This window comes from Thermus thermophilus (assembly GCF_019974155.1).
GTDB lineage: Bacteria > Deinococcota > Deinococci > Deinococcales > Thermaceae > Thermus > Thermus thermophilus_C.
The window spans coordinates 1,245,317-1,677,517 of sequence record NZ_AP025158.1 but is presented as its reverse complement, the minus strand read 5'-3'; the positions used below and the strand labels follow the sequence as shown (position 1 = coordinate 1,677,517).

The 432,201-nt window shown below is 69.1% G+C and carries 433 protein-coding genes, 11 tRNA genes, 1 other RNA gene, 16 pseudogenes and 4 riboswitches (2 of these 465 only partly in view); of the genes and pseudogenes, 206 read left to right on the top strand and 255 right to left on the bottom strand.

Annotated features, from left to right (window positions below; translation table 11 throughout):
- The 3 genes in view from TthTMY_RS09020 to TthTMY_RS09010 are tightly spaced (at most 9 nt apart) and all read right to left on the bottom strand, a layout consistent with a single transcriptional unit that may run on beyond the window.
- Positions 1-1,551, bottom strand: partial view of a tetratricopeptide repeat protein gene (locus TthTMY_RS09020; protein WP_096411024.1) — the 5' portion only. Its footprint begins 333 nt before the window's first position; only the first 1,551 of its 1,884 coding nucleotides appear in the window; its start codon is at positions 1,549-1,551; the stop codon falls past the left edge of the window.
- Positions 1,552-1,560: 9 nt separating this feature from the next.
- Entirely contained in the window at positions 1,561-2,265 is a 705-nt protein-coding gene (locus TthTMY_RS09015; RefSeq protein WP_096411023.1) for a WecB/TagA/CpsF family glycosyltransferase, read from the bottom strand.
- Positions 2,253-2,969, bottom strand: coding sequence for a 2-phosphosulfolactate phosphatase (locus TthTMY_RS09010; protein ID WP_223903200.1), 717 nt, complete (start codon positions 2,967-2,969; stop codon positions 2,253-2,255). Before TthTMY_RS09010 ends, TthTMY_RS09015 begins: the two co-directional genes overlap by 13 nt.
- 27 nt (positions 2,970-2,996) lie before the next feature.
- On the opposite strand from TthTMY_RS09010, the gene TthTMY_RS09005 reads away from it, so the two are divergent.
- The 5 genes from TthTMY_RS09005 to hisH all read left to right on the top strand — a co-directional run bounded on the left by TthTMY_RS09005 (position 2,997) and on the right by hisH (position 6,980).
- The gene (locus TthTMY_RS09005) at positions 2,997-3,932 is read left to right on the top strand and encodes a thiamine-phosphate kinase (protein ID WP_223903199.1); all 936 of its coding nucleotides are present in this window, start codon (positions 2,997-2,999) and stop codon (positions 3,930-3,932) included.
- Between the two features lie 113 nt (positions 3,933-4,045).
- On the top strand, positions 4,046-4,663 hold the full coding sequence (gene nox, locus TthTMY_RS09000) for an NADH dehydrogenase (RefSeq protein ID WP_096411022.1): 618 nt from the start codon (positions 4,046-4,048) through the stop codon (positions 4,661-4,663).
- Positions 4,664-4,762: 99 nt separating this feature from the next.
- Positions 4,763-5,806 (top strand): pyridoxal phosphate-dependent aminotransferase, encoded by a 1,044-nt coding sequence (locus tag TthTMY_RS08995; RefSeq protein WP_096411021.1) that lies wholly within the window; start codon positions 4,763-4,765, stop codon positions 5,804-5,806.
- Positions 5,799-6,383, top strand: coding sequence for an imidazoleglycerol-phosphate dehydratase HisB (gene hisB, locus TthTMY_RS08990; protein ID WP_093005702.1), 585 nt, complete (start codon positions 5,799-5,801; stop codon positions 6,381-6,383). Before TthTMY_RS08995 ends, hisB begins: the two co-directional genes overlap by 8 nt.
- Positions 6,384-6,980: an imidazole glycerol phosphate synthase subunit HisH gene (gene hisH / locus TthTMY_RS08985; RefSeq protein ID WP_096411020.1), complete on the top strand. Its 597-nt coding sequence runs from the start codon at positions 6,384-6,386 to the stop codon at positions 6,978-6,980.
- Here the strand turns inward: hisH and TthTMY_RS08980 are convergent.
- Positions 6,951-7,871 carry a carbohydrate kinase family protein gene (locus tag TthTMY_RS08980; RefSeq protein WP_096411019.1) on the bottom strand — a complete coding sequence of 307 codons (921 nt, stop codon included), beginning with the start codon at positions 7,869-7,871 and terminating at the stop codon, positions 6,951-6,953. The two genes, hisH and TthTMY_RS08980, sit on opposite strands and share 30 nt — an antisense overlap.
- 145 nt (positions 7,872-8,016) lie before the next feature.
- Between TthTMY_RS08980 and guaB the strand changes: the two genes are divergently transcribed.
- Positions 8,017-9,498, top strand: a complete 1,482-nt coding sequence (guaB, locus tag TthTMY_RS08975; RefSeq protein WP_096411018.1) for an IMP dehydrogenase — start codon at positions 8,017-8,019, stop codon at positions 9,496-9,498.
- Positions 9,499-9,503: 5 nt separating this feature from the next.
- Here the strand turns inward: guaB and TthTMY_RS08970 are convergent, their stop codons facing one another.
- A complete protein-coding gene (locus tag TthTMY_RS08970) occupies positions 9,504-9,734 on the bottom strand; it encodes a hypothetical protein (protein ID WP_096411017.1) in 231 nt (76 codons plus the stop codon).
- Between the two features lie 40 nt (positions 9,735-9,774).
- Here TthTMY_RS08970 and TthTMY_RS08965 point away from each other — a divergent pair, with 40 nt between their 5' ends.
- Entirely contained in the window at positions 9,775-10,260 is a 486-nt protein-coding gene (locus TthTMY_RS08965) for a hypothetical protein (RefSeq protein ID WP_096411016.1), read from the top strand.
- Here TthTMY_RS08965 and TthTMY_RS08960 read toward each other — a convergent pair.
- From TthTMY_RS08960 to gltX, 4 genes are all read right to left on the bottom strand, one after another.
- Positions 10,205-10,630 (bottom strand): disulfide bond formation protein B, encoded by a 426-nt coding sequence (locus TthTMY_RS08960; protein ID WP_096411015.1) that lies wholly within the window; start codon positions 10,628-10,630, stop codon positions 10,205-10,207. The genes TthTMY_RS08965 and TthTMY_RS08960 overlap by 56 nt on opposite strands.
- A gap of 163 nt (positions 10,631-10,793) precedes the next feature.
- Positions 10,794-11,711 carry a signal recognition particle-docking protein FtsY gene (ftsY, locus tag TthTMY_RS08955; RefSeq protein WP_096411014.1) on the bottom strand — a complete coding sequence of 306 codons (918 nt, stop codon included), beginning with the start codon at positions 11,709-11,711 and terminating at the stop codon, positions 10,794-10,796.
- Positions 11,712-12,152: a hypothetical protein gene (locus TthTMY_RS08950; RefSeq protein ID WP_096411013.1), complete on the bottom strand. Its 441-nt coding sequence runs from the start codon at positions 12,150-12,152 to the stop codon at positions 11,712-11,714. It abuts the gene before it with no gap.
- Between the two features lie 32 nt (positions 12,153-12,184).
- Positions 12,185-13,591, bottom strand: a complete 1,407-nt coding sequence (gene gltX, locus TthTMY_RS08945; protein ID WP_096411012.1) for a glutamate--tRNA ligase — start codon at positions 13,589-13,591, stop codon at positions 12,185-12,187.
- Positions 13,592-13,644: 53 nt separating this feature from the next.
- Here gltX and lptB point away from each other — a divergent pair, with 53 nt between their 5' ends.
- Entirely contained in the window at positions 13,645-14,373 is a 729-nt protein-coding gene (gene lptB / locus TthTMY_RS08940; RefSeq protein WP_096411011.1) for an LPS export ABC transporter ATP-binding protein, read from the top strand.
- A 2-nt stretch (positions 14,374-14,375) separates the two neighbouring features.
- Complete coding sequence (locus TthTMY_RS08935; RefSeq protein WP_096411010.1) at positions 14,376-15,719, top strand: DUF3084 domain-containing protein; 1,344 nt, start codon at positions 14,376-14,378, stop codon at positions 15,717-15,719.
- Here TthTMY_RS08935 and prmC read toward each other — a convergent pair.
- From prmC to rpmH, 6 genes and pseudogenes are all read right to left on the bottom strand, one after another.
- Positions 15,621-16,514: pseudogene (gene prmC, locus TthTMY_RS08930) on the bottom strand (peptide chain release factor N(5)-glutamine methyltransferase); the annotation flags it as partial. The gene TthTMY_RS08935 and the pseudogene prmC sit on opposite strands and share 99 nt — an antisense overlap.
- Before the next feature lie 12 nt (positions 16,515-16,526).
- Complete coding sequence (locus TthTMY_RS08925; RefSeq protein WP_096411009.1) at positions 16,527-17,096, bottom strand: protein jag; 570 nt, start codon at positions 17,094-17,096, stop codon at positions 16,527-16,529.
- Positions 17,097-17,105: 9 nt separating this feature from the next.
- The gene (locus TthTMY_RS08920) at positions 17,106-18,398 is read right to left on the bottom strand and encodes a YidC/Oxa1 family membrane protein insertase (protein WP_096411008.1); all 1,293 of its coding nucleotides are present in this window, start codon (positions 18,396-18,398) and stop codon (positions 17,106-17,108) included.
- Entirely contained in the window at positions 18,395-18,643 is a 249-nt protein-coding gene (gene yidD, locus TthTMY_RS08915) for a membrane protein insertion efficiency factor YidD (protein WP_096411007.1), read from the bottom strand. Before yidD ends, TthTMY_RS08920 begins: the two co-directional genes overlap by 4 nt.
- A gap of 4 nt (positions 18,644-18,647) precedes the next feature.
- On the bottom strand, positions 18,648-19,019 hold the full coding sequence (rnpA, locus tag TthTMY_RS08910) for a ribonuclease P protein component (protein ID WP_096412990.1): 372 nt from the start codon (positions 19,017-19,019) through the stop codon (positions 18,648-18,650).
- A complete protein-coding gene (gene rpmH / locus TthTMY_RS08905) occupies positions 18,986-19,135 on the bottom strand; it encodes a 50S ribosomal protein L34 (RefSeq protein ID WP_096411006.1) in 150 nt (49 codons plus the stop codon). The genes rnpA and rpmH overlap by 34 nt, the downstream gene beginning before the upstream one ends.
- 164 nt (positions 19,136-19,299) lie before the next feature.
- On the opposite strand from rpmH, the gene TthTMY_RS08900 reads away from it, so the two are divergent.
- The 17 genes and pseudogenes from TthTMY_RS08900 to tmpR all read left to right on the top strand — a co-directional run bounded on the left by TthTMY_RS08900 (position 19,300) and on the right by tmpR (position 35,437).
- Positions 19,300-20,400, top strand: coding sequence for a transposase (locus tag TthTMY_RS08900; protein ID WP_041444900.1), 1,101 nt, complete (start codon positions 19,300-19,302; stop codon positions 20,398-20,400).
- A gap of 95 nt (positions 20,401-20,495) precedes the next feature.
- Positions 20,496-21,592: pseudogene (locus tag TthTMY_RS08895) on the top strand (IS4 family transposase).
- Between the two features lie 86 nt (positions 21,593-21,678).
- Positions 21,679-22,440, top strand: a complete 762-nt coding sequence (locus TthTMY_RS08890) for an ABC transporter ATP-binding protein (RefSeq protein ID WP_096411005.1) — start codon at positions 21,679-21,681, stop codon at positions 22,438-22,440.
- Positions 22,437-24,371 carry a long-chain fatty acid--CoA ligase gene (locus tag TthTMY_RS08885; RefSeq protein WP_096411004.1) on the top strand — a complete coding sequence of 645 codons (1,935 nt, stop codon included), beginning with the start codon at positions 22,437-22,439 and terminating at the stop codon, positions 24,369-24,371. Before TthTMY_RS08890 ends, TthTMY_RS08885 begins: the two co-directional genes overlap by 4 nt.
- Entirely contained in the window at positions 24,368-25,261 is an 894-nt protein-coding gene (locus tag TthTMY_RS08880) for a branched-chain amino acid ABC transporter permease (protein WP_096411003.1), read from the top strand. Before TthTMY_RS08885 ends, TthTMY_RS08880 begins: the two co-directional genes overlap by 4 nt.
- Positions 25,258-26,325, top strand: coding sequence for a branched-chain amino acid ABC transporter permease (locus TthTMY_RS08875; protein ID WP_096411002.1), 1,068 nt, complete (start codon positions 25,258-25,260; stop codon positions 26,323-26,325). Before TthTMY_RS08880 ends, TthTMY_RS08875 begins: the two co-directional genes overlap by 4 nt.
- Positions 26,326-26,363: 38 nt before the next feature.
- Positions 26,364-27,560 (top strand): ABC transporter substrate-binding protein, encoded by a 1,197-nt coding sequence (locus tag TthTMY_RS08870; RefSeq protein ID WP_096411001.1) that lies wholly within the window; start codon positions 26,364-26,366, stop codon positions 27,558-27,560.
- A gap of 44 nt (positions 27,561-27,604) precedes the next feature.
- The gene (locus TthTMY_RS08865) at positions 27,605-28,438 is read left to right on the top strand and encodes an ABC transporter ATP-binding protein (RefSeq protein WP_223903198.1); all 834 of its coding nucleotides are present in this window, start codon (positions 27,605-27,607) and stop codon (positions 28,436-28,438) included.
- Positions 28,439-28,504: 66 nt separating this feature from the next.
- Positions 28,505-29,245, top strand: a complete 741-nt coding sequence (locus tag TthTMY_RS08860; RefSeq protein WP_096410999.1) for a metal ABC transporter ATP-binding protein — start codon at positions 28,505-28,507, stop codon at positions 29,243-29,245.
- Positions 29,238-30,044, top strand: a complete 807-nt coding sequence (locus TthTMY_RS08855) for a metal ABC transporter permease (RefSeq protein ID WP_011172542.1) — start codon at positions 29,238-29,240, stop codon at positions 30,042-30,044. The genes TthTMY_RS08860 and TthTMY_RS08855 overlap by 8 nt, the downstream gene beginning before the upstream one ends.
- Positions 30,045-30,068: 24 nt before the next feature.
- Positions 30,069-30,518 carry an RrF2 family transcriptional regulator gene (locus tag TthTMY_RS08850; protein ID WP_096410998.1) on the top strand — a complete coding sequence of 150 codons (450 nt, stop codon included), beginning with the start codon at positions 30,069-30,071 and terminating at the stop codon, positions 30,516-30,518.
- 15 nt (positions 30,519-30,533) lie between these two features.
- On the top strand, positions 30,534-31,658 hold the full coding sequence (locus TthTMY_RS08845) for a cysteine desulfurase family protein (RefSeq protein WP_096410997.1): 1,125 nt from the start codon (positions 30,534-30,536) through the stop codon (positions 31,656-31,658).
- Positions 31,659-31,690: 32 nt separating this feature from the next.
- Entirely contained in the window at positions 31,691-32,974 is a 1,284-nt protein-coding gene (gene aroA / locus TthTMY_RS08840) for a 3-phosphoshikimate 1-carboxyvinyltransferase (protein WP_096410996.1), read from the top strand.
- Positions 32,959-33,585, top strand: coding sequence for a (d)CMP kinase (gene cmk / locus TthTMY_RS08835; RefSeq protein WP_096410995.1), 627 nt, complete (start codon positions 32,959-32,961; stop codon positions 33,583-33,585). Before aroA ends, cmk begins: the two co-directional genes overlap by 16 nt.
- A gap of 3 nt (positions 33,586-33,588) precedes the next feature.
- The gene (locus TthTMY_RS08830; protein ID WP_096410994.1) at positions 33,589-34,362 is read left to right on the top strand and encodes a CDP-alcohol phosphatidyltransferase family protein; all 774 of its coding nucleotides are present in this window, start codon (positions 33,589-33,591) and stop codon (positions 34,360-34,362) included.
- Complete coding sequence (locus tag TthTMY_RS08825) at positions 34,326-34,736, top strand: NUDIX domain-containing protein (protein WP_096410993.1); 411 nt, start codon at positions 34,326-34,328, stop codon at positions 34,734-34,736. Before TthTMY_RS08830 ends, TthTMY_RS08825 begins: the two co-directional genes overlap by 37 nt.
- Positions 34,733-35,437, top strand: a complete 705-nt coding sequence (gene tmpR, locus TthTMY_RS08820) for a bifunctional dihydropteridine reductase/dihydrofolate reductase TmpR (protein ID WP_096410992.1) — start codon at positions 34,733-34,735, stop codon at positions 35,435-35,437. The genes TthTMY_RS08825 and tmpR overlap by 4 nt, the downstream gene beginning before the upstream one ends.
- A gap of 58 nt (positions 35,438-35,495) precedes the next feature.
- On the opposite strand, the gene TthTMY_RS08815 is transcribed toward tmpR, so the two are convergent.
- Positions 35,496-35,571, bottom strand: a tRNA-Ile gene (locus TthTMY_RS08815).
- A gap of 70 nt (positions 35,572-35,641) precedes the next feature.
- Between TthTMY_RS08815 and TthTMY_RS08810 the strand changes: the two genes are divergently transcribed.
- Both TthTMY_RS08810 and TthTMY_RS08805 read left to right on the top strand, forming a co-directional pair.
- Complete coding sequence (locus tag TthTMY_RS08810; protein WP_096410991.1) at positions 35,642-35,833, top strand: YgaP family membrane protein; 192 nt, start codon at positions 35,642-35,644, stop codon at positions 35,831-35,833.
- The gene (locus TthTMY_RS08805) at positions 35,830-36,360 is read left to right on the top strand and encodes a DUF402 domain-containing protein (RefSeq protein WP_096410990.1); all 531 of its coding nucleotides are present in this window, start codon (positions 35,830-35,832) and stop codon (positions 36,358-36,360) included. Before TthTMY_RS08810 ends, TthTMY_RS08805 begins: the two co-directional genes overlap by 4 nt.
- Here the strand turns inward: TthTMY_RS08805 and TthTMY_RS08800 are convergent.
- The 4 genes and pseudogenes from TthTMY_RS08800 to TthTMY_RS08785 form a co-directional block, all read right to left on the bottom strand.
- Entirely contained in the window at positions 36,357-37,391 is a 1,035-nt protein-coding gene (locus tag TthTMY_RS08800) for a hypothetical protein (protein WP_418952557.1), read from the bottom strand. The two genes, TthTMY_RS08805 and TthTMY_RS08800, sit on opposite strands and share 4 nt — an antisense overlap.
- A 34-nt stretch (positions 37,392-37,425) precedes the next feature.
- Positions 37,426-37,548: pseudogene (locus TthTMY_RS08795) on the bottom strand (NYN domain-containing protein); the annotation flags it as partial.
- A gap of 46 nt (positions 37,549-37,594) precedes the next feature.
- Positions 37,595-38,608 (bottom strand): NAD(P)/FAD-dependent oxidoreductase, encoded by a 1,014-nt coding sequence (locus TthTMY_RS08790; RefSeq protein WP_096410989.1) that lies wholly within the window; start codon positions 38,606-38,608, stop codon positions 37,595-37,597.
- A gap of 32 nt (positions 38,609-38,640) precedes the next feature.
- Positions 38,641-39,672, bottom strand: coding sequence for a zinc-binding dehydrogenase (locus TthTMY_RS08785; protein ID WP_096410988.1), 1,032 nt, complete (start codon positions 39,670-39,672; stop codon positions 38,641-38,643).
- A 113-nt stretch (positions 39,673-39,785) separates the two neighbouring features.
- On the opposite strand from TthTMY_RS08785, the gene TthTMY_RS08780 reads away from it, so the two are divergent.
- The 13 genes from TthTMY_RS08780 to TthTMY_RS08720 all read left to right on the top strand — a co-directional run bounded on the left by TthTMY_RS08780 (position 39,786) and on the right by TthTMY_RS08720 (position 52,179).
- Positions 39,786-41,534, top strand: coding sequence for an ABC transporter substrate-binding protein (locus tag TthTMY_RS08780; RefSeq protein ID WP_096410987.1), 1,749 nt, complete (start codon positions 39,786-39,788; stop codon positions 41,532-41,534).
- A 56-nt stretch (positions 41,535-41,590) separates the two neighbouring features.
- The gene (locus TthTMY_RS08775; RefSeq protein ID WP_172844636.1) at positions 41,591-42,574 is read left to right on the top strand and encodes an ABC transporter permease; all 984 of its coding nucleotides are present in this window, start codon (positions 41,591-41,593) and stop codon (positions 42,572-42,574) included.
- 7 nt (positions 42,575-42,581) lie between these two features.
- Positions 42,582-43,928: an ABC transporter permease gene (locus tag TthTMY_RS08770; RefSeq protein WP_096410985.1), complete on the top strand. Its 1,347-nt coding sequence runs from the start codon at positions 42,582-42,584 to the stop codon at positions 43,926-43,928.
- Positions 43,929-44,001: 73 nt separating this feature from the next.
- Positions 44,002-45,024: an ABC transporter ATP-binding protein gene (locus TthTMY_RS08765; protein ID WP_096410984.1), complete on the top strand. Its 1,023-nt coding sequence runs from the start codon at positions 44,002-44,004 to the stop codon at positions 45,022-45,024.
- Positions 45,021-46,004: an ABC transporter ATP-binding protein gene (locus TthTMY_RS08760; protein WP_096410983.1), complete on the top strand. Its 984-nt coding sequence runs from the start codon at positions 45,021-45,023 to the stop codon at positions 46,002-46,004. The genes TthTMY_RS08765 and TthTMY_RS08760 overlap by 4 nt, the downstream gene beginning before the upstream one ends.
- 72 nt (positions 46,005-46,076) lie before the next feature.
- Entirely contained in the window at positions 46,077-46,703 is a 627-nt protein-coding gene (locus TthTMY_RS08755) for an acetoin utilization AcuB family protein (protein ID WP_096410982.1), read from the top strand.
- On the top strand, positions 46,697-47,824 hold the full coding sequence (locus TthTMY_RS08750; protein WP_223903197.1) for an acetoin utilization protein AcuC: 1,128 nt from the start codon (positions 46,697-46,699) through the stop codon (positions 47,822-47,824). The genes TthTMY_RS08755 and TthTMY_RS08750 overlap by 7 nt, the downstream gene beginning before the upstream one ends.
- A gap of 4 nt (positions 47,825-47,828) precedes the next feature.
- Positions 47,829-48,026, top strand: coding sequence for a sulfur carrier protein TtuB (ttuB, locus tag TthTMY_RS08745; RefSeq protein WP_096410981.1), 198 nt, complete (start codon positions 47,829-47,831; stop codon positions 48,024-48,026).
- A gap of 1 nt (position 48,027) precedes the next feature.
- A complete protein-coding gene (gene ttuA, locus TthTMY_RS08740) occupies positions 48,028-48,993 on the top strand; it encodes a tRNA-5-methyluridine(54) 2-sulfurtransferase (RefSeq protein WP_096410980.1) in 966 nt (321 codons plus the stop codon).
- Positions 48,882-49,205, top strand: coding sequence for a DUF1653 domain-containing protein (locus TthTMY_RS08735; protein ID WP_324615469.1), 324 nt, complete (start codon positions 48,882-48,884; stop codon positions 49,203-49,205). Before ttuA ends, TthTMY_RS08735 begins: the two co-directional genes overlap by 112 nt.
- Before the next feature lie 4 nt (positions 49,206-49,209).
- The gene (locus TthTMY_RS08730; RefSeq protein WP_096410978.1) at positions 49,210-50,796 is read left to right on the top strand and encodes an alpha-amylase family glycosyl hydrolase; all 1,587 of its coding nucleotides are present in this window, start codon (positions 49,210-49,212) and stop codon (positions 50,794-50,796) included.
- 4 nt (positions 50,797-50,800) lie between these two features.
- Complete coding sequence (locus TthTMY_RS08725; RefSeq protein ID WP_096410977.1) at positions 50,801-51,439, top strand: class I SAM-dependent methyltransferase; 639 nt, start codon at positions 50,801-50,803, stop codon at positions 51,437-51,439.
- Positions 51,430-52,179, top strand: coding sequence for a class I SAM-dependent methyltransferase (locus TthTMY_RS08720; protein WP_096410976.1), 750 nt, complete (start codon positions 51,430-51,432; stop codon positions 52,177-52,179). Before TthTMY_RS08725 ends, TthTMY_RS08720 begins: the two co-directional genes overlap by 10 nt.
- 20 nt (positions 52,180-52,199) lie before the next feature.
- Here TthTMY_RS08720 and TthTMY_RS08715 read toward each other — a convergent pair.
- Together TthTMY_RS08715 and lnt are read right to left on the bottom strand one after the other, a co-directional pair.
- Positions 52,200-52,286 (bottom strand) — tRNA-Leu (locus TthTMY_RS08715).
- Positions 52,265-53,596 (bottom strand): apolipoprotein N-acyltransferase, encoded by a 1,332-nt coding sequence (gene lnt / locus TthTMY_RS08710; protein WP_223903196.1) that lies wholly within the window; start codon positions 53,594-53,596, stop codon positions 52,265-52,267. The genes TthTMY_RS08715 and lnt overlap by 22 nt, the downstream gene beginning before the upstream one ends.
- A gap of 69 nt (positions 53,597-53,665) precedes the next feature.
- On the opposite strand from lnt, the gene TthTMY_RS08705 reads away from it, so the two are divergent.
- Positions 53,666-54,370, top strand: coding sequence for a metallophosphoesterase family protein (locus tag TthTMY_RS08705; protein WP_096412986.1), 705 nt, complete (start codon positions 53,666-53,668; stop codon positions 54,368-54,370).
- Here the strand turns inward: TthTMY_RS08705 and queG are convergent.
- From queG to TthTMY_RS08690, 3 genes are read right to left on the bottom strand one after another with little or no spacing between them, the layout of a single operon-like run.
- Positions 54,278-55,417 (bottom strand): tRNA epoxyqueuosine(34) reductase QueG, encoded by a 1,140-nt coding sequence (gene queG, locus TthTMY_RS08700; protein WP_096410975.1) that lies wholly within the window; start codon positions 55,415-55,417, stop codon positions 54,278-54,280. The genes TthTMY_RS08705 and queG overlap by 93 nt on opposite strands.
- Positions 55,411-55,803: a type II toxin-antitoxin system VapC family toxin gene (locus TthTMY_RS08695; protein WP_096410974.1), complete on the bottom strand. Its 393-nt coding sequence runs from the start codon at positions 55,801-55,803 to the stop codon at positions 55,411-55,413. The genes queG and TthTMY_RS08695 overlap by 7 nt, the downstream gene beginning before the upstream one ends.
- Entirely contained in the window at positions 55,782-56,012 is a 231-nt protein-coding gene (locus TthTMY_RS08690) for a type II toxin-antitoxin system Phd/YefM family antitoxin (RefSeq protein ID WP_008631765.1), read from the bottom strand. The genes TthTMY_RS08695 and TthTMY_RS08690 overlap by 22 nt, the downstream gene beginning before the upstream one ends.
- Before the next feature lie 53 nt (positions 56,013-56,065).
- Here TthTMY_RS08690 and TthTMY_RS08685 point away from each other — a divergent pair, with 53 nt between their 5' ends.
- The 5 genes from TthTMY_RS08685 to TthTMY_RS08665 are packed head-to-tail and all read left to right on the top strand — an operon-like array spanning position 56,066 to position 59,339.
- Complete coding sequence (locus TthTMY_RS08685; RefSeq protein ID WP_096410973.1) at positions 56,066-57,064, top strand: homoserine dehydrogenase; 999 nt, start codon at positions 56,066-56,068, stop codon at positions 57,062-57,064.
- Positions 57,065-57,068: 4 nt separating this feature from the next.
- Positions 57,069-57,632 (top strand): Uma2 family endonuclease, encoded by a 564-nt coding sequence (locus tag TthTMY_RS08680; RefSeq protein WP_096410972.1) that lies wholly within the window; start codon positions 57,069-57,071, stop codon positions 57,630-57,632.
- A 31-nt stretch (positions 57,633-57,663) separates the two neighbouring features.
- Positions 57,664-58,719 (top strand): threonine synthase, encoded by a 1,056-nt coding sequence (gene thrC, locus TthTMY_RS08675; protein ID WP_096410971.1) that lies wholly within the window; start codon positions 57,664-57,666, stop codon positions 58,717-58,719.
- 12 nt (positions 58,720-58,731) lie between these two features.
- Complete coding sequence (locus TthTMY_RS08670) at positions 58,732-59,040, top strand: hypothetical protein (RefSeq protein WP_096410970.1); 309 nt, start codon at positions 58,732-58,734, stop codon at positions 59,038-59,040.
- 2 nt (positions 59,041-59,042) lie between these two features.
- Positions 59,043-59,339 (top strand): hypothetical protein, encoded by a 297-nt coding sequence (locus TthTMY_RS08665; protein WP_096410969.1) that lies wholly within the window; start codon positions 59,043-59,045, stop codon positions 59,337-59,339.
- On the opposite strand, the gene TthTMY_RS08660 is transcribed toward TthTMY_RS08665, so the two are convergent.
- On the bottom strand, positions 59,312-59,650 hold the full coding sequence (locus TthTMY_RS08660) for a hypothetical protein (RefSeq protein WP_096410968.1): 339 nt from the start codon (positions 59,648-59,650) through the stop codon (positions 59,312-59,314). The two genes, TthTMY_RS08665 and TthTMY_RS08660, sit on opposite strands and share 28 nt — an antisense overlap.
- Complete coding sequence (locus TthTMY_RS08655) at positions 59,643-61,085, bottom strand: ATP cone domain-containing protein (RefSeq protein ID WP_172844635.1); 1,443 nt, start codon at positions 61,083-61,085, stop codon at positions 59,643-59,645. The genes TthTMY_RS08660 and TthTMY_RS08655 overlap by 8 nt, the downstream gene beginning before the upstream one ends.
- An 85-nt stretch (positions 61,086-61,170) precedes the next feature.
- Here TthTMY_RS08655 and TthTMY_RS08650 point away from each other — a divergent pair.
- From TthTMY_RS08650 to TthTMY_RS08640, 3 genes are all read left to right on the top strand, one after another.
- A tRNA-Cys gene (locus TthTMY_RS08650) sits at positions 61,171-61,245 on the top strand.
- Between the two features lie 8 nt (positions 61,246-61,253).
- Positions 61,254-61,330 (top strand) — tRNA-Val (locus tag TthTMY_RS08645).
- 40 nt (positions 61,331-61,370) lie between these two features.
- Positions 61,371-61,760 carry an NADH-quinone oxidoreductase subunit 15 gene (locus tag TthTMY_RS08640; RefSeq protein ID WP_096410967.1) on the top strand — a complete coding sequence of 130 codons (390 nt, stop codon included), beginning with the start codon at positions 61,371-61,373 and terminating at the stop codon, positions 61,758-61,760.
- On the opposite strand, the gene hemW is transcribed toward TthTMY_RS08640, so the two are convergent.
- The 10 genes from hemW to aceB all read right to left on the bottom strand — a co-directional run bounded on the left by hemW (position 61,757) and on the right by aceB (position 70,788).
- Positions 61,757-62,881 (bottom strand): radical SAM family heme chaperone HemW, encoded by a 1,125-nt coding sequence (gene hemW, locus TthTMY_RS08635; protein ID WP_096410966.1) that lies wholly within the window; start codon positions 62,879-62,881, stop codon positions 61,757-61,759. The genes TthTMY_RS08640 and hemW overlap by 4 nt on opposite strands.
- Positions 62,874-63,272, bottom strand: coding sequence for a HEPN domain-containing protein (locus TthTMY_RS08630; protein ID WP_096410965.1), 399 nt, complete (start codon positions 63,270-63,272; stop codon positions 62,874-62,876). Before TthTMY_RS08630 ends, hemW begins: the two co-directional genes overlap by 8 nt.
- Positions 63,262-63,579: a nucleotidyltransferase domain-containing protein gene (locus TthTMY_RS08625; protein WP_014509970.1), complete on the bottom strand. Its 318-nt coding sequence runs from the start codon at positions 63,577-63,579 to the stop codon at positions 63,262-63,264. Before TthTMY_RS08625 ends, TthTMY_RS08630 begins: the two co-directional genes overlap by 11 nt.
- Before the next feature lie 4 nt (positions 63,580-63,583).
- Positions 63,584-64,804, bottom strand: a complete 1,221-nt coding sequence (locus tag TthTMY_RS08620) for a glycerate kinase type-2 family protein (RefSeq protein WP_096410964.1) — start codon at positions 64,802-64,804, stop codon at positions 63,584-63,586.
- Positions 64,789-65,181, bottom strand: a complete 393-nt coding sequence (locus TthTMY_RS08615; protein ID WP_096410963.1) for a type II toxin-antitoxin system VapC family toxin — start codon at positions 65,179-65,181, stop codon at positions 64,789-64,791. The genes TthTMY_RS08620 and TthTMY_RS08615 overlap by 16 nt, the downstream gene beginning before the upstream one ends.
- Positions 65,182-65,427, bottom strand: coding sequence for a type II toxin-antitoxin system VapB family antitoxin (locus tag TthTMY_RS08610; RefSeq protein ID WP_096410962.1), 246 nt, complete (start codon positions 65,425-65,427; stop codon positions 65,182-65,184). It lies immediately after the preceding gene.
- A 32-nt stretch (positions 65,428-65,459) separates the two neighbouring features.
- Entirely contained in the window at positions 65,460-66,716 is a 1,257-nt protein-coding gene (gene glcF / locus TthTMY_RS08605; protein WP_096410961.1) for a glycolate oxidase subunit GlcF, read from the bottom strand.
- A 4-nt stretch (positions 66,717-66,720) separates the two neighbouring features.
- The gene (locus tag TthTMY_RS08600; RefSeq protein WP_223903195.1) at positions 66,721-67,764 is read right to left on the bottom strand and encodes an FAD-binding protein; all 1,044 of its coding nucleotides are present in this window, start codon (positions 67,762-67,764) and stop codon (positions 66,721-66,723) included.
- Complete coding sequence (locus TthTMY_RS08595; RefSeq protein ID WP_096410960.1) at positions 67,751-69,133, bottom strand: FAD-linked oxidase C-terminal domain-containing protein; 1,383 nt, start codon at positions 69,131-69,133, stop codon at positions 67,751-67,753. The genes TthTMY_RS08600 and TthTMY_RS08595 overlap by 14 nt, the downstream gene beginning before the upstream one ends.
- 92 nt (positions 69,134-69,225) lie before the next feature.
- On the bottom strand, positions 69,226-70,788 hold the full coding sequence (aceB, locus tag TthTMY_RS08590) for a malate synthase A (RefSeq protein ID WP_096410959.1): 1,563 nt from the start codon (positions 70,786-70,788) through the stop codon (positions 69,226-69,228).
- A 98-nt stretch (positions 70,789-70,886) separates the two neighbouring features.
- Here aceB and TthTMY_RS08585 point away from each other — a divergent pair, with 98 nt between their 5' ends.
- Genes TthTMY_RS08585 through TthTMY_RS08575 form a run of 3 tightly spaced genes read left to right on the top strand, consistent with a single transcriptional unit; the run spans position 70,887 to position 73,731 of the window.
- Complete coding sequence (locus TthTMY_RS08585; protein ID WP_172844634.1) at positions 70,887-71,645, top strand: IclR family transcriptional regulator; 759 nt, start codon at positions 70,887-70,889, stop codon at positions 71,643-71,645.
- A 42-nt stretch (positions 71,646-71,687) separates the two neighbouring features.
- On the top strand, positions 71,688-72,389 hold the full coding sequence (gene hspR, locus TthTMY_RS08580) for a heat shock protein transcriptional repressor HspR, fused homodimer type (protein ID WP_014630029.1): 702 nt from the start codon (positions 71,688-71,690) through the stop codon (positions 72,387-72,389).
- A 43-nt stretch (positions 72,390-72,432) separates the two neighbouring features.
- A complete protein-coding gene (locus tag TthTMY_RS08575) occupies positions 72,433-73,731 on the top strand; it encodes a dipeptidase (RefSeq protein ID WP_096410957.1) in 1,299 nt (432 codons plus the stop codon).
- A gap of 15 nt (positions 73,732-73,746) precedes the next feature.
- On the opposite strand, the gene TthTMY_RS08570 is transcribed toward TthTMY_RS08575, so the two are convergent.
- The 6 genes and pseudogenes from TthTMY_RS08570 to purE form a co-directional block, all read right to left on the bottom strand.
- Complete coding sequence (locus tag TthTMY_RS08570; protein WP_011172589.1) at positions 73,747-74,076, bottom strand: tRNA-binding protein; 330 nt, start codon at positions 74,074-74,076, stop codon at positions 73,747-73,749.
- A 40-nt stretch (positions 74,077-74,116) separates the two neighbouring features.
- Positions 74,117-75,253 (bottom strand): phenylacetate--CoA ligase family protein, encoded by a 1,137-nt coding sequence (locus tag TthTMY_RS08565; RefSeq protein ID WP_172844633.1) that lies wholly within the window; start codon positions 75,251-75,253, stop codon positions 74,117-74,119.
- A gap of 54 nt (positions 75,254-75,307) precedes the next feature.
- Positions 75,308-76,362: pseudogene (locus TthTMY_RS08560) on the bottom strand (hypothetical protein).
- Positions 76,359-77,465: a 5-(carboxyamino)imidazole ribonucleotide synthase gene (locus tag TthTMY_RS08550; protein ID WP_096410954.1), complete on the bottom strand. Its 1,107-nt coding sequence runs from the start codon at positions 77,463-77,465 to the stop codon at positions 76,359-76,361. The pseudogene TthTMY_RS08560 and the gene TthTMY_RS08550 overlap by 4 nt, the downstream one beginning before the upstream one ends.
- Positions 77,466-77,471: 6 nt before the next feature.
- On the bottom strand, positions 77,472-79,058 hold the full coding sequence (locus tag TthTMY_RS08545; protein WP_223903193.1) for an IS200/IS605 family accessory protein TnpB-related protein: 1,587 nt from the start codon (positions 79,056-79,058) through the stop codon (positions 77,472-77,474).
- Positions 79,059-79,162: 104 nt separating this feature from the next.
- The gene (gene purE / locus TthTMY_RS08540) at positions 79,163-79,672 is read right to left on the bottom strand and encodes a 5-(carboxyamino)imidazole ribonucleotide mutase (RefSeq protein ID WP_096410952.1); all 510 of its coding nucleotides are present in this window, start codon (positions 79,670-79,672) and stop codon (positions 79,163-79,165) included.
- Positions 79,673-79,720: 48 nt separating this feature from the next.
- Between purE and TthTMY_RS08535 the strand changes: the two genes are divergently transcribed.
- Entirely contained in the window at positions 79,721-80,677 is a 957-nt protein-coding gene (locus tag TthTMY_RS08535; protein ID WP_096410951.1) for a sodium-dependent bicarbonate transport family permease, read from the top strand.
- Positions 80,678-80,680: 3 nt separating this feature from the next.
- On the top strand, positions 80,681-80,983 hold the full coding sequence (locus tag TthTMY_RS08530; RefSeq protein ID WP_223903192.1) for a P-II family nitrogen regulator: 303 nt from the start codon (positions 80,681-80,683) through the stop codon (positions 80,981-80,983).
- A gap of 20 nt (positions 80,984-81,003) precedes the next feature.
- Here the strand turns inward: TthTMY_RS08530 and TthTMY_RS08525 are convergent, their stop codons facing one another.
- Both TthTMY_RS08525 and TthTMY_RS08520 read right to left on the bottom strand, forming a co-directional pair.
- A complete protein-coding gene (locus tag TthTMY_RS08525) occupies positions 81,004-81,540 on the bottom strand; it encodes a DedA family protein (RefSeq protein ID WP_223903191.1) in 537 nt (178 codons plus the stop codon).
- Positions 81,537-82,229, bottom strand: coding sequence for a TerC family protein (locus TthTMY_RS08520; RefSeq protein WP_096410950.1), 693 nt, complete (start codon positions 82,227-82,229; stop codon positions 81,537-81,539). Before TthTMY_RS08520 ends, TthTMY_RS08525 begins: the two co-directional genes overlap by 4 nt.
- 198 nt (positions 82,230-82,427) lie before the next feature.
- On the opposite strand from TthTMY_RS08520, the gene TthTMY_RS08515 reads away from it, so the two are divergent.
- The 8 genes from TthTMY_RS08515 (at position 82,428) to gcvPB (ending at position 91,479) form a co-directional block, all read left to right on the top strand.
- Positions 82,428-82,763 (top strand): metal-sulfur cluster assembly factor, encoded by a 336-nt coding sequence (locus TthTMY_RS08515; protein WP_008631806.1) that lies wholly within the window; start codon positions 82,428-82,430, stop codon positions 82,761-82,763.
- 58 nt (positions 82,764-82,821) lie between these two features.
- Positions 82,822-84,552, top strand: coding sequence for an NAD-dependent malic enzyme (locus TthTMY_RS08510; protein WP_223903190.1), 1,731 nt, complete (start codon positions 82,822-82,824; stop codon positions 84,550-84,552).
- A 4-nt stretch (positions 84,553-84,556) separates the two neighbouring features.
- Positions 84,557-85,438 (top strand): DNA double-strand break repair nuclease NurA, encoded by an 882-nt coding sequence (locus TthTMY_RS08505; RefSeq protein ID WP_096410949.1) that lies wholly within the window; start codon positions 84,557-84,559, stop codon positions 85,436-85,438.
- Positions 85,435-87,165: an ATP-binding protein gene (locus TthTMY_RS08500; protein ID WP_223903189.1), complete on the top strand. Its 1,731-nt coding sequence runs from the start codon at positions 85,435-85,437 to the stop codon at positions 87,163-87,165. Before TthTMY_RS08505 ends, TthTMY_RS08500 begins: the two co-directional genes overlap by 4 nt.
- Positions 87,166-87,177: 12 nt before the next feature.
- Complete coding sequence (gcvT, locus tag TthTMY_RS08495) at positions 87,178-88,227, top strand: glycine cleavage system aminomethyltransferase GcvT (RefSeq protein WP_096410948.1); 1,050 nt, start codon at positions 87,178-87,180, stop codon at positions 88,225-88,227.
- Between the two features lie 18 nt (positions 88,228-88,245).
- Positions 88,246-88,632 carry a glycine cleavage system protein GcvH gene (gcvH, locus tag TthTMY_RS08490; RefSeq protein ID WP_008631819.1) on the top strand — a complete coding sequence of 129 codons (387 nt, stop codon included), beginning with the start codon at positions 88,246-88,248 and terminating at the stop codon, positions 88,630-88,632.
- A 109-nt stretch (positions 88,633-88,741) separates the two neighbouring features.
- Positions 88,742-90,058, top strand: coding sequence for an aminomethyl-transferring glycine dehydrogenase subunit GcvPA (gcvPA, locus tag TthTMY_RS08485; protein ID WP_096410947.1), 1,317 nt, complete (start codon positions 88,742-88,744; stop codon positions 90,056-90,058).
- Positions 90,055-91,479 carry an aminomethyl-transferring glycine dehydrogenase subunit GcvPB gene (gene gcvPB / locus TthTMY_RS08480; RefSeq protein ID WP_223903188.1) on the top strand — a complete coding sequence of 475 codons (1,425 nt, stop codon included), beginning with the start codon at positions 90,055-90,057 and terminating at the stop codon, positions 91,477-91,479. The genes gcvPA and gcvPB overlap by 4 nt, the downstream gene beginning before the upstream one ends.
- A 34-nt stretch (positions 91,480-91,513) precedes the next feature.
- Here the strand turns inward: gcvPB and ribF are convergent, their stop codons facing one another.
- Genes ribF through TthTMY_RS08465 form a run of 3 tightly spaced genes read right to left on the bottom strand, consistent with a single transcriptional unit; the run spans position 91,514 to position 93,144 of the window.
- Positions 91,514-92,398 (bottom strand): riboflavin biosynthesis protein RibF, encoded by an 885-nt coding sequence (gene ribF / locus TthTMY_RS08475; RefSeq protein WP_096410946.1) that lies wholly within the window; start codon positions 92,396-92,398, stop codon positions 91,514-91,516.
- On the bottom strand, positions 92,376-92,864 hold the full coding sequence (locus tag TthTMY_RS08470; RefSeq protein ID WP_096410945.1) for an NUDIX hydrolase: 489 nt from the start codon (positions 92,862-92,864) through the stop codon (positions 92,376-92,378). Before TthTMY_RS08470 ends, ribF begins: the two co-directional genes overlap by 23 nt.
- Positions 92,865-92,916: 52 nt before the next feature.
- Positions 92,917-93,144 carry a hypothetical protein gene (locus TthTMY_RS08465; RefSeq protein WP_096410944.1) on the bottom strand — a complete coding sequence of 76 codons (228 nt, stop codon included), beginning with the start codon at positions 93,142-93,144 and terminating at the stop codon, positions 92,917-92,919.
- A 58-nt stretch (positions 93,145-93,202) separates the two neighbouring features.
- Between TthTMY_RS08465 and TthTMY_RS08460 the strand changes: the two are divergent.
- A pseudogene (locus TthTMY_RS08460) lies at positions 93,203-93,708 on the top strand (2'-5' RNA ligase family protein).
- Here the strand turns inward: TthTMY_RS08460 and TthTMY_RS08455 are convergent.
- From TthTMY_RS08455 to TthTMY_RS08445, 3 genes are read right to left on the bottom strand one after another with little or no spacing between them, the layout of a single operon-like run.
- Positions 93,692-94,519, bottom strand: a complete 828-nt coding sequence (locus TthTMY_RS08455) for a DMT family transporter (protein ID WP_096410943.1) — start codon at positions 94,517-94,519, stop codon at positions 93,692-93,694. The pseudogene TthTMY_RS08460 and the gene TthTMY_RS08455 sit on opposite strands and share 17 nt — an antisense overlap.
- A 38-nt stretch (positions 94,520-94,557) precedes the next feature.
- Positions 94,558-95,826, bottom strand: coding sequence for an RNA polymerase sigma factor RpoD (gene rpoD, locus TthTMY_RS08450; protein WP_096410942.1), 1,269 nt, complete (start codon positions 95,824-95,826; stop codon positions 94,558-94,560).
- A gap of 3 nt (positions 95,827-95,829) precedes the next feature.
- Positions 95,830-96,957, bottom strand: a complete 1,128-nt coding sequence (locus TthTMY_RS08445) for a class I SAM-dependent methyltransferase (RefSeq protein WP_223903187.1) — start codon at positions 96,955-96,957, stop codon at positions 95,830-95,832.
- 94 nt (positions 96,958-97,051) lie between these two features.
- On the opposite strand from TthTMY_RS08445, the gene TthTMY_RS08440 reads away from it, so the two are divergent.
- Together TthTMY_RS08440 and TthTMY_RS08435 are read left to right on the top strand one after the other, a co-directional pair.
- The gene (locus tag TthTMY_RS08440) at positions 97,052-97,897 is read left to right on the top strand and encodes a transposase (protein WP_096410485.1); all 846 of its coding nucleotides are present in this window, start codon (positions 97,052-97,054) and stop codon (positions 97,895-97,897) included.
- Positions 97,898-97,965: 68 nt separating this feature from the next.
- Complete coding sequence (locus tag TthTMY_RS08435; RefSeq protein ID WP_223903186.1) at positions 97,966-99,183, top strand: aspartate kinase; 1,218 nt, start codon at positions 97,966-97,968, stop codon at positions 99,181-99,183.
- Between the two features lie 239 nt (positions 99,184-99,422).
- Here TthTMY_RS08435 and TthTMY_RS08430 read toward each other — a convergent pair whose 3' ends face one another.
- The 3 genes from TthTMY_RS08430 to sucC are packed head-to-tail and all read right to left on the bottom strand — an operon-like array spanning position 99,423 to position 102,459.
- Positions 99,423-100,406, bottom strand: coding sequence for a malate dehydrogenase (locus tag TthTMY_RS08430; RefSeq protein WP_096410941.1), 984 nt, complete (start codon positions 100,404-100,406; stop codon positions 99,423-99,425).
- Positions 100,407-100,420: 14 nt separating this feature from the next.
- The gene (sucD, locus tag TthTMY_RS08425) at positions 100,421-101,287 is read right to left on the bottom strand and encodes a succinate--CoA ligase subunit alpha (RefSeq protein WP_096410940.1); all 867 of its coding nucleotides are present in this window, start codon (positions 101,285-101,287) and stop codon (positions 100,421-100,423) included.
- Positions 101,284-102,459 (bottom strand): ADP-forming succinate--CoA ligase subunit beta, encoded by a 1,176-nt coding sequence (gene sucC, locus TthTMY_RS08420; protein WP_096410939.1) that lies wholly within the window; start codon positions 102,457-102,459, stop codon positions 101,284-101,286. Before sucC ends, sucD begins: the two co-directional genes overlap by 4 nt.
- A gap of 44 nt (positions 102,460-102,503) precedes the next feature.
- On the opposite strand from sucC, the gene TthTMY_RS11890 reads away from it, so the two are divergent.
- Positions 102,504-103,538: a bis-aminopropyl spermidine synthase family protein gene (locus tag TthTMY_RS11890; RefSeq protein ID WP_096410938.1), complete on the top strand. Its 1,035-nt coding sequence runs from the start codon at positions 102,504-102,506 to the stop codon at positions 103,536-103,538.
- Here the strand turns inward: TthTMY_RS11890 and TthTMY_RS08405 are convergent.
- The 3 genes from TthTMY_RS08405 to TthTMY_RS08395 are packed head-to-tail and all read right to left on the bottom strand — an operon-like array spanning position 103,532 to position 108,031.
- Positions 103,532-104,542, bottom strand: a complete 1,011-nt coding sequence (locus tag TthTMY_RS08405) for a PIN/TRAM domain-containing protein (protein WP_223903185.1) — start codon at positions 104,540-104,542, stop codon at positions 103,532-103,534. The genes TthTMY_RS11890 and TthTMY_RS08405 overlap by 7 nt on opposite strands.
- Complete coding sequence (gene radA / locus TthTMY_RS08400; protein WP_096410937.1) at positions 104,539-105,810, bottom strand: DNA repair protein RadA; 1,272 nt, start codon at positions 105,808-105,810, stop codon at positions 104,539-104,541. Before radA ends, TthTMY_RS08405 begins: the two co-directional genes overlap by 4 nt.
- A 10-nt stretch (positions 105,811-105,820) precedes the next feature.
- Entirely contained in the window at positions 105,821-108,031 is a 2,211-nt protein-coding gene (locus TthTMY_RS08395; protein WP_096410936.1) for an ATP-dependent Clp protease ATP-binding subunit, read from the bottom strand.
- Between the two features lie 128 nt (positions 108,032-108,159).
- Here TthTMY_RS08395 and TthTMY_RS08390 point away from each other — a divergent pair, with 128 nt between their 5' ends.
- The 3 genes from TthTMY_RS08390 (at position 108,160) to TthTMY_RS08380 (ending at position 111,089) form a co-directional block, all read left to right on the top strand.
- Positions 108,160-109,680, top strand: coding sequence for a glycine--tRNA ligase (locus TthTMY_RS08390; protein WP_096410935.1), 1,521 nt, complete (start codon positions 108,160-108,162; stop codon positions 109,678-109,680).
- A 180-nt stretch (positions 109,681-109,860) separates the two neighbouring features.
- Positions 109,861-110,097: a hypothetical protein gene (locus tag TthTMY_RS08385; RefSeq protein ID WP_011172631.1), complete on the top strand. Its 237-nt coding sequence runs from the start codon at positions 109,861-109,863 to the stop codon at positions 110,095-110,097.
- Positions 110,094-111,089 (top strand): aspartate-semialdehyde dehydrogenase, encoded by a 996-nt coding sequence (locus TthTMY_RS08380; protein WP_096410934.1) that lies wholly within the window; start codon positions 110,094-110,096, stop codon positions 111,087-111,089. Before TthTMY_RS08385 ends, TthTMY_RS08380 begins: the two co-directional genes overlap by 4 nt.
- Here TthTMY_RS08380 and TthTMY_RS08375 read toward each other — a convergent pair.
- Positions 111,076-111,783, bottom strand: coding sequence for a TlyA family RNA methyltransferase (locus tag TthTMY_RS08375; protein WP_096410933.1), 708 nt, complete (start codon positions 111,781-111,783; stop codon positions 111,076-111,078). The genes TthTMY_RS08380 and TthTMY_RS08375 overlap by 14 nt on opposite strands.
- A gap of 17 nt (positions 111,784-111,800) precedes the next feature.
- On the opposite strand from TthTMY_RS08375, the gene TthTMY_RS08370 reads away from it, so the two are divergent.
- Both TthTMY_RS08370 and TthTMY_RS08365 read left to right on the top strand, forming a co-directional pair.
- Positions 111,801-112,112 (top strand): DUF3234 domain-containing protein, encoded by a 312-nt coding sequence (locus tag TthTMY_RS08370; RefSeq protein ID WP_096410932.1) that lies wholly within the window; start codon positions 111,801-111,803, stop codon positions 112,110-112,112.
- Entirely contained in the window at positions 112,105-112,533 is a 429-nt protein-coding gene (locus tag TthTMY_RS08365; protein ID WP_096410931.1) for a hypothetical protein, read from the top strand. The genes TthTMY_RS08370 and TthTMY_RS08365 overlap by 8 nt, the downstream gene beginning before the upstream one ends.
- A 66-nt stretch (positions 112,534-112,599) precedes the next feature.
- Here TthTMY_RS08365 and TthTMY_RS08360 read toward each other — a convergent pair whose 3' ends face one another.
- Together TthTMY_RS08360 and TthTMY_RS08355 are read right to left on the bottom strand one after the other, a co-directional pair.
- On the bottom strand, positions 112,600-114,246 hold the full coding sequence (locus TthTMY_RS08360) for a glutamine--tRNA ligase/YqeY domain fusion protein (RefSeq protein ID WP_223903184.1): 1,647 nt from the start codon (positions 114,244-114,246) through the stop codon (positions 112,600-112,602).
- 13 nt (positions 114,247-114,259) lie between these two features.
- Complete coding sequence (locus tag TthTMY_RS08355) at positions 114,260-115,021, bottom strand: enoyl-CoA hydratase/isomerase family protein (RefSeq protein WP_223903183.1); 762 nt, start codon at positions 115,019-115,021, stop codon at positions 114,260-114,262.
- A gap of 94 nt (positions 115,022-115,115) precedes the next feature.
- Between TthTMY_RS08355 and infC the strand changes: the two genes are divergently transcribed.
- From infC to mqnB, 6 genes are all read left to right on the top strand, one after another.
- Positions 115,116-115,631, top strand: a complete 516-nt coding sequence (infC, locus tag TthTMY_RS08350) for a translation initiation factor IF-3 (protein ID WP_096410930.1) — start codon at positions 115,116-115,118, stop codon at positions 115,629-115,631.
- An 88-nt stretch (positions 115,632-115,719) separates the two neighbouring features.
- On the top strand, positions 115,720-115,917 hold the full coding sequence (rpmI, locus tag TthTMY_RS08345; protein WP_096410929.1) for a 50S ribosomal protein L35: 198 nt from the start codon (positions 115,720-115,722) through the stop codon (positions 115,915-115,917).
- A gap of 11 nt (positions 115,918-115,928) precedes the next feature.
- The gene (gene rplT / locus TthTMY_RS08340; protein WP_011172639.1) at positions 115,929-116,285 is read left to right on the top strand and encodes a 50S ribosomal protein L20; all 357 of its coding nucleotides are present in this window, start codon (positions 115,929-115,931) and stop codon (positions 116,283-116,285) included.
- A 42-nt stretch (positions 116,286-116,327) separates the two neighbouring features.
- Complete coding sequence (locus TthTMY_RS08335; RefSeq protein WP_096410928.1) at positions 116,328-116,798, top strand: COG2426 family protein; 471 nt, start codon at positions 116,328-116,330, stop codon at positions 116,796-116,798.
- Positions 116,795-118,456: a glycerol-3-phosphate acyltransferase gene (locus TthTMY_RS08330; protein WP_223903182.1), complete on the top strand. Its 1,662-nt coding sequence runs from the start codon at positions 116,795-116,797 to the stop codon at positions 118,454-118,456. Before TthTMY_RS08335 ends, TthTMY_RS08330 begins: the two co-directional genes overlap by 4 nt.
- The gene (gene mqnB, locus TthTMY_RS08325; protein WP_223903181.1) at positions 118,456-119,121 is read left to right on the top strand and encodes a futalosine hydrolase; all 666 of its coding nucleotides are present in this window, start codon (positions 118,456-118,458) and stop codon (positions 119,119-119,121) included. The genes TthTMY_RS08330 and mqnB overlap by 1 nt, the downstream gene beginning before the upstream one ends.
- A 26-nt stretch (positions 119,122-119,147) precedes the next feature.
- Here the strand turns inward: mqnB and TthTMY_RS08320 are convergent, their stop codons facing one another.
- Both TthTMY_RS08320 and fumC read right to left on the bottom strand, forming a co-directional pair.
- On the bottom strand, positions 119,148-119,762 hold the full coding sequence (locus tag TthTMY_RS08320; protein WP_096410926.1) for a superoxide dismutase: 615 nt from the start codon (positions 119,760-119,762) through the stop codon (positions 119,148-119,150).
- Between the two features lie 74 nt (positions 119,763-119,836).
- Positions 119,837-121,237, bottom strand: coding sequence for a class II fumarate hydratase (gene fumC, locus TthTMY_RS08315; RefSeq protein WP_096410925.1), 1,401 nt, complete (start codon positions 121,235-121,237; stop codon positions 119,837-119,839).
- A gap of 52 nt (positions 121,238-121,289) precedes the next feature.
- Here fumC and TthTMY_RS08310 point away from each other — a divergent pair, with 52 nt between their 5' ends.
- Positions 121,290-122,480 (top strand): thiolase family protein, encoded by a 1,191-nt coding sequence (locus tag TthTMY_RS08310; protein WP_096410924.1) that lies wholly within the window; start codon positions 121,290-121,292, stop codon positions 122,478-122,480.
- Positions 122,481-122,490: 10 nt separating this feature from the next.
- Here TthTMY_RS08310 and TthTMY_RS08305 read toward each other — a convergent pair whose 3' ends face one another.
- Both TthTMY_RS08305 and TthTMY_RS08300 read right to left on the bottom strand, forming a co-directional pair.
- Complete coding sequence (locus tag TthTMY_RS08305) at positions 122,491-122,799, bottom strand: DUF503 domain-containing protein (RefSeq protein ID WP_011172646.1); 309 nt, start codon at positions 122,797-122,799, stop codon at positions 122,491-122,493.
- Between the two features lie 33 nt (positions 122,800-122,832).
- Positions 122,833-125,298: a BamA/OMP85 family outer membrane protein gene (locus TthTMY_RS08300; RefSeq protein ID WP_223903180.1), complete on the bottom strand. Its 2,466-nt coding sequence runs from the start codon at positions 125,296-125,298 to the stop codon at positions 122,833-122,835.
- 54 nt (positions 125,299-125,352) lie between these two features.
- Between TthTMY_RS08300 and TthTMY_RS08295 the strand changes: the two genes are divergently transcribed.
- Genes TthTMY_RS08295 through TthTMY_RS08285 form a run of 3 tightly spaced genes read left to right on the top strand, consistent with a single transcriptional unit; the run spans position 125,353 to position 127,317 of the window.
- Complete coding sequence (locus TthTMY_RS08295) at positions 125,353-126,171, top strand: purine-nucleoside phosphorylase (RefSeq protein ID WP_418952556.1); 819 nt, start codon at positions 125,353-125,355, stop codon at positions 126,169-126,171.
- A gap of 49 nt (positions 126,172-126,220) precedes the next feature.
- Positions 126,221-126,856, top strand: a complete 636-nt coding sequence (locus TthTMY_RS08290) for a YggS family pyridoxal phosphate-dependent enzyme (RefSeq protein ID WP_096410923.1) — start codon at positions 126,221-126,223, stop codon at positions 126,854-126,856.
- A gap of 8 nt (positions 126,857-126,864) precedes the next feature.
- Positions 126,865-127,317 carry a DivIVA domain-containing protein gene (locus TthTMY_RS08285; protein ID WP_096410922.1) on the top strand — a complete coding sequence of 151 codons (453 nt, stop codon included), beginning with the start codon at positions 126,865-126,867 and terminating at the stop codon, positions 127,315-127,317.
- Here the strand turns inward: TthTMY_RS08285 and TthTMY_RS08280 are convergent.
- Positions 127,278-127,823 carry a YdcF family protein gene (locus tag TthTMY_RS08280; protein ID WP_096410921.1) on the bottom strand — a complete coding sequence of 182 codons (546 nt, stop codon included), beginning with the start codon at positions 127,821-127,823 and terminating at the stop codon, positions 127,278-127,280. The genes TthTMY_RS08285 and TthTMY_RS08280 overlap by 40 nt on opposite strands.
- Before the next feature lie 32 nt (positions 127,824-127,855).
- On the opposite strand from TthTMY_RS08280, the gene hflX reads away from it, so the two are divergent.
- Positions 127,856-129,508: a GTPase HflX gene (hflX, locus tag TthTMY_RS08275; protein WP_172844632.1), complete on the top strand. Its 1,653-nt coding sequence runs from the start codon at positions 127,856-127,858 to the stop codon at positions 129,506-129,508.
- Here the strand turns inward: hflX and TthTMY_RS08270 are convergent.
- Positions 129,496-129,762: an acylphosphatase gene (locus tag TthTMY_RS08270; RefSeq protein ID WP_096410920.1), complete on the bottom strand. Its 267-nt coding sequence runs from the start codon at positions 129,760-129,762 to the stop codon at positions 129,496-129,498. The genes hflX and TthTMY_RS08270 overlap by 13 nt on opposite strands.
- A 59-nt stretch (positions 129,763-129,821) precedes the next feature.
- On the opposite strand from TthTMY_RS08270, the pseudogene TthTMY_RS11885 reads away from it, so the two are divergent.
- The 4 genes and pseudogenes from TthTMY_RS11885 (at position 129,822) to TthTMY_RS08245 (ending at position 140,715) form a co-directional block, all read left to right on the top strand.
- Positions 129,822-137,839 (top strand): annotated as a pseudogene (locus TthTMY_RS11885) (translocation/assembly module TamB domain-containing protein).
- A 12-nt stretch (positions 137,840-137,851) separates the two neighbouring features.
- A complete protein-coding gene (tdh, locus tag TthTMY_RS08255) occupies positions 137,852-138,883 on the top strand; it encodes an L-threonine 3-dehydrogenase (RefSeq protein WP_096410919.1) in 1,032 nt (343 codons plus the stop codon).
- 119 nt (positions 138,884-139,002) lie between these two features.
- Positions 139,003-139,575 carry a hypothetical protein gene (locus TthTMY_RS08250; protein WP_223903177.1) on the top strand — a complete coding sequence of 191 codons (573 nt, stop codon included), beginning with the start codon at positions 139,003-139,005 and terminating at the stop codon, positions 139,573-139,575.
- Positions 139,576-139,653: 78 nt separating this feature from the next.
- Positions 139,654-140,715 carry a PQQ-dependent sugar dehydrogenase gene (locus TthTMY_RS08245; protein WP_223903176.1) on the top strand — a complete coding sequence of 354 codons (1,062 nt, stop codon included), beginning with the start codon at positions 139,654-139,656 and terminating at the stop codon, positions 140,713-140,715.
- Here the strand turns inward: TthTMY_RS08245 and TthTMY_RS08240 are convergent.
- Positions 140,701-141,111, bottom strand: coding sequence for an Hsp20/alpha crystallin family protein (locus TthTMY_RS08240; RefSeq protein WP_008631910.1), 411 nt, complete (start codon positions 141,109-141,111; stop codon positions 140,701-140,703). The genes TthTMY_RS08245 and TthTMY_RS08240 overlap by 15 nt on opposite strands.
- A gap of 18 nt (positions 141,112-141,129) precedes the next feature.
- On the opposite strand from TthTMY_RS08240, the gene miaA reads away from it, so the two are divergent.
- The 4 genes from miaA to TthTMY_RS08220 are packed head-to-tail and all read left to right on the top strand — an operon-like array spanning position 141,130 to position 145,260.
- Positions 141,130-142,038, top strand: a complete 909-nt coding sequence (gene miaA / locus TthTMY_RS08235) for a tRNA (adenosine(37)-N6)-dimethylallyltransferase MiaA (RefSeq protein ID WP_223903175.1) — start codon at positions 141,130-141,132, stop codon at positions 142,036-142,038.
- A 7-nt stretch (positions 142,039-142,045) separates the two neighbouring features.
- Positions 142,046-143,461 carry an Asp-tRNA(Asn)/Glu-tRNA(Gln) amidotransferase subunit GatA gene (gatA, locus tag TthTMY_RS08230; RefSeq protein WP_223903174.1) on the top strand — a complete coding sequence of 472 codons (1,416 nt, stop codon included), beginning with the start codon at positions 142,046-142,048 and terminating at the stop codon, positions 143,459-143,461.
- A gap of 1 nt (position 143,462) precedes the next feature.
- Complete coding sequence (locus TthTMY_RS08225; RefSeq protein WP_096410917.1) at positions 143,463-144,206, top strand: PolC-type DNA polymerase III; 744 nt, start codon at positions 143,463-143,465, stop codon at positions 144,204-144,206.
- 1 nt (position 144,207) lies between these two features.
- Entirely contained in the window at positions 144,208-145,260 is a 1,053-nt protein-coding gene (locus TthTMY_RS08220) for a hypothetical protein (RefSeq protein ID WP_223903173.1), read from the top strand.
- Here the strand turns inward: TthTMY_RS08220 and csaB are convergent.
- The 5 genes from csaB to TthTMY_RS08195 form a co-directional block, all read right to left on the bottom strand.
- Positions 145,238-146,227, bottom strand: a complete 990-nt coding sequence (gene csaB, locus TthTMY_RS08215; protein ID WP_223903172.1) for a polysaccharide pyruvyl transferase CsaB — start codon at positions 146,225-146,227, stop codon at positions 145,238-145,240. The two genes, TthTMY_RS08220 and csaB, sit on opposite strands and share 23 nt — an antisense overlap.
- Positions 146,212-147,912 (bottom strand): DUF5693 family protein, encoded by a 1,701-nt coding sequence (locus TthTMY_RS08210; protein ID WP_096410916.1) that lies wholly within the window; start codon positions 147,910-147,912, stop codon positions 146,212-146,214. The genes csaB and TthTMY_RS08210 overlap by 16 nt, the downstream gene beginning before the upstream one ends.
- On the bottom strand, positions 147,909-148,544 hold the full coding sequence (gene udk / locus TthTMY_RS08205; RefSeq protein WP_096410915.1) for a uridine kinase: 636 nt from the start codon (positions 148,542-148,544) through the stop codon (positions 147,909-147,911). Before udk ends, TthTMY_RS08210 begins: the two co-directional genes overlap by 4 nt.
- Before the next feature lie 49 nt (positions 148,545-148,593).
- The gene (locus TthTMY_RS08200) at positions 148,594-149,724 is read right to left on the bottom strand and encodes an ABC transporter ATP-binding protein (protein WP_223903171.1); all 1,131 of its coding nucleotides are present in this window, start codon (positions 149,722-149,724) and stop codon (positions 148,594-148,596) included.
- Between the two features lie 64 nt (positions 149,725-149,788).
- Positions 149,789-150,631 carry a hypothetical protein gene (locus TthTMY_RS08195; RefSeq protein ID WP_096410914.1) on the bottom strand — a complete coding sequence of 281 codons (843 nt, stop codon included), beginning with the start codon at positions 150,629-150,631 and terminating at the stop codon, positions 149,789-149,791.
- 47 nt (positions 150,632-150,678) lie between these two features.
- Between TthTMY_RS08195 and TthTMY_RS08190 the strand changes: the two genes are divergently transcribed.
- Positions 150,679-151,737 (top strand): pyridoxal-phosphate-dependent aminotransferase family protein, encoded by a 1,059-nt coding sequence (locus TthTMY_RS08190; RefSeq protein ID WP_096410913.1) that lies wholly within the window; start codon positions 150,679-150,681, stop codon positions 151,735-151,737.
- On the opposite strand, the gene TthTMY_RS08185 is transcribed toward TthTMY_RS08190, so the two are convergent.
- Positions 151,700-152,290: a TIGR01440 family protein gene (locus tag TthTMY_RS08185; RefSeq protein WP_096410912.1), complete on the bottom strand. Its 591-nt coding sequence runs from the start codon at positions 152,288-152,290 to the stop codon at positions 151,700-151,702. The genes TthTMY_RS08190 and TthTMY_RS08185 overlap by 38 nt on opposite strands.
- Before the next feature lie 49 nt (positions 152,291-152,339).
- On the opposite strand from TthTMY_RS08185, the gene TthTMY_RS08180 reads away from it, so the two are divergent.
- Positions 152,340-152,780: a hypothetical protein gene (locus tag TthTMY_RS08180; RefSeq protein WP_223903170.1), complete on the top strand. Its 441-nt coding sequence runs from the start codon at positions 152,340-152,342 to the stop codon at positions 152,778-152,780.
- A gap of 114 nt (positions 152,781-152,894) precedes the next feature.
- Complete coding sequence (locus tag TthTMY_RS08175) at positions 152,895-154,481, top strand: IS200/IS605 family accessory protein TnpB-related protein (RefSeq protein ID WP_223903169.1); 1,587 nt, start codon at positions 152,895-152,897, stop codon at positions 154,479-154,481.
- 97 nt (positions 154,482-154,578) lie between these two features.
- On the opposite strand, the gene TthTMY_RS08170 is transcribed toward TthTMY_RS08175, so the two are convergent.
- From TthTMY_RS08170 to TthTMY_RS08135, 8 genes are all read right to left on the bottom strand, one after another.
- Positions 154,579-155,646 (bottom strand): branched-chain amino acid ABC transporter permease, encoded by a 1,068-nt coding sequence (locus TthTMY_RS08170; RefSeq protein ID WP_096410911.1) that lies wholly within the window; start codon positions 155,644-155,646, stop codon positions 154,579-154,581.
- Position 155,647: 1 nt separating this feature from the next.
- Entirely contained in the window at positions 155,648-157,501 is a 1,854-nt protein-coding gene (locus TthTMY_RS08165; protein WP_223903168.1) for an AMP-binding protein, read from the bottom strand.
- Positions 157,502-157,507: 6 nt separating this feature from the next.
- Complete coding sequence (locus TthTMY_RS08160) at positions 157,508-158,257, bottom strand: ABC transporter ATP-binding protein (RefSeq protein WP_223903167.1); 750 nt, start codon at positions 158,255-158,257, stop codon at positions 157,508-157,510.
- The gene (locus TthTMY_RS08155) at positions 158,248-159,024 is read right to left on the bottom strand and encodes an ABC transporter ATP-binding protein (RefSeq protein ID WP_096410910.1); all 777 of its coding nucleotides are present in this window, start codon (positions 159,022-159,024) and stop codon (positions 158,248-158,250) included. The genes TthTMY_RS08160 and TthTMY_RS08155 overlap by 10 nt, the downstream gene beginning before the upstream one ends.
- Positions 159,024-159,899, bottom strand: a complete 876-nt coding sequence (locus TthTMY_RS08150) for a branched-chain amino acid ABC transporter permease (RefSeq protein WP_096410909.1) — start codon at positions 159,897-159,899, stop codon at positions 159,024-159,026. Before TthTMY_RS08150 ends, TthTMY_RS08155 begins: the two co-directional genes overlap by 1 nt.
- 28 nt (positions 159,900-159,927) lie before the next feature.
- Positions 159,928-161,112, bottom strand: a complete 1,185-nt coding sequence (locus tag TthTMY_RS08145) for an ABC transporter substrate-binding protein (RefSeq protein WP_096410908.1) — start codon at positions 161,110-161,112, stop codon at positions 159,928-159,930.
- A gap of 366 nt (positions 161,113-161,478) precedes the next feature.
- Complete coding sequence (locus TthTMY_RS08140) at positions 161,479-162,411, bottom strand: NAD-dependent epimerase/dehydratase family protein (RefSeq protein ID WP_096410907.1); 933 nt, start codon at positions 162,409-162,411, stop codon at positions 161,479-161,481.
- Positions 162,412-162,454: 43 nt separating this feature from the next.
- A complete protein-coding gene (locus TthTMY_RS08135) occupies positions 162,455-163,021 on the bottom strand; it encodes a thioredoxin family protein (RefSeq protein WP_096410906.1) in 567 nt (188 codons plus the stop codon).
- A gap of 50 nt (positions 163,022-163,071) precedes the next feature.
- Between TthTMY_RS08135 and TthTMY_RS08130 the strand changes: the two genes are divergently transcribed.
- Positions 163,072-164,148: a TRAP transporter substrate-binding protein gene (locus tag TthTMY_RS08130; protein WP_096410905.1), complete on the top strand. Its 1,077-nt coding sequence runs from the start codon at positions 163,072-163,074 to the stop codon at positions 164,146-164,148.
- Here TthTMY_RS08130 and galK read toward each other — a convergent pair.
- Positions 164,145-165,188, bottom strand: a complete 1,044-nt coding sequence (gene galK, locus TthTMY_RS08125) for a galactokinase (RefSeq protein WP_096410904.1) — start codon at positions 165,186-165,188, stop codon at positions 164,145-164,147. The two genes, TthTMY_RS08130 and galK, sit on opposite strands and share 4 nt — an antisense overlap.
- Before the next feature lie 7 nt (positions 165,189-165,195).
- On the bottom strand, positions 165,196-166,041 hold the full coding sequence (locus TthTMY_RS08120) for a metal ABC transporter substrate-binding protein (protein ID WP_223903166.1): 846 nt from the start codon (positions 166,039-166,041) through the stop codon (positions 165,196-165,198).
- Positions 166,042-166,129: 88 nt separating this feature from the next.
- Between TthTMY_RS08120 and TthTMY_RS08115 the strand changes: the two genes are divergently transcribed.
- Entirely contained in the window at positions 166,130-167,791 is a 1,662-nt protein-coding gene (locus TthTMY_RS08115; protein WP_223903165.1) for an ABC-ATPase domain-containing protein, read from the top strand.
- A 406-nt stretch (positions 167,792-168,197) separates the two neighbouring features.
- Here the strand turns inward: TthTMY_RS08115 and hemG are convergent, their stop codons facing one another.
- The 3 genes from hemG to hemE are packed head-to-tail and all read right to left on the bottom strand — an operon-like array spanning position 168,198 to position 171,534.
- Positions 168,198-169,571 carry a protoporphyrinogen oxidase gene (gene hemG, locus TthTMY_RS08110; protein WP_096410902.1) on the bottom strand — a complete coding sequence of 458 codons (1,374 nt, stop codon included), beginning with the start codon at positions 169,569-169,571 and terminating at the stop codon, positions 168,198-168,200.
- A complete protein-coding gene (gene hemH, locus TthTMY_RS08105) occupies positions 169,559-170,512 on the bottom strand; it encodes a ferrochelatase (protein WP_096410901.1) in 954 nt (317 codons plus the stop codon). The genes hemG and hemH overlap by 13 nt, the downstream gene beginning before the upstream one ends.
- Positions 170,509-171,534: a uroporphyrinogen decarboxylase gene (gene hemE, locus TthTMY_RS08100; RefSeq protein WP_096410900.1), complete on the bottom strand. Its 1,026-nt coding sequence runs from the start codon at positions 171,532-171,534 to the stop codon at positions 170,509-170,511. Before hemE ends, hemH begins: the two co-directional genes overlap by 4 nt.
- A 13-nt stretch (positions 171,535-171,547) precedes the next feature.
- On the opposite strand from hemE, the gene TthTMY_RS08095 reads away from it, so the two are divergent.
- The gene (locus TthTMY_RS08095) at positions 171,548-172,474 is read left to right on the top strand and encodes a peptidylprolyl isomerase (RefSeq protein ID WP_229365138.1); all 927 of its coding nucleotides are present in this window, start codon (positions 171,548-171,550) and stop codon (positions 172,472-172,474) included.
- On the opposite strand, the pseudogene TthTMY_RS08090 reads toward TthTMY_RS08095, so the two are convergent.
- The 14 genes and pseudogenes from TthTMY_RS08090 to panD all read right to left on the bottom strand — a co-directional run bounded on the left by TthTMY_RS08090 (position 172,457) and on the right by panD (position 184,225).
- Positions 172,457-173,304, bottom strand: a pseudogene (locus TthTMY_RS08090) (nitrilase-related carbon-nitrogen hydrolase). The gene TthTMY_RS08095 and the pseudogene TthTMY_RS08090 overlap by 18 nt on opposite strands.
- Before the next feature lie 2 nt (positions 173,305-173,306).
- A complete protein-coding gene (locus tag TthTMY_RS08085) occupies positions 173,307-174,068 on the bottom strand; it encodes an SDR family oxidoreductase (protein ID WP_096410898.1) in 762 nt (253 codons plus the stop codon).
- Positions 174,068-175,672, bottom strand: coding sequence for a long-chain fatty acid--CoA ligase (locus TthTMY_RS08080; protein ID WP_096410897.1), 1,605 nt, complete (start codon positions 175,670-175,672; stop codon positions 174,068-174,070). Before TthTMY_RS08080 ends, TthTMY_RS08085 begins: the two co-directional genes overlap by 1 nt.
- A gap of 37 nt (positions 175,673-175,709) precedes the next feature.
- Positions 175,710-176,063 (bottom strand): PaaI family thioesterase, encoded by a 354-nt coding sequence (locus tag TthTMY_RS08075; protein WP_096410896.1) that lies wholly within the window; start codon positions 176,061-176,063, stop codon positions 175,710-175,712.
- Positions 176,064-176,114: 51 nt separating this feature from the next.
- The gene (locus TthTMY_RS08070) at positions 176,115-176,561 is read right to left on the bottom strand and encodes a MaoC/PaaZ C-terminal domain-containing protein (RefSeq protein WP_096412977.1); all 447 of its coding nucleotides are present in this window, start codon (positions 176,559-176,561) and stop codon (positions 176,115-176,117) included.
- 174 nt (positions 176,562-176,735) lie between these two features.
- Entirely contained in the window at positions 176,736-177,446 is a 711-nt protein-coding gene (locus TthTMY_RS08065) for an ABC transporter ATP-binding protein (protein WP_223903164.1), read from the bottom strand.
- Positions 177,443-178,156, bottom strand: a complete 714-nt coding sequence (locus TthTMY_RS08060; RefSeq protein ID WP_096410894.1) for an ABC transporter ATP-binding protein — start codon at positions 178,154-178,156, stop codon at positions 177,443-177,445. Before TthTMY_RS08060 ends, TthTMY_RS08065 begins: the two co-directional genes overlap by 4 nt.
- On the bottom strand, positions 178,131-179,066 hold the full coding sequence (locus tag TthTMY_RS08055) for a branched-chain amino acid ABC transporter permease (RefSeq protein WP_096410893.1): 936 nt from the start codon (positions 179,064-179,066) through the stop codon (positions 178,131-178,133). Before TthTMY_RS08055 ends, TthTMY_RS08060 begins: the two co-directional genes overlap by 26 nt.
- On the bottom strand, positions 179,063-179,926 hold the full coding sequence (locus tag TthTMY_RS08050; protein ID WP_096410892.1) for a branched-chain amino acid ABC transporter permease: 864 nt from the start codon (positions 179,924-179,926) through the stop codon (positions 179,063-179,065). Before TthTMY_RS08050 ends, TthTMY_RS08055 begins: the two co-directional genes overlap by 4 nt.
- Entirely contained in the window at positions 179,917-181,230 is a 1,314-nt protein-coding gene (locus tag TthTMY_RS08045) for an ABC transporter substrate-binding protein (RefSeq protein WP_223903163.1), read from the bottom strand. The genes TthTMY_RS08050 and TthTMY_RS08045 overlap by 10 nt, the downstream gene beginning before the upstream one ends.
- Positions 181,187-182,377: an acyl-CoA dehydrogenase family protein gene (locus TthTMY_RS08040; RefSeq protein ID WP_096410890.1), complete on the bottom strand. Its 1,191-nt coding sequence runs from the start codon at positions 182,375-182,377 to the stop codon at positions 181,187-181,189. Before TthTMY_RS08040 ends, TthTMY_RS08045 begins: the two co-directional genes overlap by 44 nt.
- A complete protein-coding gene (locus tag TthTMY_RS08035; protein ID WP_096410889.1) occupies positions 182,364-182,939 on the bottom strand; it encodes a TetR/AcrR family transcriptional regulator in 576 nt (191 codons plus the stop codon). Before TthTMY_RS08035 ends, TthTMY_RS08040 begins: the two co-directional genes overlap by 14 nt.
- A 51-nt stretch (positions 182,940-182,990) precedes the next feature.
- Positions 182,991-183,848 carry a menaquinone biosynthesis prenyltransferase MqnP gene (gene mqnP, locus TthTMY_RS08030; protein ID WP_096410888.1) on the bottom strand — a complete coding sequence of 286 codons (858 nt, stop codon included), beginning with the start codon at positions 183,846-183,848 and terminating at the stop codon, positions 182,991-182,993.
- A 26-nt stretch (positions 183,849-183,874) separates the two neighbouring features.
- Entirely contained in the window at positions 183,875-184,225 is a 351-nt protein-coding gene (gene panD / locus TthTMY_RS08025; protein ID WP_096410887.1) for an aspartate 1-decarboxylase, read from the bottom strand.
- 98 nt (positions 184,226-184,323) lie between these two features.
- Between panD and bioB the strand changes: the two genes are divergently transcribed.
- Entirely contained in the window at positions 184,324-185,313 is a 990-nt protein-coding gene (gene bioB, locus TthTMY_RS08020; RefSeq protein ID WP_011172695.1) for a biotin synthase BioB, read from the top strand.
- A 130-nt stretch (positions 185,314-185,443) separates the two neighbouring features.
- Here bioB and TthTMY_RS08015 read toward each other — a convergent pair whose 3' ends face one another.
- From TthTMY_RS08015 to carB, 5 genes are read right to left on the bottom strand one after another with little or no spacing between them, the layout of a single operon-like run.
- A complete protein-coding gene (locus TthTMY_RS08015; RefSeq protein WP_096410886.1) occupies positions 185,444-186,994 on the bottom strand; it encodes an Rqc2 family fibronectin-binding protein in 1,551 nt (516 codons plus the stop codon).
- Complete coding sequence (gene trmI, locus TthTMY_RS08010; protein WP_096410885.1) at positions 186,979-187,746, bottom strand: tRNA (adenine(58)-N(1))-methyltransferase TrmI; 768 nt, start codon at positions 187,744-187,746, stop codon at positions 186,979-186,981. The genes TthTMY_RS08015 and trmI overlap by 16 nt, the downstream gene beginning before the upstream one ends.
- 20 nt (positions 187,747-187,766) lie before the next feature.
- On the bottom strand, positions 187,767-188,630 hold the full coding sequence (locus tag TthTMY_RS08005; RefSeq protein WP_223903162.1) for a DsbA family protein: 864 nt from the start codon (positions 188,628-188,630) through the stop codon (positions 187,767-187,769).
- A complete protein-coding gene (locus TthTMY_RS08000; RefSeq protein ID WP_096410884.1) occupies positions 188,627-188,956 on the bottom strand; it encodes a cyclic-di-AMP receptor in 330 nt (109 codons plus the stop codon). The genes TthTMY_RS08005 and TthTMY_RS08000 overlap by 4 nt, the downstream gene beginning before the upstream one ends.
- A 56-nt stretch (positions 188,957-189,012) precedes the next feature.
- Positions 189,013-192,099 carry a carbamoyl-phosphate synthase large subunit gene (carB, locus tag TthTMY_RS07995; protein WP_223903161.1) on the bottom strand — a complete coding sequence of 1,029 codons (3,087 nt, stop codon included), beginning with the start codon at positions 192,097-192,099 and terminating at the stop codon, positions 189,013-189,015.
- A gap of 120 nt (positions 192,100-192,219) precedes the next feature.
- Between carB and TthTMY_RS07990 the strand changes: the two genes are divergently transcribed.
- The 6 genes from TthTMY_RS07990 (at position 192,220) to clpX (ending at position 195,831) form a co-directional block, all read left to right on the top strand.
- Complete coding sequence (locus TthTMY_RS07990) at positions 192,220-192,504, top strand: rhodanese-like domain-containing protein (protein ID WP_008631991.1); 285 nt, start codon at positions 192,220-192,222, stop codon at positions 192,502-192,504.
- A 28-nt stretch (positions 192,505-192,532) separates the two neighbouring features.
- Positions 192,533-192,609 (top strand) — tRNA-His (locus TthTMY_RS07985).
- 49 nt (positions 192,610-192,658) lie between these two features.
- Positions 192,659-192,743: transfer RNA gene (locus tag TthTMY_RS07980), tRNA-Leu, on the top strand.
- Between the two features lie 37 nt (positions 192,744-192,780).
- Complete coding sequence (gene tig, locus TthTMY_RS07975; RefSeq protein WP_223903160.1) at positions 192,781-193,995, top strand: trigger factor; 1,215 nt, start codon at positions 192,781-192,783, stop codon at positions 193,993-193,995.
- 65 nt (positions 193,996-194,060) lie between these two features.
- A complete protein-coding gene (clpP, locus tag TthTMY_RS07970) occupies positions 194,061-194,645 on the top strand; it encodes an ATP-dependent Clp endopeptidase proteolytic subunit ClpP (protein ID WP_096410883.1) in 585 nt (194 codons plus the stop codon).
- Complete coding sequence (clpX, locus tag TthTMY_RS07965; protein WP_223903159.1) at positions 194,632-195,831, top strand: ATP-dependent Clp protease ATP-binding subunit ClpX; 1,200 nt, start codon at positions 194,632-194,634, stop codon at positions 195,829-195,831. The genes clpP and clpX overlap by 14 nt, the downstream gene beginning before the upstream one ends.
- Before the next feature lie 98 nt (positions 195,832-195,929).
- On the opposite strand, the gene TthTMY_RS07960 is transcribed toward clpX, so the two are convergent.
- Positions 195,930-197,450, bottom strand: a complete 1,521-nt coding sequence (locus TthTMY_RS07960; protein ID WP_096410882.1) for a nicotinate phosphoribosyltransferase — start codon at positions 197,448-197,450, stop codon at positions 195,930-195,932.
- A gap of 42 nt (positions 197,451-197,492) precedes the next feature.
- Between TthTMY_RS07960 and metH the strand changes: the two genes are divergently transcribed.
- Positions 197,493-201,050 (top strand): methionine synthase, encoded by a 3,558-nt coding sequence (gene metH, locus TthTMY_RS07955; protein WP_223903158.1) that lies wholly within the window; start codon positions 197,493-197,495, stop codon positions 201,048-201,050.
- Positions 201,051-201,199: 149 nt separating this feature from the next.
- Here metH and TthTMY_RS07950 read toward each other — a convergent pair whose 3' ends face one another.
- Positions 201,200-201,565, bottom strand: coding sequence for a Uma2 family endonuclease (locus tag TthTMY_RS07950; protein ID WP_223903157.1), 366 nt, complete (start codon positions 201,563-201,565; stop codon positions 201,200-201,202).
- 24 nt (positions 201,566-201,589) lie between these two features.
- On the opposite strand from TthTMY_RS07950, the gene TthTMY_RS07945 reads away from it, so the two are divergent.
- From TthTMY_RS07945 to greA, 3 genes are read left to right on the top strand one after another with little or no spacing between them, the layout of a single operon-like run.
- On the top strand, positions 201,590-203,452 hold the full coding sequence (locus TthTMY_RS07945; RefSeq protein WP_223903156.1) for a chorismate-binding protein: 1,863 nt from the start codon (positions 201,590-201,592) through the stop codon (positions 203,450-203,452).
- A complete protein-coding gene (locus TthTMY_RS07940; RefSeq protein WP_096410881.1) occupies positions 203,449-204,189 on the top strand; it encodes an aminotransferase class IV in 741 nt (246 codons plus the stop codon). Before TthTMY_RS07945 ends, TthTMY_RS07940 begins: the two co-directional genes overlap by 4 nt.
- 57 nt (positions 204,190-204,246) lie before the next feature.
- Positions 204,247-204,717 carry a transcription elongation factor GreA gene (gene greA / locus TthTMY_RS07935; RefSeq protein ID WP_096412969.1) on the top strand — a complete coding sequence of 157 codons (471 nt, stop codon included), beginning with the start codon at positions 204,247-204,249 and terminating at the stop codon, positions 204,715-204,717.
- Here greA and recO read toward each other — a convergent pair.
- Entirely contained in the window at positions 204,704-205,369 is a 666-nt protein-coding gene (gene recO, locus TthTMY_RS07930) for a DNA repair protein RecO (RefSeq protein ID WP_172844629.1), read from the bottom strand. The genes greA and recO overlap by 14 nt on opposite strands.
- A 22-nt stretch (positions 205,370-205,391) precedes the next feature.
- Here recO and TthTMY_RS07925 point away from each other — a divergent pair, with 22 nt between their 5' ends.
- From TthTMY_RS07925 to TthTMY_RS07915, 3 genes are all read left to right on the top strand, one after another.
- Entirely contained in the window at positions 205,392-205,622 is a 231-nt protein-coding gene (locus tag TthTMY_RS07925) for a hypothetical protein (RefSeq protein ID WP_096410880.1), read from the top strand.
- A gap of 207 nt (positions 205,623-205,829) precedes the next feature.
- Positions 205,830-206,588, top strand: coding sequence for a TIGR00282 family metallophosphoesterase (locus TthTMY_RS07920; protein WP_223903155.1), 759 nt, complete (start codon positions 205,830-205,832; stop codon positions 206,586-206,588).
- A complete protein-coding gene (locus tag TthTMY_RS07915) occupies positions 206,585-209,161 on the top strand; it encodes a phosphoenolpyruvate carboxylase (RefSeq protein ID WP_096410879.1) in 2,577 nt (858 codons plus the stop codon). The genes TthTMY_RS07920 and TthTMY_RS07915 overlap by 4 nt, the downstream gene beginning before the upstream one ends.
- 479 nt (positions 209,162-209,640) lie before the next feature.
- Here TthTMY_RS07915 and TthTMY_RS11880 read toward each other — a convergent pair whose 3' ends face one another.
- From TthTMY_RS11880 to TthTMY_RS07890, 5 genes are read right to left on the bottom strand one after another with little or no spacing between them, the layout of a single operon-like run.
- Positions 209,641-210,843, bottom strand: coding sequence for a sensor histidine kinase (locus tag TthTMY_RS11880; RefSeq protein WP_267873959.1), 1,203 nt, complete (start codon positions 210,841-210,843; stop codon positions 209,641-209,643).
- Positions 210,840-211,496 (bottom strand): response regulator transcription factor, encoded by a 657-nt coding sequence (locus tag TthTMY_RS07905; protein WP_096410876.1) that lies wholly within the window; start codon positions 211,494-211,496, stop codon positions 210,840-210,842. The genes TthTMY_RS11880 and TthTMY_RS07905 overlap by 4 nt, the downstream gene beginning before the upstream one ends.
- Positions 211,493-211,972: a hypothetical protein gene (locus TthTMY_RS07900; RefSeq protein ID WP_157745783.1), complete on the bottom strand. Its 480-nt coding sequence runs from the start codon at positions 211,970-211,972 to the stop codon at positions 211,493-211,495. The genes TthTMY_RS07905 and TthTMY_RS07900 overlap by 4 nt, the downstream gene beginning before the upstream one ends.
- A gap of 13 nt (positions 211,973-211,985) precedes the next feature.
- On the bottom strand, positions 211,986-212,420 hold the full coding sequence (locus tag TthTMY_RS07895; RefSeq protein ID WP_157745781.1) for a hypothetical protein: 435 nt from the start codon (positions 212,418-212,420) through the stop codon (positions 211,986-211,988).
- Positions 212,421-212,478: 58 nt separating this feature from the next.
- Positions 212,479-213,066 (bottom strand): hypothetical protein, encoded by a 588-nt coding sequence (locus TthTMY_RS07890; protein ID WP_223903154.1) that lies wholly within the window; start codon positions 213,064-213,066, stop codon positions 212,479-212,481.
- Positions 213,067-213,475: 409 nt separating this feature from the next.
- On the opposite strand from TthTMY_RS07890, the pseudogene TthTMY_RS07885 reads away from it, so the two are divergent.
- The 9 genes and pseudogenes from TthTMY_RS07885 (at position 213,476) to TthTMY_RS07845 (ending at position 218,884) form a co-directional block, all read left to right on the top strand.
- Positions 213,476-214,444 (top strand): annotated as a pseudogene (locus TthTMY_RS07885) (IS630 family transposase).
- Between the two features lie 34 nt (positions 214,445-214,478).
- A complete protein-coding gene (locus TthTMY_RS07880; protein ID WP_096410872.1) occupies positions 214,479-215,396 on the top strand; it encodes a bifunctional DNA primase/polymerase in 918 nt (305 codons plus the stop codon).
- Positions 215,397-216,575 (top strand): AAA family ATPase, encoded by a 1,179-nt coding sequence (locus TthTMY_RS07875; protein WP_096410871.1) that lies wholly within the window; start codon positions 215,397-215,399, stop codon positions 216,573-216,575. It begins immediately after the preceding gene.
- On the top strand, positions 216,572-216,907 hold the full coding sequence (locus TthTMY_RS07870; RefSeq protein WP_096410870.1) for a hypothetical protein: 336 nt from the start codon (positions 216,572-216,574) through the stop codon (positions 216,905-216,907). The genes TthTMY_RS07875 and TthTMY_RS07870 overlap by 4 nt, the downstream gene beginning before the upstream one ends.
- Positions 216,900-217,196, top strand: a complete 297-nt coding sequence (locus tag TthTMY_RS07865; protein WP_096410869.1) for a hypothetical protein — start codon at positions 216,900-216,902, stop codon at positions 217,194-217,196. The genes TthTMY_RS07870 and TthTMY_RS07865 overlap by 8 nt, the downstream gene beginning before the upstream one ends.
- 27 nt (positions 217,197-217,223) lie before the next feature.
- Positions 217,224-217,535, top strand: a complete 312-nt coding sequence (locus TthTMY_RS07860) for a hypothetical protein (RefSeq protein WP_157745779.1) — start codon at positions 217,224-217,226, stop codon at positions 217,533-217,535.
- Entirely contained in the window at positions 217,532-217,783 is a 252-nt protein-coding gene (locus TthTMY_RS07855; protein WP_096410867.1) for a hypothetical protein, read from the top strand. The genes TthTMY_RS07860 and TthTMY_RS07855 overlap by 4 nt, the downstream gene beginning before the upstream one ends.
- The gene (locus tag TthTMY_RS07850; protein WP_096410866.1) at positions 217,783-218,193 is read left to right on the top strand and encodes a DNA repair protein RecN; all 411 of its coding nucleotides are present in this window, start codon (positions 217,783-217,785) and stop codon (positions 218,191-218,193) included. The genes TthTMY_RS07855 and TthTMY_RS07850 overlap by 1 nt, the downstream gene beginning before the upstream one ends.
- The gene (locus tag TthTMY_RS07845; protein WP_096410865.1) at positions 218,180-218,884 is read left to right on the top strand and encodes a DNA-methyltransferase; all 705 of its coding nucleotides are present in this window, start codon (positions 218,180-218,182) and stop codon (positions 218,882-218,884) included. Before TthTMY_RS07850 ends, TthTMY_RS07845 begins: the two co-directional genes overlap by 14 nt.
- Here TthTMY_RS07845 and TthTMY_RS07840 read toward each other — a convergent pair.
- Together TthTMY_RS07840 and TthTMY_RS07835 are read right to left on the bottom strand one after the other, a co-directional pair.
- On the bottom strand, positions 218,849-219,841 hold the full coding sequence (locus tag TthTMY_RS07840) for a hypothetical protein (RefSeq protein ID WP_157745777.1): 993 nt from the start codon (positions 219,839-219,841) through the stop codon (positions 218,849-218,851). The two genes, TthTMY_RS07845 and TthTMY_RS07840, sit on opposite strands and share 36 nt — an antisense overlap.
- A 154-nt stretch (positions 219,842-219,995) precedes the next feature.
- Complete coding sequence (locus TthTMY_RS07835; RefSeq protein ID WP_096410490.1) at positions 219,996-221,093, bottom strand: IS4 family transposase; 1,098 nt, start codon at positions 221,091-221,093, stop codon at positions 219,996-219,998.
- 101 nt (positions 221,094-221,194) lie between these two features.
- On the opposite strand from TthTMY_RS07835, the gene TthTMY_RS07830 reads away from it, so the two are divergent.
- A complete protein-coding gene (locus TthTMY_RS07830; RefSeq protein WP_223903153.1) occupies positions 221,195-222,385 on the top strand; it encodes a site-specific integrase in 1,191 nt (396 codons plus the stop codon).
- 76 nt (positions 222,386-222,461) lie between these two features.
- Here the strand turns inward: TthTMY_RS07830 and TthTMY_RS07825 are convergent.
- The 3 genes from TthTMY_RS07825 to TthTMY_RS07815 form a co-directional block, all read right to left on the bottom strand.
- Positions 222,462-222,537, bottom strand: a tRNA-Arg gene (locus TthTMY_RS07825).
- A gap of 35 nt (positions 222,538-222,572) precedes the next feature.
- A tRNA-Gly gene (locus TthTMY_RS07820) sits at positions 222,573-222,649 on the bottom strand.
- Between the two features lies 1 nt (position 222,650).
- Positions 222,651-222,727 (bottom strand) — tRNA-Pro (locus tag TthTMY_RS07815).
- A 70-nt stretch (positions 222,728-222,797) separates the two neighbouring features.
- Here TthTMY_RS07815 and tatA point away from each other — a divergent pair.
- Entirely contained in the window at positions 222,798-222,959 is a 162-nt protein-coding gene (tatA, locus tag TthTMY_RS07810; protein WP_096410863.1) for a twin-arginine translocase TatA/TatE family subunit, read from the top strand.
- Here tatA and TthTMY_RS07805 read toward each other — a convergent pair.
- Genes TthTMY_RS07805 through TthTMY_RS07790 form a run of 4 tightly spaced genes read right to left on the bottom strand, consistent with a single transcriptional unit; the run spans position 222,956 to position 226,093 of the window.
- Positions 222,956-224,023, bottom strand: coding sequence for a tetratricopeptide repeat protein (locus TthTMY_RS07805; RefSeq protein ID WP_096410862.1), 1,068 nt, complete (start codon positions 224,021-224,023; stop codon positions 222,956-222,958). The genes tatA and TthTMY_RS07805 overlap by 4 nt on opposite strands.
- A 21-nt stretch (positions 224,024-224,044) precedes the next feature.
- Positions 224,045-225,295 carry an ATP-dependent protease ATPase subunit HslU gene (gene hslU, locus TthTMY_RS07800; protein WP_096410861.1) on the bottom strand — a complete coding sequence of 417 codons (1,251 nt, stop codon included), beginning with the start codon at positions 225,293-225,295 and terminating at the stop codon, positions 224,045-224,047.
- The gene (gene hslV / locus TthTMY_RS07795) at positions 225,292-225,858 is read right to left on the bottom strand and encodes an ATP-dependent protease subunit HslV (RefSeq protein ID WP_096410860.1); all 567 of its coding nucleotides are present in this window, start codon (positions 225,856-225,858) and stop codon (positions 225,292-225,294) included. Before hslV ends, hslU begins: the two co-directional genes overlap by 4 nt.
- 10 nt (positions 225,859-225,868) lie before the next feature.
- A complete protein-coding gene (locus TthTMY_RS07790) occupies positions 225,869-226,093 on the bottom strand; it encodes a hypothetical protein (protein ID WP_223903152.1) in 225 nt (74 codons plus the stop codon).
- A gap of 132 nt (positions 226,094-226,225) precedes the next feature.
- Here TthTMY_RS07790 and TthTMY_RS11875 point away from each other — a divergent pair, with 132 nt between their 5' ends.
- Positions 226,226-227,812, top strand: coding sequence for an IS200/IS605 family accessory protein TnpB-related protein (locus tag TthTMY_RS11875; protein ID WP_096410859.1), 1,587 nt, complete (start codon positions 226,226-226,228; stop codon positions 227,810-227,812).
- Here the strand turns inward: TthTMY_RS11875 and TthTMY_RS07780 are convergent.
- Positions 227,805-227,966 (bottom strand): nucleotidyltransferase domain-containing protein, encoded by a 162-nt coding sequence (locus TthTMY_RS07780; RefSeq protein ID WP_223903151.1) that lies wholly within the window; start codon positions 227,964-227,966, stop codon positions 227,805-227,807. The two genes, TthTMY_RS11875 and TthTMY_RS07780, sit on opposite strands and share 8 nt — an antisense overlap.
- A gap of 117 nt (positions 227,967-228,083) precedes the next feature.
- Between TthTMY_RS07780 and TthTMY_RS07775 the strand changes: the two genes are divergently transcribed.
- Genes TthTMY_RS07775 through TthTMY_RS07760 form a run of 4 tightly spaced genes read left to right on the top strand, consistent with a single transcriptional unit; the run spans position 228,084 to position 231,234 of the window.
- Positions 228,084-229,478 carry a sigma 54-interacting transcriptional regulator gene (locus tag TthTMY_RS07775; RefSeq protein WP_096410858.1) on the top strand — a complete coding sequence of 465 codons (1,395 nt, stop codon included), beginning with the start codon at positions 228,084-228,086 and terminating at the stop codon, positions 229,476-229,478.
- On the top strand, positions 229,468-229,770 hold the full coding sequence (locus TthTMY_RS07770) for a nucleotidyltransferase family protein (RefSeq protein WP_096410857.1): 303 nt from the start codon (positions 229,468-229,470) through the stop codon (positions 229,768-229,770). Before TthTMY_RS07775 ends, TthTMY_RS07770 begins: the two co-directional genes overlap by 11 nt.
- 16 nt (positions 229,771-229,786) lie before the next feature.
- Positions 229,787-231,010, top strand: a complete 1,224-nt coding sequence (locus TthTMY_RS07765) for a vWA domain-containing protein (protein ID WP_096410856.1) — start codon at positions 229,787-229,789, stop codon at positions 231,008-231,010.
- Entirely contained in the window at positions 231,010-231,234 is a 225-nt protein-coding gene (locus tag TthTMY_RS07760) for a hypothetical protein (protein WP_096410855.1), read from the top strand. Before TthTMY_RS07765 ends, TthTMY_RS07760 begins: the two co-directional genes overlap by 1 nt.
- Here TthTMY_RS07760 and TthTMY_RS07755 read toward each other — a convergent pair.
- The 17 genes from TthTMY_RS07755 to TthTMY_RS07675 all read right to left on the bottom strand — a co-directional run bounded on the left by TthTMY_RS07755 (position 231,231) and on the right by TthTMY_RS07675 (position 250,382).
- A complete protein-coding gene (locus tag TthTMY_RS07755; protein WP_223903150.1) occupies positions 231,231-231,557 on the bottom strand; it encodes a nucleotidyltransferase domain-containing protein in 327 nt (108 codons plus the stop codon). The two genes, TthTMY_RS07760 and TthTMY_RS07755, sit on opposite strands and share 4 nt — an antisense overlap.
- A gap of 69 nt (positions 231,558-231,626) precedes the next feature.
- A complete protein-coding gene (locus TthTMY_RS07750; protein WP_223903149.1) occupies positions 231,627-231,917 on the bottom strand; it encodes a HEPN domain-containing protein in 291 nt (96 codons plus the stop codon).
- Entirely contained in the window at positions 231,914-233,806 is a 1,893-nt protein-coding gene (locus tag TthTMY_RS07745) for a Wzz/FepE/Etk N-terminal domain-containing protein (protein WP_172844628.1), read from the bottom strand. Before TthTMY_RS07745 ends, TthTMY_RS07750 begins: the two co-directional genes overlap by 4 nt.
- Positions 233,807-233,816: 10 nt before the next feature.
- Positions 233,817-235,325, bottom strand: a complete 1,509-nt coding sequence (locus tag TthTMY_RS07740) for a polysaccharide biosynthesis protein (RefSeq protein WP_223903148.1) — start codon at positions 235,323-235,325, stop codon at positions 233,817-233,819.
- 402 nt (positions 235,326-235,727) lie between these two features.
- Positions 235,728-236,855: a DegT/DnrJ/EryC1/StrS family aminotransferase gene (locus TthTMY_RS07735; protein WP_096410852.1), complete on the bottom strand. Its 1,128-nt coding sequence runs from the start codon at positions 236,853-236,855 to the stop codon at positions 235,728-235,730.
- 12 nt (positions 236,856-236,867) lie between these two features.
- Positions 236,868-237,572 carry an HAD family hydrolase gene (locus TthTMY_RS07730; RefSeq protein WP_096410851.1) on the bottom strand — a complete coding sequence of 235 codons (705 nt, stop codon included), beginning with the start codon at positions 237,570-237,572 and terminating at the stop codon, positions 236,868-236,870.
- Complete coding sequence (locus tag TthTMY_RS07725; RefSeq protein WP_096410850.1) at positions 237,544-238,551, bottom strand: ATP-grasp domain-containing protein; 1,008 nt, start codon at positions 238,549-238,551, stop codon at positions 237,544-237,546. The genes TthTMY_RS07730 and TthTMY_RS07725 overlap by 29 nt, the downstream gene beginning before the upstream one ends.
- The gene (locus TthTMY_RS07720; RefSeq protein WP_096410849.1) at positions 238,532-239,209 is read right to left on the bottom strand and encodes a sugar transferase; all 678 of its coding nucleotides are present in this window, start codon (positions 239,207-239,209) and stop codon (positions 238,532-238,534) included. Before TthTMY_RS07720 ends, TthTMY_RS07725 begins: the two co-directional genes overlap by 20 nt.
- Positions 239,206-240,330: a glycosyltransferase family 4 protein gene (locus TthTMY_RS07715; protein ID WP_096410848.1), complete on the bottom strand. Its 1,125-nt coding sequence runs from the start codon at positions 240,328-240,330 to the stop codon at positions 239,206-239,208. The genes TthTMY_RS07720 and TthTMY_RS07715 overlap by 4 nt, the downstream gene beginning before the upstream one ends.
- Positions 240,327-241,475 carry a glycosyltransferase gene (locus TthTMY_RS07710; protein ID WP_096410847.1) on the bottom strand — a complete coding sequence of 383 codons (1,149 nt, stop codon included), beginning with the start codon at positions 241,473-241,475 and terminating at the stop codon, positions 240,327-240,329. The genes TthTMY_RS07715 and TthTMY_RS07710 overlap by 4 nt, the downstream gene beginning before the upstream one ends.
- A gap of 4 nt (positions 241,476-241,479) precedes the next feature.
- Complete coding sequence (locus TthTMY_RS07705; RefSeq protein WP_157745775.1) at positions 241,480-242,895, bottom strand: hypothetical protein; 1,416 nt, start codon at positions 242,893-242,895, stop codon at positions 241,480-241,482.
- A gap of 88 nt (positions 242,896-242,983) precedes the next feature.
- Entirely contained in the window at positions 242,984-244,108 is a 1,125-nt protein-coding gene (locus TthTMY_RS07700) for a glycosyltransferase (RefSeq protein WP_096410846.1), read from the bottom strand.
- The gene (locus tag TthTMY_RS07695; protein ID WP_096410845.1) at positions 244,105-245,178 is read right to left on the bottom strand and encodes a glycosyltransferase family 2 protein; all 1,074 of its coding nucleotides are present in this window, start codon (positions 245,176-245,178) and stop codon (positions 244,105-244,107) included. Before TthTMY_RS07695 ends, TthTMY_RS07700 begins: the two co-directional genes overlap by 4 nt.
- Entirely contained in the window at positions 245,168-246,613 is a 1,446-nt protein-coding gene (locus tag TthTMY_RS07690; protein WP_096410844.1) for an oligosaccharide flippase family protein, read from the bottom strand. Before TthTMY_RS07690 ends, TthTMY_RS07695 begins: the two co-directional genes overlap by 11 nt.
- A complete protein-coding gene (locus tag TthTMY_RS07685) occupies positions 246,603-247,553 on the bottom strand; it encodes a UDP-glucuronic acid decarboxylase family protein (RefSeq protein ID WP_096410843.1) in 951 nt (316 codons plus the stop codon). The genes TthTMY_RS07690 and TthTMY_RS07685 overlap by 11 nt, the downstream gene beginning before the upstream one ends.
- A complete protein-coding gene (locus TthTMY_RS07680) occupies positions 247,553-248,947 on the bottom strand; it encodes a UDP-glucose dehydrogenase family protein (protein WP_096410842.1) in 1,395 nt (464 codons plus the stop codon). Before TthTMY_RS07680 ends, TthTMY_RS07685 begins: the two co-directional genes overlap by 1 nt.
- Before the next feature lie 61 nt (positions 248,948-249,008).
- The gene (locus TthTMY_RS07675; protein WP_223903147.1) at positions 249,009-250,382 is read right to left on the bottom strand and encodes a phosphoglucomutase/phosphomannomutase family protein; all 1,374 of its coding nucleotides are present in this window, start codon (positions 250,380-250,382) and stop codon (positions 249,009-249,011) included.
- A gap of 61 nt (positions 250,383-250,443) precedes the next feature.
- Between TthTMY_RS07675 and TthTMY_RS07670 the strand changes: the two genes are divergently transcribed.
- Positions 250,444-251,208 (top strand): ATP-binding protein, encoded by a 765-nt coding sequence (locus TthTMY_RS07670; protein ID WP_096410841.1) that lies wholly within the window; start codon positions 250,444-250,446, stop codon positions 251,206-251,208.
- Positions 251,209-251,231: 23 nt separating this feature from the next.
- Positions 251,232-251,717: a hypothetical protein gene (locus TthTMY_RS07665; protein ID WP_096410840.1), complete on the top strand. Its 486-nt coding sequence runs from the start codon at positions 251,232-251,234 to the stop codon at positions 251,715-251,717.
- On the opposite strand, the gene TthTMY_RS07660 is transcribed toward TthTMY_RS07665, so the two are convergent.
- On the bottom strand, positions 251,714-252,310 hold the full coding sequence (locus TthTMY_RS07660; RefSeq protein ID WP_096410839.1) for a hypothetical protein: 597 nt from the start codon (positions 252,308-252,310) through the stop codon (positions 251,714-251,716). The two genes, TthTMY_RS07665 and TthTMY_RS07660, sit on opposite strands and share 4 nt — an antisense overlap.
- A 73-nt stretch (positions 252,311-252,383) precedes the next feature.
- On the opposite strand from TthTMY_RS07660, the gene TthTMY_RS07655 reads away from it, so the two are divergent.
- Genes TthTMY_RS07655 through TthTMY_RS07635 form a run of 5 tightly spaced genes read left to right on the top strand, consistent with a single transcriptional unit; the run spans position 252,384 to position 255,929 of the window.
- Positions 252,384-253,436 (top strand): Mrp/NBP35 family ATP-binding protein, encoded by a 1,053-nt coding sequence (locus tag TthTMY_RS07655; protein ID WP_223903146.1) that lies wholly within the window; start codon positions 252,384-252,386, stop codon positions 253,434-253,436.
- Between the two features lie 3 nt (positions 253,437-253,439).
- Entirely contained in the window at positions 253,440-254,042 is a 603-nt protein-coding gene (locus tag TthTMY_RS07650; protein ID WP_011172747.1) for a helix-turn-helix transcriptional regulator, read from the top strand.
- Between the two features lie 3 nt (positions 254,043-254,045).
- Positions 254,046-254,810: a 50S ribosomal protein L11 methyltransferase gene (locus TthTMY_RS07645; RefSeq protein WP_096410838.1), complete on the top strand. Its 765-nt coding sequence runs from the start codon at positions 254,046-254,048 to the stop codon at positions 254,808-254,810.
- A gap of 1 nt (position 254,811) precedes the next feature.
- The gene (locus TthTMY_RS07640) at positions 254,812-255,498 is read left to right on the top strand and encodes a 16S rRNA (uracil(1498)-N(3))-methyltransferase (RefSeq protein WP_096410837.1); all 687 of its coding nucleotides are present in this window, start codon (positions 254,812-254,814) and stop codon (positions 255,496-255,498) included.
- Entirely contained in the window at positions 255,495-255,929 is a 435-nt protein-coding gene (locus TthTMY_RS07635; RefSeq protein ID WP_096410836.1) for a hypothetical protein, read from the top strand. The genes TthTMY_RS07640 and TthTMY_RS07635 overlap by 4 nt, the downstream gene beginning before the upstream one ends.
- On the opposite strand, the gene TthTMY_RS07630 is transcribed toward TthTMY_RS07635, so the two are convergent.
- Positions 255,843-256,745, bottom strand: coding sequence for an AEC family transporter (locus TthTMY_RS07630; RefSeq protein WP_223903145.1), 903 nt, complete (start codon positions 256,743-256,745; stop codon positions 255,843-255,845). The genes TthTMY_RS07635 and TthTMY_RS07630 overlap by 87 nt on opposite strands.
- Positions 256,746-256,754: 9 nt before the next feature.
- Here TthTMY_RS07630 and TthTMY_RS07625 point away from each other — a divergent pair, with 9 nt between their 5' ends.
- From TthTMY_RS07625 to ppdK, 4 genes are all read left to right on the top strand, one after another.
- Positions 256,755-257,576: an ornithine cyclodeaminase gene (locus tag TthTMY_RS07625; protein ID WP_096410835.1), complete on the top strand. Its 822-nt coding sequence runs from the start codon at positions 256,755-256,757 to the stop codon at positions 257,574-257,576.
- A 23-nt stretch (positions 257,577-257,599) separates the two neighbouring features.
- Positions 257,600-257,746, top strand: a complete 147-nt coding sequence (locus TthTMY_RS07620) for a hypothetical protein (RefSeq protein WP_157745773.1) — start codon at positions 257,600-257,602, stop codon at positions 257,744-257,746.
- A gap of 112 nt (positions 257,747-257,858) precedes the next feature.
- The gene (locus TthTMY_RS07615) at positions 257,859-258,335 is read left to right on the top strand and encodes a thioredoxin family protein (RefSeq protein ID WP_096412965.1); all 477 of its coding nucleotides are present in this window, start codon (positions 257,859-257,861) and stop codon (positions 258,333-258,335) included.
- A gap of 67 nt (positions 258,336-258,402) precedes the next feature.
- Positions 258,403-261,000 (top strand): pyruvate, phosphate dikinase, encoded by a 2,598-nt coding sequence (gene ppdK, locus TthTMY_RS07610; protein ID WP_223903143.1) that lies wholly within the window; start codon positions 258,403-258,405, stop codon positions 260,998-261,000.
- Here ppdK and TthTMY_RS07605 read toward each other — a convergent pair.
- Positions 260,997-261,905 carry an NADPH:quinone oxidoreductase family protein gene (locus TthTMY_RS07605; protein ID WP_096410834.1) on the bottom strand — a complete coding sequence of 303 codons (909 nt, stop codon included), beginning with the start codon at positions 261,903-261,905 and terminating at the stop codon, positions 260,997-260,999. The genes ppdK and TthTMY_RS07605 overlap by 4 nt on opposite strands.
- 86 nt (positions 261,906-261,991) lie before the next feature.
- Here TthTMY_RS07605 and TthTMY_RS07600 point away from each other — a divergent pair, with 86 nt between their 5' ends.
- Entirely contained in the window at positions 261,992-263,032 is a 1,041-nt protein-coding gene (locus TthTMY_RS07600) for an Atu2307/SP_0267 family LLM class monooxygenase (RefSeq protein WP_096410833.1), read from the top strand.
- On the opposite strand, the gene TthTMY_RS07595 is transcribed toward TthTMY_RS07600, so the two are convergent.
- The 7 genes and pseudogenes from TthTMY_RS07595 to TthTMY_RS07565 form a co-directional block, all read right to left on the bottom strand.
- Positions 263,010-264,059, bottom strand: a complete 1,050-nt coding sequence (locus TthTMY_RS07595; protein ID WP_096410832.1) for a sulfate adenylyltransferase — start codon at positions 264,057-264,059, stop codon at positions 263,010-263,012. The two genes, TthTMY_RS07600 and TthTMY_RS07595, sit on opposite strands and share 23 nt — an antisense overlap.
- A gap of 2 nt (positions 264,060-264,061) precedes the next feature.
- Positions 264,062-264,784, bottom strand: coding sequence for a uroporphyrinogen-III C-methyltransferase (gene cobA / locus TthTMY_RS07590; RefSeq protein WP_096410831.1), 723 nt, complete (start codon positions 264,782-264,784; stop codon positions 264,062-264,064).
- Positions 264,777-265,518: pseudogene (locus TthTMY_RS07585) on the bottom strand (TSUP family transporter). The gene cobA and the pseudogene TthTMY_RS07585 overlap by 8 nt, the downstream one beginning before the upstream one ends.
- Complete coding sequence (locus tag TthTMY_RS07580) at positions 265,519-266,187, bottom strand: phosphoadenylyl-sulfate reductase (protein ID WP_096410830.1); 669 nt, start codon at positions 266,185-266,187, stop codon at positions 265,519-265,521. It abuts the pseudogene before it with no gap.
- Positions 266,175-266,825, bottom strand: coding sequence for a precorrin-2 dehydrogenase/sirohydrochlorin ferrochelatase family protein (locus TthTMY_RS07575; RefSeq protein ID WP_096410829.1), 651 nt, complete (start codon positions 266,823-266,825; stop codon positions 266,175-266,177). Before TthTMY_RS07575 ends, TthTMY_RS07580 begins: the two co-directional genes overlap by 13 nt.
- Positions 266,822-267,583 carry a uroporphyrinogen-III synthase gene (locus tag TthTMY_RS07570; protein WP_096410828.1) on the bottom strand — a complete coding sequence of 254 codons (762 nt, stop codon included), beginning with the start codon at positions 267,581-267,583 and terminating at the stop codon, positions 266,822-266,824. The genes TthTMY_RS07575 and TthTMY_RS07570 overlap by 4 nt, the downstream gene beginning before the upstream one ends.
- Positions 267,584-267,594: 11 nt before the next feature.
- Positions 267,595-269,352 carry a nitrite/sulfite reductase gene (locus tag TthTMY_RS07565; protein ID WP_093006797.1) on the bottom strand — a complete coding sequence of 586 codons (1,758 nt, stop codon included), beginning with the start codon at positions 269,350-269,352 and terminating at the stop codon, positions 267,595-267,597.
- 272 nt (positions 269,353-269,624) lie between these two features.
- On the opposite strand from TthTMY_RS07565, the gene TthTMY_RS07560 reads away from it, so the two are divergent.
- The 8 genes from TthTMY_RS07560 (at position 269,625) to thiD (ending at position 276,871) form a co-directional block, all read left to right on the top strand.
- Entirely contained in the window at positions 269,625-270,722 is a 1,098-nt protein-coding gene (locus TthTMY_RS07560) for an IS4 family transposase (RefSeq protein WP_096410490.1), read from the top strand.
- A gap of 57 nt (positions 270,723-270,779) precedes the next feature.
- Positions 270,780-270,889, top strand: a riboswitch (TPP riboswitch).
- A 70-nt stretch (positions 270,890-270,959) separates the two neighbouring features.
- Positions 270,960-271,580 (top strand): thiamine phosphate synthase, encoded by a 621-nt coding sequence (gene thiE / locus TthTMY_RS07555; RefSeq protein ID WP_096410827.1) that lies wholly within the window; start codon positions 270,960-270,962, stop codon positions 271,578-271,580.
- A complete protein-coding gene (gene thiS, locus TthTMY_RS07550; protein WP_096410826.1) occupies positions 271,567-271,761 on the top strand; it encodes a sulfur carrier protein ThiS in 195 nt (64 codons plus the stop codon). Before thiE ends, thiS begins: the two co-directional genes overlap by 14 nt.
- 1 nt (position 271,762) lies before the next feature.
- Positions 271,763-272,551: a thiazole synthase gene (locus tag TthTMY_RS07545; RefSeq protein WP_096410825.1), complete on the top strand. Its 789-nt coding sequence runs from the start codon at positions 271,763-271,765 to the stop codon at positions 272,549-272,551.
- Positions 272,552-272,559: 8 nt separating this feature from the next.
- Positions 272,560-273,498 carry an NAD(P)/FAD-dependent oxidoreductase gene (locus TthTMY_RS07540; RefSeq protein WP_096410824.1) on the top strand — a complete coding sequence of 313 codons (939 nt, stop codon included), beginning with the start codon at positions 272,560-272,562 and terminating at the stop codon, positions 273,496-273,498.
- Positions 273,485-274,792 carry a phosphomethylpyrimidine synthase ThiC gene (thiC, locus tag TthTMY_RS07535; RefSeq protein ID WP_096410823.1) on the top strand — a complete coding sequence of 436 codons (1,308 nt, stop codon included), beginning with the start codon at positions 273,485-273,487 and terminating at the stop codon, positions 274,790-274,792. Before TthTMY_RS07540 ends, thiC begins: the two co-directional genes overlap by 14 nt.
- A gap of 4 nt (positions 274,793-274,796) precedes the next feature.
- Positions 274,797-276,098, top strand: a complete 1,302-nt coding sequence (locus tag TthTMY_RS07530) for an MFS transporter (RefSeq protein WP_096410822.1) — start codon at positions 274,797-274,799, stop codon at positions 276,096-276,098.
- Positions 276,095-276,871, top strand: a complete 777-nt coding sequence (gene thiD, locus TthTMY_RS07525) for a bifunctional hydroxymethylpyrimidine kinase/phosphomethylpyrimidine kinase (RefSeq protein WP_096410821.1) — start codon at positions 276,095-276,097, stop codon at positions 276,869-276,871. The genes TthTMY_RS07530 and thiD overlap by 4 nt, the downstream gene beginning before the upstream one ends.
- Positions 276,872-276,952: 81 nt before the next feature.
- Here the strand turns inward: thiD and TthTMY_RS07520 are convergent, their stop codons facing one another.
- From TthTMY_RS07520 to TthTMY_RS07500, 5 genes are read right to left on the bottom strand one after another with little or no spacing between them, the layout of a single operon-like run.
- Entirely contained in the window at positions 276,953-277,327 is a 375-nt protein-coding gene (locus tag TthTMY_RS07520) for a MotA/TolQ/ExbB proton channel family protein (RefSeq protein ID WP_096410820.1), read from the bottom strand.
- A gap of 45 nt (positions 277,328-277,372) precedes the next feature.
- Positions 277,373-278,179, bottom strand: a complete 807-nt coding sequence (locus TthTMY_RS07515) for a carbohydrate ABC transporter permease (RefSeq protein ID WP_096412961.1) — start codon at positions 278,177-278,179, stop codon at positions 277,373-277,375.
- Entirely contained in the window at positions 278,179-279,288 is a 1,110-nt protein-coding gene (locus TthTMY_RS07510; RefSeq protein WP_096410819.1) for a carbohydrate ABC transporter permease, read from the bottom strand. The genes TthTMY_RS07515 and TthTMY_RS07510 overlap by 1 nt, the downstream gene beginning before the upstream one ends.
- A 43-nt stretch (positions 279,289-279,331) precedes the next feature.
- On the bottom strand, positions 279,332-280,576 hold the full coding sequence (locus TthTMY_RS07505) for an ABC transporter substrate-binding protein (protein ID WP_172844627.1): 1,245 nt from the start codon (positions 280,574-280,576) through the stop codon (positions 279,332-279,334).
- Positions 280,533-281,729 (bottom strand): ROK family transcriptional regulator, encoded by a 1,197-nt coding sequence (locus TthTMY_RS07500; RefSeq protein ID WP_096410817.1) that lies wholly within the window; start codon positions 281,727-281,729, stop codon positions 280,533-280,535. Before TthTMY_RS07500 ends, TthTMY_RS07505 begins: the two co-directional genes overlap by 44 nt.
- A 99-nt stretch (positions 281,730-281,828) precedes the next feature.
- Between TthTMY_RS07500 and TthTMY_RS07495 the strand changes: the two are divergent.
- The 3 genes and pseudogenes from TthTMY_RS07495 to TthTMY_RS07485 all read left to right on the top strand — a co-directional run bounded on the left by TthTMY_RS07495 (position 281,829) and on the right by TthTMY_RS07485 (position 284,423).
- Positions 281,829-282,984: pseudogene (locus TthTMY_RS07495) on the top strand (thiolase family protein).
- 10 nt (positions 282,985-282,994) lie between these two features.
- Complete coding sequence (locus tag TthTMY_RS07490; protein ID WP_096410816.1) at positions 282,995-283,723, top strand: SDR family NAD(P)-dependent oxidoreductase; 729 nt, start codon at positions 282,995-282,997, stop codon at positions 283,721-283,723.
- The gene (locus TthTMY_RS07485) at positions 283,695-284,423 is read left to right on the top strand and encodes a CoA transferase (RefSeq protein WP_096410815.1); all 729 of its coding nucleotides are present in this window, start codon (positions 283,695-283,697) and stop codon (positions 284,421-284,423) included. The genes TthTMY_RS07490 and TthTMY_RS07485 overlap by 29 nt, the downstream gene beginning before the upstream one ends.
- On the opposite strand, the pseudogene TthTMY_RS07480 reads toward TthTMY_RS07485, so the two are convergent.
- The 7 genes and pseudogenes from TthTMY_RS07480 to rimP form a co-directional block, all read right to left on the bottom strand.
- Positions 284,420-284,935 (bottom strand): annotated as a pseudogene (locus TthTMY_RS07480) (SDR family oxidoreductase); the annotation flags it as partial. The gene TthTMY_RS07485 and the pseudogene TthTMY_RS07480 sit on opposite strands and share 4 nt — an antisense overlap.
- Before the next feature lie 140 nt (positions 284,936-285,075).
- The gene (gene secD, locus TthTMY_RS07475; protein WP_096410814.1) at positions 285,076-287,283 is read right to left on the bottom strand and encodes a protein translocase subunit SecD; all 2,208 of its coding nucleotides are present in this window, start codon (positions 287,281-287,283) and stop codon (positions 285,076-285,078) included.
- 87 nt (positions 287,284-287,370) lie between these two features.
- Positions 287,371-287,649 (bottom strand): hypothetical protein, encoded by a 279-nt coding sequence (locus tag TthTMY_RS07470; RefSeq protein ID WP_096410813.1) that lies wholly within the window; start codon positions 287,647-287,649, stop codon positions 287,371-287,373.
- A gap of 4 nt (positions 287,650-287,653) precedes the next feature.
- Positions 287,654-289,369, bottom strand: coding sequence for a translation initiation factor IF-2 (gene infB / locus TthTMY_RS07465; RefSeq protein ID WP_096410812.1), 1,716 nt, complete (start codon positions 289,367-289,369; stop codon positions 287,654-287,656).
- The gene (locus TthTMY_RS07460; protein ID WP_096410811.1) at positions 289,338-289,613 is read right to left on the bottom strand and encodes a YlxR family protein; all 276 of its coding nucleotides are present in this window, start codon (positions 289,611-289,613) and stop codon (positions 289,338-289,340) included. Before TthTMY_RS07460 ends, infB begins: the two co-directional genes overlap by 32 nt.
- Positions 289,610-290,773, bottom strand: a complete 1,164-nt coding sequence (nusA, locus tag TthTMY_RS07455; RefSeq protein WP_223903142.1) for a transcription termination factor NusA — start codon at positions 290,771-290,773, stop codon at positions 289,610-289,612. Before nusA ends, TthTMY_RS07460 begins: the two co-directional genes overlap by 4 nt.
- 16 nt (positions 290,774-290,789) lie before the next feature.
- A complete protein-coding gene (gene rimP, locus TthTMY_RS07450; protein ID WP_096412958.1) occupies positions 290,790-291,263 on the bottom strand; it encodes a ribosome maturation factor RimP in 474 nt (157 codons plus the stop codon).
- A gap of 113 nt (positions 291,264-291,376) precedes the next feature.
- Here rimP and ssrA point away from each other — a divergent pair.
- The 7 genes from ssrA to pdxT all read left to right on the top strand — a co-directional run bounded on the left by ssrA (position 291,377) and on the right by pdxT (position 297,229).
- Positions 291,377-291,725, top strand: a transfer-messenger RNA (tmRNA) gene (gene ssrA, locus TthTMY_RS07445).
- A 146-nt stretch (positions 291,726-291,871) separates the two neighbouring features.
- A complete protein-coding gene (locus TthTMY_RS07440) occupies positions 291,872-293,017 on the top strand; it encodes a M23 family metallopeptidase (protein WP_223903141.1) in 1,146 nt (381 codons plus the stop codon).
- Between the two features lie 134 nt (positions 293,018-293,151).
- On the top strand, positions 293,152-294,033 hold the full coding sequence (pdxS, locus tag TthTMY_RS07435; protein ID WP_024119184.1) for a pyridoxal 5'-phosphate synthase lyase subunit PdxS: 882 nt from the start codon (positions 293,152-293,154) through the stop codon (positions 294,031-294,033).
- Positions 294,014-294,385, top strand: a complete 372-nt coding sequence (locus TthTMY_RS07430; protein WP_096410810.1) for an ArsR/SmtB family transcription factor — start codon at positions 294,014-294,016, stop codon at positions 294,383-294,385. Before pdxS ends, TthTMY_RS07430 begins: the two co-directional genes overlap by 20 nt.
- A 31-nt stretch (positions 294,386-294,416) precedes the next feature.
- A complete protein-coding gene (locus tag TthTMY_RS07425; protein WP_223903140.1) occupies positions 294,417-296,474 on the top strand; it encodes a heavy metal translocating P-type ATPase in 2,058 nt (685 codons plus the stop codon).
- 70 nt (positions 296,475-296,544) lie between these two features.
- Positions 296,545-296,646 carry a hypothetical protein gene (locus tag TthTMY_RS07420; protein WP_229365137.1) on the top strand — a complete coding sequence of 34 codons (102 nt, stop codon included), beginning with the start codon at positions 296,545-296,547 and terminating at the stop codon, positions 296,644-296,646.
- A gap of 7 nt (positions 296,647-296,653) precedes the next feature.
- Positions 296,654-297,229: a pyridoxal 5'-phosphate synthase glutaminase subunit PdxT gene (gene pdxT, locus TthTMY_RS07415; RefSeq protein ID WP_096410809.1), complete on the top strand. Its 576-nt coding sequence runs from the start codon at positions 296,654-296,656 to the stop codon at positions 297,227-297,229.
- Positions 297,230-297,401: 172 nt separating this feature from the next.
- Here pdxT and asnS read toward each other — a convergent pair whose 3' ends face one another.
- The 5 genes from asnS to hisS all read right to left on the bottom strand — a co-directional run bounded on the left by asnS (position 297,402) and on the right by hisS (position 303,595).
- Positions 297,402-298,718: an asparagine--tRNA ligase gene (gene asnS / locus TthTMY_RS07410; protein ID WP_096410808.1), complete on the bottom strand. Its 1,317-nt coding sequence runs from the start codon at positions 298,716-298,718 to the stop codon at positions 297,402-297,404.
- 106 nt (positions 298,719-298,824) lie between these two features.
- Positions 298,825-299,658, bottom strand: coding sequence for an HAD family hydrolase (locus TthTMY_RS07405; RefSeq protein ID WP_096410807.1), 834 nt, complete (start codon positions 299,656-299,658; stop codon positions 298,825-298,827).
- A gap of 14 nt (positions 299,659-299,672) precedes the next feature.
- Positions 299,673-300,566 carry a PhzF family phenazine biosynthesis protein gene (locus TthTMY_RS07400; RefSeq protein ID WP_223903138.1) on the bottom strand — a complete coding sequence of 298 codons (894 nt, stop codon included), beginning with the start codon at positions 300,564-300,566 and terminating at the stop codon, positions 299,673-299,675.
- Positions 300,563-302,305 (bottom strand): aspartate--tRNA ligase, encoded by a 1,743-nt coding sequence (aspS, locus tag TthTMY_RS07395; RefSeq protein WP_096410806.1) that lies wholly within the window; start codon positions 302,303-302,305, stop codon positions 300,563-300,565. The genes TthTMY_RS07400 and aspS overlap by 4 nt, the downstream gene beginning before the upstream one ends.
- A gap of 24 nt (positions 302,306-302,329) precedes the next feature.
- Positions 302,330-303,595, bottom strand: a complete 1,266-nt coding sequence (gene hisS / locus TthTMY_RS07390; protein ID WP_096410805.1) for a histidine--tRNA ligase — start codon at positions 303,593-303,595, stop codon at positions 302,330-302,332.
- Positions 303,596-303,639: 44 nt separating this feature from the next.
- On the opposite strand from hisS, the gene TthTMY_RS07385 reads away from it, so the two are divergent.
- Positions 303,640-303,957, top strand: coding sequence for a hypothetical protein (locus TthTMY_RS07385; RefSeq protein WP_096410804.1), 318 nt, complete (start codon positions 303,640-303,642; stop codon positions 303,955-303,957).
- 453 nt (positions 303,958-304,410) lie between these two features.
- Here the strand turns inward: TthTMY_RS07385 and TthTMY_RS07380 are convergent, their stop codons facing one another.
- The 5 genes from TthTMY_RS07380 to TthTMY_RS07360 form a co-directional block, all read right to left on the bottom strand.
- Entirely contained in the window at positions 304,411-305,430 is a 1,020-nt protein-coding gene (locus TthTMY_RS07380) for an ABC transporter ATP-binding protein (RefSeq protein ID WP_096410803.1), read from the bottom strand.
- The gene (modB, locus tag TthTMY_RS07375) at positions 305,400-306,074 is read right to left on the bottom strand and encodes a molybdate ABC transporter permease subunit (RefSeq protein ID WP_096412954.1); all 675 of its coding nucleotides are present in this window, start codon (positions 306,072-306,074) and stop codon (positions 305,400-305,402) included. Before modB ends, TthTMY_RS07380 begins: the two co-directional genes overlap by 31 nt.
- Entirely contained in the window at positions 306,074-306,946 is an 873-nt protein-coding gene (gene modA, locus TthTMY_RS07370) for a molybdate ABC transporter substrate-binding protein (protein WP_096410802.1), read from the bottom strand. The genes modB and modA overlap by 1 nt, the downstream gene beginning before the upstream one ends.
- A riboswitch (molybdenum cofactor riboswitch) is annotated at positions 306,937-307,061 on the bottom strand. It overlaps the preceding gene by 10 nt.
- A gap of 158 nt (positions 307,062-307,219) precedes the next feature.
- Positions 307,220-307,837 (bottom strand): uracil-DNA glycosylase, encoded by a 618-nt coding sequence (locus TthTMY_RS07365; protein WP_223903137.1) that lies wholly within the window; start codon positions 307,835-307,837, stop codon positions 307,220-307,222.
- A complete protein-coding gene (locus tag TthTMY_RS07360) occupies positions 307,834-308,202 on the bottom strand; it encodes a hypothetical protein (RefSeq protein WP_008632112.1) in 369 nt (122 codons plus the stop codon). Before TthTMY_RS07360 ends, TthTMY_RS07365 begins: the two co-directional genes overlap by 4 nt.
- A gap of 79 nt (positions 308,203-308,281) precedes the next feature.
- On the opposite strand from TthTMY_RS07360, the gene TthTMY_RS07355 reads away from it, so the two are divergent.
- The 7 genes from TthTMY_RS07355 to TthTMY_RS07325 all read left to right on the top strand — a co-directional run bounded on the left by TthTMY_RS07355 (position 308,282) and on the right by TthTMY_RS07325 (position 314,785).
- The gene (locus tag TthTMY_RS07355; protein WP_096410801.1) at positions 308,282-309,346 is read left to right on the top strand and encodes a hypothetical protein; all 1,065 of its coding nucleotides are present in this window, start codon (positions 308,282-308,284) and stop codon (positions 309,344-309,346) included.
- The gene (locus TthTMY_RS07350; protein ID WP_096410800.1) at positions 309,347-309,913 is read left to right on the top strand and encodes a hypothetical protein; all 567 of its coding nucleotides are present in this window, start codon (positions 309,347-309,349) and stop codon (positions 309,911-309,913) included.
- 51 nt (positions 309,914-309,964) lie between these two features.
- Positions 309,965-311,203, top strand: coding sequence for a histidinol dehydrogenase (hisD, locus tag TthTMY_RS07345; protein ID WP_223903136.1), 1,239 nt, complete (start codon positions 309,965-309,967; stop codon positions 311,201-311,203).
- The gene (locus tag TthTMY_RS07340; protein ID WP_096410799.1) at positions 311,200-311,997 is read left to right on the top strand and encodes an ABC transporter substrate-binding protein; all 798 of its coding nucleotides are present in this window, start codon (positions 311,200-311,202) and stop codon (positions 311,995-311,997) included. Before hisD ends, TthTMY_RS07340 begins: the two co-directional genes overlap by 4 nt.
- A gap of 35 nt (positions 311,998-312,032) precedes the next feature.
- The gene (locus TthTMY_RS07335) at positions 312,033-313,337 is read left to right on the top strand and encodes a S8 family peptidase (protein WP_096410798.1); all 1,305 of its coding nucleotides are present in this window, start codon (positions 312,033-312,035) and stop codon (positions 313,335-313,337) included.
- Positions 313,338-313,372: 35 nt separating this feature from the next.
- The gene (locus TthTMY_RS07330) at positions 313,373-314,518 is read left to right on the top strand and encodes an LCP family protein (protein ID WP_223903135.1); all 1,146 of its coding nucleotides are present in this window, start codon (positions 313,373-313,375) and stop codon (positions 314,516-314,518) included.
- A 179-nt stretch (positions 314,519-314,697) separates the two neighbouring features.
- Positions 314,698-314,785: transfer RNA gene (locus TthTMY_RS07325), tRNA-Leu, on the top strand.
- A gap of 45 nt (positions 314,786-314,830) precedes the next feature.
- Here TthTMY_RS07325 and acnA read toward each other — a convergent pair.
- From acnA to TthTMY_RS07290, 7 genes are all read right to left on the bottom strand, one after another.
- A complete protein-coding gene (gene acnA, locus TthTMY_RS07320; protein WP_096410797.1) occupies positions 314,831-317,539 on the bottom strand; it encodes an aconitate hydratase AcnA in 2,709 nt (902 codons plus the stop codon).
- Between the two features lie 159 nt (positions 317,540-317,698).
- Entirely contained in the window at positions 317,699-318,445 is a 747-nt protein-coding gene (locus TthTMY_RS07315; protein WP_096410796.1) for an alpha/beta hydrolase, read from the bottom strand.
- Positions 318,442-321,741, bottom strand: a complete 3,300-nt coding sequence (locus tag TthTMY_RS07310) for an efflux RND transporter permease subunit (protein ID WP_096410795.1) — start codon at positions 321,739-321,741, stop codon at positions 318,442-318,444. Before TthTMY_RS07310 ends, TthTMY_RS07315 begins: the two co-directional genes overlap by 4 nt.
- Positions 321,738-322,913 carry an efflux RND transporter periplasmic adaptor subunit gene (locus TthTMY_RS07305; RefSeq protein ID WP_223903134.1) on the bottom strand — a complete coding sequence of 392 codons (1,176 nt, stop codon included), beginning with the start codon at positions 322,911-322,913 and terminating at the stop codon, positions 321,738-321,740. The genes TthTMY_RS07310 and TthTMY_RS07305 overlap by 4 nt, the downstream gene beginning before the upstream one ends.
- Before the next feature lie 3 nt (positions 322,914-322,916).
- On the bottom strand, positions 322,917-323,888 hold the full coding sequence (locus TthTMY_RS07300; RefSeq protein ID WP_096410794.1) for a TolC family protein: 972 nt from the start codon (positions 323,886-323,888) through the stop codon (positions 322,917-322,919).
- A complete protein-coding gene (locus TthTMY_RS07295) occupies positions 323,885-325,150 on the bottom strand; it encodes a TolC family protein (protein ID WP_096410793.1) in 1,266 nt (421 codons plus the stop codon). The genes TthTMY_RS07300 and TthTMY_RS07295 overlap by 4 nt, the downstream gene beginning before the upstream one ends.
- Positions 325,143-325,577: a MarR family winged helix-turn-helix transcriptional regulator gene (locus TthTMY_RS07290; RefSeq protein WP_096410792.1), complete on the bottom strand. Its 435-nt coding sequence runs from the start codon at positions 325,575-325,577 to the stop codon at positions 325,143-325,145. The genes TthTMY_RS07295 and TthTMY_RS07290 overlap by 8 nt, the downstream gene beginning before the upstream one ends.
- A gap of 161 nt (positions 325,578-325,738) precedes the next feature.
- Here TthTMY_RS07290 and TthTMY_RS07285 point away from each other — a divergent pair, with 161 nt between their 5' ends.
- Together TthTMY_RS07285 and TthTMY_RS07280 are read left to right on the top strand one after the other, a co-directional pair.
- A complete protein-coding gene (locus TthTMY_RS07285) occupies positions 325,739-327,079 on the top strand; it encodes a hemolysin family protein (protein WP_096410791.1) in 1,341 nt (446 codons plus the stop codon).
- Positions 327,060-327,434, top strand: a complete 375-nt coding sequence (locus TthTMY_RS07280; RefSeq protein ID WP_096410790.1) for a cytidine deaminase — start codon at positions 327,060-327,062, stop codon at positions 327,432-327,434. The genes TthTMY_RS07285 and TthTMY_RS07280 overlap by 20 nt, the downstream gene beginning before the upstream one ends.
- Here the strand turns inward: TthTMY_RS07280 and TthTMY_RS07275 are convergent.
- The 3 genes from TthTMY_RS07275 to TthTMY_RS07265 are packed head-to-tail and all read right to left on the bottom strand — an operon-like array spanning position 327,431 to position 330,869.
- Entirely contained in the window at positions 327,431-328,108 is a 678-nt protein-coding gene (locus tag TthTMY_RS07275) for a hypothetical protein (RefSeq protein WP_223903133.1), read from the bottom strand. The genes TthTMY_RS07280 and TthTMY_RS07275 overlap by 4 nt on opposite strands.
- A complete protein-coding gene (locus tag TthTMY_RS07270) occupies positions 328,096-328,947 on the bottom strand; it encodes a dihydrodipicolinate synthase family protein (protein WP_096410789.1) in 852 nt (283 codons plus the stop codon). Before TthTMY_RS07270 ends, TthTMY_RS07275 begins: the two co-directional genes overlap by 13 nt.
- Positions 328,944-330,869, bottom strand: coding sequence for a hypothetical protein (locus tag TthTMY_RS07265; protein WP_096410788.1), 1,926 nt, complete (start codon positions 330,867-330,869; stop codon positions 328,944-328,946). Before TthTMY_RS07265 ends, TthTMY_RS07270 begins: the two co-directional genes overlap by 4 nt.
- A 17-nt stretch (positions 330,870-330,886) precedes the next feature.
- Between TthTMY_RS07265 and sdaAB the strand changes: the two genes are divergently transcribed.
- Entirely contained in the window at positions 330,887-331,549 is a 663-nt protein-coding gene (gene sdaAB, locus TthTMY_RS07260) for an L-serine ammonia-lyase, iron-sulfur-dependent subunit beta (RefSeq protein WP_223903132.1), read from the top strand.
- 47 nt (positions 331,550-331,596) lie between these two features.
- Here the strand turns inward: sdaAB and TthTMY_RS07255 are convergent, their stop codons facing one another.
- Genes TthTMY_RS07255 through TthTMY_RS07240 form a run of 4 tightly spaced genes read right to left on the bottom strand, consistent with a single transcriptional unit; the run spans position 331,597 to position 335,239 of the window.
- On the bottom strand, positions 331,597-332,574 hold the full coding sequence (locus TthTMY_RS07255) for a sensor histidine kinase (protein ID WP_096410787.1): 978 nt from the start codon (positions 332,572-332,574) through the stop codon (positions 331,597-331,599).
- On the bottom strand, positions 332,558-334,390 hold the full coding sequence (gene lepA / locus TthTMY_RS07250) for a translation elongation factor 4 (protein WP_096410786.1): 1,833 nt from the start codon (positions 334,388-334,390) through the stop codon (positions 332,558-332,560). The genes TthTMY_RS07255 and lepA overlap by 17 nt, the downstream gene beginning before the upstream one ends.
- Positions 334,391-334,433: 43 nt before the next feature.
- A complete protein-coding gene (locus TthTMY_RS07245) occupies positions 334,434-334,727 on the bottom strand; it encodes a hypothetical protein (RefSeq protein ID WP_223903131.1) in 294 nt (97 codons plus the stop codon).
- On the bottom strand, positions 334,673-335,239 hold the full coding sequence (locus TthTMY_RS07240; RefSeq protein WP_223903130.1) for a hypothetical protein: 567 nt from the start codon (positions 335,237-335,239) through the stop codon (positions 334,673-334,675). The genes TthTMY_RS07245 and TthTMY_RS07240 overlap by 55 nt, the downstream gene beginning before the upstream one ends.
- Before the next feature lie 88 nt (positions 335,240-335,327).
- On the opposite strand from TthTMY_RS07240, the gene TthTMY_RS11905 reads away from it, so the two are divergent.
- The 8 genes from TthTMY_RS11905 to TthTMY_RS07200 all read left to right on the top strand — a co-directional run bounded on the left by TthTMY_RS11905 (position 335,328) and on the right by TthTMY_RS07200 (position 341,554).
- Entirely contained in the window at positions 335,328-335,687 is a 360-nt protein-coding gene (locus TthTMY_RS11905; RefSeq protein WP_096410785.1) for a transposase, read from the top strand.
- Positions 335,688-336,009: 322 nt separating this feature from the next.
- Positions 336,010-336,169: riboswitch (cobalamin riboswitch) on the top strand.
- Positions 336,170-336,301: 132 nt separating this feature from the next.
- Positions 336,302-337,159 carry an ABC transporter substrate-binding protein gene (locus TthTMY_RS07230; RefSeq protein ID WP_096410784.1) on the top strand — a complete coding sequence of 286 codons (858 nt, stop codon included), beginning with the start codon at positions 336,302-336,304 and terminating at the stop codon, positions 337,157-337,159.
- Entirely contained in the window at positions 337,156-338,184 is a 1,029-nt protein-coding gene (locus TthTMY_RS07225) for a FecCD family ABC transporter permease (RefSeq protein ID WP_096410783.1), read from the top strand. Before TthTMY_RS07230 ends, TthTMY_RS07225 begins: the two co-directional genes overlap by 4 nt.
- Entirely contained in the window at positions 338,171-338,923 is a 753-nt protein-coding gene (locus tag TthTMY_RS07220) for an ABC transporter ATP-binding protein (RefSeq protein WP_096410782.1), read from the top strand. Before TthTMY_RS07225 ends, TthTMY_RS07220 begins: the two co-directional genes overlap by 14 nt.
- Positions 338,904-339,236 (top strand): hypothetical protein, encoded by a 333-nt coding sequence (locus TthTMY_RS07215; RefSeq protein ID WP_093007532.1) that lies wholly within the window; start codon positions 338,904-338,906, stop codon positions 339,234-339,236. The genes TthTMY_RS07220 and TthTMY_RS07215 overlap by 20 nt, the downstream gene beginning before the upstream one ends.
- Before the next feature lie 40 nt (positions 339,237-339,276).
- Positions 339,277-340,014 carry an SDR family oxidoreductase gene (locus tag TthTMY_RS07210; RefSeq protein WP_223903129.1) on the top strand — a complete coding sequence of 246 codons (738 nt, stop codon included), beginning with the start codon at positions 339,277-339,279 and terminating at the stop codon, positions 340,012-340,014.
- 95 nt (positions 340,015-340,109) lie between these two features.
- Positions 340,110-340,385 (top strand): hypothetical protein, encoded by a 276-nt coding sequence (locus TthTMY_RS07205; protein WP_096410781.1) that lies wholly within the window; start codon positions 340,110-340,112, stop codon positions 340,383-340,385.
- Between the two features lie 2 nt (positions 340,386-340,387).
- The gene (locus TthTMY_RS07200) at positions 340,388-341,554 is read left to right on the top strand and encodes a serine hydrolase domain-containing protein (RefSeq protein ID WP_096412951.1); all 1,167 of its coding nucleotides are present in this window, start codon (positions 340,388-340,390) and stop codon (positions 341,552-341,554) included.
- Here TthTMY_RS07200 and TthTMY_RS07195 read toward each other — a convergent pair.
- Positions 341,539-341,760: pseudogene (locus TthTMY_RS07195) on the bottom strand (beta-eliminating lyase-related protein); the annotation flags it as partial. The gene TthTMY_RS07200 and the pseudogene TthTMY_RS07195 overlap by 16 nt on opposite strands.
- Before the next feature lie 4 nt (positions 341,761-341,764).
- Entirely contained in the window at positions 341,765-342,424 is a 660-nt protein-coding gene (mntR, locus tag TthTMY_RS07190) for a manganese-dependent transcriptional regulator MntR (protein WP_096410779.1), read from the bottom strand.
- Between the two features lie 23 nt (positions 342,425-342,447).
- Here mntR and TthTMY_RS07185 point away from each other — a divergent pair, with 23 nt between their 5' ends.
- Both TthTMY_RS07185 and TthTMY_RS07180 read left to right on the top strand, forming a co-directional pair.
- A complete protein-coding gene (locus TthTMY_RS07185; protein WP_223903128.1) occupies positions 342,448-344,022 on the top strand; it encodes a gamma-glutamyltransferase family protein in 1,575 nt (524 codons plus the stop codon).
- Between the two features lie 9 nt (positions 344,023-344,031).
- Positions 344,032-345,225 (top strand): serine hydrolase, encoded by a 1,194-nt coding sequence (locus TthTMY_RS07180; protein WP_096410778.1) that lies wholly within the window; start codon positions 344,032-344,034, stop codon positions 345,223-345,225.
- Here the strand turns inward: TthTMY_RS07180 and TthTMY_RS07175 are convergent.
- The 4 genes from TthTMY_RS07175 to TthTMY_RS07160 form a co-directional block, all read right to left on the bottom strand.
- Entirely contained in the window at positions 345,222-345,866 is a 645-nt protein-coding gene (locus TthTMY_RS07175) for a hypothetical protein (RefSeq protein ID WP_223903127.1), read from the bottom strand. The genes TthTMY_RS07180 and TthTMY_RS07175 overlap by 4 nt on opposite strands.
- Positions 345,867-345,987: 121 nt before the next feature.
- Positions 345,988-346,899, bottom strand: a complete 912-nt coding sequence (locus TthTMY_RS07170) for a DUF72 domain-containing protein (RefSeq protein WP_096410777.1) — start codon at positions 346,897-346,899, stop codon at positions 345,988-345,990.
- Between the two features lie 9 nt (positions 346,900-346,908).
- Positions 346,909-348,051 carry a homoserine O-acetyltransferase MetX gene (metX, locus tag TthTMY_RS07165; RefSeq protein ID WP_096410776.1) on the bottom strand — a complete coding sequence of 381 codons (1,143 nt, stop codon included), beginning with the start codon at positions 348,049-348,051 and terminating at the stop codon, positions 346,909-346,911.
- Positions 348,048-349,337: an O-acetylhomoserine aminocarboxypropyltransferase/cysteine synthase family protein gene (locus TthTMY_RS07160; protein ID WP_096412948.1), complete on the bottom strand. Its 1,290-nt coding sequence runs from the start codon at positions 349,335-349,337 to the stop codon at positions 348,048-348,050. The genes metX and TthTMY_RS07160 overlap by 4 nt, the downstream gene beginning before the upstream one ends.
- A gap of 6 nt (positions 349,338-349,343) precedes the next feature.
- On the opposite strand from TthTMY_RS07160, the gene TthTMY_RS07155 reads away from it, so the two are divergent.
- Entirely contained in the window at positions 349,344-349,871 is a 528-nt protein-coding gene (locus TthTMY_RS07155; RefSeq protein ID WP_223903126.1) for a winged helix-turn-helix domain-containing protein, read from the top strand.
- 68 nt (positions 349,872-349,939) lie between these two features.
- Positions 349,940-350,416, top strand: a complete 477-nt coding sequence (locus TthTMY_RS07150; protein WP_229365135.1) for an IS630 family transposase — start codon at positions 349,940-349,942, stop codon at positions 350,414-350,416.
- Between the two features lie 173 nt (positions 350,417-350,589).
- A riboswitch (SAM riboswitch) is annotated at positions 350,590-350,726 on the bottom strand.
- Between the two features lie 58 nt (positions 350,727-350,784).
- On the opposite strand, the gene TthTMY_RS07145 is transcribed toward TthTMY_RS07150, so the two are convergent.
- Genes TthTMY_RS07145 through TthTMY_RS07130 form a run of 4 tightly spaced genes read right to left on the bottom strand, consistent with a single transcriptional unit; the run spans position 350,785 to position 354,060 of the window.
- Positions 350,785-351,195 (bottom strand): SufE family protein, encoded by a 411-nt coding sequence (locus TthTMY_RS07145; RefSeq protein WP_008632164.1) that lies wholly within the window; start codon positions 351,193-351,195, stop codon positions 350,785-350,787.
- 9 nt (positions 351,196-351,204) lie between these two features.
- Positions 351,205-351,909 carry an SDR family oxidoreductase gene (locus tag TthTMY_RS07140; RefSeq protein WP_096410775.1) on the bottom strand — a complete coding sequence of 235 codons (705 nt, stop codon included), beginning with the start codon at positions 351,907-351,909 and terminating at the stop codon, positions 351,205-351,207.
- Position 351,910: 1 nt separating this feature from the next.
- The gene (locus TthTMY_RS07135) at positions 351,911-353,002 is read right to left on the bottom strand and encodes a zinc-dependent alcohol dehydrogenase (protein ID WP_223903125.1); all 1,092 of its coding nucleotides are present in this window, start codon (positions 353,000-353,002) and stop codon (positions 351,911-351,913) included.
- On the bottom strand, positions 352,999-354,060 hold the full coding sequence (locus TthTMY_RS07130) for a class II aldolase/adducin family protein (RefSeq protein WP_223903124.1): 1,062 nt from the start codon (positions 354,058-354,060) through the stop codon (positions 352,999-353,001). The genes TthTMY_RS07135 and TthTMY_RS07130 overlap by 4 nt, the downstream gene beginning before the upstream one ends.
- 44 nt (positions 354,061-354,104) lie before the next feature.
- Between TthTMY_RS07130 and TthTMY_RS07125 the strand changes: the two genes are divergently transcribed.
- Positions 354,105-355,091 (top strand): P1 family peptidase, encoded by a 987-nt coding sequence (locus tag TthTMY_RS07125; protein WP_096410774.1) that lies wholly within the window; start codon positions 354,105-354,107, stop codon positions 355,089-355,091.
- A gap of 348 nt (positions 355,092-355,439) precedes the next feature.
- Entirely contained in the window at positions 355,440-356,156 is a 717-nt protein-coding gene (locus tag TthTMY_RS07120; RefSeq protein WP_096410773.1) for a transposase, read from the top strand.
- 224 nt (positions 356,157-356,380) lie between these two features.
- On the opposite strand, the gene TthTMY_RS07115 is transcribed toward TthTMY_RS07120, so the two are convergent.
- On the bottom strand, positions 356,381-357,226 hold the full coding sequence (locus tag TthTMY_RS07115; protein WP_096410485.1) for a transposase: 846 nt from the start codon (positions 357,224-357,226) through the stop codon (positions 356,381-356,383).
- 226 nt (positions 357,227-357,452) lie between these two features.
- Here TthTMY_RS07115 and TthTMY_RS07110 point away from each other — a divergent pair, with 226 nt between their 5' ends.
- From TthTMY_RS07110 to TthTMY_RS07100, 3 genes and pseudogenes are all read left to right on the top strand, one after another.
- Entirely contained in the window at positions 357,453-358,118 is a 666-nt protein-coding gene (locus TthTMY_RS07110; protein ID WP_015065468.1) for a type II CAAX prenyl endopeptidase Rce1 family protein, read from the top strand.
- Between the two features lie 293 nt (positions 358,119-358,411).
- Entirely contained in the window at positions 358,412-359,632 is a 1,221-nt protein-coding gene (locus tag TthTMY_RS07105) for an IS256-like element ISTth4 family transposase (RefSeq protein ID WP_096410503.1), read from the top strand.
- A gap of 35 nt (positions 359,633-359,667) precedes the next feature.
- A pseudogene (locus tag TthTMY_RS07100) lies at positions 359,668-359,922 on the top strand (S8 family peptidase); the annotation flags it as partial.
- A 71-nt stretch (positions 359,923-359,993) separates the two neighbouring features.
- On the opposite strand, the gene TthTMY_RS07095 reads toward TthTMY_RS07100, so the two are convergent.
- On the bottom strand, positions 359,994-361,094 hold the full coding sequence (locus tag TthTMY_RS07095) for a transposase (protein ID WP_041444900.1): 1,101 nt from the start codon (positions 361,092-361,094) through the stop codon (positions 359,994-359,996).
- Between the two features lie 90 nt (positions 361,095-361,184).
- Here TthTMY_RS07095 and TthTMY_RS07090 point away from each other — a divergent pair.
- Positions 361,185-362,345: pseudogene (locus TthTMY_RS07090) on the top strand (S8 family peptidase); the annotation flags it as partial.
- A 49-nt stretch (positions 362,346-362,394) separates the two neighbouring features.
- Here TthTMY_RS07090 and TthTMY_RS07085 read toward each other — a convergent pair.
- The 3 genes from TthTMY_RS07085 to TthTMY_RS07075 all read right to left on the bottom strand — a co-directional run bounded on the left by TthTMY_RS07085 (position 362,395) and on the right by TthTMY_RS07075 (position 366,545).
- Positions 362,395-363,399, bottom strand: a complete 1,005-nt coding sequence (locus TthTMY_RS07085) for a S1C family serine protease (protein ID WP_223903123.1) — start codon at positions 363,397-363,399, stop codon at positions 362,395-362,397.
- Positions 363,400-363,594: 195 nt separating this feature from the next.
- Positions 363,595-365,979 (bottom strand): endopeptidase La, encoded by a 2,385-nt coding sequence (gene lon, locus TthTMY_RS07080; RefSeq protein WP_223903122.1) that lies wholly within the window; start codon positions 365,977-365,979, stop codon positions 363,595-363,597.
- A 56-nt stretch (positions 365,980-366,035) separates the two neighbouring features.
- Positions 366,036-366,545, bottom strand: a complete 510-nt coding sequence (locus TthTMY_RS07075) for a hypothetical protein (RefSeq protein WP_096410772.1) — start codon at positions 366,543-366,545, stop codon at positions 366,036-366,038.
- Between the two features lie 47 nt (positions 366,546-366,592).
- On the opposite strand from TthTMY_RS07075, the gene TthTMY_RS07070 reads away from it, so the two are divergent.
- Entirely contained in the window at positions 366,593-367,630 is a 1,038-nt protein-coding gene (locus TthTMY_RS07070) for a quinone-dependent dihydroorotate dehydrogenase (protein WP_096410771.1), read from the top strand.
- 43 nt (positions 367,631-367,673) lie between these two features.
- Here TthTMY_RS07070 and TthTMY_RS07065 read toward each other — a convergent pair whose 3' ends face one another.
- From TthTMY_RS07065 to TthTMY_RS07005, 13 genes and pseudogenes are all read right to left on the bottom strand, one after another.
- Complete coding sequence (locus TthTMY_RS07065; protein ID WP_096410770.1) at positions 367,674-368,153, bottom strand: Uma2 family endonuclease; 480 nt, start codon at positions 368,151-368,153, stop codon at positions 367,674-367,676.
- 4 nt (positions 368,154-368,157) lie between these two features.
- Positions 368,158-369,438: a dihydroorotase gene (locus TthTMY_RS07060; protein ID WP_096410769.1), complete on the bottom strand. Its 1,281-nt coding sequence runs from the start codon at positions 369,436-369,438 to the stop codon at positions 368,158-368,160.
- The gene (locus TthTMY_RS07055; protein WP_096410768.1) at positions 369,435-369,899 is read right to left on the bottom strand and encodes a type II toxin-antitoxin system VapC family toxin; all 465 of its coding nucleotides are present in this window, start codon (positions 369,897-369,899) and stop codon (positions 369,435-369,437) included. The genes TthTMY_RS07060 and TthTMY_RS07055 overlap by 4 nt, the downstream gene beginning before the upstream one ends.
- A complete protein-coding gene (locus TthTMY_RS07050; protein ID WP_172844606.1) occupies positions 369,871-370,020 on the bottom strand; it encodes a hypothetical protein in 150 nt (49 codons plus the stop codon). Before TthTMY_RS07050 ends, TthTMY_RS07055 begins: the two co-directional genes overlap by 29 nt.
- A gap of 19 nt (positions 370,021-370,039) precedes the next feature.
- Positions 370,040-370,945 carry an aspartate carbamoyltransferase catalytic subunit gene (locus TthTMY_RS07045; protein WP_096410767.1) on the bottom strand — a complete coding sequence of 302 codons (906 nt, stop codon included), beginning with the start codon at positions 370,943-370,945 and terminating at the stop codon, positions 370,040-370,042.
- Positions 370,942-371,487 carry a bifunctional pyr operon transcriptional regulator/uracil phosphoribosyltransferase PyrR gene (pyrR, locus tag TthTMY_RS07040; RefSeq protein WP_096410766.1) on the bottom strand — a complete coding sequence of 182 codons (546 nt, stop codon included), beginning with the start codon at positions 371,485-371,487 and terminating at the stop codon, positions 370,942-370,944. The genes TthTMY_RS07045 and pyrR overlap by 4 nt, the downstream gene beginning before the upstream one ends.
- Before the next feature lie 302 nt (positions 371,488-371,789).
- Complete coding sequence (locus tag TthTMY_RS07035) at positions 371,790-372,527, bottom strand: sulfite exporter TauE/SafE family protein (protein WP_096410765.1); 738 nt, start codon at positions 372,525-372,527, stop codon at positions 371,790-371,792.
- 5 nt (positions 372,528-372,532) lie between these two features.
- Positions 372,533-373,468: a 2-hydroxyacid dehydrogenase gene (locus TthTMY_RS07030; protein ID WP_096410764.1), complete on the bottom strand. Its 936-nt coding sequence runs from the start codon at positions 373,466-373,468 to the stop codon at positions 372,533-372,535.
- Positions 373,469-373,519: 51 nt separating this feature from the next.
- Entirely contained in the window at positions 373,520-374,431 is a 912-nt protein-coding gene (locus TthTMY_RS07025) for a metallopeptidase TldD-related protein (protein ID WP_223903121.1), read from the bottom strand.
- 40 nt (positions 374,432-374,471) lie between these two features.
- Positions 374,472-374,753 (bottom strand): annotated as a pseudogene (locus TthTMY_RS11965) (PmbA/TldA family metallopeptidase); the annotation flags it as partial.
- Positions 374,754-374,784: 31 nt separating this feature from the next.
- Positions 374,785-375,663 (bottom strand): DNA polymerase III subunit delta, encoded by an 879-nt coding sequence (gene holA / locus TthTMY_RS07015; protein ID WP_096410763.1) that lies wholly within the window; start codon positions 375,661-375,663, stop codon positions 374,785-374,787.
- A gap of 34 nt (positions 375,664-375,697) precedes the next feature.
- Positions 375,698-376,855: an acyl-CoA dehydrogenase family protein gene (locus tag TthTMY_RS07010; protein ID WP_223903120.1), complete on the bottom strand. Its 1,158-nt coding sequence runs from the start codon at positions 376,853-376,855 to the stop codon at positions 375,698-375,700.
- A 9-nt stretch (positions 376,856-376,864) separates the two neighbouring features.
- Entirely contained in the window at positions 376,865-377,491 is a 627-nt protein-coding gene (locus TthTMY_RS07005; RefSeq protein ID WP_096410762.1) for a GNAT family N-acetyltransferase, read from the bottom strand.
- A gap of 33 nt (positions 377,492-377,524) precedes the next feature.
- Between TthTMY_RS07005 and TthTMY_RS07000 the strand changes: the two genes are divergently transcribed.
- Complete coding sequence (locus tag TthTMY_RS07000; RefSeq protein ID WP_096410761.1) at positions 377,525-378,607, top strand: PIG-L deacetylase family protein; 1,083 nt, start codon at positions 377,525-377,527, stop codon at positions 378,605-378,607.
- Here TthTMY_RS07000 and scpB read toward each other — a convergent pair.
- Positions 378,551-379,081 (bottom strand): SMC-Scp complex subunit ScpB, encoded by a 531-nt coding sequence (gene scpB, locus TthTMY_RS06995; RefSeq protein ID WP_096410760.1) that lies wholly within the window; start codon positions 379,079-379,081, stop codon positions 378,551-378,553. The two genes, TthTMY_RS07000 and scpB, sit on opposite strands and share 57 nt — an antisense overlap.
- Positions 379,082-379,084: 3 nt before the next feature.
- Positions 379,085-379,672: an L-threonylcarbamoyladenylate synthase gene (locus tag TthTMY_RS06990; RefSeq protein ID WP_096410759.1), complete on the bottom strand. Its 588-nt coding sequence runs from the start codon at positions 379,670-379,672 to the stop codon at positions 379,085-379,087.
- Between TthTMY_RS06990 and TthTMY_RS06985 the strand changes: the two genes are divergently transcribed.
- Positions 379,671-380,891 (top strand): type II secretion system F family protein, encoded by a 1,221-nt coding sequence (locus TthTMY_RS06985; protein WP_096410758.1) that lies wholly within the window; start codon positions 379,671-379,673, stop codon positions 380,889-380,891. The genes TthTMY_RS06990 and TthTMY_RS06985 overlap by 2 nt on opposite strands.
- Here the strand turns inward: TthTMY_RS06985 and TthTMY_RS06980 are convergent.
- Positions 380,866-381,318: an EVE domain-containing protein gene (locus TthTMY_RS06980; protein WP_096410757.1), complete on the bottom strand. Its 453-nt coding sequence runs from the start codon at positions 381,316-381,318 to the stop codon at positions 380,866-380,868. The genes TthTMY_RS06985 and TthTMY_RS06980 overlap by 26 nt on opposite strands.
- Before the next feature lie 69 nt (positions 381,319-381,387).
- Between TthTMY_RS06980 and TthTMY_RS06975 the strand changes: the two genes are divergently transcribed.
- From TthTMY_RS06975 to TthTMY_RS06965, 3 genes are read left to right on the top strand one after another with little or no spacing between them, the layout of a single operon-like run.
- A complete protein-coding gene (locus TthTMY_RS06975) occupies positions 381,388-381,870 on the top strand; it encodes a hypothetical protein (protein WP_096410756.1) in 483 nt (160 codons plus the stop codon).
- A 9-nt stretch (positions 381,871-381,879) separates the two neighbouring features.
- Positions 381,880-383,235, top strand: a complete 1,356-nt coding sequence (locus TthTMY_RS06970; protein ID WP_096410755.1) for an FAD-binding oxidoreductase — start codon at positions 381,880-381,882, stop codon at positions 383,233-383,235.
- Between the two features lie 54 nt (positions 383,236-383,289).
- Positions 383,290-384,240: a GGDEF domain-containing protein gene (locus TthTMY_RS06965; RefSeq protein WP_096410754.1), complete on the top strand. Its 951-nt coding sequence runs from the start codon at positions 383,290-383,292 to the stop codon at positions 384,238-384,240.
- On the opposite strand, the gene TthTMY_RS06960 is transcribed toward TthTMY_RS06965, so the two are convergent.
- From TthTMY_RS06960 to TthTMY_RS06915, 10 genes are all read right to left on the bottom strand, one after another.
- Positions 384,225-385,304 (bottom strand): prephenate dehydrogenase/arogenate dehydrogenase family protein, encoded by a 1,080-nt coding sequence (locus TthTMY_RS06960; protein ID WP_096410753.1) that lies wholly within the window; start codon positions 385,302-385,304, stop codon positions 384,225-384,227. The two genes, TthTMY_RS06965 and TthTMY_RS06960, sit on opposite strands and share 16 nt — an antisense overlap.
- Positions 385,301-386,335: a 3-deoxy-7-phosphoheptulonate synthase gene (gene aroF, locus TthTMY_RS06955; protein ID WP_096410752.1), complete on the bottom strand. Its 1,035-nt coding sequence runs from the start codon at positions 386,333-386,335 to the stop codon at positions 385,301-385,303. The genes TthTMY_RS06960 and aroF overlap by 4 nt, the downstream gene beginning before the upstream one ends.
- A 140-nt stretch (positions 386,336-386,475) precedes the next feature.
- A complete protein-coding gene (locus tag TthTMY_RS06950; RefSeq protein WP_096410751.1) occupies positions 386,476-387,240 on the bottom strand; it encodes a VOC family protein in 765 nt (254 codons plus the stop codon).
- On the bottom strand, positions 387,237-387,635 hold the full coding sequence (locus tag TthTMY_RS06945) for a DUF6069 family protein (protein WP_096410750.1): 399 nt from the start codon (positions 387,633-387,635) through the stop codon (positions 387,237-387,239). Before TthTMY_RS06945 ends, TthTMY_RS06950 begins: the two co-directional genes overlap by 4 nt.
- Entirely contained in the window at positions 387,636-388,172 is a 537-nt protein-coding gene (locus TthTMY_RS06940; protein ID WP_096410749.1) for a YceI family protein, read from the bottom strand.
- Positions 388,173-388,237: 65 nt separating this feature from the next.
- On the bottom strand, positions 388,238-389,053 hold the full coding sequence (locus TthTMY_RS06935; protein ID WP_223903119.1) for a menaquinone biosynthetic enzyme MqnA/MqnD family protein: 816 nt from the start codon (positions 389,051-389,053) through the stop codon (positions 388,238-388,240).
- A complete protein-coding gene (mqnE, locus tag TthTMY_RS06930) occupies positions 389,050-390,168 on the bottom strand; it encodes an aminofutalosine synthase MqnE (RefSeq protein WP_096410748.1) in 1,119 nt (372 codons plus the stop codon). The genes TthTMY_RS06935 and mqnE overlap by 4 nt, the downstream gene beginning before the upstream one ends.
- Positions 390,169-390,178: 10 nt before the next feature.
- A complete protein-coding gene (locus tag TthTMY_RS06925) occupies positions 390,179-390,844 on the bottom strand; it encodes a hypothetical protein (protein ID WP_096410747.1) in 666 nt (221 codons plus the stop codon).
- The gene (locus TthTMY_RS06920) at positions 390,844-391,284 is read right to left on the bottom strand and encodes a YqhA family protein (RefSeq protein WP_096410746.1); all 441 of its coding nucleotides are present in this window, start codon (positions 391,282-391,284) and stop codon (positions 390,844-390,846) included. Before TthTMY_RS06920 ends, TthTMY_RS06925 begins: the two co-directional genes overlap by 1 nt.
- 9 nt (positions 391,285-391,293) lie before the next feature.
- Positions 391,294-392,328: a substrate-binding domain-containing protein gene (locus TthTMY_RS06915; protein ID WP_223903118.1), complete on the bottom strand. Its 1,035-nt coding sequence runs from the start codon at positions 392,326-392,328 to the stop codon at positions 391,294-391,296.
- A gap of 92 nt (positions 392,329-392,420) precedes the next feature.
- Between TthTMY_RS06915 and TthTMY_RS06910 the strand changes: the two genes are divergently transcribed.
- Genes TthTMY_RS06910 through purD form a run of 5 tightly spaced genes read left to right on the top strand, consistent with a single transcriptional unit; the run spans position 392,421 to position 396,789 of the window.
- Entirely contained in the window at positions 392,421-392,954 is a 534-nt protein-coding gene (locus TthTMY_RS06910) for a glycerol-3-phosphate acyltransferase (protein ID WP_096410745.1), read from the top strand.
- 9 nt (positions 392,955-392,963) lie between these two features.
- Positions 392,964-393,758, top strand: a complete 795-nt coding sequence (locus tag TthTMY_RS06905) for a fumarylacetoacetate hydrolase family protein (RefSeq protein ID WP_223903117.1) — start codon at positions 392,964-392,966, stop codon at positions 393,756-393,758.
- Positions 393,752-394,651, top strand: coding sequence for an MBL fold metallo-hydrolase (locus TthTMY_RS06900; RefSeq protein ID WP_223903116.1), 900 nt, complete (start codon positions 393,752-393,754; stop codon positions 394,649-394,651). Before TthTMY_RS06905 ends, TthTMY_RS06900 begins: the two co-directional genes overlap by 7 nt.
- Complete coding sequence (purN, locus tag TthTMY_RS06895; protein ID WP_172844625.1) at positions 394,652-395,539, top strand: phosphoribosylglycinamide formyltransferase; 888 nt, start codon at positions 394,652-394,654, stop codon at positions 395,537-395,539.
- Complete coding sequence (gene purD / locus TthTMY_RS06890) at positions 395,536-396,789, top strand: phosphoribosylamine--glycine ligase (protein ID WP_096410744.1); 1,254 nt, start codon at positions 395,536-395,538, stop codon at positions 396,787-396,789. Before purN ends, purD begins: the two co-directional genes overlap by 4 nt.
- Here the strand turns inward: purD and TthTMY_RS06885 are convergent.
- From TthTMY_RS06885 to TthTMY_RS06815, 15 genes are all read right to left on the bottom strand, one after another.
- Positions 396,779-398,653, bottom strand: coding sequence for a 3'-5' exonuclease (locus TthTMY_RS06885; protein WP_096410743.1), 1,875 nt, complete (start codon positions 398,651-398,653; stop codon positions 396,779-396,781). The two genes, purD and TthTMY_RS06885, sit on opposite strands and share 11 nt — an antisense overlap.
- Positions 398,650-399,012: a response regulator transcription factor gene (locus tag TthTMY_RS06880; RefSeq protein ID WP_096410742.1), complete on the bottom strand. Its 363-nt coding sequence runs from the start codon at positions 399,010-399,012 to the stop codon at positions 398,650-398,652. The genes TthTMY_RS06885 and TthTMY_RS06880 overlap by 4 nt, the downstream gene beginning before the upstream one ends.
- Positions 398,984-401,485 (bottom strand): ATP-binding protein, encoded by a 2,502-nt coding sequence (locus TthTMY_RS06875; RefSeq protein WP_223903115.1) that lies wholly within the window; start codon positions 401,483-401,485, stop codon positions 398,984-398,986. The genes TthTMY_RS06880 and TthTMY_RS06875 overlap by 29 nt, the downstream gene beginning before the upstream one ends.
- Entirely contained in the window at positions 401,482-401,658 is a 177-nt protein-coding gene (locus TthTMY_RS06870) for a hypothetical protein (protein WP_223903114.1), read from the bottom strand. The genes TthTMY_RS06875 and TthTMY_RS06870 overlap by 4 nt, the downstream gene beginning before the upstream one ends.
- Entirely contained in the window at positions 401,655-403,412 is a 1,758-nt protein-coding gene (locus TthTMY_RS06865; RefSeq protein ID WP_223903113.1) for a DUF294 nucleotidyltransferase-like domain-containing protein, read from the bottom strand. Before TthTMY_RS06865 ends, TthTMY_RS06870 begins: the two co-directional genes overlap by 4 nt.
- Positions 403,384-403,737, bottom strand: coding sequence for a hypothetical protein (locus tag TthTMY_RS06860; protein WP_011172912.1), 354 nt, complete (start codon positions 403,735-403,737; stop codon positions 403,384-403,386). Before TthTMY_RS06860 ends, TthTMY_RS06865 begins: the two co-directional genes overlap by 29 nt.
- 54 nt (positions 403,738-403,791) lie before the next feature.
- On the bottom strand, positions 403,792-405,465 hold the full coding sequence (locus TthTMY_RS06855) for a sodium:solute symporter family protein (protein ID WP_096410741.1): 1,674 nt from the start codon (positions 405,463-405,465) through the stop codon (positions 403,792-403,794).
- A gap of 9 nt (positions 405,466-405,474) precedes the next feature.
- On the bottom strand, positions 405,475-405,732 hold the full coding sequence (locus TthTMY_RS06850) for a DUF4212 domain-containing protein (RefSeq protein ID WP_096410740.1): 258 nt from the start codon (positions 405,730-405,732) through the stop codon (positions 405,475-405,477).
- 242 nt (positions 405,733-405,974) lie between these two features.
- The gene (locus tag TthTMY_RS06845) at positions 405,975-406,709 is read right to left on the bottom strand and encodes a YebC/PmpR family DNA-binding transcriptional regulator (RefSeq protein ID WP_096410739.1); all 735 of its coding nucleotides are present in this window, start codon (positions 406,707-406,709) and stop codon (positions 405,975-405,977) included.
- Complete coding sequence (locus tag TthTMY_RS06840) at positions 406,678-408,225, bottom strand: cation:proton antiporter family protein (RefSeq protein ID WP_096410738.1); 1,548 nt, start codon at positions 408,223-408,225, stop codon at positions 406,678-406,680. The genes TthTMY_RS06845 and TthTMY_RS06840 overlap by 32 nt, the downstream gene beginning before the upstream one ends.
- A gap of 42 nt (positions 408,226-408,267) precedes the next feature.
- Entirely contained in the window at positions 408,268-408,903 is a 636-nt protein-coding gene (locus tag TthTMY_RS06835) for a DsbA family protein (RefSeq protein WP_096410737.1), read from the bottom strand.
- A gap of 35 nt (positions 408,904-408,938) precedes the next feature.
- Complete coding sequence (gene speE / locus TthTMY_RS06830) at positions 408,939-409,883, bottom strand: polyamine aminopropyltransferase (RefSeq protein WP_096410736.1); 945 nt, start codon at positions 409,881-409,883, stop codon at positions 408,939-408,941.
- A gap of 11 nt (positions 409,884-409,894) precedes the next feature.
- A complete protein-coding gene (gene speD / locus TthTMY_RS06825) occupies positions 409,895-410,296 on the bottom strand; it encodes an S-adenosylmethionine decarboxylase (RefSeq protein WP_096410735.1) in 402 nt (133 codons plus the stop codon).
- Positions 410,297-410,338: 42 nt separating this feature from the next.
- The gene (locus TthTMY_RS06820; RefSeq protein WP_096410734.1) at positions 410,339-412,942 is read right to left on the bottom strand and encodes an FtsK/SpoIIIE family DNA translocase; all 2,604 of its coding nucleotides are present in this window, start codon (positions 412,940-412,942) and stop codon (positions 410,339-410,341) included.
- A 40-nt stretch (positions 412,943-412,982) separates the two neighbouring features.
- Complete coding sequence (locus tag TthTMY_RS06815; protein WP_096410733.1) at positions 412,983-413,474, bottom strand: OmpH family outer membrane protein; 492 nt, start codon at positions 413,472-413,474, stop codon at positions 412,983-412,985.
- Positions 413,475-413,571: 97 nt separating this feature from the next.
- Here TthTMY_RS06815 and TthTMY_RS06810 point away from each other — a divergent pair, with 97 nt between their 5' ends.
- Positions 413,572-414,021: a hypothetical protein gene (locus TthTMY_RS06810; RefSeq protein ID WP_223903112.1), complete on the top strand. Its 450-nt coding sequence runs from the start codon at positions 413,572-413,574 to the stop codon at positions 414,019-414,021.
- 88 nt (positions 414,022-414,109) lie between these two features.
- Positions 414,110-414,742 (top strand): CBS and ACT domain-containing protein, encoded by a 633-nt coding sequence (locus TthTMY_RS06805; protein WP_096410732.1) that lies wholly within the window; start codon positions 414,110-414,112, stop codon positions 414,740-414,742.
- Positions 414,743-414,748: 6 nt separating this feature from the next.
- Here TthTMY_RS06805 and TthTMY_RS06800 read toward each other — a convergent pair whose 3' ends face one another.
- Positions 414,749-416,368 carry a hypothetical protein gene (locus TthTMY_RS06800; protein WP_096410731.1) on the bottom strand — a complete coding sequence of 540 codons (1,620 nt, stop codon included), beginning with the start codon at positions 416,366-416,368 and terminating at the stop codon, positions 414,749-414,751.
- Positions 416,369-416,460: 92 nt separating this feature from the next.
- Positions 416,461-416,554, bottom strand: a tRNA-Ser gene (locus TthTMY_RS06795).
- A gap of 57 nt (positions 416,555-416,611) precedes the next feature.
- On the opposite strand from TthTMY_RS06795, the gene TthTMY_RS06790 reads away from it, so the two are divergent.
- Genes TthTMY_RS06790 through TthTMY_RS06780 form a run of 3 tightly spaced genes read left to right on the top strand, consistent with a single transcriptional unit; the run spans position 416,612 to position 420,307 of the window.
- Positions 416,612-419,068 (top strand): CBS domain-containing protein, encoded by a 2,457-nt coding sequence (locus tag TthTMY_RS06790; protein WP_096410730.1) that lies wholly within the window; start codon positions 416,612-416,614, stop codon positions 419,066-419,068.
- Positions 419,043-419,648: a hypothetical protein gene (locus tag TthTMY_RS06785; protein WP_096410729.1), complete on the top strand. Its 606-nt coding sequence runs from the start codon at positions 419,043-419,045 to the stop codon at positions 419,646-419,648. Before TthTMY_RS06790 ends, TthTMY_RS06785 begins: the two co-directional genes overlap by 26 nt.
- A complete protein-coding gene (locus TthTMY_RS06780; RefSeq protein ID WP_096410728.1) occupies positions 419,645-420,307 on the top strand; it encodes a site-2 protease family protein in 663 nt (220 codons plus the stop codon). Before TthTMY_RS06785 ends, TthTMY_RS06780 begins: the two co-directional genes overlap by 4 nt.
- 125 nt (positions 420,308-420,432) lie before the next feature.
- On the opposite strand, the gene nfo is transcribed toward TthTMY_RS06780, so the two are convergent.
- The 4 genes from nfo to TthTMY_RS06760 are packed head-to-tail and all read right to left on the bottom strand — an operon-like array spanning position 420,433 to position 424,175.
- Positions 420,433-421,245: an endonuclease IV gene (gene nfo / locus TthTMY_RS06775; protein WP_096410727.1), complete on the bottom strand. Its 813-nt coding sequence runs from the start codon at positions 421,243-421,245 to the stop codon at positions 420,433-420,435.
- Between the two features lie 25 nt (positions 421,246-421,270).
- Positions 421,271-422,023, bottom strand: a complete 753-nt coding sequence (locus tag TthTMY_RS06770; protein ID WP_223903111.1) for a sulfite exporter TauE/SafE family protein — start codon at positions 422,021-422,023, stop codon at positions 421,271-421,273.
- A gap of 1 nt (position 422,024) precedes the next feature.
- On the bottom strand, positions 422,025-422,681 hold the full coding sequence (locus tag TthTMY_RS06765) for a rhodanese-like domain-containing protein (protein WP_096410726.1): 657 nt from the start codon (positions 422,679-422,681) through the stop codon (positions 422,025-422,027).
- Positions 422,682-422,738: 57 nt separating this feature from the next.
- Positions 422,739-424,175, bottom strand: a complete 1,437-nt coding sequence (locus TthTMY_RS06760) for an MBL fold metallo-hydrolase (RefSeq protein WP_096410725.1) — start codon at positions 424,173-424,175, stop codon at positions 422,739-422,741.
- Between the two features lie 169 nt (positions 424,176-424,344).
- Here TthTMY_RS06760 and pdo point away from each other — a divergent pair, with 169 nt between their 5' ends.
- From pdo to TthTMY_RS06745, 3 genes are read left to right on the top strand one after another with little or no spacing between them, the layout of a single operon-like run.
- Positions 424,345-425,034, top strand: a complete 690-nt coding sequence (pdo, locus tag TthTMY_RS06755; protein ID WP_096410724.1) for a protein disulfide oxidoreductase — start codon at positions 424,345-424,347, stop codon at positions 425,032-425,034.
- Position 425,035: 1 nt separating this feature from the next.
- Positions 425,036-425,449 (top strand): rhodanese-like domain-containing protein, encoded by a 414-nt coding sequence (locus TthTMY_RS06750; protein WP_096410723.1) that lies wholly within the window; start codon positions 425,036-425,038, stop codon positions 425,447-425,449.
- A complete protein-coding gene (locus TthTMY_RS06745) occupies positions 425,449-426,240 on the top strand; it encodes a TlpA disulfide reductase family protein (RefSeq protein WP_096410722.1) in 792 nt (263 codons plus the stop codon). The genes TthTMY_RS06750 and TthTMY_RS06745 overlap by 1 nt, the downstream gene beginning before the upstream one ends.
- Here TthTMY_RS06745 and TthTMY_RS06740 read toward each other — a convergent pair.
- From TthTMY_RS06740 to TthTMY_RS06730, 3 genes and pseudogenes are all read right to left on the bottom strand, one after another.
- A complete protein-coding gene (locus tag TthTMY_RS06740) occupies positions 426,237-427,604 on the bottom strand; it encodes a SpoVR family protein (RefSeq protein WP_223903110.1) in 1,368 nt (455 codons plus the stop codon). The two genes, TthTMY_RS06745 and TthTMY_RS06740, sit on opposite strands and share 4 nt — an antisense overlap.
- 1 nt (position 427,605) lies before the next feature.
- Positions 427,606-428,661 (bottom strand): DUF444 family protein, encoded by a 1,056-nt coding sequence (locus TthTMY_RS06735; RefSeq protein WP_096410721.1) that lies wholly within the window; start codon positions 428,659-428,661, stop codon positions 427,606-427,608.
- 1 nt (position 428,662) lies between these two features.
- A pseudogene (locus TthTMY_RS06730) lies at positions 428,663-428,989 on the bottom strand (serine protein kinase); the annotation flags it as partial.
- Positions 428,990-429,050: 61 nt separating this feature from the next.
- On the opposite strand from TthTMY_RS06730, the gene TthTMY_RS06725 reads away from it, so the two are divergent.
- Positions 429,051-430,148 carry an IS4 family transposase gene (locus tag TthTMY_RS06725; protein ID WP_096410480.1) on the top strand — a complete coding sequence of 366 codons (1,098 nt, stop codon included), beginning with the start codon at positions 429,051-429,053 and terminating at the stop codon, positions 430,146-430,148.
- A gap of 45 nt (positions 430,149-430,193) precedes the next feature.
- Here TthTMY_RS06725 and TthTMY_RS06720 read toward each other — a convergent pair whose 3' ends face one another.
- The 4 genes in view from TthTMY_RS06720 to TthTMY_RS06705 are tightly spaced (at most 15 nt apart) and all read right to left on the bottom strand, a layout consistent with a single transcriptional unit that may run on beyond the window.
- Entirely contained in the window at positions 430,194-430,742 is a 549-nt protein-coding gene (locus TthTMY_RS06720; protein ID WP_096410720.1) for a CPBP family intramembrane glutamic endopeptidase, read from the bottom strand.
- The gene (locus TthTMY_RS06715; protein ID WP_096410719.1) at positions 430,739-431,017 is read right to left on the bottom strand and encodes an Lrp/AsnC family transcriptional regulator; all 279 of its coding nucleotides are present in this window, start codon (positions 431,015-431,017) and stop codon (positions 430,739-430,741) included. Before TthTMY_RS06715 ends, TthTMY_RS06720 begins: the two co-directional genes overlap by 4 nt.
- A complete protein-coding gene (locus TthTMY_RS06710) occupies positions 431,014-431,766 on the bottom strand; it encodes an MBL fold metallo-hydrolase (protein WP_223903109.1) in 753 nt (250 codons plus the stop codon). The genes TthTMY_RS06715 and TthTMY_RS06710 overlap by 4 nt, the downstream gene beginning before the upstream one ends.
- 15 nt (positions 431,767-431,781) lie before the next feature.
- A protein-coding gene (locus tag TthTMY_RS06705) for a metallophosphoesterase (RefSeq protein WP_096410718.1) crosses the window boundary here: on the bottom strand, positions 431,782-432,201 show its 3' portion. The gene runs 267 nt beyond the window's last position; only the last 420 of its 687 coding nucleotides appear in the window; its start codon lies beyond the right edge, outside the window — the gene reads right to left on this strand; it ends in the stop codon at positions 431,782-431,784.

Sequence of the window (432,201 nt, the reverse complement as noted above, 5' to 3'; positions counted from 1 at the left end):
GAGGCTCGGCGCCCCCACCTCCAGGTCCAAGACCGCCCGGGCCTCGGCGTAGCGGACCTCGAGGCGGTACCGCCCCGGGGCCTCCGGCACCACCGGGGGGGCCACCTCGAGGAGGGCCACGGTGAGGGGCGGGAAGCCTAGGGGCTTCTCCTCCTCGGCCACCTTCCTTCCCTCCCGGTAGAGGGCGGTGGACAAGGAGGCTTGCCTGAGGTAGGGCCGCCCCTCCAGCCGCACCTCGGGGAAGATGGCCTCCCCGGCGCGGAAGGGCTGCGCGTCCGGGCCGCCCGGGACCAGGGTGAGGCGCTCCACCTCCAGGGAAAGCTCCCCCGCCTCTAGAGCGGCGAGGGCCCTTCGCGCGGCGAAGGCGGCGGGGTGCCTGGGGTAGGCCTCGAGGAAGGCCCGGTAGAGGGGCTCGGCCTCCAAGCCCGTCCGCTCTGCGAGGTAAGCCCGGAAGAAGAGGGCGAGGGGCTCTTCCCGTTCCTCCAGGTCCTTCAGGGCCTCGGGGTAGTCCTCCCCCTCGTCCAGCCTCAGGGCCCGGTCGTAGGCGGCCTTGGCCCCGAGGAAGTCCCCGTAGATGGCCCTAAAGAGGCCCAGGTTGTAGTAGGCGGTGGCGTTCGGCTGAAGCCGCACCGCCTTCTCCGAGGCCTGGATGGCCCGGGGGAGGTCCCCGGTGAGGTAGTAGGCCCAGCCCAGGTTGGTCCAGTAGAGCCAGTAGTCCGGGCGGAGGGCGAGGGCCTTGAGGAGGGCCTCCTTGGCCTCCTTTCCCTGGCCTTCCTGGAAGGCGGCGAAGCTCACCTCCTCCCAGGCCAGGGGAAGCTCAGGAAAGGCCTCCGCAAGCCGCCTCGCCGAGGCCTTCCAGCGCTCGTCCTCCAGGGCCCGGAAGAGAAGGTGGGCGGCCGTGCGCTCCAGCACGTCCCCCTCCCCCATGGCCTCCGCCAGGGCCAAGGCCTCCTCCCGCTTCCCCTCGGCGAGGAGCCGGAAGGCCTCGTAGGCCCGGGGAAGCCTCCCCTGCCAGAGGAGAAGGAGCTTTTGGGGGAGAAGCCCCTCAAGAAGCCCGCTTCCCCGGCCCTCCTTCAGGTCCAGGGCCGATTGGTGGAGGGGGTCGGGGTCCTCCCCTTGGGCCAGGGCGCGAAGCCTTTCCTCCGGGAGGCCGGGGGCGGGGAGGGGGGAGCGCCTTGGGGCGAGGCCCTGGCCCTGGAGCCAAAGCCAGGCGAGCTCTGGGGTGGGGAAGAGGGCTTCCTTAGCCCCCTGGGCGTCCGCCAGGAAGAGCCTGAGGCCCCGTTCTTCCTCCCGCCCAAGGAGCACCCAGTCCGCCCCCGTGGCCGCCCGGGCGAGCCGGGCCCCCGCCCGGGTGTAAAGCCCCCCGGCGAGCTCGTAGCTTCCCCGCCAAGGGAGGTCGGGGAGGAGGAGGGCGAGGAGGGTGGGGGGCGGGGCCTTCAGCCCCTGGGCGAAGGCCTGGGCGAGGCCGTACCCCTTGGGGCCCTCAAAGGGCAGGACGAGGCCTTGGGCGAGGGCGAGGCCCAGGAAGAGGAGGCCGGAAATCCAGCGCATGGGCCCATTTTAGCGCCCTTCTCTAAGCACCATGTGGGCGAAGCGGAAAAGCCTGGGAGCCCTCCGCCAGCGCTTCGGGTCCAGGCCCACCCGCAGAAGCCACTCCAGGCCGAGCCTCTGGGCCCAAAGGGGGGGGCGCTTGGCCTCTCCCGCCAGGACGTCCAGGGTGCCCCCCACCCCCATGGCCACCCTCGCCCCGAGCACCGCCTTGTGGCGGTGGATGAAGGCTTCCTGACGCTCCCCCATGCCCACCAGGAGGAGGTCGGGGGCGGCCTTTTGGACGGCCGCCACCACCGGGGCCTCCTCCTGGAAGTAGCCGTGGTGGTGCCCCACCACCACGCCCCCCAGGCGCTCCACCTCCCGGGCGGCTCCCTCGGCCACCCCCGGCTTCCCCCCGAGGAGGTAGACCCGGACCCCGGGAAAACGCTTGAGGAGGGCCAGGGTGAGGTCAATCCCCGTGACCCGTTCCTTGAGGGAAAGGCCGTGGAGGCGCCGCACCGCCCAGAGGATCCCCACCCCGTCCGGGGTGACGAGCTCGGCCTCGAGGACGGCCCGCCTCAGGGCCTCGTCCTCCTGGGCCCTTACGGCGATCTCGGGGTTCAGGGTCACCACCTGGTGGGTCCTTTCCCCCTGGAGGAAGCCCCCGAGGCGCCTTAGGGCCTCCTCCATGTCCACGGGGTCTAAGGGGAGGCCGAGGAGGGTCAGCCGTTCCATGGGACGAACCTTTGGGCGTACCGGTCCTGGCTAAGCCCGTGGGCCTCCTTGGGGAAGCGGCGGACCTCGGCGAGTTTGGGCACCACGGGGTCCACCCCGATGAGGCTCGCCCAGGCCAGCTCCTCGGTGCGCCCCTGGCGGTGGAGGGCCTGGCCCTCAGGGCTTTGGAAGAGGGCCTCTTGGGGGTCAGGGAAGGCCTTGAGGAGCAGGGCGGGAAGGCTCGGCGGGGCCTCGGGGGCGAGCTTGCGCTCCAGAAACCCCAGGGCCACCACCGCCGAAAGCAGGGGCTCGGGCGCCCCCGAGGGGCGCAGGGTGGGCGCCTTGAGCCCCCGGGCGGCCTCGAGGATCGCCTTGGCGTTCCTCAGGCTCGCGAGGTACACTTCCCCCTCCTCCGGGAGGAGGCTCGCGTTCAGGGTGGGGGCCGAGAGCACGGCCCGCCTGCCCCGGACCTCGGCGGCCTCCAGGTCCAGGAGGGAGAGCCTCCCGTGAAAGCCCTCCGGGGGGAACCCCTCCACTTCCCCGAGGAGAAGGGCTTCCTCCGGGAAGGCCTCCGCCAGGAGGCGGGCTACCTTCGGCCCCGGGGCTACCCAGACCTCCCGCGCCCCCAGGGCGAGAAGGCGGGTGAGGACGCTTCCCGCGGGCAGGACCTCCACCAGGATCAGGGGACCCCGGGCCGGCCTTAGGCACAGGTCAACCCGGCACACCCCGCCATGATACCCTAGCCTGGGCGTATGCGGCTTAAGGACCTGGGCGAACGGGCCCTCCTCGCAAGGCTCGCCCCCCTGGGCTACCCCCCGGAGGCCCCCCTGCCCCCGGGGGACGACGCCGGGGGGGTTTGGGTGGAGGGAAGGGCCTGGCTCCTCAAGACGGACGGCTTCCTCTACCGGGAGGTGGCCCTAAGGGGCATGGGGCCCTTTGAGGTGGGGTTTCGGGGGGTGGCGGCCACGGCCTCGGACCTCCTCGCCAAGATGGGGCGGCCCTTGGGCTTCACCTTGGGCCTCTTCCTGCCCGAGGACCTGGAGGAGAGTTTCGTCCTGGAGCTCGTGCGCGGGGCGGCGGAGGCGGCAAAGCGGCTTGGGGCCTTCCTCCTCGGGGGGGACACGAACCGGGGGGAGGAGGTGGCCCTCACCGTCTCCGGCTACGCCCTGGCGGAGGCTCCCTTGCCCCGGAGGGCCCTCCCCGGGGACCTCCTCTACCTCGCGGGCGACCGGTGGGGGAGGACGGGGGCGGCCATCCGGGCCCACTACGAGGGGCGCTCCTTGGAGGGATTTCCCGAGATCCGGGAGGCCGCCTTCTACCCCCTGCCCCGGCTGGGGCTCCTCGCCCTCTCCGGCCTCCTCCGGGGAAGCCTGGACTCCTCCGATGGCCTCGCCGAGACCCTTTGGCAGCTTGCCGAGCTCGGGGTGGGGGTGGAGGTGGAGGCCCTGCCCCTCTACCCCGACGTCCTGGCCTTCGCGGGGAGCGAGGAGGCGGCCTTGGAGCTCGTCCTCTACGGGGGCGAGGAGTTTGAGGCGGTCCTGGTGGTGCCGGAGGAGGCGGAGGGAAGGGTGTGCGCAAGGGCGGAGGCGGCGGGCCTTCCCCTCTTCCGGACCGGGAGGGTGGTGGCGGGGGAGGGGGTCTACCTCCGGGGGGCGCCCCTTCCCCGAAAGGGGTACGCCCACTTTTGACGCCGCTCCACGAGGCCGCGGCCCTGGGTTTTCGGGCGGGAGGGGCGCTTTTGCCTGGTAAAGTGCTTTATTTCACAAAACTGGCCCTCCCCTCGGGGTAGACTCCCCGGCGTATGGAGGCGACCCTTCCCGTTTTGGACGCGAAGACGGCGGCCCTGAAGAGGCGCTCCATCCGGCGTTACCGGAAGGACCCCGTGCCCGAGGGGCTTCTTAGGGAGGTCCTCGAGGCCGCCCTCAGGGCGCCCTCGGCCTGGAACCTCCAGCCCTGGCGGATCGTGGTGGTGCGAGACCCTGCCACCAAGCGGGCCCTGAGGGAGGCCGCCTTCGGCCAGGCCCACGTGGAGGAGGCCCCCGTGGTCCTGGTCCTCTACGCCGACCTCGAGGACGCCCTCGCCCACCTGGACGAGGTCATCCACCCCGGGGTCCAGGGGGAAAGGCGTGAGGCGCAGAAGCAGGCCATCCAAGGGGCCTTCGCCGCCATGGGGCAAGAGGCGCGAAAGGCCTGGGCCTCCGGGCAGAGCTACATCCTCTTGGGCTACCTCCTTCTCCTTCTGGAGGCTTATGGCCTCGGAAGCGTCCCCATGCTGGGGTTTGACCCCGAGAGGGTGAAGGCCATCCTGGGGCTTCCTTCCCACGCCGCCGTCCCCGCCCTGGTGGCCTTGGGCTACCCGGCGGAGGAGGGCTACCCCTCCCACCGCCTGCCCCTGGAGCGGGTGGTCCTCTGGCGCTAGGGAGGGAGGAGGAGCCAGCGGGTTTCCTCCCAGAGGACCCGGGCGAGGAGCCAGTCCCGGGCCCGGTTCATGCCCTGAGTTTACCGCTATACTCGGGGCATGCGGGCCTTCAAGGCGCACCTCCGGGGCCTTACCCCTTACCCCTACACGAAGGTGGAGGCCCCGGTGAAGCTGGACCAGAACGAAAGCCCCTTTGACCTCCCCGGGGCGCTCAAGGAGGAGGCCTTGGGACGCCTTAGGGCCATCCCCTGGAACCGCTACCCGGAGATCCACGCGGAAGGCCTCAGGAAGAGGCTTTCCGCCCTTCTGGACTGGCCCGAGGAGGGGATCGTCCTTTCTCCCGGCTCCAACCTCCTGATCCTCGCCCTGAGCCTGGCGGCGGAGGAGGTCCTGGACCTTAGCCCCTCCTTCCCCCACTACGCCCACGCCGCCAAGGTGGCGGGGACGCCCTACCGGGCGGTGCCCCTCGGGGAAGGGTTCTCCCTGGACCTTGACGCCCTCCTCGCCGCCTTCAGGGGCGGGGTCCTCTTCCTCCCCAACCCCCACGCCCCCACGGGGGTCCTCTTCCCGGAGGAGGCCCTTTGGGCCCTGGCGGAACGGGCCAGGGAGGTGGGGGGGCTTTTGGTGGTGGACGAGGCCTACCGGGAGTTCGCCGGGACGGACTTCCGTTCCCTCGCCCGGGAAAACCCCCACGTGGCCCTGCTTCGCACCTTCTCCAAGGCCTTCTCCCTGGGGGGGGTCCGTGCCGGGTACCTCCTGGGAAGCCCGGAGGTGGCGGGGGTGGTGCGGGAGGTGCTTCCCCCCTTCGTCCTTCCCGCCCACACCGGGGCCATCCTAGAGGTGGTTTTGGAAAACCCGGGCTACGTGGAGAAGGTGGTGGAGGAGGTGGTGGCCCAAAGGGAGCGGGTCTACCGGGAGCTCCTCGCCCACCCCACCTGGCGCCCCTACCCGAGCCGCACCAACTTCCTCCTGGTGCGAACCCCCGATGCCGAAGAGGCCTTCCGCCACCTCCTCGCCCAGGGCGTCCTGGTGCGTCGGCAGGACCGCTACCCGGGGCTTGCGGGGTGCCTCCGGGTCACCATCGGCCGGAAGGAGGAGATGGACGCCTTTCTTGGGGCGGCCTTCGGGGTGGCCTATGCGTGAGGCCACGGTGGAACGGGCCACGGCGGAGACCTGGGTGCGGCTCCGCCTCGGCCTGGACGGGCCCACCGGGGGGAAGGTGGCCACGGGCCTCCCCTTCCTGGACCACATGCTCCTCCAGCTCCAGCGCCACGGCCGCTTCCTCCTGGAGGTGGAGGCCAGGGGGGACCTCGAGGTGGACGTGCACCACCTGGTGGAGGACGTGGGCATCGCCTTGGGGATGGCCCTGAAGGAGGCCTTGGGGGACGGGGTGGGGCTGGAGCGCTACGCCGAGGCCTTCGCCCCCATGGACGAGACCCTGGTGCTCTGCGTCTTGGACCTCTCGGGGAGGCCCCACCTGGAGTACCGCCCCGAGGCCTGGCCCGTGGTGGGGGAGGCGGGCGGGGTGAACCACTACCACCTGCGGGAGTTCCTGCGGGGCCTGGTGAACCACGGGCGGCTCACCCTCCACCTGAGGCTCCTTTCCGGGAGGGAGGCCCACCACGTGGTGGAGGCGAGCTTTAAAGCTTTGGCCCGGGCCCTCCACCGGGCCACCCGGATTACCGGGGAAGGGCTTCCCAGCACAAAAGGGGTTCTGTAGGTGAAGACCCTCCTCATTGACTACGGCTCAGGCAACCTGAGAAGCGCCGCCAAGGCCCTGGAGGCCGCGGGGTTTGACGTGGCGGTGGCCCAGGACCCCAAGGCCCGCGAGGACGCGGACCTCCTCGTCCTCCCCGGCCAGGGCCACTTCGGCCAGGTGATGCGGGCCTTCCGGGAAAGCGGCTTCGTGGAGCGGGTCCTCCGCCACCTGGAAAGGGGCCTACCCTTCCTCGGGATCTGCGTGGGGATGCAGGTGCTCTACGAGGGGAGCGAGGAGGCCCCCGGGGTGGAGGGCCTCGGCCTCGTCCCGGGGGTGGTGCGCCGCTTCCCCCGAGGCCGGGTCCCCCAGATGGGCTGGAACGCCCTGGAGTTCGGCGGGGCCTTCGCCTCCCTCACGGGGCGCCACTTTTACTTCGCCAACTCCTACTACGGCCCCCTCACCCCCTACTCCTTGGGGAAGGGGGTGTACGAGGGCACCCCCTTCACCGCCCTCCTCGCCAAGGAAAACCTCCTCGCCCCCCAGTTCCACCCCGAGAAGAGCGGGAAGGCGGGGCTCGCCTTCCTCGCCCTAGCCCGCCGCTACTTTGAGGTCCTCTAGGGTGACGAGCCGCCCCTGGGCCCCGATGGCGGTGGCGGCCAAGGCGCCCGCCAGGTTGGCCAGGCGGCCCGCCTCCACGGGGCTTAGGCCCTCCAGGACGGCGTGGGCGAAGGCGGCGGTGTAGGCGTCCCCGGCCCCGGTGGAGTCCACGATGTCCTCCACGGGGAAGGGCTCAATGAGCTCCTCCCCCTCCGGGGTGACCACGATGGAGCCCATGGCCCCCACCTTGACGGCGAGGTGCTGGAACCCCTCCTGGCGGAGCCTCGCCACCCCCTGGGAGATGGAGGAGGCCCCGGTGAGGGCCTTGAGCTCCCCCTCGTTCATGAGGAGCCAGCTCACCCCCCGGAGGTGCTTCAGGAGCTCCTTTCCCGCGGCCCGCACCGCCCCGGCCCCGAGATCGGCGAAAACGGGGAGCTCCCGCCTTCGCGCCGCCTCCAGGACCTCGGCGGCATAGCTCCGGGAAGGTCCCCCCACCAGGGCGTAGGCGGAGAGGACCACGGCGTCCACCTGATCCAGAAAGCGGGGCTTGAAGAGGGCGGGGTCCAGGTGGCGGCTCGCCCCCTCGGCGCTCACCATGGCCCGCTCCCCTCCCGGCACCACCAGGATGAGGACGGAACTCGTGGTGTGCTCCGGATCCTCCTGGAGGTGGCGGAGGTCCACCCCCACTTCCCGCACCCGGCTTAGGGCGAGTTCGGCGAAGGGGTCCTTCCCCACCCGGCCCGCCAGAAAGACCCGGTGGCCTAGGCTTGCGAGCTGGGCCGCCAAGGTTCCCCCGGCCCCTCCCGGCTTCATCAGGGCCCGCCTCGAGGGCACCTCCTCCCCCGGCTCGGGGATGCGCTCCAGGAAGAAGAGGAGGTCCACGGAAACGTCTCCCAACACGAAGAACCGCATCTCGCCTCCTTAACCCGTACGCCCAAGGGTCTGCCCTTAGTCTAGCCCACGGGGCACCCCTGTCTTTGCCCGGAGCATACCCGGCCAACATGAGAAATGCGTAACGAGGTGGACCGCCGCCCGGGGAAGGCTTACCCTAGAGAGTATGGACGAGGGGAAGATCCTCTACGAGGGGCTCACCTTTGACGACGTGTTGCTCCTTCCCGACTACTCCGAGGTCCTGCCCAAGGAGGTTTCCGTCAGGACGCGGCTCACCAAGCGCCTTTTCCTCAACATCCCCATCCTCTCCGCCGCCATGGACACGGTGACCGAGGCGGAGATGGCCATCGCCATGGCTCGGGAGGGGGGGCTTGGGGTCATCCACAAGAACCTCTCCATTGAGGCCCAGGCGGCCATGGTGCGCAAGGTGAAGCGCTCCGAGGCGGGGATGATCCAAGACCCCGTGACCCTTCCCCCCACGGCCACCCTGGAGGACGCCGAGCGCCTCATGCGGGAGTACCGCATCGGGGGGCTACCCGTGGTGGACGTGTACGGGAGGCTTCTGGGCCTGGTGACGAACCGCGACCTCCGCTTTGAGCGGGACCTCAAGCGGCCCGTGACCGAGGTCATGACCCCGGTGGAGCGCCTCGTCACCGCCCGTCCCGGCACCACCCTGGAGGAGGCGGAGGAGCTCCTCAGGCGGCACAAGGTGGAGAAGCTCCCCCTGGTGGACGAGTCGGGGAGGCTCAAGGGGCTCATCACCCTAAAGGACATCGTCAAGCGGCGCCAGTACCCGAACGCCGTCAAGGACGCCCAGGGAAGGCTCCTCGTGGGGGCGGCGGTAGGGGCCTCCAAGGACCTTCCCGAAAGGGCCCAGGCCCTGGTGGAGGCGGGGGTGGACGTCCTCGTCCTGGACTCCGCCCACGGCCACTCCAAGGGGATCCTGGAGGCCCTCGCCTACCTCAAGGAGACCTTCGGCGAGAGGGTGGAGGTCATCGCCGGGAACGTGGCCACCCGGGAAGGGGCGAGGGCGCTCGCCGAGCGGGGGGCGGACGCGGTGAAGGTGGGGATCGGCCCCGGCTCCATCTGCACCACCCGGGTGGTTACGGGGGTGGGGGTGCCCCAGATCACGGCCATCCTCGAGGCGGTGGCGGGGGTTAAGGACCTGGACGTGCCCGTGATCGCCGACGGGGGGATCAAGTACACGGGGGACGTGGCCAAGGCCATCGCCGCTGGGGCCCACGCGGTGATGCTCGGCAGCATGCTGGCGGGCACGGACGAGGCCCCGGGGGAGGAGGTCTTGAAGGACGGGCGCCGTTACAAGCTCTACCGGGGCATGGGCTCCCTGGGGGCCATGAAGCAGGGCTCCGCCGACCGCTACTTCCAGGACCCCGGGAAAGGGGAGACCGAGGCCAAGAAGCTCGTCCCCGAGGGCATTGAAGGGATGGTGCCCTACAAGGGCCCCGTGGCCGATGTCCTCTACCAGATCGTGGGGGGCTTGCGGAGCGCCATGGGCTACGTGGGGGCGCCGGATATTGAGACCTTCCGCAGGAAGGCCCGCTTCGTGCGCATGACCATGGCGGGGCTCATTGAGAGCCACCCCCACGACGTGATCGTGGTCAAGGAGGCCCCCAACTACTCCCGCTAGAGGGTCTAGTCCCCGAAGAGGCGGCGGAAGGCCTCCGCGCTCCCCTTCTTCCGGGCGGGGCGGTAAGCGCCGCCCGTTTCCTCCAAAAGCCCCTCCGCCACCAGGGCCTTGAGGGTGTCCAGAAGCTCCTTCTTGGAGAAGGGCTCCCCTTCCTCGTCCAGGTAGCGCTGGATCTCCTTGAAGGTGGCGAGGCGCAGCGCCTCCACCGCCCGCATCACCCAGCCCTTGCGGTCCATGCCACCATCCTAAACCCGCGCCTGTGCCATCCTGGCCCTTGTGGACCCCTACCGGGAGTACCAGGACTACGTCATGGCCTCGAGGCTCCTCGTGGCCTCGGGCCTTTCCCGGGAGATCCTCACCCTTGCCCAGTACGCCCGCCTCCGCCTAAAGCGCCTGGAGCTCGCCCGAGCCCGCCGCTTCCGGGAGCTCGAGGCCTTGGACCGGAGGCTCCGCTACGGCTTCTGGACGGACCCCCTCCGCCTCCGGGAACACCTTTACCCCCTCCGGGACAGCCCCTACCTGGCGGACCCCGAGGCCTTTGAGCGCCTCCTCTTCCCCGAGGAGCGGGCCCGCCTCCGCTACCCGGGCCAGGCGGGGGAGTACTACCTGGGCTGGCTCCGCCTCCCTCCCCTCCTCATGGAGCCCTGGGCCTTTGAGGAGGCCTTGCGGGCCCAGGAGGAGAAGGGGCGGGCGCTTCCCCTCTTCCTCAACGCCTTTCACCTCGGGCCTGGCGGGCGAGAAGGCCCATGGCGAGGGCGATGAGGGTGAAGGCGATGAGGGCCTGGAGGGGGATGGGGAACTCGGGTATGTACTCCGCGCTGCAGGGCACGGGGGGTTTGCAGGCCAGGGGGAAGAGCCCCGGGAACCACACCTGGGTGAGGTGGAGGACGCTCACGCTTCCCCCGAGGAGGGAAAGGGCCAGGCCGTAGGGCCAGACGCCGAAGTCCTGCCGCCAGAGGGCGAGGCCCAGGATCACCGCCTGGGGGTACATGAAGATCCGCTGGTACCAGCAGAGCTCGCAGGGCAGGAAGAGGCGCACCTCGGAGTAGTAGAGGCTTCCCAGGGTGGCCACCAGGGCCACCACCCAGGCGAAGGCGAGGAGAAGGGGAGCGCGCTTCACAGGGGGTAGCATACCCCTAAACCGGGACCGTGGAGGAGGCTTCCCTGGAGCTTAAGGAGGGCGAGGACTTCTATTGGGAAGAGGGGCGGAGGGTTTTCATGCCACCCCATGCTGGCTTGCGCCAGCACGGGGGCCCCGGCAAAGGGTTCTCAAGGGGCCTTGGGAAGGCGGGCGCTCAGGCCTCGAGGAGGGCCTCCACAAAGGCCTCGGGGTCAAAGGGCTGGAGGTCCTCCGGGCCCTCCCCCACGCCGACGAAGCGGATGGGCACCTTTAGGGTGCGGACGATGGGGACCAAGACCCCGCCCTTGGCCGTCCCGTCCAGCTTGGTGACGATGACCCCGGTGAGGCCCAAGGCCTCGTGGAAGCGCTTGGCCTGCTCCAGGCCGTTTTGCCCGGTGACGGCGTCCAGCACGAGCCACACCTCCCCAGGCTCCCCGGGGTCCGCCTTGGCGATGGCCCGCTTCACCTTCTTGAGTTCCTCCATGAGGCCCTGCTTGGTGTGGAGGCGGCCCGCGGTGTCCACCAGGAGGAGGTCCAGGCCCCGGGCCTTCCTGGCCTGGGCGGCGTCAAAGGCGAGGGCGGCGGGGTCGGCGCCCTCCGCCCCTTGGATCACTGGGATCCCGAGGCGCTTCCCCCACTCGGCGAGCTGGGTGCCCCCCGCGGCGCGGAAGGTGTCCCCGGCGCAGAGGAGCACCTTTTTGCCCAGGCCTTGGTAGTAGCGGCCCAGCTTGGCGACGGTGGTGGTCTTGCCCACCCCGTTCACCCCCACCACCAGGACCACGTGCCCCTTGGGCTCCACGGGGCGGAGCTTCTGGGGACGGAAGCCGAGCTTCCTCAGCGTGGCCCGCCGCTCGTCCGGCTCCAGCATCTGGACGAGCTTCTCCTTCACCGCCTCCTTCAGGTCCTTGCGCCCCGAGGCCCGAACCTCCTTCAGGAGTTCTTCCGTGGCCTCGAGGCCCACGTCGGCGGCGAGGAGGGCCATCTCCAGCTCCTCCAGGACCTCCTCGGGGTCGCCGCCCCAGGGGATGGCCTTGAGGAGCCTCTCCCGGGTCTTGGCGAGGCCCGCCTTTAGGCGCTCAAAGAAACCGGCCATTTAGCGGAAGTTGGCCCCCAGGGCCAGGCGCCAGACCTTGGGGAACTCCGCGAACCCGTAGACGTAGGTGCCCTCGGCGAAAAGGCCCGTGTAAGGGTCTAAAAGCCCTTCCAGCCCCAGGGTGAAGCTCACCCCCAGGGTGGGCGCGGGCCCCACGAGGCCGCTTAGGCCCCCGCCGAAGTAGGGGAGGAGGCCCTGGAGGCCGGGGTCGTACTGGCCCAGGTCCGGCTTGAAGAGGAGGCTCGCCTCCAGGGCAAGCCCCGGGGCCGCGGGGGAGAGCTCCGCCAGGAGGCGGCCCGAGAGGTTCTGCCGCAGGCGGTTTTCCACCCCGGCCCCGAAGGTGAGGCCGAGGCCTTCCCCGTAGCCGAAACGCATCCCGATGGCCCCTTGGGCGTGGGCGAGGCCCAGGAGGAGGCCGAGGGCGAGAAGAAGCCGCTTCATCCCCCTGAGTATACCCGGGTTTGCGGTGTTCTTCACGAGAGGACCCGCGCCAGGCGGGAAAGCGCCCGCTCCTTCCCAAGGAGGGCCAGGATCTCAAAAAGCCCCGGGGTCTCCAGGCTCCCCGTGAGGGCCGCCCGGAGGGGCTGGGCCACCTGGCCGAGCTTGACCCCCTTCTCCGCGGCGAAGCCCCGGAGGAGGGCCTCGAGGGCGGCCTCGCTCCACTCCTCCTGGGCCTCTAGGCGGGGGTAAAGCTCCCTGAGGAGGGGAAGCCCCTCCTCCAGCGCCCTCTTGGCCTTCTCCGAAATGGGGTAGTCCTCGGTGAAGAGGTAGCGGGCCTTCTCCGGGAACTCCTTCAGGGTGTCAAACCGGGGGCGCATGAGCTCCACCGCCCGCCTCAGGTAGGCCTCGCTCTCCCAGGAAAGCCCCGCCTCCCGGAGGAAGGGCTTGACCCTCTCCGCCACCTCCTCCAGGGAGAGCACCTCCCGGATGTACTTCCCGTTCATCCAGCGGAGCTTTTCCAGGTCAAAGACGGGCCCCCCCAGGGAAACCCTTTCCCAGGTGAAGGCCTGGATGAACTCCTCCAGGGTGAAGATCTCCCGCCCGTCGGGCATGGAAAAGCCCATGAGGCCGAGGTAGTTCCTCAGGGCCTCGGGCAGAAACCCCTCCGCCTTGTACCAGTCCAGGGAGGTGTGGCTCTTGCGCTTGGAGATCTTGGTCTTGTCGGGGTTGCGCAGGAGGGGCATGTGGTAAAACCTAGGCACTTCCCAGCCGAAGGCCCGGTAGAGGAGGACGTGGATGGGGGTGGAGACGAGCCACTCCTCCGCCCGGATCACGTCCGTGACCCCCATGAGGTGGTCGTCCACCACGTTGGCCAGGTGGTAGGTGGGGTAGCCGTCGGACTTGAGGAGGACCACGTCGGGGATCTCCTGGTTGTCGTAGACCACCACCCCCCGTAGCTCGTCCTTGACCTCCGTGGCGCCGGGGCGGGGCACCTTGAGGCGGATCACGTGGGGCTCGCCCCGCCTCGCCCGCTCCTCGGCCTCCTCGGGGGGGATGTTCCGGGCCCTACCGTCGTAGCCCCCCTTTTCCTTGCGGATTCGCTCCAGCTCCTCCGGGGTCTCAAAGGCCCGGTAGGCCCACCCCCGCCTTAGGAGCTCCTCGGCGTACTTTTGGTAGAGGGGAAGCCGTTCCGACTGGCGGTAGGGCCCGTGGGGGCCGCCCACGTCGGGGCCCTCGTCGTAGGAGAGGCCGAGCCACTTTAAGGCGGCGAGGATCCTCTCCTCGGCCCCGGGGACGTAGCGGGCGCGGTCCGTGTCCTCAATGCGCACGAGGAAGCGCCCCCCGTTCTTCCGGGCCCAGGCGTAGTTGAAGAGGGCGATGTAGGCCGTGCCCACGTGGGGGTCCCCCGTGGGGCTTGGCGCGATGCGGGTCACCACCATACCTCGCCCATTATCTCACCCGGGGCTAAAGGTTGCCCCGTAGCCTGAGGGCAATGGACGGGGAGCTTCGCGCCCAGGGTTTGCGCAAGCGCTACGGCCCCAAGGAGGTGGTCCGGGGCGTGGACCTCTCCTTGAGGCGGGGCGAGATCGTGGCCCTCTTCGGCCCCAACGGGGCGGGGAAGACCACCACCTTCTACATGGTGGTGGGGTTCATCCGGCCCACGGGGGGGCGGATCTTTCTCAAGGGCCAGGAGATCACCGCCCTCCCCATGTACAGGAGGGCCCGGCTCGGCCTCGGCTACCTCCCCCAGGAGCCCAGCGCCTTCCGGCGGATGACCGCCTTGGAGAACCTCCTCGCCGTCTTGGAGTTCCAGCCCCTTTCTAAAAAGGAGCGCCTGGAGAAGGCCAAGGCCCTCTTGGAGGAGCTTTCCATCTACCACCTGCGGGACCGGATGGCCTACAGCCTCTCCGGGGGGGAGAGGCGCAGGCTGGAGATCGCCCGGGCCCTCGCCACCGACCCCGACTTCCTCCTTCTGGACGAGCCCTTCACCGGGGTGGATCCCAAGAACGTCCGGGAGATCCAGAAGGTCATCGCCGAACTTCGGGAAAGGCGCGGCGTGGGGGTCTTCATCACCGACCACGCCGTGAGGGAGACCCTGGCCATCACCGACCGGGTCTACCTGATGTACGACGGCCAGGTCCTCTTCCACGGGGATCCGGAGACCTTCGCCAAGGACCAGGGGGTGAGGCGCCACTACCTGGGCGAGGACTACGAGCTCTAGCCATGACCTTCTGGGCCCTCCTCTTCCTCATCCTCTTCCTCTCGGCCTTGGTGGCCTACCTGGGGGACAAGGTGGCCAAGTGGGCGGGGAAGCGGCACTACCGCCTTTTCGGCCTGAGGCCCCGCCAGACGGCCACCCTGGTCGCCGTCTTCACCGGGGTGGGCATCGCCCTCTTGAGCTACCTGGGCTTCCTCCTGGTCTTTCGGGACGCCCGGGAGGTGATCCTCCAGGCGGAGGCCATCCGGGCCGAGCGGGACCGGCTCAAGGAGCAGAGGGCGGCCCTGGAGGCGGAGGCCGCCCGGGCCCTCGCCGAGGTCAACGCCCTGCGCGGGGAGCGGGGGGCCCTCCTTCAGGCCCTGGAGCGGGTGGAGGGGCTGCGGGAGACGGCCTCCCGGGAGCTTGCCGCCCTCCGGGAGGAGGTGGCCCGCCTCGAGGCCCGGGGGAAGGCCTTGGAGGAGGCCTTGCGCGCCCGCGAGGCGGAGGTAAAGGCCAAGGAGGAGGCCCTCCGGGCCCTGGAGGCCAGGCTGCGGGAGGCCGAGGCGGAGCTGGCGCGGGCCCGAAAGGAGCGGGAAGCCCTCCTTTGGGAGAAGGAGCGGCTCGAGGCCGACCTCGTGGCCCTTCAGGGACAGGTGTTGGACTTAAGGCGCTCCCGGGAGGTTCTGGAGGGGGAGGCCTCCCGGCTCCGGGAGGCCCTGGCCCGGGTACGCCAGGAGTTCGCCGAGGAGGAGAGGCGGGTCCAGGGCCTCCTCGTCCAGGCCCGGGTGCTGGAGGGGCAGAAGGGCCAGCTTGCGGAAGGCCTCGCCCGCCTGAGCCAGGGGCTCTACCTGGGGGAGGTGCGCCTGGGCCCGGAGGAGGGCCCCGTGGCCTTGGAGGAGGCGGCCCGGAGGCGGGCCCTCCTCCTGGGCTTCAAGGGGGCGCGGCTTATCGGCGGGGCCAAGGGCCCGGGGCTGGCCGTCCTGGAGGGGGCGGGGTACGAGGACGGCGTCCTCCTCGTCCGGGCCCGCTTTTACCCGGAAAAGCGCCTGTGGCCCGCGGGGGAGGTTCTCGCCAGCGTCACCTTCCTCAACACGGGGGAGCCCCGGGCCCGGGCCGTCCTCCTGGAGGTGGGGGAACGGGTCCGGAAGCGCCTTCTGGAGGAGGGCGTGCCCCCGGAGTACGCCCGCTTCCCCACGGAGACGGACCTGGCCCAGGGCCTCCTCCTCCTCCGGGGGCGGTCCGGGGTGGTCCGGGTGGGGGTGGTGGCCCTGTGGGAGGTGTGGACGGTGGAGCCGCCCCTCCTCGCCTTCCGCCTCCTCGGTGGGCCTCCGGGCCCGGAGGTACCGGTCCCGACCCGCGAGGTCCGGTAGGATCGCCACCTCCTTCCAGCCCTTCTCCCGGAGCTCCCGGGCGAGGAGGTGGACGTTTTCCGGGGCGAGTTCCAGGAGGAGGTACCCCCCGGGCTTCAGGGATCGGCGGGCCTCCTCCGCCAGGGGGCGGGCCACCGAGAGGCCCTCCGGCCCGGCGTAGAGGGCCAGGGGGCTTTCGTAGCCGAGCTCCCTCGGGGCCACCTCCCGGTAGGCCTCGGGGAGGTAGGGGGGGTTGGAGACCACCAGGTCCAGGCCCTTAAGGCCCCCGGTGAGGGGTGCGGGGAGGAAGGCCACGGCGAGGCCCAGCCGCTCGGCGTTCTCCCGGGCGAGGGCGAGGGCCTTGGGGTCCACCTCCGTGGCGTAGACCTCCGCCTCGGGCAGGGCCCGCTTCAGGGCCAGGGCGATGGCCCCTGTGCCCGTGCCCACGTCCAGGATCCGGGGGGCGGGAGGCAGGGGGAGGCCTAGGGCGAGCTCCACCAGCCCCTCCGTCTCGGGGCGGGGGATGAGGACCCCTTCCTCCACCCGCAGGGGCAGGCCGAAGAACTCCACCTCCCCCACCAGGTACTGGAGGGGGTAGCCCTGGAGGCGCCGCTTGAGGAGGGCCTCGGCCCGTTCAAAGGCCTCTTGGGGCAGGGGGGAGGTGAGGCGGCCATATAGGACCTTCCGGGGCCAGCCCGTGGCCGCGGCGAGGAGGTCCCAGGCCTCGAGCTCGGGAAGCCCGGCGGCGCCGAGGGCCCGCCTCAGGCGGCGGAGCAGGTCCAGGGCGAGCGGCGTACCCCCCGGGGCTTCCGGCATGGCCTCGGGCCCTCAGCCTTGGGCCTCGCGCCTGGGGTAGACCACCACGTGCCGCTCCTCCCCTTCCCCTTGGCTTTCCGTGGTGACCCGGGGGTGGTTCTTGAGGAGCATGTGCACGATCCGCCGCTCCCCGGGGGGCATGGGGGGGAGGTGGAGGGGCTCCCCGGTCATGGCCACGGTGAGGGCCGCCTCCTCGGCGAGGCGGCGGATCCGGGCCTCCGCCCGGCTTCTGTACCCCGCCGCGTCCAGGACGAGGCGGTAGCCGGTGCCGAAGCGCCGGGTCAGGACCACCCGGGCCAGGTGCTCCACGGCCCTCAGGGTCCGCCCCTCCTTCCCGATGAGGCGGCCCAGGTCCCCTCCCTTGACCTCGGCCTTGAGGGTCTCCCCTTCCACCCGCACCTCCAGGCGGTGGCCGGGGTCCAAGAGGAGGAGGAGGCCCCCGAGGAACTCCTCCAGGAAGGCCCTGGGGTCCCCTTGGGCCTCCGGGACTCCCGATTCTTTGAGCTCCACCTCCACCGGGGCCTCCTCGAGGACCCCGAGGTCGGAGAGGAGCTCGTCAATGCTCTTCTTGCGCTCGTCCATGCCCCCAGTTTACGCCTTAAGGGGGGCCAGGCTTTTGTTGATGAGCCACTGCTGCACGAGGCCGATGAGGGTGGAGAGGACCCAGTAGAGGGTGACCCCCGAGGGGAACTGGAGGACCAGGAAGACGAAGATGAGGTTCATGAAGAGGCTTTGCCGGATGAGGTCCCGGTTCCCGTGGGCGGAGAGCCAGGTGGAGAGGAAGGTGCTGGCCACGTAGAGGACGGGGAGGATGTAGTAGGGGTCGGGGAGGGCGAGGTCGGGGATCCAGAGGAAGCCCTGGCCGAACTCGTAGTTGGCGATCACCTTCCAGAGGATGAAGAGGATGGGCATCTGGATGAGGAGGGGGAGGCAGCCGGCGGCGGGGTTGACCCGGTGCTCCTGGTAGAGCTTCATGGTGGCCTCCGCCCGCTTGTTGGGGTCGTCCTTGTACTTCTCGTTGATCTTCTGGATGAGGGGCTGGAGGCGCTGGATCTCCGCCATGCTCTTGAACTGCTGGTGCATGAGGGGCCAGAGGAGGAGGCGCACCACCAGGGTCAGGAAGAGGATGGCGAGGCCCCAGTTGCCGGTGAAGCGGTAGGCCGCCTCCATGATCCAGAGGAGGCCTAAGGAGAGCTGGCCCCAGAGGTTGGGGCTGAAGAGGCCGGGGAAGGAGAGGAGGCCTTCCACGTGGAAGCGGACGAGCTCGTTCTGGCCGCCATAGACCCTGAGGACCTCTCCCGGCCCCAGCCGCACCTCCCCCTCGCGCCCCACGAGCCTGCCCTCCAAGGGGCCTTCCCCGAAGGCCACCAGGGCGTAGCCCGCCTTGGGCCGGGTTTGCCAGGCGAGGTAGACGAGGCGCCCCTCCCCGCTCGGGGCGGGCTCGGCGGCGCCTTCCAATAGCGCCTTGGGGTTCCCCTGGGCGGAGAGCTTGAGGGCGAGGGGGAAGTCCGCCGTCACCTCCACGGTGTACCGCTCCTTGGGGATGCGGTAGGTGAGGGTCCCCTCTTCCCCCCGGAAGCGGGCGAGGAGATGGCCGTCCTCTACGGCGAACTCCGCCTCCAGGGGCCGGAAGCCCACGGGGGAGAGGACGGGGCCGTTCGCCGCCAGGCTGGGGGCGCGGGCGTAGTCGCCGAAGGCCGTGCCCTTGTAGGTTTTCACGTACCAGCCCACCACCTGGCCCGCTTCATTGAAGGCCAGGTCCATGAGGTTGGTGACGGCGACCTTTTCCAAGGTCCCGTCCCCGTTCGCGTCCACGTCCTTGAACCCCACCTCCAGGGCGAGGGCGGGGAGGAGGAAAAGGAAGGCCGCAAGGAGCCTCTTCATTCCGCACCTCCCCGGACCTTCCTCGGGGGGAAGAGGACGGGCACCGGGTCCAGCCCGCCGGGGTTCCAGGGGTGGCAGCGGAGGACCCGCCGCACGGCGAGATAGCTCCCCCAGAAGGCCCCGTGCCGCTTTAGGGCCTCGAGGGCGTAGGCGGAGCAGGTGGGGTGGAAGCGGCAGGTCCTGGGTTTCAGGGGAGAGAGAAAACGGCGGTAGAAGCGGATGAGGAGGATCAGCACCTCGCGCACGCCGCTATTGTACCAACCCGCTTTTGCGCAAGGCCCGCACCACGTCCCGGAAGAGCTCGGCGAAGTCCGCCTCCCGGGCCTCGGGGCTCGCCACCACCAGGAGGTGGGCTTGGGGCAGGTGGAGGCGGCGGAGGACCTCCCGGAGGCGGCGCTTGACCTTGTTGCGCACCACCGCCTTGCCCACCTTCTTGGAGACCACGATGCCCACGCGGAGCTCGGCGGCGGGGAGCCACTTCACCGAAACGTACCGCCCCCGCCCCGCCTTGCCCTTGCGGAGCCTCTGGAAGGCCCGGTCGCCTTTGAGGGAAAGAAGCTTGCCCCCCGGGGCGGGGGGCTTGGGGCCTACCGCTTCCGAACGGTGGGCGTGAGGCGCCAGCGCCCCTTCTGACGGCGGCGCTTCAGCACCTTCCTGCCGCCCGGGGTCCTCATCCTGGCGCGAAAGCCGTGGGTTTTGGCCCGTTTCCTGCGGTTGGGTTGCCACGTCCTTTTCATCCATCTCCCTCCCTGGGGCCATGGCCCCCCATGCCTCTAAGAGTGTAGCATAGAGCAGGGAAAACAAAAGCTGACTCAAAACTTGCACTTATTCACCGCGGGCATGAGTATGCTTGGGGACCACTTGAAGAGGGCTACTGGTTTCCCCTCTTATGAGGGGTGCCATGAGACCAGTAGCCCTATCCCTACTTTGGACCATCCTGGCCCTCATGCCAACCCCCCACCTGCGGGAATCCTTGAAGGCCCTGTTGTTCCTTTTCCTCACCGGTCACGGCAAGGCTAGACCCCAGCACAGCAAGACCAAGTCCCCCTCCGCCCTCTCCCGCTTCCTCAACCGCTACCCCTGGCCCACCCGCGCCCTCATCCGCCTGGCCCGCGAGGAGGCCCAGAAAGCCCTGGACCGGGCCAGGCGGAGAAAGGGCCCCAAGCCCCGCCTCCTGGTGGTCCTGGACCTGGTCACCCTGGAAAAGCGGGGCCACTTCCCCCACCTCCCCCTCTCCTTCTTTCACGGCAAGTGGGGCCTCCACCTCGTGGTCCTTTACCTCGTCTACGGGGACCTCCGCGTCCCCTGGGCCTACCGTCTATGGCGGGGCAAGGGGGAGAAAGGCCTCTCCCTCCTGGCCCTGAGCCTCCTGGCCTCTCTGCCCCTCTGGATGCGCCGGACCTTCCGGATACGGGTGGCCGCGGACGCGGCCTTTGGTACGGCCTGGTTCCTCTTTGGGGTGAGGCGGTTGGGCTTGGAAACGGTGGTGGGGATGCGGCGGGACCGGAGGCTGCGGGGAGGGGGAAGGCTTTTGGACCTCAGGCGGCAGGGGAGCCGGGTCTACCTGTGGGGGCTTTCCTTCCCGGTCTGGGTGGCCTGGTACCGCTACCCCCTGCCCCAAGGGGGCTGGGAGTGGCGGTACGTGGTGGCCACCTTTCCCGCCACGCCCCGGACCATGCTCACCTGGGGAAGGAGGCGGTTCACGGTAGAGCACTTCTTCCGGGCTGCGAAGAGTGAGTTCTCCCTGGGGCAGTTCGGGCAGCGGACGGCCTTGGGGGTGCACCGCTTTCTGGTGCTCTCCCTTCTGGCCTACCTGCTGGCCCACTGGGTGGGGGTGGAGGGGAAGGGGAGCTGGCGGGAGGCCAGGGAGGGGGCAGCTCGGGTTCTCTTGCCCGAGCTGGTGGTGCAGGTCATCCTGCGGGAGCTCCACGCCCTGGGTCTGGGGCCGCCGGGGGGAGGGGGTGAAGGTTTATGCGGGGTATGCGGGAGGTGCAAGTTTTGAGCTGACGGTTTTTTACACCCATACGTAATCCTGAGCTCTCATCACTTTGAGGGCTGGGGCTTGACAAGGGAAGAGAAGAGGGGGGTAAGTAAGGTGTGCCGCCCACCACCCCCCTTTCCCAAGTTATCACCCTCTGGGTCCATAAGGTCTTCGCCTCCCTCAGGAAAACCATCCGCTCCAACCTCGCCCTCTTCCTGTCCACCCTCCTCACTACCCCCCTGGACCCCACCCTCTCCGACCTCGCCCGCAGAACCCCCCTCCCCACCCTGGCCCAAAGCCGCCTCAATCGCCTCTGGCGCTTCCTCCATCACCCCACCCTGCAAGACCCCTGGGCCCTCACCGAAGCCCTCCTCCCCCTCCTCGTCCCTCGTTTCCCCAAAGACCGCCCCCTCCCCCTCATCGTGGACTGGACCTTCACAGAGGACGGTAGGCACCAAGCCCTGGTGGCCGCCCTTCCCCTCAAGGGAAGGGCCCTGGTGGTGGCCTTCGCTCTTCACCCCCTCTCCCCTTTCCCCAGTCAAAACCGGGTGGAGGAGGAGTTCCTCCACCGCCTGGGCCGCGCCGTCCAGGACCTGGGATATACCCCCTCTTCCTCCTGGACCGCGGCTTTGACCGGGTCTCCCTGATGCGAAAGCTCCAGGGGTGGGGCATGGGCTTCCTCATCCGCCTGCGGCAGAACCGGGAGGTGGAACCCCAAGGGGGAAAGCGCCTTCCCCTGAAGGAGGGCTACCAGCGTGTGGTCCACCCCCTGCGGGAGGAGGTCCGCCTTTTCGGACACGGTGGGGAGGGGGTAGAAGTCACCCTCCTGGTGTACCCAGGGGGTCGGGATCCCTGGTATCTGGCCTATTCGGGCCCTTTTGGGGGGGAGCCGCCCTATGGGTGGCGGATGTGGATTGAAGAGGGGTTTAGGGACCTGAAGGGGCAGGGGTTTGGGCTGGACCGCCATCGGCTGCGGACGGGGGCGAGCCTCAGGGGGTGGTTATGGCTTCTGGCCTTGGGGATGGCGCTCTTGGTCCTTCTGGGGGCGCGCTTGCAGGGCAGGGAATGGCTTCCCCGGCTTCTGGCCCATCCCGAGCGGCAAAGCCTCTTCCGTCTGGGCCGGATCGCCCTGGCCCAGGGGCCCCCGCCTTGGAGGGAAGCAGTGGTGGAGGAGCTGGTCAGGTTGCTTCAGGAACTGGGGGGAGGAAAGTGATGAGAGCTCAGATACGTAATCCCGTTGACAATTTGCCGCCCCGCCCGGTATACTTCACGCCAAATCGCATCCCTGAGGAGGCGTAGGTGGCGCAGCTTGACGTGGAAAGCGTGACCCTTACCTTCGGCGGCGTGGCCGCCCTTTCCGGGGTGTCCATGCGGGTGGAGGCCGGGGAGCTCGTCTCCATCATCGGCCCCAACGGGGCGGGGAAGACGAGCCTCCTGAACTGCATCTCCGGCTTTTACCACCCGGAGCGAGGACGCATCCTCTTTGAGGGGCAGGACCTCACCCGGGCAAGTCCCCACGAGGTCACCCGAAAGGGCATCGCCCGGGCCTTTCAGAACATTGAGCTCTTCTCCGGCCTCACCGTCTTGGAAAACCTCCTCCTCGCCCGGCACACCCACCTCTCCTACGGCCTCTTCCAGGCGGGCCTCTTCTACGGGCGGGCCCTGGCCGAGGAGGTGCGCAACCGGCGGGTGGTGGAGGAGGTCATTGACTTCATGGAGCTGGAGCCCTACCGCAAGGCCCTCGTGGGAAACCTTCCCTACGGGGTGAGGAAGCGGGTGGAGGTGGCCCGGGCCCTGGCCCTTTCCCCCAAGCTCCTCCTCCTGGACGAGCCCATGGCGGGGATGACCCTGGAGGAAAAGGAGGACATGGTGCGCTTCATCCTGGAGATCCGGGCCCGGGGCACCACCGTGGTCCTCATTGAGCACGACCTGGGGGTGGTCATGGACATCTCCGACCGGGTCTACGTCCTGGACTTCGGCCAGGTCATCGCCGAGGGGAGGCCCGAGGAGGTGGCGAAGAACCCCAGGGTGCAGGAGGCCTACATGGGGGTGGAAGCGTGAAGGCCTTGAGGCCCTCCTACGAGATGAAGCGCTATACCCTGCCCCAGCTCCTGAGGCTAAGGGCAGAGCACGAGGGGGACCGGGTGGCCCTCCGGGAGAAGGACTACGGCATCTGGAACGAGATCACCTACGCCCAGTACTACGAGAACGTCCTCCTCTTCGCCCACGGCCTCCTCTCTTTGGGGTTTGGGCCGGGGGAGCGGCTCGCCATCATCGCCGACAACATCCCCGAGTGGCTCTACGCCGAGCTTGGGGCCCAGGCGGTGCGGGGGATCAGCGTGGGGGTCTACCAGAGCAGCCTTCCCCCTGAGATCGCCTACATGCTCCAGTACACGGGGGCGAGCGTGGTCCTCGCCGAGGACCAGGAGCAGGTGGACAAGCTCTACGAGATCCGAAACGAGATCCCCCACGTGCGCTACGTGATCTACGAGGACGAGAAGGGGATGCGGGGCTACAAGGACCCCTGGCTCCTCTCCTTCGCCGAGGTCCTGGAGCGGGGGCGGGAGCACCGGAGGAAGCACCCGGACGCGGTGGAGAAGCTCCTCCTGGAAGCGAACCCCGAGGAGGTCTGCCACCTCTCCTCCACCTCGGGCACCACGGGGCGCCCCAAGGCGGCCATGCTCCGCCACCGCAACCTGATCCACATGGGGGTGGCCCTCCAGGAGGTGGACCCCCTCCTGCCCACGGACGACTACCTCTCCTTCCTCCCCCTGGCCTGGATCGGGGAGCAGATGATGTCCGTGGCCATGGCCCTCACCGGGGGGTTCGCCGTCAACTTCCCCGAGGAGGTGGAAACCGCCCTGCAGGACCTCAAGGAGATCGGCCCCCACGTGATGTTCAGCCCCCCGAGGGTCTGGGAGGGGATCCAGAGCCAGGTCTGGGTCCGCATCTCGGAAAGCCCCCGGTTCAACCGCTTCGTCTACGAGCGCCTCCTCAAGGTAGGGTACCGGGCGGCGGAGTACCGGATGCGGGGCAGGCCCATGCCCCTAGGGCTCCGCCTCGCCTACTGGCTTGCCGACCAGGTCCTCTTCAAGCCCTTGCGGGACCAGCTGGGCTTCCTCCGCCTCCGCCGGGCCTACACGGGGGGCGCCGCTTTGGGCCCCGACGTCTTCCGCTTCTTCCACGCCATCGGGGTCAACCTCAAGCAGATCTACGGCCAGACGGAGATCACCGGCATCGCCTTCGTCCACCGGGACGGGGACGTGCGCCACGACACCGTGGGCCTGCCCATCCCCGGGACCGAGGTCAGGATCAGCGAGGCGGGGGAGATCCTCTGCCGCTCTGACGCGGTCTGCGCCGGGTACTGGGAGAGGCCCGAGGCCACGCAGGAGACCTTCGGGGACGGGTGGCTCCACACCGGGGACGCGGGCTACCTCACGGAGGACGGCCACCTGGTGGTCATTGACCGCCTTTCCGACGTGATGCGCACCGAGAGAGGCACGGTCTTCAGCCCCCAGTTCCTGGAAAACAAGCTGAAGTTTTCCCCTTACATCAAGGAGGCCGTGGTCTTCGGGGACCGGAAGCCCTATCTGGCCGCCTTCCTCAACATAGACCCCCAGACCGTGGGCAAGTGGGCCGAGGACCGGGGCCTGGCCTACACCACCTACCTGGACCTCTCCCTGAAGCCCGAGGTGGCCGAGCTCATCCGCAAGGAGGTGGAGAAGGTGAACCAGGAGCTTCCCGAGGAGCTTAGGATCCGGCGCTTCGTCCTCCTCTATAAGCTCCTGGACGCCGACGACGAGGAGCTCACCCGCACGGGCAAGGTGCGCCGGGGCCTCATCGCCAAGAAGTACGCCCCCCTGGTGGAGGCCCTCTACTCCGGGGCCAAGGAGGCGGAGGTGGAGGCCGAGTACCGCTACCAGGACGGCACCCTCCAGCGCCTCCGGGCGCGGGTGCCCGTCCTGGGGTTCGCCGAGGAGGTGCCCGCGTGAGCTTCTTTCTCCAGCTCCTCTTCTCGGGGGTGGTCCTGGGGCTCGTCTACGCCCTCGCCGCCTTGGGCTTCGTCCTCATCTACAAGGCGAGCCGGGTGGTGAACTTCGCCCAGGGGCAGTTCATCGCCATCGGGGCCTTCCTGGCCTACTGGGCCATGGTCGCCTTGGGGGCGCCCTTCCTTTTGGCCGCGGCCTTGGCCCTGGCCCTCACCGCGCTATTGGGCTTTGGGGTGGAGCGCGTCTTCCTGAAGCGCATGGTGGGCCAGCCCATCATCTCCGTCATCATGGCCACCATCGGCCTTGCCTCCTTCCTTGACGGCCTGATCCACCTTACCCCCTTCGGGGCGGGCAACTTCAGCTACCCCGCCTTCCTGCCCCCTGGGGGGGTGAGCGTCCTTGGGGTGCAGGTCTCCTACGCCCAGCTTCTCGCCGTGGCCTTTACCCTGGCCTTCCTCGTCCTCTTCACCTGGTTCTTCCAGCGCTCCACCCTGGGCGTGGCCATGCGGAGCGTGGCCGACGACCAGATGGCGGCCATGAGCCTCGGGGTCTCCGTGGAGAAGGTCTTCGCCCTGGCCTGGGCGGCGGCAGGGCTCACCGCGGCGGCGGCGGGGATCGTGGTGGGCACCATCTCCGGCCTGAACCTGGACGGGCTGGTGCACATTGGCCTTAAGGTCTTCCCCGTGGTCATCCTGGGGGGGCTGGACTCCATCCCCGGGGCGGTGGTGGCGGGGATCGTCATCGGCGTCTTGGAGAACCTGGCGGCGGGCTACCTGGACCCCTTTGTCCCCGGCGGGGGAACCCGGGACGTCTTCCCCTTCCTGGTCCTCCTTCTCGTTCTTTGGTTCAAGCCCCACGGGCTTTTCGGCACGGAGGAGATTGAGCGCGTATGAAGAACCCCTGGGCCCAGACCGGAAACTACCGCACCCGGTACGAGGAGGACGCGAGCCTCTTCGCCACCCACCGGGAGTTGGCCTCCCTTCTCCTCTTCCTAGGCTTCCTCCTGGTGCTGCCCCAGTTCCTCTCCCGCACCCAGGTCTTCATCCTGGACCTGATCCTCGTCTACAGCCTCGCCGTTTTGGGGCTCAACATCACCACGGGGTACGCCGGCCTCATCAACATCGGCCAGGCGGCCTTCATGGGGGTGGGGGCGTACACCGCGGCTCTTCTCGCCCCCCAAGGCCTGCCCTTCTGGCTGCTTCTTCCCTTGGGGGGCCTGGTGGCGGCCTTCTTCGGTTTTCTTGTGGGCATCCCGAGCCTTAGGGTGAAGCACCTCTATTTGGCCATGGCCACCCTGGCCTTCCAGATGGTCTTTGAATGGACCGTGGGGCATATGCCCCTTTTACGCCAGGGGGGGGCCATGGACCTGCCCCGGGTGAGCTTTCTGGGGTACGAGGTGGGTTTCCGCAACCACTACCACTTCTGGTACTACGTGAGCCTCGCCGTGCTGGTCCTCCTGGCCCTTTTCTGGCGGAACCTCCTGCGCACCAAGTACGGGAGGGCCCTGGTGGCCGTGCGGGACAACGACCGGGCGGCGGACGCCATGGGCATGGACCCGGGGCGCACCAAGCTCTTCGCCTTTGCCCTGGGGGCCTTCTACGCCGGGGTGGCCGGGGTGCTTTACGCCTACCTCTCCCGGGCGGTGGTCATAGAGGACTACACCTTCGCCGTCTCCATCAAGCTCCTGGCCATGGCCATCGTGGGGGGGCTCGGCACCCTGGTGGGGAGCTTCCTGGGGCCCGCCTTTTTGGAGCTTCTGGACGTGAACATGGAGGCCCTTTCCAACCTCATCAAGGCCCTGGGCTTCAGCGTGGCCGGGGTGGACGTGGCGAGCGCCCTGAGGCCCCTGGCCTTCGGCCTCGTCATCGTCCTCTTCCTGGTGTTTGAGCCTAGGGGGCTTTACAACTGGTGGCGCGTGGTGCGAAGCTACTTCCGCACCTGGCCCTTTAGGTACTAGGCAACCCCCCTCATGGGGTTGGCGAAGGGAGGGAACGTATGCGGAGGACACTGGCAGGCATCGCGGCGGTTTTAGGGTTGGCCTTGGGCCAGCAGCAGGTGACCCTCTTCTGGTCGGGGGCCATCACCGGGCCCACCTCGGACGCGGGGGCCCCTTACGGGGCGGCGGTGGAGGACTACTGCAAGTGGGCCAACGAGCGGAAGCTCGTGCCCGGGGTGGTCTTCAACTGCGTGGTGCGGGACGACCAGTACAACAACGCCAACACCCAGCGCTTCTTTGAGGAGGCGGTGGACCGCTTCAAGATCCCCGTCTTCCTCTCCTACTCCACCGGGGCGAACCTGCAGCTCAAGGCCCTGATCCAGGAGCTCAAGATCCCCACCATCCCCGCCTCCATGCACGTGGAGCTTGTGGACCCTCCCAACAACGACTACTTCTTCATCCCCACCTCCACCTACTCGGAGCAGGTGGTGGCCCTCCTGGAGTACATCGCCAAGCAGAAGAAGGGGGCCAAGGTGGCCCTGGTGGTGAACCCCTCCCCCTTCGGCCGGGCCCCGGTGGAGGACGCGAGGAAGGCCGCCCGGGAGCTCGGGCTTCAGATCGTGGACGTCCAGGAGGTGGGAAGCGGCAACCTGGACAACACCGCCCTCCTCAAGCGCTTTGAGCAGGCCGGGGTGGAGTACGTGGTCCACCAGAACGTGGCGGGCCCCGTGGCCAACATCCTCAAGGACGCCAAGCGTCTGGGCCTGAAGATGCGCCACCTGGGGGCCCACTACACGGGAGGTCCCGACCTCATCAAGCTGGCGGGGGACGCGGCGGAGGGCTTCCTCTGGGCCACGAGCTTCTACATGTACCACGAGGACGCGCCGGGCATCCGCCTGCAGAAGGAGATCGCCCAGAAGTACGGCCGGCCCCAGGCCATCGCCGAGAGCACCAACTACACCAACGGGATGCTCGCCGCGGCCATCGCCGTGGAGGCCATCCGCAGGGCCCAGGAGCGGTTCAAGCGGGTTACCAACGAGACCGTGTACCAGGCCATCGTCGGCATGAACGGGCCCAACGCCTTCAAGCCGGGCTTCGCCGTCTCCACCAAGCAGGGTATTGAGATTGACTTCACCAAGAGCGAGCACACCGGGGCGGAGGGCCTCCGGATCCTCGAGGCCAAGGGGGGCCGCTTCGTCCCCGTCACGGAGCCCTTCACCTCGGCCCTCTTCCGCAAGGTGCACTACGGCAAGTAGACCCCGGGGGCCCGGGGCGCCCCGGGCCCCTTTCCCACAAGGCCATGGACGCTTTGAACCCAATCCGCCCCGAGGACCTCGGCCCCATCCTCCTCCTCGTCAACAACATTGAGGTGGTTTACCACGACGTGATCCAGGTGCTCCGGGGGGTCTCCCTCAAGGTCCCCGAAGGGAGGATCACCGCCCTCTTGGGCCCGAACGGGGCGGGGAAGACCACTACCCTTAGGGCCATCTCCGGCCTCCTCATCCCCGAGGACGGGGAGGTGGTGCGGGGGGAGATCCTCTACCGGGGAACGCCCATCCAGGGCCGCCCCCCCGAGGAGATCGTCAAGCTGGGCATCGTGCAGGTCCTGGAGGGGCGCCGCGTCTTCAAGCACCTCACGGTGGAGGAGAACCTCAAGGTGGGCACCCTGACCCGGAGGGGCGTGAACCTCAAGGAGGAGCTGGAACGGATCTACCACTACTTCCCCCGCCTGGCCGAGCTCAGGCACCGGCTCGCGGGGTACTGCTCGGGAGGGGAGCAGCAGATGATCGCCATCGGGCGGGCCCTCCTCGCCAAGCCCCGCCTTCTCCTTCTGGACGAGCCTTCCTTGGGCCTTGCCCCCCTCCTCGTGCGGGAGATCTTCGGGATCGTGGCCCGGGTGAACGCCGAGGAGGGGGTCACGGTCCTCGTGGTGGAGCAGAACGCCCGGGTGGCCCTCTCCATCGCCCACTACGGCTACATCATGGAGTCGGGCCGGATCGTCCTCGAGGGGGACCGGGCGTACCTCTTGGAAAACCCCGACGTCCAGGAGTTCTACCTGGGCGTGGCCAAGGAGGGGGGGAGGAAGAGCTTCAAGGAGGTCAAGGCCTACAAGCGGCGCAAGCGCTTCATGTGAGCCCAAAAGGCCCCTGCCCAAGCAGGGGCCTGGCGGCGTAAATGAAAATGCGCTATCGTTATTGGTATGTGGGCGGTGGAGACCCAGGGGCTTGCGGTGCGCTTCGGGCAGTACCAGGCCTTGGAGGACGTCTCCTTGAGGGTGCCCGAGGGCAGCTTCGTGGCCGTGGTGGGCCCCAACGGGGCAGGGAAGAGCACGCTTCTCAAGGCCCTTTTGGGCCTCGTGCCCTTCCGGGGGGAGGTGCGGATCTTCGGCCGCCCCTTGGGCCAGGCCGATCCCTTCTGGTTCGGCTACGTGCCCCAGATCAAGACCTTTGACCGCACCTTCCCCGCCCTGGCCTTGGAGCTCGTGGTCTCGGGGCTCCGCCGCGCCTGGCCCTTTCGCGTGGGGGAGGAAGAGCGCAGGCGGGCCCTCGAGGCCTTGGGGCGGGTGGGGGCTTTGGAGCTCGCCTATCGCCCCTTGGGGCGGCTTTCCGGGGGGCAGCTGCAGCGGGTCTACCTGGCCCGGGCCCTGGTGCGCAGGCCCCGCCTCCTCCTTCTGGACGAACCCGCCACCGGGGTGGACCGGCTGGGGGAGGTGGACCTCTACCGGCACCTGGAGGCCTACCAGGAGGAGACGGGGGCCACGATCCTCATGATCACCCACGACTGGGAGGCGGCCCACCATGCCAGCCACGTCCTGGTGCTGAACCGCCGCGTGATCGGCTTCGGCCCGCCGGAGCGGGCCCTCTCCGAGGAGTGCCTCCGCCGGGCCTTCGGCCATTTGGGGCACGAGCACGCCCTTTTCCTGGGAGGCGGCCGTGCTTGAGGCCTTGGGCTACCCCTTCTTCCAGAGGGCCCTCCTCGCCGGCCTCTTGGTGAGCCTGCTTGGGGGGGCGCTTTCCGCCTTCGTGGTGCAGAGAAGGCTTTCCTTCCTTGGGGACGGGCTCGCCCACGCCGCCTTCGCCGGGGTGGCCCTGGGGCTTTTCCTGAGGGAGGAGCCCCTCTACCTGGCCCTCCCCTTCACCTTGGCCGTGGCCCTGGCCATCACCTACGTGAAGGAGCGCTCGGGCCTCTCGGAGGACACGGCCATCGGCGTCTTCTTCGCCCTTTCCGTGGCCCTCGGGGCCGTCTTCCTCGCCAAGGCCCGGGGGTACGTGGGGGACGCCATGGGCTACCTCTTCGGCTCCCTCCTCGCCGTGGGGCCCGGGGACCTCTGGGCCGTGGGGGGGGTGGTCCTTCTGGGCCTCGCCCTCCTTCCCCTCTGGGGCGCTTTGGCCTACGCCACCTTTGACCGGGAGCTCGCCCTCGCCGACCGGGTGCCCGTGGGGCTCCACGACTACCTCCTCTCCGCCTACCTGGCCCTCGCCCTGGTGGTGGCGGTGAAGGTGGTGGGGGTCCTCCTCGTGGCCGCCTTCTTGGTGATCCCGGGGGCGGCGGCCCGGCTTCTCGGCCGCACCTTCGCCGGCATGACCCTCCTTGCCCTCCTTTTCGCCCTCTCGGCCACCCTCCTCGGGCTTTACGCCTCCTTCCTCCTGGACTGGCCCAGCGGGGCCAGCGTGGTCCTGGCCCAGGCCCTCCTCTTCGGCCTCGCCTTCCTTAAAACCGCGTTTTCCGGGGGGAAATAGCCGCTTTTGGGGTATACTGGGGGCATGTGGGTGTCCACGAAGGCCCAATACGGCCTCCGCGCCCTGGTGGAGATCGGCCTTAGGGCGCCGAGGGCGGTGCCCCTGAAGGAGGTGGCCGAAGCCCAGGGCATCAGCCAGCACTACCTGGAGCAGATCGCCGCCCAGCTCCGCAACGCGGGCTTCATCCGCTCCGTGCGGGGGGCGAAGGGGGGGTACCGGCTCGCCCGCCCCCCGGAGAAGGTCACCGCCCTCGAGGTGGTGGAGGCCCTGGAGGGGAGCCTGGCCCCGGTGAGCTGCCTGGAGGACCCGGAGAGCTGCGACAAGGTGGGGCGGTGCTCCACCGAGCTTTTGTGGCGCCGGGTGGACCTCGCCATGCGCCAGGTCCTCGGGGGCACCACCCTCAAGGACCTCATTGAGGAGAGGCGGCTTTTGGAGGCCAAGGGGGTCATCCCCCTCGAGGCTCGCGCCTCCTGAGGGCGGGGAGGCGGCGTGCGGGGCGTCTATCTGGACTACGCGGCCACCACGCCCCTGGATCCCGAGGTTCGGGAGGCCATGCGGGCGGTGGAGGAGGTCTTCGGCAACCCCAGCAGCATCCACCGCTTTGGCCAAGAGGCCCGTAAGGTCCTGGAAGAGGCTCGGGAACGGGTGGCGGAAGCCCTCGGGGCGCGGCCCCGGGAGGTGGTTTTCACCGCGGGGGGCTCTGAGGCCGACGCCCTCGCCCTCCTGGGCCCGGCCCTGGCCCGGGGCCGGGGGCACGTGGTGAGCACGGCGGTGGAGCACGCCGCCGTGCTCGGGGCCCTGCGCCTCTTGGAGCGGCTGGGCTTCTCCGTGACCCTCCTCAAGCCCGATTCCCTAGGGATGGTCTACCCCGAGCAGGTGGAGGAGGCCCTGCGCCCCGACACCTTCCTGGTGAGCGTCATGACGGCGAACAACGAGCTCGGCAACCTCTACCCGGTGCGGGAGATCGCCGAGGTGGCCCACCGGCACGGGGCCCTCTTCCACACGGATGCCGTCCAGGCGGTGGGGCAGGTCCCCTTCCGCATGGACGAGGTGGGGGCGGACCTGGTCTCCGTGAGCGCCCACAAGTTCTACGGGCCCAAAGGCGTGGGGGCGCTCCTCGTCCGCCGGGGGGTGGAGCTTATGGCCATGGTGCCGGGGAAGCAGGAGGGGGGTAGGCGGGGCGGCACGCAGAGCCCCGTTTTGGCCCACGGGATGGCCGTGGCCCTGGAGCTCGCCCTGAGGCGCCTTCCCGAGGAGGCGGCGCGCCTTGCGGCCTTGCGGCGGCGCCTCGAGGCGGGGCTTCTCGCGGTGGAGGGGGTGGAGCTCAACGGCCACCCCGAGCGCCGCCTCCCCAAGCTCGTCAACGTCACCGTGAAGGGGGCGGACGGGGAGGCCCTGCTCCTCGCCATGGACCTCCTGGGCGTGGCCGTCTCCTCGGGCTCCGCCTGCAGCGCCGGGAACCTCGAGCCCTCCCACGTCCTCCTCGCCATCGGCCGGAGCTACGCCGAGGCCAAGGCCTCCTTGCGCTTCTCCCTGGGCCGCTTCACCACCGAGGAGGAGGTGGACCGGGCGGTGGCGGTCTTCCGGGAGGCCGTGGCCCGGGCCCGGGCTTGACCGGGCCCCCGCGGGGCGGAAGACTAGGGAGGATGGACGCGTTCCGCCTCGCGCCTTGTGGTCCCTTGCGGGGGCGCCTCCGCGTCCCCGGGGACAAGTCCGTGACCCACCGCGGCCTCATGCTCCTCGCCCTGGCCGAGGGGGAGGGGAGGCTTTTCTACCCCTTGAAGGCGGGGGACACCCTCTCCACGGCCCGGGTCCTCCAGGCCCTCGGGGCCGAGGTCCGGGAGGAGGGGCCCCACTTCCTCGTGCGGGGAAGGGGCCTAAGGTTCCAGGAGCCCGAGGACGTCCTGGACTGCGGCAACGCCGGAACCCTCATGCGCCTCCTCCTCGGCCTCCTCGCGGGCCAGGAGGGGCTTTTCGCCGTCCTCACCGGGGACGCCTCCTTGAGGCGCCGCCCCATGGGCCGGGTGGTGGCCCCCTTAAGGGCCATGGGGGCGAGGGTGGACGGGCGGGAGGAGGGGGAGAGGGCGCCCCTCGCCGTCCGGGGGGCGCCCCTGAGGGGTTTGCGCTACACCCTCCCCGTGCCCAGCGCCCAGGTGAAGAGCGCCCTCCTCCTTGCCGGCCTCTTCGCCGAGGGGGTGACGGAGGTGGAGGAGCCCACGCCCACCCGGGACCACACGGAGAGGCTCTTCCGCCACTTCGGCCTGCCCTTGGAGGTGGAGGGGAGGAAGGTGCGCACCTGGCGCACGGGGCCCTTTCCCGCCAAGGACCTCGTGGTGCCCGGGGACTTCTCCTCGGCCGCCTTCTTCCTGGTGGCGGCCCTCGTCACCCCGGGCTCGGAGGTGGTGGTGGAGGGGGTGGGGCTGAACCCCACCCGCACCGGCCTCCTCACCGTCCTCGAGGCCATGGGGGCGGACCTGGAGTGGCGGGTCCTCGAGGGCGAGGCGGGGGAGCCCGTGGGGTGGGTGCGGGCCCGGCATAGCCCCCTGAAGGGCGTGGCCGTGGACCCCGGCCTCATCCCCCTCATGGTGGACGAGGTGCCGGTCCTGGCGGCGGCCGCCGCCTGGGCGGAAGGGGAGACCTACATCCCGGGCCTTTCCGAGCTTCGGGTCAAGGAGTCCGACCGGGTCCGGGCCATCGCCGAAAACCTCCGGGCCCTCGGGGTGGAGGTGGAGGAAGGCCCGGACTGGCTCCGCATCCGGGGCGGGGGGGTGAGGCCGGGCCGGGTGCGGCCCTTCCACGACCACCGCATCGCCATGGCCTTCGCCGTGGCCGGGCTTCCCGTGGGGGTGGAGGTGGAGGAGCCCCACTGGGCCGAGATCTCCTACCCGGGTTTCTTCCAGGACCTCCTTAGGCTATGCGCGGCATCGTGACCATAGACGGGCCATCGGCCTCCGGCAAGAGCTCCGTGGCCAGGCGGGTGGCGGCGGCCTTGGGCGTGCCCTACCTTTCCAGCGGCCTCCTCTACCGGGCGGCCGCCTTCCTCGCCCTGAGGGCAGGGGTGGACCCCGGGGACGAGGAGGGGCTCCTCGCCCTCCTCGAGGGCCTGGGGGTGCGCCTTCTGGCCCAGGCGGAGGGCAACCGGGTTCTGGCGGACGGGGAGGACCTCACCCCCTTCCTGCACACCCCTGAGGTGGACCGCGTGGTCTCAGGGGTGGCCCGCCTCCCGGGGGTCCGGGCCTGGGTCAACCGCAGGCTCAAGGAGGTGCCTCCGCCCTTCGTGGCCGAGGGGAGGGACATGGGCACGGCGGTCTTCCCCGAGGCGGCCCACAAGTTCTACCTCACGGCAAGCCCCGAGGTGCGGGCGTGGCGGCGCGCCCGGGAAAGGCCCCAGGCCTACGAGGAGGTGCTCCGGGACCTCCTCCAAAGGGACGAGCGGGACAAGGCGCAAAGCGCCCCCGCCCCCGACGCCCTCGTCCTGGACACCGGGGGGATGACCCTGGACGAGGTGGTGGCCTGGGTCCTGGCCCACATCCGGAGGTAGGCCGTGGTCCCGGGAGCCAAGGAGAGGCCGGTCCAGGAGTTCCTCAACGTCCTCCTTTTCCGCCCCCTGGCGCACCTCGTGGTCCTCCTCCTCCTGGGCACGCCCGTTAGGCCCCACCACCTGGTCCTCTTCCACACGGGCCTGGCCCTGGGGGCCGCCTGGCTGCTCCTTAAGGGGGAGGACCTCGGGGCCGCCCTCCTCCTCCAGCTCAAAACCGTCTTGGACAACGCCGACGGGCAGCTCGCCCGCCTCCGGGGGGAGGTGACGGAGCTTGGGCGCTATTTGGACACCGGCCTGGACTTCCTGGGGAACCTTTCCCTCTTCCTGGCCCTGGGCTTACGCACCGCCTCCTTGGAGAAGGCCCTCCTCGCCTTTTTGGTCTTCACCTTCGTCCAGTCCTACGACTTTAACCTGGAAAGGCTCCACCGCTTGGCCAAAGGCCTTCCCCTGCCCGAAGGGCCCAAGGGCAGGGAGACCCTTGGGCTTCGGCTTTTCCGGGGGCTTTACGCCCTCCTCTTCGCCCCCCAGGACCGGGCCATCGCCGCCTTGGAGCGCTTCCTGCAGGGGCGGTTGCGGCTTGACCCCTCCCGTTTCTGGGACGAGGGGGCCTTGGCGGGGGTGGTGAACCTGGGCCTCACCACGCAGCTTTTCTTCCTGGGGGTTTTCCTCCTCTTCCACGAGCCTGGCGCCTACCTCACCTTTGTCCTCCTTCAGGCCGTGTATCTTGGCCTTTGGTACCTATGGAGGATCGCCCGCAGTATCCCATCCCCACGGTAGGGGCCTTGGCGGAAAAGGAAGGCCTTGTGCTCTTGGTGCGCACGGCCAAGTGGCGGGGGCTTTGGGGGGTGCCCGGGGGGAAGGTGGCCTGGGGGGAGGCCCTGGAGGAGGCCTTGCGGCGGGAGTTCAGGGAGGAGGTGGGCCTTGCCCTTTCCCAGGTCCGCTTCGCCCTGGTCCAGGAGGCCATCTTCAGCCCCGAGTTTTACAAGCCCACCCACATGCTCCTCTTCAACTACTTCGCCCGGGCGGAAGGGGAGGTGCGCCCGAACGAGGAGATCCTGGAGTGGGCCTGGGTGGAGCCCGAGAAGGGGCTCGCCTACCCTTTGAACGCCTTTACCCGGGCCCTCTTGGTGCGCTATCTGGAGGAGAGATGAGGACCGCGTTGGTGACGGGGAGCGCCAAGGGCATCGGCCGGGCCATCCTCTTGGCCCTCGCCCGGGAGGGCTACGCCGTGGCCGTCCACTACCGCACCTCCGAGGCCTTGGCTGAGGCCGCCCGTCAAGAGGCGGAGGCCCTGGGCGTCAAGGCCATCAAGGTCCAGGCCGACCTCACCCGGGAGGAGGAGGTGGACCGGCTGGTGGAGGAGGTCCGCTACCACCTGGGGGGGGTGGGCGTCCTGGTGAACAACGTGGGGGACTACCTCTACAAGCCCATAGAGGAGGTGAGCCTGGAGGAGTGGCGCTGGATCCTGGACACCAACCTCACCGCCACCTTCCTCCTCACCCAAAGGGTCCTCCCCCTCATGGTGGCCCAGGGCTTTGGCCGCATCGTCAACCTGGGCTACGCCGGGGCGGGGAACCTCCTCGCCCGGCCCCACATCACCCCCTACGTCATCGCCAAGACGGGGGTCATCCTCTACACCAAGGCCATCGCCAAACGCTTCGCCGCAAGCGGCATCACCGCCAACGTGGTGGCCCCGGGGGTGGCGGAGAACTCCGTCTCCAAGCCCCTCCACGAGATCCCCATGGGGAGGCTCGCCCTTCTTCAGGAGATCGCCCAGGCGGTGCTCTTCTTCGTCCGCGAGCCCTACCTCACGGGGCAGGTGCTGGAGGTGGCCGGGGGGTGGAACCTCTAGGGGCCCCACCGCGGCATGGGCTTGGGCGCAAAAGGCCCCGGCTCGAGGCCGGGGCGTGTGGTGGGCCGTGCAGGATTCGAACCTGCAACCTACCGGTTATGAGCCGGCTGCTCTGACCGTTGAGCTAACGGCCCCCGTCCGGGAACGATAGTAGCACACCCCGGCCCCTTTTGGTGTACCCTTGGGTTTGAAGGAGGTGAGCCTATGCCCGTGAACGAGAGCACCACCGACCGGGTCATCCGGTTCCTCCTCTCCCTCGTCCTCTTCTACTTCGCCTTCCAGTCCGCCGCGCCCTGGAACTGGATCCTGGGGATCCTGGCCGCCCTCCTCCTCTTCACGGCGATCACGGGGTTCTGCGGCCTCTACCGCGTCCTGGGCATCAGCACCAAGCGGTGAGCCCGGCCTGGCCCCTCCGCCCGGGCCAGAAGGTCCGGGTGGAGTTCTACAAGTACCCGGAGGAAGCCCTCCACTACCTCTGGGAGGCGGAGGTGGTGGAGGTGCGCCCCGAGGGGGTCCTCACCCTGCTCCCCCAGGGCGGGGTCTTCCACCACGTGGGCAAGGGGCGCTCGGTGGTCCTGGACCACGACGCCTACGTGGCCTTCTTCCCCGGGGCCTGGTACTCGGGGGGGCCGGACGTGCGGGAGGGGAGGGTCCTGGAGTACTACTGGAACGTCCAGACCCCGGCCCTTTGGACGGGAAAGGCCCTCCGCCAGTACGACCTGGAGCTGGACGTGAAGTGCCGTGCCGACCACACCTGCGAGGTCTTTGACCGGGAAGAGTTCCTGGCCAAACGCCCCTTGTACCCTAGGGCCTGGGTGGAGGAGGCGGAAAAGGCGGTGGAGGCCATCTTCCGCCACATGCGGGAGGGGCGCTGGCCCGTGCTTCCCCCGGGGGAGCCTCTCCCCTGGATGGAGCGGCTTTAGGGCATGACCTGGGGAAGGGGAGAGGGATGGGGTTCCGGGGCTCCCGGGCCCCAGGCTTTTATGGGCAGGAGGCGGCGGCCTTCCAGGGCCCAGCGCCCCTCCAGGACCACCTGGTAGAGGAGGCCCTTGAAGAAGCCGTGGAAGCTGTCCTCCCAGGTCTCCAGGTTCTGGGCCCGCAAGGGGTAGTTGTGCCAGGCGGGGCCCAGGTAGTAAAGCCAGGGGTCTTCCAGGGGGCGGGTGTCCTCCGGGGGGAGGGAGAGGAGGGCGTTGAAGTAGCCCCGAAGGCGGCTTGCGGCGAAGAGGAGGTTGAGGTAGGGGTCTTGCAGGGCCTCCCGGGCCTCGGCCTCCGTGCGGGGGAAGGGCCTTAGGGGGTCCCAGGCGCCGAAGCGGCGTAGGCGGGCCTCTTGTTTTAGGGCGTCCTCCCAGCTCATCTGGGCCAGGCCCAGGGTGCGGCTTAGGGGGGCTTGGCCCTGGGTCTTGGCCAGCTCCTCGGCCAGGGCGTCCACCACCTCCCGCACCCCCCGGGAGAGGCCCAAGGCCTTGTCCCCCCCATACTGCTCGTTGTCCACGATGGCGGCCAGCACCCCGGGGGGTAGGCCGAGGGCGTAGGCGGCGGCCCGGACCTCCCGGGCGTGGGGCAGGACGTGGTGGGGGGCGGTGGGGAGGCCTTCCAGGTTGACGGGGCCCTTCCGCACCGCCTGCCCGATGGCCAAGACCCAGCGGCGGGCCGCCCCAAGGGCCTCCTCGGGGCGCGCGAAGGCCGAGCGCTTCCCGGAAAGCTGGTTGCGAAGCTCCAGGCGCAGGAGGCGGTCGTAGGCCCGGGCGGCTTCCGCTCCTAGGAGGAGGTGGAGGCTTGCCTTGAGGCGGAGGTGCAGGGCCACCCAGGCCTCCCGTTCCTCCCTAGGGAGGGGCAAAAGGTCCCGAAGGCTTGGGGAAGGCCTTGGAGGGGGAGGCTCGGGCGAGGCCAAAAAGAGGAGGAGGAGGATGAGGAAAGCGGGCCAAGGGCCGGGGCGGAGGAGCGTTCGCCGCACGGGGGTTCAGGCGGAGCCCTTAAGCGTTCTTTTCCGCGTTGTAAAGCTGCTCCGGGGTGGCGAACTGGGTGATCACCCGCCGGTGGTCCACGTTCCACCCCAGGCGCTTGGCCGCCTGGTCCATGTACGAACCCTCAATGAAGAGGGCAACCCGCATATGCCCCCATCCTAGGGCAAGCCCAGGCCCCGGGGTAGCCCGGGCCTCAGGCGGGGGCTTTCTCCTCGGCCTTTTCCGAGGAGTGGCCGGGGTTCACCTTGAGGGCGGGGTTGGCGTAGGCGGCGGCGTGATTGGCGGCGATGGCGGCCTCGCCGAACCCCAAGACGATGAGGGGAAGCTTCCCTGGGTAGGTGACGATGTCCCCGCAGGCGTAGACCCCGGGGATGCTGGTGGCCATGGTGGTGTCCACCTTGATCTTGTTCTTCTCCAGGGCGAGCCCCCAGTTGGCCAGGGGGCCGAGCTTGGTGATGTAGCCCGCGAGGATGAGGACGGCGTCCACCTCCAGCTCCACCTCCTCCTGGGTCTGGTTCTGGAAGACCACCGCCTTCCGCACCCACGCGTCCCCCTCTATCCGCCGCACCTCGTAGGGGGTGAGGACCTTAAGGCGCCCTTCCTCGTGGGCCTTCATGAGCTCCTGCACGCTCGCCTCGTGGGCCCGGAACTGGGGGCGGCGGTGGATGAGGGTGATCTCCCGGGCGGTGTCCAGGAGGTTCAAGGCCCAGTCCACGGCGCTATCCCCCCCGCCCACGATGAGGACCCGCTTCCCTTGGAACTCCGCCTTGCTCTTCACCGCGTAGTAGACGCCCTTCCCCTCAAACTCCCGCTCCCCCGGCGCCCCGATCCGCCTGGGCTCAAAGGCCCCCACCCCGGCGGCGATGATCACCGCCTTGGCGGTGTAGGCGTTCCCTTGGGAGGTGGTGACCTTGAAGAGGTCCCCTTCCCTCTCCAGGGTCTCGGCCCGCTCCCCGAGGCTGTAGACGGGGTTAAAGGGGGCCACCTGCTCCACCAGGCCCCTCACCAGGTCCTTGGCGTAGACCTTGGGGAAGCCGGCCACGTCGTAGATGTACTTCTCCGGGTAGAGGGCGGTAAGCTGCCCCCCGGGCTCGGGCAAGGGGTCCACGAAGCGGAAGGACAGCCCCCGCATGCCCACGTAAAACCCCGCGAAAAGCCCTACGGGCCCCGCCCCTACGATGAGCACGTCCGTGTGGTCCGCCGCCATGCTTGTTATTTTATGCACGTGGGTGGGGTTGTCTACCCCACCTGGAGGACCACCTTCCCGAAGACCCGGCGCTCCTCCAGGAGCCGGTGCCCCTCCGCCGCCGCCTCCAGGGGCAGGATCTGGCCCACCACGGGCTTGAGCTTCCCCTCCTCCACGAAGCGCAAGATGGGGAAAAGGCGGCTTTTGGAGGCCATGGTGGAGCCCAGGATGGAGAGCTGGCGGTAGAAGACGTGGGCGAAGGGCAGGGTGCCCTCGTACCCCGAGGAGGCCCCGGCGATGGCGATCCGTCCCCCGTTCGCCGTGGCCTTGATCACCCCCTCAAAGTAAAGGGCCCCGGTGTGGTCCACCACCTTGTCCACGCCCTTGCCCCCCGTGAGGCGGCGCACCTCCTTGGGCCAGTCCGGGTGGGTGTAGTTCACCGTCTCATCGGCCCCGAGGGCCTTCGCCCGGCGGAGTTTGTCCTCCGAGCCCGCCGTGGCGATGACCCGCGCTCCGAAGAGCTTGGCGATCTGGATGGCGGCCACGCTCACCCCGCTTCCTGCGGCCATCACCAGCACGTCGTCCCCTGGGCGCACCCCGAGCTTGTCCACCACCATCTGCCAGGCGGTGAGGAAGGTGAGGGGGATGGCGGCGGCCTCCTCAAAGGAGAGGTTCTTGGGCTTGGGGGCCAGGTTGGCCTCGGGCAGGACCACGTACTCGGCGTAGGTGCCGTGCCGGTGCTCCCCGAGGATCTGGTAACGGGGGCAGAGGTTGTCCTCCCCGGCCAGGCAGCGCTCGCACCGCCCGCAGGAGAGGCCGGGGTTGATGACCACTTCGTCCCCGGGGGCGAAGCCCTCCACCCCCGGCCCCACGGCGTCCACCACGCCGCTTCCGTCTGCGCCCAGGACGTGGGGGAGGGGGAGCTTTGGGCTCGCCACCCCTTTTCGCACCCACACGTCCAGGTGGTTGAGGGCGGCCGCCTTGAGGCGCACCCGCACCTCCTTGGGGCCGGGTTCGGGGACGGGAAGGTCGGCCACCTCCAGCACCTCGGGGCCTCCCCTGGCTCGCATGACCACCGCGCGCATGCTCCCTCCTTATGGGGAGGATTCTTTCACGAAGGGCTTTGGGGGGTCAACCCTTGACAGGGTCTAACCCCGCCCGGTAGCGTGGAGCCGTACGCGATGCAGGGAGGTCTTGCATGAGAAAAGCGGTGTTGTTGGCCGGCATCTTGGCTTTGGCGGGCGTCGCTTCGGCCCAGACCTTCGTCTGGCCGCAGAAGTGGACCGTGGCCAAGCCCTCCGAGGCGAAGCGGGGGGGCACCCTTAGGGCGGCGGTGATCTCCGACTACCGCACCTTCAACCCCTTCGTCACCGCCGAGTCGGGCAACGTCCCAGACCTCATCTCGGGCAGTCGCGGCCTGGCGACCCGCGACCCCACCACCGGGGACTGGATCCCCTACATGGCGGAGTCCTGGACCATAAGCCCCAACAAGCTGGAGATCACCTTCAAGATCCGCAAGGGCATGAAGTGGTCGGACGGCCGGCCCATCACCGCCGACGACTGGATCACCACCTGGCGGATCCACACGGACAAGGCGGTGGGCTCCAACAGCTACGACTCCTTCTTCATTGACGGCAAGCCCATCGTCCTCAGGAAGATTGACGACTACACGATCCGCTTCATCTACCCCAAGACCGACGCCGAGGCCTTCAATATCGCCAGATTTGAGCCCTGGCCCGCCCACGTCTTCGGCCCCGTCTACCAGAGGGAGGGGGCGGAGGGCATCAAGAAGATGTGGACCCTGAACGAGAAGCCGGAGAACATCGTCTCCGGCGGGCCCTGGCTCATTGAGAGCTACCGCCCCGGGGAGCGCCTGGTTCTGAAGCGCAACCCCGCCTTCGGGGAATGGAACAAGGACGAGGCGGGCAACCCCCTCCCCTACCTGGACCGCTACGAGATCAAGATCGTGAAGGACGTGAACGCCCAGCTCGCCGAGTTCCTGGCGGGGAACATTGACCTCATGGCCCCCTCCACCGTGGACCACATCTCCCAGATCCGCCAGGCCATCCAGCAGGGCCGCCTGGACGCCACCCTCAAGGTCAACGCCTCCCCCGTGGCCAGCAGCCAGTTCATGGTCTTCAACTGGAACAAGGCCTCGGACCCCTTCAAGCAGAGCCTCTTCCGCTCCGACAAGTTCCGCCGGGCCATGAGCCACATCGTCAACCGCCAGGCGGTGATTGACGTCGTCTACGGCGGCCTGGGCACCCCCATGTACTCCAGCGTCTACCCGGTCCTCACCCAGTGGATCAACCCCAAGGTGCCCAAGTACGAGTACAACCCCCAGCAGGCGGCGAAGCTTTTGGCCGAGCTCGGCTTCACGAAGAAGGACCGGGAGGGGTACCTGGTGGACGCCAGGGGGCGGCGGCTTGAGTTCAACCTCGCCACCAACGCCGGCAACGCCCAGCGGGAGCAGATCGCCAAGCTCATCGTGGACGAGGCCAAGAAGGTGGGGGTGAAGGTCAACTTCCAGGCCATTGACTTCAACACCCTGGTGGGCCAGCTCCTCTCCTCGGGCCCCGACCGGCCCTTTGACGCCATCATCATCGGCCTGACGGGCGGCGGCCTGGACTGGCCCTTCGGTTCCAACGTGGTGCCCTGCAAGGGGAACCTGCACATGTGGAACAAGTCCGGCCAGTGCCTGGACCCCCGGGAGACCCTCATGGAGAAGCTCTACTACCAGGGCCGCACGGAGCTGGACTTCAAGAAGCGGGTGGAGATCGGCTACCGCATGCAGGAGGTTGAGGCGGAGCTCCTTCCCGTCATCTACATCGCCGGGCCCAACTACCACCCCGCCTGGAACAACCGCCTGGGCGGCGAGCACCCCGACGCCATCATCTCCAGCATCTGGGGCTCCCGTCAGGTGGAGCTCACCTTCATCAAGAAGTGAGCTAGCCCGACGCTCATCCCCGGGGCCGGGTCGCCCCGGGGATGTCTTGGAAAGCCATGGCGAACTATATCCTCAAGCGCTTCCTCTCCCTGATCCCCACCTTCTTCGGGGCCACCTTCCTCGCCTTCCTCATCATCCAGATGGCCCCCGGGGACTACCTGACCCAGCTGGAGCTGGACCCTAAGGTCACCCCCGAAACCATTGCCCGGCTCCGCGCCCAGTTCGGCCTGGACCGCCCCTTCCACGAGCAGTACCTCCTCTGGATGCACAACCTCCTCCACCTCAACCTGGGCTACTCCTTCGCCTACCAGGCCCCGGTGCTGGAGATCGTCTGGCCCAGGGTCCTAAACTCCATGGTCCTGGTGGTTCCCTCCACGATCCTCCTCTTCCTCATCGCCGTGCCCGTGGGCGTCTACGGGGCTTTGCGCCAGTACTCCTTGGGGGACCGGGTGGTCTCCTTCCTCGCCTATTTGGGCCTCGCCATCCCCAACTTCTTCCTGGCCCTCATCCTCATGTACCTGGTGCTCCAGGTCTACTTCCGCACGGGGGTTATGGTCTTCCCAGTTTCGGGGATGACTTCCAGCGGGTTTGAGCAGTTCTCCTTCTGGCAAAAGGTGGTGGACGTGGCCTGGCACGCGGTTTTGCCCATCGTCGTCCTCACCACGAGCGACATCGCCGGGTTCTCCCGCATCATGCGGGGGCAGATGCTCGAGGCCCTCTCCCAGGACTACGTCCGCACCGCCCGGGCCAAGGGGCTTCCCGAGCGGGTGGTGGTGTACAAGCACGCCCTGAGGAACGCCGTCATCCCCATCGTGGCCAACATCGGCGGGATCCTGCCCACCTTGATCTCGGGAGCCGGCCTCGTGGAGGTGGTCATGGCCTGGCCCGGGATCACCCCCCTTCTCCTGGACGCCATCTCCCAGCAGGACCTCTACGTGGTCGCGGGCTTCCTCACCATGGGCTTGGTGCTCCTTATGATCGGCAACCTGCTTTCGGACCTGCTTCTCGCCTGGGTGGACCCCAGGATCCGCTACGAGTAGGAGGCTTATGGACGCCCTCGCGCCGAAGTCGGAAAGCCTCTTCCAGGTGGCCTGGGCCCAGTTCCGCAGGCACCGCCTGGCGGTCTGGGGCGGGCGCATCCTCCTGGTCCTTTACTTCGTAGCCGCCTTCGCCGGCTTTTTCAGCCCCTACGACCCCAACTACTACGAGCTCTACCCCCCGAAGGGGCATCACCCGCCCACGCGGATCCACTTCGTGGACCCGGAAACGGGGAGGCTTTCCCGTCCCTTCGTCTACGCCACCCGTCGCACCATTGACCCCGTTTCCCTCCAGCCCCGCTACGAGGAGGACCCGAGCCAGGGCAAGTTCTACATCCGCTTCTTCGTCCGCACGCCGGACCAGCCCTACACCGTCTTCCGCGTCTTCCGCGCGGACCTGCGCCTCTTCGGCGTGGACCCGCCGGGGAGGATCTTCCTCATGGGCACGGACAACTTTGGCCGGGACCTCTTCAGCCGCCTCGTCTATGGGGCCCAGGTGTCCTTGACCATCGGCATCCTCTCCGCCTTGGTCTCCTTCGCCCTCGGCCTCCTCCTTGGGGGGATCGCGGGGTTTTACGCCGGGCGGCCCTTCGTCCTCGCCCTTCCCCTTCGGGCCTGGCGGGGGCGGGGGCTTGTGCTCGGGCCCCTGTCCTGGCTCCTTTGGGGCGGGGTTGCGGCGGGGGCCTTGTACCTCGCCTGGACCTATATCCGCCTCACAGGGTTTGGCTTCTTCCAGGCCCTGGCCCTCCTTGCCGCCCTTTGGCTTGTGGGCTTCCTCGCCCTCACCTTGCCCTTTAGGCCCATCCAAGTGGACGTGGACAACCTCATCATGCGGCTTGTGGAGGTGATCGCCGCCATCCCCACCCTCTTCCTCCTCATCTCCTTGCGGGCCGTTTTCCCCACCAACGTGGACCCCCTCACCACCTTCTACCTGGTGGTGGGGCTTCTCGGCTTCATCGGCTGGGGTGGGCTCGCCCGGGTGGTGCGGGGGGTGGTGCTTTCGGTGCGGGAGCAGGACTACGTGCAGGCGGCCAGGGCCCTTGGGGCCTCGGACGGCAGGATCCTGGCCCGGCACGTTCTCCCGGCCACGGCGAGCTACGTCATCGTGAGCCTCTCCCTCACCATCCCCGGCTTCATCCTGGCCGAGTCGGGCCTGTCCTTCCTGGGCCTTGGGGTCACGGAGCCCTACACCAGCTGGGGCCTCCTCCTCCAGGCGGCCCAGCAGGGGGGGTTCGCCAGCTTCGTGGACCGCCCCTGGGTGCTCTGGCCGGGCTTCTTCATCTTCGTCTCCATCATGGCCTGGAACTTCGTGGGGGACGGCCTGAGGGACGCCTTTGACCCGAGGCGGCGGCGGTGAGGGTGTTTTCTTTGGGAGGGGCATGGCGTATAACGGATGAGGTGGACTCAGGGCACCGCCCGGAGGAAACGGCATGGACGAAAAGCGCCTTCTAGAGGTGAAGGACCTAAAGGTTCACTTCTTCACCGACGACGGTGTGGTGAAGGCGGTGGACGGGGTTTCCTTTCACGTGAACAGGGGGGAGACCCTGGCGGTTGTGGGGGAGTCGGGGAGCGGGAAGAGCGTGACCTCGTTGGCGATCATGCGGCTCATTCCCTCGCCGCCTGGGAGGATCGTGGGTGGGGAGATCTGGTTCCGCGGGAAGGACGGGAAGGTCCGGGACCTCACCAAGCTTTCCGAGGCGGAGATGCGGCGGATTCGCGGGAACGACATCGCCATGATCTTCCAGGAGCCCATGACCTCCCTGAACCCCGTGTACACGGTGGGGGACCAGATCGCGGAGGCGATCATGCTCCACCAGGGGAAGAGCCGCAAGGAGGCCATGGAGCTCGCCGCCCACATGCTGGAGCTGGTGGGGATTCCGGAGCCCAAGAAGCGGCTTAGCAACTACCCGCACCAGATGTCGGGGGGGATGCGGCAACGGGTGATGATCGCCATGGCCCTCTCCTGCAACCCCTCGCTCCTCATTGCGGACGAGCCCACCACGGCCTTGGACGTGACCATCCAGGCGCAGATCCTGGAGCTGATGAAGAAGCTCCAGGAGGAGATTGGGATGAGCATTCTCTTCATCACCCACAACCTTGGGGTGGTGGCGGAGATGGCGGACCGGGTGGTGGTGATGTACGCGGGCCGGGCGGTGGAGGAGTCGGACGTGGTGCCGCTTTTCCAGAGCCCGCTGCACCCGTACACGGAGGGGCTTTTGCACTCGGTGCCGCGGCTGGACCTGGCGGCGGAGCACCGGCAGCGGCTTGAGGCGATACCTGGGAACGTGCCGAACCCCTTGTACCTGCCGCCTGGGTGCGCCTTCCACCCGCGGTGCAAGTACTACGTGGAGGGGGTGTGCGATCGGGAGGTGCCGCCCTTGGAGGAGGCGGGGGAGGGCCGCCGGGTGAGGTGCGTGCGCTGGCGGGAGATCCGCAAGGGGGTGGGGGCGTGAGCGCGAACGGCGTCCTCGTGGAGGTGCGGGACCTAAAGAAGCACTTCCCCCTCCGGGGCGGGGTGCTTTCCCGGGTGGTGGCGAGCGTCAAGGCGGTGGACGGGGTGTCCTTCGCCATCCGGAGGGGGGAGGTGCTTGGGCTTGTGGGGGAGTCGGGGAGCGGGAAGACCACGGTGGGGCGCACGCTTCTCCGGCTGATTGAGCCCACGGGGGGTAGGATTTTCTTTGACGGGCAGGACATCACGGAGCTTCCCCGGGAGAAGCTCAGGCCCTTCCGGCGCCGGATGCAGATCATCTTCCAGGACCCCTTCAGCTCCCTGAACCCGCGGATGACCGTGGGGGACATCATCGCCGAGCCCCTCCTCATCCACGGGATCGGGAAGACCCCGAAGGAACGCATGGAGCGGGTGGCGGAGCTTTTGAAGCTCGTGGGGCTTTCCCCGGACCACATGCGCCGTTACCCCCACGAGTTCTCCGGGGGGCAGAGGCAAAGGATCGGGATCGCCCGCGCCCTGGCGGTGGCCCCAGAGTTCATCGTGGCGGACGAGCCGGTTTCCGCCCTGGACGTGTCCATCCAGGCGCAGGTGGTGAACCTCCTGCAGGACTTGAAGGAGGAGCTTGGCCTCACCCTGCTCTTCATCGCCCACGACCTGGCGGTGGTGGAGTACATCTCCGACCGGGTGGCGGTGATGTACCTGGGGAAGGTGATGGAGCTCGCCCCCGCCCGGGAGCTTTACCGCAACCCCAAGCACCCCTACACGGAGGCCCTGCTTTCGGCGGTGCCCATTCCCGACCCCACGGTGAAGCGGGAGCGGATCGTGCTCCAGGGGGACATTCCCTCGCCCATCAACCCGCCCTCGGGGTGCGTCTTCCGCACGCGGTGCCGCTACGCCCTGCCCGAGTGCGCCCAGGTGGTGCCCGAGCTCAAGGAGGTGGCCCCGGGCCACTACAAGGCCTGCATCCGGGACGACATCCTCTAGGGCCACCCCATCCCGGCGTAGCCGGGATGGGGGCCCCGGTAGGCCTGGGTCCTTTCGCCGTATACTGGCCCCATGCTGGTAAGGGACGTGATGAAGGGCCCCGTCCTCACCGTGGGGCCGGAGGTGACCCTCGAGGACGCCTACGGGCTCCTCCTGGAAAAGGGCATCCGCCACCTCCCCGTGGTGGCGGAGGGGAGGCTGGTGGGCATCATTACCGACCGGGACATCCGCCTGGCCACGAGCCACCTGAACCCCAAGGGGCCCTGCCCCGGGTGCACGCGGGTGGAGGAGGTGATGACCCGAGAGGTGGTCACCGCCCACCCCTTAGACCCCGTGGAGGAGGCGGCCCGGGTGATGCGGGAGCGGAAGATCGGGTGCCTGCCCGTCCTCGAGGACGGCGCCCTAGTGGGCATCGTCACGGGGATTGACCTCCTGGACGCCCTCCTCAGGCTCACCGGGGTCACGGAGCCCTCGGGCCGCCTGGAGGTGCGCCTGCCGGACCGGGTGGGGGAGCTTGCCCGCCTCACGGGGTTTCTGGCGGGGCGGGGGGTGAACATCCACTCCCTCCTCTCCTACCCGGAGGAGGGGGAGTTCGTGCGGGCGGTGGTGCGGGTGAACACCCTGGAGACCCACCCCCTGGCGGAGGCCCTGCGCCGGGAGGGGTTTGACGTCCTCTGGCCCCCCAAAAAGCCATGGTGATCTACCGGGAGGAGTACCGCCTCTACAACTTCGGGCCCGACCATCCCTTCAGCCCGGTGCGCCTGGAGATGCTCACCTCCCTCCTCCAGGCCCTCGGGGTGTGGCGGGCGCCCCTTAGCCCCCCTGAGGCCTCGAGGGAGGAGGTGCTTTGGGTCCACTCCGAGCGCCTGGTGAGGCGGGTGGAGGCGGCAAGCCGGGGGGAGCTTTCCCCCGACCTGGAGCACTACGGCCTGGGCACGGGGGATACCCCCGTCTTCCCCGGCATGGACCGGGCGGCCCGGGTCCTGGTGGGGGGGACCCTGGAGGGGGCGAGAAGGATTTTGGCCGGGGAGAGGCGGGTCTTGCAGCTGGGCGGGGGCCTCCACCACGCCCAGTACGACCGGGCCTCGGGGTTTTGCGTCTACAACGACCTCTCCGTGGCCATCCGCCACATGACCCGGGCCGGGCTCCGCGTGGCCTACGTGGACATTGACGTCCACCACGGGGACGGGGTGCAGTGGATCCACTACGAGGAGGGGGAGGTCCTCACCCTAAGCCTCCACGAGTCGGGACGCTACCTCTTTCCCGGCACAGGGCACGTCTACGAGATCGGCCGGGGGGCGGGCCTGGGGAAGAAGCTCAACCTCCCCCTGGAGCCCTTCACCGAGGACGAGAGCTACCTCGAGGTCTTCCAGGCCCTGGTGCCCTGGGCCCTAAAGGCCTTCCGCCCCGACGTCCTCGTGGTCCAGGCGGGGGCGGACGCCCACTACCTGGACCCCTTGGCCGACCTCCTCCTCACCACCCGGGCCTACGAGCGGCTTTTCCGCCTCCTCCTGGAGTACGCCGAGGCCTACGCCGGAGGGAGGGTCCTCTTCACCTTGGGGGGCGGGTACAGCCTGGATGCGGCGGTCAGGGTCTGGGCCCTTCTCTACCACGTCTTCCACGGCCTTCCCCTCCCCGAGCGCCTTCCCGAGGGGTGGCTTAGCACCTGGGAAGCGCGGCTCGGCAAGCCCCTCACCCCCACCCTCCACGACCCCGAAGGGGCCTATCCGGAGATTCCCAGGCGGGAGGAGATCGCGAAGCGGAACCGCCTGACCTTGCAGCGGCTCACGGAGCTCGTGGCCCCCCACCTGCTACACTAGCGGGGTGAGGGTCGTTCTGCGCCTGCCCGAGCGCAAGGAGGTGGAGGTCAAGGGGAACCGGCCCCTGAGGCAGGTCCTGGAGGAGCTCGGCCTGAACCCGGAGACCGTGGTGGCGGTGCGGGGCGAGGAGCTCCTCACCCTGGAGGATGAGGTGCGCGAGGAGGACACCATAGAGGTCCTCTCCGCCATCTCGGGAGGGTAACGTGGTCTGCAAGGTCTGTGGCCAAAAGGCCCAGGTGGAGATGAAGTCCCGGGGGCTCGCCCTCTGCCGGGAGCACTACCTGGACTGGTTCGTCAAGGAGACGGAGAGGGCCATCCGCCGCCACCGGATGCTCCTCCCCGGGGAGAGGGTTTTGGTGGCGGTCTCGGGGGGGAAGGACTCCCTGGCCCTTTGGGACGTGCTAAGCCGCCTGGGCTACCAGGCCGTGGGGCTCCACATTGAGCTCGGCATCGGGGAGTACTCCAAGAGGAGCCTCGAGGTCACCCAGGCCTTCGCCCGGGAAAGGGGCCTGGAGCTATGGGTGGTGGACCTGAAGGAGGCCTACGGCTTCGGGGTCCCCGAGCTCGCCCGGCTTTCCGGGCGGGTGGCCTGCTCCGCCTGCGGGCTTTCCAAGCGCTACATCCTCAACCAGGTGGCGGTGGAGGAGGGCTTCCGCGTGGTGGCCACGGGCCACAACCTGGACGATGAGGCCGCCGTCCTCTTCGGGAACCTCCTGAACCCCCAGGAGGAAACCCTTTCCCGCCAGGGGCCCGTCCTGCCGGAAAAGCCCGGCCTCGCCGCCCGGGTCAAGCCCTTCTACCGCTTTAGCGAGAGAGAGGTCCTCTCCTACACCCTCCTTAGGGGGATCCGCTACCTCCACGAGGAGTGCCCGAACGCCAAGGGGGCGAAGAGCCTCCTCTACAAGGAGGCCCTGAACCTGGTGGAGAAGGAGATGCCCGGGGCCAAGCTCCGCTTCCTCGAGGGCTTCCTGGAGAAGATCAAGCCTCGCCTGCAGCCCGGGGAGGAGGTGGCCCTGAGGGAGTGCGAGCGGTGCGGCTACCCCACCACGGGGGCGGTGTGCGCCTTCTGCCGCATGTGGGACGCCGTCTACCGGCGGGCCAAGAAGCGGAAACTCCTGCCGGAGGAGGCCCGCTTCCGGCCACGGGTGGAGCCCCTCCGTGTCGGTTAAGCCCGGGGTGTGCCGCCCCTACAAAGGGGGGGCCTTACCGGGTCCTCTTCCTGGTCCGCCCCTCGGAGACGGGGGAACCCCTCGCGGTCTACGGGGAGCGGGGGCTTTGGGCGCGGCCCCTTTCCCTCTGGCTCGCCAAGGCGGTGGTGGAGGGGCGGGAGGTTCCCCGTTTCCACCCTCTGGAAGAGCTTCCAGGCCCGGGTGTAGACTGAGGCCATGTGGTGGAAAGAAGCGGTCATCTACCAGGTTTACCCCCGGAGCTTCCAGGACACGAACGGGGACGGGGTGGGGGACCTCGAGGGGGTGCGCAGGCGGCTTCCCTACCTCAAGTCCTTGGGGGTGGACGCCCTCTGGCTTTCCCCCTTCTACAAAAGCCCCATGAAGGACTTCGGCTACGACGTGGCCGACCACTGCGACGTGGACCCCATCTTCGGGACCCTTCAGGACTTTGACCGGCTCCTAGAGGAGGCCCACGCCCTAGGGCTTAGGGTCCTCGTGGACCTGGTGCCGAACCACACCTCCAGCGAGCACCCCTGGTTCTTGGAGTCCCGCGCCTCCCGGAATAGCCCCAAACGGGACTGGTACATCTGGAAAGACCCCGCTCCGGACGGCGGCCCCCCCAACAACTGGCAGAGCTTCTTCGGCGGCCCCGCCTGGACCCTGGACGAGGCGACGGGCCAGTACTACCTCCACCAGTTCCTCCCCGAGCAGCCCGACCTCAACTGGCGAAACCCCGAGGTGCGGGAGGCCATTTACGAGGTGATGCGCTTCTGGCTCAGGCGCGGGGTGGACGGCTTCCGGGTGGACGTCCTCTGGCTTCTCGCCGAGGACCTCCTCTTTCGGGATGAGCCCGGAAACCCCGACTGGCGCCCGGGCATGTGGGACCGGGGCCGCCACCTCCACATCTTCACCGAGGACCAGCCGGAGACCTACGCCTACGTGCGGGAGATGCGCCAGGTCCTGGACGAGTTCTCCGAGCCCGGGCGGGAGCGGGTGATGGTGGGGGAGATCTACCTTCCCTACCCCCAGCTCGTGCGCTACTACCAGGCCGGGTGCCACCTGCCCTTCAACTTCCACCTCATCTTCCGGGGGCTTCCCGACTGGAGGCCCGAGAACCTGGCCCGCATCGTGGAGGAGTACGAGAGCCTCCTCACCCGCTGGGACTGGCCCAACTGGGTCCTCGGCAACCACGACCAGCCCCGTCTCGCCTCCCGCCTGGGGGAGGCCCAGGCCCGGGTCGCGGCCATGCTCCTTTTCACCTTGAGGGGTACCCCCACCTGGTACTACGGGGACGAGATCGGGATGAAGAACGGGGAGATCCCCCCGGAGAGGGTGCAAGACCCCGCCGCCCTCCGCCAGAAGGACCGCCTGGGGGAGCACAACCTGCCCCCGGGCCGGGACCCCGAGCGGACCCCCATGCAGTGGGACGACACCCCCTTCGCGGGCTTTTCCACCGTGGAGCCCTGGCTTCCCGTGAACCCCGACTACAAGACCCGGAACGTGGCCGCCCAGGAGCAAGATCCCCGCTCCATGCTCCACCTGGTGCGCCGCCTCATCGCCTTGAGGAAGGACCCCGACCTCCTCTACGGGGCCTACCGCACCTACCGGGCGAGGGAGGGGGTCTACGCCTACCTCCGGGGGGAGGGGTGGCTTGTGGCCTTGAACCTCACGGAGAAGGAGAAGGCCCTGGAGCTGCCGCGCGGGGGGAGGGTGGTCCTCTCCACCCACCTGGACCGGGAGGAAAGGGTGGGGGAAAGGCTCTTCTTGCGCCCGGACGAGGGCGTGGTGGTGCGGCTAGACTAGGGGCGTGGACCCCTTTGCCTCCTTGGCCGAGGTCTACGAGGCCTGGTACGAGACCCCCTTGGGGGCCTACGTCATCGCCGAGGAGGAGAGGGCCCTAAAGGGGCTCCTGCCCCCCGGGGAAAGCCTCCTCGAGGTGGGCGCGGGGACGGGGTACTGGCTCAGGCGCCTTCCCTATCCCCAAAAGGTGGGGGTGGAGCCCTCCGAGGCCATGCTCGCCGTGGGGAGGAAGCGGGCCCCCGAGGCCACCTGGGTGCGGGCTTGGGGCGAGGCCCTGCCCTTTCCCGACGGGAGCTTTGACGTGGTCCTCCTCTTCACCGCCCTGGAGTTCGTGGAGGACGTGGGGCGGGTCCTCCTCGAGGCCCGGCGCGTCCTCCGTCCGGGCGGGGCCCTTGTGGTGGGGGTCCTGGAGGCCCTCTCCCCCTGGGCCGCCCTCTACCGGAGGCTTGGGGAGAGGGGCGTCCTCCCCTGGACCCAGGCCCGCTTCCTCGCCCGGGAGGACCTGAAGGCCCTCCTGGGGCCTCCGGAGGCGGAAGGGGAAGCGGTGTTTCTTGCCCCCGAGGCTAAGCCCCCCTACGAGGAGGCGGACCTTGCGGGAAGGCGCGCGGGGAACCGCCCCGCCCTATACTTGGGGAGATGGCGGTGAAGGCCCTCTTCGCCCTCTACCCCCTCCTCCAGGGGGACTATAGGGCGGTGGAAAAAGCCCTTCTGGCCCTGGAGGAAAGCGGGGCGACTTACCGCGTCTTCCCCACCCACTCGGAGGTTTCCGGGGAGGAGGAGGAGGTCTTCCTCACCCTGCAAAGGGCCTTCCGGAAGGCGGCGGAGGAGGGGGCGTTGGTGATGTGGGCCCTCCTTACCAACGCCTGCGAGGCAGGGGACCCCTTCCGCAGGGAGGAAAGGCTTAGCCGCTTTCCCCCCTTGGAGATCGCCCAAAAGGTCCTGGAGGGCCTGGAGGCGAAAAGCGTCTTGGACCTCGGCACCGGCACCGGGGTCTTCGCCGAGGCCTTCGCCGCCTTGGGCCTCTTCGCCGTGGGCCTGGACCCCAGGGCGGACCGCCTGGAGGTGGCCCGGGCCAAGGTGAAGGGGGCCCGGTTCGTGGAGGGGCGGGCCGAGGCCCTGCCCTTCCCCGACGGGAGCTTTGACCTCGCCTTCTTCGGCCTCGCCCTCCACCACCTGGACCCCATCCCCGCCCTCCGGGAGGCCTCCCGGGTGGCCCGGCGCGTGGCCGTCTTGGAGTGGCCCTATCGGGAAGAGGAGGTGGGGCCGCCCCTTGGGCGGAGGTTCTCCTTGGAAGCCCTGGAGGCCCTCTTCCGGGAGGCCTTGGGAAGCCCGCCCCGCTTTCTTTTGGAGGAGGGGTACGTCCTCGCCCTTTGGGACAAAAGGTAAAGGCCCCCGGAGGGGCCTTTTGGTGCCGGGGGCGGGACTCGAACCCGCACGTCCTTGCGGACAGCAGATTTTGAGTCTGCCGCGTCTACCGATTCCGCCACCCCGGCGGACGCACCCTAAGGATAAGGCCAAGGAGGAAGATGGTCAACGCCAGGCCCACCGCCCAGTCCCCGAAGCGGGCGTAGGGGGTGAGGCCCGTCCTTAAAGCGTAGGGGGCGAGGAGGAAGCCCTCTTGGTGGGGCGGGATTTCCGCCACCACCCGGCCGAAGGGGTCTATGGCCGCGGTGACCCCGTCGTTCCCCGCCCTGAGGAGCCAGCGCCCCGTCTCCACCGCCCTTAGGCGCCCCAGGGCGAAGTGCTGCCTCCCCCCGAAGGAGGGGCCGAACCAGGCGTCGTTGGTGAGGAGGACGAGGACCTCGGCCCCTCCCTGCGCCAGGCTTCGGGCCACGGAGGGAAAGACGGACTCGTAGCAGATGAGGACGCCGTAGGGCCCGATGGGGGCCACCTTCTCCCCGGGGACGCGGTCGGCGAGGTCCCCAAGCCCCATGGCCCGGAAGAAGAAGGCGTAGACCCCCCCTAAGGCCTCCCGGAAGGGGAAGCGCTCCCCGAAGGGGACGAGGCGGGTCTTGTCGTAGTGGCCGAGGAGCTCGCCCTCCCGGTAGAGCACCGCCCGGTTGGGGCCGAGGAGGTTGAGCCCGGTGAGGAGGGGACGGCCCTGGAGGAGGGCCTCTGCCTCCTGGGGAATCCGCCAGACCGCCGTCTCGGGCCAGACCACGAGGTCCGCCTCGGGGTGGGCCCGAAGCCCCGCCTCGGTGAGCCTGAGGTAGACCGCCTCGTCCAAATCCCCCTGGAACTTCCTCAAGGGGTTGATGTTCCCCTGGACCAAGAGGGCCTTGCCCTCGGGGTGCGCCTCGGGGAGGGGAAGGAGCCAGAGGAGGGCCCAAGGGAAGAGGACCCAAGGCCGCCTCGCCCTTAGGCCGTAGGCCATGAGGAGGACGAGGAGGGAGAGGAGGTAGACCCCGCCCCAGGCGGCGAGGATGCGGCCCGGGGCCTCCACCAGGGCGTAGCCCAGAAACCCCCAGGGGAAGGCGAGCTCCCCTTGCTCGGTGAGCCACTCCAGGAGGACCCACCCCCCGAGGCGCATGGGGGCGTTGGGGGTGAGGGCGAAGAGGAGGCCGAAGGAGAGGGCCTTGACGAGGACGAGGGGCAAAAAGGGCACCGCCCCCCAGGGCCCGAAGTTCTGGGCGAAGCTTTGGGGAAGCCAGACCAGGTGGAGCCCCCAGAACCCGAGGCCCGCCCAGAACCCCTCCCGGAAGCCCCCCTTGAGGAGGAAGGCGAGGACGAAGGGGGCGAGGAAGCCCAGGGGAAAGGGGGGGAGGGTGAGGGCGAGGAGGAGGCCCAAGGCCAAGGCCCGCACCCTTCCACCATAAGGGCTTGGCGGGCCTTTTTCACCGGGTTTTGACGGCGGAGGTGGGAGAATGGGGCCATGCGCCTTGGGGTCCTCTCGGACATCCACGCCAACCTCCCCGCCCTCGAGGCCGCCCTGGAGGCCCTACGGGCCGAGGGGGTGGACGAGGTCCTGGTCCTCGGGGACCTGGTGGGCTACGGGCCCCACCCTAGGCAGGTGATCCACCGGATCTGGGAGGAAGGGCTTGCCGCCATCGCCGGGGCCTGGGACCTAAGGGTGGCCTACCCCCTCCCCGAGCCCCTGCCCGAGGGGGTGGGGAAGGCCACCCTGGAGTGGACGCGGGCGCAGCTTGGGGAGAAGGAGCTCGCCTACCTCCGCAGCCTCAGGCTCTCCCACCGCAGGGCCTACGGGGGGAGGCGCCTCGTGGCCTTTCACGGGATGCCGGGGGACCCCGAGGCCCGGCCCGACCTCCTGGGGGAGGCCAAGGCGTTCCTCGCCCTCCTGGAGCGCTACGGGGCGGAGGTTCTCCTCCTTGGGGGGCGGCACCTGCCCCTGGCCAGGCGGGTGGGGGCGGGCCTCGTGGCCGACCCCGGGAGCGTGGGCCTAAGCCTCACCGGGGAGCACGGGGCGGACGTCATGGTGCTGGACACAGAGACCCTCGAGACCCGCTTCCTTAAAGTGGCCTACGACCTAGGCCCCCTCCTCTTTGACCTCCGGGCCTGGGGGCTTCCTCCCATCTTGGAGAAGGTCTACCGCACCGGGCGCTTCCCCCAGCAGGGCTAACGCCTCGGCCCGCACCGCGGGCTCGGGGTCCTGCAAAAACCCCTCCACCCCCCTCCCGGCCCGGAAGAGGGCGTGGAGGGCGGTGCGCCGCACCAGGGGGCTCGGGTCCTTGGCCGCTTCCAGGAAGAGGGCCTCCCCCAGGCCCAGGTTGAAGAGGACGATGAGGGCGTTCCGGGCCAGGCGGGGCCTTCCCGCCCGGAGGAAGGCGGTGCCCGCGTACTTCCTCCCGAAGGCCCGCCCCGAGAGGCGGAAGAAGTCCAGAAGGTCCGGGTGGGCGAGCTCGGGCTCGGGCCTTAAGGCCTTCCAGACTTTGCCGAACCGCTCCCAGGGGCAGGCCTCCCCGCAGAGGTCGCAGCCGAAAAGCCACTCCCCAATCCCCGGCCAGAGGGAGGGGGGGATAAAGCCCTTGTGCTCAATGGTCAGGTAGCTCACGCACCGCCTGGCGTCCAGGGTGCCGTCCCCGAGGAGGGCTTCCGTGGGGCAGGCCATAAGGCAGCGGGCGCAGCGGCCGCAGCGGCTAGGGTGGAGGGGGGCGGGCTCCACCTCCAGGGAGGTGAGGAGGACGCCGATAAAGGCGTGGACCCCAAAGGCCTGGGAGAGGAAGTAGCCGCTTTTCCCGATCCAGCCCGCCCCGGAGAGGGCGGCGAGGGTGCGCTCGGGCAGGGGCCCGTGGTCCACGTAGCCCTTGGCCTCGAGGCCGAGGCCCCTCGCCACCTCCTCCAGGGCCTTGAGCGCCTCCCCCAGGACCAGGTGGTAGTCCCGCGCCCAGGCGTAGCGGGCGACCCGGCCCACCCGGAGGCCCCCAGGGGGGGTCCCGGGGTCGGGGTAGGCGTAGGGGGCGAAGAGGAGGAGGGCGCTTTTTGCCCAGGGGAAGCGCCTTTTAGGGTGGAAGCGCTCCGGGGACTCCAGGTAGGCCATCCCCCCGTGGCGGCCCGCCTCCAGCCAGGCCCGGTGGCGGGCCTCGGCCTTTGGGGGCAGGTCCAGGGGGGCCCAGGCGAAGAGGAGGCCGAGCGCCCGCGCCCGTTCCTCCAGGAGGTCCTTCACCACAGGGTCTCCACGCCGAAGGTGTGGAAGGCGCGGTCGGTGGTGAGGAGGACGAGGCCTTCCACCAGGCTCTGGGCGGCCAGGATGCGGTCAAAGGGGTCCCGGTGCTCCCCGGGAAGCCTTCCCGCCAGGAGGGCGTGGGCGAGCCTTATGGGAAGCTCCTCGGCCCCCAGGCGGGAGAGGTGGCCTTCCAGGCCCTCCAAGACCGCCTCGGCGCCGGAAAGCTTCCCGAGGCGGTGCTTGGTGGCCATCTCCCAGGCGCTGGCCGAGGAGACGAGAAGGGGGGTGTCGGGGTCCTCCAAAAGGGACCGGACCCTGGGGCTCAGCCGCTCGGGTTCCGTGAGGGCCCAGATGAGGACGTGGGTGTCTAGGAGGTAGCGCCTTCCCACAGGGCGAGCTCCTCCTCGGGAAGGGGTTCAAAGAAGCTCTCGGGTAGCCTCCCCGGGACAAACCCCAGGGGGCGCTTCCCCTTGCGGTAGGGGACGAGCCTGGCCACAGGGGTTTTGCCCCTCAGGATCACCACCTCCTCCCCCTCCTCCACGGCCTTCAGGAGGCGGGAGAGGTGGGTCTTGGCCTGGTGCACGGTGAAGGCCTTCACGGACTTAGCTTAGCAAGCTTAGCTAACAAAGCGCAAGGGGTATAATCCCCCACATGGAGGCCTTAAAGATCGCCCTCTTGGGGGGCGGCACCGTGGGGAGCGCCTTCTACAACCTCGTGTTGGAGCGGGCGGAAGAGCTTTCCGCTTTCGGGGTCGTCCCCCGCTTCCTGGGCGTCTTGGTGCGGGACCCGAAGAAGCCCAGGGCCATCCCTAAGGAACTCCTTCGCGCCGAGCCCTTTGACCTCCTGGAGGCCGACTTGGTGGTGGAGGCCATGGGGGGGGTGGAGGCCCCCCTTAGGCTCGTCCTCCCCGCCCTCGAGGCCGGCATCCCCCTCATCACCGCCAACAAGGCCCTCCTCGCCGAGGCCTGGGAGTCCTTAAGGCCCTTCGCCGAGGAAGGGCTCATCTACTGCGAGGCCAGCGTCATGGCGGGCACCCCCGCCCTCTCCTTCCTGGAGACCCTGAGGGGAAGCGAGCCCTTGGAGCTCCACGGCATCCTGAACGGCACCACCCTCTACATCCTCCAGGAGATGGAGAAGGGCCGGACCTACGCCGAGGCTTTGGCCGAGGCCCAGCGCCTGGGCTACGCCGAGGCCGACCCCACCTTGGACGTGGAGGGGATAGACGCCGCCCACAAGCTCACCCTCCTCGCCCGGCTCCTCGTGGACCCCGGCTTCCCCTTCGCCGGGGTGGAGGCCCAAGGCATCGCCCGCCTCACCCCAAAGGCCCTGAAGGAGGCCGAGGCCCGGGGGGAGAGGGTGCGCCTCGTGGCGAGCCTCTTCGGGGAAGGGGGGAGGTGGCGGGCGGTGGTGGCCCCAAGGCGCCTTCCCCAGGACCACCCCTTGGCGAGGGCCCGGGGCAACGCCCTCTGGGTCAGGGCCAGGCCTTTGGGGGAGGCCTTCGTCACGGGGCCCGGGGCGGGGGGCGGGGCCACGGCGAGCGGGCTTTTCGCTGACCTCCTCCGCTTCCTCTCCGGGGCCCCGGGGCACCTCCCCGCCCCCCGGGCAAGGCCCCCTTTGGAGGAGGGAAGCCCCTGGCCGGGGGTAGAATGAGGGCGTGCCCCTTCTGGACCTCCTGCGCCCCGTGAGCGATGAGGAGCTCCGCCTCCTTTCCGAGAGCAACCCGGGCTGGCAGTTTGAGCGCCTGGCCGACGGGAGGCTAGCCGTGTCCCTCACGGGCGGGGAAAGCGGGCGGATGAGCGCCGCCGTCCTTGGCCAGCTTTACCGCTGGAACGAGGCGCGGGGCCTGGGGGTGGTCTTTGACGCCTCCACGGGGTTCAAACTCCCCGACGGCTCGGTCCTCGCTCCGGACGCCGCTTTCCTCCTGGGCGAGAGGTGGCAGGCCCTCTCCCAAGAGGCGCGGGAAGGGTTTCCTCCCCTGGCCCCGGACGCGGTGTTTGAGGTGCGCTCCAGAAGCCAGGGCCTCGAGGAGCTCCGGCAGAAGGCGGCCTGGTATCTGGCGAACGGGGTGCCCCTCGTGGTCCTCCTGGACCCTTACCTCCACCGGGTGGAGGCCTTCCGCCCGGAAGGGGTGGAGGGCCACCAGGGGCCGGAACGGGTGCCCTTAGACCCCGAGCTTCCCGGCTTCGTCCTGGAGACCCGGGGCCTTTTCCTCCCTTGACGGCGAGGCCTTAAGGCCGGAGCATGGGGCCATGCGGCTTCCCCTCATGGAGCGCTACCGGGACCTCCTCCCGGTCTCGGAGAAGACGCCGGTCGTAAGCCTCCTGGAGGGCTCCACCCCCCTCATTCCCCTTAAGGGCCCGGAGGAGGCGAGGAGGAAGGGCATCCAGCTTTTCGCCAAGTACGAGGGCTTAAACCCCACGGGAAGCTTCAAGGACCGGGGGATGACCCTGGCCGTCTCCAAGGCGGTGGAGGGGGGGGCTAAGGCGGTGGCCTGCGCCAGCACCGGGAACACCGCGGCCTCCGCCGCCGCCTACGCCGCAAGGGCTGGGATCAAGGCCCTCGTGGTCCTCCCCGCGGGGTACGTGGCCTTGGGCAAGGTGGCCCAGAGCCTGGTGCACGGGGCGAGGATCGTCCAGGTGGAGGGGAACTTTGACGACGCCCTCCGCCTCACCCAAAAGCTCACGGAGGCCTACCCCGTGGCCCTGGTGAACTCCGTGAACCCCCACCGCCTGGAGGGCCAGAAGACCCTGGCCTTTGAGGTGGTGGACGAGCTCGGGGACGCCCCCCACTACCACGCCCTCCCCGTGGGGAACGCGGGGAACATCACCGCCCACTGGATGGGCTACAAGGAGTACTTCGCCTTGGGGAAGGCCAAAAGGCTTCCCAAGATGCTCGGCTTCCAGGCGGCGGGGGCGGCCCCCTTGGTCCTGGGCCGCCCGGTGGAGCGCCCCGAGACCCTGGCCACCGCCATCCGCATCGGCAACCCGGCGAGCTGGCAAGGGGCCATCCGGGCCAAGGAGGAGTCGGGGGGGGTCATAGAGGCGGTGACGGACGAGGAGATCCTCTTCGCCTACCGCTACCTGGCCCGGGAGGAAGGCATCTTCTGCGAGCCCGCCAGCGCCGCCGCCATGGCCGGGGTCTTCAAGCTGTTGCGGGAGGGGAGGCTTGAGCCGGAGAGCACCGTGGTCCTCACCCTCACGGGCCACGGCCTCAAGGACCCGGCCACCGCCGAGAGGGTGGCCGAGCTTCCCCCGCCCGTGCCCGCCCGCCTCGAGGCGGTGGCCGCGGCCGCGGGGCTTTTGTGATAGCCTTGGGCCATGGCCGAGCGCGCCCGCAAGAAAGTCCCCGAGCCCTTTCCCGGGGCCTACTACCTGGCCGGGGCCATCACCATCGCCCTCATGCTCCTCTTCCTGGCCCTTGGGGCGAGCCTCCCCCCTGGGGTGGCGGGGTTTTTGGTGGCCTTCGTCCTGGGCCTCACCGTGAGCCCCAGGTACGTGCCCTTCTTCCTCCTGGCCGGGGTCTTCTCGGCGGCCATGGGCTTTTTGGGGCGGGAGCCCCAGGTGGCCTGGGGAGGGGTGGCCCTCGTCCTCTCCCAGCTTGGGGTGCGCCGTTTCGTGAAGGACTGAGGATGCGTCCGGACCGCCTCTCCCAGGCCCTCTCCCTTCTCGGGATCGCGGGCTACGTCTACTTCCTCTGGTTCCGCCCGAACCAGGAAGGGCTCGCCCTCGCCCTGGGCCTCGCCCTCGGGGGGGCGGCGGTGGCCTACGGGGAAAGGCCCTTCCTCGTCCCCCTCTTCGCCGTGCTTTACGGGGGGATCCTCATCCTCCAGCTCTTCTACGGCCACCCCTGGGCCTTCCTCCTCGGGGGGCTTTTGGGCGCCGGGCTTCCTTACGCCTCCTACCGCTTGCGGAGGCCCAGGAGGTAGAGGAGGAGGCCGAGGCCGAGCCCCTCGGTGAGGCCGGGGAGGTAGGGGAGGAGTTCTCGCACCTGGAGCTTGGCGTAGAGGAGCAGGGGCCAGGGGAGGAGGCTCCAGGCGAGGAGGGGCTCCCCGTAGCCCGCGGCGAGGAAGAGGCCCGCCCCGAGGCCCCGCAGGTAGGTGAGCCAGCCCGAGCCCCACTCGTTCTGGTAGATGAACCAGAGGAGGTTGGCCCAAAACCCTAGGGCGAAGAGGGGGGCGAGCCGCCTCAGGCGGAAGGCCACGGCGAGGAGAAGGGGGAAGAGGAGGGGCTCAAGCACGGGCTTCCTCCAGCTTCTGCCCCTGGGCCTCGAGGTAGGCCACCAGGACCTCCAAGGCCTTCTCAATCCCCTCGTCCAAGTCCTCCCCCGGGATCACGGGGATCCCCTCCTCCCGGGCCCAACGCAGGAGGTGGTTTTGGATGAGGCGGATCTCCTCAAAGTGCTGGAGGTAGCGCTCCTTGGGCCGGGCGTGCCCCGTCTCCCGGTCGCGGAGGAGGAAGCGGTCCCGGTGCAGGTTCTCGTCCTGCACCGCCACGAGCATGGGGATGGTGAAGACCCGGTCCTGGTAGGGGTGCTGCAGGAAGCGGGGCACCACGTGGACCCCTTCCAAGACGATGGAGGTGCCCTCCAGGGCGCTCCTCTCCTGGATGGCCTTGAGGCCCACGGCCACCTTGGCCACCTGGTCTAAAAACCCCCGCATCACCTGGACCTCGTAGCTTTCCCCCTCGAGGCCGAGCCCGGGGGAGAGGGCGCGCCAGGCCTCAAAGGTGGAGAGGTGGAGGGTGGGGAGGAGGTCCTTGGAGAGGGAGGCGCGGAAGACCTCCCGGACGGCGTCCGAGGGAACGATGTGGGTGATGCCCAGGCGGTAGGCCAAGGCGGAGGCGAGGACGCTCTTGCCCACCCCCGTGACCCCCCCGATGAGGATGTGGACGGGCCGGGGTTGCTTGCGCAGGCTCCGCAGGATCAGGTAGCGGCGGGCCATCTCCTCCCCCGCCTCCCGGAGGAGGGCCTGGTGCACCCGCCGCCTCAGCTCGTCCCGGCGGATGACCTGGACGCCTTCCCGGTGGAGGGCCACCTCCATCTCCCGCGCGAGCCGGAAGGCCCGGTCGGGGGAGAGGCCGATGGCCATGAGGGACTGGGCCAGGATCCCCTTGGAGAAGGGGACCCTGGGCGCCCCCGGGGCCTCCTCCACGAAGAGCTCCCCGGCGTAGAGGAGGCGGGCCCGGTAGCGCTCCCCCGCCTCGGGGCCGTAGAGGCGCCGGGCCTCCTCGGCCACCACTTTCTCCAGCTGCTTGGCGGGGATGCGGCGGACGCCCTCCAGGCGGAGCCGCCTTTCCACGGCCTTGGCCAGCTCGTGCGCCTCCCTAAGGGAGAAGCCCGCGTCCTCGAGGCTCCGGGTGAGGAGGCCCTTGGAGAAGGGGCGTTGCTTTCTGCCCTCCACCACGAAGATCTCCTCAAAGGGGAGGGTCTGCTTGGCAAGGAGGCGGGCCTTGTCCGGCCCAAGCTCCCGCTCCACCTCCTCCAGGAAGATCCGCCTTAGGGTCCGGGGCGTCACCCCGCCCTTGCGCCTAAGGCGCTTAAGCCGTTCCTCCACCGTGTGGGCCAGGGCATGGGCCATCTCCGTGGGGACCCCGAGGGGAAGGAGGGCCTCCACCAGAAGCCCCTTGGAAAGGGGCCAGCGTCCGCGGCGCAGGCGCACGAAAACCTCGTCCACTGGTGGGCATGATACCACTTTTCCCGCTGGCGACGGGTTTTTCTTGACACCCTTTGGGGCTTCGTGCTACCATACCTTACGGCTTGGCGCCGTAGCCAAGTGGTAAGGCAGAGGTCTGCAAAACCTCCATTCGCCGGTTCGAATCCGGCCGGCGCCTCCAGAACACGCGGGCGCGTAGCTCAGGTGGCTAGAGCACTACCTTGACACGGTAGGGGTCGGTGGTTCAAGTCCACTCGCGCCCACCAAGGGGCCCCGGGGACCGCCCCGGGGCCTTATACTTGAGCCATGAGCGCGTCTTCCGAGCGCGAACTCTACGAGGCCTGGGTGGAGCTCCTCTCCTGGATGCGGGAGTACGCCCGGGAGAAGGGCGTGCGCTTTGAGAAGGAGGCGGACTTCCCCGACTTCATCTACCGCATGGAGCGGCCCTACGACCTCCCCACCACCATCATGACCGCTTCCCTCTCCGACGGGCTTGGGGAGCCCTTCCTCCTCGCCGACGTCTCCCCGAGGCACGCCAAGCTCAAGCGCATCGGTCTCCGCCTTCCCCGGGCCCACATCCACCTCCACGCCCACTACGAGCCGGGAAAGGGCCTGGTCACGGGGAAAATCCCCCTCACCAAGGAGCGCTTCTTCGCCCTGGCGGATAGGGCCCGGGAGGCCCTGGCCTTCGCCTAGCCCCCCTGGTCCGGGGCCAGGGGGGCAAGGGCCTCCCAAAGCTCCAGGACCACCCGGTGGAGGAGGGGAAAGGCCTTCGGGGTGGGAAGGAGCCTTTTCCCCCGGACCTGGAGGAGGCCTTCTTGGGCGAGCTCCATCGCCCTCCCTTGGAGGAGGGGGAAGAGGGTGAGCCCCGTCCTCTTCTCCACGGCCCCCACCTCCACCCCTTCCCGGAGCCTCAGGCCCAGCATGAGGCTTTCCTTGGCGTGCTCCAGGGGGGAGATGGCCTCTTCCTCCGGGGCTTCCCCCAAAAGCCAGCGGGGAAGGGGCGGGGCCGTGCGCCTTAGGGCGTAGGCCCCCCCTTTTCCCGGGTACTGCCCCGTGGCCCTGGGGCCCAGGGCGAGCCAGAAGCCCGCCCGCCAGTAGACGAGGTTGTGCCGGGCCTCTTCCCCTTCCCTGGCGAAGTTGGAGACCTCGTAGCGCAAAAGCCCCGCCTCTCCCAGCACCTCCTCCGCCCGCTCCATGGCCCAGGCCTCCCGCTCGGGGTCCTCCCTTAGGCCCAGGAGGGCGAAGGGGGTGCCCTTCTCCACCTGGAGGGTGTAGGCGGAGACGTGCCCCACCCCGAGGCGGGCCGCCTCCTTCAGGTCGGCTTCCACGTCCTGCATGGGAAGGCCCAGGATGAGGTCTATGGAGACGCGAAAGCCCCCTTCCAAGGCCATCTCCACCGCCTTTAGCGCCCCCTTCCTCCCGTGGGCCCGCCCTAGGAACTTGAGGACCCCCTCCTGGAAGCTTTGCACCCCGAGGGAGAGGCGGTTCACCCCGAGGTCCTTGAGGAGCCGGAGGCGGCCAGGGGAGAGGGTTCCGGGGTTGGCCTCCAGGGTCACCTCGGCCCCCTCGGCAAGCGCCCAGGGAAGGCTTTGGAAGAGGGCCACGAGCTCCCGGTCCCTCAGGTAGCTCGGCGTTCCCCCGCCCAGGTAGAGGGTGCGTAGGGGCTTGGGGAAGCCCTCGTGGAGGGCTTGGGCCTCCTCGGCCAGGCGCCTTAGGTAGGCCTCCACCCACCCCGGCCCCCGCCGGACCACGTGGAAGTCGCAGTAGGGGCAGAGGGTGGGGCAGAAGGGGACGTGGACATAGAGGCTAGCCACGGCTGCTTTTTAAGACTTCCTCCACCCAGGCCACGGCCCGCTCCGCGAGCGCGAGGGCTTCCCTCCAGTCCTCCTCCGTGGCTTCCGGGAGGTCCCCGGGGTAGCGGCTGGCGACGGCAAAGGGGTTGAGCCGGACAAGGGCTTCCAGCTCTAGGGGCACGGGGATATGGGGGCGGATCAGCTCCAGGAGCCTTTCCAGGTCGTGGGTCTTGGGAAAAGGTATACCTAAGGCAACCAGAAGAGCTTTGAGGGCCTTTTCTGCAGCCTGTTGCGCGTCAAAGCAAGGTTCCTCCCAAAGCACTTCAGGGCTTATTCGCCCGGCTCGGGCCCGGGCCAGATTGCTCTTGGCCCGGACGAGCCAAGCCAAGGGATCTGTGGCTTCACGCGGCATAGAGCACCCGGCCTTCCCTCAGGACCTTGGGGTAAAGGGTGGCCCAGGCATCCCGGTACTTTTCCAGGTCCTCCGCGGTGGCCAGCAGGAGGTCCAGACTGAAGCCCCGTTTGGCCTTGCTCACCGCCAGGTAGAGGTCCTTCCACACCCGCATGGTCTTGTACTCGGGAGGCACCACCACGAGGAGGTCGTAGTCGCTTTCTGGGCGAGCTTCCCCCCGCGCCCGGCTACCGAAGAGGATGACCTTTTGCGCCGGGACGGTCTTGAGGATGGCCTCGAGGACCGGGGCAAGCTCCGGGTACTCCACTCCCTCAGTCTACAAAGAGGAGCCGGAAATCGTTGAGGTTGGTCCCCGTGGGGCCGGTCCTGAGAAGGGTTCCCGCCTCCTGGAAGAAGCCGAGGCTGTCGTTTTCCTCCAGGAAGGGCCTGGGGTCTAGGCCCTTTTCCCACACCGCCGGGGTGAGGAGGGCCCCGGCGGCGCCGCTAGGGCCGTCCAGGCCGTCGGAGTCGGCGGCGAGGGCGTGGAGGGGGGTTTTGAGGTGGGCGTAGAGGGCGAGGAGGAATTCCAGGTTCCGCCCGCCCCTTCCCCTCCCCACCACCCGCACCTGGGCCTCTCCCCCGGAGAGGAGGAAGAGGGGCTTCCTGAAGGGCACCCCTTGGGCGCGGATGGTCTCCACGAGCTCGGCGTGGAAGCGGGCGAGGGCCCTCGCCTCCCCCCCGAAGCGGTCGGAAAGGATCGCCGCCCGGAAGCCCCGGGCCCGCAAGAACCTCTGCGCCGCCCGGAGGAGGTGGAGGTTCGTCCCCACGAGGCGCCAGGTGAGGCGCCTCAGGGCGGGGTCTTGGGGCTTTAGGGTCTCGGGGAGGCGCCCTTCCGCCCCCTGACGGAGGACGGCCCGGGCCCCGGGGAAGGCGAGGCCGTAGCGGTCCAAGAGGGCCAGGGCCTCGGCGTAGGTGGTGGGGTCCGGGTGGAAGGGCCCGGAGGCGATGACCGAGGGGTCGTCCCCCGGCACGTCGGAGAGGAGGAGGGCGTGGACCTTGGCCCTGGTGGCGAGGAGGGCCCTTCCCCCTTTGATGCGGGAGAGGTGCTTGCGAAGGGCGTTTATCTCGCGGATGCTCGCCCCGCTTTTGAGGAGGGCCTCGGTGAGGGCCCGCTTCTCCTCCAAGGGGATCCCCAGGGGGGCGCACCAGAGGGCGCTTCCCCCGCCCGAGAGGAGGGCCAGGACCCGCGCCCTCGAGGAAAGCCCCTGGAGGAGGCCGAGGACCTCCTCGGCCGCCCGGACGCTCTCCTCGTCGGGGACGGGGTGGCGGGCGAAGACCGCCTTGAGCCCGGGGGCCTCTTGCCCCTTGGGCAGGGTGAGGTGGTAGGGGACCTCCCCGTAGCGGTCCAGGGCGGCCCGGAGCATGGGGGCCGCCGCCTTCCCCACCGCCAGGACGAGGTCCGGCCGCCAAGGGGGGAGGTGCCTCGCCGTGAGGCGGTAGGGGTCCGTGGCCTTCAGGGCCTCGAGGAAGGCTTCCTTCAGGAGGGCTTCCACGCCAGGTCCGTCCGGTCAAAGTCCTGGCCCTTGTAGAGGAGGGGTTCCCCTTCGGCTTGGGCCAGGGCGTAGCTTAAGCAGTCCCCGAGGTTTAGGCGGGCAGGGTGGCGGCCTTTTCCATAACGGGCGTAGGCCCTCACGGCTTCCCGGTAGTGGGCCTCGGTGAAGGGGACCACCTCTAGGCCGAGTTCTTTGACGAGGGCCTCCACCATGTGGACCTTTTCGAAACCCAGGTGTCGTCCCAGGGCCACCGCCGTTTCTACCAGGGTGGGAGCGCCCACCTTGGCCCTAGAGGCTTGGCGGATGGCTTTCAGGTAGAGCCTGTGGTCGGGCTCCCGTAGAAGAAGGGCCAGGAGGGCCGAGGAATCCACCACCATCTACTCCTCCCAGAGGGCGTCCATCTCTTCCTTGGGGATCCCCTTCCCCAGAAGCTCCGGGGGGATCTGGGGCCAGACCTCCTCCTCCAGGAAGCGGATCACCCGGTCAAAGTTCCGCTCCCTTTGGAGCTCCCTAAGGCGCATCTCCAGGGCCTTCCTCACGGCCTCCGTCTTGGTCTCCCCGGCGAGGCGGGCCACCTCCTCCGCCAGGCGCTCCACCTCCTTGTTGCGGATGGTGAGGGCCATGCTTTAAGCATGGCTGCAAGAGAGTATGCGGGTCAAGCCAGAGGGTCCTTCCCCTCGTAGAGGAGGGCCAAAAGCTCGGCGGTGTGGAGCACGGGGAGGTCCAGGTAGGCCTGGATCTGGGTGAGGCAGCCGATGTTCCCCGTGGCCACGAGGTCCGCCCCCGTGGCCTTGAGGTTTTCCGCCTTCCTCCTTCCCAGGGCCTCGGCGATCTCCGGCTGGAAGAGGTTGTAGGTGCCCGCGCTCCCGCAGCAGAGCTCCCACTCCTTGGGCTCCAGCACCTCGAGGCCCGCCGCCTTGAGAAGCCTTCTCGGGGCCTCCCTCACCCCTTGGGCGTGGGCCAGGTGGCAGGCGTCGTGGTAGGCCACCCGCAAGGGGCGCCTGGGGGGTGGGGGCGGGGTGAAGCCCAGCTCGTCCAGGAGGACGCTCAGGTCCTTCACCTTGGCGGCGAGGGCCCGGGCCTCCTCCTCCTCGGGCTCCCCCAGGAAGAGGAGGGGGTATTCCTTCATCCCCGAGCCGCACCCCGCGGCGTTGGTGACCACGTAGTCCACGTCCCGGAAGGCCTTCAGGTTCTTCCGGGCCAAAGCCCTCGCCCCCTCCTTGTCCCCGGCGTGGAGGTTTAGGGCGCCGCAGCAGGCCTGCTCCGGCACCGCCACCACCTCCACCCCGTTTTCCTGGAGGACCCGGATGGTGGCCTGGTTGATGGAGGGCCTCAAGACCCTCTGGGCGCACCCCAAAAGGATCCCCACCCGGGCCTTCCTCTCCCCCTTGGCGGGGTAGACCTCCCGGTAAGGGGCCTCCTCGGGAAGGCGGTCCGGGAGGAGGGCGAGGGGGGCCTTCAGGGGCTTGGGGAGGGGAAGGGGCTTGAGGAGGGGCTTCAGGCGCACGCCGAGCCCCGCCAGGGGCCGGAAGCGCTCCGGGTAGGGGAGGGTGCGGAGGAGGCCCAGGCGGAAGGTCCTCTCCAGGGGGAAGCGGTGCCGCTTTTCCTCGCTCCACAGGCGGAAGGTGGCGATGAGTTCGCCATAGGGGACGCCGCTTGGGCAGGCGGTGACGCAGGCCTGGCAGGCGAGGCAGCGGTCCAGGTAGGGGAGGGCTTCTTCCAGCTTGAGGTTCCCCTCCAGGACCTCCTTCATGAGGAAGATGCGCCCCCTGGGGGAGTCCATCTCCTCCTGGAGGACCACGTAGGTGGGGCAGGTGGGGAGGCAGAAGCCGCAGTGCACGCAGGCCTCAACGGCGTGGGCCATCACCTCCCCCTCCTTGCCCAGCTCTTCTACAGGGATCCGGTGCTGCATGCTCTCACCCTAAGGGAAAGCGGCCCTTGGGGTCCAGGGCCTTCTTGACCCCGGCGAAGAAGGCTCCTTGGGGCTCGGGGAAGAGGGGCGTTTCCGCCCCCCTTAGCACCAGGTGGGGAAGCCCCGCCTCCTTTAGCGCCTTTAGGCCCTCCTCCGTGGCCCCGGCGTAGAGCACCTCCCCGCCGTCCAGGTAGCGCCTCGGGCCCAGGGGAAGCCCCTCCAGCTCGGGGATCAGGTGAGGCTTGGCGGGCACCTTGACCCAGATGGGGCTTCCCTCCAGAAAGCCGAGGTCCCGCACCGCCTCCCAGTGGGCCTCGTCCTCCGCCAGGACCTCTCCCTCCCCGAGGAGGTCTTGGAGGCGCTTGAGGCGGGCCTCCACGCTCCTTTCAAACCCCCCCAGGCGAAGCTCCAAGGTGGCCGGGGGGACGAGGTCCAGGGCGAGGAGGTCTAGGGGGAGAAGCCTGAGCCTTTCTAGATCGGCGAGGGCCTCCTCCAAGTTTTCCCGCCGCACCCTGAGGGTGCGGGTGGTCCGGGGCCTGGGGAAGACCTTGAAGGAAAGCTCCACCATGACCCCGAAGGCCCCCAAGGAGCCCACCATGAGGCGGTGGAAGGGGAAGCCCGCGGCGTTTTTCACCACCTTGCCCCCGCCCCGCACCACCCTTCCCTCCCCGTCCACGAACCGCACCCCGAGGAGGAAGTCTCTAAGCCCCCCAAAGCGGTGGCGCAAGGGGCCGGATAGCCCCGCGGCCACCGTCCCCCCCAGGGTGGCCCCCTTCCCCGCGAGGGGCGGGTGGAAGGGCAGGTACTGGCCGTGGGCCCTTAGGGCCTCCTCCACCTCGGCGACGGGGGTTCCGGCGAAGGCGGTGAAGACGAACTCCTCGGGCTCGTACGCCAAAAGGCCCCGGAGGCGGGAGAGGTCCAAAAGGGCCTCCCCCTCCCTTGGGGTGGAGAGGGCGGGCTTCGTCCCCCCGCCCCGCGCCCGGAGCCGGGGGTAGGCCCGCACGGCTTCCCGGACCTCTTCCAGGTTTTCCGGCCTAAGCGCCGGCACGGACCACCTCCGGCAGGACCTTACCCCGGTTGGCGAGGCCCTTGGGGTCCAGGGCCCGCTTCACCTCCTCCATGGCCAGGAGGTCTTCCGGGGAGAACATCTCCGGCATGTAGCCCTTCTTCTCCACCCCGATGCCGTGCTCCCCCGTGAGGGACCCTCCTAAGCGCACGCAAAGCCTCAGGATCTCCCCGGCCAAGGCCTCGGCCCGTTCCAGCTCCCCGGGCTTCTTCCCGTCGTAGAGGACCAGGGGGTGGAGGTTCCCGTCCCCGGCGTGGAAGACGTTGGCCACCCTTAGGCCGTACTCCCGGGAGAGGCGCTGGATCTCCCTCAGGGCCTCCCCGAGCCGGGAGCGGGGCACCACCCCGTCTTGGACCAGGTAGTCGGGGGAAAGCCTCCCCACGGCGCTGAAGGCCGCCTTGCGCCCTTTCCAGATGGCCTGGCGCTCGGCCTCGTCCCGCGCCACCCTTAGCTCCAGGGCGCCGCTTTCCCTTAAGACCCCTTCCAGGACTTGGGCCTCCTCGGCCACCTCCTCCTTAGGGCCCTCAAGCTCCACGATGAGGAGGCCCTCCACCGGGGGGTAGCCTGCTCTCACCGCCTTCTCCGCCGCCTCTATGCTCAGGCGGTCCATGATCTCCATGGCCCCGGGGAGAAGCCCCGCCCGGATCACCCGGCTCACCGCCTCCCCCGCCGCCTCGAGGCTCGGGTAGGCGGCGAGGACGGTGTGGTAGGCCTCGGGCCTCGGGAGAAGCCTTAGGGTGATCTCCACCGCCACCCCCAAAAGCCCCTCCGTCCCCACGAAGAAGCCGTGGAGGTCCGGGCCCACCCCCTCTAGGCTTTCCCCCCCAAGGCGCACCACCTCCCCCGTGGGGGTGACGACCTCGAGGCCCAGGACGTGGTTCGCCGTCATCCCGTACTTCAGGCAGTGGGCCCCCCCGGAGTTGAAGGCCACGTTCCCCCCGAGGGTGCTTATGGGCTGGCTGGAGGGGTCCGGGGCGTAGTAGAGGCCGAAGGGGGCGGCCTCCTGGGAGACCTTGAGGTTCACCACCCCGGGCTCCACCACGGCGATCCGGGCCTTGGGGTCCAGCCTCAGGATCCGGTTCATCCGGTTCAGGGCGATCACCACCCCGCCCTCCACGGGGAGGGAGCCCCCGGAGAGGCTCGTGCCGCTTCCCCGGGCCACGAAGGGGACGCCGTATCGGTGGCAAAGCCGCACCACCCCGAGGACCTCCTCCTTCCTCTCCGGCAGGGCCACCGCCAAGGGCCTTTTGCGGTAGGCGGTGAGGGCGTCCGACTCGTAAGGGGCAAGCTCCGCTTCCCCCGTGAGGACCCGACCGGGAAGCAGGGCCTTGAGTTCCTCCAAGAAGCCCACCCTTGACCTCCTTTCCCCTCCACTTTAGGGCAAAAGGGAGGAGTTCTCCCCCTCCCTTTGGGGCCCCCATGCTGGCGCAAGCCAGCATGGGGTTAGTCAATGTACTCGTAGGCCGCCAGGGTCAGGAACTCAATGAACTCCTCCGAGAGGACGAGCTTGTCCAGGATCTCCTCGGCCTCCCGGTAACGCTCCTTGTCCCGGCCGCCGAGCTTGGCGAGCTCCTCCTCCTTAATCTTCTGGTAAAGCTCCGGGGTAACGGTGCGGCCGTCTTCCAGCTGGGCCTCCCGGTGCACCCACTGCCAAAGCTGGGCCCGGCTGATCTCGGCGGTGGCGGCGTCCTCCATGAGGTTGAAGATGGCCGCGGCCCCGTTGCCCAAAAGCCACTGGTTCAGGTACTGGAGGGCCACGGAGACGTTGTTGCGAAGCCCCGCCTCCGTCACCTTCCCCCCGGGGACGTGGAAGTTCAGGAGGTCGGCCGCGGTCACCCGGACGTCCTCCCGCTTCACGTGCTTCTGGTGGGGCTTGTCCCCCAGGTAGCGGTCAAAGACCTCCATGGCCACGGGCACCAGGTCGGGGTGGGCCACCCAGGTGCCGTCAAAGCCCTGGGAGGCCTCCCGCTCCTTGTCGGTGCGCACCTGCTGGAAGGCGCGCTCGTTCACCTGGGGGTCCTTGCGGCTCGGGATGAAGGCCGCCATCCCGCCGATGGCGTGGGCCTCGTGGATGTGGCAGGACTTGACCAAAAGCTCGGTGTAGGCCTTCATGAAGGGCACGGTCATGGTCACCTGGGCCCGGTCGGGGAAGATGGGGGCGGTGGTGGCGAACTTCTTGATGCAGCTGAAGATGTAGTCCCACCTCCCGGCGTTGAGCCCGGCGGCGTGCTCCTTGAGCTCGTAGAGGATCTCCTCCATCTCAAAGGCCGCCAGGATGGTCTCAATGAGGACCGTGGCCCGGATGGTGCCCCGGGGGATCTTCAGGTAGTCCTGGGCGAAGTTGAAGACCTCGTTCCAGAGGCGGGCCTCGAGGTGGCTTTCCAGCTTGGGCAGGTAGAAGTAGGGCCCGCTTCCCCGCCTTAGCAGCTCGTGGGCGTTGTGGAAGAAGTAGAGGCCGAAGTCAAAGAGGCTCGCCGAGATGGGCTCCCCGTCCACGTAGACGTGCTTTTCCACGAGGTGCCAGCCCCTGGGGCGCACCACCAGGGTGGCCGTCTTCTCCTTGAGCTTGTACTCCTTGCCCTCGGGGGAGACGAAGTCAATCTGGCGGCGGACGGCGTCATAGAGGTTCTTCTGGCCCCGGATGACGTTGTCCCAGGTGGGGGAGAGGGCGTCCTCAAAGTCCGCCATGAAGACCTTGGCCCCCGAGTTCAGGGCGTTGATGATCATCTTGCGGTCCACGGGGCCCGTGATCTCCACCCGGCGGTCCTGGAGGTCAGGCGGGGCCTCGGCCACCTTCCAATCTCCGCCCCGGACGAAGGCGGTCTCCTGGAGGAAGTCCGGCTTCTCCCCGGCCTTGTACCGCTCCCAAAGCGCTTGACGCCGCTCCAGGAGGGCCTTGCGCACCGGGTTGAACTCCCGGTGCAGCGCCACCACGAACCCCAGGGCCTCCTCCGTCAGGACCTCCTTCAGGAGGGGGTGGTCTTTCCGGATCTCCACGCCCTTCATGGTGGTCCGAGCTTACGGGAGGCGGGGCGGGATTGTCAAGAAGCAAAAAGATTTTTTGCATCTTGAAAAACGGGGCCGCCCCCGTTACCCTAAGCGGCATGGCGCGTCCGCGGGAGAAGCCGCCCCAGGCGGTGAAGACCCTGGAGAGGGGGCTTCGGGTCCTCGAGGCCCTGGCGGCCTTGGAGGCGGCGGGCTTGGGGGAGCTCGCCGGGCGCACGGGGCTTTCCAAGAGCACCCTCTACCGCCTCCTCAGGGCCCTGGCCCAGGCGGGCTTCGTGGAGGAGGAGGGCGGGGTCTACCGGGTGGGGCCCAAGGCCTTCGCCGTGGGCCAGGCCTACCCCAAGCGTTCGCTTTCCCAGGCGGTCCGCCCCGAGATGGAGGCCCTGGCGAGGGAGACGGGGGAGAGCGTGAACCTGGCGGTGCCCCTGGGGCGGGAGGCGTTGTACCTGGACCAGGTGGAGGGGACGAAGCTCGTCCGCCTCTTCACCGCCCCCGGCTCCCGGGCCCCCCTCCACGCCACGGGGGTGGGGAAGGTCTTCCTGGCCTATCTGGGGGTGCCCGAGGGGCTTAGCCTCACGCCCTACACCCCCCACACCCTCACCCGGCTTCCCGACCTCCTTCGGGAGCTTGAGGCGGTGCGCGGGCGGGGCTACGCCCTGGACAACGAGGAGAAGGAGCTCGGGGTGCGGTGCGTGGCCGCCCCCGTCTTCGGGGCCTCAGGGGGCGTGGTGGCCGCCCTCTCCCTCTCCGCCCCCGCAAGCCGCCTCTCCCTGGAGGAGGCCCACCGCCTCGCCCCCCGGGTGGTGGAGGCGGCCCGGAGAGCTTCCCTGCGCCTCGGGTACACAGGCGAGGTATAATGTCCGGGGATAGAGGGGCTTAGCGGGAGGAGCTAAGGGCTTATGGACAAGGTGGTGGACAAGGACCGCCCCGTGTACGTGATTTCAGTGGCGGCGGAGCTTGTGGAGATGCACCCGCAGACGCTAAGGCTTTACGAGCGGAAGGGTTTGATCAAACCGAAGCGGTCCAGTGGGAAGACGCGGCTTTACTCGGAGCGGGACATTGAGAAGCTGAGGGAGATCCGCCGCCTGACGCAGGAGCTGGGGGTGAACCTCGCGGGGGTGGAGGAGATCATGCGGCTTCGGGCGGAGCTCGAGGCCCTGCAGGCCCGCTTTGAGGCCGAGGTGGCCAGGCTCAAGGCGGAGATCGGGGACCGCTTCCAGGAGCTGGAGCGGAAGGCCCTGCCCCCGCCCGGCCAGACGGAGAAGCCCTCTCCCAAGGACCGCCCCGTGTACGTGATTTCAGTGGCGGCGGAGCTTGTGGAGATGCACCCGCAGACGCTAAGGCTTTACGAGCGGAAGGGTTTGATCAAGCCGAAGCGGTCCAGTGGGAAGACGCGGCTTTACTCGGAGCGGGACATTGAGAAGCTGAGGGAGATCCGCCGCCTGACGCAGGAGCTGGGGGTGAACCTCGCGGGGGTGGAGGAGATCATGCGGCTTCGGGCGGAGCTCGAGGCCCTGCAGGCCCGCTTTGAGGCCGAGGTGGCCAGGCTCAAGCTCCTCCTCTTGGAGAAGGAGAAGGAGGAGGCCTTGGGCGGGGGCTAAACCCCGGTTGCGGGAACGAGGTGCGGGCGTTTAGGGTATCCTCGTGGACCTCACCGAGCTTTTTGCCTTTCTCTCCATCCCCTCCGTCTCCACCGACCCGGCCCGGCGGGAGGACGTGCGCCGGGCGGCCCTTTGGCTTGCGGAGAGGCTTGAGGCCCGGGGCTTCCGCACCGAGCTCCACGAGACCCCTCTCCACCCCATCCTCTACGCCGAGCGGTTCGTGGACGAGAAGGCCCCCACAGTCCTCGTCTACGGCCACTACGACGTCCAGCCCCCCGATCCCCTGGAGCTTTGGGAAAGCCCGCCCTTCTCCCCGGTGGTGCGGGAGGGCCGGATCTACGCCCGGGGGGCCTCCGACGACAAGGGGCAGCTCTTCGCCCACGTCCTCGCGGCGGAGGAGGCCCCGGTCAACCTGAAGTTCCTGGTGGAAGGGGAGGAGGAGATCGGAAGCCCCCACCTCCCCCCTTTCGTGCGGGCGAACCGGGAGAAGCTCCGGGCGGACGTGGTGATCGTCTCCGACGGGGCCATGTTCGCCCCCCACACCCCGACCCTCACCTACGGCCTCCGGGGGCTTTGCTACCTGGAGGTGCGCCTTAGGGGGGCGAGGCGGGACCTCCACTCGGGGGCTTTCGGGGGCGTGGCCCCGAACCCCATCCAGGCCCTGGGGTGGCTCCTCGCCCGGTTGAAGGACGAGAGGACGGGGAGGGTCCTGATCCCGGGCTTCTACGAGAGGGTGCGCCCCGTCCCCGAGGAGGAAAAGGCCCTCTGGCCCAGCCTGGACGAGGAGGCCCTGAAGCGGGAGCTCGGGGTGGAGGTTCTCCCGGGGGAGGAGGGCTACGCCCCCTTGGAAAGGCTTTGGGCCCGGCCCACCCTGGACCCGAACGGCATCTGGGGCGGCTACCAGGGGGAGGGCTCCAAGACGGTGATCCCCGCCGAGGCGGGGATGAAGCTCTCCATGCGCCTGGTGCCCGACCAGGACCCGGAGGAGGTGGCGGAGCGGGCCGAGGCCCACCTGAAGGCGGTCTGCCCCCCGGGCTACGCCCTGGAGGTGCGGAGGCTCCACGGGGGCAGGCCCGTCCTCACCGACCCCTTTAGCCCCCCCATGCGCCTCATGGCTCGGGCCCTGGAGGAGGTCTGGGGAAGGCCCCCCGTTTACACCCGGGAGGGCGGGACGATCCCCGTGGTGGCCGAGCTCAAGGAGACCCTGGGGGCGCCCATCGTCCTTCTGGGCCTGGGGCTTCCCGACGACAACCTCCACGCCCCCAACGAGAAGCTGGACCTGGTGAACCTGGAGAAGGGGGTGGAGGTCCTAAGGCGCTTTCACCGCCTCCTTGCGGGGTAGGCGGGGGCGGGGTCTTTAGAACACCTTCCCCCCCAGGGGCACCTCCCGGTCCGGGGCGAGGAGGACCACCCGCCCCGCCTCGTCGGGGACCCCGAGGACCAGGACCTCGGAGAGGAAGCCCGCCACCCGCTTGGCCCCGAGGTTCACGGCGCAGACCACGAGCCGGCCCACCAGGTCCTCGGGGCGGTAGAGGTCCGTGATCTGGGCCGAGCTCTGCTTCACCCCGAGGGGCCCGAGGTCTACCCAGAGCTTGTAGCTGGGCTTGCGCGCCTTCTCGTGGGGCTCCGCCCGGAGGACCCGCCCCACCCTTAGGTCAAGGATCTGGAAGGCTTCCAGGGGTGTCATGCCCTCTTTCCCCGCCCTCTTCGGGAGCCCCCGGGGCCCTTCAGAAGCGGCGGTCCACCAGGAGGCCCCCTTCCAGGGTTTCCACCAGCTCCGCCTCGTCCACCTTGAGCCCCGTGGCCTTCTGGATGGCCTCAAAGAGGCCGGGGGGAACCTTTTCCGCCTTGAGGCGGAGGACGAGCTTGTCGGTGCCTTCCAGCTTCCTCTCCACCACCACCTGGAAGCCCTTGGGGTCCAGGCCAAAGCCCGCCAGGATGGGGGCGAGCTCCGTGGGGTAGAGCTTGACCCCCTTCACCTTCACCATCTGGTCCGTGCGGCCGAAGACCCCGCGGGGAAGCACCGTGAGGCCCTCCCGCCTTTCCGCCACCGCCAGGTCCCCGGTGCGGAAGCGCACCATGGGCATGAGGGTGCGGCTTAAGGCGGTGACCACGAGCTCCCCCTTCTCCCCGTCCGCCACGGGCCTTAAGGTCTCGGGGTCCAGGACCTCGAGGACGGCCATCTCCGGGATCTCCCAGAGCCCGTCCTTCTCCATCCGCTCCCCGGCCACGATGCCGAGCTCACTGGTGCCGTAGGCGTCCAGGGCCACGCCCCCCAGGGCTTCCTCCACCCGCTCCCTGAAGCCCGGCACGGAGGTGAAAGGCTCCCCTCCGGCAAGGAGCAGGGGGAACCGCCCCCCCGCCTGGGCTACCTTCAGGGCGAAGGAGGGGTTGGTGACGAGGACGTCAAAGCCGTAGCGCTCCCCGAGCTCCGCCACCCGCTTCGCCTCCCCGGGCCCGTGGGGAAAGACCAGGTTTCCCGCCCGCCAAAGGGCCTGGTGGAAGAGCCACCCCCCGGCGAAGACGTGGTAGCTGAAGGCCACCAGGACCCTTTTCCCCACCAGCCCCATCCGGCGGTAGTGCGCGGCCAGGGCCTCGGCCTGGTAGTGGAGGTCCTCCTGGGAGAGGTACTCGGGCATCCAGCCCAGTACGGGGCTTGGGGTGAGGTGCATGAGGCTCGCCCCTTCCGGGGGCTTGGGGTTTTCCCCGAGGTAGGCGAGCCACTCCTCCCGGGTGGTGGGGGGGAGGGAGGAGAGGTCCTTTAGGGTGAGCTTTTCCGGGTCCACGTCGCGGAGCTTCTCCCGGTAGACGGGATGGGCCTTCGCCTTGGCCACCACTTCTCTGAACCTCGCAAGCCGGTCCACGTCCACCTCCTTCGGCTTGGGTGGGATTATACCCTTTGGGGCAGGGGCTTGGCCTTAGAGGGGCACCACCCGCTTCAGCACCTCCTCCAGGGGCGCGGTGAAGACCCCGATGGCGTAGTCCCCCACGCCCCCCACGAAGACGAGCTCCTCCCCGTGGAGGAGGAGGCCGTTGCCGTAGAGGGTGAGGGGGCGGTCCCCGTAGCACTCCGCTAGGCCCTGGGGGGCGAGGAGGTAGTGGGAAAGCCCCAGAGGCCGCCCTTCCGGGCTTAGGCGCATGAAGCCGTGGCGGTAGGAGAGGTCGTGGCGGAGGATCCCGTGGTAGGCCACGAGGTAGGTGCCGTCGGGGAGCCTCAGGGCGTTGGTGGACCAGCCCACCTTGTACTCAAAGGCCTCCGGGGCGAGGACGGGCCGGAGGTCGTAGGCCTTGAGGGTCTTGAGGTCCAGCCTGCCCCGCCAGCAGAGGTCGGGAAGGCCCGAGAGGCTGGGCCTGAGGAGGATGTGGTCCCCCTCGAGGAAGGTGGCGTTCTTGGTGGGGAGGTAGAGGGCAAGCCCCGTCTCCTCCCCGGCGAGGCCGATGCGGATGGGGGCCTTCCGCTTGAGCTGGAAGGCCTCGTCAAACTCCGCCAGGGAGAGGATGGCGGTGAAGACCTCCTTGCTGTCGGTGTTGCGGGCGTCCCCCAGCTTCCCCACCCCCGTGTAGAAGAGGGCGTACCCCCCTCCTGGCGGTGGGCCCGGGCGTCCTCGCACCCCCGCACCGCCTCAAAGAGCTCCGTGGGGTAGAGGAGGATGCGCACGGGGAGGGGCCTGGGGATCCGCCCCGCGAGGAGGTCCTTTAGCGGCAGGGCGGCGTGGCCGATGGCGGAGGCGTAGCTGTAGTACTCAAAGACGAGGCGGGGGAAGAGGTGGACCACCTCCCCCTCCAGCACCGCCCCGGGGTTGAAAACCGCCAGCGGGCGGCGGGGGTAGTTCTCCACGTACACGTCCTCGGGGCCGATGTACACCTTGCGGGCGAAGAGGTCCTCCGTGTGGGGGCCCCTAAGCCCCCGGGCCCGGCTGAGGAAGAACCGGGCCTCCTCCTTAAGGGTTTCCTCCAGCTCGGAGATGGTCATACTCCCTCCCAGGGAAGCTCGGAGACCAGGCGCGAAAGCCGCGCGAGGCCTTCCTCCAGGGCCTCTAGGCCGTCCCGCCTCAGGGTGATGTGCCCCACCTTGCGCCCGGGGCGCACCGCCTTGCCGTACCAGTGGAGGTGGGCCCCCTCTACCTTCAGGACCTCGGCGAAGGGGGGCTTCTCCCCGATGAGGTTCACCATGGCGCTTTGGCCCCTGGGGGCGGTGCTCCCCAGGGGAAGGCCCAGGACGGCCCGGAGGTGGTTCTCAAACTGGCTCGTCTCCGCCCCTTCTATCGTCCAGTGGCCGGAGTTGTGCACCCGGGGGGCCATCTCGTTGAAGAGGAGTTCCTCCCCCACCTGGAAGAACTCCAGGGCGAGGACGCCCACGTAGTCCAGGGCCTGCATGGCCCTTAGGGCGTAGGCCTCCGCCTTCTTCTGGAGGGCCTCCCTGGCCCCGGGGGCCGGGGCCAGGGAGAGCCTGAGGATCCCCCCCCGGTGGCGGTTTTCCACCAGGGGGTAGAAGGCCACCTCCCCCGTCCGGCCCCGGACGGCGAGCAGGGAGACCTCCCGGTCAAAGGGGACGAAGCCCTCCAGAATAAGCCCCCTGCCCCCCAGGGCCCTTAGGGCCTCCAGGGCCTCCTCCTCCTTGCGCACCAGGGCCTGCCCCTTGCCGTCGTAGCCGCCCCGCCTCGTCTTGAGGAGGGCGGGGAGGCCTACCCGCTTAAGGCCCTCCTCCAGGTCCTCGGGGCCGTCCACGGGGTGGAAGGGAGGGGTGGGCACGCCGAGGCCCCGGAAGAAGGTCTTTTCCCGGAAGCGGTCCTGGGCCACCTCCAGGGCCCGGGGCGAAGGGTACACGGGAAGCCTCTCCTCCAGGCGCCTCGCCGCCTCCACGGGAACGTTCTCAAACTCGTAGGTGACGAGGGCAAGCCCCTCGGCGAAGCGCAAAAGGGCCCCTTCGTCCAGGAAGTCCCCCACCACGAGCGCCCCCACCTGCCCGGCGCAGGCCTCGGGGGAGGGGTCCAGGAAGCGGAAGGAAAGCCCCAAGGGGTAGCCGGCAAGGGCCAGCATCCGCCCGAGTTGCCCTCCGCCCAGGATCCCGATCACGCCTGGTCAAGTATAGCGCACATTAGCGCACCCCGGCCCCCCACCAGGAGGAGGACCTAGACCTTCCTTCCACCCCTCCCACGATCCCCCGAAGAGGATGGGCTTGAGGCGAGAAAGGTCCCTCGGCACCTCGCGCCCGAGGAGGGGAAGGAAGGTGCCTGCCCTCAAGACCCGCCAGGGATTAACGCCAGGGGAGTTCCTTCCGTCGGTGACCTCCCTTTGGCTCCCCGAAGAGCCCTGAAGGCTTGAAAACAAAGCCAGGTGGCGCTTCGCCCTCCCGATCTCCCGGGAAAGCCTGCGCCTCAGGTAGGGGTTGCGCTCCTGGGCTTTTTTGGCCCGGAGCTCCTGCACCCTGGAGGCGTAGAAACCCTGGACGTGACCCCTGAAGCGTTCGTCCCGGAGAAGCCTCTCGTACCCCCTGGGAAGCTTCTCTTCAAATCCCAAGGCCCTTCTCCCGATGACGTAAGCGGCAGCCACGTCCTTGGAGAGGGAAAGCTGCGGGGCGTACTTGAGCATCCCGATGGTGGAGGTGTCCCGCGGGTTCACCTCCACCACCTGAACACCCCTCTTCCGGGCCAAGGAGTGGACCTTCCGGAGAAGGGAGGCGTAAGCGAAGCGGTGTTGCTTCCCGCGGAAAGCCCTTCCCGAGCCGTCACCCCTCCTGGACTTCCTCAGGTACTTCAGGCGTTCCGTGGCGATGGCCACGCCTTCCTCCAAGGCTATGGCCACCACCTGGTGCGCCACCTTCCAGAGGAGGAGTTCCTTGGTTCCCCTGTTCTCCGCCCGGTCCACTTCTTCCAGGGAGAGGGTGAGGTGGCGCCTCAGGTTCCCGTCGGGGGAGACGAGGGCTAAGGCCAGGTGGTAAGGGTCCGAGTTCACGTCCAGGGCGAGGACCCCGTTCTCCTTCGTGGCCACAAGAGGAACGGCTTCCTCCTCCCAGGTGAAGGTGGCGTAGACCTTCCCCTCCCGCAAGGAGAGGGCCACGTTGTAGGGGAGGGAGGCGTAGACCCTCCCCACCAGGGCGCTCAGGTTGGGGTGGCCCGTCTTCACCAGGGCGTGGGCGTAGCTCCCGTCCCCAAGGTTGATCCGGAGCCGCAAGGCCCCGTCTTCCACGAGAAGCCTCAGGTTGAGGTTGCCGCCTTTAGTCTTGTCTCCCCGGGAGTAGAGGAGGCCTTGCCTCCTTTCTCTCCACTCCCGCTTGAGCTCCCTCAGGGGTTTACCCGAGAGGTGCCTGCGCTTGAGCTGTTGGAAGAGCTTTCTCCCCCCGAAGACCACCTTCCGGGGGTCTTCTCCTCTCTCCCTGGCGGAGTCCAGGACGGCCTGGGCCTTCAGGATCGCGTCGTCGGCGTAGCGGGTGTTGAGGCGGAAGGAGGTGCAGAGGAAACCGTCTGCCCGTTTGAGCTCCTCTCTGGTCTGACCTTCCAGGAGGCGGTTGTAGGCGTAGCGCACCCCGGCGGAGAAGCGGCGCATGAGGTCCAGGGTGGCCTTGCGGTCCTCTTCAGAGGGGAAGACGAGAAGAGCATGGACTCCGGTGAAGGCCTTCGCCCTCTCCTTTGAGGTGCGCTCCCGCGCGGCTTTAGGCTTGGCCTTCACCTGGGGCCTCCTGGGAGGGAGTATACCAGTCGCACTGGAGGAACTTGCTGGAGTGAGGTGCTGAGAAGCGGAAGCGTTTGAGTGTCAGGGTGAAGTGGGGTGCGTTATTTTTCAACTGTTTGCACCTCCTCCCTGGGGTCGGGGTGGGCGAGGACGGCCTCCGTCTGGGCCTTGCGGTAGGCTTTGAGGCGCTCCCGGATCTCGGGGTGCTTGAGGCCCAGGATGCTTGCGGCAAGCAAAGCGGCGTTCACCGCCCCTGCTCGCCCGATGGCCAGGGTGCCCACGGGGACGCCCGCGGGCATCTGGACGATGGAGAGGAGGGAGTCTAGGCCCCTTAGGGCCTGGCTTTCCACCGGCACCCCGAGGACGGGCAAGGCGGTGTGGGCCGCGGTCATGCCGGGGAGGTGGGCCGCCCCCCCGGCCCCGGCGATGATCACCTGGATCCCCCGCGCCTCGGCGGTCTTGGCGTACTCCGCCATGAGGTCTGGGGTGCGGTGGGCGGAGACCACGCGCACCTCGTAGGGGATGCCCAGGGCCTCGAGGGTCTCCGCCGCGTGGCGCAGGGTCTCCCAGTCGGAGCGGGAACCCATGATCAGGCCTACCAACGGCGCCATCGTACCGGATTGTAAAAGCCCTTCCTCCTTTGGTAAAGCGGTGGGGGTATGGACGCGCTGGAGCTTTTGCGCCTCAACCTCCTCTCCCCCATGGTCCTCGCCTACTTCTTGGGGATCGCGGCCAGGCTTTTGAAGAGCGACCTCGCCTTCCCCGAGGCCCTCTACACCGCCCTTTCCATCTACCTCCTCTTCGCCATCGGCTTCAAGGGCGGGGTGGAGCTTTCCCACACGCCCTTGGCCGCGGTGCTCCTTCCCGCCCTCTTCACCCTGGCCCTTGGGCTTTTCCGCCCCTTCCCCGCCTACCTCCTCGCCCGGCGGTTCCTCCGGGTGGGGCGGGAGGACGCCGCCGCCCTCGCGGCCCACTACGGCTCCGTCTCCGCCGTCACCTTCCTCGCCGCCCTCACCTTCGTCCAGGCCGTGGGGGACGCCGCCCCGGGGTTCATGCCCACCCTGGTGGCGCTTCTGGAGGTCCCGGGGATCGTGGTGGCCCTCCTCCTCGCCAAGCGGAAGGGGGGGCGCTTGGGGGAAGCCTTGCACGAGGTCCTCACCGGCAAAAGCGTGGTCCTCCTCCTCGGGGGGCTTCTCGTGGGCCTCCTTTCCGGCGAGGAGGGGATGAAGAAGGTGGAGGCCTTCTTCGTGGAGCCCTTCCAGGGCGCCCTCACCCTCTTCCTCCTGGACCTCGGGATGGTGGCGGCCTCGAGGCTTTCCGCCCTGCGCCAGGTGGGCTTCAGGCTCGTCCTCTTCGGCGTGGGCCTCGCCCTCTTCCACGGGGCCTTGGGGGTGTACCTGGGCCTCCTCGCGGGCCTCGGGGTAGGGGGGGCGGCGGTGCTTGGGGCCATGGCGGCGAGCGCCTCCTACATCGCCGCCCCCGCCGCGGTGAGGATCGCCCTTCCCGAGGCGAACCCCAGTTTGTACCTCACGGCGAGCCTCGCGGTCACCTTTCCCTTTAACCTGATCCTGGGGATTCCCCTTTACCACACCCTGGCGGTCCTTTGGGGAGGTTAGGCCATGGACCTGGTGCCCTTGAAGCTCGTGACCATCGTGGCGGAAAGCCTTCTGGAAAAGCGGCTCGTGGAGGAGGTCAAGCGCCTGGGGGCCAAGGGCTACACCATCACCCCCGCCCGGGGCGAGGGCTCCCGGGGGCTTAGAAGCGTGGACTGGGAGGGGCAGAACATCCGCCTGGAGACCATCGTGAGCGAAGAGGTGGCCCTTAAGATTTTGCAAAGGCTTCAGGAGGAGTACTTTCCCCACTACGCCGTCATCGCCTACGTGGAGAACGTCTGGGTGGTGCGGGGGGAGAAGTACGTGTGAGGCCACCCCAGGCCGGCGCCCTACCCGGTGCGGGAGGGGCGCCGGGAGAGGAGAAGCCCAAGCCCCCCGAGGAGGAGAAGCCCTAAGAGGATGGCCCAAAGGGGGAGGCGCTGCCCCAGCAGGTAGCCCAAGAGGAAAAGCCCCTGGGTCCAGAGGAGGCTCCCCAGGGCCACCAGGGGGAGGTAGCGGGCGAAGGGGAAGCCCCAGGCCCCGAAAAGGAAGGGCACCAGGGTACGCACCCCCCCGATGAAGGGGGCGAGGAGGAGGACCAGGGGGCCAAAGCGGAGGGCGAGGCGCTCCCCCTTTCGCCAGAGATCCTCGGGGAAGCGCCGCCTCAGGGTTTTCCCCCCGTAGCGCCCCAGGGCGTAGCCCAGGAGGTGGCCGAGGAGGCTTCCCAGGAAGAGGAGGGGGAGGAGGGGAAAGGCCTCAAGGCCGCCCTCGGCGGCCAGGGCCCCCAGGGCGAGGAGGAGGGTGTCCCCCCCGGGCACGAAGAGGCCGATGGGAAGGCCCGTCTCCAGGAAGAGGGAGAGGGGGGCGAGGAGGAGGAGGGCGTTCATGCGGGGGCGGGCTTGCGGGTGGCCCAGAGGCTTCCCAGGAGGAGGACGGCCAGGATGAAGAGGCTGAAGGCCTCCTTATCCAGCCCCAGGGCGAGCTCGGGCCGGTGGAGGACCTCCTTGGCCAGCTTGTCCCACCCGCCCACGGCGAGCTTCACCCCGGCGAGGCCCACCACCAGGTAGGCCAGGTGCTTGAACCGGGGGTAGCGGTCCAGGAGGGAGACCACGAGGCTCGCCAGCGCCCTGAGGGCGAGGATCCCCAGGAAGACCCCGGTGTAGATGACCCAGAGCTTGTCGGAGACGGCCACGGCCACCAACACGGAGTCCACGGCGAAGGCCAGGTCCATGAGCTCCACCTGGGCCACCACCTTCCAGAACTGGGCCGCGCTCACCTCCAAGGGCGGGGGGGCGTGGGCCTCCTCGGGCTTCAGGAAGTGCTTCAGGGCGATGTAGAGGAGGTAGGCCGCCCCCAGGGCCTGGGCCCACCAGAGCTGGATGACAAGGCTTGCGAAGAGGAGGGCGAGGCCCCTTAGGATGTACGCCCCCAGGATGCCGTAGAAGAGGGCCTTCCGCCTCAGGTGCACGGGGAGCTTCTGCACCATGACCCCCAGGATGAGGGCGTTGTCCGCCGAGAGGATCACCTCCAAGACCACAAGCGTGAAGATGGCCGAAAGGGCGCCCATGAGTTCCACGTTCTCACCTCCCAAAAAGAAAGGACCACCGCTAGGCACGGTGGTCTTGCCCGAGGGCTTCCGCCCTCCCGGCCCCCGGGGCTTCTAGGCCCGTCCTGACGGGGGACCGGCCTTGGGGCTACTCCCCAACCGGGGCCAGTATACAAGGGTGAGGCCGTGGGGGGAAGGGGGGCGGGGCTTGGGGCTATACTCAAAGCCATGGACGAGGCGCGGAAGGAGCTTCCCACGAAGGAGCAGGTCCTCGAGGCCCTGAAGGTGGTCTACGACCCGGAGATCCCGGTGAACATCGTGGACCTGGGCCTGGTCTACGACGTGGAGGTCCACGAAAACGGGGTGGTGGACATCACCATGACCCTCACCGCCATCGGCTGCCCCGCCCAGGACGTGGTCAAGGCGGACGCGGAGATGGCCGTCATGCGCCTGCCCGGGGTGCAGGGGGTGAACGTGGAGTTCGTCTGGACCCCGCCTTGGACCCCTGCCCGCATGACGGAGGAGGGCAAGCGCATGATGCGCATGTTTGGCTTCAACGTTTAGATGCCTTAGGGACGCCTATCCCCTGGCCCCGGGCGAGGGGAAGTGGGAGAATGGGGCCATGCCGGTTAGCCGCTACTACGACGTCAAGCGGGACGAGAAAGGCGAGCGTTACCTGGAGCCCTACGTCACGGGGTTTTTGCTCCTCAGGCTTCCCCTCCTCAACAAGGGCACGGCCTTCACCGAGGAGGAGCGCCGCGCCTTGGGTCTGGAGGGGCTTCTCCCTCCCCACGTGAACACCCTGGAGGAGCAGAAGGAGAGGGTCTACCGCCGCTACCGCCTCCAGACCACCCCCCTGGAAAAACACATCTACCTGCGCAACCTCCAGGACCGGAACGAGGTCCTCTTCTATGCCCTTGTGGTGGACCACCTGGAGGAGATGCTCCCCATCCTCTACACCCCCACGGTGGGGGAGGCGGTGCGGGAGTTCTCCCACATCTACCGCTACCCCCGGGGCTTCACCGCGAGCACCGGGAACATTGACCGCATAGACGAGGCCCTCCAGAACGTTCCCTTGGAGGACGTGCGCCTCATCGTGGCCACGGACTCCTCCGCCATTTTGGGCATCGGGGACCAGGGCTACGGGGGGATGGCCATCAGCATCGGCAAGCTCACCCTCTACACCGCCGCGGGCGGGGTGGGCCCGGACAAGACCCTCCCCGTGGAGCTGGACGTGGGCACGGACCGGGAGGACCTCCTCAAGGACCCCCTCTACCTCGGGGTGCGGCACCGGCGCCTGCGGGGGGAGGAGTACTTCCGCTTCCTGGACCGCTTCGTGGAGGCGGTGAGGCGGCGCTACCCCAAGGCCCTCATCCAGTGGGAGGACTTCGCCAAGGAGACGGCCTTCCAGGTGCTGGAGCGCTACCGCAAGGTGGTCCCCTCCTTCAACGACGACATCCAGGGCACGGGGGCCGTGGCCTTGGCCGGGGTGCTCTCCGCCTGCCGCCTCAAGGGGGAGAGGCTTTCGGAGCAGGTGGTGGTGGTCTACGGGGCGGGGGCCGGGGGGATCGGGGTGGCCTGGGCCCTGGTGGAGGGGATGAAGCGGGAGGGCCTTTCCGAGGAGGAGGCCAAGGCCCGGGTCCTCGTCCTGGACTCCAAGGGCCTCCTCGTGGAGGGGCGGAGCATGGAGGCCTACAAGAGGCCCTACGCCCAAAGGCCCGAGCGCCTTCAGGGCTGGCGCTTTTCCGGGCCGTACCCCAACCTCCTGGAGACCATCCAAAACGCCCGGGCCACGGTCCTCCTCGGCCTTTCCGGCCAGGCGGGAAGCTTCACCGAGCCCGTGGTGCGGGCCATGTTGGAGAACACGCCCCGCCCCGTGATCTTCCCCCTCTCCAACCCCACCTCGGCCACGGAGGCCCTTCCCGACGACCTCGTCTACTGGACGGAGGGGGGGGCCCTGGTGGCCGCGGGAAGCCCCTTCCCCCCGGTGGGTTTCAAGGGGCGGGTCATCCCCGTGGGCCAGGGGAACAACGCCTTCATCTTCCCCGGGCTTGGCCTCGGGGCGGTGCTCTCCCGGGCCCGGGAGGTGACGGACGGGATGGTGCTGGAAGCCGCCTACGCCCTTCACGACTACACCCGGGAGCACTTCCCCGAGCGGATCTACCCCCCCGTGGCCCGGCTGCGGGAGGTCTCCCCCTACGTGGCCGCCCGGGTGATGCAAAGGGCCCTGGAGGAGGGGGTGGCGGAGGAGGCCCGGGTCCAGGGGCTTGCCCTTGAGGCCCTCCTGGACTTCGTCAAAAGCCGCTTCTGGGAGCCCAGGTACCTCCCCTACCGCCCCGCCCCGGTAATCTAGGGGCATGGCCTGGCGCCTCTTGCGCCTCGAGCCCGCCTCGCTCCAGGAGGAGTTCCCCTCCTCCCCGGAGCCCGGGCCCTTCCACCCCCTGGAGGCGCCCTGGGAGGCCAAGCGGGGAGGCGGGGCCTCCTGGCCCGAGCCCCTCTACTTCGTGGACGGGAGGGAGCGGGCCGAGGCCCTGGTGGCCCAGGGGCCCCGCCTCGCCCTCCTGGGGTGCGTGGCCGCGGGGGCCGTGGCCCTCACGGGGGGAAGGGTGGAGGTCCTGGGCCTGAGGGTCCGCCGCGTGGGGGTGGGGCTGGAGGAGGCCCTTGGGGCGGGGGAGCTCGTCTACGAACCCGCCCCCACTTTGGGCGAGGGGCTTGAGGGGCTTTGGGCGGGGCTTCGCGCCGCCCGGGAGGCCCTGGAGAAGGAGGTGGCCGAGGGGCTTGAGGGAGGGCTTCTCGTGGTGGACGGCCCGGTGCGCCTCCTCCGGGAAGGCCCCCTCCTCGGTTACATCAAGACCCACTGGGTCCGCTACCTGCCCAAGGAGCGGGAGGCCCTCCTCGAGGCCCTGGCCCCGGGGGAGCGCACCCCCGCCTTCCGCGTGCGCCGGAAGGGGCTGGAACTCGCGAGCTGGTATGTGCGCCTGCCCCTGCCCCCGGAGGGGCTCCGCCCCCCCTTGGCGGGGCTTTTGCGGGTGGAGACGCCCCTTCATGGCCCCTTCCTTGAGCTCGCCGACCTCTCCTTGGGGCTTTTTCCCGCCCTGGCCTCCCACCCGGTGAAGGACCCCCGGGCCCCCCAGAACCTCCTGCCCGTGGGGGGGCTTGAGCGGGAGCTTGCCCGCAGGATGGGCAGGCCCGAGGTGGTGGGCCGCATGCTGGCGAGGCACTTGGGAGGTGCGAGGTGAAGCGCATCGGCGTGGTCTTGGGCCGGCGGGAGGCCACCCCCCTGGAGTTCTGGGTGGGGGTGGAGGGGGACGGGCTTTTGCGCCTGGACGACCTGGTGGTGGTGGAGGGCTTCCACCCCCAGGTGGGCCGGGTGCGCTTCTTCGGCATGGTGGACCACGTGGCCAAGGTCCACGAGGGGGAAAGCTTTGACACCGACACCTTCCTCGCGGTGGAGGGCAAGATCCCCGTGAGCCTGGCCTACGTGGCCCACGTGAGCGTGACCCGCATCCTCCCCGAGGAGTTCTTCCCCCCGGACCCGGGCTCCCCCGTGTACCTGGCCCAGGAGGAGGATCTGGAGCTTGCCCTCTACTACGACGCCATGAAAAACCAACGGGGAAGCACCAAGCTCCCCGCCGGGCTCCTCAAGAACGGGGAGGTGGCCTACCTCAACCTGGAGTTCTTAAACGGCGTCAAGGGCGGGCACGTCAACATCTCCGGCATCAGCGGGGTGGCGGCCAAGACGAGCTACGCCACCTTCCTCCTCAAAAGCCTTCTGGAAAGCGGGGTCCTGGAGGACGCCCACCAGGCCAGGGTCCTCCTCTTCAACGTCAAAGGGGAGGACCTCTTCTTCCTGGACAAGCCCAACGCCCGCCTCACCGAGGAGGCGCGGAAGGCCTACGCGCGGCTTGGCCTCCCCGCAACCCCCTTCGGGAGCGTGGCCTTCCTCGCCCCGCCCAAGAAGGAGGGTTACCTCCCGGACGTGGATACCCGCCTGGAGGGGGTGGACGCCTACCACTGGGACCTGGTCCAGTTCTGCCAAAGGGGCCTCCTCCCTTTCCTCTTCGCCGACCGCGCCGCCATGACCAACCTGGGCTTCCTGGTGGCCCACGTGACGGAGAAGCTCAAGCGCCTCGCCGAGGGGCAGAAGGGCCCCCACCTCCTGGTGGAGGACTGGCCCGGGGGGGAGGCTTCCGAGGGGATGAGCTTTGACCAGCTGGGAAAGGCGCGCCTCAGGAGCTTCTCCGACCTCGTGCGCTACCTGGAGTACAAGCTCCTGGGCCCCGAGACCGGGGAAGGGGAGGGGGACCGGGGCTGGACCGCAAGGCAGGCCAAGGGGACCCTGGAGGCCTTCGTCCGCCGCCTCCGCTCCAGCGTGGAGAACGTGGCCCACCTCATCCGAGGGGACCGGCCCGGAAGCCCCCCGGACCCCCTTTCGGGGAAGGCCCAGGTGCACGTGGTGGACCTGGCCAAGCTCTCCCCCCAGGCGCAGATGTTCGTGGTGGGAAGCCTCCTCAAGGACCTCTTTGAAAGGAAGGAGCGGGGGCAGTACCGGGGGAGGGTCTTCATCGTCTTGGACGAGCTCAACAAGTACGCCCCCCGGGAGGAGGAAAGCCCCATCAAGGATGTGCTCCTGGACATCGCCGAGAGGGGGCGCTCCCTCGGGGTGATCCTCATCGGGGCCCAGCAGACGGCGAGCGAGGTGGAACGCCGCGTGGTGGGGAACGCCGCCATCCGGGTGGTGGGCCGGCTGGACGCCGCCGAGGCGGAGCGCCCCGAGTACCGCTACCTTCCCGCCTCCTTCCGCCAGCGGGCCCTGATCCTCCCCCAGGGGGCGGTGATCCTCCACCAGCCCGAGATCCCCGTGCCCCTTTTGGTCCACTTCCCCTTCCCCGCCTGGGCCACCAAGAGGGAGGAGGTCCTGGAGGACAACTCCGCCGAGGCCCTGCGCCGGGAGTTCTTCGGGTAGGATGGCCTGGCCATGAAGAAGACCCCGCTTTACGAGGCCCACCTTCGCCTGGGCGCCCGGATGGTGGACTTCGCCGGGTACCTCCTTCCCCTCCAGTACACCTCCATCCTTGAGGAGCACCTGGCCGTGCGCCGGGCGGCCGGGGTTTTTGACGTGAGCCACATGGGGGAGTTTCTGGTCCGGGGCGAGGAGGCTTTGGCCTTCCTCCAGTGGGCCACGGCAAACGACGCGGGCAAGCTCAAGGTGGGAAGGGCCCAGTACTCCATGCTCCCCAACGAGCGGGGCGGGGTGGTGGACGACGTCTACCTCTACCGCTTGGGGGAGGAGGAGTACCTCATGGTGGTGAACGCCGCCAACATCGCCAAGGACCTCGCCCACCTCCAGGCCTTGGCCAAGGGGTTCAGGGTGGAGCTTGAGGACGCCTCCGAGAGGACCGCCCTCCTCGCCCTCCAGGGCCCTAAGGCGGCCTCCCTCCTCCAGGGGCTTACCGATCTGGACCTTTCCCAGAAGCGGAAGAACGACGTCTTCCCCGCCCGGGTGGCGGGCCGGCCCGCCCGCCTCGCCCGCACGGGGTACACGGGGGAGGACGGGTTTGAGCTCTTCCTCGCCCCGGAGGACGCCGAGCCCGTCTTTCTGGCCCTGGTGGAGGCCGGGGCCAGGCCCGCGGGCCTTGGGGCCCGGGACTCCTTGAGGCTCGAGGCGGGCTTCCCCCTCTACGGCCACGAGCTCACCGAGGAGACCAACCCCCTCTGCACCCCCTGGGCCTGGGTGGTGAAGCTGGACAAGGACTTTTTGGGCAAGGAGGCCATGCGGGCCCAGGCCTGCCGGGAAAGGCTCGTCGGGCTGGTGCTGGAGACGGGCATCCCCCGGGAGGGCTACCGGGTGCTCTCCGGGGGCCGCCCCGTGGGCCGGGTGACGAGCGGGGGGTATTCGCCCCTGCTGCAGAAGGGCATCGCCCTCGCCTACGTGGAGGAGGGGGCGGAAGGGCCTTTTGCGGTGGAGGTCCGGGGCCGGGCGGTCCCCGCCGCCCTTAGCCCCCTCCCCTTTGTGCCGCTAAAATAGCGGGGGTTGGGAGGCGCTATGGACATACCCAAGGACCGCTTTTACACCAAGACCCACGAGTGGGCCCTGCCCGAAGGGGACACGGTGCTCGTCGGCATCACCGACTACGCCCAAGACGCCCTCGGGGACGTGGTCTACGTGGAGCTACCCGAGGTGGGCCGGACGGTGGAGAAGGGCGAGGCCGTGGCCGTGGTGGAAAGCGTCAAGACCGCCTCCGACATCTACGCCCCCGTGGCCGGGGAGATCGTGGAGGTCAACCTCGCCCTGGAGAAGACCCCTGAGCTCGTCAACCAGGACCCTTACGGGGAGGGCTGGATCTTCCGCCTGAAGCCCAGGGACATGGGCGACCTGGACGAGCTCTTGGACGCCGGGGGCTACCAGGAGGTCCTGGAAAGCGAGGCCTAGGGGAGAGGATGCGTCCCAAAGGCCCTTCCCTCGCCCGCGCCTTAGGGCGGGAAGGGCGTTTTGTGGCCCCGGGGCAAATGGCCCTGGGGTTTTGCTTGAGGATGGAAGCATGGACTACACGCCCCACACGGAGGAGGAGATCCGGGAGATGCTCAGGCGGGTGGGGGCGGAATCCCTGGAGGACCTCTTCGCCCACCTGCCCAAGGAGGTCTTGAACCCTCCCATAGACCTTCCCGAGCCTCTGCCCGAGTGGAAGGTCCTGGAGGAGCTGAGGCGCCTCGCCGCCCAGAACCTCCCCGCCCACAAGGCCTTCCTGGGCGGGGGGGTGAGGAGCCACCACGTGCCCCCCGTGGTCCAGGCCCTGGCCGGGCGGGGGGAGTTCCTCACCGCCTACACCCCTTACCAGCCCGAGGTGAGCCAAGGGGTTCTGCAGGCCACCTTTGAATACCAGACCATGATCGCCGAGCTCACGGGGCTGGAGGTGGCCAACGCCTCCATGTACGACGGGGCCACGGCCTTGGCCGAAGGGGTCCTCCTCGCCCTCAGGGAGACGGGGAGGATGGGGGTTTTGGTCTCCCAGGGGGTCCACCCCGAGTACCGCGCGGTGCTTCGGGCCTACCTCGAGGCCGTGGGGGCCAAGCTTTTGACCCTCCACCTGGAGGGGGGAAGGACCCCCGTGCCCGCGGTGGGGGAGGAGGTGGGGGCGGTGGTGGTCCAGAACCCCAACTTCCTGGGCGCCCTGGAGGACCTTGGGCCCTTCGCCGAGGCGGCCCACGGCGCAGGGGCGCTCCTCGTGGCCGTGGCCGATCCCCTCTCCTTGGGGGTGCTCAAGCCCCCGGGGGCCTATGGGGCGGACATCGCCGTGGGGGACGGGCAGAGCCTCGGCCTTCCCATGGGCTTCGGCGGCCCCCACTTCGGCTTTCTCGCCACCAAAAAGGCCTTCGTGCGCCAGCTTCCGGGGAGGCTCGTCTCCGAGACCGTGGACGTGGAGGGAAGGCGGGGCTTCCTCCTCACCCTCCAGGCCCGGGAGCAGTACATAAGGCGGGCCAAGGCCAAGAGCAACATCACCACCAACGCCCAGCTCACCGCCCTCATGGGGGCCATGTACCTTGCGGCCTTGGGGCCCGAGGGGCTTAGGGAGGTGGCCCTGAAGGGCGTGGAGATGGCCCATAAGCTCCACGCCCTCCTCCTGGAGGTCCCGGGGGTCAGGCCCTTCACCCCCAGGCCCTTCTTCAACGAGTTCGCCCTGGCCCTCCCCAAGGACCCCGAGGCGGTGCGGAAGGCCTTGGCGGAACGGGGTTTCCACGGGGCCACCCCGGTGCCCAAGGAGTACGGGGAGGGGCTTGCCCTCTTCGCCGCCACCGAGCTTCACGAGGAGGAGGACCTCCTGGCCTTCCGGGAGGCCCTTAGGGAGGTTTTGGCATGAGCTTTCCCCTGATCTTTGAACGGAGCCGGAAGGGAAGGCGCGGCCTCAAGCTGGTGAAGGCGGTGCCCAAGGCGGAGGACCTGATCCCCAAGGAACACCTGCGGGAGGTCCCGCCCCGCCTCCCCGAGGTGGACGAGCTCACCCTGGTGCGCCACTACACCGGGCTTTCCCGCCGCCAGGTGGGGGTGGACACCACCTTCTACCCCTTGGGGTCTTGCACCATGAAGTACAACCCCAAGCTCCACGAGGAGGCGGCGCGGCTTTTTGCCGACCTCCACCCCTACCAGGACCCGGGGACGGCCCAGGGGGCCTTAAGGCTCATGTGGGAGCTCGGGGAGTACCTCAAGGCCCTCACGGGCATGGACGCCATCACCCTGGAGCCCGCCGCCGGGGCCCACGGGGAGCTCACGGGGATTCTGATCATCCGCGCCTACCACGAGGACCGGGGGGAGGGGAGGACGCGGCGGGTGGTCTTGGTGCCGGACTCCGCCCACGGCTCCAACCCCGCCACCGCCAGCATGGCGGGCTACCAGGTGCGGGAGGTGCCCTCGGGGCCCGATGGGGAGGTGGACCTCGAGGCCCTAAAGCGCGAGCTCGGCCCCCACGTGGCCGCCATCATGCTCACCAACCCCAACACCCTGGGCCTCTTTGAGAGGCGCATCCTGGAGATCTCCCGCCTGGCCAAGGAGGCCGGGGTGCAGCTCTACTACGACGGGGCCAACCTGAACGCCATCATGGGCTGGGCCAGGCCCGGGGACATGGGCTTTGACGTGGTCCACCTGAACCTCCACAAGACCTTCACCGTGCCCCACGGCGGGGGCGGCCCCGGCTCGGGCCCCGTGGGGGTGAAGGCCCACCTCGCCCCCTACCTCCCCGTGCCCCTGGTGGCCAGGGGGGAGGAGGGCTTCTACCTGGACTTCGGGCGGCCCAAGAGCATCGGCCGGGTGCGGAGCTTCTACGGGAACTTCCTGGCCCTGGTGCGGGCCTGGGCCTACATCCGCACCCTGGGGCTTCCGGGGCTTAAGAAGGCCGCGGCCCTCGCCGTGCTCAACGCCCGCTACCTGAAGGAGCTCCTCAAGGAGAAGGGCTACCGGGTGCCCTACGACGGGCCCACCATGCACGAGTTCGTGGCCCAGCCCCCCCAGGGCTTCCGCGCTTTGGACCTCGCCAAGGGGCTTTTGGAGCTCGGCTTCCACCCCCCCACGGTCTACTTCCCCCTGATCGTCAAGGAGGCCCTCATGGTGGAGCCCACGGAGACCGAGGCCAAGGAGACCCTCGAGGCCTTCGCCGAGGCCATGGGGGAGCTTTTGCAAAGGCCCAAGGAGTGGCTGGAAAACGCCCCCTACTCCACCCCGGTCCGCCGCCTGGACGAGGTTCGGGCCAACAAGCGCCCGAAGCTCACCTACTTTGACGAGGGCTAAACCCCATTCCGGCGCAAGCCGGCATGGGGTGGGATCAAAGCCCGAAGTAGGCCCGGGCCGCCTCCACGTCCTCTGCGATCTGGGCCCTTAGGGCCTCGAGGGAGGGAAAGCGCCTCTCCTCCCGGAGGCGCTTGAGGAAGCGCACCCGCATCTCCTCCCCGTAAAGTTCCCCGGCGAAGCCCAAAAGGTGCACCTCCAAGCGCCTTTCCTCCCCCCCCAGGGTGGGCCGCGTCCCCACGTTGGCCACCCCCTTGTAGCGGCCAAAGGCTCCTTCCGCCTCCACGGCGTAGACCCCGGGGGGAAGGACCTTCAAGGGGTGGACGGCCAGGTTGGCCGTGGGAAAGCCAAGCCGCCTTCCCATCCTGTCCCCCGCCACCACCACCCCGTAGGCCCCGTAGGGCCGGCCCAGGAGGTGGCGGGCCTCCTCCACCTTCCCCTCCTTGAGGAGGTCGCGGATGCGGCTACTCTTCACCGCCTCCCCCCCAAGGCTCAGGAGGGGGACGACCCGGGTGGGGGCCACCCGCTCCAGGGCCTCCGGGCCCCCCGCCCGGCCCCGGCCGAAGCGGAAGTCCTCCCCCACGTAGATGCGGCTCGCCTGAAGGGCCCTTAGGTCCTCCAGGAAGGCCTCCGGGGGTCTTCTGGCGAACTCCTCGTTGAAGGGCACCGCCAGGATCAGCTCCACCCCAAGGGCCCTGAGGGCCTCCACCTTTTCCGTGAGGTCCATAAGGAAGCCCTCCCCCCGGGTGAAGACCTTGGTGGGAGGGTCAAAGGTGTAGACGAGGAGGGGCTGGTGGAGGCGCTTGGCCTCGGCCAGGGCCTGGTGGAGGAGGTGCTGATGGCCAAGGTGGACCCCGTCAAAGGAGCCCACGGCCACCACCTTGGGGCCCTTGGGGACGTCAGCGACCTCGGAGAAAAGCATGGTAGTAGAGGACCCCCACGATCCCGGTGGCGGAAAACTCCACCTCGCCCCTCTGGTGCATGGCCAGGGCCCTTTCCGGCTCCAGCCAGACCACCTCTATGGCCTCGTCCTCATCGGGGGTGGCCTCCACCTCCTTGAGGTTCTCCGCCAAAAAGACGTGGGTCTTCTCGTCGGTGAAGCCGGGGGAGACGTAGTAGCTGAAGAGGTAGGTGAGGTCTCCCGTGAGCCCGGTTTCCTCGGCGAGCTCCCGCCTCGCCGCCTCCAAGGGGTCCTCCCCGGGCTCTATGAGGCCCGCGGGGATCTCCAAGGGGGCGAGGCCCACGGCGGGGCGCATCTGGCGCACGAAGAGCATCCTCCCTTCCCTCAGGGCGATCACCGCCACCGCGGGCTTGTGCTCCACGATCTCGTAACGGCCTTCCAGGGCCAGGTTCAGGATGCGGCCCCGGTAGAGGTAGGTGCGCTCCACCCCCTTATGTTAAGGCCCCGGGGGCACCCTGCCCCCGGGGCGCTCGCGCCTTTTACTGGAGAGCGTTCAGGGTGGCCAGGAGGACCTGGCGGGTGTAGGTGGGGTTGCGGACCCTCTTGGAGCCGTCGTTTTGGATGAGGAGGTGGTTCCAGCTGGCCCGCACGATGGGGTCCTTGGTGGGGAAGCCCTTAAGCTGCTCCAGCCAGGCCAAGAAGCCCTGCTCGCCGTGGCAGCGGGCGTAGTAGGCGGCGGTCTCGCCCCTGGCCTCCACCGTGGCCACGGCAAGGCCCCGGGAAGGTTGGAATCGTTTTCGCCAGGCCTTTCGGTATACTGGCGGCGTGTACGGGGTGCTGGTGTGGCCGCCCGAGGACCTGAGGCGGTTCATGGAAGAGCTCCAGGCCCGCCACGGGGTCAAGGGCTTCGGCCCGCCCCACCTCAACCTCCGCCAGCCCTTTGACTGGCCCTACGAGGAGGAGGCCTTGAAGATCGCCCTGGAAGGCATCCTGCGGGGCCATCCTCCCTTTCGCCTTCGCCTGGGGGGCTGGGGCTTCTTCCCCCAGGGGGTGGTCTACCTCCGGGCCTACGGGGGCGGGGCCTTCCGGCGCCTCTACCACGCCCTGGAGCCCCTGGCCCCCCCCTCAAGGAGATTGAGGGGCCGAGCTACATCCCCCACCTGACCCTGGCCCTGGGCCTCTCTCCGGAGGAGGCGAAGGCCCTGGCGGAACGCCTCCCGCCCCCGCCCCGCCGCTCCTTCCTGGTGAAGGAGGCGGCCTTGGTGCGGGACGAAGGGGAGGGGCTTGTGGAGGTGGCCCGCTTTCCCCTAGGCCCTAGCCCAAAGCGATGAGGGCCATGGCCAGGAGGCTCAAGCCCACCCCCGTAAGCCGCCCCCGGGAAAGCCTTTCCTTCAGGACGAGCCAGGCCAGAAGCACCGTGAAGACCGGGTAGAAGGAGGAGAGGACCGCCGCCACGTCCAGCCGTCCGGCCTGGGCCGCGAGGAGGAAGAAGAGGTTTCCCCCGGCGTCCCCGAGGCCAGCGAGGAGGACCCATGGGGCCTCGCGTCCTCCAGGCCAGGGCCTGGCCCTGAGGGCGGCAGGGAGGACCAGGAGGAAGGCGGTGAGCTTGGCCCAGGCGGCGGGGTAGAAGAGCCCCTCCACCCGGTCCATGAAGGCGTAGAACCCGCCGAAGCCGAGGCCGGCGAGGAGGGCGAGGCCCAGGTTCCCCGGGCGCGCCCGGCCTTCGGGCCGGGAGACGAGCCAGACCGCGAGGAGGCCCAGCCCCATGCCTAGGGCGGGGAAAAGGCCCGGCCACCCCTCGAGGAGGGCCCCCAGGGCCACGGGGAGCGCCGTCCCCACCACCCCGGCCACCGGGGCGGCGAGGCCCATCTCCCCGTGGGCCAGGGCCCGGTAAAAGGCGAGGAGGCCGAGGGCCCCGGAGGCCCCGCCCAAAAGGGCGTAGGGAAGGTCCCGCCCTTGGGGCGCCTCCCCGAAGACCTGGGCCAGGAGGAGGAAGAGGAGGAGGCCGATGCCGGAGACCCAGAGGACCACGGCCTGGGCGTGGGCTCGGCGGGAGGCCATCCCGCCGCCGAAGTCCCCGGCCCCCCAGGTGAGGGCGGAGAGGAGGCCGAAGCCTAGAGGGAGGAGGAGGTGGGCGTCCATGGGAGGCGTCTTTGGGGCCCCCCTCTGGCGAAAGCGACTTAGTCCAGGAAGTCCCTGAGCTTCCGCGTGCGGGACTCGTGGTACTTGAGCTTGCGCAGGGCCTTGTTTTCAATCTGCCGGATCCTCTCCCGGGTGACGCCGAAGAAGGCCCCCACCTCCTCCAGGGTGTGCTCCCGCCCGTCAATAAGCCCTTTCCGGAGCTTCAGGACCATGGCCTCGCGCTCGGAGAGCTTGGACAGGGCCTTCTCCAGCTCCTCGGAGAGGAGGCTCTGGGTGGCGGCGTCCACCGGGGAGGGGAGGTGCTCGTCGGGGATGAAGTCCCCGTAGAAGCTGTCCTTCTCGTCGCCAATGGGGGTCTCCAAGGAGACGGGCTCTTGGGCGATCTTGAGGGTTTCCTCCACCCGCTTGGCGTCCCAGCCCGGCCCCATGGCCTCGGCGATCTCCTCGTAGGTGGGCTCGCGGCCGAGCTCCTGCTGGAGCTGCCTGGCGGTGCGGGAGAGCTTGTTGATGGTCTCCACCATGTGCACCGGGATGCGGATGGTGCGGGCCTGGTCGGCGATGGCCCGGTTGATGGCCTGCCGGATCCACCAGGTGGCGTAGGTGGAGAACTTGAAGCGCCGCTTGTACTCAAACTTCTCCACCGCCCGGATCAGGCCCTGGTTTCCCTCCTGGATGAGGTCCAGGAAGGAGAGGCCCCGCCCTGTGTACTTCTTGGCGATGGAGACCACGAGCCGAAGGTTGGCCTCAATGAGGTGCTGCCGGGCCGCCTCCCCTTCCCGGGCGATGTGCAGGTAGCGCTTGTGCTCCTTGGGGAGGCTTTTGAGCTTCTGGTCAATCTCCTCCACGGTCTTGGGGTCCAGGGTCTCCTTGAGGCCGGGGATGTGCCGCACCCGGGCTGAGCCCAGGATCTTGGCCCGGACCACCTCCCGGATGAGGTCGGGGTCAAGGCCGGTGATCTCGGAGAGCTTCTTGATGGCCTCCATCCCCTCCTCCACCTTCCGGGCGAGCTCCACCTCCTCCTCCAGGGTGAGGAGGGGGACCTGGCCGATCTCGTGCAGGTACTGGCGCACGGGGTCGGAGGTGGAGATCTTGGGGATGGGGAGGTCTTCTTCCTCCTCCAGGTCCAGCCCCTCGCCCTCCTCGGGCAGGTCCAGGAGGTCGTCCTCCAGGACGAGGTCCGGGTCCTCGAGGTCGGGGTCGGGCTCCCCCTCGGGGAACTCGGGGAACTCTTCCGCCTCCTCCTGGACCAGGACCTCGGTCTCCTGGGCTTCCTGGGCCTGGGCGTTCTTGCGCTTGCTCTTCTTCAAGGCTCACCTCCCTCGCTTTTCCGCGAACAGGACCTTGTATTCGGCCACCTTGAGGGTCTGGAAGGCGCCGAACTTCTCCTCCAGCAAAGGCTCGTACTTCAGGAACGGGTTGGACACAAGGAAAAACACGCCACCCGGCCTGAGCCGGGCCGCCGCCACGTCCACGAACGCCTGGGCCACATCCAGAATGACCGCACCCCCCACGTGAAAGGGGGGGTTCGTAACTATGATGTCAAACCGGGCCTCCTCTGTCAAGGCCTCGTCCACGTCGGAGTGGAGGGCCTGAGCCTTCAGGGCGTTGGCCTCGAGGCCCTTTTGCAGGGAGAGGACGGAGGCCAGGTCGTCCTCCACCCCCACCACCTCCGCCCCCATCCGGGCGAGGGGCAGGGTCAGGGCCCCATAGCCCGCCCCCAGGTCCAGGACCTGCCGGCCGCGGACCCCCTCGGGCCCCAGGCGTTCCTGCAGGGCCTCGAGGAGGAGCAGGGAGGCCGGATCCACCTTCCCCGCCGAGAAGACCCCGGGGAGGTGGTGGAAGGTGTACTCCGCCCCCAGGATGCGGGCCGAAAAGGCCCGCCAGAGGGAGGGGAGGGGCGGGGCCTCCTTCTCCTTCTCTAGGAGGGCCACCCGGTAAGGCCCCTCCCGCCGCACCACCACGCCGTAGCCCAGAAGGGCCCGGGCCTCATTGAAGTAGCGCTCAAACCCCTTGTTCTTGTCCCCGGCAAGGTAGAGCCGTCCCCCCGTCCGGAGGGCCCGGGCCGCGGCCACGAGGCTCGCCTGGACGTAGGCCGTCCCTCGCCCGGCGGGGAGGGCCAGGACCACGAGGTCGTACGCTCCCGCCGCCGCCTCCCAGGGAAGGGCGAGTCGGGCCTGGAGGCCGCTCGCCGTGAGGCAGCGAAAGGCGGCCCGGGAGGTCTCCAGCCGCTCCACCGCCATCTTCCCCTCCAAGGGGAGGCTTCCCCAGCCCACCCCGGGGTTCAGGTCCAAGGCCCGCTCGCCGAAGGGCTCCACCGTCTTCTGCAGGAGGTCGTAGACCGGGTCCCGGTACCCCCGGGCCCCGGGCTTGACGAAGAGCCGGCCTCCGGGGTGGGGAAGGGGGGTGAGGCGGTGGTAGGCTTCCCGCGTCAGGCTCACGTCCTCCCAGGATAAGGGCCTTGGGCGGAGGGGGCAAATGCCTTCGTGTGCTACTTGATCTGGACCCCCGGGGTGTGAAAAAAGAGGGGGTGCCATGCGGCAAGATCGTGAGCACCCCCTTTACCATCTTGACGCAGAGACCCTTCTCGTGGCTATCTACGTCTGGGTAGATGACGAACTGAAAGCCCTGCAGGCCCAAGGATTCAAGCTCCCCCCAAAGCAAAAGCACCAGAAGGCCACCCTGGCCGAGCTCTTGACCCTCGCCATCTTCGTCCTGTTGCAAGGCCAGGACCTCGCCAAAGGCTACCTGGCCGCCAAGACCACCCTCAAGGCCTACTTCCCCTCCCTCCCCCACCTCTCCCGCTTCTACCGGGTCCTTCAGAAGGCTCAGGGGTTGTTGGCTCACCTGGCCATAAGGCTCTCCGGAGGGCAAGGTCTTCTGCAGGTGGTGGACCTCAAACCCATCCCCCTGGCCCACGGCCACCGGATTCACGGCTTGGACCTTCCTGAGGCCGCTGTGGGGGTGGGCCCCCTGGGGGCTTTCGCGGGCTACGTTCTCATGCCGGTGATGAACGAGCGCGGCCTCTTTTTTCGTTGGGCTATCCTCCCCGGGAATGCCCGGGAGACCTGGGGGAGGGACCTGCTGGACGGTCTGCCCGCGGTCTTGGGGGACCGGGGCTTTCGCTGGGTCCAGGGGGTCAAGACGCCACCCTATCGGGTCAGGGGAGGAACGGTGGTGGAGACGGGATGGAAAGAGTGGATGGGGAGGGTACGGAACTGGATTGAGACGCGGTTTAGCGTGATGGTGCGGTCTTTGGGGCTTCATCGGATAGAAGCGCGGTCCTACTGGGGGCTGGTGGCCCGGGTGAATCTCATCCTGCTCGTTCACAACCTCATACGTAGCCGGGTGCTTCTCAGGATGGCCGGGGTGGAGCTATGAGGTAGCACACGAAGGAATGTGCTAACATTCTCTTTCAAACCGCCCGGAGGGCGGGGAAGGAGGGAAGCGTGGCCCTGGTGGTTCAGAAGTACGGCGGCACCTCCGTGGGCGACCTGGAGCGCATCCACAAGGTGGCCCAGCGCATCGCCCACTACCGCGAGAAGGGGCATCGGCTTGCGGTGGTGGTCTCGGCCATGGGGCACACCACGGACGAGCTCATCGCCCTGGCCAAGCGGGTGAACCCGAGACCGCCCTTTCGGGAGCTGGACCTCCTCACCACCACCGGGGAGCAGGTCTCCGTGGCCCTCCTCTCCATGCAGCTATGGGCCATGGGGATCCCCGCCAAGGGCTTCGTCCAGCACCAGATCGGCATCACCACCGATGGGCGCTATGGGGACGCCCGGATCCTCGAGGTGAACCCGGCCCGCATCCGGGAGGCCCTGGACCAGGGCTTTGTGGCGGTGATCGCCGGCTTCATGGGCACCACCCCGGAAGGGGAGATCACCACCTTGGGCCGCGGGGGGTCGGACACCACCGCCGTGGCCATCGCCGCCGCCCTCGGGGCCAAGGAGTGCGAGATCTACACGGACACCGAGGGGGTCTACACCACGGACCCCCACCTGATCCCCGAGGCGAGGAAGCTTTCCGTCATCGGCTACGACCAGATGCTGGAGATGGCCGCTTTGGGGGCCCGGGTCCTCCACCCCCGGGCGGTCTACTACGCCAAGCGCTACGGGGTGGTCCTCCACGTGCGCTCTAGCTTCTCCTACAACCCCGGTACCCTGGTGAAGGAGGTCGCCATGGAGATGGACAAGGCGGTCACGGGCGTGGCCTTGGACCTGGACCACGCCCAGATTGGGCTCATCGGCATCCCGGACCAGCCGGGCATCGCGGCCAAGGTCTTCCAGGCCCTGGCCGAACGGGGCATCGCCGTGGACATGATCATCCAGGGGGTTCCCGGCCATGACCCCTCGAGGCAGCAGATGGCCTTCACGGTGAAGAAGGACTTCGCCCAGGAGGCCCTGGAGGCTTTGGAGCCCGTCCTCGCCGAGATCGGGGGCGAGGCCATCCTGAGGCCGGACATCGCCAAGGTCTCCATCGTGGGCGTGGGCCTCGCCTCCACCCCGGAGATCCCCGCCAAGATGTTCCAGGCGGTGGCCAGCGTGGGGGCCAACATTGAGATGATCGCCACCAGCGAGGTGCGCATCTCCGTGATCATCCCCGCCGAGTACGCCGAGGCGGCGCTTAGGGCCGTCCACCAGGCCTTTGAGCTGGACAAGGCCTGATGGAGCGCCTCCACCTTTCCTGGGAGGACCTCCTCCGGCTGGTCCGCCGCCTGGCGGAGGCCCTTTCCGGGGAGCCTTTTGACCTCGTCAGGCTAATACCCTTCCGGTTGCCTTCGCCCGACGGGCCCGGGGAAGCTCCCCGGGGAGCTTTTGCCGGGGCCCCCGTGCTGGCGCAAGCCAGCATGGGGTGGTATAAAGCCCCCACCGCAGGGCGCGGCGGGGGCTCTGAGGCCGGCCTCTCAGATGAGGCCCAGGGCCTTCACCTGCTCCATCTCGTCCAGGAGCTCCTGGGCCGTGATCTCCATGCGCTTGCGGGCGAACTCGCCTATCTCCAGGCCCTCCACGACCCGGTACGCCCCGTCCTTGGCCGTCACCGGGAAGGAGTAGACGATGCCCTCGGGGATCCCGTACTCCCCCTGGGAGGGGACGGCCATGGAGACCCAGTCCCCCTCCGGGGTGCCCAGGGCCCAGTCGCGGATGTGCTCAATGGCGGCGTTCGCGGCGCTGGCGGCGCTACTGGCCCCCCGGGCCTGGATGATGGCCGCCCCCCGCTGGGCCACGGTGGGGATGAACTCCTTCTCGTACCACTCCATGTCCACGAGCTCCAGGGCGGGCCTGCCGTCCACCTCGGCGTGGAAGAGGTCGGGGAACATGGTGGAGGAGTGGTTGCCCCACACCGTCATGCGGCGGATGCGGTCCACGCCCGTCCCGGTCTTCTTGGCGAGCTGGGCCTTGGCCCGGTTGTGGTCCAGCCGGGTCATGGCGGTGAAGTTCCGGGGGTTGAGGCCAGGGGCGTTCTTGTAGGCGATGAGGGCGTTGGTGTTGGCGGGGTTGCCCACCACCAGCACCTTGACGTCCTTCTTGGCCACCTCGGCCAGGGCCCGGCCCTGCTCGGTGAAGATCTTGCCGTTCACCTGGAGAAGGTCCCGGCGCTCCATCCCCGCCTTGCGGGGGGCGGCCCCCACCAGGAGGGCGTAGTCCGCGTCCTTGAAGGCCACCTTAGGGTCGTCGGTGGCCTCGAGGCCCGCAAGCAGGGGGAAGGCGCAGTCTTCCAGCTCCATGACCACGCCCTCCAGGGCCTTCATGGCCTGGGGGATCTCCAAAAGCTGGAGGATCACCGGCTGGTCTTTGCCCAGCATCTCCCCCGCGGCGATGCGGAAGAGGAGGCTGTAGCCGATCTGTCCTGCGGCTCCGGTAACCGCCACGCGTACGGGTGCCTTCACCGTCCACCTCCTTTTCAGCCCAGGGCCTTCTTGACCAGCTCCACGATCTCGTCAATGGTGTCGGCCACGGGGATGCCCGCCTCGGCGAAGGCCCGGAGCTTGGACTCCGGGGTGCCCACGTTGCCCATGATGATGGCCCCGGCGTGGCCCATGCGCTTGCCCTTGGGGGCGGAGCGGCCCCCGATGAAGCCCACCACCGGCTTCTTCATGTGGTCCTTCACCCAAGCCGCCGCCTCCTCCTCGTCGGAGCCGCCGATCTCCCCGATGAGGACCACGGCCTCCGTCTCTGGGTCCTCGTTGAAGAGGGGGAGGAGGTCCTTGAAGGTGGTGCCGATGACGGGGTCGCCCCCGATCCCCACCGTGGTGGTGGTGCCGAGCCCCGCTTGGGAAAGGGCGGCTGCGGCCTCGTAGGTGAGGGTGCCGGAGCGGCTGATGATCCCCACCCGGCCCCGCTTGAAGACGTGGCCGGGCATGATCCCGATCTTGGTCTCCTCGGCGCTGATGATCCCCGGGCAGTTCCCCCCGATGAGGCGGCTTCCCAGGGCCTTGATCTCCTCCGCCGCCTTCACCATGTCCAGGGTGGGGATGCCCTCGGTGATGAGGACGATGAGGGGGATGCCCGCGTGGGCCGCCTCCAGGGCGGCGTCCGCCGCGGCCGGGGCGGGGACGAAGATGATGGAGGCGTCCACCTCGTGGTGCGCCACCGCCTCCTTCACCGTGTCGTAGACGGGGACCCCTAGGACCTCCGTTCCCCCTTTACCCGGGGTGACCCCGGCGACGATCTTGGTGCCGTAGTCCAGCATCTGCTTGGTGTGGAACTGCCCCTCCCGGCCGGTGATGCCCTGGACCAGGACGCGGGTGTCGCGGTTCACCAGGATCACGCCACACCTCCCACCATGGCCACGATGGCCTTGGCCGCCTCAATGGACGTGGGGTACATGTAGACGGGCTTCCCCTCCAAAAGCTTCTTGGCCTCTTCCTCGGCGGTGCCCGCCACCCGCATGACCACGGGCTTGGTGAGGAGCCCCTCCTCCAGGGCGCGGATCACCCCCTTGGCCACCTCGTCCGCCCGGGTGATGCCGCCGAAGATGTTGATGAAGACCCCCTTGACGTCGGGGTCCTTGAGGACCACCTTGAGGGCGTTGTAGACCACGTCCGCCTTGGCCCCGCCGCCGATGTCCAGGAAGTTGGCGGGCCTGCCCCCTACCCGGTTCACCAGGTCCAGGGTGTACATCACGAGGCCCGCCCCGTTGCCGATGATGCCGATGTTGCCGTCAAGCTTCACGTAGGCGAAGCCGTAGTTGCTGGCCTCCACCTCCAGGGGGTGCTCGGCCTCCACCTCCCTGAGCTCGGCCAGGTCGGGGTGGCGGAAGAGGGCGTTGTCGTCCAGGACGATCTTGGCGTCGGCGGCCACGATCTGGCCGTCCGTGGTCACCACCAGGGGGTTGATCTCGGCGATGGAGGCGTCCACGCCCTCGTAGGCCCGGTAGAGGGCCACCAGGACCTGGGCGAGCTTGTTGAGGTTGCCCTCCAGCCCCGCCCGCTTCACCATCTCCCGGGCCTCAAAGGGGCGGAACCCCTTGTGGGGGTCAATCCAGAACTTGTGGATGGCCTCGGGGCGCTCCGCGGCCACCTCCTCAATGTCCACGCCCCCCTCCTTGGAGAGCATCAGGACCACCCGCTTCTTGGCCCGGTCCAGGATGAGGCCGGCGTAGTACTCCTTGGCGATGTCCACCGCCTCGGCCACCAGGACCTTCTTCACCGTGAGGCCCTTGATGTTCATGCCCAGGATGGCCTGGGCCTTCTCGTAGGCCTCCTGGGGGGTGTCGGCGAGCTTGACGCCCCCCGCCTTTCCTCTCCCTCCCACGTGCACCTGGGCCTTGATGACCACCCGCTTGCCGAACTCCTCGGCGATCCGTTTGGCCTCCTCGGGGGTGTAGGCCACCTTCCCCGGCGGCACGGGCACCCCATAGCGGGCCAGGATCTCCTTCGCTTGATACTCGTGCAGGTTCAAGACCCACCTCCCTTGCCGGGCGACCCCGGTCAAGGGCATTATATAGGCCTTGGGCCGCGGAAACGGCCGGAAAGGGGGTGAGCGTGAACAAGGAGGCGCTGGTCCAGGTGGCGGAAGAGGTGCGCCGGGCCACGGGCCTTCCCGTGGGCTGGCGGGACGTGGAGAGGACCCTTGGGGCGCTCCGGGCAACCCGGGACCTTTGGGAGGCCGTGCGGCTTTCCCGCGTGCCCTTGCGTTTCCTCGTGCCCATTTGGGAGGGCCTCGCCCGGCGGGGGCTTCTCCGGGTGGAGGAGGGGCTTGACCTCTTGGCGGAGGTCCCGGCACCCCGCCCTGGGGAGGCGGCCTGCCCCGCCTGCGAGGGCCGGGGGCTTGTGGGGGAGAGGCTTCCGGGGCGGACGGCGGAGCGGTTTTTGGCCTGGGCCAAGGAGCGGCCCGAGGCCATCCAGGACTTTGACCAGGGGTACGTGACCCCGGAGTCCACCCTGGCCCGGGTGGCCTTGGCCTGGGACTGGGGCGACCTCGAGGGCAAGGAGGTCCTGGTCCTGGGGGACGACGACCTCACGGGCCTCGCCGCCGCCCTCACGGGTTTGCCCAAGCGGGTGGTGGTCCTGGACGCCGACCCCAGGATCGTCCGCTTCCTGGAGCGGGCGGCCAAGGCCGAGGGGCTTCCCCTCGAGGCCCACGTCCACGACCTGCGGGAGCCTCTGCCCGAGGCCTGGGTCCACGCCTTCCACACCTTCTTCACCGACCCGGTGGAAGGGCCTTTGGGCCTCCAGGCCTTCGTGGGCCGGGGGCTTCTGGCCCTGGAGGGGGAGGGGTGCGCCGGCTACGTGGGCCTGACCCACGTGGAGGCGAGCCTCGCCAAGTGGGCCGACTTCCAGCGCTTCCTCCTGGAAAACGGGGCCGTGATCACCGAGCTTCGGGACGGGTTCCACATCTACGAGAACTGGGGGTACATGGAGCAGATGCGGGCCTGGCCCTGGCTTCCCGTCAAGCGCCGCCCCGAGAAGCCCTGGTACACCTCGGCCCTGATCCGGCTGGAGCTCCTCCGCCGGGCGGACCTGGAGAACGCGCGGGTGGAGGGGGACCTCCAGGACGAGGAGGCCACCACCTACTGAGCCCCTTGGGCGGGGCGGGCGAAGAAGAGGCGGCCCACCTGGGTCTGGATGGCCTGGGTGACCACCACCTCAATCTCCTGGCCCCGGTAGCGGCTCCCCCCGTCCACCACCACCATGGAGCCGTCCTCCAGGTAGCCCACCCCCTGGTGGGGCTCCTTCCCCTCCTTGAGGATGAGGAGCTTCAGGGTGTCCCCCACCTGGAGCTGGGGCCTTAGGGCCTGGGCCAGGGCCTGGATGGAGAGGGCCTTCACCCCGTAGATCCGGGCCATCTGCAGGAGGGCGTGGTCGTTGGTGACCAAGGCGGCCTCGAGGTCTCGGGCCAGGAAGAGGAGCTTCTCGTCCACGGACTCCCCCTTGGGGGTCGTCTCCAGGACCTCGAGGGGGGCGGCCTCCCTGAGGCGCTCCAGGGTTTCCAGCCCCCGCCTCCCCTTGGCCCGCCTCAAGGGGTCTTGGCTGTCGGCGAAGTGCTGGAGCTCCTTCAGGACGAAGTGGGGCACCCACAGGGGCCCCTCCAGGAACCCCACGGCCGCCACCTCGGCCACGCGGCCGTCCACCAGGACGCTGGTGTCCAGCACCTTTCCCCCCTGGGGGGCGGGCTTGGGCTCGGGCAGCCGGAAGTAGGCCCGGTAGCCCAAAGCCAGGTAGACGAAGAGGGCCACGAGCCCGAGGGCGAGGAGGAGGCTGTGGACGGGGGAGAAGCCCGGCACCTGGGCGAGGAGGGTGGTGAGGAGGACGGCGAGGAGGAGGCCCACGGTGGAGCCCAGGGTGGCGGCCACGACCACCTCGGGGGGGAGGCTCCGGAGACGCCTCAGGCGCGCCTCCAGCGCCCCCTCCAGCCTCGGCCCCAAGAGGAGGCCGGTGAGGAGGCCCGCCAGGGCCAGGTAGAGCCGGTTGAGGGAGAGGAGGGAGGGGCTTTGGGGAAGGAGCCCCCAGTCCTCCAGAAACCCCGCGAGGCCTAGCCCAAAAAGGGCGGAGGCGAGGTAGACGAGGTGCCGCGTCCTCATGCCAGGTACGCCTCCACAGCCTCCTGAAGCCTTTTAAGGTTTCCCGGGTGGAGGAAGCGGCCAAACCCCGCCCGCTCCCCCTCCCTAAGCCTCCGCTCCAGCCCCGCCACCCGCCGCACCTCCCCGGCCAAGCCCACCTCCCCCACCAGGGCGAGGTCGGCGGGCAGGGGGCGGCCCACCACGGCGGAGTACACCGCCAGGGCTACGGCCAGGTCCAGCCCCGGGTCCTGGACCTTGAGCCCCCCGGCGAGGTTCACGTAGACGTCCAGGTTGGCGAGGGGTAGGCCAAGCCTCCGCTCCAGGACCGCGAGGACCACGTCCACGCGCCTCCCGTCCAGCCCCTGGACCACCCTGCGGGGGGCGGGGAAGGGGGTTTTGGCCGCCAGGGCCTGGACCTCCAGGGCCAAGGCCCTTTCCCCGGCCAGGGCCAGGGCCACGGCGCTTCCCGGCACCCCCAGGGGGCGCTCCTTGAGGAAGGCCTCGGAGGGGTTTTCCACCTCCAGAAGCCCCGTCTCCTCCATGCGGAAGACCCCGATCTCCCCCACGGGGCCGAAGCGGTTCTTGGCGCTCCGCAGGACCCGGTAGGGTCCTGCGGTCTCCAGGTAGAGGGTGGCGTCCACGGCGTGCTCCACGCTCTTGGGGCCGGCCACCACCCCCTCCTTGGTCACGTGGCCCACGAGGACCACGGCCACGTCCCGCTCCTTGGCGAAGCGCACCAGGGCCGAGGTCGCCTCCCGGACGGCCACCAGGCTCCCCGGGCTCCCCCCGGCCTCGAGGGTCTGCACGGAATCCACGAAGAGGACCTCCGGGGGGTCCTCCTCCAGGAGGGTGAGGAGGGGCTCGAGGCGGGTCTCCCGCACGAGGAGGAGGTCCTTCACCCCGAGGCGCTGCGCACGGAGCTTGATCTGGGCGGGGGACTCCTCCCCGGCCACGTAGTAGACCCTTTGGGGCATCCGCTTGGCCATCTCCAGGAGGAGGGTGCTCTTGCCCACCCCCGGCTCCCCTCCCAGGAGGACCACCTCCCCCGTCACGAACCCCCCGCCCAGAACCCGGTCCACCTCGGAAAGCCCCGAGGAGAAGCGGCGCTCCTCGGCCTCGTCCACCTGGGAGAGGGCGAGGAGGGGGAGGGGGGAGGGCCTGGCCCTCCTCGAGGCCGGGGCGGGGGCCGCTTCCCGGAAGCTCTCCCAGGAACCGCAGGAGGGGCACCGCCCCAAGGGCTTGGGGGTGCGGTAACCGCACTCCACGCAGGCGTAGGCGGCCTTGGCCATCCTCGGGGGGCTAGACGAGGAGCTCCTCCCCCTCCACCTCGTGGAAGGCCACCTGGCCTCCCTCCACGCTCACGTGGATCCGGCCCGTGGGCTTCCGCAGGAGGGTAATGGCCAAGGGGTCCTCTATGCGCTCCCGCAGCACGCCCCGCAGGGCGCGGGCGCTCCCCGTCTTGGGGGCCTGGTCCACCAGGAAGCGGGCCACCTCGGGGGCGAAGCTCACCTGGACGTCCCGGGCCTGGAGCTCCTTGCGGATGTCCTCCAGCATCATCTCGGCCACCCGCACCAGCTCCTCCTCCGTGAGGGGCCGGAAGCGGATGACCTCGTCCAGCCGGTCCAGAAACTCGGGGGTGAAGAGGGCCTTCAGGGGGGACTCCGTGTCCACCTCCTTGGAGGTGAAGCCGATGGCGGGGCCCACGTTGTAGCCGGTGTTGGAGGTCATGATGAGGATGACCCGGCGGAAGTCCACGGTCCGCCCCATGCCGTCCGTGAGGCGGCCCTCGTCCAGCACCTGGAGGAAGGTGTTGTAGATGTCGGGGTGGGCCTTCTCAATCTCGTCCAGGAGGACCACGCTGAAGGGCTGGCGGCGCACGGCCTCGGTGAGGCGGCCCCCCTGCTCGTAGCCCACGTACCCCGGCGGGGCCCCGATGAGCTTGGAGATGGAGTGGGGCTCCTGGAACTCGGACATGTCAAAGCGGATGAGGGCCCGCTCGGAGCCGAAGAGGACCTCGGCCAGGGCCTTGGCGAGCTGGGTCTTGCCCACGCCGCTTTGCCCCACGAAGAGGAAGCTCGCCGCCACCCGGGTCCTTCCCCCAAGCCCCACCCGGGCCCGGCGGAGGGCGTTCGCCAGGGCGCGGATGGCCTCCTCCTGGCCCACCACCCGCTTCCTGAGCTCCTCCTCCAGGCGCATGAGCTTCTCGTCGTCCTTGTCGTCCACGTAGACCCCGCCCCAGGAGTCCACCACCGCCTCCACGTCCTCCCGGGTGACGATGGGGGTGCCGTCCTCTTCCTCCGCCACCGGGAGGCCCAGGGAGGCGTTCAGGCGCACCCTCGAGGCCGCCTCGTCAATGAGGTCAATGGCCTTGTCGGGGAAGTTGCGCCCGGGAAGGGAGCGGATCCCGATCTTCACCGCAAGCTCCAGGATCTCGTCGGGGATGATCACCCCGTGGTGGGCCTCGTACCGGGGGCGGAGGCCCTTGAGGATCTCCAAGGTCTCCTCCGGGGAAGGCTCGAGGACGATCACCGGTTGGAAGCGCCGTTCCAGGGCGGCGTCTTTCTCTATGTAGCGGTGGTACTCCCCGGTGGTGGTGGCCCCGATCACCTGGATCTCCCCGCGGGCCAGGGCGGGCTTGAGGATGTTGGCGGCGTCCAGGGTGCCCTCGGCCCCCCCGGCCCCGATCAGGGTGTGGAGCTCGTCAATGAAGGCGATGACCTTGGCGTTCTTGAGCTCCTCAATGATCTGCCGCAGCCGCTCCTCAAACTCCCCCCGGTACTTGGTCCCCGCCACCACCCCGGCGAGGTCAATGGCCACCACCCGGGCCCCCTTGAGGATGGGGGGTACCCGGCCCTCCACGATGGCCTGGGCCAGGCCCTCCACGATGGCCGTCTTGCCCACCCCGGGGTCCCCGATGAGCACGGGGTTGTTCTTGGTGCGCCGGGCGAGGATCTGGATCACCCGATTGATCTCCTCCTGGCGGCCGATCACCGGGTCCAGCTTCCCCTCCCGGGCCTCCTTGGTGAGGTCGCGGCCGTACTCGTCCAGGAAGGGGGTGTTCACGGGCTTTTCCCGCTCGCGCCCCTCGGCCATGGCCAGGACCCTCCAGCGGATGGCGTCCACGTCCTTGGCGAAGTGGCTGAGGATGCGGTAGGCGATCCCGTCCCCCTCCCGGATGATGCCGAGGAGGATGTGCTCCGTGCCGATGACGGGGGAGCCCATGTTGCGGGCCTCGGCGCTGGCGAGCTCCATGACCCGCCTCGCCCTCGGGGTGATGGCCGGGGGCTCCCCGGTGCGCCCGCCCTCCCCCCGGCCCACCAGCTCCTCCACCATGCGCCGCATGGCCTCGAGGCTCGCGCCGTACTCCTGGAGGATGCGGGCCGCCGTCCCCCCCTCGCGCATCAGGCCCAGGAGGAGGTGCTCCGGGCCGATCATGGAGTGGCCTAAGCGGCTCCCCTCCTCTCTTGCGTAGTGAAAGACCAGCCTGGCGCGGTCGTCGTATCGGTTCATGCTCCCCTCTACCTCACATTCTAGCCTAGGGGGAGGGCGGCTTGGCGTTTGCGCCCCGGCTCACCTTAGGGGGGGCTTTGGGTAAGATGCCTGGTAATCGGGGCTTGGCCCCGGTGGGGAGGATTGGGATGCCTGCGAGCAGCCTGGACGAACTGGTGGCGCTGTGCAAGCGGCGCGGCTTCATCTTCCAAAGCTCCGAGATCTACGGGGGGCTTCAGGGCGTCTACGACTATGGGCCCTTGGGCGTGGAGCTCAAGAACAACCTCAAGCAGGCCTGGTGGCGACGCAACGTCTACGAGCGGGACGACATGGAGGGCCTGGACGCCAGCGTCCTCACCCACCGCCTCGTCCTCCACTACTCCGGGCACGAGGCCACCTTCGCCGACCCCATGGTGGACAACCGCATCACCAAGAAGCGCTACCGCCTGGACCACCTCCTCAAGGAGCAGCCGGAGGAGGTCCTCAAGAGGCTTTACCGGGCCATGGAGGTGGAGGAGGGGAACCTTCACGCCCTGGTCCAGGCGATGATGCAGGCCCCCGAGCGGGCCGGAGGCGCGATGACGGCGGCCGGGGTCCTGGACCCCGCAAGCGGGGAGCCCGGGGACTGGACCCCGCCCCGCTACTTCAACATGATGTTCAAGACCTACGTGGGCCCCGTGGAGGACGAGGCCTCTTTGGCCTACCTGCGCCCCGAGACCGCCCAGGGCATCTTCGTCAACTTCAAGAACGTCCTGGACGCCACGAGCCGCAAGCTGCCCTTCGGCATCGCCCAGATCGGCAAGGCCTTCCGCAACGAGATCACCCCCAGGAACTTCATCTTCCGGGTGCGGGAGTTTGAGCAGATGGAGATTGAGTACTTCGTCCGCCCGGGGGAGGACGAGTACTGGCACCGCTACTGGGTGGAGGAGCGCCTTAGGTGGTGGCAGGAGATGGGCCTAAGCCGGGAGAACCTCGTCCCCTACGAGCAGCCCCCGGAGGAGCTCGCCCACTACGCCAAGGCCACGGTGGACATCCTCTACCGCTTCCCCCACGGCCTGGAAGAGCTCGAGGGCATCGCCAACCGCACGGACTTTGACCTGGGGAGCCACACCAAGGACCAGGAGGCCCTGGGGATCACCGCCAAGGTCTTGAAGAACGAGCACTCCACCCAGCGCCTCGCCTACCGCGACCCCGAGACGGGGAAGTGGTTCGTCCCCTACGTGATTGAGCCCTCCGCCGGGGTGGACCGGGGGGTCTTGGCCCTCCTCGCCGAGGCCTTCACCCGGGAGGAGCTTCCGAGCGGGGAAGAGCGCATCGTCCTTAAGCTCAAGCCCCAGCTCGCCCCCATCAAGGTGGCGGTGATCCCCCTGGTGAAGAACCGCCCGGAGATCACCGAGTACGCCAAGCGCCTCAAGGCCAGGCTTCAGGCCCTGGGCCTCGGGCGGGTGCTCTACGAGGACACGGGCAACATCGGCAAGGCCTACCGCCGCCACGACGAGGTGGGCACCCCCTTCGCCGTCACCGTGGACTACGACACCATCGGCCAGAGCAAGGACGGCACCACCCGGCTCAAGGACACGGTCACGGTGCGGGACCGGGACACCATGGAGCAGATCAGGCTTCACGTGGACGAGCTGGAGGGCTTCCTTCGGGAGAGGCTTAGGTGGTAAGCTGGAGGAACGATCCGTTTTTGAGGGGCCCGGAGTGGCGCAAAACCGGAAGCACTGGAAGGAGGTTCTGGCTCAGCTGGAGGCGCGCATAGAGGAGCATTGGCGGAAGATCCGGGAAGAGGAAGCTAGACCTCAACCCAACTGGGGCGTCATCGCCCACTGGGAGCGGGAGATCCGGTCATGGGAAAGAAGAAGGGAACGCATCTTACGGCGCCTAGGCAGGAGGTCCTAGGCATCCCCGAGCCAATCTGGCGGGAGCTTTGGGAAGAGGTAGAGCGGGCACGGGCGCTTTACCAGGAGATGCAGGTGGCCCCTTCCCGCGAGCTGGAGCGGGAACTCTTTGGCGCCTTGACCCACCTGGTGGGCCACGTGAGCGCCATGTGGGAAGAGGCCGAGTTTCTAGAGGAGGACGCATGAGGGTGGCCGTGGTGGGGGCCACGGGGGCCGTGGGGCGGGAGATCCTCAAGGTCCTCGAGGCCCGAAACTTTCCCCTAAGCGACCTCAGGCTCTACGCCTCCCCCCGCTCCGCCGGGGTGCGCCTTCCCTTTAGGGGCGAGGAGGTCCCCGTGGAGCCCCTGCCCGAGGGGCCTTTGCCTGTGGACCTCGTCCTGGCGAGCGCCGGGGGGGCGGTCTCCAAGGCCCTCGCCCCGGTTTGGGCGGAGGGCGGGGCCCTGGTGGTGGACAACTCCAGCGCCTGGCGCTACGAGCCCTGGGTGCCCCTGGTGGTGCCCGAGGTGAACCGGGAGAAGATCTTTCAGCACCGGGGGATCATCGCCAACCCCAACTGCACCACGGCCATCCTGGCCATGGCCCTTTGGCCCCTGCACCGGGCCTTTCAGGCCAAGCGGGTCATCGTGGCCACCTACCAGGCGGCTTCCGGGGCCGGGGCCAAGGCCATGGAGGAGCTCCTTACCGAGACCCACCGCTTCCTCCACGGGGAGGCCCCCAAGGCCGAGGCCTTCGCCCACCCCCTGCCCTTCAACGTCATCCCCCACATTGACGCCTTCCAGGAGAACGGCTACACCCGCGAGGAGATGAAGGTGGTCTGGGAGACCCACAAGATCTTCGGGGACGACACCATTAGGATCAGCGCCACGGCGGTGCGGGTGCCCACCCTAAGGGCCCACGCCGAGGCGGTGAGCGTGGAGTTCGCCCGCCCCGTGACCCCGGAGGCGGCCCGGGAGGTCCTCGAGGAGGCCCCGGGGGTGGAGGTGGTGGACGAGCCCGGGGCCAAGCGCTACCCCATGCCCCTCACCGCAAGCGGCAAGTGGGACGTGGAGGTGGGGAGGATCCGGAAAAGCCTCGCCTTTGAGAACGGCCTGGACTTCTTCGTGGTGGGGGACCAGCTCCTGAAGGGGGCCGCCCTAAACGCCGTGCAGATCGCCGAGGAGTGGCTTAAGGGCGCCTGAGCCAAAGCCAGTACTCCAGGTTCCCCTCCTTCCCCGGGAGGGGGCTTTCCCCTTCCCCCAGGGCCTGGAAGCCCAGGGCCAAGGCCTTTTCCCGCACCCGCCTTAGGGCCTCCCGCCGCTTGGCCTCCTCCCGCACCACCCCCTTGTGGGCCTTGGGCCCCAGCTCAAACTGAGGCTTCACCAGGACCAGGGCCTCCCCTTGGGGCTTGAGGAGCTCCAGGACCTTGGGGAGGAGGAGGGTGGAGGAGATGAAGGAAACGTCCATCACCACGAGGTCCACGGGCTCGGGCAGGACCAGGGTGCGGGCGTCCTCTTCCTCCAGGGCCACCACCCGGGGGTCTTCCCGGAGGCGGGGGTGGAGCTGGCCCTTGCCCACGTCCACGGCGTAGACCCGCCTCGCCCCTCGCTCCAAAAGGACCTGCGTGAACCCCCCGGTGCCCGCCCCGAGGTCGGCGCACACCTTTCCCTCCACCGCCACGGGGAAGGCGGAGAGGGCCCCGAGGAGCTTGTAGGCCCCCCGGCCCACGTAGCGCTCCTCCTCCAAGAGCTCCACGGCGGCGCCTTCGGGCACGGGGTGGGCGGGCTTTTGCACCACCTTGCCCCCCACCCGCACCTTGCCCTCCTGGATCAGGCGCTTGGCCTTCTCCCGGCTTTCCACCAGGCCCCGTTCCACCAAATAGCGGTCCAGGCGCACAAGGGTATTATGGGGGGGTGGCGCCCGACCTTTCCGGGACCTGGTACGTTTTGGAGGGAGACCCGGGGGAGCACCTGGTGGTGGAGGCCTTGGGGGAGAGGCTTTCCGGCATCTGGACCAGCCGGGAGTTGGCCGAGGCCTTCCTGGCCCACCACCCCCACCTGGGGATGCGGGTGAGCGCCTTGGAGAGCCGGGCCCTGAAGGAGGCCTTCTTGAGGGCCCTCGGGATGCTCCAGGTGGAGGCGGTCATGGTGGACTACCGCCCCGGGACCCACCGGGCGCAGGTGGCCAAGGTGGAGGACCTTCTAGAGGAGGTGCGGCGTGCGTAGGCTTTTGGCGGCCCTTTTTCTGGTCTTGGCCTTCGGCGTGGCCCAGCGGGCCGAGCTCAGCGTGGGGAGCCCCTTCGGCCTCCAAGGGGGGGTGCGCTTCCCCCTCCTTCCCCTTCTCCTGGACGGGCGGGCCTACGGGGGGGTGGGCCTCGAGGCCTTGGGGGGCGGGGTGGACCTCCTCCTCAAGGTGCCCCTCACCGACCTCTACCTGGGCCTTGGGGGCTTCTACGGCACGGGGCCTGCCCTCACCTTCCCCCAGGAGGGGCGGGGCCAGGGGGGCGTGCGGATGGTCCTCGGCACCTGGCTCAACCTGCCCCTGCCCCTCCTGGGGGCCTACCTGGAGGTCCAGCCCGTCTACTACCTGGCCCCGGTCCAATCCTTCGGCGTGGGCCTGGCCTTGGGGGTGAGCGTGGGGCTTTAAAGCGACCCCATGCTGGCCAAGGCCGGCATGGGGGACCCGGGGATGTCCGGCGGCGGCCGAACGGGGTCAGACCCTGTAACCCTCTTTTAGGGGTACGATGCGGTTCATCACCAGGGCCTCGGGCCTCGAGTCCACGGGGTCTTGCCAGAAGTAGCCAAGCCGCTCCAGCTGGTAGCGGGTGTCCTTGGGGCCCTGGGCCACGCTCGGCTCAATGAAGCCCCGCTTCACCACAAGGGCCTCGGGGTTGAGGTTTTGCAGGAAGTCTCCCCCCTCCTCCGGGTCCTTGGTGCGGAAGAGCCTGCCGTAGAGCCTAAACTCCACGGGGAGGGCGTGGCGGGCGGAGACCCAGTGGATCACCCCCTTGGGCCTGACCCCGTCCTCGGGGTTCGCCCCCAGGGTGCCGGGGACGATCCGGGCCTTGAGGAGCCTCACCTCGCCCCCCTCTTCCACCACGTCCTCAAGCTCTATGACGTAGGCGTGCCTCAGGCGCACCCTCTGCCCCGGGGCGAGGCGCTTCCAACCTTTAGGGGGGTTGAGGCTGAAGTCCGTGCGCTCAATGTAGAGCTCCGGGGAGAAGGGAAGGGGCCGGCTTCCCTCCTTGGGGATGTCCCGGGGCCAGTAGGGGGCCTCGAGCCACTCCTCCCCCTCGTAGTTGGTGAGGACCACCTTCAGGGGCTCCACCACGCCCAAGACCCTGGGGGCGATGGGGTTCAGGTCGTCCCGCACCACCTCCTCAAAGAGGTCCATCTCAATCTGGGCCTCGTTGCGGGAGATCCCCGTCTTGCGCACGAACTCCACGATGGCCTCGGGCCTCACCCCCCTTCGCCTCAGGCCCCTCAGGGTGGGGAGCCTGGGGTCGTCCCAGCCCGAGACGTACCCCCCTTCCACCAGCCTGATGAGCTTCCTCTTGGAGAGCACGGTGTGGCTTAGGTCCAGCCGGGCGAACTCGTACTGGTGGGGCCTGGGGGAGGTGGGAAGCCCGCACTTCCCCTTGAGGTTCTCAATGACCCAGTCGTAGACGGCGCGGTTGTTCTCAAACTCCAGGGTGCAGAGGGAGTGGGTGACCCCCTCTATGAAGTCCTCCAGGGGATGGGCGAAGTCGTACATGGGGTAGATGACCCACTTGTCCCCAACGTGGTAGTGGGGGGCGTGGACGATGCGGTAGAGCACGGGGTCGCGGAGCTTGAAGTTGGGGTGGGCGGGGTCAATCTTGGCCCTCAAGACCCGGCTTCCCGTGGGCAACTCCCCCCGGCGCATCCTCTCAAAGAGCTCCAGGTTCTCCTCCACGCTCCTTTCTCGGTAGGGGCTCGGCTTCCCCTGGGCCCTTAGGGCGCTCATCTCCTCCTCGGGGAGGTCGTCCACGTAGGCCTTGCCCTCCCGGATGAGGACCAGGGCGCATTGGTACATCCTCTCAAAGTAGTCCGAGGCATAGAGGACCCGGGTGGGCGTGAAGCCCAGCCAGCGCACGTCCTCCTCAATGGCCCGGGCGTACTCCTCCTTCTCCGTCTCGGGGTTGGTGTCGTCAAAGCGCAGGTTGCACTCCCCGCCGTAGTCCAGGGCGAGGCCGAAGTTCAAGACGAGGCTCCGGGCGTGGCCGATGTGGAGGTAGCCGTTGGGCTCCGGGGGAAAGCGGGTGACGAGCTTGGCGTACTTCCCCTCCTTGAGGTCCCGCTCCACGATCTCGGTGATGAAGCACTCGGGGACAAGGCCCATAAGGAGAGTCTACTCAGAACCTGGGCGGCCGCTTCTCAAAGAAGGCCCGGATGCCCTCCTTCAGGTCCCCGGTCTCCCGCACCCAGGCGTTGGCCAGGGCGGCGAGGCGGAAGCCGTCCTCGAGGCCCATCCCCGGCAAGGAGAGGAGGAGCTCCTTGGTGAGGCGGAGGGAGGTGGGGGCGTTCTTCGCCACCTCCTCCGCTAAGGCCTTCGCCTCCTCCAGGGCTTTTCCGGGGGGGGCGATGCGGTTTGCCAGGCCCAGGGCCTTGGCCTCCTCTGCCCCCACGAGCCTTCCCGTGAGGAGGAGGTCCTTGGCGGCCTTCTCCCCCACGGCCCGCACCAGGATCACCGAGACCAAGGCGGCCACGAAGCCGATCCTCACCTCGGTGTAGCCGAGCCTTGCCTCTTCGTCCATGACCACCAGGTCGCAGGCGGTGGCGAGCCCCGCTCCCCCGGCCACCGCCGGGCCGTTCACCGCGGCCACCGTGGGCTTGGGGTAGGTGTAGACGCGGTGGAAGAGGCGCATGAGGGAGAGGGAGTGGCGGTAGTTCTCCTCGGCGCCGAGCTCCGTGACCCGCTCCAAAAAGGCGAGGTCCGCCCCGGCGCTGAAGGCCTTTCCCCTTCCCGTGAGGACCACCGCCCGCACCCCGGGGTCGGCCTCCAGGTCGTCCAGGGCCTGGAGGAGGCTTGAGGCCATCTCCGGGGAGAGGGGGTTGCGCCTTTCCGGATCGTTGAGAAAGACCACGGCCACGCGGCCCTTTTCCACCTGAACCATGGCCCCATTGTAGCCGAGGGGGTTTCTTGCTAGACTTCACCTTAGCCCGCAAACCCTTTGACCGAGGAACGGAGCGGGCTGGGAGGTGATGTAGATAAAGGAGTACCTGACCAACGAACGCATACGCGCCAAACAGGTTCGCGTCATCGGTCCCGACGGCAAGCAGCTCGGCATCATGGACACCCGGGAGGCCCTGCGCTTGGCCCAGGAGATGGACCTGGACCTGGTCCTGGTGGGCCCCAACGCCGATCCGCCCGTGGCCCGGATCATGGACTACTCCAAGTGGCGCTACGAGCAGCAGGTGGCGGAGAAGGAGGCCCGGAAGAAGGCCAAGCGCACCGAGGTCAAGTCCATCAAGTTCCGGGTCAAGATAGACGAGCACGACTATCAGACCAAGCTGGGCCATATCAAGCGCTTCCTGCAGGAGGGCCACAAGGTCAAGGTGACCATCATGTTCCGGGGACGGGAGATGGCCCACCCCGAGTTCGGGGAAAGGATTCTCAACCGCGTGGCCGAGGACCTCAAGGACCTCGCCGTGGTGGAGATGAAGCCCGAGATCCTCGGCCGGGACATGAACATGCTCCTGGCCCCGGCCAAGGTGTCGGCCTAGACCGGGTGCCCCCCCTTTGGTATAGTGGGAAGGCTTTGGGGAGCACCCAAGACCCCGCCAGGGGCGCTTCCCAGGGCGGAGGAGCGCTATGCCGAAGATGAAGACCCACAAGGGCGCCAAGAAGCGGGTCAAGATCACCGCTTCGGGCAAGGTGGTGGCCATGAAGACGGGGAAGCGGCACCTCAACTGGCAGAAGTCCGGGAAGGAGATCCGCCAGAAGGGGCGGAAGTTCGTCCTGGCCAAGCCGGAGGCGGAGCGGATCAAGCTCCTCCTCCCCTACGCGTAAGGGGGTAGAGGATGCCGCGCGCCAAGACCGGTGTCGTCCGCCGCAGGAAGCACAAGAAGATCCTGAAGCTGGCCAAGGGGTACTGGGGCCTGCGCTCCAAGAGCTTCCGCAAGGCCCGGGAGACCCTGTTCGCCGCGGGGAACTACGCCTACGCCCACCGCAAGCGTAGGAAGCGGGACTTCCGCAGGCTCTGGATCGTGCGCATCAACGCCGCTTGCCGCCAGCACGGGCTTAACTACTCCACCTTCATCCACGGGCTGAAGAAGGCGGGGATTGAGGTGGACCGGAAGAACCTGGCGGACCTCGCGGTGCGGGAGCCCCAGGTCTTCGCCGAGCTGGTGGAGCGGGCCAAGGCCGCCCAGGGCTAAAAGGCCCTTAGAGGCGCCGGGGAGCCCCGGCGCCTCCCTCTTATGCCCGTCCCTCCTGAGGTCTACGTCCTTCTGGTGGCGGCCCTCCCGGTGGTGGAGCTCAGGGGGGCGATTCCCCTAGGGGTGGCCCTGGGCCTTTCCCCTTGGCAGAGCTTCCTTTGGGCCCTCTTGGGGAACCTCCTCGTGGTGCCCCTGGCCCTTTGGCTCCTGCCCTGGGCGGTGGGGGTCGCCACCCGGGTGCCCCTTTTCGCCCGGGCGTGGCGGGCCCTCGAGGCCCGGGTGCGCCTGAGGGGCGAGGAGCAGGTCCAGCGCCTGGGGGCCTTGGGCCTCTTCCTCTTCGTGGCCGTGCCCCTGCCGGGGACCGGGGCCTGGAGCGGGGCGGTGCTCGCCGTGGTCCTCGGGCTTAAACGGCGCTACGCCCTTCTCGCCATCTCCTTGGGGGTCTTGGCGGCGGGCCTCCTCGTCCTCCTCCTCACGGGGGGGACGGTGTACGGGCTAAACTACCTGCGATGACCGCGCTTCTCCTTCCCCTCGCCTACCTCGTGGGGGCGTTGCCTTTGGGGTATTGGCTCGCCAGGCGGCGCGGGGTGGACCTGCGCACGGCAAGCCCCTACACCCTGGGCCTGGAAAGCGCCCTGAGGCGCCTGGGCCTGGGCCTTCTCCTCCTCTCCTTCCTCCTGGACTTCCTCAAGGGCTACCTGCCTCTCCTCCTGGGGCGGGCCTTGGGGCTGGACTTTGCCGGGCTTCTCGCCTTGGGGGTGGCGGTCTACCTGGGCCACCTCTACCCCCTTTTCTTCCGGGACCCCTGGCCCCTAAGGGCCAAGGGGGCGGGGGTCCTCCTCGGGATCCTCTCCGGCCTTCCCCTTCCCCCCGCCTTAGGCCTCGTCCCCGTGGCCTTGGGCCTCGTCCTCTACGCCCTCACCGGCTACGCCTCCTTGGCCGCCTTGGGGCTTCCCCTGGGGCTTTTGGGGGTGGTGCTCTTCGGGGGGTTTGGCCTTGGGGAAAAGTTCCTCGCCTTTGCCCTTCTTCTCCTCGCCCTCTGGCGCTACAAGGAGAACCTGGGGCGGATCCTCGAGGGCACGGAGCCCAGGCTCGGCGAGCCCCTGCCCCTCCCCTCGGAGAAGCAGGTGGTCTGCGCCTTCCTCATCCACCCCCTCACCGTGGAGGACTTCTGGCAGAGCCCCCGCTTCCGCTGGCTCAGGCCCCTGGTGCGCCTGGGCCTCCTTAAGCAGGAGTGGATAGAGCGCCTCGCCGAGCGCTTCCGCCCCATGAAGGTGGGGGAGGTGCGGGGGGTGCGGACGGCGGACGGGCGGGAGGTCCTATGCCACCTCCTCTCCGCCCCCCTCCTTCCCCACCAGATCAAGGCCAAGCCGGAGCTCGCCGTGCGGCGGGCCATCCAGGGGGCGCGGCTTGCTCAGGAGCTCGGGGCCACGGTGGTGGGCCTCGGGGCCTTCTGGAGCGTGGTGGGGGAGAAGGGGAAGAGGGTGCAGGAGGCCGTGCCGGGCATTGAGGTGACGAACGGCGGGGCCTACACCGCGGGCACCGTCCGCGCGGCCATCCCCAGGATCCTCGCCCACTTCGCCCAAAGCGGCAAGGACCTGAAGGCCGTCACGGCGGCCGTGGTGGGGGCGAACGGGGTGGTGGCCTTCGGCATCGCCCGGCAGATCGCCCCCTTGGTGGGGCGGCTCATCCTGGTGGGGCGGGACCTGGAAAGGCTTGAGCGGGCGGCGGAAAGCCTCAGGAAGAACCTGGAAAGAAAGGGGGAGGCCCCCGAGATCCTGGCCACCACGGAGGTCGCCGCCATCCGGGAGGCGGACCTCGTCTTCACCGCCACCAGCGACCCCAACCCCGTGATCTACCCCGAGCACGTGAAGCCCGGGGCCTGGATCTACGACGAGGGCGTCCCCCCCGACGTCCACCCCTCCGTCAGGGAGGTGCCGGGGGTAAGGGTGATCCCCGGGGGGGTGGTGCGGCTTCCCGGGGAGGCGAGGGCCACCCTGGACCTCCACTTCGGCGCCCCCGACCAGGTCCCCGCCTGCCTTGCCGAGACCATGATCCTGGCGGCGGAGGAGGCCTTTGACCGGAAAAGCCTCGGCGGGGAGGTCAGGGCGGAGAACATCCAGTTCTTCGTGGAGCGGGCCGAGGCCTTGGGGTTTAAGGTGGTGGAGTAGTGTGGCTCCTCCTTTCCCCCACCCGCCTCGAGGCCCCCTTCCTCAAAGGGGAGCCCTTCGCCTATTTGGCCTGGCGGGGCCTTAAGGGAAAGGGCTTCGTCTACCTGGAGACGGGAATCGGCAAGGTGAACGCCGCCATGGCCCTTGCGGCCTACGCCGCCCGCAACCCCGTGGAAAAGGCCCTCCTCTTTGGCCTCGCCGGGGCCTACCCCGGGGGGCCTCCTCTGGGAGAGGCGGTCTTGGTGGGGGAGGAGGTGGAGGCGGATCTGGGCCTCAAGGAGGGGCTAGCGCCTTTGGGCTTTCCCGCCTTGGTCCTTGGGGAAAGGCGCTACTTCAACCGCTTTCCCTTAGACCCCGGCCTCACCGGGGAGCTCGCCCGGGGGCTTGGCCTGAAGGTGGCCGTGGGCCTCACCCGGGACCTGGTCTCGGAGACCCTCGAGGAGGCCCTGGCCCTGGCCCGGCGGTGGGGGGCCTCCCTGGAGAACATGGAGGGGGCGGCCTTCGCCCGGGCCTGCCTGGCCCTGGGGGTGAGGGGGGCAGAGCTTAGGGCCCTCTCCAACCCCGCCGGGGTGCGGGACAAGGCCCGTTGGCGCACCAAGGAAGCCCTTTCTGCCCTAGCTTGGGCGGTGGGGCGGCTTATCGCCGAAGAAGGGGGGGGCCCGTAGGCCCCCCCGGCCGAAGGCCATGGGGATCAGGCCTTCTGGAAGAACTCCTCGGCCACGTCCCAGTTGAGGACGTTCCAGATGGCCTGGAGGTAGTCGGCGCGGCGGTTCTGGTACTTGAGGTAGTAGGCGTGCTCCCAGACGTCAATGCCCACGATGGGGGTGAAGCCCTCCATCACCGGGTTGTCCTGGTTGGGGGTGGAGAGGACGTGGAGCTTGCCGAAGGGGTCCTTCACGAGCCAGGCCCAGCCCGAGCCGAACCGGCCCATGGCCGCCTGGGTGAGCTTTTCCTTGAGGGCCTGGAAGCCCCCGAACTCCTGGTCAATGGCCTTCTTCAGCTCCCCCACGGGCTCCTTGGCGCCCCCTGGGGTGAGGAGCTTCCAGAAGAGGCTGTGGTTCAGGTGGCCGCCGCCGTTGTTGCGCACGGCGGTTTGGATGTCCGCGGGGAGGGCGGCGAGGTGCCTCAGGAGGACCTCCACCTCCACCCCGTGGAGGTAGGGGTACTTCTCCAGGGCGGCGTTGAGGTTCGCCACGTAGGCCCCGTGGTGCTTCTGGTGGTGGATCTCCATGGTCTGGGCGTCAATGTGGGGCTCGAGGGCCTCGTAGGGGTAGCCTAGCTCCGGAAGCTTGAACGGGTACGGCATACTTCACCTCCGCCTCCCACTATAAAGGAGGCCACCCCCCTGGGGGTGGCCTTTCTCACAAAGCCCCGCGCCGCCTACGCCCCCTCGTGGGGCTTGGCGAGCCTCATGGGGACCACGATGCGGTCAAACTCCTCCTCCGTGAGGTAGCCGAGCTCGAGGGCCGCCTGCTTCAGGGTCTTCTTCTCCCTGAGGGCCTTCTTGACGATCTCCGCCGCCTTGTCGTAGCCGATGGCCTTGTTGAGGGCGGTGGCCAGCATGGGGTTTTTCTGCAGGTGCTCCTCAATGCGCTCCAGGTTGGGCTCAATCCCCTGGGCCAGATGGGCGTCAAAGGAGGCCACGGCGTCCGCGAGGAGGTTGATGCTCTCCAGGGTGCTGTAGGCCATCACCGGCTTGTAGACGTTGAGCTGGAAGTTCCCCTGGCTTCCCGCGAAGGCCACGGTGTGGTCGTTGCCGTAGACCCGGACCACCACCATGGTGAGGGCCTCCACCTGGGTGGGGTTCACCTTCCCGGGCATGATGGAGGACCCGGGCTCGTTGGCGGGGATGGTGATCTCCCCGATGCCCGCGTAGGGGCCGGAGGCGAGCCAGCGAACATCGTTGCCGATCTTCATCAGGGCCCCGGCCAGGGTGCGGAGGGCCCCCATGACGTTGACCAGCTCGTCGTGGGCGGCCAGGGCGGCGAAGCGGTTCTCCGCCACCCGGAAGGGGAGCCCCGTCTCCTCCGCGAGGTACTTGGCCACGAGTTCTCCAAAGCGGGGGTGGGCGTTTAAGCCCGTGCCCACCGCCGTTCCGCCGATGGCGAGGTTGTAGAGGCCCTTTTCCATCTCCTTGACGGCGGCGAGGGTGGTCTTGAGCTGGGCGGCCCAGCTGCCGATCTCCTGTCCGAGGGTGATGGGCACGGCGTCCATCAGGTGGGTCCGCCCCACCTTGACGATGTGGTCAAAGGCCTGGGCCTTGGCCGTAAGGGTCCGGATCAGGCCTTCCACCGCGGGATAGAGCCTCTGGTGGAGCGCCAGGGCCACGGCCACGTACATGGCGGTGGGGAAGGTGTCGTTGGAGCTCTGCCCCCGGTTCACGTGGTCGTTGGGGTGGACGTACTTAGAGCCCAGGGGCTTCCCCAGGATCTCCGAGGCCCGGTTGGCGATGACCTCGTTCACGTTCATGTTGGTCTGGGTGCCGCTTCCCGTCTGGAAGACCACCAGGGGGAAGTGGTCGTCCCACTTCCCCTGGACCACCTCCTCCGCCGCCTGGATGATGGCCTTGGCGATCTCCTCGGGGAGCTCCCCGAGCTCCAGATTGGCTCTCGCGGCCGCCTTCTTCAGCATCCCGTAGGCCCGGATGATCTCCAGGGGCATGCGGAAGCGGTCGGTCCCGATCCTGAAGTTCTCCAGGGAGCGCTGGGTCTGCGCGCCCCAGTACTTGTCCGCCGGCACCCGCACCTCGCCCATGGTGTCCCGCTCAATCCGGTATTCCATAGGGCACCTCCCAAGGGGATTCTACCCCCAAGGTTCGGCGTATGATGGGGGCATGCGCGAGGTGTACGTTGTCGCCGCGGTGAGGACCCCCATCGGCAAGTTCGGGGGGGTCTTCAAAGACGTAAGCCCCGTGGACCTCGGCGCCCACGCCATGCGGGAGGCTTTGGCCCGGGCGGGGGTGGAGGGAAAGGCCTTGGACCTCTACGTCTTCGGCAACGTCCTCAGGGCCGGGCACGGGCAGCTCCTCCCCCGGCAGGCGGCCCTGAAGGCGGGCATTCCCAAGGAGGTGGACGGGTACCAGGTGGACATGGTCTGCGCCTCGGGGATGATGGCGGCGCTCAACGCCGTCCAGTTCCTCCGCACCGGGGAGGCCCACCTCGTCCTCGCCGGGGGGATGGAGTCCATGAGCCAGGCGGGCTTCTACCTCTCCCACCGGGCGCGGTGGGGGTACAAGTTCCTCCTGGGCGCTCCGGAAAACCTCCAGGATGTCCTCCTGCGGGACGGGCTTTCCGACCCCTTCACCGGGGAGGCCATGGGGGAGCAGGCGGAAAGGCTCGCCCAGGACCACGGGGTGACGCGGCAGGAAGTGGACGAGGCCGCCTACCTTTCCCACAAGAGGGCGGCGGAGGCCACGGCGCAGGGCCTCTTTGCCTGGGAGATCGCCCCCATGGAGGTTCAAGGGAAGAAGGGCCCGGTGGTGGTGGACCGGGACGAGGGGATCCGGCCTGAGACCACCCCGGAGTCCCTCGCCGCCCTCAGGCCCGCCTTCAAGAAGGACGGGGTCCTCACGGCGGGGAACTCCAGCCAGATCTCCGACGGGGCGGCGGCCCTCCTCCTCGCCTCCGAGGAGGCGGTCAAGGCCCACGGCCTGAAGCCCATCGCCAAGGTCCTCGGAGGGGCCTGGGCCGCCGGGGAGCCCTGGCGCTTCCCCGAGGCCCCTATCCCCGCGGCCAAAAGGCTCTTGGACCGTCTGGGGATGCGGGTTTCCGACTTCGGCCTCTTTGAGAACAACGAGGCCTTCGCCCTGAACAACGTCCTCTTCAGCCGCCTTCTGGACGTCCCCTACGAGCGGCTCAACGTCTTCGGAGGGGCGGTGGCCCTGGGCCACCCCATCGGGGCGAGCGGGGCGAGGATCCTGGTCACGCTCCTCAACGCCTTGCGGGCGAAGGGGGAGGAACGGGGCCTTGCCGCCATCTGCCACGGGACCGGGGGCTCGGTGGCCTTTGCGGTGGAGGCGGTGTAGCGGGGCGCCCCTAGAGGAGCCCGTCCAGCTCAAAGGCCTCGAGGCGGAACTCCTCCAGGGCCACCTGAAACCCCCCCGCCTCCGCCAGGAAGCGGGCCGCGGCCCGCATCGTCTCCTCCACCCAGGCGGGGTCGTTGCCGAGGAGGGTGAAGCCCACGACCTCGTAGCCCCAGGCGTCCAGGCCGTAAAGCCTTGCCGCGGAAACGGGGAAGCGGGCCTTGAGCCTTTCCAGGGCCGGCTTGATGAGGGCCCGCTTTTCCTTGAGGCTCCGGGCCGGGGTCTCCAGCCTGGCGGTGTAAAGGCCGAGGTAGGCCTTCATGGCCCTTAAGACCAGTATGCCCCTCGAGGCCCCTTAGAACATGGGCCCGATGCGGAAGTGGATCCGCCCCGTGGGGCTTTCGGGGCTGAAGGCGTAGTCCAGCCGCAGGGAGGGGAGGAGGGCCCCGAAGACGTCCAGATCCAGCTGGACCCCGATCCCCGCGCCCCACTTCACCCCCCCGGTGTTGTCGGCGAGGCCAAGGTCGGCGAAGACGATGCCGTAGAGGTTGGTGCCCCCTTGGGGGGAGAGGCGGAAGTCGTAGCGGTACTCCACGCTCGCGGTGGCGAAGGAGAGGCCGCCGTACTTCCGGTCCTCGTAGCCCCTGAGGAGGAGGGCCTCGGAGCCGCCTCCGGAGAGGTAGAAGCGCTCGCTTTCCGGCGGGTAGCCCAAAAGGGTCCCCGCGGAGAGACGGAAGGCGAGGGCCTGGCGCTTTTCCGCGTCCAGGGGCAGGTAGGTCTTGCCCGTGGCCACCAGGGGGACGAAGAAGCTCCGCCCGCCCGCGTCCGGCAGGGAGAGGCCGAGGCCGGTGGCGAGGCTCGCCTCGTAGCCTTGGGTGCGGAAGCGGGGGTCGTCCACGTCCAGGTAGCCCAAGGTGGTGTCCAGGCGGACGGTCCAGCCGGGGGTGGGGAGGAGGCTTTGGGCCAGGGAGGGGTCCTTGTAGCCGGTGCCGTCGCAGTACTTGGGGTTGGCGGTGTCGCTCACGCTCGGATCGCAGGGGGCGTTCGGGTCGTAGACCTCCAGGGCGTAGGTGGAGCGGCGGGCGGAGAGGCCGAGGGTGAGCCTTAGGTTCTCCAGGTCCTTGGAAAAGGGGCGGGAGAGGCTGAAGGCCGCCCCGGTGCGCCTCTCCGTGTACTCCCAGCCGGTGTCCGTGGTCCCCTGGAGGAGCTTGTTGTTGCCGATGGGGGTGGAGAAGGCGCTTAGGGAAAGGCTCGTGCGCACCTCCTTGAGGTCCAGGTAGTCCAGGTAAAGCCAGGGGATGGCGTAGCCCAAGGAGAGGGAAAGGTTGTCCCGGGCCTCGTTCTGTACGAAGGCGAGGTCCAGGCTCACCTGGTGGGCCAGGCCGAAGAGGTTGGTCTCCTTGAAGGAGAGGCTCCCCGACCATCCCTCCAGGGAGCTCCAGCCGATGGCGGGCTGGAAGAGGCCGGTCCGCGCCTCCTTGAGGCCCAGGACCACCACGGCCTCGTCCGGCCTCTCCCCGGGGGCGAGGGAGACGCGGGGCGGCTCGGCGAGAAGCCCCGTGGCCATGAGGCGGGCGATGGCCTTCCTGAGCTCCTGGACGTTCAGGAGGCTTCCCGGCTTGGGCAGCTCCCGCAGGACGACCTCGTCCCGGGTGCGGTGGCCTCCCTGCCACTCCAGGCGGTACCCCCCGATCTTCAGCTCCACCACCTCCAGGCGGTAGACCCCGTCCTGGAAGCTGTAGCGGACGTCCGCCACCTCGTAGCCCTCCTCCCGGTAGCGCTCGGCCACGCGGGCCGTGTCCTCCTGGGCGAGGGCGGGGGTGTAGACCTCCCCGGGCTTGAGGCGGAGGAGGCCGAGGAGGGCCTCGGTGGGAAGGGCGGTGTTCCCCGAGACCTCCACCCCTTCAATCCTCCCCCCCTCCGGGCCGAGCTCCAAGCGCACCACCACCTCGTCCCCCTGGGGGAGGAGGGTGAAGTTCACCACGCGGGAGAGCTTCCGGGAGAGGTCTTGGATCCCCTCCAGGAGCTTGGGGTAGTTCAAGGGGTCTTTCGGCTTCAGGGGGAAGTCCTCCAGGGGAAGCCCCTCCCCCTCCACCCGGGCCACCTTGAGCTCCCGCACCCGCACGGTGAGGACGCCCTCCTCCAGGGTGGAGGCCTCGAGGTCGGGGCCGCTAAAGCGGTAGCCCGCCTCCTCGTACCGCCTGGCGATGGCCCTCAGGGCCTCCTGGTACTTGGCGAAGTCAAAGCTTCCCTTGAGGGCCTCGAGGCCCTTGCGGAGCTCCTCCTCGGGAAGAAGGCTTACCCCCAGGAGGCGCACCGCCTTCACCTCCGGGCGCTCCTCCACCCGGAAGGTGAGGGCGATCCCCTCCTTGTCCTCCTTGGCCTCCACCGCCACCTTGGGGGTGAAGGGGAAGCCCGCCTGCCGGTAGGCCCGGGCCAGGGCCTCCGCGGCCTCTTGGGCGCGGACGGGGTTGTAGGTCGCCCCCTTGCCGATGGCGAAGTTCTGCTCCAGGAAGGTGAGGAGCCGCTCCTCGGGGAAGGCCTCGGTCTCCACCCGGACCGCGGCGATGGGGGGGTTGGGGACGAGGAGGATCTTGAGGACGTCCCCCTCCAGGGCAAGCCGGACGTCCCGGAAGTATCCCGTTTCCAGGATGGCCCGCCTTGCGGCCTCCAGGTCCTGGGGCTCCTCCCCCACCCCGAAGGGGAGGGCGGCCCGGGCCAGGGCCTGGAGGACGGGGTCCGCCCCCTCCACCACGATCTCCCGCAGGGGGGCCGCGAGGGCCGTAAGGGCCAGTAGGCCCAGGGCGAGAAGCCGCTTCATGGCCGGAAGCTTACCCAAAGGCCGTGAAGCCTGGGTGAGAGTAAAATGCCGGCTATGGAGCTCTACGACAAGATCCAGGAGGCTGTGGCCTACGTCCGCTCCAAGACGGACTTCGTCCCCGAGGTGGGCCTGGTTTTGGGCTCGGGGCTCGGCCCCTTGGCCGACGAGGTGGAGAAGGTGGCGGAGATCCCCTACGGGGAGATCCCCCACTTCCCCGTCTCCACCGCCCCGGGGCACGCCGGGAGGCTCATCCTGGGGCGCCTCGAGGGCAAGCCCGTTTTGGTCTACAAGGGCCGGGTCCACTACTACGAGGGCTACTCCGCCGAGGAGGTGGTCTTCCCCGTGCGGGTGGGCTTCTTCCTCGGGGCCAGGACCTTCCTCCTCACCTCCGCCGCCGGGGGGCTCAACCCCCGCTTCCGGGCGGGCGGGATCATGCTCCACCTGGACTACATCAACTTCGCCGGGGCGAACCCCCTAAGGGGCCCGAACGACGAGCGCCTGGGCCCCCGCTTCCCCGTGATGTTTGAGGCCTACGACCCGGAACTCATAGCGCTCGCCCGCAAGGTGGCGCGCAGGCAGGACCTCCACCTCTTTGAGGGGGTCTACGCCTGGTTCATGGGGCCGAGCTTCGCCAGCCGCGCGGAGCTTAAGCTTCTGCGGGAGCTCGGGGCGGACGCCATCGGCATGTCCACCGTGCCCGAGGTCATCGCCCTCCGCCACCTGGGGGCCCGGGTCCTGGGGCTATCCACCATCACCGACATGGCCGTGCCCGAACGGGAGCACCACGCCACGGAGGAGGAGGTCCTGCGCGTGGCCGCAGAGACGGGCCCCGTCTTCCGCCGGTATGTCCGGGGGATCCTCGCCGAGCTCTGAGGCCGCGCGGCGCCGGGCTTCCAGGTGGGGCGCGGGAGGTGAGGGGCGCATGGGGCTTCCCCAGGTTCTGGAGCGCATCGCGCAAGCCTGCCGCCGCGCGGGGCGCAGGCCCGAGGAGGTCCGCCTCGTGGCGGTGACCAAGGGGCGCTCGGTGGAGGAGATCCGGGAGAAGGTCCTGGCTTACGGGGCCTTTCCCCTGGGGGAGAGCCGGGTCCAGGAGGCCCTGAAGAAGATGGACCTCCTCCAGGCGGAGTGGCACCTCGTCGGCCACCTGCAACGCAACAAGGCCAAGTTCGCCCCCCGCTTCGCCCTCGTCCACTCCCTGGACTCCCTGCGCCTGGCGGAGGCCTTGGAGAAGGTGGGGGAGAAGGCGGGGGTCCGGCTTAAGGTCCTGGTGGAGGTGAACCTGGGCCGGGAGCCGCAGAAGCACGGGGTCTTGGAGGAGGAGCTCCCGGAACTCCTCCCCCGCCTCCGGGAGATGCCCCACCTCGAGGTCCTGGGCCTCATGACCGTGCCCCCCATCGGTCCCGAGGCGGTGGTCCGCCCCATCTTCCGCAGGCTTTCCCAGCTTGCCGACCGGTATGGCCTGCCCGAGCGCTCCATGGGCATGTCCGACGATTACGAGTGGGCCGTGGAGGAGGGGGCCACCTTGGTGCGCGTGGGCCGGGCCCTTTTTGTAGACTAGGGGCGTTCATGGACCTTTCGCCCTTGGACGTACGCTACCAGGAGTTCCCCAGGGCCTTTCGCGGCTACCACCGGGGGGCGGTGCGGGAGTACCTGGCCCGGGTCGCCGAGGCCATGGAGGCCCTCATCCAGGAGAACGAGGCCCTGAAGGAGCGCCTTCGGGCCCTGGAGGAGGAGAACGCCCGCCTCAAGGAGGCGGAAGGGGAGCTCAAGCGGGCGGTGGTGGCCGCCGAACGGATCGCCCGGGAGCTCAAGGCCCAAGCGGAGCGGGAGGCGGAGCTCTTGCGCAAGGAGGCCCAGGCCGCCAAGGAAAGGCTCCTCCAGGAGGCCGCCGTGGAGCTCAAGCGCCTCCGGGCGGAGATTGAGCGGGCCCGCCAGGAGAAGGCCCTCTTCCTCGGCCAGGTGAGGGCCCTCTTTGAGGGCTATCTGGAGGCGTTGAAGCGGCTGGAGAAGACGCCCTGAGGCCTTAGGCCCAGGTAGAGCCAGAGGCGGTAAAGGGCCTCCTTGGCCCAGTAGCCCAGGGGGTAGTTCCCGGGCACGGGGTACCCCTCGGCCTCCAGGCCCAAAAGCCGGGCCAGGAAGAGGGCCCGGGGGAGGTGGGGGGCGTCGGTGACGAGGAGGAGGCGCCCCTCCAGGTGGGGTTTGAGGAAGAGGAGGTTCTCGTAGGTGCTCCGGCTTCGGGTCTCGCAGAAAAGGGCCTCTTCGGGCACGCCCCGGGCCACGAGGTAGCGGCAGCCCACCTCCCCCTCGCTGTAGAGGTCCTCCGGGGCCTTGCCCCCGGCCACGGCGATCCTCCGCCCCCGGCCTTCCTGGAAGAGGTGGAGGGCGGCCTGGAGGCGGCGCTCCAGGGCGGGGGAGGGCCTGCCCCCGTACTGGGCCGCCCCTAGGACCACGATCCAGTCGTAGGTCTCCTGGGCGTAGGCCGAAAGGAGGGCGAGGAGGAGAAGCCAGAAGACCACCCGCCCCATCTTACCGGCCTTCCTGCTATAATGGGGGCAGATTGGATAAGGTTTTCGGGCGCACGCAAGGGCTCAAGAAGAGCGAACTGAAGCGGATTTCCAACCTGTACCGGAGGCGCCTCCCCAAGGACCGGGTCCTCACCCCGGAGCTCGCCCACACCCTGGCGGCCCTCTCCGCCGAGGTGGGGAGGCCCTTGAGCCTCGTCCTGGACCGGGAGGGGCGGGTGGTGCGGGTGGCCGTGGGGGACGCCAAGGACGTTCCCTTCCCCGAGGAGGGGTGGAGCGAGAGGCGGCTTTCCGGCTACCGCCTCCTCCACACCCACCTGGGCCCCGGGGGGCTTTCCCGGCCCGACCTCTCCGTCCTCTTCCTCAGGCGGTTGGACAACCTGGCCGCCTTGGAGGTGGAGGCGGACGGGCGCCCGGGCCTTTTGCACCTCGCCTTCCTCTCGCCGCCCAGGGCCCTGGAGGAGGACTGGCGGATCCTGCCCCCCAAGCCCTTCCACCAGTACCTGGACCTGGACCTCTGGGGCGAGGTCATGGCCCTGGAGGAGGAGCTTTCCCGCCAGGCCCGGGTCCTCGAGGTCCGGGACGGGAGCGGGGAGCGGGCCCTCCTGGTGGGGGTGGACACGGGGGAAGGCCCGGAGGCGGAGGCGGTCTTGCGGGAGCTCGCCGAGCTGACCCGGACCGCGGGGGGCGTGCCGGTGAAGCAGATCCTGGTCTTCCGCAAGAGCCTGGACCCGCGGTACCTGGTGGGCCTCGGCAAGCTGGAGGAGCTCAAGAGCCTGGCCTACCACGAGAACGCCTCTACCCTCATCTTCGGCGTGGACCTCACCCCGGCCCAGGCCCGGGAGATTGAGCGGGTCACGGGCCTCAAGGTCCTGGACCGGACCCAGCTCATCCTGGACATCTTCGCCCTCCACGCCAAGACCCCCGAGGCCCAGGCCCAGGTGGAGCTGGCCCAGCTCCGTTACCTCCTCCCCCGGCTCGTGGGGAAGGGGAAGGAGATGAGCCGCCTCGGGGGCGGGATCGGGACCCGGGGCCCCGGGGAGACGAAGCTGGAGGTGGACCGGCGCCGCCTCCAGGACCGGATCGCCCACCTCTCCCGTAAGCTCCAGGACTACGCCCTCCGCCGCCAGGAGGCGAGGCAGAAGCGGAAGCGGCGGGGCGTGCCCTTGGTGGCGGTGGTGGGCTACACCAATGCCGGCAAGACCACCCTCCTCCGCGCCCTGACCCGCGCCGGGGAGGAGGGGGAGGACAAGCTCTTCGCCACCTTGCGCCCCCTCACCCGCAGGGGCTTCCTCCCCGGGGTGGGGGAGGTCCTCTTCACCGACACCGTGGGCTTCATCCGCCACATGCCGGAGGAGCTCCTCACCGCCTTCCGGGCGACCCTGGAGGAGGTGAGGGAGGCGGACGTCCTGGTTCACGTCCTGGACGCCTCGGAGGAGGGGGCGCTGGAGCGGCACCGGGTGGTGCGGGACCTGCTTTTGGACCTCGGGGTGGAGGCCCCCGTGGTCCTCGCCCTCAACAAGGCGGACCGGGCGGCCCCCTACGACCTCTTCTTTTTGGGGGAGCGCTTGGGAGGCGTCCCCGTGTCCGCCCTCAAGGGGACGGGGCTTAAGGAACTCAAGGAGGCCCTCGCCCGGGCCCTGCTGGACCTTGGGGTCCGTCCCCAGGCCTGGGCTCAGTACACGTGAAAGCCCTTTAGCCCCGCCTCCTCCCCCCACTGGACCTCCACCGCCTCCACCCGGGCGAGGCGGGGGCCTTGCCTGAGGTGGTGGAGGAAGAGCTCCAGGGCCTCCTTGGGGCCTTCGGCCACCACCTCCACCCGGCCGTCCGGGAGGTTCTCGGCGTAGCCGGAAAGGCCGAGCTCCAGGGCCTTCTTCTGGGCGAAGGCCCGGTACCCCACCCCTTGCACCCTTCCCTGCACCAAGGCCACGAGGCGCGGCATGGGGGCATTCTACCGGGGTTGCCACCCGGTTTTCATCCCCGCCTCCTATCCTGAAGGGGATGCGGTGGGGGTGGGGTCTTTCCCTCGGGCTTTTGGCTTTCGCCCTCCTCCTCGCCTTTCCGCCCCTGCTTAAGGGGGCGGTGGAGGGCGGGCTTCCCCTCCTGGGCTTCCGGGGGGAGGTGCGGGAGGTGCGGGGGCACCTGCTTCTGGGCCTGCGCCTGAAGGGGGTGCGCCTGGAGGGCCAGGGCCTCGCCCTAGAGGCGGAGGAGGTGGACCTCGCCTACGACCTCCTGGGCCTTTTCCGGCGGGAGCTCCCCCTTTCCTTGAGCCTCAGGAAGGCCGTGGTGCGCCCCACCTGGGAGGCCCTGGTGCCCGAGGGGGGAGGCCCGCCCCCCGCCTTCCGGCTCCTCTTCCGGAGCCTCCGCCTCGAGGACGTGGCCGTGGAGCTTCCCCGAGGGGAGCGCCTCTTCCTCCCTCCCCTCCGCCTCACCCTCCTCGGGGAGAACCCTTACCGCTTCCTGGCCCGGCTCCCCGGGGGGAGCTTCCAGGGGGAGGCCAAGGCCCTCTCCCCGGACCTCGCCGCCTGGGAGGTGGGCTTCGCCGGGGAGGTGCGGGGGCTTTCCTTCTTCTACGAGGGGCTTAAAGGGGGGAGGCTTTCCGGCGCCTTGCGGCTTGGGCCCCAAGGGGTCTTTGGGGAGGCCGAGGTGCGGGAGGGGGCGGTGGAGGTGGGGGGCTTCCTCCTCACCGCCATACAGGGGGAGATCGTCTTGAAGGAGGGCCGGGTGGAGGCCCGCCTCCGGGGGCGGGGCCTCGAGGGGCCTGTGGCGGCCACCGCGGAGGTGGACCTCGGGGCCCCCCGCTACCGCTTCCTTGTGGAGGGAAGGCCGAGCCTGAGGGCCCTCGCCCTCCACTACGGCCTTGCCCTGCCCGTGGAGGGGGACGGCCGCCTCGTCCTGGAGGGGGAGGGGTGGGAGGCCCTGCGCCTCCAGGGGGCCTTCCAAGGGGAGGGAAGGCTTTTGGGGGAGCCCTTCCGCCACCAGGGCACCCTCTCCTTCCGCGAGGTCTTCGCCCTAGAGGCGCGGGTGGAGGGCCGGCTTTTTGACCGCACCTACATCCTGGAGGCGGGGCTTGAAGGCGGCCGCTACCGGGCCCGTTACCGGGACAGCCTGGGAAGCGCCCTCGCCCTCTTTGGGGAGGGGGAGCGGTACGAGGGGGAGGGGCGGGCGGCCTGGCCCAGGCCCCTAGAGGGCCTCGCCGCGGTGCGCTTTCGGGGGGAGGGGAGCCGCTACCGGGTGGTCGTGGAGGGCCCAGGGGCCCGCCTTCCCCTCTTCCCCCCCTTGGACCTCTCCGGGGAGGTGGTGGGGGAGGGGGAGAGGGTTTCCGGCCGGGTGGGCCCCCTGACCTTCTCCGGGACCTGGGATGACCTCGCCCTCCGCCTCCGGCCCACGCCCCTCCTCGTGGGGCAGGTGGAGGGGGAGGGGCGGCTTGAGGGCGGGCGGCTTCTCGCCGACCTCCGCTACACTTCTCCCTACGCCGCCTTTCCGGTCCGGGTGCGGCAGGGGGAGGGGGCCTTTTTCCTGGAAAGCCCCTACGGGGAGGGGAGCTACCGGGGGGGCGTTTTCGCCCTGAGGCTTGAGGGGCTTCCCCTCCGCCTTCTGGAAGAGGCCCGCCTTTACGGGGAGGCGGTCTACCGGGAGGGGGCGCTTTCCGGGGCCTTGCGCCTGGAGGGGCGCGCCCTCGAGGCCCGGGCCCGGCTCAGGGGCTTGGGGGCGGACCTGGAGGGGCGGCTTTCCACCCCGCTGGGAAGCCTTCCCCTTTCCGGGGCCTACGACCTCGAGGAGGGTTTGCGCCTCCGCGCCGGGGGGCTACGCCTCACCTACCGGGAGGCCCTGAGGCTTGTGGGGGAGGCGGCGCTTGGGGGGTTCCGGCTCCGGGCGGACCTGGCCTACGGGGAGGGGTTCTCGGGGTGGGCCTCCTTGGAGGGCCCCTTGGGGCTTCGGGGGAGGCTTTGGGGGGAGGGGGGGCGGCTTCTCCTTGCCCTCTCCGGCCCCGTGGAGGGGGAGGGGGAGGTTTACCCGGGGCTCCTCCTTTCCGGCCGCATCCACCCCCCTTGGCCCGAGGGGCTTGCCACCCCGCCCCTCGCCTTCCGGCTCACCCGGGAGGCCCTGGAGCTGGCCGGGGCGGGGCGGGTGGAGCTTTCCGGGCGCTACCCCTTCCTTTTGGACCTCCCCTTCCGCTACCGGGGGGTGGAGGGGCGGCTTTGGGCCCAGGGGGACCTGGAAGGGGGGTCGGTGGCCCTCTCCACCCCCTTCGGCGCCCTTCGGGGCGCGGGGGCCTGGCGGGCGCTTGCCTTGGAGGGGTCGGGGGACCTCCCGGCCCTCGGCCCCTGGACCCTTAAGGGGGAGGCGGACCTCTTCGCCCTCGCCTACCGGGGCGAGGCCGCCTTCCCCCGGGCGGGTCTCGTCCTGGAGCTTTCCGGGAAGGGAAAGGCCTTGCGCTTTAGGGGAGAGGCGCCGGGCCTTGTCCTCGCCGGGGGGTACGGGGAGGGCCTTGCCCTAAGCCTTGCCGCCCGGGGGTACGACCTCGCCCCCTTCGGGCTTCCCGCAAGGCTTTGGGGGGAGTGGGGCCTCGAGGGGGGGAGGCTTCGGGTGGAGACCCCTTACGGCCAGGCGGTCCTGGAGGGGACGGCCCTCCTCCGGGCCCGCCTCTTCCTGGAAGGCCCCTACCTGGAGGGGGAAGGGGAGGTCCTTCCGGAGGGGCTTTCCTTGCGCTTTTCCGGCCGCTACCGGGCGGGCGGGGTGGCCGTGGAGGGGGAGGGGGAGGGGGAGGCCCTTGGGGGGCCCTCCGCTTCCGGCTTGCGGGGGAGGCCCGGGTGCCCTACCTGGAGCCTTTGCCCTTCCGGGGGGAGGTGGAGGTGGCGGACGGGGTCCGCTACCGGCTCCAGGGTCCCCTTGCCCTCGAGGGGGAGGGGGCGGGGTACAGGGGGAGTTTCCGGCTTCCCTTCGCCTTCCTCGGGAAGGCGGGGGAGGTGCGGGGAAGCTTCCGGGGGGAGGGGCTCCGCCTGGAGGGCGCGGGGGAGGGGGTCTACGGGGAGCTTCCCTTCGCCTTCCGGGGGGGGGTTGGGGAAGGGGTTTTCCTCGAGGTCCGCTACGCCGGGGGGGAGGTGGCCCTGGAGGAGGGGACGGTGCGCCTCGCCCTTGCCGAGGTGGCCCCCCTGGCCCAGGCCTTCGGCCTCCCCCTCGCCGGGGAGGCGCGGGGAAGGCTCGCCCTCTCGGGGGAGGGCGAGGGGGAGGCCAGGCTTCGCCTCCTTGGGGAGCCCCTCGTGGCCCGCTACCGGGGCACGACCCTCACCCTCCTCCTCCCGGGACGGGAGGCGGGGCTTTCCTGGGACTGGCGGGGAGGGGACTTTAAGGGCCTCCTGGGGCTTTCCGGGGAGGGGAGGCTCCGCTTGGGGGAGGAGGTTTCGGGGCGGCTAGGCTACCGGGGCCTGGAGCTCTCCTTCGCGGGGCCCTGGAGGGAGGTGGCCCTGGAGGCCCGCTTCGCCCCGGAGGGCCTGGGGACCACCTGGGCCGAGGCCCGCCTGGACCTGGCCGCCCTCGAGGGGAAGGGGGTCTTGCACCATGCCTCCCCCTATGCGGAAGGGGAGCTCGCCCTCCGCTGGCAAGGGGCCCGCTACCGGGGAGAGGGGTGGTTGCGGAGCCTGGTCTACCTGGAGCAGGAGGGCCCCTTGCGCCTCCGGGGAGAGGGGCTTAGGGCGGAGCTTTCCTGGGAGGCGCCCCTGGCCCTCAGGGCGGCCTACGGGGAGGGGCTTGCCCTCGCCCTCCGGGGCGAGGGGGAGGTCCTGGGTCTAGAGGTGCGGGCGGACCTGGCCTACGGCCCCGAGGGGTACCGGGGTGGGTTTTCCGCCGTTGGCCCGGGCCTCCGCCTGGAGGGGGAGGGGGCCGGGCCGTTGCGCTTGCGGCTCGTGGGGGAGGGGCTTGAGGCCGAGGCCCGGCTTTCGGGCCTCGCCCTGGAGGGGGAGGCCGCCTTCACCCGGGCCTTGGGCAAGGCCCGCCTCACGGCCTCGGCCCGCTTCCAGGGGAACCTGCCCCGGCTGGACCTCGAGGGGGGCGGGGTCCTTCGGGGCGAGGGGGCGGAGGTTCCCTTCCGCTTCACCTACCGCCACCGGGGCGGGGCCCCGGACCCCGAAGGCCTCGTCCTCCGGGCGGAGGCGGAGGGAGTGGGGCTTGCCCTGGAGGGGGGACGGCTCGCCCTGGAGGTGGACCGGGACCTCACCCCCTTCGGGCTTCCCCTGCGCCTGAAGGCCCGGGGGGAGGGGCCTTTGGAGGCCCCCATCGCCCTCACCTTGGAGGGGAAGGAGGGGAGGCTTTCGGGGCAGGCTTGGCTTCGGCCCCTCCGGGCCGAGCTTCAGGGGGAGGCCTACGGGGAGCGGCTGGAGGCGCTTTGGACGGAGGGGCTTTCCCTCCGCTTCGCCGGCCCCCACCTCTTCGGGGAGGCCCGGTACGGGGAAGGGCTTTCGGGGCGGCTTGCCCTCCGCTACCCCCTTCCCGGGGGGGGCCTTAGGGGCGAGGTGGACCTGGGGGAGGGGCGCTTCCTCCTCCAGGGGGAGGGGGACTGGAAAGGGGCGTGGACGGGGAGGTTCTGCCTCCCCGCCCCCTTGGGGGCCTGTTCCGGCCTCGCCCTGGAGGCCTCGGGAAGGCTCGCCTACGGGGGGCTGGCCTTTGCGGGAGGCTACCGGTACGCCGCGCCCGAGGGGTACCTGGGGGAGGTCGCGGGGGAGGGGCGGCTTTCCACCCCTTATGGGGAGGTGCGGCTTTCGGGGCGGGGGCTAGGCCTGGACCTGGAAGGGGAGGGCCTACCCCTGGCGGGGCGGCTTGACCTCCATCCCTTCCGCCTCGCCTACCGGTACGCCGGGGCGCTTCCTTTGGGCCTTGGCGAGCTTAACGCGGAGGGCGTCTACCCCGGGGCCTGGCTTTCCGGGACGTACCGCTACGGGGAGGTGGCCTTGGCCTTGGAGGGGCTTCCCGGGTTCCGGGTGGGCCTTTCCGGGGAAGGGGTGAGGGGGGAGGTGGGGCCGGAAGGGGTGGCCCTGGTCCTGGAGGGGTTCCGCCACGGGCCCCTTGCCCTCTTTGGGCGGGTAGAGGGGGCCTGGGGGGAGGTTTCGGGGTCGGGGCGGCTTGCCGCCTTCGGCCGCGAGGCCCGGGTTTCGGGGAGGTTCGGCGCCGAGGGGCTCCGCCTCGCCCTCTCCGGGGACCTCGAGGGGGAGGTGGCCTGGAAGGGGGCCTGGACGGGGAGGCTCGCCTTCCGGGAGGGGTGGGTGGCCCTCTCGGGGCAGGGGGTCCCGGAGCTTGAGGGGGAGGTCTTGGGGGAGGCGGTGCGCCTCCTCTGGCCCAGGCTTCAGGTGGAGGGGCTTTGGCTGGACCTTGGGGCGCGGGAGGCTGGGGGCAGGGCGCGGCTCCTTTCCCGGCTGGTCCCGGAAGGGGTGGAGGCCTGGGGGGAGGGAGGAAGGCTCTTCCTCGCCTACCGCGTCCCGGGCCTCGGCCTTCCCCTGGAGGGGGAGGTGGACCTAAAGGACCTCTCCCTCGCCCTCACGAGCCCGGAAGGGGAAGGGGCCTTGCGCTACGCCGGGGGGAAGGTGGAGGGGAGGTTCGTCCTAGGCGTCAACGGCTTCACCCTGGCCCTCGAGGGGAAGGGAGACCGGGTGGCCGTCTCGGGGAGCCACCCCGCCTACCCCTGGTGGGCGGCGGGGGAGGGGAGGCTGGAGGGGGAGGTGGACCTCTCGGGGGCCTACCGGCTCGCTTACGCCGCCGGGCCCCAGCGCCTCACCCTCACGGGACGCCTCCTGGAGGCGGTCCTCGAGGCGGAGGGGCCCTACGCCTCGGGGCGGCTCACCTACCCGGCGGGCGGGGACCTCCGGGTGGACCTCCCCCTCCCCCCCCTGGAGGGCCGCTTCCGGGGCCGGGTGGGCGGGGAGGGCTACGGGGTGGAGGGGGCCTTGGAGGCCAGAGGCGGCCGGGTCCTCGTGGAGGGGAGGCTCCTTCCCTTGCGCGGGGAGCTCGTCCTGGAGGAGGCCGCTTTGGAGGACTTTGTGGCCCGGTACGCCCCCCACCTCCGGGGGAGGGTTTCGGGGAGGCTTCGGCTGGAGGGCTTGGAGGCCCGGGGTGCCCTCTCGGGGCGGGTGGAGGTGGCGGGGACCGCTCTCCCCTTCCGCTTCTCCGGGGAACTGGGGGCGGGGCTTGCCCGGGGGGAGGGTCGCCTTGGGGAGACGGCCTTCCGGGTGGACCTGGAGGGGGGAAGGCTGGACCTCTTCGCCGCGCCCCGCGCCTTCCCCCTCCACCTCCTCCTCGCCGCGGTGGCGGGGCCCTTGGAGGGGGAGGCCTACTGGACGGGGGTTTTGCGCCTGCGGCTTCCCCTCGGGGATCCCTTGCGGGGAGAGGGGGTGCTGGTGGGGGAAAGCCTCCGCTTCGTCGGGGGTGGGGACGAGCTCAAGGGCCGGGCGGCCTTCCGCCTCGAGGGGGGCCGCCTCCTGGTGGAGGCCCTCCGCCTCACGGGCAAGGGCACCTGGGAGGGGCAGGGCTACTGGAGCCCCGAGGGGAGCGACCTCTACCTCGCCCTGCGGGACACGGTCTTCACCCCCGTCCTCCAGGTGGTGCCCGCCCTCAAGCCCTATAGGCCCGAGGGCTCGGGGACCCTGGTCCTGCGCCTTAAGGACGAGGGCTTCCAGGTGGACTTCCGGGACTTCCGCTTCCGCCTGGGGCCCGTGGCGGGTTACCTGCCCGAGGGCCTCCTTTCCCTGAACGGGGGGGCGAGGGCGGAAGGGGAGCTCCGCCTTTCGGCCCCCTTCCCGGGCCGGGCGCGGCTCGGCCTCGAGGGCAGCCTGAGCGATTTCCGGGTCACGGCGAAGGGCGTGGTCTCCCTTCCTGGCCTCAAAGAGGACACTCCCGCGGAGGTGGCCCTCCGCTACCCCACCTACGGGGTGGAGATCCGCCTGGGGGAGGCCCTGGCCCAGGGCACCCTCTTCCCCTTGCGCCTCGCGGGCTACGGCAAGCTTCCCCTCTACTACCCCCAGTACTACCTGCAAGAGGGCCTCCTGGACGTGAAGGGCTTCTTCCTCTACGAGGAAGGCGGCACCTACCACCTCACCGGGGAGGCCCAGGTGGTGCGGGCCCGGCTCGCCCTCCCCGAGGAGGCGGTGCGCCGCCTGGGGCAAGAGGGGGTGGCGGCCCAGGAAGGGGGTGGGGCCAAGGTCCCCCTCGTCTTTGACCGGGTCCACCTCTACGCGGAACGGGGGGTCCTGGTGCAGGAGAGCCTGGCCCAGGGGGAGCTCGCCGGGGACCTTTACCTCGGGGGCACCTACGGGGACCCCTACCTCTCCGGGGAGGTCTGGCCTCTTTGGGGGAGCTTTCGCCTTTGGGACGCCCTCTTCTCCCTGGAGCCAGGGCAAAGCCGCCTCTACTTCAGCCCCGACCGGGGGATCCTGCCCCGGTTCGCCCTCGCGGCCCGGGCGGAGGTCCGGGGGTACCAGGTGGGCCTTGGGGTGGACGGGGAGTTCCTCCGGGAGAACGGCCGCGTCAAGGTGCGGCTGGAGCCCACCTTCTCCTCCACCCCCCCGCTTTCCCAGGTGGAGATCTACGCCCTCCTCGCCCTCGGCACCCCGGACGTGAGCCGCCTGGGGGAGGTCTTCCCCCAGGTGGCCCTGGGGGCGGCGCTGGAGAACCTGGTCCTAGGCCAGCTGGAGCGGGAGCTCTCCCGGACCTTGGGGCTGGACCGGTTCCAGGTGGAGGTGCCCGCCATCCAGGGGGGGAGCCTGGAGGAGACCCGCTTCTCCGTGGGCAAGTACCTGACCCCGGAGCTCTTCCTGGGGTACCGGGTGGACCTTCGGGGGGAGCAGACCTTCGCCGCCGAGTACCGGGCGGACGGGATCACCTTCACCCTCTCCTCCGCCTTCGGGCAGGGGCTCCTTTCCCGCCTGGCCTTCGGCCTGGGCTACGACCTCACCGACGCCCTCTCCCTGACCCTCACCCTGGAGACGGGGGAGGACACCCGCTTCAGCGTGGGCGCGGCCTACCGGTGGTAGCATGGCCCCGGTATGCGCGCCTTGGCCAAGCTGGCCCCCGAGGAGGGCCTAACCCTGGTGGACCGCCCCGTGCCCGAGCCGGGCCCGGGGGAGATCCTGGTGCGGGTGGAGGCGGCGAGCATCTGCGGCACCGACCTCCACATCTGGAAGTGGGATGCCTGGGTCCGGGGGAGGATCAGGCCCCCCCTCGTCACCGGGCACGAGTTCAGCGGGGTGGTGGAGGCCGTGGGCCCCGGGGTGAAGCGCCCCCAGGTGGGGGACCACGTGAGCCTGGAAAGCCACATCGTCTGCCACGCCTGCCCCGCCTGCCGCACGGGGAACTACCACGTCTGCCTCAACACCCAGATCCTCGGCGTGGACCGGGACGGCGGCTTCGCCGAGTACGTGGTGGTGCCTGCGGAGAACGCCTGGGTGAACCCTAAGGACCTCCCCTTTGAGGTGGCGGCTATCCTGGAGCCCTTCGGCAACGCCGTGCACACCGTCTACGCGGGAAGCGGGGTCTCGGGGAAGAGCGTCCTCATCACGGGGGCGGGGCCCATCGGCCTCATGGCGGCCATGGTGGCCCGGGCAAGCGGGGCGGGGCCCATCCTCGTCTCCGACCCGAACCCCTACCGCCTCGCCTTCGCCAGGCCCTACGCCGACCGGCTGGTGAACCCCTTGGAGGAGGACCTCCTGGAGGTGGTGCGCCGGGTGACGGGAAGGGGGGTGGAGGTGCTTTTGGAGTTTTCCGGGAACGAGGCCGCCATCCACCAGGGCCTCATGGCCCTCATCCCCGGGGGGGAGGCGAGGATTTTGGGGATCCCTTCCGACCCCATCCGCTTTGACCTCGCCGGGGAGCTCGTCATGCGGGGGATCACCGCCTTCGGCATCGCCGGGCGGAGGCTTTGGCAGACCTGGATGCAGGGCACCGCCTTGGTCTACTCGGGGAGGGTGGACCTTACGCCCCTCCTCACCCACCGCCTACCCTTTAGCCGCTACCGGGAGGCCTTCGGCCTCCTGGCCTCGGGCCAGGCGGTGAAGGTGATCCTGGACCCTAGGGCCTGAGGCCGCCTTTTTCTGGTCAGGGGAGAGGGGGCGTGGCCCCCCTCCCCCGTTAAGGTTTTTGTAAGCCCCCCTGAGGAGGATGGGAGTAGGGACCCCAGGGGTCCCGGAAAGGAGGCGGTATGCGTCAGGGCAAGAGGTATGGGCTTCTCGTTAGGGGCTGGCTTTGGGCAGGGCTTCTTTTGGGGCTTGCCGCCTGCAGCTTCCCCTTCAACTACCCGGTCAACGTCCTGGACCACGACGACCTCTCGGGCACCTTCACGGTGGGGCAGGGGGGGATCAACCCCAACCCCAAGACGGTGGGCCCCGTGGAGATCCGCTACACCCCCGACCCCCGGGTGAACCTCACGGGGGCCACCCTGGACTACAAGGTGTGCTTCACTTCGGAGACCCCGGGGGCGAGTTTCCAAGGGAGCTTGAGCTACACCGCCTACCTCGGCGGGGAGGAGGAGACGCTCTTCCAGGACGCCAACAAGCTCGCCGAGGGCACCAAGGAGGTCTCGGCCCTCTCCACGGGGCCGGTGTGCGTGGAGGGGCAGGCCCAGGCCACGGCGGCCCAGGTCCAGGCCTTGCAGAGCGGGACCTTCTACGTGGGGGCCAGGATCTCCGGGGACGCCACCAGCGCCCAGGGGGCCACGGTGCGCTACCAGACGGAGCGCTTCCTCCTCCGGCTTTCCGGGACGGTGCGCCCCTAGGAGCCTTCTTTGGGAACGTGGGCCCCGCCCTTGGGGCGGGGCCTGGCCTTGGGGTAGCCTCTTCCTCAAGGAGGGGTCATGCTGAGCCGTAGGCGGTTTCTTTTGGGGCTTTTGGGCCTGGGGCTTTCCCGGGCCCAGGGCCTAAGGGCGGAGGAGGTGGTGGGGGGCCTCGAGGTCCCCTGGGCCCTGGCCTTTCTGCCCGGCGGGGGGATGCTCATCGCGGAGAGGCCCGGGAGGATCAGGCTCTTTAAGGAGGGGAGGCTTTCCACCTACGCCGAGCTTCCCGTCTACCACCGGGGGGAGTCCGGGCTTTTGGGCCTCGCCCTCCACCCGGGGTTTCCCCGGGAGCCCTACGTCTACGCCTACCGCACCGTGGAGGAGGGAGGGCTTAGGAACCAGGTGGTGCGCCTGAGGCACCTGGGGGAAAGGGGGGTCTTGGACCGGGTGGTCCTGGACGGGATCCCCGCCCGGCCCCACGGCCTCCACTCGGGAGGCCGGATCGCCTTCGGCCCGGACGGGATGCTTTACGTCGCCACGGGGGAGGTCTACGAGCGGGAGATGGCCCAGGACCTCGCCTCCTTGGGGGGGAAGGTCCTCCGCCTCACCCCGGAAGGGGAGCCCGCCCCGGGAAACCCCTTCCTGGGGCGAAGGGGGGCGAGGCCCGAGGTGTATAGCCTCGGCCACCGCAACCCCCAGGGCCTTGCCTGGCACCCAAGGACCGGGGAGCTTTTTTCTAGCGAGCACGGGCCAAGCGGGGAAGAGGGCTTTGGCCACGACGAGGTGAACCTGATCGTCCCCGGGGGGAACTACGGCTGGCCCAGGGTGGTGGGGAGGGGGAACGACCCCCGGTACCGGGACCCCCTTTACGTCTGGCCCCAGGGCTTCCCCCCGGGGAACCTCGCCTTCTTCCGGGGGGACCTCTACGTGGCGGGCCTCCGGGGGCAGGCCCTTTTGAGGCTCGTCCTCGAGGGGGAGAAGGGCCGCTGGCGGGTTTCGCGGGTGGAGACCGCCCTTTCCGGCTTCGGCCGCCTGAGGGAGGTCCAGGTGGGCCCCGATGGGGCCCTTTACGTCACCACCTCCAACCGGGACGGAAGGGGCCAGGTGCGCCCGGGGGACGACCGGGTGCTACGCCTCCTTTAGGGGGAGGGCCGTGGCCGGCTTCTTGCGGAAGCGGACCTCCAAGACCCCGTTCCGCAAGGTGGCCTGGGCCGTCCCCTCCTCAATGGGCCCGGGGAGGTCCAGGGTGCGGCGGAAGGTGCCCATGGGCCTCTCCTCCAGGAGGTAGGTGCCGGGCAGGGGGTGGCGCACCCCGGCCAGGGTCACCCGCTGCCCCTCCTCCAGAAGCTCCAGGTCCTCGGGGCGCACCCCGGGGAGGTCCACGAGGAGGACGTAGTGCTCCTCGGTTTCCAGAAGGTCCACCCTGGGGGTCCAGGCGGCGGGCTCCTCCCCGGTGAGGAGGTAGGCGAGTTCGGCGATGCGCTCCTGTAGTTCCTTCAACTTTCTCAGGGTTTCCAAGCGGTCGCGGCGCTCCAGCATGCCCTTAGCATAAGGGACGTGGAGGCGATCCCCGTCCTCGCGGGCCCCACGGGAAGCGGCAAGACCCTCCTGGCCCTCCGCCTGGGGGAGGAGGTCCCCGTGGAGGTGGTCTCCGCCGACGCCACCATGGTCTACCGGGGTCTGGACATCGGGACGGACAAGCCCACGCCCGAGGAGCGGGCGCGGGTGCCCCACCACCTGGTGGACGTCCTCGAGCCCCATGAGGCCATGAGCGTGGCCCGCTTCCTCGCCCTGGCCGAGGAGGCCATCGCCCAGGTCCTCTCCCGGGGAAAGCTCCCCCTGGTGGTGGGGGGGACGGGCTACTACATCCGCGCCCTTTCCGAGGGGCTTCACGACCTTCCCCCGCCGGACCCCGGGGTCCAGGAGGCCCTGTGGGCGGAGCTTGAGGAACGGGGCCTTGAGGCCCTCCTCGCCGAGCTCGCCCAGGCAAGCCCCGAGGACGCCCGCCGCGTGGGGAGAAACCCCAGGAGGCTCGTCCGGGCCCTGGAGGTCCTGAGGCGCACGGGCACCCCCCCGGCCCGGTTTCCCAAGAGGCCCCCCCGCTTCCGCTACAGGAAGCTCGTCCTCTGGCCCGACCGGGCCTGGCTTTTCCCGAGGCTGGAGGAACGGGCCAGGGCCCAGTTCGCCCGGGGGCTCGTGGAGGAGGTGCGGGGGCTCCTTGCCCGCTACCCCAGGATGCCCACCGCCCTCCAGGCCATCGGCTACAAGGAGGTGGCGGGCCACCTCCTGGGGGCCTACGGCCTGGAGGAGGCCCTAGAGCGGGACATCCGGGCGGTGAAGGCCTACGCCAAAAGGCAGTACACCTGGTTCCGCCACGAGCCCGGGGACGTGGTCTACCTGCCCCGGGGGGGCGAGGAGGCGTACAGGGGCTTCCGGGACTGGCTTCGCCTCCACTTCGGGCTATAGTGGGGGCATGTTGGCCCACGAGATCCGCGCCCGCGTGGCCCGGGGGGAGGTTTCCCCCCTGGAGGTGGCCCAGGCCTACCTGAAGCGGGTCCAGGAGCTGGACCCGGGCCTCGGCGCCTTCCTCTCCCTGAACGAAAGGCTTCTGGAGGAGGCGGAAGGGGTGGACCCCCGGCTTCCCCTGGCGGGCCTCGTGGTGGCGGTGAAGGACAACATCGCCACCCGGGGCCTCCGCACCACGGCGGGAAGCCGCCTTCTGGAGAACTTCGTGCCCCCCTACGAGGCCACGGCGGTGGCGAGGCTTAGGGCCCTGGGCGCCCTGGTCCTGGGCAAGACCAACCTGGACGAGTTCGGCATGGGCTCCTCCACGGAGCACTCCGCCTTCTTCCCCACCAAGAACCCCTTTGACCCCCATAGGGTCCCCGGGGGCTCCAGTGGGGGAAGCGCCGCCGCCTTGGCCGCCGACCTCGCCCCCCTCGCCCTGGGCTCGGACACGGGGGGAAGCGTCCGGCAGCCCGCCGCCTTCTGCGGCGTCTACGGCCTCAAGCCCACCTACGGCCGGGTGAGCCGCTTCGGCCTCATCGCCTACGCCTCGAGCCTGGACCAGATCGGCCCCATGGCCCGCTCCGTGCGGGACCTCGCCCTCCTCATGGACGCCGTGGCCGGGCCCGATCCCCTGGACGCCACGAGCCTGGACCTCCCCCCCCGCTTCCAGGAGGCCCTGGAGGGGCCCCTTCCCCCCTTGCGCCTCGGGGTGGTGCGGGAGGCCCTTGTGGGGAATAGCCCCGGGGTGGAAAGGGCCCTGGAGGAGGCCCTTGAGGTCTTCCGGGGGCTTGGCCTTTCCCTGCGGGAGGTCTCCTGGCCCTCCCTCCCCCAGGCCCTCGCCGCCTACTACATCCTCGCCCCGGCGGAGGCGAGCTCCAACCTGGCCCGCTACGACGGCACCCTCTACGGGCGGCGGGCGGAGGGGGAAGAGGTGGAGGGGATGATGGAGGCCACCCGGGCCCGCTTCGGCCTCGAGGTGAAAAGGCGCGTCCTCGTGGGCACCTTCGTCCTCTCCAGCGGCTACTACGAGGCCTACTACGGCCGCGCCCAGGCCTTCCGCCGCCGCCTTAGGGCCGAGGCCCGGGCCCTCTTCCAGGAGGTGGACCTCCTCCTCCTCCCCACCACCCCCCACCCCGCCTTCCCCTTCGGGGCCCGGCGCGACCCCCTCGCCATGTACCGGGAGGACCTCTACACCGTGGGGGCGAACCTCACGGGGCTTCCCGCCCTCTCCTTCCCCGCGGGGTTTGAGGGGCACCTGCCCGTGGGCCTCCAGCTCCTCGCCCCCTGGGGGGAGGACGAGAGGCTTCTTCGGGCGGCCCTCGCCTTTGAGGAGGCCACGGACCGCGCCTTCCTCCGCACTCCTTTAGGGGAGGCCTTCTAGGATGGACCCCGCCTTTCGCTTCCGCCTCGCCACCCGGCTCGCCCGCAGGCTCAGGGAGGCCGGGCGCCCCCTTCCCCTCCCCGCCCTGGGGGAGGCCTTAGGGCTTCGCGGCCCCGTGGAGCGGGTGGTGCGGCCCCTTCTGGACGGGAGGTTCCTCCTGGAGGAGGCGGTGGGGCTTTGGGAGTGGCGCTACCCCTTTCCCCTGGAAGGGGAGGCGGTGGTGGTCCTGGACCTGGAGACCACGGGGCTCGCCCCGGGCCTGGACGAGGTGATTGAGGTGGGCCTCCTCCGCCTGGAGGGGGGGAGGCGCCTCCCCTTCCAGAGCCTCGTCCGCCCCTCCCGCCCGCCGAGCCCCTTCGTGGAGCGCCTCACCGGCATCCCCCGGGAGGCCCTGGAGGAGGCCCCCTCCCTGGAAGAGGTCCTGGAGAAGGCCTATCCTCTCCTCGCCGAGGCCACCTTGGTGATCCACAACGCCGCCTTTGACCTGGGTTTCCTCCGCCCGGCCCTGGAGGGCCTGGGCTACCGCTTGGAAAACCCCGTGGTGGACTCCCTGCGCCTGGCCAGGCGGGGCTTCCCAGGGCTTAGGCGCTACGGCCTGGACGCCCTCTCCGAGGTCCTGGAGCTTCCCCAAAGGACCTGCCACCGGGCCCTCGAGGACGTGGAGCGCACCCTCGCCGTGGTGCACGAGGTGTACTATGTGCTTACGTCCGGCCGTCCCCGCGCGCTTTGGGAGCTTGGGAGGTAACATGACCGCACGGTATGTGCTCACCAGCGCCTGTATCCAGACCGGTACCATGGCCTTGACCGCATCCCTCCGCCAGCGCCTCCTCGGGCGGGAGCAGGTCCGCTTCGTGGACGAGGACGGGGAGGCCTACACGGTGGAGGTGGACTGGAAGGCCGGGGTCCTCAGGGGCCTCGGCCCCTACTACCAGAAGCGCCGCCTCTCGGCCAACGAGACCGTCCTCCTCCTCTTCCGGGGGGAGGAGGTGGAGCTTAAAGCGGCCCCCAGGCCGGGCCAAAGGCCCCCGGCCCGGGAGCGGGAGGCCAGGCCGGAGGAGGCCTCCCTTCCTCCTGAGCCCCAGAAACGCCGGGTCCGGGTTACCCCCTACCCCAAGGAGGTGCTCTTTCCCCACCAGCCCTTGGAGCCCCCGGGGGCCACGGAGGACCTCCGGCGGCTCGGCTTCCAGCTGGAGGAGGGGCCGCCTTGGGTCTACCGGGCCTTTTCCGGGAGGCGCCGGCTCACCCTCGTCCTCCTCCGCCTGGGCGAGGGGGAGGTGGAGCGCTTGAAGCCCTACCGCCTCCAGGGGGCCTACACCGCCCTCCTCGCCCCGGAGTCCCAGCGGGACCGGGTCCCGGAGGGCGTGGGCTTCGTCTCCCCCGAGGCCCTGACCCGCCTCGCCCGCCTCAAGGGGCGGTTCCCCCTTACCCCCTGGGACCTGGAGGACCTCCTCAAGGAGGGGCGGGTGGACCTCGAGGCGGTGGAGGCCCTCGAGGACCGGCTGGCGGCGGAGCTTTCCGAGCGTGGGGCCTTCGCCGCCCTCCTCCTCCTCCTCGCCCGCAAGCCCCTCGGGGAGGTCTTCCTCCTCGCGGACCTCGAGGCGGAGGCCCTGGAGGAGGGCCTCGTCCCCGAGGTGGTCCGCCAGGGGGTGGAGGTCCTCGCCCAGCCCCCCTTCCTCCTCCTCAAGCGCCTCTCCCCCGGGGAGTTCTTGCTCCGCCAAAGCGTGGAGGAGGCCCTGGAGGACCTCAGGGCCTTCGCCGAGGGGCTTGCGGGCCGCCTCAGCCGCGCCCGGAGCCTTTGATGGGGACGCCCTCCCCCAAGGCCAGGTCAAAGCTCTGCCGCGCCCGCTCCTTCAGCCGGGCCACCTTCTCCCAGTCGGGGAAGCGGCCGTAAAGGGCGGCCTTGTAGAGCTTGATGGGCTCCCCGGGGAGCTCCTGGTAGTAGGCCCCGGTCTCCTTGGCGAAGGCGGCCACCTTGGGGTCGTAGGAGAGGGCGGCGAAGGGGGTGCCCGCGGCCGCCGCCAGGATGAGGCCGTGGAGGCGCATGGAGATCACGTACCCCGCCTGGGCCGCGAGGTAGAGGACCCGGCGGGGGTCGGAGGTGCGCTCTATGCGGTGGAGGTAGAAGGTCTTGGCCACCTCGTCGTCGTAGCCGGGCTGGAGGAGGAGGACGAGGACCTGCTTGCCCTCGTGGACCAGGTGGTTGGCGGCCACGTAGAGGGTGGTGAGGGCCTCCTCCTGCACCCCCGCCCGGGGGATGACGAGGACGAGGTCCTCCTCCCGCGGCACGGGGGGCGGGGTGAGGAGGAGGGCGGGGTCGGCCCCGAGGGCGGCGGGGATCCCCAGGCGCCGCGCGTACTCCAGGGAGTCCTGGTCCCTGAGGATCACCGGCACGCCCTGGAGGGCCCTTTGCACCCGCCTCTCCCCCCAAGGGGAGAGGGGCCCCAAGGACTGGTTGAAGACCACGACCCGCTTGCGGAAGAGGCGGGCGAGGCGGAGCACGGAAAGGTAGTAGGTGAGGCTTAAGGCGCTGGTGGCGTCCTGCAGAAGCCCTCCTCCTCCAAGGAGCCAGAGGTCCGCCCGGAGGAGGGCCAGGGGGTTCAGGCGGTGGAAGGCCGCCACCCCGTGCTCCTCCCGGGTGCCCTTGGGGTCGCCGGAGAGGGCCACCACCTCATGGCCGCGGGCCTTGAGCTCCCGGGCGATGGCCTCGAGGATGGCCTCGTCCCCGGCGTTCCTGAACCCGTAGTACCCCGCTACGCCGACCACCATGCCCTAAGCCTCCTTACCAGGATAACCCCGAGAAGCCCAAGGGAAAGGCCGAGGAGGGCGCCGTTCAGCACCCGGAAAAAGGAGATGGGGAGGGGGGTGTGGTAGTGGCTGAAGGTGTTGAGGATGGAGGCGATGCCCAAGGAGGCGAGGAAGAGGAGGCCGTTTTGCACCCAGCGGGGCCAGGGGAGGAGGAGGGCCAGGGGGAAGAGGGCGTGGCCGAAGACCTCCTTGAACCGGGGGCGGACCATGACGTCCTGGAGGAGGGCCCTAAGCTTGAGCTCCAGCTCGGGGACGATGGGGGCGTCGTTGCCGCGGCGCAGGAGGGCGAGGAGGAGGAGCCCCAGGGCAACCCCCCCCAGGGCCACCTCTCCCAGGCGGACGGGGTGGAGGAAGAGGCGGGTGAGGGCCTCCTTAAAGTCTTTTTCCAGGAAGCTGTAGGCCACGAGGAGGGGCGGGACGAGGAGGGTGAGGGAGACCCCCTTGAAGGGGGTGAGGCCGGCGATGGCCTCCTCCGTGGAGCCCAGGGCGGAGAGGAAGGCCGCGCCCAAAAGGGCGTAGCCCAGGCTCCTCGCCCACATCCAAAGCCCGTTCCTCGGGCCCAGGAAGCCGAGGACGGGGAAGACCAGGGCGGCGAGCAAGGGCCCCGCCTGGCTTCCCGCGTAGCCCAGGGCCAGGAGGAGAAGGAGGAAGGCCACTAGGGGCCCGTACACGGGAAGCCCCAGGGCCAAAAGCCCAAGCCCCGCCAAGACCCCCGCCCAGGCGGCGTACCTCAGGGGGCTTGGGGCGAGCGCCCTTGGGCTCGGCGCCCCCAGGGGGAGGCCGCTCGCCTTGAGCTCTTCCTGGAGCCTCTTGAGGAGGCGGGCGGTGTCCTCGGGGTAGGGGTAGGGCCGGAGGTAGAGGATCTGGTGGCTCCGCTCCCGGGCGGCGAGGCCGTACTTCTCCGCCGCTTCCTCGGGCTTCAGGGTGAGGAGCCACTCGTAGCGGAGGCTGAAGAGCCGGAGGATCCCCTTGTCCCGGAAGGCCCCTATCCCCGCCTGGGGCGTGCCCTCAATGAGGGCCACGGGGACGGGGACAAGGGCCTTGGCCTCCTGGAGGCGGTAGGGGTAGCCCAGGGCCTCGAGGCCCTGGAAGACCACGGCGTCCGCCTCCTCCGGGACCAGGGGCAGGCCCGCCTCGAGGCGGCGAAGCCTGTGGTTCAGGGGCCGGACCATCACGTAGAGGCCCATGGCCTTGGCCTGGCGGAGTTCTTCCAGGTTGTAGAAGGCGGGGAGGGCCTGGATGTCCACGGGAAAGCCCAGCCACTCCCCAAGCCGCTCCGAGGGCAGATCGTAGGCCCGCTCTAGGAGGGCGAGAAGGGCCGGGTCCCCCTTCAGGTAGTGCCAGCCAGGCCTCGCGGAAAGCCCCATCTCCACGAGCTCCCGCCCTTGGCGGTAGAGGAGGGTCCCTTCCCCTACCCAGTCCCGCACCAGGCGCTCGGGGAAGGCGACGCCGTTCACCCCGAGGGCCTGGTAGCGGGCGAGGGCCGCCATGAGGTCCTCGCCCCGCGCCCGCGCCTCCTCCCGCACTGCCTCCGCGTCCAGGACCAGGGCCACGGGCCCCGGGGCCTGGGCGCGGAACCTCGGGGCGAGGGCGAGGAGGGAGGGGAGGAGGGCGAGGAAGAGGAGGAGGTGAAGGAGGGCCCTCACGCTGCCCCCATCCGGGCCAGGCGGGCGAGGGCCTTGGCCGCGAGCATCTCCAGGGCCACGGGGTTCTGGCCGCCCCTGGGCACGATCACGTCGGCGTACCGCTTGGTGGGCTCCACGAAGTGGAGGTGCATGGGCTTGACCTGCTCCAGGTACTGGGCCACCACCCCTTCCAGGCTTCGCCCCCGTTCCAGAACGTCCCGCTTGAGCCTGCGGATGAAGCGCTCGTCGGCGTCGGCGTCCACGAAGACCTTGAGGTCCATGAGGTCCCGGAGCTCCTTGGGGTAGAGGACCAGGATCCCTTCCAGGATCACCACGGGGGCGGGCCGGACCGGCGTTCTTCTGGAGCTTCGGGTGTAGGCCCGGAAATCGTAGACGGGCATCTCCACGGGAAGGCCCCGGAGGAGGGCCTGGGCGTGCTCCAGGTAGAGGGCGAGGTCAAAGGCGTCCGGGTGGTCGTAGTTTACCCGGAGGCGCTCCTCCAGGGGGAGGTGGCCCAGATCCTTGTAGTAGTGGTCCATGGGGAGGAGGGCGACCCGCTCCCCCAGGGTCCGGGCCAGGGCCTGGGCGAGGGTGGTCTTGCCGCTCGCCGTTCCCCCGGCGATCCCGATGACGAAGGGCTTGGGCGCGCTCACCCCTCCATGATAAAGGGGCGGGGGCCTCCCCCCCGCCCTCCCTCGGGCCCTAGCGGGCCACGGCCGCCCGCTCCTGGGCGTGGCCGATGGTCTTTTCGGTTTCCACGTCAAAGGCGTGGAGCCTTTGGGTGTCGGCGAGGAGCTCCACCTTGTCCCCGGGCCTCACGGGGGCGTGGCCGTCCACCTTGGCCACGAGGAGGGTGCCGTTCACCGCCACGTGGATCTCCGTCTCCGCCCCCAGGGGCTCCACCACCTCCACCTCCCCCCGGAGGACGTTCTCCTCCTCGGGGATTATGGTGTACCCCTTGAGGCCCAGGTGCTCGGGCCGGACGCCAAGCCACACCTCTTTTCCGGCGTAGGGCCTCAGGGCGCTTCCCAGCACGGCGTTCGCCCGGATGCGGAAGCCGGGGGCCACGAGGTAGACCTTCTCCCCTTGGACCTCTACCCCGGCGCGGACGAAGTTCATGGAGGGGCTGCCGATGAAGCCGGCCACGAAGCGGTTGGCGGGGAAGTCGTAGAGGTTTAAGGGCGTGTCCACCTGCTGGATCTCCCCGTCCTTCATGACCACGATGCGGTGCCCCAGGGTCATGGCCTCCACCTGGTCGTGGGTCACGTAGATGGTGGTGACCCCAAGGCGCCTTTGCAGCTTGGCGATCTCGGCCCGCATCTCCACCCGGAGCTTGGCGTCCAGGTTGGAGAGGGGCTCGTCCATGAGGAAGACCTTGGGCTCCCGCACGATGGCCCGCCCCATGGCCACCCGCTGGCGCTGCCCGCCCGAAAGCTCCCGGGGCTTGCGGTTGAGGAGGTGTTCAATCTTGAGGATGCGGGCGGCTTCCTTGACCCGCCGGTCAATCTCGTCCTTGGGGTAGCGCCGGAGGCGGAGCCCAAAGGCCATGTTCTCGTAGACGTTCATGTGGGGGTAGAGGGCGTAGTTCTGGAAGACCATGGCGATGTCCCGGTCCTTGGGGGGGACGTCGTTTACCAGGCGGTCGCCGATGAAGATCTTCCCCTCGGAGACCTCCTCCAGCCCGGCGATCATGCGCAAGGTGGTGGTCTTGCCGCAGCCACTGGGCCCCACGAAGACCACGAACTCGCCGTCTTCCGTCTCCAGGTTGAAGTCCTTGACGGCCACCACCTTGCCGAAGCGCTTCCACACGTGCTCCAGCCTGACCTTGGCCATGCGGTACCTCCACGCGAACCCCGCGCTTTGAGCGTCTTTGGCCCATCGGGGGTTCCCCGGCATTTTACCCGAGGTGGGGGCCTTCCCGCCACGGGGGGCGGGTCCGGTTCCAGAAGAGGAGGCCCAGGTAGGCGAGGCCAAGCTCGGGCCTGACCTCCGTGGTCACGGAGAGGGCGAAGGCGTGGAAGAGGAGGCTTTCCAGGGCGTGGCGGGGGCTTTGCCGGAGGAGGTCCTTGAGGGCAGGGCCCTGCCTCAGGGCGAGGAGGGCGAGGTAAGGGAGGTAGGGCCAGGGCCCGGTGGCCAGGCCCAGGGCGGAGGCCCCAAGGCTCAGGAAGGCCAGGGCTCGGGCCGGGGGTAGGGGGTCTAGGCCCAGGGGCTTGAGCTCGCCCCAGAGGGCTTCCTCTTCCCCGGGCCAGGGGGTTTTGAGGAGGAGGAGCCTTTTCCCCTCGTGCCCGCCCAGGTAGCCCCTGGGGTCCGGGGCCACCCCGAGGGGAAGGAGGAGGGCGGGGTTTTCCCTGAGGGCCTGGAAGAGGAGGGGGTCTAGGGGAAGGCCGTCCACCAGGTACCAGGCGTGGGGCCTTCCCGAGAGGAGAAAGCCTAGGGCGCGCTCCACCCGGTGGCCCCGGTGGGCCAGGATCCCGGGCCAGGCCTCGGGGGGCTCCCGGAGGAGGGCTTTCCCCCACGGGGGGTTGGCCCGAAAGGGGGTGGTGCGGAGGCGGAAGCGGGCCTCCAGGGCCTCGCCTTCCTCCAGGGCGAAGCGGGCGAGGAGGTTGCCTTGGGCCTCGTAGACCTCGAGGGGCTTGTGGGAAAGGGAGACCTCCTCCACCTCCTGCCCCGGGAGGGTGTGGGGCAGGGGGAGGAGGTACTCCCCGCCGGCGAGGGGGCGGAAGCGGAGGGCGTAGCGCACACGCCTAGGCTACCCCGTCCGGGCCCCCTTTCCGCTACACTGCTCCCATGGACTGGCTCCTCACCCCAGGACCCGTGCGCCTGCACCCCAAGGCCTTGGAGGCCCTGGCCCGGCCCCAGCTCCACCACCGCACCGAGGCCGCCCGGGAGGTGTTCCTGAAGGCGAGGGGGCTCCTAAGGGAGGCCTTCCGCACCGAGGGGGAGGTCTTGATCCTCACGGGAAGCGGCACCCTGGCCATGGAGGCTTTGGTGAAGAACCTCTTCGCCCCCGGGGAGAGGGTCTTGGTGCCGGTCTACGGCAAGTTCTCCGAGCGCTTCTACGAGATCGCCCTGGAGGCGGGGCTTGTCGTGGAGCGCCTGGACTACCCTTACGGGGACATCCCCCGCCCCGAGGACGTGGCCAAAGAGGGGTACGCGGGGCTTCTTCTGGTCCACTCGGAGACCTCCACCGGGGCCCTCGCCGACCTTCCCGCCTTGGCCCGGGCCTTCAAGGAGAAGAACCCCGAGGGGCTCGTGGGGGCGGACATGGTGACAAGCCTCCTCGTGGGGGAGGTGGCCCTCGAGGCCATGGGCGTGGACGCCGCCGCCTCGGGGAGCCAGAAGGGCCTCATGTGCCCCCCAGGCCTCGGCTTCGTGGCCCTCTCCCCCAGGGCCCTGGAGCGCCTAAGGCCCAGGGGCTACTACCTGGACCTCGCCCGGGAGCTCAAGGCCCAGAGGGAGGGGGAGAGCGCCTGGACCCCGGCCATCAACCTGGTCCTCGCGGTGGCCGCCGTCTTGGAAGAGGTCCTTCCCCGCCTTGCCCACCACCTCGCCCTCAAGGCCTGGCAGAACGCCCTCCTCTACGGGGTGGGGGAGGAGGGGGGCCTTAGGCCCGTCCCCAAGCGGCGAAGCCCCGCCGTGGCCGCCTTCTACCTGCCGGAAGGGGTGCCCTACGCCCGGGTGAAGGAGGCCTTCGCCCGAAGGGGGGCCGTCATCGCCGGGGGGCAGGGGCCCTTGAAGGGCAAGGTCTTCCGCCTCTCCCTCATGGGGGCCTACGACCGCTACGAGGCCCTGGGGGTGGCCGCCATGTTCAGGGAGGTTTTGGAAGAAATTCTTCCAGCTTCTTGAGCATCTCCTCCCGCGTGTAGACCGCGCGGGCCCCGCCCACGAGCTTGGGCCTCGTCTTGGCGGCGAGAAGGACCGCCTCGCCGATCTTCCGCACGGAAAGCCTCAGGGGCACGGCCACGGGGCGAAGGTGCATGCCGATGAGGACGCCCCCGATGTCCATCCCCCCGTGGGCTTGGGCCTTTAGGGACTCCACCACCACCGGCTCTTTAAAGCGGAGGAAGGCCGCCGTGGCCAAGGCCCCCCCCGCTTTGGGGTGGGGGAAGACGGTGACCTCCTCCAGGCCAAAGGCCCGGGCGGTCTCCCGCTCCACCACCAGAGCCCGGTTCAGGTGCTCGCAGGCCTGGACGGCCACGTGGACCCCCCTTTCCAGGAGGGGCGGGAGGAGGCCTTCCAGGAGGGCGTGGGCGGCCTCGAGGCTCGGCCTCGTCCCCACCCTCTCCCCCAGGACCTCGCTGGTGGAGCCCCCGAGGACGAAGAGGCTCCCGGGCGCCATGGGGAAGGCCTGGAGGAACTCTTCCACAGCCCGCTGCGCCGTGCGCCGAATGCCCTCCATGCCTCCATGGTAGCCCGAAAGGCGCCCTGGCCCCCTTTCCAAAGAGACGGTGGGCTCCGTCTACGCTGGAGTACCTCTGCAGGTGGCTCCTGGAGCCTGCGGGCCTCTCCTGGGTGGACCGCACGCCGGGCCCCAGGGGGAGGCCCTGGCCTACGACTTCGTCCACGAGGAGGTGGCCGGGCAAAGCTTCGCCCCGTCCCCGGACGCCTGCGGGGGGCACCTGGGGCTCCGCCTCTCGGCCTTGGAGCTGGCCCAGCTTCCGGCCTACCCCCTGCGCACCGAGGTCCTCCTCCCCAAGGGGATGCGGGAGGAGAGGCTCCTGCGGCTTTGGGGCTGGTACCCGGCGGGGCAGGGGGGGCCTTACCCAGGGGACGAGGCCACGGCCCGGGTGTGGCACCCCGGGGACCTCTACGCCTCGGCAGGCCCCGAGGAGCACACCTGTGTCCTCCGCTACCCCAGGCAGGTGGAGGTGCAAACAGTTGAAAAATAACGCACCCTACTTCACCCTGACGCTCAAACGCTCCCGCTTTGCGGCACCTCACCCTAGCGAACTCCCCCAATGTAAAGCCCACAGACGGGTATACTCCCTCCCAGGAGGCCCCAGGTGAAGGCCAAGCCCAAAGCCACGCGGGAGCGTACCTCAAAGGAGAAGGCGAAGGCCTTCACCGGAGTCCATGCTCTTCTCGTCTTCCCCTCTGAAGAAGACCGCAAGGCCACCCTGGACCTCATGCGCCGCTTCTCCGCTGGGGTGCGCTACGCCTACAACCGCCTCCTGGAAGGTCAGACCAGGGAGGAGCTCAAACGGGCAGACGGTTTCCTCTGCACCTCCTTCCGCCTCAACACCCGCTACGCCGACGACGCGATCCTGAAGGCCCAGGCCGTCCTGGACTCCGCCAGGGAGAGAGGAGAAGACCCCCGGAAGGTGGTCTTCGGGGGGAGAAAGCTCTTCCAACAGCTCAAGCGCAGACACCTCTCGGGTAAACCCCTGAAGAGGCTCAAGCGGGACTGGAGGGAAAGGAGGCAAGGCCTCCTCTACTCCCGAGGGGACAGGACCAAGGGGGGCAACCTCAACCTGAGGCTCTTCGTCAAGGACGGAGTTCTGCTACTCCGGATCAACCTTGGAGACGGGAACTACGCTCAGGCCTTGGTGAGGACTAAGCACCCCAACCTGAGCGCCCTGGTGGGGAGGGTCTACGCCTCCCTCCCCTACAACGTGGCCCTCTCCTTGCGGGAGGGGAAGGTCTACGCCCACTTCACCTGGGAGGAGGAGCCCGTTCCTCTCGCGGCCACGAAGGAAAACGGCGTCCTCGCCCTGGACGTGAACTCGGACCCCTACCACCTGGCCCTGGCGGTGGTGAGCCCTGATGGAAACCTCAGGAGGCACCTCACCCTCTCCCTGGAGGAGGTGGACCGCGCTCCGAACAGGGGGGCGAGGGAACTCCTCCTCTGGAAGATCGCCCACCAGGTCGTCTCCCTGGCGGAGCAGTATGGGACCGCCATCGCCACCGAGAGGCTCAAATACCTCCCCAAGGGGAGGAGAGGAGACGGTTCGGGGAGGGTCTTCAGGAGGAAGGCCCACCGCTTCGCCTACGCTTCCCTTCTCCGGAAGGTCCACTCCTTGGCCCGGAAGAGAGGGGTCCAGGTGGTGGAGGTGAACCCGCGGGACACCTCCACCATCGGGATGCTGAAGTACGCCCCCCAGCTCTCCCTCTCCAAGGACGTGGCCGCCGCTTACGTCATCGGGAGGAGGGCCTTGGGGTTCAGGGAGAAGCTTCCCAGGGGGTACGAGAGGCTTCTCCGGGACGAAAGCTTCAGGGGCCACGTCCAGGGCTTCTACGCCTCCAGGGTGCAGGAACTCCGGGCCAAAAGAGCGCAGGAGCGCAACCCCTACCTGAGGCGCAGGCTTTCCCGGGAGATCGGGAGGGCGAAGCGCCACCTCTCCTTGCTTTCAAGCCTTCAGGGCTCACCGGGGAGCCAAGAGGGGTCAACCGAGGGAAGGAACTCCTTTGGCGCCAATCCCTGGAGGGTCTTGAGGGCAGGCCTCTTCCTTCCCCTCCTTGGGCGCGAGGTGCCGAGGGACCTTTCTCGCCTCAAGCCCATCCTCTTCGGGGGATCGTGGGAGGGGTGGAGGGGAAGCTTAGGTCCTCCTCCTGGTGGAGGGCCGGAGTGCGCTAATGTGCGCTATACTTGACCAGGCGGTCCTCCTCATCCACCCACACGGCCTGGGCGGACGTGAAGAGGCCCTGCAAGCTCCTCCAGAAGGCCTACGCCAAGGCCCTGGTCGCCCCCTAGTAGGGCAGGGGCCAGGTGCGGAAGTAGTCCCGCACCCGCCCCCAAAGCCCCACCAGGCCCAGGGGCTCGAGGACCAGGAAGAGGAGGATGAGGCCCCCGAAGACCACGTTGCGCCAGGCGGCGAGCTGGGCGGCGTACTCCGGGCCCAGGGCCCCCACGAAGCTATTGAGCACCTCGGGGATGAGGAGGACGAAGAAGGCCCCCAAGACCGCTCCCAAAACCGTCCCCGCCCCGCCCACGATGACCATGGCCAGGTACTGGATGCTCACGGAGAGGGGGAAGTACTCCGGGGTCACCGCCTTGTAGAGCTGGGCCAGAAGCCCCCCGGCCACCCCGGCGTAGAAGGCGGAGAGGGCGAAGGCCAGGAGCTTGGTCCGGGTGAGGTCCACCCCGGCCACCCGGGCGGAGAGGTCGTTGTCCCGCACCGCCCGGAAGGCCCGCCCGGCGCGGGTCATGAGGAGGCGCTTGCCGTAGAAGAAGAGGGGGAGGGCGAAGAGGAGGACCAGGTACCAGAGCCTCTCCGGGGTGTCCAGGACGAGGCCCAGGACCTCAGGGGGAGGGAGGGTCCGGCCCCGGATCCCCCCCGTGACCGCCTCCCAGGTCTTGAAGGCGTAGTCCGCCAGGAACTGGAAGGCCAGGGTGGCGATGGCCAGGTAGACCCCCTTGATGCGGAGGGAGGGGAGGCCCAAAAGAAGCCCCAAGGAGGCGGCGATCCCGCCCCCGAGGAGGATCCCTAAGGGGGCGAGGGGGCCCGTGAGGTGGCTTGCCGCGTAGGCCCCCACCCCCATGAAGGCGGCGTGGCCCAAGGAGATCTGCCCCGCGCCCCCCACCAGGAGGTGGAGGCCCAGGGCGGAGAGGGCCCCGATGGCCACCAGGGTGGCCACGTACATGGGGTAGGGGCCGAGGAGGAGGGGAAGGAGGAGGAGCAGGAGGAGGAAGGCGTAGAGGGCGAGGCGGCCCAAGGGGGTGCTGGCGTAGGCCTCGTCCTCCCGGTAGGTCTCCCGCACCGCCCGGGCAAACCGGCGGCTGAAGGCGTCGGTGAGGCGCTTGGAGAGGGCGTACACCTCAGACCTCCTGGACCTCGAGGGTGGCCTCCAGCCTCCCTTCCCCCTCGAGGTAGCGGATGGGCAGGGAGAGGCTCACGCGGCCGCCCTCGCCGTAGAGGGCCTGGATCACGGGGCCGTAGCGGGCCTCCACGATCTGGCGGCGCACCTTCCGGGTGCGGGTGATCTCCTCGTCGTCGGGGTGGAGCTCCTTGGGCAAAAGGGCGAAGCGCCGGATCCTGAGCTTCTCGGGAAGGGTCTGGTTCACCATGCGGATCTCCTCGGCGATCAGGGCCTGGACCTCGGGGCGCTCCGTGAGGGAGAGGTAGGTGGTGAAGGGGATGCCCCGCCTCCTCGCCCAGTTCTGGACGTTTTCCGGGTCAAGCTCTATGAGGGCGGTGACGAAGGGCCTCCCGTGGCCGAGCACCACGGCCTCCCGGATGTAGGGGGAGTACTTGAGGCGGTTTTCCAGGAACTGGGGGGCGAAGCGGGTGCCGTCCGCCAAAGCCCCCACCTCCTTCACCCGCCCGAGGATCACCAGGTGCCCCCGCTCGTCAAAGAAGCCCGCGTCCCCCGTGCGGAAGAAGCCGTCCTCGGTGAAGCTCTCCCGGGTGGCCTTTTCCCCCTTGAAGTAGCCCTGGAAGACCTGGGGGCCCCGCACCTGGATCTCCCCTTCCTCGCCGATGCGCACCTCCGTGCCCGGAAGCGGGGGGCCCACGGTCTCCGGGGGGGCGTCCCCGGTGGCGTGGGCGGTGGTGGCGGCGGCGGTCTCGGATTGGCCGTAGACCTGGCGGATGTCCAGGCCCAGGGCGCGGAAGAAGGTGAAGACCTCAGGCCCCAAGGGCGCCCCGCCGGTGACGGCGATGCGGCAGGCGGCAAGCCCGAGCCTCGCCCTAAGGGGCCTGGCGATGAGGGGGTAGAAGAGGGCCCGCTTGAGGTTGAGCCAGACCCCCACCCTTTCCCCCCGGAACTCCCGGTTCGCCCCCTCCAAAAGGGCCCCCATCCCGGCCCGGTAGAAGAAGGCCTTGATGGGGTCGGCGTCCGCCATGCGGCTTTGGATGAGGCTCGCCATCTCCTCCCAAAGCCTGGGCGGGGCCAGGAAGAAGTCGGGCTGGACCTCCTTGAGGTCCTCCCTGAGGGTGGTGGGGTCCTCGGGGAAGTGGACGGTGGAGCCCTCCACCAGGCTCTGCACCACGGTGAGCATCTGCTCCCCGATCCAGGGAAGGGGGAGGTAGCTGAAGACCCAGGCTCCCCTTTGGAAGCCCAGGGCCTTGCCCAACGCCTCGTGCCCGGCGAGGAGGTTTTGGTGGGAGAGCATGGCGAGCTTGCTCCGCCCCGTGGTGCCGGAGGTGGGGGCGAGGAGGGCGGTCTCCTCGGGGCGCCGCCTCCTTAGGGCCTCCTCCCCCACCCTGGGGTCGCCCAAGGCCTGGCTAAAGCGCCTGACCTTCCCCCGGAAGTGCCGGCTCATCCCCGCCTCCTCCCACACCAGGACGAAGTCCACCAGGTGGAGGTGGGGGTAGACCTTGTCCAGCTGCTCCTCGTCGGAGACCACGATGCCCCTCGCCCCGGTGAACTCCAGGAAGTAGCCCACCTCCTCGGGCATGGCGTCGGCGTAGATGCCCATGGGGAGGGCCCCCAGGACCTGGGCGGCGAGCTCCGCCTCCACCCACTCGGGGGCGTTGTGGCCGAGGATGGCGAGGACCTCGCCCTCCTTAAGGCCCAGGGCGGAAAGCCCCCCGGCGAGGCTTAGGACCCGGTCCAGAAGCCCCCGCCAGGAGGTCTTCTGCCAGACGCCAAGCCGCTTCACCCTTAGGGCCGGGGCCTCGGGGCGCTCCTTGGCGTGCCTCACGAGGTGTTCCAAGAGGGTCCCCTGCATACGCCTTCACCCCTGGCCCAGGTAGGCCTCCACCACCTTGGGGTCCTTCTTCACCCCTTCGGGGGGGCCGTAGTAGAGGACCTCCCCGTAGGAGAGGACCAAGACCCGGTCGGAAAGCTCCAGGACGGCCCTAAGGTCGTGCTCCACCCAAAGGAGGGTCACCCCCCACTCCTCCCGGGCGTCCAGGAGGAAGCGGGCCAGGTCCTGCTTCTCCTCCAGGGCAAGCCCCGCCATGGGCTCGTCCAGGAGGAGGAGCTTAGGCCGGCCCGCGAGGGCCCTTGCCACCTCCACCCGCTTCTGGAGGCCATAGGGGAGCATCCCCGCCGGGGCGTGGCGGAAGGGGGAGAGGTGGAGGTAGTCCAGGACCTCCTCCGCCCAGGCCCTTAGGCGCCACTCCCTTTCCGCCCGGGGTAGGGCCATGGGGTAGCCGGGGAAGGCGAGCTCCGCCCCCAGCTTGACGTTTTCCAGGACGCTCATCCCCCGGAAGATCTCCAGGCCCTGGAAGGTGCGCCCGAGGCCCATGCGGGCCCGCGCTTGCGGGCTTTTCCCCCTAAGGCTTTCCCCCAGGAAGACCACCTCGCCCTTCTCGGGCTCGTACACCCCGGAGAGGACGTTTAAGAGCGTGGTCTTCCCGGCGCCGTTTGGGCCGATGACGGCGAAGAACTCCCCCTCCGCCACGGAGAACTCCACCCCCGCGAGGGCCTTCACCCCTTTAAAGGAGAGGTGGAGGTCCTGCACCTCTAGGATCACACCCACCGCTTCCTCCTCCGGTACCGCCTCGCCTGGCGGAAGCCCACCTCCTCCTTGCCCAGGTAGAACTCCATCACGTCCTGGTCCTCCATGGCCTCCTTGGCGCTCCCCTCAAAGACCACCCGGCCCCTTTCCAGGACGTACACCCGGTCCACGATGCCGAGGGCGGCCCGGGCGTTCTGCTCCACGAGGAGGAGGGAGAGCCCCTTTTCCCGCCTTAGGGCGGCGAGGGTTTGCATCACCTCCTCCACCAGCTTGGGGGCGAGGCCCAAGGAGGGCTCGTCCACCACCAGAAGCCTCGGCCTCGTGAGGAGGGCCATGCCCAAAAGGAGCATCTGCTGCTCCCCCCCGGAGAGGTAGCCCGCCTGCTCGTGGCGGCGTTCATAAAGGCGGGGGAAGCGGGCGAAGACCTCCTCCATCCCCTCCTTGAGCGCCTTTGGGGGGAGGCGGTGGCCTGCGGCCATGAGGTTCTCCACCGGGGTCAGGTAGCGGAAGAGGGGGCGGCCCTCCAGGATGGCGGTGAGGCCGAGCCGGGAGATCCCCACCGGGTCCAGGTGGGTGGCCTCCTGGCCGAAGAGGCGCACCCTCCCGTCCAGGACCCGCCCCTCAAACTTGGGGAGAAGGCCGGCGATGGCCCGCACCAAGGAGCTTTTCCCGGCCCCATTGGGGCCCAGGAGGGCCACGGCCTCCCCCTCGCCCACCTCCAAGGAGACCCCGTCCAGGGCCAGGATCACCCCGCGGTAGACCACCTTGAGGTTCTCCACGGAAAGCATCACACCCTCTCAATCTGCCGCTCCCCGAAGAGGCCGTAGGGCCTTATGAGGAGGACGAGGAGGACCACCACGAAGGGCAGGGCCTCGGTGAAGCCGGGGAGGTAGGCCTCCAGGTAGCGCTGGGAGAGGGCCTCGAGGACCCCCAGCAAAAACCCCGCCGCCAAGGCCCCGCCCACGGCGTCAAGCCCCCCCAGGATGGCCACGGGGAAGACCTTGAGCCCGAAGAAGACGAGGTTGTACCCCACCCCGCTCGCCACGGCGAGGAGGGCCCCGGCCAGGGTGGCGAGGAGGGCGGAAAGCCCCCAGACCCCGGCCAGGATCCGGGCCGTGGGGATGCCCAGGGCCAAGGCCGCCACCTCCCGCTCGGAGATGGCCCGGACCAGGATCCCGTAGCGGCTTTTCCGGAGGAGCCAGAGGAGGCCGAGCCCCAAGGGCAGGGCCAGGAGGAGGTTCCAGACCGCCCGGGAGGAGACGTAAACCCCCCCCGCCTCAAAGCCCAGGTCGGGGAGGCTTCCCGGCAGGTACTTGAGGTCCGGGCCCCAGAGGAGCTGCACCCCCCCGTCCAGGGCGGCGGCGAGGCCGATGGTGGCCATGATCACCGCCACCACGTTCCGCCCCAGGAGGGGCCGCACGAAGCCCCGCTCCACCAGGACCCCGAAGAGAAAGGCGAGGGGCAGGGCGGCCAGGATGGCCAAGGGGAGGGGAAGGAGGAGGGCGAAGGTGTAGGTGAGGTAGGCCCCCACCAGCAGGAACTCCCCGATGGCGAAGTTCACCACGCTGGTGGCGCGGAAGACCAGCACGAACCCTAGGGCCAGGAGGCCGTAGAGGGCCCCGTTGGCCAGGCCGCCGATGAGGTAGGGAAGGAGGTCGGCCACGTTTCCTCCCGAGGGAAGGGGCCTGGCCTTAGGCCAGCTTCAGCCAGTCGGTGATGGCGTTGAAGCGCCCGTCCTTGACGCTCGCCCGGTAGAGCTTGGTGTAGGGGATGCGGTGGTTCACGAACTGGTAGCCCCGGGTGAGGCCCAAAGCGGTGTAGTCCCCGATCTTCTCCAGGTACTCCGCCACCCCGGCCCGGGTGAGCTTCCCCGCCTGGGCCGCCCGGCGCATGGCCTCGGCCACCCCCAGGGCCACGGCCAGGCTCCCCATGTAGTAGGTGGGGCGGTAGGAGGTGTCCCGGCCCTTCCGCTGGCGGAACTTCCGCATCTCGTCCACCGCGGGCACCAGGGTGTCGTACCAGTAGGGGTTGTGGTAGGTGACGGTGAAGCCCTCGGCCGCGGGGCCTGCCCGCTGGATGAGGACGAGCTCCGCCGAGTAGTAGGTGCCCATGAACTGGGCCCTTAGGCCCTGCTCCCGCGCCGCCCTTAGGATCAGGGGCTCCGCGGAGAGGGCGTAGCCCTGGAGGAGGACGAAGTCGGGGTTGGCCCGGCGGAGGTTCAGGACCACGGGGGTGGCGTCGGTGAAGGCGGGGGGCGTCACCTCCTCGTGGACCACCTCCATCCCCAAGGCCTTGGCCCGCTCCTTGACGTAGGGGATGGGGTCGCGGCCGAACTCGGTGTTGGAGTAGACGAGGGCGATGCGGGCCTTGCCCTTTTGCAGGCGGATCTGGCGGAGGAGGGCCTCCATCATGTCGTTGTAGGTGGGGCCGAAGACGAAGATGGTGGGGTACTTCTCGGGGTCGGCGAGCTCGCTGGCGAAGCTCGTGGCCGAGTAGGGGAGGCCGATCCTGGCGATCTCCGGGGCCAGGGCCTTGGAAAGCCCCGTGGAGTCGCCGTAGACGAAGAGGAGCTCCTCGGGCCGCTCCCGGGAGAGGACCCGGTTGAAGGCGGCCGTGCCCTTGGCCACGTCGTAGCCCGTGTCCTCCACGATGAGCTCCAGCTTCCGCCCGGCGATCCCCCCCAGGACCTCGTTCACGTAGTCCACCCCGTCCACGAACCCCTCCCGCCCGGCGTTGCCCGCGAAGGCGAAGGGCCCGGTGAGGGGGAGGAGGGCGGCGAGCTTCACGGGCCTCGCCTGGGCCAGGGCGAAGCGGGAGAAGCCCATGGCCGCCAGAGAACCCACGCCAAGCCTCCTCAGAAACTCCCTGCGCTTCATGTTCGCCTCCTTTCCGGCTGTACTTGGGTCAAAAAAGCATGCCCCCTTCCTTTTTGCAAGACCGGGGAGCCCCTTAAGCGCCCGCACCTTGGGCAGGTCCCCCACCGCGGCGAAAGCGGTGGGGGCCCCAAAAAACCTCTCCGCAGCCCCGGTTCGGGCCTCCCATGTTGCGAAACGGGTTAGCCGACCTGGGGTTGGCGTCGCCCCGCCGGGGCCAGCGCCTCAGGCCGGAGGAAGGCGAGGAAGGGAAAACTGGAGGCCTTTAGGGCCAGGGCCACCCCGCTTCCCCCATGACGGCGGCGAGCCAGGTCGGGTGAAGAGCCGCACGCCCACAGAGGGCGGGGTAGATTACCCCGGGTGGGTGTATCAAGCGCCCCGGAAATGCTCCACGGTGAGGCGGATGCCTTCCGCAAACCCCACCTTGGGCCGCCAGCCGTGGGCCATGAGCTTCATGGGGGAAAGGACGCTTCGCTCCAGGTCCCCGGGGCGCGGGGGGGCGGGCTGGACCAAGGGGGCCTTCCCCGCGGCCTCGGCCACGGCTCTTAGGACCTCCTCCGTGGTGTGCCCTTCCCCGGTGCCCACGTTGTAGACCCCTTCCAGGGAGAAGAGGGCGAGGGCGTGGGCCTCGGCCACGTCCTTGACGTAGACGTAGTCCCGCACGCACCCCTCGTCCCCCGGGGTCTTCCGGGCGTAGAGGGTCACGGGTAGGCCCTTCAGGACCCGCTCGGCGAAGATGGCCACCACCCCCGCCTCCCCGTGGGGGTCCTGCCTGGGGCCGTAGACGTTGCCGTAGCGTAAGGCGGCCCACTTGAGCCCGTAGTTTTGCCCGTAGGCGGAGAGGTAGTGCTCAAAGGCCGCTTTGCTCGCGGCGTAGGGGCTCTTGGGGCGGGGGGGCCAGGTCTCCTCGGCCCTTTCCCCCTCGGGCACCTCCCCGTAGATGGCCCCGCCCGTGGAGGCGAAGACCAGTTTCTCTACCCCATAGCGGCGGCAGGCCTCCAGGAGGTTAAGCCCCCCCAGGAGGTTCACCTCAAAGTCCAGGAGGGGGTTTTCCACGCTCACCTTCACCGAGGCCTGGGCCGCTTGGTGGGAGACGTGGGTGGGGCGGAACTCCCGGAAGGCCCGCTCCACCCCTTCTTTGTCCCTCAGGTCCACCTGGAAGAAGGGGACCCCTTGGGGCACGTTTTCCCGCTTGCCCGTGGCCAGGTTGTCCAGGACCGCCACCTCCAGGCCCTTGGCGAGGAGGTCCTCCACGATGTGGCTTCCGATGAAACCGGCGCCGCCCGTCACCAACACGCGCATAAAACCCCCCGGGCCGAAGCCCGGGGGCAGTCTACCAGATGGGTTAGCCGATCCGCACCTCGGGCTCGTTCCCCGGCCTCCACTTGATGGTGCAGCCGATGGCCGGGGCCTCCTTGAGGGGGGGTTCCTCGCCCCGGAGGAGGGCCTCTATGGCCGCCTCGAGGTCGTGGCTTTGCGCCTTGCTGGGGTCCTTGGGGCTGTCGTTCACCCGGCCGTGGTAGCGGAGGAGGCGCCTTTGGTCAAAGAGGAAGACCTCTGGGGTGCGCAGGGCGCGGTAGGCCTTGGCCACCTCCTGGGTCTCGTCCAGGAGGTAGGGGAAGAAAATGCCGTGCGCCTCGGCGAAGGCCACCATGGCCTCGGGGCTGTCCTCGGGGTACTTCTCGTAGTCGTTGGGGTTGATGCCCACGAAGGCCACCTTGCCCCGGTACCTCTCCGCCAGGGCCACGAGCTCGCCGATGGAGCCCTTCACGTAGGGGCAGCGGTTGCACATGAAGACCACGGCCAAAAGGGGCTCCTGGAACTGGGAAAGCCGGTAGCGCCCGCCCCTCGGGTCGGGAAGCTCGGCGTCAATGAGGGGGCTTTCCAAGGGAAGCTCGGGGTACTGGAGCATGGCCCCATGATACCAGCGAAGTGGTATATTGGTCAACGCCGGAGGGCACGATGAAAAGGCGGAGCTTTCTCAGGAAGGTGGGCGTAGGCCTTGGGGCGAGCCTCTTCTACCGCGCCTTCGCCCAGGGGAGCCCCACGGTGCGCTGGCGGCTCGCTTCCAGCTACCCGAGGAGCCTGGACACCCTCTACGGCGGGGCGGAGGAGCTGGCGAAGCGGGTGGCGGAGCTCACCGGGGGGCGGTTCCAGATCCGGGTCTACCAGGCCGGGGAGCTCGTCCCCGGGGGGCAGGTGCTGGACGCGGTGCAGCAGGGCACGGTGGAGGCCGGCCACACCTACGGTCCCTTCTACGTGGGCAAGAACCCGGCTTTGGCCTTTGACGGGGGCGTCCCCTTCGGCCTGACCTACCGGCAGCACAACGCCTGGATGCTCTTCGGCGGGGGGCTCGAGCTCCTCCGCCGGGTCTACGCCGATTTCGGCGTCCTCCAGTTCCCCGGGGGAAACACCGGGGCCCAGATGGGGGGCTGGTTCCGCCGGGAGGTCCGCACCCTGGAGGACCTCAAGGGCCTCAGGATGCGCATCCCGGGCCTCGGCGGCCTCGTGATGGGGCGGCTTGGGGTGGTGCCCCAGACGTTGGCGGCCGGGGACATCTACCCCGCCTTGGAGCGGGGGGCCATAGACGCCACCGAGTTTGCCGGGCCCTACGACGACGAGAAGCTGGGCTTTTACAAGGTGGCCCGCTACTACTACTACCCCTCCTTCTGGGAGCCCAGCGCCCAGGTCTCCTTCCTCGTGGCCCAGAGGGAGTGGGCGAGGCTTCCCAAGGAGTTCCAGGAGGCCTTCCAGGCGGCGGCGAGCGAGGTGAACCTCACCATGATGGCCAAATACGACGCCCTGAACCCGCCCGCCCTGAAGCGCCTCCTTGCCGCCGGGGTGCGCTTGAGGAAGTGGCCTGCCGAGATCCTGCGCAAGGCGGAGGAGGAGGCCCGGGCCCTCTACGAGGAGCAGGCGGCCAAGGACGCGGGGTACCGCCGGGTCTACACCGCCTACTGGGCCTTCCGGGGCGAGGTCTTCCGCTGGTTCGCCGTGGCCGAGCTGGGCTACGAGGCCTTCGCCTTCCCCGCGGTTTAGAGGACCTTGAGGTCGGGGAAGCGCCGGGCCAGGGCCTCCCTGAAGGCGGGGAAGCGGCTTTCGGCCACCAGGGCCACCACGGCCCCGCCGAAGCCTGCCCCCGTGAGCTTGGCCCCGTAGGCCCCGGCCTTCAGGGCCTCCTCCACCAAGAGGTCCAGCTCGGGGAGGCTCACCTCGTAGTCCTGGGCCAGGGAGCGGTGGCTTGCGGTCATGAGCTCCCCGAAGGCCCGGGCGTCCCCCCGCCTTAGGGCCTCCACCCCCCGAAGGACCCTAAGGTTCTCGCTCACCACGTGCCGGGCCCGCCGGTCCAGGGGCGAAGGGAGGCTTTCCACCAGGCAGAGGTCGGCCACGTCCCTAAGGGAGCGCACCCCGAGCCTCTTGGCCGCCTCCTCCGCCTCCTGGCGGCGCTGGTTGTACCCGGCCTCCGCCAGCCGGCGCCCAAGCCCGAGGTCCAGGACGGCCACCCGCACCCCCGGGGGAAGGGGAAGGTTCTCGTAGGCCAGGGTTCGGGTGTCCAGGAAGAGGGCCTGGCCCGGCTGGCCCAGGCTCGCCGCCATCTGGTCCATGATCCCGCACCGGACCCCCACGTACTCCACCTCCGCCTTCTGGGCGAGGCGGGCCACCTCCAGGTCGGAGAGGGGGAGGCGGTAGAGGGTGCGGAGGGCCCTGAGGGCCGCCACCTCGAGGGCGGCGGAGCTGGAAAGCCCCGCCCCCATGGGGAGGTCGCTGCGGACGTAGAACCGGGCCCCTTCCACCCCGTGCCCGGCCTCCCGGAGGGCCCGGACCACCCCGAGGAGGTAGTCCAGGAAGTCCCCTTGGGGCGGGGAGGAGAGGGGGCGGGCCCGGAGCTCCCCCAGGTTCTCGCTGAAGGCCTCCACCGCCCCCTCGAGGGGGGCGGCCTCCACCCGGGTGAAGTAGGGGACCGGGGTGGGGAGGACGTAGCCTTCCTGGTAGTCCGTGTGCTCCCCCAGGAGGTTCACCCGGCCGGGGGCCTGGGCGCTGGCCTGGGGCAGGACGCCGTAAACCTCTTGGAAGCCCATGCCTCCATTATGGGCAGAGGGCCCGCAGGTTGTGGCGCAGGAGGTCCAGGTAGGTCTTCACCCGGGCGTCCAGGGTGTCGGTGTACAGGACCGCGACCCGGGCCCCGAGGGCCTCGGCCAGGGCCCTTAGGGCCTTGCCCTGGAACTGAGGCTCGGCGAGGACGAGCCTGACCCCCTCCCTCTTGGCCTTCTCCAACAGGGCGAGGAAGCTCCGGCTCCCCACCTCCTGGGCCCCGCCCTGGCTCAGGACCCCCACCACCTCCAGGCCGTACCGCCTGGCGAAGTAGCGGAAGGCGTCGTGCTGGACCACCACCTTCGTTCCCTTAAGCCCGCAGGCCCTATAGGCCCGGTCCAGGGCCTCCACCTCCTTTTTGAAGCGCTCCAGGTTGGCCCGGTAGAGGTCACGGCCCCCGGGGTCCAAAGCGGCGAGGGCTTCGAGGATCCGCTCGGCGTAGCGGACGGCGTAGGCGGGGTCCAGCCAGAGGTGGGGGTCGCAGGGGCCGTGGCCGTGGTCCTCCTCCGCATGGTCCTCCCCGCAGATCAGGCCCGGCTGCCCCTCCCCGAGGAGGACCACCCGGGCGTTTTTGGGGAGGAGGGCCTGGAGCTTGGGCAGGTAGGGCTCGAGGCCGAGCCCGTTGGCGAAGAGGAGGCGGGCCCGGCTTAGGGCCTGGGCCACGGAGGGGGTGGGCTCAAAGGTGTGGGGGTCGGCCCCCGGGGGGACGACCGCCACCACCGCCACCCGCTTTCCCCCCACCTGCCGGACGAGGTCGGCGAGGATGGGGGTGGTGGCCGCCACCTGGACCTGGGCCAAGGCGGCGGCGAGGAGCCAGGGAAGGAGGGCTAGGGCGCGCATGGCAAAAGTGATATTTCATTATCAAACTCGCTTTGTCAACCTCCCGCGGTTGCGCCCCCCGGGGCCTTCCCCGTAGCCTGGGGGGGCGATGCGGCTGGAGGACCTTTTGGACCGCCTCGAGGCCCTGGAAGGCAAGCCCTACCCCTTCTACAAGGACCTGAAGGGGGTCTGGCGGGGAAAGGGCTTCGCCCTCCGCTTCGTCCACGTGCAGGGGGACCCCTTCGCCACCCCAAGCGTCCTGGAGGTGATCTACCCGGGCCAGGCCCTGGAGGCCCTCCGGGTCTACACCCGGCCCGAGGGGCGGGTGGCGGTGGAGGACTTCCTCCTCCGGGCCCTCAAAGCCCGGCTGCGGGACCTGCCCCGCCTTGCGGGCTCCGGCCACTCGGGGGCCGTGCGGGTGGAGGTGGAAAGCCCCAAGGTCCTGCGCCGGGCCGGGGCGCACCTTGGGGAGGAGGGGCTTTTCCTGCGCTTCCGGGTGGGCCTTCCCGCCCAGGGAAGGCGCATCCTCGGGCGGGAGGCCAGGCGGCTCTTCCAGGCCCTCTCCCGCCACCTGGAGGCCTTCCTCCAGGAGCTGGACCGGGAGGCCCTCCTCCGCCACGTCCGCCAGGCGGAGGACTTCGCCTTCATCCAGGAGCGCCTCGCCGAGCGGGGCCTGGTGGCCTTCGTGGGGGAGGGGAGCGTCCTTCCCCGGGAAAGCGGGGTGAGCCAGAGGCCCCTGAAGGGGGCGGTGCCCTTCCAGAGCCCCCCTGCCCTCAGGGTGGCCTTCCATACCCCCCACGCCGGGGAGGTGTGGGGGATGGGGCTTCCCCGGGGCCTCACCCTGATCACCGGGGGCGGGTTCCACGGCAAGACCACCCTCCTGGAGGCCCTGGTCCACGGGGTCTTCCCCCACGTCCCCGGGGACGGGCGGGAGTGGGTGGTGACGGACCCCCTCGCCCAGAGGGTTCAGTCCGAGGACGGCCGGAGCGTGAAGGGCGTGGACCTGAGGCCCTTCGTCCACGACCTCCCCCTGGGCCAGGACACCGCCTTCTTCTCCACGGAGGACGCCTCGGGCTCCACGAGCCTGGCCGCGGCCATCCTCGAGGCCCTGGAGATGGGGGCGAGGGTGCTCCTTCTGGACGAGGACACCTCGGCCACGAACCTCCTGGTGCGGGACGCCCGGATGCAGGCCCTGGTGCGGCGGGAGACCCTGACGCCCATCCTGGACCGGGTAGGGGACTTCAAGGCCTTGGGCGTGAGCCTCGTCCTGGTGGTGGGGGGCGTGGGGGACTACCTGGACCTGGCGGACACCGTGGTCCTCATGGAGGCGTACCGCCCCCGGGAGGTGACGGCCGAGGCGAAGGCCATCGCCCGGGCCCACCCCACGGGCCGGGCCTTCGGCGAGCCCCGCCACCCCTTGCGGGCCGTGCCCCGGGCCCCCTTGCCGGCGAGCTTTGACCCCAGGCGGGGGCGGAAGGAGAAGGTGAAGGGCCGGGGCTTGCGGGAGCTCGTCTACGGGGAGGAGACGGTGGACCTCTCCGCCTTGGACCTCTTTGAGCAGGCCCAGGTTCGGGCCCTCGGGGCCCTGTTCAAGCGCCTGGGGGGGCTTGCCGACGGGCGGACGCCGCTTAAGGCCCTGGTGGAGCGGGCCCTCCTCGGGGTGGAGGACCTCTTTGCCCTGGAGGAGGCCCCCGAGCTCGCCTGGGTGCGCCCCTTGGAGCTCGCCGCCGCCGTCAACCGGCTCCGGGGCCTCGAGGTGGTCCAGGTCTGAGGCCGCCCCGTGCGAACGCTTAAGTGGCCGCACGTTGATTCGCAACACGGGTTGCCCGAAATAAGGCTTGGGAAGGTCCTTTGGGGGCCCCCGCCGCGGCGAAACCAGGTCCCCGAGGAGGAGGGGCCGGCCCGGGGGAAGCTGGGCCAGGCCCCGGCTTTAAAGCCAGGCGCTGATACCCTTTCTTCCGGTTTCCTTCGCCCGACTGGCCCAGGGAAGCTCCTTAGGGACCTTTTGCCGGGGCCCCCATGCTGGCGCGAGCCAGCATGGGGTGGTATGAAAAGCCCCACCGCCCGCGAGGGGCAGGGCGAGGGGAGGGACCAGGAGGAGGAGGCGGAAGGCCACCGCGAGCCCCCCGCCCAGGAGGCCGGGAAGGAGGCCGAGCCGAAGAAGCCTTCTTCCCTCCTCACCGAGAAGCTCCATGGGCCTCGCCTAGGGAGAGGTGGGCCAGGGCCCTTTGCGCCGCCCGCCTCCCCGAGCGCACCACCTCGGGCAGGCCCACCCCCTGGAGGTAGTTCCCCGCGAGGAAGAGGCCGGGCGCCTTGACCAGGGCCATCTCCAGCCGCTCCACCCGGTCCAGGTGGCCCACCCGGTAGGCGGGCATCCCCTCGGGGAAGCGGAAGGCCCAGGCCCGGTGGACCCGGGGAAGGCCCGGGAGGAGGCGGGCTAGGTCTTCCAGGGCCAGCCGGATGAGGGCCTCCTCGGAAAGCCGGGCGGCCTCCCCTGAGAAGTAGGCCCGCACCAGGCTGAACCCCTCCGGGACCCGCCCCGGCCACTTCCGGTGCGTCCAGGTGAACCCCCGGGCCCGAAGCCCCTCCCCCTTGGCCACAAGCAGCCCGTGCCCCTCCACGGGGAGCGCCCCGGGGAAGGCCAGGCTCACCGTGGCCGCCGGGGTGTGGGGGATCCCCTTGAGCAAAGCGGTGGCCTCCGGGAGGAAGGGCCTGAGGAGGCCCGCCGCCTGGGGGGCGGGGACGGCGAGGACCACGGCCTCGGCGAGGAGGGCCCCTTTAGGGGTGTGGAGGCGCCACCTTCCGTGCCCTGGCTCCAAGCCGAGGACGGGGGTGCCCCGCAGGACCCGCTCCCCCAGGGCCTCGGCCATCCGCCGGGTGAGGGCCTGGAGGCCCTCGGCGAAGGAGAAGAAGAGGCTGCCCCCCTCCCGGCTTCCCCGCCCCTTGCGCGCCCGCATGGCCCCGAGGAGGAGGCTCCGGTGCTTCCCCTCCAGCTCCCAGAGCTGGGGAAAGGCGGCCCGCATGGAGAGGTCGTCGGGCTCCCCCCCGTACACCCCCCCGGCCAGGGGGGCCACCAGGGCCCGGTAGACCTCGGGCCCCAGGCGCCTCTCCACGAACTCCCTCAGGGTCTCGTCCTCCTTCGCCCCCCGGGGAAGGAAGAGGTCGTAGAGGGCCCGGAGCTTCCCCGGGAGGGAGAGGAGGGGGGTGCGGGCCAGGGCCTTGAGGTCCCCGGGCACCACCTGGAGGAGGCCTTCGGGCAGGGGGTGGCGCTTCCCCCGGTAGAGGATGTAGGCCGCGGGCTTTTCCGGAAGGGTGCCGATGGGCTCGAGGCCGAAGGCCTGGGCGAGCTCCAGCACCTCCTTCTTGTAGCGGACGCTGGCGTCGGGCCCCCCCTCCACCAGGAAGCCCTCCTGCCGGGCGGTGCGCACCTTCCCCCCGAGGCGGAGGCTGGCCTCCAGGAGGAGGAAGTCCGCCCCCGCCTCCTTGAGGGCTAAGGCGGCGGCCAGCCCCGCCCACCCCCCGCCCACTACGGCCACCCCTACCTCGGCCACGCCGCCTCCACCAGGTCCTTGAGGACCTGGATGTAGTCCAGGTCCGCGTTCAGGCTCCGGGCCCTAAGGAGCCTCAGGCCGAGCGCCCTCGCCGTGGCCTGGGCCTCGAGGTCCAGGTCGTAGAAGACCTCCAGGTGGTCGGCGGGGAAGCCCACCGCCTGGACGGCCACCTCCTCGTACCCCTCCTCCTTCAGCGTGCGCAGAAGCTCGTTGATGTCGGGGCCGAGCCAGGGCTCCGGGGTGCGCCCCGCCGACTGGTAGGCCACGTAGAAGCGGGGGAGGGCGAGCCTCTTGGCGATGAGTTCCGCCGTCTTCTCCACCTGCCTGGGGTAGGGGTCCCCCTTCTCCACGGCGGAGAGGGGAATGGAGTGGGCGGTGAAGACGTAGGCCGCCTTCCCCGGGTTCTTCAGGCGCCAGATCACCTCCTCGAGCCTCCGGGCGTAGGCGGCGATGAGGCCGGGGTGGGCCTCGTAGCTTTCCACCCAGACGAAGTCTATGGGCTCGGGGAGGGCTTTTAGGGCCGAGTCCACCTTCTCCCGGTACTCGGCCACGCTCCTCAAGGAGTAGTGGGGAGCGGCCACGATGGCCACGGCCCGCCGCACCCCGTCCTCGTGCATGGCGGCCACCGCCTCCCCGATGGAGGGGTGCCAGTGCTTCGTCCCCACGTAGACCCGGGCGGGGCCGTGGGGGGCGCGGGGAGGGAAGGGGCCCAGGAGGCGCTTGGGGTAGGGGGGGGCCTCCAGGTTGAGGAGGGCCTGGAGGCGGACCGCCTGGGCCAGGGTGATCTCGTTCAGGGGGCTTTTGCCGATGGCCTCGTACCGCTCGGCGAGCTCCTTGAGGAGCTCCTCCGAGGGGCGGCGCCCCCGGCGGATGTCCGTGTAGTAAGGCTCCACCTCCTCGGGGGCGTAAGGGGTGCCGTAGGCCATGAGAAGGACGTTCATGCCGTTACCTCCTGGATGAGTTCTACCACGTAGCGCACGTTCTCCTCGGGGGTCTCGGGCACGATCCCGTGCCCCAGGTTGAAGATGTGCCCGCCTTTCCCGCCGTTTTCCTCCAGGATCCTCTGCACCTCGCGGCGGATGACCCCTTTGGGGGCGAGGAGGACGGCGGGGTCCAGGTTCCCCTGGACGGGGGTGGCCCCGAGGAGGGCGCGGGCCCAGGGGAGGGGGGTGTGGTGGTCCAGGCCCAGGACGTCCCCGCCCGCTTCCTTCATGTCCTCGAGGAGCCCCATGGTGCCCACGCCGAAGTGGATCACGGGGACCCCCGCGGGCCTGAGGCTTTGGAAGAGCCTTTCCATGTGGGGCTTGACGTAGCGGCGGTAATCCGCGGGGGAGAGCGCCCCCACCCAGGAGTCAAAGACCTGGAGGAGGTCGGCCCCCGCCTCGGCCTGGGCCCGGAGGTAACGGGCCATGGCCTCGGTGAGCTTCTCCATGAGGCGGTGCCACAGGGCCTCCTCCCCGTACATCAGGGCCTTGACCCGGAGGAAGCGGCGGCTCGGCCCCCCTTCCACCAGGTAGCTCGCCAGGGTGAAGGGGGCCCCGGCGAAGCCGATGAGGGGGACGGGAAGCTCCCGCTTGAGGATCCGGATCGTCTCTAGGACGAAGGGGACGGCCTCCTCGGGCACGAGGGGCCTCAAGGCCTCCACGCCCTTTTCGTCCCGGACGGGGTTATGGATCACCGGTCCCTTGTTCTCCACCAGGGAGAGGTCCACCCCCATGCCGTAGAGGGGGGTGGTGATGTCGGCGAAGAGGATGGCCGCGTCCACCCCGAGCGTTCTCACGGGGAGGAGGGTCACCTCGGCGCAGACCTCGGGGTTTTGCACGATCTCGGGGAGGGTGTAGCGCTCGCGGAGCTTCCGGTAGGCCTTCTGGTAGCGCCCGGCCTGGCGCATGAACCACACGGGGGGCCTCGGGGTGGGCTCGCCCCGGGCGGCCCGGAGGATGAGGTCGTTCACGAGGTCCATGCTAGCATGGGGCATGCGCGCGTTTCTTTTGGCCCTGGCCTTGGTCCTCGCCCCCATGGCCCTGGCCCAGGGGGAGGTGGTGGCCCAGGTGGGCCCCGAGGCGATCACCCGGGAAGCGTTTGAGCTCCGCTACGGCCTCTTCGTGCGGAGCGCCCTGGCCCAGCTCGGCCTGCCCGACACGGAGGAGGCCCGGGCCCTCCTCGCCGCTTATCGGCCTGCCTTCCTCGAGGCCCTGGCCCGGGAGAAGGCCCTTCTCCAGCGGGCCCGGAAGGAGGGGCTCTACCCGGACGCTGCCGCCGTTGAGGCCCGGGTCCACGCCCTGAAGGAGGCCTTCCCCGAGGAGGAGGCCCTGGAAGAGGCGCTCCGTCAGGCGGGGGTCCCGGGGCTTGAGGCCTACCGCGGGCTCGTGGCCGAGGTCATGGCCCTCGAGGCCCTGGAGGCCCGGTACCGCTCCCGGCTCGTCGTCTCCCGGGCGGCCCTCGAGGCCCTTTGGCTCCTCTCCCCGGAGTACCGCCACCCCACCCTCTACTGCGCCCGGCACCTTCTCGTCCCCACCCGGGAGGAGGCGGAGGAGGCCCGCCTGCGGCTTGCCCGTGGGGAGGCCTTCGCCGAGGTGGCCCGGGCGGTCTCCCAGGACCCGGGCTCCAAGGAGGAGGGCGGGGACCTGGGGTGCGCCCCCGAGGGCACCTACGTCCCCGCCTTTGAGGAGGCCCTCGTGCGCCTCCGGCCCGGGGAGGTCTCGGGCCCCGTGCGGACGGAGTTCGGCTACCACCTGATCCTTCTGGAGCGGGTGGTCCCCCCGGGCCGCTACCCCCTGGAGGAGGTGGCCCCGCTTCTGGAGAAGGAGGTGGCGGACCGGGCCTGGGAGCGGCTCGAGGAGGCCCTGGTCCGCGCCGTGCCCGTGCGCCTCTACCCCGAGCGCCTAGAGGCGGAGGAGTAGGGCCTCGTCCCCCGTGGGGGCCTGGGCCAAGCGGAGGACCTCCCCGGGGGCGTAGATCCCGCTTCGCCCCTGGAAGCCCAGGCCCGCCACCTTCCCGTTCAGCATGGGGTTGAGGAGGAGGCGGAGGTGCTCCCGGCCGAGGAGGCGCTCTTGGGCCGAGGCCACCCACACCTCCCCCTCCTTGCGGGCGGGGTCGGGGGGCCAGGGCCTTTCCCAGGGGGCGGGGTTGGCGGAGGGCTGGAGGAGGACCTCCGCTCCAAGAGCGTCCAGGCGGGCGAGGTACCGCTCGTAAAAGCCGTCCAGGCAGATGAGGATCCCCACCTTCCCCGCCTCCGTTTCCACCAGGTGGGGGCCGAAGCGGCCCCGCCGGAGCCACCTTTCCGGGGGAGTGAGCTCCATCTTGGGCACCTGGGCGAGGAGGCGGCCCCGGGGGTTGAAGAAGAGGGCGAGGTTCTGGAAGAAGGGGGTGCGGCTGAACCGGCCCCGGGCGAGCTCCTCCTCGTAGGGGGGGAGAGGAGGGAGCCTGCGAGGAGGTAGGCGCCGAAGGCCCGTGCGGCCTCGGCCATGACCTCGAGGAAGACGCCGTAGGCCCGCCGGGCCCGCCGCCAGGGGAGGAGGGGGTCCAGGAGGAGGGCCTTGGGGGCGAGCCCACCGTCCAGGTGGAGGAGGAGGGGGAGGCCGAAGAGCTCGGGGAAGGCGGCGAGCCTCGGGGCGGGGGTGCCGCTTAGGGGCTCGAGGAGGGCGAAGACCCGCTCCCTAAAGGCCTCCGCCGTGCGGTAGGGCTCCGGCCTGGCCTCGGCCTGGACGGCGAGCAGGGTGCGGAAGGGCATGGCTAGAGGGCCGTGGCCCCGCCGTCCACGGGGAGGACGGCCCCGGTGACGTAGTCCGAGGCGGGGCTCGCCAGGAAGAGGACCGCCCCGCCGAGCTCCCCCGGGGCCCCGGGGCGGCCCAGGGGCAGGGTGGCCTTGAGGAAGGCTTCCGCCCGGGGGAGGACCTTCTCCGTCATCCGCGTGGGGAAAAACCCTGGGGCGAGGGCGTTCACCCTAATCCCCCACCTTCCCCACTTCACCGCCAGGTCCCGGGTGAGGGCGATGAGGCCTCCCTTGGAGGCGGAGTAGCCCACGGCGTCCAGGACCTCGGGGTACTCCCCCTTGAGCCCGGCCACGGAGGCGATGTGAATGATCTTGCCGTAGCCCCTTTCCTTCATGCGCCGGGCCGCCACCCGGCTCGCCAGGAAGGCTCCCACCAGGTTCACCTCCAGGACCTCCCGGACCTTCTCCACGGGCATCTCCAGGGAAGGGGCCCCCCAGGTGATCCCGGCGGCGTTCACCAGGATGGTGAGGGGCCCGAGCTTCTCCTCCACCTCCTCGGCGATGGCCTCCAGGCGGGCCTCGTCCCGCACGTCCCCTTCCAGGTAGAGGGCGTCCTCCCCTAAGGCCTTGCGGGCTTCCTCAAAGAAGCTCGCCCGCCGGGCCACCACCGCCACCTTCGCCCCCGCCTCCTTGAGGGCTAAGGCGGCCTCGAGGCCGAGCCCCCGGGACCCCCCGGTCACCAGGGCGGCCTTCCCGTCCAGGCGAAACCTTTCCAGGAACATTAGGCACCCCCGTAGAAGTTCTTGTACCTTTCCCGCAAGGCCCGCTTCAGGAACTTGCCCGCGCTCGTCCTCGGGATCTCCTCCACGAAGACGTAGGCGTCGGGGAGCTGCCACTTGGCGAAGCCGGCCTTTAGGAGGTGCTCGTTCAGCTCCTCTGGGGTGGGCTTCTCGCCCCTGGGCACCACCACCGCCAGGGGCCGCTCCTGCCACCTGGGGTGGGGGATGGCCACCACCGCCGCCTCCTTCACCTTGGGGTGGCCCATGAGGGCGTTCTCCAGGTCCACGCTGGAGATCCACTCCCCGCCCGACTTGATGAGGTCCTTGAGGCGGTCCTTGATCTCCAGGTACCCCTCCTCATCCCAAACGGCGATATCCCCGGTGCGGAACCAGCCGTCCGGGGTGAGGGCGCTCCTGGTGGCCTCCTCGTTCTTGTAATAGCTTCCGGCGATCCAGGGCCCTTTGAGCTGGACCTCCCCTAGGGTCTTCCCGTCCTTGGGCACGGGCCTACCCTCCTCGTCCGCCACCCGGAGGCGCACCAGGGGGATGGGAAGGCCGGTCTTGGCCTTGAGGGTGATCTTCTCCTCAAAGGAAAGGCCCTGGAGGTGGCTCTTGATGAAGTTCTGTACCACCACGGGGGAGGTCTCGGTGAGGCCGTAGCCCTGGCGCACCTCAATGCCCATCCGCTCAAAGCGCTCAATGAGGCTCCTGGGCGCGGCCGAGCCCCCCACCACGAGCCGCCTCAGGGTCTTCAGGCGGTGGCCCGTGCCCTCCAGGTGGTCCGCCAGGGCGAGCCAGACCGTGGGCACCCCGGCGGTGAAGGTCACCCCCTCCCCGTCAAAGAGCTCCACCAGGGAGGCGGGGTCCAGCCTGGGCCCGGGGAGGACCTGCTTGGCCCCCACCAGGGTGGCGGCGTAGGGCAGGCACCAGGCGTTCACGTGGAACATGGGCACCACCGGCAGGACCACGTCCCTTTCCGAGAGGGCGGTGCCGTCAACGAGGCTCGCCGCCAGGGTGTGGAGGACCAGGGCCCGGTGGCTGTAGACCACCCCCTTGGGGAGGCCCGTGGTCCCGGTGGTGTAGGCCATGCCGCAGGCGGCCCGCTCCGGCACCCGCACGGGGTCCACCTCCTCCCCCAGGACCGCCTCGTAGGCCAGGTAGCCCTCCGGGGCCTTCTCGTCCATGACCACGAGGTGCTGCACCGTCTTGAGCTCGCCCCGGATGGCCTCCACCAGGGGGAGGAGGTTCGGGTCAAAGAGGAGGACCTTGTCCTCGGCGTGGTTCAGGATGTAGGCGATCTCCTTGGGGGAGAGGCGGGGGTTGGCGGTGTGGAGGACCGCCCCCATGCCGGGGACGGCGAAGTAGGCCTCGAGGTGGCGGAAGTGGTTGAAGCCCAGGGTGGCCACCCGGTCCCCCACGCCCACCCCGAGGGCCTTGAGGCCCCCCATGAGCCTCCGCGCCCGGCGGTGGACCTCGGCGTAGGTGGTGCGGTGGACCTCCCCGGTGTGGAGGCGGGAGACCACCTCCTTCTTGCCGAAAAGCTCCGCCGCCCGCTCCAAAAAGTCCCAAAGGTTTAGTTCTTCCTCCATCATGGTGCTCGGGAACATGGGCACCCCCTTTGGGTTGAACCCAGTATAAGGCCTTTTAGCCCACCCGGTAGAAGACCCCTTTGGCGAAGGCCACCCGCTTTCCCTCCAAAATGACCTCCCCGGCGGCGTGGAGGAGGCGACGCCCGGGGTGGACCACCCACCCCCGGGCCAGGAGCACCCCTTCCCTCACGGGCCTGAGGTAGCTCACGGAAAGCTCGGCGGTGACCACCTTCGCCCCCAGGCTTTCCACCGCCTGGCCTAAGGCGCTGTCCAGAAGGGCCGCCAAGATCCCCCCGTGGACCAGGCCCTGGCCCTGCAAGAACTCCTCCCGCACCCTAAGGCGAAGCTCTGCCTCGCCCTCTTCCCTCCTCAGGACCTCCGCCTGGAACCAGCGGGCAAAGGGGCTCATACGTAATCCTCACGGGGCTCCCTTCCCGGCCCACGCCGGGATGGGATGGCGTCAAGCAGGCTTCCTCCGCACCATGGTCACGAACTCCCCCTCCTGCACCACCTCGCCCCTTTGGTTGTAGACCCTCACCCGCTGCACCAGGATCCCCCGGTCGGGCTTGGAGGTCTCCCGCTTCTCCAGGATCTCGCTCTCCCCCCGCACCGTGTCCCCGATGAGGACGGGCTTGAGGAACTTGTAGTTCCGGATCTCCAGCCAGGCGATCACCGTGCCCTCAAAGTGGCCGGTGCGCTGCCTGAGCCCCGTGAGCATGGCAAGGACCAGAAGCCCGTGGGCGATGCGCTGACCGAAGGGGGTTTCCTTGGCGAACTCGGCGTCGGTGTGGATGGGGTTGTAGTCCCCCGAGACCCCGGCGAAGTTCACCACGTCCGCCTCGGTCACCGTGCGGGCCGGGGTGGTGAAGCGCTGGCCGACTTCAAAGTCCTCAAAGTACATGGGCATCCCCATCACCTCCCAAACCACACAGGCCCGGCCACGGAGCGGCCTCCGTCCACGTAAATGGCCTGGCCCGTGATGAAGCCACTTTCCTCCGAAAGGAGGTCCACACCTTCCTGGATCTGGGCCAGCGCTAGACCCAAGAGGAACCCAAGAGCAACTACAAGCCTACTTTTCACCTTATAGCACCCCCAAGTAGCTTTGCCGCACCTTTGGATCATCCAGGAGGGCCTGGGCTTCTCCTTCTAGGATGACCCTGCCGCCCTCGAGGACGTAAGCCCGGTCAGCAAGGCTTAGGCTTAGGGTCAGGTTCTGCTCTGCCAGGAGAATGGGCACCCGACTTTTGAGCTGTGCTAAAATCTCCAGAACTTCCCTAGCCAGCCGGGGAGCAAGCCCTAGAGTAGGTTCGTCTACAAGAAGGAGGCGCGGCTCAGACATGAGGGCCCTGGCGATGGAGAGCATTTGCTGTTCTCCGCCTGAAAGGCTTCCAGCTCTTTGTCCTAATCGCTCTTCTAAGACCGGAAACAGTGCGAAGATCTCCTTGAGGCGAGCCTTGTGAAAGCCAAAGGAGCCTCCGAGACGATAGGCTCCGAGAAGGAGGTTTTCCCAAACAGTCATGTCGGGGAATATGCCCCTGCCCTCTGGAACAAGAATCACGCCGAGGCGAGCTATTTGGAAAGAAGGGAGGGCGTGGATGGGTCGGCCCTGAAAGAGAACCTGGCCCCTCCGCCAGGTAAAACCGAGGAGAGCCTTAAAAAAGGTGGTCTTGCCTGCCCCATTAGGGCCGAGGAGGGCCACCATTTCCCCAGCCCTCACCTCAAGATCCACGCCGAACAGAACTTGAAAAGGGCCATAGCCTGCTTGGAAACCTGCTACTTCGAGAACTTTCACACCCCACCCCCGGTGTAAGCAGCGATCACTCGTTCATCCCGGGCTACTACCTCGGGAGGACCTTGAGCTATGATCTCCCCAAAGGCTAGAACAAAAACCCAATCCGAGAGTTTAAAGACTGTCTTGAGATCATGCTCAACTAAGAGGAGACCGAATCCTTCTTCTCTAACCAACTCGGAAACGCGGTTAGCCAAATCGTCTTTCTCCCTCGGGTTCAGCCCGGCAAAAACCTCGTCCACTAGGAGGTAATGGGGCTTTAGGGCCAAGGCGCGAGCCAGCTCCAACCGCTTGAGCTGAGCAAGGTTTAGGGCTTCTACTGGCCTTTCGGCAAAGTTTTCTAGGCCTACGGCTGCCAGCGCTTTTTCAGCTTCTCTCTCAGGGTCCGGGCTTCGTTTTCCAAACCGGGCGAAAGCCAAAACGTTCTCGTACACCGTAAGCCCTAAAAAGGGCCTCGGAATCTGGAAAGTTCGGGCCAGACCTAGATGGGCTCGGACTTCCGGAGGAAGGGAGCCCAAGGGAGACCCTTCCAGGTAGATTTGTCCTTTCTGAGGCCGGATATGGCCGCTTAAGACGCCGAAGAGGGTGCTCTTTCCTGCCCCGTTAGGCCCGATGAGGCCTACCCGCTGGCCCCTTTCTACTTGGAGGCTTACTCCATTTAGGACCAAGAGTCCACCAAACCGGACACTAACTGCGTGGGCGGTAAGGGGCATAGCGGTCCTCCAAGAAGCCTAGAAATCCCTTGCGTAGGGCAATAACCGCCAGCACAACCAGAACCCCGGTTAGGATGTGGTACCCTCGCTCAAGAAGAGGTTTGATCCATAGCTCGGCTCCCAAATATAGGCCCAGTGTTCCCAGAATTGGCCCTAGGACGGTACCTCGGCCGCCAATAGTGGACGCTACGAGGGGAAAGACGGACCACTCGGTGTTAAAGGCATAGGGGGGCTCGAGGAAGCCTACATAAAGAGCTTGGAAGGCCCCGGCTAGCCCCGCGAGGAAAGCACTTAGTGCGAGGGCCAGCACCTTAAGCCGAAAAACAGGAATCCCCCCGCTTCTGGCAGCTTCTTCATCACTTAGGGTGGCCATCCCAAGCCCAAGGGCACCATAGCGGATCCGGTAGGCTAAGAAGGCTCCCAAAGCCAAAAGGGCTAACGCAACGAAGTAGTTGGGGATCTTGCTCCCAAAATCCACGCCGGGAAGGTGAAGAGAAGGGAGATTGAGGAGCCCTTGCGCTCCACCTGTAACACCTTCCCACACCGTAGCTACAACGCGCAACACCTCGGCGTAGGCCAACATGGCCAGGGCAAAGTAGGCTCCGTGTAGCCTCAGGGTAGGTAGGGCCAGTGCGCCGCCCAAAATGGATACAACTCCACCCAAGGCTAGGGCCAACCAAGGATCAAGGCCCCGATGAGCAAGGATAGCGGCACCATATGCTCCTAAGCCAAAGAAAGCAGCATGGCCAAAGGAAACCTGGTGGGCGTATCCACCGAGGATGTTCCAGCCCAAAGCCAAGAGGGCCAAGACAAAGGAGGAGGTAAAAAGGTGGATTAGGTAATCGTCGAGCCCTAGAGGTAGGAAAAAGAGGATCAGGAAAAGGGCCTGCAAGATTACCTTCTCTCTCATGCCCGCCCTCCGAGGAGGCCTTGACGCCCGAGAAGAAGAGCTAGCAGAAAAGCTCCAAAAACGAAGAGTTCCCCTAAGGCGGGATTAAGGAGGCCAGCTAGGGCCTCAAAAACTCCAAGGAAAAGGCCTGCCAAGCCAACTCCCAATGGAGAAGAAAGCCCCCCTAGGACCACCACCACGAAGGCCTTGGCTGTATAAAGGGGTGCCGCCAACGGTGCCACTGGCTGGAGGGTCACCAAGAGAGATCCTGCCAAACCGGCTAGGCTTGAGCCCAAAACGAGCGTTAAAGCCTCGGTGCGTAGGGGTGATATACCCAAAGCCAAGGCGGCCTCCCTATTTTGGGCCAAAGCCCGAACGGCAAGTCCAGTCCAAGTGCTTTGTAGGAACCAGGCTGTTCCCCCGACCAAGAAGAAGGCTACGAGGAGGACAACCGCTTCCCCTAGGGCCAAGCGGATGGGACCCAGGGTGATGGGTCGAATCCATTCCGAGGGTGTGATGTTACGGAGATTTGCCCCAAAAAGCTCCAGCATCCCGTAGAGTAAAATGAGCGCAACGCCGTAGGTAAGGGTCATCCCGCTTAGAGGAGGTTCTTTGCGAACAGGAAGTAGGGAAAAGTAGATCAAGAGGCCGAGGAGAGTTCCTAAGACCGCGCCCGAAATAATGGCCCATCCCAAGGGAAGGTCCAACGTCGTTATTAGGACATAGGCCAGAAGGGCCCCAGCCACCAGCACCTCTCCATGGGCGAGGTTTACAATCCTCATGGCGCCAAGGATCAGGCCAAGTCCGAGCCCAATAAGGGCATAGAGGCTCCCTTGGACAAGACCCGAGGTAAGAGCACTTAGGGCAAGCTCTATCGCCATGGCACCTTGGGGTAGATAAAGCGGCCGTAGGCCCGTTCCCTAGGCCAGACCGGGACTCCCTTGCCCCCTTGGACCTGAGAAACAACCGTGCGGTAGACGACATTGTCTCCCTTCTCGTCAAAACGGACCTCGGATACCAAGGTTTGGCCTTGCTGAACCGCAAGGGCATCCCGTACTGCCTGGGGTGTGGGCGTTCCTTGAGAAGCTGCCTGTTTCAACGCTTCAAGGAGAAGCTTCGTTTGGACGTAACCCAGGGCAGCCAGATAGCCGGGGCGCTCCCTGAAACGATCCCTATAATCCCTGACAAACCTGGCCTCCTCGGCCCGAAGGGCTACAGGAGCCGAGCCGTCTGTCCAGGGTTCAGTCCCGTAGACCCCCTCCATGAGGGATCCTAAGTCCTTGAGGAGAGAAGGTGTGATCAGGCTGTAGAGTCCCACAAAGGCATTTAGATTTGGCCGGACCACTTGTGCGTTTCGTAAAGCAACAGCGTAGTTGTTCTCGTAGCCGATAAAGATCAAAACTTCGGCCCCCGAGCGGCTCACTCGCTCCAATGGGGTCCTAAGGTCGGTAGCCCGGCCAGGGTAGCTACTTTGAAAAACAACCTCTAGACCGGCTTCTTGAATGCGTTCAAGGACGGCCTTGGCAACGTCTGTACCCCCGGCCCCATCGTCGTGGAGTAGGGCCACGCGCTTAGCCCCGAACCCCCTTGCAATTAGGTCAACCACCACGGTGTAGCCCTGAACGTTTGTGAAGCGGAAGAAGTACTTGAAGCCTCGCTCTGTGAGCTCCCGGGCCAGACCTCCGCTGGTAATGTAAGGTACCCGAGCCCTTTCAGCCACTTCCGAGGCAGGTCCAATTAAATTGGAGCCATATCCTCCTGTGATCCCCAATACCCTTTCTCTCCCCACGAGACGCTCCACCGCGGCCACTGCCTTTGCGGGTGAACTTTCATCGTCCAGAAGGACGAGTTCCACCTTGAGGTTTGGATTTGCCTGGTTGAAATGCTCCACTGCCAACCGGACGCCGTTGGCCATTTCACCACCTATGCGGGCCAAGCTACCCGTAAGGGGTAAGTGGGACCCGATCCGGTACTGAGCCAGAGCCGATCCCAAAAGTACCACCAAAGCCCATGCAAACCTCACAGCACACCTCCTTATATCCAAGGCTTTAGAGTAGACTCCGAAATTACACCACCAGCCACGAGACGAATCGGGGATCCAGGGCATGTTTGCCCGAGCTATCAGCTGAAGCTTGTAAAGCTTACCTACTAGCAGAGCAAGAATCCAAGTGATTATGCGGAACATACCTACCTCCTTGGGCGAAGGCCCTTACTCCCGTGAGATGGGCCCCGATGATGAGCTTCTGCACCTCGCTCGTCCCCTCGTAGAGGGTGAGGATGCGGGCGTCCCTATAGAGCCTTGCCACCTCGTACTCCTCAAAGAAGCCGTACCCCCCGTGGACCTGGATGGCCCGGTAGGCCACCCGGTTGGCCGCCTCCGAGGCGAAGAGCTTGGCCAGGCTGGCCTCGAGGGTGTAGGGCTCCCCCTTGACCTTCTTCCAGGCCGCCCGGTAGGTGAGGAGGCGGGCGGCCTCGAGGTCCAGCTTCATGGCGGCCAGGTGCTCCTGGACGAGCTGGAACTGAGCGATGGGCCGGCCGAACTGCTTTCTCTCCCTGGCGTAGGCCAAGGAGAGGTCCAAAGCGCGCTGCATGAGCCCCACCGCCCCCGCCGCCAGGGAGACCCGCCCCGTGTCCAGGGTGGAGAGGGCGATCTTAAACCCCTCCCCCTCCTTCCCCAGGACCCGGTCCTTGGGCACCCGCACCCCGTCCAGAAAGACCATCCCCGTGTCCGCCGCCTTTAGGCCGAGCTTCCCCTTCAGGGGGCTCGTCTTCACCCCGTCTCCCCGCTCCACCAGGAAGCAGGTGATCCCCTTGGCCCCCTTTTCGGGGTCGGTCTTGGCGAAGACGAGGAAGACTTCGGCCACGTTGGCGTGGGAGATGAAGGTCTTCTGCCCCTCCAGGACGTAGAAGTCTCCCTCCTTGTGGGCGCGGGTCTTGAGGCTTGCCGCGTCCGACCCGGCCTCGGGCTCGGTGAGGGCGAAGGCCCCGAGGACCTCCCCCCGGGCGAGGCGGGGCACGTAGCGGGCCTTTTGCGCTTCCGTGCCGTAGGCGAGGAGGGGGGTGAGGACGAGGCTCTGCTGCACCGAGAGGATGGAGCGCAAGGAGGCCCACCCCCCCATCTCCTCCAGGAGGGCGAGGTAGGCGAAGAAGTCCAGCCCCGCTCCCCCCAGGGCCTCGGGGACGAAGACCCCGAGGAAGCCGAGCTCCGCCATCTCCTCCACCAGGGGCCAGGGGAAGGCCTCCTCTTCCTCGTAGGCCCTAAGCGCCCCGCCCCGCTCGGAGAGAAACCTCCGGGCGAGCTCCCGGATCTCCTTGTGCTCAGGCACTTCCACGTTCCAACCCCCTCAGGATCAGGTCATGGTAGGCCCGGGCCACCTCCTCCGCCCGCATGGGCCCGTCGGGCCGGAACCAGCGGATCATCCAGTTGAGCATGGAGAGGACGGCCCGCCCCGCCAGGGCCACGTCCACCTCCCGGAAGACGCCTTTTTCCACCCCGCGCCTCAGGATCGCCCGGAGGTTTTCCTCGTGCCGGTCGCGGAGGCGGACGGTGGCCTCCCGGTGCTCCGGGGAGAGGCTTTGCAGGCCCTGGAGCATGGCCACGAAGAAGGGGCGGTTCTCCTCAAAGTAGCGGGCGTGGGCCTCCATGAAGCGAAGAAGGGCGGCCTTAGGGTCCGCCACCTCCAAGGCCTTTTCCCCCGCCGCCACCAGGCCCTCCAGGGCGAGGAGGCTGATCTCGTAGAGGATCTCCTCCTTGCTCCCGAAGTGGTGGTACAGCGCCGCCTTGGAAAGCCCCAGGGCCTGGGCGAGGTCCTGGACGCTGGTGGCCTCGTAGCCCTTCTCCGTGAAGAGCCTGGCGGCCTCCTCTAGGATGCGGTCTTTAGTTGCAGTCACCATAGCCTACCGAATGGTCGGTAGGCCTAGATTACTCCCGTCTGCCCCTCCCCGTCAAGCCCCGCGGGCGAGGAGGTCCAAGACGATGAAGAGGAACATCCCCAGGCTTACGCCCACGTTGGCCTGGAAGAAGGCCACGTCCACCTTGGAGAGGTCCTCGGGGGAGACGAGGCGGTGCTCAAAGAGGAGAAGCCCCCCCACGAGGAGGAGGCCCAGGTAGTAAAGGGGCCCGGCGCCGTAGCTCACCCCCGCCCAGAGGAAGGCGAGCCAGGCCAGGAGGTGGCTCGCCCGGGCCACCCGGAGGGCCTGGGGGATCCCGAAGCGGGCGGGGATGCTCTTCACCCCATAGGCCCGGTCAAAGGCGTAGTCCTGGGTGGCGTAGAGGATGTCAAACCCGGCGATCCAAAGCCCCACCCCCGCCCAAAGGGCGTAGGCCGTGGGGGCGAAGCTCCCCGTGACGGCGATCCACCCCCCGGCGGCCGCCGCCCCGATGGTGAGGCCCAGGACGTAGTGGCACAGCCAGGTAAAGCGCTTGGTGTAGCTGTAGAAGACGAGGAAGAAGACGGCCACGGGGAGGAGCCTGGCGGTGAGGGGGTTGAGGTGGAGCCCGGCGTAGACCAGGAGGAGGAGGCCGAAGAGGGCGAGGGCCAGGGTCTCCCCGGGCTTGACGAGCCCCCTGGGCAGATGGCGGTCCTTGGTCCTGGGGTTTAAGGCGTCCAGCCGCCAGTCAATGAGGCGGTTCAGGGCCATGGCCATGGTCCTCGCCCCCACCATGGCCAGGGTGACGAGGAGGAAGGTGCGCCACCCCGGCCAGCCTCCGGCCGCAAGGAGCATCCCCCCGTAGGCGAAGGGGAGGGCGAAGAGGGTGTGCTCAAAGCGGACGAGCTCCAGGTAGAGCTTGAGGCGCTTCATGTCCTCTTTCCCCGCGGGCGCGGGGGTTACCCTTTGCGCACCTCGAGGATCCGGTTCCTCTCGTCCACCAGGACCACGGTGGGCTTGAGGTTCCTCGCCTCCTCCTCGTCAAAGACGCCGTAGGCCACGAGGATCACCAGGTCCCCTGGCCGCACCAGGTGGGCCGCGGCCCCGTTGATCCCGATGACGCCGGACCCCCGTTCCCCGGGAAGGGCGTAGGTGGTGAGCCGGGCCCCGTTGGTGATGTCGTAGATGTCCACCTGCTCAAAAGGAAGGATCCCGGCGGCGTCCAGGAGGTCCTGATCCACCGTCACCGAGCCCACGTAGTGGAGGTCGGCCTGGGTCACGGTGGCCCGGTGGATCTTGGCGTGGAACATCACCCTCTTCACGAGGTCTAAGTTTAGGGCACGGCCGTGATTTGGGCAACGCGCCCCTTGCTTTCGTAAACTTTCTTAGTTTATTTTGGTTTACGAACATGGCGTGGCCCGATCTGGACCCTCCTCGCCTGGCCGAAAGGCCCTTGAGCCTACAGGAAGCCCTTTTTGTCCTCGAGGCCCCACCCGAGGCCCTGCCTGCTTTGGCGGAGGCGGCCATCCGGGTCAAGGAGTACTTTTTCGGACGGCGGCTCAAGCTGGTCCGTCTTCTCAACGTTAAAAGCGGCTTCTGCCCAGAGGACTGCGCCTACTGCGCCCAGTCCGCTAGATCCCAAGCCGCCATCGCCCGGTACCCCCTGCTCTCCTTGGAGGAGATCTTGGAGAGGGCCGAGGAGGCCCAACGCCTTTCTGCCCGCCGCTTCTGCTTAGTGGCCGCCTTGCGGGGGCCTACCCCTAAGGTTTTGGAGCGCCTCGGTGAGGCCGCGCAAGCCATCAAGGCGCGCTTTCCCCTTGAGCTTTGCGCCTCCTTAGGGCTCTTGGAAGAGGGTATGGCGGAGGCCTTAAAGGCGGCGGGTTTTGACTACTACAACCACAACCTCAACACCGCCCCAAGCCTTTACCCTAGGATCGCCACCACCCACACCTACCAGGACCGCTTGTGGACCCTAAAGCGGGCTAGGGAAGCGGGGCTAAAGCTCTGTTCGGGGGTCATCCTGGGGATGGGGGAAGGTCCCAAGGAGGTGTACGAGATGGCCTTGGCCCTGAGGGAGCTAGGGGTAGAGAGCCTTCCCGTGAACTTTCTCCTACCCATCCCCGGCACCCCCTTAGGGGATGGCCGCACGGTGGCGGGGCTTACCCCCGAGCGTGCCTTGAAGGCCCTGATCCTCTTCCGCCTTTTGAACCCCAAGGCCGAGCTCCGCGCCTCGGCGGGGCGGGAAAGGTATCTGGGCCCGTACGAGCCCCTGGCCTTCCGGATGGTGAACAGCATCTTCCTCCAGGGCTACCTTACCCAGCCGGGGAGCCCTTGGGAGCGGGACAGGGCCCTGTGGGAAAGCCTGGGCCTTGATGTGGAGGAGGGAGCGTGCGGCTAATACCACCCCACGCTGGTCCAAAGCCTGCGGTGCGGGGCGCCTGGAGGCCCTAGGGGTTGGCGCCCGCCCGTGTGCCTAGGTCGGCTTTGGCGGCGGGTCTTGAGGCCCAGGGAGGAAGCCTAGCGGCGGGCTAGGCTTCCTCCCTGGGCTCGGGGAGAAGCCCCTCCACGAAGAGGGTCTTGGCCTGGGTGTAGAGCACCTGGCCTGGGGCGGCCTTCCTGGGCCGCCACACGTGCTTTTTGCGGGTGTAGTCCACCGGGACCTGCCTCTCCCCCCGGGCCTTGGAGTGGTAGGCGGCGAGCCTCGCGGCGAAGAGGAGGTCCTCCAAGGGCGGGTTCTTCCCCTCGGCCTTAAGGATCACGTGGCTTCCCGGCACCCCTTGGGCGTGGAACCAGAGGTCCTCGGAGTGGGCGGCCCGGGTGAGGAGGTCGTTCTCCTTGGCGTTCCGGCCCACCAAGACCAAAAACCCGGAAGGGGAGGTGTAGCGGAGGCCCACCTTAAGGCCCTTCTCCCCCTTGGGCCTTTGCGCGAGGGCGAGGAGGCCCTCCAGGTCCAGGGTCTTGAGCCTCTCCTTCTCCGCCTCCAGCTCTCGGATCCGGGCCTCGGTCTTGGGGATGAGGTCCAGAGCCTTTTCCGCGAGCTCCTCCAGGCGCCTCGCCCGGTCGTAGAGCTTCCGGGCGTTCTCCTGGGGGGAGAGGGCGGGGTCTAAGGGGATTTCCACGGGCTTCCCGTCAAAGCCCTCGAGGACCACCTTTTCCGCCCCCTTGGGCACCGCCTTGAGCCGGGCGAGGAGGAGGTCGGCCCGCCTCCTCAGGGCCTCGGCCTCCTCCAGGCGCTCCAGGGCCTCCTGGTAGTCGCCAAGCCTCGCCTTCAGCGTCCGGATCTCCCGGTCCAGGGCCTCGAGGAGGGGTTTCCTCAAGGCCTCCTTCTCCTCCTCGGCCCAGCGCCGCCTCAGCTCCTCGGAAAGCTCGGTGCGCAAGGAGGGGTCCTCCACCAGGGTCTTTAGGGCCCGGTACACCCGCCCAAGCCCCGCCTCGTCCAGGGGGGTCTCGGGGGTGAGGCCCGCCCTCCGGGCGAGCTCCCGCATGAGCTCCTGCCCCACCCCGTCCACGTGCCGGATCACCTCCTTGAGGGGCTTGCCCAGGAGGGGGCGGAGGTCTTCCTCGGCAAGCGTCCTCGGGTCCAGCTTCCGGTAGGGGGGCGGGGGGGTGTAGGGGAGGCCCGGCCTCAGCTCCCGGTAGCGGTTCACCTCCTTGGTGATGACCCGGTCCACCCCGAGGATCCGGCCCTCCTCGTCCAGGAGGAGGAGGTTGGCGTTGCGGCCCGTGGCCTCGAGGACGAGGACCGAAGGGGGCGTGTCCACGAAGCCCTGCTCCCCGGCGAAGCGGAAGAAGGCCACCCGGTCCAGCTTGAGCTGGCTCGCCTCCGCCAAGGGCCCCTTGACCCGGGCCTGGAGCTGGCGCTGGAAGGGGGTCTTGGGCTCGCCCAGCAGCTTCCCCGGCTCCAGGGCGAGGCTCGGGGTGGGCGGGCGGTAGTGGAGGACGAGGTTGAAGAGCCTCCCCGTCCGGCCCTTGAGGAGAACGGCCACCGTCCCCTCCTCGGGGAAGGCGAGGCCCAGGTTCTGGGCGGGGAGCTCCTGCTCAAGCTCCCGCAAGACGGCGTGGATCAGGAGGCCTTCCATCGCCTAAGGGCCACGAGAAAGGCGGTGTGCCCCACCTGCTGGAACCGGGGGTGGGCCACGGGAAGCCGGACCTCCCACTCCCGCCAGCCCACCTCCAAAACCCTTTCCAGCCGGAAAGGGTGGGCCTCGGCGGCCCGGACGAGCTCCAGGACCTGGGTGATGTTGGGCAGGTAGGCCACGAGAAACCGGTCCGGCCTCAGGGCCAGGGCCGCCTTCTCCAGGACCTTCCAGGGCTCCATCAGGTCCAGGGCCACCCCGTCGTAGGCCGCCTCCTCCAGCTCCGCCTCCTCAAGCTTTCCCAGGTGGAAGCGGACGTTCTCCACCTGCCAGAAGGCCCGGACGTTCCGTTCCGCCTGGGCCAGGTGGTGGGGCTTGGCCTCGTAGCTTTCCACCAGGCCCTTCTCCCCCACGGCCCGGGCCAGGAAGAGGGTGAGGCCCCCGGAGCCCGTTCCCGCCTCGAGGACCCGCATCCCCGGGGCGAGGTCCAGGAGGGTCACCATGGCGCTCGCGTCCTTGGGGTAGGTGGGGGTGGCGCTCCGCTTCATGTGGAGGAGGTACTCCTCCAGGGTTGGGCGGTGGACGGAAAGCTCCTCCCCCAGGTGGGTCCGCACCACCCCCCCGGGGCCCGCCTCGAGGAGGGCCTCGTGGGGGACGCTTCCCTTGTGGTGGTGGAAGACGCCCCCTTCCTTGGGGAAGACCAGGTAGGCCCGGCCTTTGCGGTCTTTGAGCAATAGCGGTCCCGGCCACGCCACGGCGCACCTCCTCGGGAGGCCTAAAGGGCCTCGGCTAGGGCCAGGTAGTCCCGGTACCGCTCCAGGTCAAAGGGGTTCGGGAGCCGGAAGGGCCCCACGAAGACCGAGGGGGTGCCGGGCAGGCCGAGCCTCTCCGCCAGCGCCCGGTCCGCCTCCACGGGGGCCCGGGAGGCGGGGTCCTCGAGGCAGGCCTGGAAGGCCTTGGGGTCCAAGCCGAGCCGCCCCGCCAGGGCCAGGTAGTCCCGCCCGGACCCCGCCATGAGGAAGTCGTGGTAGGCCCAGAAGGCCCCCTGGGCCGCGGCGCACTCGCTGGCCACCGCCGCGGGCACCGCCTCGGGGTGGATCTCGTAGAGGGGAAAGTGGCGGTAGGCGAGGCGGAGCCGCCCTTCCCGGGCCATGGCCTTAAGGGCGGGAAGGACCTCCCGGGCGAGGCGCTGGCAGTAGGGGCACTGGAAGTCGGAGAAGACCCGGACCACCACCCCCTTCTCCCCGAGGACGTGCCGGTCCTTCCCGAAGAAGGCCTCCTCCGTGAGGAGGGGGCGCACCTCCATCTCGGCCCAGGCCCCCACGGCGAGCTTGAGGAGGAAGGCGCCCTCCACGTTGAGCTCCACGGGGCCCCGGCGGAGGAGGGCCTGGTTCTTCCCGTACCAGGCCACGAAGCCCTGGGCGTGGCCCGGGACCCCCGTGGCCGCGGAGAGGATCCGGCCCATGAGGCTCGCGTTCGCCGGGCCCTCGTAGCGCACGGCGTAGAGGCGGCCGGACCTGGCCTCCGTCTGGACCCGGGCCCCTTCCGGCAGGGGCCCAGGGGAGAAGCGCTCCAGGGGGGCGGCGATCTGGGCCCAGGCGGCCCCCAGGCCGAGGAGGAGGACGGCGAGGCGCCTCATAGCTTGACGAAGTGCTCCACGGGCAGGACGAAGACCACGGCGCCGCCCACCTGCACCTCCACCGGCTGGACCAGGAAGGGATCGGGGGCCTCGGCGAAGGGGAGGCCCCGGGAGACGAGGCGGGTGCGGGTGCGGCACTTCTCCTTGATGAGCTCCAGCACCTCGGGGACCTTCTCGTCCTCCAGGCCGATGAGCAAGGTGGTGTTCCCCTCCCTCAGAAACCCCCCCGTGGAGGCGAGCTTCGTGGACTGGAAGCCCCGCTCCAGGAGGGCCTTGGTGAGCCCGGGGGCGTCCGTGTCCTGGACGATGGCGATGACCAGCTTCATTGGGGCCTATTGTACACGGAGGGCGGGGGGCTTGGGGCCGGGAGGGCCCCGGAACCCTACCCCCGGGGGGCCTTCTGGTGCCAGTCCTGAAGGCTTTGCACCCTAAGGCCGCTTTCCCGCGCGCGCAGGATGGCCTTCAGGCTCCACCACGCCCCCTCCCGGGTGGTGATGAAGGGGAGGCCCCGCTCCACGGCCCGCCTCAGCTCGGGGTCGGGGACGGGGCTTATGAGGAGGTCGTAGTCCTGCCCCTCGGTGAGGGCGAAGCCCGCCTCCCGGTAGAGGGCCTTGAGGTCCTCCAGCCCCTCCCCGATGAACCGCACCCGGCCCGAGAGGGGGAGGCGTTGCCCGGCCCCGAGCTCCGCCTTGTAGTAGGCGAGGTAGGGGTCCGGGTCTATCCCCATGCTCTCCCCCGTGGAGCGCATCTCCGGGCCGAGCTCGGGGATGACCCCGGGGAACTTGATCCAGGGGATGACCACCTCCTTGGCGGCGTAGTAGGGGGGGACGGGGTCCAGGTCGCGCACCCCGAGCTCCTTTAGGGTCTTGCCCACGGCGATGAGGGCGGCGAGCTTGGCCAGGGGGACGCCGATGGCCTTGGAGACGAAGGGCACGGTGCGGGAGGCGCGGGGGTTGGCCTCGAGGACGTACACCTCCTCCCCCACCACGGCGTACTGCACGTTGAGAAGCCCCCGCACGCCGAGGGCCAAGGCCAGGCGGCGGGTGTAGGCCCGGACCTTCTTCAGGGCCTCCTCGGGGACGTGGACGGGGGGAAGGAGGGTGGCCGAGTCCCCGGAGTGGACCCCGGCCCGCTCCACGTGCTCCATGATCCCGGCCACCATGACCTCCTGCCCGTCCGAGAGGGCGTCCACGTCCAGCTCTATGGCCCCTTCCAGGAAGCGGTCCAGGAGGATGGAGGGCCTCTCCTCCAGGGGAGCGTAGACCTCCTCCAGGTAGCGCTTAAGCTCCTCCTCGTCCCGCACCACCTGCATGGCCCGCCCCCCCAGGACGTAGCTCGGGCGGACGAGGAGGGGGAAGCCCACCTCCGGGGCGAGCCTTAAGGCCTCCTCGGGGCTTTGGGCCACCCGGCCCTCGGGCTGGGGGATCCCGAGCCTCTGGCAGAGGGCGTGGAAGGCCTCCCGGTCCTCCGCCTGGTGGATGGCGCTAAAGGGGGTGCCGAGGAGCCTCACCCCGGCCTCCTCCAGGCCCTTGGCGAGCTTCAGGGGGGTCTGCCCCCCCAAGGTGGCGATGACCCCCAGGGGCTTCTCGTGCTCCACGATGTTGAGGACGTCCTCCAGGGTCAAGGGCTCAAAGTAGAGGCGGTCCGCGGTGTCGTAGTCCGTGGAAACCGTCTCGGGGTTGGAGTTCACCATGATGGTCTCAAACCCCGCCTCCTTCAGGGCCCAGACGGCGTGGACCGTGGCGTAGTCAAACTCCACCCCCTGCCCGATCCTTATGGGCCCCGAGCCCAGGATCACCACCTTGGGCTTTTGCGACGGCCAGACCTCGTCCTCCAGCTCGTAGGTGGAGTAGTGGTAGGGGGTGTAGGCCTCAAACTCGGCGGCGCAGGTGTCCACCGTCTTGTAGACGGGCCCCACCCCTAGGGCCTTCCTCTCGGCCCGCACCTCCTTTTCCCCCTTCCCCAAAAGCTCCCCGATCCTCCGGTCGGTGAGGCCAAGCCCCTTGTAGAAGCGCCAGTCCTCCCGGTCCTTGGGGGGGTGGCCCTTGAGCCACTCCTCCGCCTCCACGATCTCCTTCATCTGGTGGAGGAACCAGGGGTCTATCCGGGTGGCCTGGTAAAGCTCCTCCACGGGCATCCCCCGCCTAAGGAGCTCCATGACGGCATAGATCCGGTCGGGGTTGGGGTAGAGCTTCTGCTCCAGCTCCTCCGTCTTGACCCCGGCGAGGGCCCTCACGTCCCGCTCCAGGCCCCTCAGGGCCTTCATCAGCGCCTCCTTGAAGGTGCGGCCGATGGCCATCACCTCCCCCACGGACTTCATCTGGGTGGTGAGCTCGTCCTTGAGCTCCCCCAAGGTGTTCCTCAAGGGGCGGAACTTCTCAAAGGCGAAGCGGGGGATCTTCACCACCACGTAGTCAATGGTGGGCTCAAAGGAGGCCGGGGTCTTGCGGGTGATGTCGTTGGGGAGCTCGTCCAGGCGGTACCCCACGGCGAGGAGGGCGGCGATCTTGGCGATGGGAAAGCCCGTGGCCTTGGAGGCGAGGGCGCTTGAGCGGGAGACCCGGGGGTTCATCTCAATGACCACCTGGCGGCCCGTCTTCGGGTCCACGGCGAACTGGATGTTGGACCCCCCCGTCTCCACCCCGATCTCCCGGATGATGGCCTTGGCGGCGTCCCGCATCCTCTGGTACTCCACGTCGGAGAGGGTCTGGGCCGGGGCCACGGTGATGGAGTCCCCCGTGTGGACGCCCATGGGGTCCACGTTCTCAATGCTGGTGATGATGACGACGGTGTCGGCGTGGTCCCGCATCACCTCCAGCTCAAACTCCTTCCAGCCCAGGACCGACTCCTCCACGAGGGCGGTGTGGACGGGGGAGAGGGTGAGGCCCCGTCCAAGCACCTCCTTGAGCTCGGCCTCGTTCCTGGCGACGCCGCCCCCCGTGCCCCCCAGGGTGAAGGAGGGGCGGACGACCACGGGGAAGCCCACCTCCCGGGCGAAGTGGAGGCCCTCCTCCACGCTCCTCACAAGCTGTCCCCTGGGAACCTCGAGGCCGATTCTGCGCATGGCCTCCTGGAAAGCCTCCCGGTCCTCGCCCTTCCTTATGGCCTCCGCCTTGGCCCCGATGAGCTCCACGCCATATTTTTGCAGGATGCCCTCCTCGTAGAGGGCCATGGCCAGGTTAAGGCCCGTCTGCCCCCCCAGGGTGGGGAGGAGGGCGTCGGGGGCTTCCCGGGCGAGGATGCCCTCCAGGTGTTCCAGGTCCAGGGGCTCAATGTAGGTCTTTTCGGCGAGTTCCGGGTCGGTCATGATGGTGGCGGGGTTGGAGTTCACCAGGACCACCCGGTAGCCCGCCCCCCTCAAGGCCTTCACCGCCTGGGTTCCCGAGTAGTCAAACTCGGCCGCCTGGCCGATGGTGATGGGCCCGGAACCGATGATGAGGATCTTCTTCAGGTCTTTCCGCGGCGGCATCGTGCACCCGGTGGAAGAGGATAGCATGAAGGCGCGGGCAAGGGCCAGGGGTTGTGGCATAAATATGCAATGGGGCCTTGGGGCTGGACGGAGGGCGGGAGGCGGGGTAGGCTGGAAGGCGTGCGGAAGGTGCGCCCCGAGGAGCTCCCCGCCCTCTTGGAGGAGGGCGTCCTTGTGGTGGACGTCCGCCCTGCGGACCGCAGGAGCACGCCCCTCCCCTTCGCCGCCGAGTGGGTTCCTTTGGAGAAGATCCAGAAGGGGGAGCACGGCCTGCCCCGCAGGCCCCTCCTCTTGGTCTGCGAAAAGGGCCTCTTGAGCCAGGTGGCGGCCCTCTACCTCGAGGCCGAGGGGTACGAGGCCATGAGCCTCGAGGGCGGCCTCCAGGCCTTGACGCAAGGGAAGTAGCCCCGTAGAATGGCGGATGCTGAGCGCGGTGAGCGTAGCTCAGCTGGTTAGAGCACCGGACTGTGGATCCGGGGGTCGTGGGTTCAAGTCCCATCGCTCACCCCAAGCCGCCACCCCGAAAGGGGTGGTATTTTAAAGGGGGGGTCGCCCCCATGCGAGGATGGCGGAATCGGTAGACGCGCCGGACTTAGGATCCGGTGGGGCAACCCGTGCGGGTTCAAGTCCCGCTCCTCGCACCATCCGGGCGGCCCCCCCTTCATCGGGACGAGGTGAAACGTGGCGGAGATCCTGGAGCGTTCCGGCTATCTGGTCAAGGTGCGGGTGGAGGTGCCCGCCGACCGGGTGAAGGCGAGCTACGAGGCCCTGCTTAAGGACCTCGCCTCCCGGGTGCGGGTGCCCGGCTTCCGGCCGGGCAAGGCCCCCCTGAAGGTGGTGGAGGCCCGCCTGGGCCGGGAGGCGCTCCTCCAAGACCTGAAGGAGCGCCTGGTGGAGGAGACCTACCCCGAGGCGGTGCGGGAGCTCGGCCTAAGCCCCGTGGCCGCCCGCGTGGTGGAGCAGGACCTGAGCGAGGTGGAGGGCTTCCGCTACGTGGCCGAGGTGGAGAACTACCCCGAGGTGAGGCTTCCCGACTGGCGGGGCTTCGCCTTGGAGGTCTCCCCGCCCGAGGTCACCGAGGAGATGGTGGAGAAGGCCCTGGAGGAGCTCCGCCAGCGCTACGCCGAGCTCGTCCCCGTGGAGCGGGAGGCCCAGGAGGGGGACCACCTCTTCGTCCGCACCGAGGAGGGGGTGGAGTTCCCCATTGACCTCGCCAAAGCCCTTCCCCACGTGCGGGAGGCCCTCCTCGGCAGGAAGGCGGGGGACGTGGTCATGGTCCCCGTGCTGAACGAGAGGGGCGAGAAGGTGCGGGAGGTCAGGACCGAGGTCCTCGAGGTCAAGACCCTGAAGCTCCCCGAGCTGGACGAGGAGTTCGCCAAGACCCTGGAGGCGGAAAGCCTCGAGGACCTCAAGAACCGGGTGCGGGAAAGCCTCAAGCGCCAGGCGGAGCGGGCCTACGAGGAGGTCAGGGAGCGGGCCTTCTTGGAGAAGCTCGCCGAGGGCCTGGAGGTGGAGATCCCCCCTTCCATGCTCCGGGCGGAGGAGCGCCACCTCCTGGAGCACCTGGCCGAGGACCTCTACCGGCAGGGGATCGGCCTGGAGGCCTACCTCGAGGCCCTGAAGGAGAAAGGGGAGCTGGAGAAGTTCCAGGAGAATCTGCGCAAGGAGGCGGAGAAGCGGGTCCGCATCGCCCTCGCCCGGGAGAAGCTCGCCGAGGAGCTCAACCCCGAGGTCTCCGAGGAGGAGTGGCAGGCCTACCTCCAGGCCGCGGCCCGGGCCTACGGCGTTTCCGTCCAGGACCTCCGCCGCCGGTTCGGCGAGGAGGGCCTCGCCCGGCTTAAGGAGCGCCTCCGCCAGGACAAGGCGGTGCAGGAGGCCCTGAAGGCCCTGGGCTGAGGGCCTGGCGCATGGTGGCCCAGGGGGGTTTCCCCCCTGGGTTTGCCGCTAAACTAAGGATTGGTATGGTCATACCCTACGTCATTGAGCAGACGGCCCGCGGCGAGCGCGTCTACGACATCTACTCCCGCCTCCTCAAGGACCGCATCATCTTCCTGGGCACCCCCATAGACGCCCAGGTGGCCAACGTGGTGGTGGCCCAGCTCCTCTTCCTGGACGCCCAGAACCCCAACCAGGAGATCAAGCTCTACATCAACTCCCCCGGGGGCGAGGTGGACGCGGGCCTCGCCATCTACGACACCATGCAGTTCGTCCGGGCCCCCGTGTCCACCATCGTCATCGGCCTGGCGGCCAGCATGGCCGCGGTGATCCTGGCGGCGGGGGAGAAGGGCCGCCGCTACGCCCTTCCCCACGCCAAGGTCATGATCCACCAGCCCTGGGGCGGGGTGCGGGGGACGGCGAGCGACATCGCCATCCAGGCCCAGGAGATCCTGAAGGCGAAGAGGCTCCTCAACGAGATCCTGGCCAAGCACACCGGTCAGCCCCTGGAGAAGGTGGAGAAGGACACGGACCGGGACTACTACCTCTCGGCCCAGGAGGCCCTGGAATACGGCCTCATTGACCAGGTGGTGACCCGTGAAGAGGCCTAGGCCCCACTGCAGCTTCTGCGGCCTCCGCCCCCCCGAGACGGGGCGGCTTCTGGAAAGCCCCATTGAGGACGTCTACATCTGCGAGGACTGCGTGGAAAGGGCCCAGGAGCTCCTGGCCCAGGAGGGGCGCCGCGCCCCCAAGGGGCCGAGCCGCCTCCCCCGGCCCCAGGAGATCAAGGCCCACCTGGACCAGTACGTGGTGGGGCAGGAGGCGGCCAAGCGCGCCCTAAGCGTGGCCGTCTACAACCACTACAAGCGCCTCCTCCACCCCGAGGCGGAGATCGGCAAGGCCAACATCCTCCTCATCGGCCCCACGGGCACGGGCAAGACCCTCCTCGCCGAGACCCTGGCCCGCTTCCTGGAGGTCCCCTTCGCCATCGCCGACGCCACCACCCTCACCGAGGCCGGGTACGTGGGCGAGGACGTGGAGAACGTCCTCCTCCGCCTCCTGCAGAACGCCGACTTTGACGTGGAGCGGGCGGAGATGGGCATCGTCTACATTGACGAGATTGACAAGATCGCCCGCAAGTCGGAAAACCCCTCCCTCACCCGGGACGTCTCCGGGGAAGGGGTGCAGCAGGCCCTCCTCAAGATCATTGAGGGGACCATCGCCAACGTCCCGCCCCAGGGGGGAAGGAAGCACCCCCACCAGGAGTTCATCCCGGTGAACACCAAGAACATCCTCTTCATCCTGGGCGGGGCCTTTGAGGGGCTGGAGAACATCGTCAAGGCCCGGGTGGGCCAGACGGCCATCGGCTTCACCGGGGGGAGGAAGGAGCGGGAGGAGCCCCTGGAGGTCATCCCCGAGGACCTCATCAAGTTCGGCATGATCCCCGAGTTCGTGGGCCGGGCCCCCCTCATCGTCCAGCTCCACCCCTTGGGCGAGGACGACCTGGTGCGCATCCTCACCGAGCCCAAAAACGCCCTGGTGAAGCAGTACCAGGAGCTCTTCCGCATGGAAGGGATAGAGCTCCGCTTCACCCAGGCGGCCCTCAAGGAGGTGGCCCGGCGCGCCCTCAAGCGGGGCACGGGGGCGAGGGGCCTCAGGGCCATCCTGGAGAAGGCCATGGTGGACCTGATGTTTGAGGCCCCGGGGAGCGGGGTGCGGGAGATCGTCTTTGACCTCCCCCACCTGGACCACCCCCTGAAGGCCCTGGAGGAGGCGCGGCTCAAGCAGGCCTCCTGAGGGCCCGCACCTTGACCTCGCCACATGGGACGCCGGAAGTAGGGCTTTGCGAAGGCTCTTTTGGGGCCCCCGCTCTGGCGCAAGCCAGAGCGGGGTACTTAGCCCCCAAGCCGCCGCACCAGCTCCTCCTTCAGGGCGAAAAGCCTCTCCGTGAGGGAGACGTGGTAGACGTGGGGGTTCACGAGCCGCCGCACCCCGGGGTCCAGGAGGGCCACGTCCCGGTCCCGGCGCTTCCTGAGCTCTTCCAGGGGGAGAGGAGGGAAGAGCCTCCTTCCCCGGTACACCTCCTCCAGGAGGGGCTCGAGCCGGAAGCTTCCCGGCCTTAAGGTGCGCCTTTTGGTGGGGTCCGTGGGGTGGCGGAGGGTGAGGGGGGCGTCCTCCCGCACTTCCTCTTCGGCCAGGGCCAGGAGGTCGGCGGTGGCGAGGCCCCGCTCGTCGTAGACCCGATAGACCCGCTTGTGCCCGGGGTTTAGGACCTTCTCCAGGGAGTTGGAGACCTTCATCGCCGGGGCCCAGGTGCCGTTTTCCCGCACCGCCACCAGCTTGTAGACCCCGCCCAGGGCCGGAGCGCCCCAGGAGACCACCATCCTCGTGCCCACCCCGTAGACCAAGCGCTTGAGGAGGCGGTCGGGGTCCACCCCGTAGCGGGGGGCCTCCTCCAGGATTTGGCTTTTGATCTGCCAGATGACGAGCTCGTCCAGGTCCCCGGAGAGGACGATGACGACCTCGGGAAACCCCGCCTTGTCCAGCTCCCTGGCCACCTGGATGGCGAGGTGGGCCAGGTCCCCGGAGTCTATGCGCACCCCTAGGGGCCTATGCCCCTTGCGCCTAAGCTCCTCAAAGACCCGGATGGCGTGGGGAAGCCCCGAGTGGAGGGTGTCCACGGTGTCCAAAAGGAGGATGGTGTCGTCGGGGAAGACCTCGGCGAAGGCCCGAAAGGCGTCCTCCTCGCCGTAGCCCAAGGCCATGAAGGCCTGGACCAGGCTGTGGGCGTGGGTGCCGGAGGCGGGAAGGCCCAGGAGGTGGGAGAGGCTCACGGCGCTAGAGCGGTTCGCCCCCCCGATGAGGCTCGCCCGGGTGGCGCTCTCCCCGCCCTTGGCCGGGGCGCGGCGGAGGCCGAACTCCAAGACCACAGCCTCCCCCGCCGCCTCCCGCACCCGGCTCGCCTTGGTGGCGATGAGGGTCTCGTAGTTGAGGCGGTTGAGGAGAGCGGTCTCCAGGAGCTGGGCCTGAAGGAGGGGGCCTTCCACGCTCACCAGGGGCACCTGGGGGTGGGCCACCCGCCCCTCGGGGAGGGCCCTTAGGGTGAGGCCGGAAAACCCCCCCATCGCCTTGAGGTAGCGGAGGTAGTCCTCGGCGAAGAGGGGCTTCCCCGAGGGGCCCTTTAGGCTGCGGAGGGCGGCAAGCTCCTCCTCGCCGAAGCGGGCCTCCTCCATCCAGCTTAGGAAGGGGTCCAGCCCGGCGAAGACGGTGTAGCCCGCCTGGTGGGCCCCGTAGTCGGGGTTTTTCCGGTAGAAGGCCTCAAAGAGGGCCTCCTTCTCGTGGAGGCCCATGCGGAAGTAGACCTGGCCCATGGTGAGCTGGTAGAGGTCGGTGTAGAGGATGCCGAAGGGGTCCATGGGCCTAGCATAGCCCCGCCCGGTTCGCTACACTAGCGGGATATGGTGGAGGTCCACGCCTGCAGCCCCGGCTGCCGCCACCACCTCGGGGGGGCGGGCTGGGGGGACGCCCCCTTGGTGCGCCTCGGCTACAACAAGGAGGCCCGGGCGAAGAAGTTTCCCTACCTCCAGGCCCTCCTGGAGAGGCCCTTGGTCTTTGACGGGGCCATGGGCACCGAGCTCCAAAAAAAGGACCTCACCCCCGAGGACTACGGCGGGGAGGCCTACTTCGGCTGCCCCGAGGTCCTGAACCGCACCCGGCCCGAGGTGGTGCGGGAGATCCACCTCGCCTACCTCGAGGCCGGGGCCGAGGTCATAGAGACCAACACCTTCGGGGCCCTGCGCCACGTCCTCGCCGAGTACGGCCTTGGCGAGGAGGCGGAGGAGCTCGCCTTCCTCGGGGCCAAGATCGCCCGGGAGGCCGCCGACCCCTACGGGGCCTTCGTGGCGGGGGCCTTGGGCCCGGGCACCAAGCTCGTCTCCCTGGGCCAGATCTCCTGGGACGAGCTCCACCGGGCCTATAAGGAGGCGGCCCGGGGGCTCCTTAGGGGCGGGGTGGACCTCATCCTCCTGGAGACCGCCCAGGACATCCTCCAGGTGCGCTGCGCCGTCTTGGCGGTGCGGGAGGCCATGGCCGAGGTGGGCCGGGAGGTGCCCCTCCAGGTCCAGGTGACCTTTGAGGCCACGGGGACGATGCTCGTGGGCACGGACGAGCAGGCGGCCCTGGCCGCCCTGGAGAGCCTCCCCATAGACGTGGTGGGGATGAACTGCGCCACGGGCCCCGACCTCATGGACAGCAAGGTGCGCTACTTCGCCGAGCACAGCACCCGCTTCGTCTCCTGCCTCCCCAACGCGGGCCTTCCCCGGAACGAGGGGGGGAGGGTGGTCTACGACCTCACCCCCGAGGAGCTCGCCAAGTGGCACCTCAAGTTCGTGGCCGAGTACGGGGTGAACGCTGTGGGGGGGTGCTGCGGCACGGGCCCTGAGCACATCCGAAAGGTGGCCGAGGCGGTGAAGGGCCTCACCCCGAGGCCAAGGCCCGAAAGCTTCCCTCCCCAGGTGGCCTCCTTGTACCAGGCGGTGCCCCTGAGGCAAGAGGCGAGCCTTTTCCTCGTGGGGGAGAGGCTCAACGCCACGGGGAGCAAGCGCTTCCGGGAGATGCTCTTCGCCCGCGACCTCGAGGGCCTCCTCGCCCTCGCCCGGGAGCAGGTGGAGGAGGGGGCCCACGCCCTGGACCTCTCCGTGGCCTGGACAGGGCGGGACGAGCTTGAGGACCTCCGGTGGCTCCTTCCCCACCTCGCCACCGCCGTCACCGTCCCCGTCATGGTGGACTCCACCTCCCCCGAGGCCATGGAGCTCGCCCTCAAGCACCTCCCGGGCCGGGTCCTCCTGAACTCCGCCAACCTCGAGGACGGCCTAGAGCGCTTTGACCGGGTGGCCTCCCTGGCCAAGGCCCACGGGGCGGCCCTCGTGGTCCTCGCCATTGACGAGAGGGGGATGGCCAAGACCCAACAGGAGAAGGTGCGGGTGGCCCTCAGGATGTACGAGCGCCTCACGGAGCACCACGGCTTCCGCCCCGAGGACCTCCTCTTTGACCTCCTCACCTTTCCCATCACCCAAGGGGACGAGGAAAGCCGCCCTCTCGCCAAGGAGACCCTCTTCGCCCTGGAGGAGCTACGGGAGAGGCTTCCCGGGGTGGGGTTCATCCTCGGGGTCTCCAACGTCTCCTTCGGGCTCAAGCCCCGGGCCAGGCGCGTTCTCAACTCCGTCTTCCTGGACGAGGCGAGGAAGAGGGGCCTCACCGCGGCCATCGTGGACGCGGGGAAGATCCTCCCCATAAGCCAGATCCCCGAGGAGGCCTACGCCCTCGCCTTAGACCTCATCTACGACCGCCGCAAGGAGGGCTTTGACCCCCTCCTCGCCTTCATGGCCTACTTTGAGGCCCACAAGGAAGACCCCGCCCAGAAGGAGGACGCCTTCCTGGCCCTGCCCCTTCTGGAGAGGCTCAAGCGCCGCGTGGTGGAGGGGAGGAAGGGGGGCCTCGAGGCCGACCTGGAGGAGGCCCTAAAGGCGGGACACAAGCCCTTGGACCTCATCAACGGCCCCCTCCTCGCGGGGATGAAGGAGGTGGGGGAGCTCTTCGGGGCGGGGAAGATGCAGCTTCCCTTCGTCCTCCAGGCCGCCGAGGTGATGAAGCGGGCCGTGGCCTACCTCGAGCCCCACATGGAGAAGAAGGGGGAGGGCAAGGGCACCCTGGTCCTCGCCACCGTCAAAGGGGACGTGCACGACATCGGCAAGAACCTGGTGGACATCATCCTCAGCAACAACGGCTACCGGGTGGTGAACCTGGGGATCAAGGTGCCCATTGAGGAGATCCTGAAGGCCGTGGAGGCGCACAAGCCCCACGCCGTGGGCATGTCGGGCCTCCTGGTGAAGAGCACCCTGGTGATGAAGGAGAACCTGGAGTACATGCGGGATAGGGGCTACACCCTCCCCGTGATCCTGGGCGGGGCCGCCCTCACCCGGAGCTACGTGGAGGAGCTCAAGGCCATCTACCCCAACGTCTACTACGCCGAGGACGCCTTTGAGGGCCTGAGGCTCATGGAGGAGCTCACGGGCCACGCCCCTCCCGAGCTCACCCGGAAGGCCCCCCCTAGGCCCAAGAGGGAGGCCCCCAAGGCGGCGCCCCGCCCCCGGCCCGTGGGGGAGGCCCCCTTTATCCCCCGGCCCCCCTTCTTCGGCGTGCGGGTGGAGGAGGGGCTGGACCTCGCCACCATCGCCCACTACGTCAACAAGCTCGCCCTCTACCGGGGCCAGTGGGGCTATAGCCGCAAGGGGATGGACCGGGAGGCGTGGCAGGCCCTGGTGGAGCGGGAGGCGGAGCCCGTCTTCCGGAGGCTCCTCAAGGAGGCCATGGCGGAAGGGTGGCTTGAGCCCAAGGTCCTCTACGGCTTCTTCCCCGTGGCCCGGGAGGGGGAGGAGCTTCTCGTCTTCTCCCCAGAGACGGGGGAGGTGCTGGAACGCTTCCGCTTCCCCCGGCAGAAGGGCGGGGGCCTGAGCCTCGTGGACTACTTCCGCCCCCGGTTTGCCGCGCCTTTGGGGGACGAGGCGGACTGGATGCCCGAGGAGGCCTTCCGGGCGGGGGCCCGGGACGTCCTCGGGGTCCAGCTCGTCACCATGGGGGAGGCCCCTTCCCGAAAGGCCCAGGCCCTCTTCGCGTCCGGGGCCTACCAGGACTACCTCTTCGTCCACGGCTTCAGCGTGGAGATGACCGAGGCCTTGGCGGAGTACTGGCACAAGAGGATGCGGCAGATGTGGGGCATCGCCCACAAGGACGCCACCGAGATCCCGAAGCTCTTCCAGCAGGGCTACCAGGGGGCCCGCTACTCCTTCGGCTACCCCGCCTGCCCCGACCTCGCCGACCAGGCCAAGCTGGACCGGCTCATGGGCTTCCACCGGGTGGGGGTGCGCCTCACGGAGAACTTCCAGCTGGAGCCGGAGCACGCCACCAGCGCCCTCGTGGTCCACCACCCCGAGGCCCGCTACTTCAGCGTGGACTAAACCCACCAGGCGAGTTTCTTCCTAGGAAAGGCCTTGGGGGCCACCTTTTCCCCCTTGGGGTGGCGCTCGGGGAGGTAGTGAGGGAAGGCGTAGCTTTCCAGCGCTTCCTCCAGCAGGTGGACAATCCAGGCCTCGGGGATGCCCGCCTTTTAGAGGGGAGGCTTGAGGGCGCGGTCCTGGACCAGGGCGGTCTCGGCCACCTCCACCCCCAAAAGGGCGTCTTCCGGCCCGGGGTCCCTCTCCCGGTAGGCCTCCAGGGGCGGGCGCAGGAGGACGAGATCGAGCACGGGTTCGGACGTCCCGGAGAGGAGAAGGGGACACCGCACCATGACCGCGGCCTCGCTTCCCAGGGGCTTTTGGAAGAGCCGGTCCAGGGGCATCACGTAGAGGCGGTGCCCTTTCCCCATGGGCGATACGGCGTAAACCTCCCCTTCCGGAAGCTCCACCCGCTCGGGTAAGGCCCCGGCCTCGTGGGCCTTGCGGTAGGCCTCCACGGTGAAGCGGTGCTTGTCCATCCTTGCCCGCAATATACTGCGCCTGTGGCCGGGGGTCTTTTGGGCCTCTACCACGCCGCCAGGCGCTTGGGCCTAAGGCCCGCCCTCCTGGAGTCCTTGGGGCCGAGGACGCCCTTTTCCCGGCTTTCCCTCCTCGGGGTGAGGCCCGCGCACCGCCTCGAGGTCTGGGAGGGGAGGCTCTACCTGGACGGGAAGAGGGTGGGGGAGGCCCGGGAGGTCTTCCGCTACCTAGAAAGGGGCCTGGGTAAGAGGTTTTTCCCCGCCTGGATCGGGTTTTTCGCCTACGAGTTCGCCCGCCACCTGGGCCTTCCCACCCACGAGCCCCTCCCCGGCCTCCCCGAGGCCTTCTTCCTCTACTACCCGGAAGGCTTCGCCCTCCTCGAGGGGAAGCTCGTGGAGGCCCCTTCCTTTCCCTTGCGGCCCCTTCCCTACGCCCCCCCGCCCCTTCCCCGCCACCCCCTGGTCTCGGACTTCCCCCGGGAGGCCTTCTTGCGCGGGGTGGAGGAGGTGCGGGAGAGGATCCGCGCCGGGGTGGTCTACCAGGTGAACCTCTCCCACCGCTTCCGCCTCCTGGGCCCCGTGGACCCCCTTCTCCTCTACGCCAGGCTTCGCGCCCTGAACCCCTCCCCCTTCATGGGGCTTTTGGAGGGGGAGGGGTGGGCCGTGGTCTCGGGGAGCCCGGAGAGGCTCTTTAAGAAGGTGGGCCCCAGGGTCTTGGCCCGGCCCATCGCGGGCACGCGGCCTAGGGGAAAGACGGAGGCGGAGGACCTGGCCTTAGAGGGAGAACTCCTTGCCTCTCCCAAGGAGCGGGCGGAGCACGTGATGCTCCTGGACCTCCTCCGGAACGACCTCGCCCGGGTGGCCCGCCCGGGGACGGTGCGGGTGCGGGAGCTTTTCACCGTGGAGCGCTACGCCCACGTGATGCACCTCGTTTCCGAGGTGGAGGGCTTCACCGACGCTTCCCTGGGGGAGGTCTTCGCCGCCCTCTTCCCCGGGGGGACGATCACCGGGGCCCCCAAGGGGACGGTGATGGAGGCCATAAGGGAGCTGGAGCCCGTGCCTCGGGGGGCCTACACGGGGAGCCTGGGGTACGTCTCGGGGCGGGGGGCGGACTTCAACCTCCTCATCCGCTCCTTCCAGAGGGTGGGGGAGGAGGTCCTCTTCTCCGCGGGGGCGGGCGTGGTCATCGCCTCGGAGGCGGAGCGGGAGTACGAGGAGACCCTCCACAAGGCGCAAAGCCTCCTCCTGGCCCTGGAGAGGGGAAGGCCGGGGCAGAGGCCCCTTCCCCCCAAGCCCACCTCGGCCTGGAGCCCGCCTCCCCCGCCCCGGCGCCTTGGGGCCCGGGTCCTCTTCCTGGAGAACCGGGACTCCTTCAGCCACAACCTGGTGGACTACCTGCGGGCCTTGGGGGCCGAGGTCTTGGTGGTGGACCAGGAGGAGGCCCCGGACCTAAAGGGCTTCACCCACCTGGTGGTGGGCCCCGGGCCCAAGGACCCCTTCACCGCGGGGCGCGTCCTGGAGTGGACGGAGAAGGCCTTGGCGGCGGGGCTTCCCCTCCTCGGGGTCTGCCTGGGCCACCAGGCCCTGGGGGTGGCCCTGGGGGCGGAGCTCTACCGGGAGGCCCCCGTGCACGGGGAGGCCCACGCCGTCTTCCACACCGGGGAGGGCCTCTTTAAGGGAATCCCGACCCCCGCCCCCTTCGCCCGGTACCACTCCCTGGCCTTAAGGCGCCTTCCCCCAAGGCTTAGGCTCCTCGCCTGGACGGAAGACGGCGTGCCCATGGCCATCTGGGACGGGAGGCGGGCCTATGGGGTCCAGTTCCACCCGGAAAGCCTGCTTTCCCCTTACGGCATGCTCCTTCTCGCCCGGTTCCTGGAGGTGGGATGAGGCTTTTAAACGGCACGCCCCTCGCCCTAGACCTCCCCGAGGCCTTCCTCTACCACGGGGCGAGCGTCTTCACCACGCTTCGGGCGGAAGGGGGAAGGCCCCTTTGGCTTGAGGAGCACCTTGCCCGCCTCCGCCGCCACGCCCTGGCCCTGGGGCTTTTCTACCCGGGGGACGAGGCCTTCCTCGAGGACCTCGAGGCCCTCCTCCGGGCCTTTCCCGACGCTCCCTGCCTCCGCCTCCGCCTCACCGTGGGGGAGGGGGTGCGGCTCTCCGAGGCCAGGCCCTACGCCCCCCTGCCCCCATCCCTCTACCGGGAGGGGGTCCGGGTCCGGCTCACGGGCTACCGGGTCCACCCCGACCTCGCCCGCTACAAGACGGGCAACTACCTCCCCTACCGCCTGGCCCTGGAGGAGGCCCGGAAGGAGGGGGCCTTTGAGGGGCTCCTCCTGGACGCCTCCGGCCACGTGGTGGACGGGAGCCGCACGAGCCCCCTCCTCTTCCGGGAGGGGACGCTTTTCCTCCTGGAGGGGGGCCTCGAGGGGATCACCCGGGAGAAGGTGGCCGAGGCCGCCCGGGGCCTGGGCCTCCGGGTGGAGCGGGTTCGCCTGGGCCCGGAAGGGCTTCGGGGCCACCTCCTCCTCGCGGGAAGCGGGGTGGGCCTCCTCCCCGTGGGGCCGCCCCCTGTGGAGCTCCTTCCCCTCATAGAGCGCTTCCGCCCCGCCTGCTATACTGAGTAACGGTACCGCCAGCCCAAAGGCCTTGGGCTGGTGCCCCTTTTTGCACGGGAGGAGCCCATGAAGAAGCCCGTCTACCTGACCCCGGAAGGCTACCGGCGCCTTCAGGAGGAGCTCAACCACCTGAAGACGGTGAAGCGCCAGGAGATCTCCGCCGACTTTGAGCAGGCCCTGGAGGAGGGGGACCTCAGGGAGAACGCGGGCTACGACGAGGCCCGCCGGGCCATGTGGCAGAACGAGGCCCGCATCGCCCAGCTTGAGGACCTCCTCGCCCGGGCGGTCATCGTGGAGGGGAACGGCTCCTACGACCAGGTGGCCCTGGGCTGCCAGGTGGAGCTGGAGACCGAGACCGGGGAGAGGCTTTCCCTCGCCATCGTGGGCAGCCACGAGGCGGACATCTTCAGCGGCAAGATCTCCGACGAGTCCCCCCTGGGCCAGGCCCTTCTGGGCAAGAAGGTGGGGGACGTGGTGGAGATCCGGGGCAAGAAGGGCGCCCAGGTCTACACCATCCTGGAGATCAAACCCCTATAGCCTCCGCCGAGCGCAAGGGCCCCAGGGCCTCCTCCGCGTGGGCCTTGAGCGCCAGGAAGAGCCGGTTTAGGGGCGCCCCTTCCAGGCGGGGAAGAGCCTGGGCCCCGGGGAGGCGGAGGGTGGCCCTGAGGGCCTCCACCCCCTCCCGCCCCAAGTAGACCCCCTCCTCCCCGAGCCTCCCCCCCTTTAGGCGGAGGCCTTCCCCTTCTAGGCTGGGCCCGATCCCCCCCGCCTTGGCCACCCGCCAGCCCGCCCAGACCAGGGGAAGGAGGGGGTCCTCGTGTTTGGCGATCCCCCGAAGGCCCGAGACCAAAAGGGGGTAGACCCTGGGGGCGGCCTCGGGGGAGGCCAGGCGGTAGGCGAGCTCGGCGAGGAAGGCGGCGAGGAGGAAGCGGCGGGGCGCCTCGAGGCCGTGGAGCCTGCCCAAAAGCTCCGCCTGGGTCAGGGTGGGGAGGCCTTCCCCCTTGTCGTAGAGCTGGAAGCGCACGTGGTGGAAGAGGGAGAGCCTCCCCGTACGCCCCGTGGGCCTTTGCCCCTTCCGGACCACCGCCTCGAGGCTCCCCCTGGGCGTCACCAGGCGGAGGAGGAGGTCCCCCTGGGGCAGGGGTTTCCGGCCCACCACGATGCCCTCTTCCAGCCGGTAGCGTTCCACCTTTCCAGTGTATGCTGGAGCCATGGAGCGCACGCTGAGGGACATCCTGGAGTGGGTGGTGCTGGGGCTTTTGGTGGTCGTGGGGGTCCTCCTCGCCTTCTGGCTCGGGGGGTGGGTCTTCACCTTCCTGGGCAGGGTCCTCCTCGCCCTCTCCGACCTAATCTTCCTCCTCCTCAAGTACGCCGTGCCCGTCCTCATCCTGGCGGCCATCGGGTATGGGGTCGTCTACCTCCTCCAGCGGCGGCAGGCCTAGACCCTTGACACGGAGGGACTCCCCCCTTATATCCCCCTTGAGCGGGTGGAATGAGAACCCTATTCCCATGGACCGGCTCCGCTCCGGGGACGTTCTCAGGTGGGTCCCCTCGGGCGTGGGGCCCTGGGCGAGCTCCAGGCTAAGGGCCACGCCTATGTCCAGGTGGGTTGACCGGGGGCCTCCCGCATGGGGGCATATAATGCCCCCATGCGGGTTCTCTTCATCGGGGACGTGATGGCCGAGCCGGGCCTCCGGGCGGTGGGCCTCCACCTCCCGGACATTCGCGACCGCTACGACCTGGTCATCGCCAACGGGGAAAACGCCGCAAGAGGCAAGGGCCTGGACCGGCGTAGCTACCGCCTCCTGCGCGAGGCCGGGGTGGACCTCGTCTCCTTGGGGAACCACGCCTGGGACCACAAGGAGGTCTACGCCCTCCTAGAGTCCGAGCCCGTGGTGCGCCCCCTCAACTACCCGCCGGGGACCCCGGGCAAGGGGTTTTGGCGGCTGGAGGTGGGCGGGGAGAGCCTCCTCTTCACCCAGGTGATGGGCCGGGTCTTCATGGACCCCCTGGACGACCCCTTCCGCGCCTTAGACCGCCTCTTGGAGGTGGAAAAGGCGGACTACGTGGTGGTGGAGGTGCACGCCGAGGCCACGAGCGAGAAGATGGCCCTGGCCTACTACCTGGACGGCAGGGCCAGCGCGGTCCTCGGTACCCACACCCACGTCCCCACCCTGGACGCCACCCGCCTGCCCAAGGGCACCCTCTACCAGACCGACGTGGGCATGACCGGGACCTACCACTCCATCATCGGGGGCGAGGTGGAGACCTTCCTCGCCCGCTTCCTCACGGGGCGCCCCCAGCCCTTCCGCGCCGCCCAGGGCAAGGCCCGCCTCCACGCCACGGAGCTCGTCTTTGAGGGGGGAAGGCCCGTGGCCATAAGCCCCTACGTCTGGGAGGAGCCGTGAGCCAGGACCCCTTCGCCCTCCTCAAGGCCGAGGTGGACCTCCTCGGCCGCCTCCTCGGGGAGGCCATCCGGACCCTCTCCGGGGAGCGCTTCTTCGCCCTGGTGGAGGAGGTGCGGGCCCTCGCCAAGGCCCGCCGCCAGGGGGACGAGGCGGCGGGAGAGGCCCTTTTGGCCCGGGTGGAGGGGCTTTCCACCGAGGAGGCCGAGGCCTTGGTGCGGGCCTTCACCCACTACTTCCACCTGGTGAACCTGGCGGAGGAGCGCCACCGGGTGCGGGTGAACCGCTTGCGGGCCCAGGCCGAGACCCTGGAAAACCCCAGGCCCGAGGGCTTCCTGGCCCTGGCCAAGGCGCTTAAGGAGCGGGGGCTTTCCCTGGAGGAGGCCGAGGCCCACCTGAACCGCCTGGAGCTCCTCCTCACCTTCACCGCCCACCCCACGGAGACCCGGCGCCGCACCCTGCGCCACCACCTCGAGGCCCTGCAGAGGGAGCTGGAGGCGGGGGAGAAGGAAAGGCTCGCCGCCCGGGTGGCCCTCCTCTACGCCACGGAGGAGGTGCGCAAGGCCCGCCCCACGGTGGAGGACGAGATCAAGGGGGGGCTTTACTACCTGCCCACCACCCTGTGGGAGGCCGTGCCCCGGGTGGTGGCGGGCCTCGAGGCCGCCCTGGAGAGGGTGTACGGGCGAAGACCCCGCCTGAAAAGCCCCGTGCGCTTCAGGAGCTGGATCGGCGGCGACCGGGACGGCAACCCCTTCGTCACCCCCGAGGTCACCGCCTTCGCCGGGCGCTACGCCCGGGAGGTGGCCCGGAGGCGGTTTCTGGAGGCCCTCGAGGACCTCGTGCGCGACCTCTCCCTGGCCGAGACCCGCGTCCCCGCTCCCCGGGAGGTGCGGGAGAGGGGAGAGGGGGTGGAGCGCTTCATGGGGGAGCCCTACCGCCGCTACTTTGCCGCCCTGTACCGGGCCTTGGAGCGGGAGGAGGCCACCACGGAGGGGCTTCTCGCCGCCCTCAAGGCGGCGGAGCGGGGGCTTAGGGAGGTGGGGCTTGGCCGGGTGGCCGAGGCCTTCTTGGGCCCTTTGGAGGCCCGCCTTTCCGCCTTCGGCCTGGAGCTCGCCCCCCTGGACCTCAGGGAGGAGTCGGGGAGGCTCCTTGAGGCCGCGGCCGAGCTCCTCCGGGCGGGCGGGGTCCACCCCGACTTCCTCGCCCTTCCCCAGGAGGAACGGGAGCGCCTCCTCACCGAGGAGCTTAAGACCGCCCGCCCCCTCCTCCCCGTGGGGGAGGCCCCGGAGGGGGAGGCCCTAAGGGTGGCCCTGGAGGCCCTCCGGGCCTGGCGGGACAAGGGGGCCCACGTGGTCTCCATGACCCACCACCCGGAGGACCTCCTCGCCGTCTTCCTCCTCGCCCGGGAGGTGGGGCTTTACCGCCCAGGCCGCCCCCTCCCCTTTGACGTGGTCCCCCTCTTTGAGACCCTGGAGGACCTGAGGCGGGCCCCCGGGGTGCTCCGCCGCCTCCTGGAGAACCCCATCTTCCTGGCCCACGCCCGGGGGCGGGGCGGGGTGGAGGTGATGATCGGCTACTCCGACTCCAACAAGGACGCGGGCTTCCTCATGGCCAACCTCGCCCTTTACGAGGCCCAGGAGGCTTTGAGCCGGGTGGGGGAGGAGGTGGGGCTTCCCGTCTACTTCTTCCACGGCCGGGGGACCTCCACGGCGAGGGGCGGGGGCCCCGCGGGCCGGGCCATCGCGAGCCTCCCGCCCCGGAGCGTGGGGCGGAGGATCCGCCTCACGGAGCAGGGGGAGGCCCTGGCGGACCGGTACGGCCACCCCGACCTCGCCGTGCGCCACCTGGAGCAGATGCTGTACCACTTCGCCCTGGCGGCCCTGGGCCCCGGCCGGGAGCCCGAGGCGCGCTGGCGGGAGGCCCTGGCCCAGGCGGCGGAGGAGAGCACCCGCCGCTACCGCGCCCTCCTCCAAGAGGAGGGGTTCTTTGACTTCTTTGAGGCCTTCACCCCCATCCGGGAGATCGGGGAGCTTCCCATCGCCAGCCGCCCCGTGTACCGCCGGGGGCGGGTGCGGGACATCCGGGACCTCCGGGCCATCCCCTGGGTCATGGCCTGGACCCAGGTCCGGGTCCTGCTGCCCGGCTGGTACGGCCTCTCCGCTTTGGAGGTCCTTCCTTTGGACCTCCTCCGGGAGATGTACCGGGACTGGCCCTTCTTCGCTTCCACCCTGGAGGCCGCGGCCATGGCCCTCGCCAAGGCGGATATGGGGGTGGCCCGCCTCTATCTGCGCCTGGTCCCCGAGCCCCTGAGGTTCTTCTACCGCCGGCTTACGGAGGAACACGCCCGTACCGTGGCCCTTTTGGAGGCCGTCTTCCAGGCCCCCCTTCTCCACAACCAGAGGACCCTGGAGCGGCAGATCCGGCTCCGTAACCCTTACGTGGACCCCATCAACATCGTCCAGGTGGAGCTTCTCCGCCGTTACCGGGCCCCCGGGGGCAAGGAGGACGAAGCCCTGAAGCGGGCCCTTCTCCTCTCCATCCTGGGCGTGGCGGCGGGCCTCAGGAACGCGGGGTGATCTTTGGCCCGGCTGGCCCAAGAGAAGCTCCTCGGGGACCTTTTGCTGGGGCTCAGGCTGGCGCAAGCCACCCTGGGGTGAAAACGCCCTCCCCCGGTGGGGGAGGGCGGGCCTGGCGGGCCCGGAGGGATTCGAACCCCCGACCTACCGCTTAGAAGGAGCGTACCCATCCATCCCTCCCCGTCCCTCTTCTTCCACAATGCCCATTCTCAGCGCATTTTCTTCCCTGACTTATCCCCATACCTCCCCCCTGATTCACCCGATAAGCTAACAGTTAGCTAACATCCCGAGGGTTGAAGCCACAACAAAAAACGCCCGCTGTATCCTTATAAGAACTCCCCGTAGGCTTTTCCCTTATCACGAGAACGTCGCGCTGGCCGTGTCCTCTTCTACGAGTGGCCTGGGAGCACTGGGGAACAGGATCAGGAGGATTTCTTATCAGAGGGGCCTCACCCTTGACCGGGGGGAAGGACGGCCCGCTAGCCTTTGGCGAGGCGGAGGGTCACCTGAAACCCCTGCCCGTCTTCTGTCGTCTGGAGGCTTCCCCCCTGGGCCCGCACCAGGGTGTTCACCAGCCTGAGCCCGAGGCCTGTGCCCGGCTGGGGGTGGCTCGGGGCGTTCTGCACCCGAAGCTCGCTCCCCCGCACCTCCACCCGGACCGTTCCCCCCTTGGCGGTGTGCTGCAGGGCGTTTTCCAGCAGGGCCACCACCATGGCCCGGAGGGCCTGCTCGTTGGCCAGGACCCGGGCGGGTTCCTCTGGGAGGTCCAGGAGAAGCCGCAACCCCCTGGCCTGGAAGGCGGGGCGCAGGGACTCGGCCTCAGTGAAGACCAGGGTGTCCAGTTCCAGGGGGGCACATGCCAGGGCGTCCGCCTCGGACCGGGCCAGGAAGAGGAGCTGCTCTACCAGTTCCCCAAGTCGTCTGGCCTGGGCCCTGGCTTCCTCCACCCTGCCCCGTTCCAGATGGCCCAGGAGCACCGTCAGCGGGGTGCGGAGGGCGTGGGCGGCCTCCTGGGCGAAGCGCCGCTCAGCGTCCAGGGCTCCCTCCAAGGTATCCAAGACCTGGTTGAAGGCTTCCAACATCTGGGCCACCTCGTCCTGGACAAGGGGAAGGGGGAGGCGCCGGTTCCAGGCCCGGTCCCGGGCGAGGTCCAGGGCGGCCCGGGTGGCCTGGCTCAGGGGGGCGAGGGCCCGGGAGGAGAGGAAAAGCGCCGAGAGGAGGGCCGTCCCCCCTGCGAGGAGGAGGACCACGGGCAGGAGCCGGTCCACCAGGGACGCCAACTCCCGAAGCTCCCCAAGGTGGCGGGCGGCGAGCACCCTCACCCCGTCCGCCGTCCGGGCCTGGACCCGGTAGTCCCCGGCCTCCCCCCGGGTCAGGGCCTCCAGTCGGTCCAGGGGGGGCAGGATCCCCAGGGCGTCCTGGAGCCCCTGGGGGCCCACCACCAGCACCAGGGTGTCGGGCCTTAAGGAGGCGAAGAGCTCCGCATCCAGGTCCAGGCGCAAGACCCCTTCCTCGTCGGGCCGCAGGTTGGCGAGGGAGGTGTCCAGCAGGTTCCAAAGCTCCCGGTCCACCTGGCGCAGGAGGAAGAACCAGAGGGCCTTCTGTAGGGCCAGGCCCGAAACCAGGAGGGTCAGGGCCACCACCCCGAAGGCGTAGAGAGCGAAGCGGGCACGCAGGCTCATCCCACGAAGCGGTACCCCAGTCCGCGGGCGGTCTCTATGGCCTCGGGGGCCAGCTTGCGGCGGAGGTACTTGATGTAGGTGTCCACGGTGCGCGGCTCAACGCTCTCCTCCCCGTTCCACACCTTCTCCAAGAGGAGCTCCCGGGGAACGAACCCCCCCTCCCAAAGGGCCAGGGCCTCCAGAAGGGCGTACTCCCGGGCCGAAAGCCGCACAGGCTTTCCCTCCCAGAAGGCCTGGCGCCCCTCCAGGTCGAGCTCCAGCCGGCCCCGCCTCAGCCAGTTGTGGGCCAGGCCCCGGCTCCGCCGCAGGAGGGCCCGGGCCCGGGCCACCAGCTCCTGGGGGTAGAAGGGCTTCACCAGGTAGTCGTCGGCCCCCTCCTCCAGGCCCAGGACCCGGGCCTGGGGGGCGTCGCGGGCGGTGAGGACCAGGACCGGCAGGCTCATCTCCCGGGAGCGGACGAGGCGGAGAACCTCCAGGCCGTCCCCGTCAGGCAGGGCCAGGTCCAGCACCAGGAGGTCGTAGGGGAAGGCCTCCAGGAGTCCCAGAGCCTCGGCCACCCCGGCGGCCTCGTCCACGGCCCAGCCCGCCTCCTCCAGGACTTCCCTGACCAGGCGGCGCACCTCGGGCTCGTCCTCCACCAGCAAGAGCCTCACCGCCGAAGCACCTCCCTTCCCGTGGCGGCTTCCAGCCAGACTTCGCCAAAAAGCCCCCTGGCCTCCCAGACCAAGAGCCTCTCCTTGGGTTTCGGCTTTAGCTCCAGCCTCCAGGGCTCCCCGTACCGGGCCCGCACCCGCGAGAGGACCTGGGGGAAGGGAAGGTGGGGCTCGGCGAGGTGCTTGGGAGGCTTCTTGGGCCGGTACAGCACCACCCTAAGGCTTCCGACCTCCAGCCACACCTCCACCCCCGGAAGCCCGAACTCATAGACGGTCCAGCCCTCCTTGGGCTTGGGGCCGTAGGCGTACTTGTACACCTCGTCCAGGCTCCCCCCGCCTAGGTAGGCCCTCACCCGTTCAAAGGCCGCCTCGGGGGGAAGAGGGGAGGGCGCCTGCCCCCAGGCTAGAAAGAGCAGGACGGAGGCCATGCCCAGGAGGGCGAATACGGGTCTGCGCCGCGCCCTTCCCCCTTCCACGGTCCTTGGCATTCTAGGCCTGGTCCCGCAGGAGGTCAAGCAGGGCCTCGGCCCGGGCCGTCAGGGCCTCTGCCCGCTCCACCTCCCCCCTGCCCCAGGCCTCCCAGGCCTCCACCACCAGGGCCATGACCCGCTCCCCCTTTTCCCGGGGCAAGGAGGCGGCCTGTTCCCGCAAGGCGGTAAGCCGCGGGACGAGGAGGCTCCTTGGGCGCAAAGGGGGAAAGACCTCTGCCCTCCCACCTCCCCGACGGATCTGGCCGAGGAGCCAGACGGTCGCTAGGACCAGAAGGCCGAGGAGCAAGAGGCTCAAGAGAAGTTCCAGGAAGTGCTCGAGCCCTTTTGGCCCCAGGGGCCTCGGCCAGGGGCCGGGTTGGTAGGGCGCGCAGGCGGCCAAGGCCAGAAGGCCCCCTGCCAGGATGAGGGCTTTGCTCAAGGGGGTCCTGTTCATCTCCATCCCCTTCCGGTAAGGGCGAGGGGCCCCACAGGAGGGACCCCTCGGAGCCCTTTTAGAAGCCCCTCTCCGCCTTGATCAGGTGATGGGCCGCGCGGGCCAGGCGGTGGGCGGCCTCGGCCTTGGCCAGGTCGTTCCCTTGGGAGAGGAGGCGCTTGGCCTCCTCGAGGAGCCTGCGCACCAGGGGGTTATTGACCCGGTAGTAGACCGCCTCCATCTCGGTTCGGGCGATGGCCTCTTGGGCCCGGTAGGGGGCCTCGTAGGCCCTGGACCACCCCTCGGGGCCCCGTGGAACCGGGGGATAGGGAGCCCCCTCCACCAGGAGAAGGCCTTCGTAGATATTGGCCGCGGCGGCGGCGAGCTCCTTGGCCCGGAAGGGGTCCTGGGTCTGGAGCCCCTGGGCCCACCTGAGCAGGCCATCGGCCTCACCCTTGAGGGGGGAAGGACGGACAAGGCCCGCCAGGTACTGTGCCCGGGCGACCTCCCGCTGGGCCCTTACCATATGGCGGTAGTCCTGGTAGGGGGCCGCTTGGGGGGCCGCAGGAGGCGGGGGAGGGTTCCCCGGGGGCGGGGGACCGGGCTGGGCCAGCGCCGACAGGGACAGAAGGGCCAGAAGGCTCAAAAAGCGCGCGTTTCCTTTCATCTCTTACCTCCTCTGCCAGGGACCTCCCCTGGCGACCCTAAGGGTAGACCTCTTGTGTGGGAAGACGGTGGAGAGGGGGGGTGGCGGTCCGGGGCGGGTGCCCGTGGAGATAGGGGTCCAGGGTTGAGGGCTCCGGGAAAGGGGGTGCCCGCCCTAAGACCTTTCAAGTGGGCCTTGCCCCGACGGGCGTCTATCCTCAACGCACCAGGACCCCCACCCCCGTGGCCGGAAGCCTGGCCTCCGCCTCCCCCCGGGGCTCCCCCAGGTCCAGGGCCCCGTCCCCGTGGGCACCCGCACCCGGAGGTAGGCCCTGCCCTGGGCGGGGTTCGAGGCCAGGTAGGCGGCAAGCCCCCCTTCCGCCACCACCCGCACGGGGACCGGCTAAGTGCCAATCCTTTATCATCTCAACATGGCAGCCCCCCTTCGGATCCAGCTGACCCCTGAGGAGGATGGTCCGCCTGGCCGCCCAGGGCTGGACCGCCCCAAAGATCGCCCAGCACTTCCACAAGGACCGCACCACCGTCTACCTCGTCCTCAGGCGCTTCCTGAGGGAGGGCCTCCAAGGCCTCGTCTACCGCAAACCCCCGGGAGCCCCCAGGAAGTTCACCCCGGAGATGGCCGCCTTCGTGGAGGAGAAACTGGCGGAAGATCGGGTCTGGACCGCCCCGCAGCTTGCGGAGGCCATAGCCGAGCGCTTCGGGGTCCGCCTGGCCCCCAAGGTGGTGGCCCGGCACCTCAGGGCCATGGGGTATGTGTGGAGACGGACGCGGTACGTGCCCAGGGGTAGACCGGAGGCGGAGGAGGTGGAAGCCTTTGTGAAGGAGGAAGAGGAGGCAAAAAGGGGGCTCAGGAGGGGGTGATGGAGGTGGGGTACTTGGACGAGAGCGGGTTTGCCCTGACCCTGCCTCCCACGTACGCCTGGTGCCGGAGGGGGGAGGCGAAGGGGGTGCCGCGGGCGTGGGGCAAGGAGGGGCGGGTGAACGTGGTGGGGCACCTGGTGCGGGGCCGGGAGGGGGAGCGGCTTTTCTTTGCCCTTTTGGAGGGGCCGGTGCGGTGGGAGGTGGTGCGGGGGTATCTGGACCGGGTGGCCGAGGGGTTGACCAAGCCCCTGAAGGTTTTCCTGGACAACGCGCCTTTCCACCGGTCCCGTGGGATGGAGGGGAGGAGGGGGGTGTGGCGAGGGCGGGGGCTGGAGGTGGCCTACCTGCCGCGGTACAGCCCCCATTTGAACCCCATGGAGAACATCTGGCGGCGGGTGAAGGGGTTTTTGATGCCGAGGCGGCACTACGGGAGCCTTGAAGAGCTGAAGGACGCGGTAGTGCAGGCCCTAAAGGCCCTGGGAGGTGTGGAGTTGAAAATCTTGGGGGAGGGCACTTAGCTTAGCACAACGGGCGGCCTCGCGCTACGCCGCCTTGGGGTACGCCGTCCTGCCCCTCCTCCCCGGGGAGAAGCGCCCCCATCCGGGGCTCACCCCCCACGGGCTCAAGGAGGCCTCCCGGGAGGCGGCCACCCTCGAGGCCTGGTGGCGGGCCTGCCCCGAGTGCGGGGTGGGCCTCCTCCCCGGCCCCGAGGTGCTGGTGCTGGACGTTGATGCCCCTGAGGCCTGGGAGGCGCTACGCCAAGCCTTCCCGGCCCTCGAGGGCGCCCCCCGGCAGAGGACCCCCAAGGGAGGCCGCCACGTCTTCCTCCGCCTCCCCGAAGGGGTGAGGCTTTCCGCCAGCGTGCGGGCCCTCGAGGGGGTGGACCTCCGGGGCATGGGGCGGGCCTACGTGGTGGCCGCCCCTACCCGGCTCAAGGACGGGAGGACCTACGCCTGGGAGGTGCCCCTGGTGAGGCCGGAGGAGCTTCCCCCGGTGCCCCAGGACCTCCTCCTGAAGCTCCTCCCCCCGCCGCCGCCCCCGAGGGAAGTTTGGACCCCGGTGGAAGGGGCGAGCCCCAAGCGTTTGAGGGCCCTCCTCGAGGCCTACGCCGCCCAAGTGGCCCGCACCCCGGAGGGGCAGAGGCACAACACCCTCATCCGCTACGCCGTGGCCGCCGGGGGGCTCCTCCCCCACGGCCTGGACCCCCGGGAGGCGGAGGAGGCCCTGGTGGGGGCGGCCCTCGAGGCCGGACTCCCCGAGCCCGAAGCCCGGGCCGCCGCGAGGTGGGGGCTGGAGGTGGGGACCTCCCGCCCCCTGGCCCTCGAGCCCCCAGGGTTTTCCGCAAACGGGGGGGTCTTCCGCAAGGCCGTTTGCGGAAAACCTGAGCCGTCCCCATCGCGAAAATCCGTTTTCCGCAAAGCCGCACCCTATCGTATAGGGGGCCTGCGGAAAAGGAGGGGGGTGGTCTGAGTGTTCCGGGTCATCCCCGCCCACCAGCTTCCCCCCAGGTTGGAGGTCTCCTGGCTGTGGGAGGGAATGGTGGCCCAAGGGACCCTGGCCCTTCTCGGGGGGCCGGGAGGGGTGGGCAAGTCCACCCTGGTGGCGGCCCTCGAGGTGGCCGTGGCCGCCGGGGTGCCCTTCCTGGAGCGGGAGGTGGTCCAAGGGGAGGTCCTGCACGTGGACTACGACACGGACCCCCGCCTGCAAGGCCCCTGGTACCCCAAGGTGGCCGCCGGGCTCGGGGTGAACGGGGAGGCCCTAGGGCGCATCCGCTACCTGGAGCCCCAAGACCCCACCAAGGGCCTGGGGGAGGAGGGCTTGAAGGCCCTCCTGGAGATGGCCCGCCAGGGGGTGGCCCTGGTGGTCCTGGACTCCTGGAGCGCGGCCTTCCCCTTCGTGGACCCCCGGCGTTCCGACCACGTGGCGGAGGTCATGGCCTACCTGAAGGAGATTGCCCGGGCGGGCCCCGCCGTCCTCCTCCTGGACCACACCCCCAAGCCCGTCCAGGGGCTCACCGCCCTGGAGCGGGGGGTGGCGGGGAGCTTCTACAAGCTGGCCGGAGCCCGGAGCGCCTTCCTCCTCACCCGGGTCCCCCCCAAGCTCACCGGGGGGCGGGACGTGCTCAAGCTGGACGCCCTCAAGAACAACTTGGCCCCCCTCATGGACCCCCTGGGGATTGAGCGCGTTTGGGGGCCGGACACCCTGGAGTTCGCCCTGACCGACCTCCCCGAGGAGGAGGCCCGCCCCTCCAAGCTGGAGCTGGCGAAGCGGGCCGTCCTCGAGGTGCTGGAGGAAGGGCCCAAGCCCCGCAAAGAGGTCATCCGCCTGGTGGCGGAGCGGGCGAACGCCGGGGAGCGGACCACGGAGGAGGCCCTTCGCGCCCTGGTCAAGGCCGGGGCGGTGGAGCGCCTGGCGCTTGGGGGGCAAGGGGGGGCGGTGGCCTACCGGCTCAAGGTAGCTCCTTCGGAGCTGACGGCGGGTTTGCCGCAAACCCCCTTACGTGATGGTGCGGCTTTGCAGAAAACGGATTTTGCCGATGAGGAAGGGCAAAAGTTTTCCGCAAACCCCCTTGCGGAAGTGCCTGGTCTTGCGGAAAACCCTGGGGGCGAAGCCCCCCCAAGCCTCGAGGGCCCGGAGGTGGAGATATGAACGCCTGGCAGGCCCTCCGCCCCCACCTCCCCGCCCTGGTGGCCAAGCTCCGGGCCTTCAAGCCCCCCCGCCTCCGGGTGGTGGTGGGGGACGTGGTGGCCTACTGGGGCCTCCTCCTGCCCCCCGAGGAGGACCTTCAGGCCCACGCCCGGGCCTGGGGCGGGGCCTCCTCCTGGGAGGAGTGGCTTATGGAGCGGTTGGCCGTCCTCGAGGAGGCCTTCCCCGAGGCCCGGGAGGTGGAGCTTTGGGGGGTCTGGGCGGGGGACCCGCCCCGGTTGGAGCGCCTGGCCCGGGTGTGGGACCGGGCGAGGCGGGAGGTGAGGAATGCCTGAGCTGAGGAGGCTCTTAGAGGCCATCGCCGCGCGCGGAGGGGTCTTGCGGGTGGAGGGGGGCCGCCTCCTGCTCCTCCTGCCCAAGGAGGACCCGGCCCTCGAAGCCTGGGCCCGGGGCTGGGGGGAGGTCCTGGCCCTCCTGGCCCTCGAGGCCCCCAAGGGGGAGCTTCCCCCTGGGCTTGCGGCGGTGGTGGCGGAGGCGGTGAGGCGTTGGGGCCTTCCGGGCGGGCTTCTCCTCCTGGAGAAGGTGCGCCTGGGGCTCGGAGAAGGGGCGAGGCCGGAGGCCTGAGCCCCGGAGGTTGACCCGGAGGAAGCCGTGGAAGGAACACCGAAGGCGCGGAAGGTGTGGATTGAGGCCCATCCCCTGGCCCTGGACGGGCCGGAGGTGGTGGTGCTGGCGGAGGGGGAGGGCCCGGCGTGGCCCCTCGAGGGCCTCCGCAAGGCGGGGGTGCGCGGGGTGAAGCCCCTGGGAGGTGGCCGGCTGGCCTTCCTCCTGGAGGACCGGCGCAGGGCCGGGCCCGTGGTCCTGGCCCTGGCCGCCGCCGCCTTGAGGCAGGGCCTCGAGGTGGAGGCTGGCCCCCTGGCCCGGGAGGAGGCCCGGGTGAAGCTTCCTGAGGAGCGGCCATGAGGCGAAAGCGCGGCGTTCCCGAAAGAGAGCGGCTGGCCCTGCGGGACGAGCTCTTCAAGGCCTTCCGGGAGCTCAGCGTGGTGCTCCACCTCTCCCCGGACTACGGCCTGAAGGTGAAGGCGGGAGCGGCCTTGGCGGACCTGAGCATCGCCTACTTCCTGGCCTCCCTAGACGATGAGGACCGGGAAACCCTCATCGCCATCGCCAGGCGCGCGAGGGGAAAGCTTTCCCAGGAGGAGAAGGAGTAGTGCGGAAGCGGGAGAAGTACGGCTCCCGTAAGAGCCTGGTGCGGCGGTTCTGGGCGGCCATCCGCAAGACCTCGAGGCTCCTGGACTCGGACGACCCCCAGACCGTCCTCAAGGCCACCCACGCCCTGGCCACCATCGCCGCCGCCTACCGGGCGGCCTACGCGGAGATGGAGGCGGAGGAGGCCGCCAAGGGGGGGCCTCGAGGCAAGCCCCTGCCTCTCCAAATAGACCCCCATGTAATCTGGCTCATCAAGCGGGACGTGTACGGCCTGGACGAGCCTCCCCCGCCCCCGGAGGACCCCGGAGGGTACGCCAAGGCGAGGGCCGTCTACGAGGTGGCCCGCCTTCCCCACCTCGAGGACGCCCCTCAGCCCGCCCTTCCGAAGGGGGAGGAGGATGGGGAGGCTTGAGCTCTACCGGGAGGACGCCCTCGAGGCCCTCGCCCGCCTCAAGACGGGGAGCGTGGACGCGGTCATCACCGACCCCCCTTATGGCACCGGGGCCTGGAAGCGCCCGGAGCCGGGCCAGGTGGCGAACCCCTACGCCCGCAAGGTGGTGGAGCCCTGGGACGCCTTCAGCCTGGGCTGGCTTCCCGAGGCCCTGAGGGTGGCCAAAGGCCCCGTGGTCTTCTTCCTCCCCCAAAGCCGCCTCGAGGAGGCCCTGGCCTTCGCCCGGGAGCGGGGGCTTCCCTGGAGGCTCCTCATCTGGGGGAAGCCGGACCCCCGGCCCAGGCCCACGGGGCCCGTCTACGCCTTTGAGCCCGTCCTGGCCCTCCGCCCCCTGCCCGGGAAGGGGAAGGACCTCCACCTGGCCACCGCCCCCCGCCCGGGGCGGGACGGGGAGGCCACGGGCCACCCCCACCAGAAGCCGGTGAGCGTGATGGCCTGGCTGGTGGAGCTGGCCTCGAGGCCCGGGGAGGTGGTCTTGGACCCCTTCATGGGCTCGGGGAGCACGGGGGAGGCGGCCCTGAGGCTCGGGCGGGGGTTTATCGGGGTGGAGCGGGAAGCCTCCTGGTACGAGGTGGCCCGGAAGCGCCTGCAAAGCACCCTCCTTCAGGCCCCCCTCCTAGGCGCCCCCACCCGGGAGGGAGGGGCGGGCTAGAGGGGCGAAGGGCTCCAGAAGGCGCTCCAGAAGGGCCGCGTCCTCCTCCCTCCCCCCCCTCACGAGGGCCGCCCTCACCTCCTCCCCCCGGGCGAGAAGGGCGCGGGCCACCTCCCCCGCCTCCCCGGGGTGGGTCCTGGCCGCCACCTCCAGGGGCGGAAGGAGGTCCTGAAAGGGGCGTTCCCAAAGCCCCGGGGACGGCCTCACGTGGGCCAGGTACTCCCAGGCGAAGGCCGCCCGCCTCCGGGCCACCAGGAGGGGGTGGTAGGGGTAGAGGAGGCGGCCTTCCCCCTGAAGCCAGACGCGGAAGCTCGGGGGCAGGGGCCAGGGCCACCGCCTCCCGGCCACCTCCCGCCCCAGGGCCAGGGCGGCCTCCGCCTCCTCCGGGTAGAGGTAGAGGCCCAGGAGGGTGGCCAGGCCCCCGTAGAAGTCCACCTCCACCTCCGGGACGGGGGCCTTGGCCAACCTCCTCCAGAAGGCCTCGAGGCGCCGAAGAGGAGGGGTGGGCGGAGGAGGCTTTAGCCCCTTCGGGGAGCGCAGGACCAGGACCCGGGGGGCGCGCTTGCCCATGTGCACCAGCAGGTTGGCCCGGGCCTCGGGGGCCACCTCCTTCCCGTGGGCCTCCGCGTGGAGGAAGAAGGCCTCCATCCAGCCAGGCCAATACTCCACGTCCCGGAGGAAGGGCGGGTAGGTCAGGGCCTCCTCGAGGAAGCGGCGCGCCTCCTCCCACCCGCACCCTTTGCGCCAAGCCGCCTCCAGGAGGTTGAAGAGGTCAAGCCACCCGTCGCACCAGAACTCCAGAAGCTCCTCCTCCCGGTCCTCCCGGGTCTCGCCCTCCTCGAGGGGCCTCTCGTAAAGCCCCCTGTAGTAGCTCCACAGGCCCCACAGCCACTTCAGGGTAGTGGAGCAGTCCTGTTCCCAAAGACGGGAGCGGTGAAAGTACCAAGGGATGCCCACCACGCACCTCCCACGACCGCGCCCCGGGCCCTCCCAGGGCCGCGTCCCCCCCAAGGAAGCGCCTCAGGCCTCGAGGGGTATTCGCTTGTGGGCCATGAGGCCAGGGTAGCAGGCCCCCGCCCTGGGGGCAAGAGGGGGAGCATCTGAGCTCTCATCACTTTCCTCCCCCCAGTTCCTGAAGCAACCTGACCAGCTCCTCCACCACTGCTTCCCTCCAAGGCGGGGGCCCCTGGGCCAGGGCGATCCGGCCCAGACGGAAGAGGCTTTGCCGCTCGGGATGGGCCAGAAGCCGGGGAAGCCATTCCCTGCCCTGCAAGCGCGCCCCCAGAAGGACCAAGAGCGCCATCCCCAAGGCCAGAAGCCATAACCACCCCCTGAGGCTCGCCCCCGTCCGCAGCCGATGGCGGTCCAGCCCAAACCCCTGCCCCTTCAGGTCCCTAAACCCCTCTTCAATCCACATCCGCCACCCATAGGGCGGCTCCCCCCCAAAAGGGCCCGAATAGGCCAGATACCAGGGATCCCGACCCCCTGGGTACACCAGGAGGGTGACTTCTACCCCCTCCCCACCGTGTCCGAAAAGGCGGACCTCCTCCCGCAGGGGGTGGACCACACGCTGGTAGCCCTCCTTCAGGGGAAGGCGCTTCCCCCCTTGGGGTTCCACCTCCCGGTTCTGCCGCAGGCGGATGAGGAAGCCCATGCCCCACCCCTGGAGCTTTCGCATCAGGGAGACCCGGTCAAAGCCGCGGTCCAGGAGGAAGAGGGGGGTATATCCCAGGTCCTGGACGGCGCGGCCCAGGCGGTGGAGGAACTCCTCCTCCACCCGGTTTTGACTGGGGAAAGGGGAGAGGGGGTGAAGAGCGAAGGCCACCACCAGGGCCCTTCCCTTGAGGGGAAGGGCGGCCACCAGGGCTTGGTGCCTACCGTCCTCTGTGAAGGTCCAGTCCACGATGAGGGGGAGGGGGCGGTCTTTGGGGAAACGAGGGACGAGGAGGGGGAGGAGGGCTTCGGTGAGGGCCCAGGGGTCTTGCAGGGTGGGGTGATGGAGGAAGCGCCAGAGGCGATTGAGGCGGCTTTGGGCCAGGGTGGGGAGGGGGGTTCTGCGGGCGAGGTCGGAGAGGGTGGGGTCCAGGGGGGTAGTGAGGAGGGTGGACAGGAAGAGGGCGAGGTTGGAGCGGATGGTTTTCCTGAGGGAGGCGAAGACCTTATGGACCCAGAGGGTGATAACTTGGGAAAGGGGGGTGGTGGGCGGCACACCTTACTTACCCCCCTCTTCTCTTCCCTTGTCAAGCCCCAGCCCTCAAAGTGATGAGAGCTCAGGGGGAGCATAATGGGAAGGCGCGGGAGGAGGGGAGGATGGCCAGGCGTTCCACCAAGGGCACCGGCACGGTCTTCTTCCACAAGGGGCGGAAGCGCTGGGTGGCCCAGATCACCGTGGGCCACGACCCGGCCACGGGGAGGCCCCGCAAGCTCACCCGGTCCTTCCCCACCAAGAAGGAGGCGGAGGCGTGGCGGGCGGAGATGGCCCTGAAGCACTTCCGGGGCCTCCTCGCCCCCCCGGAGAGCATCACCCTGCGGGACTGGGCGGAGCGGTGGCTTCAGGCGAAGGCCCGGGAGGTGCGCCCCAGGACCTTGGCCCTCTACCGCCAGGAGCTGGCCTACGCCCTTCCCTCCCTCAAGGACCCCTCCGCCAAAGACCCCCTCGGCCTCCTCCGGCTCGGGGCCGTCCAGCCCGCCCACGTCCGGGGCGTGGTGGACGCCCTCCTGGAGCGGGGGCTTTCCCCCCGCACCGTGCGGAAGGTGCGGGAGAAGCTTCACGCCCTCTTTGAGGAGGCCTTGAGCCTCGAGCTGGTGGCCCGCAACCCCGTGGCCCCGGTGAAGGTGCGGGTGCCCCGGGGGGAGGCGCGGGAAAAGGCGGGGAGGACCCTGGAGCGGGAGGAGGCCGCGCGCCTCCTCGAGGCCCTAGACGCCCACCCCGACCCCCGCACCGCCCTGGCCCTGCGCCTCTGCCTGGCCTGCGGCCTGCGCAAGGGGGAGGTCCTGGCCCTGCGGTGGGGGGACGTGGACCTCGAGGCCGGCCTCCTCCACGTGCGCCGCACCTGGGTCTCCGATGGGAAGCAGGCCATCCTCTCCCAGCCCAAGACGGCCTCGGGGCGGCGGGCCGTCCCCATCCCCCACGCCACCCTGGCCCGCCTCCGGGAGTACCGGGCCTGGTGGGAAGCCCGCCTCGGGGGGCCCCTCTCCCCGGAGGCCTGGGTCTTCCCCGGCAACGCGGGGGACAGGCCCCTGGACCTCAACGCCCTGAACCACACCCTCCGCCGCATCACGGCCCGCCTCGGCCTCCCCCCGGTGCGGGTCCACGACCTGAGGCACACCTACGGGAGCTTCCTCCTGGCCAACGGCGCCCCCCTGGAGCTGGTGGCGGAGCGCATGGGCCACGCCAACCCCAACATCACCCTGGGGATTTACCGCCACCTCCTCAAGGAGGAGCGGCAGGGGTGGGTCCTTGACCCGGAAGACATGGTGGGGCCTCGAGGGGAGGCCTGAAGGATAAGCTAACCATTCGCTAACACCCCCCTCGAGGCCCCTCGCTTTCCTAAAGGAAAGTATTGCCTTCAGAAGGTGGCGGGCCCGGAGGGATTCGAACCCCCGACCTACCGCTTAGAAGGCGGCTGCTCTGTCCACTGAGCTACGGGCCCAAACAGGGAGCCGGGGCTTTTAGCCCCGGCCCGGCTGGAGCGGGAGACGGGATTCGAACCCGCGACCCTCGGCTTGGAAGGCCGATGCTCTACCAAGCTGAGCTACTCCCGCGTGGTCGGGGCGGCCCGATTTGAACGGGCGACCCCCTGCTCCCAAAGCAGGTGCGCTACCGGCCTGCGCTACGCCCCGGGGCTTCGGCCGCCCACCCGTCAGCATAGCCCTTGCCGCCTGGCGGGTCAAGGCGTGGTAGTATGGGGCCATGCACCTCGGACCCATGGAGATCATCCTCATCCTTCTCGTCATCCTCCTCCTCTTCGGCGCCAAAAAGCTTCCCGAGCTCGCCCGTGGCATCGGCCAGGCGGCCCGGGAGTTTAAGAAAGGGATCCAGGAGGAGGAGAAGAAGGAGGAGCCCAAGGCTTAGAGGCGCTTCAGCACCTCTTCGGCCTCCTTGTAGTCCGGCTTAAGCTTCAGGGCCTCCCGGCACTGGTAGCGGGCCCCCTCCTTGTCCCCGAGCTTCTCGTTCGCCAGGCAGAGGCCATAGCGGTACTCCGCCCTCTTGGGCTCGAGGCGCACCGCCACCGTGAGGCGGCTTTTCGCCTTCGGGTAGTCCCCGAGGGCCAGATAGACCTGCCCCAGGTAGTAGTAGGCGGCGGGGAAGCGCAAGGGGGCGAGGGCCACGGCGTTTTCCAGGGCCACCCCCGCCTCCTCGGTCCGTCCCAGGGCGAGGTAGGCCTGGCCCAGGGTGTACCAGCCCTCGGCGTTCAAGGGCTTGATCCGGTGCCCCTCCTCCAATACCCGGGCCGCCTCCTCCGCCTTCCCCTTGAGGAGGAGGGCGGAGGCGTACCGCACCCGCAGGTCTAGGTCCTTAGGGGCTTGCTCCAGGGCCTTGGCGTACTGGGCCAGGGCCTCGTCCAGGCGGCCCATGGAGAGGTAGAGCTCCGCCAGGGCGGAGCGGATCTCGGGGGTGTCCTCGAGGGCCAGGGCCTGCTTGAGGGAGGCCTCCGCCTTGTCCCGCTCGCCCATAAGGGCGTAGACCAGGCCCCGCTGCAGGTGGAGGGGAGCGTAGCGGGGGTTGATCCGCTCGGCGTCCTTGAGGACGGAAAGGGCCTGCTCCAGGTAGCCCTTGCTCCGCTCCCGGTCCTCCGCCTGCCGGTAGAGGGCCATGTAGGCCTCGGAGAGGACCATGTAGCCCCTCTGGTAGCGGGGGTTGCGGGCCACGAGGGTCTTGCCGTTTTCCAGGGCAGGGTTCACGAGCCCCAGTTTGAGCTGGGTCCGGGCGAGCCAGTAGAGGGCCTCGGGGTCCTGGGGGTTCGCTTTTAGGGCCCGCTCAAAGAGGGTGAGGGCCGCGTCGTACCGGCCCAAGGCGTAGAGCTGGACCCCGAGCCTTAAGGGGTTCTGTTCCGCCGTCTGGGCCGCGGGGGGAGGCGGCGTCTGGGCGAGCCCCCCGGCGGCGAGCAGTCCTGCGACCACCAACAGCCAGCGCATCCTTACCTCCTTACATAGCCTTCACAGCACGAAGCGGGTGAGGTCCGGGGAGGCGAAGACCGCCTCCAGCCGCTTCTCCACGTAGGCCCGGGTGATCTCCACCCGGCCGAGGTCCGTTTGGAAGCTCACCTCTTCCAGGACCTTCTCCAAAACCGTGGCGAGCCGCCTTGCGCCGATGTCCTCCAGCTCTTGGTTCGCCCGGTGGGCCGCCTTGGCGATGGCCCAAAGGGCCTCGTCCTCAAAGACGAGCTCCGTGCCGTCCGCCTTAAGGAGCTCCGTGTACTGGCGGATGAGGGAGTTCTCCGGCTCCTTGAGGATGCGGTAGAACTCCTCGGGGCCCAAGGGGGAAAGCTCCACCCTGATGGGAAACCGCCCCTGGAGCTCGGGGATCAGGTCGGAGGGCTTGGCCACGTGGAAGGCCCCGGCGGCGATGAAGAGGACGTGCTCCGTGGAGATGGGGCCAATCCTCGTGGAGACCACCGTCCCCTCCACGATGGGGAGGAGGTCCCGCTGCACCCCTTCCCCGGAGACGTCCGGCCCCACGGCGCCCTCCCGGCGGGCGATCTTGTCAATCTCGTCAATGAAGACGATCCCCTCCTCCTGGGCGCGGCGCCTCGCCTCTTCCTTGAGCTCCTCCTTGTCTATAAGGCGCTCGGCGTGCTGGTTCTTGAGCACCTCCCGGGCCTCCTTCACCGTCATCCGCTTGCGCACGGGCCGCTTGGGAAGGAGGCCTTTGAGCATCTCCCCCATCCCCCCGAAGGCCTCCCCTCCCAGGACCCCCACGAAGGGGAGGGCCACCTCCTCCTCCACCTGGACCTCCACGAAGTGGCCGTCCAGGCGGCCCGAGCGCACCTCGGCCACCGAGGTGCGAAGCAGGGTGGCGAGCTCCTCCTCGGCGAGGGCCAGGGCCTTTTCCTCCACCTTCTTCTTCATCTCCTCCAGCACGAGCCCATAGCTCGCCTCCGCCAGGTCGCGGACGATGGAGTCCACGTCCCGGCCCACGTACCCCACCTCGGTGAACTTGGTGGCCTCCACCTTCACGAAGGGGGCCCCGGCCAGGCGGGCGAGGCGGCGGGCGATCTCCGTCTTCCCCACCCCCGTGGGCCCGATCATGAGGATGTTCTTGGGGGTGACCTCCCGGGCGATCTCCGGGGGGAGCTTCTTGCGGCGGTAGCGGTTCCTTAAGGCCACGGCCACGGCGCGCTTGGCCGCCTCCTGGCCCACGATGTGCTTGGAGAGCTCCCGGACGATCTCGGCGGGCGTCAGGTTCATGCCTCCCCCAGGGTGAGGACGGTCACCTGGCCCGAGGTGTAGAGGTCCACCTCGGCGGCGATCCTTAGGGCCTCCGTGGCGATCTCCTTGGCGGAAAGCCCCGTGTGCCGGTAAAGGGCCTTGGCGGCGGCGAGAGCGTAGGGGCCACCACTTCCCACCGCCAAAAGGGGCTCCTCCGGGGCGATCACCTCCCCGCTTCCCGAGAGGAGGACCATGCTCTCCCGGTCGGCGGCCACGATCATGGCCTGGAGGTGGCGGAGGACCCGGTCGGTGCGCCAGAGCTTGGCGGTCTCCACCGCTCCTTTCAGGAGGTTCCCCTTGGCCTCCTTGAGCCGTTCCTCAAAGCGCTCCAGAAGGGCCAGGGCGTCGGCCACGCCCCCGGCGAAGCCCACGAGGACGCCCTCCCCCACCTCCAGCTTCCGCACCTTCACCGCCCCCCGCTTGAGCACGGTCTGGCCGAAGGTGACCTGGCCGTCCCCCGCGAGGGCGGTGACCCCGTCCTTGCGGACGGCGAGGATGGTGGTGCCGTGAATCTCCACGCCGCCAAGATACCCTCGAGGCATGAGAAGGGCGTTAGGCTAGGCGGCGGAGGGCCTCCCAGGCCCCCTCCCGTTCAAAGAGGAGCTTTCCTTCCCTGAGGGCGGCCGGGACCATGCCGAAACCCCCCTTGAGGCCCGCCACGGCCTCGCTCAGGGTGTAAGGGAAGACCTCCACCCGGCGCACCCCTTCCGGGCGGTAGCGCACGAGCCTTTCGGGGAAGGAAAGAGGGGTGTCCCGGAGGGGGACGAGGAGGTGCAAACAGTTGGGAAATAGCGCACACCACTTTACCCCAGCGCTCACGTGCTCTCACTACCCGCCACCTCATCCCAGCGAGCCCCCGCGACATACGAAAAGTCCCGAACCGGTATACTGCTCCACAGGAGGCCCCAGGTGAAGGCCAAGCCCAAAGTCATGCGCAAGCGTACCTCGCAGAAGAGGGCGAAAGCCTTCACCGGAGTCCAAGCCCTCCTCGTCTTCCCTTCCGGAGAAGACCACAAGGCCACCCTGGACCTCATGCGCCGCTTCTCCGCCGCCGTGCGCTACGCCTACAACCGCTTGCTTGAGGGATGGAGCCGGGAAGCCCTCAAGCGGGAAGATGGCCCCCTCTGTGTCCTCTTCCGCCTCAACACCCGCTACGCCGACGACGCCATCTTGAAGGCCCAAGCCCTCCTGGACTCCGCCCGGGAGAGAGGAGAAGACCCCCGGAGGGTCGTCTTTGGGGGGAGGAAGCTCTTTGAGACCCTGAAGCGGGGGCACCTCTCCGGTAAGCCCCTGAAGAGGCTCAAGCGGGAGTGGAGGGAGCGGCGCCAGGGCCTCCTCTACTCCCGTGGGGACAAAACCAAGGGGGGCAACCTCAACCTGAGGCTCTTCGTCAAGGACGGAGCCTTATGGCTCCGGATCAACCTCGGAGACGGAAGCTACGCCCACGCCCTGGTGAAGACCTCTCACCCGAACCTCAACGCCCTCCTCCAGAGGGCGTACGCCTCCCTCCCCTACAACGTGGCCCTCTCCTTGCGGGAAGGAAAGGTCTACGCCACCTTCACCTGGGAGGAGGAGCCCGCTCCCCTCGTGGCCACGAAGGAGAACGGGGTCCTGGGCATAGACATCAACGCCGACCCCTACCACCTCGCCTTGGCCCTCGTCTCCCCTGACGGGAACCTGAGGCGCCACCTTACCCTCTCCCTGGAGGAGGTGGACCGCGCGAAGGACAGGGGGGCCAAGGAGCTTATCCTCTGGAAGGTGGCGCACCAGGTAGTTTCTCTGGCTCTGGAACACGGGGTAGCCATCGCCACCGAGCGCCTGAAGCACCTTCTCAAGGGGAGGAGAGGGGACGGCTCGGGGAGGACTTTCAGGAGGAAGGCCCACCGCTTCGCCTACGCTTCCCTTCTCCGGAAGGTCCACTCCTTGGCCCGGAAGAGAGGGATCCAGGTGGTGGAGGTGAACCCCCAGGACACCTCCACCATCGGGATGCTGAAGTACGCCCCGCAGCTTTCCCTGTCCAAGGACGCGGCCGCCGCGTACGTGATCGGAAGGAGAGCCTTAGGGTTCAAGGAGAAGCTCCCCAAAGGCTACGGGAAGCTTCTCCGGGACGAACGCTTCAGGGGTCACGTCCAGGGCTTCTACGCCTCCAGAGTCCGGGAACTGCGAGCCAAGAAAGCGCAGGAACGAAACCCCTACCTCAGGCGCAGGCTTTCCCGGGAGATCGGGAGGGCGAAGCGCCACCTCTCCTTGCTTTCAAGCCTTCAGGGCTCACCGGGGAGCCAAGAGGGGTCAACCGAGGGAAGGAACTTCCTTGGCGCCAATCCCTGGCGGGTCCTGAGGGCAAGCACCTTCCTTCCCCTCCTCGGGCGCGAGGTGCCGAGGGACCTCTCTCGCCTCAAGCCCATCCTCTTCGGGGGATCGTGGGAGGGGTGGAGGGGTTGCTTAGGTCCTCATCCTGGTGGGGGGCCGGAGTGCGCTAATGTGCGCTCTACTTGACCAGGTCGGCGTCGCTGAAGGCGGTGGCCTCCCCCCGGGCCTGGGAGCCGAAGAGGACCACGGCGAGGACCTCGGGGCGCTCCCCTAAGGCCCTTGCCGCCTCGGCCACCTCCTTAAGGCGGGCCTTGGGGTCAAAGCGGAAGACGCGGGTCAAAGCTTTTCCTCCACGAAGGCCAGCCAGTCCCGGGCCCGGTTCACCCCCTTATTATCCCACGCCCTAGGGGAACCCAGGGCACACACCCCGCCCACCCCTTCCCCTAGACTGGGAAGGGTGAAGGCCAAGACCCTAGGCGAACTCAGGCGCACCTACCCCCTGGAGAAGCTCCGCCGCACCGTGAAGGACGAGGCCCGGGAGAACCTCCGGGAGAAGCTCAGGCGCGGGGAGAAGCTCTTCCCCGGCATCCACGGCTACGAGGATACGGTGATCCCCGCCCTGGTCCAGGCCATCCTCGCCAAGCAGAACTTCATCCTCCTCGGCACCCGGGGCCAGGCGAAAAGCCGGATCCTGCGAAGCCTCACAGGCCTCCTGGATGAGGAGGTCCCCGCCCTCGCCACGGAGCTTCGCGACAACCCCCTCTTTCCCATCTCCCCCGAGGGGAAGCGCCTTCTGGAGGAGGCCGGGGACGACGCCCCCATCGTCTGGCTTTCCCGGGAGGACCGGTACGTGGAGAAGCTCGCCACCCCCGACACCACCGTGGCCGACCTCCTCGGGGACATGGACCCCATCAAGGCGGCCAGGCGGGGCACGGGGATGGCGGACTTGGAGAGCATCCACTACGGCCTCCTGCCCCGGGCCAACCGGGGGATCTTCGCCGTGAACGAGCTCGCCGACCTCGCCCCCAAGGTGCAGGTGGCCCTCTTCAACATCCTCGAGGAGGGCGACGTCCAGATCCGGGGCTACCCCCTCCGGCTTCCCCTGGACGTCTGGCTCGTCTTCACCGCCAACCCCCAGGACTACACCGCCCGGGGCAGGATCGTGACCCCCCTCAAGGACCGCATCGGGAGCGAGATCCGCACCCACTACCCCCGCTCCCTGGAGGAGGGCGCCCGGATCAGCGCCCAGGAGGCCTACGTGCCGGAGGGGGTCCTGGTCCCGGAGTGGGTGAGGCTTTCCGTGGAGGCCGTGGCCTTCGCCGCCCGGGAGGACCGCCGCGTGGACCAGACGGCGGGGGTCTCCCAGCGCCTCGCCATCAGCCTTTTGGAGGTGGTGGCGGCAAGCGCCGAAAGAAGGGCCCTCCTTTACGGAGGAAGGCCCGTGGCGAGGCCTCTGGACCTCTACCAGGGGCTTCCCGCCATCACCGGAAAGCTGGAACTGGAGTACGAGGGGGAGCTCCAGGGGGCGGAGAGGGTGGCGCGGGAGATCGTGCAAAGGGCCTTCGGCCTGGTCCTCCCCCGCTACCGCCTGAGGACCGAGCCCATCGTGGCCCACTTTGAGGAGGGGAACCTCCTCACCCTGCCCGAAGGGGACGTGGAGGAGGCCCTTAGGGCCATGGCCGGGGTCCCGGGGCTTCTGGAGGCGGCGAGGGCCCTGGCCGAGGGGGAAGCCCCTGAGGTTTTGCTTTCCGCCGGGGAGTTCATCCTGGAGGGCCTCGTGGGGCGGCGGAAGCTCTCCCGGGGCGAGGCGAGCTACCAGGCGGCGGAGCGCCCGAGGAGCTATGGCAACTAGCCTAGACCGGGACAAGGAGGCGGTCCTAAAGGCCCTGAGGCCCTACCTCCAGGGCACGGGGACGAGGCTATTCCTCTTCGGCTCCTTCGCCCGATGGGAGGGGCGGCGGGCCTCCGACCTGGACCTCGCCCTCCTCTCTCCCACCCCCCTCGCTCCCCTCCTGCCCCTCCTCCGGGAGGCCCTGGAGGAGGCCCCCGTGGTGCGGCGGGTGGACCTCGTGGACCTCGCCGAGGCCGACCCCGCCTTCCGGGAGCGGGTGCTTAGCGAAGGGGTCCTATGGGCCGAGTTCTAGAGCTTAGGAGGTGGCGATGAAGGCCATCCGCTATAGCCGCTACGAAGGCGGCCTGGAAGAGCTTTCCCCCGAGGAGATCCTCTCCCTCCTGGAGGACTTCCTCCTGGACTCGGGGTTTTCCGACCCCTTCCAGCGCTACGACCCGGACCCTAACCGCGCCCCCACCCTCGAGGACCTCTACGACGCCCTCCTCCAGGCCCTCCTCAAGAACGAGCTCGTCCCCGAGGACTGGCTCCGCGAGGCCCGCTTCGCCGACCGCAAGGAGGAGACGAGGCTCTACCAGGCCATCCAGGGGATGATCCGGAAACTCCAGGAGGCGGGCTACCTGCGCCTTCCCGGGGAAGACCCCACGGAGCCCGCCCAAGGGGGGTACCGGGGCGAGGCGGGGGAGGCCCGCCTGGAGCTCACGGAGAAGGCCTCGGACTTCCTGGGCCTGAAAAGCCTCCGGGAGCTCCTCGGGGCCCTGGGCCGCAACCCCCCGGGCCTCCACCCCACCCCCCACCACGCCCCCGGGGTGGAGAAGACGGGGGAGACCAAGCCCTGGGAGTGGGGAGACCCCTTGGAGCTCAACGTCCCCGAGACCCTCAAGAAGGCCGTGGCCAAGGGGCTGGAAGGCCTTTCCCACGAGGATCTGGTCATAGACCTCGCCGAGTACACCGCCAGCATGAGCACCGTGGTCCTCCTGGACTGCTCCCACTCCATGATCCTCTACGGGGAGGACCGCTTCACCCCGGCGAAGAAAGTGGCCCTCGCCCTCGCCCACCTCATCCGCACCCAGTACCCCGGCGACCGGGTCCGCTTCGTCCTCTTCCACGACACCGCCGAGGAGATCCCCCTGGCCAAGCTCCCCCTGGCCCAGGTGGGGCCCTACCACACCAACACCAAGGCGGGCCTGGAGCTCGCCCGGACCCTCCTTAGGAAGATGGGCGGGGAGATGAAGCAGATCATCCTCATCACCGACGGCAAGCCCTCGGCCTTAACCCTCCCGAGCGGGGAGATCTACAAAAACGCCTGGGGCCTGGACCCCTTGATCCTCGCCGAGACCCTCAAGGAGGCCACCCTGGCGAGGCGGGAAGGGATCCCCATCCACACCTTTATGCTTGCCCGGGAGCCCGAGCTTCTCGCCTTCGTGAAGAAGCTTTCCCAGATCACCCGGGGCAAGGCCTACCTCACGAGCCCCAGGAACATCGGCAAGTACCTCCTCCTGGACTTCCTCAACAAGAAGGTGCGGAGGAACTGATGGCCCCCTTGCGTTTGGCCCTTCTCCTAGAGCGCTTGAGGCGCCCCAAGGTTTTCCCCAAACCCCTCCCCGCCCTGGTGCGGGAACACCTCGAGGTGCGAACCTCCCTCTCCCTGGACCTTCCCTACTACGCCGCTCGGAAGGAGGGGGGCTACGCCCTCATCCCCTGGGACCGGTACATGGAGGAGGCCGAGAGGGCGTTGGAGGAAGCGGCCCGCCTTTAGCCCTTCCGCTCGGCCAGAACCCGGCCCTCCGTCAGGGCCCGCCGCGCCAGGGGATTGGCCTCGGCCTCCTTCGGGGTGTAGACCAAAAGGTCCACGGGAAAACCCAGATCGGCGAAGAGGGGAAGGTAACGCCCGGGGCGCTCCAGGAAGGGGGGAGCCTCCCCCACGAGAAGGAGGAGGTCGGCGTCGCTCCGCGGGGTCGCCTCTCCCCGGGCCAAGGAGCCGAAGAGGACCACGGCGAGGACCTCGGGGAAGGTGGCGAGGAGCTCGGCCGCCTTTTCTTCAAGAGCCTGAAGCAGCCTCTCCCGGTCCAGCCAGAACACTTTGACCGGACCGTAGGATTTCTCCTGCACAAAGGAGCGCATCCCGGGCCTCCTCCTCTCCATAGGAGTCTAGAGCCAGCTGTCCGGATAGCGCGTGGGGATGTAGAGCCGATCCAACACCAGGGCGCAGCGCCTGAGCTCGGGGGTCAGGCTGAGCCGTTCGTGAAGGCCGGCCAAGAGGTGGGTGAGCGCGTGGCCGAAGGCCTCGGCCCCCAAGGCGAAATAAACTGCTTTGAGGGCTTTCTCCGCCGCCTGATGGGCGGCGAAGCAAGCCCATTCCCAGTGGCCGAGCTCCAGGCTCTTTTGGGCGTGCTCAAGGTCCCGCTCGGCTTGCCGCATCCAGTCGCGCGCCCGGTTCATGCGCTTCCCCTGGAAGGGGCCTCCTGGGGCCTTAGGGCCTCGGCGATGAAGGCGGCCATCACCCCAAGCATCAAGCCCAAGGCCACAGCCAGGGCGAAGAGGAGACCCCGCCTGGGCGCCACCTTCTCGTAGATGGGGTAGGCGGGGGCCAGGATGGAGGCCCAGGCCTCCTGGTTGCTGGCGATCTGGATATTTAAGTCGGTGCGCTTCTGGGCCAGGGCCAGGTAGGCGTTCTTGGCGAGCTCCAGGGCCTGGCTTAGGGTGTCCTGCTCCACCTGGGCCCGGGCCACCCGGTCCTTGAGGATGCCGATGCGGGCGTCCACCTGGGCGATGCGGGCCTGAAGGGCCGCCTTCCTGGCAAGAAGCCTCGCCTCCTCCGCCTGGGCGTCTATGAGGGCCGAGCGCAGGCGCTGGTACTCGGGGTTGGGGTTGTCAAAGGCGAGGTCCTGGGCGGTGAGGGTGGCGATCTGGTCGTAGCGGGACCGGAGGGCCTCGTAGGCGGCCTTCTTGGTGTTGTACTCCAGGGTGATGGCCTCCTTCTCCCGCTCCTGGGCCGACAGGAGCTTCTTGAGGGAAGAGATGCGTTGGAAGATCGCTTCTTGCTCCTTAAGCAGGGCTTGCTCTTCGGCTTCCAGGGCCTTGATCTGACTGCGAAGGTTCACCGCCTGGGTAAGGAGGGGAGCGTAAACGGGATTGACCTCCTGCACGCTGAGCCTCAATCCTATCAGCGCGCTTAAGTCTCCTTTGGCCACGGCCGCGGCCAAGACGGGGTCGGCCACGACTTCGCGAACCACGTCCAAGACCTTTGGCTCTTTCGCCAAAGCGGCCTCCACCTCCCTCAGGGAAGCTTCTCTGGAGGCTTGCTCGGTGGCGATCTGGGCCAGACGCACCCCGATCTCCGCTAACTGTCCGGAAAGCCTATTTAACTCATTTTGCCACTCGGCGATCCGTTCCCTTTCCTTGAAGGCCTCGAGGGCCTTGGCCGCCGCCAGGTAGGCCTGCCGGGCCTTCTCCGTCTCCCCCTTCAGGGCGGTCTGGGCCTCCTGGAGGCGCTTGCCGATGATGGCGAGCTGCTCGGGGCTCGTGTTCAGGGGCACGAGCCGGGCCTGGCGGTCCGCCTCCCGGCTTAGGGCCTCTATCCGCCCCCGCACCGCCGAAAGGTCCCGCTCCAGGCCGGAAAGCTCCTGGTCCAGGCTCACCCGCTCCCCGGTCTTGGCCTCCAGCTCCGCCTTGTCCTGGGCGAGGGTGGTGGCCTTCTGGAAGGCCTCCCACCTCGCCTGGGCCTCACGGTAGGCCTTCTCCGCGGGGGCCACCTGCTCCTCGAGGGCCAGGAGGCTCGCCTTAAGGCGCTGCAGGGGGATCTCGTTCACCTTGCGCTTCACCGCCTCCACCCAGAGGTTCGCCGCCTTGGCCGCCACTTGGGGGTCGGGAGCCTTGACGGTGAAGGTCGCCACGATGGGGGGCACCTGGTTGGGGTTTGCCGCCTGGACCCTAGGGGAGATGTCCTTCACCTGAAGGTCCCGGAGCATCCGCTCCACGCCCCTGAGGTTCCCCTGGTCCTGCCAGCGGGTGGGAAGCCTCCCCTCCTTCCTCAGGGCCTCCCACACCCCCCCCACCACCTCCTCGGAGAGGGCCAGGGCCTTCAGGCCCTCAAAGGTGATGGGGGTGGCCTGCTGCACCTGGATCCTCTGCTCCAGCTGGGCCTGCACCTGCACCGGGGCCACGCTTAGGGTGGCGGTGGAGGCGTAGGTGGGCTCGGCGATGAAGAAGCCGTAGATGAGGGCCACCGCGCCGAAGAGGAGGGGAAGGGTGAGAATCCAAACCTTCTGGCGCTTAAGGATTTCTAGAATATCCCTTAGGGTAAGCTCTTCGCTTGGGGTTTCCACCATAACGGCCTCACTATACGGGATCTTCAGGGAGTTTTTCCGCAGGGATGCTGTTCGGCTTGTAAGTGGGAATCAGTTGCCTGAGAAGTTCTCGGATTCGGCGCTCGTCCCCGCGCCGGGCGGCCAGGTCAAGCTCTTCTAGGAGCCTGGGGAACTCCCGCGGGAGGGCGCTGGGTTTAGCCACCCATATCTTCTCGTGGTAGCTCGCTTCGGTTCCCTCCTCTGCGGTGAGGAGTTCTTCAAAGAGCTTCTCCCCTGGCCTAACCCCGGTAAAGACGATGTCTATGTCCCGGTAGGGCTCAAAACCCGCGAGCCGGATGAGGTCCTTGGCCAAGTCAAGGATTCTCACGGGCTCCCCCATGTCCAGGACGTATACCCTTCCGTTTTCTCCCATGCCCCCGGCCTGAAGCACAAGCTGGGCGGCCTCGGGTATGGTCATGAAGTAGCGGCGCATCTCGGGATGGGTCACGGTTACCGGCCCACCCCTCTTGATCTGCTCTAGGAAAAGGGGGACCACGCTTCCGCGGCTGCCCAGCACGTTGCCGAAGCGCACGGAGACGAAGACCTGCCCCGGGGCAGCCCTCGAGGCCCCCCAAGCCACCACCTGCTCCGCCACCCGCTTGCTCGCCCCCATCACCGAAGTGGGGTTCACCGCCTTGTCGGTGGAGATGTTTACCAGGCGCTCCACGCCGAACTCCAAGCAGAGTTTCACCACGTTGTGCGTTCCGCCCACGTTGTTGAGGATGGCCTCATCGGGCTGGACCTCCATTAGGGGCACGTGCTTGTGGGCGGCGGCGTGGAAGACCACCTGGGGCCTGTAGGCCTGGAAAACGCGGCGAAGCCGGTCTTGGTCCCGCACGTCGGCCACCACCACCTTGTACCTCAGCTCAGGCCACTGGGCCTCAAGCTCCTTCTCCAGGGAAAAAAGGCTGTTCTCTCCCCGCCCCAGGAGGACCACTTGCTCGGGGTGGAAGCGGGCCACCTGGCGTACGAGCTCGCTTCCAATGGAGCCCCCGGCCCCGGTGACGAGAACCACCCGGCCTTCCAGGTAGCCCGCAATCTCTTCCAGGTTGAGCCGCACAGGCTCCCTGCGGAGAAGGTCTTCCACCCGCACTTCCCGGATCTGCGAAAGCCCCACCCGGCCCGAGAGGATCTCGTGAATTCCTGGCAAGATCCGGTAGGACACCCCCACCGCGCGGGCCAACTCCACCACCTTGCGCACCACGGAACCGGGGGCCGAGGGAATGGCCACCAGGACCTCGTCCACTTCCAGGGCCCGAACCGCCCGGGGAAGGTCGTCCAAAGCGCCAACTACCCGGACCCCAGCGATGGTCTGGCCCCGCTTGTTGGGGTCGTCGTCCAGAAAGCCCACAGGGTAAAGGCCCGCCTCCGGGTGGCGGAGCATCTCCCGGACCACCATGGTGCCCGCCTCCCCAGCCCCCACGACGAGGACCCGCTTTTTGGTTCCTCCCTTGCCCCTGCCCTTTTTCTCTTCCCAGTAGAGGCGCACCCCAAGGCGCACCCCCCCCCATGGCCAGGAAGGCCAGGGCGCTGGAGATCAGGGGCACGCTTCGCGGCACGGGGAGGAAGCCGTCTAAGAGAAGACCGAAGACAAAGAGGATGGCGCCCCCCAGACCCACGGCCAAGGCGAGCCGTACCAGGTCCCGAACCCCCACCCGGCTCCAGGCCTGGCGGTGGAGGCCGAAGAGGGCGATGAGGAGGGCCTTCACCGGAAGGCCGAGGAGGGTGTAGACCCAAAGGGAAGCTTGATACTCAGGAGGGAGGCCCTCGAGGCGCAGGAGGAACGCCAAGGGCGCGGCCAGGGTCCAGAGAAGAAGGTCTACCAAAAACTTAATAGCCCCGCGCATACCGGGAATCATGCTACCCCCTTCAAGAGGGGGGGAAGGGGAAATCCGAACGTGGCCTAAGTCTCCGCCAGGGACCGAATGGCCTCTATGACCCGGTCCTGCTCCTCAGGGGTGAGGGAGGAGCCGGAAGGGAGGCAAAGACCCCGGGCAAAGAGGTCTTCCGCAACGCCGCCCCCTACGGTTTCCGCCCCGTGGAAAACGGGCTGGAGGTGAAGGGGCTTCCATACGGGCCGGGTTTCAATGCCTAGCCCCTCGAGGGCCTGCCGGATCTCTTCCGGGCCCCGGCCAAAGGCCTCCCGGTCCACAAGCATCACCGTGAGCCAGCGGGTGTGCCTTCCCCAAGGGGCCTCGGGCTGGAAGGAAAGGCCTGGAAGGTCAGAAAGCCCGGCCACGTAGCGTTCGTAGATGCGCCGCCGGGCTTGCACTCGCTCCTCCAGGGTCCTTAGTTGCGCCCGCCCCACCGCCGCCAGGAGGTTGCTCATGCGGTAGTTGTACCCCACCTCCCGGTGCTCGTACCAGGGCACCGGCTCCCGGGCCTGGGTGGCGAGCTTCCGGGCGTGGGCAATGAGCTTCTCGTCATTGGAAACCAACATGCCCCCACCTGAGGTGGTGATGATCTTGTTGCCGTTAAAAGAAAATATACCTGCGAAGCCGAAGGTGCCTGGGCTTTTGCCCTTGTAGGTGCTCCCCAAAGCTTCCGCCGCATCCTCAATAAGGGTCAGCCCATACTCTTGGCAAAGGCCTTGAATGGCGTCTATGTCCGCGCTTTGGCCGTAAAGGTGCACCAGCACCACTGCCTTGGGAAGCTTCCCCTTCTTGGCCCGGGCCTCCAGGAACTCGGCGAGGAGGCCTGGATCCATGTTCCAGGAGGTGCGTTCGCTATCCACGAACACAGGCTTGGCGCCCAAGTAGAGCACGGGGAAGGCGCTGGCGGCAAAGGTAAGGGTGGAAACCGCCACCTCGTCCCCGGGGCCCACCCCGGCCAGGATCAGGGCCAGATGGATGGCGGCCGTGCCCGAGCTCAGAGCCAGAGCATAGGGGGCACCCACCACCTCGGCAAACTCCTGCTCAAAGGCTTCCACCTGGGGGCCAAGAGGGGCGATCCAGCCTGACTCCAAGGCTTCTTGGAGGAACTGGACCTCGAGGCCGGAGAGGTGTGGAGAGGAAAGGTAGATGCGCTTCATCTGCCTTCACTCCTAATGATACTTTTCATCGAGAAGTTGCTCAAGAGCAGTTTCTATCTCTCGGAGTGTCTTTATTTCCACGTTAGGAGCATGCTCAGCGGAAGGAGGTTCAAGGGAACTGTATAGGCCCTCTTCGCGGCGCACACGGATAGTTCGCATACCTACCTGCTTGGCACCGAGGAAATCCTTTTGTGGATTATCGCCTACATAGACTGCTTCGAATCCGGAGACACCCAGCCGCTCAAGGACCACTTTGAAGGGATGGTGACTGGGTTTCCAGTTTTCTCTCCCCAACTCGTCGGAGAAAACAATGGCATCAAATAGATGACTGATGGAAAGGCTCTCTAGCTTTTTTTGCTGAACCGCCATATGTCCATCGGTAACAATCCCAAGTTTGTAAGTCCTTCGGAGGTTAGTCAAGATGATTTCAACCTCTGGGTAGGGCCGAATTTGCGGAGGGTGGTTTCTGTAAACTTGAACCATCCGGCAGACTAAGTCCTTACTGCAGATACCGCGGGACTCCAACCAGCGGTTAAAAGTGTTTCCGCGTACACCTTTTAGGAAAAGCTGGAGAAGTTCCGTAAAGGTTTCGGAGGACGGTATCCCAAGTTCTTTTTCAGCCCATTGAGCCACAGCGCAGAAGCCACTTCTGACGTAACTATACTCGGGGTAGAGGGTGTCGTCTAGGTCAAAGACGATGGCTCGGAGTTTGCTCATACTCCTCCCGAGTTAAGAAAAAGGCCTCATCAAATCGTGTCATATAGAGGTTGACCTTGTAGGTGCCTAAGGGCGGAATTTCTAAAGGAAGGCCTGCGGCTTGGGCTAGGTACCAATGAGGTGAGAGAACACCTGCAGCAATGCCCAAGGGAGCACCTCCTCCGAACCGTGCGTTGATTTCTGTAAACAGAGGTTTTCCTTCATGTAGGAAACACTGGACGTTTATGGGGCCAATGGCGCCAAGCGCTTTGGCAATATGCAAACTGTACTCTGCCACTTGCGGATCGTATACGGTTTTTCCCTTTGCGACCTCGCCAGAGCGAACCTCAATTCGTTGCCGGGAAACAAAACCCAAAACGTTTCCCTCCGCATCGCATATTATATCTGTGGTGATTTCTGGTCCGGATGTGTACTCTTGAATGATCGGATCTGAGACATAATCTAAGAAAAAGGAGAGTTCTTGGGTGTTGTGGGCTTTAAAGACACTTTTTCCTGCGCTTCCAAATCTGGGCTTAACGACCAAAGGAAAGCGCAAACTTTCTTCTTTCCGAATGTCTTGGGGAAGCCAGGAGCGGGGAGTGGGAACACCGTTTTTGACGAAAAACTTATATGTAGCCCATTTATCTGCTGCAATTAAAGCTGATTCCTCCGGCACGACCATTACGCGGGCGCCCGTTGCTTCTAATGCTAGGCGGTTTCGGGCCAAAACAGGGATATCAGGATCTATTAGAGGAAACAAGAGATGAATTTTCTCTTTTTGGCAAATTTCTACAAGTGCAGGAACGTAATCCGGATCAGAAACTGGAGGAACAAGATAAGAGCGGTCTACTACTCGAAGTGCTGGCGCTAACGGATCTATGTCGGTAGCCACGATACGCCCTTTCAACCCCAAGTCTGCGTAAGCCTGCTTGAAGGCACGTAGGAGTTGAACCCTACGGCCTGCACTTGTGAAGAGAATGTTAACCGCTTTTTGCTTCATCGGTTACCTCCTTCTTTTGAACTACCTGAAGCCCCCGCTGAGTTCCCCTGAACTCCGGCATGGTAGCGTGGCCCTCGGCGCTAATCCCCTCCCGCCGCAGCACCTTCACCAGGGTCATGAGGAGGATTTTAATATCCAAAAGCAGGTTCCAGTTGTCCACGTACCACACGTCAAGCTTGAACTTCTCTTCCCACGAGAGCGCGTTCCTCCCGTTCACCTGCGCCCAGCCGGTGATGCCCGGCTTCACCTCGTGGCGCCGGGCCTGCTCCGGGGTGTACCGCTCCAGGTACTCCATCAGGAGAGGCCTCGGGCCCACCAGGCTCATCTCCCCTTTGAGCACGTTGACGAGCTCGGGAAGCTCGTCCAGGCTGTGCTCCCGCAGAAACCTACCCAAAGGGGTGAGGCGCTTTTCGTCCGGCAGAAGGTTCCCCTCGGCGTCCCGCTCATCCGTCATGGTGCGGAACTTGTACATCACAAAGGGCTTGCCGTGGAGGCCAGGCCGCACCTGCCGGAAGAGCACGGGTCTCCCCATCTCCCGCCAGACCCTGAAGGCGAGGTAAAGCATCAGGGGACCAAAGGCGATGAGGCCAAAAGAGGCCCCCAGCAGGTCCAAAAGGCGCTTCAGCGTCGGCGAACGGAGGAGGCACACGGGGTTCATTTTATTCCAAGCTCGCTCAGAAGGCGAGCATTGATCTTGTGGGCGTCAAAGCGCTCCTCGGCTAGCTTACGGCTTTCCCGCCCCATCCGCTCCACCAGGGAAGGGTCTTGGATGAAACGCTCCATGGCCTCTGCCAAGGCTTCTGGGTCCCGAGGGGGTACCAGAAAGCCGTTGACCCCGTCCACCACCGTCTCCCGGCACCCCGGGGCGTCCGTGGTGATCACGGGCCGGGCCATGGCCAGGGCCTCCTGGGTAGAGCGGGGCACGCCCTCCCTATAAGAAGGAAGCACGTAGACGCTCGTCTGCCGGAGGTAAGGCCGGACGTCGTCCGTCCAGGGAATCCACTCCAACACCCCTTCCTCCACCCAAGAGCGTACCTCCTCCTCGGGAATCGCGCCAGGGTTGGTGTCCAGAGGGCCAATGAGGAGGAAGCGCGCCTTGGGGTGCTTGGCCTTGACCCGGCGGGCTGCCTCGGCGAACTCCCGCACGCCCTTCTCCTTCAAAAGCCGAGCGATGAGGGTGAAAGTGAGGGGCTTAAGGTGTGGCGGGGCGGGGGGCCACTCCTCCAGGGGCACCCCAATGCCCCCCAGAAGGACTGCCTTTTCCGGCCGCACCAGGCCCTGGGAGACGAACTCCTGGAGGTCGTCCGGATTGAGGAAGAACACCTTGTGGGCGAAGGCGAAGCTTAAGCGGTAGAGCACCTTGAGGACCGCCCTCACCAGCCGCTTCTTTAGCGTGTCCTCCCCGGGGGTGAAGGCAAAACCCAGCCCCTCCACCACCGCCGCTCGTAGAGGCACCCGCGCCAGGGCCGCCGCCAGGATGCCGTAGACGTTGGGCTTGGGCTGGAAGGTCAAAACCACCTTGGGACTTAAGCGGAGGAAAGAGAAGGTTAAGGCAGCCAGAGTTCTGAGGTCTCCAAGAGGGTTCACGCCCGTTCGGTCCAGGGGGTAGCTCTCAACATTGCCTTGGGAAAAACCCTCCACGGCCCGCCGTAGCTCGGGTGTCCAGTCCGGGGCGAACAGGGCAAGATCATGCCCTTGCTCCCTTAGGTACTTTACCAGGGGACCACGAAAGTGGAGAAACGTGGGGGCATAGGGGACAATGATTGCAATTTTTTTCATTTTAGATCGCACTTCTTCTGGTAAAGATCTTTATAAAGGGCTTCCCACCGACCCAAAAGCGTTTCTAAACTATAGTTTTCTTCCACCCATTTGCGACCCTCAACGCCCATGCTAAGCTGCTTTTCCTTGGGTAAGCTTTGCAACCTCTTCATTGCCTCGGCTAGGGCGCTCGGGTCTCTGGGCGGCACTACGTAGCCAGAAACGCCGTCCCTGACCACTTCCCGGACTCCCCCCACGTCCGTGCTGACCACGGGCAGACCGGAAGCGTGGGCCTCGAGAAGAACCATGGGCATCCCTTCCCAGGCAGAGGAGAGCACATAAGCATCTGCTGCGCACATCAGGGCGGGCACGTCCTTGCGCAACCCCAAAAATCGAACCGAGGCTTCTAGACCTAAAGACCGGACCAGGTCCCGTAGCGACGATTCCAGGATCCCCTTCCCCACTACGAAGAGAGTCGCCTTAGGATGGGTCTTCACCACCAGGGCGAAAGCCTGTAGAAGGGTAGGGTAGTCTTTGGCCTCCTCGAGCCTGCCCACGGCGAGCCAGAGGAAGGCTTCCTCGGAGAGGCCGAGCGCCTTGCGCATCTCCTGCCTGAGGGCGGGGTCGGGCGCGAAGCGCTCAAGGTCTACCGCATTGGGGACATACCTCAGCTTTTTTGGGGGAGCGGCTCTGCCCTCCAGGTAGCGGCGGTAGCCTTCCAGGGACACCTGGGTGGTGAGGTCGCAAAGGGGGTCCGTGAGACGGTAAGCGAGGTGCACGGCCGACTCCGTGCGGAACCCACGGCCAACTTCTATGGTGTTGTGGGCCGTGCAGACCAGGACAGGCACTCGGACGAAGAGGCGTGTAAGCCGGGCCAGGAGGTTGGCGTGGATCATGTGGGCGTGGACCACGGAGGGCCTGAACTCGCGCAAGACCCGGGAGAACCGCCACAAAGCCCTGGGGTCGGGCACGCCCCTGGTCATGCCAAGGGAGTCCACGGGGACTCCCCCTTCCCGCAACTCCTCGGCGAAGTCCTCCGGGGGCAACATGCTGACCACCCGGACCTGCCACCCCCGGCGCTTCAACCCGGACGCAAGAAGCAAGAGTTGGGTTTCGGCACCCCCGCGAGCCAGGCCGGTAATCAGCATTAGGATTTTCTTTTCCATAACATTACCCACCTGGTAAAATCCTCATTCTACGCATGCTCAGGTAAAAGACGCGAGCCGAAGCCAGCAAAAGAAGGCCCATAAATACAAAGTAAATCGCTTCTTGGAAAGCCCATACAAAATCTATCCGGTTTAAATTGAAAGCTTGGGGAAGAAGGAGAGCATAAACGATGCCCCGATAAGGCAAAGGGCCTTTTCGCACCCAGGTCTCTAATTGACCCGAAAACCAACCCCACAGGAGAAAAATCACAAAAGGGGACCAGGCGCTTAGTCCAAAGTTCAAACAAGCTTCGGCTAGGGGGCTAAAACCGAAGCCTATGGGGAAGGGAAAATCTAGGGGTAAATAGCTGACATACACATAATCGCTGAACTTAAAACTCAAAGACTCCCATTTTTCACCCGGATAAAGGCTACGAGGAAGCAAATTGGGTAGTGCATAAAAATAACTTATTCCCCATAAAGGAGCCCCACTTAGAGACCACCAATTAGGATCCGTAGCGGTCACAATCAGAGTGATGTAAGGCCCCATAAACTCATTGGAGGAGGGCGCAAACCAAGACCAAGAGAAGTTTTCGGCGATCCAGGACCCAGCATCTCTAAGGCTTAACGTACCACCGAGAAGCATCGGAAGCATCCACCTCACGTTCCCAAAGGCGGAAAACAGCAAAATAACCAAAGTTATCACAAAAAGAACTCTCAAACTCAACTTAAGAGAGAGGCCCCGGTAAACGTGCGCAACCCCCAGTCCCACTAGAAGGGTGTAAAGAATAAATCTACGATCACCCTGTATAAGCAAGTAAACAAGCCACAAACCGACCAAAGCCATCAAAAGTAGGCCACGAAACCTTTTATTTCCTGCATAAATCCAGCCAAGTATAGCCACAGCGAGCCCCGAAAAGACGAGAGGGGAACTAGGCAGACTTCCCCTATTCTCCGCTAGAGCCACAAGTCGTTCTCCGCGAGGGGTAATAATGGCTTGCAGACCTCCTACTCTCGTTAGATCTAACAAGGAAAGAACCATTCCCAGGAGAAAAGCGCCTATGCCCAGGTAATAGAGCCAAGCGTACATGTCCGATGATGTTCGCAACCGAGGTGAAAGGCAAGTTTTATTCAATGGCGCACCAAAGAGGTTGGCATTAGTAAGATGACTTTTTAAAAGTCCTATAGCAAAAGCCAGCAAAGCCACATTGGATAAAACAGATATAAATCCCAAGGGAATCTCACGACCCCAAAGAACGCTTTCTACTTCTTTAGAGGATGCTAAGCTATCAACGCCCGCTAAAAGACCTTCTAAAGTAGGACTCAATGTGTAAAGAGCAAAGAACGTAGCAAAAAGAAACGAAAAACTGGCCAAATTCCCATCCTTCAAAGTAAAAACCACGTACCACGCCAACAACGAACCTAGAATGGCAAGCGCCACGCTTAATCGCTCAAGAGAAAGGACCCCAGCAAGGCTGGCGCTGGTGGCTAGAGAAGCTGATGTTACAATTAAAAACAGTACCGCCCTTTTAACTCGCATTTCTGGTGATCTCTTGGATTATATCCCAGTATTCGCTCACGGCCTTTCGGAGGCCGAATCTCTCTATGGCGGACTCGCGAGCAACCCTCCTCTCGCCCTCTGAGGGGGGCTTAAGGAGAACCTCCACCATGGCCTGAGCCAATGCCTCCTCGTTTCCCACGGGCACTAGTATACCCCATCTTCCCCCCTCCAAGATCTCAGCAGGACCATAGGGACAGTCAGTAGCCACCACGGGAACCCCCAGGGCCAACCCCTCTATGAGCACCGTGGGCAGAGCCTCGTATAGGGAACTCAAGACCAGGGCCGAGGCCTTGGCCATATAGGGATAGGGGTTGGGGACAAACCCCGGCATGTCCACGTGTTCCTCCAGCCCAAGGCTTCGCACCAGGCCCTCGAGGCGAGCCCGCTCAGGCCCTTCTCCCAGAACGAGGAGGCGGGACTCCCTTTCCCTCCTGACCCTGGCGAAGGCCCGGATCAAAAGTTCAAAGTTTTTTTCCGCGACCAAGCGGCCCACGGCTAAAAAAACAGGCGGCCCTCCAGGCAGTAGCCACGGATGTTCAACAGGTTCTTTGGCCTTCTCGAAAAGTTCGTCCTGAATTACGGGATTATAGATGACCCGAATCTTGTCCTTGGGAAGGCCGAACCCCTCTACCAGCTCCCTCCCAAGACCCCTGGAAACGGCTATGACAGCCTCGGCCCTCCTGTAGGCCCCGCCCATCAAGGAGCGCACCATTTGTTCGTTCAACCGTAAATGCTTGTTGCGGTAGCTCGCTTTCAAGGGAACATGCTCTGCGACCAGCACCTTTGTTGGAACTCGTGCCACTTCTCGCGCCCAGACCGCCACAACGTTGGCGTGGCTCAGCGAGGAAAGCAAGACAAAAGGGTTTTCTCTCTTCAGGTAGGACACCAAGGCAGGGAAAGATGTCAGCACCCTGGATGCCCTTAGATCGATCAGGTTGACGCCTCGAGGGACCATTTCAAGGTAAGGCCCTTGAGCCCTGGCCAACACCAGATCCACCTGTGCGCCCTTTTGAAGAAAACCCGTGGCGAGAAGAAGGTTTATCCTCTCGGCGCCGCCGCCATCCAAGGAGGGTAGAAAAAGGGCGATCCTCATCTACTCCCCAACTTACCCGCTACGCGAAAGAGCTTCACTAACCACTTTGGCCTCGAGCCCGGGTAGATGCCCATAAAGGCAAGTTTTTTTGCTATTGGTCTAGGTAGAAGCGCCGTGAGGAGAAACCAGAGCGCCAACCTGAGCCGGGACCAAAAAGAGGGCATATAGGGGAATCGGGCCGCAGCCCAGATGCCCCGGAGAGCGGTTAGCCCCCGGCTCGCCCTAAGAGAGGGGTCCTGGGGAAAGAGGAGGGAAGCGGCCATCTCCGCCTTGGCCTCGAGGGGATTTGCGTAAACCCTGATCCTCGTTCTTTCGTCTATTACGTGATTCTGCCTGAGCGTCTTCTGAAGGCGATTTATTTTTAGCTGTTGAATCAACTTGCGCTCTAACTTTTCCGCATCTTCTTCGCCAAGGTACCAAAAGTTTCCACCGTGCAAGCGATAGTACCCTAACACCTCGTCAATGGAAACTACCTCTCCGTATACCGCAGCCAGCGTGAGCAAGTAGGAGTCTGCGGCGATCCGCCACTCCGCCTCGGGCATGGGGAGTATCTTTTCCAAAAACCAGCGGCTGAAGGCGTTGCCGCTTGTGGGCGGCGAAGGGTAGTAGCCCCACTTGAGGACGACCTCCCTAAAGTTCCCCGAGGGCATGGGGCGCTCCCCCGGCCAGGTGGCGGGCAAGGGACGCAAGTCCTCCGTGACAAGCTGGAGGCGCCACTGGACTTTAGAGAGTTCAGGCTTCCAGACCGCGATGGCCCTCTCCACGGCGTGAGGAAGGAGGAGGTCGTCCGCATCTAGGAAGATGACGACATCCCCCTTGGTGAGGGCGAAGCCCGCGTTGAAGGCCGAAGCCTGCCCGCCGTTCTCCTTGAACAACGCGCGCACCCGCTCTCCGTAGCCCGCTATCACCTCGCGAGAGTCATCGGTGGAGCCGTCGTCCACCACGATGACCTCGGTGAGGGGATAGATCTGCCCCAGGGCGCTCTCGATGGCATCTTTTAGGAAACGCCCGTAGTTGTAGTTGTTGATGACGATGCTGACCAGGGGAGTTTTAGTGCCGCTACTTTCCATGCTCGCCCTCCTGGAACATGATCTTCACACCCGATGTCGTGCTTGACGTGACCTCTCTCCAAAGCTTGGCCAGCTTGGCCCGACTGAAGGGGGCAAAGAAGACCGCCGCCATAGGAAGTAGTGCCCAGAGCCCGAGGGACTGCCAGAATAGGGCGATACCTATCGAGGAAGCCCACAACAGGGCGACCCTCTGGTCCAGGGGCCCCACTGCCCGAACAGCGTACCTAGAGACCACCACGTAGCTGAGGAGGGCCAAAACCTCCGCCCATCCATAGCCTAAAAGGCCCCACTCCCTGACCCCTACCCAGGAGGAGAGGGCAAAAAGCGCCACATGAAAGAAGTGAAAAAGCGTCACGTCCAAGTTGCGCCGCAGGACGTAGAGGGCCGAGGAGTGCATGTTAAAGACTGCATTTACGATGTAACCCACAGCGATGAAGGGGAAGAGGAGGATCACGGGCATCCAAGACGGGCCGAGCAGGCTGGGGACCAAATATGGCCCTACGAAGGTGAACACCAAGAGGGGAAGGCCCGTTGCCAGCACCTGTAGCTCACTCGCCTCCACGATGGCTCTGGCGAGTTTTGGTTTATCGCTCTGCACTCTGGCGAAAGCGGAAACCGAAACACGCCAAGCGACCGCCTTGACGAAGGCGATGGACTCCACCAGACGTGTGGCCAACCCGATATAGCCCACTTCCGTCGGACCCAAGTACTTTCCAACGATCAAGGGAGCGACTAGACCTCGTAGTTGCCAAACCCAGATGGACGAGGAAAAACCCAGTCCATAGCCCACCATGTCCTTTAGCTTCCACCAGTCCCACGACGGACGGAGGGGAATGGGGACGGCCTTCCGTAGACGGAAGAAGACCCAAAGCTGCTGGCCCCACCAACCCCAGACTAGGGCCCAAACACCGAAGCCCCGGTGGGCCAGGAGCAAGGCGATCGCATAGTAGACGAGTTGCCCTCCGAGCTCTACCAGGGCGACCCTTTTGAAATTCAGCTCGCGCTCTAGGTAGGCCAAGAGGGGCAACGTGGCAAGCCCCAAGGGCAACCCGGCGAAGACGGCGAGGGCAACGGCGGAGAAAGCCTCTAAGGCCAACCACCTCTCCAAGAGAGGAAGAGCGACCGTCACCAGGAGGGCGAGCACCGTGCCCCAGACCGCGAGAAAGGTAAAGGCTTGCTGGAAATCTTCGGGGGTGCTTCGGCCTTCCCGGCGCACCAGATAGACCCCGACCCCCATCTGCCCTACGCTGAACAGATAGGTGTATATCCCCAGGACCAGAGAGTACAGTCCGTACTCTTTCGGGCCGACTTGCTTAAGGAGCAACGTCAAGCCCAAAAGGCTTAGGGCTATCCCCAGCCCCTGCCGGAGGACGAGGTAAGCTCCTCCACCCAGCACCTGGGCCCGCAACCCGTTACCTGGAGCCCTATCCTCCATGGCCCAATTCCCGGACGATCTCCTTAAAGTAGGCCACGGTCTTCCGCAGTCCCTCCCGAACGGGCACCCTGGGCTCCCAGCCCAGGAGCCTTCTGGCCAGGGCGATGTCGGGGCGGCGCTGCTTGGGGTCGTCCTGGGGCAGGGGCTTGAAGACGATCTCCGAGGGGCTTTGGGTGAGTTCCTTGACCAGGCGGGCCAGTTCCAGCACCGCGTACTCCTCCGGGTTCCCCAGGTTCACCGGGTAGGGGTAGTCCACCTCCATGAGGCGGCGGACGCCTTCAATGAGGTCGTCCACGTAGCAGAAGGAGCGGGTCTGGCTCCCGTCCCCGTAGACGGTGAGGGGCTCGCCCCGGAGGGCCTGGACGATGAAGTTGGAGACCACGCGGCCGTCCTCGGGGTCCATACCGGGCCCGTACGTGTTGAAGATGCGCACGATGCGGACCGGGACCCCGTGCGCCCGGTGGTAGGCGAGGGTCAGGGCCTCGGCGTAGCGCTTGCCCTCATCGTAAATGCTCCGGGGGCCGATGGGGTTCACGTTGCCCCAGTAGGTCTCGGGCTGGGGGTGGACCAGGGGGTCGCCGTAGACCTCGCTGGTGGAGGCGAGGAAGAAGCGGGCCCCCTTCCTCAGGGCCAGGTCCAGGAGGTGCCGGGTGCCCTCGGCGTTCACCAGGAGGGTGGCGATGGGGAGCTTGAGGTAGCGGGGAGGGGAGGCGGGGGAGGCGAAGTGGAGCACCCAGTCCAGGGGGCCCTCCACCTCCAGGGGCTGGACCACGTCCGCCCGGAGGAAGGTGAAGCCCGGGTGGCGCCTTAGGCGTTCCAGGTTCCGCCCCTGGCCCGTGGAGAGGTTGTCCACCCCCACCACCTCGTGCCCCTCCCGGAGGAGGCGCTCCGCCAGGTGGCTCCCCAAAAACCCCGCAGCTCCCGTGAGGAGGACCCGCACTAGACCCTCACCCCCTCCAAGGTACCCAGGGCAGGCACCCCCAGGCCCACGTAGCGGTACCCCAGGGCGGCCAAGGCCTTTCCGTCCAGGAAGTTCCTCCCGTCCACCACCAGGGGGATGCGGACAAATCCCTTGAGCTCCCCCCAGGGCCAGGTGCGGTACTCGGGCCAGTCCGTGGCCAGGACCACGGCATCCGCCCCCTCCAGGAGGGTCCTGGGGTCCTCGGCGTACTCCAGGGGAAGGGCCACCTCCCGCTTCGCCCGGGGGAGGGCCACGGGGTCGTGGGCCCGCACAAAGGCCCCCCGCTTTAGGAGAAGCTCCGCCAGGGCCAGGGCGGGGCTTTCCCGGAGGTCGTCGGTGTTGGGCTTGAAGGCGAGGCCGAGGAGGGCGATGGTCCTGCCCTTCAGGGTCTTGAGCTCGGCGAGGAGCTTTTCCACCAGGAGCTCCCTCTGGCTGAAGTTCACCGCCCGGGCCGCCTCGGTGATGGGAAGGCTAAGGCCGTACTCCCGGGCCATGGCGAGGAGGGCCGCCGTGTCCTTGGGGAAGCAGCTTCCCCCCCAGCCGAGCCCCGCCTGCAGGAACCGGGGACCGATGCGGCTGTCCAGGCCGATGCCCCGGGCCACCTCGCGGATGTCCGCCCCCACCCGCTCCGCCAGCCGGGCCAGCTCGTTGATGAAGCTGATCTTGAGGGCGAGGAAGGCGTTCGCCCCGTACTTGATGAGCTCCGCCGAGGCCAGGTCTGTGGTCACGAAGGGGACCGCCCCCATGTGTTCGGGCCGGGGGAGGAAGGGAGGCGGGGCGAAGCTCTGTTCCAGGATGGGCTCGTAGAGTTCCCTAAGCACCTCCAGGGCCCGTTTGTCCTCGGCCCCCACCACGATGCGGTCGGGGTAGAGGCTGTCGTAGAGGGCCTGGCCCTCCCGCAGGAACTCGGGGTTGGAGGCCACCGCTAAGCGGCCATCCGGCTCGCCCCCGTGGGCCTCCCGAAAGGCCCTCCGCACCAGGGCCTCCACATAGTTGCCGCTCCCCACGGGCACCGTGGACTTGTTCACCACCACGGTGAACCCCTCCCCCAGGTGCCGCCCGATGGCCCAGGCGGCCTCCCGCACCTGGGAGAGGTCGGGGGAGCCGTCCTCCAGGGAAGGGGTGCCCACGGCCAGGAAGACCACCTCCGCCTGGGGGATGGCCTCCTCGTACCGCGTGGTGAAGGAGAGCCGGTCCCGCACCAGGGCCAGGGTCTCCTTAGCGTGGGGCTCGTAGAAAGGCGGCTCGCCCCGCTTAAGCCCGGCCACCTTGCCCTCGTCCAGGTCCACCCCCACCACCTCGTGCCCCACGTAGGCGAGGCTTAGGGCGGTGGTGAGGCCGACGTAGCCTGTTCCAATGACGGCAACCTTCATAGCTCCCTCTACTTTCCCCGTTCTAGCACGTAAGAGGTGCGGGCCAGGCCAAAAGCGCACCTCACCTTTCCACGAGCTTCCGCGCCTCCTCCAGAAGCGCCCGGACGAGCTCGGGGCTTTGGGCCTCCACGTAGATCCGCACCACGGGCTCCGTGCCCGAGGCCCGGAAAAGGACCCAGGCCTCTTCATAGAGCCACTTCACCCCGTCCAGGGTGTCCACCCCTTTGGGGGTGAGGCCGGCCAGGGGGCGGGGTTCGCGGAAGGGGGTGAGGTCCAGGGGGGCTTCCAAGGGGAGGTCCAGGCGGTCGTAGGCGTGGGTGAGGCCCGCGAGGGCCTCCACCTCCTTGAACTGCTCGGCCAGGTCCTTCCCCGTGGCGGCCACGCTCTCCAGGAGAAGGAGGCTTGTGAGGATCCCGTCCCGCTCGGGGAGGTGCTCGGGGTACCCCACGCCCCCGGACTCTTCTCCGCCGATGAAGCAGTCCCCTTTGAGGAACTCCTCCTTGATCCACTTGAAGCCCACCGGGGTGGTGGTGACCCCGAAGCCGAGCCGTTCCCCCAGGCGGTCCAAAAGCCAGGTCACGGCGAAGTTCTTCACCGCCCGGCCCTTATGGCCCTTGCGGAAGCGGTAGAGGGCCAGGGTGGTGAGGACCTGGTGGGGGTTGAAGAAGATCCCGCCGGGGAGGACCACCCCCACCCGGTCCGCGTCCCCGTCCGTGGCCACGGCGAAGCTCGGGGGGGTCTCGGGCCCCAGCACCGCCAGGGTCACCCCCAGGTTCTTGGGGATGGGCTCGGGGTTCACCCCGTGGAAGAGGGGGTGGGGCTCCTCCCGGATGGGCCTCACGGGGATCTCCAGGCCCACGTGGCGGAGGAAGCCCTTGAGGAAGCCCGCCCCCGCCCCGCCCATGCTGTCGTGGTAGAGGACGCCGGGAAAGGCGGAGAGGGCCTTCAGGTCCAGGTGGGCCTTCAGGGCCTCAAAGTAGGCCTCCCGGAGGTCCAGGGTCTCGTAGGCCCCCTCCAGGGCCCGGGCCTCCTCGGGGACCAGGGCCTCGATGGCCTTGGCCTCCTCCTGGGCAATGGGCCCCCCGGTGGCGTCCTTGAACTTCACCCCGAGGTAGGGGGGCGGGTTGTGGCTTGCGGTGAGCATGGCCCCGCCCACCGCCCCAAGGTGGCGCACGGCGAAGGAGAGGAGGGGGGTGGGGACGGGGCCCTGGAGGAGGGCCACCTTCAGGCCCATCCCCGCGAGGTGGCCCGCCAGGGCCCGGGCGAAGGCGTCGGCGAGGAAGCGGGTGTCGTGCCCCACCACCACGAGCCCCCCGCCCCGCTCCAGGAGGTGGCGGCCGTAGGCCTCGGCCAGGCGGTGGAGGGTGGCGAAGGTGAACTCCCGGGCGATGACCCCGCGGAAGCCTTCGGTGCCGAAGCGGATGGGCGCGCTCATCTCCATGGAAGCATAGCACACCCTCTCCCTGCCGGGAGTGGGGGTGCAGTAGCATAAAGGCGTGCCTGAGGACCACCTCCTGGAACGCCTGGAGAAGTTGGAGGGGATCGTGGAGACCACGGTGCGGGTGCTCCCGCCCTTGGTCCAGGACCTCTCCCGGCGCATTGACGGGCTACGAGAGGAGATGCAGGGCGTGGCGGCTCGCCTGGAGGCCCGCATCCAGCAGACGGAGGCCAAGCTGGAGGGCGAGATCCGGCGGGTCCGGTCCGAGCTGGAGGGGCGGATCCAACAGGCGGAGAACAGGTTGGAGGGCCAGATCCAGCGGGTCCGGTCCGAGTTGGAGGCTCGGGTCCAGCAGGTGGAGACCAAGCTGGAAGAGCGCATCCAGCAGGTGGAGACCAAGCTGGAGGGGCGTATCCAGGAAGTGGAGACCAGGCTGGAAGAGCGCATCCAGCAGGTGGAGACCAAGCTGGAGGGGCGTATCCAGGAAGTGGAGACCAGGCTGGAAGAGCGCATCCAGCAGGTGGAGACCAAGCTGGAAGGACGTATCCAGGAAGTGGAAACCAAGCTGGAAGAGCGCATCCAGCAGGTGGAGACCAAGCTGGAAGGACGTATCCAGGAAGTGGAAACCAAGCTGGAAGAGCGCATCCAGCAGGTGGAGACCAAGCTGGAGGGGCGCATCCAGCAGGTGGAAACCAGGCTGGAGGGACGCATAGAAGCCCTCCGCCAGGAAGTGAAGAGCGAGATCAATACTGCCTTCAACAAGGCCATGCTCCTCTTCGCCGCCATCGGGACGGTCTTGGCCCTGCTCTCCCTTCTCCGTTAGCCAAGTTTGGATAAAATGGGTCCATGCTCCGCTGGTGGATCCTCGCCCTGTCCCTCTTGGGCCTGGCCCTGGCCCAGGACTGGCGCCTCTACGAGAGCCGGAGCCACACCGAGGCGGGGCCGGGCCCTTGGCGCTACACCCTAAGCCCCAGGACAAAGGAGGCCCAGGAGCTTTGGCGCAGGCTTTCCGAGCAGTACCGGGACCACCTGCGGGCGGGGTACCGGGTGGACCTCGGAGGGTGGCGGGTGTACTTCCGGGGTGGGGCGCTCTGGCTTGCGTCCCACTGCCCCAAGGCGGACAACCCCGCCTGCTTCACCTTCGGGGTCCTCCCCGTGGAGAAGGCGCGGCAGGACCGCTTCCTCCTGGAGCTCGGCGCCCTCCTCGAGGAGGGCCTGGGGCGGGTCCGGGCCACGGGGGGAAGCCTCACCCTAAGCCGCCTCTTCCGGGTGGAGGTGGCCCGGGGCGCCTCGCCCCCTTACCGGGCGGCGCCTTCCGGCTGGAGGCCCTAGGCGGCCTCGAGGCTGTACAGGTAGTAGCGGGTCTCCCCCAGGACGAAGAAGGCCTCCTCCAGGGCGAGGCCCTCTATGGGGGTTTCCGGGGGGACGGAAAGGCGGAAGCCCCCCACGGCGATCCCCTCCCCGTCCACGGCCAGGGGCCCCTCGGCGAGGAGGGCGCTTTCCGCCTCGGGGTCGTTGAGGGGGGTGGCGTAGAGGCGCACCCGCTTCCCCTCGAGGCTTTTCAGGGCGTTCTTGGGGTCGGCGAAGGGGGCGCGGAAGAGGAGGCGCTCCTCCACCTCCGCCACCTCTCCCAGGAGGGCGTACCGGTCCAAAGGGAGGAGGGCCTTGCCCCGCTCCAAGAGGAGGAGGAAGCGGTCCTTGTCCTCCTCGGAGAGGAGGACGGGGGCCTTGTTCCGGCCCACCCGCTCGTCCTGGTCCAGGCGCCCCTTCTCCACAAGGGCCCGGGCGGCCTCCAGGGCCTCCTCCCGGGTGGCGTAGAGGCTATAGGGGTTGATCTTGAAGAGGAGGTCGTAGCCCCTCGGCCCCTGGACGAGCCAGGCGAGGTGGAGTTCAAAGAAGCGTCGCTTGCGCCACTCGGGGTACACGGGACGAGTATACCCGGCCTTTGTGCCTTTCGCCCTTGCCCAAAACTATCCTGGGGTATACTCTAGGCCCGGTATGGCGCTTACGGAAGAGCGGGTCCTCGAGGCCCTGCGCACCGTGATGGACCCCGAGCTCGGCAAGGACCTCGTCTCCTTGGGGATGGTGGGCGAGGTCCGGGTGGAGGAGGGGCGGGTGGACCTCCTGGTCAACCTCACCACCCCGGCCTGCCCCCTCAAGGGGCAGATTGAGGCGGACATCCGGCGCGCCCTCGCCCCCTTGGGGGCGGAGGAGGTGCGGGTGCGCTTCGGCGGGGGCGTGCGCCCCCCCGAGCGCTACGCCCTCCCCGGGGTCAAGCACGTGGTGGCCGTGGCCTCGGGCAAGGGCGGGGTGGGGAAGAGCACCGTGGCCGCCAACCTGGCCCTGGCCTTAAGCCGGGAAGGGGCCAAGGTGGGCCTTTTGGACGCCGACCTCTACGGGCCGAGCCAGGCGAAGATGTTCGGCCTCGAGGGCATGCGCCTCAAGGTGGACGGGGACCGCAGGATCCTCCCCTTGGAAGCCCACGGGATCAAGGTCCTCTCCATCGCCAACATCGTCCCCCCGGGGCAGGCCTTGGCCTGGCGGGGGCCCATCCTCCACGGCACCCTGAAGCAGTTCCTCCAGGACGTCAACTGGGGGGAGCTGGACTACCTGGTGGTGGACCTTCCCCCGGGGACGGGGGACGTGCAGCTGAGCCTTTCCCAGCTCACCCAGGTCTCGGGCGGGGTCATCGTCACCACGCCCCAGGAGGTGGCCCTCATGGACGCCGAGCGGGCGGCGGACATGTTCCGGAAGCTCCAGGTCCCGGTCCTCGGCGTCCTGGAGAACATGAGCGCCTTCCTCTGCCCCCACTGCGGCAAGCCCACCCCCATCTTCGGGGAGGGGGGCGGGAGGCGCCTGGCGGAAAGGCTTAAGGCCCGCTTCCTGGGGGAGGTCCCCCTCACCCTGGCCTTGCGGGAGAGCGGGGACCGGGGCGTGCCCATCCTGGCGCAGGACCCCGAGGGCCTCGAGGCCCAGGCCTTCTTAAAGGCGGCCCGGGAGCTCGCCGCCGCCTTGAGCGTGAGGACCTTCCTCCCCCTCCCCATGGCCTGAACCATGGTCCTCCTGGAAGGCACCAAGGAACGGGTTCTGGAGCTCCTCAGGGCCAGGCCCCGCACCGCCAAGGAGGTGGCGGAGGCCTTGGGGGTGAGCCGCACCGCCGCCCAGAAGCACCTCCAGGACCTGGAGGAGCGGGGCCTCGCCGCCTCGGAGGTGCGGAAATGCCCCGGGCGGGGGAGGCCCTACCGGGTCTGGCGGGCCCTGGACCCTGAGGCCCCCTACGCCGCCCTCTGCGGGGACGTGCTCAAGGGCCTGGAGGCCGCCTTGGGGCGGGAGGGGGTGGTGCGGGTCCTGTTGGAGCGGAACCGGGCCCTCCTCGCCCCCTTGGGCCTCGAGGGGCTCCCCGTGCGGGCGCGGCTTGAGCGCCTCGCGGCCTTCCTGCGGGAAAGGGGGTACGAGGCGGAGGTGGTGGAGGAGGAGGGGGCCCTCTACCTCTGCCAGCGCCGATGTCCCAAGCTCGCCCTCTCCAAGGAGCACGAGGCCCTGTGCGAAAGCGAGCTTCTGGCCTACGAGGAGGCCTTGGGCCTCCCCCTGGCGCGGGAGGAGCGGATCGCCGAGGGGGGGAGGTGCTGCCGCTACCGGGTGAAGCCGGTATCCTGAGGCGTGTGGGTTTACCGGCTTAAGGGCACCCTCGAGGCCTTGGACCCCATCCTCCCCGGGCTCTTTGACCGGGGGGCGCGGGGGCTTTGGGAGCGGGAGGGGGAGGTCTGGGCCTTCTTCCCCGCCCCCCTGGACCTCCCCTACGGGGGGGTGTGGGAGGAGGTGGGCGACGAGGACTGGCTCGAGGCCTGGCGGCGCGACCTCAAGCCCGCCCTGGCCCCGCCCTTCGTGGTCCTCGCCCCCTGGCACACCTGGGAGGGGCCGGAGGTCCCCTTGGTCATTGAGCCCGGCATGGCCTTCGGCACCGGGCACCACGAGACCACCCGCCTCGCCCTGAAGGCCCTCGCCCGCCACCTCCGCCCCGGGGACAGGGTCCTGGACCTGGGCACGGGAAGCGGCGTCCTCGCCATCGCCGCCGCCAAGCTCGGGGGGGAAGCCCTGGGGGTGGACATAGACCCCACGGTCCTTCCCCAGGCGGAGGCGAACGCGCGAAGGAACGGGGTCCAGGTGCGCTTTTTGGAGGGAAGCCTCGAGGCCGCCCTTCCCTTCGGCCCCTTTGGCCTCCTGGTGGCGAACCTCTACGCCGAGCTCCACGAGGCCTTCGCCCCCCGCTACCGGGAGGCCCTCGCCCCCGGGGGAAAGGCCCTCCTCACGGGGATCCTCCAGGAGAAGGCCCCCCTGGTGCGGCGGGCCATGGAGGAGGCGGGGTTTCGCCCCCTGGAGGAGGAGGCCGAGGGGGAGTGGGTCCTCCTCGCCTACGGGAGGTAGCGTGCGCCCCCACCGCGCCTATAGCCCCGGCCTCACGGGGGTCCTCCCCTTGCGGGAAAGCCGCCACCTGGTGGAGGTCCTAAGGGCCCGGGTGGGGGACCGCTTCACCGTCTTTGACGGGGAGCGGGAGGCCCTGGCCGAGGTGGTGGACCTGGGCCCCCCCGTGCGCTACCGCGTCCTGGAGGAGCGGAGGCCCGAGAGGGAGGTGGGGGTGGAGGTGGTCCTCTACGTGGCCCTCCTCAAGGGGGACAAGCTCGCCGAGGTGGTGCGGGCCGCCACGGAGCTCGGGGCCACCCGGGTCCAGCCCCTCGTCACCCGCCACTCCGTGCCCAAGGAGATGGGGGAGGGGAAGCTCAGGCGGCTTAGGGCGGTGGCCCTCGAGGCGGCCAAGCAGTCGGGGCGGGTGGTGGTTCCCGAGGTCCTCCCCCCCATCCCCCTGAAGGCGGTCCCCCAGGTGCCCCAGGGCCTCGTGGCCCACGTGGGGGCCACCGCCCGGGTGCGGGAGGTCCTGGACCCGGGAAAGCCCCTCGCCCTCGCCGTGGGGCCCGAGGGGGGGTTCGCCGAGGAGGAGGTGGCCCTCTTGGAGGCCCGGGGCTTCACCCCCGTGACCCTGGGGCGGCGCATCCTCCGGGCGGAGACCGCCGCCCTCGCCCTCCTCGCCCTCTGCACCGCCGGGGAGGGAAGGTGAGGCTTCTCCTCCTCCTCCTTCTCCCCCTCCTCGCCGCCTGCCGCTACACCTTCTTGCCCCTGGACCCCGGGAAGCCCCCTCCCCCGGAGCGGCCTTTCCTCGTGGCCCGGCTTCTTCCCGAGGGGGAGGGGGCCAGGCTCCTCCTTAGGGTGGAGCGCCTGCCCCGCCCCGGCTACCTCCACCTCAAGTGGTTCCGGGAAGAGGCCCTCCTCCAGGAAAGGGCCCTCTTCCTGGAGGGCCCCGGGACCTACGAGGCCCGCTTTCCCCTGGGGGAGGGGTACCACCGCCTGGTGGGCCTCTGGGAGGGAAGGCCCCTCTTCCAGCTGGACCTCGGCGCCCCGGGCCTACCGGACCCCGAGGAGGTAGAGGACCAGGGGGACGGTGAGGAAGGCCAGAAAGGTGGAGACCACCACGCTCCGGGCCACCCTTAGGGCGTCCCCCCCGAACTCCCGGGCGAGGAGGAAGGCGTTCACCGCCACCGGGGTGGCGGACTGGAGGACGAGGACCTGGTGCTCCAAGGGGGGAAGGTCCAGGAGGAGTCCCACCCCGTAGGCGAGAAGGGGGGCGAAAAGGAGCCTCAGGGCGCTCGCCGCCCCCTCAAAGGGGCCGAGGAGGAACCGGGTCTTTCCCATCTGCATCCCCAGGGTGAGGAGGAGGACGGGGATGGCCGCCTGGCCCATGAGCCGTACCCCCTCGTCCAGCCGGAAGGGGAGGACCACCCCCAGGGCCTTGAGGAGAAGGCCCAGGAAGAGGGCGTAGAAGAGGGGGAGGCGCAGGGTGAAGAGGAGGCCTTCCTTCAGGCCCCCTCCCCGGAGGAAGGCGGGTCCCAGGCCGAACATGACCACGCTGGAGAGGAGGAAGTAGACCACGGCCCGCCGCAGGCCCTCCTCCCCCAGGGCGAAGTAGACCAGGGAGAGGCCCATGTTGCCGGAGTTGGGGAAGAGGCCGCAGACGAGGAGGGTTTTGGTGGTTTCCCCGGAGAGGCCGAAGAGCCTCCCCGCCCCCCGGACGAGGAGGAAGAGGAGGAGGTAGGTGAGGGCGAAGCCCAGGGTGAGCCCCCAAAGCCCCTCCCGGGTGTACTCCGCCCGGTACATGCTGTCCAAGATGAGGGCGGGCACCAGGACGTAGAGGGTGAGGCGGCTTAGAGTGGAGAGGTCCATCTCCAGCCGCTTCCCCAGGAGGTAGCCGGAGAGGACCACCAGGGCCACGGGGACCACGGTGTTGAGAAGGGCCTGCATGTGGGGCATTCTAAGGGTATGCCTTCCTACCTGGCCCTGGCCGAGGCCATCAAGGGGGTGCTCTTGCGGGGGGCTGAGGCCCCGAGGCGGCAGGTGCTTCCCATCCCCGGGGGCCAGTTCCTGGTGATGCCCGCCGCCGACCAGGACCTGGCCTTGTGCAAGCTGGTGACGGTGGAGCCGGGGAAGACTCCCTCGGTCCAGGCGGAGGTGTGGGTGAGGCGGCTAAAGGACGGCCAGGTCTTCCACCTCCCCGGGGAGGAGCTCACCAAGAGGCGCACCGCCGCCCTCTCCCTCCTGGCCGCCCGGGAGCTCGCCACCAGGCGGGAGGGGGCTTTGCTGGTGGTGGGCCCCGGTGTCCAGGGGGAGGCCCATCTCGAGGCCTTCGCCGAGGGCTTTCCCCTCACCCGGGTCCTGGTGCGGGGGAGGGGGCGGGAAAGGGTGGAGGCCTTCTTGGCCAAAGCCCGCTCCTTAGGCCTTCCCGCCGAGGAGTGGAAGGGGGAGGCGGTCCCCGAGGACGTGGCCTTCCTGGTCACCGCCACCCCAAGCCCCACCCCTGTCCTCCCCGAGAGGGTGCCCGAGGGGGTGTTCCTGGCCGCGGTGGGCTCCTTCCGCCCGGGGATGCGGGAGGTGCCCGAGGCCCTGGTGCGGGAGGCCGCCCTTTACTGCGACACGGAGGACGCCCTCCTCGAGGCGGGGGAGCTGCAAGGGGTGGACCGGCCCGTGGTCCCCCTGCGGGAGGCCCTTCTGGGGCGGCGGAGCGAAGGGCGCTTTGTCCTCTTCAAGAGCGTGGGGCACGCCCTCTTTGACCTGGCCGCGGCCCGGGCCTATCTGGGGCTATAGGGCCCTGGGGCCACGCCTCCGCTGTGCTAGAGGACGGGACGGAGAAGAACCTCGCCCGCTTCTACCAGATCGCCCAGGAGATTTGGAACCAGCTTCCTCCCAAAGCCTGCTTCCGCCCTCTGGAGGACGGAAAGGTTTTGGCCCGTCACGCGGACCTTATGGCCTTCTGAACGGAGGAGCTCGTCCAGGGGTTTTACGACACCCTCTAATGCATAGACACCTAGCCCCTCCAGGGTGAGGGGCCTCCTTGCGCCCTTCCCCTGGGCCTGGGAGGATGGGGCCATGCTCGAGGCCCGCTACCTGGAGGGGCTCCCCTACGAGGGGCTCCTCCCCCGCCTCTGGAGGAACCGGGACCAGGTGGAGGCCTTCTACGCGGGGCTTCCTCCCCTCGCACCGCTTCCAAGAGCCCAAAGGGCCCTCGCCCTGGTGGAGGACTGGTGCCCGGACTCCGTCCAGGCCATCCCCGTCCTCGCCCGGCTTCCCCTCGAGGTCCGCTTCTTCTTCCGGGACGAGAACCCCGACCTCGCCGAGGCCTACGCCAAGGAAGGGAAGCGCATCGTCCCCACCGTGGTCTTCCTGGACGAGGCCTATGGGGAGCTCGCCCGCTGGCACGGGCCCCCCGAGGCGGCCCGGGCCTTCCTGCGGGAGAAGAAGGCGGAGGGGCTTTCCCCGAAGGCCCTCCTCCTCGCCTACCACGGGGCCTTTCCCCGCTTCGCCGAGGCCATGCTCGCCGAGTGGCGGGCCCTCCTTTCCCCTTAGGCGAACGGTGTAGCTCTCCTCAGGCTACACCTTTCCACGCTTCCACGGCCGGGGCCAGAGTGGGGGCATGGCGAAGCGCGTCTACTTGCTCTCCGAGGCCCGGGGGCTTTCCCGGGACCTCCTGGGCGGCAAGGGCCATGGCCTTGCGGAGATGGCGGGGGCGGGCCTGCCCGTCCCCCCGGCCTTCATCGTCACCACGGAGGCCTGCCGCCAGTACCTGAAGGCGGGGGAGGTGCCGGGGCTTTGGGAGGAGGTACGGGTGGGGATGGCGGCCCTCGAGGGCCTAACGGGCAAGCGCTTTGGCCAAGGGGAGGGGAAGGCCCCTCCCCTCCTCGTTTCCGTGCGGAGCGGGGCCCCGGTCTCCATGCCCGGGATGATGGACACCGTGCTCAACCTCGGCCTCACCCTGGAGGGGGTGGAGGCCCTCTCCCGGGCCACGGGCAACCCCCGCTTCGCCTGGGACAGCTTCCGCAGGCTCCTCGCCATGTACGGGGAGGTGGTCTTGGGGGAGGGGCCCGAGGTCTTTGAGGGGATGCTCTCCGCCCTCAAGGCGGAAAGGGGAGTGGAGACGGACGCGGCCCTTGGGCCCGAGGACCTGGAGGAGCTGGCCTACCGCTACCTCCGCCACCTCGAGGCCCGCGGCACCCCCTTCCCCCTGGACCCCTGGGCCCAGCTCCGAGGGGCCATAGAGGCCGTCTTCAGAAGCTGGCTGAACCCCAGGGCCAGGACCTACCGCCGCATCTACGGCATCCCCGAGGACCTGGGCACGGCGGTGGTGGTCCAGGCCATGGTCTTCGGCAACCTGGGGGAGGACTCGGGCACCGGGGTGGGCTTCACCCGCAACCCCGCCACCGGGGAGAGGGGCCTCTACGGGGAGTACCTGAGGAACGCCCAGGGGGAGGACGTGGTGGCGGGCCTCCGCACCCCCGAGCCCTTGGCCCGCCTAAAGGACTACGCCCCCGAGCTCTACCGGGAACTCCTGCAGGTGGCGGAGAAGCTGGAGCGGCACTTCCGGGACATGCAGGACTTTGAGTTCACCGTGGAGCGGGGAAGGCTTTTCCTCCTCCAGACCCGCTCGGGCAAGCGCACGGCCCAGGCGGCGGTGCGGATCGCCGTGGAGATGGCCGAGGAGGGGCTCATCTCCCGGGAGGAGGCGGTCATGAGGGTGGAGGCCAACGCCCTCCCCGGCCTCCTCCGGCCCAGCGTGGACCGGGACAAGGCCCCAAAGCCCTTCCTCAAGGGCCTCCCCGCAAGCCCCGGGGCCGCGGTGGGCCACGCCGCCTTCACCAACGAGGCCGTGGAGCGCTTCCACGCCCAGGGGCTTCCCGCCATTCTGGTGCGCCCCGAGACCACCCCCGAGGACATCACCGGGATGTACCTCGCCAAGGGGATCCTCACCGCCCGGGGCGGCCTCACCTCCCACGCGGCGGTGGTGGCCCGGGGCCTTGGGGTGCCCGCGGTGGTGGGGGCGGAGGCCCTTAGGGTCTTCCCCGAGGAGGGCCGGGCCCTGGCGGAAGGGGTGGAGATCCGGGAGGGGGACCTCCTCACCCTGGACGGGGGCACGGGGGAGGTGTACCTGGGGGCGGTGCCCCTGGTGGAGGCCGCGGGGGAGGCCCTTTTGGAAAAGCTCCTCGCCTGGGCCGAGCCCCATCGGCGCCTCGGGGTCAGGGCCAACGCCGACACCCCCGAGGACGCCCGAAGGGCCAGGGCCTTCGGGGCCGAGGGCATCGGCCTTTGCCGCACGGAGCACATGTTCTTCCAGGAAGAGCGCCTCCCCTGGGTGCGCCGCCTCATCCTGGCGGAGACCCCCGAGGAGGAGGCCGAGGCCCTGGAGCGCCTCTTCCACTTCCAGAAGGAGGACTTCAAGGGGATCCTCCTCGCCATGGACGGCCTCCCCGTCACGGTGCGCCTTCTGGACCCGCCGCTTCACGAGTTCCTCCCCCCCCTGGAGGAGCTCGCCCGCCGGGCCGAGGAGGGGGACGAGGAGGCGGGGCGCCTCCTCAAGCGGGCGGAGGCCCTAAAGGAGGCGAACCCTATGCTCGGCTTCCGGGGGGTGAGGCTCCTCCTCCTCAGGCCCGCCGTCTTCCGCATGCAGCTTAGGGCCCTCCTCGAGGCCGCCAGGGAGCTCAAGGAGGCGGGGCACGACCCCAGGCCCGAGGTCATGGTCCCCCTGGTGGCCGACCCCAAGGAGGTGGAAAGGGCGCGGACCCTCGCCGAGGAGCTCTTCCGGGAGTACGGCCCCATCCCCTTCGGCACCATGGTGGAAACCCCCCGGGCCGCCCTCCTCGCCGCCGAGATCGCCCCCCTGGTGGACTTCTTCAGCTTCGGCACCAACGACCTCACCCAGATGGCCTTCGGCCTCTCCCGGGACGACGCGGGGAAGTTCCTGCCCCGGTACGTGGAGGAGGGGCTTTTCCCCTTTGACCCCACGGAGCGCCTGGACGAGAAGGGGGTGGGGCGGCTTCTCAGGATGGCGGCGGAGGAGGGGAGGCGGGCGAACCCCAGGCTCAAGCTCGGCCTCTGCGGGGAGCACGGGGGGGAGGCGGGGAGCGTCCGCTTCGTGGCGGACCTCTTGGACTACACCTCGGCGAGCCCCTTCCGGGTCCTCACCGCCCGCCTCGCCGCCGCCCAGGCGGGGCTTTCCCGGGCCCTGAAGCCCGCCTAGAGCCGCACCACCACCTTCCCCGTGTGCCCCCGGTCCAGGAGGGCCCGGAAGGCGGCCTCCGCCTCGGCGAAGGGGAAGACGGGGCCCACCACGGGCCTAAGCTCCCGCCCAAGCCTGGGGAGGAGGAAGCCCAGGGCCTCCTCCACCAGGGCGGCCTCCCGCAGGAGGGGGGTGAGCCAGAAGCCAAAGACGGCCAGGTTGCGGCGCATGAGGCGGAGGGGCGGGATGGGGGCCACCTCCCCCTCGGCGGCCCCGATGTAGACGAGCCTCCCCCCGTGGGCGAGGAGGCCGAGGCTTTCCTCCACCTCCTTGCCCCGCACCTCCAGCACCAGGTCCAGCCCGCCCCAGGCCTTGGCCCTTTCCGGCACCTCGGGGTAGGTCGCGGCCTCCTCGGCCCCCAGGGCGAGGGGGAGGGCGAGCTTCTCGGGCCTCGAGGCCGCGGCCAAGACCCGGAGGCCCATGGCCCGGGCCACCTGGACCGCCGCCGTCCCCAAGGCCCCCGCCGCCGCCTGGACCAGGACCTTTTCCCCGGGCCGGGCCTGGGCCCGCTTCAGGGCCAGGTAGGCGGTGAGGAAGGAGACGGGGAAGGCGGCGGCCTCCTCGGGGGAGAGGCCCTCGGGCAGGGGGAGGAGGGCCCCCTTGGGGACGGCGACCCGCTCGGCGAGGCCGCCTTGGGGGAGGAGGGCGGCGTAGCGCCTTCCCTCCGCCACCCCCACCACCTCCATCCCCGGGACGAAGGGGGGGTGGAGCCGGGTGAGGTAGGCCCCGAGGCGCATCAGGTGGTCGGCGAAGTTGAGGCCCACCGCCTCCACCCGAAGGACCGCCTCCCCCTCCTTGGCCTCGGGCTCGGGCAGTTCCGTTAGCTCCAGGGGGCCGCCAAGCCGCTTTAGCACCCAGGCCTTCATGGGGGGAGTCTACCCCTTCGTGCGCCCGGGCGGAGAGGGTGGCCCCACATACTTTAAGAAATAAAGCCCTGGCCTACCCTTAGGCCATGGAGCTTGGGCTTTACACCTTTGGCGAGCGCACCTTGGACCCCGACCTCGGCCGCCCCCCCACGGCCGAGGAGCGGCTTAGGCGCCTTCTGGAGGAGGCGGAGCTGGCGGAAGGGGTGGGGCTTGGGGTCTACGCCGTGGGGGAGCACCACCGGGAGGAGTACGTGGTCTCGGCCCCGGCGGTGGTCCTCGCCGCCATCGCCACCCGCACCCGGAGGATCCGCCTCTCCAGCGCCGTGGTGGTCCTCTCCTCCGACGACCCCATCCGCGTCTTCCAGCAGTTCGCCACCCTGGACCTCCTCTCGGGGGGAAGGGCGGAGCTTTGGGTGGGCCGGGGCTCCTTCGTGGAGTCCTTCCCCCTCTTCGGCTACAACCTCGAGGACTACGAGGCCCTCTTTGAGGAGAAGCTCGCCCTCCTCCTCAAGCTCCGGGAGGAGGAAAAGGTCTTCTGGCCCGGGGGGCGGTTCACCAAGCCCATCCCCGGTCTCGGGGTCTACCCCAGGCCCAAGCAGAACCCCCTGCCCCTTTGGGTGGCGGCGGGGGGAAGCCCGGAGTCGGCGGTGCGGGCGGGCAGGCTCGGGCTTCCCCTGGTCCTCGGCATCATCGCCGGAAGCCCCAAGCGCTTCCTCCCCTTCGTGGAGCTTTACCGCAAGACCGCTCGGGAGCACGGCCACACCCCGAGGCTCGCCCTCGCGGCCCACGGCTTTCTCGCCGAGGACGACGAGGAGGCCTTCCGCTTGGCCCTTCCCGCCTTCCTCCGGGTGATGAACAAGATCGGGCGGGAAAGGGGGTGGCGGCCCCTCACCCCGGAGTACTTCGCCTGGTCCAGGACCCTCGAGGGGGCCGACTTCATCGGCGACCCCGAGCGGGTGGCGGAGAAGGTCCTCTACTGGCACGAGCTCTTCCGGCCGGAAAGGCTTCTCCTGCAGCTTTCCGTGGGCACCCTGCCCCACGCCCGGGTGCTCAGGGCCATTGAGCTTTTGGGCACCGAGGTCCTGCCCCGGGTGGAGCGGGCCCTCAGACCCCCCGCCGGAGGATAGGCCAAAGCTCTGGGCGGACGAGCTCCGGGGGCGGGGCCTTTCCCTCCCGGAGGAGGGCCCGGACCTTGGTCATGCTGATGGGCGTGCGCTTCTCCCGGTGGCCCTCGGGGCAGGTCCTCTCCGAGGCGATGCCGCCACACAAGGGGCAGTGGAAGACCGCCCCCACCTTGACGATCTCAATCCCCAAGGGGGGAAGCTGGTCAAAGATGCGGTGGGCGGCGTAGGGGTCGTAGAAGTCCCCCACCCCGGCGTGGTCCCGGCCCACCAGGAAGTGGGTGGCCCCGAAGTTCTTGCGCACCAGGGCGTGGAAGACCGCCTCCTTGGGCCCGGCGTAGCGCATGGGGGTGGCGAGGCCGAAAAAGGCCACCCGCTCCTGGGGAAGGAAGTCCCTGATCAGGGCCCGGTAGGCCTCCACGATGACCTCCGTGGGGAAGTCGTCTGGCTTCTTGCTCCCGAGGATGGGGTGGACCAGGACCCCGTCGGCAAGCTCCAGGCCGAGCCTTATGAGGTACTCGTGGGCCCGGTGGGGGGCGTTGCGCGTCTGGAAGGCCACCACCTTCTGCCAGCCCCTTTCCCGGAAGAAGGCCCGCACCTCCTCCGGGGTCTTCTCCAGGGGGGTGCGGGGCCTGGGCTTTAGGACCTCCACCCGGCCCGCCAGGGCGTAGGGGCCCTTGCCGTAGAGCCGGGCCACCCCGGGGTGGGCCTCGCTTTCCGTGCCGAAGACGGCCCGGGCGAGGGCCTTTAGGTCCAGCTCGTAGGCCTCGGCCACGTGGAGGAGGGCGACCCGTTCCCCCCTGTGGAGGAGGGCCACGGTGTCCCCCGGGCCTACCTTGGGCTTTTCCCGGAACTGGAGGAGGAGGGGGATCGTCCAGACCTCCCCCGTGGGAAGGCGCATCTCGTGGGCCACGCTTAGGGCCTCCTCCCGGGTCATGAAGCCCTTGACGGGGAGGAAGGCCCCCGTGGCCAGGTTCTCCAGGTCCAGCCTCTCGTCCTCGCCGATCTCCAAAGCGGGAAGGGTTTCCACCACGGCTAACCTCCCAGGGCCAAAGCGTCCACAGGCGCTTCCTTCTCGGCGAACACGCGCACCACCTCGCCCAGGATCCAAAGGGCGGGGGCCTCCACGGCCACCTTTCCTCCGGCCACCTCCTCGAGGGCGGCGAGGACGCGGCGCTCCTTCGGGGTGGAGGCCCGCTCCACGAAGAGGGTGGGCTCCAGGGGGTTTCGCCCCAGGCGGAGGAGCTCCTTGGCGATCCAGACCCTCCGCTTCACCCCCATGAGGACCACCAGGGTGGGGACCTGGGCGAAGGGCCTGAGGTCCGGATAGCCTCCCCCCTCCAAGACCCCCGAGACCGCGGCGAAGCCGTGGGCGAGGCCCCGGTGGGTGAGGGGAAGCCCGGAGGCGAGGAGGCTCGTCACCCCGGGGACGACCTCCACGGGGACGCCGTGCCGGAGGAGGAAAAGCACCTCCTCCCCGCCCCGGCCGAAGACCATGGGATCTCCCCCTTTGAGGCGGACCACGAAGGGGTGGGCCCGGGCGTAGCGGAGGAGGAGGCGGTGGATCGCCTCTTGTTTTGCGCTTTCCCCTTCTTCCTTGCCCACGTAGACCTTTTCCCCGGGGGCGAGGGCGAGGACCCTCTCGTCCACGAGCCGGTCGTAGAGGACCACGGGGGCCTCCTTGAGGAGGCGGTAGGCCTTGAGGGTCAAAAGCTCCGGGTCCCCGGGGCCCGCCCCCACCAGGTAGACCCTACCCATGGACCACCCCCCGGTAGATGAGCTGGCCTCCGACGAAGAGGAGCCAGAGGAGGAGGGCGAGCCTTAAGGGCTCCTTGGGAAGCCGGGTGGCGAAGAGGGCCCCGAGAAGCCCCCCCGCCACCCCGCCCGAGGCCAGGGCGAGGAGAAGGCCTGGGGCCACCTGGCCGAAGGCGAGGTGGACCCCGCCCCCCAGGAGGGCGAGGACGAGGCCGAAGAGGAGGTCGGTGCCCACCACCTTCTGGGGGGGAAAGCCGGGTGGCGTGGAGGAGGAGAAGGGTCCCCAAGGCCCCGGCCCCCGCGGAGGAGAAGCCCACCTCGAGGCCGATGCCGAAGGCCGCCGGGGGGAGAAGCCAAGGCCTTTCCCTCCCTCGTCCGACCCCCTTCAGGCCCCGCCAAAGCCCAAGCCCCGCCGAGAGGACCACGGTGAGGCCCACGAGAAGGAGGACGAGGTCCTTCGCCCCCTTGAGCTGCGTGAGGAGGAGGCTTCCCAGAAGCACCCCCGGGACTCCGCCCAAAAGGAGCCGGAAAAGCGCCCTGGGGTCCACCTGCCCCTTGAGGAGGTAGACCCCTCCCGCGGGGATCTTCACCAGGAAGCCGAAGAGGAGGGCCGTGCCCACGGCCACCTCCGGGGGAAGCCCCAGGGCGAGGATGAGGAGGGGCGCCGTAACCGTCCCCGCCCCCACCCCCGTGACCCCGATGGCGAAGGCGATGAGAAAGCCCAGAAGAAAGGCCATCTACCCCTCCTTGCCGTGCAGGTGGATGCCGCACTCCAGCTTGCCCTTTCCCGCCCAGCGGCCCGAGCGGGGGTCCGAGGGGTCTAAGGGCTTCGCCGTGCAGGGGGCGCAGCCGATGGAGAGGTAGCCCTGGTCGTAGAGGGGAAGGTAGGGGAGGTCCTGCACGGCCAGGTAGGCGAAGACCTCCTTAAACGTCCAGTCGTAGAGGGGGTTGACCTTCTTCAGGCGGTGGCCCGAGGGGAGGACAGCCTCTTCCAAGGGCTGGAGGTGGGCGCGGGTGGGGGACTGCTCCCGCCTAAGCCCCGTGAACCAGGTATCGTAGGCCTCCAGCGCGGCGAAGAGGGGCTCCACCTTGCGGAGGGCGCAGCAGCGGCCGGGGTCGGTCTCGTAGAGCCTGCCGTAGCGGGCTTCCTGCTCCTCCCGCGAGAGGCTTGGGGTGAGGTTGAGGAGGCGGAAGCCGAGCTTTTTTTGCAGCTCGTCCCGGTAGGCGTAGACCTCGGGGAAGTGGTAGCCCGTGTCCAGGAAGAGGACGGGGATCTCGGGCTTTTCCTTGAGGAGGAGGTGGAGGACCACCACGTCCTCCGCCTGGAAGCTGCAGGTGAAGCAGGGGTTTCGGCTTTGGGCCAGGGCTTCTTGGATCAGGCTTCGGGCCGCCTTCACCTTGTCCATGCCGCCACCTCCTTTAGGGCCTCCTCGGCCTTTTCCTTGGCCCTCCCTAGGCCCTCCCTGGGGTCTAGGTCCAGCTCCTCCAGGGCCTGGTCCACGATGCGGTACCAGAGGCGCTTCCTTTCCTCAAAGCTCGGGATTTGGGCGATCCTGGGCCTCAGGGTGCGGAGGAAGGCCACGAGCTCCCCGTAGGCCTCGGGGAAAAGCCCCGCCAGGCGCTCCTTGAGCCGCACGGCGAGGGCGGGGGCGGCCCCCGAGGTGGAGAGGGCCACCAAGAGCTCCCCGCGCCGGAGGACGGCGGGGAGGATGGCGCTGGCGTTTTGGGGGTCGTCCACGGCCACGAGGAAGACGCCCCTCCGGTCGGCCTCCGCCTTGACCTTGGGGTGGATGGCCTTGTCCTTGGGGTGGCTCACCACCAGGAAGTGGCCTTCCAGGTCCCCTTCCCGGTACGCCCGCTTAAGCCAGCGGATCTTGCCTTCCCGTTCCAGCGCTTCCAGGCCGAAGGCGTCCTCTTCGGCGAGGACGGTGACGCGCGCCCCCGCCTCGAGGAGGGCCTTGAGCTTCATGGGGGTCTCGGGCCCCCCGGCGATGAGGAGGACGGGGCGGCCCTTTAGGTCCAGCATCAGGGGGAAGTAGGTCACGCCACCTCCTTTTGCAGGGCGCGTTTGAAGCCCTGAAGCAGGCTTCCCAGCCGCTCGGCCTCGTCCACGTAGAAGGGCTTGACCCCCCACTCCCTTAGGGCGTCGGCGGTGACCCGGCCCACGGCGAGGGCCTTGACCCGGGTGTTGAGGGCTTCCCTCAGGGCCTCGGGGTCCTTCGCCCCCTCAAAGAGGAACTCCACCTGAATGGCGGCCACGAAGGCGAGGGCGTCCACCTCCCCTCCGAGGACGGCCTCCTCGAGGCGGAGGAGGCCCTCGGGGTTCGGGAGGTGGCGGTAGGGCAGGAGGGGGAGGACCCGGTAGCCCCGTTCCGCCAGGGCGTTTTCCAGGAAGGGGAGGGGCTTCCCGTAAAGCTGGAGGGCGGCCACGCCTCCTCCTTGGGGAAGGAGGGGGAGGAGGCTTGGGGAGGTGCCGTCCCCCACGGCGTGGGGGGGAAGGCCCGCCTCCTTTAGGGCCCGCGCCGCCTTGGCCCCCCGGGCCAGGCGGAGGGCCCCCTCCAGGGGCCTTTTCAGGTCCAGACCCAGGGTTTCTCCCGCCTGAAGGAGGTCCCTCACCCCCACCCCGGTGGTGGCCAGGAAGAGGTCCACCCCTTGGGCGAGGGCCCGGACCTGGTCCCGGTACTCGGGGACGGGGACCTTCTCCGTGGCCTGGACGGGAAAGAGGAGGGGGGTGAAGCCGAGCTTCTCCGCCAGGGCTTTAAACGCGTCCTTTCGCCTGAGTCCCGCGTAGGCCACGCGCACGGCGTCCTCCTTTAAACGGCGCACTCCCCGCGCCCAAGCTGCACGCTGAAGGCCTCTCCTTCCGCCCCCAGGTCCTGGTAGAACTCGGGGGCCTCCTCGTAGGGGGGGACCTCCTGGAGGTCCTGGAGGAGGGGCTTGAAGGAGGCCGCCCCCACCCGGTCCAGGTAGGCCTGGAAGCTTTCCCCGTTTTGCCTTTCCTCCAGGTAGCGCTTGAGGATCCTCTCCACCGCCTCGGGGACCCGCCTCGCCGGGATCCTCCCCACCACCTGCCCGAAGCGGGCCTCCCCCTCCCGGGTCCTCCCGCCCAGGAGGAGGACGTAGTGGGGCACCTCCCTCTCTCCCACCTTGCGGCTTGAGCCGTAGAAGCCGATGTCGGCGATGTGGTGCTGGCCGCAGGAGTTGGGGCAGCCGGAGATCTTGACGCCGATGGCCTTGGCCCCCGGGTCCTGGGCCAGGGGGAGGGCGGAGAGGTGGGCCTCGAGGGCCTGGGCGAGCCCCCGGGAGCGGGTGATGGCCAGGTTGCAGGTGTCGGCCCCGGGGCAGCGGGTGATGTCCAGGAGGGTGTGGGCCTCAGGCCAGGCGAGCCCCGCCTCCAAAAGGGCCTCGTAAAGCCCTCCCAGGGCCTCCTCGGGGACGAAGCGGAGGAGGAGGTTCTGGCTGATGGCGCTCCGGACCTCGGCGGCGTAGGTCTCGGCGATGGCCGCCAGGGCCCTGAGCCCCTCCGGGGTGATGTCCCCCAAGGGGAGGCGGACGGTGACGGTGTAGAAGCCTTCCTGCTTCTGCTTAAAGAGGTTGGTGCGCCGCCAGGCGTCAAAGCCGGGGGCAAAGGAGAAGGGCTTTTTGGGCGGGCTGGGAAGCCTTGGAGGCTCGGGCTCTGGAGGCGGGGCCCAGGCCTTAAGGTCTTCCCCCGTGGCCGTGAGCTTGACGAGGCGCCTCTCCTCCCGCACCGCCTCCCGGAAGGCGGCGATCCCCCACTTCTTCACCAGGAACTTGAGCCGGGCCTGGGTCAAGACCTTGCGGTTCCCGTAGCGGTCAAAGAGGCGGACGATGGCCAGCATGGTGGGGAGGAGGTCCTCCTCGGGGGTGAAGGGCTCCAAAAGCTCGGCGCTCATGGGGGCGGCCCCTAAGCCCCCGCCCACGTAGACGCGGAAGCCCCGTTTTCCCCCTTCCAAAGCCGCCACCACCCCGATGTCGTGGATGGGGGTGCGGGCGTGGTCCGTGGCGCACCCCTCAAAGGCGATCTTGAACTTCCGGGGGAGGTTCTGCCCCACGGGGTGGCGGAGGAAGTAGCGGTAGGCGGCCTCGGCGTAGGGGGTCACGTCAAAGGGTTCCTCGGGGGAGACCCCGGCGTAGGGACAGCAGGTGATGGCCCGGATGGAGTGGCCGCAGGCCTCGCGGGTGGTGAGGCCCACGGCGTTCACCGCCCTCAGGACCTTGGGCACGTCCCGGCGGTGGACGTGGTGGAGCTGGACCGCCTGGCGGGTGGTCACGTGGGCCAGGCGGTTTTCCGCATAGCCCTCGGCCACGTCCGCGAGAACCCTGAGGCCCTCGGGGGTGATCCGCCCCACGGGGAGCTTGATGCGGATCATGTGGTGCTCGGGGCGGCCCCGGATGCCGTAGATGCCGTTTTTGAGCCGGAAGACCCGGAAGTCCTCGGGGTCTTCCTCCCCGGCCTCGAGGCGGGCGATCATGGCCTCCAGGTACCGGATCTCCGCCTCCGCCGCCGGGTCCAGGCGCGCGCCGCTGAACCTTTCCACAGGCCCTGCCATCCCTCACCTCCAACTCCGACCCCCGGTCCAGGGGGTTGGTGGGAATGGTATACCATTGAGCACATGAAAGTCAAGAGTATAAGGCCCCCTGGCGAGGCCGACGGCGGTGAGGAGGGCCCTCAGGAGCAGCGCCCCTGCCGCCCGGGGGCGGGAGGGCCCGCCGTGCGCCGTCCCCTAGGGCAGCGGCGTGGACGCTGAGTGTGGCCTCTGAGCTCTCATCACTTTGAGGGCTGGGGCTTGACAAGGGAAGAGAAGAGGGGGGTAAGTAAGGTGTGCCGCCCACCACCCCCCTTTCCCAAGTTATCACCCTCTGGGTCCATAAGGTCTTCGCCTCCCTCAGGAAAACCATCCGCTCCAACCTCGCCCTCTTCCTGTCCACCCTCCTCACTACCCCCCTGGACCCCACCCTCTCCGACCTCGCCCGCAGAACCCCCCTCCCCACCCTGGCCCAAAGCCGCCTCAATCGCCTCTGGCGCTTCCTCCATCACCCCACCCTGCAAGACCCCTGGGCCCTCACCGAAGCCCTCCTCCCCCTCCTCGTCCCTCGTTTCCCCAAAGACCGCCCCCTCCCCCTCATCGTGGACTGGACCTTCACAGAGGACGGTAGGCACCAAGCCCTGGTGGCCGCCCTTCCCCTCAAGGGAAGGGCCCTGGTGGTGGCCTTCGCTCTTCACCCCCTCTCCCCTTTCCCCAGTCAAAACCGGGTGGAGGAGGAGTTCCTCCACCGCCTGGGCCGCGCCGTCCAGGACCTGGGATATACCCCCCTCTTCCTCCTGGACCGCGGCTTTGACCGGGTCTCCCTGATGCGAAAGCTCCAGGGGTGGGGCATGGGCTTCCTCATCCGCCTGCGGCAGAACCGGGAGGTGGAACCCCAAGGGGGGAAGCGCCTTCCCCTGAAGGAGGGCTACCAGCGTGTGGTCCACCCCCTGCGGGAGGAGGTCCGCCTTTTCGGACACGGTGGGGAGGGGGTAGAAGTCACCCTCCTGGTGTACCCAGGGGGTCGGGATCCCTGGTATCTGGCCTATTCGGGCCCTTTTGGGGGGGAGCCGCCCTATGGGTGGCGGATGTGGATTGAAGAGGGGTTTAGGGACCTGAAGGGGCAGGGGTTTGGGCTGGACCGCCATCGGCTGCGGACGGGGGCGAGCCTCAGGGGGTGGTTATGGCTTCTGGCCTTGGGGATGGCGCTCTTGGTCCTTCTGGGGGCGCGCTTGCAGGGCAGGGAATGGCTTCCCCGGCTTCTGGCCCATCCCGAGCGGCAAAGCCTCTTCCGTCTGGGCCGGATCGCCCTGGCCCAGGGGCCCCCGCCTTGGAGGGAAGCAGTGGTGGAGGAGCTGGTCAGGTTGCTTCAGGAACTGGGGGGAGGAAAGTGATGAGAGCTCAGGTGTGGCCTGGCTTGCCTTCCCAGGTTCGGGGCGTGCTATAGTGGGGGGGCAGGCTAGGGGTGCCCGAATGGAAGGGCTGAGAGCTGGGTTTCTCCCAGCAACCCTTGGAACCTGATCCGGGTAATGCCGGCGGAGGGAAGCCTATGCGGAAGACCCGAATCCCCCAAAACCTAGCCCCCTTCGGGCCGCGTGGCCCTTTCCCGCTGGCCTAGGGGGGGTGAAAGGTTGCTCGGAAGGCTCTACCTGGTGGTGACCCCAAGGCCCGGTTGGACCTTTGCGGAGACCCTGGACCGCACGGAAAGGGCTTTGGCGGGCGGCGTGGAGGTCGTGCAGCTCAGGGCCAAGGACTGGGAGGCGCGGCCTACTTTGGAGCTCGGGGAAAGGATGCTCGCCCTCGCCCGGCGCCACGGGGTGCCCTTCTTCCTGAACGACCGCCCCGACCTCGCCGCCCTCCTGGGGGCGGACGGGGTGCACCTGGGGCAGGGTGACCTCACCCCCGAGGAGGCGCGGCGCTTTTTCCGCGGGATGGTGGGCCGCTCCACCCACGCCCCCGAGCAGGCCCTGCGGGCCCTGGAGGAGGGGGTGGACTACCTCTCCGTGGGCCCCGTGTGGGAGACCCCCACGAAGCCGGGCAGGCCCGCGGCGGGGCTCGCCTACGTGCGCTGGGCGGCGGAGAACCTGGGGGAGAAGCCCTGGTACGCCATCGGGGGGATTGACCTGGGGAACCTGGACCAGGTCCTAGAGGCCGGGGCCAGGCGCATCGTGGTGGTCCGGGCCATCCTGGACGCCCCTGACCCCGAGCGGGCGGCCCGCGCCCTTAGGGAGAGGCTTTATGGTGTGGCTTAACGGGGAGCCCAAGCCCTTGGAGGGAAAGACCCTCAAGGAGGTCTTGGAGGAGCTCGGCGTGGAGCTTAAGGGGGTCGCCGTCCTCCTCAACGAGGAGGCCTTCTTGGGCCTCGAGGTCCCGGACCGCCCCTTGCGGGACGGGGACGTGGTGGAGGTGGTGGCCCTGATGCAGGGGGGCTAGCATGGACACCTGGAAGGTGGGTCCCGTAGAGCTCAAAAGCCGCCTCCTCCTGGGAAGCGGCAAGTACAAGGACTTCGGGGTGATGCGGGAGGCCATCGCCGCCGCGGGGGCCGAGGTGGTGACGGTCTCCGTGAGGCGGGTGGAGCTCAAGGCCCCGGGGCACGTGGGGCTTCTGGAGGCTTTGGAGGGGGTTAGGCTTCTCCCCAACACCGCCGGGGCCCGCACGGCCGAGGAGGCGGTGCGCCTCGCCCGGCTGGGCCGCCTCCTCACCGGGGAGAGGTGGGTGAAGCTCGAGGTCATCCCCGACCCCACCTACCTCCTCCCCGATCCCCTGGAGACCCTGAAGGCGGCGGAGAGGCTTTTGGAGGAGGATTTCCTCGTCCTCCCCTACATGGGGCCGGACCTCGTCCTCGCCAAAAGGCTCGCCGCCCTGGGCACGGCCACGGTGATGCCCCTCGCCGCCCCCATCGGCTCGGGCTGGGGGGTGCGGACGAGGGCCCTTCTGGAGCTTTTCGCCCGGGAGAAGGCAAACCTTCCCCCGGTGGTGGTGGACGCGGGGCTCGGCCTCCCCTCCCACGCGGCGGAGGTGATGGAGCTCGGCCTGGACGCCGTCTTGGTGAACACCGCCATCGCCGAGGCCCAAGACCCCCCCGCCATGGCCGAGGCCTTCCGGCTTGCGGTGGAGGCGGGGAGGAAGGCCTACCTCGCGGGGCCCATGCGGCCTAGGGAGGCGGCAAGCCCCTCTAGCCCGGTGGAGGGGGTGCCTCTTACCCCGACCGGGCCCCAGTAGGAGGAGCCATGAGGGCGGAGGTGGCCGTGGTGGGGGCGGGGATCATCGGGGCCCTCGCCGCCTACGAGCTCGCCAAGCGGGGGGTGGCCGTGGCCCTCCTGGACGCGGAGAGGCCCGGGGCCGCCACCTTCGCGAGCGCGGGGATGCTCGCCCCTTACCCCGAGGGGCTTTCGGGGGAGCTTCTGGAGGCGGGGCTATACGGCCTTGCCCGCTACCCCGAGCTCCTCGCCGAGCTTAAGGAAAGGGGCCTCGAGGTGGAGGCGGCCTTTTCCGGCACCTGGGTGGCGGCCCTCACCCCCTCGGAAAAGGAGGCCTGGGAGGCGGAGGCCCCTTCCCCCTACCCGGTCCGGGGGGCCTTGGGGGCGAGGCGCTTCCCCGGGGGGTTCGTCCACCCCAGGAGGCTTCGCGAGGCCCTCCTCCAGGCCTTCCAGGACCTAGGGGGCACCTACCTCCGGGCCGAGGTGGAGGGGGTGGAGGGGGGGAGGGTCTATTGGGGGGAAGGGGCCCTTAGGGCCCGCTTCGTCCTCCTCTCCGTGGGGGCCTGGGGGGGGAGGTTCGGCCTAAGGGTCAGGCCCCTCAAGGGGGAGGCGTTGCTCCTCGAGGGCGAGGCCCCGCCCGGGCCCCTTTTCGCCGGGGAGGGGTACCTCCTCTCCCGGGAGGGCGGGGTCTACGTGGGGGCCACGCAGAGGGAGGGGTGGGAAGAGGGGGTGGACCTCTTCGGCCTCAGGTGGCTTGCGGACTACGCCCACGAGCGCTTTCCCCTCTTGGAAGGGGCCCGCTTTAGGGGGGTGGTCTTCGGGTATAGACCCGTGGGGGAGCTCTTCGTGGGCGAGGTGGGGGAAGGCGTGTACGCGGCGGTGGGGCACGGGAGGAACGGGGTCCTCCTCGCCCCTTGGACGGCAAAGAGGCTCTTAGGGCTTTTGGGGGTGGAAGATGACGCAGCTTGAGGCGGCAAGGAAAGGGAAGATCACCGAGGAGATGGCCTACGTGGCCGAGAAGGAGGGGGTTTCCCCCGAGTTCGTGCGGGAAGGGGTGGCGGCAGGCCGGATCGTCATCCCCAGGAACCCCAACCACACGACCCTCACCGACTTCAAGGGGATCGGGGAGGGGCTTTCCGTCAAGGTGAACGCCAACCTGGGCACCTCCTACGACTACGTGGACGTGGAGGAGGAGGTGGAGAAGGCCAGGGTGGCCATCCGGTACGGGGCGGACACCCTCATGGACCTCTCCACCGGGGGAGACCTCAAGGCCATCCGCAAGCGGATCCTGGAGGTGGCCACCGTCCCCTTGGGCACCGTGCCCATCTACGAGGCGGAGTTTCGGGCGGCTAGGCGCAAGAACTTCTTTGACATGTCGGCGGACGAGCTCTTCCAGGTGATTGAGGAGCACGGCAAGGAGGGGGTGGACTACATCACCGTGCACGTGGGGGTGACCCTGAAGAACCTCGAGGTCTACCGGAATAGCCCCCGCACCACGGGCATCGTGAGCCGGGGCGGGGGGCTCATGGCCGCCTGGATGCTCCACCGCGGCGAGGAAAACCCCCTCTACGCCCGCTTTGACGACCTTCTGGACATCGCCCGCACCTACGACATGACCCTCTCCCTGGGGGATGGCCTGAGGCCAGGCTCCCTCGCCGACAGCACCGACCGGGCCCAGATCGCAGAGCTTTTAACCATCGGCGAGCTCGTGGAAAGGGCCAGGCGGGCCGGGGTCCAGGCCATGGTGGAAGGCCCCGGGCACATTCCCTTGAACGAGGTGGCGGCCAACGTCCAGATCCAGAAGAAGCTCACGGGGCACGCCCCCTTCTACATCCTGGGGATGCTTCCCGTGGACACCGCCGCGGGGTTTGACCACATCGCCGGGGCCATCGGCGGGGCCTTGGCGGGGTGGTGGGGTGCGGACATGCTCTGCTACCTCACCCCGGCGGAGCACCTGGGCCTGCCCACCCCTGAGCACGTGAAGCAAGGGGTGATCGCCTTTAAGATCGCCGCCCACGCCGCCGACGTGGCCCGGGGGAACAAAAGGGCCCTGGAGAGGAACCGGAGGATGTCCGAGGCCCGCTACCGGTTGGACTGGGAGGGCCAGTTCGCCCTCGCCCTCTTCCCCGAGGAGGCGAGGCGCCTCAAGGAGGAACGGGGTTCCAAGACCAAGGCCTGCAGCATGTGCGGCCCCTTCTGCCCCATGAACCTGGTGGAGGCGGTGCTCAAGGGGAAGGGGCGGATGGAGCTTCCGGTGGCCTGAGGCCATGGACGCCCTCGCCCGTCTGGAACGCCTGCCCTTGGGGAGGCCCCACCTTAGGCTCCTCTTCCTCCTCGGGTTCGGCTGGGCCCTGGACGCCATGGACGTGGGGCTCATCAGCTTCACCCTGCCCGCCCTTTCCCGGGAGTTCGGCCTGGACCCGGTGGGGGCGGGGCTTTTGGGGAGCGTGGGGCTTCTGGGGATGCTCTTTGGGGCCCTCCTCGGGGGAAGGCTCGCCGACCGGTTCGGCCGGAAGGCGGTGGTGGGGTATAGCCTCTTCCTCGCCGGGCTGGGAAGCCTCCTCACCGCTCTGGCCCCAAGCCTCCCTTGGGTTTTCGTTTTCCGCTTCTTCACGGGGCTTGGGCTAGGAGCGGAGCTTCCCGTGGCGGCAAGTCTCATGGGGGAGTTTAGCCCCAAGGCCCACCGGGGGCGGATGGTGGTCCTCCTCGAGGCCTTCTGGGCCGTGGGGTGGCTCCTCGCCGCCCTCATGGGCTACCTCCTGGTGCCCGCTTTCGGCTGGCGGGCCGCCTTCCTCGCCGGGGCCCTTCCCGCCCTTTACGCCGCCTACCTGAGGCTTTCCCTCCCTGAGTCCCCCCGCTGGCTCGTGGCCCGGGGCCGGGAGGCGGAGGCGGAGGCCCTGGTGGCCTCCTGGGAGCGGGCCTTTCCCGGGCCCCTGCCCGAGCCTCGCCCCGAGCCCGCCCCGCGCCCCCTCCCCTACGGGGCCCTCTTCCGCCCGCCCCTCCTCCGGCGCACCCTCTTCCTCGCCCTCGCCTGGTTCGCCCTGAACGCGGGCTACTACGGGGCCTTCATCTGGCTCCCCTCCCTCCTCGTGGCCCAGGGCTACACCCTGGTGCGCTCCTTGGAGTACGTCCTCCTCATCACCTTGGCCCAGGTGCCGGGCTACCTCGCGGCGGCCTTCTTGGTGGAGCGCTGGGGGAGGCGGCCCGTGCTCGTGGGGTTTTTGGGCCTTTCCGCCCTCTTCGCCTGGCTCCTCTCCCGGGCTTCCTCCCCGGGGGAGGTGCTCCTTTTCGGGGCCCTTCTCTCCTTCTTCAACCTGGGGGCCTGGGGGGCGGTCTACGCCTACACCCCGGAGCTCTTCCCCACGGCGCTTAGGGGAAGCGGGGCGGGCTTCGTGGCGGCGGTGGGCCGGGTGGGGGGGATCCTCGCCCCCTACGCCACCGGGGCCCTCCTCCCCCTTTTGGGTCCGGGCGGGGTCTTGGCCCTCCACGGGGGGCTTCTTCTCCTCGCCGGGGTCTTCGCCTTCGCCGTGGGGGTGGAGACCCGGGGGAAGCCCTTGGAGGAAGCATGAGGGTGGCCCTCACCATCGCGGGCTCCGACTCGGGGGGCGGGGCGGGGGTGCAGGCGGACCTCAAGGTCTTCTTCCGCTTCGGGGTCTACGGGACGAGCGCCCTCACCCTGGTCACCGCCCAGAACACCCTGGGGGTGCAGCGGGTGCACCTCCTTCCCCCCGAGGTGGTCTACGCCCAGATAAAAAGCGTGGCCCAGGACTTCCCCCTTCACGCCGCCAAGACGGGGGCCTTGGGGGACGCGGCCATCGTGGAGGCCGTGGCCGAGGCGGTGGGGCGCTTCGGGGTCCGGCCCTTGGTGGTGGACCCGGTGATGGTGGCGAAAAGCGGGGACCCCCTCCTCGCCCCGGAGGCGGTGGCCGCCCTCAAGGAGAGGCTTTTCCCCCTGGCGGCCCTCATTACCCCGAACCGCCTCGAGGCCGAAGCCCTCCTGGGGCATTCCATCCGCACCCTGGAGGAGGCGGAGGAGGCCGCCAAGGCCCTCCTCGCCCTAGGCCCCGAGGCCGTCCTCCTTAAGGGGGGACATCTGGAGGGGGAAAGGGCGGTGGACCTTTTGGCCACTCGGGAAGGGGTCTTGCGCTTCTCTGCCCCCCGGGTCCAAACCCGCAACACCCACGGCACCGGTTGCACCCTCTCCGCCGCCATCGCCGCCCTCCTCGCCAAGGGAAGGCCCTTGGCGGAGGCGGTGGCCGAGGCCAAGGCTTACCTCACCCGGGCCCTGAAGACGGCGCCTTCCCTGGGCCAGGGCCACGGGCCTTTGGACCACTGGGCCTAGGCGGAGTGCGCCACGGTGCCCAAACCGGGGCGGTGGGGGGCTTTTTGGGGCTCCGCCGCGGCTTTCGCTGCGGTGGGGCGCTCAGTAGAAGGCCCCCAGGTCCACGGTGTTGCGCCCCCCCTCCATAACCCCGAGGAGCACCCGCCCCCCGTAGGCCACCACGGCCACGAAGAGGCCCATCCCGGTGTTGGTGAGGGCCTCGGCGATGCCCTGGGCCAGAAGCTCCGGGTTCCCCCCCTGGCCGAGGGCCAGGAAGGCCCGGATCATGCCCAGGCTGGTGCCGAAGAGCCCGAGGAGGGGGGCGAACTGGGCCAGGTCCCCCAGCCGGTCCAGGGTCCTCGCCGTGGCCTTTCTGCGGAAAAGGCCTGCGAGGACCAGGTGGAGGGTGTAGACGGAGAGGGCAAACAGGATCCAGAAAACAGGTCCCGCCGCCCGGATGAGCTCGGCCCCGCTCATGGTCCCGCCATTTTAGGAGGGGCGGGCATGAAAAGGGTGAAGGCCCTACCCCTTCACCGAGCCCGCGAGGAGGCCCCGGAGGAAGTAGCGGCCGAGGAGGATGTAGACGAGGAGGGTGGGGAGGGCTGCCAGGATGGCCCCGGCCATGGGCAGGTTCCACTTCACCGCCTCCCCTCCGGCGAGCTGGGCCAGGGCCACGGTGATGGGCTGGCTTTCGGGCCGGGTGAGGGTCACGGCGAAGAGGAACTCGTTCCAGATCTGGGTGAACTGCCAGATGGCCACCACCACGAAGGCGGGGACGGAGAGGGGCAGGATCACGTGGCGGAAGATGCCGAAAAACCCCGCCCCGTCAATGCGGGCCGCTTCCAAAAGCTCGTCGGGGATTTCGCTGTAGTAGTTGCGGAAGATGAGGGTAACGATGGGGATGCCGTAGACCACGTGGACCAGGACGAGCCCGAAGAGGCTGCCGTAGAGGCCGATGGATTTCATGAACTGGAAGAGGGGGATGAGGACGCTCTGGTAGGGGATGAACATCCCGAAGAGGATCAGGGCGAAGAGGAGGCCCGACCCCCGGAAGGGCCACTTGGCCAGGACGTACCCGTTCAGGGACCCCACCAGGGCGGAGAGGAGGGTGGCGGAGACGGCGAGGATCACGGAGTTCTGGAACTTGGGCCGGAAGGCTTCCCAGGCGGTGCGGAAGCTCTCCCAGTAAGGGGGATGGGGCCACTGCCAGACCGTCTCCAGGGTGATCCGGGCGGGCTCCTTTAGGGCGGTGAGGACCACCAGGTACACGGGGAGGAGGAAGAAGCCCGCCATGAGGAGGAGGAAGCCGTAGAGGAGGGCCCGGCCCATCACCGCCGCACCTCCTTCCTGAGCTGGGTGGCCAGGTAGGGGACGACCACCACGGCCACGAGGAGGAGCAGGAGGATGCCGATGGCGGCGCCCTTGGCGAACTGGTTGCCCCGGAAGGCGAGGAGGTACATGTAGATGGCGGGCACGTCCGTGGGGGCGTAGTCCAGCCCGGCCATGGCGAAGACGAGGTCAAAGATCTTCAGGGCGATGTGCCCCAGGACGATCATGGCCGAGAGGGTGATGGGGGCGAGCATGGGAAAGATGATCCGGCGGAAGAGCTGCCACTCGCTCGCCCCGTCCACTCGGGCGGCCTCGAGGACCTCCACGGGGATCCCCCTCAGCCCCGCCAGGTAAAGGGCCATGGTGTAGCCGGACATCTGCCACACCGCCGCCAGGATCACCCCCACCAGGGCCAGGCTGAACCCGTGGACCTCGGGGTAGGGGAGGAGCTTCAGCCCCCGCCCGAAGGCAAAGGCCCAAAGGAGGAGCACCCCGGCGGAGGCCAGACCCCAGAAGGCCCGCCGCTTCTCCCCCTCGCGATGGGCGGTGTAGGCCACGTAGAGGAGGACGAGCCCCACCACGAAGGCGGTGTAGAAGGGCAAGCGGTTCCAGTCAAAGGCCAGGACCTGTTCCCGGGTGGCGAGCCAGGGGAAGGAGAGGGGGGGCAGGCCGAAGAGGGTGGGCAGGGCGTTCACCCCGCCTTGGGGCTGCAAAAGCCAGCGCCAGATGGTCCCGGTGACCACGAAGGAAAGGGCCATGGGGAAGAGGAAGACCGTGCGGAAGAAGCCCTCCCCTCTGGGGGCCTTGTCCACCGCAAGGGCGAGGAGGAGGCCCAGGCCCAGGCTTCCGGCCATGAAGAAGAGGGTGAAGAAGATGAGGTTCACGACGCTTTGGCGGAAGCGGACGTCCACAAAACCGGTGAAGAGCTCGCGGTAGTTCTCCAAGCCCACGAAGCGGAGCTCGGGCCTCAGGGCCAGGGCCTGGGCCGGGTCCTTGCCCCAGTCGGTGAGGGAGACCCAGAGGTTTTGGCCGATGAAGCCGTAGACGAAGACCCCCACGGCGAGGACGGAGGGGAGGAGGACGAGGAATGCCAGGATGCGGTCGCGCATGGGAAAAAAGGGGGTGGGCCGAGGCCCACCCCGCGCCGGCTTCTCACTGGCCCAGCCGGCCCAGGCCCACCTGGTCGGCGATGGCTTGGGCGGCGTTGGCCGCGGCCTGCGGGTTCCTGGTCTGGAGGAAGATCTCCATGACCGTGCCGAACTGGCTCATGAAGCTCTCGGGCGCCACCGCCCCGTGGACTAGGGAGCCCACGATGCGGTTGGACTTCCAGTCCTTCATGGCCGACTGGCCGTAGGCGTTGTACTTGCTGGGGTCGGAGTCCAGCCGGGCGGCGATGGAGCCCTTGAGGGGGTTGAAGGTGTCCTGACCCTCCTTGGAACCCACGAGCCTAAGCCAGTTGATGGTGTTCTGCCGGTTCTTGGCCCCCTTGGGCAGGCCGAAGGAGTCGGAGAGCATCATGAAGACCCCAGAGGTGCCGGGGGAGGGGGCCCAGGCGAAGTCGGTCCCGGGCTTGAGCTTGAGGGTGGTGGTCATGTAGCCCGCGGCCCAGTCGCCCATGACGTTGAAGGCGGCCTTGCCCTGGACCACCCGGTCCACCGCCTGCTGCCAGGAAAGCCCGGCGGCGTCCTTGTTGGCGCAGTCCAGCACCCGGCCGAAGACCTCCCAGGCCCGCACGGCCTTGGGGTCGGTGAACTTGAGCTTGCCGTTCCAGAGGTTGTTCCAGTCATTGGGGCCGAGGACGGCGAGGGCGACGCTTTCCCAGAGGTGCTGCTGCGTCCAGTTCTCCCCCAGGGCGAGGGGCGCCTCGAGGCCCTTTTGCTTCAGAGTCTGGCAGGTGGCCAGGAACTCGTCCCAGGTCCGGGGCGGGTTGACCCCCCACTCCTTGAGCTTGGCGGGGAGGTACCACATCACGTTGGAGCGGTGGATGTTCACGGGCACGCTCCAGATCCCGCCCTTGTAGGAGATGAGGTCAATCAGCCCCTTGGGGAAGGCCTGGAGCCACCCTTCCTGGCGGAAGAGGGCAGAGAGGTCCTCCATCCGGTTCGCCACCACCCAGGTGCCGATGAGCTCCATGCCGGCGTGCACCTGGAAGGTGTCCGGGGGGTCCCCGCCCAGCATCCGGGTCTTGAGGACGGCGCGGGCGTTCACCCCGGCGCCCCCCGTCACCGTGGCGTTGATGACCTCCACCCCGGGGTACTTCTGCTTGTAGAGCCGGATCAGGGCCTCGAGGGCCGGCCCCTCGTCTCCCGCCCACCAGGAGAAGATCTCCAGCTTGCCTCCTTGGGCCAGGGCGCTAAGCCCCAAGACCATACCGATCGCCAAAAGCCACTTCCGCATACCCTTCACCTCCATTGCGACGTGGGCCTTCCGCCCACAAGCCGCCCAGCTCAAAAAACCGCGCCAAGAAGAGGCTCGCCCCGCCCACCGCCGGGGCCAGGTGGCCGTAGACCGAGGGGGCCACGGGGAGCTTCCGGTGGGCCTCTAAGAAGGCGTGGGCCTCCAGGGAAGCCCGGAGGGGGGCTTCCAGGAAGGGGAAGAGCTCGGCCACCCGCCCGCCCACCACCACCCGGGCGGGGTCGTAGGCCACGGCCAGGTTGGCGAGAAACCGGCCCAGGGCCTCCCCCAACTGGCGGAGGGCGAGGAGGGCCGCCTCCTCCCCGGCCCGGGCCCCGGCGAGGAGGCCCTCCAGCGTGGAGGCGGTGCCCCCCAGGGCCCGGTAGCGCTTCACGAGGGTTGCCAGGCCCAGGGCCACCTCCAGGCACCCTTGGCGGCCGCACCGGCAAGGGGAGACCCCCTCCCCAAGCCAGTGCCCCACCTCCCCGAAGGCCCCGGTGGCGCCCCGGAGGAGCCTGCCCTCGGCCACCACCCCCACGCCGAGCCCCGTGCTCAGGACCACGTAGGCGAGGTTCTGCTCCCCGTGGAGGAAGACCTCGGAAAGGGCGGAGGCCTTGGCGTCGTTCTCCAGGGCCACGGGGAGGGGGAGGGCGGCGAGGTGGGGGCTAAGGTCCACCTCCCTCCACCCCAGGTTGGGGGCGAGGAGGAGGCGGCGCCCCGCCACCACCCCGGGCAGGGTGATCCCGAGGCCCAGGGCGTCTTGAAGGTGGGGGCGGACCTCCAGAAGGAGGCGTTGGATGCGGGCGTGGAGGTCCTCCTCGGGGGCGTGGGCCCACTCCTTGCTCCAGGCCACCTGCCCCTGCCAGTCCAGGGCCACGAGGACCGTGCCCTCCACGCCCACCTCCGCGCCCAGGGCCATCCGGGCCCGGGGCTTGAGCCGGAGGAGGGTGGGCGGCCGGCCCAATGGGGAGGGCGCGGCGGGCCCCTCCTCCAAGAGCCCCTCCTGGAGCAGCTCCTCCACGAGGCGGCTTACGGCGCTCTTGGCGAGGCCCGTGGCCCGGGCCAGGTCGGCACGGGAGAGGGGGCCCCGCCTGAGCTGGTTCAGGATGGCCCTGCGGTTGAGCCTGCGGAGGGTTTGGACGTCGCCCTTGCGCACCGTGCGCTCCTTAGTTCGTTCCTAGGTCTAACTAAAGCACGCGCCCCCCAAAGGCGTCAAGGGGGTATACTGGGAAGCCCGCAGGGAAGGGAGGGAGGGATGGGAGAGCCGGTGATCCTCGAGGCGGTGCGCACGCCCATCGGCAAGCGGAACGGGGCCCTTAGGGCCTACAGGCCCGATGCCCTCTACGCCAAGGTCCTGGACGCCCTCTTGGAGCGGACGGGCATAGACCCGGGCCTCATCGGGGACGTGGTCACGGGGTGCGTGACCCAGGTGGGGGAGCAGGGGGCGAACGTGGGGCGGCTTGCGGTGCTCCTCTCCAGGCTTCCCCAGGAGGTGCCCGCGGTGAGCCTCAACCGCATGTGCGGCTCCAGCCAGCAGGCCGTCCACTTCGCCGCCCAGGCCATCGCCGCAGGGGATGTGGACTTCGCCATCGCCGGCGGGGTGGAGAGCATGACCCGGGTGCCCATGTTCTCGGACATCGGCGGGGGCTTCCACACCCTGAACCCCGAGCTTGGGAAGAGGTACGAGCTCGTCCACCAGGGGGAAAGCGCCGAGCGCATCGCCGAGCGCTACGGGTTTTGCCGCGAGGAGCTGGACGAGTGGGGCTACCTCTCCCACAAAAGGGCGGCCCGGGCCCAGGAGGAGGGGCGGTTTTCTGCCCAGATCCTTCCCCTGGAGGGGCTGGACGCCGAGGGGAGGCCCTTCCTCCTCACCCGGGACGAGGGGGTCCGCCCCGATGTGGACTACGAGAAGATGCTTGCCCTCAAGCCCGTCTTCCGGGAAAACGGGGTGGTGACCGGCGGGGAACTCCAGCCAGATCTCCGACGGCGCCGCGGCCCTCCTCCTCGGGGACAGGGAAAAGGCCCTGGCCCTGGGCCTTAGGCCCAGGGCCCGCTTCCTCGCCCGGGTGGTGGTGGCGGGGGACCCTACCCTGCAGCTTCTGGAGGTCATCCCCGCCGCGAAAAAGGCCCTGGAGCGGGCGGGGCTTTCCTTGCGGGACGTGGACGTCATAGAGGTCAACGAGGCCTTCGCCAGCGTGGTCCTCGCCTTCCTGCGGGAGCTTGGGGCGGACCCCGAAAAGGTGAACCCCAACGGGGGGGCCATCGCCCACGGGCATCCCTTGGGGGCCACGGGGGCCGTGCTCATGACCAAGCTCCTCCATGAGCTTGAGCGCCGGGGGGGCGAGTTCGGCCTCCAGGTGATGTGCATCGGCCACGGCCAGGCCACGGCCACGGTGATCCAGAGGCTATAGGGAGGGAAGGATGGAGCGGAGCGCCTTGGTGACGGGCGGGGCCTCGGGGCTTGGGCGGGCCGCGGCCCTGGCCTTGAGGGCGAGGGGCTACCGGGTGGTGGTCCTGGACCTCAGGCGGGGGGAGGAGGACCTCCTTTACGTGGAAGGGGACGTGACCCGGGAGGAGGACGTGGCCCGGGCGGTGGCGAGGGCGCAAGAGGAGGCCCCCCTCTTCGCCGTGGTGAACGCCGCCGGAATCGGCCTCGCGGAGAAGATCCTGGGCAAAGAGGGCCCCCACGGTCTGGAAAGCTTCCGGCGGGTTCTTGAGGTGAACCTCCTCGGCACCTTCAACGTTTTGCGCCTCGCCGCCTGGGCCATGCGGGAAAACCCTCCCGACGCCGAGGGGCAGCGGGGGGTCATCGTGAACACGGCCAGCGTGGCCGCCTTTGAGGGGCAGATCGGCCAGGCGGCCTACGCGGCGAGCAAGGGGGGCGTGGTGGCCCTCACCCTTCCTGCGGCCCGGGAGCTCGCCGGGTGGGGGATCCGGGTGGTGGCCCTCGCCCCGGGCCTCTTTGACACCCCCCTCCTCCAGGGGCTTCCGGAAAAGGCCAAGGCCTCCCTCGCCGCCCAGGTCCCCTTTCCCCCGAGGCTTGGCCGCCCCGAGGAGTACGCCGCCCTGGTCCTCCACGTCCTGGAAAACCCCATGCTGAACGGGGAGGTGATCCGGCTGGATGGCGCCCTCCGCATGGCCCCCCGGTAAGGTCTTGGACCTCACCCGGCTTTTGCCCGGGCCCTTGGCGGGGAAACTCCTCTTGGAGATGGGCTTTCCCGTCCTCAAGGTGGAGCCCCCAGGGGGGGACCCCCTAAAGGCCCTCGCCCCCGAGGCCTACCGCTTTTTGAACGAGGGGAAGGAGGTCCTCGTCCTGGACCTGAAGGCGGAGGAGGGAAGGGCGCGGCTTCTGGGCCTGGTGGCGGAGGCGGCCATTCTCCTGGAGTCCAGCCGCCCGGGGGCGATGGAGAGGCTCGGCCTGGGGCCCGAAGCGCTTCTGGCCGAGAACCCCCGCCTGGTCTACGTCCGCCTTCGGGGCTACCGGGACGCTCCCGACCCCGGCCACGACCTCACCTACCTGGCCGAGGCGGGGCTTTTGGGCCGTTTCCCCTGGCGGGCCTTCCAGTTCGCCGACCTGGCGGGGGCCTACGCCCTGGCCCTCGCCGCCCTCAAGGGCCTCCTCCTGGGGGGCGGGTTCTACGAGGTGGCCCTCGCCGCCCTCGAGCCCCACCTCTGGGCCCGCTTCTGCCAGAAGGCGGGGCTTCCCGAGCTCCTGGAAGCCGCCTTCAGCCCCGCCTCCCCGGAAAACCCCCTCTACGGGGCCCTCTGCGCCTTCTTCGCCCAAAGGCCCGCCCGGGCCTGGGAGGCCTGGGCCAGGGAGGAGGGCCTCCCCCTCAGGGCCGTCCGCTAGCGGGCCGTCCAGCCCAGGTCTATGGGGAAGACGGCCCCGGTGATGGCGCTGGCCTTCTCCGAGGCCAGGAAGAGGGCGAGCTCGGCCACTTCCTCAGGCTCTATGAGGCGCTTGATGGCCGCCTGGGCCAGGAAGACCTTCTCCGCCACCTCCGCGGGGGGGATCCCCAGGGTCTTGGCCTGGTCCTGGATCTGGCCCTCCACCAGGGGGGTGCGGACGTAGGCGGGGGCGATGGCGTTCGCCGTGACCCCGTAGGGCCCGGCCTCGAGGGCCACCGTCTTGGTGAGGCCGAGGAGGCCGTGCTTGGCCGAGATGTAGGCGCTCTTGAAGGGGCTTGCCACCAGGCCGTGGATGCTGGCGATGTTCAGGATCCGGCCCCAGCCCCTTCGCTTCATCCCGGGGAGGAGGGCTTGGGTGAGCTGGAAGGGGGCGGTGAGCATCACCTGGAGCATCCTTTGCCAGACCTCCAGGGGGAACTCCTCCACGGGGGCGAGGTGCTGGAAGCCGGCGTTTTTCCGCCACCTCCAGGGAGAGGGCCACGTTCTGCTCCACGAGGAGCACCCCCACCCCCCCGCGGGCCACCTCCTTCAGGGCCAGGAGGACCTAAAGCGCTCCGCCTCCGCCACAAGGCGGAAGCGGAGCTGGAAGGGGACTAGGCCTTGCTGGCCTCTTGGGCCTTCCTGCGGTTCTTCCAGGCCACCACCAAGGCGCTCACCACGTAGATGGAGCTATAGGTTCCCACGAAGATGCCCACGAAGATGGCCAGGGCGAAGTCCCTGAGGACGCTCCCTCCCAGGAAGAGGAGGGCGAGGATGGGGAGGAGGGTGGTGAGGCTCGTCATCACCGTGCGGGAGAGGGTCTGGTTGATGGAGCGGTTGACGAGCTCGACGTAGGGCAGGTGCCGGAGGAGCTTCTGGTTTTCCCGGATGCGGTCCGAGACCACGATGGAGTCGTTGATGGAGTAGCCCACGATGGTGAGGAGGGCGGCGATGGTGGGGATGGAGAACTCCAGGCCCAGGAGGCTGTACATCCCGGCCACGATGGCCACGTCGTGGGCCACGGCCAGGATGCTGGCCACGCCGAAGGTCCAGTCAAAGCGGAAGGCCACGTAGAGGAGGATGAGGCCAAGCCCCACCAGGACCGCCATCAGCGCGTTGCGCCTCAGCTCCTCCCCGATGGCCGGCCCCACGGTCTCCGAGGCCAGGACCGTGGCCTTGAGCTCGGAGGCGTAAAGCCTTTCCAGCTCAAGCCGCCTCTCGTCGGAAAGGGGCGGGAGCTTCACCAAAAACTCCCGGTAGGCCGCCGTGGGGGCCTGGACCTGGGTGATCACCGCCTCCTTGCCGGGGAAGCCCTTCTCCTCGAGGAAACGCCTCAGCGTCTCCACCTCCACGTTGGGCTCGGTCCGCAGGGTGTAGGCCGTCCCCCCGGTGAAGTCAATGGAGTAGTTGAAGCCCTTGGTGAAGACCACGCCCGCCGCCAGGGCGGCGAGGAGGAGGGTGGCCAGGGTGATGTAGCGGGCGGGGCCCATGAAGTTGAACCGCGGGTCCACGAGCCACATGGGGGGGCGGATCTCGCCCCGGTCGGCCAGGCGCTCCAGGAGGTGGCGGCTGAAGACGAGGTTGGAGAAGACGCTGGCCACCACGCCGATGGCCAGGATCACGGCGAAGCCCCGCACCGGCCCGGTGGCGTACTGGTAGAGGGCGGCCGCCGCCAGAAGGTGGGCGATGTTCACGTCCATGATGGTGAGGGTGGAGTGGCGGAAGCCCTCGGGGATGGCCTGGCGGAGCTTCTTCCCGGCCCTGAGCTCCTCCTTGATCCGCTCAAAGGAGAGGACGTTCCCGTCCACCGCCGCCCCCAGGGTGAGGACGAGGCCGGCGATGCCGGGGAGGGTCAGGGTGGCCCCGAGGCCCGAGAGGAGGCCTAGGATGAGGGCCGAGGTGTAGAGGAGGCCCAAGGAGGCCACGAGCCCCAGGTGGGGGCCGTAGTAGGCGAAGATGAGGAGGAAGATGGCCAGGGTGCCGATGAGGGCGGAGCGGATCCCCGCCTGGATGGCGTCCTGCCCCAGGGTGGGGCCGATGGCCCGGATCTCCGCCACCTCGAGGGGAACCGGCAGGGAGCCCGAGCGCAGGACGAGGGCGATCTCGCTCGCCTCCTCCACGCTGGAAAGCCCCTCTATGACCGCCTGGCCTCCGGTGATGGCCTGGCGGATCACAGGGGCGGTGTAGACCCGGCCGTCCAGGACGATGGCGAGCCGCTTGCCGATGTTCTGCCGGGTGACCTCCTCAAACTTCTTCGCCCCTTCCGGGGTGAAGGTGAGGGAGACCTGGGGGCGGCCGAACGGGTCAAAGACCGCCCGGGCGTCGGCCAGGTCCGTCCCCGTGAGGAGGGGCGGGCCGAGGTCCTCCGGCTTGATCAGGTCCTTCTCCAGCTCCTCCCGGTTGAGCCTGGGGTTCTCCCGGAGGGCCTGGTTGATCTGGGCCACGGTGGTGCCCGTGGCCCCTTCCTTGACGATGCGGAACTCCAGGACCGCCCGCTGCCCGATGAGTTTGAGGGCCCGGTCCTGGTCGGCCTGGGAGAGGCCGGGGAGCTCCACCACGATGCGCTTCTGCCCCTGGATCTGGATGAGGGGCTCGGCCACGCCGAGGGCGTTGATCCGGTTTTCCAGGACGGTCCGGGCCTTCTCCAGGTCGTCCAGGGTGGGGTTCTCCACGTCGGCCTCGAGGACGATCCTCAGACCCCCCTTCAGGTCCAGGCCCAGGCGGATCTTGGGCTCCTCGGGGGCCCAGGGCTTCCATACGAAGAGCAGGGCGAGAAGGAACACGCCGAGCAGGAACAGGCTGGTGAGGTTTTTCCGGTTCATGCGCTTCCCCTTGGATGCGCGTCACGCGCCGTGGTCCCTAATGCCTTTGGCCGCCTTTGCCGCAAGACGTTCCGCGGGAAAAGGCGCCTAACCCCCCTCCAGCTGCAGCCGGGCGAAGAGGAGGAAAAGCTTTTCGGCCTGGGCGAAGCCCTCCCTGGCCTTCGGCCGGAGGGCCGGGGCCTTGGGCTTCGGCAAAAGCCCCCTTCGCACCTCCGGCACGGGCGGCGCCGGGAGGAGGGGGCTTCGCTCCTCCTGCTTCGCCAGGACGGGCCCCGGGGCGAAGAGGCCCTCCGCGCCCTTGGGGGCCTGGGGGAGGCGCTCGGCCCCGTAGAGGCAAAGGGCGAGGAGGGCCAGGAGGCGGAGCATGGCCTTAGGCGGGGACCTCCACCATCTGGAAGGCCTCGATCACGTCCCCTTCCCGGAAGCTGTCAAATCCGTCCAGGCCGATGCCGCACTCGTAGCCCTGGGCCACCTCGCGCACGTCCTCCTTGAAGCGCTTGAGGCTGGCGATGCGCCCTTGCCAGATCACCTGGCCGTTCCTCAGGACCCGCACCTCGGCGTTCCGCGGGATCCGGCCCTGGGTAACCATGCACCCCGCCACCTGCTTGCCCGTGGGCAGGCGGAAGATGGCCCGCACCTCGGCCTGGCCCAGGACCTCCTCCTTGTACTGGGGCTCCTTTTGCCCCTTCACCATGTTGCGGACCTCGTCAATGAGGTCGTAGATGATGCGGAAGGTCTTGAGGAGGACGCCCTTCTCCTCCGCCTTCTTCTTCACCGAGCCCGGCGGGTTCACGCCGAAGGCCAGGATGGCCGCGTTCGCCGTCTGGGCGAGGAGGACGTCCGACTCCGTGGGGGCGCCCACCTGGGCGAGGAGGAGGTTGATCTTCACGTCCTCGGTGCTCTCCCGGGCCAGGATGTGCTGGATGGCTTCTAAGGAGCCCTGGGTGTCGGCCCGGAGGATGAGGTTGAGCTCCTTCTTCCCCTCCTCCTGCATGGCCCGGAGGAGCTCGGCCATGGTCCGGGGGCGGCGGGCCTTCTCCTCCTCTTCCCGCGCCTTCCTCTCCTCTTTGCGCTCCTCGGCGATCTCCTTGGCGGCCTCGAGGTCCGGCACCCACTCCACCACGTCCCCCGCGTGGGGAAGCTCCTGGAAGCCCAGGACCTGGACGGCGCTTCCCGGCCCCGCCTCCTTGCGCTGGTTGCCGTCGGCGTCCATCATGGCGCGGATGCGGCCAAAGACCTCCCCCGCCACCACGTAATCCCCCACGCGGAAGGTCCCCTCCTGGACCAGCATGTTGGCGATGACCCCCGCCTGCTTGTCCAGCCTGGACTCCAGGATCACCCCCCGGGGCTCGGCGTTGGGGTCGGCCCGGTAGTCCTCCAGCTCGGCGAGGAGGAGGATCATCTCCAGGAGGTCCTGGACCCCCTGCCCCGTCTTGGCGCTGATGGGGATGACGATGGCGTCGCCGCCGTACTCCTCGGGAACGAAGCCCCGCTCCATGAGCTGCCGCTTCACCTTCTCGGGGTCCGCCTGGGGCAGGTCAATCTTGTTGATGGCGAAGATGAGCTTGGCCCCCGCGGCCTTGGCGTGGGCGATGGCCTCCTCCGTCTGGGGCATGATGCCGTCGTCCGCGGCGATGACGATGACGGCGATGTCCGCCACCTTGGCCCCCCGCTGCCTGATGGTGGTGAAGGCCTCGTGCCCGGGGGTGTCTATGAAGACCACGGTCCCCCCGGGGGTCTTCACCTCAAAGGCGCCCACGTGCTGGGTGATCCCCCCGGCCTCCTTCTCGGCGATGCGGCTTTTGCGCAGGTAGTCCAGGAGGGTGGTCTTCCCGTGGTCCACGTGGCCCATGATGACCACCACGGGGGGGCGCCGGGGGAGGCTTTTGCGGCGCTCCTCCTCGGCGAGCTTCTCCTGGAGTCCCCGCTGCTCCTTCACGAGTTCCCGCACCGCCTCCGCATCCTTCTCCTCCAGGGTGGAGGCGTGGGACTTGTAGGCCACCCCCATCTGGTCCAGGAGCTCCAAAAGCTCCTGGGTTTCCATGCCCAGCTCCTTAGCCAGCTGGTAGATCCTTACTTTGGCCATCCTCACCTCCTAGGTAAGCGGCCAGGGCCTCGGCCAAGGCCCTGGCCTTGGCCCCGGCGAAGCGCCGGAGCCGTTTTTCCGAGCGGCACTCGGGGCTGTCGGGGCAGACGTAGGCCCCTCGTCCCGGCCGCTTGCCGCTCGGGTCGATGACGAAGCCCTCCTCCGTGGCCAGGATGCGGAGAAGCTCCCCCTTGGGCCGCCTTCGGCGGCAGGCCACGCACATGCGGATGGGGACGTGCTTCATCCGAGGTCACGGAAGAGCTTCTCAAACTCCTCGCGGGCCTTCCTTTCCCGGGCCTCGGCCTCCTCCTCGGCGGCGCGCCGCAGGGCCTCGTCCAGGTCGGAGATCTCCGCCTCCTCAAAGTGGATGTCGTAGCCGGTGAGCTTGGAGGCCAGGCGGACGTTCTGCCCCCCGGTGCCGATGGCCAGGGAGTGCTGGTCCTTGGTGACCTTGACCCGGGCCTTCTTCGCCTCGGGGTCAAGCTCAATGGAGCCCACCTGGGCGGGGGAGAGGGCGTTCCGGATGAACTCCTTGGGGTCCTTGGACCAGAGGATGATGTCCACCTTCTCCCGGCCGAGCTCGGCGGAGACCGCCTGGATGCGCTGGCCCTTGTGCCCGATGCAGGCCCCGATGGGGTCCACGTTGGGGTTGTGGCTCATGACCGCCACCTTGCTCCGCCTTCCGGGCTCCCGGGCGATGGCCTTGATCTCCACGATGCCCTCGGCGATCTCGGGCACCTCCTGCTTGAGGAGGTGTTCCAGGAGCCTCTCGTGGGCCCGGCTCACCAGGAGGGAAGGGCCCTTGGCGGACTTGTCCACCTTCTTCAGGTAGACCTTGATCCGCTGGCCGGGGTGGTACTTCTCCGTGGGGATCTGCTCGCTCTTGGGAAGGTAGGCCTCCCCGCGGCCCAGGTCCACGAAGACGTTTCCCCAGTTGTCCACCCGGGTCACCACCCCGGTGAGGACCTGCCCCTCTTTGTCCTTGTACTCGTTGTAGATCCGGTTGCGCTCCGACTCCTTGAGGCGCTGGGTCAGGATCTGGCGCAGGTCCTGGATGGCCATGCGGGAGAGCTCTTCCGGGTTGATGGGGAACTCCATCTCGTCCCCCACCTGGACCTCGGGGTCGTACTGGAGGGCCTCGGCGAGGGCGATCTCCTTGTCGGGGTCCGTCACCTTCTCCACCACCCGCCGGACCTCCACCATCTCAATGCGGCCCGAGTTCGGGTCAATGTAGACGTCCACCTCGGGGCCCTTCCCTTGGTCAATCTCCTCCTTCTTGTAGCCCTTCTGCCGCTTGATGTAGGCCTTGCGCAGGGCCTCCTTGAAGGCCTCCAGGATCTCCTCCACGCTGACCCCGCGCTCCAGGGCCAGGTGCTGCATGGCTTCCACGAACTCCCTGTTCATCCCTTTTTACCTCCTTTTACCTGGGCTCCTCGGGCCACTCCGCCAGGTTGGCCCGGAAGGTGCCGATCCTAAGGCGCCGCTCCTCGTCGCCCACCTGGAAGACCACCTCTTCCCCCTCCACCCGGAGGATCCGCCCCGTGAACCCCCCGGGGCCCGGAACCTTGGCCTTGAGGCCCTGGAACCGCTCAAAGTGCCGCCGGGTGAAGAGGGGCCTTTTGGGCCCTGGGGACTCCACCAAAAGCCGGTAGCTTCCCGGGATGGGGTCCTCCCGGTCTAGGGCAGCCTCTATGTGGCGGCTCGCCTCCTCCAGTTCGGCCACGGTGATGGGGCGCTCGTCCTTTCGCTCCAGGCGGACGAGGAGCTCGCCCCGGGCGAAGTGGACCTCGAGGACGTCCAGCCCCAGGGGCGAAACCGCCTCTTCCACCAGCTGCCAAAGGTCCACGGTCACCTCCCCGCCCCCTTCACAAAGGAAGGGTGGGTTTACACCCACCCCCGCCCTTGGGAGCACTGGCTTTAGTCTACACCTTCCCCCTCCTTGACTACAACCCCTTTAGTCCGGTATACTCAAGGCCGGTCCGGTCCGAGCCCGGCCTGAAAACCCGTGGGGGTGAAACGGTCTCGACGGGGGTCGCCGAGGGCGCGGCTGCGCGCCGAGGTGCGGGTGGCCTCGTAAAAACCCGCAACGGCATAACTGCCAACACCAACTACGCCCTCGCGGCTTAATGACCGCGACCTCGCCCGGTAGCCCTGCCGGGGGCTCACCGGAAGCGGGGACACAAACCCGGCTAGCCCGGGGCCACGCCCTCTAACCCTGGGCGAAGCTTGAAGAGGGCTCGCTCCTGGCCGCCCGTCCGCGGGCCAAGCCAGGAGGACACGCGAAACGCGGACTACGCGCGTAGAGGCCCGCCGTAGGGACCTTCGGACGGGGGTTCAACTCCCCCCACCTCCACCACAAAGGGGCGCCTTCGGGCGCCCCTTGCCTTTTGGGGCGGGGCCCCTGGTAAAATGCGGGCGGCTTTAGAGGCCTCCTGGAGGTGAAGCTTGCGGTTTATCCGAGGGGTGTTGTGCGTGATGGCGTTCCTGCCCGCGGCGAAGGGTATGGAGGTCAAGGTCCTTTCCCCCATCCCCCGGCCGGAGCCTAAGGCGGTGGAGGTCCCCCCGGCCCCCCGCAAGGTCTGGGTGGTCTACGAGGTGAAGCCCGGGGACGCCTTGGAGGCCATCGCCAGGCGCTTCGGGGTGGATCCGCGGCACATCCTCTGGTCCAGCGGGCTGAAGGACGCGAGGCTCTACCCAGGCCAGCGCCTCCTCATCCCCATCGTGGACCAGGAGGCGGACGCTCCCCCCAGGCTTCCCCCTGGGGTGGAGGCCTACCGCGTCCGGCCCGGGGACACCCTGGAGGCCATCGCCAAGCGTTTCGGGGTGAGCCTTCTGGACCTCGTTTCCGCCAACCCGACCCTGGAGAGCCTGGACCGGCTGGTGGCGGGAAGCGAGCTCTACATCCCTCGGAAGGCCAAGGGGCTCGTGGTGGCCTTGGGGGAGGGGCAGACCCTCTTGGACCTGGCGGAGCGCTTCGGCCTTTCCCCCGTGGAGCTCGCCCGGGCGAACGGGGTGAAGGACCCCCTGGCCCTCCGCCCTGGGGACCGGGTCCTCATCCCGGGGGTCCAGGCCAAGACCACCTACGAGCGCCTCCTCGCCAAGCAGGAGGCGGAGCGGAGGGCCCGCCTCGAGGCCGAACGTCGCCGCCAAGAGGAGCTTAGGCGCCTCGCCGAGGAAAGGAGGCGGCAGGAGGCCCTGCGCCAGGCCCAGGCCCAGAGGCGCCAGGCCCAGGCGTCCCGTCCCCAGGTGCGCCGGGTGAGCTACCGGGAAGGGGGGATGCGCTGGCCCCTCTCTGGCTTCCGCATCACCACCTACTTCGGCCAGCGGGGGGCCTTCCAGCGCTACCACACGGGGATAGACCTGGCCGCCCCCTACGGCACCCCCATCGTGGCCGCCAAGGCGGGCCGCGTGGAGGTGGCGGGCTGGAGCTCATGGGGCTACGGCTTCCACGTGGTCCTGGACCACGGGGGGGGGTTGGAGACCCTTTACGCCCACATGTCCCGCATTGCCGTGCGGCCCGGGGAGTGGGTGGAGGCGGGGCAGGTCATCGGCTACGTGGGCTCCACCGGTTGGTCCACGGGGCCCCACCTCCACTTTGAGGTGCGGGTGAACGGCCTCGTCAAGAACCCCTTGAGCTATCTCCCCTAGGCGCGCTAAGGGTCCAAACGGGGGTTTGGCACCGCGGGGCTAAAGGGGGTCCTTTTGGGGCGCCCACGTGCAAGGCCCCCTGGGGTTTTGGGCCCTTGACCCCGGGAGGCGTAAGCTGGAGGATGGAGGGCGGGATGGAAAAGGGCACCTTCCAGATCAAGACGGGCTTTGCGGAGATGTTCAAGGGCGGGGTGATCATGGACGTGACCACCCCGGAGCAGGCGGTGATCGCCGAGGAGGCGGGGGCGGTGGCGGTGATGGCCCTGGAGCGGGTCCCTGCGGACATCCGCGCCCAGGGGGGCGTGGCCCGCATGTCCGACCCCAAGATCATCAAGGAGATCATGGCGGCCGTCTCCATCCCCGTCATGGCCAAGGTGAGGATCGGCCACTTCGTGGAGGCCATGATCCTCGAGGCCATCGGGGTGGACTTCATTGACGAGTCCGAGGTGCTGACCCCCGCCGACGAGGAGCACCACATTGACAAGTGGAAGTTCAAGGTGCCCTTCGTCTGCGGGGCGAGGAACCTGGGGGAGGCCCTGAGGCGCATCGCCGAAGGGGCGGCCATGATCCGCACCAAGGGCGAGGCGGGGACGGGCAACGTGGTGGAGGCGGTGCGCCACGCCCGCACCATGTGGAAGGAGATCCGCTACGTCCAGTCCCTCCGGGAGGACGAGCTCATGGCCTACGCCAAGGAGATCGGGGCGCCCTTTGAGCTCGTCAAGTGGGTGCACGACCACGGCCGCCTCCCCGTGGTGAACTTCGCCGCAGGCGGCATCGCCACCCCCGCCGACGCCGCCCTCATGATGCACCTGGGCATGGACGGCGTCTTTGTGGGAAGCGGCATCTTCAAGTCGGGGGACCCCAGGAAGCGGGCCCGGGCCATCGTGCGGGCCGTGGCCCACTACAACGACCCCGAGGTGCTGGCCGAGGTGAGCGAGGACCTGGGCGAGCCCATGGTGGGCATCAACCTGGACCAGCTCAAGGAGGAGGAAAGGCTTGCCAAGCGGGGCTGGTAGGGCGGTCTGCGGGGTCTACGAGGTCCACCCGGAAAGGGTGGAGAAGGCCCGGGCCGCCCTGCCCGAGGAGAGGGTGGTCAAGGAGGCCGCCCTCCTCCTCAAAGCCCTTTCCGACCCCACGAGGATGCGCCTGCTCCTCGCCCTCAAGGCGGTGGGGGAGCTTTGCGTCTGCGACCTCGCCCTCCTCGCCGGGGTTTCGGTCTCGGCGGTGAGCCACCAGCTCAGGCTTCTCCGCCAGGCGCGGCTCGTGGACTTCCGCCGGGAGGGCAAGCAGGTCTACTACCGCCTGGCCGACGCCCATGTGGCCCGCCTGTTGGAGCTGGCCTTGGAGCACGCAGAAGAAAACACTTGACCATTAGCTCAAATGATGCTACCCTAGGGGCATGGAGGCTCCTAAGGTGCGCGTTTTCCGGGTGGAGGGCATGGACTGCGCCGATTGCGCCCGGAAGGTGGAAGATGCCCTGAACCGGGTCCCTGGGGTGGTCAAGGCGGAGGTGAGCTTCCAAAGCGGCAAGGCCTACCTCCAACTGGAGGTCCCCCAGGCGGAGGAGGAGGCCGCCCGGGCCCTTTCTGCTCTGGGGTACCGCCTCCGTCCGGAAGGGAAGGAGAAAGGGGGGTTACCTGGGCCCTGGCGCTGGGCTTTGGCCTCCGGTGGGCTTCTCCTGGGGGCCTTTGGGTTCTCCCAGCTCCTGCCCCAGCTGGGGGCCTTGGCCTACACCCTGGCGGCCTTGGTGGGGGTCTTCCCGCTCTTCCGGCGGGCCCTCCGCTCTTTCCGGCAGAACCCTTTTAGCATCCAGACCCTGGTGAGCGTGGCCACCCTGGGGGCTTTGGCCATCGGCGCCCAGGCGGAGGCGGCGGTGGTGGTCTTCTTGTTCCTGGTGGGGGAGGTGTTGGAGGCCTACGCTGTGGCCCAGGCCCGGGGGGCGCTTTTCGCCCTGGGGGAGCTTTTGCCCCGGCGGGTCTACCGCCTGGGGGCGATGGGGGTGGAGGAGGTGCCCCTCGAGGCCCTTCGGGTGGGGGACCGGGTGCGGGTACCCCCCGGGGAGCGGGTACCCGCCGACGGCCGGGTGCTCCAGGGGGAGGCCTTGGTGGAGGAAAGCGCCTTCACCGGGGAGCCTCTGCCCCAGGCCAAGGGCCCGGGGGACCGGGTCCTGGGGGGCAGCCTGGTGGCCGAGGGCAGCCTGGTGCTCCAGGTGGAGCGCCACCCCAAGGCAGGCTTCCTGGCGGAGATGGAGCGCATGGCGGAGGAGGCCTTGCTTAAAAAAAGCCAGGCGGAGCGGGTGGTGGACGCCTTCAGCCGCCGCTACACCCCCGCCGTCCTCCTCTTGGCGGGCTTTGTGGCCTTGGTGCTTCCCCTTTTTCAGGGGGATTTCCTGGGCCACCTCTACAAGGCCTTGGCCCTCCTCCTCATCGCCTGCCCCTGCGCCCTGGTGGTGTCGGTGCCCGCGGCCATCGCCGCCGGGGTGGCCCGGGGTGCCCGGGCAGGGGTGCTCTTCAAAAGCGGAGCGGCGCTGGAGGCCCTCGGGCGGGTGCGGAACCTGGCCCTGGACAAGACGGGTACCCTAACCCTCGGCCGGCCCCGGCTGGTGCGGGTGGTGCCCCTTGGGATAGGTGAGGAGGAGGCCTTGGCCCTGGCCAAGGCGGTGGCCGAGGGGTCGAGCCATCCCCTGGCCCGGGCGGTGCGGGAGGCCGCGCCGGAGGTGGGGGCACCCTTGGCCGAAGGACACCGGACGGAGCCCGGCTTGGGTGCCTTCGCCTGGGTGGAGGGGAGGGAGGTGGGGCTCGTGCGCCCCGAGGCGGTGCCCCTCCCCAAGGAGGTGGCGGAGGTGGTGCGGGAGCTGGCCCAAGAAGGCCATAGCCTTTCCCTCCTGGTGGAAGGGACGAGGGCCTTGGCCGTTTTTGCCTTCCAAGACACGCCTAAGGAAGAGGCCCAGGCGGCCTTACGGGCGCTGCGCGCCCTGGGCCTAAGGCTTCACCTCCTCACGGGGGATCGGGAGGAGGCGGCTTTGGCCCTGGGCAAGGCCCTAGGGCTAAAGCCTGAAGAGATTAGGGCAGGGCTTTCCCCCTTGGACAAGCTTCGGGCGGTGGAGGCGTTGGCCCAGGAAGGCGGGGTGGCCATGGTGGGGGATGGGGTGAACGACGCCCCCGCCCTGGCCCGGGCCACCGTGGGCCTGGCGGTGGTGGAGGGGACGGAGGCGGCCTTGCGGGCGGCGGATGTGGGCCTGTTGGGACTGGCCGCCCTGCCTCGAGCCTTCCGCTTAAGCCGCATGACCCTGGCCGTGGTGCGGCAAAACATCGCCCTGGCGGTGGGCCTTAAGGGGGTTTTCCTCCTGAGCACCCTCCTGGGGCTTACGGGGCTTTGGCCCGCCGTCTTGGCCGACAACGGGGCCCTGTTCCTGGTGACCCTGAATAGCCTCAGGCTCCTCTGGGCACGGGTGTAGGGGGTGGCCCGATCTGGCCTTTGGCTTCACCATGGCCCTCTTTATCGCCGGCTTGGCCTTTTCTGGAGAGATGCTGGACCAGGCCAAGGTGGGGGTCCTTGGGGCCTCCTTGGTGGCCGGGGCCCTGGGCTTCTTCCTGGTGCGCACGGCGCTTGACAGGCCCACCGCCTAGGGCCAGGATGAGGGGCGTGGTTGGCGTTTTGGCCCTACAAGGCGATTTCCGCGAGCACAAGGAGGCCCTCAGGCGGCTTGGGGTGGAGGCCAAGGAGGTGCGCAAGCCCGAGCACTTAGAGGGCCTAAAAGCCCTCATCGTGCCTGGGGGCGAGTCCACCACCATCGGCAAGCTGGCCCGGGAGTATGGCCTCGAGGAGGCCGTGCGGCAACGGGTGGCGGAGGGGAGCCTGGCGGTTTTTGGCACCTGCGCCGGGGCCATCTGGCTCGCCCGGGAGATCCTAGGCTACCCCGAGCAACCCCGCCTCGGGGTCTTGGACGCCGCCGTGGAGCGGAACGCCTTCGGGCGGCAGGTGGAAAGCTTTGAGGAGGACCTGGAGGTGGAGGGCCTCGGCCCCTTCCACGGCGTCTTCATCCGCGCCCCCGTCTTCCGCAGGCTGGGGGAAGGGGTGGAGGTCCTGGCCAGGCTTGGGGACCTCCCCGTCCTGGTGCGCCAGGGGAAGATCCTCGCCAGCAGCTTCCACCCCGAGCTCACGGAGGACCCCCGCCTCCACCGCTACTTCCTGGAGCTCGCCGGGGTTTGATACCACCCCATGCTGGCTTGCGCCAGCATGGGGGCCCCGGCAAAAGGCTCCTAGGGGACTTCCCCGGGTCAGCCAAGCGAAGGAAACAGGGAGAAGGGGTGTGAGTACCCCACCGCGGCGAAGGCCGCGGTGGGGGCCCCAAAAGGGACTTCCCAAGCCTGAAAGCGTGGGCTTAGGGGCGCATCCTGGTGTACATCCTCGGGAAGGGGATGGCCTCCCGCACGTGGGAAAGCCCGCAGATCCAGGCCACGGTGCGCTCCAGGCCCAGGCCGAACCCCGAGTGGGGGACGCTCCCGAAGCGGCGGAGGTCCAGGTACCACTCGTAGACCTCCTCCGGGAGGCCGAACTCCCGGATTTTGCGCCTTAGGAGCTCCAGGTCGTGGATCCTCTGGCTTCCCCCGATGATCTCCCCGTAGCCCTCGGGGGCGAGGAGGTCGTCGTTGAGGACAAGCTCGGGGTCTGAGGGGTCCGGCTCCATGTAGAAGGCCTTGATGCGGGCGGGGTAGCGCTCCACGAAGACGGGGCGGTCAAACCGGCGGCTTAGGGCGGCCTCGTGGGGGGCCCCGAAGTCCTCCCCGTAGGGGAGGGGAGGGACCTCGGGGTCCTCTTGGGCGATCTGGTTTACCAGGGCCACGGCCTCCTTGTAGGTGAGCCTGGGGTAGTGGCCCTCCGCGGCGGGCTCCAGGGCCTTGGGGTCCCGCCCGAGCATCTCAAGCTCCTTGGCGCGCCTTTCCAGCACCCTGGCCACGAGGAAGCGCACGAGCTCCTCCTGGAGGGCCATGTTCTCCTCGTGGGTCATGAAGGCCACCTCGGGCTCCACCATCCAGAACTCCAGGAGGTGGCGCCGCGTTTTGGAGCGCTCCGCCCGGAAGGTGGGGCCGAAGGTGTAGACCTTGGCGAAGGCCAGGGCCCCGGCCTCGGCGTAAAGCTGCCCCGACTGGGAGAGGTAGGCCTTCTCCCCGTCAAAGAGCTCCACCTCAAAGAGCTCCGTGGTCCCCTCCACGGCGCTTGGGGTGAGGATGGGGGCGTCAAAGCGGAGGAAGCCCCGCTCTCCGAAGAACTCGTGGATGGCCCTTTCCAGCTCGTCCCGGATGCGCATCACGGCGAAGGGGCGGCGGTGGCGGAGCCAGAGGTGGCGGTGGTCCATGAGGAAGTCTATGCCGTGCTCCTTGGGGCCGATGGGGTACTCCCCCTGGGGCCGGCTCACCACCTGAAGGTCCCGCACGGCGAGCTCAAACCCCCCCGGGGCCCTCCTGTCCTCCCGCACCCGGCCCCACACCCTTAGGGCGGTCTCCTGGGGGAGGTGGTCCGCTTCCCGGAAGACCTCTTCCGGCACCTCCCCCTGGACCACCGTGGCCTGGAGGAAGCCGGTGCCGTCCCGGAGGATGAGGAAGTGGATCTTGCCCTTGGAGCGCCTCTGGTAGAGCCAGCCCCTGAGCTCCACCTCCTCGTCCACGTGGCGGGCGATCTCGTCAATGAAGACCCGCATACCCCTCCCAGTCTACGCGTTTACCGGGCGTTCATCCCCTTGGGCCGTCCTTCGGCCCCCGGGTGGGTGGAGGCCGTGGGGGTTTGGGAGGGCCGGGCGGTGGGGCTTACCGTGAGGGCCTTTCCTCCCCCCTGAGGAGGCGGAGGGCCTCGGCCAGGCCGCAGGCCTCCACGGGGGCGACCACCCTTTGGGCTGCCCGCTTCACCGAGGGGGGGGCGTTCCCCATGGCGAGGCCCACCCCCACGGCCCGGAGGAGCTCCAGGTCGTTCTCCCCGTCTCCCACCATGGCGCACTCCGACAGGGAGAGGCCGTAGGCCTCGGCCACAAGCCGGGCGGCGCTGAGCTTGCTCACGCCCTTCTTGGTGAGGGAGACGAAGCGGACCCCCGGCATCTTGGGGCTTTCCGCCACGTGGGCCTGAAGCCCTTGGGGAAGGCCTTCCAGAAGCGCCCCCAGGGGGGCTTCGGGCCCCGCCAGCACCTGGAGGCGCACCAGGGGGGAGGGCAGGCGGAGGAGGTCGGCCCCTTCCGCCTCCACCCCGAGGAGGCGCTGGTGGGCCTCGAGGAGGGGGCTATCCCCTTCCACGAAGAAGCCCCCGTCCGCCGTGTAGCCCTCGAGGGGAAGGGCGAGCCTGCGGGCGAGTCGGACGGCCTCCCGGGCCGCCTCCTCCGGCAGGGCCTCCACGTGGAAGGGCCTTGCAGGGGGCTCGTGGGGGTCCTCTTCCAGGGCCAGGACCACGGCCCCCGACTCGTAAACGTGGAGGCCCGTGGGGGCGAGCCTCCGGGCGAGGAGGAGGGCCTCCCCCCGGCCGGGCCGGCCCGTGACCAGGGCGAAGCGGACCCCCAGGGCCTTCAGGGCCTCCACCTCGGGCCAGACGCAAGGGGGCACCCCCTCCCGGCCCACCAGGGTGCCGTCCACGTCTACGAAGACCAGGCGGACCATGGGCTTTCCCGCGCTCAAACCTCCCCCGTCTGGACGATCACCGCCTCGCCCCCGATCTGGACGCTGTAGGGCTCGCCCGTGGGGCTGTACTCCACCTGGACCTCCACCACCCCGGGGTTGCCCAGGTGGTGCCCCTGGTAGACGGTGAGGAGGACCTTTCCCTCCCGCCTCGGCACCACCCCGGCCCGGGCGAGGAGGGCCCCCAGGGCGGCGTTGGCGGAGCCCGTGACCGGGTCCTCGGGGATGCCGAGGAGGGGGGCGAAGTCCCGGGCGTAGAAGCTCCTCGGGCCCATGGGGGCGTAGGCGTGGACCGTGGCCACGTCCAGCCGGAAGCAGAGCGCCTTGAGCCGTTCCATTTCCGGCTCCAGGGCGTCCACCACCCCCGGGGCGATGAGGGGCACGAAGAGGCTCCAAAGCCCGGTGAAGGCCACCCCGTAGGGGAGGCCCCGGTGGAGGTAGCGCTCGTCGGAGCCTAAGGCCTCGAGGACCTCCCTCAGGGCCCGGTAGGGGGGAAGGTCCCGGAACCTGGGGGCGGGGCCCCGGACCCAGGCCTTGCGGGGCTCCCCCGCCTCCACCACGAGCTCCACGGGCAGCACCTCCGTGGGCGTGTGGAGGTATAGGCGCGTCGTCCCTTCCGGCACCAGGCCGGTGCGGGCCGCGGTGAGGCCCACGGCCACGGCGGCGTGCCCGGAGAACTCCACCTCCCCCCCCGGGGCGAAGAAGCGGACGGAGAGGGCTGTGCCGGTGCGCTCCAGGAGGAAGGCGGCCTCGGCCGCCCCCAGGTTTTGGGCCACCGCCCGCATCTCCTCCGGGGACATCCCCCGGGCGTCCAGGACCACGGCCACCCGGTTGCCCGCCCCGGGAGTGGGGGCAAAGACGTCCACCAGGGCGTAGGGGATCCGCTTCATGGCCGGACCACCATAAGGCCGAGCTCCCTAAGCTGCTCCTCGGGCACGGGGCTCGGGGCGCCGGTCAGGGGGTCCTTGCCCTCCTTGTTCTTGGGGAAGGCGATGACCTCGCGGATGGAAGAGCTTCCCGTCATGAGGGCGAGGAGGCGGTCCAGCCCCCAGGCGATCCCCCCGTGGGGCGGGGCCCCGTACTCCAGGGCCTCGAGGAAGAACCCGAACTTCTCCCTTTGCTCCTCCTCGCCGATGCCCAGAAGCCGGAAGACCCGGGCCTGGAGCCTGGGGTCGTGGATGCGGATGGACCCCCCGCCCACCTCCACCCCGTTGAGGACGAGGTCGTAGGCCAAGGCCCGCACCCTCCCGGGGTCTTCCTCCAGGAGGGGCAGGTCCTCGGGGTGGGGGCTCGTGAAGGGGTGGTGCATGTAGGTCCACCCCCCCCTCTCCTCGTCCCACTCCAAAAGGGGAAAGTCCACCACCCAGAGGAAGCGGAAGCCTTCCCGCTTGAGGCCCAAAAGGTCCGCCGCCCTAAGCCGCACCGCCCCCAAAGCCGTGGCCGCCACCTTGCGGGGCCCGGCCACGAAGAGGAGGGTGTCCCCGGGCCTGGCCTCCGTGGCTTGGAGCAAAGCTTCCCGCATGGGTTCTAAAAACTTGGCCACACCCCCGGAAACCCCCCCCTCCTCCACCCGGGCCCAGGCGAGGCCCTGGGCCTTGTGGCGCTTGGCCACCTCCTCCAGCTCGGCGATCTCCTTGCGGGAGAGGGCCTTGGGGAGGGCAAGGGCCTTCACGCTTTCCGCCTCCCGGAAGACCCGAAACCCGCTCTCCCGGAAGAGGGGGCCCACCTCCTTGAGCTCCAGGCCGAAGCGGAGGTCGGGCTTGTCGGAGCCGTAGCGCTCCATGGCCTCCTCGTAGGAAAGCCTGGGGAAGGGGAGGGGAAGCTCCACCCCCAAGGCTTCGCGGAAGACGTGGGCCATGAGGCGCTCGTTGAGCTCCAGGACGTCTTCCACCTCCACGAAGCTCATCTCCAGGTCCAGCTGGGTGAAGTCGGGTTGGCGGTCGGCGCGGAGGTCCTCGTCGCGGAAGCAGCGGGCGATCTGGAAGTAGCGGTCTAGCCCCGCCACCATCAGCATCTGCTTGAAGAGCTGGGGGGACTGGGGCAGGGCGTAGAAGAGGCCGGGCTCGTGGCGGTAGGGCACCAGGAAGTCCCGGGCCCCTTCCGGGGTGCTTTTGGTGAGAAAGGGGGTCTCCACCTGGACGAAGCCCTCCCGGTCCAGGAAGTCCCAGATGGCCTTGATGACCCGGTGGCGTAGGCGCAGGTTCTCCTGCATGCGCCGCCTTCTTAGGTCCAGGTAGCGGTACTTGAGGCGGAGCTCCTCACTTGCCTCCTTCTCCTCCTCCCCCCGCCAACCCGCGTCCACGGGGAAGGGGGGCGTTTTGGCCTCGGCGAGGACCTCGAGGGAAGAGAGCTCCACCTCCACCCGCCCCGTGGCGAGGCGGGGGTTGGGCTCGGGGCGGAGGCGCACGAGGCCCTTGGCCCGCACCACCCACTCGGGGCGCACCCGTTCGGCGGCGGCGTAGGCGGGGCTATTGGGGTGGGCCACGAGCTGGACCAGGCCCTCCCGGTCCCTGAGGTCCAGGAAGATGAGACCGCCGAGGTCGCGGCGGCGGTTCACCCAGCCTTCCAGGACCACCTCCTCGCCCACGTGGGTTTCCCTCAGGCTTCCGGCGTAGTGGGTGCGACGCATAATCCTCCCAAGCTTACCGGATTCTCACCCGAGGGTCTGGAGGAGGTAGCCCGGCGCCTCCTCCCGGCTTAAGCGCACCTGCTCCCCGGTGGCGAGCCTCTTCAGGGTCACCTCCCCCGCCCGGAGCTCGTCCTCTCCCAGGAAGCCCGCGAAGGCCGCCCCCCGCTTCAGGGCTTCCTCCAGGCCCTTGGCCGGCTTCCTGGGGGCGAGGGCGTACTCGGCCCGAAGGCGGGGCCTCAGGGCCTCGGCCAGGTAGAAGGCCTCCTCCACCGCTTCCTCCGTGAGGGGGATGAGGTAGAGGTCGGGGCCCTTCTCCTCGGGGAGGCCGAAGCCCTCGGCCTCGAGGGCCAGGGCCACCCGCTCCACCCCGAAGGCGAACCCCACCCCGGGAACCCTGGGCCCCCCCAGGAGCTCGGAAAGCCCGTCGTACCGCCCCCCGCCTCCCAGGGCGGACTGGGCCCCGATCTCCTCGTGGTGCACCTCAAAGGCGGTGCGCACGTAGTAGTCCAGCCCCCGCACCAAGGCGGGCTCCAGCTCGTAGGGAACGGAAAGCCTTTCCAGGTGGCGCTCCACCTTGTGCAGGTGGGCCCGGGCCTCCTCCCCCAGGAAGTCCAGCATGGGCCTCACCCCGAGCTCCTTGAGGAGGGCCTGGTCCCTCTCGCTCTTGGAGTCCAGGATGCGCATGGGGTTGAGCTCCAAGCGCTCCTTGGAGTCCTCGGAGAGGGCCTCCCGGTGGGGGGAGAGGACCTCCCGCAGGTAGGCGTTGTAGCGCGCCCGGTCCTCGGGGTCCCCCACGGAGGAGAGCTTGACCTTGAGGCGCCTGAGGCCGAGCTCCTTGAGGCACTCGTAGAGGAGGACCACGGCCTCGGCGTCCAGGATGGGGCTTTCCGAGCCCAGGGCCTCGTAGTTCACCTGGTGGAACTGGCGGTACCGTCCCTTTTGGGGCCTTTCTGCCCGGAACATGGGCCCCGCCATCCAAAGCCTCACGGGCTGGGGCCAGACCTTCATCCCGTGCTCCAGGTAGGCCCGGACCATGGCGGCCGTGCCCTCGGGGCGCAGGGTGAGGGAGCGCCCGCCCCGGTCCTGGAAGGTGAACATCTCCTTGCGCACGATGTCCGTGGCCGCCCCCACGCCCTTCTCAAAGACCTGGGTTTCCTCAAAGATGGGGGTGACGAGCTCCAGGGCCCCCGCCGCCTCCAAGACCTTGCGGGCGGTGGCCACGATGCGCTGGTGCATCCTGAGCTCCTTGCCGAAAAGATCCTTGGTGCCCCGCACGGCCCGAGCGGTCATACCCTTCCACTTTACGGGAAAGGGAGCCCTGGTATCCTGAGGCCGTGCTGGGGCGGAAGAGGCTCGGGCTCCTCGCCCTTTACGTCCTCCTCACCCTGGTGGCCTCCACCGGGGTGGCCCTCCAGCTTTACCTCATGGAGCGGCAGAACCCCGCCCTCCAGGCGGACTGCCGCGCCCCGGGAGAGGAGGTGCACCACAGCCTCCTCTGCGGCCTCCAGCTCGCCCCGGGCCTCCCCCCTGTGGACCCGCCCGCCCCGCCGGGGCCCATGGCCTTCCTTAAGGTCCGGCCGGAGGCCCGGGCGGGCTTTCCCCCACCTTTCCCGCTTCCCAGCCCCCCACGCGCCCCGCCCTTCCTCGCCTGAGGCCAGGACGAAGGGCTTTTGGCCTTGGACGAAAGGAGGTGCGCGGTGCGCGTGGTGGTGTGGACGGACGATCTTTCCCTTTACGCCCGGCTCGCCCCGGCGCTTTGGGCGGCGGGCGTGGCGGTGTCCTGGCGCGAGGGGGAGGGGCTCACTCTGGCCGACCTCGCCCACCTGGAACGGGGGGAGGTCCTCTTCTGGCCCACCCCGGGGGGCCTGCGGGTCTACGACCCCAGGCGGCGGGCCTTCCTCACCCGCAAGGACGACCCCAAGACCCTGGCCGAGGGGCTTCGCGGACGGCTCGGCCTGCGGCTCACCGGGCGGGAGGCCGAGGTCCTGGAGGCCCTCGGTCGGGGGGTGGAGCCCAGGCCTTCCGCCTTGGGCCGGGCCCTGGGCCTCGCCCCCTGGCAGGCCCGCTTCGCCCTCCGGGGGCTTGGCCGGAAGTTCGGCCTGAACCTAGAAGCCCTCCTCCGCCTCGCCCGGCATCAGGTGCAGGTAGCGGGGCTTCAGGACCACCTTGATCCGCCTCCCGGGCGCGAGGTGGAGCCTGGCCTGCACGTGCCGGGGGAGGAGGAGGGTGAGGGCGAGGGGGCCCTGGAAGCGCCCCCGGTAGGCCAGGCCCTGGGGGTAGAGGCTTTCCAGTAGGCCTTCCAGGACGTTTTCCGGGGGTGGGGGGCGGTCCTCCCGCACCACGATGACCTCGGCCGCCCGCACCCCCACGTAGACCCGTCCTCCCGGCCGGGCCCAGGGGGGGAGGGGAAGGTGGAGGCGGACGCCTTCCGCCTCCACCCCGCCCTCCACCACCCGGGCGGGGAAGAGGTTCTCAAAGCCCAGAAGCCGCGCCGCGCTCGCCGTGCGCGGGGCGGCGAGGACCTCCTCCGGGGGGCCTTCCTGGAGGATCCGGCCCCCCTCGAGGACCACGAGCCAGTCGGCCAGGCCCGCGAGCTCCGGGTCGTGGCTCACCGCCAGGGTGGGCAGGCCCTCCCGGCGGATGAGGGCGGCGAGCTCCGCCAGGACCTGGTGCTTGGTCAGGGGGTCCAGGGCGCTCGTGGGCTCGTCCAGGAGGAGGAGTTCGGGCTTTCGCGCCAGGGCCCGGGCCAGGGCCACCCGCTGCCGCTGCCCCCCGGAAAGCTCCCCCGGCCGCTTGTGGGCCTCTTCCAAAAGGCCCACCCGCGCGAGGAGGGCGAGGGCCCTCGCTTTGCGGTCCCTGCCCTTGAGGGGGAAGGCCACGTTCTCCCAGGCGGTCATGTGGGGGAAGAGGGCGAGGTCCTGGGGCAGGTAGCCCACGGGGCGCCTTTCCGGGGGAAGGCCGCCGAAGGGGGTGCCCTCTGCGGGGAGGAGGCCCGCCAGGGCCTTGAGGAGGCTGGTCTTGCCCGCCCCGCTTCGCCCTAGGAGCACGGTGAAGCCCCGCACCCGGAAGCGGGCCTCGAGGCGAACGGGCCGGTTCAGCCGGTAGTGGACCTCCAGGAGCGCCACCTCCCTTCCAGGGTCCGCACCAGGGCGAGGAGGAAGAGGCTTAGGCCGAGGAGGACCAGGCTCGCCTGGGCCGCCTCGGCGAAGCGCAGCGCCTGGACCAGGTCGTAGAGGTAGATGCTCACCATCTGGGTCTTCCCCGGGATGGAGCCCCCCACCATCAGGACCACCCCGAACTCCCCCAGGGTGTGGGCGAAGGCGAGGAGGGTGCCGGAGAGGAGGCCGGGCCAGACCAGGGGGAGGACCACCCGGGCGAGGATCCGGTAACGGGGGACCCCCAGGGTGCGGGCCACCTCCAGGAGGTTCGGGTCCAGGGCCAGGAAGGCCTCCCGGTAGGCGTTGAGGGCAAAGGGGAGGCTGAAGAGGACGCTGGCGAGGACCAGGCCCTCAAAGCGGAAGGCCCAGGACACGCCGAAAAGCCTCGCCCACGGTCCCTCGGGCCCCAGGAAGAGGAGGAGGTAGAACCCCAGGACCGTGGGGGGGAGGACCAGGGGGAGGAGGAAGACCGCTTCCAGCAAGGCCTTCCCCGGGAAGCGGCGGAAGGCGAGGAGCCAGGCGAGGGGCGCGCCCGCGAGGAGGAGGATCCCCGAGGCCAGGGCGGCCACCCGGAGGGAGAGGAAGAGGGCGTCCCAGAAGAGGGGGTCCATCATTCCCCGGGAAGGAGGAAGCCGTAGCGCCGGAAGACGGCCCGGGCCTCGGGGCTTCCCACGTAGGCGTAAAAGGCCAGGACCTCAGGGCGGCCGCGCCCCTTGAGGACGAGGTAGTCCTGCTCCAGGGGGAGGTGGCTCCCGAGGGGGGCGAGCCAGTACGCTCCCGCCCCGGAGAGGCTTTCGTGGACCGCCAGGGAGAGGGCGAGGAGGCCCACCCGGGTGGCGGCGAGGGCGAGCTGGGCCGTCTGGGAGATGTTCTCCCCGTAGACGAAGGCGAAGCGGGGCTTCCCTTGGCGCAAGGGCGCGGCGTCCCAGTAGGCCTCCACCCCTCCCGTGAGCCTTTCCCAGGGGATCTCCTCCCAGGAGAGGAGGGGGAAGGGCTTGGCCAGGCCGGGGAGGGGGACGTCCTTGCGCCGCAAAAGCCCCAGGTGCTCCAGGAGGGTGACGGCGGCCCGGCCGTAGGGGGCGTGCACGGGGTTGGCGAGGGCGAGCTGGGTCACCCTCGGGTCCTTCAGGGCCTCGGGGCCGGGCTTGAGGCCGAGCTTCCGGTCCACCCAGAGGACCACCCGCCCGAGGGCGTAGGGCCTCCGCGTGCCGGGCTCGGCGAGGCCTTTCCGCTCCAAAAGCTCGGGGTAGACCTTGTCGGCGGAGAAGAAGAGGTCGGCCTCGAGGCCCTGGGTGAGCTGGGCGTAGAGCTTGCCGGAGGAGCCGAAGACGAGCTCCACCCTCACCCCGGGGTTTTTCCCTTCAAAGGCCCGGGCGACCTCGGGGAGGGCGTACTGGAGGTCCGAGGCCGCCACCACCCGCACCACCTTCTGGGCGAAACCGGGGAGGAAGAGGAGAAGAAGGGCCACCAAGCGTCTTCCCATGCGCACCTCCTTTGCGACCGCGGCAGGCGGCGGGGTTGCCCCCGCCACCCCGGGGCCCGTGGGCCCGGCCCGGAAGGCCCAGGGGGTCTACCCGGGCTCGGAGGCAAGGCCATCTTACTAAGTACCCCACCGCGGCGAAAGCCGCGGTGGGGGCCCCAAAAGGACCTTCCCAAGCCTTATTTCGGGCGACCCATGTTGCGAAATCAACGTGCAGCCACTTAGGACCTCCCGTGGGCGGGAGGCTTGGGCGTCCCGCGTTGCGCGACCCAGCCCTTAGAAGAGGGGCTCCTGGCTCACCGCCTTTACCGGGCGCCTTTCCTTGGGAGGGAGGGCGTCCAGGGCCCGCTTGACCTCTTGGATGTCCAGCCAGGTGAGGTGCTTGGGGCTTCCCGGGGCCCGGCTCGGGTTCCTGAGGAGGTAGGCGGGGTGGAACATGGGGAAGACCTTGATCCCGTGCCACTCGTACCACTTCCCCCGCACCTTGGTGATGGAGACCTTCTCCCCCAGGAAGAACTCGGCGGCCACCGCCCCCAAGGGGACGATGATCTGGGGGGCGATGAGCTCAATCTGCTTGAGGAGCCACTTGTCCGTGCAGATCTTGGCCTCGTCGGGAAGGGGGGCGCGGTTTTGCGGGGGGCGGCACTTGACGATGTTGGTGATGTAGACCTCCTCCCTGGAAATCCCCGCCGCCTCCAGGATGCGGTTTAGCAGCTGCCCCGCCTTGCCCACGAAGGGGCGGCCCGTCTTGTCCTCCTCCTCCCCGGGGCCTTCCCCCACGATCATGAGCTTTGCGTCCGGGTTTCCCTCCCCGAAGACCACCCGGGTTCGGCCCTCCGCCAGGCGGCAGGCGGTGCAGTTTTGCGCCTGGGCCTGAAGGAGTTCCAGGGTCATTGCAAGGGCTTGCGGGCCTTGCGGGCTTCGCGGCGGACCTTGGGGTCCAGGCCGATCATCAGGAAGAAGTTCTCCAGGGCGTTTTCCTGGCCCTTGATCTCGGGGTACTGGTCCTCGGGCGTCCCGGTGACGAAGGGCAGGGAGCGGTAGAGTTCCAAAGCGTAGGCCACGGCGGCCTCCGGGCCCTCGCGCTCCGCCACCTCGGCCAGCTTGGCGTAGACCTCGCGCCGGGCCTCGGCGTGGCGGCGGAAGACCTCGGGGTTGGGAGTTTCCGGCGCCCGCAACACGTCCTGTTTGGCGATGCGGCGGTAGTGCTTGAGCCCGCGAACGATCTCTTCCGTGGTGAGCGTCACCTTGAACTCCATGCCCCCTCCTTTCGGGTCCTGGGACCCGGCCTTGCCCCGATTATAAATCCCTTCATGGGGGGTGCGTATACTTGGAGGGATGGAGCTTCTCGGGTCCTACTGGCTAAGGCGGGCCTTGGCCCGCCTCGCCTCCATGACCGTTTACGAGGGCCAGGACACCCGGACCGGGATGCCGGTGATGGTCCTCGCGGGGGCGAAGGGCGAGCCCGTGGAGGCGGAGGGGAGCCTCAAGGTCCTGGACCGCCTCGAGGACGCCCTCGTCCTGGAATGGCCCCTGGGGGCCGTTCCCTTGAGCCAGTACGCGGGCGTGGCGGACCCCGACCGCCTCGCCCACTGGGTGCGGGAGATCGCCAAGCGCCTCGCCGCGCTTGAGGCCCAGGGCATCCGCTACGCCCCCCGGGCCGAGCTCGTCCTGGTGAAGGGGCGGAGCGTCTGGCTCGTGGGGCCGGGGCTCGAGGCCCTTACGGGGGAGGCCCCTTCCGCCCTCTTGGAGCTTGCCCGCCTCCTCGCCGGCCCCAGGTGGGAGGAGTTCCCCTTGCGGGACGTCCTCGCGCGCCTCGCGCGGGGGGAGGTGGGGCTGGAGGCCCTCTGGGAGCCTCCACCGGAGGAGGCTTCCGCTCCCGAGGCGGCCAAGGAGAAGGAGGCCGAGGCCAGGCGGCTTCCCGTGGAGGTGGGGGCGGCGGAGGCCTCCGCGCCCGCTTCCCCCGGGCCGCCCCTGGAGGAGCCCACGCCGAGCCGCCCCCGGGTCATCCGCATTGAGGAGCCCGAAGACCCGCCCTTTCCCGTGGTGGAGCCCCGGCCCTCGAGGGGAGGGCGGCGGGCGGTGGGCCCCGTCCTCTTCCTCCTTTTGCTCCTGGGGGTGGCCGGGGCCTACATGGGCCTCCTCCGGCCCCAGGGAGGGGCGGCGCGGGACTACCCCATGGAGTTCCGCACCGACCCCCCCACGGAGAAGGCCCTGGTCTACGTCCTGGAGGCCCCCGAGGGGGCGGGGCTTGAGCCCGGGAGCCTCCTCCTCGAGGCCCCGGGGCGGGTGCGCTTCCCCGTCCCCGGGGTGTATCGGCTCCGCATCCAAGTGCCGGGGCGGGAGCCCGTGGACTACCTCCTGGAGGTGCCAAGCCCGCCCCTCACCATCAAGGTGCGCTAGATGAAGGAGGTCTACCGCTACGCCTACCACTATGCCGGCCGGCCCGTGGGGGAGGGCCGCCTCGAGGTGGAGCGGCGCAAAGGGGGGGTGCGGGCCACCCTACAGGCCGAGTTCCTCCCCCCCTTGCCCCCCGGGCGCCAGCGCTGGCAGACGGAGTTGGACGCGGAGGGCTTCTCCCTCCGCTTCCAGGAGCGGGTGGAGGGGAAGGAGGTCCGCGTCTTCGCCGTGGAGCGCCTGGAGGAGGAGGGCGTGGTCCTGGTGAGCCAGGGGAAGGAGAGCCTGGCCTACCCCTACCTCGCCCCCTACCACGACCCCCTCTCCCTCTTCCTTGCCCTCCCGGGCCTCGTCCTCGAGCCCGGGGAGGTGGTCCGCTTCCCCATGCCCGGGGGCCGGGTCTACGTGGAGCGCCTCCCCGACGTGGAGGTGGAGGGGAAGGCGCGGCGGCAGTACCGCCTGCGCCCCGGCCTCTCCCTGGCCCAGGTGGAGGGAGGGCGCCTGGTGCGCGTGGCCCAGCAGGTGGGCCGGCACGTCTTTGAGGCGGTCCTCCTGGAGGCGGAAGGCCCCTGATGCCGCCCCGTACGGGCACGAGGCCGCCTTTCGCGCTGGTATAGTGGGGGCATGATCTACGCCGCCGAGGAGGTGCGGGCCCGTTTCGCCCGCCGGGGCCTCTCCTTTGACCCCACGGTGGAGGAGATCGTGCGGGGCATCCTGGAGGCGGTCCGGGAGGAAGGGGACGAGGCCCTGGACCGGTTCAGCCGGGACCTGGACGGCTACCCGGTGGAGGAGGTCCCCAAGCGGGCCTGGCGGGAGGCCTACGAGGACTTGGACGAGGACCTCAGGGATGCCCTGGAGACGGCCCGGGAGCGCATAGAAGCCTTCTACCGGGAGGAGGCCCGGGGCGGCTTCCTCCGGGCCGAGGGGGGCGGGGTGCTGGCCCAGCTCGTCCGCCCCCTGGAGCGGGTGGGGGTCTACGTTCCCGGGGGAAGCGCCCCCCTCCTCTCCACCCTCCTCATGACCGTGGTCCCGGCCAAGGTGGCGGGGGTGCGGGAGGTGATCGTGGCGAGCCCCCCCAAGGTCCACCCCGGGGTCCTGGCCGCCGCCTGGGTGGCCGGGGCCGACCGCCTCTTTGCCATGGGCGGGGCCCAGGCCATCGCCGCCCTGGCCTACGGCACGGGGCGCGTCCCCCGGGTGGACAAGATCGTGGGGCCGGGGAACCGCTACGTGGTGGCGGCGAAGAGGCTCGTCTACGGCACCGTGGGCATTGACGGCCTCGCCGGCCCCACGGAGACCATGATCATCGCCGACGGCTCCGCCTCTCCCAGGCTCCTCGCCGCCGACCTTCTCGCCCAGGCGGAGCACGGCCCCGACTCCGAGCCCTGGCTCCTCTCCCCGGACCGGGCCCTGTTGGAACGGGTGGAGGCCGAGCTTTTCCGCCAGCTCCAGGACCTCCCCCGGGCGGAGATCGCCCGGCAAGCCCTGGAGAAGGGCGGGCTCGTCCTCACCAAGGACCTGGAGGAGGCCTTCGCCCTCGCCAACCTCTACGCCCCCGAACACCTCTCCCTCGCCCTCTCGGACCCCCTCCCCTGGCTGGAGAAGGTGCAGAACGCCGGGGGGGTCTTCCTGGGGGAGGGGAGCCCCGAGGCCTTGGGCGACTACATCGCCGGGCCCAGCCACGTCATGCCCACCTCGGGGACGGCCCGCTTCCAGGGGGGGTTGGCGGTGCGGGACTTCCTGAAGGTGATCCCGGTGGTGGGCCTTTCCGAGGGCACGGCCCGGGAGCTCGCCCAGAAGGGGGCGCTTTTGGCCCGGGCGGAGGGCCTCGAGGGCCACGCCCGCTCCCTGGACCTCAGGCGATGAGGCTCTTCCACGAGCTCTTAGGCCCCCTGGAGCTTCCCGACCGTTTTCTTCGCATCGTCTCCCTGGCCCCGAACCTCACCGACGCCCTCTTCGCCCTGGGGGTGGGGGAGAGGCTCGTGGGCCGGAGCGCCTTCTGCCACCGCCCGGCCCAGGTCCTCTCCCTTCCTGTGGTGGCCTCCTACACCAAGACCCGCCTGGAGCTCCTGAGGAGCCTAAAGCCCGACCTCGTTCTCCTCTCCACCGGGGTCCAGCGGGAGCAGGCCCTTAGGCTCAAGGAGGAGGGCTTTCCCGTCTACGCCGTGCCCCTCCCCACGAGCCCCTACGGCATTCTGGAAAACCTCTCCACCCTGGGCCACCTCCTGGACCTGGAGGAAAGGGCCACCGCCCTGGCCCACGAGCTCGCCCTCCGCTACGCCGCCCTGAAGGACCGCTTCGCCCTCCGGGTCTACTTTGAAATGGACCTGGGCGGGCCCATCACCGTGGGCCGGGGGAGCTACATCGCCCAGGCCCTCCTGCACCTGGGCCTGAGGCCCCTCTTCCTGGACGTGCCCCAGGCCTACTTCACCCCGGACCTGGAGGAGGTGAGGCGGAGGGCCCCGGACCTCTTCCTCTACGAGCCCAAGCCCTGGGGCAAAAACCCCCTGGAGAAGGCGAGGGCCCTGGCCCGGGAGAGGGGCTGGGACTTCCCCGTGGCGGCCACGGACGGGGACGAGCTCGCCCACTACGGGCCCATGTTCTTCGGCTTCCTGGAGAAGCTCGCCCACCGGGTGGAGGAAACCTTAGCCCAGGCTTAAGGCGGGGCCTGGAGGGGCGGCGTATATTGGAGGCCATGAAGCGCCTGCTCTTTGGGCCCCTTCTCCTCTCCACGGCCCTCCTCCTCACGGCCTGCCCCCAGAATCCGCCCCCGCCCGTGAACCCCGCCGAGTGCCCGGTAGATCCCCTGCGGGTGCAGAGCCTGGATGCTCCTTCTAAGCTGCACGGTTTGGGAAGCTTTGAAGGGGAGTTCGTTCCGGGGGAACTCATTGTAGTGCCCAAACCAGGTCTTTCCCTTCAGAGCTTGCGGGCCTCAGGAGTAGAGCCCCAGGCCCAGCTTGCCCTGGACGTAATCAAGGTGAAGGTTCCCCATGGGGAGGAGAAAGTCCGAGCGGAAGCCCTTTTGCGAGCAGGTGCTCAGTATGTCCAGCCCAACTACGTTTACCGGCCTTTGCGGGCTCCGAATGACCTCTATTACCCCGATCAAAGCGCCTACTTGAATCGGTTGGTGCGTTTAGAAAGCGCTTGGGACTTCAGCACAGGCAGGGGATGCCCGCCCCTTGTGGCCGTTCTAGACACGGGAGTTCTTGCCCACGAGGACTTTCATGCCAGCAAGTACCTCCCCGCCGGGGTTAACCTGGACGTGGCTGACGGAGATGCCAATCCCACGGACGACTCGGCTCCCAACAATTGGGGGCATGGTTTAGAGGTGGCCTCGGTCTTGGGGGCGGATACCAACAACTCTAAGGGAATAGCAGGGACTACCTGGGGTGGATACGTCGTTCCAATCAAGGTTTTCTACCGGGGTGGTGGAGCCACGTATGAAACCCTTTTCAAGGGGGTTCGGTTAGCCCGCCAACTGGGGGCCCAGGTCATCAACATTTCGCTGGGGGGTAACGACTATGACGAGGTTCTGGATGAGGAGCTGGCCCGGGCTCGGAACGAGGGGAGGGTTATTGTAGCTGCGGCGGGAAACTACGAGACCGGGAATGGGGGACCGGTTATGTTCCCTGCCAGCAGCCCCAACACTCTCGCTGTGGGTGCGGTAGATCTCCTTAAAAGACGGGCGAATTTTTCGGCCTATGGCCCCGAGCTTGACCTAATGGCTCCAGGGGTGGAGGTTTTGGCGGCAGGCCCTTCAGGCAACTATCGCTTTGTGAGCGGCACCTCTTTGGCTAGCCCCATCGTGGCCGGAGTGGTGGCCCTCTACATGAGCAAGTACGCCAGCGAGCGGAAGGCGTGGCCTAGCCCGGACCAGGTCTACCAGTGCCTCATCAACACCGCCGAGGACCTGGGTCCTGCCGGTTTGGACCCGGAATACGGCTTCGGCCTTCTCCGGGCCGACCGGGTGATGACGGACACCACCTACTGCTTCCCCTAATCCGCCTCACCCAAAGGGGGCTACACTAGGGCTTCGTGTGGCGGCGGGCGCTCCTTTTCCTGGCCCCTGCCCTCCTCGTGGGGGTTTGGGCCTTTCCCCTTCTGGGCCCTCTCTTCCGGCATGGGGCGGTCCCTAACCCCTTCGCCCTGAAGGAGCCCTTCACCCTTTTGGTCTACGGCTCGAGCCCCGAGTACGTGGGCTACCACAAGAGGGCCCCGGAGCGCTTCCGGGGCCTCGCCGACACCATCCTCCTCGTGCGTCTGGACCCTGGGGCGAACCGGGTGGTGCTCCTCTCCGTGCCCCGGGACGTCTGGGTCCTGCTTCCCGGCCACGGCTGGCACAAGGTGAACGCCGCAAGCCCCTTGGGGGGGCCGGAGCTCATGAAGGAGGCCGTGGCCCGGATCACGGGGGTGCGCCCCGACCGCTACGTGGTGGTGAGCCTCGAGGCCCTCCGCCGGGGCGTGGACGCCTTGGGGGGGGTTCGGGTCTGCGTGGAGAAGCCCATGCGCTACCGGGACCAGGCGGCGGGGCTTGTTATAGACCTGGAGCCCGGTTGCCAGGTGCTTAGCGGCGCGCAGGCGGAGGGCTACCTCCGCTTCCGCAAGGACGCCCTGGGGGACATCGGCCGCATCCAGCGCCAGCAGGCCTTCTTCCACGCCCTGAAGGACCAGCTTTTCTCCCTGCCGGGCCTCCTCCGCCTCCCCCGGGCGGTGGCGGCGGTGGAGCCCTACGTGGCCACCGACCTCACCCGGGGGGAGAAGGGGGCCTTGCTCGGCTTCCTCCTCCGCAGGCCCGCCTTCGTGAGCCTCCTCCTTCCCGGGCGGTTCGCCGGGGGCTGGGCGGTGGACGAGGCGGCCTGGGCCCGGCTTCGGGCGGTCTACTTTGAGGGCCGGGAGGCCTGGGGAGAGGCCTTGGCGGGGAAGCGGGCCGTGGTCCTCTTCGGGCCTGGCCAGGAGGCCCTGGCCCAGGAGGCGGCGGAGCGGCTTAAGGCCTTGGGCCTCTCGGTGAGCCTGCGGGAGCTCGCCCTGGTCCCCGAGCGCACGGAGGTGCTGGAAAACGGCCCGGGCCGCCTCGCCCAGGCCTTGGGCGAGGCCCTGGGCGTTCCCTACCGCGTTTCCGGGGAGGCGGCCTTGGGGGCGGACCTCGTCTTGCGCCTGGGCAGGGGGGGGCTTCCCCGCTGAGGCCACCCCATGCTGGCCCAAGCCAGCATGGGGGCCCCTGCAAAAGGTTCCTAGGGAGCTCGTCGGGCGAAGGACACCGGATGAGCCCTCCACCGCGGCCTTCGCCCTGGGAAAGGGCCTCGGTTCGGGCCTCCCGTGTTGCGCAACCCCCACGTGGCTCCTTAGGATGAAAAGGGCCCGCCGGGGTGGCGGAACGGTAGACGCTGCGGACTTAAAATCCGCTGGGGGGTAGCCCCCGTACGGGTTCGAGTCCCGTCCCCGGCACCAAAACGCCCCGGGCCTAAAGCCCGGGGCGTTTTCCCTCGCGTGGGCTTACTCCGTGGCCTTGGCCTCCTTCAGCATGTTGAGGAGCACGGTCTGGAGGATGCCCCCGTTCTTGTAGTAGTCCACCTCCACGGGGGTGTCCAGGCGGGCGATGGCCTGGAAGCGGACCTCGCTCCCGTCCTCCCGCCTCGCCACGACGTCCACGAGCTTCCTGGGCTTCAGGTCCTCGAGGCCCAGGATGTCGTAGACCTCGTACCCCGTGAGCCCCAGGGTCTCCCGGTTCTCTCCCGGCAGGAACTCCAGGGGCAAGACCCCCATGCCCACGAGGTTGGAGCGGTGGATCCTCTCGTAACTCTCCGCGAGCACCGCCTTGATGCCGAGGAGGTAGGTGCCCTTGGCGGCCCAGTCGCGGCTAGAGCCGGTGCCGTACTCCTTCCCGGCGATGACGAGGAGGGGCGTGCCCTCCGCCTTGTAGCGCATGGCGACGTTGTAGACGAAGTCCACGTCCCCCTCAGGGAGCTTCTTGGCGTAGCCGCCCTCAATCCCGTCCAGCATGAGGTTCTTGATGCGGATGTTGGCGAAGGTGCCCCGCATCATCACCTCGTGGTTGCCGCGCCGGGAGCCGTAGGAGTTGAAGTCCTCCGGCTTCACCCCCTTGCTCAGAAGGTACTGGCCGGCGGGGCTCTTCACGGGGATGGCCCCCGCGGGGGAGATGTGGTCCGTGGTCACGGAGTCGCCGAGGACGAGGAGGACCCTCGCCCCCCGGATGTCCCCCACCTTCCGCTCGCCCAGGTCCTCAAAGAAGGGCGGGTTCTGGATGTAGGTGCTCTCCGGGTCCCACTGGTAGAGCTCCCCGGTGGGGGCGGGGAGGGCCTGCCAGCGCTCGTCCCCTTCAAAGACCTTGCTGTACTCCTTCTTGAAGAGCTCGGGGTCCAGGGTCTTCCGGATGGCCTCCTGGATCTCCTCCATGGAGGGCCAGATGTCCTTGAGGTAGATGGGCTTGCCGTTGGGATCGTAGCCCAAGGGCTCCGTGGTGAAGTCCACGTCCATCCGGCCCGCCAGGGCGTAGGCCACCACCAGCATGGGGCTCGCCAGGTAGTTGGCCTTCACGTGGGGGTTGATGCGGCCCTCAAAGTTGCGGTTCCCGGAGAGGACGGCGGCCACCACCAGGTTCCCCTCCTCCACGGCCTTGGCGATGTCCTCAGGGAGGGGCCCGGAGTTCCCGATGCAGGTGGTGCAGCCGTAGCCCACCAGGTGGAAGCCCAGGGCCTCGAGGAAGGGCATGAGCCCGCTCATCTCCAGGTAGTCCGTCACCACCTTGGAGCCGGGGGCGAGGGAGGTCTTGACCCAGGGCTTCCGGTCCAGACCCGCCTCCACCGCCTTCTTGGCGAGAAGCCCCGCCCCGAGCATCACCGAGGGGTTGGAGGTGTTGGTGCAGCTCGTGATGGCGGCGATGACCACAGAGCCGTGGGTGAGCTCAAACTCCTCGTCCCGGCGCTTGACCAGGACCTTCCTCTGGAGCTGGTCCTCGGAAAGCCCAAAGCCCCGCTCCTTCACGGGCTTGGTGAGGTGGGCGAGGAAGCTCTTCTTGACCTCCTTGAGGGGCACCCGGTCCTGGGGGCGCTTGGGGCCCGCCAGGGAGGGCTCCACCGTGGAGAGGTCCAGCTCCAGGTACTCGGAGTACCGGACCTTCTCCTCCGCCTCCGGGGTGCGGAAGAGGCCCACCGCCTTGGTGTAGGCCTCCACCAGCTCCACCAGCTCCTCGGGGCGGCCCGTCTGGCGGAGGTAGTTCAGGGTCTCCTCGTCCACGGGGAAGAAGCCCATGGTGGCCCCGTACTCGGGGGCCATGTTGGCGATGGTGGCCCGGTCGGGGGTGGAGAGCTTGGCCACCCCGGGGCCGTAGAACTCCACGAACTTGCCCACCACCCCGTGCTTGCGCAGGATCTCGGTGACGGTGAGGACGAGGTCCGTGGCCGTGGCCCCTTCGGGGAGCTCCCCGTAGAGCTTGAAGCCCACCACCCGGGGGGCGAGCATGTAGTAGGGCTGGCCCAGCATCACCGCCTCGGCCTCAATGCCCCCCACGCCCCAGCCCAGGACGCCCAGGCCGTTCACCATGGTGGTGTGGCTGTCGGTGCCCACGAGGCTGTCGGGGAAGGCCAGGGTGAGCCCATCCCGCTTTCCGGTCATCACCACCTTGGTGAGGTACTCAATGTTCACCTGGTGGACGATGCCCGTGCCCGGGGGCACCACCCGGAAGTTCTCCAGGGCGTTCTGGGCCCACTTGAGGAGGAGGTAGCGCTCCCGGTTCCTCTCGTACTCCTTCTCCACGTTGTAGAAGAAGGCGTAGGCGGTGCCGAAGGCGTCCACCTGGACCGAGTGGTCAATGACCAGGTCGGCGGGCACCACGGGGTTGATGCGCTTGGGGTCGCCGCCCTTGGCCTTGACGGCGTCCCGCATGGCGGCGAGGTCCACCACCGCCGGCACCCCGGTGAAGTCCTGGAGGATGACCCGGGCGAGCTTCAGGGGCACGTTGATCTCCCCGGGGTCGGGCCGCCAGCGGGCCAGGGCCTCAATGTCTTCTCGGGTGACCTGGTAGCCGTCCTCGTTGCGCAGGAGGCTTTCCAGCATCACCCGGATGGAGAAGGGGAGGCGGGAGACCTCCGCCACGCCCTTCCTTTCCAGCTCCTGGAGGTCGTAGTAGCCGTAGGTGCCGCTTTTCGTGGTCAGGGTCTTTAGGGTTTGGAAGCTGTCCTTCATGGTCCTCCTTTCCCTTCCCCCATTCGGGTAAAGGGCGATCCTGGACGCTTGCTTTTGGGGGAAGATTCCAGCCCGAGGGGGAGCGCCCGCCCCGGCTACCTCCACTATAGCATTCCCAGAAGGGGCGCGGCGTGGCCCGCCTGGCTCCGGTCCATGCCCCTAGTGCAACGCCTCCGGAGAGGGAGGCGTGTCCCACCCCAGGCCCTCGAGGAACAGGAGGACCTCCTCCCGGACCTCTTCCCACAAGGCCTCCCGGGGGCGCGTGGCGGGCCTGTCCCCCCTTTGCGGGCCGTAGGCCCCGAAGCCCGCGTGGTTCAGCCCCTCCACGAAGACCACCCGGGCGCCCCTGGGAAGCCTTTTGGCCACCTCCCTGGCCTTTTCGGGGGGCAGGAGGCCGTCTTCCGTGCCGTAGAGGGCGAGGGTGGGGAAGGTCTCCTGGGAGAGGTCTTCCTCGGGGTAAGCGGCGAAGAGGACGAGGGGAAGCCCTTCCCGGGCCGCCACCCCCGCCGCCACCACCCCGCCCAGGCTGTGCCCCCCCACCACCAGGGGAAGCCCGGGGTGGGCCCGCCCCGCCTCCAGGGCCCGGTCCTGGCCGAGGAGGGCGATCCCCTGGGGCACCCGGAGGAGGACCACCAGGTACCCGTTTCCTGCGAGGGGGGCGAGGACAGGGGCGTAGGCCAGGGGCTCCACCCGGGCCCCCGGGTAGAAGGCGAGGAGGGCCTTGGGGGCCCGGGGGAGGACCTCGAGGCCGTAAGGGGCCTCCCGGGTCCTCAGGCCCTCGAGGGCGTCCAGGGCCACGGGCTCCGCCTTCAAGGGGCGGAAGAGGAAGAGGACGAGCCCCGCGGCCAAGGCGGCGAGGGCCACCGCCCCCAGGACCACCGCGAGGACCACCCGCCGCGCGCTCATCCCTCTCCCCCTTTCCGCGCGAGGCGCCCCTCCACCGCGAAGAAGGCGGCGGGGACCACGAAGAGGGTGAGGAGGGTGGAGGAGAGCATCCCCCCCAGGATGATCACGCCCAAGGGCCTGCGGTACTCCGACCCTTCTCCGGCCCCGAGGAGGAGGGGGAGGCTGATGATGAGGACGGTGAGGGTGGTCATGAGGATGGGCCTAAGCCTGAGCCTGGCCGCCTCCACCAAGGCCTCCTTGAGGGGCTTTTCCCGCATGCGGCGGGAGGCGAAGTCCAGGAGGAGGATGGCGTTCTTGGTCACCAGGCCGATGAGCATCACCACCCCTAAGACGCTGATCACGTCCAGGCCCGTGCCCAGGAGGTAGGTGAGCCAAAAGGCCCCCACCAGGGCCAAAGGCACGGGGAGGAGGAGGTAGAGGGGGTAGCGCCAGGCGTTGAACTGGCTGGCGATGACGAGGTAGTTGAGGACGAGGGCGAGGCCGAAGGCGAGGGGCGCGAGGGAGGCGAGCTCCTCCGTGAAGCTCCCAAGCCCCGAGGCCACGAGCTCCACCCCGTCCCCGAGGAGCCCCGCCGCCCTAAGGTCCTGCTCCAGCTCCGCCTGGACCTGGAGGGCGCCCGGGGCCTCGGGCTTGAGGTTGATGTTGATCCCGGCGGCGTAGGCCTGGTTGCGGCGGGAGATCAGGGTGGGGGAGGGGCGCTCTTCAAACCGGCCGAGGCTTCCTAAGGGCAGGAAGGCCTGGAGGGCGGGGGCGTAGACGGGGAGGGAGAGGAGGTCGGCCTCGCCCCCCAGGCGCAAGGGGTCCGCCTGGACCACCACGGGGAACTCCTCCCCGCTCCTCCGGGCGGTGGCCGCCTGGGTCCCGGAGAGGTAGAGCCTCAGGGTCTGGGCCAGGTCCTGGGGAGTGAGGCCGGTGCCGGAGAGCCTCGCCGGGTCGGGGACGAAGACGCGCTCCCGCTGGGTGGCCTCCAGGGTGCTCTTCACGTTCAGGACGTAGGGCTTTTCGGCGATCCGTTCCACGATGGCCTGGACCCGGGCCTCCAGCGCCTCCCGGTCGGGGCCGGTGACGAAGAACTGGAGGTCGGCGTCCCCCGCCTCGGGGCCGGTCTGGGCCAGGACGCGGAGGTCCGCCCCAGGGAAGTCCTTAAGCGCCTCCTTGCCCTCCCGATTGAAAACCTCGGTGAGGGTGAAGATGTCCTGCCGCTCCCCTTTGGGCTTGAGGACGATCTGGAGCTGGACCCGGGAGGGGTCCCCCACCTGGGCCCCCCCGGTGGCGCTCGCCCCCACGGTGGTCACCACCCGCTCCACCGCCGGGTGGGCGAGGAAGTAGGCCTCTAGGGCCCGCGCCGCCCGGTCGGAGACGGAGAGGGGCGTGTCCTTGGGGAGGAGGAGGGTGGCGGTGAGCACCCCGGTGTCCGCGCGGGGGGTGAAGTTGAAGGGGATCCGGGGCAGGATGGGGAAGACGGAGAGGAAGGCGAGGCCCGCCAGGCCCAGGACCAGGTAGGGCCGGGCGAGGGCGGCCTCCAGGGCCCGGGCGTACCCCTCGGTGAGCCTGCGCACCCCCCCCTCCGTGGCCTCGTGCAGGAGCCGGGTCAGGGCCCCGGCGAGGTCCAGAAGGAGCCTTCCCACATAGCGCCCAAGGCCGAGGAGGGCCGGGTAGAGGACGAGGAGGAGGAGGTGGAGGGGGCCTTGGCGGTAGAGGAGAAAGGCCACGCCGAGGCCGAGGAGGAGGCCCAAGGCGGTGCGGAAGCCCCGGCGGTAGGCCCAGGCGAGGTCCTTGGGGAGGAGGAGGGCCGCCCGCAGGGCCTCCTTGAGGGTGGGGGGGTCGGGGTCGGGGAAGTAGGCGAGGCGGACGGTGAGGAAGAGGAGGGCCTCGAGCCAGCTCACCCCGATGGCCGCCGCCATGCCCAAGCCGAACTGCTGGAAGATCTGGCCGATGAGGCCCGGGAGGAAGCTTATGGGGAGGAAGACGGCGAGGAGGCTGAGGGTGGCCGCGGCCACGGCGGCGCTCACCTCGCTCGCCCCCTTGAGGACCGCTTCCTTTAGGCCGAGCCCCATGCGGCGGTAGCGGTCAATGTTTTCCGCCACCACGATGGAGTCGTCCACCACGATGCCCACCGCCACGGTGAGGGCGAGGAGGCTGATGAGGTTGTAGGTGAAGCCCAGGACGCCGAAGAGGAGGATGGCCCCGGAGAGGGTGATGGGGATGGCCAGGATCACGGAGAAGACGGAGTTGAGCTTCCCCAGGAAGACGAGGACCACCAAGGAGACGGCCAGGGCGGCCAAAAAGGCCTCCCGCACCGTGTCCTCCACCGCGGCTTGGATGAAGCGGGTGGTGTCCAGGGCGACCTCCGCCCGGTACCCGGGGGGGAGGGAGGTCTCCTCCAGGGCCCGCTTCACCCCCTGGGCCACGGCCACGGCGTTGGCGTCCGGCGTCTTGACCACGGCCAGGACCACGGCGGGGCGGCCGTTCACCCGGTTCAGGGTGGTGGGGGCCTCCCGGGCCTCCTCCACCCGGGCCACGTCCCGCACCCGGACGCCCCGGCCCGGGTCCACCAGGACCTCGGCCACCTCCAGAGCGGTGCGGGGGGTGGCGCGTAGGGTGTAGACCAGGCGCCGCTCCTCCTCCGTGAGGGCCCCCAAGGGGAGGTTGAGGGCCGAGGCGGAGAGGGCCTGGACCACCTGGAGGGGAGGGATCCCCAGGGCCTGGAGGCGGTCGGGGTCCAGGTAGACCTTGATGGCCGTCTTGGGGGCGCCCGTGAGCCGGATGTCGGCCACGCCGGAGACCAGCTGGAGGCGGGGCTTGAGGGTCCTTTCCGCGTAGCGGAGGACCTCGGCGAGGTCCTCCCCCGGGGCCTCGAGGGCCAGGTAGAGGATGGGGCTCGCCGAGGGGTCAAACTTCTGCACCACGGGGGCGGAGGCATCCTTGGGGAGGGTGCTCCGGATGGCGGCCACCTTCTGGCTCGCCTCCACCGCCCCCTGGTCCACGTTCACCCCCTGCTTGAACTGGACGAAGACCAGGCTGAACCCCTCCGTGGAGCTGGAGCCGATGACGTCCACCCCCGTGAGGGTGGAGAGGGCGTCCTCCAGGGGCTTGGAGACCTGCTCCGCCACCTCCTCGGGCCCGGCCCCGGGGTAGCTGGTGGAGATGGCGATGACGGGGACGCTGAACCGGGGAAGGAGCTCCACCCCAAGCCCGAGGCCCAGAAGGAGCCCCACCAGGACCATGCCCACGAAGATGGAGGTGGCGAAGACGAAGCGCTCCACGAAGAAGGCCACCAGGGGGTTTTCCCTCACGGCACCACCTCCACGGGGTCGCCGTCTTCCAGCCCCTCGGGCACTGGGTAGACCACCGCCTCCCCCGCCTTAAGGCCCGCCACGGCGGCCTGGCCTCCCTCCTGGGCGAGGAGCCGGACGGGCCGCTTCCGCGCCCGGCCCTCCTCCACCACGTAGACGAAGGCCTCGCCGCCCTCGGCCCGCACCGCCCCCGCAGGAAGCAGGAGGCCCTCGGCCAGGACCTCGGGGTAGCGCACCTCCGCCGCCCCGGGGAGGAGGGAGGCTGTGGGCCTCAGGGTCACCTCCACCAGGCGGTTCTGCCCGGGGAGGTCGCTTTTCGCCTGGAGGCGGGCCTCCACCTCCTTGCCGTTTTGGCGCACGCGGAAGGCCGTGTCCTCCGTGAGGGCGGCCGCCCGCTCGGGGGGGAGGTAGACCTTGACCAGGAGGCGGTCGGTGGTGGCCAGGCGGAAGGCCCGGCTCCCCGCCCCGGCGAACTCCCCTTCCTTCACGTAGACCTCCACCACCTCCCCGGCGAAGGGGGCCCGGACCACGCTCTCCCTGAGGTTCCGCTCCGCCTGCTGCACCTGGAGGCGGGCGGCCTCCACCTGGAGCCTGAGGAGGCGGAGGTCGTCCTCCCTTTCCAGGCGGGCCAGGGTTTCCTTGGCGTTCTCGTAGGCGCTTTGCGCCTGGAGGTACTGGGCCTCGAGGCCCTTGAGCTCGAGGGGGGCCAGGGCGCCCAGGGCGAGGAGGGCCTTCCCCTCCTCGTAGCGGCGCTTGGCCGCGGCGAGCTGGGCCTCGGCGGCGGCGAGCTGGGCCTCTAGGGCCTTCCGGTTCCCCTCCGTCTGGGCCTCGGCCCGGGCCAGGTTTTCCTCGGCCTGGCGCAGGGCGAGCCGGGCCTGGGCCAAGGCCTCCTGGAAGGGGGCGGGGTCCAGAAAGACCACCCCCTCCCCGGCCCGCACCCGGGTGCCCGCGGGGAGGGTCCGGACCACCCGGCCCGAGGCCCCCGCCGCCACCAGGCTCTCCTTCTCGGCCACCACGTTGGCCGAGGCCCGGGCCTCCCGGGTAAGGAGGCCGGGCTCGGCCTTGAAGGTCCGCACCTGGGCGCGGAGGGGGCCGGCCGTCTGGGGCACCTTCGCCTCCTTGGGGGCGCAGGCGAGGAGGAGGAGGGGAAGGAAGACGAGGAGGCGCTTCATGGCTCACCTCGTGGCGAGGAGGCCGTAGTAGGCCTTGAGGTAGGCGTGCTTGGCCTGCTCCAGGGCGAGCTCCGCCTGCAGGAGGTTGAGCTCCTGCTGGAGGAGGGCGAGGCGGCTTGCGAGCCCCGCCGCGAAGCGCGCCCTTTCCGCCTCGTACCGCTTCTTCGCCGCCTCCAGGGCCTCCTCCGCCCGGCGCACCCCCTCGAGGAGGGGAGGAAGCCCGCGGAAACGGGCCTCCAGGCCCACCCGGAGGGAGGAGGCGGCGCCGTCCAGCTGGGTCGCGAGGGCGGCGATCTGGTCCTCCAGGGCGTCAATGTCCTTGCGGGCGGCGAAGCCCTCGTCCAGTAGGGCCCGCTGGGCCTTGAGGAGGGCGAGGGAGTGGCGGAGCTGGAGGAGGTCGGCGTTTTCCTCCAGGAGGGTTTCCACGAGCCCGGCCTCGGGAAGCCCAGGGAGGTCCGCCACGGGCTCGGGCTCCCAGGGGCCCACGAGGTTGGCGAGCTGCGCCTGGGCGCTCTCCAGGCCCCTTTGGGCCTGGTCCAGGTTCTTCCGGGCCTCCTGGGCCCGGTTCTGGGCCTCGAGGAGGTCCAGGCTGGTGGCCCCGCCGCCCTTCACCCGGATCTCCGTGGCCTTGAGGGAAAGCTCCGCCACCTCCAAGGCCTTCTCCAGGACCCGGACCTGGAGCCTCGCCTCCACGACCTGGGTGTAGGCGGCGACGATCTCGCTTTCCGCCTGGGCCAGGGCGCGGCGGAGCCTGGCCTCGGCGAGCTCCAGGGCCTGGCGGGCCTGGAGCTCGTCCAAGGCGGTGCGCAAGGGGTCTTTCAGGGTGCGGTCCAGGTCCCGGGCCTTGGCCTGGACCTCGAGCCGGGCGTTCACCACGGCGGGCGCTTCCTGGGCCTTCTTGAGGGCCTCCGGCAGGGGCTGGGCGAGCCCCAGGGCCGTGAGGCCCAAGGCGAGGGCAAAGAGGGGCTTCTTCACGGGTTCACCTCCAAAAGTTCTCCGTAAAACTGGTAAAGCTCCATAAGCCGGTTCCTGAGGTTGTTTTCCGCCTGGAGGAGGCCGAGCTCCGCCTGGAGCAGGTTGAGCTCGGCCTGCAGGACCCCGAGGGGGCTTTCCAGCCCCAGGGCGAGGCGCTTTTGCGCCTCCTCAAGGGCCTTCTCCGCGGAGGCCTTGCGGCTTTGCGCCAGGGCCAAGGCGGACCGGGCCCCCAAAAGGCCCGCCTTGAGGCTCTCCTCCTGCAGGCGGGCTTGGCGGGAGGCGGCGAGGAAGGCCTCCTCCGCCCCCCGGGCCTGGGCCTGGGCGGCCTCCAGGGCGGCGAAGAGGCCGGGGGAGAGGGTGAGGGAGAGGCTTAGCCGAAGCTCCTCCGTGGCCCGGTAGCGGCCGCCCCCGGGCAGGGCGGTGGCCGCCTGGGCCGGGTTCTGGCGGGTGTAGGCCAGGGTGGGCTGGAGGGTCTTGCTGGAGAGGGAGAGGGTTAGGGTGTCGTGGCCGCTGGGGTAGCGGGTGTAGCTCCCCTGGAGGGTGGGGAGGAGGCTCCTTTGCGCCGCCTCCAAGGCGATCTGGGCCTCCAGGAGGTTCAGGCGGGCTTCCTCCAGGCTCAAGGGGGTCGTCCCCTTGGGCTCGGGGATGGGGGGCAGGGGGGCTTCCGGGTCCACCAGGTCCCGGGCCGCCTCCAGGGCGAGGGCGAGGCCCCTCCGCGCCTCCTCCAGGCGGTTTTGCGCCTCCTCCAGGGCGAGCTCCGCCTCCCTGAGCTCCTTGGGGTTCGCCTGGCGCTTCCTGGCGGCCTCCAGAGCCTTTTGCGTCAGTTCCAGGGCCTTTTCGGCGATCCGCACGCCGAGCTTTGCCTCCTGGTAGCGGCCGTAGGCGGCCACCGCCTGGGCCTCGAGGCCTGCGCGGGTCTTGCGGTAGGCGAGCTCAGCCCGCCTGAGGGCGATTTGGGCCCGCTCCACCCCGTCCGCCACCTCCCCGAAGGGGAAGGGGGTGAGGACGAGGGCGAGGGTGAGGCTCTGGGCCGACTCGGGGAGGCTTGCGCAGACCGCCTCCGGCTCGCAGGTGTAGCCGTAGCGGAGGTAGTTCCCCTGGACGTTCAGGGCGAGGGGGGCGGCCTGGGCCTCGAGGGACTTGCGGGCGGCGAGGAGGTAGGCCTCCGCCTGCTTGAGGAGGGGGTGGTCCTGGAGTGGGCTCAGGGCGGACTGGGCCAAGGCGGGGAGGGCGAGGAGGGGAAGGAGGAGAAGCCTACGCATCCCCCACCTCCGTGAGCTTGCGCAGGATCTGGAGGAAGGCGGCCTGCTCCTCCGGGGAGAGGCGGGCAAGCCTCCGGCCGAAGACGGCGAGCCAAAGCGCCTCCGCCCGGGCCGCCACCTCCCGTCCTTTGGGCGTGAGGAAGAGCTTCACCTTGCGGCGGTCCTGGGGGTCGGGGCTCCGCTCCACCAGGCCCTCCTCCTCCAGGGCGGCGAGGAGGTGGGAGACCTGGGAGGGGTGGACCTCGAGGAGCTCGGTGAGCTGGGAGGGGAGGTCCACCCCCTTGGCCAGGAGGCCGAGGAGGTGGGCCTTCCTCGGGGAGAGGCCTTCCTTGACGAGGAGCTCCTTGGCCTCGCTGTAAAGGGCGTGGGTGAAGGCGTACCCCAGCGCCGCAAGCTCCTGGACCAGGGGGGGCGGTGGTCCGTTCATACCGGGAAAAGATTAAGTCAAGTCAACTATTTAGTCAAGGCAACCTCCGTCCGCCTGGGCGGGCGCACGGGGGTTTCGCCCCATGGGATGCCCGGGCGGGGGCCGTGGGAAACCCTTTGGGGTACGTGGCGGCGGGCCTGGTGTAGAATGGCGGAAGGCGTATGGATCGTCCTCCGAGTCGGTGGCTTCTTCTTTTGGCCCTCGGTACCCCGGCTTTGGCGCAAGGCGAGGCGGCTTCCCCGGAAAACCCGTGGCTTTGGGCGGTCCTCGTCCTCCTCTTCGCCCTCTCCGCCTTCTTCTCCGCAAGCGAGACGGCCATCACCACCCTCTACCCGTGGAAGCTTAGGGAGCTCGCCGAGAGCAAGAACGGCCCTTTCCGCCTCCTTTCCGAGGACATCACCCGCTTCCTCACCACCATCCTGGTGGGCAACAACCTGGTGAACATCGCCGCCACCGCCTTGGTTACGGAGCTCGCCACCCGGGCCTTCGGCTCCGCGGGCGTGGGGGTGGCCACGGGGGCGATGACCTTCCTCATCCTCTTCTTCGGCGAGATCACCCCCAAGTCCCTCGCCGTCCACCACGCGGAGGCCATCGCCCGGCTGGCCGCTTGGCCCATTTACGGCCTCTCCGTCCTCTTCTACCCCCTCGGGCGCTTCTTCAGCCTCGTCTCCGGAGGGCTTCTCCGCCTCCTCGGCCTGGAGCCCCGGGGGACCCCTTTGGTCTCCGAAGAGGAGCTCAAGCTCATCCTGGCGGGGGCCGAGGAGTCCGGGACCATTGAGGCCCAGGAGGAGGAGATGATCCACTCCATCCTGGAGCTGGAGGAGACCCCGGTGCGGGAGATCATGACCCCGAGGGTGGAGATGGTGGCCATAGAGGCCGAGGCCACCCTGGAGGACCTCCTCGCCCTCTACCGGGAGCACCGCTACAGCCGGGTGCCCATCTACCGGGAGAGCGTGGACCACATCGTGGGGGTGGCCTACGTCCAGGACCTCCTCACCTACTACTGCGAGGAGGACCTCAAGGCCTTCAAGGTGACCTCCATCGCCCACCCCCCCTACTTTGTCCCGGAGAACATGGACGCCTGGAGCCTCCTCCGGGAGCTTAGGCGCCGCAAGGTGCACATGGCCATCGTGGTGGACGAGTTCGGGGGCACGGCGGGCCTCGTAACCCTCGAGGACGTAATGGAGGAGATCGTGGGGGAGATCTACGACGAGACGGACGAGCCGGAGGACGCGGCCATCCGGCGCCTTCCCGAGGGCTCCTTCTCCATTCAGGCCCAGACCCCCATAGACGAGGTCTCCGAGGTCCTGGGGGTGGAGCTCCCCGAGGGGGAGTACGACACCCTCTCGGGGTTTCTCTACGAGCAGTTCGGGCGCATTCCCGGCGTGGGGGAGAGCGTGGAGTGGCAGGGCTTCCGCTTCGTGGTGGAAAGCGCCGACCAGAGGCGCCTGGAGCGGGTTCGGGTGGAACGGGTGGTGGAGCGTGAACGCCAAGGCGGTTAAGGAAGTCCTGAAGGCCCACGTGGGGCAGGCTTACGCCCCCTACTCGGGCTTCCCCGTGGTGGCCCTGGTGGAGGCCGAGGGGGAGGCGTTTCTCGGGGTCAACGTGGAAAACGCCTCCTTCCCCCTCTCCCAGTGCGCCGAAAGGAACGCCGTGGCGGCCATGGTCCTCGCGGGGAAGCGCCGCCTGGAGCGGGTGCACATCTATAGCCCCAAGGGGCCCATCCCCCCTTGTGGGGGGTGCCGGCAGGTCCTCATGGAGTTCGGGGGGCCGGAGGTGGAGGTGGTCCTCCACGGGCCCGAGGAGGAGGTGCGCACCACCTTGGGGGCCCTCCTCCCCCTGGCCTTCCGCCTCTAGAGGTCCAGAACCAGGGTCTGGCTGAGGAAGCCCGGGACCTCGAGGCGAAGCTCAAGCCGCCCGCTTCCCCGCTCAAGCCCGGGCCTGAAGCCCACCACCTGGACCCTCGCCTCTCCCTTCGCCGGGAGGTCCGCCCGCACGGAAAGGCGCTGGCCCAGAAGGATGAGGGCGCCCTCCACGCGAAGGGGGAGGGGGTTCGGGTTTTCCAGGAAGAGGTTGACCCCGGCCCGGCGCACCCTTACGGGCTCCAAGGGGAAGGCGAGGCGGGCCTGGAAGAAGGTGAGCCGCCCGCCCAAAGTCTCCCCCTCCAGGGCCACTTCCACGCCTTCCCGGGAGAGGAGGGCCCGGGCGGTGGCCAGGGCCTCCCTGGGGGTGAGGCGCACGGGAAGGGAGGCCTCCTTCTCCCCGGGGGGGAGGGTGAGGTCTAAGGGCACCCTCACCTCCCCCACCCGAAGCCGCGCCCCGAAGGCGGCGAGGGGGAGGGGGAAGGGGTTCGGGTTGTGGAAGGCGGCCCGCACGGCGAGGAGCAGGGCGGGCTCAGGGGAAAGCTCCAGGCCCCGGATCTCCGCCCCGAGGAAGCGGGCCTCGGGGGGAAGGGGCCTTGGGGCGCAGGCGGCGAGGACCAGGAGGCCCAAAAGCAGGGAGAACCTCAACGGGCGGGCTACAGGACCCATCCTTCCTCCTTTAGGCTTTCCAGGACGGGGAGGAGCCTCCCCCAAAGGGGGCTTTCCGCCGGGTAGGGGGGCCTGGGGTAGCCCGCGGGGAGGCCCAGGTGCCGGAGGGCCTGCTTCAGGAGGGGCACCCCGCCCTTGGCGAGGAGGTCCCCCAGGGGGAAGAGCTTCTTCTGGAGCTCCTGGGCCTCGGCAAGCCTCCCCCCCCGGAAGTGGTCCAAAAGGGCCCGGTAGGCCCTGGGGGCGAGGTTCGCCGCGGCCAAAATCCCCCCTTCCGCCCCCAGGGCCAGGGCGCCGAGGAAGGTGGGGGCGTGGCCGGTGTAGACCCGGAACTCCCGGAGGCGGGCTTGGTAGAAGGCGATCCGGCCGAGGTCGCCGCTGGAGTCCTTGATGCCTAGGACGTTCGGGTGCCGGGCCAAGGCCTCCACCGCCTCGAGGGGAAGGTCCACCCGGGTGTTCTGGGGCACGTGGTAGAGGTAGAGGGGCATTCTCTCCGCCAGGGCCTCGTAGTAGCGGAGAAGCCCTTCCCCGAGGCTTCCGTGGTAGTAGCGGGGCGGGGTGGCGAGGAGGGCCATGGCCCCCGCGGCTTTGGCCTCCAAGAGGGCCCCTTCCGCCTGGGGCAGGGTCTCCTCCATGAGGCCCACCAGGAAGGGCTTCCTGGGCCTAAGGGCCCGGAGGCCCCGGGCCCTTTCCTCGGGGGTGAGGTGGACCCCTTCCCCGTTGGAGCCGTAAACGAGGAGCCCGTCCACCAGGGGTTCCAAGGCCGCGGCCAGCTCCCGGAAGGCCTCCTCGTCCAGCCTTCCTTCCCGGTCAAAGGGGGTGGGGATGGGGGGCAGGATCATGCGCGCCTCCAGGCCCCGGAGCTTAACACAAAGAGGAGGTGGAGGCCGTAGGCCGCGGCGAGGTAGAGGGGGCTTGAGCCCTGGAGGAGGGCCCACAGGCCGTAGGCGGCGAGGAGCAAAAGGACCACCCCAATCCCTCCGCCGAGGCCCAGGCTTCCCGGGAGGAGGAGGCGGAGGAAGAGGGCGTAGGCGGGGGAGGGCTGGCCCCGCCTTCTGGGGAGGAAGAAGGTGAGGAGGTGGTAGAGGGCGAGGAGGAGAAGGGCGGCGAAGGCCCAGGCCCGGTACCCCTCGGGAAGGGGGAGGGGGAGTTGGGAGAAGCCGCGCCAGGGGTCCTCGGCCAGGCGCCGCGCCTCCGCCTCGAGGAGGAGGGTGTAAAGGGTGCGGAGGGTGGGGGCGGGCTCCCTCGGCCCCCAGGGGTCGGCGCCGAGGCCGAGGAGGCTTTGCACCGGGCCGGACCAGGGGGCCTGCTCGTAGGCCAGGACGAGCTCCTTCTCCCCCAGGAGGGCGAGGGCGAAGGGCAGGGGCGCCCCTTCCCTGAGCAGGGCCCGGGCCTGGGTGGGGTTGTCCCGGAGGAGGGTGTACCCCTGGAGGGCCTTGGCCCCGGGGGTAGGGGGCAGGGACCGGGCCCAGGCCTGGGCCGCCGGGGTGAAGAGGGTCCCCTGGTCCAGGGGCGGGGCCCAGAGGGCGGCCCGGGCCTTGGCGTCCAGGCCGTAGAGGAGGAGGGCGGCGAGGGTGGCGAGGAAGAGGAGGAGGGCGAGGAGCCTTTCCCCTAGGCTGGCGTAGGCCAGGTGGAGGTGGCGCAGGCGCAGGAGGGGGTGGCGGAAGAACCCGCCCAGGTAGCCGCCGATGGGCCTCAGGTCCTTGAGCTGGGCGGGCAGGTAGAAGAGGAAGAGGTAGAGGAAAAGGGCCAGGTACGCCGTTCCCAGGACAAAGAAGGCGGGGGCGAGGAAGCCGAGGTCCGGCGGCCTCCAGGGGGCGGAAAGGGCCAGGGCCTCGCGCAGGCGGAGGGCGGTGGCCACCTCCCCTTGGGCCTCGAGGGCCTCGGCCATCTCCCGGAAGAAGGCCTCGGAGCCGGGGAAGAGGGGGGTGTAGCGCAGGAGGGCGAGGGTCAGGGCCTTGGCCCGGGCGGGGTCCTCGCCGAGGAGGGCGCGGGCCGCCTCCGCCATCCGTAGGACGCCCTCCTGGCCGAAGGGCAGTTCGGGCCGGTGGCCCCGGGCCCGGAGGTCCTGGCCGTAGGCGGCGAGGTCCTCCTCGCTCAGGGTCTCCGGGGGGAGGGCCCAGTAGGCGAAGTAGGGCCAGGGCTTGGGGGGGTTCAGGGCCAGGAGGAGGGGCCTGAGGGCCTTAAGGTCCTCCTCCTTGCCCTGGAAGGGGACGGGAGGGAAGGGGATGGGCAGGACCCGCTCCCCCTCCAGGAGGGCCTCGGGGCCCGGGCGGAGGGCGAGGACCTTTGCGGGGGCGAAGTGGTAGCGGACCCCCTCTTCTTTAAGGCCCGCCTCCACCACGAGGAGCCCTTGGGCCACGTAGACCCGCTCCCCCTCCACCAGGGGGCCCACCCAGGGGCCCTGGGGGAGGGGGAGGAGCCCCCAGGGGAGCTTGAGCCCCTCCGGGGTGAGCTCGGGCGGCGTGGGGGCGAGGAGGAGGAAGCGCCCCTCCAAGGCGCCCGAGGGCAGGTTGAGCCGCACCCGGTACTCCCCGGGGGCCTCGAGGGTGAGGGGGAGGGCGAACCTCCCTCCCTGGACCTCCACCTCCTCCACCCGGGCGCCCCCGGGGCCTTCCAGGGCCAGGGGGTAGCGCCCGTCGGGAAGCCCTTCCCCCGAGAGGGTGAGGGGCTCCCCCGCCACGGCCCCTTCCGGCAGGACGAGGCGCTGGCCGAGGCCTACCCCGAGGGCGAGGAGGAGCAAAAGGGGCCAGAAGCTCCGCATGGGCGTATTCTATCAGCATGGGCCTTTTGGACATGATCGGCCCCGTGATGGTGGGGCCTTCTTCCAGCCACACGGCGGGGGCCTGCCGCCTCGCCCTCCTCGCCCGCCACCTCCTCGGGGAGAAGCCCAAAAGGGTGGAGTTCGGCCTCCACGGCTCCTTCGCCAAGACGGGGAAAGGGCACGGCACCCACCTGGCCTTGGCCGCGGGGGTCCTGGGCCTCACCCCCGACGACGAGAGGCTCAAGGAGAGCCTTTCCCTGGCGGAGCGGGAAGGGGTGGAGGTGGTCTTCAAGGAGGTGGAGCTCGGGGACGTCCACCCCAACACGGTGCGGATGGTCCTCGAGGGGGAGAAGGAGCGCCTCGTGGTCACGGGCAGCTCCCTCGGGGGGGGTCTTGTGCGTGTCTTTGACGTGGACGGCTTTGAGGTGCGGATCACGGGGAGCGCCCCCACCCTGGTGATCAAGAACGTGGACACGCCCGGGGTGGTGGCCCGGGTGGCCCGCATCCTCGCCGACGACGAGGTGAACATCGCTTACCTCACCGTGAGCCGAAAGAAGCGGGGCGGGGAAGCGATGATGAGCATAGAGGTGGACCGGCCCCTCTCCGAGGTGCCCTTGCGCTACCTGGAGTACCTCTCCTACATCCTCTGGGTGCGGCAGATCCCCCCGGTGATGGGCTAAGCGTTCGTTCCCCGCCCGGGCTTTTCGCCGGGGCTCCAAGCCCGGCGTTAGGCCCCCTTGGGGAGTTCCAGGCCCAGGCAGGCCCCTCCCAGGGTGCCCTCGCAGGGGAAGAGCCTGCCCCCGTGGGCCTCGGCCACCCGCTTGGCGGTGTAGAGGCCCAGGCCCGCGCTTCCCCTCCTGCCCTCCCCCTGGAGGAAGGGGCGGGCGAGGGCTTCCAGGGGTAGGGGAAGGCCTGCGCCGTCGTCCTCCACGAGGAACACGCCTTCCCCCACCCGGAGCCGGACGCGGCTTTTGGCGTGGCGGAGGGCGTTTTCCAGAAGGTTGGCGAGGGCCCTTTCCACGAGGAGCCTTTCCCCCCGGGCGAGGCCCGCCCCTTCCACCTCCACGAGGAGCCCCCGCCTCTTCGCCTCGTCCCGGTAGCGGAGGAGGAGGTCCTCGGCCAGGGCCCTGAGGTTCAGGGTCTCGCCCCGGGGGGGGCGGGCCTCGAGGCGGGCGAGGGCAAGGAGGTTCTCCGTCAGGCGGTAGCCCCGGGCGAGCTCCTCCCTCAGGGCGCGGAGCAGGGCGACGCGCCGCTCCTTCCCCAAGTCGTCCGCCCTCTCCAGGTAGTCCAAGAGGCGCAGGGCGGAAAGGAGGGGGGTCTTGAGGTCGTGGGCCAGGGCGGCGTACAGGCCCTCCCGGGCCTCCAGGAGCTCCTTGAGCCGGGCGAGGAGCTCGGAGAACCGGGCGCGGAGGAGGGCGATCTCCTCCGGAGGGGGCTCCTTGGGGGTGGGGAGGCGGAGGGCCTCCAGGGGCCCCTCCTTCAAGGAGAGGTAGGCCAGGGCCCGGGTGAGCTCCTCCAGGGGCCTGAGGAGGCTTTTCGCCAGGAAGTAGCCCACAAGGCCCGAGAGGAGGGCGAGGAGGAAAAGCCAGAGGAGGAGGGGAGGCCAGGGGCCTTCCCCCAGGACCCCCAGGGTGAGGGCCAGGACCAGGTTGGGCAGGAAGGCGAGGAGGGCGATGACCAGGGCGAGCCTAGCCCTTAGGCTCATCGCGCCCCACCGAGAGCACCGCCAGGAAGGCCTCCTGGGGAACCTCCACCTTGCCGATGGCCTTGAGGCGCTTCTTGCCCTCCTTCTGCTTCTCCAAAAGCTTCTTCTTCCGGGTCACGTCCCCGCCGTAGCACTTGGCGAGGACGTCCTTGCGGAGGGCCTTCACCGTGGCCCGGGCGATGATCTTGCCCCCGATGGCCGCCTGGATGGGCACCTCAAAGAGCTGGCGGGGGATGACCTCGGCGAGCTTGTCCACGATGGCCCGGGCCATGGGGTAGGCCTTCTCCCGGTGGGCGATGAAGGTGAGGGCGTCCACCACCTCCCCGTGCACCAGGACGTTCACCTTCACCAGGTCTCCGGGCCGGTAGCCGATCTGCTCGTAGTCCATGGAGGCGTAGCCGCGGGAGAGGCTTTTCAGGCGGTCGTGGAAGTCGTAGAGGATCTCGGCGAAGGGGGCCTCGTAGACGAGCTCCACCCGCTTCTGAGTCCCGGGGAGGTAGGTCATGTTCACGAGGCGGCCCCGCTTCTCCTGGAGGAGCCCCATGAGGCTCCCCACGTACTCCTCGGGGGTGAAGATGGTGAGCTTCACGTAGGGCTCGAGGATCTCCTCCATCCGCGTGGGGTCGGGGAGGTCGGCGGGGTTGTGGACCTCCACCTCCTCTCCGCTTTTGAGCCGCACCTTGTAGACCACGCTCGGGGCGGTGGCGATGAGGGAAAGGCCGAACTCCCTTTCCAGCCTCTCCTGGACGATCTCGGCGTGGAGAAGCCCGAGGAAGCCGCAGCGGAAGCCGAAGCCCAAGGCGGTGGAGGACTCGGGCTCAAAGGTGAGGGCGGCGTCGTTGAGCTTGAGCTTTTCCAGGGCGTCCCTAAGCTTCCCGTAGTCCCCGGAGTCCACGGGGTAAAGCCCGGCGAAGACCACGGGCTTGGCCGGGCGGAAGCCGGGGTAAGGGGAGGGGGTGGGGCGGTCCGCCAGGGTGAGGGTGTCCCCCACCTGGACGTCGTGGATGTCGCGGATGGCGGCCACGAGCCACCCCACCTCCCCGGCCGCAAGCGCTTCCGTGGCCACCAGGCCCTGGGGGGTGAAGACCCCCACCTTGTCCACGGTGAACTCCTTCCCCGTGGAGTAGATGCGGATCCGATCCCCAGGGCGCACCCTTCCCTCAAAGAGGCGGAGGTAGGGGATCACCCCCTGGTAGGCGTCGTAGACGGAGTCAAAGATGAGGGCCTTCAAGGGGGCCTCGGGGTCCCCTTGGGGGGGCGGGATGCGTTTGACGATGGCCTCGAGGATCTCCTCCACGCCCTCCCCCGTCTTCCCCGAGGCGAAGATGGCCTCGTCGGCGGGAAGGCCCAGGACCTCCTCCACCTCGAGGGCCACCTCCAGGGGGCGGGCGTTGGGGAGGTCAATTTTGTTGATCACCGGGATGATCACGTGCCCGTGCTCCAAGGCCATGTAGAACTTGGCCAGGGTCTCCGCCTCCACCCCCTGGCTCGCGTCCACCACGAGGAGCACCCCCTCCACCGCCGCCAGGGCCCGGGAGACCTCGTAGGTGAAGTCCACGTGCCCCGGGGTGTCAATGAGGTTCAGGACGTACTCCTCCCCGTCCTTGGCCCGGTAGGTCACCCTGACGGCGCTCGCCTTGATGGTGATGCCCCGCTCCCGCTCCAGCTCCAGGGAGTCCAAAAACTGCTCCCGCATCTCCCGTTCGCTCACCGCGTGGGTGAGCTCCAGGATGCGGTCGGCCAGGGTGGACTTGCCGTGGTCCACGTGGGCGATGATGGAGAAGTTGCGGATGCGGCTTAGGTCCATCCTCACCATCCTCCGGGCTCCCTCGGGCAAAGTCAAGGGCGCGTTCGGGTTCCTAGGAGGGGCGCTGCTCCAGGAGCCTGCACCCCTTGTACCGCCAGACCTCGCGAAAGCCGGGGAGGTCGTGCTCGCCGTAGCGGCGGTAGAGGGCGCCTGGGCCCCGGCAGACGAGGACGCGGTCCACGTAGAGGCTTGGGGCGGAGAGGGCCAGGGTAAAACCGGCGTCTGCGGGGAGGAGGAAGGGCCGGGCGGTGCCTGCCCAGGCCAGCAGACGGTAACTCTCCCGGTCGTCGGCTAGGATGGAGCGGGGAGGCGCCTGGGCCAAGGCTTGGCCGATGGCCCGCTCCAAGGCGTCGGGAGGGGGTTTAGGGGGGGTAGGAGGGCCCATCCCAAGGCGGCCTGGAGGAGGGCGAGGCCGAGGCCCACGGCCCGGATTCCGGGGCCCGGGGCGAGGCGGGGAAGCCCTCCTAAGGCGAAGAGGAAGAGGAGCCCCACGGCCATGGCAGGCGTGTGGCCGAACCCCATGGCGGGGAGGACGAGGAGGAGGAGAAGGGGCACGGGGTAAAGGAGGAAGCTTGCCCGTGGGCGGAGAAGGGCTAGAAGCCCTGTTCCCAGATAGGCCGGACTCGCCAGGAGGACGGTCCCTAGGGAGGGCGCTTCCTTGGGCAGGGCTTCGTAGAGGAAGGCGGCTTCCCCGGTGAAGATCCAGGAGAGGTAGCCCCAGGCAAAGAGGGTGGAGAGGAGGGGGAAGAGGAGCACAAGGCTCGCCGCGGCCCAGGCCGGGGGTTCTAACTTGCGGAAGAGGCCGAGGCCCAGGGCGAAGAAGAGCCCCAGGGGAAGGGCGAAGGGGGTGGTATACACGGCGGCTCCGAGGACGAGCCCGGAGGCGAAGAGGTAAAAGGAGAGGCCCTCGTCTAGCAACGAGCACGACAAGCGGGGTGGGGAGGCCTTGCTCCTGGGGATGGACCTCTCCCTTTGGCCAAGGGTGCAGAAGCTGTTTGTGGACTGGGGGTACCGGGGCCTCAAGGGGCTGGCTTCTTCCCTGGGGCTGGAGCTTGAGGTGGTGGCCCGTCCCTACGCGGGGGTGCGAGGGGTCTGGGTGCGGGAGGGGGAAGAGGCGCCGGAGCTTCCGCGGGAGAGGGGGTTCAAGCCCTTGCCCAAGCGGTGGGTGGTGGAGCGGACCTTTGCCTGGCTGGGGCGGAATCGGCGGCTCGCCAAGGACTATGAAGCCAACCCTGGGGTGAGCGAGGCCTGGGTGTATCTGGGCATGCTACGCTTGTTGGTGAAGCGGCTGGCCAGGGCCGCGTAGCTGGCCGTGGAAGGGTTTTACGACAGCCTCTAAGAGCGGAGGCAGGTTGGGCGGGGAGGACAGGGTCGTGGGGAACCGGTAGGTTTGATCGGCCTGGGGCTTAGGTGGAAAGGGCTTGTGCCCCATCCACCAGGCCAGGCCGCCAACCAATAGGCCAGTCAGGAGAGCCCAAGGCCAGCGCTTGATAAACTTCTTCATCGTTTTATTTTAAGCGTAGCCAATGGGTGTTAAGGCCGTGTGAAAGCCCGCGGGAGGGAAGACGGGGTTGCGCGGGAGGGGGGGGTGCCCTAGCCTGGAAGGCGAGGCCCGCTAGGGCCCCAAAGCCAGGTCCCGTAGCCCTGGTGCCTGGGCGCGTAGTCCAGGCTTAAAGTGGGGAAGTCCGGTGCAAGTCCGGCGCTGTCCCGCAACGGTAACCGGTCGCGCGTCACGCCCTTCGTCGTAGGCCGGAAGCCCGAATGCCTGCCAGGGCCGTCCGCCCTTCCCCGGGGCGGGCACCTCACGCGGATGGGGGAGAAGTGGGGGATAAACGGCGTTTGCCTTTAGCCCCTGCCTCCCGGCAGGGGTTTTTCCCTACCTCCCCCGGGCCTGGCCCTAGCGGCCTTAGGGAGGTAGGCATGAGGAAGATTCTGGCGTTTCTTGCGGTCCTTTGGGCTTTGGCCCTCGCCTTTCCCCTCACCCTGCAGGACGACCTGGGGCGCACGGTCACCCTCAAGGCCCCGCCCAAGCGCATCGTCACCATGCTGCCCTCGGTCACGGAGACGGTCTGCGCCCTGGGGGCCTGCGACCGCATCATGGCCACGGACGACTACTCCGACTGGCCGGAAAGCGTCAAAAAGCTCCCCAAGGCGGGCGGCCTCTACAACCCCAACCCCGAGCTCATCGTCTCCCTCAAGCCCGACCTGGTCCTGGTCTCCAAGTATGGGAGGCTCTACGAGACCCTGGAAAGGGCGGGGCTTACGGTCTACGCCGTGAGGACGGAGACCTACGAGGACATCTTCCGCACCGTGCGCACCCTGGGGAGGCTTCTTGGCCTCGAGGCCCAGGCCGAGCGGCTCGTGGCCCAGATCCAGAAGGAGGTCTACCAGGAGGAGGCCCGGGCGGCCAAGGCCAAGTCCCGCCCCCGGGTCTACTACGAGATTGACCCCACCCCCTACACCGTGGGCCCCGAGAGCTTCATCGGGGTTCTCATCCAAAAGGCCCGGGGGGTGAACGTCGTCCCCAAGGAGCTCGGCCTCTTCCCCAAGATCGCCCCCGAGTTCGTGGTGGAGAAGGACCCCGAGGTCATCGTGGCCACCTACCCGAACGCCCTGGAGACCATCCGCAAGCGCCCCGGCTGGGACCGGGTCCGGGCGGTGCGCGCGGGCCGGATCTGCGTCTACACCGGGGGTGAGGACAGCCTTCTCTCCCGCCCCGGCCCCCGGGTGGCCCAGGGCCTGAGGCTCCTCGTGGACTGCTTCCACGGCAAGCCATGACCCTAAGCCTCCCCCTGGCCGTAAGGCGGGGCCTGGTCTTCGCCTGGCTCCTCTTCCTCCTCCTCGGGGCCTTGGTCCTGGGCCTCGCCTTCGGGGCGGTGGCCCTGCCCCCGGAGGCGGTGGTCCGGGCCCTCCTGGGCCTGGAGGAAAACCCCATCGTCACCGAGCTCCGCCTGCCCCGGGTCCTGGGGGGGATGTTGGTGGGGGGGGCCTTGGCGGTCTCGGGGGCCGCCTTCCAGGGGCTCTTCCGCAACCCCCTGGCCGACCCCTACCTCATGGGCTCCGCCTCGGGGGCGGCCTTCGCCGTGACCCTCTTCGCCGTCCTCTTGGGGGGGCTTTCCCCCGCCTTCGCCCAGCACGCCGTCTTCCAGCACCTGCCCCTCTCCGCCACCTTCTTCGGCTTCCTTGGGGCCCTCTTGGCCACCCTCCTCACCCTGGTCCTGGCGGGGGGGGTGGCCCGCACGGGGGAGCTCGTGCTGGCCGGGGTGGTGGTGGGGAGCGTCCTCACCGGGCTCACCACCTACCTGATGATGCAGGACGCCGACCGGGTGCGGGCGGTCTTCGCCTACACCCTGGGCAACCTGGCCTTCATGGGCTGGGCGGGGGTGCGGGCCTTGGCCCTGGCCCTCCTCCTCGCCCTGCCTCCCCTTTTCCTCCTGGGAAGGGTCCTCAACGCCTTGCAGCTCGGGGAGGAGACGGCGAAAAGCCTCGGGCTTCCCTTGGAGGGCCTAAAGCTTCTCCTCCTCGGGGCGGCGAGCCTCCTCACCGCCTCCGCCGTGGCCCAGGCGGGGATCATCGGCTTCGTGGGCCTGGTGGTGCCCCACATGCTGAGGCGGCTTCTGGGGGAGGACTACCGCCTCCTCCTCCCGGCCAGCGCCCTGGGGGGCGGGGCCCTCCTCGCCCTGGCCGACCTCCTCGCCCGCACCCTCGCCCGGCCCGCGGAGCTTCCCGTGGGCGTGGTCACCACCCTCCTCGGGGGGCCCTTCTTCCTCTACCTCATGTGGAGGCGGCGTGGGCGGGCTTGAGGCCAGGGGGGTTGTGGGGCCCTTCGCCCTAAAGGGCGTGGACCTCCTCCTGCGCCCGGGGGAGTGGCTCGCCCTCCTCGGGCCCAACGGCTCGGGGAAGACCACCCTCCTAAGGGTGATGGCGGGGCTCCTTAGGCCCAGGCGGGGAGAGGTGCTTTTGGAGGGGAGGCCCCTTAGGGCCCACGGCAGCTACGGGCGGGGCCGCCTCCTCGCCTACCTCCCCCAGGGCGGCCCCTACCCCGAGGGGCTTTTGGTGGAGGAGGTGGTGCGCCTGGGGAGGCTTCCCCACCTCGGGCTTTGGGGGCGGGAGGGGCGGGAGGACCGGGAAGCGGTGGACTGGGCCCTCGAGGTCACCGGGGCCTCCGTTTTTCGGGGAAGGCTCCTCGGCACCCTCTCGGGCGGGGAGAGGCAACGGGTCCTCCTCGCCCGGGCCCTGGCGGGGAGGCCCAGGTACCTCCTCCTGGACGAGCCCACCACCTTCTTGGACCTGGAGCACCAGGGGGCGGTGGTAGGGCTTTTGAGGCGGCTTGCCGGGATGGGCCTCGGGGTGCTTTCCGTCCTCCACGACCCCAACCAGGCGGCCCTCGCCCACCGGGTGGCGGTGCTGGAAGGGGGAAGGGTGGTGGCGGAGGGGAGGCCTGAAGCGGTCCTGCAGGAACCCCTCCTCGCCCGGCTCTACGGGCCGGGGGTCCGGGTCGTCCGCCTGGGGGGGAGGCCCCATGTCTACCTGGACCCGTAGGGCCAGGCTCTTCGTAAGGCGGCGGGCCTTCCTCCTGGACCTGGGGGAGGAGGTCCTCCTCTACACCGAGGGGGGGCCGCGGCGGGCCCGCTACCTCCTGGTGGGGCGGGTCTCCCCGCCCGAGTGGCTGAGGCTTGGCCTTCCGAGGGAGGCCGTCCTCCACTACCCCCTGGAGGTGGACCCCCTGGCCTTTGAGTGGGAGGGGGAGACCCTGGTCCTGCCCGGGCTTCGGGTCTACCTGGGAGGCCCCCCCGAGTTCGTGGAGACCCCCTACTACGCCTGGCCCTTGACGGGGCCCCGGGGCCGGGAGTAGGGTGGGCTTACCGACCGGTTGGTCGTCTAGGAGGTGCGGGATGCGGCTCAAGGACAAGGCGGTGCTCATCACGGGGGCGGCCCACGGCATCGGCCGGGCCACGCTGGAGCTCTTCGCCCGGGAAGGGGCGAGGCTCGTGGCCTGCGACGTGGAAGAAGGCCCCTTAAGGGAGGCGGCGGAAAGCGTGGGGGCCCATCCGGTGGTGATGGACGTGGCCGACCCCGCCTCCGTGGAGCGGGGGTTTGCCGAGGCCCTAGCCCACCTGGGCCGGCTGGACGGGGTGGTGCACTACGCCGGGATCACCCGGGACAACTTCCACTGGAAGATGCCCCTGGAGGACTGGGAGCTCGTCCTCCGGGTAAACCTCACGGGAAGCTTCCTGGTGGCCAAGGCGGCCTCCGAGGCCATGCGGGAGAAAAACCCTGGGAGCATCGTCCTCACCGCAAGCCGGGTCTATTTGGGGAACCTGGGGCAGGCGAACTACGCCGCCTCCAAGGCGGGGGTGGTGGGGCTTACCCGGACCTTGGCCCTGGAGCTTGGGCGGTGGGGGATCCGGGTGAACGCCCTGGCCCCGGGGTTTATTGAGACGCGGATGACGGCCAAGGTGCCGGAGAAGGTGCGGGAGAAGGCCATCGCCGCCACCCCCTTGGGCCGGGCGGGGAAGCCCTTGGAGGTGGCCTACGCCGCCCTCTTCCTGGTCTCCGACGAGTCCAGCTTCATCACCGGCCAGGTCCTCTTCGTGGACGGGGGGAGGACCATTGGGGCGGCCCCGGCCTGAGAGCACCCCATGCGGGCTTGGGCCCGCATGGGGGCCCCGAAAAGGCCTAGCCTTCGTTCGGGCATCGGAGGCGGAAGAGGGTGTAGGCTTGAGGCATGCGGGTCCTAGGCTGGGTCCTTCTCCTTTTGGGGCTCGTCCTCGCCTGGTTTCTCCTGGGCCCTTTCGTGGCCCTGGTCCTCGTCCTTTTGGCCCTTCCCCTGGCCCTCCTCCTCGCCGCCTTGGCCCTTCCCGTGGGCCTCTTCCTCGCCCTTTTGGGGGCCGCCCTCGGCCTTTTGGGCTTCTTCGTGAAGTGGTTTTTGCCCTTGGCGCTTCTCCTCCTCGCCCTCTGGCTCCTCCTAAGCCCGAGGAGGCCCGTTCCTGAGGGGTGGTGAGGGTGGACTTCCGGAGGCTTGACGCCTACTTCCGGCGCCTGGTGGAGGAGGGCCTCCTCCCCGGGGCCGTGGTCCTCGTGGCCCGGGGAGGGGAGGTGGTCTTCCAGGGGGTCTACGGCTTTTTGGACCCGGAAAAGGGCCTCCCCATGCGGGAGGACGCGCTTTTCCGCCTCTACTCCATGACCAAGCCTTGGGTCTCCGCCCTGGCCCTGGGCTTCGTGGAGGAGGGGGTCCTTTCCCTCTTGGACCCCGTGGAGAAGTACCTCCCGGGGTTTTCCGGGCTCCGGGTGGGGCGGGAGGTGGGGGAGGAGGTGGTTTTGGAGCCCCTGAAGCGCCCCCTCACGGTCTACGACCTCCTCCGCCACACCGCGGGGTTCACCTACGGGGTCTTCTTCCGCTCCCCGGTGAAGCGCCTTTACCTCGAGGCCGGGGTGGACCGGTTTGACCTGGACCGGGAGGCCTTTTTGCAGCGCCTCGCCGCCCTGCCTTTGCGCTTCCAGCCCGGGGAGGCCTTTGAGTACGGGCTTTCCACCGACCTCCTCGGCCACCTCCTGGAGGCTTTGGCGGGGCGGAGCCTGGCGGAGCTTTTGGAGGAAAGGCTTTTCCGCCCCCTGGGCATGAAGGACTCGGGCTTCCAGGCCAAGGACCCCGCCCGGCTGGCCCAGCCCTTTCCCAAGGACCCCGAGACGGGCCGGAGGATCGTCCTCCTTCCCGTGGAGGCTCCCCCGCCCCGGTACGCCGGGGGGATGGGGGGCGTGGGCACCGCGGCGGACTACCTCGCCTTCCTCGAGGCCCTTCGCCTGGGCCGGGGCCTGCTTTCCTCCACCCTGGCGGGCTTCATGGTCCAGGACCACTTGGGAGGCCTCTACCAAGAAGGCCTCAAGCGGGGGCCCGAGTACCTCCCCGGGCCAGGGTACAGCTTCGGCCTCGGGGTGGCGGTGCGGGTGGAGCCCATGGGCTACTCTCCGGGCTCTCTGGGGGAGTGGACCTGGGCGGGCTTCGGCGGGACCTTCTTCTTCGTGGACCCCCTCCATGAGGTCACCGCCCTCTACCTCGCCCAGGCCCCGAACCTCCTCTCCGTCCTGGAGCCGGAAAGGGCCCTCCACTCCCGGCTTGGGGCGAGGCTCCAGCACGCCTTCCGCACCCTGGTCTACCTGGGGCTGGAGTGAAGGAGGGCCACCTGGTTGGCCATGGTGCCCGAGGGCAGGAAGAGGGCCCGCTCAAACCCGAGCCTTTCCGCCGCCAGGGCCTCGAGGCGGTTCACCGTGGGGTCTTCCCCGTAGACATCGTCCCCCACCTCCGCCTCCGCCATGGCCTTCCGCATGGCCGGGGTGGGGCGGGTGAGGGTGTCGCTCCGCAGGTCCACGAGGCGCATGCCCCTAGCCTAAAGGCTCCACCCCCACCGCCTGGGCGAGGGCCCGGGGCAGGAGGTAGACCTCCCCCGCCACCTCCACCCGCACCCCCTCGCCCTTCTCCAGGACCCGGAGGGGCCTTCCCGGCACCAGGCCGAGCCGGGCGAGGAGGTTCAGGGTGCCCCGGTCCTGGGCCAGGGCGCGGGCCACCCGGGCCCGCCCCAGGGGGGCCTCGGTGAGGGGGAGGGCCTGGGAGGAGGGAAGGGCCAGGTCCTTGGTGGGGATGGGGTCCCCGTGGGGGTCAAAGGGGGGGTGGCCCAGGTACTCGGCGATCCTTTCCTCCAGATCCTCGCTGATCACGTGCTCCAGCCTCTCCGCCTCCTGGTGGACCTCCTCCCAGCCGTAGCCCAGGGCCTGGTGGAGGTAGGCCTCGAGGAGGCGGTGGTGGCGCAGGACCTCGAGGGCCACCCTCCGCCCCCGCTCCGTGAGCCGGGCCCCCCGGTAGGGCTCGTGTTCCAGAAGGCCCAGGGCCTTGAGCTTCTTCAGCATCTCCGTGACGGAAGGCGGCTTGACCGAGAGGCGCTCCGCCAGGGCCTGGGTGGGGACGGGCCCCCCGAGGGCCTCCTCCAGAAGGAAGAGGTGCTTTAGGTAATCCTCCTGGGCCTCGGTGAGGGGCGGCCTCGCCATCCCCCTAAAGGTAGCATGGAAGCATGGACCTCACCCACTACCCCTACCCCTCCCGCCGCCACGTGGTCTTGGGGAGGCGGGGCGCGGTGGCCACGAGCCAGCCCTTGGCGGCCCTGGCGGGGATGGAGACGCTCCAAAAGGGGGGAAGCGCCGTGGACGCCGCCCTTGCCATGGCCGCCTGCCTCACCGTGGTGGAGCCCACCTCCAACGGGATCGGGGGGGACCTCTTCGCCCTGGTGTGGGACGGAACCCTCCACGGCCTCAATGCCTCCGGGAAAAGCCCCATGGCCCTCACCCCGGAGAGGCTTCCCGGGAGGATGCCGGAGCGGGGGTGGCTTCCCGTGACCGTGCCTGGGGCGGTCTCGGGGTGGCGGGCCCTGCACGAACGCTGGGGCAGGCTCCCCTTCGCCGAGGTCCTCGCCCCCGCCATCCGCTACGCCGAGGAGGGCTTCCCCGTGGGGCCGGAGACGGCGAGGAGCTGGCGGCGGGCGGAAAGCGTTTTCCTCCCCTTGGAGGGGCCGGAGTTTAGGGCTTTCAAGGAGGTCTTCTTCCCCGGGGGGAGGGCCCCAAGGGCGGGAGAGGTGTGGCGAAGCCCCCTCCACGCCAAGACCCTTAAGGAGATCGCCGAGTCCTATGGGGAAAGCCTTTACCGGGGGGCCTTGGCCGAGGCCCTCCTCCGCTTCAGCGAGGCCACGGGGGGGCTCCTCACCCGGGAGGACCTCGAGGCCCACGCCCCGGAGTGGGTGACGCCCCTTTCCACGGAGTACAAGGGGCTCACCGTCTGGGAGCTTCCCCCAAACGGCCAGGGGGTGGCGGTCCTCCTCGCCCTGAACCTTTTGGAGGGGTTTGACCTGAGGCCGGAAGACCCCTGGAGCTACCACCTCCAGATTGAGGCCATGCGCCTCGCCCTGGCGGACACCTACCGCTTCGTGGCCGACCCGCGGCACATGGAGCTTGCCCCCGAGGCCTTCCTCTCCAAGGCCTATGCGGCGGAGAGGCGGAGGCTCATCGGGGAAAGGGCCCTTCCCCGGGTCCTTCCCGGCCTCCGCCCCGAGGGGACGGTCTACCTCGCGGCGGCGGACGGGGAGGTGATGGTCTCCCTCATCCAGTCCAACTACCAGGGGTTCGGCTCCGGGGTTTTGGTGCCGGGGACGGGGATCGCCCTGCACAACCGGGGCCTGGGGTTTTCCCTGGAGGAGGGGCACCCGAACCGGGTGGGGCCGGGAAAGAGGCCCTTCCACACCATCATTCCGGGCTTCCTCACCCGGGAGGGGAAGCCCCTTGGGCCCTTCGGGGTCATGGGGGGGTTCATGCAGCCCCAGGGGCACGTCCAGGTGGTGGTGGGCCTGGCGGACTTCGGCCTGAACCCCCAGGCGGCCCTGGACCGGCCCCGCTGGCAGGTGGTGCCGGGGGACGAGGTGCTCTTTGAGCCCGGCATCCCTCAGGCCACGGCGCTTTTCCTGCGGGACCTCGGGCATAGGGTGCGCTACGAGGCGGAGTACGGCCTCTTCGGGCGGGGGCAGGCGGTCTTCCGTCTTGGGGAGGCCCTCGTGGGGGCGAGCGACCCCCGGGCCGAGGGGCTCGCCCTGGCGTGGTAGCCTGGAGCCATGAGGATTAAACAGCTTTTTTGTGGGTTTCTCGCCCTCCTGGGCGGGTTCGGCGGGGCGGAGGGGCTTGGGGACCCCATGGGGGGGAGGCTGGAACAGGGGGCGGTGGTGCTCTTTCGCCTCTTCACGGAGGGGGTCCGCGAGGAGGCCTTCGCTCCGGGCTTCCTGGCCCAGGTGCCCGCGGCCCAGGTGGCGGTCATCGTGGCCCAGCTGAAGGCCAACCTGGGAGAACTCAAAGGGGCGCAGCTCCTGGAGCCGGGGAGGTACCTCTTGGAGCTTGAGCGGGGGTACGTGCCCGCCCGCATCGGCCTGGACCGGGAGGGGCGCATCGCGGGCCTCTTCTTTGAGCCCCCCGTGGCCAAGCTGGGAAGCCTCGAGGAGGCCCTGGAGGCCTTCCGGGCCCTCCCGGGACGGGTGGGGCTATGGGTGGAGCAGGACGGGAGGCCCGTCTTGGCCCTGGAGGAGGACACGCCTTTGGCCGTGGCCTCGGCCTTCAAGCTCTTGGTCCTCGCCGCCTTGCGCGAGGAGGTGGAGGCGGGGAGGCGGGCGTGGGACGAGGTGGTCCGCCTGGAGGAGGCTTGGAAGAGCCTGCCTTCCGGTTTGCTCCAGGGCTGGCCGGAAGGAAGCCCCTTGACCCTCCACACCCTGGCGGCCCTCATGATCTCCCTCTCCGACAACACCGCCACGGACGCCCTCATCGCCCTCCTCGGGCGGGAGCGCCTCGAGGCCCTCTCCCCCCGCAACCGCCCCTTCCTCACCACCGGGGAGGCCTTCGGCCTCGCCGCCCGGGGCAACCGGGACCTCTTGGCGGCCTTCCGGGACGGGGACCTGGAGGCCAAGCGCCAGGCCCTGGAGGCCCTGAGGGCCCGGGGCCTGCCCTCGGTGACGGACCTGCCTTTAGACCCAGGGGACTGGCCGCCCGAGGCGGACTGGCGCTTTACCCCGAGGGAGCTCTGCCGCTGGATGGGGAAGGTGGCCGACCTTCCCCTCATGGGCATCAACCCCGGGGTGGCCGCCTTCCGCTGGGACCGGGTGGCCTACAAGGGGGGCTTTAGGCCCGGGGTGCTGAGCCTGGTTCACGGCCTTTCCCGCGGCGAAAGCCGCTACTGCGTGGCCTTCGTGTGGAACGGGGAGGAGGTGGACGAGCTCAAGGCCTTCACCCTCTACGGGGGGCTTTTGGACCTTCTCCCCTAAAGCGGATAGGCGAACCCCAGGAGGCTCTTCGCCCCGATCCGTTCCTGTAGGTCCTGGGGCATGGGAGAGAGGCGCGCCTTCTGCAGGGCAAGGTGGGCCTTGAGTCCCTCCTCCAAGGCCCTTCGCCAGGAGGGGGGTGTGGCCTTGCCCAGATTGAGGTAGGCCCGGACGGGTCTTCCGGCGAAGGCCCGCCCCCAGAACTCCGCGAAGGCGGCGGGAACCTGGCCTTCCGGCACGGGCAAGGGGGGTAGGCGGAAGCGCTCGCCTTCTAGGGCGAAGAGGGCGTGGAAGCCCAGGCGCATGACCAACTTTCCTCCCGGGGGAAGCCAGCCTTGGCGTCCTAGGGCCTCGGGATCGGCGGAGGCCAGGTATAGGCGGCCTTCCCGTTCCATTCGCCGTAGCTCGGCGAGCACGTCTTCCGGCTCCGCCTTGCCGAGGAGTTCCTCGGCCCGTTCGTGCAGGGCCTGGAGCCCCGGGCCGAAGAGGGGGGTGGCGTGGAGGAGGAGGCGTCCTGGGTACCGTTCCCGAAGGGCTTCCGCCAGGGCCAGGTGGGCGCCGAAGGGGGGGCGGGTCATCAAAAGAAGAACGCGGTCGTAAAGGGCGAGAAGCCGCTTGCAAGCCCCTTCTAGACTTTCCTTCATTGGATCCCAGATAAAGGGATCATTTTCCCTGGAAAAGTTTCCTTTTTCCGAAAGCAAACCCAGCTCCATACGATAAAGAAGTCTAAGCAGTGGTTCAGAGGACAAATGTCCTGTACTTGGTCTAATAAAACGGCCCTTCGGTCCAGGGAGGCTTCCCAAGACCCAGAAGGCGCTTGAGTCCCAAAGCGGCCTCCACCCCTTGGGTGCCGTAGTTGTTGTTGAAGATGACGAAGACCCTTTCCGCCTGCGCGGCCAGGGTGTGGGTGGCCTCCGCCAGGTCCCGAAGCTCCTCCTCGGAGTAGCGCCAGTTGAAGCGCTCGTAGGGTTTCGTGTGGGGGCCCTTCCAGGCCTCGGCGTTCCTCCCGTGGCAGCGGAGGACGGCCACGGGGTGGGTGGGCTCTAAGACCCTGGGCGGGGCCTCGGGGTGGGGCGGGGCGTCCACGCTCACGTGGACGAGGCCAAGCCGCTTTAGCTCCCGCTTCACGAAGCCCCAGGCGGTGTACCACTTGGGGTTGCGGAACTCCACCGCCACCAGGTACCCCTGGGTCCTTTCTGCCAGGCGCTCCAGGTAGCGGAAGCTCCTGGGCTTGGGCTCGGTCCAGGGGGGAAGGCCGAAGTGGAGGTAGCCAAGCTTTCCCGCCATTTCCAGGGGCCTTAGCGCCCCGAAGAAGCGCCGCCAGGCCTCCTCCACCACCTCTTCCGGCACCTCCCGCTGGGCCAGGTGCCCCTCCTGGCGGGGCAGGAGGGCCTTGAGGTCCTTGGGGAGGGCGTCCGCCTCCAGCCCGTGCCCGGTGAAGGCGGAGAAGGCCTTGACGTGGAAGAGGAAGCCTTCGGGGGTCCTTTCCGCCCACTTCTCCACCACCTCGAGGCGGGGCAGGGCGTAGAAGGTGCTGTCCACCTCCACGGTGTCAAAGTGCTGGGCGTAGTAGCGGAGGCGCTTCTCCGGATGGTTCCTCACCCCAGGGGGGTACCAGCCGGAGGCGAGGAGGGTGGGGTCGGTCCAGCTGGCCGTGCCCACGCGGATCTCCGCCACGGCCCCAGTCTACGGGAGGAAGGCGTCCAGGATCTCCTCCACCTGGTCGGTTTCTATGAGGAAGGCGTCGTGCCCGTGAGGGCTTTTGATCTCCCGGTAGCGGGCCCCCGCCAAACGGGCGGCCTGCCGCACCTCCCAGGCGGGGTAGAGGAGGTCGGTGTCAATGCCCACGAAGAGGGAGGGGATGCCGCGGAGGCGCTTCAGGGCCTCTTCCACCCCGCCCCGGCCCCGGCCCACGTCGTGGGTGTCCATGGCCCGGGAGAGGACGAGGTAGCTTTCCGCGTGGAAGCGCCGGAGGAACTTCTCCCCCTGGTAGTCCAGGTAGGTTTCCCCAAGCTCCGGCTCCCCGCCCCAGCGGGCCTCAAACCCCTCGGGGGCTCGGTAGCTCATCATGGCGATCCCCCGGGCGAGGGCGAGGCCCCTGGGGGCGGGGTTGCCCTTCTGGTACTCGGGGTCTTGGAGGATGGCCTGGCGGGAGAGGTGGTTGAAGGCCCGAGCCCAGGGGCCGTGCCGCGCGGGGGCCGCTAGGACCACGAGCTTCTTCACCCTCTCCGGGTACATCAGGGCGAACTCCAGGGCCACCATCCCCCCGAGGCTTCCCCCGATGACCACGGCCTTCTCCACCCCCAGGTGGTCCAGAAGCCTCGCCTGGGCCCGGGCCAGGTCGCGGATGGTGAGGGGAGGGAAGTCCCTCCCGTAGGGGCGGCCCGTGCGGGGGTCTAGGGAGAGGGGGCCGGTGGAGCCGTAGCAGCTTCCCAGGTGGTTGGCGGAGACCACGTAGTAGAGGGCGGGGTCCAGGATCCGCCCGGGGCCCACCAGGCTGTCCCACCACCCTTCCCGGCCGAAGGCCCTCTCCAGAGGGGAGAGGCGCTTAAAGGTTTCCTCGTCGTAGGTTCCCGCCAGGTGGGCGCTCCCCGTGAGGGCGTGGAAGACGAGGACGGCGTTATCCCGCCTGCGGGAGAGGGTCCCGTAGGTCTCAAAGCGGAGGCGCACCTCGGGGAGGTACCCCCCGAGCTCCGTGTAGAACCCCTCCCGCCTGGGAAAGAGGACGGCGGTGCGGGGCTTAGGCGGGGGGATGGAGAGGGGGGAGCGGGGGGGCTTGAGGAGGAGGGCCTCGTGCTCCCCCCAGGCCTCGAGGGCGATCTCGCTCATGCCAACGCCTCCTTGAGCTCGGCCTTCAGGTCCTCCACGTGCTCCAGGCCCACGCTAAGCCGCACCATCTCCGGCGAGACCCCAGCCTGGGCCTGCTCCTCCGGGGAGAGCTGGGAGTGGGTGGTGGAGGCGGGGTGGATGGCGAGGGTGCGGGTGTCCCCCACGTTCGCCAGGTGGGAGATGAGCCTGAGCCGGGAGATGAAGCGCTTCGCCGCCTCGTACCCCCCCTTCAGGCCGAAGGTGAGGACGGCCCCGGGCTTCCCCTTGAAGTACTTCTGGGCCCGGTCGTGGTGGGGGTGGTGGGGAAGCCCCGGGTAGTTCACCCAGGCCACCTGGGGCTGTTCCAGAAGCCAGTGGGCGAGGTGCAGGGTGTTTTCCACGTGGCGCTCGGCCCTTAGGGAGAGGGTCTCCATGCCGAGGAGGACCACCCAGGCCTCAAAGGGCCCCAGGGCCTGCCCCTGGTCGCGGAGGCCGTCCACCCGGGCCTTGACGATGAAGGCGAGCTCCCCGAAGGCCTCGGTGAGCCTCAGGCCGTGGTAGCCGGGCTGGGGCTCCGTGAGGAGGGGGTAGCGGCCGTTGTCCCAGGGGAAGTTCCCCCCGTCCACGATGGCCCCGGCGATCACCGCCCCGTGCCCCCCCACCCACTTGGTGAGGGAGTGGGTGACCAGGGCCGCCCCCCACGCCAAAGGCCTCAGGAGATAGCCCCCCATGCCGAAGGTGTTGTCCACGATGAGGGCTACCCCCTTCTCCCGGGCGGCCTGGGCTAAGGCCTCGAGGTCGGGGATGTTGAGGGCGGGGTTCCCGATGGACTCCACCCACCAGGCCCGGGTTCTCTCGTCGGTGAGGGCCAAAAACTCCTCGGGGCGCTCCTCGCGGGAGGTGAAGCGCACCTCTATGCCGAGCCTTTTCAGGGTCACCTTGAACTGGTTGAAGGTGCCCCCGTAGAGGTTGGGGGTGGAGACGAGGTTGTCCCCCGCCTGGGCCAAGGTGGTGAGGGCCAGGAACTGGGCGGCGTGGCCGCTTGCGGTGGCCAGGGCCGCCTTTCCCCCTTCCAGGGCGGCGAGGCGTTTCTCCAGCACGTCCACCGTGGGGTTCATGATGCGGGAGTAGATGTTCCCGAACTCCTTGAGGGCGAAGAGGTTGGCGGCGTGCTCGGGGCTTTTGAAGACGTAGCTCGTGGTGGGGTAGATGGGGACCTGGCGGCTTAGGGTGGTGGGCTCGGGCTCGTAACCGGCGTGGAGCTGCAAGGTCTCATAAGAACTCCCCCTGGGTTTTTCTCTTAGTATGGGGTCATGCGGCTGACCAAACACCAACGCCGCCCCCGGCTGGAACTCAAGCTGCGGCATCACCCGGACAACCTGCACGCCCTCTACCGGGAAAGCGAAGACCCCGTGGAACGCGCCCGCTGGCACGCCATCTGGCTCCTCGCCACAGGCCACTCCATCCCCCAGGTGGCCCAGACCCTGGGCTACTCCACCCGCTGGGTCCGCAACACCCTCCACCGCTACAACGAAGGCCAGCCCATGGCCGACCTCCGGCACCAAAACCCAGGCCAGCCCCCCTTGCTCTCCCCGGAGCTTCAGGAAGCCTTCCGCCAGGCCCTCCTCCAGCCCCATCCCCAGGACGGGATATGGACGATAAGGAACGCCGCCCTGTGGCTCTCGGAGAGGCTGGGCCGTCCCGTGGACCCCAGGCGGGCCTGGACCTGGATGAAGCGCCTGGGCTTCGCCCCCCTCCGCCCCCGTCCCCGGCACCGGGAGAGGGACGTGGAAGAGGGGGAGGCCTTCAAAAAAAACTCTTCTTCACCGTTGTCCTCCTGAAGTGCCTCTTCCCCTGGCTTGTCCTGGAGCTTTGGGCTTTTGACGAACACAGGTTGGGCCTGAAGCCCGTGTACCGGCGGGTGTGGGCGCCCCGGGGGAAGACGCCCCTGGCCTGGGTGCGGCCGCGGTACCGGTGGCTTTACGTGTACGGCTTCGTGCGTCCGGGTACAGGGGAGAGCGAGTTTTGGCTTTTGCCCACGGTGAACGCTGTGGTCTTCTCGGAGGTGCTAAGGCGCTTTGCCCGGTTGCGTGGGGCTGGGGAGGGGAAGCTTTTGCTTTTGGTCTTGGACCGGGCGGGGTGGCACGTGTCGGGGCGGGTGGAGGTGCCGGAGGGGGTGGGTTTGGTCTTCCTGCCGCCCTACTCTCCCGAGCTCCAACCCGTGGAGCGGGTGTGGCCTCTGGTGGACGCGGTGGTGGCCAACGGGCGGGTGGAGACGGAGGAGGAGCTTTGGGCGAGGGTGGAGGCCCGGTGCGCCTACCTGCAGACCCAGCCGGGCCTGATTCGGAGCCATACCCTCTTTCACTGGTGGCCGGGAGGATGCTGAGGGAATGGATCAGGGGGATTTCTTATCAAACCTCATCCTTGGCCTCCTTTCCAAAGTCCCGGCCAGGGGCATTTGGGTCACGCGGGGGCGTAACCTTGAAGGGGCCAAAAAAAGCCCCTTCCCGGCGTCCGTTCTCTCGCCAAGAAGGGGTTGGGCGTGGCGCTTACCCCCCTCTCTTATCGTCCCCGGGCGTTTCCCCCGCCCGGGCCGGCGTTGGCACCAGCCCCGCCCGCATCCGGCCATGCAACGGAAGGGGCGGGAGGTTGCCGCGGCTTCACAGGGCCGTACCCTCCACCGCTCTGGATAAGAGAACGGGCTGGTTTTCGCCGCGCCCCGGCGCGGTTAGCCCCAAGTGTAGCCCTTCCGGCCTAGGAGGTCAAGGCCTTGCGCACCTGGGCCTGGAGCCGGAGGAGGGCCGCCTCCAGGCCCCGCAGGCGCAAGGGGGTGAAGAACTCCTCCAGGCCGTAGCCCCGGTAGAAGCCCGGGGGCACCTCCAGGACGGCCTCGGGGCTTTCCCCCTCGAGGCCCTCCCGGAGAAGGCCGGCGAAGGCCTTGACCGTGGGGGCCTCGTCGGGGACGTGGAAGTAGAGGCGCACCTTCCCCCCCTCCACGTCGGCGTGGACGAAGAAGGGCGTCTGGCACTCGTGGACCCTCTCCAGCTCCACCCCGGGCGGGGGCGGGGGGACCTTGGCCGCGTACTCCAGGAGCACCTGGGAGCGGAGCTCCTTGGGAAGGCTTTTGAAAAGCTCCAGGGCCTGCTTGAGCTTGGGCGGCACCATGCCTCCACCTTACCGCGGGCCGGACGGGGGCCGGGTGGGCCGGAGCTCAATCTCGCTCGCCATGGCGTGCCCGGGCATCTCCAGGGCGAAGAGGACCGCCTGGGCCACGTCCTCGGGCTTAAGCTTCCAGGCCTGGCCCGGGGCGTTCCCGGCGAAGCCGGTGTCCACAGAGCCCGGGAGGACGTTCACCACCCGGATGTTCGCCTCCCGGAGGTCCAGCATGGCGGCCCCGGCGAGGCCCAAAAGGCCGAACTTGCTGGCGTTGTAGGCGGCCCCGCCCTTGAAGGGGTTCTTCCCCGCGAGGCTCCCCACGTTGACGATGGTGCCCCCGCCCCGGCGCAGGAGGGCGGGGACGGCGTGGCGGATGCCGAGGAAGGCCCCCGTGAGGTTGGTGTCCAGCACGAGCCGCCACTCCTCCAGGGTGAGCTCGTGGACGGGCTTCATCACCCCGACCCCGGCGTTGTTCACCAGGGCGCTGAGCTCCCCGAAGGCCTCCTCCATGGCGGCCACGGCCCGGGCCCAGTCCCCCTCCTCCCGGACGTCCCCGGGAAGGGGTAGGGCCCCCTCCAGCTCGGCGGCGAGGGCCTCGAGCCTCTTTTCGTCCCGGGCCATGAGGCCCACCCGGTACCCCTTGGCGTGGAGGAGGCGGGCGGTGGCCTCGCCGATGCCGCGGCTTGCTCCCGTGATGAGGACGGCGCCCTTCATGCCCTCCATCCTACCCTTTGGGCCGGAAGAGGGCCTTCCCCTTCGCCCCCAGGGCCTCGGGCCAGGCCTCCAGGGGGAAGACGCCCCCCACCAGGCTTTCCAGGCCCTCTAGCTCCGGGAGAAGCCCCACCGCCTCCCGGAACTCCTCCCGGGTGTAGGTGTAGCTTCCCCAAAGGGCCACCTCCTTGAACCAGAAGGGGGAGAGGTCCACCAGCTCAAGCCCCGGTGCCCCCAAGAGGAGCACCTTCCCCCCTTCCCGGGCGAGGGCGAGGGCCTCCCGGAAGCCCCGGCCGCTTCCCGAGGCCTCCACCACCGCCTCGTACCCGCCCCTATGGCCCTCAAAGAGGAGGTAGCGGTAGCTTCGGGCCCGCGCCCAAAGGGCCTCCTTGGCGCTCCCGTAGACCCCGTCCGCCCCGAAGGCCTTGGCCCGTTCCGCCTGGTGGGGGTACTTGGCCACGGCGAAAAGCCTTCCCCCGTAGCCCAAGGCCCTGAGGAGCCTCACCGCCAGGAGGCCGATGGTGCCCATCCCCAGGACCAAGACCTCCTCGGGCCAGGGCCTGAGCTTCTTCAGGCCCCTTAGGACCACCGCCAGGGGCTCGGCGAAGACGGCCCTTTCCTCGGGGACGCCTGGGGGGATGGGGTAGAGCCTTTCGGGCCGGGCCAGGACCCACTCCCCCCATCCCCCGGGGAGGTCCCGGTTGTAGCCCAGCATCCCCGGGGCCAAGGGGCCCTCGGCCACGTTCTGGCAAAGCCCCTCCTCCCCTTCCCGGCACCTGGGGCAGGGGGGAAGCCCCCGGTCGGCGCAGGCGAGGAGGGGGTTCACCGCCACCAGCGCCCCCTCCACCTCCCCCAGGATCTCGTGGCCCAGCACCGCGGGGAAGGAGAAGAAGGGGCTTAGGGAGGGGGGGCTTTTCCCGTAGAGGAGGGCGAGGTCCGAGCCGCAGACCCCGCTTAGGCGCACCCGGACCCGTAGGAAGCCTTCCCGTTCGGGGAGGTGGACCTCGGCGAGCCTGAGGGGGAGGAGCCTCTTGGGAAAGCGTTTGCCGAGAAGCCTTGCCCCGAAGAAGCGGGGCAGGGAGGGGGTGTAGAGGAGGGCCTTCATGCCATGGGCACGGTGCGGATGAGCTTGCCCTCTATGCGCTCCAGGATCTCGTCCAGGCTCCTTCCGGTGATGGTGAGGCCGTGGTTCTTAAGGCCCACCACGGCCCGGGCGGGGTCGGGGGCTTGGCGCACCTTCTCCGCCACCGCCTGGGCGAGTTCATACGTGCCGCAGGGGTAGTTGAAGGGGGTGGCGGGCACGCCCTCCATCCAGGCGTGTACGTGGAGGATGGCCCCCACCTCGGGGTGCTCCCGGTAGATCATCCAGTGCTCAATGGCGTCCACGCTCACCCGCCTCGGCTCCACGTGGGGGGGGACGGAGAGGAGGATGGCGTTCCTCTTGGGGTCGTAGTCCTTGACCATGAGGATGTCCCGGCCGATCTCCCGGAGGTTCGCCTTGTCCACCCCGCTTGCCGACATCCAGAAGCGCTTCTCGTCTTTGCGCACGGAGAGGTTGCCGTAGGAGAGCCCCCCGATCCCGTAGAGCCTCTTCACGTGCCTCAGGTCCTCGGGGGAGAGGATCTCCTCAATGGGGAAGGGGGCGGGGAGGAGGTCCCACTCCTTGAGCTTCTTCCCCGCCCGGTACATGCTCTCCGTGAGCTCGTCCCCCTGCCAGAGCTCGGGCTCGAGGTCCGGCTCAAAGATGTTGTTGATGACGAGGCGGCTGCAGGCGATGGGCCTTAGGCGGGCCGCCACCCGCTCGTAGAACCCCTCCCCCTCGGGCTCCCCGTAGTGGCCGAGCTCCAGGGTGAGGAACTTGACGCCCTGGCCCGGCACGTAGGCCAAAAGGACGTTGGAGAGCGCCCGGACCAGGTAGGGGTAAAGCTCCCGCAAGGGGTCTTGGGGGAACTCGGGAAGCTCCAGGACCGAGGCCACGAAGGTGGCCTGGGCCTTGCGGCGGTAGGGTTTGGGGTTTTCCGGGGTGATGGCGTTGAGGACGAGGTTCGGGGCTTCGGACTCGGGGTTATGGCGGAAGCCTTGGGCCTCGAGGGCCTTGCCGACGCCCTCCAAAAAAGGCTTGAGCTTAGGCGTGGGTTCGCCGTGGATGAGGTATTCCCACATGGCGCCTCCTTGCTCTGGCCCTTAGCCTACCCCATACTGGGCGCATGGCGGAAGCGCTTTGGGGGGAAAGGGCCCTCCTTCCCGGGCTTCGGGTGGGCCACTTCACGGACCGGGAGGCCCGCACCGGGTGCACCGTGGTCCTGGTGGAGGAGGGGGCGGTGGCGGCGGTGGACGTGCGGGGGGCGGCCCCCGGCACCCGAGAGACGGACCTCCTCGCCCCCGAGAACACCGTGGAGCGGGTCCAGGCGGTCCTCCTCACCGGGGGAAGCGCCTTGGGCCTCGCCGCCGCGGACGGGGTGGTGCGCTACCTCCGGGAGCGGGGAAAGGGCTTCCCCACGCCCGCAGGGGTGGTGCCCATCGTGCCCGCCGCGGTGCTTTACGACCTGGGGCGGGGGGAGGTCTTCCGCCCCCCGGGGGCGGAGGCGGGGTATGGGGCCTGCTTGGCCGCAGGGGGCGGGGTGGCCGAGGGGAGCGTGGGGGCGGGCACGGGGGCCGTGGCGGGCGGGGTGAAGGGGGGGTTTGGCCTTGCGGGCTACCTCCTGGAGGAGGGGTTTAGGGTGGTGGCCCTCGCCGCGGTGAACAGCCTCGGCCGCCCCTTTGACCCCCTCACGGGGAGGCTCTACGCCGAGGGCCTCCTCGCCCCGGAGGAGCGGGCGCTTCTCCCCGACCTCTCCCGCTACCGGGGAGGCCTCGAGGACTACCGCTTTCCCTTCCTCCTCGGCCAGCACACCACCCTGGCGGTGGTGGCCACGGACGCCCCCCTCACCAAGGCCCAGGCCAAAAGGCTCGCCATCATGGCCCAAGACGGCCTCGCCCGGGCCCTCCGCCCCGCCCACACCCCTTTGGACGGGGACCTGGTCTTCGCCCTGGCCCTGGGGGAGGGAGGGGGGGTGGAGCCCCTCCTCCTCTTGCGCCTTGGGGCCTACGTCGCCGACGCGCTTTCCCGGGCCATCGCCCGGGGGGTGCTCTTGGCGGAGGGGATGCCGGGGGTGCCCGCCTACCGGGAGCTTGTGCATAAGAATGGAGGATGACCGAATAAAAGTTTCCTGGGCTTGCCTTGCAAAGGTCAGGAGGACGGGTGTATATCTCCCTCCTGATGGGCAAGCGCGGCTTCGTTCGCCGGGAGGCAAGCCCCAAGGAGGTCCTGGAACACTGCCTGCGCCTGGCCCGGGAGGTGGCCCCTCCCACCCCCAAGGGCAAGCGGGGCCGCCCCTGGCGCTACGACCACGCCCTTTACCTGGCCCTCCTTCTCTTCCGCGCCTTCTTCCGCCTCACCTACCGCGAGACGGAGGCCTCACTCCAGGACCTCATGGAAGGCCCCTTCCCTTCCCACCAGTCCCTGGCCCGCTACGCCGTGCACCACCTGGACCCCAAACTCCTTGAGGCCCTCCTGGAGAGGCTTGCCCGGGAACTGGAGGCCCATCTCGCCCCGGAGTCCTCGCCGGAAGGCGAAGCGGCTTCGGACGAGGCGCCGGCACACCTGGCGGCGCTTTCCCCCTCTCTACCTCATGGACACCACGGGGCTGGCCTACCGGAGCAAGGGCCGGCTTCTCCGCTTCCGCCGGGGGAAGGAGGTGCGGCGGGTGCGGGGGCACGCGCGGCTTCTGGCCCTGATGCGGTGGGATAGGGAGAGGCGGCTCTTGTGGCCCTGGGGTGGAGTGGTGGGGGAGGGCTACGCCCCGGACCCCCGGCTTGGGGGGGAGGTGCTGTTGCTTCTCCGTCAGGAGAACATCTTGAAGCGGTTTCCTCCTTCCCGGGGGTGGCTTTTGGCGGACGCGGGGTTTGACGGGAAGGAGGTGTGGGGGGTTTTGGGGGAGGCGGGGGTGCGGCCGGTGATCCGGCTTCGGGGCGGGGGCGAGGCCAGGGAGGAGGCGCGGGTGCGGGCGCGGGAGGGGTGGGACCCCGAGGTGTACCGGTTTCGCGGGGTAGTGGAGGGGGTGTTTGGGGGGATGAAGACGCGGCTGGGTGGGGGATACCTTTGGGAGCGGAAGCCTTGGACGGCCATGGCGCGGGCGCTTTTGGAGCTCATCGCCTACGGCCTTAGGGTTCTTCTCTCCCTTCTCCCGCCCCCTCCGGGGTACAAGGCAATTTACTAGGCAAGCCCACAGAACCTTGACAGCAAGGGGGGGGGGCATGGTACCCCTTGAGGTGTAGGGACACTCCCTACAGCGAGGAGGTAAAGGATGCGCAAGGTGCTCATGGTCCTGATGGCCCTGGCCCTGGTGGCGGTCTTACCTGCCCAATCCCTGGCTCAGGGGTACTTGGTCTCCTACGCCCTGCACAGTCAGGGTAGGAACGTTTCATTCCTTCGTGTGCTACCTCATAGCTCCACCCCGGCCATCCTGAGAAGCACCCGGCTACGTATGAGGTTGTGAACGAGCAGGATGAGATTCACCCGGGCCACCAGCCCCCAGTAGGACCGCGCTTCTATCCGATGAAGCCCCAAAGACCGCACCATCACGCTAAACCGCGTCTCAATCCAGTTCCGTACCCTCCCCATCCACTCTTTCCATCCCGTCTCCACCACCGTTCCTCCCCTGACCCGATAGGGTGGCGTCTTGACCCCCTGGACCCAGCGAAAGCCCCGGTCCCCCAAGACCGCGGGCAGACCGTCCAGCAGGTCCCTCCCCCAGGTCTCCCGGGCATTCCCGGGGAGGATAGCCCAACGAAAAAAGAGGCCGCGCTCGTTCATCACCGGCATGAGAACGTAGCCCGCGAAAGCCCCCAGGGGGCCCACCCCCACAGCGGCCTCAGGAAGGTCCAAGCCGTGAATCCGGTGGCCGTGGGCCAGGGGGATGGGTTTGAGGTCCACCACCTGCAGAAGACCTTGCCCTCCGGAGAGCCTTATGGCCAGGTGAGCCAACAACCCCTGAGCCTTCTGAAGGACCCGGTAGAAGCGGGAGAGGTGGGGGAGGGAGGGGAAGTAGGCCTTGAGGGTGGTCTTGGCGGCCAGGTAGCCTTTGGCGAGGTCCTGGCCTTGCAACAGGACGAAGATGGCGAGGGTCAAGAGCTCGGCCAGGGTGGCCTTCTGGTGCTTTTGCTTTGGGGGGAGCTTGAATCCTTGGGCCTGCAGGGCTTTCAGTTCGTCATCTACCCAGACGTAGATAGCCACGAGAAGGGTCTCTGCGTCAAGATGGTAAAGGGGGTGCTCACGATCTTGCCGCATGGCACCCCCTCTTTTTTCACACCCCGGGGGTCCAGATCAAGTAGCACACGAAGGCATTACAGGAAATTACAGCTGATGAACTCGCAGAAACACATGGCGCTATATTGCCAGCTGTGCTTGCTGGGGCTGCTATTGTCGGTCTTCTAATTTCGCGTGGATGTAGTGCTGAAGTCAAGCACGAAACAAAGCCTGATGGTTCGAGTTCCACTACGGTTTGTGTAGGCAAATGCAGGTAAAGGCTAAGGTCGGGGGGGCCCTTGTGGCACCTCTGATCTTTCTTTTCCTCGGCCCGTTGTTTTCTTTTTTTGCCTTTTTACTACACCCGCTCGATTCCTTTTTGATCGATACGGGCCTCTGGCTCATTGTCGCTTTTTCAGGGCTTTTCTACCTGAAGTATAGGGCTAGGCTTACTTTTATTGAAGCCGAGAAGGGCTTCTTCACCAGGGGTCTACTCTTTAGCCCAGTCTTTAGGCTAGCGGTTATACTTTTGTTTGGACACCTTCTCTTCGTGTTTCTTCTGGCCTTAAAGTTACCCTACTGGCCTCCAAGTAGGTTCTGGTACGTGCTTGACTCCGGAGAGCACCTCTCCCTATTCATCACCTTGTTCTTTTGGTTAAGTAGAGCTTACATTGAGGAGTTCTTGTTCCGGTACGTTCCTTACCAACTAGCTGGAAGCAAAGGACTTCTTTTCTCGGGGGTATCGTTTGTCTTTGTTCATCTCGTAAACCCATGGACCGGGGTTCAATTAGAACCAGAATTAATTTTGCTCTACACAGTAATCACACTTTTTTTAATCGGCTCCTTTCTCTTTTTACGATCGCTTTCTATGACTTCTTTGGTTCATGCCTTGATTAACATGGGTTTCTTTCCAATCAGCCTCAATTACACATGAGTAGCCAACCTGTCCCATTTTTGCCGCTTGCCTTTTTTCACTTATGTCACTTAATGGCACGACCAATCCTTGCTCGCATACTCGCTCTCTTCGCGGTCTCTTGGGCACTTGCCTATTCCAAAAGCCTTTCTGAGCTCCGCTACACCGCCACCGTTCCCCAAGTTTCCTTGACGCCTGGGCATTCTTGGGATAGATTGCCCTCGTTAAAACCGCGGAGGAGCGTATGAGGAAGACTTACTGGCTGGTAGGGCTTTTCGCGGCCTGGTCGTGTAAGGATTTATGTGTAAGGGCCCGTGTTTAATAGGGGGGCACACCTTAGCACGAGGAGGTGCCCCGTGGACCAGGATACCTTGCGGATCTTGCTGAGGGAAGCGGTGCGGGAGACAGTAGCCGAGGTTCTGCAGACGGTTCTGGAGCTGGACCGGACAGCCTTCTTGCAGGTGCACGGGGGGCGCAGGAACGGCTACTACCCCCGCAAGCTGGAGACCACCTTCGGCCAGGTGGACCTGAAGGTCCCTAGGGATCGGGAATCTCGGTATTACCCGGCTTTCCTTAAGCCCTACGCCCGCCGCCTGGTGGACGTGGGGGAAGTAGCTGTGGCCTTGTACGCCGCCGGGGTCAGTCAGCGCAAGGCGGCCGAGATATTGAGCCTGCTCTTAGGCCACCGCTACTCCCACGAGACCCTAAGCGCTCTGACCGACCAAGTCCTGGAGGCGGCAGGAGCCTTCCGCACCCGGCCTTTGCCCGAGGAGATGGCCTTCGTCTACCTGGACGGGCTTTCCTTAAAGGTCTTCAGGGAAGGGGAAGGGATTGTGCGGGAAACGGTGTATGTGGCCCTGGGCATCGCCCCTGATGGGGAGAGGCGGGTCCTGGGGTTCTGGCTGTTGCCCACGGAGAGCGCCCTGGGATGGGAGGGGGTCCTGGGGGAGCTTTGGCAGCGGGGCCTGCGGCGGGTATTGCTCTTCATCACCGACGGGCTGCCCGGGCTTCCTGAAGCGATCCGCAGGGTCTACCCTCAGGCGGAGTGGCAGCGGTGCGTGGTGCACGGGGTGCGGTGGAGCCTGTCCCAGGTGCGGGCGCGGGACCGGGGCCTGCTGGCGGAGGACCTGAGGCGGGTGTACGGGGCGGAGAGCAGGGATGAAGCCCTTAGGGCCTTGGAGGAGGTGAAGGCCGCCTGGGGTTCGCGGTACCCGGGGGTGGTGGGGCTTTGGGTACAGGATTCGGGGGCCTTCCTGCGGTTCTACGGGTACCCCAAGGTGCTTTGGCCGTACCTGCGGAGCACCAACCTGATGGAGCGGTTTATCCGGGAGCTACGGCGGGGGACGAAGGTGCGGGACCACAAGTTTCCTAAGGAAGAGGCGGTGTACAAGCTCCTTTACCTGGAGTCAGAGAGGCAGGAAGGGAGGTGGGCAGAACGGAAACTAAAGGGGTTCTCGGAGGTGAAGGAGGTGCTGGAGAAGATGCTTCAGGAGCGGTATGCCCCCCGTACACAGACTCTTACACATAACTCTTGACACGACCCGCGGCCTTCCTTTTGGGCGGTTGCCAGATGGCTTCCAAGCCCGATCCAACCCCTACCTTAGCTGAGGCCTTCTGGCCCAAGGAGGCCCCCGTCTATGGCCTGGATGACCCTGAGGCTATCCCAGGCCAGTACATTGTCGTCTTTAAGAAGGGAAGGGGTCAGTCTCTGCTCCAAGGTGGATTGACAACCCTGCAGGCACGGCTGGCTCCTCAGGGGGTGGCGGTGACCCAGGCCTACACGGGCGCTCTCCGGGGATTTGCGGCGGTGATGGCGCCCCAGGCCTTAGAGACCTTAAGGCAGAATCCCGACGTGGAGTTCATAGAGGCGGACAAGGTGGTGCGGGCTTGGTCTACTCAAAACTTGCACCTCCCGCATACCCCGCATAAACCTTCACCCCCTCCCCCCGGCGGCCCCAGACCCAGGGCGTGGAGCTCCCGCAGGATGACCTGCACCACCAGCTCGGGCAAGAGAACCCGAGCTGCCCCCTCCCTGGCCTCCCGCCAGCTCCCCTTCCCCTCCACCCCCACCCAGTGGGCCAGCAGGTAGGCCAGAAGGGAGAGCACCAGAAAGCGGTGCACCCCCAAGGCCGTCCGCTGCCCGAACTGCCCCAGGGAGAACTCACTCTTCGCAGCCCGGAAGAAGTGCTCTACCGTGAACCGCCTCCTTCCCCAGGTGAGCATGGTCCGGGGCGTGGCGGGAAAGGTGGCCACCACGTACCGCCACTCCCAGCCCCCTTGGGGCAGGGGGTAGCGGTACCAGGCCACCCAGACCGGGAAGGAAAGCCCCCACAGGTAGACCCGGCTCCCCTGCCGCCTGAGGTCCAAAAGCCTTCCCCCTCCCCGCAGCCTCCGGTCCCGCCGCATCCCCACCACCGTTTCCAAGCCCAACCGCCTCACCCCAAAGAGGAACCAGGCCGTACCAAAGGCCGCGTCCGCGGCCACCCGTATCCGGAAGGTCCGGCGCATCCAGAGGGGCAGAGAGGCCAGGAGGCTCAGGGCCAGGAGGGAGAGGCCTTTCTCCCCCTTGCCCCGCCATAGACGGTAGGCCCAGGGGACGCGGAGGTCCCCGTAGACGAGGTAAAGGACCACGAGGTGGAGGCCCCACTTGCCGTGAAAGAAGGAGAGGGGGAGGTGGGGGAAGTGGCCCCGCTTTTCCAGGGTGACCAGGTCCAGGACCACCAGGAGGCGGGGCTTGGGGCCCTTTCTCCGCCTGGCCCGGTCCAGGGCTTTCTGGGCCTCCTCGCGGGCCAGGCGGATGAGGGCGCGGGTGGGCCAGGGGTAGCGGTTGAGGAAGCGGGAGAGGGCGGAGGGGGACTTGGTCTTGCTGTGCTGGGGTCTAGCCTTGCCGTGACCGGTGAGGAAAAGGAACAACAGGGCCTTCAAGGATTCCCGCAGGTGGGGGGTTGGCATGAGGGCCAGGATGGTCCAAAGTAGGGATAGGGCTACTGGTCTCATGGCACCCCTCATAAGAGGGGAAACCAGTAGCCCTCTTCAAGTGGTCCCCAAGCATACTCATGCCCGCGGTGAATAAGTGCAAGTTTTGAGTCTACCCAGAGCCCTGCTCCTTGGGGCCTGGACCGGATTGACCAACGGGACCTCCCCCTTTCCAACAGCTACACCTACACCGCTACGGGAAGGGGGGTTAACGTCTATGTGATTGACACCGGAATTCGCACGGCCCACCAGGAGTTCGGCGGCCGAGCCCGGGTGGGCTATGACACCCTAGGGGGAAACGGCCAGGACTGTAACGGCCACGGTACCCACGTGGCGGGGACGATCGGTGGGGTGACCTATGGAGTAGCCAAGGCGGCCAACCTCTATGCTGTGCGCGTCCTGGACTGCAACGGTTCCGGTTCCACTTCTGGGGTCATCGCCGGGGTGGACTGGGTTACCCAGAACCACCGCAAGCCGGCCGTCGCCAACATGAGCCTGGGAGGCGGAGCCTCCACGGCCTTAGACAACGCCGTGAAGAACTCCATCGCCGCGGGGGTGGTCTACGCTGTGGCCGCGGGGAACGACAATGCCAACGCCTGCAACTACTCCCCAGCCCGGGTGGCCGAGGCCCTTACCGTGGGCGCCACCACATCTTCCGATGCCCGTGCCAGCTTCTCCAACTACGGTAGTTGCGTGGACCTCTTCGCCCCTGGAACTTCCATCCCCTCGGCCTGGTACACCTCGGACACGGCCACCCAGACCCTCAGCGGCACCTCCATGGCCACCCCCCATGTGGTCGGGGTGGCTGCCTTGTATCTAGAACAAAACCCTTCGGCCACGCCGGCCGCCGTTGCGGGCGCTATCCTCAACGGGGCCACTACGGGGCGGCTTTCGGGGATCGGTTCGGGGTCCCCTAACCGCCTCCTTTACTCCCTGCTCTCCTCGGGGGGTGGTTCCACAGCCCCATGTACCGACTGCAGCTACTACACGGGCAGCCTTTCCGGTCCTGGCGACTATGACTTCCAACCCAACGGTACCTCCTACTACAGCCCTGCAGGTACCCATAGGGCCTGGCTTAGGGGCCCCGCCGGAGCGGACTTTGACCTCTACCTCTGGCGTTGGAACGGCTCCCGTTGGGTGACCGTGGCCAGCTCTACGGGACCTACTTCGGAGGAAAGCATCAGCTATAGCGGAACCGCTGGCTACTACGTCTGGCGCATCTACGCCTATAGCGGCTCGGGGATGTACGAGTTCTGGCTCCAGCGTCCCTAGGTCAGGGGTTTCTGCCTCCCCTGGGAAGCGCCTGGGGGAGGTTTTTCCTTTAGCGTCCTGGGAAGGGGGCGAGGACCGCTTCCACCTGGAGGACCTGGCTTTCCCGGCGCACCGTGAGACGGATTCTTTCTCCCACCTGGTGCCTGCGCACTTCGCGGAGGAGGTCCTCAAAGCTGTTCACCGGCACCCCGTCCACCTCGAGGATCACGTCCGGCACCCCGCCCGACTCCACCCCCCTAAGCCCCGCCCGGTGGGCCGCCCCGCCCGGCACCACCTCCCCCACCACCACCCCGCCCGGGGGCAGGCCCAGCTCCCGGGCGAGCTCCGCCGTGAGGGCCCTTGGGCCCCGGAGGCCCAGGTAGGGCCAGTAGCGCCTTTCCCCCCTCTCCAAGGCGGCGAGGGCCTCCCCCCGGCCGAAGAGGGAGGTGAAGAAGCTGCGGAAGCCTTCCTCCGTCTGGCCGATGGCCACCGCCACCCCCAGCACCCGCCCTTCCGCGTCCAGCACCGGCCCCCCCGAGTCCCCGGGGGCGAGGGGGAGGGAGGTCTCCACCAGGCCCTGGGGGAGGAAGGGGGAGGGGGAGACCTCGAGGCCGGTGACCCGCCCGTACCGGGGGGCGAGGAACTGGCCCCGGCCGTTCCCGATGTGGAGGACGGGCTCCCCAGTTTTGGGCCTCCTCGCCGTCTCCAGGGGCAGGAGGACGGGGGCCTTAGCCGGGGTGGCGAGCACGGCCAGGTCCAGAGGCTCGGCGAACCCCACCACCCGGGCCTCGGCCTGGGTGCGGTCCGCCAGGACGAGCCGGAAGGGCCCCCCCTCCGCCACCACGTGGTAGGCGGTGAGGACGAGGCCTTCCCGGTAGAAGAACCCGGTGCCCCGGGTCCCCCCCCCGTCCGCGATGCCCAAGACCGCGGGGTGGGCCCGGATGTAGACCTCCTGCAGGGCCCCGGGCCCCGCCTGGGCGGGCTCGGCCCAGAGGACGGGGGAGCCCCGGGTGAGGAGGGCGTAAAGGGCGAGGCCCAGGGGCAAAAGGAGGAACAAGGCCTTCAGGGGGCGCATAGGCCCATTCTCCCCGGTCCGCCTCCCGGCCAGGGTGGCCAAGGCCACCCTCAGGGGGCCCGCACCCAGTGGACTTTGGCCGGGTCCCCGCAGAGCTCCTTGAAGGCGCAGGGGCCACCTATGTCCCGACAGAGGAGGTGGTGGCCCGCTTCGGGCGGGGGTTTTCCTCAACGCCAACCGGAAGGGGGCGTTGCCCTAAGCCCCCGCCCCCGGCTGGGGCCTCTCGGCGGGGAGGGGGGGCGGCGGAGGGGGGAGGAGGAGGAGCCTTAAGACCTCGCCCACCTCCTCCACGAAGGTGACCTCCAGGTCCTTGAGGATTTCCTCCGGCACCTCCTTGAGCTCGGCGGCGTTCTCCTTGGGGAGGATGACCCGGTGGATCCCCGCCTGGTGGGCGGCGAGGAGCTTTTCCTTCACCCCGCCGATGGGGAGGACCCTGCCCCTTAGGGTGATCTCCCCGGTCATGGCGATGTCCATGCGCACCGGGCGGCCCGTGAGGGCGCTGGCCAGGGCGGTGGCGATGGTGATCCCCGCCGAGGGGCCGTCTTTGGGGGTGGCCCCCTCGGGGACGTGGATGTGGAGATCGTAGTCCTTGTGGAAGCCCTCGGGAAGCCCCCACTCCTCCCGGTGGGCCCTTAGGTAGGTGAGGGCGGCGTGGGCCGACTCCTTCATGACCTCCCCCAGGTTCCCGGTGAGGTTCACCTTGCCCGTGCCGGGGACGGCCACGGCCTCAATGGTGAGGAGGGTGCCCCCGTAGGGGGTCCAGGCCAGGCCCTGGGCCGCCCCCACTTGGGGCTCCTTCTCCGCCCGGTCGGGGCGGTACTTGGGGACGCCCAGGTAGGCCTCGAGGTCCTCGGCGTCCACCACCTTGACCCCTTCCCAGGGCCTTTCCAGGTAGTCCTTGGCGGCCTTCCTGGCCACCTTGGAGAGCTCCCGGTCCAGGTTGCGCACTCCGGCCTCCCGGGTGTACTCCTGGACGATGCGCTCTATGGCCCGGTCGGTGATCTCCAGCCTCCCTTCAAGCCCCGCCTCCTTTACCTGGAAGGGCCAGCGGAAGTAGCGGGCGATGGCGCGCTTCTCGTGGAGGGTGTAGCCGGGGATCTCAATGACCTCCATCCGGTCCAGAAGGGGCCTCGGGATGGTGGAGAGGGTGTTGGCCGTGGTGATGAAGAAGACCTTGGAGAGGTCGTAGGGCACGTCCAGGTAGTGGTCGGTGAAGGTGTGGTTCTGCTCGGGATCTAGGACCTCGAGGAGGGCCGCCGCCGGGTCCCCCCGCCAGTCAGAGGAGAGCTTGTCAATCTCGTCCAGGAGGAAGACGGGGTTCACCACCCCCACCTGCCTCATCCCCTGGATGATCTTGCCGGGAAGGGCCCCGATGTAGGTGCGGCGGTGCCCCCGGATCTCCGCCTCGTCCCGCACCCCCCCCAGGGAGATGCGGTGGAAGCGGCGGTTCATGCTCCGGGCGATGCTCCGCCCCAAGGAGGTCTTGCCCACCCCCGGAGGCCCCACGAAGCAGAGGATGGGGGCGTGGCCCTTCACCTCCTTCCCCTGGGTGAGCTGGCGCACCGCCAGGTACTCCAGGATGCGCTCCTTCACCTCCTTGAGGCCGTAGTGGTCCTCGTCCAGGACCCGCTTGGTCACGGAGATGTCCAAGACCTCGGGGTCGGCCTCCGTCCAGGGGACCTCCAGGAGCCAGTCCAGGTAGGTGCGGCTCACCGTGGCCTCGGGGGAGCCGGGCTGCATCTTCTCCAGGCGCTTGAGCTCCTTGAGGGCCTTTTCCTTCACGGGCTCGGGCATGCCCTTCTTCTCAATGCGCTCGCGGAGCTCCTCAATCTCCGTGAGGAAGTCCTCCCCGCCCCCAAGCTCCCGCTGGATGGCCTTCATCTGCTCCCGGAGGTAGTACTCCCTCTGGTTCTGGTCCATCTGCTCCTTGACCCGGGCGGCGATCTTCTTGTCCAGCTCAAAGCGCTCCAGGTCGCGGAGGAGCAGGGTCAGCACCCGCTTCAGGCGCTCCTCCACCTCCGGGGTCTCCAGGATGGCCTGCTTCTCCTCCAGGGTCCAGGTGGCGTGATGGGCCACGAGGTCCGCCAGGATGGCGGGGTCCCGGGTGCTCTTGACCGCCTCCTGCTGGTAGCGGTCCAGGCGCAGGGTCTTGTGGTTCTGCAGGTAGCGCTCAAAGGCCTCCTGGACCTCGTTCACCAGGACCCGGGCGAGCTCGGGATCCTTTAGGGGAGGCTCGGGGATGGCCTCCCCCACGGCCCGGAGGTAAGGGGCGGCCACGTAGGAGAGGAGCCGGGCCCGGCTTCTCGCCTCCACCATCACCTGCAGGGTGCCGTCGGGCAGGCGCATGGCCTGCTTGACCACGGCCAGGGTGCCCACGGCGTAAAGGTCCTCCGGGGCGGGGTCGTCCACCTCGGGGTCCTTCTGGGTCACCAAGAAGAGGAGCCGGTCGGCGGAGAGGGCCTCCTCCACCGCCCGCTTGCTCTTAAGGCGCCCCACGTCCACCCCCGTGGTGGTGTGGGGGAGGATGACGGTGTTCCTGAGGGGCAAAACGGGGAGTTCTAGGCGCAAGGCGTCCTTCATCTACCCCCATGATACCCGGGCGGCCCGGGGGCCATGGGGCCCACCGCCACAAAGGCCTAGAGGCCCAGGGTGAGGGTGGCCTTGAGGTTCTTGAAGGTGAGGGTGAGGCCGCCATTAGGCAGGCCCTGGACCATGGCCCCAAGCCAAAGCCTCCCCTCCTGCACCCCCTGGGTCAGCTTCTCCCCCTTGAGGGAAAGGGGGGCCGAGGTTCCGGCGAAGCTCGCGCGGCCTATGGGCCCGTCCTCGGGGCCCAGGGCGCAGGCGTAGGCGTACCCGCCCAGGGCCAGGCAGTTCTCGTCCTGGGCCGGGTCTTTCGTGCGGGCGTAGAGGTCCAGGGTCAAGGAGAGGGGCTGGCTGGCCTCGAGGGTGCCCGTGACCTGGACGTCCTTGAGGACGCCCCCGGGCGGGGGGAAGCTCTGGGCCTGGGCGGGGTAGACCACCCGGCCCAGGGTGCCCCCCAGGGCGGGGAGCTGGACGGTCTGGTCGGGGAGGGGGATGGTGAAGCTGACGGAGCAGGCGGCAAGGAGCCCGGCTAGGGCCACGAGGGGCCAGAAGACTCGCCTCATGCGGCCATTCTAACCGGACGCGGGCGGCGAGGGGGTAGCATGGGTCTGTGCACCGCCTCCTCTTCGCCTTAGACCCCGAGACCGCCCACGAGCTCACCTTGGGCCTCCTCGCTCTCTGGTCGGAAAGGGGGCCCTTGCTGGAGGTTCCCGCGAGGCTTCTTCGGGTGGAGGACCCCCGCCTCCGGGTGGAGGCCTTTGGGGTTTCCTTTCCCAACCCCTTGGGCCTCGCCGCGGGGATGGACAAGGACGCGAGGGCCCTCGGGGCCTGGTGGGCCCTGGGCTTCGGCTTCGCCGAGGTGGGGACCCTCACCCCGAGGCCCCAGGAGGGCAACCCGAGGCCGAGGCTTTTCCGCCTGGGGGAAGACCGCGCCCTCATCAACCGCATGGGCTTCAACAACCGGGGGGCGGAGGAGGCCGCCACGCGCCTAAAGCGCTTCCGCCAAAGGGGGCTTCCCCTGCCCATTGGGGTCAACCTGGGGAAGAACCGGGACACGCCCTTGGAGCGGGCGGCGGAGGACTACCTAAAGGCCCTCCGCCTCCTGGAGCCTTTTGGGGACTACTTCGTCCTGAACGTGAGCTCCCCCAACACCCCAGGGCTTCGGACCCTCCAGGAAGGCCCCTTCCTGGACGAGCTCCTCGCCCGCCTCCGCCCGGCCACCCCAAAGCCCCTCCTCCTCAAGGTGGCCCCGGACCTCTCCCCCAAGGCCCTGGACGAGGTCCTCGCCCTGGCCAAGAAGCACCGCCTTCAGGGCCTGGTGGCGGTGAACACCACCCTCGCCCGGGAGGGCCTAAAAAGCCCTCTCGCTCGGGAAGCCGGGGGGCTTTCGGGAAGGCCCCTGAAGGGGAGGGCCCTGGAGGTCCTCCGCCATCTGGCCCAGGCGGAGGGGCTTGCCCTGGTGAGCGTGGGGGGGGTGGAGACGCCTTTGGACCTCTGGGAGCGGCTCAAGGCCGGGGCGAGCCTGGTCCAGGTCTACACGGGCTTCGTCTACGGGGGGCCCCTCTTCCCCAGGAGGCTCCTCCTGGGGCTTCTCCGCCTCATGGAGGCCGAGGGGGTTTCCTCCCTGGGGGAACTTCGCCGCTCGTGAGCCGGGGTCCGGGCTCCCATGGGGGTGCAAGCCCGTACGGGGTTCAGACGGTGAGGAGGCAGCCCGCCTCCAGCTCCAGTTCCACCGGGGAAACGTAGCGTGAGGCCCCATCGCGGCGCAGGTGGAGGACGAGAAGGGTGTAGGGGTCAAAGACCACCACGTCCTTCACCCCCTGGGAGAGGTAGAAGCGGGGGCCGATCTCCAGGTCCTTGGCCTCGTAGCCCCGGCTCACCACCTCCACCACCGCCTCGGGGAGAAGGGTGATGGCCTCGTCCAGCTCCTCGGGTTCCCGGCAGAAGATGGCGATGTCGGGCCTTTTGTAGGAACCGTCGGGAAAGCGCACGTAGACGGTGGCCACGTGGACGCAGGCGCAAGGGGCGCCCTCCTTGGGCCGGAGGCTTTGCCGGATCCGGTCCACCGCCTTCTGGTGCCGGTAGGTGGGCTGGGCCTCCCAGAGGGGAAGCCCCCCCACCCACTCCAGCCTGAGGCCGATGGCATCCGCCTCCAGGAGCTTCTTCAGCACGCCCCTATTTTAGCGCCTCGTGGACGATCCGCCCCTCCACCAGGGTGAGGACGGGCCACCCTCCGAGGACCCACCCCGCCCAGGGGGAGTAGCGGGCCTTGGAGGCGAAGGCCCTGGGGTCCACGGGGCGCTCCTTGGGGGAGAGGAGGACGAGGCTCGCCTCGGCCCCTTCCTCCAGGTGAATAGGGGAAAGGCCCAGGACCCGCCTGGGGCCGTCGGTGAAAAGCTCCACGAGCCTTTGCAGGGGAAAGCCCCGCTTCAGGTGGAGCTCGGTGTAAAGGAGGGGGAAGGCCACCTCGAGGCTCGGGATGCCGAAGGGGGCCCTCAGGAGGTCCATCTCCTTCTCCGACAGGGTGTGGGGGGCGTGGTCGGTGGCGATGGCGTCCAGGGTGCCGTCAAGAAGCCCCTCCACGAGGGCCTCCCGGTCCTCCCGGGTGCGGAGGGGCGGGGCCACCTTGAAGAGGGGGTCAAAGGCCTTTAGGGCCTCTTCCGTGAGGGTGAGGTGGTGGGGGGTGGCCTCGGCGGTCACGGGGAGGCCCCCTCGCTTGGCCTCCCGGACGAGCTCCAGGCCCCGCTTCGTGGAGAGGTGTTGGACGTGGAGGCGGGGGGTGGCCTGGCTTCGCCTTAAGGCGTAGCGCAGGACCTCGAGGTCCCGGGCGATGCGGGCGGCCTCGGCCTCCGGGGGGTTTCCGGGAAGGCCCAGGAGGTCCGCCAAGGGCCCGTCGTTCATCACCCCATTTCGCCTTAGGCCCGCGTCCTCCGCGTGCACCGCCACGGGGAGGCCTAGGGGCGCGGCCATGAGGAGCCCCGCCGCCAAGACCCCGGCGTCCTCGTTGGTGCGGCCGTCGTCCGTGAGGAGGACCGCCCCCGCCTCCCGGAGAAGCCCCGCCGGGGCGAGGTGCTTCCCTTCCTGGCCCAGGGTGAGGGCGGCCGCGGGGTGGAGCCTTGCGAGGCCCAGGGCCTTGGCCTTCTCCTTGAGGGCCCGCACCGCCTCCGGGGTGTCCACAGGGGGCTTGGTGTTGGGCATGGAGACGAGGTCCGTGTACCCGCCCCGCACCGCCGCGAGAAGCCCCGAGAAGAGGTCCTCCTTCACCTCCTCCCCGGGCTCGCGGAGGTGGGCGTGGAGGTCTAAAAACCCCGGGGCGAGGAAGCACCCCGTGCCGTCCACCACCTGCTTCGCCTCGCCGCCTTCCAGGGAGAGGATCCTCCCTTCGCCGATGAGGACGTCCAGGGGGCCGCGTTCCCCCGTAGCGTCCACGAGCCGTACGTTTCGGATCAGGATCATGCTTCCTCCAGTTCGGGCACCGGGTGGGTGGGCACCAGGACCTTGGCCACCCGGTATTGCCTGCGGTCCAGGGTCAAGAACACCCCCGAAACCTGGCGAAAAAGGGCCATGGCCGCCAGGTGGACGGCGTCCGCCCCCCGCAAGGGATGCTCGCGGGCAAGGAGGCTTGCCGCCTGCATCAGGGCCAGGCCGCTTTCCACGAGGTAAAGGCTCGGGAGCAGCTCTTCCAGAGACCGCACCGCCTTCCGAAAGCCCCTCGGGCTCAGGTGGCCCCCGTCCCGGCGCCCCCTTAGGGCGGCCACGGCTTCCGGAAGGAAGAGGTCGCAGGCCGCCAGGGGGGCCTCCCGGAGGAGGCCCCGAACCCAGGCGAAGGGCTCGCCGGGGTGGTCCACCACGAGGTAGAGGAGGGCGCTGGTGTCGGCGAAGAAAACCTTAGCGCCGTTCCCGGGTGAGGAGTTCATGGAGAGGGGGCGTTTCTCCCTTCAGGAGCACCGGCTTGGGACGCTTCCTGCGGGCCTTTTGCGGGGGGAGCACCCGCACCCGGTTGAGAAGCTCCGCCAGGGCTTCCTCGGCCTTCACCATGGCCTCATGGTACCCCACGTCACCTCCCTTTTCCCACCAAAAGGTGGTAGAGCACCGCCATGCGCACCGCCACCCCGTTTTGCACCTGGCGGTTCACCAGGCTCCTCGCCGAGTCCGCCAAGCTGCCCTCCAGCTCCACGTCCCGGTTCATGGGGCCGGGGTGGAGGAGGGGGGCTTGGGGCTTGGCCCGGGCGAGGCGCCTTTCCGTCACCTGGTAGCGGGCGATGTAGTCCTCCAGGTGGACGAGCCCCGCCTCCATGCGCTCCTTCTGGAGCCTGAGGACCATGACGGCGTCCGCCTCCTCCAGGGCCTCCTCCAGGTGGGGGGTGAGGTGGACCCCGGGGAGGCTTTGGGGGAGGAGGCTCGGGGGGCCGGCGCAGAAGACCTGGGCCCCGAGGAGGGGAAGGAGCTCGGCGTTGGAGCGGGCCACCCGGGAGTGGAGGATGTCCCCCACGATGGCGACCTTCTTGCCCTCTAAGGTGCCCAGGGCCTCGAGGAGGGTGTAGGCGTCCAGGAGGGCCTGGGTGGGGTGGGCGCGGCGGCCGTCCCCCCCGTTGATCACGGCCCCCTTGACCCAGCGGGTGGCCTGGTGGGGCACCCCGGCGCTGTCCGCCCGGATGACGTAGGCGTCCACCCCCATGGCCTCGAGGGTGAGGAGGGTGTCCTTGTAGCTTTCCCCCTTCTGGAGGCTACTGGTCTGGGCGGCGAAGGAGACCACGTCCGCCGACATGCGCCGGGCGGCGAGCTCAAAGGAGATGCGGGTGCGGGTGGAGGGCTCAAAGAAGACCGTGGCCACGGTGAAGCCCTGGAGGGCGGGGACCTTCTTGACGGGCCGCTCCAGGACCTCCCGCATCACCCGGGCGGTGTCCAGGAGGCTTTCCACCTCAGGCCTGTTCCAGCCTTGGAAGTCCAGGAGGTGCCTCATGCCTCCTCCTTTTCCCAAAGCTCCACCCGGTCCTCCCCGTCCACCTCCACCACCTTGACCTTCACCACCTCGCTCCGGGAGGTGGGGACGTTCTTCCCCACGAAGTCCGCCCGGATGGGAAGCTCCCTATGCCCCCGGTCCACGAGGACCGCGAGGTAGATGCGCCTTGGCCTTCCCAGGTCCATGAGGGCGTCTAAGGCGGCCCGGGCGGTGCGGCCCGTGTAGAGGACGTCGTCCACCAGGACGGTGGCCTTCCCCGTGAGGTCAAAGGGGATCCGGGTCTCCCGCACCTGGGGCCTGTAGCCGATCTCCGTGAGGTCGTCCCGGTAGAGGGTGATGTCCAAGACCCCCACGGGCACCTCCTTCCCCTCAAACTCCGCGATGAAGCGGGCGATGCGCCCTGCGAGGGGGATGCCCCGGGTGTGGATCCCCACCAGGGCCAGGCCCTCCGTCCCCTTGTTGGCCTCCACGATCTCGTGGGCGATGCGGTAGAGGGCCCGCCGCATCTCCTCTTGGTTCATGAGCTCCGCCTTAAAGCGCACCGGCCACCTCCAAAAAGAGGCGGAGGCCAGGGCCTCCGCTCCTTCCCTTCCTTTCGGGCCGCTTCCTTGTTTCTCGCATCTTTCCCCCTTTCCGGCCTCGCGGGACCGGTTTAAAGGCCAGCCCTACCTTACACCCGGCGCCCCGTCCGGGCAAGGGGAACCCCGCCCAAGGAAGGCCTCGGGCGGGGAGCCCGGGCGCGGGGTTAGGCCGTCTTGGGCTTCTCGCGGGCCACGCTCAGGGCGAGGAGGCCCACCAGGAGCCCGAGGTGGAGCCGGTTGAGCCCGTGAAAAAGTGTTTGAAGTTACCTTCCTGCACGGGCGTACCGCCACCCCGTCCAGACGAGCACGGCGGCGAAGACGAGCCGCAAGGCGCCTTCCGGGAGGATGTGGGCGAGCTCCCCCCCTAGGAAGGTGCCCACCAGGACCCCGGGCACGAGGCCTAGGGCGAGGTCCCGGTCCACGTTCCCCAGGCGCAGGTGGGTGTGGGCGCCCACCAGGCTCGCCGGGACCATGGCGAGGAGGCTCGTCCCCTGGGCGGTGTGCTGGGGCATCCCCAGGAGGAGGACCATGGCCGGGACCATGATCGTCCCCCCGCCCACCCCCATCATCCCCGAGAGGAAGCCGGTGAGGCTTCCGGCGAGGAGGAGGGCGAGGTCCTGGAGGAGTTCGCCCCGCACCAGGCCGAGGGGGGCGAGGTAGGGTCTGAGGAGAAGGAGGAAGCTCACGGCGATGAGGAACCAGCCGAAGGACCGCTTGAGGTTGTTCTCGGAGAGGCCGTGGGCGAAGCGGGCGCCGAAGCGGGCGGTTAGGATGGCGGTGAGGGCCAGGAAAAGCGCGGCCTTGGGGGCCAAGGAGCCCTGCAGGCCGTAGGTCAAGGCCCCCACGAGCCCCGTGAAGAAGACGGCCACCAGGCTCGTGCCGTGGGCCTTGTGCTGGGGAAGCTTGAGAAGCCCCACCATCAGGGGGATCATCACCGTGCCGCCGCCTAGGCCCACGAGGCCGCCGAAGACCCCGCCGAGGAAGCCGACGAGAAGGCCCATGGCGCCTATACTACCGGGTTTGGCGGCTCCCTCCCCTCTAGGACGGCGAGGAGGTTTTCCACCGCCACCTCGGCCATGCGCTCCCGGGTCGTTCTCCCCGCCGAGCCGATGTGGGGGGTGACGAGGGCGTTGGGGAGGCGGTAGAGGGGGTGGCCCTGGGGCAGGGGCTCGGGGTCGGTGACGTCCAGGCCCGCCCCGAAGAGGTGGCTCCTTAAGGCCTCCACCAGGGCCTCGGTGTCCACCAGGGCCCCCCGGGCGGTGTTGAGGAGGATGGCCCCCCGCTTCATGGCGAAGAGCCGTTCCCGGTTTAAAAGCCTATGGGTTTCCGGGGTGAGGGGGGTGTGGAGGGAGACGACGTCCGCCTCCTTAAGGAGCTCCTCCAGGGAGAGGAAGGGGTAGGGGAGGGGCTTGGGGGTGCGGGCGTGGTAGACCACCCGCATCCCGAAGGCCAAAGCCCTCTTGGCCACCGCCTGGCCGATGCGGCCCATGCCGATGAGGCCGAGGGTGAGGCCCTGGAGGTCCAGGCCCAAAAGGAGCTCGGGGTGCCAGGCCTTCCAGAGCCCATCCCGGGCGTAGGCCGCCCCCTCCACCACCCGCCTGGCCACGGCGAGGAGGAGGGCCAGGGTGAGGTCGGCGGTGGCCTCGGTGAGGACCCCGGGGGTGTTCGTGACCCGGATGCCCCTCTTCTGGGCCGCCTCGAGGTCCACGTGGTCCACCCCCACGCTGTAGCAGGCGATGACCTTGAGGCCCTTGGCCCGGTCCATCACCTCGGCGTCTATGCGGTCCTCCACCGTGGGGATGAGGCCCACCGCCCCCTCCACCCGCCTTAGGAGCTCCTCCCGGGGGAGGAAGAGCCCCCGGTGGACCTCCACCTGTAGGCCCCTTTCCCGCAAGCGGTCCAAGGCCTTCCCGGGAAGGGTACGGGTGACGAAGACCTTCATGCCCCTTTTTACCGGGGCCCCCGTGCGGGCGCAAGCCCGCATGGGGTGGTATCACGCCCCGGCGAAGGAGAGCTCGGCCACCGCCACGGTGGGGCTCCCGTAGGCGGCGTCCAGGAGGAGCCAGTCCAGGTCGTCCCCCACCGCCTCCACCCCTTGGAGGAGTTCCAGGAGGTTTCCGGAGACGGCGAAGTTCTCCACGGCGTGCCGCACCTCCCCCTCCTCCACCCAAAGCCCCAGGGCCTGTAAGGAGAAGTCCAGGGTCACGGGGTTTGCCCCGGCGTGGAGGCCCATGAACTCCGTGACCACCACCCCGTCCGTGAGGCGGAGGTTCCCCACGGGCTCCAGGTAGAGGTTGGTGGGGGCGACCTCGAGGGTTTCCCGGTAGGACCGGGCGGCGTGGCCCGTGTTCCTCTGGCCCAGGGCCCTGGCCGTCTCCAGGTTGTGGAGGAAGGTCTTAAAGACCCCCTTCTCCACCACCACGGTGCGCTCCGTAGGGGTGCCCTCGGCGTCAAAGGGGCGGGAGAGGAGGCCCTTCTCCAGGGTGGGGTCGTCCACGAGGGTCACGAGGGGGCTTGCGATCCTCTCCCCAAGCCTCCCCAGGAGGCGGCTTTTCCCCTCCAGGGCGTTCTTGCCGGAAAAGGCCTCGGCGAGGACGGAAAGGAGCATGGCCATGGCCTCAGGCTCCAGGTAGGCCCGGTAGCGGCCCGTCTTCAGGGGCTTGGCCTCAAGGAGCCTCGCCGTCTTCTCCCGGAACTCGAGGGCGGTGCGCCCCGGCTCCAGGGCGTGGAACTCCTTGCCCGCCTTGAAGTCCCACCCCTGCTTGACGCTTTTCCCCTGGGCCATGACGAAGCTTCCCATGAGGGCGGCGAAGCCCGTGCGGAAGCTTCCTTCCGCCCCTTGGGTGCTTTTGAGGGCCACCCGGACCTCCCGCTCCAGGTAGCCCCCCATGAGGACGCTTTTCACCCGAGGGTCTTCCCGCAGGGCCTCCTCCAGGGCGAGGGCCGCCTCCTTCTTCCGCGGCGTGGCGCTTGGCCCGGAGGAGGGTCTCCAGGGCCTCCATGAGGCCTTCTTGGGTGAGGTCGTTGGTGTAGGCGTAGACCACCTCGGTGCCGAAGAAAAGCCGCACCCCCGCCCCGTAGTCCAGGCCGGAGAGGGCCTCCTCCAGGGCCCCCTGGCGGACCTTCATCCTGCGCTTCTTGGCGCGCTGGGCGTAGACCTCGGCGAAGTCGGCCCCGCCCTTCAGCGCCCGCGCGAGCACCGCCTCCACCAGCTCGGGCTTGAGCATGTCCCGAGTCTACCCGCCCCTGACCCGCGGGTCAACGGGCGAGGCGGAGGACCGCCGCCTCCAGGGCGAGCCACGGGTCCTTCCCCCCCTTGGCCCGCTTTTCCGCCTCCATGAGGGTGTCCAGGGCTTCCTTGAGGGCCGCTTCCCCAAGGCGCCTCGCCGCCTCCAGGGCCTTTTTGGCGGCGTAGGGGTGGGCCTCGAGGCGGGCGAGGTCCTCCTCCTTGGGCCGGGGGTTTTCCCGGAGGAGGAGGAAGGCCCGGGCGAGGAGGGCGAACTGCCAGGAGAGGGCCCCGAGAAGCCTTAGCGGCTCCTCCCCCTCCTCCTTGAGGCGCCTGAGGCGCAGGAGGGCCTCCTTGGGGTTCTTCTCCAGGACGGCGCGCACCAGGTCAAAGCCCGTGAGGGGGGGCCTCAGGGCCACCACCTTCTCCACCTTCTCCAGGGTGAGGGGAGGGGAGAGGAGGGCAAGCTTCTCCAGCTCCCGCTCCAGGGCCTCGAGGTCCCCCTCCAGGGAGGCCAGGTACTGGACCACCCCGCCCGGGAGCCTGAGCCCCAGGCGCTTGGCCCGGTGTTCTATGTGCCTTACGAGGTCTTTCCCCTTGGGGGTGGGGAAGTCCCGCCTTTCCCGGTTCCGGTAGAAGGCCGCCCGGGAGGGGCTCGGCTTGGGGTCCAGGAGGAGGACGGGAACGCCCTCGGGCACGCCCTCCAGGAGGGGCTTTAGGGCCTTCCACTCCGCCTCCCCCACCTCCCTCAGGTCCAGCATCGCCCCCCCGCCCCCGAAAAGCCCCGGGGCGAGGGCCTGGGCCAGGGCCTCCGGGGTGGGCTCGGTGAAGCGGGAAAGCCCCCTAAGCCGCGCCTCCTCGAGGAGGGCCTCCCGCGCCAGAAAGGGGTCGCCGGTGAAGGCGATGACCATGGCTTAAGGGCCTGCCGAAGGCCCCGGCGGGCCTTTAGAAGGCGTTCAGGCCGGTGATCTCCCGGCCCAAGACCAGGGTGTGGACGTCGTGGGTGCCCTCGTAGGTGTAGACCGTTTCCAGGTTCAGCATGTGGCGGATGGCGTGGTACTCCAGGGTGATGCCGCTCCCTCCCAGGATGTCCCGGGCCATGCGGGCGGCCTGGAGGGCCTTCCAGACGTTCTGCCTTTTGGCCAGGGAGACCTGGGCGGGGGTGAGCTTCCCTTCGTCCTTGAGCCGGGCGAGCCGCCAGGCGAGGAGGAGGCCCTCCGTGTGCCAGGCGAGCATCTCGGCGAGCTTGGCCTGGACGAGCTGCTTCTTGGCGAGGGGCTCGCCGAAGGTGGCGCGGCTTTTGGCGAACTCCACGGCCTCGGTGTAGACGGCCTCGAGGGCCCCCATGGCCCCCCAGGCGATGCCGAAGCGGGCCTGGGTGAGGCAGGAAAGGGGCGCCTTCAGGCCTTCCGCCTTGGGGAGGCGCAGGGACTCGGGCACCCGGACGTCTTCCAGGACGAGCTCGCTCGTCACCGAGGCGCGGAGGGACATCTTGCGCTTCACCTCCCGGGCCTGGAAGCCCTTGGTGTCGGTGGGGACGATAAAGCCCAGAACCCTGCCCTCCTCGTCCTTGGCCCAGATGAGGGCGATGTGGGCCAGGTTGCCGTTGGTGATCCACATCTTGGTGCCGTTCAGGACCCAGGTGTCCCCCTCGCGCCTGGCCCGGGTCTTCATGTTGCCGTAGGGGTCCGAGCCCCCGTCGGGCTCGGTGAGGCCGAAGCAGCCCACCATCTCCCCGCGGGCGAGCCTCGGGAGGAACTCCCGCTTTTGCTCCTCGCTCCCGTAGGCGTAGATGGGGTACATGACCAGGGAGCTTTGCACGCTCACGAAGCTCCTGAGCCCCGAGTCCACCCGCTCCAGCTCGTAGGCGATGAGGCCGTAGGCGGCGCTGCTCACCCCCGCCCCCCCGTACTCGGGGGGGAGGGTGGGGCCTAGGAAGCCGAGCTCGGCGAACCTGGGGATGAGGTGGGTGGGGAAGACCCCTTCCTCCCACCAGTCGCGGATGTAAGGCAGGGCCTCCTTTTCCAGAAAGCGGCGGGCGGCCTTCTGGACCTCCTTCTCCTCCGGGGTGAGGAGGTCCTCCAGGGCGTAGAAGTCCACCATGGGCTCAGTCTACTCCAGGTCCCGCACCCAGACCTCGTGGATCAGGGGCCGGCCCAGGTAGGGGGCCCAGAAGGGGCTCGCCCGCTTGGCGTACACCCAAAACCCCATGGCCCGGTAGAGGCCCCGGGCGGCGCGGTTGGCCCGGGTGGTGGCGAGCTGTACCCCCGGTACCCCCTTTTCCCGCAGGCACTTGAGGAAGGCGGCGAGGAGGGCCTTGCCCACCCCGTGGCCCTGGGCCTCGGGGTCCACGGCGATGTGCAGGTGGGCCGGGTAGCGGTCCTTGGGGGCCTTGGGCCCCGGATAGCGGAGGAGGCGGAGGAGGTAGCGGAGGTGGGGAAGGGGAGGGCCGAACCGCCCGAGGAGGAGGCGGGGAAGGGCCCAAAGCAGGCGCTTGGCGAAGGCGAGGGCGAGGGGCCGGTCGGCGCAGGCCCCGAGGATGTAGCCCACCACCCGGCCTTCCTCCTCGGCCACCAGGTTGCAGCAGCCGGCCTCCAGGTAGGGGGCCACGAAGAGGGCTCCCCAGAGGGTCTCGCTGGGGAAGACCTTTGGGCCTTCCCTGCCGAGGAGGAGGGTCTGGTGGGAGAGGCGGGCGATGGCCGCCAGGTCTTTGGGGTGGGCCTTCCGCACCTGGGCCACGCCCCCAGTCTATAGGCCCCGTAAAATGCCCCCATGCGTCGGCTTAGGCCCTGGCAGTGGCTCGTCCTCCTCCTCGTCCTCTACCTGGGGGTGGCGGAGGCGGCGCGCCTGTGGCTGGGCCTCCTCTGGGCGGAACGCCTCATGGTCCTGGCGGCGGCCCTCGGGGTTTGGGCCTTCATCAACGGCCACTTCCTCTTCGCCGGCTACCACGCCCTCGTGGCCTCGGCCCGGGTCCGGCGCCTCCCCCTTCTGCCCCCGCCCCTTTCGGGCGAGCGCCTCCTCGTGCTCGCCCCCCACCCCGACGACGAGGTGCTGGCCGCGGGGGGGCTCATGGGGCGGGTGGCGCGGGAAGGGGGGGAGGTGAGGGTGGTCTACCTCACCTCGGGGGACGCCTTTGACCTGGCGGCGGGAAGCCCGCTTCCTTCCCCTGAGGCCCTGCGCCGCCTGGCCCTGAGGCGGATGGTGGAGGCCAGGCGGGGCCTCGAGGCCCTGGGCCTTCCCCGGGAAAGCGCCCTCTTTCTGGGCTTTCCCGACCAGGGCCTCTACCCCCTCTTCACCACCCACTACTACCTGCCCTACGAGAGCCCCTACACGGGGCTTAAGGCGGTGGCCTACCCGGGGTGCCACCGCCCGGGCCTCCCCTACACGGGGAAGGCCCTGGAGGCCCTCTTGGTGGAGGTCCTCCGGTCTTTCAAGCCCACCCGGATCCTCCTGCCAAGCCCCCTGGACGCCCACCGGGACCACCAGGCCACGGCCTACTTCGGCATGCGGGCGGCGGCCCTTCTCGGCCTGGAAGACCGCCTCCTCTACTACATCGTCCACGGGGGGTACCAGTACCCCCTGCCCAAGGGCCTCCACCCTAGGCTTCCCCTCTACCCGCCCCCTCGAGGCCGGAGGCTTCCCTGGCAGCGCTTTCCCTTGAGCGAGGAGGAGGTGCGCAGGAAGGAGCGGGCCGTCCGGGCCCACAAAAGCCAGATGCGCCTCCTCTCCCGCTTCCTCCTCGCCTTCGTTCGGGAGAACGAGCTTTATAGCCCCCTCCCCGTCCCCGCCCGGGAGGCCCTAGCCGCGGAGGAGGAGGGGTGGGCCGTCCTCCCTGAGCGGGGGGAGGTCTTCTAGGCTCTCCAGGCCGAAGACCTCCAAAAAGCGCTCCGTGGTGCCGTAGAGCTTGGGGCGGCCGGGGGCTTCCTTCTCCCCCACCACCCGGACAAGACCCCGCTCCAGGAGGCTTTCCAGGGCGCCCTCCACGCTCTTCCCCCGCATGGCCTCAAGCTCCGCCCGGGTCACGGGCTGGTGGTAGGCGATGAGGGCCAGGACCTCGAGGGCCGCCTTGGAGAGGCGGGGCGGGGAGGGCTTAAGGACGCGCTCCACCGCCTCCAAGGCCTTGGGGTGGACCACGAGCCGCCATCCCCCCGCCACCCGCTCCAGGGCCACGCCCAGGTGCCCGGCCTCGAGGTCCCGCTCCAGGGCCTTGAGGGCGCGGAGGACGGCCTCCTCGGGGTGGCCTAGGGCCTTGAGCTCCTTTAGGGAAACGGGCCTGCCCGCGGCGAAGAGGACCGCCAGGATTTCCGCCTTGAGCCCGGGGCCTTCCATGGCCTAGGTGAGGTAGGAGAGGAGGGCTTCTTTGGGAATAAGCCCTTCCCGCAGGACCTGCCCCGTGCGCAGGTCCACCACGCTGGAGGCGAGCCCCCCCGCCTCCCCCGGGAAGACGAAGTCCACGGCGAAGGTCCGGGCCTCGGCCTCCGTGCGCACCGGGGGTTCGCCGCTTCGGTTCAGGCTCGTGGCGGCGGCATAGCCCCCCACCCGGCGGAGGAGCTCCCGCAAAAGGGCGTGGTCCGGCATCCTGAGGCCCACGGAGCCGTCCTTGCTGATCCAGGGGGGGATGGCCTTCCCAGGGACCACCACGGTGAGCCCCCCGGGCCAGAAGGCCTCCGCCAGGCGCAGGAACTTTTTCTCAAGGGTTCCAAGATCGGCGAGCTTCAGGGCGCTTTCCAGGTCCGCCACCAGCACCTGGAGGGGCTTGTCCTCGGGCCTCCCTTTGACCTCGTAGATCCTCTTGCAGGCAGCCTCGTCCTCCATGCGGGCCAGTACCCCCCAGACCGTGTCCGTGGGGAAGGCCACCAAACCCCCTCCCTTGAGGGTCTCCGCCGCTTTGGCCAGGGCCTCCTGGTATACTGCTTCCATGCCGGTCTACCAGTATAAGGCCCGGGACCGCCAGGGCCGTCTGGTGGAGGCCACCATTGAGGCCGAGGACCTCCGCACCGCCGCGAGGCTCCTCCGCGACCGGGGCCTCTTCGTGGCCGAGATCAAGGAGCCGGGGAAGGGCCTGCAGGCGGAGGTCCGGATCCCCGCTTTGGAGCGGGGGCCGGGCCTGAAGGACCTCGCCATCTTCTCCCGGCAGCTCGCCACCATGCTGGGGGCGGGGCTCACCCTCCTCCAGTCCCTGGCCATCCTGGAGCGCCAGACGGAGAACCGGAAGTTCCGGGAGATCCTCAAGCAGGTGCGCACCGACGTGGAGGGGGGGATGGCCTTCTCCGAGGCCCTCTCCAAGCACAAGATCTTCTCCCGCCTCTACGTGAACCTGGTGCGGGCCGGAGAGACCTCGGGCGGCCTGGACGTCATCCTGGACCGCCTGGCGGGCTTCCTGGAGAAGGAGCTGGAGCTAAGGGGCAAGATCCGCAGCGCCATGACCTACCCGGTCATCGTCTTCGTCTTCGCCGTGGGCGTGGCCTACTTCCTCCTCACGGGCATCGTGCCCCAGTTCGCCCAGATCCTCACCGACTTAGGCTCCGAGCTTCCCCTCCTCACCCGCTTCCTCATCGCCGTCTCCGACCTTCTTAGGGCGGCCACCCTGCCCCTCCTCCTCCTCGCCGTGGTCCTCTTCTTCGCCTACCGCTGGTACTACGGCACCCCCCAGGGGCGTAGGGTCATTGACCGCATCAAGCTCAGGGTGCCGGTTTTCGGCAACCTCAACCGCAAGACCGCCGTGGCCCGCTTCTCCCGCACCCTGGCCCTTCTCCTCTCCAGCGGGGTGAACATCGTGGAGGCCCTGGACATCACCAAGGGGACCGCGGGCAACAGCGTGGTGGAGGAGATCGTGGAGGCCGCCAAGCTGAAGATCCAGCAGGGCGACCCCTTGAACCTCACCCTGGCCCAGCACCCCTTCGTCTTCCCGCCCATGGTGAGCTCCATGGTGGCCATCGGCGAGGAGACGGGGGCCCTGGACACCCTGCTCTCCAAGATCGCCGACTTCTACGAGCGGGAGGTGGACGAGGCGGTGGCGAGCCTCACCGCGGCCATTGAGCCGCTCATGATCATCTTCCTGGGCGTCATCGTGGGCATGATCGTGGCCGGGATGTTCCTGCCTCTCTTCAAGATCATCGGGACCCTCTCCGCGCAATAAGCTTCTCCGCCACCTCCGGGGGAACCGGCATCACGGAAAGCCGGTTCCCCCTTCGCACCAGGGGGTGGTCCGGGGGGAAGAGGGCCTTGAGCTCGGCGAGGGGGAGGAGGGGCCACTTCTCCACGAAGGCCACCTCCACCGTGTACCAGCGGGGCTTCTCCGGGGTGGCCTTGGGGTCGTGGTAGGGGCTTTCCGGGTCAAACTGGGTGGGGTCGGGGAGGAGGGTGCGCACCACCCGGCAAAGCCCCGCGATCCCCGGGGGGGTGGTGCCCGAGTGGTAGAAGAAGCAGAGGTCGCCCTCTTTCATCCGCATCAGGTAGTTCCGGGCCTGGTAGTTCCGCACCCCGTCCCAGATGGCCCGGCCTTCCCGCTCCAGGTCCTCAATGCTGTAGACCTCGGGTTCGGACTTCAAGAGCCAGTAGGCCATGGGGGAAGTCTAAAGCCCCCTTTAGCCCCAGCAAAGCCCCCTTTAGGGGGGAGGAGCTACGTTTAGGGGGTGCGTGGCTTAGCCCTGCTCCTGCCTCTTCTCGCCGCCTGTTCCCTGACCCTCGAGGTGGTCTACCCGGGCCACCGGATCGCTCGCCTGGAAACCCAGCCCACCTACTGCGCCTACGGCAACACGCGGGTGGACTACCGCTTTTATCTGGAGGGAAGGGTGGACCGCTTGGAGTTCTACTGGATCCCCGAGGGGAAAGCCCCTTGGGAGGCAGCGCCGCAGGAGCGTTTGGCCCTAGGGGGACCCATCTACGGGGGCCATGTCCGGGGTTTCGTGGAGGTGACCCCGGATGGGAGCATCCAGGCGGTCTCCTTGGTTTCCCCCCAAGGCGCCTCCCTTCCCCAGGGCATCGGGGTGGAGCCCGCCCTGCCTGACCGTAGGCTCTGGCTTCGGGGGTTCACCGGGGGGCTTGCGGGACCCTATGTGGCCGCGGCCAACCCCGTGCGCGGGGATGCCTCCTCCTTCTGCGACCCTTCCTGGTAGGCTGGGTCCATGGCGCTTTCCCGGGCGCAAGGGGTTTTGGACGAGCTCAAGGCGCTTTTCGGTCCCCGGGCCCTCCTTTCCCGGGCGGCGAAGGAGGTCTACCGCTACGACGCCATCCTGGTGGGGCCTGAGCCCTTGGCCGTGGTCCTGCCCGAAAGCCGGGAGGAGGTGGCCGCTTTGGTCCGCCTGGCCCGGCGGCACGGGGTGGCGCTGGTGCCCCGGGGGGCGGGAAGCGGCCTCTCCGGCGGGGCGGTCCCGGAGGAGGGGGCCATCGTGGTGGCCTTCACCCGGATGACCCGCCTCGAGGTGGACCCCCACACCCAGACCGCCTGGGCCGAGCCCGGGGTGACCACGGCCAGGATTTCCGAGGCGGCGAGGCCCTTCGGCCTCTTCTACCCCCCGGACCCCGCCTCCTACCGCACCAGCACCTTAGGGGGGAACCTGGCGGAAAACGCCGGGGGGCCCCTTTGCTTCAAGTACGGGGTCACGGGGGACTACGTTTTGGAGCTGGAGTGGGTGGACGACGAGGGCGGGATCCAGCGCCAGGGGCGCGCCGCCTACGACCTCCCGGGCCTCCTCATCGGCTCGGAGGGGACCTTGGGCCTGGTGACGGGGGCGAGGCTCCGCCTCCTTCCCTTGCCCCGGCACCGGGCCGCCCTTCTGGCCCACTTCCCCGGGGTGGAGCCCCTGGCCGAGGCGGTTTCCGAGGCGGTGGCCTCGGGGGCCGTGCCCGCCCGCATGGAGTTCATGGACCCCGCCTGCGCGGGCGCCGTGGAGGACTACCTGAGGATGGGCTTGCCCCGGGGCCGGGCCCTCCTCCTGGTGGAGACGGACGGGGAGGAGGTGGACCTCGTGGAGGAAGAGCTTTCCCTGGTGGAGGCGAGCGCCCGCCGTCATGGGGCCGAGGTGGTCCGCGCGGCGGGCGAGGCGGAGGCCGAGGCCCTCTGGCGGGCCCGGCGGGCGGTGAGCCCCGCCCTGGGCCGCATCCGCCCCAAGCGGGTGAACGAGGACATCGCCGTGCCCCGCTCGGCCCTGCCCCAGGTGGTGCGGGAGATCGCCGCCTTGGGGGAAGCCTTCGGCCTCGTGGTGGTGCAGTTCGGCCACATCGGGGACGGAAACCTTCACCCCAACATCCTCTTTGACCCCAGGAGGGAGAGCGAGGAAAGGGTCTGGGCGCTCGCCCACGAGATCGCCCGGGTGGCCTTGAGGCACGGGGGGGTGCTTTCCGGGGAGCACGGCATTGGCCTCATGAAGCGGGCCTTCATGCCGGAGGCGGTGGACCCCGAGACCCTGGGGGCGCTCCACCGGGTCAAGGAGGCCTTGGACCCCACGGGCCTCTTCAACCCCGGCAAGGTGCTTCCCTAGGGGCGCTGGTCTTTTTTCACGCGGTTTTTACAGGGGGCTCGGGAGAATGGACCCATGGAGGGTGCCTACCGCCTCCTCTACGCCCTGGCCTGGGTGGGTTTGCCCCTGGGCGTGGGGCTCCAGCTTTGGGCCAGGCCTCCCAAGGGCGGGGAGTGGGCCTTTTACCCCTTTTTCGCCTTCCTCTTCCTCCTCGCCCTCGGGCAGGGGCCTAGGCGGGCCCCCCGCCTCTTGGCCCACGCCCTGGGGGCTTACCTCCTCTTTGAGCTTTGGCGGGGGAGGGACTTCCCGTGGGCGGTGGGTTTCTGGTCTCCCTCCCTTTACCTCCTCCTGGCCTTCGCCTACCCTCTTCCCCTGGCCTTGGCCTTGGGCCTCCTTTGGGCGGCCCTCCTCTCCGCCTTCGCCCTATGGGCCGCGGGGGAGGCGGGCTGGCTCTGGGGGCACTTCGCCTCAAGCCAGCCCGTCCTCCTCGCCCTCGGCCTCCTCCTCGCCCGCTTCCGGGAGCTCTACGGCCAGGCCCGCTTCTGGAAGGAGCAGGCCCTCACCGACCCCCTCACGGGCCTCCCCAACCGCAGGGCTTTAGAGATGGCCTTGGAGCGGGAGGCGGCCCGGGTGGAGCGGGGCGGGCCCCCCTTCGCCCTGGTCCTTTTGGACCTGGACGGCTTCAAGCAGGTAAACGACGAGCGGGGCCACAAGGAGGGGGACCGGTACCTCAGGCGGGTGGCCCGGGTCCTGGTCTCGGGGGTGCGCCGGGGGGACCTCGTGGCCCGGTGGGGTGGGGACGAGTTCGCCGTCCTCCTCCCGGGGACGGGGGAAAAAGAGGCGGTGGAGGTGGCGGAGCGGCTTTGGCGCCGCCTCCAGGAGGAGGGGGTCTGGGCGAGCCTGGGGGTGGCCGTCTACGCGGGGGACCTCGAGGACCTCTTCCTCCGGGCCGACCAGGCCCTCTACCGGGCCAAGGCCCTGGGGAAGGGCCGGGTGGTCCTCGCCCCGCCTCAGGGCAGGCGGTAGCCCGCCTCCTGGAGGACGCGCCGGGCCCTTTCCCGCTCCTCCCGGGTGGCGAAGGAGAGGCGGAGGGCCCCTGCCGCCTCCCGGATGGTGAGGACCTCTATGTCCTTGATGTTCACCCCGGCCTCGCCCAAGGCGGTGGCGATCTTGGCGATCTCCCCGGGCCGGTCCGGGACCTGGACCACGAGGTCGTGCATCTCGGGGAGGAGGCTGCGGCGCACGATGGGGAGGCTGTCCCGCGTGCGCTTGGCCTCTTCCGCCGCCTTAAGGAGCCCTTCGGGCTCGTCCAGGAGGCCTTCCAGCTCCAGGAGGACCTCCCGGAGCTCCTCTATGGCCTCCTTCAGGGCCTCTTTGTTTTCCGCCACCATGTCCCGGCTCATCCTGGGGGAGCCGGAGGCCACCCGGGTGAGGTCGCGGAAGCCCCCCGCCGCCAGGAACATGAGGAGGTCCTTGTGGGGGCTTCGCGCCACCATGCGGTTCAAGGCCACGGCGAGGAGGTAGGGGAGGTGGGAGACCCGGGCCACGAGCTCGTCGTGAAGCCCGGGAGGCATCTCCAGGGGGTAGGCCCCCAGGGCTTCCACGAGCCCCTGCACGCCCTCCCGGGCCCTGGGGCTCGTCCGTTCCGTGGGGGTCAGGACCCAGACGGCGTTCTGCAAAAGCCCGGCGTGGGCGTTCTCCACCCCGGCCCGTTCGCTTCCCGCCATGGGGTGCCCCCCCAGGTAGTGGGGGAGGAGGCCTTCCAGGGCGGCCACCACCTTGCCCTTGACGCTTCCCACGTCGGTCCAGAGGCTCTCCGGGTGGGCCCAGGGGGTGAGGGCCTTCCCCAGCTCGGCCAGCGCCCCCACGGGGGCGGCGAGGACCCCGAGGTCAAGCTCCCCCACCCAGGGGCCCACCTCGGTGTGCACCCGGTCGGCCACGCCGAGAAAGAGGGCCTTCTCCAGGGCCATGGGGTCCTGGTCGTAGGCGTGGACCTCCTCGGCGAGGAAGCGCTCCTTAATCCCCAGAGCCACGCTCCCGCCCAAAAGGCCCACGCCGAAGACCCCGACTTTGCCGAAGAGGGGCCTCATCCCAGGACGGGGGTGGCGAGGGTCTTGTCCAGGGCGGCCACCAGGCGGCGCACCTTGTTCATGAGCTCGGCGAACTCGTGTTCGTGGAGCTGCTGGGCGGCGTCGGAGAGGGCCTTCTCCGGCTCGGGGTGGGTCTCCACGATGAGGCCGTCGGCCCCCGCCGCCAGGCCCGCCAGGGCCAAGGGGATGACCCAGTCCCTCTTGCCCGCCGGGTGGGAGGGGTCTATCCAGACGGGGAGGTGGGTCCAGCTCTTGAGGACGGGCACGGCGGCGACGTCTAAGGTGAAGCGGGTCGCCTTCTCAAAGGTGCGGATGCCCCGCTCCACGAGGATCACCCGCATGTTGCCCCGGGAGAGGATGTACTCCGCGCTCATGAGGAACTCTTCCAGGGTCATGCTCATCCCCCGCTTGAGGAGGACGGGCTTGCCCGCCTCCCCCACCGCCTGGAGGAGGGCGAAGTTCTGGGCGTTCCGCGCCCCGATCTGGAGGACGTCGGCGTACTCGGCCACGAGCTCCACCTGCTCCGGGGAGAGGACCTCGGTGACGATGGGGAGGCCCGTCTCCCTCTTGGCCTCGGCGAGGATCTTCAGGCCCTCGAGGCCCAGGCCCTGGAAGGCGTAGGGGCTCGTGCGGGGTTTAAAAGCGCCTCCCCGGAGCATGTGGGCTCCGTGGGCCTTCACGTAGTGGGCGGCCTTGAGGGTCTGCTCCCGGGACTCCACCCCGCAAGGGCCTGCCGCCACCATCACGTGGCCGCCCCCCGTCTTCCCCGTGGGGAACTCCAGGACCGTGGGGAAGGGCTGGACCTCGAGGCTCGCGAGCTTCCAGGGCTTGGAGATGGGGATGACCTCGGCCACCCCGGGAAGGGCCCGGAAGTGCTCCATGAGCTCCGGGGTGGGCCCCCGGCCGATGGCCCCCACCAAGGTGGTCTCCACGCCCCGGGAGACGTGGGGCCGGTAGCCCACCTTCTCTATTTCCCGGACGACCTCCTGAAGCTCCTCCTCCGTGTGCCCCCGCTTCATCACGATCAGCATGGCTTCCCTCCCAAAAACCTTGGGCGCCCCCTTTAGGGGGCGCCCTTTTCGCGGTATGGCCTACGCGGACCGCAGGGCGCCCCCGGCGGGGTAATAAAAGCCGAAGTAGCGCCCTAGGGTCCACATAGTTGGTCTAGAGTCTACGGGGAAGGCGGGGGCGCCGTCAAGACCCGGGCCAAGGCCCCGGTGGGGTCGGGGTGCTCCCCGGGGGGAACGCCGGGAGGGGCGAGGAGGGTGTAGCCCAGAAGCCCCGTGGCCCCAGGGGGCGCCTTGCGCCTTGGCGCCCAGGTGTTCGCCCCCACGTGGTGGTGGTAGCCGTCCCAGGCGAAGAAGAGGGCCCCGGGGTAGGTGCGCAAGGTCACCTCCATGCCGAGCTTCCCGCTAAAGAAGGCCTCCGCCGCCGCCAGGTCCTCCACGTGAAGGTGGAGGTGCCCAAGAAGGGTTTCGGGGGGAAGGGGAGTGGGGTCCGGGTTTTCCGCGAGGAGCTTTTCCAGGTTTAGGGGCGCCGTGAACATGAGGGGGCCTTTGGGCCACGCCCCCCTGGGGCGGTCCCGGTAGAGCTCCAGGCCGTTCCCCTCCGGGTCGCGGAAGTAGAGGGCCTCCGAGACCCCGTGGTCCGCCGCCCCCTCAAAGTGGGCCCTAGCCTCCAGGAGCCTGCGGAAGACCCCGGCGAGGGCCTTGCGGTCCGGCAGGAGGAGGGCGAAGTGGTAGAGGCCTAAGGAGGGGTAGGGCCTTAAGGGGGCCTCGGGGTCGTGGAGAAGCTCCAGAACGAAGCCCTTCCCCTCGGGGAAAAGCCGGTAGCGGGGCGGGTCGGCCTCCGCCTTTAGGCCCAGAAGGCCTTGGTAGAAGCCCAGCTGGGCCTTCAGGTCCCGCACCCTGAGGGTGAGGCCGAGAAGCCGCCTCACGGGCGGATTTCCCCCTCCATTCTCCACAGGCCCCAGAGGTAGGCCGCCACCGGGGGTACGTGCAGGAGGAGCAGGACGGCCCGGGTGTCGGGGCGTGGGGTGGCGGCGAAGGGCGGGAAAAGGAAGAGGACGAAGACGAGAAGGGCCAGGCTCGCGAAGAGGGGAAAGGCCCTTGGGGTGCGCCTCCGCACCGGAAGGTAGAGGGCGAACCCCAGGAGCATGGGCACCGCCGTGAACAGCACCACCGAGACCAGGTCCACCTCCCGCGGGGCCTGCCCCGGGGGCGTTACCTGGAAGGCCACCCCCAGGGCCCGGGCGAGGAGGTAGAGGGCGGCGTTGGCGAGGAGGGCCAGGCCCGTGGCCCGGAGGGCGTGCCGAAGAGAGGCGGGGACCATCTAGACGTTTACCTCCTCTCTCGCCTTCACCGCCTCGGTGTCCACGCTGAAGCGCACCTCCTCGCCCACGAGAAGCCCCCCGGCCTCCAGGGGCATGTTCCAGGTGAGGCCGAAGTCCTTGCGGTTGAGCTTCCCCTCAAAGTGGGCGGCGATGCGCTCGTTCCCCCAGGGGTCCTTCACGGGGCCGTGGGTTTCCACCTCAAAGGCCAGGGGCCGGGTCACCCCCCGGATGGTCACCTCTCCCTCCACCCGGTAGCGGCCCTCCCCCAGGGGGGTGATCCTCTCGCCCCGGAAGACGATCTCCGGGTGGTTGGCCACGTCCAGGAAGTCCGGGGAGCGGAGGTGGTTGTCCCGGTCGGCCACGCCGGTGTGGATGCTCGCCGCGTCCAGGCGGGCCTCCACCCGGAGGGGCTTCCCGGTTTCGTCGGTCTCCACGTACCCCTCCTTGAGGCCTATCGTCCCCCTTACCGTGGCGATCATCATATGCCGTACGGCGAACTCCACGCTGGTGTGGGTCGGGTCAAGGTTCCAACGCATGGGCACCTCCTCTGGGCTTTGCGCCCAGTTGGGATGATACCTCAAGTGCTTTATGATGTCAAGCGCTACTCAGGATAGAACACCGGGGCGAAGGGGAGGCCGAGGGCCTCGGCGAAGGCCTGAAGCCCCAGGCGGTCGGGCTCCTCCAGGTGGTAGCGGAAGTTCCAGAGGTAGTGCTGGAGGAGGAAGGGATGGACGCCGAGCCTTCGGGCCTCGGCCTCGGCCACCTCCCTAAGCCGTCCCAGGCCCTCCCGCCGGGCCTCCCTAAGGGCTTGCACCAGGGCCTTGGGGGGAGGGTTTTCCCGCCTGTAGGCCCAGACGGCGAAGACGAAGGGGAGGTGGGTCCTTTGGAACCACAGGGTGGAGAGGTCCGCCACCTCCACCTCCCCGAAGCGGGTGGGGAGGGCGTGGGGCGTTTCGGGGACTTCCGGAAGAAGAGCGGCGTAGGCCTTTATGGCCTGGTCGCCGATGAGAAGGACCCCGTCGTAAGCGGAAAGGAGCTCCAGCCCCCCCTTCCGCCGTTCGTAGCGGGGCTCGGCCCCGGCCTCCTTCAGAAGGAGCTTGAGGAGGGCCGCGCTGGTGGCGCTCTCCGTGGTGAGGGCCACGCGGGCAAGGTGGGGGAGGGCTCCCTTGTGGAAGAGGTTCACCGAGTAGACCCTTCCCAGGACGGCCACGGAGAAGTCGGGGAGGAGGCCCAGGCTGTCCTGGTGCTTGAGGTAAAAGTAGCTGGAGACCAGGGAGAGCCCCACCTCTCCCGAAAGGAGGAGGCGGTTGAGCTCTGCGGGGACGGCGTGGAGAACCCGGAAGCCCTCGAGCCTCAGGAAGTGGTGGAGGGGGGCGACGTTGGCGTAGCGGGGAAGGCCCAGAACGTAGGGCCTCACGCCTCCACCCGGTCCCAGACCCGCACCTCCCGGTAGAGGGCGTCCCGCTCCACGGGGATCCGCCCCGCCATGAGGATGATGCGGGCGAGCTCCCGCTTGGTGAGGCCCTGGGGGGTGGGGCTTCCCGCCATGTGGACGATCCTCTCCTCAATGAGGGTGCCGTCAATGTCCGTGACCCCCCAGTCCAAGGAGACCTGGGCGAGCTCAGGGGTTAAGGTGGCCCAGTACCCCTTGATGTGGGGGAAGTTGTCCAGGTAAAGCCGGGCCACGGCCAGGTTCCTGAGGTCGTCCAGCCCCGTGGTGAACTCCTTCTTGCCCAGCTCCCGGGCGAGCTGGTTCCCGTCCGGCTGGAAGGCCAGGGGGATGAAGCTCATGAAGCCTCCGGTCTCGTCCTGGAGGCGGCGGAGGCGGTCCATGTGGTCCAGGCGCTCCTCCAGGGTCTCTATGTGCCCGTAGAGCATGGTGGCGTTGGTGGGGATGCCGAGCTCGTGGGCGGTGCGGTGGATCGCAAGCCACCCTTCCGCCGAGACCTTGGCCCGGGCGATCCTCCTCCGCACCCTTTCGGCGAAGATCTCCGCCCCGCCTCCCGGCATGGCGTCCAGGCCCGCTTCCTTCAGGGCCTCTAGGACCTCCCGGTAGGAGAGGCGGGCGATCTTGGAGAAGTGGTGGATCTCCGCCGCGGTCCAGGCCTTCACCTGGACCCCGGGGAAGTTCTCCTTTAGGGCCCGCACCAGGTCCAGGTAGTAGGAGAAGGGCCTTTTGGGGTGGTGGCCCGCCGTGAGGTGGATTTCCGTGAGCCCCGGCTGGTAGCGCTCCTTGACCCAGGCCACCACCTCGTCCACGTCAAAGTCCCAGGCCCCTTCCTCGCCGAAGCGCCTTTGGAAGGCGCAGAAGGTGCACCCCACGTAGCAGATGTTGGTCTGGGAGACGCGGATGGAGTGGACGAAGTAGGTCTTGTGCCCGTGCTTCCTTTCCCGCACCAGGTTGGCGAGGCGCATGAGGGTGGGAAGGTCCTTGGTCTGGTAGAGGACGAGGCCGTCCTCAAAGGAAAGCCTTTTCCCCTCCATCACCTTCTCGGCGATGGGGAGGAGGCGAGGGTCCCGGATGCCTCTCACGCCCCGGAGTCTACTCCCCTTCAAGGCGCCTGACCAGGGCCTCCACCTCTTTCCTCCGCCCCCCCACGCTCTTCTCGGGGAGGAGGTTTCGCAGGTAGCGGTCGGTGAGGAGGAGGTCCACGTAGGGGTAGACCGTGGCCGCCATCACCGCGTCCAGGAGGTCGGAGGGGCGGGGCCTGCGCTGGGGGTCGGAGGCCATCCGGGCGAGGAGGCGGGCGAGGAGCCTGACGAAGGGCACCTCCTCAAGCCCGGTCCGCTCCCGGACCTCCCTTAAGGCCAGGGCGTGGGCCTCCTCGTAGGGCAGGCCGCGAAGGGCCTCGGGAAGCCCCTGGAAGGGAGAGAGGTCCGCCGGGGTCTCCCAGCTTCCCTCCTCGGAGAGGAGGTCCTCCCGGTGGAGCCCCCGGCGCTGCCTTGCGGCCACCTCCTGCCAAGGCCGGACCCAGTAGCCCCCCGAGAGGGTGGCGAAGACCTCCTGGAGGGCGGGGAGGAGGTAGCCCGCCTTCTCCTCGGGGCCCCTCTGGGGAAAGAGGGTTTCCAGGACGTGGAAGGGGCTTGGGGGGGCGATGGCCCTCCCCTTGAGGGCCAGAAAGAGCCTGCCGAAGGCCTCGTGCCCCCTTTGCCCCAGGAGGTGCTTGGCCATGCGGCTGGCGTGGTTTTGGTCCAAATAGACCAGCACTACTCCCGGGCGGAGACCCAAAGGGCCCCGGCCAGGAGGGCGACCCCTCCCGCGAAGAGGAAGAAGTCCAGGGCCTCTTTGGGTTGGAAGGCGAGGGCCTTTTCAAAGAACTTCACCACCAGGATCATGACGATGACCTGGCCCAGCTTGGCCTTGAGGTCGGCGAGGCTTTTCACCATGAGGACGTTGTCCAGGGGGAGGTCCAGCTTGTGGATGAAAAGCTCAAAGAGGCCCAGGCTGAAGATGAGGAAGACGGCGGAGAGGAGGGCCAGGTCCACGGCGCCCACCAGGGCGGGGAGGGCGGCCTCGAGGCCCTGGGACAACCCCTTGACGGCCTCCAGGAGGGCGTGGAAGGCGAAGTAGAAGGAACCCAGCAACAAGCCCAGGACCGGGAGGACCATGACCCAGCGCACCCCGCGGGCGATTCCTTCCCACCCCATGGGTCTAGCTTACGGCACGTAGAGGGCGGCGGGCGGGGTGCCGGTGGAGGCCCGCTCCACGAGAACGGGCTCAAAGCGCACCTCCCGGGGCGGGCCCTGGTAGCCCCGCATCCTCTCCAAGAGGAGCTGGGCCGCCCGGGCCCCCATGGCCTCCACGGGCTGGGCGATGGTGGAAAGCCCCGCCTCCTCGGCGAAGGGGTGGCCGTCAAACCCCAGGACCCGCACGTCCCTCCCGGGGGTGAGGCCGAGCCTTGCCGCCTCTTCCAGGACCCCTAAGGCCACCTGGTCCGCCCCGGCGAAGACGTTGAGGGGCGGGGAGGCCTTCTCCAGGAAGTGGCGGAGGGCGAGGCGCCCCCCCTCCTGGGAGTGGCGGGTGGTGTAGAGCCGGTCGGGGGAGAAGGGGCGGCCGGCCTCCTCCAGGGCCTCCCGGAAGCCCGCCATCCGTTCGGCGAAGACCGTGCGGCGGAAGGCCCGGTCGGGCTCTTCCTCCACGGCGATGGCGAAGATGGGCCCCGGGAAGCGGGCGAGGTAGGCCCCGGCGAGCCTTCCCCCCAGGCGGTTGTCCAGGTAGACGGAGTCGTAGCGGGGGTTTTGCGCGTCCACCAGCACCACGGGGCGCTCGGTGGGCAACCTCCCTCCCTCAAAGTGCTCCGTGAGGTCGTAGGAGGCGAGGATGAGGCCGTCGGTGAGGTAGGCCAGGGTGGTGTTCTCCAGGTAGCGCTTAAGCCGGGCCAGGGAGAGGATGGGGAAGAGGGCAAGGTCGTAGCGCTGCTCCAGGAGGACGCCCTCAATCCCCTCCACGAGCCTGCGGTAGAACTCGGTGGCCACGAAGGGAAGGAGGACGCTCACCGTGTAGCTCCGCCCCCCTGCGATCCTGCGGGCGTGGGGGTTGGGCGCGTAGCCCAGCTCCTCCATGGCCCTGAGCACCCGGGCCCGGGTCTCGGGGCGCACCGCGGGGTGGTCGTTGAGGACCCGGCTCACGGTGCCGAGGCCCACGCCCGCCTTGGCCGCCACATCGTGGATGGTGGGCTTTTTGCGCTTCATCGTTCCCTCGGGTGGAAGCGATTCACGGAAACTTCCACTTCCTAGCATAGGCCACCCCGCCCAAGGGGGCAAGGCCCTGGTAAGATCCTCCCGTGGCCTACCTGGTTTTCGCCTACCTCGTGGGCTCCTTGGTGGCCGGGCTCCTCTTCTTCCCGGAGGTGCGGGGAAAGGACCTCCCCGGGGGCTCGGGGGTCTTCCGGAGGAAGGGGCCCTGGGCGGCCCTCCTCGCGGTGGCCTTTGACCTGGGCAAGGGGGCGCTGGTGGCCCTTTTGACCCCGGAGGCCTACCTTCCCTGGGCCGGGGCCTTGCTCGTGGCCGGACACACCTGGCCCGTTTTCTTCCGCTTTAGGGGCGGCGGCGGCATCGCCCCCTCCCTCGGCTTCTTCCTCGTCTGGCGGCCAGCGGAGACCTTCTGGGCCGCCCTCTTCGGCCTTGTTGTGGCGGGGCTTTACCACCTCCTCTTCTGGGGGAGGCGGCGCAAGGGGATCTACCCCATCCCCTTTGGGGCCATCTTCGGCTACCTCCTCCTCGTCTACACCCTCTCCGGGGAGGCGAGGCTTGGGGCGCTTCTCGTGGCGGGGGTCGTCCTCCTCCGGGGCCTGCAAATCCTGGCGGGCAGGTGGTAGCTTAGGGGCATGAAGATCCTGCGCTTCAACGAGGGGAGGTGGGGGGTCCTCGAGGGCGAGCTCGTCCTGGAGACGGACGGCCCCGGGGGGAACCCCACGGGAAGGCGGTACGACCTGGCCTCCGTCACCCTGCTGCCCCCGGCCACGCCCACCAAGATCGTCTGCGTAGGGCGGAACTACCGGGAGCACATCCGGGAGATGGGGCACGACTTCGGGGAGGACCTGCCCAAGGAGCCCGGCCTCTTCCTCAAGGGGCCCAACGCCCTGGCCCGGCCCGGGAACCCCAGGGACCCGTGGGGCACCGCCGAGCCCGTCCCCTACCCCTTTTTCACACAGGAGCTCCACTACGAGGGGGAGCTTGCCGTGGTCGTGGGGGATAGGATGCGCCGTGTTCCTCCGGAGAAGGCCCTGGACCACGTCCTGGGCTACACCATCGCCGTGGACATCACCGCCCGGGACGTGCAGAAGAAGGACCTCCAGTGGGTCCGGGCCAAGAGCGCCGACAAGTTCCTCCCCTTGGGCCCCTGGCTGGAAACCGATCTGGACCCCCAGAACACCTGGATCCGCACCTACGTGAACGGGGAGCTCCGCCAGGAGGGGCACACCTCCCAGATGATCTTCAGCGTGGCCGAGATCCTCGCCTACATCTCGGGCTTCATGACCCTGGAGCCTTTGGACGTGGTCCTCACCGGGACCCCCGAGGGCGTGGGGGCCCTGAGGCCCGGGGACCGGTTGGAGGTGGCCGTGGAGGGCGTGGGGACCCTCTTCACCCTCATCGGGCCCAAGGAGGAGAGGCCGTGGTGAAGGTCTTGGACCTCCACTTCCAGGGAGCGGAGCGCGTTATCGCGAGCTTCCTCCTGGACTCCGGGGAGGGGCCCGTCCTCGTGGAGACGGGGCCGGAAAGCTGCTACCCGCGGCTCGTGGAGGCCCTGCGGGCGGAGGGGGTGGCCCCCGAGGAGGTGCGCCACGTCTTCGTGACCCACATCCACCTGGACCACGCGGGGGCGGCCTGGCGCCTGGCGGAGCTTGGGGCCACGGTCTACGTCCACCCCAGGGGCGCCCCCCACCTCGTGGACCCCTCCCGGCTCCTCGCCTCGGCGGAAAGGATCTACGGGGACGGGCTCAAGGCCCTCTGGGGCGAGGTCCGGGGGATCCCGGAGGAGCGGGTGCGGCCCCTCGCCGACGGGGAGGTGGTGGCCCTGGGCGGCCTCGAGGTCCAGGCGGTGGAGACGCTGGGGCACGCTTCCCACCACCACGCCTACCGGGTGGGGGACCTCGTCTTCACCGGGGACATCGCCGGGGTGCGCATCGCCCCCGGGCCGGTCCTCCCCCCTACCCCGCCCCCCGACATCCACCTGGAAAGCTGGTACGCCTCCTTGGACCGCCTCCTCGCCCTGCGGCCCAAGGCCCTCTACCTCACCCACTTCGGCCCCTACGAGGACGTGGAGGCCCACCTCCAAGCCCTCAGGGAGACCCTGGAGGCCTGGGCGGGCTGGGTGCTGCACCGCCTGAAGGAAGGGCTTTCCGAGGAGGAGATGGTCCGGCGCTTTGAGGCCTACTGGCACGAGGGCCTTAGGGGGGCCGGGGTGGACGAGGCGGGCATGCGCCTCTACGCCCTCGCCGACCCCCCCTTCATGAACCTCCAGGGCCTCGTGCGCTACTGGCGGAAGCACCACCCGGAGGCTTTGGAGGGTTAGGTGACGCCCTTTCCCTTGGGGCGGCCCGCTCGGATGGCCGTCTTCGCCTCCGGGCGGGGGACGAACCTCGAGGCCCTCCTCCAGGCCTTCCCCAAGGGGCACCCCTTGGGGGAGGTGGTCCTGGTCCTCTCCGATAACCCCGAGGCCTTCGCCCTGGAGCGGGCGAGGAGGCGGGGGGTGGAGGCGGTGGCCCTCCCCTGGCGGGGGCGGCGGGCCTTTGAGGAGGAGGCCTTGGGGCTTTTGGCGGAGAGGAGGGTGGACCTCGTCCTCCTCGCGGGCTTCATGCGCCTCCTCTCCCCCCGGTTCGTGGAGCCCTGGTACGGCCGCCTCCTCAACGTCCACCCCTCCCTCCTCCCCGACTACCCGGGGCTTCACGTGCACCGGCGGGTCCTGGAGGCGGGGGAAAGGGAGACGGGCTCCACCGTTCACTTCGTGGACCAGGGGATGGACACGGGGCCCATCCTCCTCCAGGGGCGGGTACCCGTCCTCCCCGGGGACACGCCGGAGACCCTGGAGGCCCGCGTCCTCCGCCTGGAGCACCGGCTTTACCCCAAGGCCGTCCGCCTCCTCCTCCGGGGGCTCGCCTTCCCCCCGCCCCCGGACCTCGAGGCCCGGCTCGGGCGGGAGGCGGCGGGGGCCTTCCTGGCCCTCTCCCCGCGGGAAAAGCCCCTCTACCTCAGGGCCTGGGCCCTCCTTCGCGCCTGGGGGCGGGAGGCGCTGGTGGGCCCCGCCTTTTTGGGCCAAGGGGGGGAGTGGGGCCGGGGCGCCTTCCTCGCCGCCCACCTCCTCGCCGGGCCCAGCCCCGTCCTCCTGGAGGAGGTGGCGGGGCTTCCCGGGGAGGTTCGGGCCCGGGTGGAGGAGGCGTTGCAGGTAGAATCCTCACCATGAAGGTCCTCGTGGTGGGCAGCGGGGGGCGGGAGCACGCCCTCCTTTGGAAGGCGGCCCAAAGCCCAAAGGTGAAGCGGCTTTACGCCGCCCCCGGAAACGCCGGGATGGAGGCCCTGGCCGAGCTCGTCCCCTGGAACGGGGACGTGGAGGCCCTGGCGGACTGGGCCCTCGCCGAAGGCATAGACCTCACCCTGGTGGGCCCGGAAGCCCCCCTGGTGGAGGGGATCGCCGACGCCTTCCAGGCCCGGGGGCTTTTGCTTTTCGGCCCCACACAGAAGGCGGCCATGATTGAGGGCTCCAAGGCCTTCGCCAAGGGCCTCATGGAGCGCTACGGCATCCCCACGGCCCGCTACCGGGTCTTCCGGGAGCCCCTGGAGGCCCTGGCGTACCTGGAGGAGGTGGGGGTGCCCGTGGTGGTCAAGGACTCGGGGCTCGCCGCGGGGAAGGGGGTTACGGTGGCCTTTGACCTGCACCAGGCCAAGCAGGCCGTGGCCAACATCCTGAACCGGGCCGAGGGGGGGGAGGTGGTCATAGAGGAGTACCTGGAGGGGGAGGAGGCCACGGTCCTCGCCCTCACCGACGGAAAGACCGTCCTTCCCCTCCTCCCTTCCCAAGACCACAAGCGCCTTTTGGAGGGGGACCAGGGCCCCATGACGGGGGGGATGGGGGCCGTGGCCCCTTACCCCATGGACGAGGCCACCCTAAGGCGGGTGGAGGAGGAGATCCTTAAGCCCCTCCTCCGGGGCCTCCGGGCGGAGGGGGTGGTCTACCGGGGGGTGGTCTACGCCGGCCTCATGCTCACCCGGGAAGGCCCCAAGGTCCTGGAGTTCAACGCCCGCTTCGGCGACCCCGAGGCCCAGGCGGTTCTGCCCCTTCTGGAGGGCGACCTCGTGGAGCTTGCCCTGAAGGTCGCCGAGGGAAGGCTTGCGGGGACGAAGCTTTCCTGGAGGGAAGGGGCTTCGGCCTGCGTGGTCCTCGCCGCCCCGGGCTACCCCGAAAGCCCCAGGAAGGGGATCCCCCTCCACGTCCCCGAGCCCCCGCAAGGGGTCTTGGTCTTCCACGCGGGGACGCGGCGGGAAGGGGGGCGCCTGGTGAGCGCCGGGGGGCGGGTCTTGAACGTGGTGGGCCTGGGGAGGGACCTCAAAGAGGCCCTGGAGCGGGCTTACGCCTACATCCCCCAGGTGGGCTTTCCCGGGGCGGTGTACCGGAGGGACATCGGCCGAAGGGCCCTCGCCCGGCTCAGTACCTGAGCCGGGCCAAGGGGAGGCGGCGGCAGGCTTCCACCACGTCCCATAGCCGCTTAAGCCCCCGCTCAAAGAGGAGGGGCTGCATCCTCACGAAGACCTCCGCCGTCATCAGGGCGTCGCCCAGGGCGGTGTGCCGCCCGGTGGCGGGGACGCCGAAGCGGTGGGCCAGGGCCTCGAGGCGGTAGTCCTTGAGGTCGGGGAAGAGGAGCTGGGCGAGGAGGAGGGTGTCCAGGAGCGGGGGCTGGTCCAGGCCCGCCCGGCGCAGGAAGGCCAGGTCAAAGGCCCCGTTGTGGGCCACGAGCACCGTGTCCTGGACGAAGGCGCGGAAGGCGGGGAGGACCGCCTCCAAGGGGGGCTTGTCCCGGAGCATCTCCGCCGTGAGGCCGTGGACCGCCGTGGCCGCGGGGGAGATGGGGCGCCCCGGGTTCACCAGGGCCTCAAACGCCTCCTGCCGCAGGACCCTCCGGCCCAGGACATGGACCCCGCCGAGGGCCACCACGGCGTCTTGCTCGGGGTCCAGGCCCGTGGTTTCCAGGTCAAAGGCGGTGTAGAGGAGCTGGTCCAGGGGGACGTCCTCCAGGCCCGGCGGCACCTGGAGGAGGGTGAGGTCGTAGACCAGGGCCCTGGGGGCGGGGGTCTCTTTTAGGGCCTCGGAGGGCGCTTTGCGGGCGGGGAGGAGGAGGACGAGCCGGTTTCCCTCCCGCCAAAGGCTTCCCGTGGCCTCGGCGGCCTCGGCGAGGAGGGGGTGGGGCCTGGGGGCTTCCCGGGGGAGGAGGACGGTGAGCCGGAAGAGCCCCTCCCCCTCGGCTCCTCCCCGGAGGAAGACCTCCTCCGTGCCCTCCAAGGTCTTGGCGAGCCCCTCCGCCAGGGCGAAGGTGTCCGCCTGGACGAGAAGCCCTTCCGCCTCCGGCTCCAGGGTCCACCCGGGGGTGAGGGCGAGCCGCGCCTCCAGGCGGCCCGCCAAAAGGCGGAGGAGGTCCTGGGCCAGCACCTCCTCGTGGGGGCTTGGGGTGAGGTCCTGGAGGAGGCCTTGGATCTCGTCCAGGGCCTCCCGGGCCACCTGGAGAAGCCGCTTCGCCTCCCCGGAGGCCTCCCTTTCCAGCACCTCCACCAGGGCCCGGACCCCCGCCGCCTTGTCCTTGAGGCGGTGGAGCCGCTCCCGGCTCGGCCCTTCGGGGAGGGCCTCCTCCAGGAGGAGGAGAAACCCCTCCTCCAAGGCCCGCGCCTTCAGGCGCAAAGGCCCCTTGGGGCCCTGGACCAGGAAGGCGGCCTGGGGCAGGGACTGGGCGTGGAGGAGGAGGGACCGGTCCAGGAGGCCGAAGAGGCTTTTCCCCACCCCGAGCCCCTCGCCCAGAAGGGCCCGGGCCTTGGGGTTGTAGAGGAGGACGAGCCCCCGCTCGTCCGAAAGCACCACCCCCTGGGGAAGCTGGGCCAGGACCCGGGCGAGGCGCTCCCGCTCCGCCTCCACCAGGTCCTTGGCCTGGGCCGCCTCCTCCTTAAGCCTTTGCTCCAGCCTTTCCTTTTCCTCCGCCAGCCGGTTGATGAGCCGGGCCAGGTGGCGCAGTTCCCAAGGCCCCCGGGGGGTGAGGCGGTGCCCGGGGTGGGCGAGGAGCACCTCGCTTTCCTGCCCCAAGGCCCGGGTCAAGGCCAGGTAGCCCAGGAAGGGCGGGTAGAGGAGGAGGGAAAGCGCCCCCAGGAGGAGGAGGCCGGTGAAGAGGGGCACCATGGGCCGGGCCCGCACCGCTTCCCAAAGGGCGGCCTGGGCCTCGGGGTTGCCCTCCAGGAGGAGGAAGAGGCCGAGGGCGAGGCTTCCCCCCACCAGGAGGAGGCCGAGGAGGAGGGCGCCGAGGAAGCGGAGGGCGTTCATCCTTCCTCCAGGAGGCGGCGCGCCTCCGCCATGAGGTCCTGGACGCCGAAGGGTTTGGCCAGGAAGGCGTCCGCCCCCAAGGCCTTGGCCTTGGCCCGGTCCGCCTCCCGTCCTCTGGCGGTGAGGACCAGGACTTTGGGGGCGGGGGTGCGGGCTTTGAGGGCCTCGAGGACCTGGAACCCGTCCACCCCGGGGAGCATGAGGTCCAGGACCACGAGGGCGTAGGGCCTCTCGGCGAGGCGGCTTAGGGCCTCCTCCCCCGTCCTCGCCAGCTCCACCCGGTGCCCGGCCTTGCGAAAGAGGAACTCCAGGGGAACCAGGATGCTTTCCTCATCGTCCACGATCAGCACCTCGGCCATGGCCTCCCTCCAAGGGTAACGCGAAGACGAAGACCCCGCCTTCCCCGTCTTCCAAAAAGACCCGCCCGCCCAGGGCCTCCGCCAGCCTCCGGGCGATGGCGAGGCCCAGGCCCGTCCCCCCGGCGTAGCTCTGAAAGGGGGCGAAGATGTGTTCCCTCAGGGCCTCGGGGACCCCGGGGCCGTCGTCCACCACGCGGAAGCGGGCCTCCCCCGCTTCCATGCGAAGCTCCAGGACCACCCGGCTTCGGGCGTGGCGCAGGGCGTTGGCGAGGAGGTTGAGGAGGACCTGGAGAGCCCGGTCCCGGTGGGTCTGGACCCGGAGGGGCTGGAGCCGGGCCTCGAGGCGGAGGCCCCGCTCCCGGGCCAGGGGCTCCGAGAGGGCCAGGGCCTCCTGGGCCAGGGCCTCCAGGTCCGCGGGGGCCGGGGGCTCCTCGGGGCGGGCCTCCAGGCGGGTGTAGGCCAGGATCTCCTCCACGAGCCGGGAGAGGCGGGCCGCCTCCTGGGCGAGGAGGGCGGTGAAGCGCCGCCTTTCCTCCTCCCCCACCTCCCCCTGGGCCAGAATCTCCGCCAGGGCCCGCACCGCGGTGAGGGGGGTCTTGAGCTCGTGGGAGACGGTGGCGAGGAACTCGTCCTTCAGGCGGTCCATCTCCTCCAGGCGGCGGTAGGCGGCCTCCAGTTCGCGCTGGGCGGCCTCCAGGGCCTGGGCGTAGGCCCGCACCCGTTGCGACTCCCGGGCCGCCGCCTCCACCGCCTCCCTGGGGACCTCCCGGGTGGCGGAGAGGAGGAGGAGGCGGGCGGTGGCGGGCCCCAGGGCCCCGGCGAGGAGGGCCTCCGCCCGCTCGGCGAGGCGCTCCGCCTTGTCGGGCCCCTTGAGGGTCCTCGCGTAGGCCCTCAGGCTTTCCCGGGCCTCGGGGCCCAGGAACCTCTCCAGGAGGTCGGCCAGGGCCTCCTCCTCCCCGGCCCGGCCGGAGGGCGGGGGGGAGGGGGGTTGCCGTAAGGAGACGAGGAGGTGGAGCCCCGTGTTCGTGAGGAGGCTCGCCAGGAAGCCGTGGACCACGGGGTCAAGCCCCCGCACCCCAAAAAGCCCCTCCGGGTGGAGGAAGGAGGGCAGGGCGGCGAAGAGGTCCTCGGGGAGCCACCCGGAGCGGACGAGGGCGGGCAGGAGGAGGGTGTAGGCCCAGACCAGGATGCCCCCGAAAAGGCCCGCGAGGGCCCCTTCCCGGGTGCTTCCCGGCCAGAAGAGGCCGAGGAGCCCCGCCGGGGCGAGCTGGGCCACGGCCACGAAGGAGATGAGCCCCATGCCCACCAGGGCGTAGGCCTCCCCCGCCAGGCGGAAGTAGAGGTAGGCGAGGAGGAGGACGGCGAGGATCGTCCCCCGCCGGAAGAGGAGGAGGCGCCCGAGGGCTTGGCGTCGGAGGAGGAGGGGAGCGAGGAGGTGGTGGGAGACGAGGATGGAGAGGGCGAGGGTCTCCACCACCACCATGGCCGTGGCCGCCGAGACCCCGCCCAAAAAGGCGAGGAAGGCCAGGGCCGCGCCGCCCTCCCGGGCCACGGCGAGGACGTAGAGGTCGGGGGGCACCTCCGGGTGGTGCAGGCGGCCCAGGAGGGCCAGGGGCAGGATGGGCAAGTTCAGAAGGAGGAGGTAGAGGGGGAAGGCCCAGGAGGCCAGGGCCAGGTGGCGCTCGTCCGTGTTTTCCACCACGGCCACGTGGAACTGCCGGGGGAGGAAGAGGAAGGCGAGGAGGGCGAGGAGGGTGAGGCCCGTCCAGGCCAGGTGGCCCTCGAGGCCCTGGGGGGGGAGGAGGAGGGGGTCAAGGCCCCGGCGGACGGCCTCGCGGAAGGGCTCGGTCCCGTGCCCAAGGAGGGCGTAAAGGCCCAGGGCCAGCATGGCGAAGAGCTTCACCCCTCCTTCAAAGGCCACGGCCAGGACCAGGCCCCGGTGCCGCTCCGTGGGGTCCAGGCGGCGGGTGCCGAAGAGGACGGTGAAGAAGGCGAGGAGGAGGGCGGTGTAGAGGGCCACGTCCCCCAGGGGGCGCGCCTCCCCGCTCAGGAAGAGGAAGGCCTGGGCGATGGCCTTGAGCTGGAGGGCGAGGTAGGGGAGGAGGCCGAGGACGAGAAACCCCGCGGCCACCGCCCCCAAGAGGGGGTCCCGGCCGTAGCGCAGGTAGAGGAAGTCGGCCCAGGAGGTGAGGCGGTGGGCCCGGGCCAGGCGCAGAAGGCGCAGGTGGAGAAGGGGCCAGAGGGCCAGGGCCAGGGTGGGCCCCAGGTAGATGGTGAGGAAGAGGGGCCCCGAGGTGGCGGCCCAGCCGGCGCTGCCGAAGAAGGTCCAGGCGGTGGCGTAGACCCCCAGGGAGAGGGTGTAGGTCCAGGGGCTTTGGAAGAGGCGCCCTCCCCGTTCTTCCCCCAGGCGGGCGAGGAGGAAGAGGAGGCCCAGGTAGAGGAAGAGGCCGGCGAGGAGGGCTTCCGGGCTCATGGCCTCCTGGCGTTGAGGAAGAGGAGGAGGAGGAACCCTGCCCAGGCGAGGAAGAGGTAGAGGTAGAAGGGCGGGAGCCCCCCGGGTCCTAAAGGCTCGCGGAAGAAGAGGGCGAAGGGGGAGGCGAAGAGGAGGAGGCCGAGGAGGAAGAGGACCAGGCTTCGCGCCTTCATAGCCGGATCTGGAAGCGGAGGGCCAGGGCCTCCTGGGCCTCGAGGATGGCGTGGAACCCCTCGAGGGCCCGGCGCCTCTCCAGGGGGGAGAGGGCCTTGTAGACCACACGGTTGCCCGGGGGCCTGCCCTCCTTCAGGGCCTGGAGCTGGGCCTTGAGGCGGAGGTGGAAGAAGAAGGCGTAGGCTTCTTCCAGCCTCTCGGCGAGCTCCAGGCTCAAGGCCCCCTTCTCTGCCCCCTGCTTAAGCCGCTCCGGGGTACGCCGCGCGGGGCTTCCCGCCATGAGGGCGTAGACCCGGGCGAGGCTCACGATGGGGGCGAGGGCGTGCCGCTTGAGGTCAAGAAACCCCTCCTCCGTGCGCACCCGGCCGAAGAGGCCCAAGGGCGGGCGGAAGGCGAGGGCCGCCTGGGCCAGGTGGTAGAGGAAGACCCCGGCCTTGGCCTTCTCCTGGATGAGCCGCTCCAACGCCGCCAGGGAGAGGGTCCCTCCCACGGGGCGGAGGTCAAAGAAGATCTGGGCGTCCAGGAGGGCCTGGGGCTCGGGGGCTTCCATCCAGCGGGCGAAGACCTCCTGCCAGCGGGCGAGGCTCAGGCGCCAGCGGGTGGCCATGTACCCTCCGGGGCAGGGAGGGATGCCCGCCGCCACGAGCCCCTCCACCACCCGCTCGGCCAGGGCCTGGAAGTAGGCCTCGTGCCCCTCCTCGGCCAGGGCCAGGGCGTTGTCCTGGTCGGTGAGGAGGGCCTGTTCCTTCCTGCCCTCGGAGCCGAAGACGAAGAAGGCGTAGGGGACGGGCGGGGGGCCCAAGGTCCGCTCCGCTTCCTGGAGGAGGCGGCGGATCAGGGCGTCGTTCAGCCCCGCCACCACCCGCCCGATCTCCAAGGCGGGGACCCCCGCCTGGAACAGGCCCGCCACCAGCCGGGCCACCTCCTCCCCGTAGCGGGCGAGCTCCAGCCGTTCCACCCGCCGGAGGAGGGCCAGGGGGCTTTGCGCCTGGTGGGCGAGGAGGTCCGTGTGGGTGACCACCCCCACCACCTCCTCCCCCCGGGTGAGGGGGAGGTGGTGGATCCGGCGCTCCAGCATGGCGGCCACCGCCTCCAGGAGGGGGGTGTCGGCGGGGAGGGTGAAGGTGGGCCGGGTGGCCACCTGGCTCACCGGGGTGGAGGGGGGAAGCCCCTCGGCCAGGACCCGGTTCCTCAGGTCCCGGTCCGTGAGGATGCCCAGGGGTTCCCCCCGGACGAGGAGGCTGGAGATCCCCTCCTCCCGCATGCGCCGGGCCGCCTCCTCCACGGAGGCGTTGGGGTCCACGAAGACGGGGGGGCGTTGCACCAGCTCCCCCACGGGCCGGGCAAGGCCCGGCTCCAGGACCCTCTCCGGCCGCAGCCTGAGGCGCTCCGCCACCCCCCGGCCGAAGAAGCGGGCCGCCTCGGGGTAGGCGAGGAGGGCCTCAAAGGCCTCCTTGGGGAAGCGGAGGAGGCGGGTCTTCCCCCGGGCCCGCACGGTGAAGACGGGGCTCGCCCCGGAAAGCAGGGAGGGGTAGCCGAAGAAGCTCCCGGGGCCGAGCCGCTCCACCTCCTCGCCCTCTTCCTCCAGGGCCACCTCCCCCTCGAGGACCAGGTAGAGGTGGGTCGCGGGGGGGCCTTGGGCCTCGAGGAGGACCTCCCCCTCTTCGGCCACGACCTCCTCCCCCCGGGCGAGGAAGGCCCGGGCCGCCTCCTCGGGGAGGGCGTCAAGGGGTGGAGGAAGGGGCCTTTCCATAGTCGGGGGTGAGCCAGGCCAGGAGGGGCACCAGGTAGGGCAGGGCCACCTGGGCCTGGAGGAGGACGAGGAGGCCGATGCCCAGCATGAAGGCCGGGGGCAGGAGGACGAAAAGCCGCACCACCCGGCCAAGCCCGGGAGGGGGGAGGGGCCAGACCCGGTGGTAAAGCGCCCCAAGCCCCACCCCCGCCCCTGCCCCGAGGGCCAGGTGGAGGAGGGTGGTGGGCGTGGGGAAGGGGAAACCCAAGAGGTAGTGGCCGAGGAGGTAGAAGGCGAAGAGAAGGGAGAGGCTTCCCAGGTAGAACCTTAGGTAAAGGAGGGGCATGGCCTCAGTTTAGAACCCCATCCCGGCTTCCCGGGATGGGGCCTTCCCTCAGGCTTAGTGCTCCAGGGCCGAGCCCGCGCTCCCCTTGGGGATGCGGATCTCGTCCACCAGGCGCTGGATCTCCTGGGGAGGCGGCGGCGTGGCCCGGGAGACCAGGTAGGCCACCACGAAGTTGAGGAGCATCCCGATGCTGCCGATGCCCTCGGCGGTGATGCCGAAGACGAAGTTGGGCCAGCCCAGGTACTTGGTGCCGATGATGTAGCTGGCGGTGAAGACCAGCCCCACGATCATCCCGGCCACCGCCCCCTGCATGTTCATCCGCCGGTCAAAGATCCCGAGGAGGATGGCGGGGAAGAAGGTGCTCGCGGCGAGCCCGAAGGCGAAGGCCACGAGCTGGGCGATGAAGGCGGGCGGGTTGATGCCGAAGGGGGCCGCCAAGACCACCACCAGGAAGATGACCACCCGGGCGATGAGGAGCTTGGTGGCCTCGGAGGCCCCCGGGTTGATGAGCCGGGTGTAGAGGTCGTGGCTGATGGCGCTGGCGATGACGATGAGGAGCCCCGCCGCCGTGGAAAGCGCCGCGGCCAGGCCCCCTGCGGCCACCAGGCCCACGATGAAGGGGGCGAGCTTGGCCACCTCCGGGGTGGAGAGGACGATGATGTCCCGGTCTATGGTCACCTCGTTCACCTGGGGGTCCCCGCTCATCTGCAGGATGCCGTCCCCGTTCTTGTCCTCAAGCTTCAGGAGGCCCGTCTTCTCCCACTTCTGGACCCAGTCAATCTGGCGCACCTCCTCCAGGGGCTTGTTGGCCAGGGTGTTCAGGAGGTTGTACTTAGAGAAGACGGCGATGGCGGGGGCGGTGGTGTAGAGGAGGCCGATGAAGATCAAGGCCCAGCCCGCGCTCCAGCGGGCGTCGGAGGCCTTGGGCACCGTGTAGAAGCGGATGATCACGTGGGGCAGGCCCGCCGTCCCCACCATCAGGGTCAGGGTGATGAGGAAGACGTTGAGGGCGGAGAGGTTCTGGAAGGGGGCGACGTACTCCTTGAAGCCGAGCTCCACCTGGAGCTCGCTCAGCCGCACGGCGAAGTCGCTGAAGGTGAAGGCGAGCTGGGGGATGGGGTTGCCGGTGAGGAGGTTGGCGAGGGCGATGCCCATGATGAGGTAGGCGGTGATGAGGACCACGTACTGGGCCACCTGGGTCCAGGTGATCCCCTTCATCCCGCCCAGCACGGCGATGAAGGCGGTGACCAGCACCGCCGCCCAGACCCCCGTGGCCACGTCCACCCCCAGGTAGCGGGAGAGGACGATGCCCACGCCCCGGAGCTGGGGCACGGCGTACACAAAGGAGACGAAGATGGCGGCGATCACCGCCACCACCCGGGCCAGGTTGGAGTAGTACCGGTCCCCGACGAACTCGGGCACGGTGTAGCGGCCGAACTTCCGGAGGTAGGGGGCGAGGAGGAGGGCGAGGAGCACGTACCCCCCCGTCCAGCCCATGAGGTAGACGGCCCCGTCAAAGCCCAGGAAGCTGATGAGGCCCGCCATGGAGATGTAGCTCGCCCCCGACATCCAGTCGGCGGCGGTGGCGGCCCCGTTGGCCACGGGGGGCACGCCGCGGCCTGCCACGTAGAAGCCCGCAGTTTCCCGCACCCGGGCCCAGTAGCCGATTCCGAGGTAGAGGGCGAAGCTCAGGATGACGATGGTCCAGGTCCACACCTCAACGCTCATGGTTCCCTCCTAGTCCGCCACGCCGTACTCCCGGTCCAAGGCCTGCATCCGCGCCGCGTAGACGAAGATCAGCACGATGAAGACGTAGATGCTCCCCTGCTGGGCGATCCAGAAGCCCAAGGGAGGCCCGCCGAAGAGGCGGATGCCGTTCAGGGCGGGGGCGAGGAGGATGCCCAGCACGTAGGCCACCACCGCCCAGACCACGAGGAGGTTCCGGATAAGGCTTAGGTTCTTGGCCCAATACGCTTCCAGGTGCTCCCGGTCCATAAGCTCCTCCCCCCGCGAGGAAACGCCTCAGGGTCTTTCCCCTAGGTGGGGTGCCTCTTCCTCGCGGTTAGGGGAAGCTTAGGGTAGGGTGCGGGGGGCGGTCAAGAAAAGCCCCTTTTGCGGTTATGCGCAAAAGGGGTGGGTTTTGCCTCCCATACCGAAGCCCCCAGGCGGGGGCTTCGGCCAAAAATCCCCGGGCCCCTTAGCCAGGGGCCCGTGTTGCGGAGCCCGGGCGTGGGGGCTTAAGCCTCCACCTGCAGGCTTTCGGGGTCCAGGTTGGTGTAGACGTGTTGGACGTCGTCCAGGTCTTCCAGGGCCTCCACGAGCCGCATCACCTTCTGGGCCTCCTCCGGGGGGAGGGCGACGGTGTTCTGGGGGTGCTGCACCACCTCCACCGCCTCTACCCGCACCCCCTTGGCCTTCAGGGTCTCGGCGATCCGGTAGGCCTCCGTGGGCTCGGTGTAGACGGTGAGGTTTTCCCCTTCCTCCTCCAGGTCCAGGGCGCCAAGCTCAATGGCTGCCTCCTGGGCCGCCTCGGTGTTCTCGCAGACGATCACGCCCCGCCGCTCAAACTGCCAGGCCACGCTCCCCGTGGTGCCCAGGGAGCCCCCGTGCTTGCTGAAGACGTGGCGCACCTCGCTTGCGGTGCGGTTGCGGTTGTCGGTGAGGGCGTAGACCAAAAGGGCCACCCCGCCGGGGGCGTACCCCTCGTAGACGATCTCCTCGTACTGCTCGGCGCCTTCCCCGCCGCCTTGGAGTTTCTGCAGGAGGCGCTCAATGTTCTCCATGGGCACGTCGTCGGCCCGGGCGGCCTCAATGGCGTTTCTCAGCTGGACGTTGGCCTCGGGGTAAGGGCTTCCCCCGGCGCGGGCCGCCGCCTGGATGGCCCGCAGGTGCTTGGAGATGAGCTTGCCGCGCTTTAAGTCGTTCGCGGCCTTCTTGCGCTTAATCTGAGCCCATTTGCTGTGACCGGCCATAGTTCACCTCACCCATTATAGCGAGGCTCTCCAGGACCCGCTCCCCGAGCCTTTCCCCCGCTTCTTGGAACGGATGGAAGATGAGGCGGGCCCCTTCCTGGGCCAGCACGGGGTCCTCCTCGGAGAAGTAGCTGGTGGCGGCCACAAGCCCCTGGAAGCCCCGCTCCTTGAGCCAGCGGGCGGCGAGGGCCTTGGCCTCCAGGTCCGGTAGGGCGAGGACCACGGCCTTAAGCCCCCTAAGGTCCAGCCTCTCCCAGAGCTCCGGGTCCTCGGCGTCGCCGTAGAGGACCCGGCGCCCTTTTTCCCGGTGCCTTTCCACCTTGGCGGGGTCGGCGTCCAGGCCCACGGGGGACTCCCCTTGGGCCTCGAGGACCCGGTAGACGGCGTCCCCCGTCCGCCCCATGCCCACCACGAGCACCGTGCCCTCGAGGCGCTCGGGCTCCGCGTCGGGGTGGCTCCCTGGCCGCTCCAGGCGGAGGAGGAAGGGCTCCAGGCGTTTGTAGAGGGTGTGGGTGTAACGGGCGAGCGGGGCGGACAGGGCCATGGAGAGGGCCACCGCCAAGGCCAGGGCGGAGAGGTCGGTGAAGAGGCCTGCCCGCTCCAGGGCCACCCCCACGATGAGGGCGAACTCGGAGTGGTTGCCCAGGTACATCCCCGCCACGAAGGCGGTGCGGGCCCGGTAGCCCACGAGGAGGAGGACGAGGAAGAAGAGGGGGGCCTTGAGGAGGGAGAGGAGGGTCAGGCCCGCGGCGAGGCCCAGGTCCAGGCCCTGAAGCCCTTCCCTCAGGCCGATGTCCAGGAAGAAGGCCACGAGGAAGGCCTCCTTGAGCGACCAAAGCCCCTTGGTGAGCTCGGCGCTCTTGGGGTGGCCCGAGAGGAGGGTCCCGGTGAGGAGGGCGCCGAGCTCGGGGGAAAGCCCCACCTGCCGGAAGAGTTCGCCGCCTCCCAGGGCCATGCCCAGGCCGAAGAGGACGAGGAGCTCCTCGTGGCCGCTTTTCTCCAGAAGCCAGGCCACCCCCTGGCGGAGGAGGGGCAAGAGGAGGACGAGGGCGGCCCAGGGGCTCACCCCCTCGCCCCCGTAGAGGGTGAGGAGGCCCACGGCCACCAGGTCCTGGAAGACCAGGATCCCGAGGGCGATCCTCCCGTGGTAGGAGGTGAGCTCCTTCTTGTCCTCCAGGACCTTGGCCACCAGGACCGTGCTGGAGAAGCCAAGGGCGATGGCCAGCGGGAGGTTTTTCGTGTAGAGGAAGGCGAGGGCGGCGAAGAGGCCGAGGTGGAGGCCCCCCGAGAGGAGCACCTTGGGGTCCAGGAGGTCCTTCAGGCGGAGCTTCAGCCCCACGCTGAAGAGGAGGAGGAGGACCCCGACCTCGGCGATCTGGTGGAGGAAGGCCGTCCCCCGGATGCCGGTCCCCGCGAGGAGGAACCCGGCAACCAGGTAGCCCACGAGGGGGGGGAGGGCGAGGCGGTTCGCCAGGAGGCCTAGGGCGAAGGCGGCGGTCACCCAGAGCGCTTCCACGCTTTCAGGGTACCAGACGCCTTTCCCGGCCTCCCCAAGGCGCTACTCTGCCTTGGCCAGGGCCTCGTCCAGAAGCCGCTTCCACTCCTCGTAGGGGAGGAAGCCCGTGCGCTTTTCCCCGGCGATGAAGAAGGTGGGGGTGCCGGTGAGGCCGAGGTCGGTGGCGAGCTTCTGGTCGGCGAGGACCCCCTCCCGGTGCCGGCCCGAGGCGAGGCAGGCCGCGAAGGCCCCTTCCTCCAGGCCGATCTGGTCCGCCAGGTCCACGAGGTACCGGTCCAAGGCCTCCCCCGTGAGGTTTCCCCAGCCCGCCGCCGCCCGGAAGAGGACCTCGTGGTACTCGTAGTAGCGTCCCTGCTCGGCGGCGCAGGCCGCGGCCTCGCCTGCCCGGATCACGTTCGCCTGCCCGGGAAAGGGGAAGTCCCGGAAGAGGTAGCGCACCTTCCCCGTGTCCATGTACTCCGCTTTAAGCCGGGGGAGGACGTTTAGGGCGTGGTTTTGGCAGTGGGGGCAGAGGTAGTTGGAGAAGTCCACGACCACGACGGGGGCATCCTCCCGCCCCAGGGCGAAACGGGCCCCTTCCGCCGGGTCCAGCCCCGCCTTGCCTTTGGGCCCCCAGAGGATCCAGCCGAGGCCTAAGAGGGCCAGGGCCACCACTACGAGAACTATAGCGCGCGGCATGGGCTCACTCTACCACGGCCCAAGGTGAGAAGGCCTCAGCCCTTGTAAGGGGCCTGCCGGGCCTCCCCCTCGGGGGTGACGTAGAAGGGGTTTTGGTCGGTGGAGACCATGGTCTCCTTCTCCAGGGCCTCGAGGAGGTCCTTGGGCAGGACGAACATGGCCTCGAGGTAGGGGGCGGTGAGGTGGCGGAGGGCGAGGTTCCGCTCCCGGATCCGGGCCTCAATCACCCCTTCGGAGAAGGCCGCGGGGTCAAAGGCGTCGGAGGCCAGGAGGAAGCCGAAGTTCAGGAAGAAGCCCGGGATGTGGTTCTTGTAGCTCCGCACGTAGCGGAAGGCCTCCCGCACCGTGCGGTGGACCACGGGGTGGACCCGGTGGTGGGTGAGGAGGATCATCCCCGCTTGCATCCCCATCACGCCCCCCGGGTTCAGGTGGGCCTTCACCAGGCGGTAGAACTCCACGGTGTAGAGGAGCCTGGCGGGGTTGTCCTCCCCCACGGGGTCGGTGAGGTCAATGAGGATGACGTCGTACCGCTCCTCCGTGCGCTCCAGGTAGGCCCGGGCGTCGTCAATGACGAGGACGGTCCTCGGGTCGTCAAAGGCCCCTTGGTGCCACTCGGGCATGTGCCGCTTGGCCACCTCCACCAGCTCCCCGTCAATGTCCACCATCACCGCCTTCTCCACCGTGGGGTGCTTGAGGACCTCCCTCAGGGTGGCCCCCTCCCCGCCCCCCACGATGAGGACCCGCTTGGGCTCGGGGTGGGTGAGCATGGCGGGGTGGACCAGGGTCTCGTGGTAGATGTACTCGTCCCTTTCCGTGCTCTGCACGTCCTTGTCCAGGATGAGTACCTTGCCGAAGCCCTTGCTCTCAAAGAGGAAGTAGTCCTGGAAGGGAGTCTTGCCCGAGGCGATGACCCGTTCCATCCGCCGCACCAGGGTCTCGTAGGGGGTGACGTGCTCAAAGAAGTACATCCCGTAGTCCATAGGTCCTCCTTCTACTCGGCCCTCTCCGCGCCGAAGGCCCGGCGCTTGATGGCGTGCTCCGTGCCCCGCCAGTAGCGGAAGGCGGACTCCTCCTTGGCCCCAAAGGCCCGGGTGAGGCCTTTGAGCACCTCCTCCGGGTCCACCCCGTCCCGGTAGAAGTAGAGGTCCAGGGTGGCGGAGGCGTTGTCCTCGGGCCAGGTGTGGATCATCACCGCGGCCACGGGGCTCACCACCGCCGCGGAGAGCCCCTGGGGGTGGAACTTGTAGACCACCGACTGGGCCGAATCCCGGGGAGCCCCGAGGCGCATCACCGCGTCCAGAAGGGCCGCCTCCACCATCTTGGGGTTTTCCAACACGGAGAGGTCGCACCCGTAGATCTCCGCTACCCAGCGCCCGCCCGGCACCGTTTCCACAAGCGCCTATCATAGCCCCCCGGGGGAGGGGGGGCAAGCCCCTTAGCCGAAGAAGTCCTTGAGCTGGTCCTTGGTGACGAGGACCTCCCGGGGCTTGGAGCCCCGGGGCGGGCCCACGATGCCCATGGCCTCGAGGGCGTCCATGAGCTTCCCTGCGCGGGCGTGGCCGATGGAAAGCCGCCTCTGCAGGCGGCTCACCGAGCCGTACCCTTCCTCCACCACGATCTCCGCCGCCTTCTTCAAGAGGGGGTCGGAGAAGTCCACCTCCCCCGGCCCTCCCCCTTCCACCGCCTTCGGGGGCTCAAAGTCGGCGCCGTAGGCCTCGGCGAAGCGGTCCTCGTGGCTTTGGCCCCGGAGGAAGCCCGCCACCCGGGCCACCTCCTCCTCGGAGACGTAGGGCACCTGGAGGCGCACGGGCTTGGGCAGGCCCGGCTGGTGGAAGAGGGCGTCCCCCTGGCCGATGAGCCTTTCCGCTCCCTGGGCGTCCAGGATGGTGCGGGAGTCAAACCCGCTGGAGACGGCGAAGGCCAGGCGGGCGGGGATGTTCACCTTGATGAGGGAGGTGAGGATGTCCACGCTGGGCCGCTGGGTGGCGAGGATGAGGTGCATCCCCGTGGCCCGGGCCATCTGGGCGAGGCGGAGGATAGCCGCCTCCACCTCCTTGGGGGCGGTCATCATCAGGTCGGCGAGCTCGTCCACCACGATGACCAGGTAGGGCAGGGCCTCCTCGGGGCCCACCTTGGCGTTGTACTGCTCCAGGTTCCGGGCCCCCACTTGGCTCATCAGGCGGTAGCGCCGTTCCATGTGGGCCACCGCCCCCTGCAGGACCCCTGCGGCCTCCTCCGGGCTCGTGACCACGGGCCGCACCAGGTGGGGGATGCCCTCGTAGGGGGTGAGCTCCACCATCTTGGGGTCAATGAGGAGGAGGCGCAAGGTCGTGGGCAGGTGTTTGAAGAGGAGGCTGTGGAGGAGGACGTTGATGGCCACGCTCTTCCCGCTTCCCGTGGAGCCGGCGATGAGGAGGTGGGGCATCTTGGCGAGGTCCTTCACCCAGATCTCCCCCTCAATGCTCTTCCCCAGGACCAGGGGGAGGAGGGCTTTGGCGTTTTGGAAAGCGGGGGAAAGGACGGCCTCGGAGAGGCGGACGAGCTCCCGCTTGGGGTTGGGGACCTCGAGGCCCACGGTGTTCTTGCCGGGGATGGGGGCCTCTATCCGCACCGCCCCCACCGCCAGGGCCCGGGCCAGGTCGTTCTGCAGGCTCTGGATCCGGCTGATCTTCTCCCCCGGGGCGGGGAGGATCTCGTACCGGGTGACGCTGGGCCCCCGGGCGTGGCCCACCACCTCGGCCTGGACGCCGAAGTGCCGGAGGGTCTCGGCGATGGTGCGCTTGAGCCGCTCGGCCTCCTCCTCCAAAGCCCGGCTCCGCTCCTTGGGCTCGGGGGGGTCCAGGAGGTCGGGGGTGGGGAGGGCGAGCAGGCCCGGGGTGGGCGCGGGGGGCGGGGAGGGGGCAGGCGCAGGCGGGGGGGCGGGCCTTTCCGGCTCGGGGAAGACGAGGTCCAGGTCAAAGGCCTCGGGCTCGGGCTCCGGGGCCTGGGCGGGCGCGGGCGGGGGACTTTGGGTGAGGAGGGCCCGGAGGCCTTCCCTCTGCCTTTGGGGGTTGGCCTCGAGGAAGGCGAGCCAGCGGGAGAGCTCGTCAAAGCGGGCCTCCAGGTCCTCCAGAAGCCCCGCCACCTCCTCCCAGCGGGCGCGCCGCTCCTCCCTTAGCCTCCGGGCGCGAAGCAGGCCGGAAAGGGTGGGGGAGAGGGCGGGGAGGGCGGAGAGGGCCGCGATCCGGGCGGCGAGGGCCGAGGCCTCGAGGAGGAGGGCCGCCCGGCGCTCCTCCAGGGCGTCCCGCAAGGGGCCTTCCCCGGGCACGGGGGCCTTCAGGGCCTGGAGGAGGGCTTGGAGGCGGGGCTCCAGGGGCCTCTGGTCCTCCCGCATCCTTTTGGCGTACTCCTCCACCCGCTCCCGCACGAAGTCCCGGAGGGCCTCCTCCACCTTGGGAAGCTCCTCGGGGGCGAGGCTTTGCGCGAGGGCTTTCAGGGCGATGTGTTCCGGGTAGAGGCGGGCGAGGAGGCCGAGCCGCCGCCTGAGGGCCAAGAGGCGGAGGCCCAGCCGGGCCCGGCGCACGAGCCCCACCCCGAAGACGAGCCCCCGGCGGAGGAGGTCCCAAGGGGGCCTTCCCCGCCAGAGGTCCACCAGGGCGAGGGCGGCGAGGAGGGGCAAGGCGAGGCCGGGCCAGCCGAGCCAGGCCTCCAGTCCGGCCCGCATCCCGGCCCCCAGGCGCCCCCCAAGCGCCTCTCCCAGGAGGGGAAGGAGGGCGAAGGCCACCAGGTAGGCGAAGAGGAGGTGGCGGAAAAACCCCTTGAGGGGGCGGCCCCGGTAGATGAGGTAGGCCAGGGCGAGGAGGCCCAGGGGGGTGAGGTAGGCGGGAAGCCCCAAGGCCCCGTAGAAGGCCTCCCGCAAGAAATCCCCCACGGCCCCCGTCCCCGGGAGGAGGCCCGAGGCCAGGAAGAGGGCGAAGGCGCCGAGGAGGAGGGCCCGGGTCTCCCCGCTCCGGCTGGGCTTGTTGCGCTTGGCCGCGCCTCGCTTGGCCATCAGAGGCATTATAGGGGGGCAGGCCGCCCCCCTATTGGGCCTGGGGCCGCTAGCGCTTGAGCTCCTGGATCACCGCCTGGGTCAGGTCCGTGTCCTCGTCGGCGTAGACCACGAGCCCCGACTGGGCCGCCACCTGGCGGCTCATCACCACGGAGAAGCCCTGGGCCTTGGCCACCTTGGCGATGGCCTTGTCCACGTCCTCGAGGATGGGCTTGAGCACCTGGCTCTGCCGGTCCTGCCACTTCTTGAGGGTGGCCTGGTAAGTCTTGGCCAAGGCCTCGTAGTCCTGGCGCTCCTTGGCCGTGGCCTGGCCCGAGCGCACCTTTTCGTCCAAGGGCTTGAGCTTCTCCTCCAGGGGGGCGAGCTCCTTACGGGCCTGGGACTGGACCTCCTGGACCTTCTTGTAGTCGGGGTGGGCCTGGACCAGGGCGTCCGCGTCCACGAAGCCCACGCGGCTCGCCACCGTCTTGTTCTGGGCCAGCATCGGGGTGAGGAGGGCGCCGAAGGCGAGGAGGACGCCGATCAAGGGTAGCCTCTTCATGCCGCCAAGCTTAGCCTCTTTGGGTGAAGGGCTTGTGAGAGCAAGGTCTATGGCGGGCTAAGGCCAAACCCGGTAAGCTTGGCCTCGGAGGTTGGGTATGCGCAAGGCGTTTGGGCTTGTGGCGCTTTTGGGAACGCTCCTTCTGGGCTCTGTGGCCTTGGGGCAGCGGGCGGTGGGGTTCCGGCTCGTCCTTCCCCCTGGGGGGGCGGGGATCGGCCTCGCCCTCGAGGCCCCCCTGGAGCGGAGCCTGGCCTTCCGGGCCTTCGGCGACCTCTTCCCCTCGGGGCCCAGCTTCCTGTTGGGGGGAGAGGTCCTCTTCAAGCCCGACCTCGTCCAGCTGGACCGGGACCTGCGGGGCATCCGGCCCTACTTCGGCGGGGGCCTCGGGGCGAGGATCGCGGGCACAGGCGCTGTGGGGGTGCACCTCTCCCTGGGGGCGGAGGTCCTCTTTGATCCCCGCACGGGCTTCTTCCTGGACGGGGAGTACTACTACCCCTTCGGCGGGGGTGGGTCCAGCCGGGTCGTCCTCGGCGTGAACCTGCGCTGAAGGAAGAGGGCGCGCCTTCCCGCCCCCACGGGGGCGGGACATTTTGCTCTGGATGGCGGGCGTAGACTGGCCCCTAGGAGGTGGCAGGATGCTCGTCAGGGACTGGATGACCAAAGACCCCGTGGTGGTGGCCCCGGACACCCCCGTCCTGGAGGCCATCCGCCTCCTCAAGGAAAAGGGCTTCCGGCGCCTTCCCGTGATGGAGGGGGAGAGGCTCGTGGGGCTCGTGACCGACAAGGACCTCAAGGACGCCATGCCCTCCAAGGCCACCACCCTCTCGGTGTGGGAGATGAACTACCTCCTCTCCAAGCTCACGGTGCAGGAGGTAATGGCCAAGCCCGTGGTGACCGTGGAGGCCGACGAGCCCCTGGAGAAGGCGGCCCTCCTCATGGAGGAGCGGAAGATCGGCGGCCTTCCCGTGATGGAGGGGGAGAGGCTTTTGGGGATCATCACGGTGACGGACGTGCTCCGGGCCTTCATTGAGGTCCTGGGCCTCAGGCTTGGGGGCCTCCGCATCACCGTGGACGTCCCCGACGTCCCCGGGGCCCTGGCCCAGATGGCCCAGGCCGTCCCTCCCGCCAACATCGTCTCCATCGCCACCGCGGCCCACCTTCCCGGCTACCAGCGCCTGGTGATGCGGGTGGTGGGGGAGGACGTGGAGGGGGTTCCCAAGAGGCTCGAGGCCGCCGGGGAGCGGGTGGTGGACGTGCGCCCGGGGTAAGGTCGCTTAGCGCAGGGTGAGGCCGAAGCTTAGGGTGTAGCCCGTGGCCTCGTCGTGCTGGCCCTGGAGGACCCGGGCCGCCCGCACCTCGTAGGCGAAGCAGCCGTCGTAGTAGCGCAGGGTGAGGCCGTAGCGGCTTGGCCCCTCGGGGCCCAGGCCCAGCTCGGGGGCGAGCCACAGGGCCTGGCAGCAGGTCCTTTGCGGCAGGGGCGGGGTGTAGGCGAGGCGCCACTCCGCGTAGCTTCCCCGCACCCAGGCCAGGGCCAGGCGGCCGAGGCCCTCCGCCGCGTAGGCGGCTTCCACCCGGTCCACCCGGTCCCCCAAGGGGTTTTCCAGCCGGTAGAGGAGGCTTACCCCCGCGAAGCCCGCCTCCACCTGGAGGCGCTGGAACTCGGCCCGCTCCTCGTAGGCAAAGGCGGGGGTAGGGCTTAGGGCGGCGTACCGGCCGGCGTAGAGGAGGCGGAGCCGGAAGGGGCCTTCGCCGTAGCCCACCTCGGCGCTCCCCCCGAGGACGAGGTAGGGGTCGTGGCCGAGGCCGGGGTAGAGGGCGAGGAGGGCGGAGGGGACGAGGGCGAGGCGGAAGGGCCCCTCCCGGGCCTCGAGGCGGTAGCTCCCCTCCGCCCCCAGGGTGAGGCCCGTCCGCGCCCCGGTTTCGGCGTAGCGGAGGAAGGGGGTGAGGGCCAGGCCCTCCAGGCGCAGGGAGGGGGCGTAGCGGGCCTCGAGCCTCGGGGTGGTGGCGTCGGGGGGGTCGGGGGTGTAGGCCAGGTAAACGCCTTCCCCGAAGGCCCGAACCCCGGCGGCGTAGCCCAACTGGACCTCCGCCCCGAGGCTCCCCTCCTTGAGGCCCAGGAGGAGGGCGGCCTGGGGGGAGTTGAGGCCCGTCCCCATGAGGGTGAGGCGGCGGCTCCAGCGGCCGACCTCCTCCCCGGGCTGGGGGAGGGGGAGGTCTTTGAGGCCTAGGGTGAGTCCCCCCGTTTCCGTGGCGGAGAGGACGAAGGGGCTCGCCAGGCTTGGCCTCCGGTAGACGTTGAGGCGGGCCTCCTCCAGGGGCACCTCGAGGCCGAAGAGGCCCAGGGCGGCGTCCCCCACGAGCTCCCCCGTGTCCACCCGGAAGAGGGCCTCCTCCATGGCGAGCCGCAGGTCCTCGCCGCAGGGGCAGGGGGTGGCGAGGAAGCCCTGAAGGCGGGCCTCCTCCCCCGTGAAGGTGGCCCGCTCGGCCCGGACCCGGTAGGCCGGGGCCTCTAGGAAGACCCCTTCCCCCTTGGGGGGGCGTTCCAGGAGGAGGCGCTCCGCCTCCGCCCTGAGGCTCCCCTTGGCGAGGCGCACCCGGAGGAGGGCCTTGCCCTCCATCCCCTCCGCCTGAAGCCGCCACCCCTCCACCTCCCCGGAAAGCCCGGGGGCGAGGAAGGCCCCTTCCTCCTCCAGGTAGCGGATCCAGGGGGCCTCGAGGGCGAGGCCCGGACGCTCCAGGCAGGCCCGGCCCTCCACGAGGAGCACCCCCTCCTCGTAGCTCAGGTTCTCCCCGCCGAGAAGCCCTTCTTCCGTTTCCAGGACGTAGGGTCGGTCCGCGCAGGCGCCCCAGGCCGGGGCCGCGAGCAGGGGCAGGAACAGGAGCCAGCGCCGCACGGGAGAACCATACCATTTTTCCGCGCGCAAAGGGTCCCAGAGGCGGCGCGGCCCACCGGAAAAAGGAAGCCCCGGCCTTCGCCGGGGCCTTTTGGCGGAGAGGGCGGGATTCGAACCCGCGAGGGAGGTTTAAGCCCCCCTACACGATTTCCAGTCGTGTCCCTTCAGCCACTCGGGCACCTCTCCAAGTGCCAAAAAGGAGTGTACCAGCGCCGTCCGCCTCCGTCAAGGTAGACTGGGGCCGTGCGGGTCGTGGCGGCCCACGAAAACCTGGACTTTGACGCCCTGGGCTCCATGGTCCTGGCGGGGCGGCTTTACCCGGGGAGCGTTCTCGCCCTGGTGGGGGGCGTGGAAGGGGTTTTAAGGGAGGTCCTTCCCCTCCTTGAGGACCGGCTGGACCTGGTGCCCGCAAGCGAAATCCCCCTGGACCGGGTGCGGGAGGTGGTCCTCGTGGACAACGCCCGCCCCGAGCGCCTCGGGCCCCTCGCCGCCTTGGTGGGCCGGGTGCCCTTCCTCGTCTACGACCACCACCCGAGGACCCCGGGGGACGTGCCCGCCGTGGGGGGGAGGGTGGCCCCGGTGGGGGCCACGGTGAGCCTCCTCGTGCCCCTCCTTCGGGAGCGGGGCGTGGCCCTGGACCCCTTGGAGGCCACCCTGGCCTACGCCGGCCTCTGGGAGGACACGGGGGGGTTCAGCTTCCCCTCCACCACCCCGGAGGACCTCGAGGCCGCAGGCCACCTCCTCCGGCAGGGGGCCGAGGTCGCCCGCGTCCGGGACTGGGTCCGCCCCCGCTTCGGCGAGGAGGCCCGGGAGATCCTCTCCCGGCTTCTGAGGACCGCCCACCTCGTGGAGCGGAAGGGGTTCAGGCTCCTCGTGGCCCGGGCCCGGGAGAAGGGGTACGTGCCCGCCCTCGCCCCCCTTGCCCACACCCTGCTGGACTTCTACGAGGCGGACGGGGTTCTTCTGGCCTTAAGGCTCGGGGGGGACACCCTCCTCATCGCCCGGAGCAAAGCCCGGTTGGACGTGGGGCGGTGGCTTGGCGCCTTGGGCGGGGGTGGGCACGCCCGGGCGGCCTTCGCCCGGGTGCGGGGCAAGGGGCGGGCCCTGGCCCGGCTTCTGGAAACCCTGGAGGCCTTCCTGGACCCCGAGCCCACCCTGGGCCAGGCGATGACCGCCCCCGTGGAGACCCTCGGCCCCACCTCCGTGCGCGAGGCCCTCCGCCAGCTGGAGGAGCGGGGCTACGGGGCCATGCCCGTGGTGGAGCCCCTGGGCGAGGGAGTCCGGGTGCTGGGGCTTGCCCGCAGGCGGGACCTGCGCAAGGCGGTGCGCCTGGGGTTCGGCGACCACCCGGTGGAGGGGTTTCTGGCCCGGGCGGTGGTCCTTCCCCCCTCCACCCCCCTTTCCCAGGTGGAGCCCCGCCTGCGGGAGGCCGGGGGGCGGGTGCTCGTGGGGGAGCGGGCGGGGGAGGGGTGGCGGCTTCTCGGGATCTACACCCGGACCGACCTCTACCGGAGCGCCCCCAGGCCCGAGCCCACCCTGGCCGAGCGGGTTCTAAAGGCCCTTCCCAGCGGGGTTTTGCGGGTGGTGGAGGCCCTGAAGGAGGCTTTCCCCGAGGGGATCTACCTGGTGGGGGGAGCGGTGCGGGACGCCCTTTTGGGCCGGTTTGGCCCGGACCTGGACCTCGCCGTGGGCCCCGGGGTGGAGGTGGCCCGGGTGGCCCAGTTCCTGGTGGACCGCTTCGGCGGAAGCTACGGCCTCCACTACGCCTTCGGCACCGCGCGGGTCCGCCTCCCCTTCGGGCTCGTGGTGGACCTGGCGGAAAGCCGCGAGGAGGTCTACCCTTACCCCGGCGCCCTTCCCCAGGTGCGCCGCGCCCCCATCGCCCGGGACCTGGAGCGCCGGGACTACAGCGTGAACGCCATGGCCGTGGACCTGGGCGGCCTCGCCTTTTTGGACCCCTACGGGGGGCTTAGGGACCTAAAGGCCCGCCTCCTCCGCCCCCTCCACCCCCTCTCTTTCGTGGAGGACCCCACCCGCGTGGTGCGGGGGGCGAGGCTGGCCACCCGCCTGGGCTTCCGCTTCGCGGAGGAGGTGCCGCGGCTTCTCGCCCCCGCCCTCCTTCCCGAGGTGGTGGCGGGGACGAGCCGGAGCCGCCTCCGGGAAGAACTCCTCCTCACCCTGGAGGAGGAGGCTTTCTACCGGGCCTTGGCCCTTCTCGCCGAGCTCGGCGCCCTCAAGGCCCTCTACGGCCTGGACCTTCCTCCCGAGGCCCCCTTCCTTAGGCTCCGGGCCGAGGAGGGCCTCGCCGAGGCCCGGCTTCTCCTCCTCCTCTTCCACCAGAAAGACCCCCTGGAGCGGGCGGCCTGGCTCGCCCTTCCCGGGAGGCTAAGGGAGGGGCTTACCCTCCTCCTCGCCGCCTCCCGGGGGGAGGAGGTGCCCAAAGAGGCCTTGGGGCGGGAACCCCTCCGGGCCGCCTTCCTCGCCCTCTTTCCGGAAAAGGAGGCCTGGCTCAAGGCCGAGCGGCGCGTCCTCATGGGCCGGGACCTCCTCCAGCTCGGCCTGAAGCCGGGCCCCAAGGTGGGGGAGATTTTGCGCCGGGTGGCCGAGGCCCGCAGGCGGGGAGAGGTGCGGAGCTTTGAGGAGGAGCTGGCCTTAGCCCGTAAACTGTTGGGCGATGGGACTCTTGCCCTACCTGAATGATCCGCCGGTCTTCCTCCTGGCCTTCCTCCTCGGGGCCTTGGGGCTCATCCTCCACAACCTCTTCCAGGCCTGGCTCGCCGACCGCTACGGGGAGGTGGCCCCAAGGCGGTACGGCTTTTTGCACCTGGACCCCCGGGTCCACCTGGAGCCCTTGGGCCTCGTCCTCCTCGCCCTTCTGGGCTTCGGCTGGCCCCGGTTTGTCCCCAGCCGCCTCCCCGGGCGCAAGGGGGCGATGGTGGCCCTGATGGGGCCCTTGGGCTTCCTAGTGGCCGCCTTCGTCTACGGCCTTCTCGCCCGCTTCCTGCCCTACCCCTTCGGCGAGGGGTTCGTTTTGGGCCAGCGCCTGATGCTCCTCCACGCCGCCATCTACCTTTTCCCCGTGCCCCCCTTGGACGGGGCCAAGGCCCTCTACGCCGTGGGGGGCCTCGAGGCCCGCCGCTTCCTGGACCAGCTCGCCTCCTATGGCCCCGTGGGCTTCCTCGTCATCTTCCTCCTCCTCTCCTACACCGGCGTGACCGACGCGGTGGTCCGGGGGCTTTCCGGCCTCCTCGCCACCCTCTACCGGGCCCTCGGGCTATGATCGCCCTCCTGCAAGAAGACCCCCTTGCCTTCCTCCTCGCCTTCTCGGCCTTGGTGATGAGCCTCGTCCTCCACGAGGTGGGCCACGCCTACGCCGCCCACCTCTTCGGGGACGACACGGCCAAGCGCCAAGGGCGGCTCAGCCTGAACCCCTTGCGGCACCTGGACCCTTTGGGAACCCTCCTTCTCCTCCTCGTGGGCTTCGGCTGGGCGCGCCCCGTGCCCATCCGCCCCCCCGCCTTCCGGGCCTACCGCCTGGGCCTCTTCGCCGTCTCCGTGGCCGGGATCCTGGTGAACCTGGCCCTCGCCGTTCTCTTCGCTTTGGCGGTGCGGGGCCTCTTCGCCTTGGACCCGGAGGGGGTCTATGGGGCCTTCCGGGGGAGTGGGGGCTCTGCCCTGGGGCTTCTCGCCCTCGCCGCTTACGTGGCGAGCTCCATCAACCTCGTCCTCGCCGTCTTCAACCTCCTCCCCATACCCCCCTTGGACGGCTCCAAGATCCTCCAAAGCCTTCTCCCTTTGGCCTGGCACCCTTGGCTTTGGCGGCTGGAGCAGTACGCCTGGCTTTCCTTCCTCCTCATCCTCACGGTCCTCAGGGGGCCCATCCAGGAGGTCTTGGCCTTCGCCCGCCGGGTCTTCTTCACCACCCTCCTTTTGGGCTAAGTGTCCGCACGTCGGCTTCGCAACATGAGGGAGGCTTGGGAGGCCAATTTGGGACCCCCACCGCGGCGAAACCGCGGTGGGGTACTTAGGGGCCTCCCCTTCGGTCTAAGGACAGGGTGGGGCGCTTAGGCCTCCTCGAGCCAGGCCCTAAGGACGCGGAGGTTCCAGGCGTCCTCCTCCACTCCCCTGGGGGTTTCCAGGATGAAGACCCGGTCCTTGAGCCTCGGGTCCAAGAGGACGCGCTTGAGCCCCTCCCCGATCCTTCCCCGGAGGAGGTGGGCGTGGTGGTCCACGCGGCTTCCGAGGCCGCCCACGGAGTCGTTGAGGTGGACCACGGGCACCCGCTCTAGGCCCACGGCCCGGTCCAGGGCGTCCAGGACCCCTTGGGGGTCCTCGGCCACGTCGTACCCGGCGGCGTAGGCGTGGCAGGTGTCCAGGCAGACCTGGAGGGGGGTGTCCGCCACGAGCCAGGCGAGCTCCTCAAACCGCGCCCCCACCTTCTCCCCGCCACCGGCGGTGTTCTCCACGAGGAGGACGGGGCGGGAGCGGACGCCGGCGAGGCGCAGGGCCTTGAGGGCCCCTTCCTTGACCCGCTCGGGGTGGCCCGAGCCGGGGTGGACGACCACGTACTCCACCCCGAGGAGGGCGGCCTTCTCCAGGTCGTCCGCCAGGCTCGCCACGCTCTTCTCCCAAAGCTCCCCCTCCGCCCCCAGGTTGACCAGGTAGGAGGCGTGGATCACGGCGGGAAGGCCCCCGGAGGCCTCCCTTAGGGCGCGGAAGGCCTCCACCTCGGCCGGGGAGAGGGCCCTTGGGCGCCAGCTCCGCGGGCTTTTGGCGAAGATCTGGAAAGCGGTGAGGCCGAGGGCGGTGGCCTCCTCCACCGCCCCGGCCACGCCCTTTTTCCCGGCGACGGAAAGGTGGAACCCGTAGCGCGGCATCCCCCGAAGCCTACCACATGGGCGCCTAGCCCAGGTTCTGGGCCACGATGAAGACTCCCATGGCCACCAGGAAGAGGGCGAAGCCCCGCTTGAGGCCCTCCTGGGGCAGGCGCACCGCCACCCTCCCCCCGAGGAGGCTTCCGAGAAAGCCCACGAGGACGAAGAGCCCCGCCACCTGGTAGTTCACCGAGAGGCCTAAGGCGGGGAGGAGGTGGAGGTACTTGTAGAACCCAGCGAAGGACTTCAGGGCAATGATGAGGAGGCTCGTGCCCACGGCGAGGTGCATGGGAAGCCCCCCCAGGAGGACCAGGGCGGGGACGATCAAAAACCCGCCCCCCACCCCCACGAACCCGGTGAGGGCCCCCACGGCGAGGCCGTCCAGGACGATTTTCCAGGGCTTGCGCCCGCCTTCTTGGCGCTTCAAGGGGAGGGGCCTCGCCATGAAGTAGGCGGCGAGGAGCATCACCAGGGCGAAGGTGAGGAGCTGGACCTGGCCCGGGACGAAGCGGGAAAGCCACGCCCCGAGGTAGGTCCCCGCCATCCCCGGCAGGCCGAAGAAGAGGACGTTGCGGAAGTCCACGAGGCCCCTCAGGGCGTAGGGGACCGCCCCGAGGAGGGCGATCCCGCCCACGATGAGGAGGCTTTCGGCGATGGCCTGCTTGGGGGGCTCCCCCAGGAGGTAGACGAGGACGGGCACGGTGAGGATGGACCCCCCCGAGCCCAAAAGCCCGAGGGAGAGGCCGATGAGGAGGGCGCCGACGAGGGCGGGAAGCGTCATCTTACCGCTCTAGGGGGAGGCCTCGGGACGCCCAGGCGTAGGTGCCCCTCTCGAGGTTGTAGACCCTTTCCCCGTTAAACCCCTGGGCCACGAGGAACTCCGCCGCCACGCCCGAGCGGTTCCCCGAGTTGCACACGAGGAGGATGGGCCTGTCCTTGGGAAGCTCGGAAAGCCTCTGGGGCAGGGCGGAGAGGGGGATGTTCACGGCGCCCGGGATATGGCCCTCCCCGTACTCCCACGCCTCCCGCACGTCCACCACGAAGGCCTCTTCCAGGAGGGCCTTCGCCTCCTCCGGCCCCACCTCTTGGTAGGGCGTGGCCCTGTAGGCCGCTTCCATGGGCGTGGTGTCCACGGGGAGGCCCGCCCGGTACCAGCGGACGATGCCGCCCTCGAGGTTGTACACCCGGTAGCCCTGGGCGCTGAGCCAGGCCGCCGCCTGCCAGGAGCGGTTGCCCGTGCGGCAGTAGAGGACCACCGGGGTGCCCTTGGGGATCTCCCCGTAGCGGGCCATGAACTCGGAAAGGGGGAGGAGCCGCGCCCCGGGGATCCGGGCTTGGGCGTACTCCTCCACCTCGCGCACGTCAAAGAAGGGTACCCCTTGGTCGTAAAGCCGCTTGGCCTCTTCGGGGGAAAGTTCGTGCACCTGGGTCTCGTACATGGAAAACCTCCTTGGGGTTTGGGCGGCCCACCCCGGCCTAGGCCGGGGTGGGTTCGCTTAGGCCTGCACCAGTTCCTCGCCCTGCACCACGGGGAAGCCCGCCTCCCGCCAGGCCTTGATCCCCCCGGTGAGGTTCAGGGCGTTCCTGAAGCCGTGGGCCAGGAGGGCGCTGATGGCGGTGCTGGAGCGGTCCCCGCCCACGCAGTGGACGATGAGGGGCTTATCCTTGGGAAGCCGGTCCAGGTGGGCGAGGATGCGGCCCGCGTGGATGTTCAGGGCCCCGGGGATGTGCCCCGCGAGGTACTCGTCCCGACCGCGCACGTCCAGGACGAAGGCCTTCCCCTTCTCCCAGAGCTCCTTGGCCTCCTTGACGGAGATCTGGGGGACGGTTTCCAGCTCCCCTTGGGCGTAGCCCTCCAGGCCCGGGATGTACCCCACCACCTCGTCCAGGCCGATGCGGACGAGGGCCCGGGTGAGGGCCTCCACCTCCTCGGGGCGGGCGAGGAGGACGAGGGGGCGGTCGTAGGGGAGGAGCCAGCCCGCCCAGGTGGAGAAGTTCTTCCCCGCGGGGATGTTGATGCTCCCCGGGAGGTGCCCGCCGGCGAAGGCGAACTTGTCCCGGGTGTCCACGAGGATGGCCCCCTCCTTCAGCCAGCGCTCAAACTGGGCCGGGGTGAGGCGGCCCGGGTGGGGAAGGCCGCCCAGGATGGCCATCCCGTCCCGGTTCAGCCGCTTCATCTCCTTGAAGTAGGTGGGGGCCTCGGGCTGGCCTTGGAGGAGGGCCTTCACGAAGCCCTCCTCGTCGTCCCGCTCCAGGTAATCCGCCCACCAGGCGTGGCGGCGCTCGTACCCCACGGTGGTGGCGGGAAGGGCCCCAAGGGCCTTGCCGCAGGCGGAGCCCGCCCCGTGGCCGGGCCAGACCTGGACGTGGTCGGGAAGGGTGAGGAACTTTTCCTTGAGGCTACGGAACATCCGCCTCGCCCCAGGCTCCGCCGTGCCCTTGATCCCCGCCGCCTCTTCCAAAAGGTCCGGCCGGCCCACGTCCCCCACGAAGACGAAGTCCCCGGTGAGGAAGAGGAGGGGCTCCTCCGTCACCGCCCCGTCCGCCACCAGGAAGGAGAGGTGCTCGGGGGTGTGGCCCGGGGTGTGGACCGCCCGGACGCGGATGTTCCCCACCCTAAACTCGTCCCCGTCCTTGAGGAGGACGTGGGGGAAGCCTTCCAGGCCCTTGTACTTCCAGTTCTCGTCCCCCTCGTCGGAGAGGTACAGGGTGGCCCCCGTGACCCGGGCGAGCTCCCTCGCCCCCGAGAGGTAGTCGGCGTGGATGTGGGTCTCGGCGATGGCCGTGATGCGGAGGCCCAGGGACTGGGCGAGCTCCAGGTACACGTCCACGTCCCGCCTGGGGTCCACCACCAAGGCCTCCCCGGTGGCGGCGCAGCCCAGGAGGTAGCTCATCTGCGCGAGGCCTTCCTCGTAGATCTGGCGAAAGATCATGGCTTCACCTCCGGTGAGGGACCTTTGCCCCTCCTCGGGGGCAAGTATACCCATGGGGGGTAATGGTGTCAAGCCGCGGGAACGTGAAAGTGCGCTCTTTCCTCGGGGCTCTTCATCTGATATAGTCAGGGCCTGGACGTACCCCTACCGGGGTATTCCGGAGGTGAACATGGCGCTTTTGGGACCTAAAGAACAAGAGATCGTGCGGGAAAGGCTTGCCAACCTCACCCGGGACGTGGAGATGGTCCTCTTCACCGACTCCTCTACCTTGATCGTCCCGGGGAAGGAGCCCTGCCTCTACTGCAAGGAGACGAAGCAGCTTTTGGAGGAGCTTTCCGCCCTCTCCGACAAGCTCCACCTGGTGGTTTACGACCTGGCCACCCCCGAGGGGAAGGAGAAGGCCGAGGCCTACAAGGTGGAGGCCGCGCCCACCCTTATCCTTCGCGAGAAGGGCTCGGAGGCCATCAACCTCCGCTACCGGGGAATCCCCGCGGGCTACGAGTTCGCAAGCCTCCTGGAGGACATTGAGATGCTGGGCCGGGACGGGCACGGCCTCCCCGAGAACGTGGTCCGGGAGCTCAACGACCTCCCCGAGGAGGTGGTCCTCCAGGTCTTCGTCACCCCCACCTGCCCCTACTGCCCGCAGGCGGTGCGCACCGCCCACCGCCTGGCCTACGCCTCCCCCAAGGTGTGGGGCGAGATGATTGAGGCCAACGAGTTCCCCGCCCTCTCCGACCGCTACCACATCCACGGCGTGCCGGACACCGTCATCAACCACGGCAAGGAGCGCGTCCTCGGGGCCCAGCCCCTCTCCCAGTTCCTCCAGGCCATCCGGAAGGCCGTGGGGGTGAAGGCCTAGCATGACCCGCCGCGCCCTCTTCGGCCCCAGGGTCGCTTCGCCGATCAAGGCGGCCTCGTTGACCCTCGCCCTCCTCCTCTTCCTCGCCGCCTGCGGCCCCAAGGGGGGCTACAAGAACGTGGGTCCCGAGGAGCTCTACCAGGCCTTGGCCGCCGGGGCGGTGGTGGTGGACGTGAGGACCCCGGAGGAGTTCGCCCAGGGCCACGTCCCCGGGGCCATTAACCTTCCCGTGGAGGAGGTGGACCGGTGGGCGGACCGGATCCCCAAGGACCGGCCCGTCTACCTCTACTGCCGTAGCGGCAACCGGAGCCGAATGGCGGCGGAGTACCTGGCGCGGAAGGGCTACACGAACCTCTACAACGTGGAGGGCGGGGTGCTGGCCATAGCGCGGGCGGGGTATCCCCTGGTCCGGTGATGGACGCCCTTCAGGTGGGCCCCCTGGCCATCCCCTGGGTGAGGGTGCAGGTGGCCTTGGCCCTCCTCGCCCTGGTGGGGGTGGCGGAGCTCCTTGCCCGCCGGGTGGACCGGAGGCTTTCTCCCTGGGCCCAGGGGGCCATCCTGGTGGGGCTTTTGGGGGCTAGGCTCGGCTTTGTGCTGGAGAACGCTTCCGTCTACGCCAGGGACCCCCTTTCGGTCCTTTACGTCTGGCAAGGAGGGTTTGACCCCTGGTGGGGTATTCTGGCCGGAGGAGGGTACACGCTCATGACCTTACCCAAGCACCTTTGGCGCTACGCCTTGGGGGCGGCCCTGGTGGCGGGGCTTGTGGTGGGGGTCCTCTTCACCCGCCAGGAAAGGGCGGGGGAGGTCCGGCTTCCCGCCATTACCCTCACCACCCTGGGCGGGACGCAGGTGAACCTGGAAAGCTTCCGCGGAAAGCCGGTGGTCCTCAACGCCTGGGCCACCTGGTGCCCGCCCTGCCGCAGGGAGCTTCCCATGATGGTGCGCCTCGCCCAGGAGAACCCGGAGGTGCGCTTCGCCTTTGTAAGCCAGGGGGAAGGCCCCCTGGTGGTGAAGAACTTTTTGGAGGAAAGGGGCCTTTCTCCCGAGTGGGTTCTTCTGGACCCCGAGACCCGGCTTGCCCAGGCCTTGGGCGTCCAGGGGCTTCCCACCACCTTCTTCTTTGACCGGGAGGGGCGGCTCGTGGCCCGGCACCTGGGGGAGCTTTCCGAGGCCCTCCTCCTCGGCTACCTCCGGGTCCTCCGCTAGGGGGCGGAGAGAAGGGTTTCCTTCCCGCCCACCACCGTTTTGAGGTGCACGGGCCTGCCCCAGAGGCGGTGGAGGTTTTCCAGCACCGCCTTGGTCTTCCTCAGGTCCAGCTCCACCCCCTCGTAGGCGTGGGCGAGGAGAAGTTCCCCGCGGTTTTGGTAGTTGGCGTCCACGAGCTCCACGATGGGGTAGCCCAGGTTGGTGAGGCGGAAGAGGAGGGCCTTTTTGGCCTCTGCGAAGCGGGGCAGGTCCTCGAGGGAAAAGAGGCCCCACCTTAGGGCGAACTCCGGGGTGAGGAACTCCTCCAGGAAGTTGAGGTCGGTGTAGACGGTGCGCACCTGGAAGAGCTTCTTCCGGCCTTCCCCCGTGGGCCGCTCGTAGCGGAGCCTTTCCCCCAGGGGCAAGGCCTCGTACTCGGGGCCGAAGCGCCCCTTGTCCCACCGCTCCTCCACCTCCTTAAGGAGGTGGTAGCCCAGGCGGTAGGGGTTCAGGCCGTGGGGGGCGAGGAGGTTTGCCTGCATCTCGGCGAACTCCAGGGCCTCCTCCGGGGTGAGGAGGGGGAGGAGGAGCTTGGTGTGCCAGTAGGTGGCCCAACCCTCGTTCAGGATCTTGGTGGCGGCCTGGGGGGCGAAGTAGAGGCTCTCCTCCCGGACGATCTCCAGGATCCCCTTCTGCCAGGGGGCGAGGGGGGCGTACTGGGCCAGGAAGCCCAGGATGTCCCGGGTGGGCCTCGGGGGGAGGGGCTCGGGGCTTGCCCCCTCCTCTGCCTCCTTGGGGAAGGCGGGGGGCGGGTTCACGTAGGGGTCCAGGTAGGGGCGCACGGGGAGGCGTTTGGGGGCCTCCTCCTCTTTCTGGGCGGGCCTCTGGATGTAAGGAGCGTGGGGGTCAATGAGGTTTTCCAGGGAAAGGGCGAGGTCTAAGAACTCCTCCACGCTCCTCGCCCCGTGCCGCTCCATGGCCCGCTCCACGTAGGCGGCGTGGTGGGCCATCTCCGCGAGCATGTCCTTGGGGATGGGCTTGAAGGCGAGGTTGTTCTGGAAGAAGTCGGCGTGGGCGTAGACGTGGGCGATGACCACCTTCTGGGCCAGGAGGGTGTTGCCCCTGAGGAGGTAGGCCTGCACGGGGACGGTGTTCACCACGAGCTCGTAGATGCGGGCGAGGCCGTAGCGGTAGGTCTCCCGGTAGCGCAGGTACTCGCTTCCCCACCGCCAGTGGGGGTAGCGGCGGGGAAAGCCCCCGTAGGCGGCGAGCATGGCCATCTCCTCGGGGCCCACCTCCTGGAAGGCCACGGGGGGAAAGGAAAGCCCCTCGGCCTCCGCCCGCTCCCTGAGGCGCTCCACCCAGTGGGCGAGTTCCCGCTCCATTTCAACCTCCGAGAAGCCGCCTCAAGGCCACGGGCAGGTCCCCCCGGCCCCGCACCGCGGCGAGGGCGACCCCCTCCCTCCCTCCCAGGGCCTCCCGCACCTCCTCCAGGAAGTGCCCCTGGCCGTAGGGGCCCTCCACCTGGGCGTACCCGTAGAGGGCGAGGGAGGGGAGGAGGCGCTTCAGGGCCTCGAGGGCCAAGGGCGTGTCCCCCTGCCAGTTTTCCCCGTCGGAGAAGTGGTAGAGGTAGCGGTTGTAGAAGGCCTCGGGGTAGGCCTTGAGGATCTCCTCCGCCAGGAGGAGGGCGCTGGAGATCCGCGTTCCCCCGCCCTCCCGGGCCTTGAAGAACTCCTCCTCGGGGACCTCCCAGGCCTCGGCGTCGTGGAGGAGGTAGCGCCTTTCCAGCCTGGGAAAGTGCCGCTTGATCCAGAGGGTGATCCAGAAGGAGAGGGTCTTGACGAGCCTAAGCTCCTCCTCCCGCATGCTCCCGGAGACGTCCAGGGCGAAGAGGACCACCGCCTGGGCGTGGGGGATGGGCTTTCGCCTCGGGGCCTTGTAGCGCAGGTCCTCCCGCTCGGGGACGAGAAGGGGGTCTTCGGGGCGGTACTCCCCGCTTTGCAGGGCCCTCTTCAGGCTCTCCTTGAGGGTGCGGCGCACGTGGCGGAGGCCCCTTGGCCCCTTGCGGGCGATGGTGGTGTGGCGGAAGGCCTCCTCCGTGACCTCCCCCGTCCCCTTGGGCACCAGGCGGGGAAGCCTCAGGGCCTCCCCCACGAGGTCCAAGAACTCCTCCAGCTCCAGCTCGGCCACCGGGATGTGCCCCCCCGGGCCCAAGGCCTCCTCCCCGGGCCCCCCGAGGCCCAGGCCTTCCCCTAGGGGCTCCCCGTGGACGATCTTGGGGATCTCCAGCTGGGGCAGGGGGATGGAGACGAGGCGGCCTTCCACCTGGCCGAAGAGCTCCTCCCGGGTGAGGAACTCCCGCACGCGCTTCTTCACCTCCCCCCGCACGATCTCCTTGAAGCGGAGGAGGTCGCGCTCAATGGGCAGGATCCCCTCGGGCATCCTAGCTCCGGGCGAAGAGGGAGGCGGCGAACTCCAGGACGCCGCTGGCGCAGTGCTCGCAGTAGCCGTAGTCCCGGATGAGCCGGGCCTTGACCACGTCAATCTTGGCCTGGGTCTCCGGGTCCACCACCCCCGAGACCAAGGCGGAGAGCCTTATGGTGTCCTTCTGGTCGTCAAAGAGCTTGAGCTCCAGGGCGCGGCGCAGGCGGTCGTTGTCCTTGTAGGTGAAGGGCCTCCCCTCCAGGGCCAAAGCCCCGATGTAGTTCATGATCTCGCGGCGGAAGTCGTCCTTGCGGGACTCGGGGATGTCAATCCGTTCCTCAACTGAGCTCTCATCACTTTGAGGGCTGGGGCTTGACAAGGGAAGAGAAGAGGGGGGTAAGTAAGGTGTGCCGCCCACCACCCCCCTTTCCCAAGTTATCACCCTCTGGGTCCATAAGGTCTTCGCCTCCCTCAGGAAAACCATCCGCTCCAACCTCGCCCTCTTCCTGTCCACCCTCCTCACTACCCCCCTGGACCCCACCCTCTCCGACCTCGCCCGCAGAACCCCCCTCCCCACCCTGGCCCAAAGCCGCCTCAATCGCCTCTGGCGCTTCCTCCATCACCCCACCCTGCAAGACCCCTGGGCCCTCACCGAAGCCCTCCTCCCCCTCCTCGTCCCTCGTTTCCCCAAAGACCGCCCCCTCCCCCTCATCGTGGACTGGACCTTCACAGAGGACGGTAGGCACCAAGCCCTGGTGGCCGCCCTTCCCCTCAAGGGAAGGGCCCTGGTGGTGGCCTTCGCTCTTCACCCCCTCTCCCCTTTCCCCAGTCAAAACCGGGTGGAGGAGGAGTTCCTCCACCGCCTGGGCCGCGCCGTCCAGGACCTGGGATATACCCCCCTCTTCCTCCTGGACCGCGGCTTTGACCGGGTCTCCCTGATGCGAAAGCTCCAGGGGTGGGGCATGGGCTTCCTCATCCGCCTGCGGCAGAACCGGGAGGTGGAACCCCAAGGGGGGAAGCGCCTTCCCCTGAAGGAGGGCTACCGGCGTGTGGTCCACCCCCTGCGGGAGGAGGTCCGCCTTTTCGGACACGGTGGGGAGGGGGTAGAAGTCACCCTCCTGGTGTACCCAGGGGGTCGGGATCCCTGGTATCTGGCCTATTCGGGCCCTTTTGGGGGGGAGCCGCCCTATGGGTGGCGGATGTGGATTGAAGAGGGGTTTAGGGACCTGAAGGGGCAGGGGTTTGGGCTGGACCGCCATCGGCTGCGGACGGGGGCGAGCCTCAGGGGGTGGTTATGGCTTCTGGCCTTGGGGATGGCGCTCTTGGTCCTTCTGGGGGCGCGCTTGCAGGGCAGGGAATGGCTTCCCCGGCTTCTGGCCCATCCCGAGCGGCAAAGCCTCTTCCGTCTGGGCCGGATCGCCCTGGCCCAGGGGCCCCCGCCTTGGAGGGAAGCAGTGGTGGAGGAGCTGGTCAGGTTGCTTCAGGAACTGGGGGGAGGAAAGTGATGAGAGCTCAGGGGCCTTTCCTCTTGACTTTGGGGAAGGTTTTTGCTAGAGCTCCCGCCAGAGCCCGTAGAAGCCCTTGGCGTTGTGGAGGAAGTGGGCGAGGACGCCCGGGACGAGGCTTCCCGTGAAGAGGTAGGCGAGGCCAAAGAGGAGGCCCGCCAAGGCGGTGTAGAGGGGGTAGGCGTAGGCCCGCAAGGGGGCGGGGTGGAGGAGGGCGAAGAGGAGGGCCTGGACCAGGAGGCCGAGGCCCCCGAGCCACGCCACGAGGAGGCTTTGGAGAAACCCCCGGAAGAAGACCTCCTCCCCCAAGGCGGCGGCGAGGGCGAGGGCGAGGAGAAAAGGGGGCCTTGCCCCCGAGCGCCTAAGGGCCAGGGCGAGGTCGCGGTGCAGGGCCTCGGCCTCGCGGAAGGAGGCGGGGAAGAGGCGGCGGAAGAGGGCCTCGAGGCCCTGGAGGGCGAGGAGGAGGACCAAAGCCCCAAACCCCGCCCCGCCCGCTTCCCGGGCGAGGGGGAGGCCAAGCCAGAGCATCCCGCCCCCGCCCACGAGGAGGAGCCCCCCCTGGAGGGCGAGGAGGAGGAGGAAGGGGGACTTCACTCCTGCCCCAGGGCGAAGCCTTGGTCCAAAAGCCGCCTGGGGTAGGCGCGGAAGGCCAGGAGGGTTTCCGTCCGCTCCACCCCTTCCAGGGAGAGGATCCCCTGGGTCACCACGTCGTCCAGCTCCTCCACGTCCTTCAGGCGCACCAGGGCCACGAGGTCGTAGGGCCCCGTCACCGAGTAGACCTCGGCCACCTGGGGTAGCTCGGCGATGGCCTCCCCCAGGGCTTGGACGCGGTTCCCCCGGGCCCGAACGAGGACGAAGGCGGTGATCATGGCTCCATCATAAGGGCCTCCACGAAGGCGAGGCGGCTCATCTCCCCGCCGGAGAGGAGGGCCAAGGGGCTTTCCCCCCCGAAGAGGCGCCGGAGGACCTCTTTGGGGGTGAGGCCTCGGGCCTTGAGGCGGAGGGCCTCCTCCCGCTTCCCCTCCAGGAAGTCCAGCTTGGCCTGAAGGGCCTCCAGGGGGGCTTGGAGGGGTCCCGCGTGGGCGCAGAAGAAGGCGCGGGGCTTTAGGGCGAGGATCTCCCGGAGGCTTTGGAGGAGGGCCTGGAGGTCAAACCCCGGGGTGGCGAGGCTCGCCCGCACCCCCAGGAAGAGGTCCCCCCCGAAGAAAAGACCGGCCTCGGGGTCGTAGAGGGCCACGTGGTCGGGGGCGTGGCCCGGGGTGGGGAGGAGGTGGAGGGGGCCCACCCGCTCGGCCACCTCCACCCGTGCGGGGCGGGGGCTTCCCCAGACCAGGCGGCGGTAGAGGCGGAGGGGCTTGGGGGCGGCGACCAGGGCGGCCGTCAGGGCGCTTCCGTAGACGGGGAGGCCAAGCCGGGAGGCCCCCCCGGCGTGGTCCTCGTGGGCGTGGGTGAGGAGGGCGGCCTCGGCCTCGGGGGCGAAGGGGCGGGCCTTAGGGGGGCCCGTGTCCACCAGGAGCCCCCGGTAGCGGTACACGTAGACCCCGTACCCCACCCGCCGTCCCAGGGGCGTGGCCAGATAGAGGGCCTCCACCCCGTGCCCCACGGGTCGCCAAAGCATGTACTTAGTATAACCTCAGTCTGCTTCCAGAACCAGCTTGGGCCGGAAGCGGAGGGCGTCCGCCGCCACCAGGTGGAGGGGGATGCCCCGGTAGCTTTGCGGCAGCTTGGCGGGGTCGGCCCCGTGGAGGTGGCCGTAGACGATGGCCTGAGGGTGGGCCCCGGCGGCGAGCTCCAGGAGGGGCGAGGCCTCCCCGCTTGGCCCGAAGGGGGGAAAGTGGAAGGCCACCACCAGGTGGCGGTGGGGCTTGCCCTCGAGGGCCTTCAGGGAGAGCTTCAGGCGCTCCACCTCCCGGGCGAAGACCTTCTCGTCCTCCGGGGTCTGGGGCGGGTACTGCCAGCCCCGCGTCCCAGCCACCGCCACCCCGTCCACCACCAGGGCGTCGTTTTGGAGGGCGTACATCCCCGGGGGCAGGGCGGCCCGGAGGCGGCTGAT

What these genes read in the sequence shown, in the direction of transcription:
- TthTMY_RS08360 (WP_223903184.1), bottom strand. Translation starts at nt 114,246, where the DNA reads ATGGGCCTTGTCCCCGAGTGCTTCATCACCGAGATCGTGGAGCGGGAC.
- TthTMY_RS08980 (WP_096411019.1), bottom strand. Translation starts at nt 7,871, where the DNA reads ATGCGGTTCTTCGTGTTGGGAGACGTTTCCGTGGACCTCCTCTTCTTC.
- TthTMY_RS06905 (WP_223903117.1), top strand. Translation starts at nt 392,964, where the DNA reads ATGAAGATCCTGCGCTTCAACGAGGGGAGGTGGGGGGTCCTCGAGGGC.
- TthTMY_RS08630 (WP_096410965.1), bottom strand. Translation starts at nt 63,272, where the DNA reads ATGCCGCGTGAAGCCACAGATCCCTTGGCTTGGCTCGTCCGGGCCAAG.
- TthTMY_RS07130 (WP_223903124.1), bottom strand. Translation starts at nt 354,060, where the DNA reads ATGTGGGAATACCTCATCCACGGCGAACCCACGCCTAAGCTCAAGCCT.
- TthTMY_RS07440 (WP_223903141.1), top strand. Translation starts at nt 291,872, where the DNA reads ATGGAGGTCAAGGTCCTTTCCCCCATCCCCCGGCCGGAGCCTAAGGCG.
- TthTMY_RS09005 (WP_223903199.1), top strand. Translation starts at nt 2,997, where the DNA reads ATGCGGCTTAAGGACCTGGGCGAACGGGCCCTCCTCGCAAGGCTCGCC.
- TthTMY_RS08095 (WP_229365138.1), top strand. Translation starts at nt 171,548, where the DNA reads ATGCGCGCGTTTCTTTTGGCCCTGGCCTTGGTCCTCGCCCCCATGGCC.
- TthTMY_RS08130 (WP_096410905.1), top strand. Translation starts at nt 163,072, where the DNA reads ATGAAAAGGCGGAGCTTTCTCAGGAAGGTGGGCGTAGGCCTTGGGGCG.
- TthTMY_RS08765 (WP_096410984.1), top strand. Translation starts at nt 44,002, where the DNA reads ATGGACGAAAAGCGCCTTCTAGAGGTGAAGGACCTAAAGGTTCACTTC.
- secD (WP_096410814.1), bottom strand. Translation starts at nt 287,283, where the DNA reads ATGAACCGGAAAAACCTCACCAGCCTGTTCCTGCTCGGCGTGTTCCTT.
- TthTMY_RS07230 (WP_096410784.1), top strand. Translation starts at nt 336,302, where the DNA reads ATGAGGAAGATTCTGGCGTTTCTTGCGGTCCTTTGGGCTTTGGCCCTC.
- TthTMY_RS07340 (WP_096410799.1), top strand. Translation starts at nt 311,200, where the DNA reads ATGAGGCTCTTCCACGAGCTCTTAGGCCCCCTGGAGCTTCCCGACCGT.
- galK (WP_096410904.1), bottom strand. Translation starts at nt 165,188, where the DNA reads ATGGGCTTCCAAGAGGTTTACGGCGTCCTGCCCCAGGCCAGCGCCCAG.
- TthTMY_RS07490 (WP_096410816.1), top strand. Translation starts at nt 282,995, where the DNA reads ATGGAGCGGAGCGCCTTGGTGACGGGCGGGGCCTCGGGGCTTGGGCGG.
- TthTMY_RS07855 (WP_096410867.1), top strand. Translation starts at nt 217,532, where the DNA reads ATGAGGCGAAAGCGCGGCGTTCCCGAAAGAGAGCGGCTGGCCCTGCGG.
- TthTMY_RS08860 (WP_096410999.1), top strand. Translation starts at nt 28,505, where the DNA reads ATGTGGGCGGTGGAGACCCAGGGGCTTGCGGTGCGCTTCGGGCAGTAC.
- hisB (WP_093005702.1), top strand. Translation starts at nt 5,799, where the DNA reads ATGCGTGAGGCCACGGTGGAACGGGCCACGGCGGAGACCTGGGTGCGG.
- TthTMY_RS07110 (WP_015065468.1), top strand. Translation starts at nt 357,453, where the DNA reads ATGCAGGTAAAGGCTAAGGTCGGGGGGGCCCTTGTGGCACCTCTGATC.
- TthTMY_RS06990 (WP_096410759.1), bottom strand. Translation starts at nt 379,672, where the DNA reads ATGGAAGCAGTATACCAGGAGGCCCTGGCCAAAGCGGCGGAGACCCTC.
- bioB (WP_011172695.1), top strand. Translation starts at nt 184,324, where the DNA reads ATGGCGTGGCCCGATCTGGACCCTCCTCGCCTGGCCGAAAGGCCCTTG.
- TthTMY_RS07275 (WP_223903133.1), bottom strand. Translation starts at nt 328,108, where the DNA reads ATGGGTCCTGTAGCCCGCCCGTTGAGGTTCTCCCTGCTTTTGGGCCTC.
- TthTMY_RS08330 (WP_223903182.1), top strand. Translation starts at nt 116,795, where the DNA reads ATGACCGCGCTTCTCCTTCCCCTCGCCTACCTCGTGGGGGCGTTGCCT.
- TthTMY_RS08115 (WP_223903165.1), top strand. Translation starts at nt 166,130, where the DNA reads ATGCGGCTGGAGGACCTTTTGGACCGCCTCGAGGCCCTGGAAGGCAAG.
- hspR (WP_014630029.1), top strand. Translation starts at nt 71,688, where the DNA reads ATGGACAAGGTGGTGGACAAGGACCGCCCCGTGTACGTGATTTCAGTG.
- TthTMY_RS08670 (WP_096410970.1), top strand. Translation starts at nt 58,732, where the DNA reads ATGGCCGAGCGCGCCCGCAAGAAAGTCCCCGAGCCCTTTCCCGGGGCC.
- TthTMY_RS07140 (WP_096410775.1), bottom strand. Translation starts at nt 351,909, where the DNA reads ATGGAGGGCATGAAGGGCGCCGTCCTCATCACGGGAGCAAGCCGCGGC.
- TthTMY_RS08135 (WP_096410906.1), bottom strand. Translation starts at nt 163,021, where the DNA reads ATGCTCCAGTACCCCGAGCTTCCCTTGGAAAGCCCCCTCATTGACGCC.
- TthTMY_RS08535 (WP_096410951.1), top strand. Translation starts at nt 79,721, where the DNA reads ATGGACGCGCTGGAGCTTTTGCGCCTCAACCTCCTCTCCCCCATGGTC.
- TthTMY_RS07805 (WP_096410862.1), bottom strand. Translation starts at nt 224,023, where the DNA reads ATGCGCTGGCTGTTGGTGGTCGCAGGACTGCTCGCCGCCGGGGGGCTC.
- hisD (WP_223903136.1), top strand. Translation starts at nt 309,965, where the DNA reads ATGATCTACGCCGCCGAGGAGGTGCGGGCCCGTTTCGCCCGCCGGGGC.
- TthTMY_RS08285 (WP_096410922.1), top strand. Translation starts at nt 126,865, where the DNA reads ATGGACCTTTCGCCCTTGGACGTACGCTACCAGGAGTTCCCCAGGGCC.
- TthTMY_RS06715 (WP_096410719.1), bottom strand. Translation starts at nt 431,017, where the DNA reads ATGATCACCGCCTTCGTCCTCGTTCGGGCCCGGGGGAACCGCGTCCAA.
- TthTMY_RS07365 (WP_223903137.1), bottom strand. Translation starts at nt 307,837, where the DNA reads ATGACCCTGGAACTCCTTCAGGCCCAGGCGCAAAACTGCACCGCCTGC.
- TthTMY_RS08015 (WP_096410886.1), bottom strand. Translation starts at nt 186,994, where the DNA reads ATGGAAGGCCTCCTGATCCACGCCGTCTTGCGGGAGCTTGAGCAGGAG.
- TthTMY_RS07745 (WP_172844628.1), bottom strand. Translation starts at nt 233,806, where the DNA reads ATGGTGGAAACCCCAAGCGAAGAGCTTACCCTAAGGGATATTCTAGAA.
- cmk (WP_096410995.1), top strand. Translation starts at nt 32,959, where the DNA reads ATGCGCGGCATCGTGACCATAGACGGGCCATCGGCCTCCGGCAAGAGC.
- TthTMY_RS08775 (WP_172844636.1), top strand. Translation starts at nt 41,591, where the DNA reads ATGGCGAACTATATCCTCAAGCGCTTCCTCTCCCTGATCCCCACCTTC.
- TthTMY_RS08355 (WP_223903183.1), bottom strand. Translation starts at nt 115,021, where the DNA reads ATGGTTCAGGTGGAAAAGGGCCGCGTGGCCGTGGTCTTTCTCAACGAT.
- TthTMY_RS08035 (WP_096410889.1), bottom strand. Translation starts at nt 182,939, where the DNA reads ATGGTGACTGCAACTAAAGACCGCATCCTAGAGGAGGCCGCCAGGCTC.
- gcvPB (WP_223903188.1), top strand. Translation starts at nt 90,055, where the DNA reads ATGAGCTTTCCCCTGATCTTTGAACGGAGCCGGAAGGGAAGGCGCGGC.
- TthTMY_RS07315 (WP_096410796.1), bottom strand. Translation starts at nt 318,445, where the DNA reads ATGAGCGCGCGGCGGGTGGTCCTCGCGGTGGTCCTGGGGGCGGTGGCC.
- metH (WP_223903158.1), top strand. Translation starts at nt 197,493, where the DNA reads ATGGTGGAGGTCCACGCCTGCAGCCCCGGCTGCCGCCACCACCTCGGG.
- TthTMY_RS08070 (WP_096412977.1), bottom strand. Translation starts at nt 176,561, where the DNA reads ATGCCCATGTACTTTGAGGACTTTGAAGTCGGCCAGCGCTTCACCACC.
- TthTMY_RS06835 (WP_096410737.1), bottom strand. Translation starts at nt 408,903, where the DNA reads ATGCCGCGCGCTATAGTTCTCGTAGTGGTGGCCCTGGCCCTCTTAGGC.
- TthTMY_RS08055 (WP_096410893.1), bottom strand. Translation starts at nt 179,066, where the DNA reads ATGAGAGAGAAGGTAATCTTGCAGGCCCTTTTCCTGATCCTCTTTTTC.
- TthTMY_RS07950 (WP_223903157.1), bottom strand. Translation starts at nt 201,565, where the DNA reads ATGGACAAGCACCGCTTCACCGTGGAGGCCTACCGCAAGGCCCACGAG.
- tmpR (WP_096410992.1), top strand. Translation starts at nt 34,733, where the DNA reads ATGAGGACCGCGTTGGTGACGGGGAGCGCCAAGGGCATCGGCCGGGCC.
- TthTMY_RS07135 (WP_223903125.1), bottom strand. Translation starts at nt 353,002, where the DNA reads ATGAAGGCCCTCCTCTACACCCCCTCCCTGCCCCGCTTCTTCGGGGCA.
- gcvT (WP_096410948.1), top strand. Translation starts at nt 87,178, where the DNA reads ATGAAGAAGACCCCGCTTTACGAGGCCCACCTTCGCCTGGGCGCCCGG.
- TthTMY_RS07030 (WP_096410764.1), bottom strand. Translation starts at nt 373,468, where the DNA reads ATGAAGGTCTTCGTCACCCGTACCCTTCCCGGGAAGGCCTTGGACCGC.
- TthTMY_RS08000 (WP_096410884.1), bottom strand. Translation starts at nt 188,956, where the DNA reads ATGAAGCTGGTCATCGCCATCGTCCAGGACACGGACGCCCCCGGGCTC.
- TthTMY_RS07420 (WP_229365137.1), top strand. Translation starts at nt 296,545, where the DNA reads ATGCTGGACCAGGCCAAGGTGGGGGTCCTTGGGGCCTCCTTGGTGGCC.
- thiC (WP_096410823.1), top strand. Translation starts at nt 273,485, where the DNA reads ATGACGCAGCTTGAGGCGGCAAGGAAAGGGAAGATCACCGAGGAGATG.
- TthTMY_RS07505 (WP_172844627.1), bottom strand. Translation starts at nt 280,576, where the DNA reads ATGCGGAAGTGGCTTTTGGCGATCGGTATGGTCTTGGGGCTTAGCGCC.
- TthTMY_RS07960 (WP_096410882.1), bottom strand. Translation starts at nt 197,450, where the DNA reads ATGGACCCCTTCGGCATCCTCTACACCGACCTCTACCAGCTCACCATG.
- TthTMY_RS07925 (WP_096410880.1), top strand. Translation starts at nt 205,392, where the DNA reads ATGGAGCGCACGCTGAGGGACATCCTGGAGTGGGTGGTGCTGGGGCTT.
- TthTMY_RS08050 (WP_096410892.1), bottom strand. Translation starts at nt 179,926, where the DNA reads ATGGCGATAGAGCTTGCCCTAAGTGCTCTTACCTCGGGTCTTGTCCAA.
- TthTMY_RS07180 (WP_096410778.1), top strand. Translation starts at nt 344,032, where the DNA reads ATGAGGATTAAACAGCTTTTTTGTGGGTTTCTCGCCCTCCTGGGCGGG.
- TthTMY_RS08665 (WP_096410969.1), top strand. Translation starts at nt 59,043, where the DNA reads ATGCGTCCGGACCGCCTCTCCCAGGCCCTCTCCCTTCTCGGGATCGCG.
- thiD (WP_096410821.1), top strand. Translation starts at nt 276,095, where the DNA reads ATGAGGGTGGCCCTCACCATCGCGGGCTCCGACTCGGGGGGCGGGGCG.
- TthTMY_RS07285 (WP_096410791.1), top strand. Translation starts at nt 325,739, where the DNA reads ATGGATCGTCCTCCGAGTCGGTGGCTTCTTCTTTTGGCCCTCGGTACC.
- TthTMY_RS08525 (WP_223903191.1), bottom strand. Translation starts at nt 81,540, where the DNA reads ATGAACGCCCTCCTCCTCCTCGCCCCCCTCTCCCTCTTCCTGGAGACG.
- greA (WP_096412969.1), top strand. Translation starts at nt 204,247, where the DNA reads ATGAAGAAGCCCGTCTACCTGACCCCGGAAGGCTACCGGCGCCTTCAG.
- TthTMY_RS07605 (WP_096410834.1), bottom strand. Translation starts at nt 261,905, where the DNA reads ATGAAGGCCTGGGTGCTAAAGCGGCTTGGCGGCCCCCTGGAGCTAACG.
- TthTMY_RS07600 (WP_096410833.1), top strand. Translation starts at nt 261,992, where the DNA reads ATGGAGCTTGGGCTTTACACCTTTGGCGAGCGCACCTTGGACCCCGAC.
- TthTMY_RS07290 (WP_096410792.1), bottom strand. Translation starts at nt 325,577, where the DNA reads ATGAACGGACCACCGCCCCCCCTGGTCCAGGAGCTTGCGGCGCTGGGG.
- TthTMY_RS06870 (WP_223903114.1), bottom strand. Translation starts at nt 401,658, where the DNA reads ATGAAGGCGCGAAGCCTGGTCCTCTTCCTCCTCGGCCTCCTCCTCTTC.
- TthTMY_RS07725 (WP_096410850.1), bottom strand. Translation starts at nt 238,551, where the DNA reads ATGAAGCAAAAAGCGGTTAACATTCTCTTCACAAGTGCAGGCCGTAGG.
- panD (WP_096410887.1), bottom strand. Translation starts at nt 184,225, where the DNA reads ATGTTCCACGCCAAGATCCACCGGGCCACCGTGACCCAGGCCGACCTC.
- scpB (WP_096410760.1), bottom strand. Translation starts at nt 379,081, where the DNA reads ATGGAAGGCCCCGGGCTCAAGGCGGAAATCCTGGCGGTCCTCTTCGCC.
- TthTMY_RS08005 (WP_223903162.1), bottom strand. Translation starts at nt 188,630, where the DNA reads ATGAGGCGCCTCGCCGTCCTCCTCCTCGGCCTGGGGGCCGCCTGGGCC.
- thrC (WP_096410971.1), top strand. Translation starts at nt 57,664, where the DNA reads ATGCGGCTTCCCCTCATGGAGCGCTACCGGGACCTCCTCCCGGTCTCG.
- TthTMY_RS07940 (WP_096410881.1), top strand. Translation starts at nt 203,449, where the DNA reads ATGAGGCTTTTAAACGGCACGCCCCTCGCCCTAGACCTCCCCGAGGCC.
- hisS (WP_096410805.1), bottom strand. Translation starts at nt 303,595, where the DNA reads ATGACCGCTCGGGCCGTGCGGGGCACCAAGGATCTTTTCGGCAAGGAG.
- TthTMY_RS06735 (WP_096410721.1), bottom strand. Translation starts at nt 428,661, where the DNA reads ATGCCCGAGGGGATCCTGCCCATTGAGCGCGACCTCCTCCGCTTCAAG.
- TthTMY_RS07665 (WP_096410840.1), top strand. Translation starts at nt 251,232, where the DNA reads ATGCTCCGCTGGTGGATCCTCGCCCTGTCCCTCTTGGGCCTGGCCCTG.
- TthTMY_RS07210 (WP_223903129.1), top strand. Translation starts at nt 339,277, where the DNA reads ATGCGGCTCAAGGACAAGGCGGTGCTCATCACGGGGGCGGCCCACGGC.
- glcF (WP_096410961.1), bottom strand. Translation starts at nt 66,716, where the DNA reads ATGCAGCACCGGATCCCTGTAGAAGAGCTGGGCAAGGAGGGGGAGGTG.
- TthTMY_RS08950 (WP_096411013.1), bottom strand. Translation starts at nt 12,152, where the DNA reads ATGAAGCGGCTTCTTCTCGCCCTCGGCCTCCTCCTGGGCCTCGCCCAC.
- TthTMY_RS08875 (WP_096411002.1), top strand. Translation starts at nt 25,258, where the DNA reads ATGAAGAACCCCTGGGCCCAGACCGGAAACTACCGCACCCGGTACGAG.
- TthTMY_RS08440 (WP_096410485.1), top strand. Translation starts at nt 97,052, where the DNA reads ATGCGGCAAGATCGTGAGCACCCCCTTTACCATCTTGACGCAGAGACC.
- TthTMY_RS07695 (WP_096410845.1), bottom strand. Translation starts at nt 245,178, where the DNA reads ATGGAAAGTAGCGGCACTAAAACTCCCCTGGTCAGCATCGTCATCAAC.
- TthTMY_RS08390 (WP_096410935.1), top strand. Translation starts at nt 108,160, where the DNA reads ATGCCTGCGAGCAGCCTGGACGAACTGGTGGCGCTGTGCAAGCGGCGC.
- pdxS (WP_024119184.1), top strand. Translation starts at nt 293,152, where the DNA reads ATGGAAAAGGGCACCTTCCAGATCAAGACGGGCTTTGCGGAGATGTTC.
- TthTMY_RS08610 (WP_096410962.1), bottom strand. Translation starts at nt 65,427, where the DNA reads ATGGCCCTCACCATCCGCAACAAGGAGGTGGAGCGCCTGGCGGAGGAG.
- TthTMY_RS07270 (WP_096410789.1), bottom strand. Translation starts at nt 328,947, where the DNA reads ATGATCCTGCCCCCCATCCCCACCCCCTTTGACCGGGAAGGAAGGCTG.
- TthTMY_RS08300 (WP_223903180.1), bottom strand. Translation starts at nt 125,298, where the DNA reads ATGAAGCGGCTTCTCGCCCTGGGCCTACTGGCCCTTACGGCCCTCGCG.
- lon (WP_223903122.1), bottom strand. Translation starts at nt 365,979, where the DNA reads ATGAAGGACGCCTTGCGCCTAGAACTCCCCGTTTTGCCCCTCAGGAAC.
- purE (WP_096410952.1), bottom strand. Translation starts at nt 79,672, where the DNA reads ATGGCGCCGTTGGTAGGCCTGATCATGGGTTCCCGCTCCGACTGGGAG.
- gcvPA (WP_096410947.1), top strand. Translation starts at nt 88,742, where the DNA reads ATGGACTACACGCCCCACACGGAGGAGGAGATCCGGGAGATGCTCAGG.
- rpmH (WP_096411006.1), bottom strand. Translation starts at nt 19,135, where the DNA reads ATGAAAAGGACGTGGCAACCCAACCGCAGGAAACGGGCCAAAACCCAC.
- TthTMY_RS07730 (WP_096410851.1), bottom strand. Translation starts at nt 237,572, where the DNA reads ATGAGCAAACTCCGAGCCATCGTCTTTGACCTAGACGACACCCTCTAC.
- TthTMY_RS08045 (WP_223903163.1), bottom strand. Translation starts at nt 181,230, where the DNA reads ATGTTCCGCATAATCACTTGGATTCTTGCTCTGCTAGTAGGTAAGCTT.
- TthTMY_RS07765 (WP_096410856.1), top strand. Translation starts at nt 229,787, where the DNA reads ATGAAGGCCATCCGCTATAGCCGCTACGAAGGCGGCCTGGAAGAGCTT.
- TthTMY_RS06810 (WP_223903112.1), top strand. Translation starts at nt 413,572, where the DNA reads ATGCGCAAGGCGTTTGGGCTTGTGGCGCTTTTGGGAACGCTCCTTCTG.
- TthTMY_RS08790 (WP_096410989.1), bottom strand. Translation starts at nt 38,608, where the DNA reads ATGGCGGCGGACCACACGGACGTGCTCATCGTAGGGGCGGGGCCCGTA.
- TthTMY_RS06845 (WP_096410739.1), bottom strand. Translation starts at nt 406,709, where the DNA reads ATGGCCGGTCACAGCAAATGGGCTCAGATTAAGCGCAAGAAGGCCGCG.
- TthTMY_RS06885 (WP_096410743.1), bottom strand. Translation starts at nt 398,653, where the DNA reads ATGAACGCCCTCCGCTTCCTCGGCGCCCTCCTCCTCGGCCTCCTCCTG.
- nusA (WP_223903142.1), bottom strand. Translation starts at nt 290,773, where the DNA reads ATGAACAGGGAGTTCGTGGAAGCCATGCAGCACCTGGCCCTGGAGCGC.
- TthTMY_RS08730 (WP_096410978.1), top strand. Translation starts at nt 49,210, where the DNA reads ATGTGGTGGAAAGAAGCGGTCATCTACCAGGTTTACCCCCGGAGCTTC.
- TthTMY_RS06770 (WP_223903111.1), bottom strand. Translation starts at nt 422,023, where the DNA reads ATGACGCTTCCCGCCCTCGTCGGCGCCCTCCTCATCGGCCTCTCCCTC.
- TthTMY_RS07350 (WP_096410800.1), top strand. Translation starts at nt 309,347, where the DNA reads ATGAAGGAGGTCTACCGCTACGCCTACCACTATGCCGGCCGGCCCGTG.
- lepA (WP_096410786.1), bottom strand. Translation starts at nt 334,390, where the DNA reads ATGGTGAGGATGGACCTAAGCCGCATCCGCAACTTCTCCATCATCGCC.
- TthTMY_RS07760 (WP_096410855.1), top strand. Translation starts at nt 231,010, where the DNA reads ATGGCCCCCTTGCGTTTGGCCCTTCTCCTAGAGCGCTTGAGGCGCCCC.
- TthTMY_RS08780 (WP_096410987.1), top strand. Translation starts at nt 39,786, where the DNA reads ATGAGAAAAGCGGTGTTGTTGGCCGGCATCTTGGCTTTGGCGGGCGTC.
- TthTMY_RS07735 (WP_096410852.1), bottom strand. Translation starts at nt 236,855, where the DNA reads ATGAAGCGCATCTACCTTTCCTCTCCACACCTCTCCGGCCTCGAGGTC.
- TthTMY_RS08280 (WP_096410921.1), bottom strand. Translation starts at nt 127,823, where the DNA reads ATGGGGCGGGTGGTCTTCTGGCTTCTCCTCCTCGCCCTCCTTTCGGCC.
- guaB (WP_096411018.1), top strand. Translation starts at nt 8,017, where the DNA reads ATGGACGAGGGGAAGATCCTCTACGAGGGGCTCACCTTTGACGACGTG.
- carB (WP_223903161.1), bottom strand. Translation starts at nt 192,099, where the DNA reads ATGCCGCCGCGGAAAGACCTGAAGAAGATCCTCATCATCGGTTCCGGG.
- TthTMY_RS08505 (WP_096410949.1), top strand. Translation starts at nt 84,557, where the DNA reads ATGGCCTGGCGCCTCTTGCGCCTCGAGCCCGCCTCGCTCCAGGAGGAG.
- rplT (WP_011172639.1), top strand. Translation starts at nt 115,929, where the DNA reads ATGCCGCGCGCCAAGACCGGTGTCGTCCGCCGCAGGAAGCACAAGAAG.
- gltX (WP_096411012.1), bottom strand. Translation starts at nt 13,591, where the DNA reads ATGGTGGTGACCCGCATCGCGCCAAGCCCCACGGGGGACCCCCACGTG.
- TthTMY_RS07530 (WP_096410822.1), top strand. Translation starts at nt 274,797, where the DNA reads ATGGACGCCCTCGCCCGTCTGGAACGCCTGCCCTTGGGGAGGCCCCAC.
- ribF (WP_096410946.1), bottom strand. Translation starts at nt 92,398, where the DNA reads ATGCTTTTCTCCGAGGTCGCTGACGTCCCCAAGGGCCCCAAGGTGGTG.
- TthTMY_RS07055 (WP_096410768.1), bottom strand. Translation starts at nt 369,899, where the DNA reads ATGAACTCCTCACCCGGGAACGGCGCTAAGGTTTTCTTCGCCGACACC.
- TthTMY_RS07895 (WP_157745781.1), bottom strand. Translation starts at nt 212,420, where the DNA reads ATGAACAGGACCCCCTTGAGCAAAGCCCTCATCCTGGCAGGGGGCCTT.
- TthTMY_RS08225 (WP_096410917.1), top strand. Translation starts at nt 143,463, where the DNA reads ATGGACCCCGCCTTTCGCTTCCGCCTCGCCACCCGGCTCGCCCGCAGG.
- TthTMY_RS07920 (WP_223903155.1), top strand. Translation starts at nt 205,830, where the DNA reads ATGCGGGTTCTCTTCATCGGGGACGTGATGGCCGAGCCGGGCCTCCGG.
- TthTMY_RS06805 (WP_096410732.1), top strand. Translation starts at nt 414,110, where the DNA reads ATGCTCGTCAGGGACTGGATGACCAAAGACCCCGTGGTGGTGGCCCCG.
- TthTMY_RS06980 (WP_096410757.1), bottom strand. Translation starts at nt 381,318, where the DNA reads ATGGCCTACTGGCTCTTGAAGTCCGAACCCGAGGTCTACAGCATTGAG.
- sdaAB (WP_223903132.1), top strand. Translation starts at nt 330,887, where the DNA reads ATGGGCCTTTTGGACATGATCGGCCCCGTGATGGTGGGGCCTTCTTCC.
- cobA (WP_096410831.1), bottom strand. Translation starts at nt 264,784, where the DNA reads ATGGGTAGGGTCTACCTGGTGGGGGCGGGCCCCGGGGACCCGGAGCTT.
- lptB (WP_096411011.1), top strand. Translation starts at nt 13,645, where the DNA reads ATGGACGGGGAGCTTCGCGCCCAGGGTTTGCGCAAGCGCTACGGCCCC.
- TthTMY_RS11880 (WP_267873959.1), bottom strand. Translation starts at nt 210,843, where the DNA reads ATGAGCCTGCGTGCCCGCTTCGCTCTCTACGCCTTCGGGGTGGTGGCC.
- TthTMY_RS06780 (WP_096410728.1), top strand. Translation starts at nt 419,645, where the DNA reads ATGATCGCCCTCCTGCAAGAAGACCCCCTTGCCTTCCTCCTCGCCTTC.
- TthTMY_RS07035 (WP_096410765.1), bottom strand. Translation starts at nt 372,527, where the DNA reads ATGGGCCTTCTCGTCGGCTTCCTCGGCGGGGTCTTCGGCGGCCTCGTG.
- TthTMY_RS07615 (WP_096412965.1), top strand. Translation starts at nt 257,859, where the DNA reads ATGCTCGAGGCCCGCTACCTGGAGGGGCTCCCCTACGAGGGGCTCCTC.
- TthTMY_RS08320 (WP_096410926.1), bottom strand. Translation starts at nt 119,762, where the DNA reads ATGCCGTACCCGTTCAAGCTTCCGGAGCTAGGCTACCCCTACGAGGCC.
- TthTMY_RS06745 (WP_096410722.1), top strand. Translation starts at nt 425,449, where the DNA reads ATGGACGCCCTTCAGGTGGGCCCCCTGGCCATCCCCTGGGTGAGGGTG.
- TthTMY_RS07355 (WP_096410801.1), top strand. Translation starts at nt 308,282, where the DNA reads ATGGAGCTTCTCGGGTCCTACTGGCTAAGGCGGGCCTTGGCCCGCCTC.
- TthTMY_RS08335 (WP_096410928.1), top strand. Translation starts at nt 116,328, where the DNA reads ATGCCCGTCCCTCCTGAGGTCTACGTCCTTCTGGTGGCGGCCCTCCCG.
- TthTMY_RS07650 (WP_011172747.1), top strand. Translation starts at nt 253,440, where the DNA reads ATGGTCCTCCTGGAAGGCACCAAGGAACGGGTTCTGGAGCTCCTCAGG.
- TthTMY_RS07690 (WP_096410844.1), bottom strand. Translation starts at nt 246,613, where the DNA reads ATGGAGGATAGGGCTCCAGGTAACGGGTTGCGGGCCCAGGTGCTGGGT.
- TthTMY_RS07050 (WP_172844606.1), bottom strand. Translation starts at nt 370,020, where the DNA reads ATGGTGAAGGCCGAGGAAGCCCTGGCGGAGCTTCTCAACCGGGTGCGG.
- TthTMY_RS08220 (WP_223903173.1), top strand. Translation starts at nt 144,208, where the DNA reads ATGACCGCACGGTATGTGCTCACCAGCGCCTGTATCCAGACCGGTACC.
- TthTMY_RS07470 (WP_096410813.1), bottom strand. Translation starts at nt 287,649, where the DNA reads ATGCTCCGCCTCCTGGCCCTCCTCGCCCTTTGCCTCTACGGGGCCGAG.
- nox (WP_096411022.1), top strand. Translation starts at nt 4,046, where the DNA reads ATGGAGGCGACCCTTCCCGTTTTGGACGCGAAGACGGCGGCCCTGAAG.
- TthTMY_RS07515 (WP_096412961.1), bottom strand. Translation starts at nt 278,179, where the DNA reads ATGGGCCGGGCCCTCCTCTACGGCTTCCTCCTCCTCATGGCGGGCTTC.
- TthTMY_RS07155 (WP_223903126.1), top strand. Translation starts at nt 349,344, where the DNA reads ATGCGGCTGACCAAACACCAACGCCGCCCCCGGCTGGAACTCAAGCTG.
- TthTMY_RS08510 (WP_223903190.1), top strand. Translation starts at nt 82,822, where the DNA reads ATGCCGGTTAGCCGCTACTACGACGTCAAGCGGGACGAGAAAGGCGAG.
- speE (WP_096410736.1), bottom strand. Translation starts at nt 409,883, where the DNA reads ATGGACTACGGGATGTACTTCTTTGAGCACGTCACCCCCTACGAGACC.
- TthTMY_RS08140 (WP_096410907.1), bottom strand. Translation starts at nt 162,411, where the DNA reads ATGCGCGTGTTGGTGACGGGCGGCGCCGGTTTCATCGGAAGCCACATC.
- TthTMY_RS08305 (WP_011172646.1), bottom strand. Translation starts at nt 122,799, where the DNA reads ATGAAGGCCTACCTCGGCCTTTACACCGCCAGGCTGGAGACCCCGGCC.
- TthTMY_RS08770 (WP_096410985.1), top strand. Translation starts at nt 42,582, where the DNA reads ATGGACGCCCTCGCGCCGAAGTCGGAAAGCCTCTTCCAGGTGGCCTGG.
- TthTMY_RS08935 (WP_096411010.1), top strand. Translation starts at nt 14,376, where the DNA reads ATGACCTTCTGGGCCCTCCTCTTCCTCATCCTCTTCCTCTCGGCCTTG.
- TthTMY_RS06915 (WP_223903118.1), bottom strand. Translation starts at nt 392,328, where the DNA reads ATGAAGCGCAAAAAGCCCACCATCCACGATGTGGCGGCCAAGGCGGGC.
- TthTMY_RS07225 (WP_096410783.1), top strand. Translation starts at nt 337,156, where the DNA reads ATGACCCTAAGCCTCCCCCTGGCCGTAAGGCGGGGCCTGGTCTTCGCC.
- TthTMY_RS06765 (WP_096410726.1), bottom strand. Translation starts at nt 422,681, where the DNA reads ATGTACGAGACCCAGGTGCACGAACTTTCCCCCGAAGAGGCCAAGCGG.
- TthTMY_RS08085 (WP_096410898.1), bottom strand. Translation starts at nt 174,068, where the DNA reads ATGTTCCTGGAAAGGTTTCGCCTGGACGGGAAGGCCGCCCTGGTGACC.
- ppdK (WP_223903143.1), top strand. Translation starts at nt 258,403, where the DNA reads ATGGCGAAGCGCGTCTACTTGCTCTCCGAGGCCCGGGGGCTTTCCCGG.
- TthTMY_RS07565 (WP_093006797.1), bottom strand. Translation starts at nt 269,352, where the DNA reads ATGGCAGGGCCTGTGGAAAGGTTCAGCGGCGCGCGCCTGGACCCGGCG.
- TthTMY_RS08165 (WP_223903168.1), bottom strand. Translation starts at nt 157,501, where the DNA reads ATGCAGGGGACCCTCTTGGAACACCTCGTGAGGCACGCCAAGGAGCGC.
- radA (WP_096410937.1), bottom strand. Translation starts at nt 105,810, where the DNA reads ATGGCCAAGGCCGCCTACGCCTGCGTGGAGTGCGGTTACCGCACCCCC.
- TthTMY_RS08685 (WP_096410973.1), top strand. Translation starts at nt 56,066, where the DNA reads ATGGAGGCCTTAAAGATCGCCCTCTTGGGGGGCGGCACCGTGGGGAGC.
- TthTMY_RS08530 (WP_223903192.1), top strand. Translation starts at nt 80,681, where the DNA reads ATGGACCTGGTGCCCTTGAAGCTCGTGACCATCGTGGCGGAAAGCCTT.
- aroA (WP_096410996.1), top strand. Translation starts at nt 31,691, where the DNA reads ATGGACGCGTTCCGCCTCGCGCCTTGTGGTCCCTTGCGGGGGCGCCTC.
- TthTMY_RS06850 (WP_096410740.1), bottom strand. Translation starts at nt 405,732, where the DNA reads ATGGACCGGGAGCACCTGGAAGCGTATTGGGCCAAGAACCTAAGCCTT.
- TthTMY_RS06865 (WP_223903113.1), bottom strand. Translation starts at nt 403,412, where the DNA reads ATGGAAAGGCCCCTTCCTCCACCCCTTGACGCCCTCCCCGAGGAGGCG.
- TthTMY_RS07175 (WP_223903127.1), bottom strand. Translation starts at nt 345,866, where the DNA reads ATGAAGGAAAGTCTAGAAGGGGCTTGCAAGCGGCTTCTCGCCCTTTAC.
- TthTMY_RS08960 (WP_096411015.1), bottom strand. Translation starts at nt 10,630, where the DNA reads ATGCTACCCCCTGTGAAGCGCGCTCCCCTTCTCCTCGCCTTCGCCTGG.
- TthTMY_RS06815 (WP_096410733.1), bottom strand. Translation starts at nt 413,474, where the DNA reads ATGAAGAGGCTACCCTTGATCGGCGTCCTCCTCGCCTTCGGCGCCCTC.
- TthTMY_RS07770 (WP_096410857.1), top strand. Translation starts at nt 229,468, where the DNA reads ATGGCAACTAGCCTAGACCGGGACAAGGAGGCGGTCCTAAAGGCCCTG.
- hslV (WP_096410860.1), bottom strand. Translation starts at nt 225,858, where the DNA reads ATGCCTCGAGGGTATCTTGGCGGCGTGGAGATTCACGGCACCACCATC.
- TthTMY_RS06960 (WP_096410753.1), bottom strand. Translation starts at nt 385,304, where the DNA reads ATGAGGCCCCTCTTCGGCAAAGTCGGGGTCTTCGGCGTGGGCCTTTTG.
- TthTMY_RS08075 (WP_096410896.1), bottom strand. Translation starts at nt 176,063, where the DNA reads ATGAGCCCCTTTGCCCGCTGGTTCCAGGCGGAGGTCCTGAGGAGGGAA.
- fumC (WP_096410925.1), bottom strand. Translation starts at nt 121,237, where the DNA reads ATGGAATACCGGATTGAGCGGGACACCATGGGCGAGGTGCGGGTGCCG.
- csaB (WP_223903172.1), bottom strand. Translation starts at nt 146,227, where the DNA reads ATGGTGGTCGGCGTAGCGGGGTACTACGGGTTCAGGAACGCCGGGGAC.
- infB (WP_096410812.1), bottom strand. Translation starts at nt 289,369, where the DNA reads ATGGCCAAAGTAAGGATCTACCAGCTGGCTAAGGAGCTGGGCATGGAA.
- TthTMY_RS07425 (WP_223903140.1), top strand. Translation starts at nt 294,417, where the DNA reads ATGGAGGCTCCTAAGGTGCGCGTTTTCCGGGTGGAGGGCATGGACTGC.
- hemE (WP_096410900.1), bottom strand. Translation starts at nt 171,534, where the DNA reads ATGGACCTCGTGAACGACCTCATCCTCCGGGCCGCCCGGGGCGAGCCC.
- TthTMY_RS07675 (WP_223903147.1), bottom strand. Translation starts at nt 250,382, where the DNA reads ATGAGCGCGCCCATCCGCTTCGGCACCGAAGGCTTCCGCGGGGTCATC.
- TthTMY_RS08705 (WP_096412986.1), top strand. Translation starts at nt 53,666, where the DNA reads ATGCGCCTTGGGGTCCTCTCGGACATCCACGCCAACCTCCCCGCCCTC.
- TthTMY_RS08720 (WP_096410976.1), top strand. Translation starts at nt 51,430, where the DNA reads ATGGCGGTGAAGGCCCTCTTCGCCCTCTACCCCCTCCTCCAGGGGGAC.
- TthTMY_RS08970 (WP_096411017.1), bottom strand. Translation starts at nt 9,734, where the DNA reads ATGGACCGCAAGGGCTGGGTGATGCGGGCGGTGGAGGCGCTGCGCCTC.
- purD (WP_096410744.1), top strand. Translation starts at nt 395,536, where the DNA reads ATGAAGGTCCTCGTGGTGGGCAGCGGGGGGCGGGAGCACGCCCTCCTT.
- TthTMY_RS07510 (WP_096410819.1), bottom strand. Translation starts at nt 279,288, where the DNA reads ATGCGCGACCGCATCCTGGCATTCCTCGTCCTCCTCCCCTCCGTCCTC.
- TthTMY_RS08290 (WP_096410923.1), top strand. Translation starts at nt 126,221, where the DNA reads ATGGGGCTTCCCCAGGTTCTGGAGCGCATCGCGCAAGCCTGCCGCCGC.
- rpmI (WP_096410929.1), top strand. Translation starts at nt 115,720, where the DNA reads ATGCCGAAGATGAAGACCCACAAGGGCGCCAAGAAGCGGGTCAAGATC.
- holA (WP_096410763.1), bottom strand. Translation starts at nt 375,663, where the DNA reads ATGGTCATCGCCTTCACCGGCGACCCCTTTCTGGCGCGGGAGGCCCTC.
- TthTMY_RS08250 (WP_223903177.1), top strand. Translation starts at nt 139,003, where the DNA reads ATGCGTCAGGGCAAGAGGTATGGGCTTCTCGTTAGGGGCTGGCTTTGG.
- TthTMY_RS06970 (WP_096410755.1), top strand. Translation starts at nt 381,880, where the DNA reads ATGGCGCTTTCCCGGGCGCAAGGGGTTTTGGACGAGCTCAAGGCGCTT.
- TthTMY_RS07520 (WP_096410820.1), bottom strand. Translation starts at nt 277,327, where the DNA reads ATGAGCGGGGCCGAGCTCATCCGGGCGGCGGGACCTGTTTTCTGGATC.
- TthTMY_RS08120 (WP_223903166.1), bottom strand. Translation starts at nt 166,041, where the DNA reads ATGCGCGCCCTAGCCCTCCTTCCCTGGCTCCTCGCCGCCGCCTTGGCC.
- TthTMY_RS08850 (WP_096410998.1), top strand. Translation starts at nt 30,069, where the DNA reads ATGTGGGTGTCCACGAAGGCCCAATACGGCCTCCGCGCCCTGGTGGAG.
- TthTMY_RS08185 (WP_096410912.1), bottom strand. Translation starts at nt 152,290, where the DNA reads ATGGAGGGCATTCGGCGCACGGCGCAGCGGGCTGTGGAAGAGTTCCTC.
- TthTMY_RS07305 (WP_223903134.1), bottom strand. Translation starts at nt 322,913, where the DNA reads ATGAAGCGCCTCCTCGTCTTCCTTCCCCTCCTCCTCCTCGCCTGCGCC.
- TthTMY_RS07865 (WP_096410869.1), top strand. Translation starts at nt 216,900, where the DNA reads ATGCCTGAGCTGAGGAGGCTCTTAGAGGCCATCGCCGCGCGCGGAGGG.
- TthTMY_RS08385 (WP_011172631.1), top strand. Translation starts at nt 109,861, where the DNA reads ATGGGAAAGAAGAAGGGAACGCATCTTACGGCGCCTAGGCAGGAGGTC.
- TthTMY_RS07750 (WP_223903149.1), bottom strand. Translation starts at nt 231,917, where the DNA reads ATGAACCGGGCGCGCGACTGGATGCGGCAAGCCGAGCGGGACCTTGAG.
- TthTMY_RS08640 (WP_096410967.1), top strand. Translation starts at nt 61,371, where the DNA reads ATGAGCGCGTCTTCCGAGCGCGAACTCTACGAGGCCTGGGTGGAGCTC.
- TthTMY_RS06740 (WP_223903110.1), bottom strand. Translation starts at nt 427,604, where the DNA reads ATGGAGCGGGAACTCGCCCACTGGGTGGAGCGCCTCAGGGAGCGGGCG.
- TthTMY_RS08395 (WP_096410936.1), bottom strand. Translation starts at nt 108,031, where the DNA reads ATGAACCGATACGACGACCGCGCCAGGCTGGTCTTTCACTACGCAAGA.
- TthTMY_RS08925 (WP_096411009.1), bottom strand. Translation starts at nt 17,096, where the DNA reads ATGGACGAGCGCAAGAAGAGCATTGACGAGCTCCTCTCCGACCTCGGG.
- TthTMY_RS07360 (WP_008632112.1), bottom strand. Translation starts at nt 308,202, where the DNA reads ATGGAGTTCAAGGTGACGCTCACCACGGAAGAGATCGTTCGCGGGCTC.
- aceB (WP_096410959.1), bottom strand. Translation starts at nt 70,788, where the DNA reads ATGAAGGGCGTGGAGATCCGGAAAGACCACCCCCTCCTGAAGGAGGTC.
- TthTMY_RS07185 (WP_223903128.1), top strand. Translation starts at nt 342,448, where the DNA reads ATGGACCTCACCCACTACCCCTACCCCTCCCGCCGCCACGTGGTCTTG.
- TthTMY_RS07655 (WP_223903146.1), top strand. Translation starts at nt 252,384, where the DNA reads ATGGCGCTTACGGAAGAGCGGGTCCTCGAGGCCCTGCGCACCGTGATG.
- TthTMY_RS07715 (WP_096410848.1), bottom strand. Translation starts at nt 240,330, where the DNA reads ATGAAAAAAATTGCAATCATTGTCCCCTATGCCCCCACGTTTCTCCAC.
- TthTMY_RS08080 (WP_096410897.1), bottom strand. Translation starts at nt 175,672, where the DNA reads ATGTTCCCGAGCACCATGATGGAGGAAGAACTAAACCTTTGGGACTTT.
- clpP (WP_096410883.1), top strand. Translation starts at nt 194,061, where the DNA reads ATGGTCATACCCTACGTCATTGAGCAGACGGCCCGCGGCGAGCGCGTC.
- TthTMY_RS07095 (WP_041444900.1), bottom strand. Translation starts at nt 361,094, where the DNA reads ATGAGACCAGTAGCCCTATCCCTACTTTGGACCATCCTGGCCCTCATG.
- TthTMY_RS08615 (WP_096410963.1), bottom strand. Translation starts at nt 65,181, where the DNA reads ATGGTGGTGGATTCCTCGGCCCTCCTGGCCCTTCTTCTACGGGAGCCC.
- TthTMY_RS07215 (WP_093007532.1), top strand. Translation starts at nt 338,904, where the DNA reads ATGTCTACCTGGACCCGTAGGGCCAGGCTCTTCGTAAGGCGGCGGGCC.
- modA (WP_096410802.1), bottom strand. Translation starts at nt 306,946, where the DNA reads ATGGGAAGACGCTTGGTGGCCCTTCTTCTCCTCTTCCTCCCCGGTTTC.
- thiS (WP_096410826.1), top strand. Translation starts at nt 271,567, where the DNA reads ATGGTGTGGCTTAACGGGGAGCCCAAGCCCTTGGAGGGAAAGACCCTC.
- TthTMY_RS08995 (WP_096411021.1), top strand. Translation starts at nt 4,763, where the DNA reads ATGCGGGCCTTCAAGGCGCACCTCCGGGGCCTTACCCCTTACCCCTAC.
- aroF (WP_096410752.1), bottom strand. Translation starts at nt 386,335, where the DNA reads ATGCTGATCGTGATGAAGCGGGGGCACACGGAGGAGGAGCTTCAGGAG.
- TthTMY_RS08755 (WP_096410982.1), top strand. Translation starts at nt 46,077, where the DNA reads ATGCTGGTAAGGGACGTGATGAAGGGCCCCGTCCTCACCGTGGGGCCG.
- TthTMY_RS06875 (WP_223903115.1), bottom strand. Translation starts at nt 401,485, where the DNA reads ATGAGCCCGGAAGCCCTCCTCGCCGGCCTCTTCCTCTACCTGGGCCTC.
- TthTMY_RS07205 (WP_096410781.1), top strand. Translation starts at nt 340,110, where the DNA reads ATGCGGGTCCTAGGCTGGGTCCTTCTCCTTTTGGGGCTCGTCCTCGCC.
- TthTMY_RS06965 (WP_096410754.1), top strand. Translation starts at nt 383,290, where the DNA reads ATGGAGGGTGCCTACCGCCTCCTCTACGCCCTGGCCTGGGTGGGTTTG.
- hslU (WP_096410861.1), bottom strand. Translation starts at nt 225,295, where the DNA reads ATGAACCTGACGCCCGCCGAGATCGTCCGGGAGCTCTCCAAGCACATC.
- TthTMY_RS07700 (WP_096410846.1), bottom strand. Translation starts at nt 244,108, where the DNA reads ATGAGGATCGCCCTTTTTCTACCCTCCTTGGATGGCGGCGGCGCCGAG.
- TthTMY_RS06750 (WP_096410723.1), top strand. Translation starts at nt 425,036, where the DNA reads ATGACCCGCCGCGCCCTCTTCGGCCCCAGGGTCGCTTCGCCGATCAAG.
- TthTMY_RS07545 (WP_096410825.1), top strand. Translation starts at nt 271,763, where the DNA reads ATGGACACCTGGAAGGTGGGTCCCGTAGAGCTCAAAAGCCGCCTCCTC.
- TthTMY_RS07255 (WP_096410787.1), bottom strand. Translation starts at nt 332,574, where the DNA reads ATGAGCCTAAGGGCTAGGCTCGCCCTGGTCATCGCCCTCCTCGCCTTC.
- TthTMY_RS07870 (WP_096410870.1), top strand. Translation starts at nt 216,572, where the DNA reads ATGAACGCCTGGCAGGCCCTCCGCCCCCACCTCCCCGCCCTGGTGGCC.
- TthTMY_RS08060 (WP_096410894.1), bottom strand. Translation starts at nt 178,156, where the DNA reads ATGCCCCTTACCGCCCACGCAGTTAGTGTCCGGTTTGGTGGACTCTTG.
- TthTMY_RS07115 (WP_096410485.1), bottom strand. Translation starts at nt 357,226, where the DNA reads ATGCGGCAAGATCGTGAGCACCCCCTTTACCATCTTGACGCAGAGACC.
- TthTMY_RS07000 (WP_096410761.1), top strand. Translation starts at nt 377,525, where the DNA reads ATGCGTCGGCTTAGGCCCTGGCAGTGGCTCGTCCTCCTCCTCGTCCTC.
- asnS (WP_096410808.1), bottom strand. Translation starts at nt 298,718, where the DNA reads ATGCGGGTCTTCATTGACGAGATCGCCCGCCACGTGGACGAGGAGGTG.
- TthTMY_RS08405 (WP_223903185.1), bottom strand. Translation starts at nt 104,542, where the DNA reads ATGAGGACGCGGCACCTCGTCTACCTCGCCTCCGCCCTTTTTGGGCTA.
- TthTMY_RS08245 (WP_223903176.1), top strand. Translation starts at nt 139,654, where the DNA reads ATGCTGAGCCGTAGGCGGTTTCTTTTGGGGCTTTTGGGCCTGGGGCTT.
- TthTMY_RS08295 (WP_418952556.1), top strand. Translation starts at nt 125,353, where the DNA reads ATGGAGCTCTACGACAAGATCCAGGAGGCTGTGGCCTACGTCCGCTCC.
- TthTMY_RS07680 (WP_096410842.1), bottom strand. Translation starts at nt 248,947, where the DNA reads ATGAAGGTTGCCGTCATTGGAACAGGCTACGTCGGCCTCACCACCGCC.
- TthTMY_RS06760 (WP_096410725.1), bottom strand. Translation starts at nt 424,175, where the DNA reads ATGATCTTTCGCCAGATCTACGAGGAAGGCCTCGCGCAGATGAGCTAC.
- pdxT (WP_096410809.1), top strand. Translation starts at nt 296,654, where the DNA reads ATGAGGGGCGTGGTTGGCGTTTTGGCCCTACAAGGCGATTTCCGCGAG.
- TthTMY_RS08380 (WP_096410934.1), top strand. Translation starts at nt 110,094, where the DNA reads ATGAGGGTGGCCGTGGTGGGGGCCACGGGGGCCGTGGGGCGGGAGATC.
- TthTMY_RS07060 (WP_096410769.1), bottom strand. Translation starts at nt 369,438, where the DNA reads ATGATCCTGATCCGAAACGTACGGCTCGTGGACGCTACGGGGGAACGC.
- mntR (WP_096410779.1), bottom strand. Translation starts at nt 342,424, where the DNA reads ATGGCGAGGCCGCCCCTCACCGAGGCCCAGGAGGATTACCTAAAGCAC.
- TthTMY_RS08155 (WP_096410910.1), bottom strand. Translation starts at nt 159,024, where the DNA reads ATGCTTTCCGTGGAGAACCTCAAGGTGGTCTACCGCGGGGTGATCCTG.
- TthTMY_RS07540 (WP_096410824.1), top strand. Translation starts at nt 272,560, where the DNA reads ATGAGGGCGGAGGTGGCCGTGGTGGGGGCGGGGATCATCGGGGCCCTC.
- TthTMY_RS07460 (WP_096410811.1), bottom strand. Translation starts at nt 289,613, where the DNA reads ATGAAGCACGTCCCCATCCGCATGTGCGTGGCCTGCCGCCGAAGGCGG.
- TthTMY_RS07125 (WP_096410774.1), top strand. Translation starts at nt 354,105, where the DNA reads ATGGCGGAAGCGCTTTGGGGGGAAAGGGCCCTCCTTCCCGGGCTTCGG.
- TthTMY_RS08190 (WP_096410913.1), top strand. Translation starts at nt 150,679, where the DNA reads ATGGACTGGCTCCTCACCCCAGGACCCGTGCGCCTGCACCCCAAGGCC.
- TthTMY_RS07010 (WP_223903120.1), bottom strand. Translation starts at nt 376,855, where the DNA reads ATGGTGGACTTCTACGCCCTGGAGGACCTCCTCACCCCGGAGGAGAAG.
- pdo (WP_096410724.1), top strand. Translation starts at nt 424,345, where the DNA reads ATGGCGCTTTTGGGACCTAAAGAACAAGAGATCGTGCGGGAAAGGCTT.
- TthTMY_RS06940 (WP_096410749.1), bottom strand. Translation starts at nt 388,172, where the DNA reads ATGCGTTGGAACCTTGACCCGACCCACACCAGCGTGGAGTTCGCCGTA.
- TthTMY_RS06710 (WP_223903109.1), bottom strand. Translation starts at nt 431,766, where the DNA reads ATGCTTTGGCGACCCGTGGGGCACGGGGTGGAGGCCCTCTATCTGGCC.
- TthTMY_RS08825 (WP_096410993.1), top strand. Translation starts at nt 34,326, where the DNA reads ATGGAGGATCGCCCGCAGTATCCCATCCCCACGGTAGGGGCCTTGGCG.
- TthTMY_RS08145 (WP_096410908.1), bottom strand. Translation starts at nt 161,112, where the DNA reads ATGAAGCGCAGGGAGTTTCTGAGGAGGCTTGGCGTGGGTTCTCTGGCG.
- TthTMY_RS07045 (WP_096410767.1), bottom strand. Translation starts at nt 370,945, where the DNA reads ATGAGGCACCTCCTGGACTTCCAAGGCTGGAACAGGCCTGAGGTGGAA.
- TthTMY_RS08515 (WP_008631806.1), top strand. Translation starts at nt 82,428, where the DNA reads ATGGACGAGGCGCGGAAGGAGCTTCCCACGAAGGAGCAGGTCCTCGAG.
- TthTMY_RS08310 (WP_096410924.1), top strand. Translation starts at nt 121,290, where the DNA reads ATGCGCGAGGTGTACGTTGTCGCCGCGGTGAGGACCCCCATCGGCAAG.
- acnA (WP_096410797.1), bottom strand. Translation starts at nt 317,539, where the DNA reads ATGAAGGACAGCTTCCAAACCCTAAAGACCCTGACCACGAAAAGCGGC.
- hemH (WP_096410901.1), bottom strand. Translation starts at nt 170,512, where the DNA reads ATGAACGTCCTTCTCATGGCCTACGGCACCCCTTACGCCCCCGAGGAG.
- TthTMY_RS06920 (WP_096410746.1), bottom strand. Translation starts at nt 391,284, where the DNA reads ATGGGGTGGGAAGGAATCGCCCGCGGGGTGCGCTGGGTCATGGTCCTC.
- TthTMY_RS08920 (WP_096411008.1), bottom strand. Translation starts at nt 18,398, where the DNA reads ATGAAGAGGCTCCTTGCGGCCTTCCTTTTCCTCCTCCCCGCCCTCGCC.
- TthTMY_RS07625 (WP_096410835.1), top strand. Translation starts at nt 256,755, where the DNA reads ATGCCTTCCTACCTGGCCCTGGCCGAGGCCATCAAGGGGGTGCTCTTG.
- TthTMY_RS06945 (WP_096410750.1), bottom strand. Translation starts at nt 387,635, where the DNA reads ATGGTCCCCGCCTCTCTTCGGCACGCCCTCCGGGCCACGGGCCTGGCC.
- TthTMY_RS07580 (WP_096410830.1), bottom strand. Translation starts at nt 266,187, where the DNA reads ATGGACAAGGTGAAGGCGGCCCGAAGCCTGATCCAAGAAGCCCTGGCC.
- TthTMY_RS08810 (WP_096410991.1), top strand. Translation starts at nt 35,642, where the DNA reads ATGCCCGTGAACGAGAGCACCACCGACCGGGTCATCCGGTTCCTCCTC.
- TthTMY_RS07400 (WP_223903138.1), bottom strand. Translation starts at nt 300,566, where the DNA reads ATGAAGCGGATCCCCTACGCCCTGGTGGACGTCTTTGCCCCCACTCCC.
- TthTMY_RS07265 (WP_096410788.1), bottom strand. Translation starts at nt 330,869, where the DNA reads ATGCGGAGCTTCTGGCCCCTTTTGCTCCTCCTCGCCCTCGGGGTAGGC.
- nfo (WP_096410727.1), bottom strand. Translation starts at nt 421,245, where the DNA reads ATGCCGCGCTACGGGTTCCACCTTTCCGTCGCCGGGAAAAAGGGCGTG.
- mqnP (WP_096410888.1), bottom strand. Translation starts at nt 183,848, where the DNA reads ATGAAGCGCCTCAAGCTCTACCTGGAGCTCGTCCGCTTTGAGCACACC.
- TthTMY_RS07890 (WP_223903154.1), bottom strand. Translation starts at nt 213,066, where the DNA reads ATGAAAGGAAACGCGCGCTTTTTGAGCCTTCTGGCCCTTCTGTCCCTG.
- TthTMY_RS06880 (WP_096410742.1), bottom strand. Translation starts at nt 399,012, where the DNA reads ATGGCCGAGGTGCTGATCGTGGACGATGAGGAAAGCATCCTGGTTCCC.
- TthTMY_RS06855 (WP_096410741.1), bottom strand. Translation starts at nt 405,465, where the DNA reads ATGAGCGTTGAGGTGTGGACCTGGACCATCGTCATCCTGAGCTTCGCC.
- TthTMY_RS07845 (WP_096410865.1), top strand. Translation starts at nt 218,180, where the DNA reads ATGGGGAGGCTTGAGCTCTACCGGGAGGACGCCCTCGAGGCCCTCGCC.
- TthTMY_RS07630 (WP_223903145.1), bottom strand. Translation starts at nt 256,745, where the DNA reads ATGCCCCACATGCAGGCCCTTCTCAACACCGTGGTCCCCGTGGCCCTG.
- TthTMY_RS08865 (WP_223903198.1), top strand. Translation starts at nt 27,605, where the DNA reads ATGGACGCTTTGAACCCAATCCGCCCCGAGGACCTCGGCCCCATCCTC.
- metX (WP_096410776.1), bottom strand. Translation starts at nt 348,051, where the DNA reads ATGAGCGAGATCGCCCTCGAGGCCTGGGGGGAGCACGAGGCCCTCCTC.
- sucC (WP_096410939.1), bottom strand. Translation starts at nt 102,459, where the DNA reads ATGCCCTTGACCGGGGTCGCCCGGCAAGGGAGGTGGGTCTTGAACCTG.
- TthTMY_RS07405 (WP_096410807.1), bottom strand. Translation starts at nt 299,658, where the DNA reads ATGGTCCGCCTGGTCTTCGTAGACGTGGACGGCACCCTGGTGGGCCGG.
- TthTMY_RS07085 (WP_223903123.1), bottom strand. Translation starts at nt 363,399, where the DNA reads ATGCGCCCCCTGAAGGCCTTGTTCCTCCTTTTGCCCCTGGGCCTCGCC.
- TthTMY_RS09015 (WP_096411023.1), bottom strand. Translation starts at nt 2,265, where the DNA reads ATGGAACGGCTGACCCTCCTCGGCCTCCCCTTAGACCCCGTGGACATG.
- TthTMY_RS07295 (WP_096410793.1), bottom strand. Translation starts at nt 325,150, where the DNA reads ATGCGTAGGCTTCTCCTCCTTCCCCTCCTCGCCCTCCCCGCCTTGGCC.
- ftsY (WP_096411014.1), bottom strand. Translation starts at nt 11,711, where the DNA reads ATGGCCGGTTTCTTTGAGCGCCTAAAGGCGGGCCTCGCCAAGACCCGG.
- gcvH (WP_008631819.1), top strand. Translation starts at nt 88,246, where the DNA reads ATGGACATACCCAAGGACCGCTTTTACACCAAGACCCACGAGTGGGCC.
- TthTMY_RS08750 (WP_223903197.1), top strand. Translation starts at nt 46,697, where the DNA reads ATGGTGATCTACCGGGAGGAGTACCGCCTCTACAACTTCGGGCCCGAC.
- TthTMY_RS08900 (WP_041444900.1), top strand. Translation starts at nt 19,300, where the DNA reads ATGAGACCAGTAGCCCTATCCCTACTTTGGACCATCCTGGCCCTCATG.
- tdh (WP_096410919.1), top strand. Translation starts at nt 137,852, where the DNA reads ATGCGCGCCTTGGCCAAGCTGGCCCCCGAGGAGGGCCTAACCCTGGTG.
- TthTMY_RS07720 (WP_096410849.1), bottom strand. Translation starts at nt 239,209, where the DNA reads ATGAACCCCGTGTGCCTCCTCCGTTCGCCGACGCTGAAGCGCCTTTTG.
- TthTMY_RS08570 (WP_011172589.1), bottom strand. Translation starts at nt 74,076, where the DNA reads ATGACACCCCTGGAAGCCTTCCAGATCCTTGACCTAAGGGTGGGGCGG.
- tatA (WP_096410863.1), top strand. Translation starts at nt 222,798, where the DNA reads ATGCACCTCGGACCCATGGAGATCATCCTCATCCTTCTCGTCATCCTC.
- TthTMY_RS06985 (WP_096410758.1), top strand. Translation starts at nt 379,671, where the DNA reads ATGCCGGTCTACCAGTATAAGGCCCGGGACCGCCAGGGCCGTCTGGTG.
- TthTMY_RS08200 (WP_223903171.1), bottom strand. Translation starts at nt 149,724, where the DNA reads ATGGCCAAGGTCAGGCTGGAGCACGTGTGGAAGCGCTTCGGCAAGGTG.
- TthTMY_RS08870 (WP_096411001.1), top strand. Translation starts at nt 26,364, where the DNA reads ATGCGGAGGACACTGGCAGGCATCGCGGCGGTTTTAGGGTTGGCCTTG.
- TthTMY_RS07145 (WP_008632164.1), bottom strand. Translation starts at nt 351,195, where the DNA reads ATGGTGCCGCCCAAGCTCAAGCAGGCCCTGGAGCTTTTCAAAAGCCTT.
- TthTMY_RS08785 (WP_096410988.1), bottom strand. Translation starts at nt 39,672, where the DNA reads ATGCGCGCGGTGGTCATGCGAGCCAGGGGAGGCCCCGAGGTGCTGGAG.
- TthTMY_RS08270 (WP_096410920.1), bottom strand. Translation starts at nt 129,762, where the DNA reads ATGCCGCGCCTCGTGGCCTTGGTGCAGGGAAGGGTGCAAGGGGTGGGG.
- TthTMY_RS07710 (WP_096410847.1), bottom strand. Translation starts at nt 241,475, where the DNA reads ATGGAAAAGAAAATCCTAATGCTGATTACCGGCCTGGCTCGCGGGGGT.
- TthTMY_RS08585 (WP_172844634.1), top strand. Translation starts at nt 70,887, where the DNA reads ATGGCGCGTCCGCGGGAGAAGCCGCCCCAGGCGGTGAAGACCCTGGAG.
- TthTMY_RS07830 (WP_223903153.1), top strand. Translation starts at nt 221,195, where the DNA reads ATGGCCAGGCGTTCCACCAAGGGCACCGGCACGGTCTTCTTCCACAAG.
- TthTMY_RS08455 (WP_096410943.1), bottom strand. Translation starts at nt 94,519, where the DNA reads ATGGACGCCCACCTCCTCCTCCCTCTAGGCTTCGGCCTCCTCTCCGCC.
- TthTMY_RS06785 (WP_096410729.1), top strand. Translation starts at nt 419,043, where the DNA reads ATGGGACTCTTGCCCTACCTGAATGATCCGCCGGTCTTCCTCCTGGCC.
- TthTMY_RS06860 (WP_011172912.1), bottom strand. Translation starts at nt 403,737, where the DNA reads ATGCCCCTCCTTTACCTAAGGTTCTACCTGGGAAGCCTCTCCCTTCTC.
- TthTMY_RS07485 (WP_096410815.1), top strand. Translation starts at nt 283,695, where the DNA reads ATGGCGCCCTCCGCATGGCCCCCCGGTAAGGTCTTGGACCTCACCCGG.
- aspS (WP_096410806.1), bottom strand. Translation starts at nt 302,305, where the DNA reads ATGCGTCGCACCCACTACGCCGGAAGCCTGAGGGAAACCCACGTGGGC.
- modB (WP_096412954.1), bottom strand. Translation starts at nt 306,074, where the DNA reads ATGGACCCCCTCTTCTGGGACGCCCTCTTCCTCTCCCTCCGGGTGGCC.
- TthTMY_RS07075 (WP_096410772.1), bottom strand. Translation starts at nt 366,545, where the DNA reads ATGAGGCGAGTCTTCTGGCCCCTCGTGGCCCTAGCCGGGCTCCTTGCC.
- gatA (WP_223903174.1), top strand. Translation starts at nt 142,046, where the DNA reads ATGTTGGCCCACGAGATCCGCGCCCGCGTGGCCCGGGGGGAGGTTTCC.
- TthTMY_RS07335 (WP_096410798.1), top strand. Translation starts at nt 312,033, where the DNA reads ATGAAGCGCCTGCTCTTTGGGCCCCTTCTCCTCTCCACGGCCCTCCTC.
- TthTMY_RS08240 (WP_008631910.1), bottom strand. Translation starts at nt 141,111, where the DNA reads ATGCTGGAGCGCCGCGACCGCTTGGAAACCCTGAGAAAGTTGAAGGAA.
- TthTMY_RS06820 (WP_096410734.1), bottom strand. Translation starts at nt 412,942, where the DNA reads ATGCCTCTGATGGCCAAGCGAGGCGCGGCCAAGCGCAACAAGCCCAGC.